The organism is Tepidiphilus margaritifer DSM 15129, assembly GCF_000425565.1.
Lineage (GTDB): Bacteria > Pseudomonadota > Gammaproteobacteria > Burkholderiales > Rhodocyclaceae > Tepidiphilus > Tepidiphilus margaritifer.
In genome coordinates, this window is sequence record NZ_KE384397.1 from 93,746 (window position 1) to 468,641 (window position 374,896).

Consider the following 374,896-nt stretch of genomic DNA (forward strand, 5'->3'; position numbering starts at 1 on the left):
GACGAAATTACAATTTCCCTAAACAATACGCGAACTAAAAATATTTATTTAATTTTCATATTGTAAAAGAACGTTTACGGCGACAAAGCCGATTCATCTCTTGCGCGAATCTCGCCGATTTTGCCGGCTGATTCAGGTTCGCGCATCAGATCAGCAACGGGCCATCGAAATTGGTGGCACGGAAGAAACCATACTCCCTCACATGAACATTGGTTGGTTCAATAATTCGATAAAAGCGTAAATTATCCTCGCTCGGGTCGATCTCAGAGATCAGCTGCCGCTCTAGCGCTTCAAACATCACTTCATCGACGCGGCATTCAAAAAGCGATTTTTGCACGCGCTGTCCGACACGCTCACACACTTTGGCGACACGGCGCAAGCGACGACGGCCCGCGGAAGTTTCAGTTGAAACATCATAGGCGACGATAACGAGCATGATGATCCTCAACGGGCCATCCAAGGCAGATAGAATTCGTCTTCACCACGTACCGCCCGGGCAAGCAACCGCGCTTGGACAAGCGGAACGAGTCCGAGCGGCATTTTCTGTTCCAACAAAGGGTGGGTGATTTCTTCCTGTTTGCGCTCCTGCCAAGCCAGCACGACGGTACGCCGAGCCTTGTCCGTAAGGAAGATGGACCCCCCGTCCCGTTCGATGAAATCGCCGCTGCTCAGCTGGCCACGATTGATCAGGGTCAGTGCCAGACGATCGCATAAAGGGGAGCGAAACTCCTCTTGGAGATCAAGTGCGAGTGCTGCACGCCCGGGGCGCAAGGCATGCAGAAAGCCGATTTGTGGATCGAGCCCGACGGTTTCCAGAGCCGAGCGACAGTCGTTCATCGAGAGTACATAGAGAAAAGAAAGCAGTGCATTGAATCGATCCCGCGGCGGACGGCGACTTCGGCCGTCGAGGCGAAACCGTTCTCGCTGGGCCGGCTTGACGGCAAGGTTCAAAGCAGCGAAATAAACGCGTGCAGCCTCTCCTTCGATACCGCGCAGTTCATCTAGATCGTGCGCCACGGCCGCGGCACGAAGCGATGCCGCCAAAGCATCGGCCTGGCGTTGCAATTCCAGCCGTTCTGCCCCGGAATCGCTTTCACGCGCAGCGCGCAGAATCACGGTTCGGCCATTGCGCAGTTTGCCAGCAACACACGAACGGGCGAGTTCGAGGGTCTTCTCTGGCGAAGTGGCGGCCGAAAATTGAGCCAAGCGCAATAGCACGTTGCCCGAAACACCCCCTTCGAGGCGAGCCTTGAACCGGCCGTGTTCGTCGAGTAACACGAGGCTTTTTCCGGCCTCGGCCAAAGCATGCATCAATGCTGGCGATACCATCACGTTGCCGAAGCAGACAATGGCACCGAGATGGTGCAGCGGGACTTGCAGCCGTTTCTCCTGCTCCACCTCCACGCGCACCGTACCGTTGTCGAGGCGCAGATAAGACGGTTGCGTCATGACGTAAAGGGTATTCTGCAGGCGGTACATCGCTCATTCCTCTTCGGGCTGGAACAAAACCGACCGTGTTCTGTGAAGAAGACTCCGATCGGCACCCAGTTCCGGCTGGCAGAGCTCGCGCAAGGAACATTCTTTGCAGCGGGCATCGAACGGCGGCAGAGGCAAAGTGCGGCTGGCAAGCATTTGTCGCACGGCGGCGACGGTTTCCTCGACCCGGCGGCGCAACGTCTCGTCGATCGGCACTTCGCGCCGGCGGTGGCTGCTCACATGATAGATGGCCCCCCTTGGCACGGAAACGTGGAGCATTTCCTCCAGGCACATCGCCTGTGCGGCGAGCTGGACTTCGTCGGCGAGGCGGCCACGTTTCCTGCCGTATTTGAATTCGACGGGGAAAACTCGGCCGTCGGGGTGAAACTCGACGAGGTCGGCCTTGCCGGTGAGCCCCAACTGCTCCGACCATAGCGGCAAGGCCCGTTCGCTGCGCACTCCCTGACGCGACACTCCTCCGGGAAGGTCGACGAGCGCATGCGCTGCCCGTCCGCGGGCAGTATGGATGTTTTCCTCGAAGCGCTGTTCGAGGTGAATCAGGGCGCACTGCCGTGGACAATAGACCCAGTGCTGCAGGGCGGAGAGTGCCAAGGGCTCGTCGTCATCCGACATGATGAGGCGCCGCGCACCTTAGCAAAGGCGCAGAAGACGCACGCCTGGAGGGAGGTCCTCTCCATTTATTTTTATGTCATAATCTTCGAATGCGCGCGGCACTTCCACACCCGGCTTACGCCGGATTTGGATGCGTTCGAAGAGTGCGTACGCTGGCGCGTTGCCGAGTTTGGATTCGTGCTCGAAGACGATGAGGGCGCGCGTGGCCATCTCGCCTCGGGCAGCCGAGCGGTCATGTTCGAAGGACTGGCAAATCGCCTGATACAGCAACTGGAGGTCATCTTCATCGAAACCGGTCTGGTCAGCCAGAAACGCCGAGACGAAACCATGCGCGACGTAGAGTCCATACGGCACGGTATGCTTGCGCCCCATGGTGCGGTTGTCTCCCTGCTGCTTTGCCGCCTCTTCTTCTGTGGCAACCGCCATACGCGTGATGGAATGTTCCTGCGCGACGATAGGCTCGACCGAGCGGGCGAACGTCAACTGCACTGGTCCGCGCACCTGGCCGCAGTTTACGCCGGTGGACATCACTGCCCCGAACGTGCGCACATCGAAGAAATTCTGGCACATCCATCGCCTGGCTCGCTCGACGGCGTCGCCTCCGCCCTTGCGTTTCTTCTTGCCTTTCTTGCCCTCCTCGTTTTCGGCGGCATCCTCTTGGAGCTCTATACCGAGCGCGGCATAGGCACGCTTGTTTTGCAGATTGAGGATGGCTTTCTCACGCACATAGATTTCATAGCGCTTCTCGCCAGGTTGAGGCGCGTTTTCGGTTTGATCGTGGGTCATGGCCACGAAATTGCGAATCTTGCGTTTGAGCGCGACATCGGTAACCAAACCATGACCGGTTTCGGCATCGATGCGAGGCAGGTTGCCGGCATCGGGGTCCCCGTTGGGGTTGCCGTCCTTGACATCGAAAATCCAGACGAAGTCGTAGCGGTGTTGCAGGCTCATGGGCGTTGCTCCTCGGCGAGGGCCGTCGTAGATTCAAAAGACTCTTTGGCGGTCTTGGTAAAGAAAGCTTGACGCTGCTGGTAGTATCCCAATGCAAAGCGGGCTTGGTCGGCAAGCGGAAGAATCCTGGGCGGAAAGCCCGACGGATCGAATCCGTCCATGATCTCCCCAATGACCCGTTCGTACCAACGAGCCTTGCCCTCGGAGAGCTTGGCTAGATGATGAGTGGATAATCGCAGCAAGGTGGAAAATACCGCAGCCGGAGTGCTGCTCGCAGCACCATAGTAGCGCTCGCGGATGGTGGTATTGAGCCCGGGGCTAGCCTCTTCTTGAATTCGTTCGAGCACGGCAAAGAGCCGCCCCAAGCGGTAGCCGACATTGGGATTGTCTGGATCGAGCATCGGTGGAATCTCCTTGACGGGAAAGGTAGACCTGCGGTCGCGCCGGTTGAGGAACGCACGCAGCAGCGCCGCACGGGGATAGTTCACTTCGCGCTCGGCGCGGCAGCGGTTGACGGCGAGCACGAGGAGCCCATAGGGATAGGGCAACCCCTCGAAGATCGCACGGACCAGTTCTCCTCCCAGCCGCGGTGGAATGTTGTCCGCTTTGTGTTGCACGGCCAACGAGGCAAGGAGTCGAAAAAGGGAGAGGTACTCGGGCTCACCTGGCTTGTGGACGATCCCGATGTCCTCGAAATGCTGGCGGACACGCTGTGCGAGCTCCATGGCCGTACCCGATTCGAAAAACCGGATCGCAATGCGAGCTGCATTAGGTGCGAGGCCGAGTACATAGAAGCGCGTATCGTCCTCGCCCACGGCAAAACGCCCCCGCTGGATCGCCTCATAGATGGTACGCACCGCCTCGGTTTGCCGGTCGGGATCATCGCGAACCGGCTCACCGAAGAGATCGGTGAGGCATTCTTCGAGCTCGTGCGGCTCCTCGGCCCAGAAGACGATCGCGGTGTCCCCCACCTGGACACGCTGCCGCGATTCTCCAGCCAGAAGATGGTTCAATGCCGTCGTGTAGGCAAAGGCCGCAGGTTTGCCGACAGGCGCATTGGCCCCTTGGCTCTTGCCCCAGGAATTGAATGCACCCAGATTGAACGAGACGATGTTCGCACCGCTCGTTTGAGCACCCCATACCCCCTTGATGGGGGGATGCAGTCGGGCCAAAGCGGCGGATTCGCCTCGCACCAGACAGATTCCCTCTTTCGTCTCTTCCTCACCGACACCGTCGGCCACGGCAGTGACGGCCGCACGCTGGCATACGAGCTCGACGTCCTCTTGAAGACGGAAGCTAAGATACGGATTGATGCGCTTGATTTCTTCCCAAGCAGGAAACGCGGCGAGGCGTTCCTCGAGCTGATCGGGATCGAGTCGAGCGAGAAAAGCGCGCACCGCGGCAACTCCGGGATCGTTTTTTACTTCCTCGGGCAGCGCCTCGATACGGGCGCGGAACGCCTCGTGCTGTCGCGCGACACGCTCGGGATCGTCACGGGTATCGATGCCGAGTACGTATTCGGCGGTATCCCACAGCAGATTGGCGGCTACGCCGGAAGTCTTCTTCACTGCCTGGGGAACGAGGAAACGGGTGGCCGTCTTCTTTTTGCCGCTACCGCTGCGGGTATCGCTGATCTGCACCAGGGTGCCGTCACGAGCGAGCTCCAGGATGAAGGGGATTTCCTTTTCTTCGAACCCATAAGGCGGCAGTCGTTTGGCCGGATCGGGATCGGCCTGTTTGCGGCGGTAATAGGCGTCGAGCGCTTGGAGAATCATCTTTTCACCTCAGGGGCATCCCATGCAGGCACCTCGACGACACCTCGAACGAGCCGCGCCTTGAAAAACATCGCCTGCGGATCGAATGGATCGCTGTAATCCAGATCGTATAGTATGTAACCGAGTTCGCGCGTCTCGTCGATGGGAGGGCGGCGTGTCCGCTCATCGTCTGGATCCTCTACGAGCCGAAAAGCGGCGGCGAATTCACGCGTCCCAAGATAAGGTTGGTTGACGCACTGCCCCTTTCGGGCGCGGCGTATGAACATTTCGGCATATTTCTGCGGCGTCTCGTCATCCTGCGACGTCAAGGCGATGTCTCGAGCGTCCCCAAGCCGACGATATGCGTGGCGATGCGGTAGGAATTCCATCTCGGCATGAATGCGGTAGGCGACATCGCGCAACAGAAGGGCCGCCCGCTGCTGGCGTTCCTCGTCGACGTACTGGGCGAGCATCCCCATGCCGGAGTTCATCGCCTCTTCGACGGTACCCAATGCAACGACATTTGCAATCTCGTTGCGTCTGATGTTCGTCCAGCGGATCGGTTCGAGTACTTCGATGCGGCGAATGTGCCAGCGGATACGCGGTTTCCACAGGATCGCCTCGAAACAGGCACGCGCGGCCGATGGCGTGATAACCTCGTAGCTCACGCGCTCGACTTTCATCTCGGGTCGCGTGAAACAAGCCAGAGGGCCGGAGAGTTCGACGCAAAATTTTATCGGCATGATGATCCTCGCTGGAATCAAACGATGGTCATGGCGGGGTTGGTATCCATGCCATCCTGAAGATCGAACCCCAATATCGGATGGTAGAGCCAGTCGCTTTCCTGAACGAACACGCCCGGCGCAACCTCACGCAGATCGCCCTTGCCGAGCAGGCGATCGACATCCTTACGATAGAGCATGACCATGTAGGGCTGAAGCTTGCGAAGCAGCCAGCGCTGAGGGCCGTCGAGCTCGAGAAGGGCAAGCAGCTCATCGATGCGACAGTCGGTGCCGTCCTCACCACGGTAGCGCACCACGACGGAGGAAGTCTCCTCGTCGTCGATGAGACGGAAAGCCTCGGCCGCAGAGCGAAACCGTACATCCAGCTCTCTACCGGTGGCCAGCATCCGTCCAATCCCTTTCTCATCGAGATCGCAGTCGGAGTAGAACTGCGTGAAATAGGCGGCAAATAAGGATCGCTCAAGCGGGTTTCGGTTTCCCTCGATGCCGTATAAAACCTTGCGGCAAGCGTCTTCTCCTTTCCTCAAGAGGCCGGGCGGGGCGGATTGGGGCGGGACAAACACGATGACCTCTCCTTTCACGAGTTTCCCCTCGCGGTTGCAGCGTCCGGCGGCTTGGGCGATGGAATCGAGCCCTGCGATCGCCCGATAGACAACGGGGAAATCAAGGTCAACGCCAGCCTCCACCAGCTGGGTACTGACCACGCGGGTGGGGATGCCCTCGCCAAGACGCTTCTTGATCTGTCCAATCACCACGGAGCGATGCGCCGGGCACATGAGCGCCGAGAGGTGCAGCGTTCCTTCGGGCATTGCCTGCCATAAAGCGCGGGCATGCGCACGGGTATTGACGATGGCGAGCACCGAGGAATGGCGCGCGAGTTCCTGCGCAAGTTCGCTCCAATCGCGCCGTGCGTTCCAATCGGCGGGCAGATGCACCTGCACCCGGTCGAGCCGTTCATAGAGCCCGTCGGGGTCGGAGACGATTTCACGCACGCCATCGAGCCCACGCACGTTCTTGCGCGGATCGAACGCTTGGCGGCTGGCGAGCACGGGCTGCGTAGCAGTCGAGAGCACGAAGGTCACGCCATAGTGCTCGACGAGCAGATTCATGACATCAAGGATAGGCTGCAGGAACTGCGGCGACAGCAGATGCGCCTCGTCGAGCACGATGATGCTATCGACGAGATTGTGCAGCTTGCGGCAGCGCGATGGACGGTCGGCGAAGAGCGATTCGAAGAGTTGGACATTGGTGGTAACGATGATGGGCGCGTCCCAGTTCTCGCTGGCAAGCCGCGATGCAGACGTTTCGCGCTCCGGTAAGTCCGCCACGTTGCTGTGATGCTCCACGATCGCGTCTTCGCCAAAGACGTCACGATAGACCCTGGCCGTCTGCTCGATGATGCTCGTGTAGGGGATGGCATAGACGATGCGCCGCTTGCCATGGCGCAGGGCGTGCCCGAGCGCAAACGCCATGCTGGAGAGCGTCTTGCCGCCGCCGGTGGGCACCGTAAGCGAAAAGATGCCCGGAGGCTGCTGCGCGGCATCGCGGCATTGTTGCAGCACTTCGGCGCGTACGGCATTGACCGACGTCGGTGCCACCTCGCGTGACTTGCGCGCCATGAATGCGTCGAACCGCGGTGCCAGTTCAGACAGACTCGGCCAACAGTTGCGCGCCGCGAATGTGTCGGGCGACATATAGCGCTCGGTGTCGAGAAAATCTGCGTCGACCAAAGCAGAGAAGAGCAACCGCACCCACAGCGGAAAACCAGCGATTTTTCCTGGGACTTCTTTCAGGTCGGGTTTGAAGTCTCCCGATTCGGTGATCTCTGGTGGAATCGGTTCGGCGAGCGTTTCCATGAGTTCAGCGCGGCTTGCCGGATCGGCGAGACGCTCGCACAAGCCGCCGTACCAGTCGTCGAGCCCAGCGTGATGTCCGGCGATGAGATAGGCGAGCACCCGACCCGGCAAGCCGAACCGATCACAGGCGAGTAATGCCCCTGCGGTAGAGTGTGGCGCCCGGCCCAGTTCGCCTTTGATACTGGCATCCGGCTCGTAGCCGCTCTTGTGGCGGATGTAGCGCTGGAAGCGGAGACGGTATTTGCCCAGATCGTGCCACTGACCGGCAAGCCTCGCCCATCCGGCGCCATAGCGTTCGGCAAACTGCTCTGCGAGTTTTGCTGTTTCGCGCAGATGCGCTGCGAGATCGTGCGGCTCACGCCATGCTTCTCGTTTCTCATCGCGGGCGACGTGGGCGATGTAGTATGGCATGCTTTCCCTCCCTGGAAGTCATACCGGACGGCCATCCAATGGTAGCTCAATCGGCATGCAAAGGGAAAGCAAAAGCATGCCAACATCGTCATGGAATCAGGCTGACATGTCAAGATCTTGGCGAAAAAATTTGGCAATAAAAAAACCGGCCCCGAAAGGCCGGCTTTTTTATTGAACGACGTGCCCTTTCACTCGGCAGCCGGGGTTTCTCCTGTGCTCGGGGTCGTCGACGTCCCCTTGTGAGCAGCCGGGGCACGTTTGCCGTGCGCGGCCGAGCCTTTCTGGTGCGTCGTGCTCTTGGCGCCCGTCTGGCCGGCCGGCTTGTGCGCCCGCTGATGCTTGGTCGGGGTCGTCGCGGAGGCGGGAGTTTCGGTGGAAGACTCCGTTGCTTGGGCGAACACGAAACCGGGCACCGCCAGCACGGCGGCCAGGGCACCGGTGATCAGAAATTTCTTGCTCATCGCTCTTGCCTCTTCGGGAAACACCACATGGTGTCGGGACGTACGATACCAGTACTGTGCCGAGGAGGAATTTTCAAGACGTTTCCGGAATTCAGTCTTCGTCTACGCCGCCGGCGAGCTGGGCTTCGAGCAAGCCGACGCGGCGTTCGAGCTCGGCGAGCTCTTGGCGCAGCTTGATGACCAGCTCGCGCTGCGCTTCGAATTCGTCGCGCGTGACGAGATCCATGCGATCGAACATGGAAGCGAGCAATGCCTTGGCATTCTTCTCGAAATCCTTGAGCGGACTCGTCTCGGCGAGGTGCTTGAGTTTTTGCGCGAGTTCGTCGAACATCGGGGGAGGATTCATGATGTCATCCTTGGAAGTGGCAGGGAATCGCGCCGCAGTGTATCACGCGGTTCCCCGATCACGCCAACCGCCGCTCTTGCCGGCAAGCAATTTGTGCGCCAAGCGCACCCCTTCGACCACACCCAGACCCCGCCCCCACCATTTGAGTGCGGCCTGGGCCGTGCCACGGCGCCCCAGGCGCCACAAAATCGCGCCGCCGGCGAGCGCAAGCGGTACTTTCCAGCGCACGAGGGTACGCCAGGCGTCGTCGACGGGGCGCACAGACTCGCGCCATTCGGCGGCAGCCTGAGCCGTGCGTTGGCGGTGCGCGGCGATACGCGCCTCCAGCTCGGCCTTGCGGGCGGCGAGTTCCTCGCGGCGCATCAGGCCCCCTCCCTGGGTTCGGCGAGCAGCTGCCGGTCGGTGGCAAGCTGCGAGAGCGTGGCGCGCAGCAAGGTACGCTGCCGCGCCAGGCGGCGCAAACGCCAGGCGGCGAACGCAGCCGCCCCAAGAAAGGCGACGGCCACCCCCGCAATGGCGGTGAGCCGATGGGTCTCCCAGCACGCGACGATGACGAGCACGCCGACGAAGGCCAGCCCCAAGGCACCCAAGGCCAGACTCAAACCGGCGAGCAGGAGCAGATCGAAGAGCCGTGCGCGCTCTTCTTCCAGTTCGAGCACCGCCAGCCGCAGGCGCAGCTCGCCGCCTTCGAGCAGATGTTCGAGCAGCCGCTTGGAGGCGCCGAAGACGCGCTCCATCGGGCCGGCGGGGCGTTCCATCAGCGGCGGCCCATCAGCAAACCGATCAGCATGCCGACGGCGGCTCCCAGGCCGATGCTGGTCCAAGGGTGCTCGCGCACGTAGCCTTCGGTCTGCTGCGCGGTGGTGCGCAGCGTGGTGCTCGCCTGCTGGTAGAGCTCGGTGCCGCGCTCTGCGAGCCGTGCCCGGGTTTCTGCCAACCGGGCGCGGGCACGCTCACGCAACTCACGGATCTCGCTGCTCGTTTCATTGGCCGTGGCAAGCAGCAGCTCATCCAGGGTTTGCGCCAGGTTGCGCAGGTCCTCTTTCAGTTTGTCGGCACTGGCTTGCGGTGTGGGCGTGGCTTGCGAGGGTACGTTTTGCTCGTTCATGGTAAACCTCCGTGAAAAAATCGAACTATGCTCATTCTAGGTGATAGGACCCACGAAGGCAAAAAACGTGCGATTTCAAGGTGCGAGCCGTTCCTGGTGTCGACCCAAGCCGAGATAGGCTTCGATCACGCGCGCGTCGGTGGCGAGCTCGTGGGCGGGTCCCTGCATGGTGACCTCGCCCATCTCGAGCACGTAGCCGTAGTCGGCCACCTGCAGCGCGGCACGGGCGTTCTGCTCCACCAGGAGGATGGAGACGCCGCGCTCGCGCAGGGAGGCGATGATGCGGAAAATCTCGCGCACGATGAGCGGCGCCAGCCCGAGGGAGGGCTCGTCGAGCATGAGCAACCGCGGCTTGCCCATCAGGGCGCGTCCCACGGCGAGCATCTGCCGCTCGCCGCCCGAGAGGGTGCCGGCGGCCTGGGTGCGCCGCTCCTCGAGGCGGGGAAAGAGGGCGTACACTTCCCGCAGCGTGTCGCGATAGTCCCGCTCGCCGCGCCGGTAGCGCTGGAAGGCGCCGAGCACGAGATTGTCCTCGACGCTCATCTCGCCGAAGAGCTCGCGTTTCTCCGGTACCAGCGCCATGCCGCGGGTCACGAGATATTCGACGTCGGGGTGTGGCTGCGGCTCGCCGTCGAAGACGATCTCGCCACGCGAGGGCAGCAGCCCCATGATGGCGGAGAGCAGGGTCGTCTTGCCGGCTCCGTTGGGACCGATGACGGTGACGATCTGCCCTGCTCCCACCCGGATGCCGGCCTGGTGCAGCGCCTCGACCTTGCCGTAGGAAACGCACAGCCCGCACACTTCGAGCAGCGGCTTGGTGTCGGCGCTCATTGCACTCCTCCCAGATAGGCTTCGAGCACGGCCGGATCCTGCTGCACTTCCTCCGGTAGCCCTTCGGCGATCTTCTGGCCGAATTCCATCACGACGACGCGATCGGCCAGCCCCATGACGAAGTCCATGTCATGCTCCACCAGCAAAATGCCCATGCCTTCGGCGCGCAGCCGGTCAAGCAGCTCGGCGAGCGCCTGCTTTTCCTTGTGGCGCAGGCCGGCAGCGGGTTCGTCGAGCAGCAGCAGACAAGGATCGGCGCACAGGGCGCGGGCGATCTCGACGATGCGCTGCTGGCCGAGCGCGAGCGCCCCGGCCTCGGTGAAACGGTGCTCCCACAGCCCCACCCGTTCGATCTGGCGAGCCGCTTCGGCGAGCAGCCGCGCTTCCTCCTTGCGCTCCAGATGCAGCATGGCGGAGAACACGCCGGCACGGCCGCGCAGGTGCGCCCCGAGGGCGACGTTCTCGAGCACGGAGCGGCCAGACAGCAGCCGGACGTGCTGGAAGGTGCGGCTCATGCCCATGCGCGCGATCTCGCGCGACGATTTGCCCGTGACGTCCTCGCCGAGGAAGAAGATCTTGCCCTCGGTGGGCGTATCCACGCCGGAGAGCTGGTTGAACATGGTGCTCTTGCCTGCTCCGTTGGGGCCGATGAGGGCGAGGATTTCCCCGGCCTTGACGGTGAGGCTCATCTTGTCGTTCGCCACCAGGCCGCCGAAGCGTTTGGTGACTTCACGTGCCTCCAGGATCACCGTGCCGCGCTGCGGTTTGGGGCGCTGCGGCAGCGGCTCCAGGGTCGGATCGAGCCGCGGCGGCTCGGCCGCCACCGGTGCCCGGCGCACGAGGATGGGCCACAATCCCTGGCGGGCGCGATGCAGCACCAGCACCATGAGGAGCCCGAAGACGATCGTTTCGAAATTACCGCTCTGCCCGAGCAGTTGCGGCAGCCAGTCCTGCAGCCATTGCTTGGCGAGCGTGATGACGAGCGCCCCGACGATCGCGCCCCAGACGTAGCCCGAACCGCCGATCACCGCCATGAAGAGGTATTCGATGCCGATGTTGATGCCGAAGGGAGAAGGGTTGACGAAACGCTGCAGGTGCGCGTACATCCAGCCGGCCACGCAGGCGAGCACCGCGGCCACGACGAAGATCACCATCTTCTGGCGCGAGGTGTCCACCCCCATCGCCTCGGCCATCACCAGGCCGCCACGCAGGGCGCGGATCGCCCGCCCTTCGCGCGAGTCGAGAAGATTGCTGATCATCCAGATCGCGGCGAGCAGCACGGCCCAAGCGAGGTAATAGAAGTGCGTCGGGTCGATCAACTCGAATCCGAAGATCGCGATCGGCGGCAGGCCGCCCATGCCGGTGTGCCCGCCGAGCCATTCGAGGTTGCCGAAGAGAAAGAAGAGGCTGATGCCCCAAGCGATCGTGCCCAGAGGCAGATAGTGTCCGGACAGGCGCAGGGTGATCGAGCCGATGACGAGTGCCGCCGCCAGGGTGAGCACGAGCCCGACGACGAGGCCGCCCCAGGGGGAACCCTGCGCCCACGCAAGCCAGCCCGGCAACTCGTGAAACGTGGTGACCACGGCGGTGGCGTAGGCGCCCAGGCCGACGAAAGCCGCCTGTCCGAAACTGGTGAGTCCGCCGATGCCGGTGAGCAGCACCAGGCCCAGCGCCACGAGGGCATACAGGGCGATGTAGTCGAGCAGGCTCACCTGGAAGGGGCGCAGCACGAGGGGCGCGAGCACGACCAGGACGATGAAGGCCGCGAGGGCACCGCGGCGGGGAATGCCGCGCCGGCCGGCGGACGATTGGGCGGGGGAAAGCGCTTTCGTCATTCTTCCTCCTCCTCGACGTGGTGGGTGCGCAGCGACCGCCAGAAGAGCACGGGGATGATGAGCGTGAAGACGATCACTTCCTTGTAGGCGCTCGCCCAGAAGGAGCTGAACGATTCGAGCAGCCCGACGAGCAGCGCCCCGGCTGCCGCGGCGGGATAGGCCGCGAGCCCGCCGATGATGGCGGCGACGAACCCCTTGAGCCCGATGAGGAATCCCGTGTCGTAGTAGATGGTGGTGATGGGGCTGACGAGGATGCCGGAGATCGCGCCGATCGCCGCAGCGAGCATGAGCGTGAGCCGGCCGGCGAGGTTGGGCGAGATGCCCATGAGGCGCGCCCCGTTGCGATTGACGGCGGTGGCGCGCAGCGCCTTGCCGTAGATCGTGCGGCTGAAGAACTGCGCCAGCAGCACGATGAGGGCGAGCGATGCCCCCACCACCCAGATCGCCTGCCCCGGAATGCGCAAGGGGCCGACGAGGAAATTCTCGTCCCACAACGGCAGGGTACGATAGCCCTCGGCGCCGAACATCCACAAGCCCAGGCCAACGAGGGCGACGTGCACCGCCACCGCCACGATGAGCAGCACCAGCACCGGCGCGGAGGCGATCGGCTGGAAGAAGACGCGGAACATCATCGGCCCAAGGGGCACCACCAGGGCCAGGGTGAAGGCGATGCGCGCCAGCTGTCCGGCACCGCGCCAGTCGACGAGCGATGCGAGCGCCCACAGGGCGAACGGATAGACGAGATTCCAGCCGAGCACCCGCGCGCGGTAGCGCCAGTCGTGGCGCGCCACGAGCGCGCCCGCCTCCATGGCACACACGGCCAACCCTCCGGCAAGCACCAGCCAGACGGTACCGGGAAAGCGCCCGTTCTCGAGCATGGCCAGCGTGAGCGCCGAAAAGGCGACGAACTCGCCCTGGGGGATGAAGATGATGCGCGTGACGGTGAAGACCAGCACCAGGGCAAGCGCGAGCAGTACATAGACCGCCCCGTTGACGATGCCGTCTTGCGTCAGGATCAACGCGATCGAAGAATCCATGGACACGATCCTCGCTGCCCGCCGCCTCGAGGGCGGCGGGTCGATGGGTTTTCTATCCTCGGGTCGAGCGGCGACTCAGCCTGGCCGCTGCCTCAGGGGATGTACTTCCATTGCCCGCTTTCGATGCGCAGCATCACGCGGGCACGGTGGTCGAGTCCGAGGTGATCGGTCGGGCTCATGGTGTAGACGCCATTGGCGGCCGGAACCTCTTTGAGGTGCTCGATCGCGTCGCGCAGGGCGGCGCGGAATTCGGGCGTACCGGGCTTGGCCTTGGTGAGCGCCTCGGGCAGCGCCGCGGCGAACAGCTTGCCGGCATCCCAGACGTAGGAGCCGAACTGCGTCACCGAACCCTTGCCGTATTTGGACTCGTAGAGCTGGAAGTACTCCACGCCGGCGGCTTTGGCCGGGTGACTGTCGGGCAGCTGTGGGGCCACGACTACGGGGCTGGACGGCAGGAACGTTCCTTCACAGTCGCGCCCGCACACGCGCAGGAAGTCGGGGTTCACCACACCGTGGGTCTGGTAGATCTTGCCGGGATAGCCGCGCTCCTTGAGCGTCTTCTGCGGCAGGGCCGCCGGCGTGCCCGAGCCGGCGATGAGCACTGCGTCCGGTTTGGCGCCGACGATCTTGAGCACCTGGCCCGTCACCGAGGTGTCGGTGCGGTTGTAGCGCTCGTTGACCACCAATTTCAACCCCTTGGCCGCGGCGGCCTCGCTGAAGCTTTGGTACCAGCTCTCGCCGTAGGCGTCGGAGTAGCCGATGAAGCCGACGGTCTTCACGCCGTTGGCCACCATGTGTTCGACGATGGCCTCGGTCATCATGCGATCGCTCTGCGGCGTCTTGAACACCCAATGCCGCTTCTCGTCGACGGGAGAGATCACTTTGTCCCCGGCGGCGAAGGAGATCATCGGTACCTTGGCCTCGGCCACCACGTCGATCATCGCCAGGGCGTTCGGGGTGATCGACGAACCCATCACCAGGTCGACCTTGTCTTCGGTAATGAACTTGCGGGTGTTGTTCACAGCGGTGGTGGTGTCGGAGGCGTCGTCGAGCACGAGGTACTCGATCTTCTGCCCCGCCATTTCTTTCGGCAGCATCTCCACGGTGTTCTTCTCCGGGATGCCGAGCGAGGCGGCCGGCCCCGTGGCCGAGACCGTGACCCCCACTTTCACCTGAGCCTGCGCCGCCATCGTCCAACCCAAGGCCAGTGCCAAACCCAGGATGATGCGTTTTTTCGTCTCCATGTTTCTCCCTCCTCCTTTTCTACGTTGAATCCCTCAAGGGACATATCTCCACGTTCCCTGGTCGATCCGCACGATGACCCGCGCCCGCCGGTCGAGCCCGAGATGATCGGTCGGACTCATGGTGAAGACCCCCATGGCCGCATGGACTTCCTTCAAGTGCTCCAATGCGTCGCGCAGCGCGGCGCGGAATTCGGGCGTGCCGGGCTTGGCCTTGGTGAGCGCCTCGGGTAGTGCCGCGGCGAGCAGCTTGCCGGCGTCCCAGACGTGCGCCCCGAAGGTGGAGACCGAGCCTTTGCCGAACTTGGCCTCGTATGCCTGGACGTATTCGAGCGCCGAGGCTTTGGCCGGATGATCGTCCGGCAGTTGCGCCGCCACCAGTAACACCCAGCGGCGCTTGTCATCGACCGGCGAGACGATCTTTTCGCTGGCGGCAAAGGCGATCATCGGCACCTTGGCCTCGGCCACCACGTCGATCATCGCCAGAGCATTGGGCGAGATGGTGGAACCCATCACCAGATCGACCTGGTTTTCGGTGATGAACTTGCGGGTATTGTTCACCGCACTGGTGGTGTCGGAGGCGTCGTCGAGCACGAGGTACTCGATTTTCTGACCGGCGATCTCGCGCGGCAGGAGGTCCACCGTGTTCTTTTCCGGCATGCCGAGCGAGGCGGCCGGGCCGGTGGCCGACACCGTCACCCCTACTTTCACCTGGGCCTGCGCCAGGGCGCACCCAAGCACCAGGACGAGGCCCATGACGAGGCTTTTCTTCTTCATCTCCGTCTCCTCCTTTTTATGGGTCGTATGCTTCTCCCGCCGCGGCGGGATGAGGCGAAGAAGAAATTATCACAAATCTAATCGATTTGACAATGTATAAATTTTATCGCATTCGTTCGATCACCATGGCGATGCCTTGGCCGACGCCGATGCACATCGTCGCCAGACCATAGCGGCCGTCGCGGCGTTCGAGCTCGCGCGCGAGCGTGAGCACCAGGCGGGCCCCGGAAGCGCCCAGCGGATGGCCCAGGGCGATCGCGCCGCCGTTGGGATTGACGTGTTCGGCATCATCGGGCAGCCCCAACTGGCGCAATACCGCCAGCGCCTGGGCGGCGAAGGCTTCGTTGAGTTCGATCGCGTCGATGCGCGCCAGGCTCAGTCCCGCGCGATCGAGTACCTTGCGCGTGGCCGGCGCCGGACCGATGCCCATGATGCGGGGTTCCACCCCCACGGTGGCCATGGAAAGAATGCGTGCCATCGGCCGCAGCCCGTAGCGCGCCACTGCCTCTTCGCCAGCCACGAGCACGGCGACGGCGCCGTCGTTCACGCCCGAGGCATTGCCGGCGGTGACGGTGCCCTCGGGTTTGACCACGCCCTTGAGCTTGGCAAGCGCCTCCAGCGTGGTCTCGGGCCGGGGATGCTCGTCGCGCACCACCGGCACTTTCTCGCCCTTCCTGCCCGCGGGCACTTCCACCGGCACGATCTCGCCGTCGAAGAAGCCGCGCGCGGCGGCCTCGGCGTAGCGGCGCTGGCTGCGCAGGGCAAAGGCGTCCTGGTCGGCGCGGGCGATGCCGAAGCGTTCGGCCACGTTCTCGGCGGTCTCGGGCATGGAGTCGATGCCATAGCGCGCCTGCATCTTCGGGTTGACGAAGCGCCAACCGATGGTGGTATCTTCGATCTTGGCGCTGCGTGAGAAGGCGCTCTCGGCCTTGCCCAGGACGAAGGGCGCGCGCGTCATGCTCTCGACTCCGCCGGCGATCATCAAATCGGCCTCGCCACAGGCGATCGCCCGGGCGGCGGTGCCGATCGCGTCCATGCCCGAGCCGCACAGCCGGTTGATGGTCGAGCCGGGAATCGTCTGCGGCAGGCCGGCGAGCAACGCTGCCATGCGGGCGACGTTGCGATTGTCCTCTCCGGCCTGGTTGGCGCAGCCGAAGTAGACGTCGTCGACCGCCTCCCAATCGACCTGCGGCTGGCGTGCCATGAGCGTGACGATCACGTGCGCGGCGAGATCGTCCGGGCGGACTTGGGCGAGGGCGCCGCCATAACGGCCGATGGGGGTGCGGATGCCATCACAGAGATAGACCGCGCGATTCTTCATCCTTTTTCTCCTTGTAGGGTCGGCACGACGGCCTCGTCCGGGTCTCGTACTGGTTTCGATTCAATGGCGAAACGCTGCAGCAGGTCTTCGCGTTTGACGAGCGCATGCACGCCGGCCATGAACATCGTCGTCACGATCGGTGCCATGTCGCGGTAACTCAGGGGACCGTCGGGCCTCAGCCAGGTGAAGGTCCAGTTGATCATACCGAAGAGCACCATGGTCACCGGCTTGAGCAGCGCCGTGGCGGCGAGCTCCGGCTCCAGCGCCGCGATCACGCCCGCAAAGGCCCGTACCACCTGGCGCTGCTTCTCCAGCACCGGTTCGCGCAACGGCTCGGGCAGGTGCTTGACGTCCTGCACCAGCACGATGTGCCGGTACTGCGAATGCCGGTATTCTTCGAGGAAGCGGGCGATGAGGCGATCGAGCACCACGCCGGCTCCCGCGGGGCCGAGGGGCGGTTCGCGACCGAGTTCCTCCTCGACGATGGCCACCAGGCGCTCGACGTAGGACAGAGCCACATCGAACAAAATGTGCTCTTTGTCCTGGTAATAATGGTAAAGGAGCGCCTTCGACACGCCGCAAGCTTGGGCGAGCGAGGCCATGGATGCGGCGTGAAAACCCGCTTCGGCAAAAAGCATCGCCGCCTTTTCCAGGATCTCGTTGCGCTGCTGCTCGAAGGATTCACCGCGTCTGCGGGCCATTTCCGCCCCCTTGCATCGTCATGGATCGAGGCCATAGCATAACCGCGGCGGCCCCGATCCGTGCCGCACTCAGTCTTTCGGACGCCGGTCGATCACGCGCCGCGCCTTACCCACCGTCACCCGTTCGATGGTATAGGGCTCGCCGACGATCACGTTGGCCGACACGCCGATGAAGGTCTTGATGAGGTGCGCGAGTTCCTTGGCGAGCGCCTGTTTCTGCTCGGGATGGCGCCCGACGCCTTCCTCGGGGTTGATCTCGACCTTGACGGTGAGCTTGTCGAGATAGCCCTCCTTGTCCACCTCGAGCACGTAGTGCGGCGCGAGCTTGGGGATGCGCAGGATCAATTCTTCGATCTGGGTGGGGAAGACGTTGACCCCGCGGATGATGAGCATGTCGTCGGTACGGCCGGTGATCTTGGCCATACGGCGCATGGCGCGCGCCGTGGGCGGCAGCAGGCGCGTGAGGTCGCGCGTACGATAACGGATGACCGGCAGGCCCTCTTTGGTGAGCGTCGTGAACACGAGCTCGCCCTCGGCGCCGTCGGGCTGCACCTCGCCGGTGACCGGGTCGATGATCTCGGGATAGAAATGGTCTTCCCAGATGGTCGGCCCATCCTTGGTTTCGACGCATTCGCAGGCCACGCCCGGTCCCATCACTTCCGAGAGCCCGTAGATGTCCACGGCGTCGAGCCCGCCGCGTTCCTCCATCGCACGGCGCATCGCATCGGTCCAGGGTTCAGCGCCGAAGATGCCCACTTTCAGCGAGCAGGTGCGCGGGTCGATGCCCAGGCGCTCCATCTCGTCGAATACCGTCATCATGTACGAGGGCGTAACCATGATGATGTCGGGCTTGAGATCCATGATCATCTGGATCTGTTTTTCCGTCTGCCCGCCGGACATGGGAATGACGGTGCAGCCGAGGCGCTCAGCACCGTAATGCGCTCCCAGCCCGCCGGTGAAAAGCCCGTAGCCGTAGGCCACGTGGACGATGTCACCGGGGCGGCCGCCGGCGGCGCGGATCGAGCGGGCCACGACGTCGGCCCAGGTGTCGATGTCCTTCTTGGTGTAGCCCACTACCGTGGGCTTGCCCGTGGTGCCGCTGGAGGCGTGGATGCGCACGATTTTCTCGCGCGGCACGGCAAACATGCCATAAGGATAGTTATCGCGCAGGTCGTATTTCGTGGTGAAGGGGAATTTTGCCAGATCTTCCAGTGACTTCAGATCATCGGGATGCACCCCATGTTCGTCGAAGCGCTTGCGGTAGTGCGGTACGTTCTCGTAGGCGTGGCGTACGCTCCACTTGAGCCGTTCGAGTTGGAGCGCGCGCAGCTCGTCGAGGCTGGCGGTTTCGATCGGCTCCAGATCGCCGGGGGCGGGTTTCTTCACGGGCATGGTCGTCTCCTCCTTTCCCTCTTCCTCTTCGTTCGTTTTGGGGCAGCCGCGTCAGTCGAGTTCGACTACCGCCCGCCCCTTCAAGCGGTAAGACTTGCCGCGCATCACGGCCACCAGTTCGCCGCGCTGGTTGGTGATGCTGACGTCGTAGACGCCGGTGCGTCCGGCCAGCGCCACCTCGCGCCCCTCGGCAGTGAGCACGTCGCCTTCGCGCACCGGGGCGAGAAACTCGGTGGCCAGACCGGAGGCGACCGTCATCTCGTTGTAACTGTTGCAGGAATACGCAAAGGCGGTATCGGCCAGCGTGGTGACGATGCCGCCGTGGCAGATGGCGAAACCGTTCAGCATGTCACGGCGTACGGTCATCTCCATCTTGGCGTAACCCGGCGCGATCTCCAGCAGCCGGATGCCGAGATGCTGCGCACAGTGGTCGTGCTCGTACATGCCGGCGCCGACGGCCTCGGCCACTTGCTGCGGGTCGAGCCCGGCGGTGAGATCCCGATACGAAGCTTCCGTCACTTCCCTTCTCCTTCGTCGCCGCCAACGAGCGGCCGTCCGTTCCAGAGATGTCGCCGCAAGAGCGGCGAGACGCGGTAGCGATCTTCGCCGTAGTGCTCGGCGAGCCGATCGAGCAGACCGACGATGCGCGCCACACCCATCGCCTCCGCCCAGGCGAGCGGCCCGAGCGGATAGTTCGTGCCGTAACGCATGGCGGTGTCGATGTCGTGCGGCGTGCCGATGCCGGCGAGCACGGTGTCGGCCGCCTCGTTGGCGAGCATGGCCACGGTGCGCGCGAGGATGAGCCCGGCGACGTCGTCGAGCGGGGTTACGGCGATTCCCGCCCGCTGCAGCAGCCCGAGCGCGCATGCCCAGGAATCCTGCGCACAACCGTCGGCCCGCGCCAGCGCCGCGCGCGGCGTCTGTGCCCAATCGCGCGCCCAGTCGAGCACGACGACGTCGGCATGGCCGTACTCGTGCGCGAGGCGCGTGGCCGTGCGTCCGTCGGTGGGCACGATCCAGACGTCTGCAGCCTCGATCCGCACGGGTCCGGCATTGGCGGGCCGTCGGTGCACCACCACGCCGGCGGCAGCGAGCCGCTCGAGCAGCGCAGAGAAGGGGCCGAACTCGCCCACGGCGGCGACGGCAGAAGGCGCCCGATCGAGGCATGGCGGGGCTTCGGCCGCGGCGGGACGCTGCGCTCCTGCAGCGTAGTCGTAGAACCCCCGTCCGCTCTTGCGCCCGAGCCGTCCGGCCCAGACCAGCTCCTGCTGGATGAGGCTGGGCTGGAAGCGCTTGTCGTAGAAATAGGCCGACCACACGGATGAGGTGACGGCGAAATTGACATCGTGTCCGATGAGATCCATCAGCTCGAAGGGCCCCATGGGAAAGCCCCCCGCCTCGCGTACGATCGCATCCAGCGTGGCACAGTCGGCCGCTCCCTCGGCGAGCACGCGCAAGGCCTCGGCATAGAAGGGACGGGCCACGCGATTGACGATGAACCCCGGCGTGGAGCGCGCCATCACGGCGATCTTGCCCCAGCGCACGGCGGTGTCCCTAATGGCTTGCGCCACTTCCGGTGCCGTGGCCAGACCGCTCACCACCTCCACCAGCTTCATGCGCGTAGGCGGATTGAAGAAATGCATGCCAACCACCCGCTCGGGGCGCGCGAGCGGAGCGGCGATGGCGGTGATCGACAGCGAAGACGTGTTGGTGGCAAGGATCGCCTGAGGCGGTACCAGGGGTTCGAGCGCGGCGAAGAGCGCCCGCTTCACCTCCAGATCCTCGACGATCGCCTCGATCACCAGATGCACCTGCGAGGCGACGCTCTGCGGTTCGGCCACCGCCCGGATACGATCGCGGATCGCGCTCGCCTCTTCGGCGCTCATCCGCCCCTTGCGCACCCCGCCATCGAGCTCTTCGGCGATCGCCGTGAGCGCGCGCCGGCGGGCCTCCTCGCTCACGTCGGAAAGAAACACCAGATGGTCGGCACTCGCCGCCACCAGGGCGATCCCGCGCCCCATCGCCCCGGCGCCGACCACCAGCACGGCGTGGCCGGGCGCGAGGGCCGCGCCCCCTTCGCGTTCTTGCATCGTCTCCTCCCCCTCAGCGTCCGCGGAAGCGCGGTTGGCGTTTCTCGAGGAACGCCTGCACCCCTTCCCGATAATCCTCGCTGCGCCCACAGGCCGACATCAGGTCGCGCTCGAGATCGAGCTGCGTGGCCAGATCGTTCGTGCCGCTGACGAGCAGGGCTTTCTTCGTCATGGCATAGCCGAACGTGGGGCCTTGTGCGAGGCGCTCGGCCACCTCGCGCACCGTGGGCAACAGCGCCTCGTCCTCGACGCATTTCCAGATGAGCCCCCAGCGCTCGGCCTCTTCGGCGGAGAGTTTCTCGCCGAGCAGCGACAGCCCCATGGCACGCGCCAGCCCCACCAGACGCGGCAGCACCCAGGTGCCGCCGGTATCGGGGATGAGCCCCAGCTTGGCGAAGGATTCGATGAAAGAAGCCGAGCGCGCGGCGAAGACGAGGTCGCAGGCCAGCGCCAGGTTGGCTCCGGCACCAGCGGCCACGCCATTGACCGCGGCGATCACCGGCAGCTCGAGCCGGCGCAGGCGCAGCACGAGCGGCTTGTAGTTCTTTTCGATCGACTCGCCCAGATCCGGCGCCTGCGCGCCCGGGGCCACTGCCCGGTCGGACAGGTCCTGCCCGGCGCAAAATCCCCGTCCGGCACCGGTGATCACCAGCACCCGGATCGTGCCTTCGGCGCGACCCGCCTCGACGCGATCGAGCGCGGCGCGCAGCTCCTCGTGCATGCGCGTGGTAAAGCTGTTGAGGCGCTCGGGCCGGTTGAGCGTGAGCCAGGCTACCGCCTCGCGCACTTCCAGCAGGATCGTCGGCCCTTCGGCCGCCGTGGTCTCCGCCATGTCGTCTCCTCCCCCTCATCAATTTTTTTGACCGACCGTTCGATCAATAATATACTTGATCCAGGTCAAGGGATCAAGACGTTTTTCAAAAATAGCGAATCGTTTTACCTTAACATAACCCGAATCACCGAAGGAGACGCTCCATGACCCATCCGCTCTTCGAAAAACACCAGGCTCTGCTCGAACATGCGCTCGAAGCGATCGCCCGCCGTGGCTACTGGACCCCTTTCCCCGAAATGCCCAGCCCCAAAATTTACGGGGAGACGGCGCTCGAAGAGGGCAAAGCCGCCGTGCTCGGCCTCCACGGCCAGCGGTTTTCCCTTGAAGGTCAGCCGGGCACCGGCGAGTGGATCGCCCCGGAGCGCTCGCCTTATGGAGTGGAGCTGAACGTCTCCTATCCGGTGAGCGAGCCCGAGTCGCTGGTGGCCGCTGCACGCAAGGCGCAGGACGACTGGCAAAAACTTGGCCCCAAAGGACGGGTGGGCTTGCTGCTCGAAGCCCTCGTGCGTTTGAACCGGCGCAGCTTCGAACTGGCGCACGCCGTGATGTACACCACCGGCCAGGGCTGGATGATGGCTTTCCAGGCGGGCGGCCCGCATGCGCAGGATCGCGGGCTGGAAGCAGTGACCTACGCTTGGGACGAAATGCGCCGTATCCCCGAAACCGCCCTGTGGGAAAAGCCCCAAGGCAAGAACCCGCCGATCCGCATGGAAAAACGCTATGAGATCGTCGGACGCGGCCCGGCGGTGGTGATAGGCTGTGGCACTTTCCCCACCTGGAACACCTATCCGGGCCTGTTCGCGGCGCTCGCCACCGGCAACCCCGTCATCGTCAAACCGCACAGCAATGCGATTCTGCCAGCCGCGCTCACCGTACGCGTGCTGCGCGAGCTGCTCACCGAACAGGGACTCGACCCGAACGTGGTGCAGCTGGCCGTCTTCGCCCAGCGGGAGCACACGCAACGGCTCGTCACCCACCCGGAGGTGAAATCCATCGATTTCACCGGCGGCTGCGCCTTCGGCAACTGGCTGCTCGAGCATTGCCGCCAGGCCCAGGTGTATGCGGAACTGGCCGGCGTCAACACGGTGGTGATCGAATCGACCGACGACTACCAAGGCATGCTGCGCAACCTCGCCTTCACCCTGTCGCTCTACTCGGGGCAGATGTGCACCACGACGCAGGCGATCCTGGTGCCGGCAGGCGGCATCGACACCAACGAAGGGCACAAATCCCATGAGGACGTCGGCCGCGATCTCGCCCGGGCAATCGAGGCACTGCTCACCGACGTCAAGGTGGCCACGGCCGTGCTCGGCGCCATCCAGTCCGAAGAGACGCTGCGGCGCATCGAAGAGGCCGCCTCCGGCGCCTTCGGCCGCGTCCTGCTGACCCCGCGGCGCATCGAGCACCCGGAATTCCCGCGGGCGCAGGTGCGCACGCCGGTGCTCGTCGCCTGTGAGGCCAAGGACGAAACCGCCTACATGGAAGAGCGCTTCGGCCCCATCGCCTTCGTGGTAGCGGCACCCGACGCGGCCCAGGCGGCCTCGCTCGCCGAGCGCATCGTGCGCGAGCACGGCGCCCTCACCCTCGGTGTGTATTCGACCAGGCCCGAATACCAGCAGACGATGGTCGAAGTGAGCTGGCGCGCCGGCGTGGCCCTGTCGCTGAATCTCACCGACGGGGTCTACGTCAACCAATCGGCCGCCTTCTCCGACTACCACGGCACCGGCATGAACCCGGCAGCCAATGCGAGCTACGCCGACTCCGCCTTCGTCGCCAACCGCTTCCGCGTGATCCAGCGTCGCTGGCACGTGTCCTGATTTTTTCATGCCGCGGCGCCGGGTCGAAGAATATCCGGCGCTGCACGGAGAAAAGCCATGCCCTGCTATGAAATCGACGGCCTCAAGCCCGTCGTCCATCCCGACGCCTATGTCCACCCCGACGCCGTGCTGATCGGCGACGTGCACATCGGCCCCGGCGTCTATGTGGCGCCGCTCGCGAGCCTGCGCGGCGACTTCGGCCGACTCATCGTGCACGCCGGTGCCAACATCCAGGACTGCTGCGTCATGCACGGTTTTCCCGGCATCGATACGGTGGTCGAGGAAGACGGCCACATCGGCCACGGGGCGATCCTGCACGGCTGCCGCATCCGGCGCAACGCGCTCGTGGGCATGAACGCGGTGATCATGGACGAGGCGGAAGTGGGGGAATCGGCCATCGTCGCCGCGGCCGCCTTCGTCAAGGCCGGCATGACGATCCCGCCGCGCAGCCTGGCGGTGGGCGCTCCGGCCAAAGTCGTGCGCGAACTGAGTGAAGAAGAGCTAAACTGGAAAGTCAGCGGCACGCAGACCTATCAGGAACTCACGCGCCGCAGCCGCGCCACCCTGCGCCCCTGCACGCCGCTGCCCGAGGCCGAGCCCGACCGCAAACGCTTCGAGAAGGAAGGGGTGGTACCCTTGGTGGCACTGCGCAACAAATGAACCCGGGAGCCGCATGACGCAACGCATCGATCCTCACCTCTGGCAACGCCATGCCTGGATGAACCGCCTGCAGACGGCGGTGCTGGTGGTCGTGCTCGCCACGCTGCTCGCCACCGTCGGCTGGCTGCTGTGGGGCAATGACGGCATCCTCTACATGCTCGTCTTCTGCGCCGTGTCGCTCGTGCTGCAGCCGCTCGCCGGCCCCGAGCTGGTGCTGCGCCTCTACCGCGCCCAACCCATCGCCCGCAGCGCAGCGCCCGAGCTCCACGCCCTCGTCGAGCGGCTCGCCGCGCGCGCTGGCCTGCCGCGCGTGCCGCGGCTCTACTTCGTCGACACACCCATCGTCAACGCCTTCAGCGTGGGCAGCCACAATGATGCCGCCATCGCCCTCACCTCGGGACTGCTCGCGCGGCTCGATCTGCGGCAGATCACGGGCGTGCTCGCGCACGAGGTGGCGCACATCGCCCATGGCGACATTCGCGTCATGAGCCTGGCCGATTCCCTCACGCGCATGACGAGTGTGCTCTCGCTCACCGGCCAGCTCCTGCTGCTGGTCAACCTGCCGCTACTGCTCGTCGGCGCGGCGGTGGTCAATTGGCTGGCGGTGGGGTTGCTCATCTTCGCGCCGCACATCGCCATGCTCGTGCAGCTGGGCCTGTCGCGCGTGCGCGAGTTCGATGCCGATCTGGCGGCGGTCGCCCTCACCGACGACCCCGAAGGGCTTGCCTCGGCGCTCATGGCCATCGAGCGCGTGCAGCGCGGCTGGCGCGCCTGGCTCTTCCCCGGCTGGGGCTCGCCCGAACCCTCGTGGCTGCGCACCCATCCGGCCACGGAAGAGCGCGTGCGCCGGCTGCTCGAACTCGCGCGCCGCATACCGCCTCCGGAGCACGACGCCGGCGCCCCTCCGTCCTTTCCTCCTCCCTCTTCATCCGCGCCGCGCTACCGCCCCGGCAGCGGGCTGTGGTATTGAGGACGAGAAACCTTACGATACGAATCGCCCGCCGGGCGAGATACGGTACCGACGATCCCCGGTGATAATGGCGGGATGTCCTCGAGCAGGAGTCCGACGATGCCGTGCACCGCGCTTGCGCCGGCACCTCTTCGCCCGACGAGGCGGCACCCATGATCGCCGCAGGCTGGCGCCGCTTCCTTCTTGCGGCATTGATCCTGCTGCTCGCCGTCGGCGGCTACTTCGCCTGGCGGCATCGCCAAGGCGCAACCGAAGACTACCCCACCGCCAAGGCCGCCCGCGGCAGCATCCGCGAAACGGTCTCGGCCCTGGGCGTGCTCGCCCCCTCCGAATACGTCGACGTCGGAGCCCAGGTCTCGGGGCAGCTCATCGAACTCAAGGTCGGTCTAGGGGACGAAGTCAAGGAAGGCCAGCTCATCGCCCAGATCGACCCGACGCAGTACGCCGCCCAGGTCGCCGTCGACCGGGCCACCATCGCCGATCTCACGGCCCAGCTCGCCAGCTGGGAGGCAAAACTGACGCTGGCCAAGTGGACCTGGCAGCGCAACGTCCAGCTTGCCCCGCAGGGCGGCGCCACCGAGCAGGCGCTCGAGCAGAGCCGCTCCGACCTCAAAGTGGCCGAAGCCACCATCGCCTCCCTGAAGGCGCAGATCGACAAGGCCAAGGCGACGCTCAAGGTCGACGAGGCCAACCTCGACTACACCCGCATCACCGCTCCGATCTCCGGCATCGTCATGACGCCCACCAGCGCCGCCTATGGCAACAACTGGAGCAAACTGGACATCGCCCACGTTGGCCAGGTGCTCAACAACCGGCAGAACGCCCCGGTGCTGCTGCGCATCGGCAAGCTCGAGCGCATGATCGTGCGCGCCCAGGTCTCGGAAGCCGACGTGCCGCGCCTCTCGCTCGGCATGCCGGCCTATTTCACCACCCTGGGGCGCCAGGACCGACGCATCGACGCCACCCTGCAGAGCCTGGAGATGACGCCCGAGCTCATCAACGGCGCCATCTTCTACGACGCCGTGCTCGAAGTTCCCAATCCCGATCGCGCCCTGCTGCCGCAGATGTCGGCCCAGGTCTTCTTCATCGTGGCCCAGGCCGACGACGCGCTCACCGTGCCGCTGGCCGCGCTCTCCTCGGTTCAGCGCAGCAGCGGCATCCGCTTGCCTGGCTGCCCGCCGCGCGCGCCGGCCGGCACCGACTGCGTGTTCGTGATGGCCCAGGGCAAGATGCAGCCGCGCACCGTGAAAATCGGCATCAAGGACGAGGTCAGCGCCCAGATCCTGGACGGCCTGAGCGAGGGCGAAGACGTCGTCATCGGCACGCCCTCGCTCGCCCCTCGTGGAGCCGGCACCCGCAGCGGAGGCGGAAATGCCGGACGTTGAAGCCCGACCCGTCGCCCCCCTCATCGAGCTGCACGACATCGTCAAACGCTTCACTCAGGGCGAGATCACCGTGGAGGTGCTGCACGGCATCTCCCTCTCCATCTGGGCCGGCGAGTTCGTGGCCATCATGGGCGCCTCCGGCTCGGGCAAGACGACGCTCATGAACATCATCGGCTGCATGGACCGTCCCAGCGCCGGGCGCTACCTGCTCTCCGGCCGCGACGTGGCCGAACTCGACGGCGACGCGCTCGCCCAGCTGCGCCGGTCCACCTTCGGCTTCATCTTCCAGCGCTACAATCTGCTCAGCAACGCCACCGCCCTGGAAAACGTCGAAGTCCCGGCGATCTATGCCGGGCTGCCTGCTGCCGCACGCCGGGAGCGTGCCAAGGCGCTGCTCACCCGGCTCGGCCTGGGCGAGCGGCTCGACTACCCCCCTTCCCGCCTCTCGGGCGGACAGCAGCAACGCGTCTCGATTGCGCGGGCGCTCATGAACGGCGGGCGGGTCATCCTCGCCGACGAACCCACCGGGGCGCTCGATACCGCCAGCGGCAAGGAAGTGATGGCGCTCTTGCATGAACTGCACCGTGAGGGGCACACCGTGGTCGTCATCACGCACGACCCCAACGTGGCACGCGAGGCCCAGCGCATCATCCGCATCCAGGATGGGCGCATCGTGGAGGACAGCGGCCCTGCGCCCGAAGCCGTCGAAGGGCGCGTCCCGACGCTTCCGCTCGCGGAGCCGCCGCGAGAGGGCCACGCCGTGCTGATGCTCGACGTGGCCGCTTCGGTGCGCACGGCGCTGCGGGCGCTGCAGGCAAACCCCCTTCGCACCCTGCTCACCTTGCTGGGCGTGATGATCGGCGTAGGTTCGGTCGTGGCGATGCTCGCCTTCGGCAACGGCGCCCGGCAGAAAGTGCTCGACCAGATCCAGGCCATGGGAACGAACCTGCTCGTGGTGCGTCCCGGCGCACCGGGCGTGCGCTACGTCGGCAGCACCATCACCACCCTGGTGGTGGCCGACGCCGAGGCGATCGCCCGACTGCCCAACGTCGAGCACGTCGTGCCCCAATCGACGAGCGCCGTGACGGTGCGTGCCGGCAACATCACCTACACCACCTCCTTGACCGCGACCAGCCCCGAATACACGCTCGCGAACGCCTGGCCGGTCGCCGTAGGGACGTTCTTCACGCAGACGCACGTGCAAGGCTATGCGCCGGTGGCCGTGCTCGGTCAGACCACCGCCCAGGCGCTCTTCGGCACCGCCAACCCCATCGGACGCTACGTGCTCATCAACAACACGCCGCTGCGCATCATCGGCGTGCTCACGCCCAAGGGCGCCGACATGATGGGCAACGACCGCGACGACATGGTTTTCGTGCCGCTCACTACGGGACAGGCGCGCATCACCGGCCAGACCTGGCTGCGCTTCATCACGGTGGAGGTGCGCGACACGGCCCTGATGGCGGCCACGCAGGCAGCGATCGAACAGCTGCTCCTGAAACGCCACCGCACGCTGGACTTCCAGGTGCGCAACATGACGGCCCTGCTCGAGCAGCAGGCCGAGACGCAGCAGACGCTCACCCTCCTGCTGGGGGCGGTGGCGCTCATCTCGCTCGTGGTGGGCGGAATCGGCGTGATGAACATCATGCTGGTGAGCGTCACCGAGCGCACGCGGGAGATCGGCGTGCGCATGGCTGTAGGGGCGAGGGCCTTCCACATCCTGCTGCAATTCGTCACCGAAGCGCTGGTGGTCTGTACGGTGGGCGGGCTCATCGGCGTGGCCGGCGGGCTCATCGTCACCGCCGTGGCCGCCTGGCTCGGTACCGCGGTGCTGATCACCGTGCCGCCCATCCTGCTCGCCTTCACCAGCGCGCTCGCCACCGGTCTCGTCTTCGGCTACCTGCCGGCCAAGCGCGCCGCCTCGCTCGATCCGGTCGTGGCCCTGAGCACGGAGTGAGCCGCATGCGCCCGCGCCCTTTCTTCCTGGCCCTGGCGACCCTACTCAGCGGCTGTGCCGTCGGCCCCACCTACGAACGCCCCCCCGTCGAGACTCCTTCCAGCTGGCAGTCCGGCGCCGCCGAAGACCGCTGGCCCGCGCCGCGATGGTGGCGCGATTTCGGCGACCCGACGCTGGATGCGCTCGAAGAGACGGCGCTTGCCCAGAACCACGATCTGCGCGCTGCCGTCGAGCGCGTGGCCGAGGCGCGCGCCTTGCTGCAAGTGGCCGCCGCCGGGCTCTACCCTTCGCTGGATGCGAGCGCCGCGTCCTCGCGCCAGAAGAGCAGCGGCAGCAACGGCAACTCGTCTTCCATCAGCAACCGCCACCAGGCCCTGCTCAGCGCGAGCTACGAGCTCGACCTCTTCGGCTACAACCGCGCCCAGGCCGAAGCGGCCGCGGCGCGCCTGCAGGGGAGCGAATTCGACCAACGCACCGTCGAGCTGGGTGTGACCGCCCTCACCGCCGGCACCTGGTTCACCCTCTCGGCGCTCGACGCGCGGCTCGCGGCGGCGCGCGAGTCGCTCGACATCGCCCGCGCCATGCTCGGCGTCGTGCAGGCGCAGCGCCAGGCCGGCATGGCCACCGACCTGCAGGTCGCGCAGCAGGAACTGGAAATCGCCACGATCGAAGCGTCCATCCCCCCGCTGCAGACCCAGCGCACCCAAGCAGCGAACGCTCTGGCACTGCTGCTCGGGCGTCCGCCGGAAGACTTCGCCCCGCAGGTTACCCCCATCGCGCAACTGCGCCTGCCCAGCCCGCCCGCCGGCCTGCCGTCGGGCCTGCTCGAGCGCCGACCCGACGTGCGCAGCGCCGAAGCGGCGCTTCAGGCGGCCACCGCCGACGCGCGCGCCGCCACCGCCGCCCTCTACCCCCGGCTCGATCTCACCGCCCAGGGCGGAGGCGCGAGCAGCGCCCTGCACCAGATCCTCGACCCCGGCAGCCGCCTCTTCACGCTCGCCGCCACCCTTTCGGTCACCCTCTTCGACGGCGGACGGCTGCGCGGCGAGCTCGCCTACAGCGAAGCGCGGGTGCGCGAACTCGCCCAGACCTACCAGCAGACGCTGCTCTCCGCCTTCGGCGACGTGGAAAACGCCCTCAGCGCCCAGCGCAACGGCGACGAGGCGCTTGCCGCACAACGGCGCGCCGTGGATCAGGCGCAAAGGGCGCTGCGCATCGCCACCTTGCAATACCAGCAAGGGATGGCGCTCTATCTCGACGTGCTCACCGCCCAGCGCAGTCTGCTCGGCGCGCGCGATGCCGAAGTACAGGCACGCCTCACCCGCCTCAACGCCGCGCTCAGCCTCTACCAAGCGCTGGGCGGTGGCTGGGAAGGAATGCCCTGATGACGAACGGTTCTCTCACCCTCGACCGAAGAACCGCTTCAAGGAACGGGACAGCCACCCGCCTTCTTCTTTCTCTTCGATCAAGCGCACCATCGCCCCCTTGACGGCGCTGACGTAGGAGGCGTCGTCTCGCCGGATATGGTTCAGCAACCACCGGCCGAGCATGGTCTGCAAATCGCCCGCCACGTCTTCTCCGGCAAGGAAACGGTCCCGCAGCTCCCTGGCACGCCGCACGAAGATCTCATGCACCTTCTTGTGCGGCCGAACGAATTGGTACCCCGCATCTTCCATGAGCGCCTCTTCGAAGGCGAAATGCGACACGGTGTATTCGATCAAGCCTTCGATAACCTTGCCGATCGCTGCGCGATCCCCGCCCTGCTGGGCGTCGTCGAGTTGGTTGATGAGTTCCACGAGTTGCCGATGCTGCTGGTCGATTGGCTCGATCCCCGTGTCCAGATCAGGAGTCCAGACGATCTTGGCCATGATTCACTCCGTTCATTTTCAAAGCATAGTCTACCGGTGATCCCGAAAATCCTCATGGACTAACTCAAAGAAAACAATTTATTCAGAAATAAAATATCAACACAAAATGCATTAAAAATCATCCATTCTTCCTAAAAACCAACGGATTGCCTCAGCAAATATTTTTGCATCCTCTCTCGCCCTCTCCTTTTTTCCCCCTATACTCGCGATAACGAATGAAGGAGCCCGGCGATGGCCGATCGCTGGTTTGGAATACGGGCGAAATCCGCCGTGGCGCTGCTGCTGCTGTGCCTGGTCGCCCTCGTTCCTGTCGCAGCCATCGGATTCCAGGTCTTCAAAAACTTGCGGGAACATTTCGGCGAAGCTTGGGCGCGCAATTTCACCGAACTACACGGCGAGCGCATCGCCGGCCCGCTGTCGCGAGAAGTCGCGCTGGCGCGCCATCTCGCCGGTTCGCTCACCATTCGCGATTGGCTGCGCCACGAGGACGATGAGCTCCGGCGACGCCAGGCCAGTATCGAAGCCGAAAGCTATCGGCGCGACTTCATCGGTCATTCCTGGTTCATCGCCAGCCGCAATAGCCGGGCCTACTATTACCGCGACGACGATACCCCCGAGAGCCTGGCGCCTCGCTATTTCCTCGATCCCGGGAAACCCGAGGATGCCTGGTTCTTCGCCACCCTCGAAAACCCCTCGTCCCTCAACATCAATCCCAACCCCGATCGCTGGCTGAAGCAAGTCATGGTCTGGATCAACGTCATCATCCAAGACGACGGAGAACGGCTGGGGGTGGCCGGCACGGGAGTGGACCTCACCACCTTCGTCTCCTCCTTCCTGCACACCGCCGAACCCGGCGTCACTCCGCTCATCATCGACCGCAACGGGGCCATCCAGGCCCACCCCGATCCCCGGCGCATCGCCTGGGCTTCGGGCGCCACGGGCAACGCCCGGCCACAGGAAACGCTCTTCGGCCAGCTCACCGGCCCGGACGACGCGGCGCACCTCGGGGCGAGCATGCGTCTAGCCAGCGCCAGCCCAGGCAAAGTAGAAGTGACGCCCGCCACGCTGGATGGACGGCGGCAATTGCTCGCCCTCACGTGGCTCGAGCCGCTGCAGTGGTACCTGGTCACCGCCGTGGATCTCGATGACGCCCGCCTCTTCGAGGATGCCTGGGCGCGCACCGCCCTCGTCGCCTTCGGTCTGGTGCTGCTCGCCGTACTCGCCCTCTTCGTCCTCTCGGTGGACCGCCTCCTTTTGCGACCACTGCGCGGTTTGCACCGCTCGGCCATGGCGCTGGCGTCCGGCCGTTTCGACGTCGATCTCCCGGCGGCCGGCCAGGATGAACTCGGTGACCTCAACCGCGCCTTCTCCCACATGGCTCGGCAGCTCGCCAACCATACGCGCGAACTCGAAGAACAAGTACGCTGCCGCACCGCCGAGCTGTTCGAAGCCAACACCGCCATGGCCGCCGCCCAGAAGAAACTCGGGGATTCGATCCAGTATGCCAGCCTCATTCAACGGGCATTGCTGCCCGATCGTGAGCTCACCACCCTGCTCGGCGAGCACCACCTCGTGCTATGGCGTCCGCGCGACGTGGTCGGCGGAGACTTCTACCTCTTTCGCGCCGAAGGCGAGCGTTACCTCCTCGGCATCGTCGATTGCGCCGGACACGGCGTCCCCGGTGCCCTCATGACTATGCTCGCCCGAGCCGCCTTCGACGACGCCATGAATCGCCACGGCCTCGATCGTCCGGCAGAGCTCTTGCAACAGGCCGACGCCACGCTGCGCCACATGCTCGACCAGGCCCGCCTGCCACGCGCCATTGCCACCAGCACCGATGCCGCCCTGGTACACATCGACCGAACGGCCCGGAGCCTGCGCTATGCCGGGGCCAAGATCGACCTCTATTGGAGCGACGGCGAAGAAGTGCATCGGCTCCCCGCCCAGCGGCGTTCTCTGTGCGATCGCAAACCGACGCACTACGTCGAACAAGAAATCCCCTTGCGCGCCGGCATCACCTACACGCTCGTCACCGACGGTTATCTCGACCAGGCCGGCGGCGAGCTCGGCTTCGGGTTCGGGGACACGCGCTTTTGCGATCTCCTGCGGCACGTGGCCCGGCTGCCCCTGTCCCGACAAGCCGCAGCCCTCGACGAAGCATTCGAGAGCTGGCGCCGCGGATTACCGCAACGCGACGACATCACCCTGCTGTCTTTCCGTCTCGACTGAACGGAGCCTCTCCCATGCTCGACATCGATTTTCTCGACCTGCGCGAACTGCTGCATAGCCACCGCATCCTGCTGTGCTTCAACGGCCCGATCTCACGCAGCCTGATCGAGGAGATCGGTCTCGCCCTGAAAAACTATCTCGACGCCGAACACGCCCATCCCGGCGCTGCGATGGACGTGTTCGGAGCCTACGTCGAGATGACGCAAAACATCCGGCACTATGCCATTCGCAAAAGATACGGAGAAACCGAGAGCGCCGCCACGATCCTCGTGGCCATCGACGAAGAAGGCGGCTATCTCATCCAGGCGGGCAACGTGATCGAGGCCGAAGACGCCCCGCTGCTGCTCGAACGCATCGCCCGCCTCGCCACCATGGATTCGAGCGAACTCAAGCGCGCCTACAAGGAACAGCTGCGCCGCCCCGTCACGCCCGGAGCCTCGAGCGGCGCCGGCCTCGGGCTCATCGACATCGCCCGCAAAGCCCGCCGTCCCCTGTGCGCCACCCAACGCCCGCTGGGCGGCGGCAAGACTTTCTTCAGTCTGCGCGCCATTCTCTGATCGCTTCGCCCCGGAGCCCTGCCATGACCACCTCCTTCACCCTTGCAGGCACCCAGACCACGCCGGCCATCAGCGCCGACTGGGAACGCGGCCTGTTGCAGTTGTCCGGCGATTCCTACCCCGAGAACTCTTTCGACTTTTTCACCAGCACGCTCGACTGGGTCGAATCCTACCTGAAGCAGGAAGACCGCCCCCTGCGCCTCGAACTGCGCCTCGTGTATATGAACACCAGTTCGGTGAAAGTCATGATGGACATCTTCGACCTGCTCGAGGAAGCCCACGGCAAGGGACGGGACGTCGGCGTCGACTGGTTCTTCGATTCCCGCAACGAACGGGTCGAGCTCCTGGCGGAAGAATTCCGCGAGGACTGCACTTTTCCGTTTCGCATCAGCGCCGAGACCTGAGATGAGCACCCTCCCTCCCGACACGGACGAAGGCGACGAAGCCGGGCTGCTGGCCGAAATCGACCAGCTGCTCGACTCTCCCGTCCATCACGCCAACCCCCTTCGCGCCCCGCTCGCGCGCCTGCTCGCCCTGCACCGGCAGCAGAACGAACGGCTGCTGCGCCTCATCCACCTCTCCGACGGCTATCACGAACTCGGTCGCCTGCACTCGAGCTCGTTGGCCCAGCGCTTCGAACGGCACTTGCGCCGACTGGAGAAACTCGCTCGCATCTCGGATCGCTACCAAGATCAGCTCCGCTCCCTCAATGCGGCCCTCCTCCAGAGCTCGCTCAGAGATCCACTCACCGAGCTCGGCAATCGACGCTACCTGATGGAACGGCTCCACGACGAAGACTCTGCCAGCACCACGGCTCCTGCGGCATACTGCCTGGCGATCCTGGACGTCGATCATTTCAAACGCATCAACGACGGCTGGGGCCATGACATGGGCGACACGACGCTCAAGCACATCGCCGACGCCTTACGCGGGGCCGTTCGCCACAGTGATTTCGTCGGTCGCTGGGGCGGCGAGGAATTCCTTCTCATATTCCCCGCCACCGAGCTCGCCGACGCTTTTCAAGTCACGGAACGCGTACGCCAGGCGATCGGCGCCATCTCCATCGCGCATCGGCTCGGCCCCGTCACCGTCTCCGCCAGCATTGGGCTAACCCGGCAAATCGCCGGCGAACACTTCGCCACCGCCCTCGATCGCGCCGACGCCGCGCTCCTTCGCGCCAAACGCGATGGACGCGATCGTACGGTCATCGGCTGATCGGTCACCGCACGACCGCCGCCACTTCCGCCTCCGGCAACGGCCGGAAGAAATGGTACCCCTGCGCCAGAGGGCAGCCGAGCTCGCGCAGTATTTCGGCCTCTGCCGCCGTCTCGATGCCTTCGGCGACGACGTCGAGCGAGAGCGCCCAGCCAAGCGAAATCACGGAACCGAGGATCGCCCGGCTGCGGGCATCTTGCGTCACCCCCTTGAGCAGACTGCGGTCGATCTTGAGCGTGCTCACCGGTAGCTCCTGGAGTCGGGCCATCGAAGAATAGCCCGTGCCGAAGTCGTCGAGCGCCAAGCTCACGCCCAGCTGCCGCAGCTGCTGCAGCTCCTGCAGCGCCGCTTCGTTCTGCTGCATGAGCGAGGATTCGGTGAGCTCCAGCTCGAGGCAATTCGGCGGCAGGCCGCTGCGCTCGATCGCGTCGCGGATCTGGGCCGACAAGGACAAGCCTTCGCCCTGCAGCAGGTCGATTTGGCGCGGCGAGAGATTAACAGCCACCGGAAGAATTCGCCGCACCTGCTGGTACCAGCGCTGGATGGCGGCGAGCGTCCGTTCCACCGCCCACAGACCGAGCGCCGTGATGAGGCCGCTTTCCTCGGCCAAGGGAATGAAGCGCAACGGTGAGACGATGCCAAGGCGCGGATGGTGCCAGCGCATCAGAGCTTCGGCACCGACGATCTTGCCGCTCAGCAGGCTCACCTTGGGCTGATAGACGAGCTGCAGCTCGCCGCGCAGGGCCGCTTCGCGCAGGTCGGCGAGCAGGGATTCGCGCTCCTGCAGCGAGCGCTCGAAAGCCGGGTCGAAGTGCATGGGCAAGAGCCCCGGCCGGGCCAGGCTCAAGGTGAGCATCGCCCGTCGCAGCAAGGTGTCCGAGTCTTCCCCATCCTCGGGTGCATGAACGAGTGCCGAGCGGGCCGAAAGGGTGACGGCATAGCCGCCTACCTCGAGCGGCATGAGCACCGCCTGCAAGATTTCCCGGGCCATGTCGTACGCTTGCTGGTGCCCGCAGCGGGGCAGAATCACGATGAAGACGCCGCTTCCCCAATAGCCGATCTCGGTCGGTGGCGAGACGGCCTCCCGCAGGCGTGCGCCGATCCGACACAGCACCCGGTCGGCGAATTCGTAGCCCGCGAGGGTTTCCAGACGCCGATGCCCCTCCACTTCCATGAGCAATACGCCAAAGGCGTCAGCGCCCTCTTCGAGCAGACGGTGCACTCGCCGCGTCATGTGCGGCCGGTTCGGCAGCCCCACCACCGGATGGTGCGTGGCGAGGTAGGCGAGATCGCGCTCACGCTGCTGCAGCAGGTCGTCCTTGTGATGGACATCGGCGCTCAAGGTCTGCACTTCCTGGAGGTGACGATTGTGCAGCGCCCGCACTTCCAGGTGATTGCGGATGCGCTGGATCACTTCCCTGGCGTCGAACGGTTTGGTGATGAAGTCGCGCGCCCCGGCCGCGAGCGCGCGCTCGCGCGTGGCTTCGTCGATCTGCGCCGTGAGCACGATCACCGGCAGATAGTCGTCGGCCTCGAGCTCGGCCTCGAGCTGTGCCATCACGGCATACCCGTCCAAATGTGGCATGCGGATGTCGAGCAGCACCAGGTCGTAGCCCCCTTCCCGCCAGGCAGGCAGCACTTGGCGTGAGTCGCTGAGGCAGGTGACGTGCGTAAAGCCAGCCTCCTCGAGGATTGCCTCCAGCAGGGCGAGATTAGCCGGGTTGTCATCGACGACGAGGAGCTTTGCCTCGGTGAGCGGTTGGTCGGGCAGGATCATGGTTCCTCGGCTGAATCAAGGTGGTCGCATGGCGCCGCCGGCAGGGTGAAGGCGAAGGTGCTTCCCTCGCCCAGACGACTCTCCACCCGCATCGACCCGCCCATGCGCTCGACGAGCTCGCGCGCGATGGCGAGCCCGATGCCGGTGCCTTCGATGGAGCCGTTTTCCTGCCCCAGGCGGTTGAACGGTTCGAAGAGGTGGTCGAGATGCGCCGGATCGATGCCGATGCCGGTATCGGTGACGGCGATTTCCCAATACTTCGGGGTATTTGCTTCTTCCACGCTCGAGAAGGCATGCAATCGTACTTGCCCATGGGGTCGGTTGTACTTGATGGCGTTACTGAGGAGGTTGACCAATACCTGCTTGGCGCGGGTGAAATCGGCTTGCACTGGTCCCAGGCGTTGTCCCTGGGTTTCGCCGATTTCAGTGAGCGCGACGAGGTGGCGCAAGGAGCGTTCCTGCGCGGACGAGAGGTGGCGCACCTGGGTGTCCATCACGCACAGCGTCCCGACCGGTTGCCCCTCAACCCGAATCGCCAGACCGAAGTAAAAACGAATTCCTCCCGCAGTCACCAGGGGAAGGGAGGCGAAGCGGGGATCCCGGCGCGCATCCTTGACGAGGAGACTGTCCGAATCCGATTCGATCAGGAAGGCGCAGAACGATTCTTGGCGCGGCAACGCCTCGAGCGCGGAACCAAAGCGCGCTTTGACGCGCAGCGTGTCTTTCCCGATGAACGACAAGAGGGCAATGGGTACCTCCAGCAGGCTCGTGGCGAGCTCCACGACCCGATCGAAGGTGGGCTCAGGAAGGGTGCCGTAGATGTCGAGCCCATCGAGCGCAGTCAGGCGGGCAATTTCGGCAGGGTCGGCAGTCATGGAAGTTCGGGCGATCGGCAGGGCGCATGGCCGTCATTATGTTCGAAATTGCTGCAGCATCGCAGCGATCTCTTGCGCCGTCCGCTCCAGCAATCGCGCCGCCTCCTCACTGTGATGAGCCATTTGTTCGAGCGCTTCAGACATCTGGGCGAGGTGGGTGATTTCGCCAGCCGCTTGCTGCGTCACTTGCGCTTGGGCTTCGACGCTTCGCGGGATTTGCGCGGATTCGGTCCCGATCGCTTCGAGCGCGTGTTCGATACCGGCGATTTCCTCGGCCGAGGCGAGCGCCTTGCGCACCGTCGTCTCGACCGTTTCCCGCCCTGCTTGGGTCTGGGCGACGGCGTGATCCACCTGGCTTTGCACTTTGCCGATCATGGCACCGATCTCGGTCGTGGCCTGCGCCGTGCGCTCGGCAAGTTTGCGCACCTCGTCGGCGACCACGGCGAAGCCCCGACCGGATTCGCCTGCGCGTGCAGCTTCGATGGAAGCGTTGAGCGCAAGGAGATTCGTCTGCGCGGCGATCTCGCCGATCACGTCGATGACGCTGCGCATCGAATCCATCGACCCCTTGAACGCCTCGACTTCATGGGCGAGCGCCGCCAATTCGTCAGACAATTTGCTCGTCTGTTCGGCACTGTCGCGCACCCGCGCCGTCGCCTGGCGATTGGTCGCGATCAGCGCTTCGATCCGCTCTGCCGCTTGTGCCGCCGTCGTGGCGATCTCTTGCATCGCCTGGGCGAGCTGCTCGGTAGATGCGGCGAGCGTGTGCGCCGCGGCCGTCTGTCCCTGGGCGGTCGAGCGCGTCTGCCCGGCACGCTGGAGTTCCTCGCCCACTTCAGTACGCAGCCGCTTTTGCGATTGACGCAGCGTGATCACCGTCTCGTAGAACCGCGCCCGGATCACTTTCAGGACGTCGAGCAGGGCGCGAATCTCGTCGTGGTGATCGTCATCGACGTCAGCACGCAAGTCGAGGGCAGCCACCGCCTGCGCCATGGTCTTGAGTTCGCCGATACCCACATGCAGGCGACGCCGCATCCACACGCCTAACCCCATGAACGAGCACAAGCCGGCGGCGGAGACCCAGGTAAGTTCCATCGTTCGCCCCTGCAGGGCAAACAGCACGGCCACGCCGTAGAAACCGGCACCGACAAAAAGGGTGATCCAATAGCGGCTCTCTAGGCCGAGATGATTGAGGAGACGTTTGACGGGACCAGGGCGGAGCCGGCCGCGCTCGAGCCGCAGAGGCGCACCGGCGCGCATGCGGGCATAGAGCGCCTCGGCGGCGGTTTTTTCTTCCGCCAAAGGTTTGAGCCGGATGCTCATGTAGCCCGAGCCGTCGGGCAAAGGGGCTACCGTGGCCTTGACCCAGTAGTGATCGCCGTTCTTGCGCCGATTCTTGACGATCCCCTGCCAGACGTGCCCCGCCTTGATCGTCGCCCACAGGTCGCGGAAGGCTTCCGGCGGCATGTCGGGATGGCGAATGACATTGTGCGGTTGGCCGAGAAGCTCCTCGCGCGTCATTCCAGCGTATTCGCAGAAATCGTCGTTCGCGTAGGTGATGCGGCCTTTGAGATCGGTATGCGAGACGATCACCACGTCGTCGCGTACAGGGTATTCGTTCTGTGTGACGGGAAGATTGAGCCGCATGATCGTCTCGCTCGGCGAAAGGGTCATCGATCATTGAAGTATGTCGGCAAAAGATTAACAAATCCTTAAACCGATCCAAAGAAAAATCATTCTCAATCCACTTTTTAGCTCCTTTAACCGATCATGTCATCGCGCGTTTTAACTCCCTGTTAAGGACAGTGTGCTCCAATGAACGCGTGTGCATCACGACGAAGAGGTCATCATGAAATCCCCGATCTTCCGCAAGCTGGCTGCCTGGCTCTTTCCCACCTTACTCTCCAGCTTTTCTCTCTGTGCCGTGGCCGAAACGCCGGCGGCGATGGCCGAGCGCTATGCGCAGCGCGCCGCCCAGGAACAGGCGGGCTTCACTCCCGACCCTGCGCGCGGCGAAGCCTTCTATCGCAAGAATCACGGCGTGTCGGCCGACATGCCCGGCTGCTATGCCTGCCATGGCGCCGATCCCAGGCAGAGCGGCAAACACGTGGTCACGGGAAAGACGATCGCGCCCATGGCCGTGAGCGCCAATCCCGAGCGGTTCACCGACGAAACGAAAATCGAAAAATGGTTCCGCCGCAACTGCAAGGAAGTGGTGGGACGGGAATGCACGGCGGCGGAGAAAGCCGATTTTCTCGCCTGGCTCGTGCACCAATGACTGAAGGAGACTCGACATGAATGTGATCGAACGACTTTACCGCCACTACGGCCATCTTTTCACCACCGCCCTGTGCGCCGCCCTCATCGCTGCGCCGATCGTGGTCTCGGCCGAAGAGCGGCACGAACGCGCCGAACAGGAGAAGCACGAGACCCGTTATAAAGACAAGAGCAAAGGGGCGCCGCTCTCACCGCTCTACCGTCAGGAATGCGGCAGCTGCCACGTTCCCTTCCCGCCGTCCTTGCTCTCGGCCGAGGATTGGCGCAAAGTGATGGCCGATCTCGCGCACCATTATGGCGACGATGCCTCGCTCTCGCCGCAGACGGCGCAGGAGCTCACCGACTTTCTCGTGCAGAACGCGGGCGATGGCCGCCGCACGCAAGGAGCCGGGGACCCGCCGCGCATCACGCAGACGGCCTGGTTCAAGCGCAAGCACGACGAAGTTCCCACCGCCGCCTGGCGCGACCCTCGGGTGAAGTCCCCGGCCAACTGCGGCGCTTGCCACAAGCGGGCCGAAGAAGGCTCGTACCGCGAGCGCGAGATCGACATCCCCGGCTATGGCCCCTACAAAGACTAACGGAGCCTCATCATGGAGTCGAACGGAAACAAGGTGCTGGTCTGGGACGCCGTCGTGCGACTCGGGCACTGGCTGATGGCCCTCGGATTCATCGTCGCTTGGCTCACCGGCGAATCCGAGCGCTTGCGCCTGGTGCACGTCGCCGCCGGCGGCACGGTGGCCGCGGTGGCCCTCTTTCGCGTGATCTGGGGTTTCGTCGGCCCGTGGTCGGCGCGATTCTCCTCTTTCGTGCGTCCGTGGCGCGAAGTTTGGGACTATCTCGTCGGGCTGGCACGCTTGCAGCCGCGCCATTACACCGGGCACAATCCGGCCGGCGGGATCGCCATCCTCGCCCTGCTCGCCCTCGGGGTCCTCACACCCCTCCTGGGTTGGTGTACCTACGAGGAGATCGGCGGCAAGTTCGTCGAAAAGGCACACGAGGCGCTGGCGAACCTCATGCTCGCCGTGGTGCTGGTGCACTTGGCCGGGGTGTTCGTCGGCAGTCTCGCCCATCGCGAGAATCTCGTACGCGCGATGGTGCTGGGGGTGAAACGCGGCGCGCCGCAGGAAGCGATCGGGCGGCCCTACACCGCCGCAGCCGTTGTGTTGCTCGTCTGGGTGGCGGTGGCGGTGTACTGGCTGCTGCGCAGCTGAAGGAGGGAAGATGCGGGTCTTGCTCGTCGAGGACGATGCGCTGCTCGGTGCGGGCCTCGAACGGGGGTTGGAAGCCCTGGGCATGAGCGTGGCGTGGGCACGGGATGCCGCTTCCGCCTCGCGCCTGCTGCAATCCGAACCGTTCGACGCCGTGGTGCTCGACCTGGGCTTGCCTCACGAGGACGGCATGCACGCGCTCGGGCGCTGGCGCGCCGAGGGGCTTGCCACGCCGGTGCTGATCCTGACGGCGCGCGACGCGCTCTCCGACCGCATCGCTGGTCTCGACGAAGGAGCGGACGACTACGTGGTGAAACCCGCCCCGCTCGAAGAAATCGCCGCCCGTCTGCGGGCGCTGGTGCGCCGCGGCGAAGGACGGGCGCGTTCGCTCATCGACTTGGGGCGCCTGCGTCTGGACACGGCGGGGCATGCCGTGTGGTTCGACAGTTCGCCGGTCGAGCTCTCGGCGATGGAATACCGTCTACTCGAGCGCCTCGCGCGCAGCCCGGGCCGGGTCTTCACCAAGATCCAGCTCGAACAGGCGCTCTACGAGGCGGACGAAGCGCCCGACAGCAACGTGCTGCAGGTGCTCATCCATCACCTGCGTCGCAAGATCGACCCGGACATCATCGATACGGTGCGCGGGCTGGGCTATCGCCTGGGCCCGGCGGCGCAAGGAGCCGCGCGATGACCCTCTGGCGCCGGCTCGGCCATTCGCTGCGCCTGCGCCTCACGCTCTGGCTGCTCGCCGGGGTGGCGCTCTTCTGGCTCGTCTCGCTCGCCTACGTCGTGAGGGAAAGCGGCAAGGAAGCAAGGGATCTGCTGGATGCGCGGCTCGTGGCGAGCGTCGAGGCGATTGCCGCGGTCCCTCTGGGCCGCGGGGAAGCGGCGTACCCCGAACCGCCGGGCAAACGGGCACGAAAGGCTGGAAAGCACGCCGGCGTGCTGGTGCTCGATCCCGGGGGAGGGGAGATCGTGCGCTTTGGCACGCTGCCGCCGGATGTCGATTTTTCCCGGCTCGAAGATGGCTTTCATCGTCTTCCCGGCAAACCAGGCTGGCGCGTCTATGCCAGCACCCGCCCCGACGGGGCGCGAGTGTTCGCCGCGCATCCGCTGGATCTGCATGGCGAACTCACCGAAGAGCTGGTAGAACACTCGGTGGAGACGCTCAGCATGGGGGCCGGTGCGCTTGCACTTTTTTCCTGGTGGGCGATCGGGCGGGGATTACGCCCGCTCGTGGCGCTGTCGCAAGCCTTACGGCGCCGTCGCCCGGACGCGCTCGAACCGGTGGCCTTGCCCGATGCGCCGCAGGAACTCGAGCCGGTGGTGGGCGCGGTCAATGAGCTGCTCGCCCGCTTGTCCCAAGCCTTCGAGCGCGAGCGGCGCTTCACCGCCGACGTCGCCCACGAACTGCGCACGCCGATTGCCGCGATCGCGGCGCATCTGGATGCCGCGCTCGTCGAAGGCGACGAGGCGCGCCGCCGTGAAGCGCTGCAAGCCGCGCGCGAAGGCACGACCCGCGCCGCCCAGCTCATTGAGCAACTGCTCACGCTCGCGCGCCTGGGACACGACGCGCGCCGGCCACGACGCACCATCGATGCCGCCGAAGTGGTGCGTCAGGAATTGGCTCTCCTCTGGCCGCAGGCCCAGGCGCACGGGCACACGCTGGAGGTGGACTTGCCCGAGACTCTGCCCGCCCTGCTCGCACCGGAGCCGCTCGCCCTCATCGTGCGCAACCTCGTCGGCAATGCACTGCGTCACACGCCGCCGGGCAGTACCGTGCGGGTCTCGCTGCGCCGGGAGGGGAACCTCATGCGACTCGACGTCGAGGACGACGGCCTCGGCATTGCCCCGGAGCGGCGGGAAAAGCTGTTCGCCCCCTTTGCGCGCGACTCCGCCGCCCCGGGCACGGGTCTGGGCCTGACGCTGGTGCGCGAGGCGGCGGAACTCCTCGGCGCCCGCGTCGAGCCCGGTGAGAGCCGCCTGGGCGGGGCACGATTCACCCTCATCCTTGCCGTACCGCCAGAAGGAACCGACCGATGAGCGAATCACCCCCGTCCGACACCGAGGAGACGTCGCGCGGACTCTCGAGCGAAGAGGCCCGGCGGCGCCTGGCCGACGAAGGACCGAATGAATTGCCGCAGGAGCGCCAGCGCACGCCGTGGCGCATCGTGGGCGAAGTATTGCGCGAACCGATGCTCCTCCTGCTGCTTGCCGGCGCGGGGATCTACCTGCTCGTCGGCGACCTGACCGAAGGGCTGGTGCTGCTCGCTTTCGCCGTTTTCTCCGTGCTGATCACGACGATCCAGGAGAGCCGCACCGAACGGGTGCTCGCCGCGCTGCGCGAACTCTCCAGCCCTCGAGCGCTCGTCATCCGCGACGGGCAGCGGCAGCGCATCCCGGGGCGGGAAGTGGTACGCGGCGACCTGATCGTGCTCGCCGAGGGCGACCGCGTCCCGGCCGACGCGGTACTCCTCGAGGCCCAGGATCTGCTGGTCGACGAATCCTTGCTCACCGGCGAATCAGTCCCTGTGCGCAAAACCGCTCCGCACCCTGGAACTTCTTTGCCGCCGCCCTCGCCCGGTGGAGACGATCTGCCCTACGTCTTCTCCGGCACGCTCGTGGTGCGCGGCCGAGGGCTCGCGCGCGTCCTCGCCACGGGTGCGCGCAGCGAATTCGGCAAGATCGGCACGGCGCTGGCGCACATCGACACCGAACCACCGCGCCTGCAGCGCCAGACACGGCAAATCGTGCGGCTCTTCGCCACCCTCGGCACGGCCACGGCGCTCGCCGCGACGCTACTCTACGGCAGTCTGCGCGGCAACTGGACCGAAGCCTTCCTCGCCGGCATCGCGCTGGGCATGTCGATGCTGCCGGAGGAATTTCCCGTCGTACTCGCCGTGTTCATGGCGATGGGCGCCTGGCGCATCTCGCGCGCCCGGGTGCTGACGCGGCGCGCCGCCGCCATCGAGACGCTCGGTTCTGCCACGGTGCTGTGCACCGACAAGACCGGGACCCTGACCGAGAACCGCATGCGCGTGGTCGCCCTGCGCCGACCCGACGGATCGACCTGGACGAGGAAAGACGACGCCTCCCTGCTGCCCGAACCTTTCCGGGCGCTGGCCGAGTGTGCCCGGCTCGCGAGCGCCGACGACCCCTTTGATCCGATGGAACTCGCTTTCCACGAACTGGAACGGCGCTGCCCGCAGCCCGTGACAACCGATCTCGCCCCCGTAAAGGAATACGGCCTGCGGCCCGAGCTGCTCGCGGTGACGCGGGTGTGGCGCTCGGCGCGAGGCGAGATCCTCGTCGCCAGCAAAGGTGCCCCCGAGACGATCGCGACCCTGTGCCGCATGGACGAGGCGGCGCGCGCGGCATTGCTCGCGCAAGTGGAGGCAATGGCCGGTGAAGGCTTACGGGTGCTGGCGCTCGCCCGCGCCCAAGGTGCCGAGGATCCTTTGCCGGAAGATCCTCGCGCCTTCGCCTTTTCCTTCGTCGGCCTGGCCGGACTCGCCGACCCCTTGCGCCCCGGCGTGCCGGAAGCGGTGGCGCAGTGCCATTCGGCGGGCGTGCGCGTGGTGATGATCACCGGCGACTATCCGGCCACCGCCCGGGCGATCGCCCGAGCCGCCGGCATCGCCGCCGACGAGGTGATGACCGGCGACGAGCTCGCGCGGCTCGACGAGACCGAACTGCGCCGACGGGTATCGCAGGTGACGGTCTTCGCCCGCATCGCCCCCACGCAGAAACTGCGCCTCGTCGAAGCCCTGAAAGCGGCCGGAGAGGTCGTCGCCATGACCGGCGACGGCGTGAACGACGCCCCGGCGCTCAAGGCCGCGCACATCGGCATCGCCATGGGCGGGCGCGGCACCGACGTCGCCCGCGAAGCGGCCGCGCTCGTGCTGCTCGACGATGATTTCGGCGCCATCGTGCAGGCGATCCGCCTGGGACGGCGCATCTACGACAACCTCGTCAAGGCGATGCTCTTCATCCTCGCGGTCCATCTGCCGATCGCCGGGTTGGCGCTGTTGCCCCTGCTGCTCGGCCTGCCGCTGGTGCTCGGTCCGATCCACATCGCCTTGCTGGAGATGGTGATCGACCCCGTCTGCTCCCTCGTCTTCGAGGCCGAACCCGAAGAGGACGACGTGATGCGCCGCCCACCGCGGCCACCGCAGGAACCGCTCTTCTCCTGGCCGCTGCTCACCTGGGGTGTGGCCCAAGGGGCGCTCGTCCTGGCGCTCGTGACCGGCGTGCTGCTGGGCGCGGTGGCGCGCGGCCTGTCGGACGAAGAAGTGCGCGCCCTCACCTTTTTCTCCCTGGTGACGAGCCTGCTGGGGCTCGTGCTCATCGACCGCTCGTTCTCGGCCTCGTTACGGGAAGCGTTCCGGCGCCCGAACCCGATGCTGGCGGCGATCGCCGGCCTCGTCGCCGCCTTCTCCGCCGTCGTCCTGCTGTGGCCGCCAGCGCGCGACCTGCTGCATTTCGGCCCTTTGCACCCCGACGACGTGGCGCTCACCCTTGCCGTCGGTGCCGGCGTGCTGGTGCTCCTGGAAGCCGCCAAGAGTTGGCTGCGGCGCCATGTGCGCGCATTTCGCCGAGGAGACGGCATTTAAGCTTTCCTTAAGTTCGCCACCGTATCGTATCTCCCATCGCGACGAAACGAGGAGATCCCGATGGCGACGATCAGCTGTGCCGCCCGGCCGAAAAAGAACGCTTCCGGCAGACTCACGGAAGCAGCCTGGGTGGCCGAAAACGAAGCATCGAGCGAAAACGTCGCCCGATTCGTACAGGCCCTCTACTTGGCCCGGTACGGCGCGCACATCGCCCCGCCTCGCGGCCCATTTCTCGCCCTGCGCGATGCCACGGGCCAGGTGCGGGCGGCGCTCGCGCTGCGCCGAGGCGAGACGCCGTTCTTCCTCGAGCACTATCTCGACGCCCCGGTACAGACCCTCCTTCCCGGAGGGGTGCGCGAGGGCATCGTCGAAGTCGGCAGCCTCGCGGCCGACGTACCGGGCGGCGCCCGGGCGCTGGTAGTGACCCTGACGGCCTTTCTCGCCGCCTGCAGCGTGCAGTGGGTGGTATTCACCGCACGCCGCGAGCTGCGCAATACCTTCGCGCGGCTCGGCATCGTCCTGCACCCGCTCGCGCCGGCGCACCCCGAGCGTCTGCCCGACGGCGGTGCGGGCTGGGGATCGTATTACGAGGGCGACCCGCAAGTGGTCGCCGGTGAGGTGGCCCAAGGTACCGGTGCGGTGCGGGGAATGCTCGCTGGCAGCGGCGACGGTCTGCTCGCCCTCTGGTTGCGCGGGCTCGCCTTGGGCTGTGGCGCGGGGATGCGCTGGAAAGGGGAAAGGGCATGTACCCGACCCTGAGCGAAGCGCTCCGCGGCTGGGCGGCAACGGATCCGCAAGCACCGGCGTGGATCGGCCGCGAACGGACGCTCGACTTCGCCACCGCCGCCGTCGCGGTGGAAGTGCTCGCATCCCTGCTCGAACCCTGGCGCGAACGCGGCGTGGCGCTCGCCCTCGACAACGGCCCCGCCTGGGCGGTGTGCGATCTGGCCGCCTGGATGGCCGAAGTCCCCCTCGTGCCGCTGCCCCCCTTCTTCTCCGCGGCGCAGATCGCGCACGTGCTCGCCGATTCCGGCGTGGGTGCCGTGCTCACCGACCAACCCCAGGCGTTCGCCGACCAGGGCAAGGCCAGAGCGCTGGGCGAAGTCGCCGGCGTGCGGCTATGGCAAGTGATGCTGGCGCCGAGCGCACCGCCCTTGCCACCGGGCATCGCCAAAGTGACTTACACCTCCGGTACCACGGGTGCGCCCAAAGGCGTCCTGCTACGACGCGAGGCGATGGAAGCGGTGGCGCGCTCGCTCGTGTGGGCCGCCGGGGCCGCAGAGGGCGAGCGGCATCTCGCGGTGCTGCCCCTCTCCGTGCTGCTGGAAAACATCGCCGGGCTGTACGCGCCGCTGCTCGCCGGCATGGGCACGGTGCTCTGGCCCATGGCAGAACTCGGATTGCACGGCGCGGCCGGCGTCGATCCTTCCCGCCTGTGGTCGGCGCTGCATCGCGCCGAACCGGACACGGTGGTGCTCACCCCACAGCTCTTACGCGCCCTGGTGACGGAAGTCGAGCGGCACGGGCCGCTCACGGCGCGGTTGCGTTTCCTCGCAGTGGGCGGCGGCAAGGTCCCCTTGCGTCTCCTCGAACGGGCACGCGCCTTGGGACTGCCGGTGTATGAAGGCTATGGTCTGTCCGAATGCGCCTCGGTGGTGGCAGTGAATCGCCCCGGCGCGGAACGCCCCGGCAGCGTCGGCCGGCCGCTGCCACACAACGAGGTTCGCCTCGCGCCCGACGGCGAAGTGCTGGTGCGCGGCGCCGTTTGTGCCGGCTACCTGCGTCAGGAATCGCCCTCAATGGCCGATGGGTTCTGGCCGACGGGCGACATCGGCACCTTCGACGCGGACGGATTCCTCTTCCTCACCGGACGCAAGAAGGACATTTACGTGACCGCCTTCGGGCGCAACGTCTCGCCGGAATGGGTCGAAAGGGAACTGACCCAGGAAGAAGGCATCGTGCAGGCGGCGGTCTTCGGTGAAGGGCGCGCGCACAACCTGGCCGTGCTCCACACGACCCTGCCGGAACCGGCGCTCGCACGGGCGGTCGCGGCAGCCAATGCCCGCCTACCCGATTACGCCCGCATCGCCGCCTGGGTGCGCGCCGATGCGCCCTTCACCCCCGAAAACGGCCTGCTCACGCCCAACGGGCGGTTGCGCCGGGCCCACATCTTCACCACCTACGCGTCGGAGCTGGCGCGCCTGTGGTCACAACTGGAACGCTGACAAGGAGCAACACGATGGGATTCTATGAGACCTTGCTGCAGGAAACGGAAGAAGAGCGCAAGCACTTCCTGGCGATTCCCCTCTTTGCCGCCGCGGTAGAAGGAAACGTGAGCCTGGAGACCTACCGCGCCTTCCTCACCCAAGCCTATCATCACGTCAACCAGACGGTGCCCCTGCTGATGGCGGTGGGCGCACGGCTGCCCGAGCGGCTCGAATGGCTGCGCGGCGCCGTGGCCGAATACATCCGCGAGGAATACGGCCATCACGAATGGGTGCTCGACGACTTGCGCGCCTGCGGCGTCGATGCCGAGGCGGTACGCCGCGGCGAACCGGCCCCCGAGACCGACCGCATGATCGCCTACGCCTGGGACACGGTGCTGCGGCGCAACCCCGTGGGCTTCTTCGGCATGGTGCTGGTGCTCGAAGGCACGAGCGTCAACCTCGCCACGCGTGCGGCCAAGGCGATCCAGACGGCGCTCGGCCTGCCGGAGGCGGCCTTCTCCTATCTCACCAGCCACGGCGACCTCGACCAAAGCCACATCGCCTACTTCGAACGCCTGATGGACCGGATCACGGGTGAAGACGACCAGCGGGCGGTGATCCGCTGCGCCCGGCAAATGTACCACCTCTACGGCGACGTCTTCCGCGCCCTGCCGCAATGAGGAAAATCATGGACATACGAGGAAAACGCGTCCTGCTGACGGGAGCGAGCGGCGGCATCGGCGTGCCGCTCGCCACGAGACTCGCCCACATGGAGGCTCGCGTCGCCCTGGTGGGGCGGCGGCGCGAACCGCTCGAGACCCTGGCGGCCCGACTGCCGCACTCGGTGGTGGTCGAGGCCGATCTCTCCACTGCCCAAGGCTGCCGCGCCGCGGTCATGGGCGCACGCGCAGCCTTGGGCGGCATCGACGTGCTGGTCCATCTGGCCGGGGTAGGAAGTTTTCGCGCCTTCGTCGACGAAGACGACGAAGCCATCGAACGGCTGCTGCGCACGAACTGCGCCTCGGCCATGTGGCTTGCCAAGGCGCTGCTGCCGGAGATGACGGCGCGCGGCAGCGGACGGCTCGTCTTCTGCGGCTCGGTGCTGGGAGCCCTGGCGCTGCCCGGCTACACTGCCTACGCGGCGAGCAAGTTCGCCCTGCGCGGCTTCACCGAAGGGCTGCGGCGCGAACTCGCCGGCAGCGGCGTGGGCGTGACGCTCGTCGCCCCGCGTGCCGTGCGCACCGCCCTCAACCCGCCGGAAGTCTACGACATGGCGCAGGAAACCGGCATGGCCGTCGATCCGCCCGAACTCGTGGCCGACGCCCTGCTCGATGCGATCCTCGACGACGCCCGCGAGGTGGTGCTGGGTGGAATGGAACCCTGGTTCGTCCGCCTCAACGCGCTCTGGCCGGGCCTCTTCGACCGGCTGCTGCGCAAGCAGGCCGAAACCGTGCGCCGCTTCGTGCGACGCAAGGAGATCCAGGCGGCGCTCCAGGAACTCGAACGGAAACAAGCTACTCGATGATCCGATGCGACTCCTTTTGATCGAAGACGAGGAAATGCTGGGTGCGGCCGTGCGCACCGGCTTGGAACAGGAAGGCTATGCCGTCGATTGGGTGCGCGAAGGAAAAGCGGCGCTGACGGCCTTGTGTAGCGAACCGTTCGAGCTCGCCGTGCTAGACCTCGGCCTGCCCGGCCTCTCGGGTCTCGAGGTGCTCAAGCGCGCCCGTGCGGCGGGTGTGAAGACCCCGGTGCTGATCCTCACCGCCTGGGACGCGGTCTCCGACCGGGTCGCCGGGCTCGACGCCGGCGCCGACGACTATCTGGGCAAGCCTTTCGACCTCGAAGAACTCGCCGCCCGCCTGCGGGCGCTGTACCGGCGCGCCCACGGCCGTTCCGACAGCGCCATGCGCCACGGTCCGCTCGTGCTCGATCCGGCGGCGCGCACGGTGACGCTCAACGGCGCACCGGTCGAGCTCTCCGCCAAGGAATTCGCCCTCCTGCACCTTTTGCTGGAGCATGCCGGTAAGGTGCTGTCACGCGAGCGGCTGGAAGAAGGGATTTATGGCTGGGGCAGCGAAGTGGAGAGCAACGCGATCGAGGTCCACATCCATCACCTGCGCCGCAAGCTCGGTCGGGAATGGATCGTGACGGTGCGCGGCGTCGGCTACCTCTTGCCCAAGGAGCGCGGATGATCTCGCTGCGGCGACGCCTGATCGTCCTGATGCTGGGCGTGTTCGCCCTCGCCTGGGGTGTGCTCACCGCCATCGTCTTCTGGGATGCGCGGCGCGAAATCCACGCATTCTACGACGATCGGCTGGAGAAGATCGCCGAAGTGCTGCTCGACCTCTCCTGGCACGAACTCAACGACGAGCACGAGACGACGGAAGAAGTGCTCAACGGCGTCTTCAGCGAACGCCTCATCCGCGCCTACGACGACGAGGCGGCCTTCCAGATCTGGTACCGCGGCCATCTGCTCGTGCGCACGGCAGACGCCCCCGCCGCGGAACGCTTCATTCCCGGCGACGGCTTCGCCGACGTGCTCTATCAAAAACAAATGTGGCGCGTCTTGCACAAGATCCACTCCGACGGCCCCCTCGAAGTCTACGTCGGCGAACCCTTCTCCGGCCGCACCGAACTGGTCTACCACGTCATCGGTCAGCTCGTCGGACCGCTGCTCGTGGCCGTGCCGCTGCTCGTCGTCCTCGTGCTCGTCGGCGTGCGCCGGGGGCTGCAACCGCTCGCGCGCACCGAATGCGAGATCGCCCACCGCTCGCCGACCCAGCTCACGCCGATCGCGCTCGCGGAGGTGCCAGTGGAGATTCGCGGCATCGTCGGCGAGCTCAACCACCTGCTCGAGGCGTTGGCCGAAGCGATGGCGCGCGAACGGCGCTTCACCTCGCACGCGGCGCACGAATTGCGCACCCCGCTTGCCGTCCTCAAGACCCAGGCCCAGCTCGCCCTGCGCGCCCCGGAGGGAGCCCAGCGGGAAGAAGCCCTGCATCATCTGATCGCTGGCGTCGACCGAGCAAGCCGCCTCGTCTCCCAACTGCTCACCCTCACCCGGCTCGAACCCGACGTGACCCGTACCCTGCGCGGCGAACTCGATCTGCGCGAGATCGCCCGCGAAGCGGTGGCCGAACTAGCGCCGCTCGCGCTCGAGCGCGGCGTGGAACTCGGGTTGGATGCACCGGAACCCGCCCGCGTGCACGGCATCGCCCTCGCCCTGGGTATCCTCGTGCGCAACCTGATCGACAACGCCATCCGCCATTCCCCGGCTGGCGGACGCGTCGACGTCCGCCTCACCGTCGACGCCGCGACCGTGACGCTCACCGTAAGCGATCAGGGGCCGGGCATCCCCCCCGAAGAACGGGCCCGCGTGTTCGAGCCCTTCTACCGCGTCCCCGGCAGCCCCAGCGGCGGCGCCGGACTGGGACTCGCCATCGTACAGCGCATCGTAGCCTTCCATGGTGGCCGCGTCGGCGCCGAAGCAGGGCCGGATGGCCGCGGCACGACGATGCGGGTGGTCTTTCCGCGCTCGGAAGATTCCCCCCTCCACCCCCTCCCTGCCATGACCGAAACCTCATGAACGAACTCCACGACTTCGACGAGCTCGACGAAGAGTCCGATTCTCCCGAACGAGAACGCGCGGCCAAACGCACCACCTGGGTGAGCGTCGCCGTCAACCTCGGCCTCACCCTCACCCAGGTGATCGCCGGCCTCTGGTCCGGCTCGCAAGGTCTGGTAGCCGACGGCATCCATTCCCTCTCCGACCTCGTGGCCGACTTCGTCGTCCTGCTCGCCCTGCGCCACAGTCGCAAAGCGCCCGACGCCAACCACCCCTACGGCCACCAACGCTTCGAGAATGCCGCCTCGCTCGTCCTGGGCGCGCTGCTCCTTGCCGTCGGCCTCGGCATGATCAATACCGCCGTGCACAAGCTGGAGAATCCCGCAACCATCCCGACCGTGCACGGGCTTGCGCTGGCGGTGGCGCTCGGCGCGCTCGCCGCCAAGGAACTCCTCTTCCGCTACATGCTCGCCGTCGCCGAGCGCGTGCGCTCCAGCCTGCTGGTGGCCAACGCCTGGCACGCCCGCTCGGACGCCGCCTCCTCGCTCGTCGTTGCCATCGGCATCGGTGGCAACCTTCTGGGCGTGACCCTGCTCGACCCCATCGCCGCCCTGATCGTGGGCCTGATGATCGTCAAAATGGGCTGGGGCTTTACCCGCGACGCCTTCCACGACCTCACCGACCGTGCGGTGAACGAGGAACAGGCCGCAGCAATCGCCGCCGAGATCCTCGCCATCCCCGGCGTGCGCGGCATCCACGACCTGCGCACCCGCAAGACCGGCGACATGATCGTGGCCGACGTCCACCTCGAAATCGACGGGCACCTCACGGTGGCCGAGGGGCACGAAATCGCCAAGCGCGTCGTCGCCACCGTCAAGGCACGCCACCCCGTGCTGCACCTGACCACGCACGTCGATCCGGTGTAGGGCCATCCTGCCTCTCCGCCGCCACCCAAATCCATGCTCTGAACGGACGGATGAAGACGGCCTGCCGGACCCGCAGGACCGACAGGCCATCATCGACTACCTCACGACGCTACGCTGATGCGCTCCTCACTTGAACGGATCGGGGCGCGGCGTGTTCGGACCGGAGGGCGGCAGCAGCGGCAAAGGCATCTGCGGCCGCTCGCCGGTGAGCGTATGCAGGAAGGCGACGACTTTCTTCACTTCGTCGTCGGTGAAGGTGCGGCCAAGCTGCAAGCGTCCCATCAGAGTGACGGCCTCCTCCAGCGTCTTCGCCTGACCGTCGTGGAAGTAGGGGTAGGTAAGTTCCACGTTACGCAGCGTCGGCACCTTGAAGTACCAGCGATCCTCGTCTTTTTTCGTCACCGCCGCTCGACCTTCGGCCGGCGAAGTCGATTTGTACGGTTCGACCACGCCTATCTTCTGGAAGGAATTGCCGCCGAGGTTGGGGCCGTTGTGGCAAGCGATACAGCCGCTGTCGTAGAAAATCCTGAAGCCTTCGCGTTCCTCGGCGGTGATCGCCTTGTCGTCGCCCTTGAGCCACTTGTCGAAACGCGAATTCGGCGTAACCAAGGTTTTCTCGAACTCGGCGATCGCATCGGTGACCTGCTCGATGGCGATCTGGTCCGTACCGTAGATTTTCTTGAACTCGTCGACGTAGCCGGGGATGGACTGCAGCACGGCCACGGCGAGCGTGTGCGGCATCCCCATTTCGATCGGATTCTGGATCGGACCGGCGGCCTGTTCCTGCAAATTGGCGGCACGCCCATCCCAGAACTGGACAAAGTTGAGCGAGGCGTTGAACACGGTCGGCGCATTCACCGGCCCCGGCTGCCATTTGTGCCCGATGGACGTCGGCAAATTGTCAACGCCACCCAATGAAAGGTTATGACAAGTGTTGCAGGAGATGATGCCGGACATCGACAGGCGTGGTTCGAAGAAGAGCTGACGGCCGAGATCGACCTTGGCCGGATGATCGATCTTCGCTGGTTCGATCGGCTGGATGATCACCTTGGCCTTTTCGCGCAGTTCGTCGGGCGCAGCCTGCACGCCGAAACACACCCCCACCCCCAAAGCGGCAAGGGCAGCCGCCAGTGGTTTGATCTTCATGAGACTTCTCCTTGCGGTGCGAGACAAACGGAAATCCCAAGGGGATCACCCCCTTTCCCATTCTACGGTCGGGGTTTCATTGTTTCACGCGATTCTTAAGCCACCATTAACATCAGTCGCCACGCACCGCAAGGTTTTCTTCATCGTCCCGTCACAAACGCATCTTCGGGCTTGGTTGCACCGATGATGACCGAACTCACGGCCGGTTTGCGCAGCATCAAGAAACGAAACGATTCATCCATCAAGAGGGGGGGTTGATATATACTTTTTGGCAATTTGTATATTGACAGAAAACCTAACAAGGCAGCTGGATCCATGAACGAGACGATGCCTTTGGACCCCTTGGTTGCCATCGTCACGGGCGCCGGCCGCGGACTGGGGCGAGCGATGCCGCTGGGTCTCGCCGCTGCAGGGGTACGCGTGCTCGGTACCGCCGCCCGTGAATCGGGTGAGCTGCAGGCGCTGGAAGCGGAGATCCGCGATCGCTTCGGTTCCGACCGTTTTCTTCCCCTCACGGCCGACGCTGCCCATCCCGAAGAGGCCGAACGCACCGTGGCCACGGCGCCCGAACGCCTGGGACGACTCGATGTGCTCATCAACAACGCTGGACGCGGGATGAAGTACGTCAACCCGTGCTTTCTCACCGCCCCCCCTCCTTTCTGGGAAACGCCACCGGAACTGTGGCGCCTCATCATCGACACCCACGTCAATGGCCCCTTTTTCATGGCGCGGGCGGCCGACCAGGTCACCGGCAAGCAGGTGATCGCACGGCAATGGACGCCGTACGCACCCAAGGACGCACTCGCAGACGCAGGATGGGAACTGAGATGAACGGCTTGTCTCAACGGGCACCGGCCCTGCACGGTTTGCTCTTCGTCGCCCTCTTCGCCCTAGCGGCGTTGCAGATGGCACAATTCCCCGCCATATCCCGCCTAGGTCTCAGTCCGCTCATCGTCGGCATCCTCTTGGGCATGGTCTACGCCAACACCCTACGACGCCACTTGCCCGAATCCTGGGTGCCCGGCGTCCTCTTCAGTTCCAAACATCTGCTGCGCGCGGCCATCATCCTCTACGGCTTTCGCGTCACCTTCCAGCAGATTGCCGCCGTGGGCTGGGCCGGCCTGGGCGTGTCGGTGACCATGGTGGTGAGCACCCTCGCTCTCGGCGTATGGATGGGTACCCGCCTCTTCAAGCTCGACCGGGATACCGCCATTCTGACGGCAGCCGGCAGCGCCATCTGCGGCGCGGCGGCGGTCGTGGCCACCGAGTCCGTCTTGGAATCCAATCCTGCCAAGAGCGCCGTGGCGGTGGGAACCGTCGTCCTCTTCGGCACCCTCTCCATGTTTCTTTACCCCGCCGTCTATGCCACGGGACTGCTACATCTCACACCCCAGATCTTCGGCCTCTATAGCGGCGGCACCATCCACGAGGTGGCGCAAGTGGTCGCGGCCACCGGCGGGATCGCCGGGGCAGGAGAAGTCGCCGTGATCGTAAAGATGGTCCGGGTGATGCTGATCGCCCCCGTGCTGCTCGCTCTGGGTTGGCTCACGCTGCGCCACAAAACCAGGACGGAAAACGCCGGCGTTCGGCTCGTCATTCCCTGGTTCGCCGTCTGGTTCGTCGCCGCCAGCGCCATCAATTCGCTCGGTGTGCTACCCAATTGGCTGGTGCAAGATCTGATCGGGGTCGACAATTTCCTCCTCACGATGGCGATGACGGCCATCGGCATGGAAACGAACGTGGTCAAGTTTCGCCAGGTCGGCCCCGGACCGCTCTACCTCGCCGCCGCGCTCTTCCTCTGGCTCGTGTTCGGCGGCTACGGCGTCACCCGTGTTTTTGCGGCAATGCTGGGATAAGCTGTACGGCAACGAAAAACGCTGCGCGAGAACACCCATGCCGAACGATGCCTGTTTTCCCCTGCATCGAACCAAAGAAAAAGGACGCAACCGGGTCGTGGTGGAGGCCAAAGCCTGGCAGAAGTAATCTACCGCTGGCCCCCCTGATCGACCTCAGGTCTCCAGCGGATCCACCTCCAGACGCCAGCGCAACGAACGCGGATGGGGCAAGCCCCGCAGCGCCTCGACCCAGCGCTCGAGGAAAGCGTGCAGCGCAGGACGGCGACCCCCTTCGACGAGCAGCTGGGCCCGTTCGCGGCGCGCGAGGCGCACGAGGCGCATCGGGACCGGATCGAACACCTTCACCGGCCAACCTTCCCGGCCCGCAATCTCACGCCCCGTGGTGCGCGCCGCCTCCAGGAAAGCGAGCGCCGGCTCCAGCGCCTCGTCGTCGGCGCGCAACAACGCCTGAAAAGCGAAAGGCGGCAGCCGCAGCGCCCGACGCTCGGCGAGCGTCCTCGCGGCGAAGGCGGCATAGTCGTGCGCCGCGAGCTCGCGAAAGAGCGGATGCTGGGGAAACTCCGTCTGCACCAGCACCCGACCTGGCGCGCCCGCCCGACCGGCCCTGCCGGCCACCTGTATCAGCTGCTGGAACATCCGCTCCGTGGCGCGCACCTCGGCGGCGTAGAGCCCGGCATCGGCCCCGATCACGCCGACGAGCGTGAGCGACGGAAAATCATGCCCCTTGGCCATCATCTGCGTGCCCACGAGCAGGTCGTAGCGTCCCGCGCGCACCTCCTCGAGCAGCGTTTCCCATTGAGCCAAGGTCCTCACCGCGTCGCGGTCGATGCGCGCGATCCGCGCCTGGGGAAACAGCGCCTGCAACCGCTCCTCCAGCCGCTGCGTGCCCCGGCCGACGGGCTGCAGGTCGAGCGCGCCGCACTCGGGACAGGCCCGCGGCGGGGCCTCCCGATAACCGCAGTGATGGCAGTGCATCCGGCCGTCGTCGCGATGGAAGACGAGATTGACCGAACAGTTCGGGCAGCGGCTCACCCAGCCGCAATGGCCGCAGCGTACCACCGGCGCGTAACCCCGGCGGTTGAGGAAAACGAGCGCCTGCTCGCCGCGCGCGAGCGTGGCTTCGATCGCCTGGGCGAGCGGCGCGCTCACCCCCTCCTCGGCCGGCGTCTGCGCCGTGTCGATGAGCTCTATCGTCGGCAAGGGTTGGCCGCTCGCGCGGGCGGACAAAGCCACGCGGCGATAGCGGCCCGCCTCGCAGGACGCCCAGCTCTCGAGCGAGGGCGTGGCCGAACCGAGCACGATCGGCACGTTCCAACGGCGAGCCCGCCAGACCGCCAGGTCGCGCGCCGAGTAGGGCACCCCTTCGAACTGCTTGTAGGATGGATCGTGCTCCTCGTCCACCACCACCAGCCCCAGCCGCACGAAAGGCGCGAACACCGCGAGCCGCGTGCCGAGCACGATATCGACCTCGCCGCGCAGCGCCGCCACGAAGGCCGCCGAACGCTCGCCGGCAGGCGCATCCGAATGCAGGCAGACGATGCGCGCCGAAGAAAAACGGGCGCGCACCCGCCCGGTGAGCTGCGGCGTGAGACCGATCTCGGGCACCAGGAGCAGCGCCTGCCGCCCTCGGGCGAGACAGTCGGCGATCAGGCGCAGGTAGACTTCCGTTTTGCCGCTGCCGGTGATCCCGTGCAACAGCGTCACCGAGAACCCTTCCCGCGGTACCGCCTCGAGCGCCGCTCTTTGCCCTGGTGTGAGCTCGGGCAGCAGCCCGGCCGTCATCGCGCTCCCACCCGCGTCCGGTTTCGCCGTACGGGGTTCGCGCTTGCGCCGGCGCAATGCAGGAGGCAGCATCGTCGCCACGACCTCGCCGAGCGGTGCCAGGTAGTAGCGGGCGGTGAATTCGAGCAATTCGCGATCGGCCGCGGCAAGCGGCGGCAACCCCTGCCAGACCGACTCCACCGCTTTGATCCGCTCGTCAGGAACGGACGGATCCGCCTCGAGCGACCAGACGATGCCCAGCTTCGCGCCGCGGCCGAAGGGCACGCGCACGATCTGCCCCGGTACCACCTCTTCGGGAACCCGGTAGTCGAACAACCCCTCGCCGGGAAACGGCAACAGCACCTGGACCCGACGCATCCCCTCGCTCATGCCTTCTGGTGATATTTCACGCTCTCGGTCTGGACGGCGTGGACCAGCGCCGCCACGTGCTCCGGCGGCGTGTGCTGCGAGATGCCGTGCCCCAGGTTGAAGACGTGCCCAGAACCGTACCCGAAAGCTTCGAGCACCTGGCAGGCTTCGCGTACCACCACGTCGGGCGGCGCAAAGAGGATCGCTGGATCGAGATTGCCCTGCAGCGCCACTTTGTCCCCGACCAGAGCCCGAGCCCGGCCGATGTCCATCGTCCAGTCCAGACCCACGGCATCGGCGCCGATGCCGGCCAAATCTTCCAGCCACACGCCGCCCCCCTTGGTGAAGACGATGGAGGGAACGATGCGGCCTTCCGCCTCACGGCGCAAACCCGCGACGATGCGCGCCAGATAGGGCAAGGAAAACGTCTTGAAGGCTTCCTCGGCGAGCACCCCGCCCCAGGAATCGAAGAGCATCACCGCCTGCGCTCCCGCTTCGATCTGGGCGTTGAGGTAATCGGTCACCGCCTGAGTCGTCACCTCGAGGATGCGGTGCATCAGATCGGGACGAGTGTAGAGCAGTGTTTTGACCGTACGATAATCCTCGCTCGCTCCTCCTTCGACCATATAGCAGGCAAGCGTCCAAGGGCTGCCGGAGAAACCGATCAGGGGTACCGAGCCGTCGAGGGCATGCCGGATCTGCCGCACCGCCTCGAGCACATAGGCGAGCTCCACCGTAGGATCCGGAGCAGCAAGGTTGCGGATCTCCCATTCACTGCGCAGTGGTCGCTCGAACTTCGGCCCTTCGCCTTCGACGAAATACAGCCCCAGCCCCATCGCATCGGGCACCGTCAGGATGTCGGAAAAAAGGATCGCCGCATCGAGCCCGAAACGCACGATCGGCTGAAGCGTCACTTCGGTGGCGAGCGCCGGATCCTTGCACAAGGCGAGGAAACTGCCAGCCCGCCGTCGCGTCTCGCGGTATTCGGGCAGATAGCGCCCGGCCTGCCGCATCAACCAGATCGGCGTGCGATCCACGGGCTGGCGCAGCAGCGCCCGCAAGAGGCGATCGTTTTGCAAAGGGGGCATGAGAAGGCGACTCCGTGAGGCGACAGGACAGCCGCCATTATACGGAGCTCAGTCGGCATCCTGGGCGCGCTTGATGGACAGGCCGAGTTGCTTGATCTTGCGGTAGAGATGCGTGCGTTCCAGACCGGCGAGCTCCGCCACCCGGCTCATGGGCAGGGCTTCGCGCTCGAGCAGGCGCTCGAAGTACATGCGCTCGAAGGCTTCGCGCGCCTCGCGCAGCGGCAGGGTGAGCAGGCGCTCCAGCGTGGGCTGATCCGGCAGACCAAAAATGTGCTCGATCGCCGCTTGGGGGACGACGCCATCCTCCTGGGCTGCCAGCAAGGCCTCGGCCAGACCAAAGAGATCGAGCTCGGCCGGCAGCATGCCCTTGGGCATGCGCGTCAGACACCCTGGCGGAATCTGGGGAACCGCCGTACAACCATGCCGCTGCGCCACCTCGGCGAGCGCCAGCGGCACGAGGGTGTCGAGCGCACGCAAGGCTTCATCGCGCTTCGGCACCTCGACGCGGCATTGGGCGAAAGCAGCCACGATCGACTCCGGCCACCCGTCTCGAGCCATGGTTTCCGTCGGCACATCTCCGAAGACGATCACACGTGCGGAATATTCTCCCCGGCGCTCGAGAGCGAAGCAGAGATTCTTTTGCTGAAGACGGGTGAGACTGCGCAATTCGCGCACATACCAATGCCCGCCGCGCGCCCGCTGCAGTTTATCGAGTGAGAGCGGCTGCGTTTCGGCACCGAGATCGAGCGTCGGCCCCTCGCCCAGTTTCAGGGCCTGCCCCAGCGCCTGGACGAGGAAGGCGTCGCTGACCTGGAGATAAAGGAGTCCGCAGCGCTGGAGATGGTCCTTGGCCTTGTCCAACACCGGTGCGAGCAGGGGATGCTCCCCCAGACGGCCGATCGCTACCTCGCTGGGTGCTTTCGCCTGTCGGGATCGCGCCACCGCCTCCTTGATCGCCGGCAGCAGCTTCTGCATCGAGATGGGTTTCTCGAGAAAATCGATCGCCCCGATGCGCGTGGCCTCCACCGCCGTGTCGATCGTGGCGTGTCCCGACATCATGATCACCGGCGGTGCCGGCGGCTGACGTCCCATCCACTGCCGCAAGAGGGTGATACCGTCGACGTCGGGCATCCAGATGTCGAGGAGGATCACGTCGGGTCGCTCGGCCTCCAGGCGCTCGTTCGCCTGCAGGCCGTTTTCGGCCGTCTCGACGGCATAACCCTCATCTTCGAGAATTTCGCGCAACAACTCACGAATACCGACTTCATCGTCGACGATGAGCACTTTAGCCATCCCGGCCTCCTTCACGCACCTCGTCGCCGAGCGGGAATTCGATTTCCACCATTGCCCCTCCTTCCGTCCGGTTGACCAGGCGGACCCGCGCACCATGATCGTCGAGGATCTTCTTGATCACCGCCAGACCCAGCCCCGTCCCTTTGGGCTTGGTCGTGAAATAGGGCTCGAACGCGTGGCGCAGCAGCTCCGGGGGAAAACCCGGACCATTGTCGAGCACCCGCAGGGTGAGGGTATCCGCCTTGCGAGCGACCTCAATACGAATCAGGCCGTGCTGACGCCCCTCCAGCGCATCCTGGGCATTCTGGATGAGATTATGCAACACTTGTCGCAATTGGGAAGCGTCGGCCCGCAATGCCGGCAAAGGTTCCTGAGGCAAGTCGAGTTCCAGGCGCGCTGGTGAGGATTCGTACAGGACCAACACGCTGCGCAACAGGGATTCCAGGTCGAGCCAATCCTTTTTCGGCGCCGGCAGGCGGGCATAGTCGCGGAAGGCATTCACTAGATTCTTCATCGCCTCCACTTGATCGATGATCGTCTGCGTGGCACGTTCGAGCATTTGCCGCTCTTCGGGACCCAGACGGTCGGCGAGCTTGTAGCGCAAGCGCTCGGCCGAGAGCTGGATCGGGGTGAGCGGATTCTTGATCTCGTGCGCGAGGCGCCGTGCCACTTCCCCCCAGGCGGCGGTGCGCTGCGCCTGCACGAGGTCGGTGACGTCGTCGAACACGACTAGACGGCCGCTGCCGTGGCGCGTCGGTAGCGCAGCCACGTGCAGCAGCAGGATCTGGGTATGGCCGTCGGCGCAGCGACGGCGCCATTCGGTGGGGCCTGCCGGCTCACGGCCGATGAGCTCGGCGATCAAGGTGGCAAACTCCGGCTCGATCGTCCAGGAGGAAGGAGGATGCCCCGTGCACCCCCGCAGATCGACTTCGAGGATACGGGAAGCGGCGGCATTGGCGATGGTCAATTTCCCCTCTGCATCGAACGCCAGCACACCGGTGCTGAGGTTGGCGAGGATCGTCTCCAGGTAAGCGCGTGCCGCCTCGATCTGGGCATGCGACTCTTCGGCCGCCTGCCTCGCCTGGGCGAGTTGCTGCGTCATCGCATCGAACGAGCGCGTCAGCACCCCCAACTCGTCGCGGGCCGCGATCGGTGCAAGCGGTCGATAATCGCCAGCCGCCACCGCCCGCGTTCCTTCGGCCAGCACCATCAGCGGCGCGATGAACTTGCGCGACAGATACATGGCCAAGGCGAGCGCCGCCAGCAAAGACAGCAAGACGGTGATGGTGAGCGTGAGCGCATAGATACGCTGCAGCCCCTCCTTGCCGACCACGATCTGCTGGTAATCCCGATAGGCCGTCTGTACGGCGTCGATCTGCTCGGCGATGTTCGCCGGTACCCTTTGTACTACTTGAAGATAGGCCGCCTCCGTCGTACTGCCCGGCATCGTGGCGCCGAGCACTGCGATCACCCGGATGACCGGCACTCCTTCAGGAGAGGTATCGACCCGATGGAAAAGCCCCGTGCTGCGGGCTGCCTGCAGCTCGATGGAGGTGGGCAACACCGAACCCAACCAGCGATCATCCGGACTCACCGTCACCAGGGGCGTTCCCTTGGCGTTGAGCACCGTGATGGAGCTGATCCCCAAATTCTCGCGCAAAGGCGTGAGGGTGGCGATGTCCACTGCCCCCGCCTGAGCGAGTTGCCCCCGCAGCGTCTCCGCGTCATGCCGCGCTTTCAGCACCAGGTTGTCGAGCGTGTTGCGCGCCAGCGCCACCCCGCTCTCCAACGCCCGCTCGACCCGGATGTCGAACCAGGTTTCGATCGAACGCACCACGAAGAAAATCGAGACGAGATAGAGAATCACCGCCGGAATCAAGGCCATGGCGGTGAACATGAGCGTGAGCCGAACCCGAAGTCGCGTGCCGAATTTCCGGCGCCGATACTGCCGATAGAGATGCCAAGCCTGACGCCCCAACAAGACGCCGAGCCCGGCCACCACCGCCGCATTCAGCGTCAAGAAATAGGGAAAGGCGGAACCGAAGACGTCGGTATTGCTGCTGGCCGTCGCGAGCAGGAAGATCGAGATCGCCACGACCGCCAGGATCACTACCACCAGGCCGCGGTTCATCGCTTCCTCCAGGGGTACCAGCGATAAGGCCCCACCTCCCAGGCATAGACGTCATTGCCGAGCGCGCTCGCACGCAGGGTCTGCGGCAATTGCGACAGGTCGACGGCCAACCGCAATTCGGCCCGCACGTCCGCCAACGGATTGAACACGTCGCCGGCCACGGGCCAGCCGCGAATCAAGCGCAAGGACTGCAGCAACGTCTCCCGATCGTAGAACACCTGGGTCGTATCGCCCACCGTCAGCAGCCAATCCTGGGTCACCGGCTGATGCCGTATGGTGATACGCCAGAATTTGCCGAAGACCAGCTGATCGCTCCAATACCAGCGCTCCCGATAGAGCATCAGCTCCAAGCGCAGAGGCATGGCGATGCCGCGCTGCAGCAGATCTTCCCATACGGCGGGGAAACGCTCGAACCCCAGATCTGCGTCGAGAAACCAGTTCCCCGTGCCGTCGCGCCACAGTCGCGCCCGCGACGCGGCATCGGCCACCGCCGCCCCGTCATTGACCAACAGACCCACAGTACCCAAGGGAAGCGCACCCAGGGCGAACAGTAACCGCCGACGAAGCGGATCAAGCGGTTTTGCGCAGCAGCGCGTAGAAGAACCCATCGTGTGTCTCGTCAGGCAGCAGGCCGAGCGTCTCACGCCCGTCACCGAGGGGAACGGGTCGGGCATCGCGATGGCGCTTCACGAACGCTCGTACCTGTTCTTCGTTTTCTTCGGCAAAGATCGAGCAGGTGGCATACAAGAGCCGTCCGCCCGGTTTGAGCAAGGGCCACAGACCCTCGAGGATCTCGTGTTGCTGGCGGGCAAACCCGGTGACGTCCTCGGCACGGCGCAGCCATTTGATATCGGGATGACGTCGCGCCACGCCACTGCCCGAGCACGGTACGTCGGCGAGGATCGCATCGAACGGCCTGCCATCCCACCAGCGAGCAGGATGACGCGCATCGCCGCGCAGCACGCTCGCCGATACGTTCAGCCGCGCCAGAGCACGGCGCAGTGGCACGAGGCGCGACTCCTCGACGTCGACGGCGGTGAGTTCGATGTCGGCCAATTCCAGCAGATGCGCGCTCTTGCCACCCGGTGCAGCGCAGGCATCGAGCACGCGCTCGCCGTCGACCGGAGCGAGCAGACGCGCCGCGAACTGGGCCCCTACGTCTTGGGGCGAGACCCAACCCTCAGCGATGCCGGGCACTTTCGCCACCGGCATCGGCCGTTCCAGCAGCAGCGCCATCGGACCGACGTGACGCACGGCGATGCCGGCCTCGGCAAACCGCGCGAGCGCCCCGGCCTCGTCGATGCGGCGGCGGTTGAGCCGTAAACCCATCGGTGGATGGGTGTTGCCGGCATGCAACACTCCTTCCCAGTCGAGCGGATGCTGCGCGCGCACCTTGTCGATCCACCAGCGCGGATGGCGGAAATGCGCCACCGCCACGTCCTGCTCCTCCGGTCCGACGGCAGGCACGGCGGCGCTCGCGCGCGCCGCCTCGGCGAGCGCCTCGGGGTGCAGCGCCTCGCGCTCGCGCAGGAACGTGCGCAACAAGGCATTGGCGAACCCCGCCAGACGTTCTTGCCGCGCGCGCACGCAACTCACGCTCTGATGAGTGAGCGCATGCGCATCGCGCGGACCGTCGCGCAGCGCCGACAGCGCCACCAGCAAAGGGGCGAGCACCGGTTCGGGCACGCCGCGCGGGGCGAGCCGCGCCAACACCCACCGCCCCCAACCGTAGTCACGCAGAGCGCTCCAGGACAGATCACGCACCCGCCCCCAAGCGCCGGGCTCGGTCACGGGATGCGCCGCACGCAGGGCGTGATAATGCTCCAGCGCATTGTGTCCCGCGAGGACCCTGTCGATAACCTGGGCCGCGAGCTCGATCGCACCGCTCAAGGTGCGGGGATCGACCTCAGGCGATGTTCCACGTGAAACATTTCGTCCGGCCGCATCCGGCGAGCGTTCCTTCACGGCTGCATGATCTCGCGCAAATAGCGTGGCATGACCAGTCGCGCCCGATAGGTTGCACCGTCGAGATAACGCAGGTTGCGCAATCCACGCTCGGCGATGCGCGCATCCAGCGTCGCCTCGTCGAGCGATGCCGGATCGAATGCATCAGACGCGCAGGCGAGTGTCCAATTCGATCCATAAAGCGGAATATAGTGCAAATGAGGGCGAACATGGGCGAAGACCGCACGCAGGCGCCGCAGCAGCTCGCGCACTCGTTCAGGCTGATGATCCGGCGTCCCCACGTGCAGCGATAGCGCCCCGCCCTCGGCGAGCAGCGCCTTGCACGCCCGAAAAAACTCCTCCTGGTAAAGCGCCGCCGCCGGCCCCACCGGATCGGTGAGATCCAGCACCACGAGGTCGAATTTCCTTCCCTCGGCCGGAGCCACGCGGCGCACGTATTCCAGGCCGTCCTGCACCCGCAGCTCCAGACGCGGATCGTCGAGCGCGCCGCGATGCACCACGTGAAAATAGGTGCGAGCGAGCTCGATCACTTTCTCGTCGAGCTCCACCAACACCACCTGCTGCATCGTGCGGTACTTGAAGAGTTCCTCGGCCGAACCGCCGTCGCCGCCGCCGATGACGAGCGCCGAACGCGGCCCCGCATGCGCGAGCCCCGGCACATGGACGAGATTCTCGTGATAGATGAATTCATCGGCCTCGCTCGTCATCGCGCAGCCATCAAGGCGGAACATGCGCCCGAATAGGGGCGAATTCCACACCTCGTATTCCTGGTAGCGGCTGCGACCGCGTTCCAGGCACTCGGTCACGTCGAAATAATAGCCGCTCCAGTCGCTCAAGGACTCCCACAGCCGCGTCGTGCGTTCGCTCATCGCCTCACTCCCGCGGCGCGATCTTGCCGCGCACCACCGAATGGCTCACCACCTCCATCGGGTTGAGCGTCTCGATCACACGGCGAAACACCCGACGCGCGAGCTCGGAATTGTCCTTGGAGAAATTGCACACGTAGACGTCCAAGGTGACATTGCCCGTTTCGGGCCAGGTATGGATGGCCAGGTGAGACTCGGCCAGCACCACCGTGCCGGTGACGCCGGCATTCTCGCCGTCGTCGTGTCGGAACTGATAGAAATAAGCACCCAGCGGCGTCAAGCCGGCGTCCCGGCACTCCTGCACGCACAAAGTCTCCAACCGTTCCCGGTCGGTGAGCAGAGCGACATCGCAGCGGCAATCATAGAGATCCGCAATCAGATGAAGACCGTTCATCTCCACTTCTCCCGGCCAGCCATGGAAAACCGAAAATTATACAACGAACTGCCCGAAGGCGTTCGTTCCCCACCGCGGTGTGCCCGCAATCAGAATAAATATGGGGACAATTGTTCCCAACTCAAGCGCACGATCAGCACCGCCACCACGACGAGGAAGAGCTTGCGTACGAAGCCGGAACCATGGCGCAGCGCCAGGCCGCTGCCGACGCGCGAACCCAGGACGTTGCACAGCGCCAACCACCCTCCCAGGGCCCAGGCGATGTGCGCATGGCCCCAGAAATAGGCGATGGCCGCAACGTTCGTCGCCACGTTGCCGACTTTTGCCAGAGCCGACGCATGGAGAAAATCCAATCGCAACAAACGCACGAAAGCAAAGATGAAAAAACTGCCCGTGCCGGGACCGAAGAATCCGTCGTAGAACCCGATCGCCAGCCCGATACCCAGCGCCCGTGCCAGATCGGCCCGTTCCCAAGCCGCCGAGCGAGACTGCAGACCAAAGTCCTTTTTGGCAAAGGTATAGATCGCCACCAGGCTCAGCAGCACCAGCACCAGAGGGCGGGCCCACTCCCGCGGAAAATGCGTCACCGCGCTTGCCCCAAACCAACTCCCCACGCCGGCCGCGACAGCCACCGTCGCCAACAGCGTTCCCGGCAGGGCGATACGACGAAGATATTGCCGCGCCGCCGCCGCCGTGCCCACCACGGAAGCGACCTTGTTCGTGCCGAAGAGATCCGCGAGCGGCGACTGCGGAAAAGCGAGCAACAAAGCGGGAACCTGGATGAGCCCCCCGCCCCCCACCGCCGCATCGATGAGCCCCGCGAGAAAGGCCGCCCCTCCTAGGACGAGCCACATCCAGCTCAAATCTTCGAGCCCCATTTACGCTCCTTTAGGATGTTTCACGTGGAACATGTCTCGATTGACGTAGATTGACGTACCATGATCGCCTGCATAGAATCCTCGCAGCAAGGAAAGGGGCGATGGCGATCACCTTTCGCGATGACTGGCTCGAAGCCTTTTACGTCTCCGACCGACGCCACCGAAAAATTCCCTCGACTTTGGAGGAAACCCTCTTTCGCAAGCTGCAAATCCTCGACGCCGCCGCCGACGAGTCAGACCTCCGCGTTCCCCCGGGCAACCGTTTCGAACATCTCCAAGGGAACCTTCGCGGTTGGTGTTCCATCCGAATCAACAAACAATACCGTCTGGTTTTTCGTTGGGTAGACGGCACTGCCGAAGATACCTACCTCGACGCACATACTTACCAAGGATGAAACCCATGTGGTCGACAAAACGCCGTCCTCTGACCGTCGGACAAATCCTGAAGAGCGAATTTCTCGAACCCATGAATATCGAAGTGGGCGAACTCGCGGATGCGATGGGCGTACATCGAAATACCCTGAGTCGGATCGTACACGACAAGGCAAGCTTGACTCCTCCCATGGCAATGAAATTGGCCAAAGCACTGGGTACCACCGCTGAATTTTGGCTCAACATCCAGCATGCCGTCACCGTGTGGGATCTCCGCCATCAAGCATATGCCCAGGACGCCGAGAACGTGCGACGCATCGCAGCCAATCATGACGAGACGCGATATGCCGCTCAATGACACCATGACTTCGTTCACTTACCGATGCAGAAGCGGCTGAAAATCTCGCCGAGCAGATCCTCCACGTCGTATTCTCCGAGGATGCGACCGAGCGCCCGATGCGCCGCGCGCAGCTCCTCGGCGAGCAGCTCCAACATTTCACCCGTCTCCAGCGCCGCGGCGAGCGAGCCACGCGCCTCGCGCAAGGCCTCCAGATGCCGCTCTCGCGCCAATACGACGTCTTCCCCTTGGGCATGCCAGCCGACCACCTCCAGCAGCGCCGCGCGCAGCAGGTCCAGCCCCTCGCCGGTGCGTGCCGACAGCCACACGCGCTCGCGAATGCGCCCCTCCGCCCCCGTCTCGCGCCGCGGCGCCTCGCCCGTCAAGTCGATCTTGTTCACCACCTCGATCACCGGCACTTCGGGTGGGGCGAGCGCCAGCACTTCCTCGAGCGGGGCCGCCTCGGCCTGATCGAGCGCGCGCAGCGCGAGCACCGCATCGGCCTGGGAAATCGCCTCACGCGTGCGCGCCACGCCGATGCGCTCCACCGGATCGTCGGTGGCTCGCAGCCCCGCCGTGTCGATCACGTAAAGCGGAATGCCTTCGATCTGGATCGCCTCACGCAACACGTCGCGGGTGGTACCGGCGATGTCGGTGACGATCGCCCGCTCTTCCCCCATCAAGGCATTGAGCAGGCTCGACTTGCCGACATTGGGCGCACCGGCGATGACCACGTGCAGACCCCGGCGCAGCAGCGCTCCCTGGCGCGCGTTCTCGAGCAGCCGATCGAGGGCGGCCAGGGTTTCGGCCACTTTCTCGCGGATACGCGCGGCAGCGATGAGCTCCAGATCCTCTTCGGGAAAATCGAGCGAGGCCTCGACCCACATGCGCGCCTCGATCAAGCGCTCCTGCAGGGCGCGCACGGCGCGGGAGAATTCCCCCGTGAGCGAGCGCGCCGCCCCTCGGGCCGCCGCCCGGGTGGACGCGTCGATCAGATCGGCCACGGCTTCCGCCTGCGCCAGATCGATCTTGCCGGCAAGAAAGGCGCGCTCGGTGAATTCTCCGGGACGAGCGAGCCGGGCGCCCAGCTCGAGACAGCGCTCGAGCAACAGTTGCAGCACCACGGGCCCGCCGTGCCCGTGCAACTCCAGCACGTCTTCGCCGGTAAACGAATGCGGCGCCGGGAAGTACAGCGCCAACCCCTCGTCGATCACCGCGCCCCGCGCATCGCGAAAGCGCGCAAACGTCGCCCTGCGCGGCGGCGGCACCCGTCCGAGCAGCGCTTCGACGAATGCTGCGAGCGACGGTCCCGAGACCCTCACCACACCGATGCCGCCGCGCCCCGGTGCGGTGGCGATCGCCGCGATCACCTCGCGCGGCGCCCCTTCCGTCTGCCGCTCTCCGCTCACGTCGCCGCCGACCTCACTTCGCAGCTTTTCCTGGCTCCATCTGCCGCGTGATCCACCACTGCTGGGCAATAGACAGCACGTTGTTCGTGAACCAATAGAGCACCAGACCAGAAGGGAACCACAGGAACATCACCGTGAACACGATGGGCATGGCGAGCATCAGCTTCGCCTGCATCGGATCGACCGGCTGCGGGTTGAGCTTCATCTGCACGAGCATGGACACGCCCATGAGGATGGGCAACACGAAGTAAGGATCACGCATCGACAGATCCTGGATCCACAGGATCCACGGCGCCTGGCGCATCTCGACGCTGTTGAGCAGCACCCAGTAGAGCGCGATGAACACCGGGATCTGCACCAGGATGGGCAGGCAGCCGCCCAGCGGGTTGACCTTCTCCTCCTGGTAGATGCGCATCATCTCCTGCTGCATGCGCGCCTTGTCGTCGCCATAGAGCTCCTTCAGGCGCTGCAGACGCGGAGTGAGCGCGCGCATCTTGGCCATCGAACGGTAACTCGCCGCCGACAAGGGGAAGAAGATCGCTTTCAGGAGCACCGTCACCAGCACGATCGCCCAGCCCCAGTTCCCCGTGAGCCTGTGCAACCAGGACAGCACCCAGAAGAGCGGCGCGGCGATCACCGTGAGCCAACCGTAATCGACCACCAGATCGAACCCCGGCGCAAGCGAACCCAGCACACTCTGCGTCTGCGGCCCGGCATAGAGGCGAACGCTTCCCTCCTTCGCTTCGCCCGGCGCGACCGTCCCCAGCGGCAGGATCACCCCCGTCTGGAACAAGCCCCCCTCCACCGGCCGGACATAGAACTCGCGCTGCACCCCCTCCTGCGGCAACCAGGCCGCGACGAAGTAATGCTGCACCATGGCGATCCAACCATCCTGCGCGAGCCGCGGAAACTCCGCCTTGCCCTTGAGCACGTCCTCGAAGTTGATCTTCTTGTACTTGCTCTCGGCGGTATAGACGGCCGGGCCGGTGAACGTGCGAACCCCGAAGAGCGAGTGCTCTTCGGCCGGCAAACCATCGCGCAGGAATTGATAATAAGTCGACGCTTCGAGCGGCGCCGTGCCCGCGTTGGCAACCTCGTGGCGCACCTCGACCAGATATTCACCGCGCTTGAAGCGCAGCACTTTGGTCACGAGCGCCCCATTGTCCGCCTGGGCCGTGAGCCGAACCTCCAGCACGTCCTGCCCTGGCGCAAGCTGCACGGCCTCGGCCGGCAGCTGCCATTGCGAGCGATGGTTCGGCAGGCCCGCTCCGATCAGCCCCGACTGCACGCGATAGACGTGGCCGGCACGGCCATCGTCGAAGAGCACGAACGGTTTGCTGCGGTCCTCGCGGGCCGCGTAGTCCTTGAACGCGAGGAAGACGATGTCGCCACCGCGCTCCGAGATCTCCGCGGTAAAACGATCGGTCTCGACCACCATATGGTGCGCCTGGGTTTCTTCGATCGCTCCGGAAACCGGTGCCACGGCGGCCCGCTGTGACTGGGGTACCTCACCCAGACCGGCCCCTTGCTGCGTTGCGACGGGACGCTCGGCTTGCGGTTGCGGCGCCGGCTGGTTGTGACGCAACCATGCCTCCCACAGCATCACCAACGAGAACAGGAACACCAACAACGGGATCAGGCGGCGTTGTTCCATGGATCCATCCTGGGAAAACGGGCAAAAGAATCGGCGAATTATGGCACAGGGTCGTGCCCGCCGGGATGAAAGGGATGGCAGCGCGACACCCGCCGCACCCCCAGCCACAGACCTTTCAGCGCCCCATGGCGCTCGATCGCTTCCAAGGTATATTGCGAGCAGCTCGGATAAAACCGGCAGTTGCGCCCCAGCCAAGGGCTGATCGCCACTTGATAACCCCGGATGAGCGCGATCAGGAGGCGGCGCATTTGCCGGCCTCCCGCACAAGCCGTTCGAAGCAGGAAAGGAGATCCTCGCGCAGCATCCGACGCGTGGCCTCGGCGATCGGCGCGCTCAGCCGCACCACCACGTCGCAAGCCGGCAGCCGCGATTTTTCGAGACGGAAAGTCTCGCGGGCGATGCGCTTGACGAGGTTGCGCTGGTGCGCGCGGCGCACGAGCTTCTTTGCCACCACCAGCCCCAGACGCGGGCGACCCAGGTCGTTTGGGCTCCAGTGTACGGCAAAAAACCGCCCGCGGATCACCCGCCGCGCCGTAAAGACGCGCGAGAATTCGGACGGTCGCAGCAGGCGGTCGGCACGGCGAAAACGTGCCTCCGCCTCAGACGGGATCTCGCCGCTCAAACGGCCAGGCGATGACGACCCTTGGCCCGCCGCGCCCGAATCACGGAGCGGCCACCGCGGGTGCGCATGCGCACGAGGAAACCATGGGTACGCTTGCGACGGATCTTGGAGGGTTGATAGGTGCGTTTCATGGGACCACCTCGAACGGGAAAATCTCGTTATTTAACAGACAATCCCTAGCGGTGTCAAGCAATCATTGCGGCGGCTTTTGGTTGGCACGAAGATCTTGTAGCGCCTCGTTCATCTTGAAAAAGACGATCGCCAGTTCACACCAGATACGGCTCGCTACCGCACCACCGAGCATGGTAAGTAGCCCCATCAGGAAATTTCCAAAGGAAAACCCGCCGTAGCCGGAAAACATCACCCCCACACCCGAGAAAAACGCTATGAGCAACAGAATCCAATAAACAAAAGTAATGATTACCGGCGTGAGCATCTTGTCGAAGAAAAAAATATCTTTCATAGCTCCTCCTAGAAGTAAGGCAAATGGGACAAAAATCATGATGACGCCCAAACATCATACACCAACCCCTCCCCTCACCGGCCTCATCCTCGCTGGCGGTCGCGGCACGAGGCTGGGCGGCGTCGACAAAGGCCTGGTCGAACTGCACGAACGGCCGCTCGTCGAGTACGTGCTCGACCGGCTTCGCCCCCAGACCGAGGCGATCCTCATCAATGCCAATCGCCACCACGAACGATACGCCGCCTATGGCGTGCCGGTGATCCCGGATCTCGAAGGCGGATTCGCCGGGCCGCTCGCCGGCATCGCCGCGGGGCTCGCCGCTGCGCGCACCGACTGGGTGGTCGTCGTGCCCTGCGATTGCCCCCTTTTGCCGTCCGACCTCGTCGATCGGCTATGGCAGGCGCGCTGCGCCGCAGGGGCCGACGTGGCCGTCGCCCAAGCCGCAGGGCGGTTACAGCCAGTCTTCGCCCTCGTACCGGTCACCGCGCGCGGTGAGCTCGAACGCCGTTTGCGCGCGGGCGAGCGCAAGGTCGCAGCCTGGCTCACGGCGCAACGCTTGGCGGTGGCCGATTTTTCCGACGAATCCGAAGCCTTCGTCAACGTGAATACGGAGGAAGAACGTCGTGCGCTGGAAGCGCGCCTTGTCCCGTTTCCTCGCCCTTTGCTATAGTGAGCCGACACGACCCCCAGGCCTGTTTTCCATGTTACCGTTTTTCCGTAGGCTCGGTTTTCGCCTCCCGGCCATCTTCATCGCCTTCTCCTTGCTCGTCGCACTGGCCAATGCACTCACTTTGTACGTTTCCTGGCAGCTCCAAGGTAGCGCCGCAGCGATCAACGATCTGGGCAGCGAACGCATGCGTTCGTACCGGATTGCCCTTCTCCTGACCCAGAGCGGGGGCAAAGAATCCACCGATGTAAATCCCGATGATCAGATCAAGAAAGAAATCACCCGATTCGAGGAAGTCCTGAACCGACTCGAAGTCGGCGATCAGGGTCGACCATTGTTTGTGCCGCCACAACCCGCCATTCGACGGCAGCTATCAGACATCCAAATCACCTGGTCGAGGGAAATCCGTCCCTACATCGAATCACTCCTTACCGTCCCTATCGAACGGAGGCTCGACTACCTGCCTCGCTTGCGAAACATGCTAGATGGATTCGTTGGACGCATCGATGCGCTCGTCGCCGACATCGAACAGGCGAGTTCCCACAACACGGCACTGCTCGGTAGCCTACAACTGGGGCTCCTGGGGCTGGCGATCGGCGGGACCGTCGCGCTCGTTTATCTCATCATTCTGCTCGTCGTCCGCCCCGTACTCAGTCTGCAAGAAGGGGTGCAGCGCATGGAGCAGGAAGATTTTTCCGCGCGTGTACCCGTGGAGAGCGAGGACGAATTCGGTGATCTCGCCCGTGGTTTCAACCGCATGGCCGCCCACCTGCAAGACCTCTACGCTACGCTCGAGCAACGCGTCGAGGAAAAGACACGACATCTAGAGGCGCGCAACCGCGAACTGGCGTTACTCTACGGCGTCTCTTCTTCTCTCGAAGAGCCTGGGAACATCGAGACCCTGTGTCGTGGTTTCGTGCAGGCCGTCCTCCCGGCCATAGGGGCCGACGCCGCTTCGATACGAATGATCGATCCTCAAACGCAGCAAATCCACCTGTTCGTACATGAAGGACTGCAACCGGGGTTCATCACCAAGGAACGCTGTCTCGCACAAGGGGAATGCCTGTGCGGCGCGAGCGCCTGGACAGGACAAACGCTCGCCCAGACTTTTCCGGCCAAGGACAAATTTCCCTATGCCTGCGAGGCCGCTGGCTACCGCTCCGTATGGATTCTCCCTATCGCGGTGCAAAAACAGCGGCTGGGGCTCTTCAATCTCTATTTCCGCGAAGCAAGGGAACTCATGCCCCAAGAGCAGCGCTTGCTCGAAACGCTGGTGCAGCATCTTGGAATTGCCATCGAAAACCGCCAGCTCGTCTCGCGAGAACGCGAGCTCGCCGTTTCCGAGGAACGAAATCTTCTTGCCCAAGAACTGCACGATTCGATTGCCCAATCGCTCGCCTTTCTCAACTTGCAGGCCCAGATGCTGCGCCGATCGATCGAGAGCGGGGAACAAGAGCAGGCGCTCGCCGAGCTCGCCCAGATCCGCGAAGGTATCCAAGAGAGCTACGACGACGTGCGCGAGCTCCTCGTCCATTTCCGCCTTCGCCCCGGTGCCAGCGAGTTCGAAGAAACGGTACGCTCGGCCCTCGAAAAATTTGAAGGTCAGACTGGGATTCATACCCATCTGCAGATTTCCGGGGTGGGCATGCCACTCACCACCGAGCAGCAGCTACAAGTTCTGCACATCGTGCAAGAGGCTCTGTCGAACGTACGTAAACATGCCTCTGCCACGAAAGTCACCGTAGAGATTCAGCGCGGCGAAACGTACCGCATCGAGGTTCGCGACGATGGTTGTGGCATCGATCCTCGAAGGTTGGAGGACGGTGGCGGCCACGTTGGGCTGAAGATCATGCGCGAGCGGGCGCACCGTATCGGCGCCACGATGGACATCCTCTCGACGCCGCACAAGGGAACCTCCGTACGGTTGCTGCTGCCACTGCTCCAACGGGAGGCTGCATGACGAAAAAGATCCGCGTCCTGCTCATCGACGACCATGCGCTTTTTCGCAGCGGGGTCAAAGCGCTGCTCTCCCGCCAGCCCGACATCGAGGTCGTCGGCGAAGCGGCCGACGGTCTCGAAGGCATCAAGCGCAGTACCCAACTCCAGCCTGACCTCGTCTTGCTCGACCTGAATCTTCCCGGCCTGAGCGGACGTGACACCCTCGCCTTGCTGCTCGAGGAGCACCCCTCGTTGCCAGTCGTCATGTTGACGGTCTCGGAAGAAGCTTCCGACCTGATGGACTGCCTTCAGAGAGGTGCCAAGGGCTATCTGCTCAAGAACATCGAGATCGATCAGCTCATCGATGGCATCCGACGTGCGGTGCGTAGCGAAGCCGTAATGTCACCGCAAATGACCGGCAAGCTCGTCGAAGGTATCCGGCACTCCACCGCCAGCGCGATCGCACCGCAGGCGGAACATGAAAAGCTCAGTCCGCGTGAACGTGAAATCCTCGCCTTTATCGCCCGAGGAGCGAGCAATAAGGAGATCGCCAGAGCCCTCGATCTCGCCGAAAGCACCGTCAAGATCCACGTGCAGCACATCTTACGCAAACTGAATCTGGCTAGCCGGGTTCAGGCCGCCGTCTACGCCGTCGAGCAGGGTTTAGCAGCCAAAGACTGAGCCTAGTTCTTTCGGCGTATTCCCCATCCTCCTTTTGTCTCGCCATCTTTCGCCTTCCGTGGAATAGGCGCATCGCCCGTTGCGCCCTACACTGCCTTCGTCATCGACAGGATCGCCGTTTTCCTTCCGGAATGTCGATTCCCATCACGGAGGCAGATCATGGCATCGCAAACCTACAAGCAGATCTCGGTCCTGACCGCGAGTACCTTCGCTTTCACGATCTGCTTCGCCGTCTGGGTAATGTTCTCGATCATTGGGATTCCAATCAAAGAGACGCTGGGGCTCAACGAGACCGAGTTCGGGCTGCTCGCCGCCACTCCTGTGCTCACCGGTTCACTGATCCGGTTACCGCTGGGGATGCTCACCGATAAATACGGTGGACGCCCTGTCTTCATGACACTCATGCTCGTCACGGTGGTTCCAATTTATTTGATCAGCCGGGCGACCGAACTGTGGCAGTACCTTGTATTGGGATTATTCATGGGCCTGGCTGGCGGCTCCTTCTCAGTCGGCATCGCCTACGTGGCACGCTGGTTCGACAAGAGCCGACAGGGTCTGGCGATGGGCATTTTCGGAGCGGGGAACTCCGGTGCCGCGCTCACGAAGTTCATCGCACCCTCCTTGGTCGTCGCCTATGGTTGGCAGTCCGTGCCAAAGGTATATGCGGTCGCGATGCTCGTCACCGCCATCCTCTTCTGGTGTTTCACCTACACCGACCCTTCCCACCGAGTGCGATCGACCATCACCTTCCGCGACCAGCTGCGTGCGCTCAAGGATCCGAATGTCTGGAAATTATGCCAGTATTATTCTATCGTCTTCGGGGGTTACGTCGGCCTCAGCCTGTGGCTGACGAAATACTATATCAACGAATACGGCTTCGACATCAAGATCGCCGCCCTGCTCGCCTCTACCTTCGTGTTGCCGGCCGGCGTCATCCGTGCGCTCGGCGGTTGGCTCTCCGACCGCTACGGCGCCCACCCCGTCACGTGGTGGGTGCTGCTGATCTCCTGGGTGTGCCTCTTCTTCATGTCCTACCCACAGACGGATATGACTGTGCAGACAGTGCATGGGTCGCTGACGCTGCATATCGGCCTCAATCCGTGGGTCTTCACGATGCTGCTCATCGTTCTTGGATTGTCCTGGGGCATCGGCAAAGCCTCGGTCTTTAAATACATATCCGACCAATATCCCGAAAACATCGGGGTCATCTCCGGCATCGTCGGCCTCATCGGCGGACTTGGAGGATTTCTGCTGCCTATTATGTTCGGGATGCTGGTCGACCTCACTGGGCTGCGCTCGAGCATCTTCATGCTGCTATGGGGCATCACCTTCGTGTCGCTCGTCTGGATGTATTGGACCGAGATCGTTCCTCGGCGGCGTAGCGACTCTTCCTTCACACCAACCCCTTCCTCCCGCTGAGCCTTTCAGGAGCCCCTCATGACTTCTTCTCGTGTATTGACTACATGGAACCCGGAAGATCCGGTGTTCTGGCAGCAGCAAGGCAGGCGCATTGCGATCCGTAATCTGTGTATCTCCATTCCGGCCCTGTTGCTCGCCTTCGCCATTTGGATGGTATGGAGCGTGGTGATCGTAAATCTGCCACACATCGGTTTCCGCTTCACCACCAACCAACTCTTCTGGCTCGCCTCGGTACCTGGAATTTCCGGTGCGACGTTACGCATCTTTTATTCCTTCATGGTCCCCATTTTCGGCGGGCGTCTATGGACGGCACTATCGACCGCTTCGTTGGCAATTCCGGCCCTTTGGATGGGCATCGCCGTACAGGATCCTTCCACTTCCTACGTAACTTTCCTGGTGATCGCATTGCTGTGTGGTTTCGGCGGGGGCAATTTTGCCTCCAGCATGGCCAACATCAGCTTCTTCTTCCCCAAATCGCTGCAGGGCACAGCGCTCGGACTCAACGCCGGTCTGGGAAACCTCGGCGTATCGGTGGCTCAGTTCGTCGTACCGCTCGTCATCACTACGGCTGTGTTCGGTACGCTCGGCGGCGGGCCGCAAACCTGGGTCAAGGGAGAAGAGACAAAGCTCATCTGGCTGCAAAACGCCGGATTCATTTGGGTACCCTTCATCCTCGCCACGGTGATCGCGGCATGGTTCGGCATGAATGACATTGCCGCGGCCAGGGCTTCTTTCGCCGAGCAAGCCGTTATCTTTCGGCGCAAACATAACTGGCTGATGTGTTGGCTCTATCTGGGCACCTTTGGTTCTTTCATTGGCTATTCGGCCGGATTCCCCATGCTCATCAAGACGCAGTTCTCAGGCGTCGATCCTCTGCAATACGCCTATCTCGGCCCATTGGTGGGGGCGCTGAGCCGTCCCTTGGGCGGTTGGATCGCTGACAAGGTCGGTGGTGCCCGCGTCACCTTCTGGAATTTCATCGTGATGACGATTGCTGGGCTCGGTGTGCTCATCTTCCTGCCCAAGGGCACGGCCAACGCTTTTGCCCTGCCTTGGGGGCCGACCGAAGGCAGTTTCGCTGGATTCTTCGCCATGTTCATGCTGCTCTTCTTCACCTCGGGCATCGGCAACGGTTCTACTTTCCGCATGATCCCGGTGATCTTCCGTACGCTACACGAGCGCTGGAGCGCTAGTCAAGGAGAGCAAGCTAAGGCACAGGCAACCCGAAACGCGAGCAAAGAGGCAGCGGCAGTACTTGGTTTCACCTCGGCGGTGGCTGCTTATGGCGCCTTCTTCATCCCCAAATCCTATGGCACTTCCATTGACCTCACCGGTGGTGCAGAGGCAGCTTTGTGGCTCTTCATCCTCTTCTACCTCACCTGCATCGTCGTTACTTGGTGGTTCTATTCGCGCAAGAACGCCGAAATTCCTTGCTGATTGCTATTTTTGGAGAAACCCATGAGCCATTTTCTTGACCGACTGAAATATTTTACTCAAGAGCGCCCCGCCTTCGCCGACGGTCACGGTCAGGTGCGGGAGGAAGACCGGGCGTGGGAAGACGCCTACCGGATGCGTTGGCAGCACGACAAGATCGTGCGCTCGACGCACGGGGTCAACTGCACCGGTTCGTGTAGCTGGAAGATCTATGTGAAAGGCGGCATCGTTACCTGGGAGACCCAGCAGACTGACTACCCGCGCACACGACCGGATATGCCAAACCACGAGCCGCGTGGCTGTCCCCGTGGGGCGAGCTATTCCTGGTATCTCTATAGCGGCAATCGGCTGAAGTATCCTCTGATCCGCGGTCGGCTAATGAAACTATGGCGCGAAGCGCGCAAGACTCTCTCCCCGGTCGAGGCCTGGCAGAGTCTAATCGAAGACGCCGAAAAAGCGCGCAGTTTCAAGTCTGTACGCGGTCTGGGCGGCTTTGTGCGGGCAAGCTGGGACGAGGTCAATGAGATCATCGCTGCGGCCAACATCTACACGATCAAGAAATATGGCCCAGATCGCGTTGCCGGTTTCTCGCCGATCCCGGCCATGTCCATGGTTTCCTACGCCGCCGGCAGCCGCTACTTGTCGCTCATCGGCGGCGTGTGCCTGAGCTTCTACGACTGGTACTGTGACCTTCCACCCTCCAGCCCCCAGACCTGGGGTGAGCAAACCGACGTACCGGAATCGGCGGATTGGTACAACTCAAGCTACCTCATCGCCTGGGGCTCGAACGTACCGCAGACACGTACTCCCGATGCACACTTCTTCACCGAGGTCCGCTACAAGGGAGCGAAGACCGTAGCCATCACTCCCGATTATTCGGAAGTGGCCAAGCTCTGTGATCTGTGGCTACCGGCCAAACAAGGCACCGATGCTGCCCTGGCGCTGGCCATGGGGCACGTGATCTTGAAGGAATTCCACCAGACGGGACGCAGCGCCTATTTCCTCGACTACGCCCGCCGTTACACCGACATGCCCCACCTCGTGCGGCTCGAGAAACGGGGGAAATATTACGTCCCCAGCCGTTTCCTCCGCGCCAGCGACTTTTCCGACCGGCTCGGTCAGGAGAATAACCCCGAATGGAAGACCGTGGTGTTCGACGAGGCAAGCGGCGAACCCACCGTTCCGCTCGGTAGCATTGGTTTCCGCTGGGGAGAGGAAGGGAAATGGAACCTCGAGCCGAAAGATGCGCGTGGAGCCGAACTGCAGCCTCGGCTCAGCCTCATCGAGGCACACGACGAGGTAGTTTCGGTGGCCTTTCCCTATTTCGCCGGGCAACCGCACGCGCACTTCCCTTCTACCGAGCACGATCAGATCCTGCTGCGTCACCTACCGGTCAAGCGCCTCCGGCTAGCCGACGGCGAGGCGCTCGTGACCACCGTCTACGATCTAACACTTGCCAACTACGGCATCGACCGCGGTCTGGGTGGAGAGAACATTGCTTCCTCCTATGACGACGATGTTCCCTACACACCCGCCTGGCAGGAACGCATCACTGGCGTGCCCCGTGCGCTGGCGATCCGCGTGGCGCGAGAGTTCGCCGACAACGCCGACAAGACACATGGCAAATCGATGGTCATCATCGGCGCCGGCATGAACCATTGGTACAACATGGACATGAACTACCGCGCCGTCATCAACATGCTGGTCTTCTGCGGCTGCATCGGACAATCCGGCGGTGGCTGGGCCCATTACGTCGGGCAGGAGAAGCTGCGGCCCCAGACGGGATGGACGGCGCTTGCCTTCGCCCTGGACTGGCACCGACCTCCACGTCACATGAATGGAACCTCTTTTTTCTACGCCCACACCGACCAGTGGCGTTACGAAAAACTCAAGGTCACCGAAATCCTCTCTCCGCTGGCCGACCCCAATCGTTATCGCGGCAGCCTCATCGACTTCAACGTTCGCGCCGAGCGCATGGGATGGCTGCCCTCAGCACCGCAGCTCGGTGCCAACCCTTTGGAGCTCACCCGCAAAGCAGCCGCTGCCGGACGAGATCCCAAAGACTATGTCGTGCAGGCGCTCAAGAGCGGAAAACTCTCACTCGCCTGTGAAGATCCCGACGATCCGGCCAACTTCCCGCGCAATCTATTCGTATGGCGTTCCAACCTGCTGGGTTCCTCGGGCAAAGGCCACGAGTACTTCCTCAAACATCTGCTCGGCACGCAACACGGCGTGCAAGGCAAAGATCTCGGCGAAGACGGAGGGGAACGACCGCAGGAGGTACGTTGGCATGAGAATGCCCCCGAAGGTAAGCTCGACCTCCTGGTGACGCTCGACTTTCGCATGTCGACCACCTGCCTCTATTCCGACATCGTCTTACCCACTGCCACCTGGTATGAGAAGAATGACCTCAACACTTCCGACATGCATCCTTTCATCCATCCGCTGTCGGCGGCCGTCGATCCTGCCTGGCAGGCACGCAGCGACTGGGAAATCTACAAAGGGATCGCGCGCAAGTTCTCCGAGCTCGCCGTTGGGCACCTCGGTGTGGAACGAGACCTCGTGCTCACGCCGCTACTGCATGACACGCCGACCGAACTTGCTCAACCACTCGAAGTGCATGATTGGAGAAAAGGCGAAACCGAGCTGATTCCGGGCAAGACTGCGCCGCAAATGATAGTGATCGAGCGTGACTATCCTAACACTTACAAGAAATTCACGGCATTGGGCCCTCTGATGCGTCGCCTCGGCAACGGCGGCAAGGGCATTTCCTGGAATACCGAGCACGAAGTAGAAGGGCTCGCCAAGCTCAACGATGTCGTTACCGAAGAGGGTATCAGCCAAGGACTACCCCGCATTGAAAGCGACATCGACGCAGCCGAGGTAATTCTCTATCTCGCTCCTGAGACGAATGGCGAAGTCGCAGTAAAGGCTTGGGAGGCGCTGTCGCGATTCACCGGGCGCGATCACACCCATCTAGCTCGCGGCAGGGAGGAGGACAAGATCCGCTTCCGCGACATCCAAGCCCAGCCACGCAAGATCATCTCCTCGCCCACCTGGTCTGGCCTGGAGAGCGAGCACGTCTCGTACAACGCCGGCTACACCAACGTCCATGAGCTCATTCCCTGGCGCACGCTTACCGGACGTCAGCAGCTCTATCAGGATCATCCCTGGATGCGGGCTTTCGGCGAGGCGCTCGTAGCCTACAAACCACCCATCGATACCAAGACCGTACGCGAGATGCTCGGCAAGAAGAGCAACGGCAACCCCGAGGTGGTGCTCAACTTCATCACACCGCACCAGAAATGGGGTATCCATTCCACTTATACCGACAATCTGCTGATGCTCACCCTATCTCGAGGGGGACCCATCGTGTGGATCTCGGAAGTCGATGCGCGTAAAGCAGGCATCGTCGATAACGACTGGATCGAAGTCTTCAATCTCAACGGCGCCCTCACTGCCCGGGCCGTGGTATCACAGCGCGTCCCACAAGGGATGGTGCTGATGTATCACGCCCAGGAAAAAATAGTCAATACACCAGGATCCGAAGTCACCGGCGTACGCGGTGGCATCCACAACTCCGTCACCCGCGTCTGTCCCAAACCGACGCACATGATCGGTGGCTATGCCCAGCTGAGCTACGGTTTCAACTACTACGGCACCGTCGGCTCGAACCGGGACGAATTCATCATCGTGCGCAAGATGGCCAAGGTGGATTGGCTCGACCGACCCCTTGCCGACGAAACCATCTAAGGAGATATTCATGAAAGTCAGGGCTCAGATCGGGATGGTGCTCAACCTCGACAAATGCATCGGTTGTCACACGTGTTCCGTCACCTGCAAGAACGTCTGGACCTCAAGACCTGGTGTCGAATATGCCTGGTTCAACAACGTCGAGACCAAGCCGGGCGTCGGCTATCCCAAAGAATGGGAAAACCAGGATAAATGGAAAGGCGGCTGGAAACGCGCTGACGACGGCACGCTCACCCCCCGCATCGGCGGGCGCCTACGTGTGCTCTCCTCGCTGTTCGCCAACCCCAACCTGCCGGAGATCGACGACTACTACGAACCTTTCACCTTCGACTATGAACACCTGCAACAAGCACCTTTGTCGCAGAGCGCTCCCGTAGCCAGGCCGCGCTCGTTGCTCACCGGCCAGCGCATGGAAAAAATCGAAGGAGGGCCAAACTGGGAAGAATTGCTCGGTGGCGAATTTAGCATCCGCGCCCGCGACCGGAATTTCGCCGCGGTCCAGAAAGAAATCTACGGGCAGTTCGAAAACACCTTCATGATGTATCTGCCGCGCTTGTGCGAACACTGCCTCAATCCCACCTGCGTCGCCTCCTGCCCTTCCGGTTCCATCTACAAACGGGAGGAAGACGGCATCGTTCTTATCGATCAGAACAAATGCCGCGGCTGGCGCATGTGCATCTCCGGTTGCCCGTACAAGAAGATTTACTTCAACTGGCAGACGAGCAAGGCAGAGAAATGCATTTTTTGCTATCCGCGCATCGAATCGGGCCAACCGACGGTGTGCTCCGAAACTTGCGTTGGCCGCATTCGCTATCTTGGTGTTCTGCTCTATGATGCCGATAGAATAAAAAAAGCCGCCAGTTCCGATGAAAAGGATCTCTATCCTGCGCAACTCAGTGTCTTCCTCGACCCTTTCGATTCCCAAGTGATCGAACAGGCCCGCGCCGATGGAATCCCTGACGATTGGATCCGTGCCGCCCAGGCTTCGCCCGTCTATAAGATGGCCGTGCAATGGAAAGTAGCACTCCCGCTGCACCCCGAATACCGCACGCTACCGATGGTGTGGTACGTGCCACCCCTGTCGCCCATCCAGTCGGCCGCCAACAGCGGCTTGCTGCCGGACGATGGCCTGCTACCAGACGTGTCTCGGTTGCGCATCCCTTTGCGCTATCTCGCCAACTTGCTCACTGCCGGCGACATCGCCCCGGTGCAGCGTGCGCTCGAGCGCCTGCTCGCCATGCGCGCTTACATGAGGGGCAAAACGGTCGAAGGCAAGGCCGATGCCGCACTGCTGGAGCGCGTCGCGCTCACCGAAGCCCAGGTGCGGGAGATGTACCGCATCCTTGCCATCGCGAATTACGAAGACCGTTTCGTGATCCCCACCACGCACCGCGAATATGCTGAGGACGCCTACGATCTACGCGCTTCGTGTGGATTCAGTTTCGGCGATGGCTGTAGCGGCGGAACTGACAAACCGAATCTTTTCGGTGGGAAGAAACGGGTGATCCCTCTCAAGGAGATCAGCAAATGAAAACCTTTCGCGCGCTCGCCGCACTGCTTGATTATCCCAATGAAGCGCTCCTCGAGGCGCTGCCCGAGCTTGCCGAGACGATAGAGAATGAAGCGCTCGTGCCGCCTGCCGAGCGGGCGCGGCTCCTCGCCTTCCTCGGCCAGCTGCAAGGAAGCGATCTGATGGCCTTACAGGAACACTACGTTGATCTCTTCGATCGCAGTCGGGCATTGTCGCTGCACCTTTTCGAGCACATCCACGGTGAATCCCGAGATCGAGGTCAAGCGATGGTCGAACTCAAGAAGCTCTATGCCAGCAAAGGGCTAGAGCTCTCCGCCGGAGAACTGCCAGACTACCTGCCAGTGCTGCTCGAATATCTTTCGCTGTGCGAGCCGCGAGAAGCCACCGAGCTCTTGGAAGAAACGGCCCACGTCCTGATCATGATCCACGCCGGGCTTGCGCGTCGCCAAAGTTACTACGCCACAGTATTCGCTGCACTTTTGGCCACTGCGGGACTCGAAGCGCCACTAGAAGAAGTGGAAGCAGCCACGCTCGACGACACCCCCGAGGCGCTCGATGCAGCTTGGGCCGAGGCACCCGCCTTCGGCCCACGAGCCGGTGCCGCGATCTGCGGTGCCCCTTTCGGCTCGCAAACGCCTTCCCCTCGTTCCTCAGCCGGTTGCTGATCGCTTCCGAAGGAGAAGACCATGAATTCCCTACACCAATTTCTGTTCGGCACTTACCCCTACATCGCCGCCACGATCTTCCTACTAGGTAGTCTCGTGCGCTTCGATTATGCCCAATACACGTGGAAGAGCGATTCCTCACAGCTGCTCAAGCGAGGTCAATTGCGCTGGGGCAGCAATCTTTTCCACATCGGCATCCTCTTTCTTTTTTTAGGACATCTCGTCGGTCTCCTCACTCCGCATTGGATCTATGAGCCCTTCCTGGCCCCTGCGCACAAACAGCTGCTGGCGATGGTCTCTGGCGGAATCGCCGGGACGATGTGTCTCGTCGGTCTGCTGTTGCTGATTCATCGGCGCCTGACGCAGCCGAGAATCCGAGCCAACAGCAAGACGATGGACTTCGTCATCCTCTTTTGGATTTTACTGACGCTCTCGCTGGGGCTCACCAGCATTTATGTATCGGCCGGACATGCCGATGGCAGTGTGATGCTCGCGCTTTCCGACTGGGCGCAACGCATCGTCACCTTCCGTCCCGGTGCTGCCGCCGCGATCGCCGAAGCGCCGCTCGTCTTCAAACTCCACCTTTTCTGCGGCATGACGCTATTCCTGCTCTTTCCTTTCTCTCGACTGGTACACATCTGGAGTGGTTTTGGCTCAGTCGCTTACCTTTCCCGACCGTACCAGATCGTACGCACTCGTCGATTCAACCAAGAGGAATCGCGGTGAATATCCGCTGCGCGGGGCGGTTTCCGCCTCGCTCACCCCTGCCGCTGCCACGTCCCCGAGCGCCCGCCGCTCTTGTGCACCAAGCCGACGTCGGTGATGCGCATTCCCTTGTCGATCGCCTTGCACATGTCGTAGACCGTGAGGAGCGCCACCTGCACCGCCGTGAGCGCTTCCATCTCCACGCCGGTGCGCTCGCGCGTCTCGGCCCGGGCGCGGCAGCGCACCGCCACGCGTTCCGGTACCGGCTCCACCTCCACATCCAGGTGCGTGAGCACCACCGGATGGCACAGCGGCACCAATTCCCAAGTGCGTTTCGCGGCCATGATCCCGGCGATGCGCGCCGCCGCCAGCGCGTCACCTTTCTTCAGGTTGCCCGCTACGAGCGCCGCGAGTGCCGCCGGCGACATTTCGATGTATCCTTCGGCGATCGCGACCCGATGCGTCTTCTCCTTCTCCCCGACGTCCACCATGTGGGCGGTGCCGGTGGCGGTGAGGTGCGGCAAATCGGCCATGACAACTCCAAAACGCGATGTTCGTGACCCCACGATGATACAGGAGCCGCCGCGATGGACACCCGAGCCCCGGCCACCCCGCCCCTGATCGACCGCTTCGGCCGACACGTCACCTACGTGCGCCTGTCGGTGACGGACCGCTGCGACTTGCGCTGCGTCTACTGCATGAACGAGCAGATGACTTTCCTGCCCAAGGCGCGCATCCTGACTCTGGAAGAAATGGCGTTGATCGGCCGCGCCTTCGTCGAGCTGGGCGTGACGAAACTGCGCATCACCGGGGGCGAGCCCCTGGTGCGGCAAAACGTCCTCTCGCTCTTCGCCGAACTGGGCAAACTCCCCGGCCTGAAAGAGCTCACACTGACGACCAACGGCTCCCAGCTCGCTCGCCATGCCGTGGCGCTGCGTGAGGCCGGCGTGCGGCGCATCAACGTGAGCCTCGACAGCCTGCGCCCCGAGCGCTTTCGCGCCATCTCGCGCGTAGGCAGCCTCGACAAGGTGCTCGAGGGGATCGAAGCAGCCCGGCGCGCCGGGTTCGAAGCGATCAAACTCAACGCCGTGCCGATGCGCGGCATCAACGACGACGAGATCCTCGATCTGGTCGAATTCGCCGCCGAACGCGGCTTCACCCTCTGTTTCATCGAAGAGATGCCGCTCGGCGAGCTCGAAGGACACGATCGGTGCGCGAGTTTCGTGCCCAGCGACGAAGTGCGCGCGCGCATCCTCGAGCGCTACACCTTGCTGCCCACCGTCGAACGCACCGGCGGCCCGGCCCGTTACGAGCGCATCGCCGAGACCGGCACCCTCGTCGGATTCATCTCGCCCCATAGCCACAATTTCTGTGACAACTGCAACCGCGTGCGCGTCACCACCGAAGGGCGGCTCTTGCTGTGCCTGGGACAAGAACACTCAGTCGACCTGCGCCGGGTGCTGCGCACCCATCCCGGCGAACTCGAGCCGCTCAAGGAAGCCATCGTCGCCGCGATGGCGATCAAACCCAAAGGGCACGAGTTCGATCTCACCGCCAAACCCGTGCTCTTCCGGCACATGAACGCCACCGGCGGTTGACGAAAGGGGATCTCCAATGAACGAACGCACGAGCGCACTCCTCGAGGCACTGGGCGCCCAAAGCGGCATCCTCGCTGCCGTCGGCGCCGGCGGCAAGAAGACCACGCTCTACCAGATCTTCGCCGCCCACCCCGGACGCGTGGCCCTCACCACCACCACCTTCATCACCGACTTCGCTCCCGAACTCGGCGCCGAGATCCTCGTCGCTCCTGAAGACGAACTCGAAGAAAAGGTACGCGCGAGCCGTGCGCGTAAAGTGGCCTACGCCACGCCCTCGGACAAGCCGGGGCGGGTAGCGGCCGTGTCCGGAGAGCGCATCGCCAGACTGCACCGCGAGGGCGGGTTCGATCTCACGCTGGTGAAGGCCGACGGGGCCCGCTCGCGGCTCCTCAAAGCCCCTGCGCCGCACGAACCGAGCCTGCCCGCGGCGACCGACACGGTGCTCCTCATCCTTTCACTGCAGGCACTGGGACAACCCCTCTCCGAGACGATCGCGCATCGCCCCGAGCGCGTCTCCGCACTCACCGGCCGCGCCCTCGGCGAACCGGTGGCAATCCCCGACTTCGTCGCGCTCTACACGCATGAAAACGGGCTATTGCAAGGAACGTCTGGAAAACGCGTGATCCCCGTACTCAACATGGTCGACGACGATCGCCTCCTACCCGCCGCCCGCGCGATCGCCGAGTCGACGCTCGCCGCCTGCCCGCGCTTCGAGCGCTTCGTGCTCACGAGCCTACGAAAGCCAGGCTATCTCGTGGAGGTCGTGCGGCGCTGACTGCTCCTCACTTCAAATTCCCCGAGAGGAACTGCTGCAACCGCTCGCTGCGCGGACGCGCCAGCACTTCGCGCGGGTTGCCCTCTTCCTCGACCAGCCCCTGGTGCAGGAACATGACGTGCGTGGACACCTCGCGCGCGAAGCCCATTTCATGCGTGACCACGATCATGGTTCGGCCCTCCTGCGCGAGGTCGCGCATCACTTTGAGCACCTCGCCGACGAGCTCCGGGTCGAGCGCCGAGGTCGGTTCGTCGAAGAGCATAACCTCCGGCTCCACCGCCAGCGCCCGGGCGATCGCCACGCGCTGCTGCTCGCCGCCGGACATGTGCGAGGGATAGGCGTTCTTGCGGTGCGCCACGCCGACCTTGGCGAGGTAATGCTCGGCGCGCTCGATCGCCTCCTTTTTGGGCACGCCCAGCACGTGCACCGGCACCTCGATCACGTTCTCCAGCGCCGTCATGTGCGACCACAGGTTGAAGTGCTGGAAGACCATGGCCAGGCGCGAGCGGATGCGCTGCAGCTGTTTGCGGTCGGCCGCGCGCAGGGTACCGTCCTTGGCCGGCACCAGCCGCAGTTCTTCGCCGTCGAGCACGATGCGCCCGGCGTTGGGTTGCTCGAGCAGGTTGATGCAACGCAGCAACGTGCTCTTGCCCGAACCGCTCGAACCGATGACGCTGATGACGTCACCGGCGTCGGCCTTGAGCGAAACCCCTTTGAGGACTTCGTGCGCCCCATAGCGCTTGTGCAAATCGTCGACTTCGAGTTTGACCATGAATGGTTCGCCTTGCGGATCGGGTCTGGCGACAGGGACAGGAAAATGATTCAGCGGCGCTGCGGCCGCAGGTGGGCGAGCCAGCGGCGCTCGGCAGCCTTGAAGAGCTGCAGCAGCAGGAAAGTGAGCACGAGATAGAAGGCACCGGCGGTGAGGTAGGCTTCGAAGGGTAGGAAATACTGCGCGCTGATCGTGCGCGCCACGCCGGTGATGTCGGCGAGCGTCACGAGCGAAGCCATGCTGGTCGCGTGCAGCATCATCACCACTTCGTTGCTGTACTGCGGCAGCGCCCGGCGCAATGCCGAAGGCAGGAGGATGCGCCGGTACATCTGCAGACGCGACATGCCGGCGGCGCGGGCCGCTTCGATCTCGCCCGGCGGCGTGGTCTTGAGGCAACCGGCGATGATCTCGGCGGTATAGCCGGAAGTGTTGATGGCGAACGCCAGGCAGGCGCAGAAAGTGGCGTCCGACAGCCAGGGCCACAGCAGGCTCGCGCGCACGGCCTCGAACTGCGCCACCCCATAATAGAGGAGGAAGAGCTGCACCAGCATGGGCGTGCCGCGGATCACGTAGGTATAGAACCAGGCGGGCAGATTGAGCCAGGGCGAACCCGACACCCGCATCAGCGCGAGCGGCACCGCCCAGACGAACCCCACGGCGAGCGACACGAAGAGCAGCTGCAGCGTGACGCGCACGCCGTGCAGGAACTGGGGAAAGTTTTCCCAAATGACGGAAAAATCGAGGATCACAGCTGCACTTCCCGTACGCCCAGGGAGAAGCGTTTCTCGATCACGCGCAGCGCAAGCAGCGACACGCTGGTGATCGCCAAGTAGAGCACCCCGGCGAGCAGCAGATAGGTGAAGGGCTGGCGCGTGGCGTCCCCCGCCTGTTTGGCGTGGAACATCATGTCCGGCAGGCCCAGCACCGACACGAGCGCGGTGGATTTGATGAGCACCAGCCAGTTGTTGGCGATGCCGGGAATCGACAGGCGTACCGTCTCCGGCCACAGGATGCGGCGAAACACCTGCCAGCGGCTCATGCCGTAGGCGAACCCGGCCTCGGCCTGCCCTTTGGGAATGGAGAGAAAAGCGCCGCGGAAGGTCTCCGACAGGTAGGCGCCGAAGATGAAACCCAAGGTGGCCACGCCGGCGGCGAACGGGTCGATGTCGACGTAGTCTTCATGGCCGACGAGCGCCGCGGCGCGATTGACGAGATCCTGACCGCCGAAATACACCAGCAGGATCATGACCAGATCCGGGATGCCGCGGATCACGGTGGCGTAGGCTTCACCGAGCCAAGCGAGCGGACGCAGCGGCGAGAGCCGCGCCCCCGCCCCCGCGAGCCCCAGCGCCACGGCCAGCGCCATGGAACACAGCGCCAGGCGCAGCGTCAGCCAGCTGCCTTCGACGATGGTGAACCAATAGCCGCCGCTCATCGGCCACCTCCAAGAGGCTCGGTCGCCTCACTCGCCATAGATGTCGAAGTCGAAGTATTTCTTCGCGATTTCCTGGTACTTGCCGTTGGCGCGGATCGCGTCGATGGCGGCGTTGAATTTCTCCACCAGCGCCGTGTCGCCCTTGCGCACCGCCACGCCGATACCGTCGCCGAAATACTTCCGGTCGGTGAAGGCCGGCCCCACCGTGGCGAACCCTTTGCCGGCATCGGTACGGAGAAACCCTTGCTGGATGCTGACCGCGTCGGCGAGCGAAGCGTCGATGCGCCCGGCGGCGAGATCGAGGAAGACTTCTTCCTGCGACGCGTAGCGCACCACCTCGATGCCGGCCGGAGCGAAGACGTCGGTGGCGTAGCGGTCGAAAATGGTGGCGCGCTGCACGCCGACTTTCTTGCCTTTCAGGTCGACAAGGGGATCCTTCACCTCACTGCCCGCCTTCATCACCAGGCGGCCGGGGGTGTAGTAGTACTTCTTGCTGAAATCGACCGATTTCCTGCGCTCGTCAGTGATCGACATCGAAGAGATCACCGCATCGATCTTGCGCACCTTCAGCGCGGGAATCAGCCCGTCGAACTCCTGCTCGATCCACTGGCACTTGACCTTCATCTCCTCGCACAGGGCGTTGCCGATGTCGTAGTCGAAACCGGCGAGCTTGCCATCGGGCGTTTTGTAGGCGAAGGGAGGATAGGCAGCCTCGATGCCGATGCGCAAGGGCTTGTCCTCGGCCATCGCCGCCCCCGAAGCGAGCACCCACAGGATCACGCCGAACAACGAGAAGAGCTTTTTCATGACAGGCTCCTTCACAGGGAGGTGTGGAAAAAACGCATCGATGCATCGATCGATGTCACGCCCGTAAGTTTCCCCCAGTCGGCCGAAGAAGGGCTTCGGGGATAAAGGCCGCTCATTTTACCAATACCTTGGCTTGGGCTGCCCCTCGGGCCGCGATTTCGCCCGTCCTGTGGATAACTCTCCTTTCGGCGTGGACGGGTTAGAATACCCCTTACAACGTCGTCAATCCGTCCAGAGGGCCTTCCCCTTGAGTCACGAAGCGTGGACCGCCTGCTGCGAGCGTCTGCGTGCCTCGCTGCCGGCGCAGCAATACAACACCTGGATCCGTGCCCTGAGTGCCGAACCCGAAGAAGGCGGCGAAGGGGTGCGGCTGCGCGTGCTCGCACCCAACCGCTTCATCCTGCAGTGGGTGCGTGAGCGTTACTGGTCCAAGATCGCCGAACATCTCGCCGAGCTCGGCATCGCCCAGGCCGAACTGCAGCTGGGCGCCGCCGCCAAAGGGGGAACGCCGTCGCGTCCCTCCCGTACCGCATCCGCCGAAGCCCCTTCAGCGACCCCCGCCACCGAGACGTCCGAGGCGGCGGCTCAGGAATCCCCCCCTGCCGCGGCACCGGCAGAGGAAAGCACCGCCGAACCCAAGCCCCGCCCCGCCCGCAGCGCCCCGAAACGCCGTACGCCGCCGCTCGCCGGGGACACCGCCCCGTCCTCGACCCTCGAAGCGCTCTACGAGCGCACGCGGCTCAACCCTGCGGCGACTTTCGACACCCTCGTCACCGGCCGGGCCAACGACCTCGCCCGCGCCGCGGCCATGCAAGTGGCGCACAACCCCGGCGCCTCCTACAATCCGCTGTTCGTCTATGGCGGCGTCGGCCTGGGCAAGACGCACCTCATCCACGCCATCGGCAACGCCATCTTCCGCACCGACCCGCGCATGGTGATCCGCTACGTCCACGCCGAGGACTACTACGCCGACGTCGTCCGAGCCTACCAGCAGAAGAGCTTCGATGCCTTCAAGCGCTACTACCGCTCGCTCGACGTGCTGCTCATCGACGACATCCAGTTCTTCCAGAACAAGGCACGCACGCAGGAAGAGTTCTTCCATGCCTTCAACGCCCTCACCGAGGCGCACAAGCAGATCGTCATCACCTGCGATACCTATCCCAAAGACATTCAAGGGCTGGAAGATCGGCTCATCTCGCGTTTCGACTGGGGCCTGACGGTGCAGATCGAGCCGCCCGAGCTCGAGATGCGGGTGGCCATCGTGCAGAAGAAGGCGCAACTCTTGGGCGTGCAGGTGGGCGACGACATAGCCTTCTTGATCGCCAAGAACCTGCGCTCGAACGTGCGCGAACTCGAAGGCGCGCTCAACAAGGTGGTGGCCTTCGCCAACTTCCACAGCCAGCCGATCACGCTGGAGCTGGCCAAGGAGGCGCTCAAGGACATCCTGCACGCCTACAACCGGCAGCTCACCGTCGAACACATCCAGAAGACGGTGGCCGACTACTACAAGACCAAGGTCGCCGACATGCACTCGAAGAAGCGAACGCGGGCGGTGGCTCGCCCCCGGCAAGTGGCGATGTGGCTCGCCAAGGAGCTCACGCCGCTGTCGCTGCCGGCCATCGGCGAGGCCTTCGGCGGGCGTGACCACACGACGGTGCTGCACGCTTACCGCACGATCAACGAGCTGCGTCTGACCGACCCCCAACTCAACCACGACGTCCACGTGCTGCTGCAGGTCCTGCGCGGCTGAAGACTATCATTTCAGGAGAGGCCCGATGCTCTTTCTCGAATCGACCCGCGACCAGCTGCTGCAACCGCTGCTGGCCGCGAGCGGTGTGGTCGAAAAACGCCAAACGAAACCCATTCTCGCCAACGTGCTGCTCGAGCGCGACGCCGGCCGCCTCGGACTCATCGCCACCGACGGCGAGATGCAGCTCGCCGTCCACGTCGACGCGAGTGCGCTGCCGGGCGAAACGGGGCGGCTCACCGTCAACGCGAAAAAACTGCTCGACATTCTGCGCAGCCTTTCCGAAGGCGCGGTGATACGGCTCGAGCGCGACGGCGAGAGCCGCCTCGTCCTGCGCTGCGGTCGCAGCCGTTTCACCCTGCAGGCGCTGCCGGCCGAGGAATTCCCCCGCCTTGCCCCTCCGGAGGGTGAAGACGTGCCCATGCGGCTTACCCAGCGCGAGCTGCGCCGCCTCATCGCGCTCACCTCCTACGCCATGGCGCAGCAGGACATCCGCTACTATCTCGTGGGCATGCTCTTCGTCGCCGAAGGGGATCGGCTCGACGTGGTCACCACCGACAGCCACCGGCTGGCTCACTGCGCCCAGCCGCTAACCGAACCCTTGGCGAGCGCACGCGAAGCCATCGTGCCGCGCAAGGCGGTAGGCGAACTGCAGCGGCTGCTCACCGATTCCGACGACACGGTGGAAGTGCGCATCGCCGACAAGCAGATCGTGTTCCGTTTCAAAGACACCGAATTCCTCAGCAAGATCATCGACGGGCGCTTTCCCGATTTTCGTCGCGTCATTCCCCAAGGGCACCCCATCCGCGTCTCCTTCGTGCGCACCGAGCTGCAGCAAGCCTTGCAGCGCGTGGCGATCCTTGCCAGCGACAAAATCCGCCCGGTCAAACTCTCTTTTTCCCCGGGGCTGGTGCGCCTGTCGAGCCACAATGCCGAACAGGAAGAAGCGGTCGAGGAGATCGAGATCGCCTACGACGGCGAACCGTTGGAAATCGGTTTCAACGTCGGCTATCTGCTCGACGTACTGGGCGCGCTCACCAACGAGGTCGTACATCTGTCGCTCAAGGACGGCAACGCCGCCGCCCTCATCACCGTCCCCGAGGACGAAGGCTTCGAATACGTCGTGATGCCGATGCGCCTGTAGAACCGCAGCAAGAAAAATCTGTCAGACATTTTATCGATACGAGGAACGAATTTCCGTCATGAGCCGAGACGTGCAGAAAAAAACCCCCAGTGAAACCTACGACGAATCCGCCATCCAGCAGCTCGAAGGGCTGGAGGCCGTACGCAAGCGTCCCGGCATGTACATCGGCGATACTTCCGATGGCACCGGGCTACACCACATGGTGTTCGAGGTGGTCGACAACGCCATCGACGAAGCGCTTGCCGGCTACTGCGACGAGATCGTGGTGACGATCCACGCCGACAACTCCGTGTCGGTGGTCGACAACGGACGCGGCATCCCGGTCGGCATCAAGTGGGACGACAAACACGAGCCCAAGCGCAGCGCCGCCGAAATCGTCATGTGCGTGCTGCACGCCGGGGGCAAGTTCAACCAGAACAGCTACAAAGTCTCCGGCGGGCTGCACGGCGTGGGCGTGTCCTGCGTCAACGCGCTCTCCAAATGGCTGCGGCTCACGGTGCGGCGCGACGGCAAGAAGTATTTCATGGAGTTCCATCGCGGCGTTCCGGCAGTGTTCGACGAGGAAGTGATCGACGGTATCCCCGTGCGCAAGATGCGTGAACTGGGGCCGACCACCAAGCGCGGCACCGAAGTGCATTGGCTCGCCGACGAAGAGATCTTCGGCACCGTCGAATACCATTATGAAATTCTCGCCAAACGCCTGCGCGAGCTCTCATTCCTCAACAACGGCGTGCGCATCAAGCTCATCGACCAGCGAACCGGCAAGGAGGAGGATTTCGCCTTCTCCGGCGGAGTGCGCGGCTACGTCGAATACCTCAACCGCAACAAGCAGCCCATCCATCCCCATGTCTTCCATGCCCAGGGAGTGGTGAAGGTGCCGCAAGACGTGGGGCACGAGGTCGAGATCGCCGTCGAGGTGGCGATGCAGTGGAACGACAGCTACCAGGAACAGGTGCTGTGCTACACCAACAACATCCCGCAGCCCGACGGCGGAACGCACCTCACCGGCTTGCGCGCCGCGCTCACGCGCGTCATCAACCGCTACATCGAAGAGCAGGAGATCGCGAAGAAAGCCAAGGTCGAGATCACGGGCGACGACATGCGCGAGGGCCTCGCCTGCGTGCTCTCGGTGAAGATGCCCGACCCGAAGTTCGCCAGCCAGACGAAGATGAAGCTCGTCTCCTCCGAGGCACGCCCAGCGGTCGAGGAGATCGTCTCGGCCAAACTCGCCGAGTTCCTGCTGGAAAACCCCAACGACGCCAAGATTATCTGCGGCAAGATCGTGGAAGCGGCGCGTGCGCGCGAAGCCGCCCGCAAGGCGCGCGAGATGACGCGGCGCAAGGGGCTGCTCGACGGCGTGGGGCTTCCCGGCAAGCTCGCCGACTGCCAGGAAAAGGATCCGGCACTGTGCGAGCTCTTCCTCGTCGAGGGGGATTCGGCCGGGGGCTCGGCCAAGCAGGGGCGCGACCGCAAATTCCAGGCGATCCTGCCGCTCAAGGGCAAGATCCTCAACGTCGAGAAGGCGCGCTTCGACAAGCTGCTGCAAAGCCAGGAGATCGCCACCCTCATCACGGCGCTGGGCACCGGCATCGGCAAGGATGAATACAAGCCGGAGAAGCTGCGCTACCACCGCATCATCATCATGACGGACGCCGACGTCGACGGCGCCCACATCCGCACCCTGCTGCTCACGTTCTTCTACCGGCAGATGCCCGAGCTCGTCGAGCGCGGCCACATCTACATCGCCCAACCGCCGCTCTACAAGATCAAGCACGGCAAGACCGAGCTCTACCTCAAGGACGACCAGGAGCTGCAGCAGCACCTGCTCAAACTCGCCCTCGACGGGGCGGAACTGCTGCCGCGCGAAGGCGCCGAGCCGCTGCGCGACGAAACGCTCGCCGGTCTGGCGCGCCAGTATTTGCTGGCCGAATCGCTCATCGCACGCCACGCCGCGCGCATCGACGCGCAGGCGCTGCGCACGCTGCTCGCCAACGACGTCGTCCTCGACCTCTCCAGCCAGGAAGCGGCCCTGGCGAGTGCCGAGCGGCTGCGCGCCGTGCTCGACGGCGCCCTGGAGGTCGAAGCCGTATTCGACGAGACGAACGAGGAGTGGGTGCTCGAGCTCACGCGCATGCACCACGGCAACGCCCGGCGCTCGCGCATCGACCCCGACTTTCTCGCCTCACACGACTGGCACCTCATCCGCGAGGCCGCCCGGACGCTGGCCGATCTCGTCGGCCCCGGCGCGCAGGTGCGCCGGGGCGAAAAACGCCAACCGGTAGTCAGCTTCGCCGAAGCCGTGCAGTGGCTCATCGCCGAGGTCGAACGCAACCTCGTCAAACAACGCTACAAAGGTTTGGGCGAAATGAACCCCGAGCAGCTGTGGGAGACGACGATGGATCCGGCAGTGCGGCGCCTGCTGCGCGTGCAGATCGACGACGCCATCACTGCCGACGAGATCTTCACCACCCTGATGGGCGAGCAGGTCGAGCCGCGGCGCGCCTTCATCGAGACGAACGCGCTCTACGCCCGCAACATCGACGTGTGAGCCCGGCGACGGCGCCTCAGTCGAGGCTCGCCGTCGCGAGTTTCATCCCGAAGGCAACGAAGAGCGCTCCGACTGCGCCGGTGCCGCCGATGGCGAGCCGCCGGCGCCGGCGGAAGGCTGCGGCGAGCTTGGCGCCGGCAAGCACCAGCGTGGCGAGGTAGGTCATGCTGCACAGCTGCACCGACACACCCAGCACCAGGAAAGCGAGCAGCGGATGACCCGCCTGCGGGTCGACGAACTGGATGAAGAAGGAAAAGAAGAAGAGGATGGCTTTTGGGTTCATCAGACTGATGAGCAAGGCCGAACGGAAGGGGTGCAAAGCCCCCGTACGCACTTCTTCTTCGGGCGCGGCGATCGCCTCGCCGCGGCGCAGGGCCTGGCTCGCCCGCCAGGCGGCGCGCATCAATTGCATGCCGATCCAGCACAAGTAAACCGCCCCCGCGAGCCGCAGGCCGAGAAAGAGCGCCGGCACGAGTTTCAAGAGCGACGCGGCCCCGAACACCGCCGCGAACATCAGCACCGTATCCCCCGCCACTACCCCGAGCGCCGCCCGTGCGCCGGCACGCCAGCCGTGGCGCGAGGCCGTGGTCATGACGTAGAGCGAGTTGGGCCCCGGCAGAAGCACGATGAAAATGGTGCCGAGCAGGAAGGTGGGATAGTCGACGATACCGAACGACATGGCGCGACCCGAAATGAAAGAAAAGATGGTCTCATCCTAGTCCATAAAGGAACTGTCCGTAATCGGGGATTCCCCGAATCGGCTTTGCCATTAGGACGCTTTTGCGCCCTGCTCTACGCCTTCGCCGAGTTCCCCGCCGAGCGCGTCCGAGAGCGCCGGCAACATGGAACGCAAGGTTTCGGCGAAGAGGTAGAACCGTCCCTCGAAGCGCTCGCGGGCGTCGCGCGCCTCGCCCGTCGTCTCGTTCTCCGCGTCGGTGCGTGTGAGGCGTTTGAGCGCCCCGTCGGCGGTGAGCACGAAACTCAACCGATCGGCGTAGGCGAGCGCGAGCCGCGTCGGGCGCTTGCCGGCCGCGAGGTGGGAGCGGATCTCGGCGGCGACGCTGCCTTCGCCGAGCGGCAGGCGGGCATAGCGCACGAGGGCGCGGCTGTCGTCCTGCGCCTCGAGCTGGACTTCGTCTTCGAGCGAGAAGGGGCCTGGAGCCTCTGCCGCGAGCAGCCAGTCGGCCATCGCCGACGTGGGGGCGAGCCGGGTACGCCAGGGTTTCAAGGGAAAGCGCTCGGCAGTGGCGCGCAGCGTGTCGATCACCCGTTCGGCGAGCGTAAGGCTGCCGGCATCGACGGCGAACCATCCCTCGCGCGGATCGATCCACACCGGCACGCGCCGACGCCGCGTGAAGGCACGCGGTAGCCACTCGGCGCGAATGGCTTCACGCAGCTCGCGCAGCTCTTTGCGCGACAGGGGATAGCCTCGTTCGTCGGCGATCGCCTCGGCGCGCTGTTCGGCCTCGGCTTTGACCACGCTCGCCGGCAGGAGGCGCTCCTCGCGCACCCAATGCGCCAGCCAGTGCCCCCCTACGTCCGCAATCGCTTCGTCATCACCGAAGGGCGGCGCCCAGCCTTCACTCGTTTCGTTCTGCGGCCCGACCGGCAGGAAGGGACGACGGAGGAAGAGCTCGTTCCAGTAAGTTCGCCCTTCCGGACCGTCCCAGCGATAGAGACGTAGGTTCTTGAATTCGATCATGCTTTCCCTCGTTTCTTGCGTGCGATCGCGACGATGCGCGCCATGGTGTCGGCATCAGCGGCGGCGTAGGCCTGGGCAAGCCACTCGGCTACGGGTCGTCCGTCGGGCGCGAGCAAGGTCTCGTCCAGGGTGGTGTCGTAGCGGAAATTCAGCCCCAGGCGTTCGCCTTCGATGACGAGCGAGATCTCCAAGGTTCCGCCGGGCCGGCCGCCCTGGGGTTCGACGACGAAGCGCAGGCGTTTTCCCTCTTCCCACTCGACGCGATCACGGTAGCTGTCGGGGCCGAAGTGCAGGCGGCGCAGCACGTGCGCCGGGCCTCGCTCCAGGATGTCGCAACCGGTCATCCCCAGGACGAATTCCTGCGGATGCTCGATGCGCGTTGCCAATCCTTGCCAGACTGCAGCAACATCGAGTGCTTCTTCCGGAGCGAAGAACAGGCGGTGTTCGAAGTGCACGACGACGTTCCCTTGGAGGTTGCAGGGAAGTCTAGGGGCAAGGGGCGACGAGGGCAAGGGGTAGCGGACAGCTGGACGGGAACGCCGTGATCGGTAGTTGTACACAGATCTTTTATAAAAACCTCTAGTGTTTACTACGCTCGACAGGGTTCTGTGGAAAACTAATGAAAAACTATGATTTTGCTGAATTTTTCTTTATGGTGAACGAGGGGAATGGTGGGCTTGCAAGCGGTGTGATGTAGACGAATGCTTTCCTGGATCCAGAAAAAACGGGGAGTTTTCCCCAAACTTTCCCACGGTTTCCCCTCGCCTTGTCCACTGTGGCGTATCGGTCACAGAAAAACATCAATTTAAAAATGGTTTTTAGCAGGAAGTAAAAAACCTTTCTTTCTTCATGGTTGATTTGGCCAAACGGAATGGGGGTTAACAACCAAATCAAGTAAACAAAAAACCATGTAAACAATGTTTCCTCCAAATCTGTGGATAACTTCTGGCCGTCCAAGACATCCGTACGTTTCCCCGTCAGGAAAACTTTGGGGAAACCTTGGGATGAGTGGTGGATGGTTTGGGGAGGAAATCAACCTCATGAGGAAATTTCCCATTGATCCACAAACGATTACCGGGAAGTCCTTGCATCCATGCACCGTCGGCGGGCTGGCGGAGGACGGCGGACAAACCCGCCTCAGATTCGGGACAGGCTTGTGGATAATTTTGTGAAAATCCCGAAATGAGATAAATCCGCTCAAGGACTTGCCTGGGTTTCTTCATGATCCACAGGAAGGAGGGCTGGAGTCCATGGCGTTGACATCGTGCGCGGCGGCGGTGTATCTTGTTTTTACTTCGGGTGCCCGCTCCGACGTCTTGGGAACGGGTGAAACGGGAAGCCGGTGAAGCGGGCATCGTCCTGCCATTCCGGCGCAGCCCCCGCTGCTGTGAGCCTGACGGGAAGCGCATCGGCCACTGTGCCTTCAACGGCATGGGAAGGCGCGTGAACCGGATGACGGCGAGCCAGAAGACCGGCCCGAAGTGCGTAGTTGGTGCGAGCCCCGGGGTGTGGGTTTGGCTGACGGTTCGGGGCGGTCTTTCTCTCTTCCCCTTTCCTCAGGCCCTTTCTCCTCGTGCGGCTCGTCTTGGCGAAGCCTTCGCAAAGGAGACGGGTCATGCATATCGAACCAGGCGTCGTCACGGGCGCCAAACTCTTGTTGGGTCATGCCACTGCGGCCGCGAGCTTGGGGGCGGCGCTCTTGCTCTCGGCCAAGGCGGTGAAAAAGGACGGGGTGGCGGCGCTCGCGTTGCGCACCGTCGTGGCGTCCTTCCTCGTGTTCTGTTTCTTCGAGGTCTTGCCGCACCAACCGGTGGGCGTGTCCGAGGTCCACCTCATCCTGGGGTCCACCCTGTTGCTGCTCTTCGGCCCTGCGGCGGCGGCTCTGGGGCTCGCCGGCGGGCTCTTCGCCCAAGGGATGTTCTTCGCGCCCGCCGATCTGCCGCAGTTCGGCATGAACGTGACCACCTTGCTCGTACCGCTCTTCGCCACTGCGCTCCTGGCGCGGCGCATCGTGGCGCCGCACACGCCTTACGTCGATCTGCGTTATCGCGACGTGCTGCGCCTGTCGCTCGCCTACCAGGGGGGCGTGGTGTCGTGGGTGGCGTTCTGGGCGCTCTACGGTCAAGGTCTGGGGGCGGATAACCTCGAGCAGGTCGCTTCGTTCGGCGCGGCCTACTTGTCGGTGGTGCTCGTCGAGCCGCTCATCGACCTGGCGGTGCTCGCGGCGGCCAAGGCTTGGCATCGCGGGCGGGAATCCCTGCTGTTGCAGCGGCGACTCTTCATGGGTCGGGTCTGATGCCGGGGACGGTATGGTTCGTCGGGGCTGGCCCCGGCGATCCGGAGCTCCTCACCCTCAAGGGCAAGAAGCTGCTCGAGCGCGCCGGTGCCGTGCTCTTCGCCGGGTCGTTGGTGGATGCGGCGGCGACGCGCTACGCGCCGCCGGGTTGCCTCATCCGCGATTCGAAAGACATGACGCTCGAGGAGATGACCGAGTGGCTCGTGGCCGCGGCGAAGGCGCACGAGACGGTGGTACGCCTGCAGACGGGCGACCCCACCCTCTATGGGGCGCTCATCGAGCTCACCCGGCCGCTCACGGCGGCGGGCATTTCCTGGAAAGTGGTGCCTGGAGTGTCTTCGGCGATGGCGGCGATGGCGGCCGCGGGAGAATCGATGACCTTGCCCGAAGTGACGCAGACGGTGATCCTCACCCGGGTGGCTGGGCGTACGCCCATGCCGCCGGGTGAGGAGCTCGAGTCTCTCGCGGCGCACCGCAGCACGATCTGTCTCTTTCTCTCGATCACGCGGCTCGCCGAGGTCGAGCGGGGTTTGCGCGCGGCCGGTTGGGCGGAAGCGTCGCCGGTGCTGGTGGTGCACAAGGCAAGCTGGGCGGACGAGGAGCGCATCGTGCGCACCACGCTGGGGGAATTGCGCCGGGCGTGTCGAGAGGCGGGAATCGTGAGTCAGGCGATGATCGTGGTCGGCCCCACGCTGGGGGCGGCGTCGTGGCCGGATTTGGCACGCAGCAAGCTCTACGACCCTTCCTTTACGCATCGCTGGCGCAAAGCAAAGACGAAGGAATGCGACACATGAACGAACGCACGGTGCTGGTGGTGGCGCATGGGTCGCGCGAGGCGACGGGAAACGTCGAGACCGCGGAATTCGTGGCGCGCTGGCGGCAGATGCGGCCACAATGGCGCATCGAACTGTGTTTCATCGAGCATGCCGAAATCCTGCTCGACGAAGGGCTCGATCGGGCGGCGGAAGGCGCGCGCGAGGTGGTGGTGGTACCGCTCATCCTCAACGCGGCCGGGCACGTGAAGATGGAACTGCCTGAGGCGATCGAGCGGGCGCGGGCGCGCCACCCGCAGGTGCACTTCGTGGCGCGCAGGCATCTGGGTATGGGAGCGGAGCTTTTCCCGCTCATCCAGCAGCGGCTGCAGGAGGCATTGCGGGAACTGGACGTGCCCGATCCGGCCACCACGGGCGTGATTTTGCTCGGACGCGGTTCGTCGGATCCGGGAGGGAACGCCGAACTCGCGAAAATGGCGCGCTGGGTGTTCGAGGCCAATGACCACGAGCTGGTCGATCTCGCCTTTACCGGCATCACCTGGCCGCGTCTGGAGACGGTGGTGGCGCGGCAGGTGAAACTCGGCATGATGCAGATCGCCATCGTTCCCGTGTATCTCTTCACCGGAGTGCTGATCGAGCGAATCGGGGCGCAGGTGGAGCGCCTGCGGCGACAATATCCTACGGTGGCGTTCGCGCTGGCGCGTCATTTCGGTTTCGACGAGCGCCTCGTGGCGTTGCTGGAATCGCGGGTGACGAACGGGGAGCGAGAGGGGATGCTGGAGTGCGACGGCTGCAAATACCGCGCCGCCGCGGCCCACGAACATGCTCATGCGCATCATCACGGATGAGGGAGGATCATGACGGCGATCACCGAACAGCTCACGGCCTTGGGGCGCGCGATCGAGCACGATTCTTTCGCCATCATCGATGCCGAGGTGGGGGGAGCGCATTGCTATGCCGCATCGCAGTGGCCGGTGGTGCGGCGCATGATCCACGCGAGTGCCGATTTCGAGTTCAACGGGTTGACGTTCTTTCACCCCGAGGCGATCGAGGCGGGGATCGCGGCGATCCGCCGGGGGGGCACGCCCGTGGTGGCGGACGTGGAGATGATCTGCGTGGGGCTGTCGCGCCCGCGCCTGTCGCATTTCGGCATGACGGCGCATCAGTTCATCGCCGATGAAGACGTGATCGCGGCGGCGAAAGCGAACGGCGGCACCCGGGCGGTCGAGGCGATGCGCAAGGCGCACCGCTTGGGCTTGCTCGAAGGCTCGATCGTCGCCGTCGGTAATGCCCCGACCGCGCTGATCGAGGTGGTTCGACTCATCGAGGAAGAGGGCGTGCGGCCGGCACTGGTACTGGGTATGCCGGTGGGTTTCGTCTCGGCCGCCGAATCCAAGGAACGGTTGATGGCGCAGCAGGAAGTGCCGTGGATCGCCATTCGCGGGCGCAAGGGGGGATCCACCCTCGTCGTGGCGGCACTGCATGCCTTGCTCGCGCTCGCGGAGGAAGAAGGGGCCGTGTGAGCGAGGAGAAGATCCGCAAGAGTGTGCCGAAGAAACGCGGCAACCGCACCGGCTTTACCACCGGGGCGTGTTCGGCGGCCGCGGCACGGGCGGCGGCTTGGGCGCTCGTCTCCGGCGAGCGGCCCACCGAGATCGAGTGCCGTCTGCCCAACGGGCAGATCGTGCGCTTTCCCGTGCATGAGACCGTGTTCCTCGACGCCGACGCGTGTCGGGCGGTGGTGGTGAAGGATGCGGGCGACGATCCCGATGCCACCCACGGGGCGCACTTGACGGTCGAGGTGCGGCGCTTGCCCGGGCGCGCCGGCGTGATCGCCCTCGAGGGGGGCGAAGGCGTGGGCGTGGTGACCAAGCCGGGATTGGGCCTGGAGGTGGGGGGGCCGGCGATCAATCCGGTGCCACGGCGCAACATCACCGAGAACGTGCAGGCGGTGGCGGAAGCACTGTTGCGCACCGACGGGTTGGCGGTGAGGATCTCGGTGCCCGGCGGCGAGGAGATGGCGAAGAAAACGCTCAACGCCCGTCTGGGAATCCTGGGGGGCATTTCGATTCTCGGCACCACCGGCATCGTGCGCCCCTATTCGACGGCGGCGTTTCGCGCGAGCGTGGTACAGGCCGTGGACGTGGCGGTGGCGCAGGGTTGCGACACGGTGGTCTTCACCACCGGGGGGCGCACTGAGAAGTTCGCCATGCGCCAGTTGCCGCATCTGCCCGAGGCGGCTTTCGTACAGATGGGCGATTTCGTCAAGGCGGCGTTTCGCGCGGCGATCGCCCGGCGCGTGCGCCATGTCTGCGTGGGAGCGATGATCGGCAAGCTCACCAAGATGTGCCAGGGGCTGGCGGTGACGCATGCGTGGAAGGCCGAGGTCGATCGCGATCTGCTCGCCGAGGCTGCCCGCGAAGTGGGCGCGCCCGAGGCGGTGGTCGAAGAGATCCGCGCTGCCGAGACGGCGCGTTTTGGTGCCGAACGGCTGGCCGAGCTGGGGCTGGCGGTGCCGTTTCACCGGGCCGTGGCCATGCGCGCGATCCGTCGTCTGAAGGCGGATCATCCGGGCGAGTATCACCTCACGGTGCTGGTGTGCGATTTCGAAGGGCAGGCGATCTGTCGGGTAGAAGAAGATGAATGTGCCTGAACGTTGTGCCGTGATCGGCATCCTCGACGACGGTTGGGAAGGTCTGGGAGAGGAGTCCCGCCGCTGCCTGCACGAGGCCGAACTCGTGATCGGCGCGGAGCGCACCCTCGCCCTCGTGCGCCCGCACCTGCCGGAAGGTCGCGAATGGCGCGCGCTCGACGGCGCTTTGGCCGAAGTGCCGCGCTGGGTGGAAGAGGCGCTCGGCAGGGGGCGGAAAGTGGCGGTGCTCGCCACGGGCGATCCGCTGTGCCACGGCCTGGCCCCGTGGTTGATCGCCCGCCTGGGGGAGACGCGGGTGGCGGTGTTGCCGGCCGTCTCGACCCTGCAGCTCGCCTTTGCCCGTTGGAAGCTGCCGTGGCAGGAGGTGCGCATCGCCAGTTGCCATGCGCGCGACGCGGGCGACTGGTCTTTTGCGGCGGGTCCGGGGCATCCGCTGTCGCCGGTACTGCGCGCCGTGGCCCAGGCGAGGCGTGTGGCGGTCTTCACCAGCCCGGAGAACGGTCCGGCACGCATCGCCCGCGCCCTCATCGACTGCGGCTATGGCGAAGAGATACGGATGCGGGTGGCGAGCCGTTTGCTGCTCGCCGACGAGGCGCTCTTCGGGCCGCTCACGCCGCAAGAAGCGGCGCGAAGGGAGTTTCCCGATCCCAACGTGGTGCTCATCGAGCGCCACGGCGGGGAAGCGCCGCTCTTCGGCCTGGAAGACGCGGAATACGCCCAGCGGGCGCCGGAGAAGGGGCTCATCACCAAGCAGGAAGCGCGGGCGTTGTCGCTGGCGAAGCTCCGGTTGCGACCCGATGCCTGCGTCTGGGACATCGGCGCGGGGTCCGGTTCGGTGGGGCTGGAGTGCGCCCGTCTGTGCCCCGAGGGGGAAGTGTGGGCGATCGAGAAGAACGCCGCCGAGGTGGCCAATGCCCGCGAGAACGCCCGCCGCCTGCGCGTGGCCAACTACGTCCTCGTCGAGGGACGGGCGCCGCGGGGTCTGGACGCGTGGCCGGCGCCGGATGCGGTGTTCATCGGCGGATCGGGCGGAGAGCTGCCCGAGCTGATCGCGCTCGCGCTCGCACGGCTCAAGGACGGCGGCCGCCTGGTGATGAACTTCGTGACGCTGGAGAATCTCGCTACCGCGATAGCGGCGGTGCGTTCCTCGGGTTTTCCCTGGGAGGTGGTGCAGCTGCAGGCGAGCCGCAGCAAACCCATCCTCGACATGCACCGGCTCGCCGCGCAGAACCCGGTGTGGATCGTGACCGTGGCCAAGGAGGGAGAATGAAACTCACCGGTGTTTCGCTCGGCCCGGGCGATCCGGGCCTCATCACCCGGCGTGCCTGGGAGGCGCTCACGAGCGACGCTCGCTGGCTCTATCCGGTGAAGCGAAGCGGCGGCGAATCTTACGCCCTCGACATCGTGCGCCGCGCGGGCCTCGCCGTGCCCGAAGACGCCGTGCCCCTCGTCTTCCCCATGACGCGCCAAGCGGAAGTGCTCGAGCGCGCTTGGCAGCGGGCGGCGCAGCAAGTGATCGAGCTGGCGCGGGAGACGTCCGAATTCGTCTTCCTGGTGGAGGGGGACGCCTCTACGTTCGCCACGTTCGGGCATCTGGCCCGTACGCTCAAGGCGCACGCACCGGGCTGCACGATCGAAACCGTCGCCGGCGTCCCTTCTTTCCTCGCCGCGGCCGCCGCGGCCGGCGTGCCGTTCGCCGAGGAGGACGATCGGGTGGCCGTGATTCCGGCCGCCTACGGCATCGGCGTGATCGATCATCTGCTCGACGAGTTCGACACCGTGGTGCTGCTCAAGGTCAAACCCCTGCTCGACGAGATCCTGACGCTCCTTGCCCGCCGTGACTTGCTCGGGCAGACGTTTTTTTGCGAGAAAGTCGGTGCGCCCGAGCAGCGTCTCGTCCGGGACGTGGCCACGCTCACGGGAGAAAAAGTGAATTACCTCTCGCTCTTGATCGTGCGCCAGCAGGGTTTGCCGCGTGGCGAGCTGCGGCGCGGTTGCCGCAAGAAACCGCTGGAGGTGCCGTCATGAGATGCGCGGTGGTGGCGATCACCAAACACGGCCTCGCGCTGGCGGGCAGGGTGGCGGCGGCGCTGCCCGGCGCCCGGGTTTTCGCTCCGGCCAAATTCGCCGAACTGGCGCAGCGGGCGGCTCCAGGCAGGGCGCAGTGCTACGAGGGCAAGACGGGCGAGCAGATCCCGGCGCTCTTTGCCGCCTTCGATGCGATCGTGGCCATCGTCTCGCTGGGGGCGGTGGTGCGGCTCATCGCGCCGCATCTGCGCGACAAGGAGCAGGATCCGGCGGTGGTGGTGCTCGACGAGGCAGGGCGTTTCGTCATTCCCGTGCTCTCGGGGCATCTGGGCGGGGCGAATGCGCTCGCCGGGCATCTGGCGCTCGCGCTGGGGGCTACGGCCGTGCTCACCACGGCATCGGATTCCCGCGAAACCCTGTGCGTCGATCTGCTCGGGCGCGAGCTTGGCTGGCGCTTCGAGGCGAGCCACGACGAGATCGTGCACTGCAGCGCCGCCGTGGTCAACGACGAGCCGGTGGCCTTGGTGCAGGAAGCGGGTAGTACCGACTGGTGGCGCGGCCACGCCAACGGGCGCAGCGGCCCGCTGCCGGAGAACCTCGTCAGGCTCGATCGGCTGGAGGAGGCCGATCCGAACCGATATGCTGCCCTGCTGTGGATCACCCGCGAAGGGCGCGCCGAGGATCACCCTCGGTGGGCCGGGCGGCGTGTGATCTATCGTCCGCCGGAGGAATCATGAAAGTTGCCGTGGGAATCGGCTGCGATCGCGGTACCTCGCTCGCCACGCTGGAGGCGGCGCTTTCGCAGGCGCTTGCAGAAGCTGGCCTTTCGTCCGAGGCGATCGTTCTCCTTGCCAGCATCACCCTCAAGGCCGACGAGCCGGGCCTGCTTGCCCTTGCCGCGCGTCTCTCCCGTCCGCTGCGCTTCTATTCCCCCGAGGAACTGGCGGCAGTGCCGGTGCCGCACCCTTCCGAAGTCGTGCGCCGCCACACCGGCACGCCTTCGGTGGCCGAGGCGGCGGCGCTGCTCGCCGCCGGCGCCGGCATGGAAGCCCTGATCGTGGAAAAACACCGATACCGCGGCCCCGACGGCCGCAACGCCACCGTCTCGATCGCGAGGATGTCATGAACGGAACCGAGGCCGCCGCGCGCGGCAAGATCTTCCTGGTGGGCATCGGCCCCGGCAGCGAGGCGCACATGAGCGCCCGAGCGCGGCAGGCCATCGCCGAGGCCGACACCGTGATCGGCTACGTCACCTACGTCCGCCTGGTGGCGCCGCTCCTCGAAGGCAAGGAGGTGATCCGCAAGTCGATGACCGAGGAGCTCGACCGGGCGGTGGAGGCGCTCGAGCGTGCCCGCCAGGGCAAGACGGTGGCGCTCATCTCGTCGGGCGACGCCGGGGTCTACGGCATGGCCGGGCCGACTTTCGAGGTGCTCTTCGCCGCCGGATGGCAGCCCGAGGGCGACGTGGCGGTGGAGATCGTCCCGGGCGCCTCGGCCATCAACGCCTGCGCCGCCCTGGTGGGCGCGCCGCTCACGCACGATTTCTGCGCCATTTCGCTCTCCGACCTGCTTACCCCCTGGCCGGTGATCGCCCGGCGGCTCGAGGCTGCTGCCGCCGCCGATTTCGTCGTCGCCCTCTATAATCCCAAGAGCGGACGGCGCACGAGGCACATCGTCGAGGCCCAACGGCTGCTATTGCGCCATCGCGCGCCCGATACGCCGGTCGCCATCGTCAAATCCGCCTACCGGCCCAAACAGCGCATCGAACTGACGACGCTCGAGCGCATGGCCGAGGCCGAGATCGGCATGCTCTCGACGGTGCTGGTGGGCAATTCCCGCACCTTCGTGCGCCACGGCCTGATGGTGACGCCGCGCGGCTATGGCGAGAAATACGTCCTGGAAGAGGGCGAACGCCAGGCGCGCGACGGCGAGCAGGCCGGCCGTTCCCTCTCGAGCGGCCTCGAAGGCTGGCTGCGCGAGATCCGCGCAAGCGGCGAGAGCCCGGCGAGCCTCGCACGGCGCTACGCCCTGCCGGAAGACTATCTCGCCGCCCTGCTCGCCGAGGAAGATGCCGATGACTGAAGAAGACACGGCGCGCCATCGCGCCCGCATGCAGCGCAAAAAAGCGGTGATCGAGGAGCGCATCGCCCGGGCCTCGCTCGAGCGCGGAGTCTTTCTGCTCCACACCGGCAACGGCAAGGGAAAATCGAGCGCTGCGTTCGGTATGCTCGCCCGCGCCCTGGGGCACGGGATGAACGCCGTCGTCGTACAGTTCGTCAAGAGTCGCTCCGACACCGGCGAGGAAGCCTTCTTCCGCCGCCATCCGGCGGTGCGCTGGTACGTGATGGGCGAGGGATTCACCTGGGAGACGCAGGACCCGGCGCGCGACGCAGCCGCCGCCTGCGCCGCCTGGGAAACGGCCCGCGCCGCGCTTGCCGATCCCGGCGTGGCGCTCGTGATCCTCGACGAGCTCACCTATGCCTTCAAGTACCGCTGGCTCGACCTGGAAGAGGCGCTGGCGGTGTTTCGCGCGCGCCCGTTTCATCAGCACCTCATCGTCACTGGCCGTGCTGCGCCGGCGGCGTTGGTCGAAGCGGCCGACACCGTCACCGAGATGGGGCTCGTCAAACACGCTTTCCAGGCGGGGGTGAAGGCCATGCCGGGGATCGAATGGTGAACTGTCCCGCCTGGCTCGTCGCCGCGCCGGCTTCCGGCCACGGCAAGACCACCGTGGTAGCGGCGCTCGCGCGCTGGCACACGCGCCAGGGGCGACGGGTGCGCGTGTTCAAATGCGGGCCGGATTTTCTCGATCCGCAGATCCACGAACTCGCCTCGGGTGCGCCTTGCGAGACGATCGACTTTCGCATGGCCGGGGAAGAAGATGCCCGCTGGCGCCTCGCGCGTGCGGCACGGCACGCCGATCTCCTCCTCGTCGAAGGCGTGATGGGGTTGCACGACGGCGAGCCCAGCGCCGCCGAACTCGCGCGTCGCCTGCATCTTCCCATCCTGCTCGTCATCGATGCGAGCGCCATGGCCGGCAGTTTCGGCGCCGTGGCCTGGGGATTGAAGCACTACCGCGAAGGGGCACCGATCACCCACGTGCTCGCCAACCGCATCGGCAGCCCCATGCACGCGCGGCTGTGCCGCGACACGCTGCCCGAGGACATCGCCTGGGCGGGGTATTTGCCGCGCGACGAGGCGATGACTCTTCCCGAGCGCCATTTGGGGCTCCTGCCTGCCGCCGAGATCGTCGACCTGGAAACGCGACTGGATCGCATGGCCGAGGCCATCGGCCAGACCGAGGCCGCAGCGCTGCCGCCGCCGGTCGCCTTTCTGCCGGCAGATGCCCCATCGTCCCTTCCGCCGCTCCTCGCCGGCCAGACGGTGGCGGTGGCGCGCGATGCCGCTTTTTGTTTCCTTTATCCAGCGAACCTTGAGACCCTGCACGCGCTCGGGGCCCACACGGTCTTCTTCTCCCCGCTCGCGGACTCCGCCCTGCCGCCGTGCGATGCCGTCTGGTTGCCCGGTGGTTACCCCGAGCTGCACGCGGCGGCGATCGCCGCCAATCGCCCGATGGCCGCGGCACTCGCCGCCCACGTGCAGGCGGGCAAGGCAGTACTCGCCGAGTGCGGCGGCATGATCGCCTGCGCCGAGACCCTCGTCGATGTCGCGGGCCGGTCCTGGCCGATGTTCGGTCTGATTCCAGGCCAGGCGCGCATGCAATCGAGGCTCGCCGGCCTCGGCGTGCTGGAAGGGGATCTCCCCGAGGGGCGCCTCACCGGCCACACCTTCCACTACTCCACGTTCGAGACGACGCTCGCGCCGCTCACCCTTGCGCGCAAGACCCGCGGCACCGGTGGCGAGGCGATTTACCGTCACGGTCGGCTCACGGCGAGCTACATGCACTTCTATTTTCCGTCGAACCCGGTGGCGACGGCGGCACTTTTTGGATCGATGACCGACTCCACGACGTGGAGAGCGATATGAGCTTTCCTTTTCCGCCTTCCCCTCATCGCTTTCCCGAGGCGGAGCGCGAGGCGGTGTACCGCGCCATTGCCGAGCGTCGCGACATGCGCCATTTTCTACCCGACCCGGTCGATCCCGAAATTCTGCACCGGCTGCTGTGGGTGGCGCATCAGGCGCCCAGCGTGGGTTACATGCAGCCTTGGCGTTTTCTGCGCATCACCGACCGTGCTTTGCGGCAAGCGATCCATCGCCTGGTCGAGGAAGAGCGCCAAGCGACGGCCCGGGCCATGGGCGAGCGGAGTGAGGAATTCCTGCGCCTCAAGGTGGAAGGGATCCTCGAAGCCGCCGAGATCTTCGTCGTTGCCCTTGCTCCGGGGCGGGAGCGGCATGTATTCGGTCGGCGGACCCTGCCGGAGATGGACGTGGCTTCACTATCCTGTGCGATCCAGAACCTATGGCTCGCAGCCCGTGCCGAAGGGTTGGGGATGGGCTGGGTGTCGCTATTCGACCCGCAGCGTTTGGCGAATTTGTTGCGGATGCCGGAAGGGGCCAAACCCATGGCCATACTTTGCCTCGGCCATGTGGCCTCTTTCTATCCGCGGCCGATGCTGGAAGAAGTCCATTGGGCCAGCCGACGCCCACTTGCCGAAGTATTCGCCGAGAATTTCTGGCCAAGCGAGGCTGCCGGCTGGAACGATGATGAGGAGGTCACAACTCCCCGGTGAGAAACTGCGCCCGGCCCCGCCCGAAGGACCAGTCGGCATCGCCGTTTTCCACGATGGAGACGATGAGGTCGTCGGGCGACAGGCCACAGCGTTCTTCGAGGTAGCGGGCGAGGAGGCGGTAGAAAGCGACTTTCTTTTCCTCACTACGGCGGCGTGATACCACGGTGAGCAGGACCACCCGCGATGAACGCGGGTAACCCAGGCCCGTGTCTTCGAGCACCAATTCTCCAGGGCGGTGCTGCGTCACACACTGGTAGCGATCCCGTTCGGGGACGCCGAAGGCTTCGACCATGGCGCGGTGGGCAGCGTCGAGGAGGGTGCGCAGTTCTTCTTCGCTGCGCCCTTCGATGAGATCGAACTTGAGCAAGGGCATGAAAAATTCCTTGAGGAAGTAGGGGATTGGGCCCATAGGGGGCAGGTCGATTCTAGTCGTCGCGGGAAAAAGCGCCAAGCGGTTACAATCTTGGGACTTTTCCGCTCGGCTCGGGAGCCATGAAACCCATCGTTCGCGCCACCCTCATCGGAGCGAGCGCCATCGCCCTGTGGGGGACGCTCGCGCCGCTCACGGCGCTCACCGGCGGGCGCATCCCGCCGTTTCAGCTGCTCGCGACCAGCTTCACCCTGGCGTTCGTCCTCATGCTGCTGCGCTGGCGTCTGCAGGGTCACTGGGGTCTTGCCTTGGCGCGCCAGCCGCTTGCCGCGTGGCTGCTGGGGGTGGGCGGGCTCTTCGGTTACCACGCCTGTTATTTCGCCGCCATGCAGCGGGCGCCCGCGGTGCAAGTGAGCCTCATCGCCTATCTGTGGCCGCTGCTGATCGTGCTCTTTGCCGCCTTGCTGCCGGGCGAGCGCCTGCGGCTGCGTCACCTCGTCGGGGCGGCGCTGGCACTCGGCGGCGTGTGGGTGTTGCTCGGGGGCAACGCCGGTTTCGATTCGACGTACGTGAGGGGCTATCTGCTCGCCGCTGCCTGCGCCCTCATCTGGTCGGCCTATTCCGTGCTCTCGCGTCTGTTGCCGCGCGTGCCGAGCGAGGCGGTGGGGTGGTTCTGCGGGGCGACGGCGCTCCTTGCCTGGATGGCGCACTTCGCTTGGGAGCCGACGGTATGGCCCGACGGGGCGATGGGCTGGTGCGCGCTGCTCGCCCTGGGGCTGGGTCCGGTGGGAGTGGCGTTCTTCACCTGGGATCATGGCGTCAAGCACGGGGACATCGCGCTGCTCGGGGTGCTCTCTTACGCGGCTCCGCTCATCTCCGTGCTCTTGCTGATGATTCTGGGTTTGGCCGAACCCAGCGCGCGACTCGCTGCTGCGGCGCTGGCGATCGTGGGCGGCTCGCTGGTGGCGGGTTGGGAGCGCCGGTCACGCGTCGACGGTCGGGTCGGGGAGGAGGGCGCATGAAACGCATCACTTCCCCCGTGCTTTTTCCTTTGTTCGCGGCGGCGTGCTTCGGTTTTCTGGGGGTGGCCATGGGCGCGTTCGGGGCGCATGTGTTGCGGCCACGTCTTGCCGCCGCGCTCTACGAGAACGTGCAAACGGCGGTGTTTTACCAGTTCGTCCATGCCCTGGCGCTCTTCGCTCTGGGAGTGCTGGGGGCCGCGGGCTGGAGGCACCGGGCCTTGAGCCTCGCGGCGGGGCTGTGGACGGGCGGGGTGATCGCCTTCTGCGGCAGCCTCTACGCTTATGCCTTCACGCAATGGTGGCCGCTGGTGTGGGTGACACCGCTGGGCGGGATACTGCTGCTTGCCGGGTGGGCGAGTTTCGGCCTGGGCGTGATGCGTGCCGACGGCGCATCTGCGGCCGGGACGCGGTAAAATTCACAAAACCGTAACGATCCCCCTATTTTTGCGGCGTTTTTTCCAACCCTGCGCTCCCTTCTTGTCTCGAGGAACCGGTTTCATGGAACTGCGCAAAGGCGTGTGGCTCGCGGTGCTGGCGATGGCTTGCGTGCCGGGCTGCGGCCGCGTCGAGGAGAAGTTCGTCCGCATCGACGGCTCGAGTACCGTCTATCCCATCACCGAGGCCGTCACCGAGGAATACCTCACGCAGACGCGCGGTGCGGTCAAGGTGACCGTGGGCGTGTCCGGTACCGGTGGCGGCTTCAAGAAATTCTGCCGCGGCGAAACGGACATCTCCGATGCATCGCGCCCCATCATGGCCGAGGAAATGAAAGCCTGCCGTGAGGCCGGCATCGAGTACGTCGAGCTGCCGATCGCCTTCGACGCCATCACAGTGGTCGTGCATCCCCAGAATGACTGGGCCGACGAGCTCACCGTGGCCGAGCTCAAGAAAATATGGGAGCCGGCCGCCCAAGGCGTGATCGAAGATTGGCACCAGGTGTCGGAGCGCTTTCCTTCGCGCTCCCTCAAGCTCGCCGGTCCCGGCGCCGATTCCGGGACTTTCGATTATTTCACCGAGGCCGTGGTCGGTCGGCCGAAGTCGAGCCGTGGCGACTATCTCGCTTCGGAAGACGACAACGTGATCGTGCAGTTCGTCAGCCGTGACCGTGGCGCGCTGGGCTACTTCGGACTCGCCTACTACCTGGAAAACGCCGACAAGGTGAAGGCCGTCCGCATCAAGAAAGACGAATCCTCGCCCGCCGTGACGCCCAGCGTCGAGGCGGTAAAATCCGGCATGTACCAGCCCCTGTCGCGGCCCATCTTCCTCTATGTCAATGCCGCTTCGGCACGGGACAAACCCCAGGTGCGCGAATTCGTCGAATTTTATCTCCAGCACGCCGCCGAGCTCGCCCGGGAGGTGGGCTACGTCGATCTGCCGGAAAAGGCCTACGCCCTGGCGCTGGCCAATTTCCGTGCCCTGAAAACGGGTACGGCCTTCGGCGGCGTGCCGGAAGTGGGGGTGCAGGTCGAAGAGCTGCTGCAGCGCGAGACGACCCGGTGAGCACCCCCCGACCCGTTTTCCCTTTCCCGTGCGCTTCCTTCGAGGGATCATGACGTCCGAAACGACCCCGTCCCAGCAGGGCGAGAGTTATCTCGACCGCATTCGCGCGATGCGACGCGTGCGCAACGCGCGCGAGCGCCTCGTCGAGGGCATCCTTTTTCTGGCCGCTTTTTTCGCCGTGGCGGTGACGGTGGCCATCGTGGCCATCCTTCTTTATGAAGGGGCGGTCTTCTTCCGCCACGTGTCGCTGGTGGAATTCCTCACCGGCACCCAGTGGACGCCGCTTTTCGAGAACGCGCACTACGGCATGCTGCCACTGCTCACCGGTACGGTGGTCACCTCCGTGATCGCCTTCGTGGTGGCTGCGCCTCTGGGCTTTCTCATCGCCGTCTTTCTGTCAGAATTCGCGCCGCCGCGTGTGGCGCAGGTGCTCAAGCCTTTCCTCGAGTTGCTGGCAGGGATACCGACCATCGTCTATGGCTACTTCGCCCTGCTCTTCGTCACGCCGCTGCTGCAAAAGATCATTCCCGACCTGGCCGGGTTCAACATGCTGAGCGCGGGGCTGGTGATCGGGCTGATGATCGTGCCCTACGTCGCCTCGGTGTCGGAAGACGCCATGCGTGCCGTGCCCATGGCGCTACGCGAGGGATCCTACGCCATGGGGGCGACGCGCTTCCAGACCGCGCTCCGGGTGGTGCTCCCCGCCTCCTTCTCGGGGGTGATGGCCGCCTTCGTGCTGGGGATCTCGCGCGCCGTGGGCGAGACCATGGTGGTGGCGATCGCCGCCGGACAGCAGCCCAATTTCACTTTCGATCCACGCGAACCGGCCGCCACCATCACCGCCTACATCGTGCAGGTGGCCATGGGCGACCTGCCGCACGGCTCGATCGGCTATCAGAGCATCTTCGCCGTCGGGTTGGTGCTCGTGGTGATCACCCTCTTCTTCAACCTGCTCGGTCAGATGCTGCGCAAGCGTTTCCGCGAGGTGTATTGAGATGGTCAAGACCGATCTCTCCCGTCTGCGGGCGGTCATCGCCAAGAATCGCCGCTGGGATCTCATCTTCGGCGGTATCGGGCTGCTGGCGACGATGCTCGGTGTCGTCGTGCTCACCGTGCTCTTCGTCGACCTGGTGATCGACGGCTGGAGCCGTCTGCGCCCGGATTTCTTCCTCAACTTTCCTTCGCGCCACCCCGAGCGCGCCGGCATCCTCTCGGCCTGGGTGGGCTCGGCACTGGTGATGCTGGTCACCGCCCTCACCGCCGTGCCCCTGGGTGTGGCCGCGGCGGTCTATCTCGAGGAATATGCGCCCAAACACTGGATCACCGAACTCATCGAAGTCAACGTGAGCAATCTCGCGGCAGTGCCTTCCATCATCTATGGCCTGCTCGCCTTGGGGCTTTTCGTCTATCTGCTGGGTTTGGGTCACAGCATCCTCACCGCCGGGCTCACGCTGGCACTGCTCATCCTGCCCATCATCATCGTGGCCACCCGTGAGGCGCTGCGCGCCATCCCCGTGTCCATCCGCGAGGCGGCCTACGCCTTGGGGGCGACGCGCTGGCAGGTGGTGAGCAACCACCTCATCCCCTATGCCTCGGGCGGCATCTACACTGGTGTCATCATCGGTATGGCGCGGGCCGTGGGGGAGACCGCTCCCATCATCACCATCGGCGCGCTCACCTTCATCGCTTTCCTGCCGCCGGCGCCCTTCACCGGCGATCCTCCCGCTGGCCCCTTCGACTGGCTCTTCTCCCCCTTCACGGTGCTGCCCATCCAGATGTTCAACTGGCTGTCGCGCCCGCAAGCCGCCTTCCATGTCAACGCCGCCGCCACCGGCATCGTCATCATCGTGGCGACGTTGGTGATGAACGGCATCGCCATTTGGCTGCGCGCGCGCGTGCGCCGCAATCTGAAGTGGTAATCCTTTTCCCGGGAAAAGCACGCATGACCGATCAGACCCCCCATGCCGTAGTGACCGAGCCGCTCAAGGCCGAGGCGCGCAACTTCAATTTCTACTATGGCAACCACCACGCGCTGAAGAACATCAACCTGCCGGTGGCCGAGCGCCGCGTCACGGCGCTGATCGGCCCTTCGGGCTGTGGCAAGTCGACGCTGCTGCGTAGCTTCAACCGCATGCACGACCTCTATCCCGGCAACCGCTACGGGGGCGAGATTCGGCTCTATCCCGACGATGTCAATCTCGTCTCGGCCGAGGTCGACCCCATCGAGATTCGCATGCGCATCTCCATGGTGTTCCAGAAACCCAACCCCTTTCCCAAGTCGATTTTCGACAACGTCGCCTACGGCCTGATGGTGCGCGGCGAGCGGCGCCGCTCGGTGCTGGAGGAAAAAGTCGAAGAGGCGCTGCGCGGGGCGGCGCTGTGGGACGAGGTCAAGGATCGGCTCGACGATCTGGCCTTCAACCTCTCCGGCGGGCAGCAGCAGCGGCTGTGCATCGCCCGGGCCTTGGCCGCCGATCCGGAGCTCATCCTTTTCGATGAGCCCACCTCCGCCCTCGATCCCATCGCCACGGCGAGCATCGAGGAGCTCGTCACCGAGATCCGGGACAAGGTGACCATCCTCATCGTCACCCACAACATGCAGCAGGCGGCGCGCATCTCGGACTACACCGCTTTCATGTATCTGGGCGAGCTCGTCGAATTCGGCCGTACCGACGAACTCTTCGTGCGCCCGCGCAAGAAACAGACCGAGGACTACATCACCGGGCGCTTCGGCTGATCACCACCACCAGGCCGCGATGCCGAGCAGGACGAAGGCGAGCGCCGCGACCAGGTGGATCGTCTTGGCCGGCAGCCGGCGCGTGATCCGCTCGCCGAACCACACCACCGGGGCGTTGGCGAGCATCATGCCGACGGTGGTTCCGGTCACCACCGCCGCCCAGGGCGAATAGTGCGCGGCGAGCGCCACGGTGGCGAGCTGCGTCTTGTCCCCCATCTCGGCAAGGAAGAACGCGGAAGACACGATCGTGAAGATGCGAGTGAGCGTCGCCGCCGGCCGCGTCTTCGTCTCGTCTTCGTCGATCGTATCCGGTACCAGCATCCACAACCCCAGCGCGACGAAGGAAAGGGTGGTGACCGTGCGCAGCACGTCCGGCCCGAGCCACTGCGTCACCGCCGCGCCCAGCGCCGCGGCACCGGCGTGATTGACGAGTGTGGCAAAGAAAATCGCCGCGCAGATCGTCCACGGCGCACGATAGCGTCCGGCGAGCACGAGCGAGAGGAGCTGGGTCTTGTCGCCGATTTCGGCGAGCGCGACGAGCCCGGTGGCGGTGAGAAAAGCTTCCATTGGCTGGCGGTCAGTGGCGGGGTGAGTCGCATTATAGCGACGCACTTGCTATGATCGTAAAGTTCGCCGGCGGGTTCGCCGGCCGTAACGCACGGGGACCCATGCACGAAGACGAGGAAAGATCGACTGCTTCCTGTATCCGCATCCGCGGCGCGCGCCAGCACAACCTGAAGAACCTCGATGTCGAGCTGCCCACGGGGCGGTTCATCGCCGTGACCGGCGTCTCGGGCGCGGGGAAATCATCGCTCGTGATCGAGACGCTCTATGCCGAGGGGCAGCGCCGCTACGTCGAGACCTTCTCGCCCTATGCGCGTCAGTTCTTCGAGCGCCTGGACGCGCCCGAGGTCGACGAGGTCGAGGGGGTGCTGCCGGCGATTGCCATCGAAGGCGGCACCAGCGTGCGCACTTCGCGCTCGACGGTGGGTACGCTCACCGAGATCGCCGATCATGCCAAATGGCTCTACGCCCGCGCTGCGCGCCTTTTCTGCCCCGGCTGCGGCGAGGAGATCGTACCCCACACGCCGGAGACGGTGGCTGCAGACCTGCGGCGGCGTTTTGCCCCGGCCGCGCGGCTCGCCGTGCTCTTCCCCTTGCCGGTGCCCGAACGCCTGCCCGCCGAGACGGTACGCGCCGGGCTCGCCGCCCAAGGCTACGCGCGCGTCGTCGCCCGTACGCCCGCAGGGGACGGGAATTGGTGGTGGTGGGTGATGCAGGATCGCTTCCGCCTCGAAACGATCGAGGAACGGCGTTTGCTCGAAGCGCTGGAAGCGGCTTTCGCCCAGGGACAGGGACGCCTGGCGGTGGCCGACTGGGACGAACTGCGAAATCGGCTGGGTGAGCCACCGGAGACGGGTGAGCCTCCTTTTTGCGAGCGGATTCCCGCACGGGAATACCGCCGCGAGCGCTATTGCGGGGCTTGCGATCGGACTTTTTCCGATCCTTCGCCGGGTCTCTTCTCCTTCAATTCACCGGTGGGCGCCTGTCCGACCTGCCGTGGTTTTGGGCGGGTGATCGGCATCGATTGGGACAAAGTGATCCCGGACCCGTCGCTTTCCCTGCGCCGAGGGGCGATCCGTCCCTGGCAGGGAGGATTCTCGGCGCAATGCCAGCAGGAACTGGAGATGCTCGCTCCGGCCGCCGGCGTGCGCCTGGACGTGCCCTGGCGCGAATTGAGCGAGACGGAACGACGTTGGGTGCTCGAAGGCGATCCCGACTGGGCCGATTGGGAGACCAGCTGGCCGCAGCATTGGTACGGCGTGCGCCGCTACTTTGAGTGGCTCGAATCCAAGTCCTACAAGATGCACGTGCGGGTGCTGCTGTCGCGCTACCGCAGCTACACCGTCTGCCCCGACTGCCACGGCGCACGCCTCAAGCCGGAGGCGCTCGCCTGGCGGTTGACCGCCGCCGACGAGACGCCGCCACCCGGACGCCTTCCCGGCCACGACCTGCCCGAGCTCTTCGCCCTGCCGGTCGAGGAGGCGGCCGCCTTCGTGCGTCGCTGCGCGGCCGGCATCCAAGGCAAGACCCTGCGGCAGGTGTTCGAGGAAATCGAGACGCGCCTGAGCTATCTGTGCGAGGTGGGCCTGGGGTACCTCACCCTCGATCGCGCCTCGCGTACCCTCTCGGGCGGCGAGTTGCAACGCATCCATTTGACCACGGCGCTCGGCACCTCGCTGGTGGAGACGCTCTTCGTGCTGGAAGAGCCGACCGCCGGTCTGCACGCCCGCGACGTGGCGCGGCTCATCGGCGCGATCCGCCGGCTGGTGGATCTGGGCAACACGGTGGTAGTGATCGAGCACGATCCGCAGGTGATCGCCGCGGCCGATTGGGTGATCGACCTCGGGCCGGGTGCCGGGGCCCAAGGGGGGCGCCTGGTGGCCGAAGGTCCGCCCGCCGCCGTCGCCGCGCATCCGGCCTCTCTCACCGGCGCCTACCTCGGCGGTCGCTTGCGGGTGCAGGCGGAGCGAACCCCGCGCGAGGTGGGCGAAAGTCCTTGGTTGCGACTCTACGGGGCGCGCGAGCATAACCTGAAAAGCATCGACTTGGCACTGCCTCTCTCGGGGCTGACGGTGATCGCCGGGGTGTCGGGCTCGGGCAAGTCCACCCTGGTCGAGAACGTCCTCGTACCGGCGCTCGCCCGGGCGCTCGGGCGCGAGGCCGAGGCCCCGGGACCGTATGATGCGCTCGAAGGAGCGCAGGCGCTCACCGATCTCGTCTGGGTCGACCAGACGCCGCTCGCCAAGAGCGCGCGCTCCATGCCGGTGACGGTGACCGGCGCCTGGGACGAGCTGCGCCGCGCCTTCGCCGCCCAGCCCGAAGCCGCCGCCCACGGCTTCACTGCCGGAAGCTTCAGCTTCAACGCGGGGGAAGGGCGCTGTCCCGCCTGCGGCGGTTCGGGGTTCGAACACGTCGAGATGCAGTTCCTTGCCGACGTCTACCTGCGCTGCCCGGTGTGCGACGGCCAGCGCTTCCGGGACGAGGTCTTGCGCGTGCGGCTCGCCGGCAAGAACGCCGCCGAATGGCTGGAGCTCACGGTGGACGAGGCGCTGGCGCTGCTTTCCCGCCTGCCCGGGGCCAAGGCGGCCATGGCGCGCCTGCAGCCGCTCGTCGCGCTCGGGCTCGGCTATCTTCGGCTGGGGCAACCCACGCCGACGCTCTCCGGTGGCGAAGCCCAGCGCCTCAAGCTCGCCGCGCGGCTCGCCGAACGTCGCCGCGGCGGCAAGACGCTCTACGTGCTCGACGAACCCACCACGGGGCTGCACCAACACGAGGTGGCGCGCCTGCTGCGCGTGCTCGAGGAACTGGTCGAGCAGGGCGAAGCGGTGGTGGTGGTCGAACATCACCTCGACGTGATCGCCGCCGCGGATTGGGTGGTCGAACTGGGCCCCGAAGGAGGGGAAAAAGGCGGTCGCATCGTCTTCGAAGGCCCTCCGCCCCTGCTCGCCACGGCCGAGACCGCCACCGGCCGGGCTTTGCGCGAGCGCACTGGCGCCTTCATCGCCCCGTCCCTGCCCCTTGCCGCCGAGCCGACCCCTTTGTACGGTCCCGCGCCACCGCGCGCGATCGAGATCTTCGATGCGCACGAACACAACCTCAAACACCTCGACGTGACGATCGCGCGGGAGCGGCTCACCGTGGTCACGGGCGTGTCCGGTTCGGGCAAATCCACGCTCGCTTTCGACATCGTCTTCGCCGAAGGGCAGCGGCGCTATCTCACCGCGCTCGATGCCTACGCGCGCCAGTTCGTGCAGCCGCCCCCGCCCCCCGCGGTGGGTCGCATCCAGGGGCTGTCGCCCACCGTCGCCATCGAACAGCGCACCAGCCGCGGCGGCTACAAGAGCACGGTGGGCACGCTCACCGAGATCGCCCCTTTCCTGCGGCTGCTCTATGCCCGCCTCGGTACGCCCCATTGTCCCGAGTGCGGCGTGGCGCTCGAGCCGCTCGCCGCCGGATCCTTGGCGCAGCGCCTGGCGCACCTGCCCCCGCCGCTTTCCCTCTACGCCCCGCTCGTGCGCCGCCGCAAGGGGATCTATAAAGAATTAGCGGCCTGGGCGGCACGACGGGGCGTGACGACGCTGCTCGTCGATGGCGAGGAAGTGCCCACCGACCCCTGGCCCAAGCTCGACCGCTACCGCGAGCACGACATCGACCTGCCGATCGCCCGGCTCGAATCCGCCGATGGGGACGCATTACAGCGGGCCGTGCAGGAAGCGCTGGAAGCGGGTGAAGGCGTGAAGGTGCGCGACGGGCAGGGGCATTGGCACCTCTTCGCCGGTGCCCACGTCTGCCCCTCTTGCGGCAAGGGCGCCCCGCCCCTCGATCCACGTCTCTTCTCGCAGCATTCGCCCCTGGGGTGGTGCCCGGCTTGCCTCGGCACCGGCCGGAAACTGCTGGGCGAAGGCGCGACGCTGCGCGATGGCCGGCCGCTGTCCTTGGATGCGGAGCGCGAGGTCGAAGGGCGCCTCGTCACCGCCCAGACTTGCCCCGAGTGCGGCGGCAGCCGGCTCAATGCCTACGCCCGCGCCGTGCGGCTACAGGGGACGAGCCTGCCGGAGCTGTCGCGCCTGCCGCTCGCGCGCCTGGCGCCGTGGTTCGATACGGCCGTCGCGCAGTGGGACGAACGCAGCCGGCGCATCGCCGCCGAAGTCTTGCCGCAGATCGCGCAGCGCCTCGCTTTTCTGTGCGAAGCGGGGCTGGGTTACCTCACGCTGGAGCGCGCCGCGCCCACGCTCTCGGGGGGAGAAGCCCAGCGTATCCGGCTCGCCGCCCAGCTCGGCTCGACCCTGCGCGGCGTGTGCTACGTGCTCGACGAACCCACCATCGGCCTGCATCCGCGCGACGACGAGCGCCTCATCGCCATGCTGCGGCGGTTGCAGCGCCGCGGCAATACCGTGCTGGTAGTCGAGCACGACGAGGCGATGATCCGCAGCGCCGACGAGGTGATCGACCTCGGCCCCGGTGCGGGCGAACACGGCGGTGAAGTAGTGGCTCGAGGGCCGCTGCCGGTCATCCTCGCCTCGCCGCGTTCGCTCACCGGCAAGATGCTGCGCACCCCCATCGCGCACCGCCTGGCACCGCCGCGACCCGTCGCCGACGACACGCCGAGCCTGTGGGTGCGCGGGGCGCGCCGCCACAACCTGCAGGGCATCGATGTGCGTCTGCCGCTCGCGCGCCTCATCGTGGTCACCGGCGTGTCCGGCTCGGGCAAATCGACCCTGGTACGCGAGGTGCTCGCCGAGAGCCTGCGCCAGGGCCGACCCGTCGGTTGCGAGCGCCTCGAAGGCGGCGAAGCGCTCACGCGGCTGCTCGAAGTCGACCAGACGCCTATCGGCAAGACCCCCCGCTCCTGCCCGGCCACCTACCTCAAGGTGTTCGATCCCATCCGTCGGCTGTTCGCCGAGACGCAGGATGCGCGGACCCGCGGCTGGGCCCCGGCGTGGTTCTCCTTCAATACCGGCGAGGGCCGCTGCCCGGTGTGCGAGGGGCAGGGCATGATCACGGTGGAAATGGCCTTCCTGCCCGACGTGCGCGAACCGTGCGAGGCCTGCGGCGGCAGCCGCTACCGCGCCGAGACCCTGCAGGTGCGCTGGCGCGGGGCGAGCATCGCCGACGTGCTGACGATGACGGTGGCGCAGGCGGCGGAATTCTTCGCCGCCCATCCCGCGATCGCGCGGCCGTTGCGCTGGATGGAAGAAGTCGGCCTGGGCTATTTGCGCCTGGGGCAGCCCAGCCCGACCCTCTCCGGTGGGGAGGCGCAGCGGCTCAAGCTGGTCGCCGAGCTCTCCCGGCCGGCGAACACCCCTACCCTCTATCTGCTCGACGAACCCACCGTAGGGCTGCACCTCGCCGACATCGAGAAACTGCTGCACGTGTTGCACCGCCTGGTGGAGAACGGCCACACGGTGGTGGTCATCGAACACGACCCGGACGTGTGGCTCGAAGCCGATTGGCTCATCGACCTCGGCCCCGGTGGCGGGGACGAAGGCGGTCGACTGGTCCACCAGGGAACCGTGGAATCCCTGCAACGGCGGGCAAGCGGGGCGACGTGCGAGGCGCTCGAGCGGGTGCTTTCCCGCCGCAAAGATGCTTTACTGAAGTGAACGAGCGTATTCCGTGCAAGTGAGGAGAAGACGATGGCACATGAGCATCGCGACATCCCCGTCTGGGATCCGGCGCTGCGGCTCTTTCACTGGTCGCTGGTCGCCTGCGTGGTCGGGGCGGTCATCTCGGTCAAGATCGGCGGCAACGCCATGCGCTGGCACCAGGGTTTCGGGCTGGCGGTCTTGGGGCTCATCGTCTGGCGGCTGCAGTGGGGCTTCGTCGGGCCGCAGACGGCGCGCTTTTGCGCCTTCGTGCGCGGACCCCGCGAGATCCTCACCTACCTGCGCGGGCAATGGCACGGCGTGGGGCACAACCCTCTGGGCGCGCTCTCGGTGCTGGCGCTCCTCGGACTCTTCGGCCTGCAGGCGCTCCTGGGGCTTTTCACCTACGACGAGATCGCCTTTCGCGGACCGCTCGCGCGGCTCGTCGACCCTGACTGGCAGATCCGCCTCACGCACTGGCACCGCGCGCTCGAGCCGCTCTTATGGCTGATCGTGCTGCTGCACGTGGGCGCCATCGTCTTCTATGCCGTGGTGAAAAAGGAAGATCTGGTGCGCCCCATGGTCACCGGCTATCGCCGGCTGCCGCCGGGCGTGCAGGACGTGCCGCGGGTGGAATGGGGGAACAAGACCTACGCGCTGCGCCTCGCGCTCACCGTGGCGGTGGCGCTTGCCGTGGTGTATCTGGCGAGCGGCGTCTGGATCCCGGCGCCCGCGCCGGTAGCGCCGACGCCGGGAATGGACTGGTGAGGATTCAGTCTTCTTTCATGCGGAACTTGTCGTGGCAGGATTTGCAGGCCTTGCCCACTTCGCCGAACTGCTTGGCGATTGCCGCCTTGTCGCCGGCGGCGGCCACTTCGGCCAGTTTGTTCGCCTGTTCGGCGAAGTTGGTCGCTACCTGCCGCACTTCGTCGGGCTGCTCGAAGAATTCCTTCTTCAGCCGGCTCTTGTGGAAACCGACGGCACCCACCGTGTCGGGGCTGTAGAGCGCGCCCATGCCGGAATTGGCTGCGGCGGCGATGGCGTTGGCGGCTGCCGCCACCTGGGCCTGATCGAAGGGGGCGCTGCCGTCGACCACCTGCGCCTTGATCTTCTCCATGTTCCAAGCCATGAACGTGTAGGCGGCCTGACGGTACTTCACTTTCTCTTCCGGTTTGAGCGCCTGGGCGGCTGCGGCGCCGGCAAGCCCCATGGCGGTGGCGAAGAGCAGGATCTTGGGCAGTTTCTTCATGAGTTTTCTCCGTAAACAGGGAATGTCGTTTTAGTATAGACGATGTCCCCGGGAATGGCGAAGGAAAGCCCTTTCATACCGCGCTCGCCCTTCGGCTCGGTGACCCCACGGCGGCCCCGGGAGAGGAGGATCCGCCGTATTTCTGCCGCACCATCTCGCCGATGAGGCGGATGACCTCTTGGCTGGCCGACTCGGCCTGGCGCATGTTCTCGATGATGCCATCCAGAATGGTGGCATCGCGCAGCCAGTTTTGCCGCGCAAGTTCGATGGCGGCGCGCACGCCAGAGTGAACCCGCCGATGGGGCTCTTCGAGGGCCCGATAGGCAGGGGTGCCGGAGAAGTGCGCTTTGCCATATCCGTCGTAATACCATTTGCCCAAGCGGCATCCCATGTGATCGACTTGCACGGTTTTGGCTTCTTCACCTTCGCCGCTGCGCTCGGCGGCGACATAGCCACGCTGCATGTAGATGATGTGATCGAGCTTCACCAGCGAGGCAAAGGTCAAGTCCTTGGCCTGCTCGAGCGCCGAGATCGTCGCCTCGGCCGATTGGGCGACCGCTTCGAAGCGATGCTCGAATCCTTGGACCTGGTCGCTGACGGTCTTCGCTTCTTCGCTCATGGCACGGGTCTGCTGCACCATCGTCGATACGCGGTCGCGCAACTGACCGATGACCCCGCCGATTTCGTCGGTGGCCACCCGCGTGCGTTCGGCAAGCTTGCGCACTTCGTCGGCCACCACGGCGAAGCCTCGTCCCAGCTCTCCGGCCCGGGCGGCTTCGATCGCGGCGTTCAAGGCAAGCAAGTTCGTCTGCTCGGTGATCTCGGAAATGATCTGCACCGTGCGGCCGATCGATTGACTCGCGCCTTCGAGCGAGCCGGCGGTTTCGGCCATCGCCGCCATGTTGTGATCGATCGTGCCCAGGGCCTGAGCGAGCTGACGCGCCGTCGCCAGGCTCTCCGAAGCGCCTCGTTGGTTGTGCAGGGCGAGTTTTTCGACTTCATCCATGCGCCCGCTCACTTCCATGAGGTCGGACTGGTTACCGGCAAGGTTGCGCAACAGATTGTCGACGTTGATCTGATGTAGGGCACTGTTGAGGCGATTCTTGGCGGCGAAATCGGCGGCTTCCTGCATCTTCGCAAGAGCATGGTTGATCGATTCCATCGAGCGCTTCAGTTCGCTGGGCATGCCGTCGGTGAAGGCATGGCGGTGGAAATCTCCTTGGGAAGCCCGCTGGAAACAGGTATTGACGTCCTTGAAATAGGCTTCGATGAAATCCAGGAGATCGTTGAGCTCCCAGGCCACCTTGCCGATTTCTCCCAACCCTTTCGTTCCTGTGATACGCGCGCTGAGCTGTCCCTGTTTGGCCAGTGAAATCACCTCTGACATCCGTGCCAGGGCGAGGAGAGGCTTGGCCGTCCAACGATAGGCAAACCAGGCGAATGCCATCGATAGCAGAGGCACGATCACGTTCGGGGGGGTAAGGCCATGCTGCCAGAGCGAATAGGCGGCAAAGAGCCAAACGGCGACGACGAAGGCAATGGCCGTATAGAGCAGCCGCTGGCGTAGGAAGGGAATCGTGCGGCTGACCTCGCTGGTCGGCGCAAAAAGAGCGTCTGTTTTCGTGCTCATGACCGTGTTCCTTTGCCCGTGCGTCGTCCGAAGAAAAGATCCAGGACGAAATTTTCATAGGTCGTGCCGAGTTCGTCCAAAGTCCGGCTCAGCCAGGCGAGAGAGGCTTCACACGCCTTGGCCGGACCGGCCTCTCGCTCGATGCGCAGCATTTCGGCGTAGATCGGCACGATCGCCTCGATCGCGCTGTGCGGCGCCTGCCGTCGTACGGAGAAATAGCCCAAGGGTTCGCCCTGATAGAGATCCGGCGTCACGTTGGCGAACACCCAGTAGTAATGCCCCTTGGCGGTCATGTTCTTGACGAAGCCGAACCACTCCTCACCTCGCTGGATCGTGTCCCACAGGTGCCTGAAGGCGCCGCGGGGCATGTCGGGGTGGCGCACGATGTTGTGCTGCACGCCCAGCAGGTCGTCTTCGGCATAGTCGGCCACCCGCATGAACACCCGGTTGGCGTAGGTGATGCGACCTTTGAGGTCGGTCTTGCTGACGATGATCTCGTCGGGCGAGAAGTGGACTTCTACGTTGGTCGGGGTGATCTTCGGTTTCATGGGTGCTTCTCCTCCCTCCAGGGGAAAAAGCATTATCGGAAAACCAAGCGGAAAACTAAAGGATTTTCTCTCGCTGTTTCGCCCTTGTAGGGGTGGGAATCTTCGCTATGCTTCATCGTGAGATGTCTCGTCCGTCGGGGTAGATGCGCTGCCGCGGCGATCGAGAGAAGACGAGAGAGGAGCGGCCGATGAAACGACGACATTCGGTGGCACGGCGCTTGATCGCCGCGATCGGGATCGTGCTGGTGGCGGGCCTGGCGGTGATGGTCGCCTGGAGCATGGCCGCCTCGCGCACCATGGCGCGCGACCAGGCCGAGCGCTTCGCCGCTTCGATCAACGAGATGACCATGGCCGGGCTCACGGCGATGATGGTCACCGGCACGGTGGGGCAGCGTGACGTCTTTCTCGACCAGATCCGCAAGCTCACGGCGGTGAGCGGCTTGGAAGTGCTGCGCGGCGAGGCGGTGACGGCACTCTTCGGCAAAGGAGGGCTCGAGAAAGAGCCCGATGCGGTGGAAGCGCAGGTGCTCGCTTCAGGTCAGCCCTACCTGGCGATCGAAGAAAGGGACGGTTCGCGAGCGCTGCGGGCCGTCTATCCGGCCAAGGCGGCCACTGAATATCTCGGCAAGAACTGCATCGCCTGCCATCAGGTGCCGGAGGGGACCGTGCTCGGCGCAGTGAGCATGCGCATCTCGCTCGAGCAGGCCGACTCGGCCACCCGCCATTTCGCCGCCTGGGTGGGGGGGTTTGCCATTCTTCTTGCCGTTGTCGCGGGATCGGTCATCGTCTGGGTGGTGCGCCGTTCGGTGGCGCGTCCGCTCACGCACTTGGTCGCCAGCCTGGAAGAAATCGCCCAGGGAGAAGGCGATCTGACGCGTCGTCTGACGGTGGAGAGCGACGACGAGATCGGTGCGGCTGCGGCTGGTTTCAACCGCATGCTCGAGACGGTGGCCGAGCTCGTGCGTGAAGTGAAACGTACGGCCGCCACGCTCGAAGAGGCGATGGCCGAGATGGTGCATAGCGGCACGGCGGTGCGGGCCGGTGCGAAAACCCAGGGCGAGGTGGTGGCCCGCGTGCGGGACCTGATCGAACGATTGCATGAGGCCGCGTCGAGCGTCGCGCGGGAGATCGCTGCCATCCAAGAAGCCTCCCACGTCAGCCGTGAGCGCACCGAAACGAGCCGCGTCCGACTGGCGGCGCTGGTCGACGCGTTTACTGCGATCGAGCAGGCGCTTACTTCGCTGGTCGACGCCATGGCATCGTTTACCCAATCATCACATGACATTCGCGTCATAACTCAGGAAGTGCGTGAGATTGCCGACCAGACGAACCTCCTTGCTTTGAACGCTGCGATCGAAGCGGCACGCGCAGGTGAGCTGGGGCGCGGTTTTGCAGTGGTGGCCGACGAAGTGCGCAAGCTTGCCGAGAAATCCGGCGTTGCGGCCGGACGCATCGACGAGATCACCGCCGCCGTGGTCGAACGCAGCGACCGTCTCTATGCTGCCTTCGAATCGGGCCAAGAAAAGCTCAAAGAGGTACGCCGCGTTTCGGATGAAGTTACGGCGCGGCTTGCCGAAGCAGGAGAGGCGGTTGCCGACGTTGGGCGACGGCTGGATGCCATCGTCCAGGTCAGCGCCGACGAAGCCCAACTCGCCGATCAAGCCGCGGGTGCCGTCGAGGGGATTGCTCGAGAGAGCCAACGGCTCGACGCCGAAGTCGATGCCATGGCCTCCGCGGTGGCCAAGGTACAGGCTCAGGCGCAGCAGCTCGTCGAGCGGGTGCGTCGATTCCGGGTCGAATGAAGGGGCGGCGTGCCCCTTCTTTTACTCACTGCCGTCGGATGGCGATGAACAAACGCATGCCGTTGCGATCGACCAGGACCGCGAACCGGTTGCCGGCTTTGTTCACCGCCTGACGGAATTCCTCTGGCGTGCGCACCGGCTGCTGGTTCACCGCCAGGATCACGTCACCTGGACGCAAGCCGGCGAGTGCCGCCGCCCCTTCGACACGGGTCACCAGCACGCCGCCTTCTTCCAGACCCCGCTCCTTCGCTTCCTGGGCAGTGATGGCGCGCACGGCGATGCCGGCCGCGATCGGCTCTCCGGCCGATTTCTTGCCGGGGGCTGCTGCGCGTGTGGTTTCTTCGTCCAATTCGGCCAACGTCACGCTCTTCTCCAGGCGCTTCCCTTGGCGCAGGAGCTCGACGCGTACCGCCTCGCCCGGTTTGCGCCGTCCGATGAGGCGCGGCAGGTCGGCGGAATCTTTGACTTTTTGACCATCGACCGCGACGATGACGTCGCCCGCCTGGATGCCGGCCTTGGCTGCCGGCCCGCCTTCCTCGACGTTGGCGACCAGCGCCCCTTCGGGTTTGTCGAGCCCGAAGCTCTTCGCCAGTTCCTCGTCCATGCCCTGGATGACCACGCCGAGTTTGCCGCGCTGTACCCGCCCGTAGGCGATGAGCTGATCCTTCACCTCCTGGGCCACGTCACTGGGGATGGCGAAGGCGATGCCCATGTAGCCGCCGGAGCGCGAATAGATCTGGCTGTTGATGCCGATCACTTCCCCGTCCATGTTGAAGAGCGGTCCGCCCGAATTCCCCGGGTTGATGGCTGCGTCGGTCTGGATGAAGGGAACGTAGGTTTCGTCGGGCAGGCGCCGCGACTTGGCCGAGATGATGCCGGCGGTGACGCTGTGCTCGAAGCCGAAAGGCGAACCCACGGCGATCACCCACTGGCCGACCCGGGCCTTCCCGGGATCACCGAACTTCACCGTGGGCAGACCCTTGGCCTCGATCTTGACCACTGCGATGTCGGTGCGGCGATCGGCGCCGACCACCTTGGCCGGGAATTTGCGACCATCGGTGAGCTGGACCGTGACTTCCGTTCCCTCATCGCCATTGCCCACGACGTGGGCATTGGTGAGGATGTAGCCGTCGGACGAGACGATGAAGCCGGAACCGAGTCCGCGCTGCACCGGCGCTTCGCCCCGTCCGCCCGGCATTTGGGGCAACGGGATGCCGAAGCGGCGGAAGAATTCGAAGAAGGGATCGTTTTCGTCGAAGGGAAAAGGCAGGGCTTCTTCGCTCGAGCGGCTCACCACGGTGATATTGACCACCGTTGGTGTGACCTGCTCGACCAGGTCGGCGAAATCTGGCAAACGCTGCTCGGAGCCGCCGAAGAGCACGGGACGCAAGGCCGGTTCGGCCGCGCCGACTGCGGGCACGACGATGCCCGTTCCCAAGGCAAGGGCGAACGCCAGCGCCGCGCCACGACGGCGCAGGCCGGCAGAGGTAGGATGCCGCGGACTTATTCCCTTCATGGCTACTCCTTCCGTCAAGAAAAAAACCCATTTTACGGGATCGTTCGGGAACAAAAAGCCGGCATCAATGGTAAAAAGATTTGATACACTGGCCGAAGACGGCTGCCGGCAAGAGGAACGCATCATGACGCTCACCGATTTGCGCTATCTCGTCGCGCTCGCGCAGGAGCGGCATTTCGGCCGCGCCGCCGAGCGTTGTCACGTGAGTCAGCCGACGCTCTCCGTGGCGATCAAGAAACTGGAACAGCATCTCGGTGTGTTGCTCTTCGAGCGCAATCCCAACGAAGTCAAACTCACCGAGATCGGGCGTCAGGTGGCCGAGCAGGCCGAACGGGTGCTGCGCGAGGCGCAGCGCGTCGAAGAGATCGCCCAGGCCGGCAAGGATCCCCTCATCGGGCCTTTGCGGCTAGGGGTCATTTTCACCATCGGTCCTTATCTGCTGCCACGGCTCATTCCCCTGGTGCATGAGCTCGCTCCCAAGATGCCGCTCATCATTCACGAGGATTACACCTCGAAGCTCGCCGAGCAGCTCAAGCACGGCGAGATCGACGTCGCCGTCCTCGCCCTGCCCTTCTCCGAGCCGGGGCTCGTCACGCAGCCGGTCTACGATGAGCCTTTTCGCGTCCTCATGCCGTCCGGGCACCCCTGGACGAGCCTGGAGCGTATTCCGGCGGCCAAGCTCGCGGAGGAAAACGTGTTGTTGCTGGGGGCGGGTAATTGCTTCCGTGATCAGGTGCTCCAGGTCTGCCCCGAGTGCCTTCGTCGCTCGCCGCTGCAGGAAGCGCTCGCGGGTAGTTCTCTGGAAACCATCCGTTACATGGTGGCGAGCGGTTTGGGTGTGACCGTGTTGCCCTCGTCGGCCGCCGACGACGCTTCCCGCATGAACCCTCTGCTTGCGGTACGACCTTTCGCCGAGCCTGAACCATACCGCCGGGTGGTATTGGTGTGGCGCGTCACCTATCCGCGCCATGGCGCCATCGACGTGCTGCGCCGCGCCATCTTTGCGGCGCAACTGCCCGGTGTGCGCCCGGTCGGCCCTTCTCCACGGCGCGCCGCGGTCGCCGAGCCGGTCGCCGCCGATTGAAAGCGGCGAAGATGGCGATCGTTACCGTCGATTTGGCAATGCCCCCTTCGTAGGCTATAGTGAGAATCAACAAGGTTTCGTGATCACGCACAGGAGGTAGCAATGAGCACCATCGACATCGGAATCAAAGAAGAAGACCGCAAAAAAATCGCCGACGGGCTCGCCAAGCTCTTGGCCGATTCCTATACACTGTACTTGGCCACGCACAACTTCCATTGGAACGTGACGGGGCCGATGTTCAATACCCTGCACGCGATGTTCGAGCAGCAATACACCGAACTCGCCACGGCGGTCGACGACATCGCCGAACGTATCCGCGCGCTAGGCTATCCTGCACCCGGTACCTACGCCGAATTCGTCAAGCTTACCCGCCTCGAAGAGCCCAAGCCCGGCCTCAAAGCCGAAGACATGATTCGCTATCTCATCAAGGGCCAGGAAGCGGTGGTGCGTACGGCGCGTGAGACGCTGCCCGTGGCGGAAAAGGCCGACGATCAGCCCACGATCGACCTGCTCACCCAGCGCATGCAGATCCACGAAAAGAACGCCTGGATGCTGCGTAGCCTGCTCGAGTGATCCCTCCTTCCGCAGAATGTGCTGCGGTGGCCGGCCGGGAAATCGGTCGGCTTTTTTTGTATGTGTCGTGGATACTGCAGCTGTCCGAAGAAGGGTTCGGCAGAAAAAATGCGCCGGAAGGGAGGATCGAGAAGTGGCGCGCCCGGCAGGAATCGAACCTGCGACCTTTGGCTTCGGAGGCCAACGCTCTATCCCCTGAGCTACGGGCGCGGAAAGACAGGCAGGAATTATCGCACAAAACCTGCCACGTGCGGCTGGTGCGCGCCGCGTCGGTTTGGTCGTGACAGCTTGCCGACAGGTTCGGAGGCGACAATGATTCCTTTGGTGGTTTTGATGGTCTTTGTTCGATGACTCGATGGAGCGTGTCTGTGAAGAAGACGAGTGTTTCCCTCTGGTTGTCGTTGGCCTTGGGATGGTCTGTATTTCTGGCCGTGCCGGCATTGGCGCAGACTCCGGCAGAGCCGAACGGTACGGCCCGTGTCGACGGCGGCGGGACGGTGCACGTCGCCACGGGATTCAATTTCACCGTCTTGCTGAAATCGGACGGTACGCTGTGGGCGGCGGGCGGCAATCACTTCGGTCAGCTCGCCGACGGGTCGACCGAAGATCGGCCGACTTTCGTGCAGATGAAGGATATCGATGGCAATCCCATGACGGGGGTCGTGGCGGTCACGGCCGGCTACAACTTCGCCGTGGCGCTCAAGAACGATGGCACTCTGTGGGCGACGGGGGGCAACCATTATGGTCAGCTCGCCGATGGCACCACCAATGATCGCGCCGGTTTCGTCCGCATGCGTGACGTCGACGGCAAGCCGATGACCGGCGTGGTTGCAGTGAGCTCCGAGCATTCCCTGTCCTACCATACAATCGCTCTGCGCAACGACGGGACCGTATGGGCTGCCGGCTACAATGCCAATGGCCAGCTCGCCGATGGCACCACCACCAATCGTCCGGGTTTCGTGCTGTGCAAGGACGAACGGGGCGCGCCCATGGCCGGGGCGATGGCCCTGGCCGCGGGACACAACTTCACCGTGGTGCTCAAGGAAGACGGAACCCTGTGGGCGAGCGGCGGTAACCGCTACGGTCAGCTCGCCGACGGTTCGAACGAGGATCGGGCCGTGTTCGTGCCCATGAAGGGGGCCGACGGCAAGCCGATGCGGGGCTTGGCGGCGCCATCGCCGGCGAAGGAGCCTTGACGCGTGAAAGGGGAAACGCTCGCCTTGCACCAGCAAGAAGCATCCCCTCGTGGCAAGCAACTGGCGCTCTTGTGCCTGGGCGCGCTGGGGGTGGTCTATGGCGACATCGGCACGAGCCCGCTGTATTCGGTCAAGGAAGTCTTCGCCGGAAACCACCCCGTTCCCGTCGACCGCCTCAATGTGCTCGGCAGCCTGTCGCTCTTCTTTTGGGCGCTGGTGATCGTGGTGGCGGTGAAGTACGTGGTCTTCATCATGCGTGCCGACAACCGTGGCGAGGGTGGCATCATGGCGCTGCTCGCCCTGGCGCTGCGGGGCATGCCGGCCACGGGGCGGGCGCAACCCCTCATCCTGGGACTGGGCATTCTGGGGGCGGCCATGTTCTATGGTGACGGCATGGTGACTCCTGCCATCTCGGTGCTCTCGGCCATCGAAGGTCTGGAGATCGTCGCGCCTTCGCTCGAGCGACTGGTGGTGCCGCTCGCCCTCGTCGTGCTCTTCGCCCTCTTTTATGTCCAGCATCATGGCACGCGCCTCGTCGGGCATGCCTTTGGTCCGGTGATGTTCGTTTGGTTCGTGGTGCTGGCGCTCCTTGGTCTCAATCAGATCCTCGCCGTGCCGGAAGTGCTCGTGGCGATGGATCCCCGCCATGCTTGGCGTTTCCTCGAGCACAATCACGCGTTGGCGCTTGCCGCCGTGGGCAACGTCATGCTCGCGCTCACGGGCGCGGAGGCGCTTTACGCCGACATGGGGCACTTTGGACGCAAGCCCATCCGGCGCAGCTGGTTCCTGTTCGTGCTCCCGGCCCTGGTGCTCAACTATTTCGGTCAGGGTGCGCTGCTGCTGCGCGATGCCCACGCGGCCGAGAACCCCTTCTTTCTCATGGCCCCCGAATGGGCGCTCTACCCCATGCTGGGGCTGGCGACGCTCGCTACCGTCATCGCCTCCCAGTCCGTCATCTCGGGTGCGTACTCCATGACGCGCCAGGCGATCCAGCTGGGTTTCCTGCCGCGCATGGAGGTGCGCCACACTTCGGAACAGGAGGAAGGGCAGATCTATGTGCCGGTACTCAACTGGGCCCTGATGGTCGCAGTGATGCTGCTGGTGCTCGGGTTTCGCTCCTCGAACAACCTCGCGGCGGCCTACGGCCTGGCGGTGATCGGCACTATGCTCATCACGTCGATCCTGGCCATGGTGGTGGCCGCGCGTTTGTGGGGCTGGGGCTGGAAACGGTCGATGGCGCTCTTTTCCTGTTTCCTCTTGGTCGACCTCGTCTTCTTCGTGGCCAACGTGCTGAAAATCCCCGACGGCGGCTGGTTCCCGCTGTGCGTGGGGTTGGTAGTCTTCGTGGTGATGCTCACCTGGAAACAAGGGCGGGAGTTGCTCATCGAGCGCCTCGAGGGCGGACGCATGAGCTTGGCGGGATTCATCGAGTCGCTGAAGGGCGGCATGCCGCTGCGCGTGCCGGGTACGGCGGTCTTCCTCAACGCCCACCCCGACCGGGTGCCACATGCGCTGCTGCACAACCTCATGCACAACAAGATCCTGCACGAGCGCGTGGTGGTGGCAAGCGTCCACTTCGAGGACGTCCCCTACGTGCCGCCCGCCGAGCGGCTCGAAGTAAAAGCCCTGCCGGAAAATTTCTGGCAGGTGATCGTGCGCTACGGATTCATGGACGAACCCGACCTGCCGGCGGCACTCGCCGGCGCCGCCTCCCTGGGACTGGAGTGCGAGCCGCTGGCGACCTCCTGGTTCTTGGGGCGCGAGTCGGTCATTCCCCGCCCCAGCCCCGAGATGCGCCTGTGGCGCAAACGGGTCTTCGTCGCCCTGCACCGCAACGCCGGCAGCGTCACCGCCTTCTTCAAGATTCCGCCCAACCGCGTCGTCGAGCTCGGCACGCAAGTGTTGCTGTAGTCTCGACGCGGCGGGCGGCGGGTGGGCGTCACACCGACGTGCTGACGAGATTGCCGACCGCCGAACTCGCGGTATTGGCGGCGGCGTAACCCAAGCTTTGCTGCAACTTGGTGAGGAATTCCTGCAGCGTGGCTTGCGACGTGCCGGACGCGCTGGATGTGCCCGACGATGTGCCACTGGCTTGTTGCAGGTCGGAGACAACTTTCGAGAACGCCGTCTGCAGGTCGGAAGGAACGTTGCCGCTGCTCACCTGATTGATGAGGGCGGACAGATCCGACGAGAAACGCGCGCCCGGTCCTCCTGCGGCCTGTACCGTGCTGCTGCCGCTCGTCGTCGAGCTCGTGGCCGTGGTATTGCCGGCCGATTTCATCGCCTCGAACAGGGTGTGCATGAGCTGGCGCATATCGTCGCGCAGGCTCGAAGTCTGCGAATCGGTGGTGGCGGTGGCGGCCGATCCACTCCCGGATGTGGTCGTGCTGGTCGTCCCCGTCGCGGGGGTCGTCGTGCTTGATGAGGCGCCGGTCGTTGCCGGAGTTTGCGGTGCAGGAAAATTCAATCCCAGACTCTGGAACGCCTGCATCACGGCCTGGCGCATCATGCCGCCCTCGCCGCGATGGGGCCGCATCGGGGGCAGGGATTCGGCAGCATTGGTCTGCGCCGTCGTCGAAGTGGCGTTCTGCAGCGACGTGAGGGAAGAGAGGTAGGAGGTGGCGGAAACGTTGGCGAGTGTGCTCATGGTCGTGCTCCTGGAATCAGGGGGTGGAACGGGGAGGTTGATATTTGATCTTTCAGCAAATTTCGTACCATCCTTTCGGCACTTCCTGCTTCGGGAGAGTCAGCCGCCCGTTGGGGAGGTTTCGATCATCCTTGCCGTTCCTACGGCAATCTCTGCCGGCAAAAATCAGCGCCAGGGCGGAGGCGGGGGATAGGACGCCGGCGGAGGGGGTGGGGGGTAGGATGCCGGCGGCGTAGCGTAGGTCGCCGGGACGGGCACGGTGACCGTGCGCGCCGGTTCGACACTGAAACCCTGTACCTGGTTGCCTTTGGCGTACATGCACTGTTCGTAGGCGATGTCGTAGCGGCGCTGGGTGATCTCGCTCGTGCGATAGGCCGATTGCGTGCCGGCGGCGCTGCCGGCGAGCACGCCCATGCCGGCCCCCACTGCTGCGCCTTCGCCCCGATTGTGCGGCGGACCGAGCAAGGCCCCCGCGGTGGCGCCCAAAGCGGCCCCGGCCGCGGCACCTGCCACGGCCTGGTCGGTGGTTTGCTGGGGCGAGACGTAGCCGGCGCGTTCGGCGGCGTATTGCCGGCAGACGGCATCGTCTTGGGCGAAGACCTCGAAGGGCTTGCCCGGCGCTGGCATCACGCGGACGTTGGGTCCCGGCGGCGGGGCGGTTACACACCCGGACATCACGCCCATTGTGGCCAGTACGGCGAGCAGACGGCGGTTCATTGCGGGGCTCCAGGGGGCGCGGCCGGCACGGGGCGCCAGCCGCTGGGGCAGCTCGTCACGTAGGGATAATAGGCATGCGCCGAATCACAGTAATACCAGTATTGCTGGGGTTGCGGGGGAGGTGCCGACTGCGGCTGCACGACGATGACTTCTGGCGGAAGGTAGGGGTCGGGGTAAGGATAGATCGGCGCAGGGTAGAAATACCAGATACCGCCGACGACCCACCACCAGCCGAAGCGGCCATCGTGGTGTCCATGCACCCAATGGCCTTGCCGCCAGATGATGATGTCGCGCTCGTGGAAATGATGGATGTCGCCGCGCCACGGGGGATGGGGTGGCGGCCGGTCGGCCCGGGCAGCCGGCAAGGCTGCCGCCAGGCAAGAGGTGAGCAATGCCGCCTTTAATACCTTGTGCCACATGGGAGAACCTCCGTTCCTGGTCACCTGCTTTGCGAGGGACCTTTTGCCGATCATTATGGGGAGGAACGCGAGGGAGTCCACCAACAATTGGTATCGTTACGTTTCCGATTCATTCTGGGCGCAATGTTTCGTTTTATCTGAATGGTCCGCTTGTTTGCTGGCGGCAGGGGAGGCGCTTGCCTTACCCGTGTTTACTCATGCCGCAGCGCCTCGATCGGGTCGAGCCGGGCGGCGCGGCGGGCCGGAAAGAATCCGAAGACGATGCCGATGGCACCGGAAAAGAGTGCAGCGATCAGCACGATGCCGTAATCCGGCGAGAAGGGGAATCCCAGTTTCTGCGCGGCCACGAGCGAGAAGACGAGGGCGAGCGTGATGCCGATGGCCCCGCCCAGCAGCGCGAGTACCACGGCTTCGACCAGGAATTGCAGCATGACGTCGGCGGCGCGTGCGCCGATCGCCAGGCGGATGCCGATCTCGCGCGTACGTTCGGTTACCGACACCAGCATGATGTTCATGATGCCGATGCCGCCTACCAGCAGACTGATGCCGGCCACCGCGCCGAGCAGCACCGTGAGCATGCGCGTGGTGCTGGTGAGCGTGCGCTCGATTTCCTTGGAGTCGATGAGGCGGAAGTTGTCCTCCATGTTGGCCGAGAGGTGCCGGCGTTCGCGCAGCACGAGGCGAATGTCCTCGAGCACGCGCTCGTTGTCCACGCCGTCGGCGAGCGAGAGCTGGATGGAATCCACGTCGGTGGTGCCGGAGATGCGCCGCTGGTAGGTGCGAAGCGGGATGAGCACGATGTCGTCCTGGTCGGTGCCCATGGCGCTCTGTCCCTTGGCATCGAGCAGGCCGATGATCTCGCAGGAGAATTTGTCCACCCGCATGCGCTGGCCGATGGGGTCTTCGTTACCGAAGAGCTCACGCGCCACCGTCTGCCCGACGATGCAGGAGGCCACGCCGGCACGCAGTTCGCTCGGCGTGAACCCGCGCCCCTTGATGATTTCCCAGCGCCGCGCTTCGAGGTATCCCTCGCCCGCCCCGACCACAGTGGTACTCCAGCTCTGGTTGCCGGCCACTACCGTGAGGGTGCGCAGCGACACGGGCGTCGACCAGGCCACGCCGGGCACTTCGCGGGCGATCGCCAGCGCATCCTCTACCTTGAAGGGGACGACGTTTTGCCCCGGGCCGAATCCGCGCGATGGGCGCAGGAAGACGATGTTGCTGCCCAGGGAGGAGATCTGGTCGGAGACCGCCTGGGTGGCGCCGCGCCCGAGCGTGACCATGGCGATCACCGCGCCCACGCCGATGACGATGCCGAGCACGGTGAGGAAGGAGCGCAGGGCGTTCCTGCCCAGCGACCGGATCGCTTCGCGCAGCGCATTGCCCAGCATCAGGCTGCCTCCCCGGTATCCTCGATGCGCTCGATGTGCCCGTCGCGGAAGTGCACCACGCGCTGGGCGTAGGCGGCGATATCCGGTTCGTGCGTCACCATGACGATGGTGAGATGCCGTTCGCGGTTGAAACGGGTGATGAGCGCCATGATCTCGTGGCTGCGGGCGGTGTCCAGATTGCCGGTGGGTTCGTCGGCGAGCAGGACCTTGGGCCGGGCGACGATGGCACGGGCAATCGCCACGCGCTGCTGCTGTCCGCCGGAGAGTTCACTCGGCACGTGATGCTCGCGGCCGGCAAGGCCGACCTGGGCGAGCGCCTCGCGCGCACGCAGGCGCCGTTCGTGGGCCGGTACGCCCTGATAGACGAGGGGCAGTTCGACGTTTTCCTGGGCCGTGACGCGCGGCAGCAGGTGGAATCCCTGGAAGACGAAACCCAGGGTGTGGCGGCGCAGGAGCGCCCGGCCGTCGTTGTCGAGCTCGGTGACTTCGACGTCGCCGAGCCGGTAGCTGCCGCGGGTGGGGGTATCGAGGCATCCGAGGATGTTCATGGTGGTCGATTTGCCCGAGCCGCTGGGTCCCATGAGGGCGACGAATTCGCCCGGCCAGACGTCGAGATCGATGCCGCCCAGCGCGACGACGCGCGCGTCGCCCTGGCCGTAGAGGCGCTCGACGCCGCGCAGCCGGATGAGCGGTAGACCCTGGCGCCGTGGTTCGGTCATGACTTCGAACGCTCCACGGCGGTGATGACCGATGTGCCCGGCTCGAGCTTGCCGGAGCGTACTTCCAGGACTTGGGTGCGCCGTCCGTCCGAAGGGCCCAGCCGGATGCGCACCGGCGCGGGGGTTCCGTCCTCGCCGAGCACCCAGATCGTGGTCTCTTCGCGCGTTTTCTTCTCGGGCGGTGGCGGAGGCGCGGACGGAAAGGGGGGACGGAAGAGGGCGCCCAGCCCGCCACCGCCGCCTGCGGCGACTTTGGGCGGTTCGGGGGGACGATAGCGCAGCGCGGCGTTGGCGATCGTCAGGACGTCTTCGAGGTGCTGGCTGAGGATCTCGGCGGTGGCGGTCATGCCGGGGCGCAGCTTGAGCTCGGGGTTGGCCACCGTGATTTCGGTCTTGTAGGTGACCACGCCATTGACGAGCTCCGAGCCGTAGCGCACGAGTTTCACACGGCCGCTGAAAGGTTGGTCGGGATAGGCGTCTACGGTGAAGCTCACGCTCTGCCCCTCGCGCACCTTGCCCACGTCGGCTTCATCGACGTCGGCGAGCAGTTTCATCTGGGTGAGGTCTTCGGCCAGGGTGAAGAGCACGGGCGTTTGCAGCGAGGCGGCGATCGTCTGCCCGGGGTCGATGCTGCGCTTGAGCACCACCCCGCCGATGGGGCTGCGGATGACGGATTTGTCGAGATCGGTGAGGATGGAGGTGAGCTGCGCCTCGTAGGACTTGATCTCGGCTTGAGCTTGCCGTAGTGCCGCTTCGGCGCGGGTGACGTCGGCTTGGGCCGTGTCGAGATCCTGCGGGGCCACGGCTTGGCCGGCGCTGAGTTTACCGGCGTGCTGCAGCCGCTGCAGCTTGGCCCGGGCTTCCATCAGGGTGGCCTGCAGTTGCGGCAGCTTGGCGCGCGCCAGGGCGAGATTGGCTTCGGCCTGCACGCGCTGCGCCTCGAGCTTGCGCGTGTCGAGCCGGGCAAGCACTTGCCCGACCTTGACCGGATCGTTGAAATCGACGTAGACCTCGCGGATCGTGCCGGAGATCTCGGCGCCGACGTCGACCTGGTTGGTCGGGCTGAGATTGCCGGTGGCGGTGACGGTGATCGACAGGTCCCCGCGCTGGGCGGTGTCGGTGAGGTAGCGTACGCTGGCCGGTTCCCCGCCGCGCTTGCCGACGAACCACAGGCCGGCGGCCAGGAGCAGGACGAGGAGCCCGCTGGTGAGGAGGATCCGGCGTCGACGGCGCAGGCGCGCGAGCTCGGCGCGCAGCTGCGAGGTGTCGAGCACGGCGTCGGAGGAAGTCGGGGTGGTTTCGTTCATCGGGCATTTTCCTGCAGAGGCATTTCACCCGGCCAGCCGCCGCCGAGCGCCTTGTAGAGACGGACGCGGTCGCCGGCATTTTGTCCTTGCTGCGCGACGAACGCGTCGGTGGCCGAGAGCCAGGTGCGCTGCGTGTCGATGAGGACGGTATAGTCGGTCAGGCCGGAGCGGTATTGCGCGAGCGCCAGCTCCACGCTCGCGCGGGCGCTGTCGGCGGCCTGACGCAGGTCGTCCAGCCGCTGGTCGTCTTCTTGGAGCGTGAGGAGGGCGTTCTCCACCTCACCCAAGGCGGTGAGCACGCTCTTGCGGTAGGCGGCGAAACTTTGCATGAGCTGCGCTTCGCTCGCCTCCAGCTGTGCCGACAGTTTGCCGCCATCGAAGAGGGTGGCGAACGGCGCGAACGCGAGGCTCCAGGTACGGGCGCTTGCCTGCCACAGATCGCCGGCGGTGAGCGCGGTGAGGCCAAGGCTGCCGCTCAGGGGAAAGCTCGGGTAGCGGGCAGCGTCGGCCACGTCGCGCTGTGCGGCGGCGGCGGCGAGCTGCGCCTCGCTGCGGCGCACGTCGGGGCGGCGGCGCAGCACGTCGGCGGGAATGCCGGCGGCAGGTAGCGGCGGCAGGTGCGTCACCCAGGGGGCGAGGTAGGCGAGTTCCGGCGGCTCGGCTCCGGTGGCGGCGAGCGGTGGTCCTGGCGGCTGGTCGCGCGTGAGCCGCTCATGCCAGTACCCCGGGGCTTCTCCGGCGAGCAGCGCGAGCGCATTCAGCGCACTTTCCCGGCTCTGGGCGAGCGCTGCCCGTTGCGCCCGAGTCTGCGCGAGCAGCGTCTGCGCTTGGCGTACGTCCAGCTCGCTCACCAGACCCGCAGTGGCCTTGGCTTGGGCGAGTGCCAGGCTGCGCTCGAGCACCACGAGCTGCGCCTCGAGCAAGGTGAGGCGCGCCTGTGCCGTGCGCGCATCGAACCAGGATTGTGCCGCCTCCGCCGTGGCGCTCACCAGCACGTCGGCCAAGTCATAGGCGGCTGCCGTTTGCTGGGATTCGGCCGCACGCAAGGCTGCCTGCCGTCCGCCGAAGACGTCGAGCTCCCATTGCGCGTCGAACCCGACCTGGAACTGGTTTTGCGTGAGACCAAAACCGGTCTCGGCACTGGTGCGATTGCGCGTGGCGCTGGCACTGCCGGTGACGGTGGGGCCGAGATCGGCGGCGGCCGCGCGCCGCTGGGCCCGCGCCTGGGCCAGCCGCGCCAGCGCCGCCTCCAGGTCGAGGTTGTCGCGGCGCACCTTGGCGACGATCTCCCCGAGCACGGGGTCGGCAAAGCCGTCCCACCAGCGCGTCAGGTCGGCCGCCGGCGCCGGCATGCCGTTGCGGAACGCCGGAGGCGCCGGCGGGGCCTGCGGCGGCACGGTGACGCTGGCACAGGCCGCGCACGAGCCCGCGATCAGCAAGGCGGCAAGGGTGCGGAAAGGAGTACGAAACGCCATCGTCGGCCGGGACTCCGGTTTTCTGGACAAGGGAACGGCCCGGAGCGCGATTGTACGCGCTGCGTGGCGCCCCAGGCAGGGCGTGATACGATTCGTTGAGCGCTGCAGCGCGAAGTTCCCTGCAAGGAGGCAGCAATGAAATTCATCCGTTTCGGTGCGCCGGGCAAGGAACGCCCCGGCTTGGTCGACCCCGCGGGCGGTCTGCGCGACCTCTCGGCCCATGTGCGCGACATCGACGGGACGCTCCTTGCCGACGAGGCGGCGCTCGCGGCCTTGCGTGCGCTCGATCCGTTCTCGTTGCCGCCGGTAGCGTCCGACGTTCGTCTCGGGCCGCCGGTAGCCGGTGTTGGCAATTTCTATGCCATCGGGCTCAATTTCCGCGACCACGCGCAGGAGGCGAATCTGCCCATCCCGAGCGAACCGGTCGTCTTCATGAAAGCCACGAGCTGTATCTGCGGTCCGAACGATCCGCTCCTGTGCCCACCCCGGGCGCAGAAACTCGACTGGGAGGCGGAACTGGGGGTGGTCATCGGTCGGCGGGCCAAGCGCGTCTCGCCGGGCGAGGCGCGGGCCTGCATCGCCGGCTATTGCACCGTCCTCGACGGCTCGGAGCGCGATTTTCAGATGAACCGCGGGGGGCTGTGGATCAAGGGTAAGAGCTACGAGTCCTTCGGTCCGCTGGGCCCCTGGCTCGTCACCGCCGACGAAGTGCCCGATCCCCAATCCCTCGCCATCCGCCTCGAGGTGAACGGCGAGCGCATGCAGGACGGCACCACCGCCGAGATGATCTTCGACGTGCTCACCCTCGTGAGCCACCTGTCCGAATTCATGACGCTTTTGCCGGGGGATGTGATCGCCACCGGCACGCCCGCCGGGGTCGGACTGGGTCAGAATCCGCCGCGTTTCCTGCGTCCCGGAGATGAAGTGACGCTGGAAGTCGGTGGCTTGGGGCGGCAGTGCCACCGCGTGGTGGCCGATCGCGCGGAGGGATGAAGACCCTGCGTGGATGGCACCGCCAGCTGTTCGTCATGGTGGCCTTTCTTGCCTGCGTGGCCCAGGCGCAGGAAGGGCCGCGGCGCATCGTCTCGGTGAATCTGTGCGCCGACCAGCTGCTGCTGCGGCTCGCCCCCGAGCGCGTCATCGCCATCACGACGCTGTCGCGCCGCGGCGACCTGGCGCCAGACCCCTCGCTGGGGGCCGACAAACCGGCGATCCGCGGTTCGGCCGAAGAGATCCTCGCACTGCAACCGGATCTGGTCGTCTTCGGACCGTTCTCGGCCGCGGCCACGCGCTCGCTCCTCGAACGGCTGGGCCTTCCCGTCCATACGCTACCTTACGTCGAATCGCTGGATGCGCTGCGGGAGGCGATCCGTACCCTCGGCCAGTTGGTGCACGAGCCGGAACGCGCCGCGGCCCTGGAAACACGGCTCGATGCGCTCGCACACCCCTTTGGCGCGGAGGGCGAGACGCCGGTCATCCTCTATTATCTCCAGGGCGGCTACAGCGCCGGGCGAGGCACCTGGGTGGGTGAGCTCATCGAACGCAGCGGCGGCATCAATGCGGCCGCCCGGGCGGGGCTCACCGGTTATGGCGATCTGCCGCTCGAGCGGGCATTGGCCGCCCGCCCGACGCGCTGGTGGCGTACCGCCTATCAAAACGACACCCCGACCTTGGGCGAGCGCCTGCTGGCGCACCCGGCCCTGCGGCGGCAGGCCGGCGAACCGCGCTGGCTGCCGAGCTGGGCGATCACCTGCGCCGGACCCTGGTCGTTCAAAGCGCTGGAGCGACTGCGATGAGGGAAGTGCTACTCGCACCGACGCTGATCCTGTTGGTGGGCTTGCTCGTGCTCGCTTCGCTCACGCTGGGCTATCTGGAGCTCTCGCCGCTTGCCTGGTGGCGGGGCGTCTGGGCGGGGGATCCTCTCCTGCGCCTGGTCCTGGTGGAGATCAGGCTGCCGCGCACCCTACTCGCGCTCGCCGTCGGGGCGGCGCTGGGGGTAGCCGGAGCGGCCTTGCAGAGCCTGCTGCGCAACCCCCTCGCCGAACCGGCGCTGGTCGGGGCCACCGGCGGGGCCTCGTTGGGCGCGGTGATGGCGCTCTACTGGGGGTGGGCCAGTGCCTGGTCGCTGGCGTTGCCGCTGGCGGGTTTCGCCGGGGCGGCCCTCGTCACGGCGCTGGTCTTGCTGCTCGCCCTGCGCGGCACGTCCACCGTGGGCCTCATCCTCGCCGGCGTGGCTGCCTCCAGCCTGAGTACGGCGCTCGTCTCGCTCATTCTCAACGCGTCGCCCAACCCGCACGCGACGATGGAGATCGTGCACTGGCTGCTGGGGTCGGTCGCCGATCGCAGCCTGCAGGACGTGGCGCTGGTACTGCCGCCGATCGCGCTGGGGCTGGCGTTGCTGCTGCGCCAGGGCACGGCGCTGCGCCGCCTGGTGCTCGACGAAGAGGCCGCCGCGAGCCTGGGCGTATCGCTGCCGCGGCTGCGCCTTGCCGTGCTCGTGGGCGCGGCGCTGGCGGTAGGGGCGGCCACGGCCATTGCCGGCTCCATCGGTTTCGTCGGCCTGGTGGCGCCGCACCTCGTGCGTCCGCTCGTGCGCCACGATCCGGCACGCACGCTGTGGGCGGCGATGGGGGCGGGCGCGGCGTTGCTGCTCGCCGCCGATCTGGCAGTGCGCCTGCTCAATCCCCACGGCGCGGAGCTCAAGCTGGGCGTGCTCACGGCCCTCGTCGGGGCGCCCTTCTTCCTGTGGCGGGTACTCGCGGTGCGCGCGCCATGAGCCTGGCCCTGGAATTCTCCGGCGTCGGCTTGCGACTGGGCGGACGGGCCGTGCTCCGCGGCATCGACTGGCGGGGCGAGGCAGGCCGCCTCGTCGGCCTGGTGGGTCCCAACGGGGCGGGCAAATCGATGTGGCTGCGGGTAGCCGCCGGTGTGCTCTCGCCACAGCAGGGGGAGGTGCGTTGGTGGGACGAGCCGCTCGCGCGCGTTCCGCGCACGCGTTGGCCCTCGCTGATCGCCTATTGCCCGCAGCGCTTTTCCCTCCATCTGCCGCTGCGCGCCCTCGATTGCGTCGCTCTGGGTTTGCCCGCCGGCCGGATTCGTACGCCGCTCGAGCGGGAGCGCTGCCTGGCGGCGCTCGAAAAAGTCGATGCCGCGGATCTGGCCGAGCGCCCCGTCACCGAACTCTCGGGAGGGCAGCAGCAACGCGTGGCGCTCGCCCGGGCATTCGCCCAGGAGGCGACGATGCTGCTCGCCGACGAGCCGCTCGCCGCGCTCGATCCGCGCCACGCGCTGGAGACGCTGGCGTTGCTGCGACGCGAGGCGCACGAGGCCGGACGGCTGGTGGTCGTCGCCCTGCATGAACTCACGCTCGCGGCGCGTTTTTGCGACGAAGTGCTGCTGCTGCACGAGGGGCGCTGCCTCGCGGCGGGCGCCCCTTTGGACGTGCTCGACGAGGCGCGGCTGCGGGAGGTCTATGGCCTGCGGGCACGGCGCCTGGAAGTGGAGGGCGAGACGGTGCTGCTTCCTTGGGCGCCGGCCGATCATCCCTAGCGGCGACGCATCTGCAGAGCCATTTCCCGCAGGCGGGCGATGCGCTCTTCGGTCGGGGGGTGCGTCGAGAAGAGCCCTTGCAGCCAGCCACCCGAGAGTGGGTTCATGATCATCATCTGCGCCGTTTCCGGATGCGCCTCGGCCGTGGGCATGGGAATCTGATGGGCGTACGCTTCGATCTTGGCTAGCGCTGAGGCGAGCGCCTCGGGGTCGCCGCAGATCTCGGCTCCGCCTGCGTCGGCGCCGAATTCGCGCGTGCGCGAGATCGCCAGCTGGATGATCACCGCCGCGATCGGTGCGAGGATCATCACCAGGATGGCGAGCACCGGATTGACCGGCCGCCCCTCTTCGTCGCGACCGCCGAAGAGCATGCCGAAATTGGCGAGCATGGAAATGGCACCGGCCACCGTCGCCGTCATGGTCGAGATGAGGATGTCGCGATGCTTGATGTGGGCGAGCTCGTGGGCGAGCACGCCGCGCAGCTCACGTTCGCTCAGCAGCTCGATGATGCCTGTGGTCGCCGCCACGGCCGCGTGTTCGGGGTTGCGCCCCGTGGCGAAGGCGTTGGGCTGCGCCTCGTGGATGATATAGACTTTGGGCATGGGCAGCCCAGCGCGCTGGGCCAGTTCCCGGACGATGCCGTAGAGGTAGGGCGAGGAGGTCTCGTCGACCTCCTGCGCGTGGTACATCGCCAGCACCATCTTGTCGGAGAACCAATACGCCCAGAAGTTGGTGAGCGCGCCGAATCCCAGCGCCATCATCATGCCATGGCGCCCACCCAGCACCATCCCCACGGCGCCGAAGAGCGCCATGATCGCCGCCATCAAGAGCGTCGTCTTCAGCCAGTTGCCATACATCGTCAATCTCCCCCGGTCAGGAAACGTTCGCCAACAGAGATCGGGAAACCGCGCAAAAATTCCGCCGCGGGCAGGCGCTTGCCGCCGGGGCGCTGCAGTTCGGTGAGCCGCAGACTCCCCTCGCCGGCCTGCACCGTGATTCCTTCAGGGCCGACGGCAGTCACCGTTCCCGGCGGCTCGGCAGTTCCTCCCTCGAGCACTTGGCCGCGCCAGAGTTTGAGCGGCACGCCGCGCAGCAGCGACTGCGCCCCCGGATGGGGATCGAAGGCGCGCAGCCGCCGCTCGATCACGCTGGCCGGCTGCGACCAATCGACCCAGCGCTCCTGCGGCGTGATCTTGGCGGCGTAGGTGGCGCCTTCTGCCGGCTGCGCTCGAGCCTGGGCGAGATATCGCGGCAGCTCGGGCAAGACCCGCAGCAACAATTCGGCACCCAACGCCGCGAGCCGATCGTGCAGCGAACCGGCCGACTCTTTGGCGGCGATGGGGGTTGCCACGCTCGCCACCATGGGGCCGGTATCCAGCCCCTCGTCCATCTGCATGAGCGTGACCCCCGTCTCGGCATCGCCCGCCTCGATCGCCCGGACGATGGGGGCGGCTCCCCGCCAGCGCGGCAGGAGCGAGGCGTGGATGTTGAGGCAGCCCCAGCGCGGCCAATGCAATACTTCGGGCGGCAGGATCAGGCCGTAGGCTGCCACCACCAGCACGTCGGGTGCGGGTAGTGCCAGCAGTTCACGGCGATCCTCTTCGCTCTTGAGCCGCGCCGGCTGCAGCACAGGAATGCCGGCTTCCTGCGCCACCCGTTTCACCGGGCTCGGGCTGAGTTTCATACCGCGCCCGGCCGGCCGGTCGGGCTGAGTGAGCACGAAAGGCACCTCCCAGCCGGCCGCGAGCAGCGCGCGCAGCGCGATCGCCGCGAATTCGGGCGTCCCGGCGAAAGCCACGCGGCGCACTTCCTCTGCGGTCATCAGGCCGTCATCCGTGCGCGCTTGACGAGTTTAGCCTTGATGCGCGATTGTTTGAGCGGCGAGAGATACTCGACGAACACCTTGCCGTCGAGGTGGTCGATCTCGTGCTGGATGCACACGGCGAGCAAGTCTTCGGCCTCGAATTCGAGTTGCTCGCCTTGCAGGTTCAAGGCCCGCACCTTGACGCGCTCGGCCCGCGTGACCTTGTCGTAGATGCCCGGTACCGACAGACAACCCTCTTCGCTCACGCACTGGCCGTCTTTTTCCAGGATCTCGGGGTTGATGAGCACCATCAGCCCGGAACGGTCCTCGCTCACGTCGATGACGATCACGCGTTTGTGCACGTCGACCTGCGTGGCGGCCAAACCGATTCCCGGAGCGGCATACATCGTCTCGGCCATGTCGGCGGCGAGCCGCCGGATCGACTCGTCGACCACCGTGACCGGCTCGGCGCGCTTCTTCAGCCGCGGATCGGGATAATGCAGTATGGGAAGTAACGACATATTTTCCTCGTCTCTCGTTGCCAATCGCCAATGCGTCGCGTAGAATGCCAACATCTTCTGCCCCGGCAGTGAGACAGGATCGCCCACCCCCGGTTCCGACAACCCTGTGAGGTTTCTCGCCATGAAGCGGATGATTCGCATTATAGGCACGATCGCCCTGGTCTGGATCGGTGCGCTCTCGCTCGCACACGCCGGTGTGGAACCCCAGGCCATCGCTGCCGATGCGCCCGACACTTATACCGTGCGCAAAGGTGATACGCTCTGGGGCATCGCCAAGCATTTCTTGCGAGACCCTTGGCGCTGGCCCGATCTGTGGCAGATGAACCGGGCTCAGATCCGCAATCCTCATCTCATCTATCCCGGCCAGATCCTGGTGTTCGATCGTGCTGCCGGGGTACTGCGTACCGCCCGGCCCGTGGGGCCGATCGACGAGAAACTCTCGCCGCAGGTTCGCCACGAACCCATCCAGGAGGCCATCCCTTCCATCCCACTCGCGGCCATCGAACCCTTCCTCGTGCGTCCGCTGGTGATCGATCAGAAAACGCTGGAGAATTCCGGCCGCATCATCGGCCTGGAAGAAGGTCGCTGGATCGCCGGTGCGGGTGATGCGGCCTTTGCCGTCGGCGTGCCCGAGGATGCCCGGCTGGTGCAGCTCTTCCGCCCCACCGAGCCGCTCTATGCCCGCGATGGCAAGACGCTCATCGGCTATGAAGCGCGCGATCTCGGCACCGCGCTCGTCGAGCCCAACGACGACCCCCGTCTCGGCACCGTGCTGCGCCTGAAGCAGACGAACGAAGAAGTCCGCGCCGGCGACGCCCTCATCGCCTCGCAAAAAGAAATGCTGGTCAATTTCGTGCCCCATGCGCCGGACGACGGGGTCGACGCGCGCATCGTTCGCCTCTATCGCAGCTCGCTCGAAGCCGGCCGGCTCGACGTCGTCCTGCTCGACCAGGGCGAACAGCAGGGCTTGGAGCCCGGCCACGTGCTCGCGTTGTGGCGCATTCGGCCTCCGGTGACCGATGAAGAGCGCGACACCAAGGTCTTCCTGCCCGAAGAGCGCTATGGCGTGGCTTTCGTCTTCCGCGTCTTCGAGCGCATGTCCTACGCCCTCGTGATGGAGACCGAGAAACCGGTCCGCGTCGGGGATGCCGCCCGTACGCCCTGACAATCGGGAAGAAGCGAGGAGCTGGCTCGACTTCACGTCGCGCCGGCTCTCGCCGTCCGTCCAGCGCAAACTCCTGGCGCGCTTTGGTTCGCCGGAAGCGGTGCTCGCCCAGCCGCTTTCCACGGTGCGCGCCGAGTTCGGCGCCGAAGTCGCCCAGGCGCTCGCCACCGCGCCGCCCTCCGGGGCGATCGAAACGGCGCTCGCCTGGCTCGATGATCCGCGTCATCACCTCCTCACCCTCGCTGATGCGGTTTATCCCCAAAATCTGCTCGCGCTCGCCGACGCCCCACTCGTGCTCTACGTCGTCGGCGACCCGGAAACGCTCACCTTGCCCGCGGTGGCGATCGTCGGCGCCCGGCACGCCACGCCCGGCGGGCTGGAGAATGCCCGCGCCTTTGCCCGGACGCTCGCTGAACTCGGCCTCGTCGTGGTGAGCGGCCTCGCCTTGGGAGTGGACGCCGCCGCCCACGAAGGCGCGCTCGAGGCCGAGGACGGCAGGACGGTGGCCGTCATCGGTACCGGCGCCGATCGCGTCTATCCGGCCAAGCACCGCGCGCTCGCGCACCGCATCGCCGGGCGTGGCGCGATCGTGAGCGAATTTCCGCTGGGCACCGCCGCCCAGCCCTATCATTTTCCGCGGCGCAACCGCCTCATCGCCGCGCTCGCCCGCGGCACGCTGGTGGTGGAGGCGGCGCCGGACAGCGGCTCGCTCATCACGGCGCGCCTTGCCGCCGAACTCGGGCGCGACGTCTTCGCCATTCCCGGTTCGATCCACAATCCGCTCGCGCGCGGCTGCCACCGCCTCATTCGCGAAGGCGCAAAGCTCGTGGAGCGCGTCGACGACCTCCTCGAAGAATGGCCCGACTTGGTCCCCTCCGGCACCACCACACGGCCATCGCCTACCCCGCTGCCTGCCGCCGCGGACGACCCGCTGCTCGCTGCCCTGGGGCACGATCCGGTCGATTTCGACACCCTGATGCAACGCACGGGCTTGACGAGCGAGGCACTCTCGGCCATGCTGTTGCCGCTGGAACTCGACGGCGCCGTCGTGCGCCTGCCGGGCGGCCGCTATCAACGCACCCGCTGAAGGAATCTCTCAATGTTCGATGTCCTCGTCTATCTCTTTGAAAACTATGCCGGACCCAACGAGGCGCCGAAGGATCCGGACGAGCTGCGCGCGCGGCTCGCCGATGCCGGTTTCGAGGGCGACGAGATCGACGAGGCGCTCTCCTGGCTCGACACACTCAGAAACGCCGAGGCCCTTTCCCCTTCGTGGCGCATCCCCCCCGCCGGCGGCAGCGTGCGCATCTTCACCGAAGAAGAACGGCAAGTCCTGGGAACCGCCGGCCAGAATCTGGTCTACTTCCTCCAACGCCACGGCGCCATCGACGAGGCGCTGCGTGAGGCCCTCATCGACCGCGCCCTGGAATTCGGCGCGACGCCGCTCGATCCGGATGATTTCAAGGTGCTCGCGCTGATGGTGCTGTGGCAGCATGAACGGGAACTCGATCCCCTCGTCGTTGACGAACTGCTGCGCGTCGAAGACGACGAAGACGCCGAACCGCCGCGGCTGCACTGAACCCATGGGCAAGAAACTCATCATCGCCGAAAAACCCTCCGTTGCGCAGGACATCGCCCGTGCGCTCGGCGGATTCCACAAAGAAAAGGATTACTGGGAGTCCGAACAGTACGTCCTTTCCTCGGCCGTCGGTCACCTGCTCGAACTCAAGGCGCCAGAGGAATACGAAGTCAAGCGCGGCAAGTGGAGCTTCGCCAATCTGCCGGTGATTCCGCCGCGCTTCGATCTGCAACCCATCGCCAAGAGCGAGGATCGGCTCAAACTCCTGCTGCGCCTTGCCAAGCGCAAAGACGTCGACGGGCTCATCAACGCCTGCGACGCCGGGCGCGAAGGCGAGCTCATCTTCAACTACATCGTGCAGTACGGCAAGATCGACAAACCCGTGCAGCGCCTGTGGCTGCAATCGATGACGCCGCAGGCGATCCGCGAGGCCTTCGCCCACCTGCGCTCGGCCGAGGAGATGGAAGGGCTGCGCCAGGCCGCCGTGAGCCGCGCCGAGAGCGACTGGCTCATCGGCATCAACGGCACGCGCGCCATGACCGCCTTCAACTCCAAGTCGGGGGGCTTTCACCTCACCACCGTGGGCCGGGTGCAGACGCCCACGCTCGCCATGGTCGTCGAGCGCGAACGCCAGATCCGCGCCTTCCGGCCCCGCCCCTACTGGGAAGTGGAAGCCACCTTCCGCGCCGCGGCCGGCACCTACACCGGCCGCTGGTTCGACGAAAAATTCAAGAAGCCCGAGGGCGACGAACACGCCAGCCCCTACCGTCTGTGGGAGCGGGAGCGCGCCGAAGCCATCCGCGATCGCGTCCTGGGCCAGCCGGGCGCGGTCGAAGAAACCGCCAAGCCCAGCACCCAGATCGCCCCGCCGCTCTTCGACCTCACCAGCCTGCAGCGCGAGGCCAACGCCCGCTTCGGCTTCTCCGCACGAAATACCTTGGCCATCGCCCAGGCGCTCTACGAGCGGCACAAGGCGCTGACTTATCCCCGTACCGATGCCCGCGCGCTACCAGAGGACATGATCGGCACCGTGCGTGAGGTAATGGCGCAGCTGCCGCCGGAATACCAACCCTTCGCCAGCAAGATCCTCACTCAGGGCTGGGTTAAACCCAACAAGCGCATCTTCGACAACGCCAAGGTGTCGGACCACTTCGCCATCGTCCCCACAGGGGTGGTGCCCAAAGGGCTGTCCGAACCCGAGCAGAAGATCTTCGACCTGGTCACGCGACGCTTCCTTGCCGTCTTCTATCCGCCGGCCGAATACCGCGTCACTACCCGCATCACCCGGGTGGGCGAGGACGCCTTCAAGACCGAAGGCAAAGTACTGGTCGCCCCGGGCTGGCTCGAGGTCTACGGCAAACGGGCCGCCGGCGAGGGCGAAGGGGAACTCGTGCCCGTCGCCGCCGGCGAGACGGTGCACACCGAGGCGGTCGAGATCAAAGATCTGCACACCAAGCCGCCAGCGCGCTACACCGAAGCCACGCTCCTCTCGGCCATGGAAGGAGCGGGCAAGCTCGTCGAAGACGAAGAGCTGCGCGCGGCCATGGCCGGGCGCGGGCTGGGGACACCCGCCACGCGGGCCCAGATCATCGAAGGGCTGCTCGAAGAAAAATACCTCGTGCGCGAAGGGCGCGAGCTCGTGCCCACCGCCAAAGCCTTCTCGCTCATCACCTTGCTCAAAGGTTTGGGCATCGACGCCCTCACCTCGCCCGAACTCACCGGCGAGTGGGAGCACAAGCTCGCCCTGATGGAGAAGCGGCGGCTCGCGCGCGAAGAGTTCATGGCCTCGATCGCGCGTATGGCGCAGGACATCGTCGAACGCGCCAAGCGCCACGAATCCGACACCGTGCCCGGAGATTTCGCCACCTTGCAGGCTCCCTGCCCCAAGTGCGGCGGCACCGTGCGCGAGACCTACAAGACCTTTCAATGCGATCAGTGCGGCTGGTCGATGTGGAAAATCATCGCCGGCCGGCAGATCGACGTGCCCGAAGCCGAGACGCTGCTCACCCAAGGCCGGATCGGCCCGCTGGAGGGCTTTCGCAGCCGCCTGGGGCGGCCATTCGCCGCCGAATTGGTGCTCGACGAGGCCAAACAGCCCACGTTCGCCTTCGCCGTCGAACCGCCGGAGGAAGCGCCGGCGGATCTGGGCGAGCGCGAATCGCTCGGGCAGTGCCCCAAGTGCGGCGCGCCGGTGGTCGAGCATGGCACGAGCTACGTGTGCACCAAATCACTCGGTGCCGACAAGACGTGCGATTTCCGTAGCGGCCGCACCATCCTGCAGCAGCCGATCGAGCCGGAGCAGATGAAGAAGCTGCTTTCCACGGGCAAGACCGATCTCCTCACCGGCTTTGTGTCGGCGCGCACACGGCGCAAGTTCTCCGCCTACCTCGTGCGCCAACCCGACGGCAAGATCGGCTTCGAATTCGAACCGCGCGAAGCGTCTGAGAAGAAAGGGCGTCCTGCGACCAGGAAGAAAGCCAAGGCCGCGGAGACGTCGTGAGGGTCTGAAGCCGTCCGCTGGACGGCTTTTTCATTCCGGCCGCAAATCGAGCCGCTCGAGCAGGGCATCGTCGCGTGCGACGTCCGGGTTCCCGGCGGTGAGGAGTTTTTCGCCGTAGAAGAGGGAATTGGCCCCGGCGTAGAAACACAACGCCTGGAGCTCGTCGCTCATTTGGCTGCGACCGGCCGAGAGACGCACGTAGCTGTGCGGCAGGGCGAGCCGGGCGACCGCGATCGTGCGCACGAGCTCGAACGGGTCGATGGGAGGCGCGTCGGCAAGCGGCGTGCCCGGGATGGGAATGAGCTGGTTGATGGGTACCGATTCCGGCTGGGGGTCGAGACCGGCCAGGAGTGCCAACATGGAGATGCGATCCTCCCGCGTCTCGCCCATGCCGAGGATGCCGCCACAGCAAACTTTGATGCCGGCTTCGCGCACTGCCTCGAGCGTGCGCAGGCGGTCACTGAGGGTATGCGTGGTGATCACCTTGCCGTAATGCTCCGGCGAGGTGTCCACGTTGTGGTTGTAATAATCCAAGCCCGCCTCCTTGAGGCGGGCGGCCTGGGGCGCCGAGAGCATGCCGAGCGTGACGCAGGTCTCCAAACCCAGCGACTTGACCGCCGCGACCACCTCCGCCACCCGTTCCAGGTCTTTCTCCTTGGGCGCGCGCCAGGCGGCGCCCATGCAAAAGCGCGTGGCGCCGGCCGCCTTGGCCTGCGCTGCATGACGCACGATGGTCTGCGTATCGAGCAAAGGCTCGCGCGCGTGTGCGTGATGGCGCGCCGACTGGGCGCAGTAGCCGCAATCTTCGGAACATCCCCCCGTCTTGATCGACAGCAGGGCCGAGCGCTGGATGCGCTGGCCGGGAAAATGGCGCCGGTGGGTTTCGTGGGCGCGATGCAGCAGCTCGAAGAAGGGGAGTTCGAACCACTCACGCACTTGGGCTTTGCCGATCGTTCGCATGGGAGCATCTGCAACTTCTGTCATGATTTTCTCCAAATATAGGTAAACGTCTTCGATTTTACGTCAACTTCTGCGATCGTGTACGATTTTTTTCACGGAAATGCCTCATAGCACACGGGGAGGCGCAAAAAGACAGACCCCGGGCTCGCACAGGGCGAGGCCGGGGTCTAAAGAAGCGGGGAGAAACGAATTGGATTACTTGGCGGCGGTGGCGCCCTGGGTCCGCCACGCGAGCAGGCCGTTGCGGAAAGCGTGGCTCGCGTCTTCGTAGTAGGCGATGGCGCGGCGCACCAAGGGATCTTCCGGCATCGCCCGGCGTTCGTGCTCTGCATCTGCCGCGGCATTCTCGCGCAGGCGGATCTTCTTGCGCGGGCTGAGGATCGCCAAATCCTTGCCGTCGAAAAGCCCCAGATGCTGGTAGTTGCCGATGAGGGCGCGCCCTGGGCGGGTCTCGTCGCGCAGCACGTCGCGTCCGTAGAAGGTGGAGACGTAGTCCATGTGCAGCAGCCCGAGCAGGGTGGGCGCGAGGTCGATCTGGCTTGTCAGCGTCGAGACCTCGCGCGGGGTGATGAAACCGGGCGCGTAGATGAAGAGCGGGATGTGGTAGTTCGCCACAGGGAGGTCTTCATGGCCGGCGCTGCCGGCAGTGTGATCGGCGAGGAAGACGAAGATCGTGTCCTTGAACCAGGGTTTGTCGCGCGCCTCGCGCAGGAACTTGCCGATGGCGTAGTCGGTGTATTTCACCGCCCCGTCGCGCCCCTTGCCCGAGGGGATGTCGATGCGTCCGTCGGGATAGGTATAGGGACGGTGGTTCGAGGTGGTCATGAGGTGCAGGAAGAAGGGTTTGCCGGCGGCGTGATCCTGGTCGGCCACTTTCATCGCCTGGGCGTAAAGATCCTCGTCGGCCATGCCCCAGGCGTTCTTGAAGTGGATCTCGGACTCGGGCACGCTGCTCTGGTCGACGATGCGGTAGCCGTTGCCGCTGAAGAAGGCGTTCATGTTGTCGAAATAGCCGCGCCCGCCATAGACGAAGACGGCGTCGTAGCCTTTGGCCACGAGCTGCTGCCCCAGGCTGGCATAGCCGCTCTCGCGCCCGATGCGCTTGACGATGGAACGGCCCGGCGTGGGTGGTACCGACAGAGTGACCGCCTCCAGACCGCGGTCGGTGCGGGTGCCGGTGGCGTAGAAGTTGTTGAAATAGAGGCTTTCGCGGCGCAGGGCGTCGAGGTTGGGAGTGAGTCCGCGCGGATCGCCGTTACTGCCGAGGAACTTGGCGCTGAGGCTCTCCACCGTCACGAGAATGATGTTGCGCCGCAGCTCCGGGCCGCCGTTGACGATGCGCCGGCGTGGGTCGAGGGGATCCTGGCCGAGGAAGGTCGCGTTGGGCTCGGCGAGCTCCTGGCGCAAGACCGGTCCCGTCTCGGATTCGGGCAGAGTGGCGTAGAAACGACGATAGTCGATCTCGTTGTTGCGAAACGCCGCGAAGAATTGATAGGGTCCGTTGCCGGAGAGCTCGCGCAGATAAGTGTTCTGCTCCTGCCCCATGGGGAAATCCTGGTCGACGAAGGCTGCATCGAGCGCGGCGAGCGCGAGTAACCCGGCGAAGGCAGCAAGGCCCGGTTTGAGCGCAAGGGGTGGGGCATCCAGCGCGCGGGCGATCACCCGGCGCAGGGCGAAGGTCAGCGCCACCGCGAGCACGGCAAGCCCTGCGATCAGCGGCCCCACGGGGTAGGATTCGCGGATGTTGTCGATCACCTCCGTGGTGTAGACGAGGTAATCCACGGCGATGAAGTTGAACCGCGCACCGAATTCGTCCCAGAAAAAGTATTCGGCCGTGGCCACGAAGAGCATGGCGAAGAGGCTCGAGGCCGTGAGCGCGTGGAGAAAGGCGCGGTGGGCCCGCGTGGCCCACAGCCGGTTGGGACACAGCACGAAGAGGTAGAAGGCGAGCGGCAGGGCCGCGTAGACGAGGAAAGCGAGGTCGTAAGCCAGGCCGACGCCGTAGAGGCGCAGCACATCGAGCGGCGTGTTCACCGCTTCGGCCGGATGCAGCAGAAGCAGCGCCGTGCGGGTGAGGAAGAAGACGAGCAGCCAGGCGAGAAGGATCAGCGAAAGGAATCGGGCTTGAGCGTGACGAGGCAGCGGCATGATGCGGGAAGCCAAAGGAAATCGGATGCGCAGCGTAGCGGAAGCCTCGTCAAGAAACCGTCAACGCTGGGGCGAGGAAACGAAATGAAACGAAGGAATCAGCCTGGCACGCAGCAGGGTTGCCATCACAGGGTTGTCATCAAATTTTGCAGAAACATCTTTGCGGCACTTGACTATGGTGCCTTGTGCGCCTATCATGCGCCCATGAATCAACTTAGAATACAGAAACAAGATTACAGCGCCATGAATGTTGTGCTGGGCGATATCGCAGAAATCCGCATGGGCTACTCGTTCCGCAGCCGCCTGGAAACGGATGCGGAAGGCGACGTCGCCGTGATTCAGATGAAGGACATCGATGACGCGAACTTGCTCCACCCCGAGGGCTTGGCGCGCATCCAGATGCCCGACCTGAAAGACCGGCACCTGGTTCAGGAGGGGGACCTGCTGTTTCGGTCACGGGGAGTGACCAATTCGGCTGCGCTCGTTGGTAGAGGCATTGGCCGCGCCGTGCTGGCTGCGCCGATGCTTCTGATCCGGCCGAGGACCGAGATCGTCGAGCCCGCCTACCTGCAGTGGTTCATCAACCACCCGGCTACTCAGGCCGCACTTGCCGGGCAGGCGACCGGAACGGCCGTGAAGATGATCGGCAAGGGGGTGCTCGATGGCCTCGAGGTTGCCCTGCCGCCGCTTGAGCGGCAGCGACTCATCGTCGAGATCGCACAGCTCGCGACGCGAGAGGCGGCCTTGCTGGAGGAATTGAGGGGGCGCCGAAAGGCGCTGATCGAAGGAATCCTGCTGCGGCAAGCCACACAAGCATGAACCAAGAGAACCATAGGAACACGCCATGACCGAAAAACTGTCACAACAAGAAGTCAACGCCATCGCCTGGGCCGCGTGCGACACGTTCCGGGGCGTGGTCGATCCCGCGCAGTACAAGGACTACATCCTGGTGATGCTGTTCCTGAAGTACATCAGCGACCTCTGGAACGACCATTACGCCCAATACAAGGCCCAGTACGGCGATGACGACGAACGTATCCGCCGCAAACTCGAGCGCGAGCGCTTCATCCTGCCCTATGTCGAGTTGAAGGAGGACGATCCGCAGACCGGGGAAAGCCGCGTCATCGACCGCTTTCTGGGCGACTTCAACGCCCTGTACGAGCGCCGAAACGAACCCAACATCGGCGAGCTGATCAACATCGTGCTCGACCACATCGAGGACGCGAACAAGACCAAGCTCGAAGGCGTTTTCCGCAACATCGACTTCAACAGCGAGGCCAACCTCGGCAAGGCCAAGGACCGCAACCGCCGCCTGAAGACCTTGCTGGAGGACTTCGCCAAACTCGATCTGCGCCCCTCGCGGGTGACCGAAGATGTCATCGGTAATACCTACATCTACCTCATCGAACGCTTCGGGTCGGATGCCGGCAAGAAGGCGGGCGAGTTCTACACGCCCAAGATGGTCTCGCGTCTCTTGGCCGCCTTGGCCAACCCCAAGCCCGGCGATCGTATCTGTGATCCCTCCTGCGGTTCCGGCAGCTTGTTGATCGAAGCCGCTCAATGGGTCGAGGCCCAAGGCAGCCACGACTACGCCCTCTTCGGCGAAGAGGTCAACGGCGCCACCTGGGCCCTGGCGCGCATGAACATGTTCATCCACAGCAAGGACGCCGCCCGCATCGAGTGGTGCGACACGCTCAACAGCCCGGCGCTGATCGAAGGCGACCGGCTGATGAAGTTCAACGTGGTGGTCGCCAATCCGCCGTTTTCGTTGGACAAGTGGGGGGCGGAGCACGCCGACCACGACCGCTTCAACCGCTTTTGGCGCGGCGTGCCTCCCAAGTCCAAGGGTGACTGGGCCTTCATCACCAACATGATCGAGCGCGCCCTGCCCCAGGAAGGCCGGGTCGCGGTCGTCGTTCCGCATGGGGTGCTCTTTCGCGGCGGCGCCGAAGGACGCATCCGCCGCGCCATGATCGAAGAGAACCTGCTCGATGCCGTCGTCGGCCTGCCGGGCAACCTGTTCCCCACCACCTCGATTCCGGTGGCCATCCTGCTGTTCGACCGTGCCCGCGAAAAAGGTGGCCCGCGCGAACATGTGCGCGACGTGCTCTTCGTCGACGCCAGCCGCGAGTTCATCCCCGGCAAGAACCAGAACCAGCTTTCCGAGGCGCACTTTCAGAAGATCGTCGCGACCGTGGCCGAGCGCCGCAATGTGGACAAATACGCCTACGTCGCGTCGCTGGACGAGATCGCCAACAACGACTTCAATCTCAACATCCCCCGTTACGTCGACACCTTCGAGGAAGAGGAGGAAATCGACGTCGCCGCCGTGCAGCGCGAGATCGAGCAACTGGAACGGGAACTCACCGAGGTGCGCGCCCGTATGCGCGAGCATCTGAAGGCGCTGGGCGTGGAGGGCGTATGACCCACAAGCGCACCGCCCCCCCGCCGCCCGCAAACGGCACGCTACGCATTCGCGCCAGCACCGCCGAGTTTCTCATCTTCACCCAGCAGACCGGTGAGCAAAGCATCGAGGTGCGCTACCAGGACGAGACCATCTGGCTCACCCAAAAGCTGATGGCCGCGCTCTTCGACGTGGACGTGCGCACCATCAGCGAGCACCTGCGCAACATCTTCGCCAGCGGCGAGCTGGACGAATCCGAAGTTGTCCGGAATTTCCGGATAACTGCTACCGACGGAAAGCAGTACCAGACCAAGCACTACCACCTGGACGCCATCATCTCCGTGGGCTACCGTGTCAACTCGGTGCGCGCCACCCAGTTCCGCCGCTGGGCCACCCAGGTCCTGCGTGAGTTCGCCATCCGGGGCTACGTGCTGGACAAAAAGCGGCTGGAAAACGGTACCTTCCTGGGCAAGGACTACTTCCAGCGCCTGTTGGAAGAGATCCGCGAAATTCGCCTCTCGGAGCGGCACTTCTACCAGAAGATCACCGACATTTACGCTACCGCCATCGATTACGATGCCAGCGCCCCCACCACCCGAGCCTTCTTTGCCAAGGTGCAAAACAAGCTGCACTACGCCATCCACGGTCAGACGGCCGCCGAACTGATACGCGCCCGCGCCGACGCCAGCAAGCCCCACATGGGACTGATCACTTGGGACAAAGCGCCCCACGGCCGCATCCTCAAAAGCGATGTCGTGGTGGCCAAGAACTACCTGACCCAGGACGAACTGCAAGCGCTGGGGCGGCTGGTCAACAGCTACCTTGACCTGGCCGAAGACCGCGCCCGCCGCCAAATCCCCATGACGATGGAAGACTGGGCCAGGCAACTCGACCGCTTTCTGGAGCTGACCGAACGCGGCATTCTGCAAGACGCAGGCAGCATCAGCGCCGAAGCCGCCCGCGCGCACGCGGAAAGCGAGTTCGAGAAATATCGTCGTATTCAGGAGGCGGAGTACGTGTCCGACTTCGATCGGACAGTGCGCAAGCGGCTGGTCGCCGACGCCGAAGATGTGTGGGCGTTGGAGCGGATTGAGCGGCAGCTCGAGAACAAGGAGCGGAAAAAGAAATGAAACACAAAACAATGCCGCTCGGCAGCATTGCAATCATCACTTCAGGTGGAACTCCGGATCGCAAGAACTCCGAATACTGGAATGGAGACATCCCTTGGGTCAAGACTGCACAAATCCAGAACAAAGTCATCACGGGTGCAGATATTGATGAATGGATTACCGCAAAGGGTTTGAGTGAGTCATCGGCCAAGATGATTCCTCGGGGGACCATCTTGATGGCTATGTACGGCCAAGGCAAGACTCGTGGCCAGGTTGCGGTCCTTGGCATCGATGCCGCCATTAACCAAGCGTGCGCAGCGATCTTACTCAAAGATGGGGTTGATCGTGACTACGTTTTTCAGCAGCTCCTCTATCGCTATAACGCGATCCGGGCTTTGAGCAATATGGGAAGCCAAGAAAATTTAAATGCAGACTTGATCCGAGAAATTGCATTCCCGATTCCGCTGCTCGATGATCAAAGAAGGATAGCTGGCCTGCTTAAGGATTGGGACACCGCCATCGAAACCACCGAGCGCCTGATCGCGGCGAATGATGCGTATATTGGTGCCGTGAGGGCGCGCCTATATCGCCGAAGACCGGGTTGGATTCGACACAGACTCGGCGACTTCCTTCAGGAAACCAAGGTTCTGCACGGCGATGGCGATTATGTGATTGGTTCGGTCGGCAAGAACGGCATCAAGCCTCGTAACGAGGTGTACTCAAAAGATTTAACAAGAAACTATGAGCGTAATCTCTTGGTTAAGCCCGGCTGGCTGTGCTTCGGTTTGGCGAGTGATTGCATGGCATTCGGTGTCAATTCGACCGATCAAACTTACAGCGTCAGTCCTGCGTATCGCACTTTCCTAATCAAAGGGGCGGATCCATGCTTTTTCGAAGACTATTTGCGCGTATTCAATGCTCGTTTGAGCAAACGGTTCCTGATTACCTCGGCACGCCAAGGAAAATCTATTGATTTTGAAGGTCTCTTCAACACCGATTGCTACTTCCCATCCCTTGAGGAACAACAGCAAATTGCCAGCGCCGTCCTCCTCATGCGCGAGGAGCTCGATCGTTTCCGCCAGTTACTCGACGCTCTCAAGCGCCAAAAACGCGGCCTGATGCAGAAGCTGCTCACGGGCGAGTGGCGCGTGCCTGTTGATGAAGGAGAGAACGTATGAAAAGGCGCAAACCACGGATGGCGATTGCCTACGATTTTGACGGCACGCTGGCTCCAGGCAATATGCAGGAACATCAGTTTCTTCCAGACATTGGTATGAAGCCCCATGAATTCTGGAAGGAGGTGCATGCGATTGCCAAAGAACACCAAGCAGACGAAGTGCTCGTATACATGAACCTCATGCTACGTAAAGCTGCAGCCGCCGATGTGCCTGTGCGCCGTGAAGACTTCAAAGCACGTGGCCGATCTATTCAGTTGTTTGATGGCGTGAAAGAGTGGTTCAAACGGCTTAATGAATACGCGAAAGGTAAAGGCATAGAGCTGAATCACTACCTTGTCTCGTCGGGTAATGAAGAGATTTTTGCAGGGACGCCTATTGCAAAAGAATTTAAAGCCGTATATGCATCCAAATACCTTTTTGATGCCAATGGTGTGGCCCAGTGGCCCGCATTAGCAATCAACTACACTACAAAAACACAGTTTTTATTCCGAATTAATAAGGGCATTGAGGACATTAGCGATAACGCTGGGGTCAATCGCTATGTGCCAAAAGAGAAACGTCCGGTGCCATTTGAGAATATGGTGTTCATTGGCGACGGAGCTACCGATATACCCTGTTTCCGTTTGGTGAAAGACCAGGGCGGGCTTTCGATTGCTGTCTATACGCCTAACAAAAAAGGTGGCAAAGAAAAGGCATCGGGATACCTGAACGACGGTAGAGTTCATGCAGTGTTGCCAGCGGTCTATACCGAAAATTCGGAGCTGGACAAGCTGCTCAAGGCTCAGATCGATCTCGTTGCGAGCCGTCATGCGCTCCGGGGTTTACTGTGAGGAGCAGGCAAATGAGTGGTTTTCAGTTCAACGAAAAATACCTCTCGCAAATCCCCGCCCTGCAATTGCTCATCAATCTGGGCTACACCTACCTCACGCCCGAGCAGGCACTGGCTGCACGCGGTGGCAAGCCGGGGCAGGTGCTGCTGGAGGAAGTCCTGCGCGAGCGGCTGAAGAAGAACAACCGCATCCAGTACAAGGGGCAAAGCTACCTCTTCTCCGAGGAGAACATCCAGACCGCCATCCAGCGCCTGAAGAACGTCAAGTACGACGGCCTGCTGAAGACCAATGAGGCGATCTATGACTTGCTGACCCTGGGCGTGTCGCTGGAGCAGTCCATCGAGGGTGACAGCAAGAGCTTTACCCTCCACTACATCGACTGGAAAAACCCGGCCAACAACGCCTATCACGTGACGGCCGAGTTCCCGGTCGAGCGCACGCGAAGCCAAGAGACCTGCCGCCCGGACATCGTGCTGTTCGTCAATGGCATTCCGTTTGCCGTCATCGAGTGCAAGTCGCCGAGGGTCGAGGTCGGCCAGGCGGTGTCGCAGATGATCCGCAATCAGCGCGAGGAGTACATCCCGAAGCTTTTTACCTACACTCAGTTGCTGCTGGCCACCAACAAGAACGAAGTACGCTATGCCACAACGGGCACGCCTGCGAAGTTTTGGGCCTTTTGGCGCGAAAACATTCCAGTGGAGGAACTGCAGGCCGTGCTCGATAAACCCCTGCCTGCCGAGGCCAAGGCGGGGTTGTTCGACCTGATTTGGGATGGCAAATCCCTGCGCGAGCCGGAAGCGGGCAAAGCATGGGCGATCACCGAGCAAGACCGCATGCTCTATGCCCTGTGTCGTCCGCAACGTCTGCTCGACCTGGCGTTTCGCTTCACCGTGTTCGACGGCGGCGTGCGCAAGGTCGCCCGGTATCAGCAGTTCTTCGCCGTCAAGCGGGTGCTCGAGCGGGTCAAGCATCGGGACGACGTGGGACGACGCTTGGGGGGCATCATCTGGCACACGCAGGGCTCGGGCAAGTCGCTGACGATGGTGATGTTGGCCCGCGCGCTGGCTCTGGACCCGGATATCCGCAACCCGCGCATCGTGCTGGTGACGGACCGGGTAGACCTCGACAAGCAGCTCGGCAATACCTTCGCCGCCTGTGGCCTGACGCCTGACCGGGCGGCCAGCGGACGCCACCTGCTGGAGTTGGTGTCCGAGAACAAGGCGCACATCGTCACCACCCTCATTCACAAATTCGACAAAGCGCTGTCGATCAGGAAGCACGTCGAGGAGTCGGCCGACGTCTTCATCCTGGTCGACGAGAGTCACCGCACCAACTTCGGCGGCTTTGCCGCACGTATGCGCCAGATGTTCCCGATGGCGTGCTACCTGGGCTTTACTGGGACGCCGCTGATGAAGAAGGAGAAGAACAACTTTGCCAAGTTCGGGGGCTTGATCGACGCCTATGCCATCAATCAAGCCGTCAAGGATGGGGCGGTGGTCCCGCTGCTCTACGAGGCGCGGCATGTGGAGATGGAGCAGAACGAAAAGGCCATCGATACCTGGTTCGAGCGCCACACGCAAGGCCTTACGGACGCGCAAAAGGCCGACTTGAAGAAGAAGTACAGCCGTGCGGAGATGCTCAACAAGGCCGAGCAGGTGATCTACATGCGCGCCTTCGATATCAGCGAGCACTTTCGTCAGAACTGGCAGGGCACGGGTTTCAAGGCGCAGCTCGTCGCCCCGAGCAAGGCGGCCGCGCTGACCTACAAGAAGTTTCTCGAGGAGATCGGGCACGTGACCAGCGAAGTCATCATCTCGCCCCCGGATACCCGTGAGGGCTTTGATGCGACAGACGATGAACCGACCGACGAAGTCGTCGCTTTCTGGGAACGGATGATGAAACGGTATGGCTCCGAAGAGGAGTACAACAAACAGATCATCAACCTGTTCAAGCACAGCGACGAACCGGAAATCCTCATCGTCGTCGACAAGCTGCTGACCGGCTTCGACGCGCCCCGCAACACGGTGCTGTACCTGACGCGAAAACTGCGCGAGCACACGCTGCTTCAGGCCATCGCGCGCGTGAACCGGTTGTATGACGACGACGAGGGCACGAAACCCAAGGAGTTCGGCTACGTCATCGACTACGTGGGTATTCTGGGTGAGCTCGATCAGGCACTGACCACTTATAGCGCACTCGACGGATTTGACGAGGACGATCTGGCGGGGGCCTTGGTCAGCATCCATGAAGAAGTGGCCAAACTGCCTCAGCGCCACGCCGATCTTTGGGATCTCTTCAAGGAGGTCAAGAACCAGCACGACGAAGAAGCCTACGAGCAGCTGCTGGCGGACGAAAAACGACGCGAGTCGTTCTATGAGCGACTGGCGGCCTACGGCAAGACATTGTCGATCGCGCTGTCGTCCGAACAGTTCATCGCATCGACGCCCGAGAAGAAGCTCCAGTCCTACAAAAATGACCTCAAGCGGTTCACGAACCTGAAGGCGTCCGTCAAGCTGCGGTATGCCGAATCGGTGGACTACCGGGACTTCGAACCGAAGATCAAGAAGCTGCTGGATACGCACATTTCGGCGAACGAGGTGGTGCGCTTGAACGAACCCGTGAACATCTTCGACGAGAAGGCGTTCAAGCAGGTGATCGAAGAACAAGGGCAGACCAAGACCACGGCCGCCAAGGCGGACATGATCGCGCACGCGACCAAGAAGGCCATCAGCGAGCGCCTGGAGCAGGACCCCGCGTTCTACGAGAAGTTCTCGAAGCTCATCCAGCAGGCCATCGACGATTTCCGGGCCAAACGCATCTCCGATCTGGAGTACCTGAACAAGGTCGGTGAGATCAAGGACGCGGTGGTCAACCGGCGCAGCGACGATGCCCCGGCGCAGTTGGCCGGTCACGACCATGCCCTTGCTTTGTATGGCATTCTCAAGCCCTATGTGTTTGGCCACGTGAAAGAGGAAGAGGCGGCAGCAACGCTGGCTGCCGACGCTGCCATCGACATCTGGTCGATCATTCAACGAAACAAGAAGGTGGGCTTTTGGGACGACCTGGACGCACAACGTCGAACCATGAACGAGATCGACGACTACCTGTACGACGAAGTCAAGGGCAAAAAGGGGGTGCCGCTGAGCATCGGCGAGATGGACGACATCATCGACCGGACGATGCAGTTGGCCAGGCACCGGATGGTGGTATGAGCGACAGAATCGGCTCGGTCTGTTACGGCGATGAGGTCATCCGTTATGAGGTCGTCGAGCGCCCGTCGAGACGGACATTGGGTATCGAGGTTCACCCGGGTGGGCGCGTTCTCGTGCTGGCGCCAAGCGGATGCGATGACGCCACCATTGACGAGAAACTTCGCTTGCGCGCAGGGTGGATTAGCCGTCAACTGGAAACGTTCTCGCGGTATGAAAGACACACCGCGCCCAGGCAGTATCTGAGCGGTGAATCGCACCGCTACCTGGGACGGCAGTACCGGCTGCGCGTCAAGGCCAACGACCCGCACGCCCGTCAGGAACAGGTGAAACTGACCCGGGGGGAGATGTGGGTCATCGGCCCCGGGGACTTGCCCCCATCGAAGGTGAAAGCGCTGCTGCGACGTTGGTATCTTGAGCGAGCCCGTGAAGTGTTCGATACGGTGCTGACGGATGTCTTTGATACGTTCAAACGACTTGGGCACGAGAGGCCGCGCATCGTCGTGCGCGAGATGCGCAGCCGATGGGGAAGCTTGTCTCCTGGTGGGCAGATGACCTTGAACTCACGGCTGGTGCAAGCCCCACGCCCCTGTGTCGAGTATGTGATCGTGCACGAGCTGTGCCACCTGATTCACAAGAATCACAGCTCGGAATTCTTTGCTTTGCTCGGGCTGGTCCTGCCAGACTGGCAGGCACGCAAGCAAAGGCTCGAACAGGCCCTGCTCTGACTGCCTTTCAGGTCCCGGACGATTGCGCGGAATTTTTATGTGTCGGGTCCCGGAGCCTCCCGGGGGATGTGGCATCAGCGCAGTTTGCGATAAAGCGTGCGCTCGCTGATGCCCAGGCGGGCGGCCAGGGCCTTTTTGTCGCCGCCCAGCCGCTCGAGTGCGCGATGCAGATAACGTCGTTCGAGTTCGGACAAGGGAACGATCCCGTCGTCGGCCGCATGGGCCGGTCCGCCGGAGGGGCCGTCGGCGAATCCGGTCAGATGCCATGGTTCGATCAGCTCGCCGTCTGCGAGCAGAAGCGCTCGTTCGAGGAGGTTGCGCAGTTCGCGCACGTTGCCGGGAAAATCGTGCTCCCTCAGGCGGGACATGGCTGCGGCGCTCAGGCGCACGCTGCGTTGGGGTGCGAGGCGCTCGAGGAGGTGGGCAACAAGCAGCGGCAGATCCTCGTGCCGTTCGCGCAACGGTGGCAAGCGCACGGGAAAGGCGCTGATACGGTAATAGAGGTCGCGGCGGAACGTGCCTTCTTCGACCATACGCCGTAGATCGCGGTGGGTGGCGGCCACCAGGCGGAAATCCGAGCGCAGCATCTCGATCCCGCCCACCCGACGGTAAGTGCCCGTTTCCAGCAATCGCAGCAGTTTGACTTGCTGGGTCAGCGGCAAATCGCCGATCTCGTCGAGAAAGAGGGTTCCCCCGTCAGCCACTTCGACCAAGCCGGCTTTGCGCTGCGTGGCGCCGGTAAATGACCCCTTCTCATGCCCGAACAGTTCTGATTCGAAGAGCGCCTCGGGTAGCCCAGAACAATCCACCGGCACGAAAGGCCGGTCACGGCGAGGAGAAAGGTGGTGCAGCGCCCGGGCGGCCAATTCTTTGCCCGTGCCCGATTCCCCCAGTAGCAGCACCGGCGTGTGCGTCGGGCCGGCTCGTTCGAGCAGTTCCAGCATTTGGAGAAAGGCAGGAGCGTTGCCCACCATGCCCAAGGCGGGTGAGGGGATCCCTTTGCTGCCGAGAAAACGCATCGTTTCGACGAAGAGCGTCGTCTGGCCTCTGTCGTCTTTCAGCGGCAGGATTTCGACTTCGACGAACTCCTCTCCGCGCGGCGTGTGATGGCGATGGATCACGCGGCTGCGTTGGCCGTTTTTCCATGCTTGCTGCCGGGGGCAGGATTCGCCGCAGTGATCGCAGGGTCGGTCGAAACGATGCGATACCTCGTAGCAGGTTCGCCCGATCACGCAGGAGGTTTCGCCAAATTCCCGTCGATAGGCCGCATTGGCCGCGAGGATGCGGTAGGTGGTATCGACCACGATGCGCGGTTCGGGCAAGGATTCGAGCAGCTGGAGCAGTTCGGTGGGCAAGGACATGGCTGACATACCTGTCAAATTTTGGAGCTTATTTTGACATTTTTGACAAAACGAGGGTCAAGAAAAAGAAGGTGGTGATGAGGGAGCAGGGGAGACAAGATATTGAATCTTCGCGATCAAATCCCGATTGCACCAAAAATCGCTTACGGTAGCACGAAATTTGCTATCATATCAAGATGACCCGGGTCCCATGTTTATCTTTTTGAATTTTCTCAATTTTTTGACCATGGTCAATTGACGCGCCCGACCATGGCCTACTACCATGGCCGGCGTCGTGTTCGAGGAGGACGTCGATGGAAACGAAAACGCTCGCCCGGCGATTGCGTCGCGAGATCGCCGTGGTGCTGTTGCTCAAGCTCTTCCTGCTCACCGCCTTGTGGTGGGGGTTCATACGAGATGCACGGGTCACGGTGGCGCCGGAGGGAATGCAGACCCACCTTGCCGGAGTTCCCCGGGCCGCTTCTGCTCCTTCCCATCCTTCCCCTGCCCAGGAGTTGCAACCATGAGTGAGACGCTCGTCGATCTCTCGCGCCTGCAGTTCGCCGCCACGGCGATGTACCACTTCCTGTTCGTGCCCCTCACCCTGGGGCTCACCTGGATGCTGGTAATCATGGAATCGCTCTACGTGATGACCGGCAAACAGGTCTACCAGGACATGGTGAAATTCTGGGGCAAGCTCTTCGGCATCAACTTCGCCCTCGGCGTCACCACCGGCATCACGATGGAATTCCAGTTCGGTACCAACTGGGCCTATTACTCGCACTACGTGGGTGACATCTTCGGGGCGCCGCTGGCCATCGAAGGGTTGATGGCCTTCTTCCTCGAGTCGACCTTCATCGGCCTTTTCTTCTTCGGCTGGAACCGCCTGTCCCGCACCCAGCACCTTTTGGTGACGCTGCTCATGGCCGTGGGGACCAACCTCTCGGCGCTGTGGATCCTGGTAGCCAATGGCTGGATGCAAAACCCGGTGGGCTCGGAATTCAGTTTCCAGACCATGCGCATGGAAATGACGAATTTCTGGGACGTGATCTTCAACCCGGTGGCGCAGGCGAAGTTCGTGCATACCGTCTCGGCCGGCTACGTGACCGGTGCGATGTTCGTGCTCTCGATTTCGGCCTATTATCTGCTCAAGAAGCGGGATCTCGAATTCGCCAAGCGCAGCTTCCGCGTGGCGGCCGCCTTCGGCTTCGCTTCGGCCTGTTCGGTGGTGGTGCTCGGGGATGAATCCGGCTACACCATGGCCGAGAAACAGCAAAGCAAGCTCGCGGCGATGGAGGCGATGTGGGAGACCGAGCCGGCGCCGGCCGGCCTCAAGCTCATCGCGGGCATCGACGAAGCCGATCAGCGCAATACCTGGGAGCTCGAGATCCCGTGGGTGCTCGGCATCATCGGCACCCGCTCGCTCGACACCCCCCTTCCCGGAATCAAGGAGATCATCGCGCGTAACCGCGAACGGGTCGAATCCGGGGTGGAGGCGGTCAAGGCTCTGAACGTACTGCGCCGCGACGCGTCCGATTCCCAGGCGCTGGCGCTCTTCGAAACCCACAAGCAGAACCTCGGTTTCGGGCTGCTCACGCGCAAATACGTGGCGGATATCTCGCAGGTCACGCCCGAGATCATGGACAAGGCCGCCGCCTCGACGGTGCCACCGGTGAAGCCTCTTTTCTGGACCTTCCGCATCATGGTGTTGTTGGGCTTTTCCTTCATCGCCCTCTTTGCGGTGGCGCTGTGGTACAGCGTCAAGGATACCTTCACCGAGAAACGCTGGCTGCTGCGCTGGGCGCTGTGGTTCTTGCCCTTGCCCTGGATCGCGTCCGAGATGGGGTGGTTCGTCGCCGAGTATGGCCGCCAGCCCTGGACGATCGCCGAAGTGCTGCCCACCCACCTTTCCGTCTCCACCCTGTCGGTGCAGAGCCTCTACGGGTCGCTCGCCGGTTTCGTAGGTTTCTACACACTGCTCCTGATCGTCGAGCTCTACCTGATGTTCCGCTTCGGACGGCTGGGGCCTTCCTCGCTGGGTACCGGACGCTATCACTGGGAACGCCAAGGCGCGATGCAGTCTGCCTGAAAAATCCTATCTCGGGAGAGGAACATGCTGGATTATGAAACCCTGAAGGTCATCTGGTGGCTGCTCGTCGGTGTGCTGCTCGTCGGCTTCGCCGTGATGGACGGGCACGACATGGGGGTGGGGACGCTGCTACCCTTCGTCGGCAAGGACGACACCGAGCGGCGCGTCATCATCAACACCGTCGGGCCGCATTGGGACGGTAACCAGGTGTGGTTCATCACCGGCGGCGGGGCGATCTTCGCCGCCTGGCCGCTCGTCTATGCCACGGCCTTCTCGGGCTTTTACTGGGCGATGCTCGCGGTGCTGTGGGCGCTCTTTTTCCGTCCGGTGGGGTTCGATTATCGCAGCAAGATCGACAACGCCACTTGGCGCACAACCTGGGACTGGGGGCTTTTCGTGGGCGGGGCGGTGCCGCCGCTCATCTTCGGGGTGGCGTTTGGCAACCTGCTGCAGGGTGTGCCGTTTCACTTTGACGCCAACCTCGTGCCGTACTACGAGGGATCCTTCTGGGGGCTGCTCAATCCCTTCGCACTGCTCGCCGGCGTGGTGAGCTCGGCCATGATCACCTTCCACGGCGCCGTTTATCTGGCGCACCGCACGGAAGGGGACATCCAGCAGCGTGCGATACGTGCCGCGCTCCTCTTTGGCGTGATCGCACTCGTGGCGTTTGCCGCTGCCGGGGTGTGGGTGCAGAGTATTCCCGGCTACGTGATCGCTGCCGGAGCCGATCCGGCCGGATTGCCCAACCCGCTCGCGAAGGAAGTCGTGCGCGAGGCGGGTGCCTGGATGGTGAACTATCGGCATCAGCCGCTGCTGTGGGCCGTGCCGGCGCTCGCCTTCCTGGGCGGTCTGGCGGCGCTGTGGGCGGTACGTGCCGGCCGCACCTTCTTCGCTTTCTGGGCCTCGAGCGTGATGATCGCTGGCGTCATCGGTACAGCGGGCGTGGCGATGTTCCCCTTCATCCTGCCTTCCTCGAGCGATCCCCGCTCCTCGCTCACCGTGTGGGATTCGGTCTCGAGCCATCTCACGCTCACGGTGATGTTCTGGGCCACCGTCATCTTCATGCCGCTCATCATCGCTTACACGTCGTGGGCCTACAAGGTGATGGCCGGCAAGGTGACGAAGGCTTATATCCTGGAAAACGAGAAGCAGGCGTACTGAACGGCTACAACCCGCGGCGAGGCATCCGGCTTCGCCGCACCGGATCGAAGGAGCTTCGTATGTGGTATTTTGCGTGGGCGTTGGGCGTGGGTTTTGCCGTCCTCTTGGCCATCGTGGTCGGCCTGTGGTGGGAAGCGCAGGAAGAGGCAAGGAAAAAACGGTCCCGCTCGCAGGGCGAGACTCATGCCACCTGAGGCAGTGCCTGGCAGGGAGGATGCCCGGTCGGCCTCGATCCAGCCGCTCGCGCTGGGGGTGGGGATCGCCTTGATGCTGGTGGGCAGTTTCCGTCCCGATTGGCTGGCCGAGGCATCCGGCAAGGCCAACCATGGTCTGGCGATGTTGTGGTTCTGGGCCATGGCGGCCGGTTTCGTGCGCGGGGTGGGGTTCATCCCGCGCTTTTGGCTTTGGCGGTGGCTCTTCTCCGGTTGGGCGGCGTTCGCGGCGCTCGCCGGGGCGCTGGCGTGGCGCTTTGCCGGCGCCGCCGTGATATAGTCGAACCGGTTACGGATGCTTTTTCCCGCGGTGCCCGGCAAGCCTCGGCCTGCAGGCCGGGATCGGTGCTCGCGGACGCCGTAGGCGTCCTTTGGGCGGTCAGCGTGGTGTCTGCTGCTGTTCAATGTACTGCCGGATGATCTCGATAGGTGCGCCGTCACCGCCTCCGGCGAAGTACAGCGTGCTTAAATAGGTGGTGAGCGCCGTAGACATCCCCCGAATTTAGGCGGAGGAGGATGTCAACCTGCTCATTGTGCTGCTGCTGGTGCGTATCGCCCTCACCGCGGCACGGCACGAGATCTGCGTGGAGGGGGGCATTGAAGAAAAACGCCCGGCGCCGGGGGCACCGGGCGCGGCAGGCGCTCAGATGACCCCCTGCGCGAGCATGGCGTCGGCCACCTTGGCGAAGCCGGCGATGTTGGCGCCGTCGCTGTAGCTGACGGTGCCGTCCTCGCGCCGGCCGTATTGCAGGCAGGCCTCGTGGATGCCTTGCATGATCTTCTTGAGCCGCGCGTCGACCTCCTCGCGGGTCCAGGAAAGGCGCATGGCGTTTTGGCTCATCTCCAGGCCGGAGGTGGCCACGCCGCCCGCGTTGCTCGCCTTGCCCGGCGCGTAGAGCACGCCGCGGTGCTCGAAGATCTTCACCGCCTCCGGGGTGCAGGGCATGTTCGCACCCTCGGCCACCGCCACCACGCCGTTTTCCACCAACGTCATCGCGTCGTCAGCGTCGAGCTCGTTTTGCGTCGCGCAGGGAAGCGCCACGTCCACCGGCACGTTCCACGGCTTGGCGCCCGGAATGAAGGTGGCGCCGACGAGTTGGGCGTATTCGGAGACGCGCCCGTAGCGGTGGTTCTTCACCTCCATGAGGATGGCGAGCTTTTCCGGCGTGAATCCTTCCTCGTCGATCACCGTGCCGCTCGAATCCGAGCACGTGACAGGCTTGGCCCCCATCTCCATGAGTTTCTCGATGGCGTACTGCGCGACGTTGCCCGAACCCGATACCGCCACGCGCATCCCCTCCAGGCTGCGACGGGCGTGGCGCAGCATCTCGTCGACGAAATACACCGTGCCGTAGCCGGTCGATTCGGGTCGGATCAGCGAGCCGCCGTAGGAGAGCCCCTTGCCGGTGAAGACGCAGGAAGAATCGTTGGTGAGCTTTTTCATCATACCGACCATGAAGCCGACCTCGCGCCCGCCCACGCCGATGTCCCCGGCGGGAACGTCGGTATCCGCGCCGATGTGGCGGTAGAGCTCGGTGATGAAGGCCTGGCAGAAGCGCATCACTTCACCCGGGCTCTTGCCCTTGGGATCGAAGTCGGAGCCGCCCTTGCCGCCGCCCATGGGCAGCGTCGTGAGGGCGTTCTTGAAGGTCTGTTCGAAGGCGAGGAACTTGAGGATGGAGAGGTTCACTGAGGGGTGGAAACGCAGTCCGCCCTTGTAGGGGCCGATGGCCGAGCTGTGCTGGATGCGGTAGCCGCGGTTGACCTGCACTTCACCGTGGTCGTCGACCCAGGAGACGCGGAACATGATGACGCGCTCGGGTTCGACGAGACGCTCGAGCAGCGCGTGCTGCGCGTAGCGCGGATTCTTCGTGATGAACGGCCACAGGCTCTCCATCACTTCGGTCACCGCCTGCAGGAACTCGGGCTGACCGGGGTTGCGTTGCGCAACGTTGTCGAGAAAGCTTTGCAGCGTGGGGTATTTCATGCTTGGCGCCTTTCAGGGTGGGAACAACGGGTCGGTGCGCGGCGCACGCCCTTCGCTTCGCACCAAATCTGGTAATTATCGCACCGTTGTGGTGACGAAATGCACTCTTTGTGTTCAAAAGGTGCAGTTTCAGCCAAGACCCATCCGGCGTGGCAGCCACAGCGCGCTGGCGTGCCGAGGCGCTCTCCCAACCCGTTGGCGAGCGGTCTGGTTGCATTGACCTGAAAACTCGCTAAAATTTGATTCCTTACTTCATTACTTTCGGAGATTGCCATGCTGGCCAAGCGCACGAGCAAGAACCAGGTCACTTTGCCCAAGGCCATCGTCCAGACCGTGGGCGAGGCCGACTACTACGACGTCACGGTTCAGGACGGCAAGATCGTGCTGACGCCGGTTCGCCTGCAGCAGGCCGACGCGGTACGGGCCAAGTTGGAAGAACTGGGCATCACGCAAGATGACGTGGCTGAGGCCATCGCCTGGGCGAGAAAGCGCACATGAGCAGCATCCCGCGCGTTGTCCTCGACACCAACTGCCTGGTTTCGGCCCTGATCTTCTCGCGGGGTAAGTTTGCTTGGCTGCGCGAGGCATGGCAGGCCAAGCACTTCATCGCGTTGGCCAGTCGCGACACGGTCAGCGAACTGCTGCACGTCCTTGCCTACCCCAAGTTCAATCTGAGTCAGGACGAGCAAGAAACGTTACTGGCTGAATTTCTGCCGTTCGTGGAAACCGTCAAGGTCGAGGCAAGGCCCGGGGGGCTGCCGGAGATTCGTGATCCCGATGATGTGATCTTTCTGGCGCTCGCCGCCGTGGCTCAGACTGATGCCTTGGTCAGTGGCGACAGCGACCTTCAGACGGTCAGAGACCAGTTTCACATTCCCATCTTCACGGTGGCCGAGTTTGCCGACTGGCTACCCGCTCACCGCCGTCGATAATCCGGCGCGAGCCGCGGCTGCTGATCCCACAGCGCGTTCCAATAATTGGGTGTCCCTTTGTTCGTCCCTTTGTTCGTTTCATTTCTTCATCATTGGCCCTTTCGCTTGCTGGGCAACGGCGCTTGCCCTACACTGAACGTTATGCCTGTCTTGCATCAATATCGAGACGTCCGGATCTTGATGTATCTGGATGATCATCCTCCGCCCCGTGTTCACGTAAAGCTGCGCGATGGGCGCGGCGAGTGCCTCGTCGAGCTCGATATAGTGGTGAGATCAAGGGGCGGATCGCTGTGCGAGACATCCGCGAGGCGTTGGACTGGATCGAGGCCAACCGTGTGTTCTTGTTCGAGCAGTGGTACAGGAGCAGATCATGAGTGCGTTTTTCGTTCCGCGACTCACGGCCGTCGAAGCCTTGGCCCCATACCGCCTGCGTACCTATTGGAACACGGGCGAAGTGCTCGACGTCGACATCGGTGAGCGTCTTCGCCGGATTGCGGCGCTTGCTCCCGTGCTCGATCCTACCGTTTTTACTCGGGTGCACCTGGCCGAAGGGGGTGGGGCCATCGAGTGGTTCGACACCGCGTTCGGGGCGGACAACGTTTATGCCTAGGCCAAGGAACAGGCCGGCGAGGTAAGCCACGAAATGTTCGCCGACTGGATGCGGCGCAACCGCCTATCGCCGAGCGAAGCGGCCGACGCTTTGGGCATCAGCCTGCGCCGCGTGAGTGACTATCTTCGGACCCGCAAGCCGATTCCGCGGGCGATCTGGCTCGCTTGCTTGGGTTGGGAAGCGACTCGCCCCACCCAAGGAAAGGCGCTGCCGCGGCAAGTCGGAGTCGTGCCGGCTTGATTGCTTATCATCAGCGCCAACGCTTCCTTAACGTCCATGGGCACGATGCCGTCGTCGGTGACCAGCCCTCGCCACTTCATCTCTTCGTACCGGTAGGGATCTCGGCGGTTGGGGATCAGCGCGTACTGCACCTTGAGCAGCTGCGACTGGGCTTCGACGCTGAGGTTGCCGTCAGCCTCGTAGCGGCGTTTGAAAGCGTCACGGTACTTGGGCAGGACGTTGCCGAAGTCGTCCAGGCAGTCGGTGACGCCGGGGATGAAATGCTTGACCAGCCCCCAATGGCCCATTCGGTAGGCGCCGGCCTGGAAGACCACCTCGTCGTGCAGTCGCTTCAGATCGGGCGAGCGCTGCTGGTAGGCGGCAGCAAAGGCTTCCAGTGCGTCGGCCAACTTCGGCGCACCATCGTCAAACGCCAGCAGTGCGCGCCAGTTGGCCGCCAGCGTGAGCAAGCGCTGGCGCTCTTTGTCGGAATACGGCGCGCGCAGAGCACCTTTTCCAGCGTTTTGACTTGGCTGGACAGGCGGCTGAGCTCCCGGTTGACCAGGGTGGCAACCAGGGCGGGATCGAATTTTTTGACGTCACTACCCCACCACCCACAGCACATTCATCCCCGCCATGCTCGCATCCGGCAGCCCGACCACGTCGATCACCCAAAAGAAAGGGGGTGTCCCTTCATCATCATGGCACCAAACAGGCAATGCATGGGCGCGGAAGTCGGTGGCGGGGTGGAACTGTCGCCATTTTGATATACTCATATATCAGTTTGACGAGGAGCCGAAACATGCTTGCCGTGCGACTACCCCCCGAGATCGAAGAACGCCTCGAAAAGCTGGCGAAGACCACCGGGCGCACCAAGACCTACTATGTCCGCCAAGCCATCCTCGAGTACCTGGACGATCTCGAGGACTTGTACCTTGCGGAACAGCGCCTGATCGACCTTCGTGCAGGCAAAACCAAGGCCGTGCCTCTCGAAGAAGTGATGAAGCGCTATGGCATGGAAAAATGAAAGGGATTTACCGCAAATCGGGGATGCGATAGCTTTGTAATGTGAGGCGTTACGTTAACTAAGGTCGCCGTAGAGAATTGGTGATCAAGGGCTGACCCTCTCAAACCAATTCCCCGGCACAGATCCGGACGTGCGCTGCTAACGCATCCGGCTCTTGCGTTGAGTCAGACGCGCAGACGTTCGTTCGGGTGTGGGTGGACGATGCGCATCGAGGGAACCCACTGGCCGATGATGAGCTGCATCTTCTGCCAGTTGAGCCGTACTGCCTTTTGACTGCGTCGGCGCAGGGCTCGAAACCAGGCGCGGCACGCTTGAGTGCGTACCGCGTTCAGTGCCCCGATATTGCCGGGGACACCGAAGTAGTTGGCAAATCCTTGCAATGCCTGCCTGAGATACTGGCCTTGTGCCGCTACGGGGATATGCCGGTTGGCCAACAGCCACTTCTTCAGGTCAGACAGGAATGCACGCAGCCGCTTGCTCTGGGTCGTGCGATGCACGGTGAAGCGGCCATCGCTGCGGCGTTTGCCGCATAGGTGCGTGAAACCAAGGAAAGCAAAAGTTTCGGGTTTTCCCTCTTTGCGCTTGGCCCGGTTTTCTGCGGCATAGCGGCCAAATTCGACCAGCCGGGTTTTCTCCGGGTGCAGTTTCAGTGAGAATTTGGCTAGCCTCTCGGTCAGCGCTCGTCTGAAACGGTTTGCATCGTCGCGGTACTGAAACCCCAATACCGCATCATCGGCATAGCGCACGATATACACGTCCCCACGCGCCTGTCGTTTGCGCCATGCCTCTACCTACAGATCGAGGCTGTAGTGCAGGTAGATGTTGGCCAGCAAGGGCGAGAGCACGCCCCCTTGCGGGGTACCCGATCGGGTCGGGTGCCACTGCCCCTCTTCCGCTACCCCTGCGCTGAGCGTTTGCTCGATCAGTCGGAGCACGCGGCGATCGGCAACCCGGTGTGCCACGAATTTCATCAGCCACCCATGGTCGACACTGTCGAAGAAGGTGCTGATGTCCGTGTCCAGTATCCAGCTGACTTTGCGCTGGGTAAGCGCCACGTGCAGGGCATCGAGCGCATGATGCTGACTGCGCCCGGGCCTGAAGCCATAGCTGAATCCCTTGAAATCGGTCTCGTAGATGGGGTTGAGCAGGAACACCAAGGCTTGCTGGACCAGTTTGTCTTCGACACTGGTGACGCCCAGCGGTCGTTGCCGACCGTCGGCCTTGGGTATCCAGACCCGCCTGACCGGCTGTGGCCGGTAGCGCCCCTCGTGGATGCGGCGATGCAGGTCGTGCAGGCGGGCGTCGAGCTCCTGGCCGTATTCTTCCCAGCTCAGGCCATCGACCCCGCGCGCCGCTTTGCGGTTGAGCGCTTGGTAGGCGCGCCGCAAGAGCTCCACGTCGAGGTGATGCATCAGGTTGTTCAATCGCAGCGTCCGGTCCCGCTTGGCTGCTGCACGTATCCTGTCCAGTCCGCTTTCCGCTTGCCCCGGGCTCTGTGTCCCGGTCACGGGCGTCCGTTCAGGAAATTCTCTCCGCCAAGGCCCTTCGCTCCACAGGCTCCGCCTCTCGGATTCACGGGGTGTTGCTGCGATCCTCTTCAATTTGTTCGCCTGCTTCCTCGCTACTACGGCCTTGTCCGACTCCTCATCACGCTCTGCCTGCCGATCAGTTCTTCACCTTGGGCAGGCAGTGGCATCGCTGCCCCGCGTGTGAGGCCTCCCGGGTTCCGCTCAGAAGACATCAGCACATGCTTCGGGTCTTTACGACTCCGGGGAACCAGGCCACCGCTTGCATGGCGCCGCAGCCTGTGTTGCCTTCCCGATCACCCAACGCGGTCGGCGTTCCCAAGTTTGATTTCGGAGCTCAATACCGAGCCTATGCATTCCCCTGTCAACGCTTAACTTTTGCCCTCGCGAGCATCAGCCCATGACTCGGGGCCCCGGCGGCGCGCTACGCCTTACCGGGTAGAGGAATCGCACCTCCAATCTTCTGCCGGCTTCGTCCCGGCGCACTGGGTGTCCCTCTCCTCTGGCGATGGAGCCGCTTTTGCCAGGCCATGGGTTCGAATCCGGTGAGCTCCTGGAAGTGACGCGCCAACCCGATCGAGTTCATCAGCATTCTCCGTGGTTTCTTGGCACAGTCCTTTGAATTTCCAGGTTTTGTCGATTGCGGTGGGCAAAACGTCAGGGTAACCCATGATCTTGACGCGCCAAGTGTTTTTTCCCGCTTGCAGTATCGCGGTGGCAGGCAACGGCGTCAAGCATGGCTGCATTCAGAATATTCCTTGCCGGAATACGTTCGCTTCCTGCCGATGCGCCGGGGTGAAGATGATGCCTTTCCCATGCGAAAATCCGCTTTTTGCGGTGAAGGACGGTGGATGTGATCGAATTCGACGGCGTTCGCAAAACGTACCGCGTCCGGGGGCAGGAGATCCTTGCGCTGGAAGTCGAGCGGCTGACGATCGAACGGGGGGAAGTGTTCGGCATCGTCGGGCATTCCGGCGCGGGGAAGTCTACGCTGCTGCGTCTCGTCAATCTGCTCGAGCGTCCCAGCCAGGGGCGCGTCGTGGTGGAAGGCGAGGACGTCACCTGTCTGGCGCCGGCGCAGCTGCGTGCCTTTCGTCGGCGCATCGGCATGATCTTCCAGCATTTCAATCTGCTCTCGTCCAAGACGGTGGCGGAGAACGTCGCCTTTCCCCTGAAGATCGCCGGCACGGAATCCAGGGCCGCCATCGCGGCGCGGGTCGAGGAGCTGCTCGCCCTGGTCGGCTTGAGCGAGCACGCGGACAAGTATCCAGCCCAGCTTTCCGGCGGGCAGAAACAGCGCGTGGGTATCGCCCGGGCGCTGGCCTGTCGCCCCTCCATCCTGCTCTCGGACGAGGCCACCAGCGCCCTCGATCCGCAGACCACCCGTTCGGTGCTGCAGCTGCTCTCCGACATCAACCGTCGCCTGGGGCTCACCATCGTGCTCGTCACGCACGAGATGGACGCGGTGCGGCGGGTGTGCGACCGCGTGGCGGTGATGGACGGTGGGCGGGTGGTGGAGACCGGGCCCGTGAGCGAGGTCTTCCTCCATCCCCGCCATCCTACGACTCGTGAGTTTGTGCTCGAGAGCGAGCACGTCGATACGGAGGAATTCCAGGAGAGCTTGCAGCAGGCGGCGGGGCGCGTGGTGCGGCTGACGTTCAAGGGAGCGTCGACCTACCGGCCGTTGTTGGGCGAGGTGGTACGGCGCTGCGGGGTGGATTTCAGCATCCTCGCCGGACGCATCGATCACATCAAGGACGTTCCTTACGGTCAATTGACCCTCTCGTTCGTCGGCGGCGACGTGGAGGCGGCGCTGCGGGCGTTCACTGAAGCAGGGGTGGATGTGGAGGTGCTGCGATGATGGCACAATGGCTGACCAATGTGGATTGGCTGGAGATCGGCCGGGCCTGCGGGGATACGCTGGTCATGGTCGGCGTGTCGCTCTTTTTCGTCGTGTTATTGGGTTTGCCCTTGGGGATCGCGCTCTTTCTCACGGGCAAGCGCCAGCTGCTGGAGCAGCCGCTCGTCTATGCGGTGCTCTCTTTCGTGGTCAATCTGCTGCGCTCCGTGCCGTTCGTGATCCTGCTCATCGTCATGATCCCGGTCACCGTCGTGCTGGTGGGAACCTCGTTGGGGGTGCCGGGGGCGATTCCGCCGCTGGTGGTGGGCGGGGCGCCGCTCTTCGCCCGTCTGGTGGAGGCGGCGCTGCGGGAGGTGGATCGGGGCATCGTGGAGGCGACCCAGGCGATGGGGGCGACGGTGCCGCAGATCGTCTTCGGGGCGCTCTTGCCCGAGGCTTTGCCGGGAATTCTCGCCGGAGTCACCGTCACGTCCATCACCCTGGTGTCGTACGCCGCCATGTCGGGGGTGATCGGCGGGGGCGGCCTGGGAGATCTGGCCATCCGTTTCGGTTACCAGCGTTTCCAGACCGACGTGATGGTCATCACGGTGGCCCTGCTGGTGGTGCTCGTGCAGCTGCTGCAGATGCTGGGCGACCGGCTCGTGCTGCGTTTCAGCCGCCGTTAGCGTGGCAACGGATTTTTTTCTTCAACCAAGGAAGGAGTGCGTGCCATGAAATGGAAAAACGCCTTGCTGATCCTGAGCGCTTCGCTCGGTCTCGTTCCAGCCGCTTGGGCCGAGAAACTTTTGGTGGCGGCCACGCCCGTGCCGCATGCCGAGATCCTGGAGTACGTCAAACCCATGCTCGCCAAGGAAGGGGTGGAGCTGGAGGTGCGGGTGTTCACCGACTACGTCCAGCCCAACATCCAGGTGGCGCAGAAGCGCATGGATGCCAACTTCTTCCAGCACAAACCCTACCTGGACGAGTTCAACAAGGATCGCGGCACCGACCTGGTGGCGGTGGCGGGGGTGCATATCGAGCCGTTCGGTGCCTATTCCCGCCGTATCAAGAAGCTCGACGAGCTCAAGGAGGGCGCCGTCGTGGCCATCCCCAACGATCCGACCAACGGCGGGCGGGCGCTTCTGCTGCTGCAGCGCGCTGGACTCATCAGGCTCAAGGATCCGGGAAAGATCACCGCTACGCCGCGGGACATCGCCGACAATCCCAAGCGGCTGAGCTTCAAGGAGCTGGAGGCGGCCACGCTGCCGCGCATCCTCGACCAGGTCGATCTGGCCCTCATCAACACCAACTATGCGCTCGAGGCCGGACTCAATCCCACGAAAGACGCGCTCGTCATTGAGGGGGCCGATTCGCCCTACGTGAACGTGCTGGTGGCCCGGCCGGACAACAAGGATGGCGAGGCCATGCAGAAGCTCGTGCGCGCCTTGCACTCGGAGGCGGTGAAGCGCTTCATCCTCGAGAAATACCAGGGGGCCGTGGTGCCGGCGTTCTGAATGCCCCGGATCGGTTCGCGGAACGCACCGAAACGGTGCGTTCGCCCGGGGGAGCGCGCCAGGGACGGTCCGATCCTTTCGCGCTCCGTCATCGATCGGCGGCGCGGATTCCTCGGTTCCGTAGCGCCAACGTAAAGGGACGCGGTTCGTTGCCGCGCCCCTTTTGCTTTTCCTGCATGTTGGCACGATCCGTGCTAATCGGAGGGTGGGGGCATTCCCGCTACGGAGAAGGAACATGAAATTCGTCATGGCGATCATCAAGCCGTTCAAGCTCGACGAGGTGCGCGAGGCGCTCTCGGAGAACGGGGTGCAGGGGCTCACGGTGGCCGAGGTCAAGGGGTTCGGGCGGCAGAAGGGGCACACGGAGCTCTACCGCGGGGCGGAGTACGTGGTCGATTTCCTGCCCAAGGTCAAGCTCGAAGTGGCCATCCCGGACGAGCTGCTCGAGCAGGTGCTCGAGGCGATCGAGAAGTCCGCTTTCACCGGCAAGGTGGGTGACGGGAAGATCTTCGTCTTCGATCTCGAAAACGCGATCCGCATCCGCACCGGCGAGGCCGGCGCGGCAGCGCTGTGATGAGTACGACGAGGAGGCGGATCATGAAACACGGAATCGAACGGCTCGGCTCGGCGGCGCTCCTGGCGACGGCCTCCCTCCCTTCATGGGCGCAGGACGCGGCGAGCGCCGCGGCACCGGTGGTGCACCGCGGTGACGTCGCCTGGATGATGACGTCCACGCTGCTGGTGCTGATGATGATCGTGCCAGGCTTGGCGCTCTTCTACGGCGGCATGGTGCGGGCGAAGAACGTGCTCTCCGTGCTGATGCAGGTGTTGATGGTGACTTCGCTGGTGCTCGTGCTGTGGGCCTGCTATGGCTACAGTCTCGCCTTCACCGAAGCGAAACCTTGGCTCGGATCGTTTGCCAAGGTGTTCCTCACTGGCGTCACGCCCGACAGCCTCGCCGATACCTTTACCCCCGAAGTGAAACTGCCGGAGTACGTTTTCATCGCCTTCCAGGGGACGTTCGCCGCCATCACCTGTGCGCTGGTGATCGGGGCTTTTGCCGAGCGGATCAGGTTTGCCGCGGTGATGGTCTTCATGGTGCTGTGGTTCACCTTCTCCTACCTGCCGATCGCGCACATGGTCTGGGGGCCGGGCGGCTGGCTGTTGGGTGCGGGAGCGATCGACTTCGCCGGCGGCACGGTGGTGCACATCAACGCCGGCGTGGCCGGGCTCGTGGGGGCGATGCTCGTGGGCAAGCGCATCGGCTATGGACGCGAGGCGCTCGCGCCGCACTCCCTGCCGCTCACGATGGTCGGGGCCTCGCTTTTGTGGGTGGGCTGGTTCGGCTTCAACGCCGGCTCCAACCTCGAGGCGACTTCGGGTGCGGCGCTCGCCTTTCTCAACACGCTGTTCGCCACGGCGGCGGCGGTACTCTCCTGGAGCGCGGCCGAGGCGCTCGTCAAGGGCAAGCCTTCCATGCTCGGGGCGGCTTCGGGTGCGGTGGCCGGGCTCGTGGTGATCACCCCGGCCTGCGGCACGGTGGGTCCGATCGGCTCGATCGTGATGGGCTTGATCGGCGGGGTGGCCGGCCTGTGGGGCGTGAGCGCCCTCAAGCGCTGGCACGGCATCGACGATTCGCTGGATGCCTTCGGCGTGCATGGGGTGTGCGGTATCGTGGGGGCGCTGCTCACCGCAGTCTTCACTTCGCCGGCCCTGGGCGGCACGGGCAACGGCAAGGCGGATTTCTCCGTGATGCATCAGCTGTGGGTGCAGGCTTGGGGCGTGCTCACCACTGTCGTGGTGAGCGCCGTGGTGGCCTTCCTCGCGTACAAGATCGCCGGCGCGCTCACCGGGGGCTTGCGTGTGAGCGAGGAAGAAGAGCGCGAGGGGCTGGACGTGGCTACCCACGGCGAGACGGCCTATCGCCTATAGTCTCCTCTCCGACGGCGATTCCCGTCGTTGCCCCCGGTGATGAACCGGGGGTTTTTCTTGGTCTGAACCAAGGGGTCGTGCTAGCATGGGGGCATCCATCCGGTTGCACGCTGCCCATGAAAGACACGAGCCGTCTCATCTTGACCTACACGATGGAAGTGTCCCTTCCCGAGCCTTTGCAGAAGATGCCACGTACCGATCTTGCGCGCATCGTCGATGGGTTGTTGGGGGACGTAGTTCATCAGGGCTTGAAGGCAGTGGCGACGAAGCGCCTGCAGGGCAGCGGGATCGTGATCCACAAGATGCTGCACCATGTCGATGTCGAGCGGCCCCGGCGCGAACCGGGCAAGACGATTCCCAAGGAGCTGTTGGTGCGCGCGGCACCGCACCTCACCGACGAGGAGCTCGCCGATCTGGAAGCACGCGTGGGCAACGTCCCTTTCCTCTCCGAGGAAGAACTGGAGAAACGCTTGCGCACCCAAGCGCTGAAGCTGTGCAACGACGTACGGCTCGCACCGGTCGTCGTGCGCGGTGTGCGGCCCAATGATGAGCCGCTCGAAACCGAGGCGCAGCTCAATTTCACCCACGGCTCGGTTTTCTTCGACGAAGCGCAGCGCAACTTGCGGCTGAAGGCGAACGCGCCGGTGGAGGTCCTGCTGCCCGGCGCCGAAACGCCGGTGCTCGGCCGCTACCTTGGAACCACCTTGGGTGGGCCGGTGGTGGAAGTGCCCATCCATTTGCTCGCGCCCTATCGCGACTCCCTCCTCGCTGCCTGGCAGGGCGGGCGCGGCTGATCCTCGTTTCTGCAAGTCGTGCCGATGCGGCGACGTGCTATGCTGCAATGCAACGCTCGCCTTTCCCTTCTTCGTCGTGCCTTCCTTCCCGATGACCCGGAAAATCAAACCCTTTCATGCCCAGACCGTCGACGAGACGGCCGAACAGCTTGCCGCCCGCCTGCGCGGCGGTCTGACCCAGGCCGAAGCCGAACGGCGTTTGTCGGTCCATGGACCCAACCGCTTGCCCGAAGCCAAGCCTGATCCTGCCTGGCGTCGCCTGTTGCGCCAGTTCGACAACGCTCTGATCTACGTCCTGCTCGCGGCGGTCGCCGTCACCGCCTGGCTGGGTGAATGGACCGATGCGGCGGTGATCTTCGCCGTGGTGCTCGTTTCAGCCATCCTGGGCGCGATTCAGGAGGGCAAGGCTCAAAAGGCGCTCGAGGCGGTCAAGGCCATGCTCCCGCGCACGGCGACGGTCATCCGCGACGGGGAGCGTCGCCAGATTGCGGCCGAAGAGGTGGTCCCGGGCGATCTCGTCTTCGTCGAAGGGGGGATGGCGGTACCGGCCGACCTGCGCCTGGTGGCGGTGCGGCGGCTCGCGGCCGATGAGTCGACGCTCACGGGAGAATCGTTGCCGGTAGAGAAGCAGACCGAGCCAGTATCCGAGGAAGCGCCGCTTGCCGAGCGCCGCTCCATGCTCTATGCCGGCACCACGGTGGTGCGCGGTCAGGGCGTGGGGTTGGCGGTTGCCACGGGGGCGGACAGCGAGATCGGCCACATCGGACGGCTCGTCGCCGGCATCGTCCGCCTCGAAACGCCGCTCACCCGTCGGCTCGACCGTTTCGCCCGCGGCGCGGCGGTGGTGATACTTGCCGCTTCGGCATTGCTCTTTGCCTGGGCCTATTGGGGGATGGGGCAACCCTTGGCGGAAGTCTTCCTTGCCGTGGTCGGCATCGCGGTGGCGGCGATCCCCGAGGGGCTGCCGGCGATCGTCACCATCATCCTGGCGATCGGTGGGCAGCGCTTGGCGCAAAACAAGGCGATCGTGCGCCGTCTGCCGGCGGTGGAAACGCTCGGTTCGGTGACGGTGATCTGTACCGACAAGACCGGTACGCTCACGCGCAACGAGCTCACCGTGACCTCGGTGCTGCTGCCGTACGACACCGTGGAGGTAACGGGTGTGGGCTACGAGCCCGTGGGAGAGTTCGTGCGCGGCGGACGGGCGCGTCCGCCGGAGGGCGTACGCGGCTTGGTGCGGCTCGCCCGGGCAGCGCTGTTGTGCAACGATGCGGCGCTTCATGCCGACGAAGAGGGGCATTGGGTTGGCGAGGGCGATCCCTTGGAAGTGGCGCTCCTCGTGCTGGCGCTCAAGGCCGGGCTCGATCCGGCGCACGAACGCACCTGCCGTCCCCGCCTCGATCTTCTGCCTTTCGAGGCGGAACGGCGCTGGATGGCCACGCTGCACCGCGATCATCACGGTAACCGTTTCATCGTGCTCAAAGGAGCACCCGAAGCGGTGTTCGCTCGCTGCGACAGCGACGCCGATGGTCAGCCGCTCGACGTCGAGCTTTGGCATGCCCGTCTGCAGCAAGAGGCGGAAGCGGGTCGCCGCCTCATCGCCTTTGCCTGGAAACGGCTGCAAGAGCCGCTCGATGCGCTGTGCGAGGCGGACGTGGAGGGCGGGTTCGAATGGCTCGGCGTGGCGGGTCTGGTCGACCCGCCGCGGCCGGAAGCGAAGGAGGCGATCCGCGAGTGCCACGAGGCCGGTATCCGGGTGGTGATGATCACGGGGGATCATCCGGTGACGGCACGCGCCATCGGCGGCATGCTGGGGTTACGTGCCGACACGGCCCTGACGGGCGACGAACTCGAGCGGCTCGACGACCAGAGCCTGGCGCAGCGCTTGACCCGGACCGATGTCGTCGCGCGGGCCGCGCCGGAGCACAAGCTGCGCCTCGTGCGGGTGTTGCAGGGGCAGGGACACATCGTGGCCATGACCGGCGACGGGGCCAACGACGCGCCGGCGCTGCAGGCGGCCGACATCGGGGTGGCCATGGGCCGACGCGGCACCGACGCGGCACGGCAGGCGGCGGCGATGGTGCTCGCCGACGACAATTTCGCCACCTTGGCCGAAGCGGTACGCTGGGGACGGGTCGCCTACGACAACATCAAGAAGGCGATGCTCTTCGTGCTGCCGGTGAACGTGGCCCAAGCCCTGGTGGTGGCGATCGCCCTGGCGGTGGGCTGGCCGCTGCCGATCACGGCGGCCCAGATTCTGTGGGTCAATCTCGTCACGGCGGTGACGCTGTCGGTGGCGCTCGCTTTCGAACTGCCCGAGGACGACGTGATGCGCCGTCCTCCCCGGCCTCCGGCCGAACCGTTGATGACGCCGGCCATGATCTGGCGCATCGTCTTCGTCGGGGCGCTCGTGTGCGTGCTCTGCTACGGCGCGGAGATGCTCGCGCTGCTGCGTGACCTGGATCAGACCGTTGCGCGCACCGCGGCGACCACGACGCTGGTGGCCGTGGAGATCGCCTATCTCTTCAACTGCCGCCGCTTCCTTGCCTCGGCCTGGCGCCGGGCGAGCCTGAAGGGGAATGTCGCGCTGTGGCCGACGATCGGGGTGCTTGCCTTGCTGCAAATCGTTTTCGTCTACGCGCCGCCGCTGCAGTTCGTGTTTCGCACGACGGGGCTGGACTTGGTCGCCTGGGGGTACGCCATTCTTGCGGCCTTCTTGGCTTTCCTCGCCGTGGAGGTGGAGAAAGCGATTCTGCGGCGTACAGGGCGGACCCTCTTGTAATTACCGCGCCTCGCGCTCGAGCGCCGCGATCACCTCGTCGGCGATGTTGAAACCGGTCTGGGCCGCGATCTCCACCATGCAGGTGGGGCTGGTGACGTTGATCTCGGTGAGCCGTCCGCCGATGAGATCGAGCCCCACGATCAGGAGGCCGCGTTGCCACAGGATGGGGGCGAGCGCTTCGGCCACTTCCCGCTCGGCTGCGGTGAGGGGCACGGCCACGCCTCGCCCGCCGGCGGCGAGGTTGCCGCGCGTCTCGCCGGGCTTGGGGATGCGCGCGAGCGCGTGGGGCATCACCTTGCCGGCGATCAAGAGCACCCGTTTGTCGCCGTCGCGGATCTGCGGCAGGTATTCCTGGGCCATGATGGTGCGATGCCCGTGGTGCGTCAGCGTCTCGACGATCACGTAGCGGTTGTGGTCCTCGCGATGCACGCGGAAGATCTGGCTGCCGCCCATGCCATCGAGCGGTTTGAGGATCACGTCGCCCAGGGTGTCGATGAAGGCGTGGATGCGTTCCGGGTCACGCGCGACTAGAGTATTCGGCGTGAACTGCGGGAATTCCAGGATGGAGAGTTTTTCCGAGTGGTCGCGGATCGCCCGGGGATGGTTCCAGACGCGGGCGCCTTGGGCTTCGGCGCGCTCCAGCAGCCAGGTGGCGGCGAGATACTCGAAATCGAACGGAGGGTCCTGGCGCATGAGAATGGCGTCGAATTGGTCGGCGCGCACGCGCGCTTCGGAGACGATCTCATACCAGGCGCCGGCTCCGCCGTCGGTGAGGGTGATGAGCTGGGCCGAGAGCCACACGGCGCCTTCTTCCCAGGAAAGTCCCTCGCGCTGGCAGGTCCATATCTCGTGGCCGCGCGCCTGGGCGGCGCGCATCATGGCGATGGAGGAATCTTTCGTTACCTTGAGTTTGGGCAAGGGGTCGACGAGAAACGCGAGTTTCATGCCGCTTCTCCTTCCGCGCCGAAACGCGCGACGAGTTCTTCGATTTCGATGGCGGCGGCGAGCAGGCCCAGGCGCGCCACCACGCCGTAGGCGTAGAAACGGTTGGGTTCGGCGTCGGGGGCGAGGCCCGAGTCGGGCAGCGAGCAGCTCGCGGCGAAGCGCAGCGGTTCGAAGTGCATGCCCGGTGCGTTGAGATTTTCATCGGGGCCGCGTTCGGTGTGCACACGGTAGAAACCGCCCACGACGTAGCGATCGATCATATAGACGACCGGCTCGCACACCGCGTCCCCGAGCCGCTCGAAAGTCGGCACGCCTTCCTGCACGATCACCTGATGCACTTCCAGCCCTTCTTTTACTTTGGCCATCTTGTTGCGCTGCCGCCGCGAGAGCTCGCGCAGTTCGGCCGGATCCTTGACCGTCATCACGCCCATGCCGTAGGTACCGGCGTCGGCCTTGACCACGAGGAAGGGCTGTTGGTCGATACCGCGGGCGGCATAGGCGGCGCGGATCTCGGCGAAGAGCTCGGCGGCGGTGTCGGCGAGCCGGTCTTCACCTTCCTTGCTCTGAAAATCCAGGCCGGACACGACCCGGTGCGCCGGGACGAGGTACCAGGGATCGAGGCCGATCGCTTCGGCGAAGTCGGTGGCGACGCGGGCGTAGATCTCGGCGTGGTGCGATTTGCGCCGGGTGTGCCAGCCGGCCACCAGGGGGGGAATCACGTTTTGTTCGCTGAGGTCGCGCAAAATCGGCGGTACGCCGCCCGAGAGGTCGTTGTTGAGCAGGATGGCGCAGGGGTCGAAGTCGGCGAGCCCCAGTCGGTTGCCACGGCGCACCAGGGGTTCGACGAGCACGTGCTCGCCTTCGGCCGCCTCGAGCTCGGTCGGGGCGGTGATCTCGGGTAGCAGCGAGCCGATGCGTACTTCCAGGCCGGCCAGCCGCAGGATGCGTTGCAGGCGGGCGACGTTGAGCAGGTAGTAACGGTTGCGCGTGTGGTTCTCGGGAATGAGGAGCAGGCGCTTGGCTTCGGGACAGACACGCTCGATCGCCACTTGCGTCGCCTGTACCGCCAGGGGCAGGAAGTCGTCGGAGAGGTTGTTGAAGCCGCCGGGAAAGAGGTTGAGATCGACCGGCGCGAGTTTGAATCCGGCGTTGCGCAGGTCGGTGGAGGCATAGAAAGGAGGCGTATGCTCGCAGAAACCGCCACGGAACCATTGTTCGATCGCCGGCAGCTCTTCGAGGAACTGGCGCTCGATGGCCAGCAGCGGCCCGGTGAGGGCGGTGGTGAGGTGAGGCACCATCATGAGAGGCATCCTTGCGGGTGGTTCGTCCGCGATTGTACCGGTTACGCCGCCTCGTCACACTGCCCGGGCAGGAAGCGGGCGAAAGAAGCGGGCAGCGGCGCGCGCTCCAGGCTGCGCTGGGAGAAGAGAAAGCGCCCGTCGCACACGAAGCCGAGTTCGGCCCAGGGGACTTCGTCGTTGAGCGCCGCGGCGAGTGCATCGACGTCGAGCCGCGGATCGTGGGGAAAGATCGCCAGCACGCTGCCGTCCCAATCCCGGCAGGGGTGGACGAAGAATGGGCGCGGAGCGCGGGTGCGGCCGTTCACGTACACCCGGGGCGCGTCGCTTTCCCTATGATAGCGACCCCATTCCCACCAGTTGTTTTCGTCGAACGTGCGTACGCGCCGCGCGAGCAGCCGTTCGCGAAAGGGAATCAGCTCCGGAGGCAGGGGCTCGCCGGGACGCACGAAGCGCATGGATCGCGTGCGGCCATCGCGCACGGTGGAGGAACAGACGAATTCGCGGTTCGCCCAGCGGGGGTCGGCGTAGATCTCGTCCGCCCCGGAGACGGCACCGACGCACACTCGTGCGACCTGGGACAGACGCAGGGGATACGTGTCGCGCACGAAAGCGAGGTGCCCGTCGTGTTCGAGCACGGTGCGCGCTTCCCACGGCGGCGGGATCTCGTCGTCAGGAGCAGGCAGAACGGAGGTGAGCACCGCGAGCCGTTCCTGCCAGCCGGCTTCCCGCCCCAGCTCGGCGTAGCGTAGCGTGCGTGCGCGCCGGCCGCGCTCGAAGCGCCAGATGAGGCAGTTGGGCACGGCGCCGGCAAAGAGGCGCGCATCGCCCGTGTCGATCACTTCGGTGAAACTTCCTTCCGCGAGCAGCCAGCGGTTGAGCCAGCGGGCGGCGGTCGCCTTGAGAAAGTCGCGTGGGGTGATGAAGATGAGCTCGCTCCCGGGTTCAAGGTGGCGCACGGCCTTCTCGATGAAATGCAGGTAGAGATTGGCGTGGCCGTCGAGCAGGCGGCTTTCGAGCCGCGCGGCGGTCTCGGGCAACACGTCGCGACGGCGCACGTAGGGCGGATTGCCGATGATCGTGGCGAACTTTTCGTGCTCGGGCAGGGCGAAGAAGTCGAGGCAGCGCGCCCGCGGCGGACAGACGCGGGGGTCGAGCTCGCAGGCGAGGGCATCGGCTTCGAGGTGGCGCAGGAAGGCCCCGTCACCACAGGCGGGCTCGAGGATGCGGCCGTAGCGGCGGCGCAGGCGCAGCATGGCGCGCACCACGGGCTCGGGCGTGAACACCTGCCCCAGCGCGTCCGGTGGGATTTCTTCTATCATGGAGCGGGATGATAGCCGATTCCACCGCCCTGCGTGGGAGGACGAAATGCGCGAGACCGCCTGGATGATGTCGAATTTTACCGGCCGTGAGCCAATGACGCGGCGCGAGGTGCTCAAGCTGCTGGGCGCGAGCCTGGCCGCACCACTCTTTTCCGGATGCGCCACTTCGCCTGTCACGGGTGAGACCATCTTCGTCGGCATGAGCGAGGCGCAGGAGATCGCCCTCGATCGCCAGCTCGCCCCGCAGCAGTTCTCGCTCGACCTGGGACCGATCCAGCAGACTTCGGTCAATGCCTACGTGAGCGAGGTGGGGGCGCGGGTGCACGCGGTGAGCCACCGGCCGAACATGCCCTATTCCTACCGCGTGTTGAACGCCAATTACCTCAATGCTTATTCCTTTCCCGGCGGCTCGATCGGGACGATGCGCGCGCTCGTGGTCCGGCTCGACGACGAGGCGCAGCTCGCCGCCTTGCTCGGCCACGAGATCGGCCACGTCAATGCGCGTCATTCGGCGCAGCAGCAGGCCAAGTCCCTGGTGGCGCAGGTGGCGCTCACCGCGCTCGATGCGGCCACGAGCAAGAATGACTGGGGACAATTCCTAGTGCAGGGCGGCTCGATCGGTGCGAGTGCACTTCTGGCCTCTTATTCGCGCGAACAGGAACGCGAGGCGGATTACCTCGGTCAGCGCTACATGGTGCTCGCCGGTTACCCCGCCAGTGGCATGGCGCGGCTGCACCAAGTCTTGCTCGAAGAAGAAAAATCTCAACCGGGCTTGCTCGAGACGATGTTCGCTTCGCACCCCATGGCGCAGGAACGCTACCAACGGGCGCAATGGTTGGCCGAGACCGAGTTTGCCGACAGCGAGCGTTTTCCCGTGCAGCGCGAGCGCTTCATGGACCGGACGGCGCCGCTGCGTGCCTTGCGTCCGACCATCGAGCGTTGCGGTCGCGGCGAAGAGGCGATGGGCGCGAAAAAACTGGCCGAGGCCGAGCAGCATTTTCGTGAGGCGGTCAAGCTCACGCCGGACGATTACGCCGCCAACGTGCGCTTGGCGCAGACCCTGCTCGCGCGTGGGCGGCTCGACGAGGCGCGCGCCTATGCCGAGCACGCCCGCGCCGTCTATCCCCAGGAGGCCCAGGCGCACAAGGTGTTGGCCGCGACGGCTTTGCAGCAGCGCCGCTTCGACGAGGCGCTGATCGCGCTGGAAACCTACGACCGACTGCTGCCCGGCGATACCGGCATCACCTTCCTGCGCGGCGTCTCGCTCGAGGGGCTGGGGCGGCGGCAGGAGGCGGCGCGCCTCTACGCCGACGTGCTGCAGCGCACCGGCGGGCGCGGCCAGGCGGCGGCTTATGCCCGGCAGCGTTTGGTGCAATGGGGCTATTTGAGGTGAACGATTGTTTGAAACTTGTTTCGAACGAATGTTAGAATCGAGCGACCCGCCTCATCCCTCAGGAGAAGACCATGCCCGTTCCCGCCGCCTTCACAGGGCGCTTCCGTGTGCCGGTGATCGCCGCGCCCATGTTCCTCGTCTCCGGCCCCGAGCTGGTGATCGCCTGCTGCCAGGCCGGCGTGGCCGGTACTTTTCCTTCGCTCAACGCCCGACCGGCGAGCGAGCTCGAAGTCTGGCTTTCGCGCGTCGAGGAGGCGCTGGCGGCCTTTCGGCGCGAGCATCCCGAGCGGCCCTGTGCGCCCTATGGCGTCAATCTCATTGTGCACCACACCAATTCCCGTCTGCAGGAGGATCTGGCCTGTATCGTGGCCCATCGCGTGCCCTTCGTCATCACCAGCCTGGGCAATCCGCAGGCCATCGTAGAGGCGGTGCACGGTTACGGCGGGCTCGTCTTCCACGACGTGATCCGGGCGCGGCACGCGCGCAAGGCGATCGAGGCAGGGGTCGATGGCATCATCGCCGTGTGCGCCGGCGCAGGCGGGCATGCCGGCACACAGAGCCCTTTCAGCCTGGTGCGCGAGATTCGGGAGTTCTGGGAAGGGACCTTGATCCTGGCCGGGGCGATTTCCGACGGCTACGGTGTGCGCGCGGCCGAGGTGCTCGGGGCCGATTTCGCCTATCTCGGCACGCGTTTCATCGCCACCGAGGAGTCAATGGCGCCACCGCGCTACAAGGAGATGCTGCTGCAGGCGCGTGCCGACGACGTGGTCTATACCGACGCGATTTCGGGGGTCAATGCCAACTTCCTTTGGCCCAGCCTGGAAGCGGCCGGGCTCACGCCCGAGAAGCTGCAGCAACTATCGGGTAAGGGCAAACTGCACGATATCGGTTCGGAGGTGCGCGCCTGGCGCGACGTGTGGAGCGCGGGGCACGGCGTGTCGCTCATCCATGAGGTGGTGCCGACGGCGGCGCTCGTCGAACGGCTCGCGCGCGAATACGAAGCGGCCTGCGCCTTGCCGCGCAGCGCGGCACTCGCGCGCTGACTCAGCGAGGGTGGTCGGAGGCTTTTCCGGCCTCCAGCCCTGTCTTCGTTTCTTCCCCTTCTTCCTGCGTGAGTGCCGCTTCGAGCGGCGGATGCAGCTTCACCGGCTTTTGCGACATCTTTTGCCGCATGCGGATATTGAGCATCTCGACGCCGACTGAGAACGCCATGGCGAAATAAACGTAGCCCTTGGGCACGTGCAGGCCGAAGCTCTCGGCGATCAGGAGCACGCCGATCACCACGAGAAAACTCAGTGCGAGCATTTTGATGGTGGGGTGGCGCTCGATGAAGGCGCTGATCGAGCCGGCAGTGAACATCATCACGCCCACGGCGGTGATGATCGCGGCGATCATCACCGGGATCTGATTGACGAGCCCCACCGCGGTGATGACGGAGTCGAGCGAGAAGACGATGTCGATGAGCGCGATCTGGGTGACGATCGTGAAGAAGTTGCCATAGGCACGCACGGTTCCCGCTTCGTCCGCCCCTTCGAGGGCGGCGTGGATCTCCATCGTGCTCTTCCACAGCAGAAAGAGGCCGCCGCCGAGCAGGATCAGGTCGCGTCCGGAGAAGTCGTTCCCTAGCACGGTGAAGAGCGGATCGGTGAGCCGCATCATCCAGGAGAGCGTGAGCAGCAGCGCGATGCGGGTGAGCATCGCCAGCGCGAGCCCGACCAAACGGGCCATGGGTTGCCGCTCCGGCGTCAGGCGACCGACGAGAATGGCGATCATGATGATGTTGTCGACGCCGAGCACGATCTCGAGCGCGGTGAGGGTGATGAAGGCGATCCATAGGGAAGGATCGAGCAGGGCTGCCATGGGCGGAGGGGTTTCTACTGAGGAAACGCACATTATAAATGCGCTCGCCTCGCAGGAACGGTTTTCGCTAGAATGGGAAGACCGCGGCCCGAGGTGCCGCACGCGATGGAGTCGATCATGCTGTGGGGTCTCACGGCCTTGCTGGCGCTGCAGCTCGCCGGTGAAGTGGTGGTGCGGTTCTTTCATTGGCCGGTACCCGGACCCGTGATGGGGCTGGTGTTCGCGCTCGCGCTCCTCTTGCCGCTGGGGCGGGTACCCAAACCGCTGGAGGAAGCAGGCGGGACGCTGCTGCGCCACCTCTCGCTGCTCTTCGTGCCGGCAGGGGTGGGGGTGGTCGCGCATTGGGAGCGCTTGCAGCAGTCCTGGCTGGTGCTGGGCGTGGTGCTGTTGGTGAGCACACTCCTGGGGCTGGCGGTCTCGGCCTGGGTGTTCGAACGGCTGGCAGGAGGGGAAGATGCCCTTTGAAGCAATCGCGCCCTGGCGCGAGCTCTGGGTGTATCTGTCGGCCACCCCGCTTTTCAGCCTGACGGTCACGCTGGCGGTGTATCTCGCTTGGGAATGGGTACATCGGCGAAGCGGCCTGCATCCGCTGCTCAATCCCGTCGCCTGGAGCATCGCCACCCTCGGGGTGTTGCTCGTGGGCTCCGGCCTGCCTTATCCGGCCTATTTCGCCGGGGCGCAGTTCATTCATTTCCTCCTGGGCCCGGCCACCGTGGCCCTGGCGATCCCGCTCTTTCACCAGCGCCGCCGCGTGGCGGCCCACGCCAAGGCAGTGGCCGCGGCGCTCGTGGCCGGCTCAGTGACGGCCGCCGGCAGCGCCGTGGCCCTCGGGGCCGCACTGGGGTTGGACGCGACCATGCTGCGCACGCTCGCACCCAAGTCGGTGACAAGCCCGATCGCCATGGCGGTGAGCGAGCAGATGGGCGGCATCCCGGCGCTTGCGGCGGTGTTCGTCATCCTCACCGGCATCCTCGGAGCGCTCTTCGGGCCGCTGCTCTTTGCGCTGATGCGGGTGCGCTCCTCCGCGGCCAAGGGTCTGGCGCTGGGCGTGGTCACCCACGGCATCGGCACGGCCCGCGCCATGCAGATCGATCCCGTGGCCGGCGCCTTCGCCGCCCTGGGTATGGGACTCAATGGGGTGGTGACGGCGGTGGTCTTGCCGTGGCTGGGGTGAATCGATGAAGGAACGGAAAGCGGCCGGCGGCGCCGGCGAGCGGGTGCGCCTGGACAAATGGCTGTGGGCGGCGCGCTTCTTCAAGACGCGCACGCTGGCGCAGGAGGCGATCGAAGGCGGTCATGTCAAGGTACAGGGGGCTCGGGCCAAACCCTCGCACGAGGTGAAGCCGGGCGAGCGACTCACGATCACCATCGGCGAGTACGTCTGGGAGATCACGGTGCTGGCGATCTCGGCCCGGCGAGGCCCGGCGAGCGAGGCCAGACTTCTCTACGAGGAGGATCCGGCAAGTCTTGCGCGACGGCAGGAGGCGGTGGCGCGCAAGCGGGAACGGCGTGAGCCGCGCGTGCGCGGGGACGCGGTGGATCGGGCGAAGCTGCGCGCCCTCAAACGCGGCGGGTGATCAGGGGGCCGAGGCCGGCGCCCCCGCGCTCGCCGGAGCGGCTGGTTCCGGCGTCGGGGCGTTCGGAGCCGTCTCTGCAGCAGGAGGTGATCCTGCTTGTTTTTCTGCCCGTTCGCGTTCGCGCGCTTCCTTGGCTTCTTTCTTGCGCTCGATCTCGAGCTGGCGGGCCTGGATTTCGAGCTGGCGGGCCTTTTGCAGCATCTCGAGGCGCTTCTCGTGGGCTTCGTCGATGCAGGCGTTGACGAGGAAGCGCTTCTGGCACTCGATGCGGGCGCGGTTGACGACCTCGTCGGCTTCCCGACGCAGCTGCCGCGCCTCTTCGCGCATGCGCTTGACTTCATCGTCGGTGGTGGCGACGGTGGCGGCGACGGCGGACAGTCCGAGGATGAACAGGCCGATGAACGCGAGAGAGCGGCTCATGGGAGGGGCTGGAAACGGAAGAATACGGTATTTTACTCCTTCGGAGGCAAAGGGGAATGGTATGCAAGCGCCTTGGCGACGAGGTCTGAAAGACGGGATTCCCATCGCCCTGGGTTATCTGCCGGTGGGCGTGACCTTCGGCGTGGTGGCGACGCAGCAGGGCATGAGTGCGGCAGAGGCTGCGCTCACTTCGCTCATCGTCTATTCGGGAGCAGCGCAGTTCATGCTGGTGGGGTTGCTCGCAGCAGGCACGCCGACGGTGTTGACCGTCGGTCTCTGCCTGCTGCTCAATGCACGCCATGCACTCTACGGTCCGGCGATCGCCGCCTATCTGCCGGCGACTCCGTCGCGTCTGGCCGGTCTGGCTTTTGGTCTCACCGACGAGGTATTCGCCGTGGCCCTGGGACGATTGCCGCAACAGCCGGCCGCCCAGCGTCCCCTCTGGCTCGCCGGGGTGGAGGTCATGGCCTATGGGTCGTGGGTGGGCGCGAGCGCGGCCGGCGCGCTCGCGGGCGACTGGATCCGCGGTCATTTGCCCCTGCTCGCCGAATCTTTGCCGATCGCCTTGTCGGCGCTCTTTCTCGTTCTGCTGCTACCTCATGTCCAGGCGCCGCGGCGCGGGGCGATCCTGGTGACGGTGACTTTGGCCGCTGCCTTCGCCTGGGCGCAGCACGCGGCGCTGGGGCTGCTGCTCGCGGCGGTGCTCGGGGCCCTCCTGGCAGGAATCGGGGAGGTGCGATGCGCACGGAAATCCTCCTGATGCTCCTGGCGATCGGCTTGGGGACCTATGCCCTGCGCGCCTTGCCGCTCATCGGGGCGCGCCGGCTCGACCCGGCGGGCAAGGTGTTTCGCGCCTTGCAACTTCTCGGGCCGATGTTGATCGCCGCCCTGCTGGGGGTGTCGCTGATCGGCGACGTGCGCGGTTACGGAGCGGGTGGCTGGCTGCCGGAATTGCTCGGTTTGGGCGCGACGCTGGTGGTGCAGCGCCGCTTCGGCGGCTTCGTCGCGCCCATCCTTGCCGGTGTGGCGGCCTGCGCCCTCGGTTTGACCCTGCTTCGCTCGTGGGGAGGGTGAATCGGGTAGAATGCCCCGCTGTCTCGTACGTTTTTGGTATCCGGGAGTCGTCACATGGAGCTCGTCTGCCTCGATGTCGAAGGGGTGCTGATCCCCGAAATCTGGATCGCGTTTGCCGAGCGCACGGGGATCGCCGAATTCCGGCGCACCACGCGCGACGAGCCCGATTACGACAAACTCATGCGCTATCGGCTGGCGCTCCTGGAGCGTCACGGCCTGCGGCTGCCGGACATCGAGGCGGTGATCGCTTCGATGACGCCCCTGCCCGGCGCCAAAGCCTTCTTGGATGCGCTGCGCGAGCGCTATCAGGTGATCCTGCTCTCCGATACCTTCCAGGAGTTCGCCCGCCCCTTGATGCGCCAGCTCGGCTGGCCCACCTTGTTCTGCCATTCGCTGGAAGTGGACGAAGCCGGCCGCGTGGTGAATTACCGCCTGCGCCTGCCCAATCAAAAACAGGAGGCGGTGCGTCATCTCAAGGCGCTCAATTTCCGCGTCGTGGCCGCCGGGGATTCCTACAACGACACGACCATGCTCGGCGAAGCGCACGCCGGCATCCTCTTTCGCGCCCCGGAAAACGTCGTGCGCGAATTTCCCCAATTTCCCCACGTCACCGACTATGCCGCGCTGCGCACCCTGATCGACGAATCCTTCGCCCGCCTGCGGGAGCCGGCGCGATGAGCAAGGAGCGGCACTATACGCTCACCGCCTCCTGCCCCGACAGGGTCGGACTGGTGGCCAAGGTGGCCGGTTTCATCGCCGAACATGGCGGTTGGATTCTCGAGACCAACCTGCATGCCGAGCCGCCGGGGCCAAGCGCACCGAGCGGCCGTTTCTTCATGCGCTTCGAAATCCGCGCCGACAGCATTTCGCTCTTGTTGACCGAATTGCGCGAACGCTTCGCCCCTCTGGCCGAATCGCTGGAGATGGACTGGCGTATCAGTGACTCGGCGGTGAAGAAACGTGTCGTCATTCTCGTCTCACGTCAGGAGCATTGCCTCTACGACCTGCTGTCGCGCTGGCACAGCCGCGAGCTCGACGTGGAGATTCCCTGCGTGATTTCGAATCACGAAGACTTGCGCGGTTTCGTCGAGTGGCACGGTATTCCCTTCCTGCACGTGCCGGTGACGCCGGACAACAAGCCGGCGGCTTTCGCCGAGGTTCGGCGCATTTTCGAGGAAGTGGGCGGCGACGTGATGGTGCTCGCGCGTTACATGCAGATCCTGCCACCGGAACTGTGCCGTGCCTACCCGGCACGCATCATCAACATCCACCACAGTTTCCTGCCCAGCTTCGTCGGCGCGCGGCCCTACCACCAGGCCTGGGCGCGGGGGGTGAAACTCATCGGCGCCACTTGTCATTACGTCACCGAGGAGCTCGACCAGGGGCCGATCATCGAGCAGGACGTCATTCGCGTCGATCATTCGGACACGGTGGACGACATGGTGCGCTACGGCAAGGACATCGAGAAGACGGTGCTCTCGCGCGGGTTGCGTTACCACATCGAGGACCGGGTGTTGGTCCATGGCAACAAAACCATCGTGTTTCGTTGAGGGTGGCAATCGGCCCGGATTTTGTGGCGGACTGCTTGACGCAAGGAGGCCGTTTTACGGCAGAATAGCGCGTACGTACGGAGGGTGGCCCGACGCTGGCATGATTCGCCGCGCCGCGGTGCGTTCGATTTTCCATCAACGATAGTGAGGTTTGAGATGAACAAAGGCGAATTCGTCGAAGCATTGGCCGACACGCTGGGCTCCAGCCGGGCAGAGGCCGAGCGGGCGCTCAACGCGGTATTGGAGCTGATCGCCGAGCGTCTGGAAAAAGGCGAGAAAGTGGTGTTCACCGGTTTTGGCTCCTTCGAAGTGACCGAGCGCGGGGCGCGTACGGGTCGCAACCCGCAAACGGGTGCCACCATCCAGATCCCGGCCACCAAGGCGCCGAAATTCTCGCCCGGTGCGGCACTGAAGAAACGCATCGCCGGCAAGTGATGTCCGCTGCGCGGCCAGGTCCGCGCGCGAGGGCCTGCGGTGATGATCGCCGCGGGCCATGAGACGGCCCGTCGCGGGTCGTTCTTTTTTCGGGGGCTGCCTTGACGACCACGCTCGATCCGCGCACTGCCCGCATCATTCCCTGGATCGTCGCCTCGGCGTTCTTCATGCAGACGCTCGATGGCACGATCCTCAACACCGCCTTGCCGGCGATGGCCGCATCGCTCGGCGAGAGCCCCCTGCGCATGCAGGCGGCGGTCATCTCCTATTTGCTGACGGTCGCGCTGCTCACCCCCCTCTCCGGCTGGCTCGCCGACCGTTTCGGCCCGCACCGCGTCTTCATCGTCGCCATTTTCCTCTTTTGTCTCGGCTCGCTTGCCTGTGCGCTCGCGCCTTCGCTTTCGTGGCTCGCGGCCGGACGCGTGGTGCAGGGGGGCGGAGGGGCGCTGATGATGCCGGTGGGGCGGCTCATCATTTTGCGCGGCTATCCTCGTCGGGAACTGGTGCGCGTGCTCTCCTTCGTGACGATTCCCGGCCTGGTGGGGCCGCTCATCGGCCCCACGCTCGGGGGCTGGCTCGTCGAATACGCCAGCTGGCACTGGATCTTTCTCATCAACCTACCCGTGGGAGCGGTCGGGGCCTTTGCCGCGTGGCGCCGTCTGCCGCGCTTGCCCGCTTTGACGCAGACCCCTTTCGATACTTGGGGTTTCGTGTTGATGAGCGCGTCCATGGTGACGATTTCCCTCGCGCTGGAAGGGCTGGGGGAATTGGCGTTTGCCCACGCGAAGGTGATGCTCCTCCTGGTGGCAGGGCTCGCCTGCCTTGCAGGGTACTGGCTGCATGCCGCCCGTCATCCGAGTCCACTCTTCAGCCTGCAGCTCTTCCGCACTCCTACTTTCGCCGTCGGTATCCTCGGCAATCTCTTCGCACGCCTGGGCAGCGGCGCCATGCCTTTTCTCGTGCCGCTCTTCCTGCAGGTGGGTTTGGGCTACAGTGCGGCGGTCGCCGGCATGACCATGATCCCGATGGCGGCGGCGGCGATCGCGGCCAAGGCCGTCGGCACTTCCCTGATCGCCCGTTTCGGCTATCGCCGCGTCCTCCTCGTCAATACCGCCTTGCTGGGGCTGTCGATGATGGCATTCGCGACGATCGATCCTGCCCGGCCCGTGATGCTCCTCTATGCCCTGCTCGTCGCCTTTGGCGCCATCAATTCCTTGCAATTCACGGCGATGAACACGCTCACCCTCATCGACCTGGCGCCGGAGCAGGCGGGCAGCGGCAATGGCCTGCTCTCCGTGGTGCAGCAGCTGGCGATGAGCCTGGGGGTGGCGGTGGCCGCGGCCTTGTTGGGCGGCTTCACCGGTCAGCACGTTGGCATGCCGGAAGCGGGCACGACGCTCTTGGCCTTCCGGGCGACCTTCCTGTGCGTGGGCACGCTCACCTTGCTCTCGGGGCTCATTTTCCTGCAACTCGGTCCCGATGAGGGGCGGCCGGGAGAGCCTCCCCGATCGGACGAGTCGATCAGCGAGGGATGAGATTTTTCTTGCATCATGGGGCAAGGTACGCTATGATTGCAAAAGTTGTGCCACACAGTCGATGGAATCTCTCCGGATCCGTGTGATCCGCTTCTCCTGGGGACTGTCGCCACAGCCCCGTCGCGCTTGCGTGAATCTTCGTCGCGCTGCTCCTGACGCCGTCATTAACGGTGTCCCTCGGTCTTTCGTTTCCGGGTTTCGGGCGAGCGCCCGCGCATTCGACGGTAACTCGCCGTACCGCTGCCTTCCGGCGGCGGAGGCGGCTTTTCCGACTCCGAAACAGGACTCATGATGACCGAAAATACCGCAACGACTCCTTCCCTTTCCTTCGCCGACCTGGGCCTGCCGGAGGCGCTCGTCGCCGCCGTGGCACAAAGCGGCTACACGACGCCGACCGAGGTGCAGGCACGCGCCATCCCGGCCGTGCTCGCCGGGGCCGACCTGCTCGCCTCCTCGCATACCGGCAGCGGCAAGACCGCGGCTTTCGCGCTGCCCCTTCTGGCGCGCCTCGCCCTGCCGCGGCGCCACGCCGGGCGCTCGGCCCGCGTCTTGGTACTCACTCCCACGCGCGAGCTCGCGCAGCAGGTGGAAAAATCCTTCCGCACCTATGGCCGCGGCCTGCGTCGCCTCAAGACCGTGGTGCTGGTGGGGGGCATGCCTTTCGGTCCGCAGCGCCGCGACCTCTCCGGTCCGGTGGACGTGATCGTGGCCACACCCGGCCGCCTGATGGACCACATGCAGCAGAGAACCGTATCGCTCGACGGGATCGAAGCCTTGGTGCTCGACGAGGCCGATCGCATGCTCGACATGGGGTTCATCGACGACATCCGCGCCATTGCCGAATCCTTGCCCACTCCGCGCCAGACGCTGCTCTTTTCCGCCACGCTCGACGGCGTGGTGGGGCGCCTGGCGCTGTCGCTCACGCATGAGCCGCAGCGCATCGAGATCACGAGCTCTCCGGTGCAGGAGGCCAAGATCGAAGAGCGGCTCATGCTCATCGACGGCTTCGAGCACAAGCATCGCCTGCTGGAAAAGCTGATCTCCGATGAGGGGGTGCAGCAGGCGGTGGTCTTCACGGCGACGAAGCGCAGCGCCGAGGAGCTCACCGAACGCATGGTTGGCTGGGGGGTGCGCGCCGCGGCCTTGCACGGCGACATGACCCAGCGCGCACGCACGCGCACGCTCGACCGGCTGCGCCGCGGCGAGGTGCAAGTGCTGGTGGCGACCGACGTGGCTGCGCGCGGCATCGACGTGGCCGGTATCTCGCACGTGATCAACTTCGATCCACCCCGTCAGGCCGAAGATTACGTGCACCGCATCGGCCGTACCGGCCGTGCCGGGCGCAGCGGCGTGGCGATTACGCTCACGCACCCCAACGAGATGCGCACCATCGGGGCGATCGAGCGCTTCACCGGTCGGCGTCTGGCCGAGCACGTGATCGAGGGGTTGGAGCCGCGTGCACCGCGCCGTCCTGCCGGCAGTGGCCGCGGCGGCTTTGAGGGGTCGCGCGGCGGCAAACCCTCTGGTCCGCGCACCCCGGCGCCGCGTCGCGGCGAGGATTCGCCCCGCCGTTGGGGGGACGCGCCCCGCGGTCACGAATCCCGGCAAGAGCGTCCCGCCGCGCCACGTGCGTACGGTGAGTCGGCGCCGCGCTCGGAGTTCGAGCGCCGGGTACGGGGTGACGAAAGCGAACGCCGTACGCTGGGCGTATCCGGCGAGCGCAAGCCGCGCAGCGGCTGGGGAAACAAGGATCACCATTCCCAGCGTGATGGCGAAGGCTGGGGGCGTCGCCGCCGCGATCGCTGAATGCGCGCTCCACTCTTGCGGCGAAGGCGAGGGGCGTTAGAATAAGGCCCTTCTCCCTCGGGAAGGGGAAGTCCCATGTCTTCGCTGCGCCAACGATTCTTCGTCAATTTCTGGCCGCCGATCCCCACGCTCGTCGCGTTGGGGGTCGCTTCGGCCTATTATTTTGCCATCACCGGCACCTTCTGGGCCGTCACCGGCGAGTTCACCCGCTGGGGTGGGCACGTGCTCTCTTGGTTCGGCCTGAAACCGCAGGAATGGAGCTACTTCAAAATCTTGGGGCTGCAGGGTACGCCGCTCGATCGCGTCGACGGCGTGATGGTGCTCGGCATGTTCCTCGGGGCGCTGTGCTGCGCCCTATGGGCGGGGAACGTCGGCCTACGTCGGCCGGCGAGCCTGCGCCGGCTCGTCCAGGGGCTCGTCGGTGGCATCATCGCCGGCTTCGGGGCGCGTCTGGCAATGGGCTGCAACCTCGCAGCTTTCTTCACTGGTATCCCCATGTTCTCGGTCCACGCCTGGGCTTTCATGTTCTCGACCGTGCTGGGTGCTTGGATCGGAGTGAAGATCACTCTTCTGCCATTTCTGCGCCACTCCCTGCGCGTCCAGGCCGGAGGTTCGGCCATGCCCGATCCAAAAGCGCTCGCGCGGCGAACCGAGCGACAATGGCGCCTCGGCTGGGCCTTGCTCTTGCTCGCATTCGCCGTGGCGGCTTGGCGTTTCGAAGCCTCGCTCGCGCTGGGGATGGCATTCCTCTTTGGCCTGGCCTTCGGCGGTTTGATCGAGCGCGGGCAGATCTGCTTCACCAGTGCCGCGCGCGACCTTTGGACCACCGGTCGCACCAAGGTCGCTTATGGCATCTTGCTGGGAATGGCCGCCGCCTGCATCGGCACGTTCGCGGCCATCAGGCTCGGCGTCGCACCGAAGATTTTCTGGATGGGGCCGAACGCCGTGCTCGGCGGTGTGCTCTTCGGGCTGGGTATCGTGCTCGCCGGCGGCTGCGAGACGGGTTGGATGTACCGGGCGATGGAAGGGCAGATGCATTTCTGGGTGGTGGGCGTGGGCAACGTGATCGGGGGAACGCTCGTGGCCGCTTTCTGGGACGAACTGGGCGGCGCGCTCGCCCTGCCCTATCCCAAACTGAATCTGCTCGAGCTCTTCGGCCCCGTAGGTGGGCTACTCCTCACCTATCTCGGTCTGGCGCTCTCGCTCGCCCTCGTCGCCGCGAATGCCCGCCGTTTCTCTCACGCAAGGAAAACCCGATGAATACCGAACGCAAACCGGATCTATCACTCGACCTACGCGGAGAGCATTGCCCCTACAATGCCATCGCCACCCTCGAGACCCTGCGCACCATGCAGCCGGGGCAACTCCTGGAGGTGGTGACCGATTGTTCCCAGTCCTTTCACGGTATCCCCGAAGATGCCACGCGCCATGGCTACCATTGCCTGGCGGTGGAACAACACGGGCCGTTGTTCCGTTTCCTGATCGAAGTACCGTCGCCTACTGGCGAATAAAACCGACCTTGGCCGGGGTGATGCTTTTGCCCGGTCAGCGGCCGGGGCGCGCAGCGCGCACTTCGTCGGGGCGCAGCGCCGCAGCGTACTTGTCGAGCACGCCGTTGATGAACTTGTGCCCGTCGGTGCCGCCGTAGCGCTTGGTAAGTTCGATCGCCTCGTTGAGGATCACCTTGTAGGCGGTCTCGGGGTGGGCGTGCAGCTCCACGGCGGCGATGAGCAGCACCGCATGTTCCACCGGCGAGAGCTCTTCGACGCGCCGGCGCAGGAAAGGGGTGAGTTCGGCGCGCCAGAGGTCGGCGCGGGAGACGGCGCCGCGCAGCAGCTCCAGCATCAGTTCATGGTCTGCCCCTGGAAAGTCTTCGTCTTGGGCGAGCTGCGCCTCGATCTGCGCGAGCGGGTTGTCAGACAATAGCCACTGGAAGGTCCCTTTGAGGGCGAGTTCGCGGGCGAGCCGCCGGCGCTGGCGGCGCGGGGCACGGTCTTCTTCGGCGGAGGTGAGCAGTTCTTCGTTCATCGGATCGCTTTGCACAGGTTGGCCATTTCCACGGCGGCGCGGGCGCAATCGCGCCCTTTCTCGCTCATGCGGGCGAGCGCCTGTTCGTCGGTGTCGGTGGTGAGCACGCCATTGGCGATCGGCAACCCCAGATCGAGCGCCACGCGGGTGATGCCGGCGCCCATCTCGTTGGAGACGAGCTCGAAGTGGTAGGTTTCGCCGCGGATGACGGCGCCGAGCGCGATGAGCGCATCGAACCGCCCCGTGCGACCGAAGGTCTGCAGGGCGAGCGGCAGTTCGAGCGCACCGGGGACGGTGGCCAGGCGGATGTCGGCCGGATCCACGCCCAGGCGGCGCAGCTCGGCGACGCAGGCCGACAGCAGCCCCTCGCCGATATCCTGGTTGAAGCGGCTCATCACCACCGCGATGCGCAGGCCCCGGCCGTCGAGGTTCTCGTCGTATTCGAAGATGTCGTCGTAACGGGCCATGGCTCATCCTTTCGCGGCAGGGGGATCTTCGAATCCGGTGATCTCCAACCCGAAGCCGGAGAGGTTGGGAAAGCTCATGGGGTGCGACAGCAGGCGCATCTTGCCCACGCCCAGCGCACGCAGGATCTGCGCGCCCACGCCGAGCAGTCGCGGGTCCCAGGCGCGTCGGCGGGCCGGCGTTTGCATGAGCACGTCGAGCAGTTCCTGGCCGCTTTGCGGGCGGTGCAGCATGACCATGACTCCGGCCGGGCTCGATGCGATGCGGCGCAGTGCCTCGGGCACCGGTACCGAGTGTCCGGGAGCCTCGGGAGCGAGGAAGTCGAGCACCGAGATGGGCTCGTGCACCCGCACCAGGGTTTCGCGGCTCGCCTCGATCGTGCCGTGGGTGGCGGCGAAATGCACTTCGCCCGTGGTCTCGTCCTGGAAGGCGTAGAGGGTGAAGTCGCCATAGGGCGTGGACACGGCCCGTTCGGCCGCTTTGCGCACCAAGGTCTCGGTACGCAAGCGGTATTCGATGAGGTCGCGGATGGCGCCGATCTTCAGGCCGTGTTTCTTGGCGAATTCGATGAGATCGGGCAAGCGCGCCATCGAGCCGTCTTCGTTGAGGATCTCGCAGATGACGGCGGCGGGCTCGAAGCCGGCCAGTTGCGCCAGATCGCAGCCGGCCTCGGTGTGTCCGGCGCGGATGAGCACGCCACCCTTGCGCGCCATGAGGGGAAAGATGTGCCCCGGCTGGACGATATCCTCGGGCTTGGCGTGGCGGGCCACCGCCGCGCGCACGGTCTGCGCCCGGTCGTGTGCCGAGATGCCGGTGGTGACGCCCCGTGCCGCCTCGATCGAGGTGGTGAAGGCGGTCTCATAGGGGGAGCGATTGTCCTGCACCATGAGCTTGAGCCCGAGCTGCTTGCAGCGCTCTTCGGTGAGCGTCAGGCAAATGAGGCCGCGGCCGTATTTGGCCATGAAGTTGATCGCCTCGGGGGTGACGCACTCGGCCGCGAGCACGAGGTCGCCTTCGTTTTCCCTGGCTTCGTCATCGACGAGGATCACCATGTGGCCTTGGCGGATCTCGTCGATGATGGTCTCGATGGGGCTGATTCCTCCGCGCGTGGCAGGCAGAGGGGTCGTCGTGGAGAGGTCGTTCATGGGGTGGGGTTCCTCGCGGCGTATTCGAGCACGCGCGCGCAGTAGCGCGCGAGTGGATCGACTTCGAGATTGACGCGCGCGCCGGGTGCGAGATGCTGCAGCGTGGTTTGCGCCAGCGTGTGCGGGATGAGGTTGATGGAAAAAATGCAGGAGCCGTCGGGCGCGTCGCGCACGGCGTTGACGGTGAGGCTCACGCCATCGACGGCTACCGACCCTTTGCGGGCAAGGAAGGGGGCAAGCGCCGCCGGGGCGCGGATCTCGAGCAGGGTGCTGCTGCCCACGGGGGCAAAGCGCTCGACGAGGCCGATGCCATCGACGTGGCCGGTGACGAGATGTCCGCCGAGCGCGTCGCCCAGGCGTAGGGCTTTTTCGAGATTGAGCTCGCGCCCGGGTTCGTTCAAGCCCACCGAGCAGGCGAGCGTCTCGCCCGAGACGTCGTATTCGAGCACCGTCCCCTGCCGCGCCACCACGGTCAAGCATACGCCGCTGTGGGCGATGCTGTCGCCCAGGCGGACGTCTTCGAGCTCGAGCGCACGCGAATCGACGGCGATGTGCACGCCATCGGCGAGCGGCGTGACGGCGACCAGGCGTCCGATGCCCATCACGATACCGGTAAACATGGCATCCTCGCAGATCGGGCAAAAATGGGATTTTACGGGAAAGCCGTGGATTGCGGGGTAAAATCGGCCAAACCCTGTAGGAGTAGAACCATGGCTCGCAATCAAGTTCCGCCGATGGATCCGGCCTCTCTATACCGTGAGGAGCTCTATCTCGACCGCCGTGTCGGCTCGATCCGCCGGCTGATTCCCGTCACCGTCGAGGGGGCGCCCGATCCCGCCCGGACGGAAGTCTTCAGCGGTTCGATCACCGTGATGACCCCCATGGGGGCTTTGCCCATCAGCTTCGAGATTCCGGCGAAGACGCTCGCCGAAGCGGTGGCCGGTTTTGCCGCGGCCGCCGAGAAAAAAATCGAGGAGACGATGGACGAGCTGCGCCGCCTGGAGTTGGAGCAGTCTTCGCTGCTCGCGCAGAGCGCGCTGGCCGGCACCGACCTGCGCGGCGGCGGCCCCGGCGGCGGGGCGGGGGGGTTGGGCGGTCTGGGCGGCGGAGGGCTCATTCTGCCCTAAGGAAACGCTGAAGAAATGAGCGAGCGGGATGAAGCGCAAGGCGCACGGAGCGCAGCGACCGAGACATATCGAGTGGATAGGCGAGGGAGCGAGCACCGCGCAACGCAGCGATTCGCCCGCGCAGCCAATTATTCAGCGTTTCCCTGATGCGCGTCGCGCTTCACCCCCATCCCGAGTCCGCGGCGCTGGGCGAGTTCGCCCTGGAAGTGCAGCTCGAGCGCCAAGATGGGGCGTTCGTGCTTGGCTACACCCTGCGAGGCGAAGTGGAGCGGTTGCGCATCCCCGACGCCAGCGCGGTCCTGCCGCCGCAGCGGTTGTGGGCGCACACCTGCTTCGAGCTCTTTCTCGCCCGTGAAGGCAGCGGCGGTTACCGCGAATTCAACTTCTCGCCCAGCGGCCAATGGGCGTTTTATGCCTTTTCCGCCTACCGCGAAGCCACGCCGGCGCCTCGGCCCCCGGCCCCTCGCCTGCGCTGGCAGCGTGCGCCCGACTGTCTGAGCCTTCAAGTTCGGCTATCCCCCGAATCGCTGCCTCCCGGACAGAGTGCGCTGCGCCTGGGTCTTGCCGCCGTGCTCGAAGGGCATGGGAGAAAATTTTCCTGGTGGGCGCTGGCGCATCCGCCGGGCCGGCCGGATTTTCATGCGTCTGAGGGATTCGCGCTGCGCTGGGAAGGGTGATTCCGCACCTCACGTTTCCGCAAAAAGATAAGGTCGCCATTGCTTGACAAACGAGCAGCGACCGATGGCGATGAGTGGCCGGAAGAGCGGGGCGATCTGCTCGTCGCGGTAGCCGGCGATGCCGCAGCCCACGCGGGTGACGAAGAAGCGCAACTGCGGATGCTCGGCGACGAAGCGGATGAAGCGCTCGACGTTGCGCGCGATCTCTTCGAGCGGCAGGACCTCGAAGTTCTCGTCCAGGGTGGGGATGGCGAAGGAGTGTCGCGGCGGGGCGCCCATGTAGCCCCAGCCCACGCCCATCTGCGCGCCGAAGCGGCGCACCGCCTCGGCGGCGGCGCCGCCTCCGTGCATGCCGGCGAGGTTGGATCCGAAGACGAAGACCTCGCCGTGCTGCGGCACGCTGCCGTCGGGGTGAAAGGTGATGCCGTCGTCTTGGCTCATGGCGTTTTCTCCGCGGATCTCCGGTTCAGTGCATGCCCGGCCGCGTCATGGCGAGCGGATCGACCCAGCGGTCGAACTCTTCGGCCGTGAGGTATCCCAGCTCGACTGCCGCCTGCTTGAGCGTCTTGCGCTCGGCCGCGGCTTTCTTGGCGATGGCGGCAGCCTTGTCGTAGCCGATGTGCGGGTTGAGCGCCGTGACCAGCATGAGGTTGCGTTCGAGGTGCTCGCGGATGCGCTCGCGGTTGGGCTGCATGTCGCGGGCGCAGTAGCGATCGAAGGCGAGGATGGACTGCGATAGCAGTTCGATGCTCTCGAGCACCGCGTGCGCCATGAGGGGTTTATAGACGTTGAGCTGGAAGTTACCCTGGTTGCCGGCAAAGGCGATGGCCGTGTCGTTGGCGAAGACGCGCACGCATACCATGGTGAGCGCCTCGCACTGGGTGGGATTGACCTTGCCCGGCATGATGGAGCTGCCCGGTTCGTTGGCCGGCAGGATCAGCTCGCCGATGCCCGCATCCGGCCCCGAGGCGAGCCAGCGTACGTCGTTGGCCATCTTGAAGAGCGCGTTGGCGAGCGTACGCAGGGCCGCCGAGACGTTGACCAGCGCGTCGTGCGCGGCGAGGGCGGCGAAGCGGTTGCGGGCACTGCGAAAGGGGATGCCCGTCTCACGGGCGATGTATTCGGCGCACACTTCCCCGAAGCGGGGATGGGCGTTGAGCCCGGTGCCCACGGCCGTGCCGCCGATGGCCAGTTCGTGCAACCCTTCTTCGGCCAGGCGCAGGAAGGCGAGGGCGTCTTCGATCTGCGCCACCCAGGAGCCGATCTCTTGCCCCAGGGTGATGGGAGCGGCGTCCATGAGGTGTGTGCGGCCGGTCTTGACGAGTTCGGCATATTCTTCGGCCTTGCGCGCCAGCGTGTCGCGCAGCGTCTGCACCGCGGGATAGAGGTGCCGGCGCAGTTCCAGCACCGTGGCCACGTACATCGCCGTGGGGAAGGTGTCGTTCGAGGACTGGCCGCGGTTGACGTGGTCGTTGGGATGCACGGGGGACTTGCTGCCCAAGGGCTGGCCGGCGAGCTCGTTGGCGCGGTTGGCGATGACCTCGTTGGCGTTCATGTTGCTGTGCGTGCCGCTGCCGGTCTGAAAGACGACCAGGGGGAAGTGATCGTCGAGTTTGCCCTCGATCACCTCCTGGGCGGCGCGCACGATGAGTTCGGCCAATTCCCGCGGCAATTCGCCCAGTTCGGCATTGGCTTGTGCCGCCGCTTTCTTGAGAATGCCGAGTGCCCGGATGATGGGCAACGGCATGCGGTGGTTCTTCACCCCAATGGGGAAATGCTCCAGCGAGCGCTGGGTTTGCGCGCCCCAGTAGCGGTCGGCCGGGACCCAGACTTCCCCCAGTGTGTCGGTTTCGCGGCGTTTGTCCATATGTCCGACTCCTCTTTCGGCGGTAACGGTCGTTTTCATTGTAGGATAGCCCTTGCCGCGCCTCACAGGGATTGCGCCGCCAGAGGAGGAAAGAAGATGGCTGAAAACAGCGACCCATCGATGACCGAGAATGCGGTGCGTTTGGCGCTGCGTCGCGTGGCCATCGACACCTATCGCGAGAACGTCGCCTACCTGCACCGGGAATGCTCGGTGGTGCGCGCCGAGGGGTTCCAGGCGCTGGCCAAGATCGAAGTAGGGCAGAATGGCGAGCGGCACATCCTCGCCACGCTCAACGTGGTCGATGATGCGAACCTCGTCGGCGTGGGAGAAATCGGGCTGTCGATGGAGGCTTTCGCCCAGCTGGGGCTACCCGAAGGGACGATGGTGACGGTGGCACAGGCCGAGCCGCCGGAATCCATGGGGGCGTTGCGGCGCAAGCTCGCCGGTGAGCGTCTGCGTCCGCAGGAGTTTTTGGGCATCGTTCGAGACATCGCCGAGCGGCATTATTCCAAGATCGAGCTCACCGCCTTCGTAGTCGCCACGCACCACAACGAGCTCGACCGGGAGGAGGTATATTTTCTCACCGATGCCATGGCCAAGGTCGGGCGACGGCTCGACTGGCACGAACGCCCCGTGGTCGACAAGCACTGCATCGGCGGTATCCCCGGCAACCGTACCTCCATGTTGGTGGTGCCCATCGTCGCCGCGCATGGAATGCTCTGTCCCAAGACTTCCTCGCGGGCGATCACCTCGCCGGCCGGTACCGCCGACACCATGGAAGTGCTCGCCGAGGTCGAGCTTTCCTTCGAGAAGATGGAGCAGATCGTACGCCAGCTGCGGGGCTGCCTCGCCTGGGGTGGGACAGCGGATCTGTCGCCGGCCGACGATGTGCTCATCTCGGTGGAGCGACCCTTGGCGATCGACGCGCCGGGGCAGATGGTGGCCTCCATCCTCTCAAAAAAAGTGGCAGCGGGCTCGACCCATCTCGTGCTCGACATTCCCTTGGGACCGACGGCGAAGGTACGCACGATGCGCGAGGCGCTGCAATTGCGCAAGCTGTTCGAATACGTGGCGCACCGGCTGGGCTTGGTGATCGACGTGGTCATCACCGACGGGCGCCAGCCGGTGGGATTCGGCATCGGCCCGGTATTGGAAGCGCGCGACGTGATGCGCGTGCTGGAAAACGACCCTCGCGCACCCATCGATCTGCGCCAAAAAGCGCTGCGGCTCGCCGGCCGGGTGATCGAGTTCGACCCGGACGTGCGCGGCGGCGAGGGGTTCTCCATCGCCCGCGACATCCTCGATTCCGGCCGCGCCTTGGCCAAGATGCGCGCCATCGTCAAGGCGCAGGGGGAGAAACCCTTCGATCACAACGCGCCGCCGCTCGCGGCGCACTGGTTCGAGGTCACGGCGCCCGTGGCCGGAGTCGTCACCGAAATCGACAACTTGCACCTGGCCCAGATCGCCCGGCAGGCAGGGGCGCCCAAGGTCAAGGGCGCCGGCGTCGATCTGTTCAAGAAACTGGGCGACCCGGTTGCCCAAGGCGAGCCACTTTACCGCGTCTATGCCCAATATCCCGCGGATTTACTGTTCGCGCGGCGCAGTTGTGAGCGGGCCACCGGCTATCGCATCGGGACGGCCGCCGAGATCGTCGAAGTCTATACGGAGTTCTGATGCTGCTCTTTTTTCCCGAAGAAGAGAGGTTTGCCCGGCGGCTGGCCTCGGCGATCGGCTGCGAACCGGCACCAATCGAGCGTCACCGTTTTCCCGACGGCGAAATCAAGCTGCGACTGCCCGAGCGGCTGCCCGAAAAGGTGGTGCTGCTGCGTGGCCTCGATCATCCCAATGAAAAACTCGTCGAACTGTTGCTCGCCGGATCGGGGCTGCACGAGGCGGGTGTGCGGCGGGTGGTGCTGGCGGCGCCGTATTTTCCTTACTTGCGTCAGGACAAGGCGTTTGCTCCCGGAGAAGTGGTGAGCGCCTTCGCGGTGGGGCGATTCGTCGCATCCTGCGTCGAGGCGCTCGTCACCGTCGATCCGCACCTGCACCGCATCGCCCGCCTCGACGAGGCTATACCGGTCTCTCCTGCGCTCGCCTTGTGCGCGGCGCCGCTTTTGGGGGAACTCGCGGCGCGCGAGCGCGGACGACCGCTCCTCGTCGGCCCCGACGAAGAGTCGCGCGCCTGGGTCGAGGCAGCCGCGCGGGCCGTTGGCTTGGACTACGCCGTGGGGCGGAAGGTGCGGCGCGGCGACCGAAACGTCGAGGTGACCCTGCCCCAAGAGCTCAACGTCCGCGGTCGGGCGGTGGTGGTGCTCGATGACGTGGCGAGTACCGGGCGCACGCTCGCCCAGGCCGTTCGGGCTCTGCACGCGGCCGGGGCAGCGTCGGTGGACGTGGCCGTGACGCACGCACTCTTCGTCGAGGATGCGCTCGAGACCGTGCGTGCCGCCGGTGCCGGAGCGATCTGGAGCACCGACACCATCGCGCATCCCACGAACGCGGTGAGCGTGGCGCCGCTGATGGCGCAGGCGCTCCTCGCCGTTCTTTAGGCGTTCGCTTCCTGCCGCGGCATGGCGACCAGCAAGCTGCACGGCAGCGTATCGAGCAGCGAGTGCCCCACCGAACCATGCCACCAGCGATCGAGCGGCCCCCGCCGACGGTGACCGACGACGACCAGATCCGCCTCGACCTCTGAAGCATATTCTCCGATCACCGGTGCCGCTTCACCCACACGGATGACCCCGTCGACCTCCAGCCCGGCGTCCTTGAAGCGCTGGATGCCTTCCTGGAGAATGCGGCGGATGCGCGCGCAATCCTCGTCGATGCAGTCTTCGGGTACCACGACTTGAGCATATTTGGCTTCCCGTGGCACTGCCATTACGGCGAGCAGATGGCAGCGTGCGTCGACGAGTTGTGCGAGATCGATGCCTTCGGCGAGCGCCGCTTGCCCTTCAGTACTTCCGTCATAGGCGAATACGATGGTGCGATACGCCATTGCCCTCTCCAAGAATGCCTTGGCTCATTGTAGGTATACCTCCAGGCTGAGACCACCTCAACGCCGTCCTTTCATCAGGTAGCCGGGCAGCAAAGAAAGGAGGAAGACCACACCGACCAAGGCAAAGCCATCGCTGTACGCCATGCTCTGGGACTTGGCCGTCAAGACCTTGTCGAGAAAGTTGAACACGCCGCCATAGGAATAGCTGAAGGCATCGGGCACGCCGGCAACCTTGTCGAGCTGCTGCAGTGCCTGGATGGTGTACATCGTGGCGTTGTTCGCTTCCGTCTGCGTCGGCGTCAGGGCGGCGGCGTGAAAGGCAAAGCGAATCTCCACGGCGGCCGACAGCAGGCTCACCCCGAAGGCGCCGCCGAGCTGGCGCATGAAGTTGATCGTTCCCGTTCCTTGTGCGAGCAATTCGGGAGGGAGCGCCATCAACGCCCCTGCGTTCAAGGCCGGCATCATCACGCCGAGCCCGATGCGCCCCAGTAGCACCATCAGCGCCATGTCCCAAAAGGAGATGTCGACGTCGATCGTGTAGAGCAGTAGGTTGGAGATACCGAAGAGGAGCAGACCCGTACACACCAATAGATAAGCGGGCAATCGATCGGTGAGCCGACCGGCGATGGGGAAGACGATGCCGAGGATGAGCCCCGCCGGCATCATCAGCAGTCCCGAGCGGGTAGGGGTGTAGCCTTGCACGGTCTGCAGGAAGAGCGGGATGAGATAGGTCGAACCGTAGAGCCCCGCCCCATAGAGAAAAGCGACGAGCGAGGCGGCACTGTAGCGACCAAACGCAAAGACGCGCAGGCTCACCAAGGGCTCGGCACGATGCGCGAGCCAGGCGATGAAGGCGAGGAAGAGCACGCAACTCACCGCGCCCGTGCCGACGATGATGTCCGAATTCCAGCCCTCGCGCTGCCCGTTGGCGAGCGCATAGAGGGAAGTGACGAGGAAGGCGGCGAGCAGTACGAACCCGAAGGCATCGAAACTGCGGCGCTTGCCGCCGCTCAGGCGGGTGGGCAGAAAGATGGTGCCGAGAAGCATGCCCAGGAACGAGGTGGGCAGGCCCATGTAGAAGACATAACGCCAGTCGTAGTTGTCGATGAGCCAGCCGCCCAGCACGGGGCCGATCGCCGGTGCGAGCACCACACCGATGCCGTAGATGCCCATGGCGGTACCGCGTTCTTCCGGCGGAAAGACGCGGAAGATCATGATCATCGCCAGCGGCTGGATGATCCCGGCAGCGATGCCCTGGGCGACGCGGGCGAAAGTGAGTACGTTCTCGTTGGGGGCGAGCCCGCCGAGCACCGAGGCGGCGGCGAAGAGCGCCATCGAGCCGACGAAGGTGGCGCGGATGCCAATCGCGTCGTTGAGCCAGGCGTTGATGAGCATGGAGGCGGTCATCGCCGCCAGGAACCCCGTCGACATCCATTGCGCCTGGTCTTGGCCGATGCCGAATGCGCCCATGATGTCGGGTAGCGCCACGTTGACGATGGTCGAGGAGAGCACGACCGTGATCGTACCCATGAGCGTGGTCGTGATGACCAGCCAGCGATAGGCCGACCCAAACCGCTCGAAGAAACCGGAGAGTTCGTCAGTGTCGGACATCGATCGAGATCACGGCCATCATGCCGGGTTTGAGGAGCCCGTCTTCCTGTTTCACGCGGATACGCACGGGAATGCGCTGGGTGATCTTGGTGAAGTTGCCGGAAGGATTGGGATTGGGTAGCAGCTGGAAGGTGCTGGTGGCGGCATGGCCGATGAACCAGACTTCACCGTGGAAAACCCGACCGGGCAGCGCGTCGATCGTCACCTCCACCGGTTGGCCGGGGTGGACGTCGGCGATCTTGGTCTCCTTGATGTTGGCCTCGACCCAGATATCCTCGGGATCATGGATGAGCATTACCCGCTGGCTCGCCGCGACATAGTCGCCCACGTTGGCGAAGGTGCGGTCGACCACACCGTCGATGGGGGAGGTGAGGGTGAGGTCTTTGAGGTCGAGCTGGGCGAGGTCGCGCTCGGCAAGTACCTGGTCGCGATGCACGCGCGCTTCTTCGAGCTGGCGCTCGAGCGAACCGAGCTGGGCATCGGCGCGCGCCTTGGCCAGCCGCGCCTTGGCCGCTTCCAAGTTGGCCTGGGCGCTGGCTTCACTTTGCTTGGCGACTTTGTAGGCGTTCTCGGTATGCTCGGCGTCTTGCTCGGGTACGGCGTGCAGCTTCACCAGGGCAGCGTTGCGCCGGTAGTCGCTCTCGGCATTGGCGCGCTGGATTTGCGCGGCCTTGAGCGCTTCTTCGGCCGTCTTCACGCCGCTCTCGGCTTCCATCACGGCGGCCTGGGTGGAGGCGCGCTGTTCGGCGAGGAGGTGTTCCAGCCGCTCGATCTCTTTCTCGGCCGCGCCGAGCGCTGCCTCCTGCGACTGCGCCTGCAGGCGGGAGGGGTCGCGATAGAGCACGGCCAGGGTCTGCCCTTTTTTGATGTGGTCGCCCTCCATCACCGGGCGTTCGGCGAGCCAGCTCGACAGGCGCGGGGCGATGGTGATCATGTCGGATGCCACCCGCGCGTCGATCTCCTCGACGTGGGTCAAACGATAGTGGATGATGCTGCCGACCCAGACGAGCAAGGCGAGCGAGGCGAGGAGGATCAGGCCGCGACGGATCTTGGGGTGTCCGGCAAGGGCGGATTTGATGTTCTGAACTCGGTCAATCATGGAGGTTCTCGAGTTTCTGGCGCAGCTGCGATAGGACCTCGGCGGCAATGGCCACGTGCTGGGGATCGATACCGGCGAGCAGCTGCTCACGCAGCGCCTGAGCGATCACGGCGACTTCGTGCTGCAGCGTCTTGGCCTTGGCCGTCGGGACGACGCGTTTGGCCCGTCGATCGCCGGGCATGTCACGCCGTTCGATCCAGCCGTTGGCTTGCAGACGGTCGAGCAGGCGCACGAGCGTCGAACCCTCGATGCCGACCTTGCGCGCGAGCGCCGTTTGCATCATTCCCTCGTCGGGCAATTTGATCAATACCAGCCATTGCGACTGTGACAGACCCAGATGGCGCAAACGTCGGTCGAGCTCGGCCCGCCAGTAGCGGGCGACTTCGTGCAGCAATACACCGAAATTATCAGTAGTGTTCATCTTAATTATTGGCTAGCTAATCAAGTAAATGATAGCGATCGTGATGCTGATCTGTCAATCCCTTCTATGGTAGGGTTTTTCGCTCGCCTTGACATCGCTAAGGGGGCGCGCTATGGTTCGATCCATATGGCGCCGATTTGAGCCTCAGCTTGCGGGCGCCTTACAAATGCAGCTAAAGCGGGATCGCCCGGCGCCCGCATGTCGCTGGGCTTTTTCGTTTTTGGGAGCCGCCGCATGAAGCATCCTCGGTCCGTGGGTTTCGTCGAAGCGCAAAAGGCGCATTTCGACGAACCGTTGCCGCTCAAGGCCGGAAGGGTTTTGCCGCAGTACGATCTGGTCTACGAGACCTACGGGACGCTGAACGCCGCACGCAGCAACGCCGTGCTCGTGTGCCATGCGCTGTCGGGTTCGCACCACGTCGCCGGGGTCTATCGTGACGACCCGCACAACGTCGGCTGGTGGGACAACCTCGTCGGGCCGGGCAAGCCGCTCGACACCGAGAAATTCTTCGTCATCGGGGTGAACAACCTCGGCGGCTGCTTCGGTTCGACCGGGCCGGTGTCGATCAATCCGGTCACCGGCAAACCCTGGGGTGCGGACTTCCCCTTCGTGACGGTGGAGGACTGGGTCAATGCCCAGGCGCGGCTCGCCGATCGGCTCGGCATCGAGCGCTTCGCCGCGGTGATCGGGGGCTCGCTCGGCGGAATGCAGGCGCTCTCCTGGTCACTGCAGTATCCCGAGCGTGTGCGCCACGTGCTGGCGATCGCCACTGCGCCCAAGCTCTCGGCGCAGAACATCGCCTTCAACGAGGTGGCGCGCCAGGCCATCCTCTCGGACCCCGATTTCCACGGCGGCAACTACTACGAGCACGGCGTGGTGCCCAAGCAGGGATTGAGGCTGGCGCGCATGATCGGGCACATCACCTATCTGTCCGACGACGCCATGGCCGAGAAATTCGGCCGGGCTCTGCGCCACGGAATCATGCGCTATTCGTACGACATCGAATTCGAGATCGAATCCTACCTGCGCTACCAGGGGGACAAGTTCGCCCGTTTCTTCGATGCGAATACCTATCTCCTCACCACGCGGGCGTTGGACTACTACGATCCGGCGGCCGACTACGGCGGCGATCTGGCGGCGGCCTTTGCGCGTGCCGAGGCAGCCTTTCTCGTGGTGGCGTTTACCACCGACTGGCGCTTCTCGCCGGCGCGCAGCCGCGAGATCGTCTCGGCCCTGGTGCACTCGGGAAAAGACGTGTGCTACGCCGAGATCGACAGCAAGGCAGGGCACGATTCCTTCCTGCTGGAGCACCCGCGCTACCATGCGGTGCTGCGCGCTTATTTCAACCGGATCGAGGTGTGATCATGGCGACTTCCGATCGCGAAACCGGGCACCGTGCGCCGACCCTGCGCCCCGACCTTCTGGCGCTCACCGAATGGATCGCGCCGAGCGAGCGCGTGCTCGACCTGGGCTGCGGCGACGGGGTACTACTGCGCCATCTCATCGACACCAAGGGTGTGGTCGGTTACGGCATCGAGAACGATCCTGCCCGCATCGTCGCGTGCATCGAACGCGGCATCAACGTCATCCAGAGCGACCTCGACGAGGGGCTCGCCGACCTGCAGGACGGGCATTTCGACCACGTCATCATGAGCCAGGCGCTGCAGGCGATGCGCAATACTCAAGGTATCTTGCGGGAGATGCTGCGCGTGGGGCACGAGGCGATCGTGAGTTTTCCCAACTTCGCCTTCTGGAAGCACCGCAAGAGCATCCTCGAGGGACACATGCCCGTTTCGGAAAGCCTACCGCACCAGTGGTTCAACACGCCCAACGTGCGCTTCTTCACGGTGGCCGATTTCACCACCTTGTGCGGATTGCTCGACATCGAGGTGCGCGAATGGCGCGGCTTCGACGATCAGGGGCGGCCGGTGCAGGAGGATTTGAATTTTCTCGCGGCGCTGGCGATCGCCCGCATCGGCCGCGCCGCGTCCTGAGGCGGATCAGCCGACGGCGAAATTTTCGACGTCGACGCGCACGACCGGTCGGTCGAGCAGTCGCGCCACGACCTGAGAAAAGGTCTGCGCCCATTCTCCGCCTTCGGCAAAGCGCGCCTCGCCCGCGCATTTGGCGAGGTTGAGGATCAGGTCGACCACGAGCACCTTGCCCATGGGGTTGGGTGGGTCGCACTCGAGCGCTTCCATTTCCCGTACCAGCCAATCACGCGCGACGTTACGATCGAGCGATTCGACCGCCTCGGCATTGGTATAGAACTCGTATTCGCGCTCCGGCCCGAAGACCACCTTGACGACGTAGGACATGGGAACTCCTCCTATTGCGATGGTGAAAAATGTTTGAAGATATCTTCGCTTGTCTGCGCATTGTAGACGATAGCTGCTGCGGGGTGCAGAAGAAGGACGGCGTAATGATTCGGCAAGGCGGAGTGGGCGGATGGTAAATGATGACGAACGCGATGCGGTAGAAGGGGGCCGAATCCACAAGGCAGTGTTTCGCGTGCACGGCGCTCGGCTCGAGCATTTCCCCGAGCAAGACGTGCTCGCCGAGGAAACGCCGGTGGCGCTTGAATACAACGGGATCGCCTATGCGACGATGCTCGCCACGCCTGCCGATCTGGAGGACTTCGCCTTGGGGTTTTCGCTCACCGAGGGGATCGTCGAAGATTTGGCCGAGATCTACGAGCTCGAACTCGAATCGAATCAGGCGGGCGTGATCGTACGGCTGGAAATCGCCAGCGAGCGCTTCGCACGCCTCAAAGCGCGGCGGCGCGCCTTGAGTGGGCGCACTGGTTGCGGCTTGTGCGGCATCGAGTCGCTCACCGAGGCGGTGCGGCCGGTGCCGCGCGTGCCGCAGGGCGGGAGGGTGCCGCTTGCGGCCGTGCTCTCGGCCATGCACGCCCTGCGGGCACGGCAGCCCTTGCATGGAGCCACCGGTGCGACCCACGCGGCGGCTCTTGCCGCGGCCGATGGCGCCCTCTTGGTGGTGCGCGAGGACGTGGGCCGGCACAACGCGCTCGACAAGGCGATCGGGGCGGCGGCGCGCGGCGGGCTGCTGCGCACGGGGGACGCGGCGATCGCGCTGATGTCGAGCCGGGCGAGTTTCGAGCTGGTGCAGAAGACGGCGGTGGCCGGCATCGGGGTGCTCGCAGCGGTGTCCGCGCCCACGGCCTTGGCGGTGCGCTTGGCCGAGGAGGCGGGCATCACGCTGCTGGGCTTCGTGCGCGGCCAAGAGGCGACGGTCTATAGCCGGGTGGATCGTCTGGTTACGGAATGAGCACCGCTGCGCCATTCACGCGACCCGCGCGCAAATCAGCGATGGCCTCGTTGGCCGCCGTCAGAGGGTAACAGGTGACGGCCGGATGCAGTGGCACTTCGGCGGCGAGCTTCATGAACGCCTCTCCGTCGGCGCGCGTGAGGTTGGCCACCGAGGTAATCGTGCGCTCCTCCCACAGCCAGCGGTAGGGAAAGGAGGGGATGTCGCTCATGTGGATGCCGCCGCACACCACCGTGCCGCCTTTGTCGGTAGCGCGCAGCGCCTGCGGCACGAGTTCGCCCACGGGGGCGAAGATGAGCGCGGCATCGAGCGGCTCGGGCGGCGGTTCGTCCGAACCTCCGGCCCAGCACGCGCCCAGGCGCCGGGCGAATTCCTGGGCGGCGACGTCCCCTGGGCGGGTGAAGGCGTAGATGCGCTTGCCTTGGTGGATGGCCACCTGGGCGATGAGGTGCGCCGCCGCGCCGAAACCGTAGATACCGACGCGTTCGAGGTTCGCACCCGCCTTGGCGTAGGTACGCCAGCCGATGAGCCCGGCGCACAGCAGAGGCGTGGCCTCGGCGTCGCCGTAGCGCTCGGGGATGGGAAAGCAGAAGCGGGCGTCGGCCACCGTCTCCTCGGCAAAGCCGCCGTCGCGCGTGTAGCCGGTGAAGACGGCCGATTCACACAGGTTCTCCTGCCCGCGGCGGCAGTAGCGGCAATGCCCGCAGGCGCCGCCGAGCCAAGGCACCCCCACGCGATCGCCCACGCGAAAGCGCGTCATGCCCTCGCCCACTTCGAGCACGCGCCCGACGATCTCGTGGCCGAGCACGAGCGGCAACTTGGGGTGGGGCAGCTCGCCGTCGATCACGTGCAGGTCGGTGCGGCACACGGCACAGGCAAGCACTTTCAGCCGGATCTCACCCGGGCCGGGCCGAGGGGAAGGGCGCTCGACGCATTCGAGCGCCGCGCCGGGACGGGTGAGGAGCATCGCTTTCATCGGTGTTCTCCCAAGGCGACGAGACACTCAGTATAGGCCCGGGTCTCAGGGTTTTCCTTACTTGGCGCGGGGTTGACAGGCTCCGAGCGATGTCCTACAAAGCAAAAATCGCGGCAGTGTCGATCGCGACTCGACCTTGGCGGATTTCCCTGGCGGGGCCGTTCGGGCGAGGACAAGGGGGCGGAGCGGGTTTCGCGCCGCCGCACAGGAAAAACAACCCCAGGGGAGACCCATGAACGGGATGAACCGAAGGCAGTTCTTCAAGGTCAGCGCTGCCATGCTATCGGGATCGAGCATGGCGGCGCTGGGCTTGGCGCCACAGACGGCTCTGGCCGAAGTGCGCCAATACAAGCTCGCGCGCATGACCGAGACGCGCAACACCTGTCCCTACTGCTCGGTGGGATGCGGAATCCTGATGTACGGCTTGGGCGATGGCGCGAAGAACGCCAAGGCCACCATCGTGCACATCGAGGGGGATGCCGACCATCCGGTCAATCGGGGCACGCTGTGCCCGAAAGGCGCCTCGCTCATCGATTTCATCCACAGTCCGAACCGTCTCAAGCAGCCGCAGTACCGTGCGCCGGGTTCGGACAAATGGCAGACGATCTCCTGGGACGAGGCCCTCGATCGCATCGCTGCGTTGATGAAAGCCGACCGCGACGCCAATTTCGTCGAAAAGACCGCCGAGGGTAAGACCGTCAATCGCTGGCTCACCACCGGCATGCTCGCAGCTTCGGCCTCCAGCAACGAAACCGCCTATCTGACGCACAAGATCGTGCGCAGTCTGGGGATGCTCGCGTTCGACAACCAGGCGCGTGTCTGACACGGCCCGACGGTGGCAGGTCTTGCCCCGACGTTTGGCCGTGGAGCGATGACGAACCATTGGGTCGACATCAAGAACGCCGACATCATCCTCATCATGGGCGGTAACGCCGCCGAGGCGCACCCCTGTGGGTTCAAATGGGTGACCGAAGCCAAGGCGCACCGTGGTGCCAAGCTCATCGTCGTCGATCCGCGCTTCACGCGCTCGGCCTCGGTGGCCGACGTTTATGCGCCGATCCGCACCGGCACCGACATCGTCTTCCTCGGTGGAGTGATCCGCCATCTGCTGGAAAAAGACCAGATCCAGCATGAATACGTGCGCAATTACACCGATCTGTCGTTCATCGTGCGGGAAGACTTCTCGTTCGAGGATGGCCTTTTCTCCGGCTACAACCCCGAGAAGCGCCGCTACGACAAATCGAGCTGGGACTATGAGCGCGGCGAGGACGGTTACGTCAAGACCGATCCCACCTTGCAGCATCCGCGCTGCGTCTATCAGCTCATGAAGCAGCACTATGCGCGCTACACGCCGGAAATGGTCGAGCGCGTCTGCGGTACGCCGCAGGCGAAATTCCTGCAGATCTGCGAGATGCTCGCCTCCACCGCGCCGGCCAACCGCGTTGCCACCATTCTCTACGCGCTCGGTTGGGCGCAGCACTCGATCGGGGCGCAGATCATCCGCACCGCGGCCATGATGCAGCTGCTCCTGGGCAACATCGGCATGCCCGGCGGCGGCATCAACGCCCTGCGCGGACACTCCAACATCCAGGGGCTCACCGACCTGGGGTTGATGTCCAACCTCCTGCCGGGCTATCTCACGCTGCCCAACGAAGCCGAGCAGGATCTGCCCCAGTATCTGGCCGCGCGCACGCTCAAGCCGCTGCGCCCCAACCAGATGAGCTACTGGCAGAACTATCCCAAGTTCTTCGTGAGCCTCATGAAGGCCTGGTGGGGCAAGGCCGCCACGGCCGAGAACAACTGGGCCTACGACTATCTGCCCAAGCTCGACAAGCTCTACGACCTGCTGCAGGTCGTCGAGCTCATGGCGCAGGGCAAGATGAACGGCTATATCTGCCAGGGGTTCAACGTGCTGGCGGCAGCGCCGAACAAGGCCAAGGTGCTGGAGGGGCTCGCCAAGCTCAAGTATCTGGTGGTGATGGATCCGCTCGCCACCGAGACCTCGGAGTTCTGGCGCAACGCCGGTGAATCGAACCCCGTCGATCCGTCGAAGATCCAGACCGAGGTCTTCCGGCTGCCCACGACCTGTTTTGCCGAGGAAGACGGCTCGCTCGTCAATTCCGGGCGCTGGCTGCAATGGCACTGGAAGGGGGCCGAACCGCCGGGCGAGGCGCGCAGCGACATCGAGATCATGGCCGAGCTCTTCCTGCGCATCCGCGAGCGTTACCGCCGCGAGGGCGGCACTTTCCCGGCGCCCATCCTCGACCTGTGGTGGCCCTACGCCAACGAGGCGAACCCCACGCCCGAAGAGCTCGCCAAGGAGTACTCCGGCAAGGCGCTGGTCGACCTGCCCGATCCCAAGGATCCGGCGAGAATCGTGCGCCGCGCCGGCGAGCAGCTCGCCGGCTTCGCGGAGCTGCGCGATGACGGCAGCACCGCCTGCGGCTGCTGGATCTTCTCGGGCAGCTGGGGGCCGACGGGCAACCTGATGGCGCGACGCGACAACAGCGACCCCACCGGCATCGGCCAGACGCTCGGCTGGTCCTGGGCCTGGCCGGCGAACCGGCGCATCCTCTACAACCGGGCGAGCGCCGACCTGCAGGGCCGACCGTTCGATCCGCAGCGCAAGCTCATCTACTGGAACGGCAAGGCGTGGGCCGGGGCGGACGTGCCGGACTACAAGGCCGACGAGCCGCCCGACACCGGCATGGGCCCCTTCATCATGAATCCCGAAGGGGTGGCGCGATTCTTCGCCCGCGCCGGCATGGCCGAGGGCCCGTTCCCCGAGCACTACGAGCCGTTCGAGACGCCGCTCGGCTACAACCCGCTGCATCCGAAAACGCCGGCGGCCACCAGCAACCCGGCGGCGCGGGTGTTCGCGCGTGATCTGGCCGACATGGGCAAGGTGGAGGAATTCCCTCACGTGGCGACCACCTACCGGCTCACCGAGCACTTCCACTACTGGACGAAGAACGTGCGTCTGAACGCCATCGTCCAGCCGGAGCAATTCGTCGAGATCGGCGAGGCGCTCGCCAAGGAGCTGGGCATCGCCAACGGCGAGCGCGTCAAGGTCTCGTCCAAGCGCGGCTACATCAAGGCGGTCGCCCTGGTGACCAAGCGCATCCGGCCGCTGACGATCGAGGGCAAGACGGTGCACCACGTGGGCATTCCCATCCACTGGGGGTTCGTGGGCATCGCCAAGCCGGGGTTCCTGGCGAACGCGCTCACGCCGTCGGTGGGCGATGGCAACATCCAGACGCCGGAATTCAAGTCCTTCCTGGTAAAAGTGGAAAAGGCATAGGAGCGCGGCCATGGCATTGCAATCTCTCGACATCAAGCGGCGCTCCGCCACCACTTCGCCCACCCCTTCGGTGCGCGAGCCGAGCGTGGGCGCGGTGGCCAAGCTCATCGACGTCTCCAAGTGCATCGGCTGCAAGGCGTGCCAGACGGCGTGCATGGAGTGGAACGACCTGCGCGACGAGATCGGCACCAACGTCGGCGTCTACGACAACCCGGCCGATCTCACCGAGCATTCGTGGACGGTGATGCGCTTTGCCGAATACGAGAACCCTCAAGGAGATCTCGAGTGGCTCATCCGTAAGGATGGCTGCATGCACTGCGAAGATCCGGGTTGCCTCAAGGCCTGCCCCTCGCCGGGGGCGATCGTGCAGTACGCCAACGGGATCGTGGATTTTCACGAGGAGCACTGCATCGGCTGCGGCTACTGCGTCACGGGCTGCCCGTTCAACGTGCCGCGCCTCTCGAAGAAGGACCACAAGGCGTACAAGTGCACCCTGTGTTCCGACCGTGTCGCCGTGGGGCAGGAGCCGGCCTGCGTCAAGACCTGTCCCACGGGGGCGATCGAGTTCGGCACCAAGGAAGAGATGAAGGAGCACGCCCAGGCGCGCATCGCCGATCTCAAATCCCGCGGCTACGCCAACGCCGGGCTCTACGATCCGGCCGGCGTGGGCGGCACGCATGTGATGTACGTGCTGCACCATGCCGATCAGCCCACCCTCTACAGTGGGTTGCCGAAAGACCCGCAGATCAGCCCCACGGTGTCGCTGTGGAAAGGGGTGGCCAAGCCCTTGAGCATGGCGGCGATGGCGCTCGCCGCGCTGGTGGGCTTTTTCCATTACATGCGCGTCGGTCCGGCCGAGACGAGCGAGGAGGACGAGCGCAACGCCGAGAAGGAGGTGTCCCATGAGTGAGACCACACGACCGCGGACTCTGCCGCGCTACAGCGCCAGCGAGCGCAGCAACCACTGGGTGGTGGCGATCACCTTCATCCTGCTCGCGCTCTCGGGGCTGGCGTTCTATCATCCGGCGTTCTTCTTCCTCTCGGACCTGCTCGGCGGCGGCTACTGGGCGCGGGTGCTGCATCCGTACATCGGGGTGGTGTTCTTCGTCTGCTTCGCCGTGCTCGCGCTGCGTCTGGCGCGGCACAACGCCTGGGAGGCGAAGGATGCGCAGTGGCTGAAGCACTTCCCCGACGTGCTCGCCAACCGCGAGGAGCATCTGCCCGAGGTGGGGCGCTACAACGCCTTGCAGAAGGCGCTCTTCTACGTGCTGGTGTTGAGCGCCGTCGGTCTGCTGCTCTCCGGTCTCGGGCTGTGGCGCGCCTGGTTTACCTTCCCCGTCGGTGTCGTGCGGTTGGCGGCCGTGGTGCATGCGCTGTGCGCTTTCGTGGCCATCACGTCCATCATCGTGCACATCTATGCCGCCATCTGGGTGAAGGGTTCGGTGCGCGCGATGATGCGCGGCGACGTGACCTGGGGCTGGGCCTGGCGGCACCATCGCGCCTGGTTCCGGCAGATGGTCAAGGGTGCCAACGAGTAAGGGAAACGCTGAAGAAATGAGCGAGCGGGATGAAGCGCAAGGCGCACGGAGCGCAGCGACCGAGACATATCAGTAGATAGGCGAGGGAGCGAGCACCGCGCAACGCAGCGATTCGCCCGCGCAGCCAATTATTCAGCGTTTCCTAAGGGGAGAACGGCTTGCAACGTATTCTGTCACGCGGTGAGATCGAGGGGCTGGAGCGCAACGCCTTGCCGCGGCTGCGTCTGCCCTCGCGTCAGGTATTCGCCGAGCGTGCGGCGCGCCTGCGTCATCTGGCCGAGGGGAATTCCCTGGGGGAATATCTCGCCTTGATGGCGAAACTCGCCCAGGCCCAGCACGAGGCGCTCGGCGCTTTCACCGCGCCCTTGCCCGACGAGAATCGACTCTCGCTCGCGCGCACGCACGGCATGCCGCCGCTTCCATGCGAGGCGCCGATCGAGGGCCTATGGCGCGAGGCGCTGCGGGCGGTGCTCACGGCTTTGTCGACCGAGGAGCTCGGGGAATCGCCGCGAGCCACGGTGGCGCGACTCGAGCAAGCGCTCACGGCCGAGCAGCAGCGGCTCGATGCGCTCGTCCAGGCGCTCCTTGCCGGGGAGGAACCGGGGGACGTGGGCGCAGCGCCTTTTCTCATGGCGGCGCTGCAGGTGTATTGGACCGAGCGGGCGAGCCGCCTGCCGCAGGAGGCGGTGCCGGCCGCGGTGCCCTCGCGTGTCTGTCCCGTGTGCGGTAGCCTGCCGGTGGCGAGCGTCGTGCGCGTGGGCGCGGCGAGCGACGGTCTGCGCTATCTGCATTGCGGCCTGTGCGCGAGCGAGTGGCACATGGTGCGCGTCAAGTGCAGCCACTGCGAGGACACCCGTTCGGTGGCCTATCACCACCTCGAAGGGGGCTCCGAGGCGATCAAGGCCGAATCTTGCGATGCTTGCCACAGCTATCGTAAGATTTTCTACCAGGAGAAAGATCTGGAGGTGGATGCGGTGGCCGACGATCTCGCCAGTCTCGCGCTCGACGTGTTGATGGGAGAGGCTGGGTACGTGCGCGCGAGCGCCAATCCCTTGTTGTGGTTCGCGTGACGAAGGTTCGTACTGAATCTGCCGCGGCGAGCGACATCCCTTCGCTCGAGCGGCTGCTGGCTTCGCCTGCCTTCGCCGCATTGCTCGCAGCCCACGGCCGAACGCGGGTGCTGGCCGTTTCCCGCGCGCATCTGGCAACGCTGCGGGCGCGGGCGCAGGAGGGGGTACTTGCCCTCGATACGCTGCGACCCGAGGCGATCGCCGCCTGTGTGCAGGAAACTCTGCAGGCGCAGGATAGACCGCGTCTGCGTACCGTCTTCAACCTCACCGGGACGGTACTGCACACCAATCTCGGGCGGGCGATTCTCGCCGACGAGGCGGTGCGCGCCGTGGTACAGGCGATGACGGCCCCGGCGGCGCTGGAATTCGACCTCGAGGGGGGCGGTCGGGGCGACCGCGATACGCTGGTGGAAGAACTCGTGCGCGAGCTCACCGGCGCCGAGGCGGCCACTGTGGTCAACAACAATGCCGCGGCGGTGCTGCTCGCCCTCGATGCGCTCGCCAAGCGGCGCGAAGTGGTAGTTTCGCGTGGAGAACTGGTGGAGATCGGCGGGGCTTTCCGCATTCCCGACATCATGAAACGCGCCGGCGCCCGCCTCGTCGAGGTGGGCACCACCAACCGTACCCATCCCCACGACTATGCCGAAGCGATCGGACCGCGCACGGCGATGCTGCTGAAAGTGCATTGCAGCAACTATGCCATTACGGGCTTCACCAAGAGCGTCCCGGTGGCCGAGGCGGCGGAGATCGCGCACGCCCACGGCCTGCCGTTGGGGGTCGACCTGGGCAGCGGTACCCTCGTCGATCTGGCCGCCTGGGGGCTGCCGGCCGAGCCGACGGTGCGCGAAACCGTCGCCGCTGGCGCCGATCTGGTCACGTTCAGCGGCGACAAGCTGCTGGGCGGCCCTCAGGCCGGTTTCCTCGTCGGACGCGCGGATCTGATCCGCCGCATCAAGAAGGATCCGCTCAAACGGGCGCTGCGCGTGGGCAAGCTCACCCTGGCGGCGTTGGAGGCGACGTTGCGGCTCTACCGTGAGCCGGAATTTCTCGCCGAGCGTCTGCCCACGCTGCGGCTCCTCACGCGTCCCGCTTCGGCCATGGCCGCTCAGGCAGCGCGCTTGCGTGAACCGGTCCAACGGGCCCTGGGCGAGGGATTCGTCGTCAGCGAGGCTGCCATGGCGAGCCAGATCGGCAGCGGGGCATTGCCGGTGGAGCGCCTGCCCAGCCACGGCCTGGTGCTTCGCCCGGTGGGCAAGCGTGCGGGGCGTTCCTTGTCGCGGCTCGAGGCGGCGCTGCGCGCGCTGCCACGCCCGGTGCTGGGGCGCGTGGCCGACGAGGCGCTGTGGTGGGACCTGCGCTGTCTGGGCGAGGCCGACGAGGCCGCCTTCCTTGCCCAGTTGGCGGAATTGCGGCCATGATCGTCGGCACGGCGGGGCACATCGACCATGGCAAGACGACGCTGGTCAAGGCGCTCACCGGCGTCGACACCGACCGGCTCGCCGAGGAGAAGGCACGCGGCATCACCATCGAGTTGGGGTATGCCTATCTGCCGCTCGCCGATGGGGAAGTACTCGGTTTCATCGACGTGCCCGGTCACGAGCGCCTGGTGCATACCATGGCCGCGGGGGCGAGCGGTATCGACTTCGCGCTCTTGGTGGTGGCCGCCGACGACGGGGTGATGCCGCAGACGCGTGAGCACCTCGCCATCCTCGGCTGGCTCGGCGTGACGCGCGGGGCGGTCGCGCTCACCAAGGCCGATCGCGTCGATGCCTCGCGCCTGACGCAGGTTCGGGACGAAATCGCTGCGCTCACCGCCGGCACCTTTCTCGAGCAGGCGCCGGTCTTCGCCGTGCGGGCGCAGGAGCCGGGAGACGAGGGCACGGCGGCGCTGCGCGCCCATCTGGAACATGAGGCGAGGAGCATCGCCGCGCGCCGCCGCGAGGGATTCTTTCGTCTGGCGGTCGACCGCGCGTTTACGCTCGCCGGCGTGGGCACAGTGGTGACCGGTACGGTGCATGGGGGATGCTACGCCTTGGGCGGGCCGGAGGAACTGCGGCTCATGCCGGCAAATCTGCCGGTGCGCGTGCGCAGCATCCATGCCCAGAACCGACCGAGCGAGCGCGCCGCGGCCGGCGAGCGCTGTGCCCTGAACCTGCCGGGGGTGGCGAAGGAGGCCATTTCGCGCGGCGACTGGATCGCGGATGCACGCTGTTTCTTGCCCACGCGCCATATCGACGTGGAACTCGCGCTCGCCGCAGACGCGCCGGCGCTCGGCGTGCGCGCGCCGGTGCATGTCCACCTTGGTGCGGCGCACCGGCTCGCGTACGTCGTGCCGCTCGAAGGCGATCTCCTGCCATCCGGTGGCCGGGGGTTGGTGCAGCTGGTCTTCGAGGCGCCGTTGTGCGCTGCCCCGGGCGATCGCTTCATCGTCCGCAACGCCCAGGCGAACCGCACCCTGGGCGGCGGCCGCGTGCTCGACCCTTATGCGCCCGAGCGCAAGCGGCGCTCGCCGCGGCGCCGAGCCTGGCTCGAGGCGATCACGCGCCTGCTCGAAGGCGAGGGGCTCGGACCGCTGCTGGCTCAGGCGCCCTATGGCGTGGACGAGGCGTTGCTGGAGCGGCTACTCGCGGCGCCGATCTCGGCGGCGGTGCTGTCGCCCGAGGCGCTGCGGGTGCAGGGCGCTCGAGGCGCGGCCTGGATTCTGCCCGAGCACTGGGAGGCGCTCGCCGAACGAGTGCTCGCCGTGCTCGCGCGCCAGCACGAACGCGTGCCCGACGACCCCGGCGTGGACACGCAGCGCCTGCGCCGCATGGTCGACGCGCTCATTCCCGAGCCGCTGTGGCAGGGGGTGCTCGACGCGCTGACGAGCCAGGGCAAGGTGGCGCGCAGCGGCCCCTGGTGGCATCTGCCGGGGCATGCCGCCAGGCTCTCACCCGAAGAGGAGGCGCTCGCGGCGCGATTGCTCGCCCGGCTCGAAGCAGGCGGCTTCGATCCGCCTTGGGTGCGAGATCTGGCGCGCGCGGAAGGGGTGTCGGAAGAGACGGTGCGCACCCTGCTGCGCAAGCTCGCACGCCGCGGCGAGGCGGCGCAGGTGGTCAAGGATCTCTTCTATGCCCCACGGCGAGTGCGGGAGCTCGCGGCGATTGCCGCCGAGCTCGCCGCGGCCGCGGGGGGCGTGCAGGCGGCGCGTTTTCGCGATGCCACGGGCTTGGGGCGTAAACGGGCGGTACAGATCCTGGAATTCTTCGATCGAATCGGTTACACCCGCCGGGTGCAGCGCCGCGGCCAGGATGCGCACCTGTTGCGCGGCGAGTCGCCTGTTACTTTCAGCTGAGGGTGGTCGATTCGATGCGGTAAGAGAAATGCTCCGGATCGAGGCTGTCGAGGACTTTGCCGCCCACCCGTGCCTGCGGGTACATGAAAAAGCCCGACATCATGCTCGGCCCGAAACGCAGGTCGTTCTCGTCGTTGAACGCCACCCAATTCATTTCCCAACTACCGAAGAGCCGTTCGCGCAGTTCGGCGATCTTCGGATCGTCGAGCGGCAATTTTTCTTCCAGCACAGCCTTGCGCACGTCGGCCGGATCGACCGGGACCCAGCCGAACTCGGCCACGTAGAACTCGGCACGGCAGTGTTGGGCTCCCGTTACGTCGCCGCTGCGGCCCAAGGATTTGAACAAGCGCGACTCAGCCACGCGAATGCCATAGATCTCGCGCGCGGGGATGCCGACGGCCCGGCACAGACCGACGTAGAGGGTGTTGATGTCCACGCATTTCCCGCCGAGATTGCCGCTCTCGAGCATGCTCTTGACGTCACCCAGTCCGCAGCCGCGCACCTTGGGATCGCGGAAGGAGTGTTCCACCACCCAGTCGTAGATCGCACGGGCTTTCTGTAGCGGCGTTTCCGCTCCGGCGCTCGCCGCGAGTGCCGTGTCGCGCACGATGCCATCGAGCGGCACTCGCTCGGTGGGCTGGAGATAACGTTCGAGCACCGTATCCTGCTCGGGGGCGGGTCGAGTCGGGTGGTGCCAGTCGATCTGTCGATCGCGGGTGGCGACTTCGATGCGTACGCTGGCGCGGCGCTCGGCGGCCCCGCGCCAACGGGCGAAGAACGCTTCGGCGCGCCCCAGGCGCCACACTTCGGCCGTGTCGGCATTGCTTTCCCACTGCGGCGTCTCGGCGCGTTGATAGTCGCCGAAGTTTTGCGGCAACGGCAACCACAGCTCGGCCTCGAGTCCGGGTTCGGTCAGTTCGACGTGGTAAGTGAGCGCGAAACGACGCCAAGGGCGCGTATCGGCCGAGTCGGCAGGCGAGGCTTGAAGGGTCGGCAGGCGGGTGAGCAGCAAGGTGCCGCCTGCCAGGCCGAGAAACGTGCGTCGATCCATGGGCGTGTCCTCCGTGGGGGCGATGTTTTTTCTGGAGTGGGTTGTGCGGTATATTGTATCTTTGCCCGCTGCCGAACCAATATCCTGGTTCTTCGCGGAAGGCATCCGTGTCCGGTGGCACGGCCGGGCTTCAAACCCGGTTGGGGGCGTCCGACGCTCCCAGGTAGGTTCGACTCCTGCTGCCTTCCGCCATCTCGCGTATCATAGCCCCATGGACGAGATCACCGATTCTGCCGGTGCACGCCTGCGCTGGACGAAGGAGCCGCCAAGCCTCCTCCTCGAAGGACCATGGACGGCGGCCGGAGTGAAGGCCGACGCGCTCATCGAGGCCGCGACCCGGGCGCTGGAGGTGCTGCCCGCAGGGCCGGTTCGTCTCGAAGCGGCACCAGGGGCCGAGCTCGACACCGTAGGGGCCCTCGTGCTGGAGCACCTCGCCCATGCCGCTGAGGATCACGGTCGCGCGCTGGATTTTTCTGCCCTGCCGCCGGCTTGGCGGGCGACACTTTCCCTCATCGACCGGGTCGCACAGCGCACGCCGCCGCCCGAGCCCGAGCCTTTTTCCGGTTTCGCCTACATCGGCAAGGTTGCCATCGGCCTGGTGCATCACTACCTCGATCTCGTCGCCTTCATCGGCGAGGTCACGGCGCATCTCTTGCCTGTGCTCGTGCGCCCCTGGCGCATCCGCTGGCGCGAGGTGATCGTGGAGCTGGAGGCGGCCGGCGTGCGGGCGGTGCCCATCGTGGCGCTGCTCTCCTTTCTCATCGGCGTGGTGCTCGCCTACCAGGCGGGCGTGACGCTCGATCGCTTCGGCGCCAACGTCTTCATCGCCGACATGATCGGCATCGTCGTGTTGCGCGAAATGGGGCCGATGATCACGGCCATCGTCGTGGCCGGGCGCACCGGATCGAGCTACGCCGCCCAGCTCGGCTCGATGCGCGTCACCCAGGAGATCGACGCGCTGCGCTCGCTCGCCCTGCCTCCGGTGGAGATGCTGGTGATTCCGCGCTTCGTGGCGCTGGCGATCGCTTTACCGCTGCTCACGACGCTGGCCAACGCCGCTGGCCTCTTCGGCGGAATGGTGGTGGCTACGGGGGGGTTCGGGCTGGATTGGACCGTCGGGCTGCAGCGCCTGGGGCGGCTCGGTCACGCCCACTATTGGGTGGGGCTGGTGAAGACGCCGGTCTTTGCCACGGCGATCGCCCTCATCGGTTGCCAGGCGGGTATGAGCGTGCGCGGCTCGGCGCTCGAAGTGGGGCGGGCGACCACCTCCAGCGTGGTGCAATCCATCTTCTGGGTAATCGTGCTCGACGCGATCTTCTCCATCGTCTTTCGCCGGCTGGGGCTATGAGCGAGGCAAGCGAAGAGACACCCGCGATCGAGGTGCACGGCCTATGCAACCGGTTCGGCGATCATGTGGTCCACGAGGGGCTCGACCTGGTCGTGCCTCGCGGCAAGGTGGTCTCGCTCGTCGGCGGCAGCGGCAGCGGCAAGACGGTACTTCTCAACAACCTCATCATGCTCACGCGCCCGGCGGCGGGGTCCATCCGTCTCCTGGGGCGGGATGTGGCCTCTCTCGGGCGCGAGGAGCGTATCCGGCTGCAGCTGCGTCTGGGAGTGATGTTCCAGCAGGGGGCGCTTTTCACCTCGCTCACGGTGCTGGAGAACGTGATGCTGCCGCTCACCGAGCACACTCGCTTGCCCCGGCAGTTGCGCGAGGAAGTGGCCATGCTCAAGATCCAGTTGGCGGGGCTGGACGCGGACGCGGTGCATCGCCATCCGCGCGAACTCTCCGGCGGCATGACCAAGCGCGCGGCGCTCGCCCGGGCGCTCGCGCTCGACCCCGAAATCCTCTTTCTCGACGAGCCGACCTCGGGGCTCGATCCGGTGAGCGCCCGGGCATTCGATCGACTCGTGCTCGCGCTGCGCGATGCCCTGGGCGTGACCATTTTCCAGATCACGCACGATCTCGACTCGATCTTCGGCGCGAGCGACCTCGTCGTCTTCCTCGCCCGCAAGAAGGTGCTGGCCGCGGGCACGGCCGAGGAACTGGCGCAGCGACCGGAGCCGGAGCTGCGGGCGTATTTCTCGGCGCGGGCGGGGAGGTGAGAGAATCCCGCCTCAGGCGGCGTTCGGGGTTCGACGGGTACGCCGTAGCTCACGCGGAGGACAGCCGTACTGCTGCTTGAAGAGCCGACAGAAGTGGGATTGGTCGGCGAATCCCCAGGCGTAGGCGATCTGGGCGATGCTCATCTCCGGGCGCGTGAGCAGCATGCGATAAGCTCCTTCGAGCCGCTTGGTGCGCAACCATTGGGCAAACGTGTGTTCCGTGTCGCCGAAGAGGTCATGCAGGTAGCGTGGTGAGATCCGGCAAGCTTGGGCGACGCGTACCGCATCGAGCTGGGGGTCGGTGAGATGTTCCAACGCATAGCGTTCGATGCGCTGCAGGTGGGCGGCACGTACCGCCGAGATGCGCGAATCCAAAGTCTGGGCCTCATTCTCCACGGCTGCGCCGAGTAGTTCGAGCAATTGCTGTTCCACGAGTGGCGGCAGGGCGTCGCTGCTTTGCCCGAGCAGCGTGCCCAGATTTTGCAGATAGCCGGCGAAGAGACCGCCCAAACCATCGCGCGCCTGTAGCGCCAGGGCACAGTAGCGTTCCGGCTGGCGGATTTGACGACGCAGGAGATCGCCGGGTATCTTGAGCACGAGTAATTCATTGTCGTGTTCGTGGCTGAAATCATAGGGCGCTTCGCTGCGCTCGAGTACGAATTGGCCGGGCAAGCACAGGGCCTCGCGCCCTACCTGAGAGAAACGCACGGGTTGTCGTAGGGGCAGCGAGACGAGGAATTGCTCGTGCTCCTCCGCCGAGCGTTCGGGGCAGCGACGGCGATAATTGACGGCGCTCGAGACGAGGCGGGACAGGCGAAGCCGTCCGATGTCCCATTGACTCAGGCTGCCGCGCACGGTTTCATCCTTCGGTTGCAGGTCGAGGTCGAAATAGGCGCGGCTGATGACACTCGTCCAATGTTGCCGCCGTTGCAGCGGTGTCACTTCGGCCGTGCTGAAATGTTCCTGCATCGCCGTCTCCTCCCCTCTTAGATTTTATTCTACCCACCGCGTCAGCTTATAGGTTCCCGAGGCGTCGAGCTCCGCCTGCCATCCCGGGCGCAGGATGATGGTCGTAGTCGGCTCTTCGATGGCCGCAGGCCCAATGATACGGTTACCGGCCCGCAGCCGCTCGCCGAGGTAGACGGGGGTCTCCACGCGCTTGCCGCTGTCGTCGAAAATCATGCCTCGGAATCCATCGTGTGCCTGTTTCACGCCCTCCTCGCCGCTCTCGAGCCGTGGCAGAGGCGGTTTCTGGATCCTCGCGCCCACGGTGCATTCGAGGTTGATGAGCTCGACGGGGTTCTGTGGCTCGCTGTAGGTATAGAGTGCCTCGTGGCGGGCGTGGAACGCTTCGATCATCAGCCGAAGCGTATCGGTGCTGATTGGACCATCCGGGATAGGAACCGTGCACTCATGAATCTGGCCTACATAGCGCATTTCGACACTGCGTTCGACAAAGAGCGTTTCTTCCGGGAAACCGCTACCACGGAGCAGGTCTTTGCCCTTTTCCTCCATTTCGGCGAAGAGATTCTGCAGAGGGGAAATATCCTCCTCTTCATCGAGACGCATGGGAAGGCTGGCCAGATAGTTGTACTTGACATCGGAGATGACTTGCCCCAAGGCGCACAGACACGAAGCGGCTTTGGGCACGAGCACCGTTTCGATACCCAGTTCTTCGGCCAAACCCGTGATGTGCATGCCCGTGGCACCACCGGCACATACGAGGGCGAAATCCCGCGGATCGTAACCCTGTTCGATGGAAATGCGGCGGATGCCGTTGGACATGTTCATGTTCACGAGGGTATGGACGCCGAAGGCGGCACGTTCGAGCCCAATACCCAAGGGCGAGGCAAGGTGGGTGTCGAGTGCCTCACGGGCTTTGTCGGCGTCGATTTGGATGGCACCTCCCAGCACGGCTTCAGGGCGCAGATAGCCGAGAACGAGATTGGCATCGGTGACGGTGGGTTGCGTGCCGCCGCGGCCATAACAGGCCGGGCCAGGGGAGGCGCCGGCGCTATGGGGGCCGACGCGTATCATGCCGAATTCATCGAGCCGGGCGATGGAGCCTCCACCCGCTCCCAGGGTTTCGACATGGATCATCGGTACGCCCAAGCGCTGACGCAGGAAATCGTAATTGCGATTGAGTTTGGTCTGCCCATCCTTGGCCAGGGTAATGTCGAAGGATGTGCCGCCCATGTCGACGGTGATGACATTGGTGATGGAAAATGGCTCGGCCACGTAGAGTGCTGCTTGGGGCGCCGAAGCCGGGCCGGAATTGATGGCATTTACGGCGCGCTCGCGCATGATGCTACCCAGAGCGAGTCCCCCATTCGATTGGTAATAACGAACGGGGTTGCGCGCACCCAGGTCGGCGAAGAAGCGGTCGATACGCTGAACGTAGCGCCCCATGACCGGGCTGAGATAGGCATTGACCACAGTAGTGGAGGTGCGCGTGTATTCGCGTACTTGAGGATAGACTTCGCTGCCACAGCACACGAATACGCCGGGCAGGTGGCGCTCGACGAGCTCGCGGGCCCGACGTTCATGCGCCGGATTGGTCACCGACCAGAGGAAGGAAATGGCGACGCTTTCCACGGCCTCGCGACGAAAGATCTCGATCGCCTCGAGTATGTCCTCCTCGTTCAGTGGCTCGTATTCACTGCCATCGGCGAGGATGCGTCCGCGTACGGGGCGACGCAAGTGGCGCGGTACCAGTTGAGGAGCCGGTGGATATTCGGGGTCGTAACGGTGACCTTCTTCCTTGTGTCCCAGTCGCAGTTCCAGGCTATCCTCGTGTCCGGCCGTGCATAGCAGCCCGACTTTGGCACCTTTGAGTTCGATGAGCGCATTGAGCGCCACCGTGGTGCCATTGATGCACAGGTCGCATTGGGACACGATTTCTTCCGGCGTCATGCCCAATGCCGTCGAAATCTGTGCCAGGCCGTCGGCGATGGCGCGTGTGCCATCTTCTGGCGTCGAAGGGCTCTTGAAGAGCCGCATGGGGCCGTCGCGCTCGGCGAGCACGAAGTCGGTGAAGGTGCCTCCGGCGTCTACGCCCAGACGAAATCGTTGTTTCATGCTGCCACCTCCTTGCGTTGCAGACGGTTGCGGAGGGCCGCGGTGGCCGTTAGATCGACATGCAGCGTTGTTTCGTCGAGCACGACACCGTATTCGAGTGCTGCTGCTTCGGCCGAGACGATGCCATCTTTGACATCGCGCACTACTTCTTCCACGGGACGTTCCCAGGGCGGACCGTAACCGCCGCCTCCGGGGTTGAGGTTACGCGCCCGTTCGCCAGGGCGGATGGTGGTAATGACGTTGCGATGATAAGCCGTGACGCCTTGGGAACCGATGATCTCGAGGCGCCCGAGTTTGCGCTCTGGCAAGGCATCGACCGCCCCTGCCGCACCCATGGTGCCGATGTGTCGCGCCTCGCCGAAGGAGACGACGGTCATTTCATGGCCGATCGGCTCCACTTCCCAGACGGTACCACAGCCACCTCGTCGGCGCCCGGCACCTCCGCTGTCGGTTCGCAATCCATAGCGATGAATGATGATGGGGTAGGCGTACTCGAGCAGCTCGATGTCGCCGGAGCTGAGTGCGCCGAAGCAACACAAAGGACCGCAACCGTGCCAGCCGTCTTGAGCACCCGTGGCTCCGGCCCCGGAGATGATGGAGGCAAGCACCATGGTCATGTAGTCTTCGCCAGTTTGAGGATGGCGGCCGGCGATGTTGATGCCGCTGGTGTGCCCCCACGAGGCGGAGACACGCTCGGGCGCCGCGGCCTCGAAGGCGGTGCGGACCGCATCGGTGAGCGTCTCCATGGGGGTGGTGGTGCAATTGACGTGCGGCGCGGGTTCCGCAGCATTGCACAGCGTCCCCTTCGGGCCGAGATCGACGCTGACACAACGATAGAGCCCTTCATTGTATGGGGGAGGGACTTGGGCGAACATCATCAGTCCCAGCAACACGCCGGACATCGAGTTGCCAGCATAGGAGTTGATGAAGTAAGGGACCTGAGGAGGGCTCTGGATGCGAATGTGCACCGCGTCCCCGCGTACTTCCACCTCGGCACGGATGGTGAGGGTACCCAGCCCGTGGCCGGAATCTTCGAGTTGAGCCTCGCCGTGATAGGTGCCGTCGGGGATGGTTCGAATCAAGGAGCGCATGTGTCGGTCTGCCATGTCCTTGAGTTCGGCGATCGCTGCGCGAACCGTCTCCAGGCCGTATTTCTCGAGCAGGGCAAGCAGGTTGCGCTCGCCGACCCGGCAGGCACCGAGCTGGGCGTTGAGGTCCCCCTCCTGGTTGCGTCGTGCCCGCATGTTCGACAGCAGAAGATTGTATACGTCATTGCGCCTGCGCCCTTTCTCCCATAGTTTCACGGGTGGAATGCGCAGTCCTTCGGCATAGATTTCTTTGGCGTCTGGGTTGTAACCCGCCGGGACCGGACCACCAATGTCGGTCAAGTGTCCTTTGCACACGGCCCAAAAAACGAGTTCGCCGCGATAGAAGACGGGTTTGTACATACAGCAGTCGAGGATGTGGCTACCCTGGAAGACGGGATCGTTGTGATAGATGACGTCGCCTTCGTGGATGTCCTCGCCGAAGAATTCGGCCACGCCCTTCATTGCGGGCATCAGCGAGCCGAGATGGATGGGAATGTCCTGCCCTTGCAGGATCATCTCCGGCAAGTGATCGAAGAGGGCATTACTGTAGTCGTGTGCGAGGTTGAAGACGCTGGAACGGCCAGTCTTCTCGAGCGTGAGAGTCATTTCGCGCTGCGTCGTCTCGAGTGCGCCCTGGATGACGGCCAGTGTGATCGGGTCGCAGCGACCCGGGGAAGGTGAGGCGTGCATCGGTTGTCTCCTATGGCGAGCGGTCTTCGGACCGTCTGGTGTCCACCGGGACGGCGGACACCGTTAAATTAAATTTTGCTTGCCATAGAGACTTGCACAGGAGCGCAGAAACTCTGGTCCGACCGTGCACTCCTGTGCCAGGATCAAATCCCGATGCACATATACTTGATCTCCAGGTAGTCCTCGATGCCGTATTTGGAGCCCTCGCGCCCCATGCCGGAGAACTTCATGCCGCCGAAAGGAGCGACCTCGGTGGAGATGATGCCCGTATTGATGCCGACGATGCCGTATTCGAGCGCCCCGCCCACGCGCCAGACGCGGCTCGAGGATTCGGTGTAGAAATAGGCGGCCAGGCCGAATTCGGTATCGTTGGCCATGCGAATGGCTTCTTCCTCGGTGTGGAAACGGAAGAGTGGCGCTACCGGACCGAAGGTCTCCTCGCGCGCGACTTTCATCTCGGGCGTGACGTCGGCAAGGATGGTGGGCTCGAAAAAGGTCCCGCCTAGGGGATGGCGCTTGCCGCCAAGCACGATGCGTGCCCCTTTGCTCACGGCGTCGGCGATGTGCTCCTCGACCTTGCGCACAGCGTTCTCGTCGATCAGGGGGCCCTGGTTGGTGCCTTCGGCGAGCCCCGGGCCGACCTTGAGCCGGGAGACGGCCTCGGCGAGCTTGGTGGCGAAACGCTCATAGACGCCGTCTTGCACGAGCAGACGGTTCGCGCACACGCAGGTCTGACCCGTGTTGCGGTATTTCGAGGCGAGGGCCCCCTGCACGGCGGCGTCGAGGTCGGCATCGTCGAAGACGATGAAGGGGGCATTACCACCGAGTTCGAGCGAAAGTTTTTTCAGGGTGGGGGCGCACTGCGCCATGAGCTTGATGCCGATCTCGGTGGAGCCGGTAAACGAGAGCTTGCGCACGGTGGGATTGGCGGTGAGCTCTCCGCCGATGGCCGTGGCCGAACCGGTGACGACGTTGAACACGCCCGCCGGTACGCCGGCCCGTTCGGCGAGCACCGCCAGCGCCAGGGCCGAGTACGGGGTTTGGCTCGCGGGCTTGAGCACCATGGGGCAGCCGGCGGCGAGCGCCGGCCCGGCCTTGCGGGTGATCATGGCAGAGGGGAAATTCCAGGGGGTGATCGCGCCGCATACACCAATCGGCTCCTTGGTGACGACGATGCGCTTGTCGGCCTGATGCGGCGGAATGACGTCACCGTAGATGCGCTTGCCCTCTTCGGCGAACCACTCGATGAAGGAGGCGGCATAGAGCACTTCGCCGCGCGCTTCGGCCAGCGGCTTACCCTGTTCGGAGGTCATGAGGACGGCCAGGTCTTCCTGATTTTCGACGATGAGGTCGAACCAGCGGCGCAGGATGCGGGCGCGCGCCCCGGCGGTGAGGGCGCGCCAAGCCGGCCAGGCGGCGTTGGCCGCCTCGATCGCGCGGCGCGTTTCGGTAGCGCCCATCTTGGGCACGGTACCGAGCACGCTGCCATCGGCGGGGTTGCGTACGGTGAGCACGGCACCGTCGTCGGCATCGACCCAGCGCCCGTCGATGTAGGCTTGGGTACGGAAGAGGGAAGGGTCTTTGAGTGCAAGGGTCATGGTGCATGGTCCTGTGGGGTGAAAAATTCAGATCAACGCGGTACGTAGCCGCTCGTTGCGGCGGCGCAGCCACTCCAGGGTGAGGAGCATGAGCGTGGAGACGATCACGAGGATGGTGGCGGCGGCGGCGATGGTCGGGCTGATGTTCTCGCGGATGCCGGCGAACATCTGCCGTGGCAAGGTACTTTGTTCCGGCGCGGCGAGGAAGAGGGTGACGACGACCTCGTCGAAGGACGTGGCGAAGGCGAAAATGCCGCCGGAGAGGATGCCGGGGGCGACCAGCGGGAGGGTGACCCGGAAGAAGGTCGTGATCGGCCCCGCGCCGAGGCTGGAGGCGGCCCGCACGAGGTTGAAATCGAATCCGACGAGAGTGGCCGTCACGGTGGTGATGACGAAGGGAACGCCGAGGATGGCATGCGCCAGGATGAGACCAGTATAGCTGCCGGTGAGACCGATGGGTGCGAAGAAAAGGTACATGGCCACGCCGATGATCACGACCGGCACGATCATGGGCGAGATCAGCACGGCAGTGAGCGCGGTCTTTCCGGGAAACTCGGCACGCACCAATCCCACCGAGGCGAGCGTGCCCAGCGCCATCGCCAGCAGGGTCGCCGCCGGCGACACGATGAGGCTGTTCATCACCGATCGTCCCCATACCGGGGAGGTGAAGAATTCCTCGTACCAGCGCAGCGAAAAACCCGACATGGGATACATGAGGAAATTGTCGGCGTTGAACGACAGGGGAATGATGACGAGAATGGGCAGGATCAGGAAGGCCAGGATGAGGAAGACGAGGGCACGGTGCATCCAGTACCAGGTGCGTTCGAGGGGGGAGGCGTAGGGTGGCAGCACGGGGATCCCTCCTTCAGCGGGCTTTCATGAACTTGACGCGGGTGGGGCCGAAACGCAGGGCATAGACCGCGTAGAGCAACAGCGTGGCAGTGAGCAGGATCGCCGACAGGGCCGCTGCCATGTTCCAGTTGATCGTCTGGTTGGTATAGAAGGCGATGAAATAGCTCAACATCTGCTCCTTGGGTCCGCCGAGTAGCGCCGGCGTGATGTAGTACCCCATGCACATGATGAAGACGAGGAGTACGCCGGCGCCCACGCCGGGGATCGTCTGGGGAAAGTAGATCGTCCAGAAACTGCGCCAGGGCGGGCAGCCGAGCGAGAGTGCGGCCCGCACATAGACCGGTGAGATGCCTTTCATGACCGAATAGAGCGGTAGCACCATGAACGGCAGCAGGATATGGATCATGCCGATATAGACGCTGAACCGGTTGAACAGCATGGGCAGGGGGGATTGGATGAGCCCCAGCGAGAGCAGGAGCCGGTTGACGAGCCCTTCGTTTTGCAACAATACGATCCAGGCGGCGATGCGCACGAGGACCGAGGTCCAGAAAGGCAGCAGCACGAAGAGCATGAGGAGGTTGCTGCGATTCACCGGGAGGATGGCCATCAGATAGGCGACGGGAAAACCGAGCAGGAGGCACAGCAGAGTGACGTTGAAACTCATCCAGAAAGTACGGCCGAGCACGTCGAGATAGACACGCTCCTGCGGCGGGGCCAGGGCGACGTGGCCATGGGCATCGACGGTCAGGTCGAGGGCGGCGAGCAGGTAGAAGGCCGTGAAGGGATGACCGGCGCGCTTCAGGGTTTTCCAGATCGGGGGCTCGCCCCAGGCCGGATCGATGGCGATCAGGGCTTCCTTGGCGGAGACGTCCGCGGGCAAAGGAAGGTGGCGAGCCGTCTTCATCACGAGCGAGCGCAGGCCAGCCTCTTCGCGGTTGAGGCGCGTGGCGATGGCGGCAAGTTTTGGCGTTCCCTTGGCTTGGGCGAGCTCGTCGGCGAGGAGACGGTAGACGCGCTCGTCGGGAAGTTCCGGCCCATCCCATGCGCGCAGGGCGGCGACGGTCTGCGGCAGATTGTCGTGGATGCCCTCGTTTTCCACGGCCCGCACGAGCAGTGAGGCAATGGGCCAGACGAAGGCGACCAACACCAGCAATGCCAAGGGCAAGATCAGGGCGAAATAGGCGAGGTTGCGCCGTCGTTCGGCACGGCGCATGCGCCGCTTGAGATCGGGATCCGCCCCGTCGATGGCGGAGGCGGACGCAGCGAAGTCGGACATGGATGCACTCTCCCGCATGGGGGGCGGCACGAGGCCGCCCGAAACCAGCCAGTTACCTCAAAAGCTCATTTCGCCGCCCAGGAGTTGAAACGCTGTTCGAGCTCCTCGCCGTGTTCGACCCAGAATTCGGTGTTCATCGGCAAGGCCACGGCGAGGTTTTGCGGGGCACTGGGAAGTTCGCCGAGCACTTTGGGATCGAGGCCGTCGAGCGCCTTGAGGTTGGTGGGACCGTACGAGATTTCCCGGGAGAAAGCCTTTTGCCGCTCGGGCTGGCTGGCGAAACGGATGAATTCGAGCGCCTGTGCCTTGTTGGGGTCTCCCTTGGGGATCGCCCAGGAGTCGATGTCATAGATGCTCTGGTTCCACACGACCTTGAGATGTTTTCCTTCCTGCTGGGCGGCGTGGATGCGGCCGTTGTAGGCGGCACTCATCACGAGATCCCCCGAGGCGAGCAGCTGGGGGGGTTGGGCGCCCGCTTCCCACCATTGGATGTGGGGTTTGAGCTGGTCGAGCTTGGCGAAGGCGCGATCGACGCCTTCCTTGGTGGCGAGAACCTTATAGACGTCCTGCGGCGGAACGCCGTCGGCGAGCAGGGCGAATTCGAGGGTGTATTTGGCGCCCTTGCGCAGACCCCGTTTGCCCGGGAATTTCTTTACGTCCCAGAAATCGGCCCAGGAAGTGGGGGCTTGCGGCAGTTTGTCGGCATCGTAGGCGAGCGCCACCGACCAGACGAAGATGCCGACGCCGCATTCATTGACCGCCTGGGGAAGGAAATCGGCCTTGTTGCCGATCTTGGTGAAGTCGATCTTCTCGTAGAGCCCCTCCTCGCAGCCGCGCACGAGTTCGGGAGACTCGACCTCGACGAGGTCCCAGGTGACGTTGCCGGCCATGACCATCGCCTTGATCTTGGCTTGTTCACCGTTGTATTCGCCGGGGTGGATCTTGATACCCGTGGCTTGGGTGAAGGGTTGGTAGAACGCTTTTTCTTGGGCTTGTTGGGCGGCCCCACCGAAGGAGATGATGGTGAGGTCGGCCATCGCCGGGGCGGCGGCCCCGAGGGCAAGGCCGAGGACGGCGGCGTGCAGGGTACGCATTTTCATGGTGAGTCTCCTCCTGGGTGAATGGTGCGATGGGGAATTCAGCCGGCGGGGGCGTCGAGGGCGTGCAGGTGGTTCGGGTCGAGGCCGACGTGCAGGGTGGTACCAACCGACCAGCCCGGATCGAACCGGGAGATGGGCACCTTGATGACGAACTCCTGCTGCTCGCCGATCGCGAGGCAGATGCGCACCTGGTCGCCGAGGTAGATGGTCTCGCGGACGGTGGCCCCGAGCCGGTTGGGATGTCCTTCCGGCGGGTCGAGCACGACGCGCTCCGGCCGGATACACACGAGGGTGCGATCGCCCATGCCGACGGGGCCCGGGTGGGCGAGGACACGCGGACCGCAGTCGAGCTCGACCTCGCAGGTTCCGCCTTCCATGCGCCGCACGATGCCGGGCAGGACGTTGTTTTCGCCGATGAAGTTGGCGACGAAGGAATTGACCGGATGCTCGTAGATGCGCTCGGGCGTGTCGATCTGCTGGATGGCGCCTTGATGGAACACGGCGATGCGGTCGGACATGGTGAGCGCCTCACCCTGGTCGTGGGTGACGAAGACCACGGTGACGCCGAGCGTACGCTGCAGATGTTTGATCTCCAGCTGCATCTGCTCGCGCAGGTTCTTGTCGAGCGCCCCCAGCGGCTCGTCCATCAGGACGAGCTGCGGGTCGAAGACGAGCGCCCGGGCGAGCGCCACGCGCTGCTGCTGCCCGCCGGAGAGCTGCTGGGGGTAGCGTTTGGCGTACTCCTCGAGGCGGATCATGGCCAACGCCCGCCGTACCCGCGCCTCGATCTCGTCGGCCGAAAGCTTGCGTACCCGCAGGGGAAAGCGCAGGTTGTCGGCCACGGTCATGTGGGGAAAGAGCGCGTAGTTCTGAAAGACCATGCCGATGTTGCGTCTGTGGGGCGGGACACGGTTGATGACCTGCCCGCCCAGCAGGATCTCGCCGCTCGTCGGCGTTTCGAAACCGGCGAGCATCATCAGCGTGGTGGTCTTGCCCGAACCGGAGGGGCCCAGCAGGGTCAGGAATTCGCCGCGCCGGATGTCGAGGTTGAGATCGCGCACGATGAGCGAGGCGCCATCGTAGGTTTTTTGCACGCCGATGAAACGGACGTGCGGTGCATCGGTGCTTGCGTTCGTTTCTCCTGCCATGCGGGCCCCTCCCCGGGTCTGTCTCTTTTGGTTCAAGGATAAATGCCGCGCAGCTGCCGTGCCTCGAGCACGCGCCGGCAGGCGAGGATATAGGCGGCGGTGCGCAGGGTCACGCGGTGTTCTTGCGCGGCTTTCCATACGGCCTCGAAGGCTTCGCTGAGGATGCGCTCGAGCCGTTCGTTGATCTCCTGCTCGGTCCAGAAGAAACTGGAGAAATCCTGCACCCACTCGAAGTAGCTCACCGTGACCCCGCCGGCATTGGTGAGCACGTCGGGCACGATGGTCACCCCGCGGGAGGTGAGGAGATCATCGGCTTCGGGCGTGGTGGGGCCGTTGGCGCCTTCGAGGATGAGCCGCGCCTTGATGTCCATGGCGTTGTGCCGGTCGATCTGGCCTTCGAGGGCAGCCGGTACGAGAATGTCCGTTTCGACCGACCAGAAATCCTCGTTCGCGATCGCCGAGGCCCCGGGGAATCGCCCCAGGGTACCCCCGCCGTCGAGCCAGCGCTGCAGGGCATCGAGGTCGATGCCGTCACCGTTGTGGATCGTGCCGGTAACGTCTTGCAGGGCGACGATTTTGGCGCCGGCCGAGGCGAAACAGCGGGCGGCGGTGGAGCCGACGTTGCCGTAGCCCTGGATGGTGACACGGGCACCAGACAGATCCAGGCCAAGCTTGCGCGCCGCGCCGCGCCCGACGATGAAGACGCCCCGGCCGGTGGCTTCGCGCCGGCCCAGGCTGCCGCCCAAGGCCACCGGTTTGCCGGTGACCACGCCGGTGACGGTGCGCCCCTGGTTGATGGAATAAGTGTCCATCATCCAGGCCATGATCTGCTCGTTGGTATTGACGTCCGGCGCGGGGATGTCCTTGTCCGGACCGATGAGCACGCCGATCTCGCTGGTGTAGCGGCGGGTGAGGCGCTCCAGTTCACCCCGGGTCAGGGTGCGGGGATCGACCCGTACCCCTCCCTTGGCTCCCCCGAACGGAAGACCGATCACGGCGTTCTTGATCGTCATCCAGCCGGCGAGTGCCATCACCTCGGAGAGCGTGACGTCTTGGTGATAGCGCACACCGCCCTTGCCGGGCCCGCGCGAGGTGTTGTGGTGGACGCGGTAGCCTTCGAAGTGCCGGATCGAACCGTCGTCCATCCTCACCGGGATGTCGACGATGAGGATGCGCTTGGGACGCTTGAGCGTCTCGACGAGATGGCCCAGATCGGCCAGATGGGGCGTGACGCGATTGACCTGCTCGAGGAAGACTTCCCAGGGGCCGAGGTGAGCACGGTCGAGGTAGGAAGGGATGCTGTCCATCGTGGGGTTTCTCCTTGTGGGAGTGTAAAAAATCCTTGTGGGATCGGGTCGGTTGCGGAAATCAGTTCTTCCGTTCGGCGATGGCCTGAAGGGAGGCTTCGATGATGTCGAGCCCCTCGTCGAGCACCGCTTCGGGGATGGTCAGGGGAATCATGACGCGCAAGACGTTGGCGTAACTGCCGCAGGTGAGCAGGAGCAGCCCGCGGCGCGCCGCCTCTTCCTTGAGGGCGTTGGCGATCTCGGGAGCCGGGCGTCCCGGGTCGCCTTCATGGCAGAATTCGACGGCTGTCATGGCGCCCAGGCCGCGCACTTCGGCGATGAAGGGAAAACGGTTGCGCATCGTCTCGAACCGTGCCCGCATGCGTACCCCCAGGGTTTCTGCCCGGGTGCAGAGATCCTCTTCGGCAATGACGTCGAGCACGGCGTGTGCGGCGGCCACGGCCAGCGGATTGCCGGCGTAGGTGGAGCCGAGGCCGCCCGGAGGGGGGGCGTCCATGAGCTCGGCCTTGCCGACCACGGCCGAGAGCGTCGTGCCGCCGCCCAGTCCCTTGGCCAGCGTGACGAGATCCGGCTCGATGCCGTAACGCTCGGTGGCAAAGAGCGCACCGCAGCGGGCGATGCCGGTCTGCACTTCGTCGACGATGAGCACGATGCCGTGCTGGTCGCACAGGGCGCGCAGGCGCGGCAGCAGGTCGGCGGGGGCGGGAATGTAGCCGCCTTCGCCCTGCACCGGCTCGACGATGATGGCGGCGATGCGGTGGGCGGGAATGGTGGTCTTGAACAGCGTCTCAATCGCGTGCAGGGAATCTTCGGTACGCACGCCGCGCAGGGCATGAGGATAGGGAACGTGGAAGATTTCGCCGGGCATGGCCCCGAACGCGCCCTTGTAGGGTTCGACCTTGCCGGTGAGGGCCATCGTCAGGAGGGTACGGCCATGGAAGGCGCCCCCGAAGGCGATGACGCCGGAGCGGTTGGTGGCCGCCCGGGCGATCTTGACGGCGTTTTCGACGGCCTCGGCGCCGGTGGTGAAGAGACAGGCCTTTTTCGGCGATTTGCCGGGGGCGAGCGCGATGAGGCGCTCGCACAGCGCGACGTAGGATTCGTAGGCGACGACCTGGAAACAGGTATGGGTGAAGTGCTCGAGTTGTTCGCGGACGGCGGCGACGACGCGGGAATGGCGGTGCCCCGTGTTGAGTACGGCGATGCCGGCGCAGAAGTCGATCCAGCGGCGACCTTCGACGTCGACGATCTCGGCATTGTCGGCGCGGCTGGCGAAAACGGGGTGCGCCTGACCGTACCCCCGTGGCAGGGCCGCGCTGCGGCGGCGCAGGAGTTCGGCGTTGGAGGGCGGTTTGGGTGCATTGGCGTTCATGAGTATTCCTCGACGGGGACGGGTTGCGGTGAACCACTATAAGTAAATATTCGTCCCATCGTGGGGCCAGTTTATGGTAATTTTTTGGGGCCACTTGGAGGAGTGTAGTCGATGCCGCGTGAGATTTCCGTCGAACCGATCGTCGCCGCATTTGCGGGTGCCCCGGTGCGCAATGGCTTGCGCAATCGTCTCTATCTCGCGGTGCGCCAGGCCATCTTGTCCGGCCGCCTGCCGGCGGGGGCGGAATTGCCCTCGAGCCGCAGTCTGGCCAGGGAGCTGGGCGTGGCCCGCAACACGGTGCTGCGGGCCTATGAATTGTTGCTGGCCGAGGGCTATCTGGAAGGGCGGGGCGGATCGGGGACGTTCGTCTCCGAGCGCATCCGTGCGCCCCAGGGGACGATGACCGAGGGGGCCGGCGGGAATGGCCAGGTGGCGGTGAGCGCACGGGGCAAGACGTTGCTGGCGCACGCGGCGAGCAGCCGTTTGCAAGGGGGGGCGTTCATGCCGGGAATCCCCGACGTGAGCCATTTTCCGTTCGCGGTATGGCGACGGATTCTGGGTCGTTACCTCCGGCCGGAGCAACGCCATCTGGCGCAATACGGCTATGGCGGCTATGGACCGCTCAAGACGGTGCTGGCGCAGTATCTGGGCATGACGCGCATGATGTCGTGCACGCCGCAGCAGGTGGTGATCGTCAATGGCACCCATCAGGCGGTCGATCTGATCGCCCGGGTGCTCGCCGACGTCGGCGACCGGGCATGGATGGAGGATCCCGGCTACTGGGGAGCTCGCAACGTGTTGCAGGCGGCGGGGCTGGAGGTGGTGGCGCAGCCGGTCGATGGCGAGGGGCTGGCGATCCGGCCCGAGGAGCGGGAGCGGCCGCCGCGGCTCATCTTCGTGTCGCCCTCGTGCCAGTATCCGACGGGGGCGGTGATGTCACTCGGGCGGCGTCTGGATCTGCTGGAATATGCCGAACGTCACGGCTCGTGGGTGATCGAGGACGACTACGACAACGAGATGCGTTTTCACAGCCAGCCGATCGCTTCGCTCTTTGGCCTGTCCCGGTCGCAACGGGTGATCTACGTCGGCACCTTCAGCAAGGTGCTCTTTCCCGGCCTGCGGCTGGCGTATCTGGTGGTGCCGCCGTCCTTGGCCGAGGCGTTTACCGTGGCGAACGCGGAACTGTACCGGGAGGGCCGCCTCCCCGAGCAAGCAGCGCTGGCCGAGTTCATCGACGACGGGCACTTCAGCGCCCACATCCGCCGCATGCGGCCGCTCTACCGCGAACGTCTGGAAACCTTGCGGGAGCTGTTGTCCGGGGAGTTGGGGACGGCAGTGTCTTTTTTGGGCGGGCATGCGGGGCTGCACCTGACGGTGCAGTTCGCCGAGCCGCTCGACGATGTGGCGATCGCTGCGAGTGCCCTGAACGAAGGGGTGATCTGCCGTCCCTTGTCGCGCTACTCGCTCGAGGCGTCGACGCGGCGCTCCGGCATGGTGTTGGGATTTGCCCCGGTGCCGGTCGAGCGCATGAGGCGGCCCGTGGAGATCCTGTTGCGCGCGATCGGGGCGCACCGCCGGCCCTCCGGGCAGGGAGCCGGCGGATGAAGGGGCATCAGACGATGCCTTTCGCCCGTAGCGACGAAACTTCGGTTTCGTCCATCCCGAGCACCTCGCGCAGCACTTCGGCGGTGTGCTCACCCAGGAGCGGTGGAGCACCCCGATAGGCCGGAGGGGTGGCCGACAGGCGCATGGGGTTGGCGACCTGCGGCACCTCGCCCAGCCGCTCGTGGGGCAGGCGCAGCGCCATGCCGCGGGCGCGTACCTGGGGATCGGCGAAAACCCGGGAGAGGGGATTGATGGGGCCGCAGGGGACTCCGGCCCGCTCCAAGGCGGCGATCCAGGCATCGGTGCTGCGCGTGCGGGTGAGCTCCTGCAGGCGCGGGATGAGCTCGGCGCGGTGGGCGACGCGCGCCGGGTTGGTGGCATAGCGCGGGTCGGCGGCGAGCTCCGGCACCCCTGCTTCGGCACAGAAACGGGCGAATTGACCATCGTTGCCGATCGCCAGGATCATCCAGCCATCGGCGGTGGGGAAATCCTGGTAGGGGACGATGTTGGGGTGGGCGTTGCCCAGCCGGGGAGGATCCTGACCGGTGGTGAGGTAGTTGAGCGCCTGGTTGGCGAGGCAGGCGACCTGCACGTCGAGGAGCGCCATGTCGATGTACTGGCCTCGGCCGCTGCGTTCGCGCCAGGCAAGCGCGGCGAGGATGGCATTGGCGGCGTAGAGGCCGGTGAGGATGTCGGTGAGCGCCACGCCCACCTTCATCGGCCCGCCGCCGGGTTCGTGGTCGGGCCGGCCCGTGATGCTCATGAGGCCGCCCATGCCCTGGATGAGGAAATCGTATCCCGCCCGGGGCGCGTAGGGGCCGGTCTGGCCGAAGCCGGTGATGGAGCAATACACGAGCCGGGGGTTGCGCGCCGAGAGGCTGGCGTAATCCAGGCCGTAGCGGGCGAGCGCTCCCACCTTGAAATTCTCGATGACGACGTCGGCCTCTTCGGCCAGGCGCCGTATGATCTCCTGGCCTTCGGGGCGGGTGAGGTCGACGGTGAGCGAGCGTTTGTTGCGGTTCGCGCACAGGAAGTAGGCGGCTACGCTTTCCCCGTCTTCACCGTTTCCCTTCCACCACGGCGGCCCCCAGGTGCGGGTGTCGTCGCCGCTGCCGGGTTTTTCGATCTTGATGACGTCGGCACCCAGATCGGCGAGCAGCTGGCTCGCCCAGGGGCCGGCCAGCACGCGCGAGAGATCGAGCACGCGCAGGTGGGAGAGGGCCTGGTCCATCGTCGCGATTCCCCGGCTCAGTTGGCAAAGGCGGCGATGCCGGTGATGGCACGGCCGAGGATGAGGGCGTGGATGTCGTGCGTGCCCTCGTAGGTATTGACCACTTCGAGGTTGACGAGGTGGCGCGCCACGCAGTATTCGTCGCTGATGCCGTTGCCGCCGAGCATGTCGCGGGCGGTGCGGGCGATGTCGAGCGCCTTGCCGCAGGAATTGCGCTTGACGATGGAGGTGAGTTCGACGGCCGCGATGCCTTCGTCCTTCATCCGTCCGATGCGCAGCACCGTCTGCAGCCCGAGGGTGATCTCGGTGCACATGTCGGCGAGCTTTTTCTGGATGAGCTGGTTGGCGGCGAGCGGCCGGCCGAACTGCTTGCGCTCGAGCACGTAGTTGCGGGCGGTTTCGTAGCAGGCCTGGGCCGCGCCCAGCGCACCCCAGGCGATGCCGAAACGGGCGGAATTCAGGCAGGTGAAGGGGCCCTTGAGGCCGCGGACTTCGGGGAAGACGTTTTCCTCGGGCACGAAGACCTCGTCCATGACGATTTCGCCGGTGATCGAGGCGCGAAGCCCCACCTTGCCGTGGATGACCGGTGCCGAGAGCCCTTTCCACCCTTTTTCCAGGATGAACCCGCGGATCTGTCCCTCGTCGTCTTTGGCCCAGACGACGAAGACGTCGGCGATGGGGCTGTTGGTGATCCACATCTTGTTGCCCGAGAGCAGATAACCGCCGTCGACGCGGCGCGCGCGGCTCTCCATGCTGCCGGGGTCGGAGCCGTGGTTGGGCTCGGTGAGCCCGAAGCAGCCGATCCATTCGCCGCGGGCGAGTTTGGGCAGGTACTTGCGCTTTTGCGCTTCGGTGCCGAATTCGTGGATGGGGACCATCACGAGCGAACTCTGCACGCTCATCATCGAACGGAAGCCCGAGTCGACGTATTCGATCTCGCGGGCGATGAGCCCGTAGGCGACGTAGTTGAGTCCCGCGCCACCGTATTCTTCGGGGATGGTGGGGCCGAGCAGGCCGAGTTCGCCCATCTCGCGGAAGATCGCCGGGTCGGTGTGTTCGTGGCGGAAGGCGTGCTGGGCACGGGGCTGGAGTTTTTCCTGGGCGTAGGCGCGGGCGGTGTCGCGCACGAGGCGTTCCGTTTCAGTGAGCTGGGTGTCGAGCAGCAGCGGGTCTTGCCAGTCGAATGCGGCACGGTGGGCGGACATGGCGATCTCCTTCGGCGGGTCGGGTGTGATGTTTCGGTATGGTATAAAGGGAATCTTCTGCCGGCAAGCGCTTTTTATGCATCGACCGGTGCGTTTCACTCACTTCGTGGTGCTGAAGCATGCGCAAGAAGATCCCTTCGACGATGGCGCTGACGGCGTTCGAGGCGGCGGCGCGCCATGAGAGTTTCACCCGTGCGGCCGAGGAATTGGCCTTGACGCAGAGCGCCGTCTGTCGCCAGATCGGGGCGCTGGAAGACTTTCTGGGGGTGGCGCTGTTTCGCCGGACGCGGCGCGGGGTGCAACTCACGGAAGCCGGCCGGGCCTACAGCCGACAGGTGGCGCTGCGGCTCGAGGCGCTGGAGCGCGACACGCTGGCGGTGATGTCCGGCCAAGGGGCGGGAACGTTGGAGCTCGCCGTGGTGCCCACCTTCGCCACCCGCTGGTTGCTGCCTCGCCTGGGCGCGTTTCGCGCGCTCCATCCCGAGGTGGTGATCCACATGGAGACGCGCACCCGCCCTTTTCTCTTCGACGATACGCCGTTCGATGCGGCGATCTATTTCGGCGAGGCCGGATGGCCGGGAACGGAGGCGCACTTCCTGATGCCGGAATTCCCCGTGCCGGTGTGCAGCCCGGCACTACCGGGGGCAAGGCCGGGTCTTTCCCCGCAGGAGGTGGCACGCCTGCCGTTGCTGCAGCAAAGTACCCGTCCCTATGCGTGGCGACAGTGGTTCGAGGCCGCGGGCATGCGGGTGGCGCACGACATGGCGGGGATGCGGCTCGAATTGTTCTCGATGTTGGCCCAGGCGGCGATCGAACGCATGGGCGTGGCGCTCATCCCGCCCTTTCTCATCGAACGGGAGCTCGCCGCGGGAGAGCTGATGATTCCCTGCAACCGCAGTTTCGTGAGCCGCCGCGCTTATTACCTGATCGTGCCCGAGCGCAAGGCCGAACGCCAGGCACTGGCAGCATTTCGTCAATGGTTGGTGGCCGAGGCAGGGCGCAGCCACGAATCGGTCCGGGAATCGGCGGTGGTCAGCGGGGAAGGGGGGTGCTAACATATGCCGAGGGCCATCCGGCCCACGAACATTTCCTGCCACGAGGAGGAACGAGATGACGATACGCACGCGTTTGGTGGAATACACGCACGAGGGCACGACGCTCGAAGGTTTCCTGGCATGGGATGATGCCATCGTCGGCAAGCGGCCGGCCGTGGCCGTGGCGCACGCCTGGGCCGGACGTACCGCCTTCGAATGCGAGAAGGCACGCCAGCTGGCGATGCTCGGCTACGTCGGCTTTGCCGTCGATATGTACGGCAAAGGGGTGCTCGGCAAGAGCAAGGAAGAGAACGCGAAGCTGATGACCCCATTCGTCGAAAATCGGGCGAGGCTGCAGGGGCGCATCGCCAAGGCGATCGAGGCCCTGCGCGCCCAGCCCGAAGTCGATGCCGACCGGATCGCGGCGATCGGTTTCTGCTTTGGCGGGCTCACGGTGCTCGATCTGGCGCGCACCGGGGCCGATGTGCGCGGGGTGGCGAGTTTCCACGGTCTCTTCACGCCGCCGGGCAACACCGCCGGCAAGAAGATCAAGGCCAAGGTGCTGGCGCTGCACGGCTGGGACGATCCCATGGTGCCGCCGAACATGGTGGTGGACTTCGCCAAGGAAATGACGGAAGCCGGCGCCGACTGGCAGCTGCATGCCTTCGGCAACACCATGCACGCCTTTACTCTGCCGGAAGCGAACGATCCTTCCTTCGGTACCGTCTACAGCCCGTCGGCCGACGCGCGCTCCTGGGCGATCCTGCGTGAGTTCCTGCACGAGGTTTTTGCATGAGGCGTGCGTCGCGGCGCTGATCAGACGTGGAATCGCGCGTTCCTTATGTGATCGTCGGCGTGTTCGTCGTCGTGGCGCTCACGGCCCTCGTCGGCTTGGGCCTGTGGCTGGGGGCCGACGTCGATACACGCCACTACCTGCCGTACCGGGTGCTGACGACCGAATCGGTGACCGGCATCAATCGCGGCAGTTTCGTGCGCTATCGGGGCGTCGTCGTCGGGCGGGTAAAGGGGGTCACGCTCGTCGACTCCGAGCGCGTGGCGATCGACCTCGACATCGTCGAGGGGACACCGATCAAGACCGACACCAGGGCGACGATCTCCAGCCAGGGGCTGACGGGCTTGTCCTACATCGAATTGTCGGGCGGTTCGGTCGATGCGCCCCCCCTCTTGCCGGGGCCGGACGGCACGCCGGCGGTGATTACCGCGGCGCCTTCGCTGATGCGCCGGCTCGACGTGGCCCTGTCGCAGAATCTGGAGCAGGTGGCCGGCGTGATGCAGCAGTTGCAAAAACTGCTCTCCGACGACAATCTCGCCAACCTCACGGCGACGATGGCCGACGCGCGCCGTTTCATGGCCGCGCTCGCCGCCCAGGAAAAACGCATCGATGCGCTGGCCGCTTCCCTCGAGCAGGCGGCGGCGCAGGCTCCGGCACTTGCCACCGACGGGCGGCGGACCTTGAATGAGGCGCAGGCGCTGTTGGGAGAATTGCAGCGCACGGCCGCGGCCCTGCGTGAGGCGACGGTGACGGCGCAAGAGGAATTGCGGGCGGCGCGACGCGGCGTGCAGCCCGAGGCCGAGGCGGCGCTGCAGCGGCTGGAATCCTCGATGAGCCGTCTGGAGCGCTTGACCGCTTCGCTCGAGGAGCGGCCGCAGCGCCTACTGTGGGGCGATCCGCCGGAACGGCCGGGGCCGGGGGAATGAAATCATGAGCATCAAAGCGGTTGCGACGATACTGATGGTGAGCTTGGTGCTGGGTGCCTGCACCATGGGTCAGCAAGGGTCGTCGCAGGCGCCGGCGCGGTTGTCGCTGGAGGCGGCAGCACGCACGGCAGGGCAAGGAGGAGAAGCCCCCGCCTCGCCGCAGGCATCTTCGTCACTGACGGTGCAGGTGAGCGCGCCGTGGGTGGCGCCGGCCTTTGCCGGAGAGCGTATCGCCTACCGTCGCGAGCCACTGCGCCTGGAGTATTACACGCTCAGCCGCTGGGCGGAGCCGCCGCAGGAGGCCGTGGCGGCGGTGCTCACGCGCCATCTCGAAACAAGCGGCGCGTTTCGTGTGGTATTGCCGCCGCAGGCGCGCTTGCCGGCCGATCGGCGGCTCGCCGTCGACGTGGACCTCATGGAAGAGCGGGTGCCGCCGGTCGGACCTGCCCCTTACGGTGAGGCGGAAGTGGCGCTGCGGGCGCGCTGGGTACAGACGAGCGACGGTCGGGTACTGGCGAGCAAGCGCTTCGCCGCCACGGCGCCCGTGACCCAGCCGAACGCCGAAGGGGCGGTGGCAGCGCTCGGGGAGGCGCTCGCGCGCGTGAGCGAAGAGGTCGCGCGCTGGACGTTGGCCGTGGAGGCGCAAGGGCGATGAGCGCCGGGGCACTGGTGGCAGCGGCGCGCCGCTTGCACGAGCGCACGGCGGCGCTCGAGTTCGGCCCGCCGGTGACGCACGTCTATGCCCCGCTCGACTACGCCTGGGCGGTGCACGAGCAATACCTGAGCCGCTATGGTGAAGGGCCCAAGCGCGTGCTTTTCCTCGGCATGAATCCCGGGCCGTTCGGCATGGTACAGACGGGGGTGCCGTTTGGCGAGATCGCGGCGGTGCGCGACTGGCTGGGACTGGATGCGCCGATCGTGCGCCCGGTGCGCGAACACCCGCAGCGCCCCATCGAAGGCTGGGCCTGCCGGCGATCCGAAGTCTCGGGGGCGAGGCTGTGGGGGCTTTTCCGCGAGCGCTTCGGCACTGCGGCAGCCTTTTTCACCGAACATTTCGTGGCGAATTACTGCCCGCTTGCCTTCTTTGCCGGCACGCGCAACTTCACGCCGGACAAACTGCCCGCCGCGGCGCGCACGGCGCTGCTCGCAGCCTGCGACGCGCACTTGCGTGAGGTGGTCGAAGCCTCGAGGCCGCAATGGGTGGTCGGGGTGGGCGCCTGGGCGGAACAGCGGGCGCGGGAAGCGCTCGAGGATCTGCCGGTTCGCATCGCCCGCATCCTGCACCCGAGCCCGGCGAGCCCCGCCGCCAATCGCGGCTGGGCCGAGCAGGCGCGGGCGATGCTGACCGAACTGGGCGTGTGGTGCCAGGAGCGATCCGCCTCCTTGGCTACCTTTTGCGATACGGCACTCAGCGACCGGCCTGAGCGACTCGGGTAGGGGCTTTGGCCTTGGCTTTGTCGTTGTCTTTGGCTTTGGTCTGAACGCCGTGCGGCGCCGAGGCGGGCTTCTCGTTCTTCGCCTGAACCACGGGTTTGGCGGGCGGCTTGCCACCGGCCTTCGCGGTCTGTACGGTGTTCTTCCCTGCCGGGGAGCGTGACGCGGGCGTTCGGCTCGCCGTCTGCGTGTGAGCCGTGGCGTGCCCTTGCGCCGTGGGTGACGCGGTTTTGCGGGTTTTGTCGTTGCGCGCGACGATGCGGTTGGACGAAGGGGCGGCTTTGGCGGGCTTGGCCTTGCTGTTGCCCGCCTTGTGGGGCGCGACGCCGGCCGCGAGCAGCGGAGCGGCCGCGGCGGCCGCTGTTTCGAGGGAATCTTTGTCGTGGGAAGGAGGGGTTTCCTGGCTTTCTTCCTTGGCGGCGAGTTCGAGCGGCGCGTGGCTCATGCCGCCGACGCGACCTCCGGCGATGAAGCGCTCGCGCCAGTAGTCCTGCTCGAGGGTGTCGATGGAGACGGTCCGTCCGGCGCGCGGGGCGTGGATGAAACGGCCGTTGCCGAGGTAGATGGCGACGTGATTGATCGAGCGGCTGCGGCGCCCGGTCTTGAAGAAGAGGAGATCGCCCGGTTTGAGATCGTTGCGCGAGACGTGGGCAGTGGCGTTGTACATGTCGCTGGAAGAGCGCGGAAGGTCGATGCCGACGCTGGAGAAGGAATACTTGACGAAACCACTGCAGTCCATGCCTTCGTCTGGTGCGCTGCCTCCGGCGCGATAGGGCGTGCCTTGCAGCGACAGCGCAGTCTCCAGGGCCCGGGTCATACGACCGGGTTTGACGTCGGCGCTCAGGGTATAGTCGGGACTGCGGTAGATGGGCGCCGAGAGGAAGACGTCGAGCGGATCCTCGTCGGCCTCTTCCTCGTCGGCGGCCTGGGCGGGCTCGCCGCTCGCCAGGGTATATTGCGAATCGTCTGGGCGCTGGGCTTGGGAAGTGAGGGTGCAGGCGCTCAGCAGACCGAACGCCATCGCCAGAAGGCTCAGCCGCCACAAGGGCTGGGTCACTGGTGTCGGCATGGCAGACACTCCGACCGGAAAAGGATAATTGCCAATTATGCAACGAAACGTACGAGATGCAAACCTCGCCCGCGCCCCGTCGCGGCTGGTGGTGGCGGTGACCGGCGCATCGGGCAGCATCCTCGCGCTCGAGCTGCTGCGCTGGCTACGCGAGGCGACCGACTGGGAACTGCACGTGGTGGTGTCGGCGGCGGCGCTGCGCACGGCCCGGCTGGAACTCGGCGCCGGCCGCGAGGCGTTCGCGGCACTTGCCGATGCGCTACACGCGAACAAGGATATCGGCGCGCCGATCGCCTCGGGATCGTTCGTCACGCTCGGCATGGTAGTGATCCCCTGTTCGATGAACACCTTGGCGGCGATCGCGCACGGTCTGGGAGATACCCTGATCGCACGGGCGGCGGACGTGACGCTCAAGGAGCGCCGGCGTTTGGTTCTGGTGCCGCGCGAGACTCCCTTGAACCTCATTCACCTGCGCAACATGACGGCGGTGACCGAGGCGGGCGCGGTGGTGGCCCCGCCCGTGCCGGCGTTCTATCTGGGGGATCTCACGCCGCAGCGGCTGGTGCAGCAGATCGCGATGCGGGTGGCTTCGCTCTTCGGCGTGCCTCCGGCGCCGTGGGCAGAATGGACGGGCGAGGCGTAGAGAATCAGGCGACGGACGGGGCCGTGTTGAGCTTTTCGAACGCTTCGCGCAGCCGGGCCGGCTCATCGAGCTTGAGCAGGCGCTGTACCTTGGGGGCGAGTTCGGTGAGGTCCGCGCGCAGCAGTCGCTGTTTCACGCTGAGCACCCGCTCGGGGTGCATGGAAAATTGCCGCAATCCCATACCGAGGAAGAGCCAGGTGTATTCGGCGTGGCCGGCGAGCTCCCCGCACAAGGATACGGGCAATCCGTTCTTGATGCCGAATTGGAGGGTGCCGGCGATGAGACGCAGCACGGCGGGGTGCAGTGGATCGTAGAGATCGGCCACGGCGTCATCCTGCCGGTCGATGGCCAAGGTGTACTGGATGAGGTCGTTGGTGCCGATCGAAAGGAATTGCACGCGCTTGAGGAAGATGCCGGGCGCGAGCGCCGCGGCCGGGATTTCGACCATGGCGCCGAGTTCGACGTCTTCGGCGAATTTCTTCCCCTCGCGCTGCAGCTGTTCCTTGGCGCGGGCAAGCAGCTGCAGCGTCTGGTCGATCTCGTGGGCGTGCGCCACCATGGGCAGCATGATCTTGAGTTTGCCGTGCACCGAAGCGCGCAGCAACGCCCGCAGCTGGGTGAGGAAAAACGTGGGATCGGCGAGGCAATAGCGGATGGCCCGCAGCCCCAGGGCGGGATTGGGTTGCACGCGCGGGGCGTTTGGCTCGAAATCCTTGTCGCCACCCAGATCGAAAGTGCGGATGGTGACCGGCTTGCCTTTCATGCTCTTGAGTACGTCGCGATAGGCCTCGTACTGCTCATCTTCGCTCGGCCGATCGAGCCGATCGAGGAAGAGAAATTCGGTGCGGTACAGCCCGATGCCGTCGGCGTTGACGCGCTGCACGAGGTCGAGGTCGCGCGGCGTCTCGATGTTGCACAAGAGCTCGATCGGCGTGCCGTCGAGCGTGACGGTGGGGGCATCCTTGAGGCGGGCTAGCCGCGTGCGCGAGATCTCCAGCTCGGCCTTGCGCAGGCGGTATTCCTCGACGATGCTGGGGTGGGGATTGACGATGGCTACGCCCCGCGCGCCGTCGATGATGACGAGGTCGTCTTCCTGCAGGAGCTGGCGCGCGAGCCGCACGCCCACTACCGCGGGCAGTTGCAGGCTGCGCGCGACGATGGCGGTGTGCGAGGTGGGACCGCCGACGTCGGTGAGAAAGCCCGCGATGTGCTGGCCGCGAAAGCCGATGGTGTCGGCCGGTGAGAGGTCGTGCGCCACGACGACGGTAGGCAGATCGTCGCGCCGCGGTTTCGGCGGGCGCGCAAGCCCCAGCAGTTCCTTGAGGAGCCGCTCGACGAGCTGAATGACGTCGGCCCGACGTTCGCGCAGGTAAGGATCTTCGATGGCGTCGAATTGCTCGAGCAGCGTGTCGAGTTGCTGGGTGAGAGCCCATTCGGCGTTGATGTGCTGCTGGCGGATGCGCTCGCAGGCGGCTTCGATGAGCAGCGGATCTTCGAGCATCATCGCCTGCAGGTCGAGAAAGGCGTTCAGTTCGGCCGAAGCTTGGCTGGCGGCGGTGGTGGCCTTGAGCGCAGCGAGCTCGGCCTTGATCGCGGCGGCGGCGGTGCGCAGCCGGCTGCATTCGTCCTCGACGCGGTTCTCGGGGATCTCGTAATGGCTGACTTCGAGCAGGGCGTGCGAGACGAGGTGCGCCCGGCCGATGGCGATGCCGCTCGAGACGGCGAGCCCGTGCAGCGCGAACGAGATGCCGCCCAAGGGCTCACTCCTCCTCGCCGAAGCGGTTGCGGATGAGCTCGACGACGGCCTGCAAGGCTTCGTCGGCGCGTTCGCCTTCGGTCTCGATCTCGACCTTGCTGCCCTTGGCGGCGGCGAGCATCATCACGCCCATGATGCTCTTGGCGTTGACCCTCCGCCCGTTGCGGCTGATCCAGATCTGGCAGGGAAACTGGCTGGCGAGCTCGGTGAGCTTGGCCGAGGCCCGTGCGTGCAGTCCGAGCTTGTTGATGATTTCGACTTCGGCCTTGGGCATGGTGGTGGCGCCGGGAAAGGAATTTGCATTTTAGCGAATCTGCGGGGGAATGGGTTTCTTTTCGTGGAAAGCAGGGTAATGCTAGACTGCGCGAAACGGATGGAAGGAAAGGAGACCATGGCATTCGTCGAGATCGACGCAATCGCATTGGAATACGAATGGTGGCAGCCGCAAGAGATCGACGTGGGGTCCTCGCCCGTCGTGTTGCTCCACGAAGGTCTGGGATCGGTGTCGATCTGGCGGGATTTTCCGCAACGCCTCGCGGACGCCTTGCGTCGTCCCGTGATGGCCTATTCGCGTCAAGGGCACGGGCGCAGTGAATGGGATGGGCGAGCCCGCGGGGTGGATTATCTCCATCGCGAGGCTTTGCATTGGTTGCCGCGAGTATTGGAGGCGCTGGAGATCGAGCATCCGGTGCTCGTGGGGCACAGCGATGGGGCTTCGATCGTCCTCATTTATGCCGCTTCCGGTTTGGTGCCGCGGCCAGAGGCGGCAGTGCTGATCGCACCGCACGTCGAGGTGGAACCGGAGGCGATCGCCGGAATCGAGGCGGCCGACCGGCTGTGGCGCACGACCGACTGGCCGCAGCGCCTGGCGCGACATCAATCCGATCCGCAGCGTGTTTTCGCCGCGTGGCGTGATATTTGGCTCTCGCCCGAGTTCCGCGCGTGGAACATCGAGGCGGAGATCCCGAAGATCGTCTGTCCGGTGCTGGCGGTGCAGGGTGACCGGGACGAATACGCGACTTTGGCACAGATCGAGAAGATCGCACGGGGCGCGCCGAGAGGGAAAATGGCGGTATTGCCGCAGTGCGGCCACAGTCCGCATCGGGAACGGCCAGAGGAATTGATCGCGGTGATTGCCCGGTTCCTCGACGAGCTCGACGAGGAGCGTGCATGAACGGCTGGCCTGCCTGGGTGTGGCTGGTGTTGGGGGTGCTCCTGATGCTCGCCGAGTTGGTGGTGCCTTCCTTTTTCATCTTCTGGTTCGGTTTGGCTGCCTGCGGTGTCGCCGCCGTGGTGGCGATCCTGCCGCACGGTTCTTTGCCGCTCGAACTCGGTTTGTGGCTGGTCGCGTCTCTCCTGCTCGTGGTGGCATGGTTTCGCTGGCTGGAGCCGCGCTGGCGGCGTTCGCGCATCGGGGCTTCCGACGCCGCGGTGGGGGAGACCGGCTGGGTGAGCGAGGCGATCGACCCGCAGCGGCGGGGAAAAGTGCGTTTCCAGCGGCCGGTTCTCGGGGCGGAAGAATGGCCGGCCTTTGCCGATGAACCGATCGGTGCGGGTGAGCGGGTGCGCGTGGTGGCGGTCGAAGGGCAGGTGGTGAAAGTGGCGCGGTTGCGTCAGGGGCGATCCTGAGAAGAGAATTTTCCCGGAGAAAAAAATGAATGCGAGTCTGGTCGTCGTTGCCGTCTTGTTGCTCTTCGTGGTCGTCACCATCGCCAAAGGGGTGCGCATCGTGCCGCAGGGAGAGGAATGGATCGTCGAGCGTCTGGGAAAATACCGGACTACCCTGCGGCCCGGGCTCAACATCGTCATCCCTTACTTCGATCGCATTGCCTACAAGCTGGTGACGAAGGATCTCATCCTCGACATCAAGGAGCAGGAGGTGATCACGCGCGACAACGCGGTGATCGTCACCAATGCGGTGGCCTTCGTCAAGGTCACCGATCCGGTGAAAGCGGCCTATGGCGTGACGAACTTCGCCGTGGCGATCGAAAATCTCATCATGACCACCCTGCGCTCGATCATCGGCGAGATGGAGCTCGATGAGGCCCTTTCTTCCCGCGAGAAAATCAAGGTGCGGCTGCGCGAGTCCATCGTCGACGAGGCGATCGATTGGGGGCTGACGGTGAAATCGGTGGAGATCCAGGACATCCGGCCTTCCCCTTCCATGCAGCAGGCGATGGAACAGCAGGCCGCCGCCGAGCGCGAGCGCAAGGCCATGGTCACGCGCGCCGAGGGCGAGAAACAGGCGGCCATCCTGGAGGCCGAAGCCCGGTTGGAGGCGGCCAAACGCGATGCCAACGCCCGGGTGATGCTGGCGCAGGCTTCCGCCGAGGCGCTGCGCCGGGTGGGCGAGGCAGTGGGGCCGGATTCCTCCGCTCTGTGGTATCTGTTGGGGGAAAAATACGTTACCTCGCTCGAGCGCCTCGCCGCCGGAGAGAACGCCAAGTTCGTCGTTCTGCCGGCCGACTTGCCCCAGGCGGTGGCGGGGCTCTTCGCCCGCGGTGGACACTGAACCCTTTGCTGTTCTTCGACGTCGAAAACGCCTACAATCAAAAGTTTTCCTCGACCATCGTACGCTCATGATCTTTCCCGAACGCTTCGACGTCATCGTCGTCGGCGGCGGCCACGCCGGGACCGAAGCGGCCTTGGCCGCGGCGCGGGCCGGCGCGCGCACGCTGCTGCTCACCCACAATCTCGACACGCTGGGGCAGATGAGCTGCAACCCGTCCATCGGCGGCATCGGAAAGGGGCACCTCGTCAAGGAGGTCGACGCGCTCGGCGGGGCGATGGCGCTCGCCACGGACGAGGCCGGCATCCAGTTCCGAACGCTCAATGCGAGCAAGGGGCCGGCGGTGCGCGCCACCCGCGCCCAGGCCGATCGCGTGCTCTATCGCAAGGCGATCCGCAAGCGCCTGGAGAACCAGCCCAATCTGTGGCTCTTCCAGCAGGCCGTCGACGACCTGCTGGTGCAGGGCGATCGCGTGCAGGGCGTGGTCACTCAGCTGGGCATCCGTTTCGAGGCGCCGGCCGTGGTGCTCACCACGGGCACGTTCTTGAACGGTCTCGTGCACGTGGGGTTGTCGCGCTACGCGGCCGGACGCGCGGGCGATCCGGCCTCCTTGTCGCTCGCGCAGCGGCTCGCCGAACTGGGGCTGCCCAAGGGGCGTTTGAAGACCGGCACGCCGCCGCGGCTCGATGCGCGCACGATCGACTTTTCCCGCTGCACCGTGCAGCCGGGCGACGATCCCGAGCCGGTGTTCAGCTTCCTCGGCTCGCGCGCCATGCATCCGCCGCAGCGCCCTTGTTGGATCACGCGCACCAACGCGCGCACGCACGAGATCATCCGCCGCAACCTCGACCGCTCGCCCATGTACTCCGGCGTGATCGAGGGGGTGGGGCCGCGCTATTGCCCCTCGATCGAGGACAAGATCCACCGTTTCGCCGACAAGGACGGGCACAACGTCTTCCTCGAACCCGAAGGGCTGGAGACGAACGAGATTTATCCCAACGGCGTATCCACGTCGCTGCCTTTCGACGTGCAGATCGAGATGCTGCGCACCATCCCGGGGCTGGAGCGGGTGCATGTGCTGCGTCCCGGCTACGCCATCGAATACGACTACTACGATCCGCGCCACCTCAAGCACAGCCTCGAGACCAAGCACTTCCACGGGCTTTTCTTTGCCGGCCAGATCAACGGCACCACCGGCTACGAAGAGGCCGCGGCACAGGGGCTCCTCGCCGGGGTCAATGCCGCCCGGTTCGCACTGGGGCACGAGCCGTGGTGGCCGCGACGCGACGAGGCTTATCTCGGCGTGCTCGTCGATGATCTCGTCACCAAGGGCGTGAGCGAACCCTACCGCATGTTCACCTCGCGCGCCGAGTTCCGCTTGCAGTTGCGCGAGGACAACGCCGACCTGCGGCTCACCGAGATCGGGCGTCGCCTGGGGCTGGTCGATGATCTGCGCTGGACGGCGTTTTGCCGCAAACGCGAGGCGATCGAACGCGAGACGGCGCGTCTGCAGGCACAGCGGGTCGTTCCGGCCCGACTCTCGGCCGAAGAGGCGCAGGCGTTCGCCCAAGTGCTGGGCGCGCCACTCGAGCGCGAGGCGAGCTTCTTCGATCTGCTGCGCCGTCCCGGCGTGCGCTACGAGGAACTCATGACTCTGCCGGGGGCGCCGGAGCTGCCCGAGAACGACCCGGCGGTGATCGAGCAGCTCGAGATCGCTGCCAAGTATCACGGTTACCTCGCGCGCCAGCACACCGAGGTCGAGCGGCTCAAGGCCGCCGAGGCGGTCCGCATTCCGCCGGGGATCGATTATTCCCGCATCCCGGGGCTGTCGCGCGAGATCCAGCAGAAACTCGCCCAGCACGCGCCGGAAACCCTGGGGCAGGCGAGCCGCATCCAGGGCGTGACCCCGGCGGCGATCGCCATTTTGCTCGTGTGGCTGCGCCGCGGCGAATCCGCACCCCAGGCCGAAGTGGCGCCGGAGGGCGCCGAGTGAGCCCTCGCGCTCCTGCGCCGCTGGACGAGACCGCGGCGCGCGCCCTGCTCGAAGAGGGCGTCGCCGCGCTCGGGCTTTCCTTGCCTGCGACGACGCTGGAGGCGCTGTGGCGCTACGCCGGGTTGCTCGTGAAGTGGAACCGCGTCTACAACCTCACGGCGATCGCGCGGCTCGACGAAGTCGTCACCCACCACTTGCTCGACGCGCTCGCCGTCTGGCCCTGGGTGCGGCAGGAACGGGTGCTCGTCGACGTCGGCTCCGGCGCAGGGTTGCCGGGGCTCGTGCTTGCCCTCGTGGCGCAGGCCGAGGAAAGTCCGCTCGTCGTGCACTCGCTCGACGCGGTGGCGAAAAAAATCGCCTTCCAGCGCCAGGCGGCGATCGAATTGGGGCTGAAAGGCTTCCATCCCTGGCACGAACGGGTCGAGCGTTGGCGGCCGCCGGCGCCGATCTCGGGTATCATCTCGCGGGCATTCGCGCGCTTCGATGAGTTCGTCGCGCTCACCCGCCACCTCCTGTCGCCGGGTGGGCACTGGTATGCCATGAAAGGGCCGCGCCACCGCGACGAACTCGCCAGCCTGCCGGCGGACGTGGTGACACGAGTCGTTCCGCTGGAGGTACCGGGGCTTGCCGAGGCGCGCCATCTCGTGATCGGGGAATTCCGCTGATGGGCCACGTGTTTTGCATCGCCAACCAAAAGGGCGGGGTCGGTAAGACCACGACCAGCGTCAACCTTGCCGCGGCGCTCGCCCGGCGGGGGCACCGCGTGCTGCTCGTCGACCTCGACCCGCAGGGCAACGCCACCATGGGCAGCGGCATCGACAAGCGCACGCTCGAGCGCTCCGTCTATCAGGTGCTGGTGGGGCTGTCGGGCCTGGAAGAGGCAACGTTGCGCTCCGAATCCGGCGGCTACGACGTGCTGCCCGCCAATCGGGAGCTCGCCGGGGCCGAAGTGGAGCTCGTCGACTTGCCGCGACGCGAATTCCGTCTGCGTGACGCGCTCGCCGCCGCCCCTGCCGCCTACGATTTCGTGCTCATCGACTGTCCGCCGTCGCTGTCGCTGCTCACGCTCAACGCACTCACCTGCGCCCACGGCGTGATCATTCCAATGCAATGCGAATACTATGCGCTCGAAGGCTTGTCGGATCTGGCCAACACCATCAAGCGGGTGCATGCGAACCTCAACCGGGACTTGCGCATCGTCGGGCTGCTGCGGGTGATGTTCGATCCGCGCGTGACGCTACAGCAGCAGGTTTCGGAGGAAGTGCAGCGCCATTTCGGCGAGAAAGTCTTCACGACGGTGATTCCGCGCAACGTGCGCCTGGCGGAGGCGCCGAGCCACGGCATGCCCGGAGTCGTGTTCGATCCCCGCGCGCGAGGCGCGCTCGCCTACCTCGAATTCGCCGCCGAGCTGGAACGGCGCCTGGGCATGGTGGCCCCGCTTGCGGAGGCGCACTGATGGCGGCGGGCAAGCGCAAGGGTCTGGGTCGCGGGCTGGATGCGCTGCTGGGCGCACCGGTTTCGACGGCACAGGAGACGTTGTGCCATGTCGATATCGATCGCATCGATCCCGGCCGCTACCAGCCGCGCACGCGCATGGACCCGCAGGCGCTGGAAGAGCTCGCCGCCTCGATCCGCGCCCAGGGCGTGATGCAGCCGCTGCTGGTGCGTCCGGTGGGCGAGCGCTACGAGCTCATCGCCGGGGAGCGGCGCTGGCGTGCCGCCCGCATGGCCGGGCTGCTGGAAGTGCCCTGCCTCGTGCGCGAGATTCCGGACGAGGCGGCGTTGGCGATGTCGCTCATCGAGAACCTCCAGCGCGAGGATCTCAACCCGATCGAAGAGGCCCTGGGGTTGCAGCGGCTCATCGACGAATTCGGCATGACGCACCAGCAGGCGGCCGAGGCTGTCGGGCGTAGCCGTTCGGCGGTCACCAACCTGCTGCGCCTGTTGCAATTGGCCGAACCGGTGCGCGAGCTGCTGATGGAAGGCGCCCTGGAGATGGGGCACGCACGAGCGCTGCTCGCGCTCGCCGTGCCGCAGCAGGTGGAGCTCGCGCGGCGCGCCGCGGCGCAGGGCTGGTCGGTGCGCCAGACCGAGCGCGCCGTGCAGACGCTACTCGCTCCGCCCGCGCCCAAGCCGGAGGACGTGAAAGACCCCGACTGGCGGCGGCTGGAAGAAACGCTTTCAGAGCACTTCGGCGCGCCGGTCGTGATCAAGCGCCGCCGCGGCGGGCGTGGTACGCTCGAGATCGCCTTCAGTGACGACGACACGCTCGAAGGGCTTCTCGAACGTCTGGGCGTGCGGGCCTGGGGAAACGCTGAATAATTGGCTGCGCGGGCGAATCGCTGCGTTGCGCGGTGCTCGCTCCCTCGCCTATCCACTCGATATGTCTCGGTCGCTGCGCTCCGTGCGCCTTGCGCTTCATCCCGCTCGCTCATTTCTTCAGCGTCTCCCTAGCGATCGGCGCGCCGTCCGTCCATCTCGCGCAATTTGCGATAGAGCGTGGCGCGGCTGATGCCCAAGCGCTTGGCTGCCGCCGTGCGGTTGCCCCGGCTCGCGGCGAGCGCCCGCTCGATCGCAGCGCGTGACAGGGTTGCCAGTTCGAAGATCTCTTCCCGCCCTTGCGGCAGGGAGGGGGACATGCCGGCCCGTGACCGCAACGCCATCGCCAGCCCCTCTGGCAGCGCCTCCCAGCCGATCACCGTCTCGTCCTCATCGACCAGGGCTGCGGCCACGCGCAGGGCCTGTGCGAGTTCGCGCACGTTGCCGGGCCAGGCATAGGACGCAAAGGCTGCGACCACCTCGGGTGCGAGCCGCAAGTCTCGATCCGGCGCGCAAGCGCGCAAGATGCGTTCCACCAGGGTGGGCAGGTCGCTGCGCTCGCGCAGCGGCGGCAGGGTGAGCGTCAGACCCGCCAGCCGGTAATAGAGATCGGCGCGGAATCGCCCCGCCTCGACCTCGGCCGGCAGGTCGCGGTGCGTGGCCGCGATCAGGGAGAACTCGACGCGCACCGGCTTGCCGCCCAGCGGCACCACTTCCTTCGTTTCCAGCACCCGCAGCAATCTTCCCTGCAGCGCGAGCGGCATGTCGCCGATCTCGTCGAGAAAGAGCGTGCCGCCGTGCGCCTCGCGGATGCGCCCGAGGCTGCCTTCGCGGCGCGCACCGGTATAGGCGCCCGGTGCATAGCCGAAGAGCTCGGCCTCGATGAGCGCTTCGGGCAGTGCAGCGCAATTGACCGCCACGAACGGCTCGTTGCGCCGCGGTGAGCTGCGATGAATGGCTTGGGCGAAGAGCTCCTTGCCCACGCCGCTCTCGCCGCGCAACAGGATGGGGATGTCGCGCCCGGCCAGACGTCTTGCACGCTCGACGGTTTCATGCAGCCGCGCATCGCCCGTATCCAGTTGCGCGAGCGCATCGTTTTTGTCTTTTGGGGTGGGGGATCGCATCATTACCCGTGCTTGCCGTCCTTCGAACCGGGCATAGAGAGGCCGTCCCCTTGTATCGTGGAGGCACACCGGACCATCACCGCGCACGCCCCGGGCTGCAGGTCGCAATAACTCTTCCAGAGTGCGCGTTCCCAGGTCTTGTGTCTGCAAGCAAAGGAGGCGTCGTGCTGCCGTATTCGCGGCCATGATGCGCCCATCTTCGGCGACGCAGAGAATGGCATCGTCTACGAATCCACCCAGCGCCCATGGGTCACGATGCAAATGCACCCGAAGACCCCGGTGTCGTGAAACGATCGCATGATTCTCGATGAGCCGCGCAGCCGTCGCCACCAGCGCTTTGGTATGTGGATGATGGTCGTGCCAATCGCAGGAGACGTCCAGCACCAAGGCGAGTCGCCCGGTACCGTCGAAGACGGGAGCGGCCGTGCAGGCGAGGAACTCGTTGCAGCTCAGATAGTGCTCCGGACCCAATACCTCGATCGGCGCTTTTTCGGCGATCGCAGTGCCTACGGCATTCGTGCCGCGTATCCGCTCGTGCCACAGCGCTCCACGGGTCAAATGGACCCGCTGGGCACGGTCGAGGAAAGAAGAGTCCCCCAGTGCTTCCACGATCAAACCCTGGGTATCGGCGATGATGAGTACGCTGCGACTCTCGTCGAATCCCCCAAACACACTCTCCAGCACGGGGCGGGACAGCTGCATCCATTCCTCGACTGACTCACGTGCCTGCTCGAGTATGGGCGTTTCTACTATCCCCTCGTCGGGGGGCAGGAGACGCTCGGCCGGAACGCGCTGCTCACGACAGCGTTGCCATGAATGCAGAATGGGCTCGGCCAAGGGAAGGGCAGGGAACTCCCCCTGCTCGAGAAAAATCCGCCTGGCCCGACGGACGGATTCGGGAAACAGCTCGATCTCCATCTCCTCCTCCTTGCATGCGCGACGGTGTTGCACATTGAGACTCTTGTCTCGGTCCGTCGTCGCAACTTGCGACATTTTTTCCGGTTTTCTGGTCCTGATGCCTTTTCGTGAGAACGCAATCGTGGGGAAACGGCTGTTGGCATGAACCTTGCTATATCAATTTTGCCGATGCTGTGATTGATCGGCATGATTCAGGAAATTTTATCTCTACTACTACTTTTGGAGGAGAATGCCATGAGTTTGCTGAATTATCTCCAACTGGCCGATCGCACCGATGGTTTTTTCATTCCTTCGGTAACCCTCGTCGGCCCTGGATGTGTCAAAGAAGTCGGGCCAAGGGCCAAGATGCTGGGCGCGAAACGGGCGCTGATCGTCACCGACGCTGGGCTGCACAAGATGGGGTTGTCGCAGGAAATTGCCGACCTGCTGCGCAGCGAGGGGATCGACAGCGTGATTTTCGCTGGTGCCGAACCCAATCCAACTGACATCAATGTCCATGATGGTGTAAAAGTCTATCAGAAAGAGAAGTGCGATTTCATCGTGTCCCTGGGTGACGGATCCTCGCACGACTGTGCCAAGGGCATCGGGCTGGTCACCGCGGGAGGGGGGCATATCCGTGACTATGAAGGGGTCGACAAATCCAAAGTGCCGATGACCCCTCTGATCGCCATCAACACCACCGCCGGTACCGCCTCGGAGATGACCCGCTTCTGCATCATCACCAACACCGATACCCATGTGAAGATGGCCATCGTCGACTGGCGCTGTACCCCGCTGGTGGCGATCGACGATCCTCGTCTGACGGTAAAGATGCCCCCCGCGCTTACCGCTGCCACGGGCATGGACGCCTTGACGCACGCGGTCGAGGCTTACGTGTCCACTGCGGCCACGCCCATCACCGATGCCTGTGCCGAAAAAGCCATCGCCCTCATTGGACAGTGGTTGCCCAAGGCCGTAGCCAATGGAGACTGGATGGAGGCTCGCGCCGCCATGTGTTATGCCCAGTATCTTGCGGGCATGGCGTTCAACAATGCCTCGCTCGGTTACGTCCACGCCATGGCGCACCAGCTCGGCGGTTTCTACAATCTGCCGCATGGTGTGTGCAACGCCATCCTGCTGCCGCACGTCTGCCAGTTCAACCTCATCGCAGCCACTGAACGCTACGCCCGCATCGCTGCCTTGCTGGGTGTCGAAACGTTGGGCATGGAGATGCGTGAGGCTGCCTTGGCGGCAATCGATGCCATCAAAACGCTGTCTTCGTCCATCGGTATTCCCCGAGGCTTGAGCGAGCTGGGAGTAAAAGCGGCCGATCACAAAGTCATGGCCGAGAATGCGCAAAAGGACGCCTGTATGCTCACCAATCCACGCAAGGCCACGCTCGAGCAGGTAATCGGTATCTTCGAGGCGGCCATGTGAACCGTTCGTACGGTATCCTGACAAAGAATTGCATTTATCTATGTATATACTAATTTGATGTATACGCCACTCGAGAGGTGGCGACCAATTCATCCACCCAAGAGGAGACCCGAAGATGCTCTACCCCTTCCCTGGCGCCGCGGGCGCCCCGGTCCAATTCAAGGCAAAATACGACAACTTCATCGGCGGCAAATGGGTGCCGCCGGTCAAGGGGCAGTATTTCGACAATATCACCCCCATCACCGGCAAGGTATTCTGTCAGGCGGCACGTTCCACGGCCGAAGACATCGAGCTCGCGCTCGATGCTGCGCACGCGGCCAAGGACAAATGGGGCAAGACCCCGCCGGCCAAACGCGCCCAGGTATTGCTTGCGATCGCCGATCGCCTCGAGCAGAACCTGGAAAAACTCGCCTATGCCGAGACGGTGGACAACGGCAAGCCGATCCGCGAGACGCTCAACGCCGACATTCCCCTCACGATCGACCACTTCCGCTATTTTGCCGGTTGTATCCGTGCCCAGGAAGGCACGATCTCCGAGATCGACGAGAACACCGTCGCCTACCATTTCCACGAGCCGCTGGGCGTGGTCGGTCAGATCATTCCCTGGAACTTCCCCATCCTGATGGCGGCTTGGAAACTCGCCCCGGCGCTCGCGGCCGGCAACTGCGTCGTGCTCAAGCCGGCCGAGCAGACGCCCACCAGCATCATGGTACTCATGGAGCTCATCGCCGACCTCATTCCGCCGGGTGTGGTCAACGTCGTCAACGGCTTCGGTCTCGAGGCGGGCAAACCGCTAGCCACCAGCCCGCGCATCGCCAAGATCGCCTTCACCGGCGAGACCACCACCGGGCGGCTCATCATGCAGTACGCCAGCCAAAACCTCATCCCGGTCACGCTCGAGCTCGGCGGCAAATCGCCCAACATCTTCTTCGAGGACGTCGCCGCGGCCGACGATGACTTCTTCGACAAGGCGATCGAAGGCATGGTGCTCTTTGCCTTCAACCAGGGCGAAGTGTGCACTTGCCCCTCGCGCGCGCTCATCCAGGAATCGATCTACGACAAATTCATGTCCCGTGCGCTCGAGCGCGTCAAGGCGATCAAGCAGGGCAACCCCCTCGACACCGAGACGATGATCGGGGCGCAGGCTTCCTCCGAACAATTGGAGAAGATCCTTTCCTACCTCGACATCGGCAAGCAAGAGGGGGCGCAGTGCCTCATCGGCGGCGAACAGGCGAAACTGCCCGGTGAGCTCGCCGGTGGCTATTACGTCAAGCCCACAATCTTCAAAGGGCACAACAAGATGCGCATCTTCCAGGAGGAGATTTTCGGTCCCGTGCTGGCGGTCACCACCTTCAAGGACGAAGCCGAGGCGCTCGCGATCGCCAACGATACCCTCTACGGCCTGGGCGCGGGCGTGTGGACGCGCGACGGCAGCCGTGCGTATCGCATGGGCCGCGGCATCCAGGCCGGACGGGTGTGGACCAACTGCTACCACCTCTATCCGGCGCATGCGGCGTTTGGCGGGTACAAGCAGTCCGGTATCGGGCGTGAAAACCACAAGATGATGCTCGATCACTATCAGCAGACGAAGAACCTGCTGGTGAGCTACTCGCCGAAGAAACTCGGTTTCTTCTGACAAGGATGGGAAGGGAGGAGATCTCCTCCCTTCCCGTTCGATCGATACTCGAGGAGCGAATCATGAAAGCCGCCGTTTTGGTCAAGCACCGCGATCCCCTCAAAATCGATGAGCTACCCACCCCCAAACCCGGGCCCGATGATGCCATCCTCAAGGTCGAGGCTTGCGGCATTTGCCGCTCCGACTGGCACGCCTGGCAGGGTGACTGGTCGTGGATCGGCATTTCTCCCGATCTACCCATCGTGCCTGGGCACGAGATCGGTGGCGTGGTGGAAGAGGTCGGCAGCAACGTCAAGCGCTACCGCAAGGGGGACGCCGTTACCGTCCCGTTCCATTCCGCCTGCGGCCATTGCGAGTACTGTCTCAAAGGGCAACCGAACATCTGTGAGAACGTAGTCATTTTCGGGCTGAGCACCGGCTACAACGGCGGCTATGCGCAATACGTGCTCGTGCGCAACGCCGACTTCAACCTCATCCGCCTGCCTGAGAATATCGACGGCAAGACGGCCGCCGCCATCGGTTGCCGTTACATGACCGCCTACCATGGCGTGGTACGTGCTGGCGGCAAACCAGGTGACTGGGTGGCGGTGCATGGAGCGGGAGGCGTGGGATTATCCGCAGTACAGATCGCTGCGGCTTTGGGCAAGAACGTGATCGCCGTCGACATCGACGATGCCAAGCTCGAAAAGGCCAAACAGGAAGGGGCAGTCGCCGTGGTCAATGCTAAGCGCGAAAAAGTGCCCGAGGCGATCAAGGAGATCACCAAGGGCGGAGCGCATGCCAGTATCGAGGCGTTGGGCGTACGCGAGACGACGACCAATTCCGTGCTTTCACTGCGCCGTGGTGGCCGGCACGTGCAGATCGGGCTCACCACCAAGGAAGAGGGTGGGATGGTGCCTCTACCGGTGGATCTCTTCACGGCGATGGAGCTCGAGTTCGTGGGCAGCTTCGGCAATCCGCATCCCGACTACGCCGGACTGCTCGCGCTCATCGCACAAGGCAAACTCAACCCGAAGTCACTCATCAGCCGCGAGGTGGCACTCGAGGAAGTCAACGATGTTTTTCGGGCGATGAGTGAATTCAAGACGATGGGTTTCCACGTCATCACGCGTTTCTGAAAAACTTTTGGAGAATGTGCCATGCCGAAATTCCTCATCGAACGAGACATCCCTGGAGCTGGTTCGCTCACGCCTCAAGAGTTGTGCGCGATTTCACAGAAATCCTGCGGGGTCCTACGCGACATGGGGCCCCAGATCCAATGGGTCCATAGCTATGTCACAGAAAACAAGATCTATTGCGTCTACATCGCTCCCGACGAGGCATCCGTACGAGAACATGCTGCAGCCGGAGGGTTTCCCGCCAATGTCGTCAGTCGAATCTCGAGCATGATCGATCCGACCACGGCCGGCATCTAAATCAAAGTATTTGGAATGGGCCCATTCGGGCCCACAGGAGAGGGGACATGGCAGAGACGAGCTCGAAGGTGCCCCACGATCCGCCGCCCCAGGTGATCGCCACGCCGGCGGCACTGGAACTCATCGAAAAACTCCGCAAGAAGTACGGACCCGTGATGTTTCATCAATCCGGCGGCTGTTGCGACGGATCTTCCCCCATGTGTTATCCGCAAGGGGAGTTCATCGTGGGTGACAACGATGTCCTGCTCGGCGAGATCGGCGGGGCGCCGTTCTACATCAGCAAGCCGCAGTTCGACTATTGGAAACATACCCAGCTCATCATCGATGTCGTACCCGGCCGCGGTGGCATGTTCTCCCTGGAAAACGGCGAAGGAGTGCGTTTCCTCGTACGCTCGCGGCTGTTTAGCGATGAGGAATACGCCGCCCTGCAAGCAGCCGGCAAAGTGTGAGTATCGTTGCCCTGCAACAAATCCCATTTCGTTTGCCCCTCTTGACCACGTATCGGAGTTCCTCTAGTATCTTCCCCATACGATAACAAACGTTCATCGCACCATCATTCGATATTGCGATGCAACAAAAGGAGGGAGGAGTGGCGACGACGGCCGAAGCCGCGCGCAGGGTTGCGCTGCGCTGTGAAAACGTCAATCGCTGGTTCGGCGGCCTGCATGCGCTCAAGGGCCCCGATCTGGCGATCTTCCAGGGCGAAATCTTCGGGTTGGTGGGGCCGAACGGCTCCGGCAAGACCACCCTCGTCAATACCGTCACCGGGTTTTACCCGCCGCAGAAAGGGCGGGTGTTCCTGTTCGACGAACAGATCAACGGGCTTCCCCCCTATCGCATCGCGCAAAAGGGCGTGGCGCGCACCTTCCAGAACGTCGCGCTCTTTCGTGGCCTCACCGTGCTCGACAACATCCTCGTGGGGCGTCACATCCACATGCGCCCGAGCGCGCTCGCCACGCTCGGCTACTGGTGGTGGGCGAAGAAAGAGGAGGTGGCGCACCGCGCCAAGGTCGAGGACGTGATCGACCTCCTGCAGCTCGAGGACGTGCGCGACGAGCCCGTCGACGTCATCCCCCTGGGGCTGCAAAAGCGCGTCGAGCTCGCCCGGGCGCTGGCCGCCGAGCCGCGGCTGCTGGTGCTCGACGAGCCCATGGCCGGTATGAACCAGGAAGAGAAAGAGTACATGGTGCGTTTCATTTTGGATGCGCACGAGGATCTCGGCCTCACCATCCTCATGATCGAGCACCACATGGACGTGGTCACCTCGATCTGCCACCGCGTGGCGGTGTTCAACGACGGCGTGAAGATCGCCGAAGGGCCCCCGCGTGAGACCATCAACGACCCGGCCGTCGTGGCCGCCTACATCGGAGCGAGCGATGCGGCCTGACGATCTGCCTCTAGCCTTGCCCTGGCGTCCCCACGATTGGCGCAAAGGGGACCACCTGCTCGCGCTGCTCGCCGCCAACGCCTCGAGCCATCCGGCCGAGATCGCCATGCGCGAACGCGACCGCGGCATCTGGCGCGAATACACGTGGCAGGATTATCACGACACGGTGCTCGCCTTCGCCGCCGGTCTCGAATCGCTTGGCGTGCGCCCCTTCGAGGTGGTGCAGATCGTCGGCGACAACCGGCCGGCGCTGTATTTCGCCATGGTCGCGTTGGGGGCCTTGCGCGCCATCGCCTCGCCAGCCTATCCCGACGCCACGCCCGACGAGATCGCACTGCTCGCCGAGCGCGAAGACGTGCGCTGTGCCGTCGTCGAAGACCAGGAGCAGGTCGACAAGCTGCTGCAGCTGGAAAAGGAGCACGGCGAACGCTACCGGCTCATCGTCTACGACGACCCGCGCGGTCTGGCGGGCAAGATGCCCGAGCGTTTCGTCGCCTTCGCCGAGGTCGTCGCACGCGGGCGTGAGCGGCTCGCCGCCGATCCCTTGCTGCGCCAAGCGCTGCTCGAACGTCCCTCGGCACACGACGTGGCCGTTTTGCTGCACTCCTCCGGCACCACCGGCACGCCCAAGGGGGTGCCGCTCAAGCACGGCCATGTGCTCTCGGCGGTACGCAACGCCGCACAGGCGGGTTATTTCCAGAATGGCGACGTGCACGTCGCCTACCTGCCCATGGCGTGGGTGGGCGACTACATCTTCTCCATCGGGGCGGCCTTCGCCCTGCGTTTCGCGGTGAACATTCCCGAGCGGCAGGAAACGGTGATCCGCGACCTGCGCGAGATCGCCCCCACCGTCTTCTTTTCTTCGCCGCGTGCCTGGGCCGGCATGATCACCCGCATCCAGGTGGGCATGGACGAATCCACCCCGCTCAAGCGCCGACTCTACGAGCATTTCATGGCCTTCGCCATCGAGCTCGAACGGCGACGCCTGGCCGGCGATCCGCCTTCGTTCGGTGCGCGGCTGTGGCGGGCGTTGGGCGAGTGGATGATCTATGGCCCGATCAAGGACCAGCTGGGGCTTGCCCGCGTGCGGCGAGCCTACACCGCCGGCGAGGCGATCGGTGAAGACGACTTCCTCTTCCTGCGCGCGCTCGGCGTGCCGTTGCGCCAGTTCTATGGCCAGACCGAGAACTGCGCCCTGTGCGCCGCCCAGTCGGCCGACGACGTCAAGCTGCACACCGTCGGGCGGCCCTTCCCCGGCGTGGAGGTGAAAATCGCCGACAGCGGCGAGATCCTCGTGCGCGGCGACAACGTCTTCGACGGTTACTACGACAATCCCAAGGCGAGCGAAGAGGCCCTGGAAGACGGGTGGTTGCACACGGGCGATGCCGGCTACTTCGAAGAGGATGGTTCGCTCGTCGTGCTCGGGCGCCTGTCGGAAGTGGCCTACACCGCCTCCGGCGAGCGCTACGTCGCCACCTACATCGAAAACCGCATCAAGTTCAGCCAGTACGTCAAGGACGTCTGCGTCATCGGCGAGAACCGTCCCTTCCTTTCCGCCATCGTCTGTATCGACCTCGAGGCGGTGGGGCACTGGGCGGAGGAGCACGGCGTGCCTTACACCTCCTATGCCGACCTGTCGCAGAAGCCCGAAGTCTACGATCTGGTCGCCGGGGTCATCGCGCACGTCAACCAGGTGCTGCCGTCGGGACTTCGCATCCGCCGTTTCGTCAACCTGCACAAGCCCTTCGACCCGGACGACGGCGAAGTCACCCGCACGCGCAAGCTGCGCCGCAAGGTGATCTACGAGCGCTACGCACCCATCCTCGAGGCGCTCTACGATCCGGCGCGTCACGAGATCGACTTCCAGGCGACGATCACCTACGAGACCGGCGAGACCGGCGTCATCGCCCGCCGTCTGCGGCTCCACGACGTCGCCCCGGCGCAGGGAGAGTGAGATGGATTTCTTGTTTCTGGCCGAACTCTTCGTCAATGGCCTGAGCACCGGGCTCATGTACAGCCTCGTGGCGCTGGGCATCACCCTGATCTACAAGGCGAGCGGCGTGCCCAATCTGGCGCAGGGGGCAATGGTGATGCTCTCGGGCTATCTCGTCTGGGCCGTGGTGAGTCTTCTTTCCTGGCCGCTGTGGCTGGCGATCGCGCTCGCGGTGGTGGGCATGTTCCTCTTCGGTCTGGCCACCGAGCGCTGGCTGCTGCGCCGCATGGTGGGCCAGCCGGTCATCATGATCGTCATGCTCACGCTCGGTCTGGACATCTTCCTGCGGGGTTTCGTGCCCGGACTGCTGGGTGCGGCGCCCAAACGGCTCGACCTGGGCATCGGTCTTGCGCCCATCATCGTGGCCGACGTCTTCGTCAACCGCGCCTACCTCGTCGGGGCGATCGGCGCCATGGTACTCATCGCCGCGGCCATGCTCTTTTTCCGTACCCGGCTCGGCACCAAGCTGCGCGCGGTCTCGGACGATCACGTCGCCAGCTGGGCCGTGGGTATCTCGGTGGAGCGCGCGATCGGCATCTCCTGGGGCATCGCCGGCGTGGCCGCCGTGGGGGCCGGTACCGTCTGGGGTTCGGTGCAAGGAGTGGACTGGACCCTGTCTGCGTTGCTCTTTCCCGCCATCGCCGTGGTGATCCTGGGCGGCATCGACAGCCTGCTCGGCGTCTTCGTCGGCGGGCTGGTGGTCGGGGTGCTCGGCTCGGTGATTCCCGGCTATCTCGATCCCATCGTCGGCGGCGGCACGCGCGACGTCGTCACTTCCGTGCTGATCGTGCTCACCATCCTCTTCCGGCCCTACGGCATGTTCGGTCGCGAAGACATCGAGAGGGTCTGACCCATGTTCTACCGTCTCTCCGGCGTCCACCATACCCGCTACGAAGACACGCGTCGGCTGTGGCCCATTCCTGCCGACCGGCGGCTGGTGGCGGTGCTCTTCCTGCTCGCGCTCAGCGCCCCGCTGTGGCTCTCCGAGCTCTACCTGCAAAACTACCTCCTGCCCTGGCTCATCTGGAGTGCGGCCACCCTGTCGCTGACGCTGCTCATGGGGGTGGCGGGGCAGCTGCACTTCGGCTACGCCGCGGTGATGGCCATCGGGGCCTATTCGGCGATCCACCTCGTGCGCTTGGGGGTGCCCTTCGAGCTCGCCTTCATCGGGGCAGGGCTCGTCGCGGCGGTGATCGGTTGCCTTTTTGGGGCGGCGGCCCTGCGCGTCAAGGGGCTCTACCTCGTGATGGCCACGCTCGCCATGCAGTATCTCGTCGACTGGGTGATCGTCAATGTTCCAGCGATCTCGGGCGGAGCGCACGCCACGCTGCAGGCGCCCGAAGCCCGCGTGCTCTTCTTCTCCTTCGCCGATGGGCTCACGCGCTACTACTTCGCCTTTTTCTGGGCGGTGTTCATGACGCTTTTCCTGCTCAACACCAAGCGCACCAGTTTCGGGCGGGCCCTGGTGGCCATCCGCGACAAGGATTACGCCGCCTCGGTGATCGGGGTGAGCCCCTTCAGGTACAAGCTGCTCGCCTTTTTCTCCAGCTCGTTTTTCGGCGGCATGAGCGGCGCGGTGCTGGCGTTCTGCTTCTACCGGGCCGTGACGCCGGAGCAGTTCGGGTTCAACGTCTCGACCCAGCTCGTGGCCATGGTGCTCGTCGGCGGCCTGGGCAGCGTGATCGGCGCCTATCTCGGCGCGGCCTTCGTGCTGCTCACGCCGATGATCCTCTCCAACGGCATCGCGGCGCTTTCTGATGCCGGCTGGCTGTCGGTGTCGGCAAACCTGCTCGCACACCTGCCGCTCATGATCTACGGCGCGCTCATCATCGGTTTTCTGCTCGCGGAGCCGCTGGGGCTGGCGAAGATCTACGACAACATGCGCAATTATTTCCTCGTGTGGCCGTTCAAGCACTCGCGGCGCTGACGGAAATTTCAGGTGGTTCATTACGACGACAAGGAGGAGACACGATGAAGAAGACGTTCAAGAAAGGCATGATCGGGGCGCTGTTCGCCACGGCCGCCTTGGCCGCCGCGCCGGCGCTGCAAGCGCAGGAGACGGTGAAATTCGGCCTGTTCCACGATTTCACCAAGGTCTACACGTTCGTGGCCGACGAATTCAGCCAGGGGCAGCGCGACTACCTCACCCTCATCAACGAGGAGGGCGGCATCAAGGGGCAGAAGTTCGAGGCCATCGTGCGCGACCATGGCAACGAACCGCAGCGCGGCCTGGAGCTCTACAACCGCGCGCGCGAGGAAGGGGCGATCTACTTCATGTTCCTGAGCACGCCGGTGGCCAACGCCGTCGTACCGCGGGCGCTGCAGGACAAGGTGGTGCTGGGCACACCGCTGCACGGGCGCGGTGACGCCATGGTGGGCGAGACCTTCCCTTACGTCTTCCCCATGATGGCCAGTTACTGGTCGCAGGCGGCGCGTCTGCTCAAGTACGTCGAGGACACTCAAGGCGGGCTCAAGGGCAAGAAAATCGCCCACGTGCACATCGACACTCCCTTCGGGCGTGAGCCGCTCCCCATCCTGGAGAAACTCGCCCAGCAGAAATCCTTCGAGCTGCGCGCCTTTGCCTATCCCAGCCCCGGCAATGAACAATCGGCCGTGTGGTCCGACGTGCGCCGCTACCGTCCCGACTACGTGCTGATCTGGGGCGCGGGCAACTCGCAGATGGTGTCGGTGCGCGAGGCGGTGCGCAACGGCATCGATCCGTCCAAGATCCTGTCGGTCGTCTGGCTCACCGAGACCGACATGAAGAACATTGGCGAGAGCACGGCCATCGGCGTCAAGCGCGTCGAAGTGGTGCAGCCCGGCCGCGATCATCCCATCATCCAGCGCATCCTCGACAAGGTCTACAAGGCCGGCAAGGGCGCCGGACCGGAAGCGCGGGTAGGCAACACCTACTACAACTATGGCGTGGCCGACATGGTGATCGCCACCGAGGGCGCGAAACTGGCGCTGGAAAAATTCGGCCCGCCGCTCACCGGCGAGAAACTCAAGGCTGGCATGGAGATGATCCGCGATCTCGACACCAAGGGCTTCATGCCGCCGGTAACGATCACGCCGCAGGATCACCAGGGTGGCGGCCAAGCGCGCGTGTCGCAGTGGGATGGCAAAGCCTGGGTTCCGGTGAGCGACTGGGCCGCGGCCTACCAGGACGTGGTGTGGGAGGAAGCCCGCGCGAGCGCGGCGAAGTTCAGCCAAGCGAAATGAGGATGGCCGGCGCCGGGGCCTTCCCGGCGCCGTACAGGGAGCGAGCATGAGCCAAACGGGCGATACGCGCGGCACGGCCCCCGTGCTGCTGCGGCTATCCAACGTCGAAGTGGTCTACGACAAGGTGTTCCTGGCGATCAAGGGCGTCTCGCTCGAGATCCGCGAAGGCGACATGGTAGCGCTGCTCGGCGCCAACGGCGCCGGAAAGAGCACCACGCTGAAATCGGTGAGCGGTCTGCTCGCGCCCGAGCGCGGCGAGGTGACCCGCGGGCACATTGAGTTCGCCGGGCGCGATCTGGGCACGATGCCGGCACCGCAACGGGTGCATCTGGGCATCGCCCACGTACTCGAGGGGCGGCGCGTCTTCGGGCATCTCACGCCGGAGGAGAACCTCGTCGCTGCCTACCGCGGGCGCGACCAGCGCCGCTACCTGCAGCTGCGCGACATGGTCTATGGGTACTTCCCGCGCTTGGTCGAGCGCGCGAGGTCGAAGGCGGGCTATCTCTCGGGCGGCGAGCAACAGATGCTCGCCATCGGCCGGGCGCTCATGACCGAGCCGAAACTCCTGATGCTCGACGAGCCGAGCCTGGGGCTCTCGCCGCTCTTCGTCAAGGAGATCTTCGGCATCATCCGCACCATCAACGAGAAAGAGCGCATGAGCGTGCTCCTCGTGGAGCAGAACGCCGTGGCGGCCCTGAACGTGGTGCAGCACGCCTACGTCGTCGACCAGGGGCGCATCGTGATGGAGGGCAGCGCCGCGCTGCTGCGCCAGAATCCCGACATCCAGGAGTTCTACCTCGGCGGCAGTCATGCCGTCGATTATCACAACGTCAAGCACTATCGCCGGCGCAAGCGTTGGCTCGCCTGAGGAAAGGCGCGGCTCTTGCCGCGCCTCCTCCTTACTCCCGGTCGGGCAAGCCGATCATGGTGGCCGTCATCAGCGCCACCTGCTCGCGGCCATCCTCGCGCTCCATCCAGCCTTCGCCCAGACATACCGTGAGGGTACGCCCGGCGCGCACCACGCGCCCCACCGCCACCAGGCGATCCCCCCTGGCGGGTGCGAGCAGGTTGGTCTTGATCTCCACCGAGAGCACGGCATGGCCGGGCGGCATCAGCGAATAGGCGGCATAGCCCAGCGCGCTATCGAGGATGGTAATGACGACCCCGGCGTGCAGGAAACCGTGCTGCTGCGTCAAGTCGGCGCGAAAGGGGAGCACGATCTCCACTTCGCCCGGTTCGACGCGGGTGAGCTCGGCACCGAAGGTCTGCATGACGCGTTGGCGGGCGAAATTGTCGCGCACGCGGCGCACGAAGTCGGGATCGACAGGGGTGAATGGCATGGAATCCTCCTTGGTCGTGAATCGGACTATTCTGATCGTGGGGTATGGAATAGTGTAACGGAGTTTGACAGCATCGGCCGACGTGCTTTAGAATCCGCGGGATTTTCTGCAGGGGGTGGTCGCCGTGGGCTCCGGCCTGATGCGTCTGGCGGCGTGGCAACTCGTTGCCGGGGTTCTCGCCGCGCTCGCGGCTTGGGGCTTGGCCGGCGAAGCAGCAGGGCGATCGGCGGCGATCGGCGCGTTCTCGGTCTGGTTGCCCAATGCCGCGTTCGCCGTCTATCTGACGATGCGCGCGCGGCTCGGCACTCCCTCGGCAGTCGGTTTCCTGGTCGGCGAGCTGTTCAAGATCGCCGCCGTGGTGATGTTGCTGTTCGCGTTCGTGCGCCATGTCGGTGTACAGAGTTGGCCGGCGTTGATCGTCGGCCTGGTCGTGACGCTGCAGGCAAACATCGCCGTTGCTGGATTTTTACGCAAAATCTGAGGGAAAGGCATGACTGCTAGCGCACACGGACCGACGGCGTCCGAATACGTCGTTCATCACCTGACGCACCTCAATACCCTGGGTGGACCGCAGAAGCACATCGTCGACTTCTCGGTCTTGAACCTCGACACGCTGTTCTATTCCATCGTTCTCGGCGTGCTCACCGTCTACCTGCTCTACCGTGCGGCGAAGAAAGCCACCTCCGGCGTGCCGACGCGCTTTCAGGCCGCCGTGGAGATCCTGGTCGAGATGGTCGCCGACCAGGCCAAAGGCGTGATCCACAGCGCCGAGTCGCGCAAGTTCGTGGCCCCGCTCGGGCTCACCGTCTTTCTGTGGATTCTCTTCATGAATACCATGGACCTGTTGCCGGTCGACCTGCTGCCCCGCATCTGGGAAGGGGTCTATGCCGCGATGGGCGGGGATCCGCACCACGCCTACATGCGGGTGGTGCCTACGGCCGACGTCAATGCCACCCTGGGCATGTCCATCGGCGTGCTCCTCATCTGCCTCTATTACAACGTCAAGATCAAGGGATTCGGCGGCTGGTTGCACGAACTCTTCACCGCGCCCTTCGGCAGCCATCCGGTGCTCTATCCGATCAACTTCCTCATGCAGATCATCGAGTTCCTCGCCAAGACCCTGTCGCACGGGCTGCGGCTCTTCGGCAACATGTACGCGGGCGAGCTCATCTTCATCCTGATCGCGCTGCTGGGCGGCACCGCCACCGTGCTCGGCTTCGTCGGTCACGTGCTCGCCGGCACGGCATGGGCCATCTTCCACATCCTGATCATCGTCCTGCAGGCGTTCATCTTCATGATGCTGACGCTGGTGTATGTGGGGCAGGCCCACGAAGGGCACTGACCGGATGCGGCGGCGGGGGAGATTCTTCCGCCGCCGTTGGTCATGGGCAAACGGTGTAGAATCGCGCTTTTCTTTTTTTGTCATCAACCACTAGGAGTCGTCATGGAAAACGTTCTGGGTCTCGTCGCGCTCGCCGCTGGTCTCATCATCGGTCTCGGTGCCATCGGCGCCTGTATCGGTATCGGCATCATGGGATCGAAATACCTCGAAGCGTCCGCCCGTCAGCCCGAGCTGATGAACGCGCTGCAAACCAAGATGTTCCTGCTCGCCGGTCTGATCGACGCGGCGTTCCTGATCGGCGTCGGTATCGCGATGATGTTCGCGTTCGCCAACCCGTTCCAGCTCTGATCCTCGGAGTCGTGAACGCCCATCCGTTTTTTCATAGGGGGCAGACGTCGTGAATTTGAACGCAACCCTCATCGCCCAGCTGGTGGTGTTCTTCATCCTCGGCTGGTTCACGATGAAATACGTGTGGCCGCCGATCGTCAAGGCGCTCGACGAGCGTTCGGCCAAAATTGCGGAGGGGCTGGCGGCGGCCGACAAGGCCAAAGCGGATCTGGCGCTCGCCGAGAAGAAGGCCGTCGAAGAGCTGCGCAAGGCGCGCGAGGAGGCAGCCCAGCTGCGTGCCGCCGCCGACAAGCAGATCGCCAAGCTGATGGAAGAGGCCCGCGCAGAAGCGGCGCGTCTCATCGCCCAGGCGCGCGAAGCGGCCGAGCAGGAGGCGCGTGCCGCCGTCGAGCGGATCAAGGATGATCTGCGCGAGGAAGTCGCCCGGCTCGCCGTTGCCGGCGCCGAACGCATCCTGCGCCGCGAGATCGACGCCAAGGCTCACGCCGAGCTCTTGGCCAACCTCAAACAGGAACTCGTCTAAGCCATGGCCGAAAAAGTCACCATCGCTCGCCCCTATGCGGAGGCCGCGTTCTCGCTGGCGCTGGGGGCCGGGGCGCTGGAGGCCTGGTCGCAAGCGCTGGAGCGGCTCGCCGCCCTCGTCACCCTCGACGAGGTGCGTAGTGTCCTGCTCGATCCCAAGGTCGACGACGACAGCAAGGCACGCCTGCTCCTCGATCTCGCAGGGGCCGACCAGCCCTTGCCCGAGGCGGTGCAGAACTTCGTGCGGTTGCTCGTGCAGAACGACCGCGTGCTGCTCCTGCCCGAGATCCATGCGCTGTTCGTCGCCCGGAAGAACGATCACGAAGGCGTCGCCATTGCCAAGGTCACGAGTGCATTTCCGCTCGACGATGCGGCACGGGAACGCCTCAAACAAGACCTGGAAGCCCATTTCAAGAAAAAGCTGCAACTCGAAGTCACCGTCGATCCGGAGCTGATCGGAGGGGTGCGGGTGCAGGTGGGCGACGAAGTGATCGATGCTTCCGTACGTGGCAAGCTCGCGAACCTGGCCGCTGCGCTCAAAATCTAGGAGTCATTCGATGCAACTCAATCCCTCTGAAATCAGCGACCTGATCAAGAGCCGGATCCAGAACCTGCAGCTGTCCGCCCAGGCCCGCAACGAGGGCACCGTGGTGTCGATCGCCGACGGCATTTGCCGTATCCACGGCCTGGCCGACGCGATGCAGGGTGAAATGCTGGAGTTTCCCGGCAATACCTATGGGCTCGCGCTCAACCTCGAACGCGATTCGGTCGGCGCCGTGGTGCTCGGTGACTTCGAGCACATCTCCGAAGGCGACACGGTCAAGGCCACCGGCCGCATCCTCGAAGTGCCGGTCGGTCCCGAACTGCTCGGACGCGTGGTCAATGCGCTGGGTCAGCCGATCGACGGCAAGGGTCCGATCGAGGCCAAACTCACCGACAAGATCGAAAAAGTGGCCCCGGGCGTCATCTGGCGTAAGTCGGTGTCGCAGCCGGTGCAGACGGGCCTCAAGGCCGTCGATACGATGATCCCGATCGGCCGCGGACAGCGCGAGCTGATCATCGGCGACCGCCAAACCGGCAAGACCGCGGTGGCCGTCGACACGATCATCAACCAAAAAGGCCAGAACATGTACTGCATCTACGTGGCGATCGGGCAGAAAGCCTCGACCATCGCCAACGTGGTGCGCAAGCTCGAAGAGCACGGCGCGATGGAGTACACCACCGTCGTGGCCGCCTCGGCCTCCGAATCTGCGGCCATGCAGTATCTGGCCGCCTATGCCGGTTGCACCATGGGCGAATACTTCCGCGACCGCGGCATGGACGCCCTCATCATCTACGATGACCTGACGAAACAGGCTTGGGCCTATCGCCAGATTTCGCTCCTGCTGCGTCGTCCGCCGGGGCGCGAGGCTTATCCGGGTGACGTGTTCTACCTGCACTCGCGGCTGCTCGAGCGTGCCGCGCGCGTCAACGAGAAATACGTGGAGAACTTCACCCAGGGCGAGGTCAAGGGCAAGACCGGTTCGCTCACGGCGCTGCCGATCATCGAAACGCAGGCCGGTGACGTCTCCGCCTTCGTGCCGACCAACGTGATTTCGATCACCGACGGTCAGATCTTCCTCGAAACCGACCTCTTCAACGCCGGTATCCGTCCGGCGGTCAACCCCGGCATCTCGGTGTCGCGGGTGGGGGGCGCGGCCCAGACCAAGGTCATCAAAAAGCTCTCGGGCGGTATCCGGACCGACCTCGCCCAGTATCGGGAACTGGCGGCGTTCGCCCAGTTCGCTTCCGACCTCGACGAGGCCACCCGCAAGCAGCTCGAGCGCGGTCGCCGCGTCACCGAACTGCTGAAGCAGCCGCAATACTCGCCGATGAACATCGCGCAGATGGCGGTGTCGCTGATGGCGGTCAACAACGGCTTCTTCGACGACGTTCCCGTGGAAAAAGTGCTGGCGTGCGAGCATGACATGCACCAGTACGTGGCGCAGCAGCTGCCCGAGGTCATGGAGCGCATCCTGAAGACGGGTGAGCTCTCCGCGGAAGACGAACAGCGTCTCAAGGATGCGATCGCCGCGTTCAAGAAATCCTGGGTCTGAGCGTACGGGCGACGATCACTAGGAGAAACGGGATATGGCCGGTAGCAAAGAGATACGGGGCAAGATCAAGAGCGTGCAGAACACGCGCAAGATCACCAAAGCCATGGAAATGGTGGCGGCCTCCAAGATGCGCAAAGCCCAGGAGCGGATGCGGACGGCCCGTCCCTACGCCGAGAAGATCCGTCGGCTTGCCGCAAACCTGTCGCACGCCAACGTCACCGAGTTCCGTCACCCCTTCCTCATCCAAAAGGAGCCGGTGAAGCGGGTCGGGCTCATCCTCGTGACGACCGACAAAGGGCTGTGTGGTGGCCTCAACACCAACATCCTGCGTCATACCGTCAACACCATGAAGTCCTGGGAAGACGGCGGGGTCGAGGACATCCGCGTGGTGGCGATCGGCAACAAGGGCTTGGGATTCATGCAGCGCATCAAGGCCAACGTCGTGGCCCAGCGCACGCAGCTTGGCGATGTGCCGCACCTCGACCAGCTCATCGGCCCGGTGCGCGTGCTGCTCGACGCCTATAACGCCGGTGAGATCGATGCGGTGCATCTCGCCTACACCCGTTTCATCAATACGATGAAACAGGAACCGGTGGTCGAGCAGCTGCTGCCGCTCACCGGTGAGCGGCTGGGGGCGCCGGAGCACGCGTGGGATTACCTCTACGAGCCCGATCCCCAGACGGTCATCGAAGAGCTGCTGGTGCGCTACATCGAAGCGATCGTCTACCAGGCGGTGGCCGAGAACATGGCCTCCGAACAGAGCGCCCGAATGGTGGCGATGAAGGCGGCCTCCGACAACGCGGGCAACGTGATCAAGGAACTGCAGCTCGTCTACAACAAATCGCGGCAGGCGGCGATCACGAAAGAGCTCGCCGAGATCGTCAGCGGCGCGGCGGCGGTGTGACGAACAATGCACAATCGAGGAAACACACGATGACAACGGGTACGATCGTTCAATGTATCGGCGCGGTGGTGGACATCCAGTTCCCCCGCGACGCAATGCCGAAAATCTACGAAGCCTTGAAGCTCGAGGATACGAGCGAATTCGCCGAGACGGGGCTCACCTTCGAGGTACAGCAGCAGCTGGGTGACGGCGTGGTGCGTACCATCGCGCTGGGTTCGAGCGACGGGCTGCGCCGCGGGATGCGGGTGCGCGCCACGGGTGCGCCCATCTCCGTGCCGGTTGGTACGGGGACCTTGGGGCGCATCATGGACGTGCTCGGCCGTCCCATCGATGAGGCCGGTCCGATCCAGGCCGACGAATATCGCTCGATCCACCAGAAGGCGCCGAAGTTCGACGAGCTCTCCCCCTCGGTGGAGCTTCTCGAGACGGGCATCAAGGTGATCGACCTCATCTGCCCCTTCGCCAAGGGGGGTAAGGTGGGTCTGTTCGGCGGTGCCGGCGTGGGCAAGACCGTCAACATGATGGAGCTCATCAACAACATCGCCAAGCAGCACTCGGGTCTGTCGGTGTTCGCCGGCGTGGGCGAGCGCACTCGTGAGGGCAACGACTTCTACCATGAGATGCAGGAGTCGAACGTTCTCGACAAGGTGGCGATGGTCTTCGGCCAGATGAACGAGCCCCCGGGCAACCGTTTGCGCGTGGCGCTCACGGGTCTCACCATGGCGGAGAAGTTCCGCGACGAAGGGCGTGACATCCTCTTCTTCGTCGACAACATCTACCGCTACACGCTGGCCGGTACCGAAGTGTCGGCCCTGCTCGGGCGGATGCCCTCGGCGGTGGGTTATCAGCCGACGCTTGCCGAGGAGATGGGTAAACTGCAGGAGCGGATTACCTCGACCAAAGTGGGTTCGATCACCTCGATCCAGGCGGTGTACGTGCCGGCGGACGACCTGACCGACCCTTCGCCCGCCACCACCTTCCTCCACCTCGACTCGACCGTGGTGCTGTCGCGCGACATCGCTGCGCTAGGGATCTATCCGGCGGTCGATCCGCTGGATTCCACCTCCCGTCAGCTCGATCCGCTCATCGTGGGCGAGGAGCACTATTCGGTGGCCCGCGCCGTGCAGGCAACGCTGCAGCGCTACAAGGAATTGCGCGACATCATCGCCATTCTCGGCATGGACGAACTCTCGCCGGAAGACAAACTGGTGGTGGCCCGTGCGCGCAAGATCCAGCGTTTCCTGTCGCAGCCGTTCCACGTGGCCGAGGTGTTCACCGGCAGCCCCGGCAAGTTCGTGCCGCTGAAAGAAACGATCCGCGGCTTCAAGATGATCGTCGAGGGGCAATGCGACGACATCCCCGAGCAGGCGTTCTACATGGTCGGCACCATCGACGAGGCGATGGAGAAGGCCAAGAAACTGCAATGACGGTTCCGGCTGCCGTCACCCGACGGCGGCCGTGATCGCGCGCCGCGGTCTCTTTGCCGCAGCGCGTTCGACGAGGGGATGCATACATGGCGATGACCGTACATGTCGACATCGTGAGTGCCGAGGAGCAGGTGTTCTCGGGGCTTGCGGAGCTGGTCGTACTGCCTGGAGAATCGGGCGAATTGGGGGTGCTGCCGGGGCATGCGCCGCTGCTCACCCGTATCCGTCCCGGGGCGGTGCGCATCAAGGTGCCGGACCATGACGAACCGGAGATCATTTTCGTCGCCGGGGGATTGCTCGAAGTGCAGCCGGGCCTGGTGACGGTGCTTGCCGACACGGCGATCCGTGGCCGGGATCTGGACGAGGCGCGGGCGATGGAGGCCAAACGCCGGGCCGAAGAGGCGCTCGCGAGCCAGAAAGCGCAGATCGACTATGCCCGGGCGCAGGCCGAGCTCATCGAGGCTGTGGCGCAGTTGCAAACGATCGAGCAGATCAAGCGCATGAAGAATCGCGTGGGCGGACCTTGATCCGTCCGACGATCCACGTGAAAAAGGCCGCTGCGTGCGGCCTTTTTCACGTCTGGCGTCCTTGCCTTTCCAGCCGCCCGATTCGTTGACGCAGGACGTCGAGCTCGCGGAGGAGCTCTGCCGTTTCCGCTCGCAGTCGTTCGCTCTCGGCGCGGGTGGCGAGCAAGCCCTCTTCTTCTTTCAGCGCTTCGATCAGATTGCCGCCGATCGCCTCGCCGGCGTTGCGCAGGGCGGCGAATGCGGCGCGCAGCAGGGCGAAGAAGCGCAGACCGAGGATGGGGCCGAAACGCTCGGCGAACCAGTGCTCCAGGGTGGGGGCGGGTTCGGAGAACGCCTTGGCGAGCAATTCGGCGATTGTCGCTTCGCCTTCGACGTGGGTGCGTATCGACGATTCGCGATCGAGCAGCCGGCGGCGGAGGAGCTCGTCGAGCCGTAGCCGAATGGTCACGGCCGGCGGGGCGATGGCATCATCGGGCAGCAGCCGGCCGTCTGTGGCGATCTTCAGCCCCAGCGGGGGTAGGGGCTCGACCTCGAGGCGCACTGCGGCGCCCGCGTGGGCGGCGAGCCGCTCGCGCCACCAGGGGACTTCGTCGAGGTGGCGGTCGAGCGCCGCCGTGAGCACCCCTTGCCACATGGTTCAGGCCACCGGTTGGATGCCGGCAAGGCGCCAGCCGCCGCCCTCGCGCGGTTTGACGAGGTGCCAGTACTCGGTGAAAGGCTGCGGCGGGGCATCGCGCGACTCGCGCAGGCTGCCGGAGAATTCGACCGTGGCGACGTAGTGATCTCCCTCGAGGGTGAGATCGACGAGGCGCGCTTCCAGCATCACGACGTCGGTTTTCTCGCCGGGAGTCTGTCCGCCCTGGCGACGCAAGTCGGCGAGCAGCTCGGGCGTGACGAGGGAGGCAATGGCTTCCCAGTCGCCCCGATCGTGCGCTGCTTGCAGCTCGACGAAGCGTCGTTTGGCTTCGGTGAGGAAGGCGGCTTCGTCGATTTGGCTGCGCAGATCGTCTGCGTTGGCAGCGGCGGCGGCAGTGGGCATGGCGGGAGTGCTCGCCGTGGGTTCACTCATCGTGCGCTCGGTCGGGCCGGCGTACGCCGGCTCGGGCGCGCGCCGTGCGCCGGCGAAGCGACGAAAGAGGGTGACGATCACGACGGCCAACAGCACGAGGAGCAGCAGCGAGCCGAATTCTTCGCCCATGCCGAAGTGGTGGAAGAGCGCCGCCAGTCCCAGACCGGCGGCAAGCCCGGCAAGGGGGCCCAACCAGGAACGTTTGGGCGCGGGCTGCGGGGCGGGTGCGGGCTGCGGGGCCGGCGCCTGGCGTTGCGCGGGAGCGGGCGCTGGTGCCGGAGTGGCAGGGGCGGTCGGCGTGGCGGGTGCCGGGCGGGGGGCGACGGGAGACGACGGGGTGATGTTGCGCTGCATGCCACCCCCCATGCCGCCGCCGAGGCGTTTGGCTTCGGCCTCGCCCGGGAAATTGGCACAAGCGAACAAGGCGAGCAGGAGCACGAGGAAGGATCGCTTCATGGGACCTCCGTTAGGGGTTGGATCTCACAGTTTGCGACCGACGTGCAGGGCGACCACGCCGGCGGTGAGGTTGTAATAATCGACTCGGTGAAAGCCGACGCGTTCCATCATCGCCTTGAGGGTTTCCTGGTCGGGATGCACACGGATCGATTCGGCGAGGTAGCGGTAACTTTCGGCGTCGTGGGCGATTTTTTCGCCCAACCAGGGAAGCACCTTGAAGGAATAGAGGTCGTAAGCGGGGGAGAGCGGCGCCCAGACGCGGGAGAATTCGAGCACGAGGAGCCGTCCTCCGGGTTTGAGCACGCGGTGCATCTCGGCGAGCGCTGCCTCCTTGTGCGTCATGTTGCGCAGGCCGAAGGCGACGCTCACACAATCGAAACGGTTGGAAGGAAAGGGGAGCGCTTCGGCGTCGCACTGCGCCGTGGGCACCAGCAGCCCCTCGTCGAGGAGCCGGTCGCGGCCGCGTGCGAGCATGGCACCGTTGATGTCGGTGAGCCAGACTTCACCGGCGTGGCCCACGCGCCGGGCGAAGGCCAACGTCAGATCGCCCGTGCCGCCGGCGATGTCGAGCACCTTGTCGCCGCGGCGCACACCGGAGACGGCCACGGTGAATTTCTTCCACAGCCGGTGCAGGCCGAGCGACATGAGGTCGTTCATCAGGTCGTACTTGCCGGCGACCGAGGAGAATACCCGGCCGACGAGGCGTTTCTTTTCGGTCTCGGGCACCTTGCGAAACCCGAAGTCGGTGACCTCGTTCATGGCGTACGCGTGCCTCCGCAGCATCGATGCGAAACGCCCATGATAACGCATCGAGCCGCGGGGCGGAAAAATCAGCCGAACCGGCCCGTGATGTAGTCTTCGGTCTGCTTGTGGCGCGGCTGCACGAAGATCTGGTCGGTTTCGCCGAATTCGACGAGTTCCCCCAGGTACATGAAGGCGGTGTAGTCCGACAGGCGGGCGGCCTGCTGCATGTTGTGCGTGACGATGGCCACCGTGTACTCTTCCTTGAGCTCGGCGACCAGCTCTTCGACCTTGGCCGTGGAGATGGGGTCGAGCGCCGAGGTGGGTTCGTCGAGCAGGATCACTTCGGGTTTGACGGCGATGGCCCGGGCGATGCACAGGCGCTGCTGCTGTCCCCCGGAGAGCCCCAGGCCGCTTTGCTGCAGCTTGTCCTTGACCTCATCCCACAGGGCGGTCTTCCTGAGGGCCCATTCGACGCGAGCCTCCATCTCCGCCTTGTCGAGCTTTTCGTACATGCGCACACCGAAGGCGATGTTCTCGTAGATCGTCATGGGGAAGGGGGTCGGTTTCTGGAACACCATGCCGATGCGGGCACGGATGGCGGCGACGTCGATCTGGGGATCGAGCAGGTTGCGGCCATGGAAGAGGATCTCGCCCGTGGCACGCTGCTCGGGGTAGAGCTCGTAGATGCGGTTGAAGGTGCGCAGCAGCGTCGATTTGCCGCAACCCGAAGGGCCGATGAAGGCCGTGATGCGTCGCTGGGGAATGTCGAGGTGGATGTTCTTGAGCGCCTTGTAGCCGCCATACCAGAAGTCGAGGCCGCGCACGCGCAGCACGGCGGGCGGGGCGGGTTCGGCGGCGGCGGGAGGGTCGGGGCGTTCGGTGGGCAACAGGACGGTATCGGACATCGTTTTTTCCGAATCGAGGACTCAGGTGGAGGAGGTACCACGTGCCTGCAGCCAGCGCGCGAGCAGGCCCAGGGCGAGGATGAAGACCATGGCCACGAAGGCGCCGGCCCAGGCGAGTTTCTGCCAGTCGGGGTAGGGGCTCATGGCGAATTGGAAGATCACCACCGGCAGGCTGGCGATGGGCTTGTCGAGGGCGGTGCTGAAGTAGGGACTGTTGAGCGCGGTGAAAAGCAGCGGTGCGGTCTCGCCGCTGAGGCGCGCGAGCGCGAGCAGGATGCCGGTGAGGATGCCGCGCGAGGCGGCTTTCCAGCTGATGTGGACCACCATGCGCCAGTAGGGGATCCCCAGGGCCACGGCCGCTTCGCGCAGGGCGTCGGGCACGAGGCGCAGCATTTCGTCGGTGGTGCGCACCACGACCGGAATCATGATGAGGGCGAGCGCCACGCCGCCGGCGAGTGCCGAGAAGTGCTTGAGCGGCGCAACGAGCAGGGTGTAGGCAAAGAGGCCGATGACGATGGAGGGGGCGCTGAGCAGGATGTCGTTGAGAAAGCGTACGACGGCCCCGGCCATGGGATGACGGCGCGCGAATTCGCCCAGCCACGTGCCGGCGAGCAACCCCACGGGGGTGCCGATCGCCAGCGCTACGGCGAGCAATTCGAGGCTGCCGACGAAGGCGTTCCTCAGCCCGCCGCCCGCTACGCCCGGCGGCGGCGTGTCTTTGAGAAAGAGATCGGGCGAGAAGGCTTCGAACCCCCGCTCCAGGGTGGTGAGCAGGATCCACACCACCCAGAAGACGCCCAGCACCGTGAGGAGCGTCATCGACGTCATCATCACGCGGTCGAGCCGGCGGCGTCGGCGTGGCAGCGGATTGTCCGGTCCGTCGAGGCCGTTCATGCCGGTTTTCCTTTGGCGAGTCCGTCGAGCCGCAGCAGGAGGAGTTTGGCGAGCGCGAGCACGACGAAGGTGATGAGAAAGAGCACCAGACCGAGCGCCAGGAGCGAGGCGCGGTGCAGTTCCGTGACCGCTTCGGTGAATTCGTTGGCGATGACCGAGGCGATGGAGGCTCCGGGTAACAGCAGGCTCGGCGGGATCTCGTTGGTGTTGCCGATGATGAAGGTCACGGCCATCGTCTCGCCCAGTGCTCGCCCCAGGCCGAGAAAGATGCCGCCGATGACGGCGCTGCGCGTGTAGGGTAGTACCACGCGGCGCACCACTTCCCAGCGCGTCGCGCCCAGGGCGTAGGCCGATTCCTTGAGCGCGGCCGGGGTGAGGAGGAAGACGTCGCGCATGATGGAGGAGATGAAGGGCAGGATCATGACCGCGAGGACGACGCCGGCGGTGAGCAGCCCGATGCCCAGAGGCGGTCCGCGAAAGAGGGTCCCGATTCCCGGGATCTGCCCCAGGGTGGCGGAGAGCACCGGTTCGAAACGGGCGAACCAGGGGGCGAAGACGAGCAGGCCCCACATGCCGTAGACGATGCTGGGGATACCGGCGAGGAGCTCGATGGTGGTGGCGAGCGGCTGGCGCAGCCAGCGCGGCGAGAGCTCCGAAAGGAAGACGGCGATGGCGAAGCTCACCGGCGTGGCGAGAACCAGGGCGATCGCCGAGCTCACCAAGGTGCCGTAGATGAAGGGCAGGGCGCCGAAGCGCCCGGCCACGGCGTCCCAGGAGGAGTCCCACAGGAATCGCGGCCCGAAGGTGCGCCACACCGGCCAGCTCTCGAGGACGAGGGCGACGAGGATGGCAAAGAGGGTGGCGGCCACGATCAGGGCGAATCCGCCGGTGAGGCGGGCGAAGCGCTTGTCGCCCGTGTCCCGGCGCCGGGGGGCCAGGGTGGCTGGCCCCTGCTGCGATGCGTTCATCGTTTGCGTCGTCACGCTCACGGCTCGATGCCCAGCTTGTTTTTCCAGTAGGTTTCGATCGCTTTGACCGTGCTCTCGGGCAGGGGGCCGTAGGAGAGCGATTCGGCGACGTCACGCCCTTTCTCGAATCCCCAGCGGAAGAAGCGCAGCACTTCGCGGTTCTTCTCGGCCGGGGCGTCCTTGCGCAGCAGCTGCCAGGTGGAACCCGCGATCGGCCAGGTTTCGGCGCCGGGCTGGTCGGTGAGAAGCACGTAGAAATCTTTGGCCTTGGTGAAGTCGACGTTGGCCGCGGCTGCCTGGAATGCCTGCAGGCTGGGGCTCACCGTCTTGCCGTCGCGGTTGACCAGGCGCACGTAGTTGAGCTTGTTCTCGAGGATGTAGGCGTATTCGACGTAGCCGATGGAGCCGGGCAGGCGGCCGACGTAGGCGGCGATCCCCTCATTGCCCTTGCCGCCCACGCCGGTGGGCCAGTTGACCGAGGTGCCCACGCCCACTTTTTCTTTCCACTCCGGGTTTACCTTGCTGAGGTAGTCGCAGAAGGTGAAGGTGGTGCCCGAGCCGTCGGAGCGGTGTACGACGGTGATGTCGGTCGCGGGCAGTTTCACGCCGGGGTTGAGGGCGGCGATGGCCGGGTCGTTCCACTTCGTGATCTTGCCCAGGAAGATGTCGCCGACTACCGGGCCGCTGAGCACGAGTTCACCCGGCTTGACGCCCTCGAGGTTGACCACGAGATCGACCCCGCCGATGGCGGTGGGAAACTGGATGAGCCCGGCGCGTTCGAGCTCGTCGGAAGGCAGGGGCATGTCGGTGGCGCCGAAATCGACCGTGCCGGCCTTGATCTGGGCGATGCCTCCGCCGGAGCCGATCGATTGATAGTTGATGCGCACGCCGGTTTCTTTCTCATAGGCGGCGGCCCACTTGGTGAGCAGGGGGTAGATCCAGGAGCTGCCGGCACCCGTGATCGTCACCGGATCGGCGGCGTGCGCCGGGGCGGCGAACGGCAGCGGGATGAGCGCGGCGGCAAACACGGCCGGCAACAGGCGGGTGAGACGGCGGCGAACGGGATTCATGGCGTATCTCCTCGAGCGATGGATGCGAGGCGCCATGGTAGGGAAGTAATGTGACAGGGATGTGACAAATCAGCGCATGAGGGCGGTGCGTGTGTCCCTGTGTCTCATTGGTTCGATGAGGTGGTCGTCGCGGATCGGAACGACGACAAGGGATATGACGAATCGTCGCTGTATTCGGCGGAATGATTGCCATCGCCGTCGTGGCCTATGCTTCGAGCAGGTTGCAGCTGCCGCTCGTTCTGGGTTCGTTCGGCGCAAGTTGTGTGCTACTTTTCGGCTTTCCCGACAGCCCTTTTTCCCAGCCGCGTAACGTGATGGGCGGACATCTGCTCGCTTCGCTCGTGGGACTGGTGTTCTTGCGCCTGCTGGGGAATGCCTGGTGGAACATGGCGCCGGCGGCGGGCTGCGCCATCGCCGGGATGCAGCTCACGCGCACCGTTCATCCGCCCGCCGGTTCGAACCCGCTCATCGTCATGCTCTCGGGGGCGTCGTGGAAGTTTTTGATCACACCGACTCTGTGCGGGGTGCTCGCCCTGGTCGGGGTGGCGTTGATCGTCAATAATCTGCGCACGGGGCGGGCGTATCCCAAATACTGGTGGTGAGCGGGCAAAGGGGCGCTCGATGTGGCGAGGCGCCCCTTTGCTTTTTCTACGTCAGGCCGTGGCGCAGCAGTGACTCTTTTCCTCGGTTTCGACGAGCCGCCGCAGGCCGTCGCGGCCGACCGGCTCTCGGGCTAACCACGGAATCAGCACGCAGCGGCCGCGTGTGTGTTGCTGTACGCGGCGGATGAAGGGCAGTTCGTAGGCGGCGCGTTCGGCAAGGCACGGATGGCGCGTGCTGCTCGCGAGCAGCGACTGGTTGATCACCCAGCCGAAGGGGTGGATGCCGGCGCGCTCGAGGTCGGCTTCGAGCGCCTCGGCTTCGGAAACCGGCGTGGATTCCGGTAGGGTGACGATGCAGACGTGCGTGAAGTCGGGGTCGCGCAGGCGCGGCAGCAGTTCGCGCACCGCTTCGGGCAGGTCGCCCTGGGTGCGCAGGACTTCGCGGTGGTAAGCCTCGGTCGCGTCGAGCAACAGAATGGTGTGGCCGGTAGGTGCCGTGTCAAGCACGACGAAACCGGAGGTACCGCCGGCCACGGTGTGGGCGAAGGCGCGGAAGACGGCGATTTCCTCGGTGCAGGGCGAGTGTAGGTCTTCTTCCAGCATGGCGCGCGCCTCTGGCGTGAGGTCCTTGCCCTTTTGTTCGAGTACTTCGGCGGTGTAACGGGCGAGTTCGGCAGCCGGGTCGATGCGCGTCACCGTGAGGCCGGCGGTTTCGCCCGCGAGCGCGTCGGCAAGGTGCGCCGCCGGGTCGGTGGTCGACAAGGTGACTTTCTTGCCGCGCTCGGCGAGCGCGAGCGCAATCGCCGCAGCCACCGAAGTCTTGCCCACGCCGCCTTTGCCCATAGTGAGGACGACGCCGTGATCCTGGCGGGCGAGTTCGTCGATAAAAGCGGACAAGCCTGGCGGCAGGTCGGTGACTTCCGGCAGTGTGACCGGTCGGCAGGTGTTGGGCGATGTGCCGTCGAGCAATTGCTGCAAACCGGCAAGCCCGGTCGTACCGCGCGGCAGGAAGGGCAAGGTGCTTTGCGGCAGGGCGGCGAGTCCGGGTGGGATGGTGGCAAGCGCCGCGGCGTGGCGCTCGGCCATGGCATGGGCGATGGCATCGTCGCCGGTTTCGTCGGCGAAGAGGCCGTTGATCACCAGACGCAGGTTGCGGATGCCGAGTTCTGTCAGCTCGACGCGGGTGCGCTCGGCCTCGCGCAGCGCAGCGCGTTCGGGGCGGCTGACGAGCACCAGGGTGGTCTCGGCCGGATTGCCCAGCCGGGCGACCGTGGCGGCGTAGCGTTCGCGCTGTTGCTGTAGCCCGGCGAGTGGCCCCAGGCAGGAGGCGCCGCCCGGGGCGGATGCGATGAATTCATCCCAGGCGCTCGGCAGGGTGAGGAGCCGCAGGGTGTGACCGGTAGGGGCGGTGTCGAAGATGATGTGGTCGAAGCCGGCGGTGGCGGCTGAGTCGGCCAGGAGCCGTGCGAATTCGTCGAATGCGGCGATTTCCACGGTGCAGGCCCCGGAAAACTGCTCTTCCATGCTCTGGATGGCCGCCTCGGGCAGGATGCCGCGGTAGGGTGCGACCATACGCTCGCGGTAGGCCGCCGCCGCGGCGCGCGGGTCGAGATCGAGCGCGAACAGGCCCGGCGCCTCCGCGATCGGGGTCGGGGTATGCCCGACCGGTGTGCCGAGCACCTCGCTCAGGTTGGAGGCCGGGTCGGTGCTGACGATGAGCACTTTCTTGCCGCGCTGCGAGAGGGAGAGGCCGGTGGCGCAGGAGAGCGAGGTCTTGCCGACGCCGCCCTTGCCGGTGAAGAAGAGGTAGCGCGTGTCGATGGTGGGCAGGTTCATGGTGGCGGATTCCTTGTTGGCGTTCAGCAGCAGCTTTTGCCCTGGCCGGCGGCGGGTTGAGCGGCGCAGCAGGTGCCGCTTGCCGGGGCGTCGGTGGCGGAAACATCGGTCAGGCCGAGTTTTGCGGCCAACGCGTGGCGATCGGGGTAGGCGCCGCTGGCGAGCAGTTCGCCGTCGAGAAAAACGGCCGGCAGGCGGTCGTTGCCCTGCTGCAAAAGCGCCAGCACGCGCGGATTGGTGGCGAACGCGGCGGGGTTCTGGCCGAGGTTGTAGCGTTCGACCGTCACGCCGTGCGCTTCCAGCCACTTGAGATCGGCGGCGAATTGCGCGAGCGCCGGGTCGACATCGACGCCGCAGACGCCGGTCGAGCAGCACAGGGCGGGGTCGAAGACTTCGAGTTTGGGCATGATGGAACTCCTTGGGTTCGAGGGAGGTTTGCCTGCCGTCGCCGGTGGGCAGGGGTCGTGGCTTACACCGTGCGGTGTTCGTACCAGCCGCGTGAGAGACGCACGAATTTCACGACGAGCAACATGGCCGGCACTTCGATCAACACGCCCACCACCGTGGCGAGCGTCGCACCGGAGGCAAGGCCGAACAGACTGATGGCCGTGGCCACCGCCAGTTCGAAGAAGTTGGAAGCGCCGATCAGGGCCGACGGGCAGGCGACGGCGTGGTCCTCGCCCAGGGCGCGGTTGAGACCGTAGGCGAGTGCGGCGTTGAATGCGACCTGTACCACGATGGGAATGGCTAACAGTGCGATTACCAGAGGCTGCGCGAGGATGGCCTGCCCCTGGAAGGCGAAGATCAGCACCAGGGTGGCAAGGAGCGCCGCGGTCGACCACGGTGCGATGCGGCGCATTGCCGCGGCAAAGGCCGCCTCGCCGCGTTGCATGAGCCTTTTGCGCCAGAGTTGGGCGAGGATGACCGGAATGACGAGGTAGAGGAGCACCGAGACGATGAGCGTCTGCCACGGCACCGTGATCGCCGATAGGCCGAGCAGAAAACCGACGAGCGGCGCGAAGGCAAAGACCATGATGAGATCGTTGACGGCCACCTGGGTGAGGGTGAACAGCGGGTCGCCGTCGGCGAGCCGGCTCCAGACGAAGACCATCGCCGTGCACGGCGCGGCGGCGAGCAGGATGAGCCCGGCGAGATAGGCATCGATTTCGCCGGCCGGCAGCCACGGGGCAAAAAGCTGGCGAATGAAGAACCAACCGAAGAATGCCATCGAAAAGGGTTTGACCAGCCAATTGACGAAGAGCGTCACGCCGATGCCGCGCACGTGGCGGCGCAGGTCGTGCAGGGCGCTGAAATCGACCTTCACCAGCATCGGGACGATCATTACCCAGATGAGGAGGCCCACCGGCAAATTGACTTCGGCCACCGTGCAGCGGGAGAGTGCCGCGAACACCTCGGGCAGCGCCTGCCCCAGCCCGATGCCGGCGCCGATGCACAGGAGCACCCAGAGCGTGAGATAGCGTTCGAAGGATCCCAAAGGCGAGGCGGGAGCGCTCATGGACGGGCTTCTCGTTCAGCATCCAGAGCCTGGCGAACGGCAGGCACCAGCCGGGCACGGATTTCGTCGCGCACTTCGAGGAAACGCGCGAGCGGCTGCCCCATCGGGTCGGGGAAGGCAACGTGCAACCGTGGCACCGGACGCGGGAAGACGGGGCAGGATTCCTTGGCGTCGTCGCAGACAGTGACGACGAGGTCGACCGCTTCGTCGAGCACGGTGTCGAGGGATTTTGGCACGAGCCCATCGGCCGGCAGGCCGGCGAGGCGCAGCGCGGCGAACACTTCGGCCGGCACTTCGTTCGCCGGCTGGGTGCCCGCCGAGATCGCCCGCACCGCGGGAGCGAGGTCGTGCGTGAGAATGACTTCTGCCAGTTGCGAGCGGCAGGCATTGTGCGTGCACAGCACGAGCACGGTCTTCGTCATCGTCATGTTCCTTGGGGCGCAGGGAGGGTCGTCGGAGGGAGTTTTTCGTTTGGTCCGGTTGCCGCCCCAGAGAGGCAGGCGACCCCACCACAGCAGTTCTGCGTGAGGAAAGCGATGAGTTCGTCCATCGTCTCGTAGGCGGCGGTGTAGCGCAGATACCGCCCCTCTTTGTGCCGGCGGATCAAACCGACCCGTTTGAGGTGCGCGAGGTGGAAGGACAAGGTGGCGGGGGGCAGGCCAAGCGCTTCACCGAGCTCGTTCGGATAGCGGCCCTGCGGCCCAGCTTCGACGAGCAGGCGGAAGATGGCAAGGCGCGTTTCGTGCCCCAGCGCGGCGAGGAGTTCGGCAGCAAGTAACGTTTCCATATTTTCATTATTGTTGAAGTATGGAATGATGTCAAGCATGCGATACCCGAAAAACCGTTCACCGGCTATGCTGAGTCGACCAGGCGGTCGATGTGCCCGGCGCAGATGTGGAGGGAGGGGCAATGAACGGGGAACGAAAAAAGGCAGGGGCGTGGGACGTCTTGCTCGTCTTTCTACGGTTGGGACTGACGTCGTTCGGCGGACCGATCGCGCATCTGGGGTTTTTTCGCGAGGAATTCGTCGTGCGTCGATGCTGGCTCGACGAGCGGGCATACGCCGATCTGGTGGCGCTGTGCCAGTTCCTGCCGGGGCCGGCGAGCAGCCAGGTGGGGATGGCGCTGGGCTATCTGCGGGCCGGCTACGGCGGGGCGCTCGCCGCTTGGCTCGGATTCACCCTGCCTTCGGCCGTGGCGATGATCCTGTTTGCGCTGGGGGTGACGCGCCATGCCGAGGCGATTCCAGCGGGGGCGTTGCACGGTCTGAAAGTCGCGGCGGTGGCGGTGGTGGCGCAGGCGGTGTGGGGCATGGCGCGTACGCTGTGCCCCGATGTGCGTCGCGTGACGCTGATGACGGCGGCGACCTGTTGCGTCGCGCTCGCGCCGTTCGCCTGGGTGCAGGTGGCGGTGATCGGGGTGGCGGGCGTGATCGGCCTGGTGCTGCTGCCGGGGCGGGACTTGTCGGTGCCGGCGTCGTTGCCGATCACCATGCGGCGGCGGACCGGTCTGTTGTGGCTCACGCTCTTCGCCGCGCTGCTCGTGGCCTTGCCGCTGCTGGCCCGCTTGGCCGCGGACCCCGCGCTCACGCTCGTCGACGCGTTCTACCGCGCCGGCTCGCTCGTCTTCGGCGGGGGGCACGTGGTGCTGCCGTTGCTGCAGGCGGAGACGGTGCCGCGCGGTTGGGTAGACGCGCAGACTTTCCTTGCCGGCTACGGGGCGGCGCAGGCGGTACCGGGGCCGCTCTTCACGTTCGCGGCTTTTCTCGGCGCCGTGCGTCAGGTGCCGCCGGCGGGCTGGGAGGGTGGTCTGCTCGCGCTCGGGGCGATCTTTCTTCCTTCCTTGTTGCTGATTTTCGGCGCTTTGCCGTTCTGGGCGCGGTGGCGTCATCTCGGATGGGCGCAGGCGGCGCTCGCGGGCATCAATGCCGCCGTGGTCGGCATTTTGCTCGCCGCGCTCCATCAGCCGGTGTGGACGAGCGCGATCCTGCGGCCGCAGGATTTTTGCCTCGCGCTCGTCGCGTTCGTCGCTCTGCTCTTCTGGCGCGTGCCGCCTTGGGCGGTGGTCGGTGGCTGCGCTGTCCTGGGTGGAGTGTTGGGGTGACGGAACGGTTGCGGCGAGGTGCCGTTGACATCACCATGTAACCTGACGTGCTTACCCTGCCGCCGTCGTCCCGTTGGGGACCCGTGCCGCAGGAGCCGTCATGACCCTTGCCGTTGCCGTACAACATCAGCGCGCCGTCTTGCCGGCGCTCGGTCGCTATGAACTGGCGCTCGCCGCGAGCGAGCTCGACGTGTATGAGGCGCAGCGTTTGCGCTACCGCGTCTTTCACGACGAGCTCGGGGCGCGTCTGACGAGCCGCATTCCCGGGCTCGATTGTGATTTCTTCGATCCGTATTGCGAGCACCTCATCGTACGCGACCGGGTGGAGCAGCGCGTGGTCGGCTGCTACCGCGTGCTCACACCGGAAGGGGCCGAACGCGTGGGGGGGTTGTATTCGGAGCAGGAGTACGACTTGGTACGGCTCGACTCCTTGCGCGAGCGCATGGTGGAGGTGGGACGGGCCTGCATCGCGCCGGGGCATCGTCACGGTGGGGTGATCGCGCTGCTCTTCGCGGGGCTGGCGAGTTATCTGGACGTGCGCGGTTACCGTTATCTCTTCGGCCTGGCCTCGGTGCCGCTGCATGGCGGGATCGATGCGGTTCATGCCCTGTTCGCGGCGCAGTGGGCGGCGCACGCCGCGCCGATCGAATACCGCGTCACGCCGCGCCAGCCGCTGCCGGAAGTCGGGGGGGCGGCGCTCGTCGAACCGGCGCCTTGCCCGGCGCTCCTCAAGGCTTATCTCAACGCGGGGGCGTGGTTGTGTGGCGCGCCGGCGCTGGATGCGGATTTCCAGTGCGCGGACGTGCCGGTTCTGCTGTCGGCCGAGCGCATTTCGCGGCGCTATGCGCGGCATTTTCGGACAGAGGTGGAGGGGATCGCTTCCGGGCGATGAGCGGCGTTTTTCGGTGGTCCATCCTTGCGGCAGGCAGGATGGGGCTCATCACGTGAGGGCCTTTCAATGATATTTAGATCGTCTTTGACATGAGTATAAAATACAAATTGGTCGTTGCATTCGTTTCCTTGGCGGTCCTTATTTTCATCTCGATCGTCATCAATGCGTACAACCTGAATTCGCTGAAAGAGACGACGAAAGCGGTAGACCGATGGCACAAAATAATATCGATGCTCATTCAAGCACAAGAATCGTTCGTCAAGATAGACGGGAGCATGAACAGTTATGCTCTGTCGGCGAATCCGAAGTTTGCCGAGATCGTGCACTATGAGGAGAAAAACCTGCTTGAGCGTTTGCGCGGCATAGAATCGATGCTCGAAGAGGAAGAAAAGAAAAAAGAAATCGGGCAAATCCTGTCGATGTTCGAGGAGTGGCGCAGGATTACCTTGCAGCGGTTTTTCGCTTTGCAGCGTGACGTCGAGGAAGAAAAGATTCCGCTCGCGCAGCTGCAGTCATTTGTCAGGAATAACCAGGAAGATGCGGAGAAAAATCAGATCGTCAGTCTCTTCATGGGGTTGATCGAAGATCAGCAGGCTTCGTTGAACAAGAAACTCGAGGAGTTGGATAGAGATACGGCAAGGACGAACGCTTGCCTCTATCTGGACGGGGCGATCGCCCTTGCCGTGGCGATCTGGTTGGCTCTGGCATTGGCACGCCACATCGGCAATCGTCTCGGTATTGCCCTGAGGGCGGTACAGGCGACTGCGACCGGCGATTTGTCCGTACCCATCGAAGTCCGCGGTGTGGATGAAATCGGGAAGATGTTGCAGGCAGTGGCGGCCATGCAGGAATCCCTGCGCGGCATGATCGGCGACATTCAGGGGAATACGGAACGCCTTTCGCAAGCCGCGCGGGTGTTGGCAGAGGTGTCCGGCGAGGTCGATCGGGCCGTCAGTGAGCAGCACGACGCGTCGGCGACGATGGCTGCGGCGGTGCAAACGCTCACCGTCAGCATCGACGAGGTCACGAGGAATGCCGAGGAGGCGAGCACCGTGGCGCGCGCATCGGGGGAGATCGCCCAGGAGGGGAGCGAGGTGGTACGTCGTACCGTCGAGAGCATCCGCACGATCGCCGAGCGGGTGAAGGAGGCTGCCCGGGACATCGCGCACCTGGAGGAGCATGCGGAGGGGATTGCGTCGATCGTGGGCGTGATCGAGGGCATCGCGGAGCAGACGAACCTCCTTGCGCTCAACGCCGCGATCGAGGCCGCGCGTGCCGGGCAATACGGGCGCGGTTTTGCCGTGGTGGCCGACGAGGTACGCAAGCTCGCCGAACGGACGACTTCGTCGACGACGGAGATCATCGCCATGGTGTCCCGGATCCAGGAGGGGACGAAACAGGCCGTCTGCGCCATGGAGACGAGCGTGGCCGAGGTCGAGCAGGGCGTGCGATTCGCCAACGCCGCTGGCGAATCGATCGAGCGCATCGCGACGGGTTCGAGCCAGGTGATCGCCTACGCGGGTCACATTTCAGAAGCGCTCAAAGAGCAATCGCAGGCCAGCAATCAGGTGGCGAACGAGGTCGAGACCATCGTGCAAATGGCCGACAAGAACCAGGAGGCGGTCGAACGCGTGGGAGCCGCCGTCGGCCTCGTCGAGGAATCCCTGCGGGCGCTGAGCTTGGCCGTCGGGCGTTTTCGTTTGGGTTCTTGAGCTGCGCTTTACCTTGCCTTGGAAGTGGCGGTGGGTAGGGCATTGACGTTGTCCTTGCCATGCTTCTCTTTCACGAGCTCGCCGAGCAGGCGAAAGATTTCGGTACTGGCGGTTTCCGCCCGTTGCAGGTGATCGAGAATCCGCTCAAGAATGCTTTCGTCGTTCTTCCAGTCGTCGCGTGAGGCTTCGACCGCGGCGCGGACGGCGGCATGCACTTCGCGGTGCGGGGTTTCGAGTTTGGGCCAGGAGGGCAGTCTGGAGAAGGTCTGTCGTCCCAGCCCCTCGTAATACCATTGGCCGAGCCGACAGTGCTGGTGATCGGTCTGGATGGCGGTGGTGGCTTCCTGGTCTTCTGGGTGCTCGGCGGCGACATACGCCCGCTGCATGTAGATGAGGTGGTCGAGTTTTGCCAGCGAGGTAAAGGCGAGATCTTTCACGTGATCGACCATCAGCATGGTCTCGCCGGCGGAGCGGGCCATGTCGGCGAAATCGTGCCTGAAGGCGTCGACGGAATCCGAGATGGTGCGGGTTTTCGCCCTCAGGCTGGCGCTCTTTTGTACCATCATCAGGATGCGCTGCTGCAGGTCGGCCACGACATTCGAGACTTCCGTGGTGGCGGTACGGGTGTGCTCGGCGAGCTTGCGTACTTCATCGGCCACCACGGCGAAGCCGCGCCCCACTTCGCCGGCGCGTGCGGCCTCGATCGCCGCGTTGAGCGCGAGGAGGTTGGTTTGTTCGGTGATGTCGTCGATGAGATCGACGGTGTGACCGATCGCCATGCCGGCTTTTTCGAGCGACAGGCTCATTTCGCCCAGCGATTCCATCTCGTGGTCGATGGCCGTGAATTCGTCGGCGATTTTCCGGCTGGTGCCGAGATTTTCTTCGGCGTTTTTCCGGTTGTGTTCGGCGAGACGGTACAGCTCGTCCATTTTCCTGCTCACTTCCATCAGATCGTCCTGGTTGCTGGCGAGCTTGGGGATGAGGTTGGCGAGATTGAGGTGATGCAGGGCGCTGCTGAGCCGGCTCTGGGCCGCGAGTTCATTGACCTGCCGCATCGTGTGTTGCGCTGCCTGCAGGGAGTCGAGGGAACGTCCCATCTCGCCGGGCAGGGCGTCGGCGAACACGGGGCGGGCGAAGTCTTTGCGGGCGGCGCGTCCGGCGCTGGCGGTGGTATCGCGGACGTGAATCTCGACCGCGTCGAGGAACTCGTTGAAGCGCCACAGGGTGGCAGCGCAGGGACCGCAGACGTCGGGATCGGTGATGCGGGCACCGAGCGTACCCTTTTTGAGCCGTTCGAGCGTCTCGTCGAGCAGGGCGAGCGCCGTCAGCGCACTTTCCCGACGGCGGGCATAGAAGAAGAGGAACACGGCAGCCAACAGCGGCTGGACCACGGCGATCAGGAGCTGTCCCCGGGGCAGCGAGGAGGCGAGGCTCAGGGGCAGGAGGATGAGCAGGAGCAGTGCCGCGGGTCGCAGGGCTTGGATGGCGAAGCGGGGCGAACCCGCCGTGACGGGGATTTTCCGGAGTCCGGCATCCATCATGCAGCCCTCGCAGTATTGGGTCGCTGGAGATCCAGGAGACGGAAGACCCACCGCTCGTAGCCGCGATGGAGGTCCCCGAGGCGGCGTTCGAGCCAGGCGAGGGAGCTCGCCGCGGCAGCGCCATGTTTCGCCTCATGTTCGATGCGGCGCATCTCGCCGTAGAGGGTCTCGATTTCGGAAAGGGCGAATCGCGGCGACGGGCGGTAGATGGCGTGGTAGCCGTGCAGCTCGTCTCCGTTGCGATCGGGCATGAGCTGGGCAAAACTCCAGAAGAAGTCCCCGCGTGCCGTCAGATTCTTGAGGAAACCGAACCATTCCTGGCCTTGTTCGAGGTGCCGCCACAGGTGGCTGAAAATCCCTTTGGGCATGTCGGGGTGGCGCAGGGCGGAGTGCTTGCGCCCGAGCAGTTCTTTCAGGCGATAGCCGGTGAAGTGCAGGAAAGCGGGATTGCAGTAGGTGATTCGCCCGTTGGGGTCGGTCTTGCAGACGAGCAGGCGGTCGCCGGGAATGAGGATTTCATGGGGTGGAACGGGGGAAGGGTGCTTCATGGTCGTTTCCTCCACGACAAAGACCCGTATGCACGATAGAGGAGATCCGTTTCATCCCTGTGACAAAGGGGGAATTGATTTCACCTGCATCGTCGCGCCGTCATCGTCGCGCAATCTTTCCGCGTCAGACTTGGAACATCTTGGTGGTAGTGGGGGACGAGGATGCGCAAGGAAGAGGCGGTGGCCGCGCTGGGGCAGCGCTCTTTGCTCTTGCCCGGTTGGGTCCGGGCGGCGCTGGAGGCGAACGACCGGCTCAAACTGTATCTGTCGCTGCTGCAGGAGGCGGCAAGGCACGCTGCCGATCCTCAGGTGGCGGTGACGGATTGGTCGGCCGAGTTCGCCCGGGCGGGGGTGAGGGAGACGGGGTGGCTGCAGGAACTGGTGCGCAGCGCCTATTTCGACGATGGGGTGTTGATGCTGCGCCACCTCGATCGTTGGCGTGAGGCGGTGGCGACCGACCTGCAGACGATGGCGCGCCCCGTGTGCGAGGCCGACCACCCGGCGCCGGCCGATCTGGTAGCGCGGCGTGATGCCTGGCTCGAGTTCCTGCGCGGGCTCGATCCGCAGGAGGGGCTGGAGCCCGAGCAGCTCACCGCCTTGACGCACGGCGAGCGTGAGCGCGGCGACAGCCTGCATCTTCTGGTGATGGACTTGCACAAGGCGCTCAATGCGCTGGCGCGAGAGATCGCCACCGAGGAGCTCGACGGGGCCCACGTCTGGGGGCTCGCGCCCGAGGATCGGCCGCTCGTGCGTGCTTTCATGCGCGGGTTGCGTCGCACCGCGCCGCTCAAATTCTCTCACCCGGGGCTGGACACGGCGGCGACCCGCGACGGGACGCGCCTGCTCATCCAGAACGACATCGGCACGAACGACGTGCATGTGCTGGTGGTGACGGTGGAGGAGCGGGAGATTCGCTTGACCTATTCGGATCTGCATCGGGGGCGTTTCCGGTTCTTCCAGCGTTTGCTGGAGGAAATCGGTTTCACTTGGACGGTGCAGACGTCCGCCGCCGGTTCCGGCTTGAACGAAGGGCGGCCTTACGTGGTGGGGGAGGCGGTGTTTCGCGGACAGGATCGCGCCGCGCTCGAGGCGGCGCTGGAAGCGTTGGGCGCGAAGATCGTGTTCGTGATCGACTGGAACCGGGCGCGCAAGCGGCTACAGCAGTTCGTCGGCAAGGAAGCGGCGCGGGCGTTGCTCTACCGCGCGGCCAAGGAGGAGTGCGGGCACATGGGTTGGCTGCTGGCCGGCGGCGAGCGCCTGGTGTTTTCGGCCATGCAGTCGGTCGATGGCGAAGCCTTTCGCATCGGTGAGCGGCTCGACGAGGTGCTGGGGCCGCAGGCGGCGAGCGAGTATCTCTTCGCCCTGCTGCGCGTGTCGACCCGGATGCTGCTCGAACGTCAGCCGCCCGATCTGGTCGCCGACGAGGCGCGCATCCTGCTCGCCCGTCTGCTGCGGCAGCGTACTTTCGAACTGGATCTGCTCGCCGAGCATGCGGCGTACACCCACGCCATTGCCCGCGAGGTCTGCGCCGCCCTGGAGGAGGCCGACCCCGCGGCGCTCGAAGCGCAGGGGCAGCGCGGCAAGCAGTGGGAGCGAGAGGCCGATCACCTCCTGATGCAGGCGCGCGAGCGGGCGGAGCAGCACGCGCGCTGGCAGCCGCTGGTGCGCTTGATGGAGCATGCCGACGACGTGGCCGATGCGCTCGAGGAGGCGCTCTTCCTGCATACCTTGCTCTTCGTGGAGCCCCTGGCCGGACTTTCGCCGGGGGCGAGGGAGCCTTTGATCCGGCTGGCGGACATGACGCTGGCGGCGATCCAGGACTTGGTGCGTGCGGTCGAGATTGCCCGTTCGATGAGCGTGCAGGGCGAGGCCGAGGATGGGGACGCGTTTCTGCAGACGCTGTGGCGCATCCTGCGTGCCGAGCGGCTGTGCGACCAGCTCGCGCGCGAGGCGTATCGCGCCATCGTCGCGACCATGGCCGGGACGCCCACGGGAGCGCAGATCGCCGCGCAGATGGCGGCCGCGGTGGAGAAAGCATCCGACGGACTGCTCGCCGTGGGGTATGCCTTGCGCCAGAGGGTGATGGCGCGCACGGGGGTGACGTCATGAGCGTGCGTCATTGGGCCGAGGCGTGTTACCTCATCGCCGGTCGCGACGAGCTGGAGACGTTGCCGCGCAAGGCGCATCCTCCGCAGAGCGAGGGCGCGTTGCGGCTCGGCAACAAGGCGTGGAACCTGTGGCGGATGGCGCAAGCCGGCTTGCGCGTGCCGCCGGCGTTGGTGCTGGGCACCCTCTACGCGCACCGGCCGGTGTCCGATTGGGACGAGGCGCTCTTCTCCGCGGGGCTGCCGGAGTTGGAGCGGATCACCGGCCGGCGTCTGGGGGATGCGCGTCGTCCCTTGCTCGTGTCGGTGCGCTCGGGAGCGCCGGTGTCGATGCCGGGGATGATGGAGACGGTGCTCGACGTGGGGTTGTGCGACGAGACGGTACCGGGAATGTTGCGCCTGACCGGCAATCCGCGGCTGGTGTGGGATTCGTACCGGCGGTTGGTGGCGGGCTATGGCGAGGTGGTGGCCGGCATCGATCCGGGGGTGTTCGAGGCGGCGCTTGCCGAGCTCGCCCAAGGGCAGGAGGAGCAGACGCTCGCGTTCGATGCTTTGCGCACCCTCACGCGCCGTTATCTGGAATGCTACCGCGAACAGGCGGGCGAACCCTTCCCGCAATCGGTGCGGGTGCAACTGCGCGAGTCGGTGCGGGCGGTGTTTGCTTCGTGGAGCGCGCCCAAGGCCGTGGATTACCGGCGGCATCAGGGGATCGACGATGCGCTGGGCACGGCGGTGACGATCCAGCAGATGGTTTTCGGCAACGCGGATCGGCGCTCGGGGGCCGGGGTGGGATTCACGCGCGACCCCACCGACGGCACGCCACGGCCGTGGGTGGATTTCCTCTTCGAGGCACAGGGCGAGGACGTGGTTTCGGGCAGACGCAGCGCCGTGGGACATGAGCGACTGGCAGCTCGTCTGCCCCAGGTGTGGGCGGAACTGGGCGAGGGCGCAGCGAGGCTGGAGCGGCTGTTCGCCGACATGCAGGATTTCGAATTCACGGTGGAGGAGGGCACGCTCTTCTGGCTGCAGGCGCGCGCGGGCAAGCGCACGCCGCGGGCGGCCGCGCGCATCGCCCTCGACCTGCTCGCGGAAGGAGTGATCGATGCACGCACCGCTTGGGAGCGGACGCGCGACATCGCCTTGGAGGAACTGGCGACGGTGTGCCTGGCTACCGCCGAGGGCGAGGTGCCGCAGCGGCTCGGGAGCGGGATCCCGGCTTCGCCCGGCATCGCCGGTGGCGAGCTTGCGCTCGATGCCGAACGGGTGGCAGCGCGGGTGGCGGAGGGAGCCAAGGTCATCCTGGTGCGCCAGGACGCCGAGACGGCCGACGTCGCGGCGCTGCGTCAGGCCGAGGGGTTGCTCACGCGGCGCGGGGCGCGCACCTCGCACGCTGCGGTGGTCGCACGCCAGATGGGCAAGGTGTGCGTGCTCGGCTGCGAGACCTTGACGATCCTGCCCGAGCAGCGCGCCGTGCGTTTCGGCGAGCGGGTCGTGGCCGAGGGGGAGACGATTACGCTCGATGGCAACGAGGGCGGCGTCTATGCCGGTCTGGTGCGCACGCAGACCGTGCCCGATGCGGCGCTGCAAGCGCAGATCATGGCGCTGCGGGCGCGCTTTGGCGGGGAGGGGCAGGATGCCTGAGCGCCGGTTGCGTCTGGCCGTGGTCACCGAGACCCATCCGCCCGAGATCAACGGGGTGGCACGGACCGTGGGGCGGATGCTGCAGGAGGCGCTTGCCGCCGGGTACGAGCTCGAAGTGGTGCGGCCGCATCAGGGCGAGGAAGCGCATGAAGTGCCGGCGGGCGTGGAGACGGTACGGGTGCGCGCGATCGCCCTGCCGCGCTATCCGGGCTTGCGCATGGGCTGGCCGGCCCATGAGCGGCTCGTGCGCCGCTGGCGGGAACGTCGCCCGGATCTGGTCCATCTGGTCACCGAAGGGCCGCTGGGTCTGGCAGCGCTGCTGGCGGCGCGCCGTCTGGGCATTCCGCTCACTTCGGCCTTGCACACCAATTTCGACGCCTATGGGGCGCATTACGGCCTGGGTTGGCTGCGCGGTGCGATCGCGGCGTATCTGCGCGCCTTCCACAACGCCACGGCGCTCACGTTCGTGCCGACGCGGCGCCAGAGCGAATCCTTGCGGGCCCAAGGCTATCGCCGCGTCGAGGTGCTCGCACGGGGCGTCGATACGGCGCTCTTCACGCCTGCACGGCGCGATCCGTCGCTGCGGGCGCAGTGGGGCGTTGGGGAAGAAGGAGTGGCGGTGCTCTACGTCGGACGTCTCGCGCCGGAGAAGAATCTCGGTCTGCTCGCGCGGGCGTTTCGCGCCCTTGCCGGGCAGCAGCCCCGGGCGAAACTCGTCGTGGTCGGCGACGGGCCGCTCGCTGCGCGCTGGCGCCGCGAACATCCGGAATTCGTCTTCTGCGGCCCGCGCCGGGGCGAGGATCTGGCGGCGCACTACGCTTCGGCCGATCTCTTCCTCTTTCCGAGCCTGACCGAGACGTTCGGCAACGTCGTGCTCGAGGCGATGGCGAGCGGTCTGCCCGTGGTGGGCTACGACGAGGCGGCCGTGGCCGAATGCATTGAAGATGGGGTCAATGGCCTTTCCTGCCCACCGGGCGACGAGGAGGCGTTCATCACGCAGGCGTGCCGGCTGGCGACGGATGCGTCGCTGCGACTGCGCTTGGGTATTGCGGCGCGGGCTTCGGCATCCGAACGTTCCTGGCCGGACATTTTTCGCAGGGCGGAAACCGCGATTCACGACGTTTTGCGCGCGGCGGGGGAGCCGATCCTCTGCCGGGCCCCCTAGGAGGTTGGCGATGCCAGCGGTTCGTTCCGTTTTTCTCTCGGACATCCATCTCGGGACGCGCGCCTGCAAGGCCGAACTCCTGATCGATTTCCTGCGCGAATATCCGGCGCAGTACCTCTATCTCGTCGGCGACATCGTCGATTTCTGGGCGATGCGCCGTGGCATCCACTGGAGCGCGGCGCAGAATACCGTAGTGCAGAAGATTCTGCGGCGGGCGCGGCATGGCGAACGGGTGATTTTCATTCCGGGCAACCACGACGAGGCCCTGCGCGATTACGTGGGCGCTTCCTTCGGCGACATCACGCTGCACGCCGAGTACGTGCACGAGACGGCCGACGGCCGGCGGTTTCTGCTCATCCACGGCGACGAGTTCGACGAGGTAACGCGCCATCACCGCTGGGTGGCCCTGCTCGGGGACGCCGCCTACGGCGCGCTCGTGCGCGCCAACGTCGTCTGGGCCTGGGTTCGCCGCCAGATGGGGCGGCCGGGCTATTGGTCGCTCGCCGGTCACGTCAAGCGCAAGGTGAAGAAAGCCCTGGAGTTCAGGTACGGCTTCGAAGACGCGGTGATGCGCAGCGTGCGCGAGCGGGGTCTGGACGGAGTCATCTGCGGCCACATCCACTGGGCGGCGATCAAGGAGGTGGAAGAGCTGCTCTATGTCAATTGCGGCGACTGGGTGGATTCCTGCACGGCCATCGTCGAGCATGCCGACGGCCGGTTGGAGCTGGTGGATTGGCACCGGGAGATCGCTCCGCCGCAACCGCCCCAGGCGCCGCGCCGATCGCTCGAGCCCCTACCGCCCGAGGTCGAACTCGCCGATGTGCTCCATCGTGCCGACGGCATCCTGTGAGGTCACGCCCCCCGGCGACGTTCGACGAAGAGCGAGCTGCCGGGTGTCTTCTTCGCCATTTTCTTCGCCACCGAGGCGGCCTCGGCCACGGCGTGGTAACTCTCGTAGCGCTGCGGCTCGTCGATGACGGCGGCGCCGACCGACAAGGCGCACAGCGGAAAGAAGACCGTGCGCCCTTGTCGATCTTCGGCCTCGATGCCGCCGCGGGCGCGGTCTTCGGGACGGTAGAACTCGGGGATGCGGGCGTCGAACGCGCGCAGCAGCACCTCGGTGCGATCCTGCCAGTCGGGGCTGCCCCAGAGTACGATGAAGTCGTCCCCGCCGATATGGCCGACGAAATCCCTGGCCGGATCGGTGTGCTCACGCAGCAGCTCGCCTACCAGGCGCAGGATGTCGTCGCCCCGGCGAAAGCCATAGACGTCGTTGTACGGTTTGAAGTGGTCGAGATCGAGGTAGGCAGCCACGAACGGCTCGCCGCGTTTGAGCCGGGTGTCGATCTCCCGCTGGATGGGGACGTTACCGGGCAGGTTGGTGAGCGGATTGGCATGGCGGGCGGACTCGAGCTGCAGGCGGGTGATCTCGCGCAGCAGCGCGTGCCCGTTGCCCAGACCAAGGTAGCGGCCGGCATCGGTGATGATGAACCCCTGAACCAGGTGTTTGGCATCGAGCTGGGTGATGAGATCCGACAGTTGCTGCAGGCTCATGCGCCGGTCGATCACCAGGGCGTTGCGATCGAGGTACATGGTGCAGGGGCGATGTCCGTAGAGCTCGCGCCGGTAGGGGCGGGCATAGGCATCCATGAAGTGGTTGCGCGCGATGAGCCCCAGCGGCACGCCGTCCGCGACCACCGGTTGGGCATAGAGCTCGGGGTCGTGTTCGAAGCGGGCGAAGACTTCCTCGTTCGTCGTCTCCGGTGCCAGCGGGGCAACGTAGTGCACGAGCGAGGCGACGCTCGCCTCCGTGCCTGCCGGCACGCGGAGGTCGGGTTCCTGCCCGGAGCGGAAATGCGCTGGTTCAGGCCGATACCCGGGCCGGGGCTCGGGGCGTCCGAAGAGATAACCCTGGCCGAGGGAAATGCCGCATTCGCGCACCACCGCGAGTTCGGCCGGGGTCTCGATGCCTTCGGCGATCACCCGGGTGCGACTGTTGCGCGCGATGCGTGCGATCGATTCCAGGAATTGCCACTTGATCGGGTCGGCGTGCGCCCCTTGCACGAAGTGCTTGTCGATCTTGACGAAATCCGGTTCGAGCTCCGACCACAGCCGCAGCGAGGAAAATCCTTCGCCCAGGTCGTCGATGGCGATAGCAAAGCCGAGGCTGCGATAGTGCTCGACGGCGCGGCGCAATTGCGCGTAGTCCAGACCCGGCGTCGCCTCCGTGAGTTCGATCACCACCTCGCGCGGCGATAGCCCCGCGCGCTCGATCCAGGAGAGCGTGCGGCTCTGGTCACCGGGCTGGACCACCATCGCGCCGGGGTCGACGTTGAGCAGCAGTTTCCCTTCGCCCTCCTGGGCGGCAAAGGCGGTGATCACCGTCTCGCGGCACAGATATTCGAGCTCACTCAAGCGCCCCAGGCGGCGTGCCGCATCGAAAAGCACCAGGGGAGCGTGCAGGGAACTGTCGCCAGGACCGCGGATGAGCCCTTCGAAACCGAAGAGCGCACCGTCTTCGAGCGCAATCACGGGCTGGAAACGCGCCGTCAGGCGCCGTTCCTGCAACAGGCGTTCCAGCTCTGGGAGAACGTCGGCGGGATAGGGCGGACACATGATTTCGGTTCGGGGATCCATGGAACAATTTCGCCACGACAAGGGGCGCATAGGTTGGCATTGTAGGTGCGTCGTGTGACGGGGTTGTGACGCCCGTTCGACCGGATCCACCGTTCTTGGCACGATCATTGCTTACTCCGTGAATGAGAGTGAATCCGCCGCATTGGGTGGCGGGAATCGGAGGATGTATGAGGTATGAGCACGAGGCACCGGAATGTTCCGAATTGTCGGTGCGCTGGTACCGTCATCCCGAGGATACGACCCTCGGTTACCGCGACTGGCGGCTCATGAGCCATTTCCAGCCGATCTTCAGCATCGCGCACGGGCGCCTCGTCGGGCTGGAGGCTCTGCTGAGGCCCCGGCATGCCGACGAAGACGTGTCTGCGCTGCACTTCTTTTCCCTGACCCTGTCTCCGGAAGAACTCGCCTGGCGTGACCGGCTTGCCCGTCGCTTGCATTACGAGAACTTCCGGCCACTGTCGGGCGACGATCTGTGGCTTTTCGTCAATCGGGTTCCGCTGGCGGATATCGCGGCAGAAGACGAATTGCCGCCCGGGCTCGATCCGCACCAGGTCGTGATCGAGCTCACCGAGGGCGAGAGCACCGATTCCGGGTTGCTGCGTGAGCTCGTGGCCCGCTATCGGGCGCTCGGCCATTTGGTCGCGCTCGACGACTTCGGCGCCCGTCACTCGAACCTCGACCGGCTCTTCACGCTCGCGCCGGACATCGTCAAGCTCGATCGCAAGCTGATCCTGCTCGCCGACGAGGACGTGCGGGTGCGCCGCAGTCTCCATCGGTTGGTGGCGCTCATCCGTGACACGGGTGCCCTGGTGCTCTTCGAGGGAGTGGAAACCGCAGCCCAGGCCTGGCTTGCCGTGGAGGCCGAGGCCGATCTCGTGCAGGGATTTCACTACGCCCGGCCGCAGCCGCGCGCCTTCGCCCTCAAGAGCACTTGGGGTGCGCGGGAGAAACTGCACGGCCCGCTGCGGGCGCATCCCCGGCGCCAACACACCCGCCGACTGCCCGAAGACCTCGACCGAATCTTTCGGCAGACGCTGCGCCGTGTCGCCCTGGGCGAGACTTTCCCTCGAGCGAGCGCCGAGTTGATCGCTCGTCCCGAGGTCTATCGCGCCTATCTGCTCGACGCGCACGGCCGCCAGCTCGGGCACAGCGCCTCGCGCGTGCCGCTGACGCAGCTGCGCTACCTGCCGCTGGCCGACGGCGCCGGCGCCTTATGGAGCGCCCGGCCGTATTTCCGCCGCGCCATCGCCATGCCCGGGCGAATCCACCTGACCGACCCTTACCTCTCGGTACCCGACGGTACCTGGGTACGCACCCTTTCCGCCACGGCCCACGGCGAGGCCGGCAGCTTCGTCGTCTGCGCCGACCTGGCCGCCGACGCCCTTGATCCGGAGAACGCACCATGATTGCCCAAACTTTGAACTCATCGAACCATTTTGGTGCAAACTCCTGGCCGACCCATCCTCGCGGCGAGCTCGCGAGCCGACGCATGGCGCTCACCCCCGCCGAGCGGCGCTGGCTGCCCTGGTTCGGACGCACCGGCAAGCTCGCCATGGGCTGGGCCTGCTGGCTCAACCGCCACCGCTATCCGGCGATCGAACGCACCTTTGAGAGCATCGCCGCCACCCGCGTGCGCCTGCTCGAAGACTGGACGCGGACGCAGTGGGAACACCTCGCCGACCTTGCCCAAATCTACGCCGGCCGGTTCGATGAACCGCTCGATCCCGAACCCTTGCGCCAGAAACGGCTGCTCGCTACTGATTGCTCCGAACTCTTCGTCATCGATCCGGCGGGGCGGGTGCTCGCCTCGACTGCCTCGCAGCACGTCGGCAAGCAGGATCTGTCCGAGAGAGCCGTCGCTGCCGGGCTGCGCGGCCCCTTTCTGCACGGACCCTACGCCGATCCCCTCACCGAGGCGCTGGGACCGACCACTTCCCGTTTTCACGACGAAGTCACGCTAATGTTTTACCACCCTGTCGTGCGCGACGGCGTGACGCTCGGCTGCGTCTGTGCCCGTGTGCCCAACGACGTGATCGGGGATCTCATCCAGCGCGAGGCCGGACACGTCTACCGCGACTCGGGCGACAACTACCTCTTCATGGTCGAATCGCGCTTCGACCCGACGATCGCCCCGGGCACGGCCCTGTCGCGTTCGCGCTTCGAAGATGAAACCTTCACCCTCGGTGACAATCTCAAGCGCGGCGTCGCCACCCCCTACGGCACCGTGCGCGTGCAGCGGCATACCGAGCTCGAGCTGCGCTTCGTCGACCCGGCCACGGGGCAACTGCACCCCGGCGTGCGCGAGACGATTCGCTGCGGCGAAAACCTCTTCGTCACCTATCCCGGTTATCCGGACTATCGTCACATCCCGGTGATCGGCAAGGGAGTCACGTTTCAGCTACCCGGTTCGCCCGATCGCTGGGGGATGATGTGCGAGGCCGATCTCGAAGAGGTCTATCGTCACCGGCCGCTGGGGTTTCAGCTCACGCGCGACTTCCTGCTGCTTGTGGGTTTTTGCGCGCTGTCATCGGGGGCACTCGCTCTCTATGCCGCACCTCCGGCGCCTACGGGGGTGCTGACGATGGCCGCCTTGCTGCTCCTTGGCTATGCACCGCTGCTGCAGCGCCGCGTGCGGGCGTTCACCGCCCGGCTCGACGCGATGGCCGAGACGATGCGCTCGCTCGCCGAAGGCGAGGCGAACCTCACCCAGCGCTTCGATCGCCGCCTGCTCGCCGAAGACGAGAGCGGCGAACTCGGGCGCTGGATCGACAGTTTCATCGATTCGCTCGACGGCACCTTGGGGCAGGTGGTACGCACCACCGACGAGGTACGCCAGACGCACGGCGAAATGATCGAAAAGAACACCGCGGCTGCCGGTACGGCCAATGAGCTGCTCACCGAGGTGCAGCGTCTGCTCGACTCGCTCGGCGCGCAGCTTGCCGAGATCGACACGGCCACCCACACCGCCGAGGAAGTGCGCAGCGCGCTCGGCGCGGTGGTGGAGAACGCCCAAACCCAGTTTCAGACGGTACGCACCCAGACCCAAGCGATCCGCGATTCGATCGATACCGCCAGCCGTACCATCCAGGCGCTCAATCAGCGCACCGAGGAAATCGGCGACATCGTGGCCGTGATCAGCGATATCGCCGCCCAGACGAACTTGCTCGCGCTCAATGCGGCGATCGAAGCGGCACGCGCCGGCGAGCATGGACGCGGTTTCGCCGTGGTGGCCGACGAGGTGCGCAAGCTGGCGCAACGCACGGCCAGCGCCACCGGCGACATCCGCGGCAAGATCGAAGGGATCCAGCACGGCGCACGCGAGGCGGTCGCGATCATGGAATCGGGCGTGGCCGACGTCGAGAACGGTCTGCGGCTTGCCGAAGAAGCCGTCTCCGAGCAGGGCGAGGTGCACGAACTCGCCGAACGACTGCTGGGCGTGATCGAGCGCGTGGCCGATCGCAGCCGCGCGAACGGGGCCGTGATGCAGCGCGTGGCGGCGATCGCCGATGGCGTGCGTGCCTCCTTGGCGGCAGTTGCGGCGAGCGTCGACCGCGTCAAGCACGCCGCCGGCAAACTGGGCGCGTCGATGCGACGTTTCCGCGTGACGGGCGCTCGTTGAGCGCCGGCGAGTTCCCTCAGGAGAATGAACATGACCCAGAACGAATCCACCGCACGACAGGCCCCGCCGCTTGCCGTGGCGCTACGACACGTCGCGTACGAGGATTTGGGCCTGCTTGAGCCTTGGCTCGTGTGGCGCGGCTGGCAGGTGCGCTACGTCGATGCCGGGCTCGATGCGCTCCACGGCTGGGATGCGCTGGCGCCCGAACTGCTCATCGTATTGGGTGGCCCCTTGGGTGCCGAGGACGACGTGGACTTTCCTTTCCTTACCGAAGAAGTGGGGATCCTGCGCGCGCGGATCGCGGCGGGTCGCCCGACGCTGGGCATCTGCCTCGGAGCGCAACTCATGGCCCGCACCCTAGGGGCCCGGGTGCGCCCCATGGGAACGAAAGAGCTGGGCTATTTCCCGCTCGAACTCACCCCGGCGGCGGCCGGAACCCCCATCGCCCGGATCGGCGCACAGCCCGTACTGCACTGGCACGGGGATTTCTTCGACTTGCCCGACGGCGTGCAGAACCTCGCACGAACGCCGTTGTGTCCGCACCAAGCATTCATGGCGGGGGAGCACGCCATGGCCTGGCAATTCCACCTCGAAGTCGATCCTTCTCGGCTCGAGCGCTGGCTCATCGGCAACATCGACGAGATCCGCGCCTGCGGCCTGCGCCCGGACGCGCTGCGCATCCAGGCGCGGGCGAACGAGGCGGGATTGCGGCGGGCGGTCGCAGCGGTGATGGAGGCGTGGTTCACACGACTGAAGCAAGTCCGAATTTTTTAGCTGGTGGACACGTCGAGCCTCAACCGCCACGAGCACCAAAGCGATAGGAACGCCCAGAGGAAGAATTTTCTTCGACGGATCGATTTATATCCGTTTGACGCGAATCCTGGGATGCTTTCGACAACAAAATTGCCCGAAGTTGTATGATGATCGAAATAAGATCCTCGTCTTCCGCCATGTCCTCGATGTCCTTGAGTGCATCGAGTGCGCGCTGTGGGTCACTTTGTAACGGCGTCAGATCGATGTTGCGACCTAGCTGGCGCCGCACCATGAGTTTGAGTCGCGCCATCAAGCGGATGACTTCGGAATTGGTCTCGATCATTTTATTCCCTTCCCGCTCATAACCATTGATCGAATAGGCCGGCAGGAATGTCATTGAAGCCAATCCTGCCGGTCGATCGGGAGTCATCACGATTTAGAATGTATGCGACATGCCTACGAAAAAGAGGTCGGTGTCGCCCACTTTGCTCGCATCGGCGTGGCCATTGAACGAAGAGTCGGTTTGTCCCAAATTCAAAGCCTCTTTCCAAGTCAAATTGTCATAGTCGATTTTGGTGTAACCAAGGTAGAGCGTCGTTCGTTTCGAGAGATCTTGGGTGTAAGCAATGGTGAAGGATTTCGGTTTCGCTTCGTGATCGATGAAATCCTGTGCCCGGTCGATCTTTTCTCCGGCATAGGCGAGACGTATGGTACCCGGACCGATCGGCACGACGACGCCGATTTGCCACAGATTGACGTCCATGCCGTCGATGCCGAGTATGTCCCGTCCCTGCTGATACGAGCCGGCCAGTGTCGCAATTCCAAAATCATAGGATGCACCGAGGAACCACTCTTTCTGCGTCTTGTCGCCGCCAGCGAAGCCATCGCCAACGTTTTGTTTGCTGTATTTAATACCATGGTATATGGCACCGATCTTCAATGGGCCATTGTCATAACGTAGTGCCAAGCCATATTTGTCGTCATCGGTGTAATCTACGCGAGTGCCATTCAGATTGCGGCCCGAATCGCTCTCGCGATTTCCCGCGGAGTAAATGGCGTTAACGGTCAGGGTTTGGAAAGTCCCGTTGTAAGTGATCGAGTTGTTCCAGCGCGCAGGTGAATTTGGGGTGATCGTGAGATTACCGAGCAGCGACAGCCAATCCTGAGGACTGGGGACCATTGCAATGAGAGCATCGTAGGGATCGACGAAATAGCCTGGGGCGTATTGACGACCCAGGGCGACCTGGCCAAAGGATCCCTTGAGGCCGACATAGGCTTGACGGGTGAAGGTTTGGCTGCCTCCATTGTAATAGTCATCGGCATTTGACATGCCAGAAGATTTTCCTGTGTCGATATTCACTCCTTCTTCGAGCACGAATACGGCTTTCAGGCCATTGCCCAAATCTTCTTCACCTTGAAATCCAATGCGACTTCCATTGATCCCGCCATCATCGACGCCAGCCGTGTCGTCCCCCATCCATTTGCCGTACTTTACATAGGCATCTGCTACGCCATAGAGCTGTATGTTCGACTGGGCCCACCCTGGAGCAGCGATCAATCCGGCAAGGGATACGGCTACGGCCTTTTTCTTTGAAATTATCATGTCGTTCACCTTTCGTTTTTTCGGGTAAAAAGGAGGGGTTTCTCGAGCCATTTATGCAATTAAAAATTTTTATCGCATAGCTAAATCTCTCCGGCTGTAAGTCACCATGCCATATCAGCAAGTTTTGTGCCAATCGATGGGCGAGTCGCACGAATCCTTCGTTTGAGAGCATTCGAGACAAAAAGCTACGATTTCCTCTGTGGTGGCGAGATACCAACTCGGTGCATTTTTCCTTCCCGTTGTACTTTGTTGGTGCAAAAAGGGAGGGATACGTGGGGAGATCCAGAGGCGTCGCAGTTGGCACGATCCGTGCTAATCGGAGGGTGGGGGCATACCCGCTACGGAGAAGGAACATGAAATTCGTCATGGCGATCATCAAGCCGTTCAAGCTCGACGAGGTGCGCGAGGCGCTCTCGGAGAACGGGGTGCAGGGGCTCACGGTGAGCGAGGTCAAGGGGTTCGGGCGGCAGAAGGGGCACACGGAGCTCTACCGCGGTGCCGAGTACGTGGTCGATTTCCTGCCCAAGGTGAAGCTCGAAGTGGCCATCCCGGACGAGCTGCTCGAGCAGGTGCTCGAGGCGATCGAGAAGTCCGCTTTCACCGGCAAGGTGGGTGACGGGAAGATCTTCGTCTTCGATCTCGCGGAGGCGGTTCGCATCCGCACCGGCGAGACCGGAACGGCGGCGTTGTGACCCGGACGATGAGGAGAATCATCATGATGAAGAAGAAGGGGTTTGGCGGGATCGGCTCCCTAGCGGCTCTGGCGACGGTCTCCCTGCCTTCGTGGGCGCAGGACGCGGCGAGCGCCGCGGCACCGGTGGTGCATCGCGGCGACGTCGCCTGGATGATGACGGCCACGCTCTTGGTGCTGATGATGATCGTGCCGGGGCTAGCGCTCTTCTACGGCGGCATGGTACGGGCGAAGAACGTGCTCTCCGTGCTGATGCAGGTGTTGATGGTGACTTCGCTGGTGCTCGTGCTGTGGGCCTGCTACGGCTACAGTCTGGCGTTCACCGAAGCTCGGCCCTGGCTCGGATCGTTTGCCAAGGTGTTCCTCAGTGGCGTCACGCCCGACAGCCTCGCCGATACCTTTACCGCGGAGGTGAAACTGCCGGAATACGTCTTCATCGCTTTCCAGGGGACGTTCGCCGCCATCACCTGCGCGCTGGTGATCGGGGCCTTTGCCGAGCGGATCAGGTTTGCCGCGGTGATGGTCTTCATGGTGCTGTGGTTCACCTTCTCCTACCTGCCGATCGCGCACATGGTCTGGGGGCCGGGCGGCTGGCTGTTGGGTGCGGGAGCGATCGACTTCGCCGGCGGCACGGTGGTGCACATCAACGCCGGCGTGGCGGGGCTCGTGGGGGCGCTGCTCGTGGGCAAGCGCATCGGCTATGGCCGTGAGGCGCTCGCGCCGCACTCCCTGCCGCTCACCATGGTGGGTGCCTCGCTCCTGTGGGTGGGCTGGTTCGGTTTCAACGCCGGTTCCAACCTCGAGGCGACCTCGGGGGCGGCGCTCGCCTTCCTCAACACGCTCTTTGCCACGGCGGCGGCGGTACTCTCCTGGAGCGCGGCCGAGGCGCTCGTCAAGGGCAAGCCTTCCCTGCTCGGGGCGGCTTCGGGTGCGGTAGCCGGGCTCGTGGTGATCACCCCGGCCTGCGGCACGGTGGGTCCGATCGGTTCGATCGTGATGGGCTTGATCGGCGGCGTGGCCGGTCTGTGGGGCGTGAGCGCCCTCAAGCGCTGGCACGGCATCGACGATTCGCTGGATGCCTTCGGCGTGCATGGGGTGTGCGGCATCGTGGGGGCGCTGCTCACCGCGGTCTTCACTTCGCCGGCCCTGGGCGGCACGGGCAACGGCAAGGCGGATTTCTCCGTGGCGCATCAGCTGTGGGTGCAGTTCTGGGGCGTGCTCACCACCGTCGTGGTGAGCGCCGTCGTGGCCTTCCTCGCCTACAAGATCGCCGGTGCGCTCACCGGGGGCCTGCGCGTGAGCGAGGAGGAAGAGCGCGAGGGGCTGGACGTGGCCACCCACGGCGAGACGGCCTATCGCCTGTAAAAGTCTCCTCTCCGACGGCGTTTCCCGTCGTTGCCCCCGGTGATGAACCGGGGGTTTTTCTTGGGGGTTAGTCGTAGATTTTCCTGTCCGGATCAGATACGAAACGCGCGAGCGTGTTGAGCAGCAGCGTCACGGTCTCCTCGTTCCGGATCATCGACGTGTCCTCATTTGACGTATTTGCGGAAATCGGGTTTGCGTTTTTCCTGGAACGCGCGCACGCCCTCGGCCGATTCCGGCGTCTCGTAGTAGAGGCGCAATGCTTGCATCGCTAGCGCTCCCATGCCGCGGATCATCTCGGTGTCGACGTTGAACGACTTCTTCGCCAGCGCGATCGCGGTCGGGCTCTTCTCCAGGATCGACCGGCAGGCCAGGTAAGCCGGAAAGTCCTTGTCGGGAATCGATTGTCACGAAAACGTCACCATTCCGCGATATAATGGCAATATGTTGCTCGCGGGCATGGGGAGGAGTGATGACGGTCAACGTGTTGGTGGTCGAGGACGAGCCGGCGATCCTGGAGTTGATTGCGGTGAATCTGGAACAGGCGGGATTGCACGTGCTGCGCGCGGCCGCCACCCAGACCAAGGTGGCAGCCGTCGTTGGTGATGATAGGCAAGTGTATCGAAAGATGATTTGTGGTTCGTGCTCCCTTACTCCCACGCTAGCACACCGCCGGTCTGATATTCGGTGACGCGCGTTTCGAAGAAATTCTTTTCCTTGCGCAGATTCACTTGCTCATCGAGCCAGGGAAGCACGTTGGGCGCTCCGGGCCAGGGCTCTGGAAGCCCCATCTGTCGTGCCCGGCGATTGGCGATGAAGCGAAACTGGCTGATATGTAGTTCCGCCGAATAGCCGAGAATCGGTTCGCGTAAAATATAATTAGCATATGTGGACTCCGCTGCCTCACATTCTTGCCACATCGTAGTAACCGCATCGGGATCGAGCAAGAGTTTTTCCTCGTCAATCAACTGGCGCAGCAATCGCAAGCCAAAGCCGCAGTGAAGCACTTCGTCACGCATGATGTATTGCAGCTGCTCGGCAGTGCCCTTCATCAGGCCGCGTCGCTGCAGGGCGAAGATTGGCGAGAATCCATTGTAAAACCAGCAACCCTCGAACACGGCAGCGAAGAAAAGATAGGACATCGCAAATTCATGTAAATTGGCGCGGTTGGTAAGGTCGAAATCCGAGCGGAGGATGCGTTCCAGTCGGCGGTTGGCAATCACGATTTTGGCGTATATTTCTGGTACGACGCGGTAACGGTTGTAGATTTCCGCTTGGTCGAGATTCAGTGTTTCGATGCAGTGTTGGTAGGTCCAAGTGTGCAGAGCTTCCTCGTATACTTGCCGCGCCTGGTATATCTGAAGTTCCGGCGCAGTCATTTTTTCCATCACGGCGAGGCCGATATTGCGCATTGCCAGGATGTCGGAGGTGGTGAGGTAGGCGAGCACATTTTCGAAGACGTGCCGTTCGGATGGCGTGAGTCTGTGATGGTAGTCATGCACGTCCTGTGCCATGTTGATTTCTAGCGGTGTCCAGTGGTTGCGGTTGGCCTTGAGGAACCATTCCCATGCCCATGGATATTTGAATGGCGCCAGTTGATTGATATCCGTTGCTCCATTGACGATGCGCTTGTCGCTTGCGCGTACAGGTGCCGCAGGCCACATTGCCACTGATGGCGATATGGGGGTAGTTGTGGTGGCGGGGGTGATCTCTTCGTCCCAGATCAGACGCTCATTCATTGGCAAGCCTCACAGTCCGGATCGTCAATATGACATGTTTTTGGCATTGTTTCGCTGCGTTCGGTATCGACTGTCTTCTCGACTTGTGAGGCGCCGAGTGTACGCAGATAGTAGGTGGTCTTGAGACCACGTTGCCAGGCTAACTTATAGGTTTCATCCAATTTGCGCCCAGACGGTTGGGCGAGGTAGATATTCAGGGATTGCGCTTGATCGATCCATTTTTGCCGCCGCGCGGCAGCCTCGACCAGCCATATCGGATCGATTTCGAAAGCCGTAGCGTAAATTCGTTTCAGCGATTCTGGTACGTGTTCAATCTTGGCCAGCGAACCATCGAAGTACTTGAGATCGGCCACCATCACCTCATCCCATAGATTGAGCGCCTTGAGTTCGCGAGCCAGCATCTCGTTGATTACGATGAATTCACCCGAAAGATTCGACTTGACGTAGAGGTTTTGATAAATTGGTTCGATGGAGGCTGAAACGCCAACGATGTTGGAAATGGTCGCCGTTGGCGCAATGGCAATGCAATTGGAATTGCGCATGCCATGCTGCTGAATACGGGCACGCAGTAACTCCCAATCGAGTGTCGTCGACAAATCGAGCCCGGTCGGCATTCCACGTTCCTCGGCCAAACGTGCTACGGTATCGAGCGGAAGAATGCCTCGCGACCAGTCGCTTCCTTGGTAAGAGGGATATCTACCGCGCTCCTCGGCGAGCTCGGAAGAAGCCCAATAAGCGTAATAGCAAACGGCCTCCATCGAGCGATCGGCAAACTCGAGCGCCTCGGCACTTGCATAAGGGATATGCAGTCTGGCTAAGCAATCGGCGAATCCCATGATACCCAGCCCTACTGGCCGATGGCGTAGGTTCGCATTTTTTGCTTTTTGGCTTGCGTAATAATTGATATCGATGACGTTGTCGAGCATGCGCATGGCTATACGTACCGTGCGCTGCAGTTTGCGGTGATCAAGCCGTAGTTCTCCTTCGATGTTCTCGAGATGCGAGACGAGATTAACCGAACCAAGATTGCAGACGGCCGTTTCCGTTTCCGAGGTATTCAATGTGATCTCCGTGCATAGATTCGAGCTATGCACCACTCCGGCGTGACGTTGAGGCGATCGAATGTTGCAGGCATCCTTGAAAGTAAGCCACGGGTGTCCTGTTTCGAACAGCATGGTTAGCATTTTGCGCCATAGCTGTACCGCAGAAACTTTCTTGAAAAGTTTGATTTCGCCACGTGCCGCCTTTGTTTCATACTCAATATAAGCTTGCTCGAAATCACGTCCATAGCGTTCGTGCAGGTCTGGCACATCAGATGGTGAGAACAATGTCCATTCGCCGCCTTCCATGACCCGTTTCATGAACAGATCGGGAATCCAGTGTGCGGTATTCATGTCATGGCAGCGTCGGCGCTCGTCGCCGGTGTTCTTGCGCAGTTCGATGAATTCCTCGATATCGAGGTGCCAGGTTTCGAGATAAACGCAGACGGCGCCTTTACGCTTGCCACCCTGATTGACCGCGACTGCGGTGTCATTGACGACTTTGAGGAAAGGAATCACGCCTTGGCTCTTGCCATTCGTGCCCTTGATGTGGCTTCCTAGCGCGCGCACAGGTGTCCAATCATTTCCCAAGCCCCCTGCATACTTCTGGAGCAAAGCGTTCTCTTTGATTGCCGAGAAGATTCCATCAAGATCATCGCTGACTGTAGTAAGATAACACGACGAGAGTTGAGGATGACGTGTGCCGCTATTGAATAGCGTTGGCGTCGAAGACATGAAGTCGAAACTGGAGAGCAGATCATAGAACTCTATGGCGCGTACATCCCGTTCGACCTCATTGAGTGCAAGCCCCATCGCTACACGCATGAAGAAGACTTGTGGCGTTTCGATGCGCCGCCCGTCGATGTGTAGGAAATAACGATCGTAGAGCGTTTGTAGGCCAAGATAGCCGAATTGCAGATCGCGTTCAGGCTTCAATGCAGCGGCAAGACGGGGAAGGTCGAATTCAGCAAGGCGGACATCGAGCAGCTCGGCCTCGATGCCACGCTTGATGTAATGTGGAAAATAGTCGCTTTGCGAGGAGAATGTGCCGCCGAGTACCTCGTGCTCGAGGAGCCGCAGATGCAGGCGCGCGGCGACATGGCTATAGGAGGGATCTCGCTCGATCAAGATACGTGCGGCGAGGATCAAAGCATGGTCGAGTTCTTCTACCGGCATGCCATCGTAGAGATTGCGCCAGGTTTGATCGACGACCAGTGCTGCTGAAACATCAGTTATTCCCTTGCACGCTGCCTCGACGCGAGTCAGTAACTCGCCACGCTCAAGCGGTCGCCGCGCTCCGCGCTCGAGGATTTCGATGCGAGGCGCGTCGGCTTGTTGCTCTCGAGCTGCGCGCCGCGCCGCTGCACGTTGCTCTCGATAAAGCACGTAGGCTTTGGCAACGTCATGGCAGCCTTCGCGCATTAGCGCAAGTTCGACTTGATCCTGGATGTCCTCGATATGCACCACCCCGCCATCGGGCAGGCGCCGCGTGACTGCGCGCAATACGGTCTGTGTCAGGCGGGCAACGATCTCGCGCACACGGTTTGACGCCCCAGCCTCGCTACCTTCGACAGCGATGAAAGCCTTGGTGATGGCAATAGCGATCTTTTCCGGGTTGAAAGCGACAACTTCGCCGGTGCGTCGAATGACCTGGAATTGAGCCAATCCCAGGTTGGGCGAACGATCCATGGACTATCTCCTCGTTTCGAATATCGAATGAAAAGCAAAGCGGGGAGATGCCGGATCACTGAAGACGATCCACGGGAACGCGCAATGAATGAAGTTGGAGGTCGTCATACATTTGCTCGTGTCAGGTCACCCCGCCTGAATGTCGAAAAGCAATCGTCGCGGCAGGTCTCCTGGCTCTCAGGTCATCGTCCGGCACAGCCTTCCCAGAAAAATCCAGTGGCATGTCGTGCGCCAGACTCGCTGATCACAGTTGCGGGGGCAGCTCCGGAGTTCCGGCATGTTGTTGGCCGGGCACCGGATTCCCTTTTCATCCCCTTTCGGGGAACCGACGACTCACACAGTCTAAAGGAGCAAGTAGGGGACTGTCAACCCAATGGCACTATATGTAGTGTAATAAACCAATAAAAAATAGCATATTTAGTATATTTGACGATTGGCTGTTTAATTCAAGAGGATGTTTTCATGAAATTGTGATTTTGATGATCACGCGTGGATCGACGGTTTGAAACGAATACGGCAGATTTAGTCTGTTTGCGATGCGCAGGGTTGCAGGGTGACCATGAATGCAGGCAAAGTTGGCAATGCCCTGGCTAGTGACATTTCGAGCGGCGCATTCAAACAGTGTCCGGGCAATGCCCTGGTATCGCCAATGGGCAGCAACGCTGAGCGATAGCTCCGCCAGAACACCTTGACTTCGACCAATATGTGCAAGCCCCACCAAATGGCTCGAGTCCTCGATTCCAAGTAGAAGATCACGCTCGAAATCCAGGCGTGCGACCAAGGCACGAATACCTTCATCACGAATCAGCGAGCCAAAGCGCGCATAGCGGTCCTCGGCGTCCAGTGCGAGCAGGTGGTGCAGTATCACGCCACGCGAGGATTCGCCGAGGTGCTTGATTCCTTCAATCATGGCGCTCGATCGCATGTAACGGCATGGGTCGGCCAAGCTCATCTATGGCGACGAAGACTAAGCTGGCCGTCGTGCAGCGACGCCGTTCGCCGGTTTCCGGCATTTCGGCATCCATTTCCGCCGTTACGGTCAATGACGTTTTTCCAATACCGGTGACCCGTGCTACGATTTCGACGATCTCTCCTACGCGTGCCGGTGCAACAAAAGATACCTCTTTGCTAGCAGCCATCACCAAGGACTTGCGTGCATGACGGGTGGCGGCGGCAAATCCGGCCTTGGCGATCCATTCCATCGCCGGGCCGCCATGCAGGATGCCTCGATGGTTAGCATGCCCGGGGAAGACGATTTCAGCGACGCGCACATCTCCGTCATATTCATCATGTACTGGCGCGGTTGGTGAAGGATGGTTGCTTGCCGCCATCACAAATTGGCCGGAAAGGCAAAGGACACGCTGTCCGGTCAGCAAGTTTTCCGTATACAAATGAGCGTCGATCGTTACGGAGCGACGGCCAATGTGGTGGATGTGCCCGACACAGTCGGTCAGCCAGCCGGCCTGTGCAGGCGCATGGAATTGGAGACGATGGACTGCCGCGGTGACGAGGGGGCTGCGCATCGCCTTGCTGCCGAGGATGAAGGCCAGCTTGTCGAGCATGGCGAGCGCCGCTCCGCCGAACAGAGTGCCATGATGATTGCATTGGTCGGGTAGCACCATGTCTACAAGAGACAGGTTGGGCGCGATGGAGGTATGCATGGAAAGGCTCCGAAAGAAAGGAGGGGCGGAGCCTTTGCATCCAGACGGCGTGCGGACATATTCCGAGCGCCTGGGCGACGGAAGAATGTCTTTGCAGCTATGATCGGATGACTATGAGATTGCATTGCTCTCGCCAGGGACACCCCGCCCCGAACATCGTTAGAGAAATCTTCGAGGCAGGTCTCCTGACTCTCGGGTCGTCATCGCCGGCCGGCCTTCCCGGGACAAACCCAGTGGCAGGAGTGGCAGGCGACTCGCCGATTACAGTTGCGGGGGCAGTTCCGGGTTTCCAGTCGATGGCGACCGGGCACCGGATTCCCTTTTCATGTCCGTTACCTTGTGGCAACGGGCAACCTCGAAGCACGATGAATTATACCGAAGATGGGGAGCTCTGCACAAAAATTGCCGTGTCGCTCCGCATCGGAATCGCCTCATCCCACTGGTGGGTCTTTATCGAGTGTCATCGTCGCAGGGATGCCCTGTGCTTCAAGCAGCCTAGTCTCACAATCGGATTTTTGTCACGAAACCGTCACCATTTCGCGATATAACGGCAATATGTCGTTCGCGGGGCTTGGGAGAGGTGATGACGGTCAACGTGTTGGTGGTCGAGGACGAACCGGCGATCCTGGAGTTGATCGCGGTGAATCTGGAACAGGCGGGGTTGCACGTGCTGCGTGCGGCCGATGCGGAGGCGGCCTTGCGGTTCATCGGTGAGGCGCTGCCGGATCTGGTGCTCGTCGATTGGATGCTGCCGGGGCTGTCGGGCATCGAGCTGGTGCGGCGTCTGCGGCGGGAAGAGCGTACGCGGGCGCTGCCGCTCATCCTGCTCACGGCACGCGGCGCCGAGGTGGACAAGGTGCTGGGGCTGGAGGCGGGAGCGGACGATTACGTGACCAAGCCCTTTTCCCCGCGTGAGCTCCTGGCGCGCATCCGGGCGGTGCTGCGGCGGCGCCGGCCGGAGGTGGGCGAGGAGGTGCTCGAGGCGGGTGGATTGAAACTCGATCCGGCGGCGCGGCGGGTGTTGGCGCAGGGAAGGGTCGTCTCCCTTGGGCCGACCGAGTTTCGTCTGCTGCAATTCCTCATGGCCCATCCGGAGCGGGTGCACAGCCGTGGGCAGCTGCTCGACCGGGTGTGGGGGGATCACGTCTTCGTCGAGGAGCGGACGGTGGATGTGCACGTGCGCCGCCTGCGCGCGGCGCTCGAACCGTACGGGTTATCGGGTCTGATCCAGACGGTGCGCGGGGCGGGGTACCGGTTTTCGGTACAGGCGACGCAGGAAGCATGAATACGGCGCAGAGGCTGCGCTTGCAGCGGCGATTTGCCCTGCGGCGGCTGGGCGGCGTGAGCATGGTCGCTGCAGTGACGGCGGCCTTTTCCTGGCCGGCAGGGCTCGCCCTGCTCGCGCTCGGTTTGGGGTGGGCGTGGTGGCGCGCCGAACGGGAGTTCTCCGAGGTAGTGGAGCTGGCGTTTTCCGGTGACCCTCTGGAGGGGTGTTCCGCGCGGGCACGCTTGGTGCTCGAACCGCTGCGGGCGCAGGAAGGGGGGTGGCGGCGCCGGGTGGAGGCGGCGCGGCGAGATCGGGAGCGCCTGATCGCGGCTTGGGATCGTTTGCCGATAGGGGTCGTGTGGTTGCAGTCTGACGGGACGATCCGCCGGCTCAACCGCCGCGCCGAGGAGCTGCTGCAGCTGCGCCGGCGTTTGCATGCGGGCCAGCCGCTCGCGCTCTTCCTGCCCGAGCCGCGCTGGGTCGAGCGTATCCGGACGGCGGGTGAGGAGGGGTTTACCGGCGAGGTGCCGCAGCGCGGTGAGACGCTGTACTGCCGCTTGCAGTGGGTGCCATTGGAAGAGGGGGAGGCGCTGCTGCTCGTCGAGGATCGTACCGAGGCGATGCGGCTCGAGCGGATGCGGCGCGATTTCGTCGCCAACGTGTCACACGAGTTGCGCACGCCGCTCACCATCGTGCGCGGCTATCTCGAGACCGCGCTCGATTCCCCCACGCCGCCCCCTCCTCCCCTGGGGGGGTATCTGGAACAGGTCCATGCGCAGGCCGTGCGCATGCAGCGGCTGGTGGAGGATCTCCTGACGCTGGCGCAACTCGAAGGAACGCAGCCGCCGCCGGCACAGTGGCTGGATGTGGCCGAGTTGCTGGAGACCGCGGCGGATCAGGCCAGAGGCGTGGCGCCGGACGGCATCACGGTGGAGGTGTCTCCGCCGCCGCGGCCTCGAGAAATCCTGGGGGTGCGCACCGAGCTCGAATCGGCTTTGGGCAATCTCGCCCTGAATGCGGTGCGCTACACCCCGGCGCCGGGACGGGTGGTGATCGGGATGCGCGACCTCGAGAACGGCGAATGCGAACTCTTCGTGCGCGACACCGGTATCGGCATCGCGCCGGAGCATGTGCCGCGCCTCACGGAGCGTTTCTACCGCGTCGACCGGGCGCGTTCGCGTGATCGCGGCGGCACGGGGCTGGGGCTGGCGATCGTCAACCACGTGGCGCAACGCCACGAGGCGAGGCTCCTCATCGACAGCGTACCCGGGCAGGGGAGCGAATTTCGGCTGCGCTTTCCCCCGGGGCGCTGGCGCGCGCGCGTCAGATGATGACGGGGTCGATCCAGAAGAAGGTGAGGATGAGGTAATCCTCGCCCTTTTCGATCACTTCCTGTACGCGGGCGCCCCGCGTTTTGTGTTCGACCCATAAATTGAGGAGCTTGGCATCGGTGCCGATCTCGAGCGGAGCGAGCAGGCGGTGCGTGCCTTCGTCACCGCGGCTCGTGTCGGGAAACCAGAAAGCGGGGTACCAGGGAGTTGGCGGCGCTCCTACCACGGGGAAGTGCTGCACCGCCGTCGGGCGGGGGATGCCGGGGATCTGCTCGAGCCCGAGGTGGATCTCGCCGTCGAAGGTGGCTTGGCGCCAGCGCACGCGCGTGAGCATGCCGCCGTAGGCTTTGGGATGTTTGCGCACGAGAAGCAGCCGTCCGGGGGGCCAGCGGGTGAGCTCGCTGCGCGCGCCGCTGCGCCGGATGCGCCACCCGCGGGGACTGCGGTCCATGGCGTCCCACTGCGTGAGGTGGGGGGAATAGAGCAGCTCGTTTTTTTCGCGCTCGCGCTCGGCGAGATCGACGTCGCTGACAGTGCCGCCGAAGAGCTGGATACGCTGCGCTTCTTCGAAAGTGCGGCGTACCGACACCGCCGTGGGCGGCTCGAATGGCTGCCCGGTGAAATAGAAATAGATCGCCGGCCAGTCGGAGACGACTTGCAGTCCTTCGTTGATTGGCTCGCGGGGTTCTTGTCGCTTTGGCGGTTCTCCCGTCCAGCGTTGTGACAGAGTCTCGAGTAGTAGACGCTCGTCGGTGGATAGTCCCGTCTGCGCAAGCCGTGCCTGTAATTTGGGTAGGAGAGCGCCGGCATCGTAGAGGCGCAGCAGCTTGGCATCGGCGAACGCGAGCGCGGGGATGGGCGGAGAGTTTCCGGCCAGATCGATGCCGTAGCGGTCGTCGATGCGATCGAGCCACTCCGGTGGCACGAACTGGGCGTAGGTGGCCGATTCGAGGGCGAGGGAGACCACCCGCGGCAGTACCGACATGGGCAAGGCGTTGGGGTTGGCGAGGTGGATGAGCGCGGCGGCGTGATGGACTTCGCGGCAGCTGAGTCGAGACGGTGAGCCGAAAAGGCCGTCATCGACGCGTCGATTGGCGACGTTGGCCCGTTCGGCCCGCAGCAGCGCCTGGTGCAATCCCCCCCAAAGGGTGTCGGGCACGCGGGTGAGCTCGAACCAGAAGATGAGCATCATGCGCAGCAGACACCAGCTCTGACGCTCGTGGGCGAGGGCGCAGTAAGGGGAGGAAGGTACTGCCGCAGGATGCTGCGTGGCCTTGGTATAGAGCTTGATGAGTTTACCCCATGCCTTCAGGTAGGGGGATTCGCGCGTGGGTGGGGTGCGGCGCGGCCAGCCGACGCGGTGCAGAGAAGCACGCAGCATATCGGCGCGATCGACGAGCTGGGAGAAGGTGTTGAACTCCTGCCCCAAGAGGCTATCGGCCAGGATCTCGAATTCGGCTGCCGGGAGTGCCGATTCCGGGGCAACGGCCAAGAGATGACGCAACCGCTCGTCGATGGATTCGATCGTCTCCTGCATGGCGGGCCCTTTTACCTATGCCGACGGAAATGGCATTGTAGCCGATTTACCCGAACGGTTTTTCCGGTCCGAACGCGATGGGAGAATCTCGTCAGGCGGTGAGTTTGCGCCGTAGCAGTTCGGTCACGCGTTGCGGGTTGGCCGCGCCGCGCGAGGCTTTCATCACTTGGCCGACGAGAGCATTCAAGGCCTTCTCCTTGCCGGCGCGGAATTCCTCCACCGATTTCGGATTGCCGGCGATCGCTGCGTCTACCAAGGCTTCCAGGGCGCTCTCATCGCTCACTTGCTTGAGTCCCTGCGCCTCGATGATCGCGTCGACGTCCGTGCCTTCACCGGTCCATAGCGCCTCGAACACTTTTTTTGCTCCGGCGTGCGAGATCGTGCCGTCGTGCACGCGCTGCACCAGGGCGGCGATGTGTTCCGGACGCACGGGGCTCTCGCCGATGTCGAGCTCGGCGCGGTTGAGTTTGGCGGCGAGCTCACCGAGAATCCAGTTGGCACAGGGTTTGGCGATCGCCTGACCGGCCGCGGCGACGGCGGCCAGATAGTAGTCGGCCAGCTCCTTGCTTGCCGTGAGGAGGTTGGCATCGTAGCGGGTGAGGCCGTGTTCGTCCACCAACCGGCGGCGCAGCGCCTGCGGCAGCTCGGGCAGATTCGCCCGGATCTCTTCGATCCAGGCACGGTCGATGACGAGCGGCAGGAGATCGGGATCGGGAAAGTAGCGGTAGTCGTGCGCGTCTTCCTTGGTGCGCATCACGCGGGTCTCGCCGCGCTCGGGGTCGAAGAGCACGGTGGCCTGCTGGACGGTGCCGCCTTCCTCGAGCGTTTCGATCTGCCAGCGGACTTCGTAGTCGATCGCCTGCTGCAGGAAGCGGAAGGAGTTGAGGTTCTTGATCTCGCGCCGCGTGCCCAGGCGCGTCTCGCCCTTGGGACGCACCGAGACGTTGGCGTCGATGCGAAACGAGCCTTCCTGCATGTTGCCGTCGCATACCCCGATCCAGCGCACCAGGGTATGCAGCGCCCGGGCGTAGGCCACCGCCTCTTCGGCCGAACGCATGTCGGGCTCGGAGACGATCTCGAGCAGCGGCGTGCCGGCGCGGTTGAGGTCGATTCCGGTCATGCCGTGGAAGTCTTCGTGCAGGCTCTTGCCGGCGTCCTCTTCGAGGTGCGCCCGCGTGATGCGCACGGTTTTCTCGTAGGCGGATTCTCCCTCGCCCACCTGGATGGTGAGCGTGCCATTTTTCACCACCGGCAGCTCGTACTGGCTGATCTGGTAGCCCTTGGGCAGGTCGGGGTAGAAGTAGTTTTTGCGCGCGAACACGCTGCGCTCGGCGATCTCGGCTTCGATCGCCAGCCCGAGGCGGATGGCGCGCTCGACGGCCCCGCGGTTGAGCACGGGCAGCGTGCCGGGCAGGGCCACGTCGATGGCGCAGGCCTGGCGGTTGGGTTCGGCGCCGAAGGCGGTGGAAGCCCCGGAGAAGATCTTGCTGCGCGTGGTGAGCTGCGCGTGGATCTCGAGGCCGATGACGGTTTCCCAGTCGGTGCGGTTCATGGCGGTTCCGTGGTTCAGAGCGGCGGCAGCTGCCGATGCCAATCGGTTTTTTCCTGGAAGGCGTGGGCGGCGAGCAGCAGCCGCGTTTCGGCGAGATAGGGGCCGATGAGCTGGCAGCCGATGGGCAGCCCCGCCGCATCGAACCCGCAGGGGTGCGAGAGCGCCGGCAGCCCGGCGAGGTTGGCCCCGATGGTATAGATGTCCTGCAGGTATTCCTGCACCGGATCCTGGTCTTTCTCGCCCAGGCGCCAGGCGGTGGTGGGCGCGGTGGGGGCGAGGATGAGGTCGCAGGAGTCGAAGGCTTGGCGGTAGTCTTCGGCGATCAGGCGGCGCAGTTTTTGCGCCTGCAGGTAGTAGGCGTCGTAGTAGCCGTGCGAGAGCACATAGGTGCCGACGAGGATGCGGCGCTTGACTTCGTCGCCGAATCCTTGGGCGCGCGTCTTGCGGTACATGTCGTCGAGGTCGGCATAGTCGGGAGCGCGGTAGCCGTAGCGCACGCCGTCGTAGCGCGCGAGGTTGCTCGAGGCTTCCGCCGGGGCGATGACGTAGTAGGCGGGAATGGCGAGTTCGGCGCGCGGCAGGGACACGTCGACAAGGCGCGCGCCCAGGGATTCATAGGTGCGGGCGGCCGCTTCGACGGCGCGGCGCACGTCGGCGTCGAGCCCCTCGACGGCGAAGAATTCGCGCGGCAGCCCCAGGCGCAGCCCGTCGAGTCGCCCGTCGGTGGCGGCGAGCGCCGCGGCATGGTCTTCGGCCGGCCGATCGAGCGAGGTGGAGTCGCGTGGATCGAAGCCTTCGATGGCCGTGAGGGCGAGCGCGCAGTCTTCGGCGCTGCGCGCGATCACGCCGGCCTGATCGAGCGAGGAGGCGTAGGCGATGATGCCGTAGCGGCTCACCCGCCCGTAGCTCGGCTTGATGCCGGTGACGCCGCACATGGCCGCCGGCTGGCGCACGCTGCCGCCGGTGTCGGTGCCGGTGGCCACGGGCACGATGCCGGCTGCCACGGCCGCGGCCGAGCCGCCCGAGGAGCCGCCGGCGATGCGGCTCGTATCCCAGGGATTGCGGCAGGGGCCGAAGTGGGAGTGTTCGTTCGCCGAGCCCATGGCGAATTCGTCGAGGTTGGTCTTGCCGATGGACACCGCGCCGGCCTGGGCGAGGCGCTCGACGACGAAGGCGTCGTAGGGCGGAACGAACTCGGCGAGCATGCGCGAGGCGGCGGTGGTGCGCACGCCCCGGGTGCAGAAGAGGTCTTTGTGGGCGAGCGGGATGCCAGAAAGTAACGAGACGTTTCCGCCGCGGCGGCGTTCGTCGGCGGCGCGGGCGGCTGCACGAGCGGCTTCGGAGGTGAGGGTGATGAAGGCGTTGAGCCGTTCCTGCAGGCTTTGCGCGCGCTCGAGCGCGGCATCGGCCAGCGCTTCGGCGCGGGTACGCCCCTCGGAGAGGGCGGCAGCGAGCTCACGCAATGAGGAGGTGAGGAGCCGTTCTGCGCTCATTCGATCACCTTGGGTACGAGATAAAGGCCGTTTTCGGCCGCGGGCGCGAGGGCGAGCAGGGCGTCGCGTTGATCCGGTTCGGTGACGGCGTCCTCGCGCAGGCGCTGCGGCAGATCGAGCGGATGGCTCATGGGGGCAACCCCGGTGGTGTCGACGGCCTGCAGCCGATCTACCAGGGCGAGGACCCGTTCGAGGTCGGCGCGGAACGCCGCGGCGCTGTCGGGGGTCAATTCGATACGGGCGAGCTCGGCGATACGGTCGAGGTCGATGGCGGGCATACGGCAGACCCTGTCGCGTCCAAAGCTTTGTAGAGTATCATATTCGCGACTCTTTTGCCGAGACTTCCCAAGGGCGGTGCCTTTGTGCCGCTGCTGCGCCGCGACCCTTTCGATCCATACGTATCCCTGCGTTTTCAAGGACCCAACATGTTCGGTTTTTTGCGCTCTTTGTTCTCCAACGATCTGGCGATCGACCTTGGCACGGCCAATACCCTCATCTACATGCGCGGTCGCGGCATCGTGCTCAACGAGCCATCGGTCGTGGCGATCCGCATCGATCCTTCCACGGGCAAGAAAGTGATTCAGGCCGTCGGGCAGACGGCCAAGCAGATGCTGGGCAAGACCCCGGGCAATCTGCAGGCGATCCGGCCGATGAAAGACGGCGTGATCGCGGATTTCGTAGTCACCGAGCAGATGATCAAGCAGTTCATCAAGAAGGTGCATTCTTCCAGCCTGCTCTCGCCCAGCCCTCGTATCATCATCTGCGTACCCTGCGGCTCGACCCAGGTCGAACGCCGCGCCATTCGCGATGCAGCGCTCGCTGCCGGTGCGAGCAAGGTCTTCCTCATCGAGGAGCCGATGGCCGCGGCGATCGGCGCCGGTTTGCCGGTGGCCGAAGCCACGGGTTCGATGGTGGTCGACATCGGCGGGGGCACCACGGAAGTGGGCGTGATCGCGCTGGGCGGAATGGTCTATTCCGGCTCGATCCGTGTCGGCGGCGACAAGCTCGACGATGCCATCGTCAATTACATTCGGCGCAACTACGGCATGCTGATCGGTGAGGCGACCGCCGAGCTCATCAAGAAACAGGTGGGGATCGCATTCCCGAGCTCGGAAGTGCTGGAGATCGAAGTCAAGGGGAGAAACCTCGCCGAAGGGATTCCGCGCAGCTTCACCGTGTCGTCGAACGAGATCCGTGAGGCGATCGCCGATCCGCTCAACCAGATCGTCTCGGCGATCAAGATTGCGCTGGAGCAGACGCCGCCGGAGCTGGGCGCCGACATCGCCGAGCGCGGCATCGTGCTCACGGGCGGCGGCGCCTTGTTGCGTGATCTCGATCGCTTGATCCAGGAAGAGACGGGGTTGCCGGTGATCGTGGCCGAAGATCCGCTCACCTGTGTGGCCCGCGGCTGCGGTATGGCGCTCGAGAAGGTCGATATGCTCGACACCCTCTTCACCACTGAATGATTCACGGTTTCGGGGAGTCGCGATGAATTCCCCGCTCGGTGCCTCACCCAACGTTCCGCGCTTTCATCGGACGATGTCGCCAGGGCAGCGTCTGGGGCTGGCGACGCTCGCCGCGGTGCTGCTCTTGGTACTCGATCTGCGCTTCGGGGCGCTGGGAGCCGTGCGCGATGCGATTTCGGTGGTACTTCGCCCAGTCCAAGAGGCGGCGCACTGGCCGGTGAAACTCGCCACCGACGGGTCGATCTATTTCGCCACGCTCGCCGAGGTGCAGGCCGAGAATGCGCGTCTGCGGCGCATCGAGATGGAGGACCGGCTGCGCGCGGCCACCTTGGCGGCGCTGGAGGCGGAAAACGCCGAATTCCGGCGCCTGCTGGGCATGAGCAAGCGTGCCGAGCTGCGTACCATCGGCGTCGAAGTGCTCTACGATGCGCCCGATCCCTTCAGCCGGCGCATCGTCGTCGATCGCGGAGCGAACGCGGGCGTGCGTCTGGGGCTGGCGGTGCTCGATGCCGAGGGGCTGGTGGGGCAAGTGACGCGCATCCAGCCGCTGGTGTCGGAGGTGACCCTGATCACGCAGAAGGACCATGCGGTGCCGGTGATGGTGCAGCGAAACGGCGTGCGCGGCGTGGTCTATGGTCTGGGCGACGGCTACCTCGAATTGCGTCATCTCCTGGCCGATGCGGACGTGCGCGCCGACGACCTGCTCGTTACCTCCGGTCTCGATGGTGTGTTCCCGCCGGGGATTCTGGTGGCGAGGGTGGTGTCGGTCGACACGGGGACGGGGTTTTCCCACATCGTGTGCGAGCCCGTGGCCTTTGGCGAGCGCCGGCGTTATCTCATGGTGGTCGAACGCGTGCCGGCGAAGGAATCGCCCGCAGGAGGAACGTGATGCAGACCGTTTCCCGCCCGGCGCGGGTATTGCAGCCGCCGCGGCCGCGCTTCATCCTGCTCACCCTGGCGCTGGCCTTCTTTTGGGATCTGATTCCCAAGGGCGAGTGGGGATTCTGGCCTGAATTGACGCTGGCGGTGCTCACCTTCTGGGCGATGCGCGATCCCGAGCGGGTGGGGGTGTGGACGGCATTCGTCTTGGGGGTGATGCTCGACGTGGGGCGTGGGGTGGCCTTGGGGCAAGAGGCGCTCGCCCTCGTATGGGTGGTCTATCTGGCCCAGCGCCGTGCGGCGCGCATCCTGTGGTTCGGCGGCTGGGGGCAGGCGCTCTTGCTTTTGCCCTTGTGGCTGCTCGCGCTCGCCTTGCAGGCGGCGGTCCGTCTGGCTGCGGGGGGCGATTGGCCGGGATGGGATTACTTTGGCACGGCCTTTGCTGATGCTGCCTTGTGGCCGATCCTGAGCTATGCCCTGTTGTGGCCGCAATGGCGGGCGGTGCGCTCGGACGCGCCGGCGTCCTTGTCCTGAGCCGGGCATGACGGACAGGGGATTGGACAGCGAAGCCGTGGTGAGCCGGACGCGTCGGCGTCTGGCGGTACTGGTCGTGTTGATCCTTGCCGGTTTTTCGGGCCTGCTCGGCCGTTTGCACCAGTTGCAGGTACGTGAGCACGCGCGCTTTCAGACGCTGGCCGAGGACAACCGCCAGGCTTTCGTGCCCATCGTGCCGCATCGCGGCCAGATTCTCGACGTGCATGGCGAGGCGCTTGCGCGTAACGTGCGGGCCTACACTTTGGAGATCGATCCGGCGCAGGTGCGCAATCTCGACGACACGATCGAGCGTCTCTCCAGGATCGTGACGATCGAGGAGAGCGATCGCAAGCGGTTCCTGCGCCAGATGCGCGATCAGCGGGGTCTGGGCAGCGTCGCCATCCGTCAGCACCTCACGGACGAGGAGGTGGCGCGCTTCGTGGCGTGGAAGTTTGCCTTCCCCGGCGTCGAGGTGCAGGCGCGGCTCTTTCGCGAGTATCCACAGGGCGAGGCGACGGCGCACGTGGTCGGCTATCTCGGGCGCATCAACGAGCAGGATCAGGAGCGGCTCGAAGCCGAAGGGCTCACGGGTGCCTATCGTGGTACCGACTATATCGGCAAGGAAGGCATCGAGTTGCAGTATGAAACCCTGCTGCACGGTACCACCGGGTGGGAGCGGCTGGAGGTGAATGCGGCGGGGCGGGCGGTGCGCCGGCTCGACCGGCGGGAGGCGGTGAGCGGCAAGGATCTGGTCTTGACGATCGATGCCCGGCTGCAGCGCTTCGTGCTCGACGCCTTTGCCGGGCGCAGGGGGGCCTTCGTCGCGCTCGACCCGCGCGACGGATCGGTGATCGCCATGGTTTCCTCCCCTTCCTTCGATCCGAAACTCTTTCTCGACGGCTTGTCCCAGGCCGACTGGGAGCGGCTTGCCTTGAGTGAGGATCGCCCCCTCTTCAACCGCGCCTTGCGGGGTACCTATCCGCCCGGCTCGACCTTCAAACCCTTCATGGCCACGCTCGGACTCACTTCGGGCAAGCGCCAGCCGGGGCAGCGGTTCGACCGGCAAGGGATGTTCGAGTATTCCGGCGTCAAGCTGTACGACAAGAAGTCCAGCTGCCAGAGTGGGGTCGATCTGCACCGGGCCTTGACCTTCTCCTGCAACGTCTATTTTTATACGCTGGGCAACGAGCTCGGAATCGATGCCATCAGTTCCTTCATGAGCAAACTGGGGTTCGGGCAGCGCACTGGCATCGACCTTCCCAACGAGGCGCCCGGCGTGCTGCCCTCGCGCGAATGGAAACGGCAGCGGTTCAAGAAGGCGAGCCAGCAGCAGTGGTTCGGCGGCGAGACGCTGTCGACCTCCATCGGTCAGGGCTACAATGCGTATACCCCTTTGAAGATGGCTCATGCCTTGAGTATCCTCGTCAATGGCGGCGTGATCCGCAAGCCGCACGTGTTGGCGGCCACGATCGATCCGGTCACGGGCGAGCGCACTCCCGTCTCCGGCGAGGTGACCGGATTCGTCAAGCTCGATCCGGCGCACGTCGATGCCGTGCTGCGGGCGATGGTCGACGGGGCGCGCATCGGGACTTCGGCCCGCGCTTTTGCCGGTGCGGCCTATTCGGTGGGCGGCAAGACCGGCACGGCGCAAGTTTTCTCCTTGCAGGGGCGAAAATACGATCCCAGTGCCACGGACGAAGACCTGCGCGATCACTCGTGGTACATCGCCTTCGCTCCGGCCGACGAGCCCCGCATCGTCGCGGCGATCATCGTGGAGAACGGTGGGCCTGGAGGTCGGACGGCGGCGCCCCTGATGCGTCAGATCTTCGATTATTATTTTTCTTCCCATGAGGGAAGCGGAGAAGGGGACGGGCGATGAACCTCATGCCGTGGCTCGCCGTCCTGCGCCAGATGGCGCGGCGTTGGGACCTCCCGCTCCTTGGATGTGTGTCGTTGCTCTTTGCCGGCGGGCAGGTGGTCTTGATGAGCGCCTCACCCGATCGGGTCGATTCCCTGTGGGTGCACCAGTGCCTGGCGCTCGCGGCGCTGTTGGTGGCCGCCCAGGTGCCTTTTCGCTGGTGGCTGCGCCTGGCCCTGCCGCTCTATCTGGTGGGGGTGTTGCTCCTGGTGGCGGTGCTGCTCTTCGGCGAGACGGCCAAAGGGGCGACCCGGTGGCTCAATCTCGGCGTGGCGCGGGTGCAGCCTTCCGAGTTGATGAAACTCGCAGTGCCACTCATGCTGGTATGGTATTTCTCCCTGCGGCGCCAGTCGCTCGCCTGGTGGGATCATGCGGTGGCCCTCGTGCTGCTGGCGATTCCGGCAGCCCTCATTCTGAAACAGCCCGATCTGGGGACGACCATCCTGGTCGTGGCCGCGGGTGGCTTCGTCCTCTTCTTTGCCGGACTCTCCTGGCGGCTCATCGTGCCGCTCGTACTGGCGTTGGCGATCGGCGTGGGGGCACTGCTCGTGCAGGGCGATCGCTGGTGCGAGCCGGACGTGGCCTGGCCCATGCTGCACGATTACCAGAAACAGCGCGTGTGCACGCTGCTCGATCCGGAGCGCGATCCCTTGGGCAAGGGATTCCATACCATCCAGGCGGCGATCGCCATCGGGTCTGGCGGTGTGTGGGGTAAGGGATGGCGCGAAGGGACGCAATCGCAGCTCTCCTTCATCCCGGAGCGCCATACCGATTTCATTTTCGCGGTGCTCGCCGAGGAGTTCGGCTTCTTCGGTGCGGCGGTATTGCTGGCGGCTTACGCGCTGCTCCTGCTGCGTGGCGCCTGGCTCTCGGCCCGCAGCCCGACCTGGGCCGGGATGCTGATGGGAGGAGCGGTGGTCGGCACTACCTTCATCTACGCTTTCGTCAACGTGGCGATGGTGAGCGGCATGTTGCCGGTGGTGGGTGTGCCTTTGCCGTTCATCAGTTACGGCGGAACGGCGCTGGTGACTCTGGCCACGGGCTTGGGGCTGCTGTCGAGCGCGGCGGCCGAACATGCCCCCGAGAGAGGTTTTTCCGGCTGGCGGAGGGTGACATGAGGCGCGTGCGGGGATGGTCTACGGCCAGCGTGTTGGTCCTCGTCGGTCTGAGCGTGGCGGCCTGCGGTTCGCCGCAGACGAAGCGCACGGCGTCCGAGGCGGGGGTGCGCAGCGGCACGGTGTCCGGCGAGGAACCGATTCCGCGCGTCGAGCCTTTGCGTCCGGCGAATGCCCGCCCTTATACCGTGTTGGGGCGCACCTACTTTCCCATGACCGAATTCTCTCCCTACCGTGAGGTGGGGGTGGCGTCTTGGTACGGACGCCCTTTCCATGGTCAGCCAACGGCCACGGGCGAGACCTACGACATGTATTCCTTCACCGCCGCGCACAAGACATTGCCCATTCCCAGCTATGCGCGCGTGACGAACCTCGCCAACGGTCGGCAGGTGATCGTGCGGGTAAACGATCGCGGTCCTTTCGTCTCCGAACGACTCATCGACCTGTCGTTCGCGGCGGCCGACCGCCTGGGGTTTGCCAACCAGGGGACGACGCAGGTAGAGGTAGAGCTGATCCTGCCCGAGGAAATCCGCCTGGCCGAAGCGCGCGGCGAGCCGATTCGCGCCCGTGGCAGTGAAAACCGGCCGACGACGCTCGCTGCCCGTTCTGCGGCTACCCCCACACCGGCGGCAGGGCGCACGCCGCCCGCGACGGAAACCGCCTCGCCCGCCGTGCCCATGATCAGTGCGCCGGTGAACGAGGCAGTGGCCGTACAGACGGCGGCCGTTCCGACGGAAGAGGCGATCGCGGCGGTCCCGCTCGCCCCCGCTGCGGTCGAGCGCACGGTTCCGGCGCCCGGCTATTACCTGCAGCTGGGCGCATTCGCCCAAGCGGACAACGCCGATTCCTTCCGGCGGCACGCGGCAACGATGTTGCCGGAGATCGACTTGCACGTGGTCGCCGCAACGGACAAGGTCCGCGTCTGGGCTGGACCATTCGTCGACGAGTCGGCGGCGCGTGCCGCGGCGCGCATCGTCACGGCACGCCTGGGGGGCGGTGCGTTCGTGGTCACCGCCCCCTGAACCGTCGCGGCGTATAATGGGGTGCTTCGCAATGTATCGTAGGAGTCGGAGCGTGAGGTTTCCTCGGACGATTCAGGCTTTGTTTGCGTTCTTTCTGGTATTTTGGGTGACAGCGGCGCAGGCGGTGGTGCCGCCCATCACCCTCAATGCCCGGCAGTGGGTTCTGATCGACGCGCGCACCGGCGAAGTGCTCGCCGGCAAGGATGCCGACCAACCGGCCGAACCGGCCTCTATCACCAAGCTCATGACCGCTTACGTCGTCTTCGGCGCACTGCGCGATGGGCGTCTGCGGCTCGACCAAAGCATTCCCGTCTCGTCCACGGCGTGGAAGATGGGCGGTTCGCGCATGTTCATCGATCCCAAGATGACGCCCACGGTGGAGCAATTGCTGCGTGGCATGATCATCCAATCGGGTAACGATGCTTCCGTAGCCCTGGCCGAAGCGGTCGCCGGCAGCGAGGAGGCCTTCACCGCCCTCATGAACGAGGCGGCGAAGAAACTCGGCATGAAGAATTCCCACTTCACGAACGCGACCGGCATGCCCGATCCGCAGCACTACATGAGTGCGCACGACATCGCGCTGCTCGCACGCGCCATCATCGACGAGTTTCCCCAGTTCTACAAGATCTATTCGGAAAAGGAATACGTCTTCAACGGCATCCGTCAGCCCAACCGTAACCGGCTGCTGTGGCTCGACCCCAGCGTCGATGGCATCAAAACCGGACACACCGCCAGCGCCGGCTACTGCCTGGCTTCTTCGGCCCAGCGCGAGGGGCGGCGGCTCATCGCCGTGGTGCTGGGGGCATCCTCCGATGAGGTTCGGGTTCAGGAATCGCTGAAGCTGCTCAATTACGGTTTCCAGTTCTTCGACGCCGTCAAACTCTACGACGCCAACCAGACGGTGGCCACGCTGCGCGTGTGGAAAGGGACCAAACGCGAGGTTCCCGTGGGATTCACTTCTGACGTGGTGCTGACCCTGCCGCGCGAAGACGCCAAGCACGCCGAGGCGCGCTTCGTCGGCGAAGAGCCGCTGCTCGCGCCGGTGAGCAAGGGGCAGCCGGTGGGCCGGGTGGAAGTCACCGTCGAGGGCAAGCCGCTCACCACGCTCACCGCGGTGGCGCTCGACGACGTGCCGCAGGCGGGCTGGTTCGGCCGCGCCTGGGACGCACTGGTGCTGTGGCTCAAGCGTTGGTGAATCCTACGTCGGTTCACTGGCTCGGTCGGCAGCCCTACGAGCCGGTGTGGCGCGCCATGCAGCGCGCCACCGCCGAGCGCGGGCGCGATGCCCCCGACCGGTTGTGGTGCCTCGAACACGAGCCCGTCTATACCTTGGGGCTCGCCGGTCGTCCCGAGCACCTGCTGCCCCAGGGGCGTGCGTCGGGGATTCCCGTGGTGCACATCGACCGCGGCGGGCAGATCACCTACCACGGTCCGGGTCAGCTCGTCGTCTATTTTCTTCTCGATCTGCGCCGCCGTGACTTGGGTGTGCGCGCCCTGGTGCACCACATCGAGCAGAGCGTGATCGATCTGCTCGCCGCCTGCGGCTTGCACGGCGTGCGGCGTGAGGGCGCCCCCGGCGTTTATCTCGCCGGCGCCAAAATCGCCGCTCTGGGGTTGCGGGTGAAGAATGGCTGTACTTACCACGGACTCTCACTCAACGTGGACCTCGACCTCTCGCCCTTTGCCGGCATCAATCCCTGCGGCTATTCGGGGCTTGCCACCACCCGCCTGCGCGATCACGGCATCGATTGGAGCGTGCGCGAGACCGCCGAGCGCTTGCTCGAACCGCTGCAGACCTGGCTCGGGCCGCTTGCCTGGAGCGAAACTCCCGACCCCTGGGCCCCGCCCTCTCCCTGAAAGGAGCCGATCATGGACCGACCCGTCGATGCCCCCGAGAAAGCCCGCGGCGCCCGGAAAACCGCTCGTATTCCGATCAAGATCGTCCCCAAGGCGCCGCTGCCCAAACCCGAGTGGATCCGCGTGCGCCTGGCCGGGGGTGAAGAGGCCGAGCGCTTCCAGCAAATCAAGGCCACTTTGCGCGCCCATCAGCTGCACACCGTGTGTGAGGAAGCCTCCTGCCCCAACATCCACGAGTGTTTCGGCAAGGGGACGGCCACCTTCATGATCCTGGGCGACGTCTGTACGCGCCGCTGCCCCTTCTGCGACGTGGCCCACGGCAAGCCGCTGCCGCCGGATCCGGCCGAACCCGAGCATCTCGCGCACACGGTAGCGGCCATGCGCCTGCGCTACGTGGTCATCACCAGCGTCGACCGCGACGACCTGCGCGACGGCGGCGCGGCGCACTTCGCCGCCTGCATCCGTGCCGTGCGTGCACACTCCCCCTCCACCCGCATCGAAGTGCTGGTGCCGGACTTCCGTGGCCGGCTGGAGGCGGCGCTGGAAGCCTTCGCCCAGGATCTGCCCGACGTGATGAACCACAATCTGGAAACCGTGCCCCGGCTCTACCGCCAGGCACGCCCCGGGGCCGACTATGCCCATTCCTTGCGGCTGTTGGCGGAATTCAAGGCGCGCCATCCCGAGGTGGCGACCAAGTCTGGCCTGATGGTCGGGTTGGGCGAAACCGACGAGGAGATCGTGCAGGTGATGCGCGACCTGCGGGCGCACGGCTGCGACATGCTCACCATCGGCCAGTACCTGCAGCCTTCGTCCGGACACCTGCCGGTGGAGCGTTACGTTCCACCCGAGACCTTCGCCGCCTTCGAGCGCGAGGCGCTCGCCCTGGGATTCCGTCATGCCGCCTGCGGGCCGCTCGTGCGCTCCTCCTACTGGGCCGACCGCCAGGCGCAGGAAGCGGGCGTGGCCTGACCCGGCGCGTATGGAGCTCAATGCGGCGCAGCGCGCGGCGATCACCCACCTCGACGGCCCCTGCCTGGTGCTTGCCGGGGCCGGCAGCGGCAAGACGCGCGTCATCACCCACAAGATCGCCCACCTCATCCAAAAGGTGGGGCTCGCCCCCCGGCACATCGCCGCCATTACCTTCACCAACAAGGCCGCCCGCGAGATGCAGGAACGGGTGGCGGTGCTCCTGGGCGGGCGGCTCCCCGGCGGGCTCACCGTGAGCACCTTCCATGCGCTCGGCGTGCGCCTGCTGCGCGAGGAGGCGCCGCACCTCGGGCTCAAGCCGCGCTTCTCCATCCTCGATCCGGCCGACGCGCAGAACGTACTTGCCGAGCTCCTGCCCGCGGCCGAGCGCGGCATCGTGCGCCAGCTGCACTGGCGCATCTCGCAATGGAAGAACGCAGCGATCGAACCGGAGGAGGCCGAGCAGCTCGCCAGCGATGAACTCGCTGCCGCCGCAGCCGCCGCCTACCGCGACTACGAACGCACGCTGCGCGCCTACCACGCGGTCGACTTCGACGACCTGATCCTGCTGCCCCTGCGCCTGCTACGGCGCGATGCCGAGGTGCGCGAGCGCTGGCAGAACCGGCTGCGTTACCTCCTCGTCGACGAATACCAGGACACCAACCGCACCCAATACGAACTCCTGAAGCTGCTCGCCGGGCCGCGCGAAGCCTTCACCGCCGTGGGGGACGACGATCAGGCGATCTACGGCTGGCGCGGCGCCGACGTCGAGAACCTGCGGCTGCTCGCCCAGGATTATCCCCGGCTGCGGGTCATCAAGCTGGAGCAGAACTACCGCTCCAGCCGGCGCATCCTTGCCGCCGCCAACACCCTGATCGCGCACAACGACAAGCTGTTCGACAAGCGCCTGTGGTCCGAGCACGGCGAGGGCGAACCGGTCACCGTGTTCGCTTGCCGTGATCCCGAGCACGAGGCCGAATGGGTGGCGGCGCGGCTCGATGCCCACCGCTTCCAGCACCGCGGCCGCTGGCGCGACTATGCCATCCTCTACCGCAGCAATCACCAGGGTCGGCTCTTCGAGCAGGCCCTGCGCCAGCACAAGATCCCCTACACCCTCACCGGCGGGCAATCCTACTTCGATCGCGTCGAGATCCGCGACGTCATGGCCTACCTGCGGCTGCTGCTCAACGAGGACGACGACCCGGCCTTCGTGCGCGCCATCACCACGCCACGGCGCGGCATCGGCCCGGCGAGCATCGAGGCCCTGTCGCGCTACGCTGGCCTGCGCCACCTGAGCCTGTCGGCGGCGCTGCGCGAAGAGGGCGCGGCGGCGCACGTGCCGGCCGCGGCGCTGCAGACCCTTCGTACCTTCGCCGAATTCCTCGATCGGCTGCGCTGGCGGGCCGAACGCGAGCCAGCCGCCCGGCTCCTCGAAGAGCTGCTCGCGGCGATCGACCTCGAAGGCTGGTATCTCGCGCACGGCGAGGCACGTGAGGCCGAGACCCGGGCGCGCTCGCTGCGCGACTTCGCCGCCTGGGTTGGGCGCAAGGGCGAGGAGGAAGGAAAAACGCTATTGGAGCTTGCGCAGACGCTCAACCTCGTCGCCCGGCTCGACGACGGCGAGGACGATGCCGACGCGGTGCAACTCGCCACCCTGCACGCGGCCAAGGGGTTGGAGTTCAAGCACGTCTTCCTCGTCGGCGTGGAGGAGGGCATCCTGCCGCATCAGACGAGTCTCGAGGAAGAACGGGTCGAGGAAGAGCGCCGGCTCATGTACGTGGGCATCACGCGCGCGCAGCGCAGCCTGACGATCACCTGGTGCGAGCGCCGGCGTGAGGGCAAGGAGTGGCGCAGCGTGGAGCCATCGCGTTTCATCGCCGAGATGGGCGAGGGGGTGCAGATGCGGCGGCGCGATGAGCCCGTGGCCAAGGAAGACGCCAAAGCGCGGCTTGCGCGCTTGCGCGCGATGCTCGAAGGCGGCTAGCGCCCCAGCCAGCGCTCGAGCCGCGGCAGCAGTTCGTCGGGTCCGAGGTAGCCGGCCACGCGCAGCTCGCCATGCTCTTTGCCGCCGGGCGCGAAGAAGAGCAGGGCCGGCGGCCCGAAGAGCTCGAAGTGGCGCAGCAGCGCACGGGCGGATTCGTCGGCGGCGGTGACGTCCACGCCGAGGCGGGTCACGTCGGCGAGGCGCTCGCGCACGCGAGGATCGTCCAAGGTCACGTGTTCCAATTCCAGGCAGGAGACGCACCAGTCGGCGCGCACGTCGACCAGCACGGGGCGATCGCTTGCGCGCACCGCCGATTCCAGTTCGGCGAGCGAGCGCACGGTGGGGACTTGCTGCACCGGCGCCGGGGCGGAAGAGGCTGCCGACAGACGCAGGGCGAGCGGCTGCAGCGGGTCGCGTGCTCCGCCCAACAGCCCCACCAGGGCGACGATGCCGTAGGTGGCAAGGGCGAGTCCCAGGGCCTTGCCCAAGCGCCGTATGGCCGACGCTTGCGGAGGCAGGGGGTCGATCGCATGCAGGAAGACGCCGGAGCCCAGCGCGAGCAGCGCCCAGCCGAGCAGCCACAGCCAATCCGGTGCCACCGGCCGCACGATCCACCAGGCGAGCGCCAGCATCAGCACGCCGAAGATGCGCTTTACGCCTTTGAGCCAGGGTCCGGAGCGCGGCAGCAGCTCACGGGCTCCCAGGCCCACTGCCAGCAAGGGTGCCCCCATCCCCAGACCCAAGGCGAAGAGCGCCCAGCCGCCGAGCCAGGCGTCCCCCGTGCGGGCGATGTAGAGCATCGCCCCGGCGAGCGGCGCGGCCACGCAGGGGCCGACCACCAGCGCCGAGATCGCCCCCATGAGCGCGACGCCGAGATAGCGCCCTCCCGGCAGGCGTCCGGCCGTGGCATCGAGCCGGGTCTGCCAGGAGGCAGGCAACTGCAGCTCGTAGAGGCCGAACATCGACAAGGCGAGCAGTACGAACACCAGCGCAAAGCCTCCCAGCACCCAGGGGGTTTGCAGAGCGGCCGAGAGGAGCGTTCCCGAGAGTCCGGCGAGCGCTCCGGCGATCGCGTAGGTGGCGGCCATGGCCATGACGTAGGCGAGCGATAACCCGAAAGCCCGTCCGCGTGAGACGTGTTCCTTGCTTCCAACGATGATGCCGGAGACGATGGGAATCATGGGAAAGGTGCAGGGGGTGAAGGCAAGCAACAGCCCCAGGCCGAAAAAGGTGGCGAGCATGGGGGCCCAGTGACGCCCGGCGAGCGCTTGTGCCAGCCGTCCGCTCTCGTCGCCCGGCAGCGTGCTCGCGGGCGGCGCGGCTTCGGAGGTCGCAACCGGGGACCTCTCTACGGCACCGCGCAGCCGCTGGAGCAAACTGGTGGCAGGCGGGGCGGCGGCTACCTCGAGGTCGGTGACCACCGGCGGAAAGCAGATGCCCCCGTCCCAGCAGCCTTGGTAGGTGAGGCGCAGACGTTGCGGCATTACTCCCTCGAAGGCCAGCGGGATGGCGACCCGGTCGCGATAGACGGTGACGTTGCCGAGGAATTCGTCCTGCTTGGCTTCGCCCGGAGGCAGGCGAGGGGCTTGCAGCTGCGCACCGGCAGGAGCCGTGGCGGTGAATTTCAGCTTGTCCCGATAGAGGTAGTACCCCTCGCGGATGGCGAAGTCGACCACGATCGAGTGCTCCTCCCCGCGCCAGGCATGCGGGACGAAGGCTTCTTCCGGCGGCACCGGATCGGCCGCACGGGCGAGGAGCGGCGCGAAGAGGATGAGCAAGGACAGCAGGACGTATGACAGGCGTAACCGGGAGCGAAGGCGACTCATGCAGGATCCTCGGGAACGGGCAATGTCTGCGCGGCGACCCACTCCAGGTAGGTGGGCAGCCCCGCCGACACTGAGACCGCGACGATTTCCGGGAGTTCATAGGGATGCAGCGCACGCAGGCGCTCCTGCAGCGCCGGGTAGCGCGCGGCGGTCGTCTTCATGAGCAAGAGGGTTTCCGCGTCTTCGTGCACCCTGCCCTGCCAGCGGTAGAGCGAGCGCAGGCCGGGAAGGACGTTGACGCAGGCGGCGAGTCGCTCCTCGACGAGGGTGCGGGCAAGCTCACGGGCCGTGTCGGGATCGGGGGCCGTGCAATATACGAGCAGGATCGTGTCCATCACCATCGTTCCTCATGACCGTGCTTCATTATATCGCCCGGTGCCTTGGGGCTTCCTCGCTATAATGAATACGTTACGAGAGAAAAAAATTCATCATGACCATCGTCTTCGTCTTGCTGTTGCTCGTGCTAGCGGGTGCGTTCTTCTCGCTGGCGGAGATCTCGCTTGCCGCCTCGCGCAGCGTGCGCCTCGAAATGTTGGCCAAGGAGGGCAACCTCGCGGCGAAACGGGTCTTGCACCTGCAGGATCAGCCGGGGCACTACTTTACGGTGGTGCAGATCGGCCTGAACGGCGTCGCCATCCTCGCCGGGGCGGTGGGCGAATCCTCGATCACGCCCTCGCTCGAACCGCTCATCGTCCTCGTTTTACCTCCAGAATACGCCGGTTCGGTCGCCTCCTCCATCGCCTTTCTCGCCGTGACGCTGCTCTTCGTCGTGCTCGCCGACCTGGTCCCCAAGCGCCTCGCGCTGCTCTCCCCCGAGCGCATCGCCCTGGTGGTGGCTCCGCCGATGACGCTGCTCATGCGCCTGCTGCACCCTTTGGTGTGGGCGATCGACGCGCTCGCTTCCGCCGTGCTGCGCGTGGCCGGTGCGCCGGAGCGGCGTCGTGAGGAGGTCACCGTCGATGAAATCGTGGCGCTCGCCGATGCCGCTACCCGGGCCGGGACGCTGCTCGCCGAAGAGCAGAAACTGGTGACGCGTGTCTTCGAGCTCGACGAGCGCACGGTGCGCACCGCCATGGTACCGCGTGACGAAATCGTGTATCTGCTGGTGGGGGAGGCCGAGGAGAGCATCCGCAAGAAACTGCGCAATCATCCGCACGGGAAATTTCCCGTCTGCGACGGCTCGCTCGATCGACCCGTGGGTTACGTCGATACGCGCGATCTCTTCCTGGCGATCATCGATGGGGAAAAGGTCTCGCTCACCGCCGAGATGGTGGTGCGGGATTTGTTGGTCTTCCCCGATACGCTCACGCTGCTCGAGGCGCTGCAGCGCTTTCGCAGCGCGGGGCAGGATTTCGCTCTCATCGTCAATGAATACGCCATCGTCGTTGGTCTTCTCACCCTGCGTGACGTGATGGACACCGTGGTCGCGGTCGATCCAGTGGTGGGGCGCGAAGAAATGATCGTGCAGCGCGATGCCGATTCCTGGCTGCTCGACGGGCTCACCCCCATCGCCGAGGTGGCCGAGGTGCTCGGCATCGATGAATTCGAGGGCTCGGAGCACTTCGAGACCATCGCCGGCTTCATGATGTACCACTTGCGCAAGGTGCCCAAGCGCACTGATGCGCTCGAATACAAGGGCTATCGCTTCGAGGTGGTCGATATCGACAACTATCGTATCGACCAGCTGCTGGTGACGCGCCTGGCGCCGCCATCGGAGGCGACGCCAGCGGCGGAAAGGGAAGAATCGTCCCCTTCTTGAATCACTTGCCGATCTGATCGCCGATGAGCCCACCGATGGCGGCCCCGCCGACGGTGCCGAGCAGATGTCCTTCGGAGACTGCCGCCCCGACCACGCCGCCCACGGCGGCACCGCCCACGGCGGCTTTCTCGCGGGGCGACATATGATCCCACGTGGCACACCCGCCCAACAGACTCAAGACGGAAGTGGCAAACGTGACAAGGAAGATTCGTTTCATAGCCGCTCCTCTTGGTGATTTACACGTTTTATTTATACCGGGAGCGGCGCATGGAAGATGTTTCGGGATGTCAATCGGTCAGGGCTGTTTGATCCGCGTGATCTTCGTGCCCTCGATGTTGATGCCACCCATGAGCCCCTGTTGGTCGAAAATGAAGGCGTAGGCGTCGTCACGCAAGGTGGTGGTCGAGAGGTTCTTCGCCAGCCCCTCGTCGACCACGGTGAGGGTCGGGCCCGTACCCAGTTCCCAGCCGTGACTTTCTTCGAGGTACTTGAGGGCGCTATCCGTCATGAGGAAGAGGGCATAGCCATAGCTCTGCGCCCCGAGCTGCAAACCCCACGAGGCGGAGACGGAATTGTAGAACCCTCGTACCTTACCATTGACGAAGAGTACGCCTTCGCCATAGCTTCCGCCAAAGACGAGACCGGCCTTGATGATGTTGGGAAAGACCAGTACTCCCTTGGCCGACTTGGCGATGGCGTCGGCAGCCGGGTTGATCTTGCGCAGGGTTTCGAGTGCCTCGCGCGCGTCGCGCACGAGCTCTTCCTGAGTGGTGGCAGCCCATACGCTGGAGGTGAAACCGAGCGCGAGGGCCAACGACAGGGCTTGGAACCAGGGCAGGAAACGGCGGATGGGGAGCGGCATGGCAAGTCTCCTCGAGGTGGTCGGACGATAAGATGATCCTATTTCAGGATAGTCGGGTCGAGGCGGAATGCAAGGGATTCTGTGCAGATGGGGTGGCGTGTTCGTGCCCTTCGGCGTTACACTCGCGGAAATTTTCTGCCAACCGGACAGCTCATGCATCTTGCCGACGTCACGTTGTTCTACTCGGAAGCGAGCGGGGGCGTGCGGACGTATCTGGAGTCGAAGCGGCGCTTTCTCTCTTCGGTCGAGGGGGTGCGGCATACCTTGGTGGTTCCGGGCGCTGAAGATCGGTCCGCGCTCGGCTGCGAGGCGATCTCGGCCTGGCCCATTCCTTTCTCCACCGGTTATCGATTCCCTTTGCGCCCTGGTCCGTGGGAAGATCGCCTCGTTGCCTTGGCCCCCGACGTGATCGAGGCGGAAGATCCTTACGTTCCCGCTTGGGCGGCCCTGGCTGCCGGGGAGCGGTTGGGCGTGCCGGTGATCGGCTTCTACCATTCGGATCTTCCCCGCCTCGTCGAGCGACGCTTCGGCCGCGCCTGGGGGCGTGCGGCGGCCGCCTATGTGCGTCATCTCTACCGGCGATTCGACCGGGTGCTCACGCCCAGCCGTACCATGGTGGAGCATCTGGCGGCGATCGGCGTGGAGGGTGCGATCGCCCAACCCTTGGGCGTCGATACGGCCGCGTTCTCGCCGGCGCGGCGCGACCACGCTCTGCGCGCCGAGCTGGGTATCCCTCAATCGCGCTGCCTCATGGTCTTCGCCGGCCGCGGTGCCCGCGAGAAGAACCTCGACGTGCTGCTCGCGGCGGCGCGGCTCTTGGGTGAAGATTTCCATCTGCTGCTCGTCGGGAGCGCCATGCCGCGGCGGGTGCCGGAAAACGTGACCGTGGTCGACCGCTTCGTTGGCCGTGAAGACGTCGCCCGTATTCTTGCCAGTGCCGATCTGCTCGTCCATGCCGGCAATCAGGAGACCTTCGGCCTGGTGGTGCTCGAGGCGATGGCGAGCGGCATTCCCGTAGTCGGCGTGGCCGGCGGGGCCGTGTCCGAACTGGTGCCGCCCGAGGCCGGCCGGATCGCTCCGCGTCTGGATGCGGCGGTGTTTGCGCAGACGGTGCGTGAGTTCGTCCGTGAGGTCGATCTCGAAGAGGCCGGGCGGCAGGCGCGCGCCTGGGTGGAGCGCCGTTACGCTTGGCCGGCGGTGCTTCCCGGACTGCTGGAGCACTACCGTGCCCTGTGCGGCGTACCCTCGCTGCTGCCGGTGCCGGTGGCTGCGGAAGTGGTCGATGCCTGGCAGGGGGGGCGATGAAGGCGTGCTTCTCGGTGGTCCTGCACGACGTGGCACCGGCCACGTGGCCGCTGTATGCGGACTTCGCGGCCAAAGCGGCATCCTGGGGCGTGCCGCTCACGCTCCTTCTCGTGCCCGACTACCACGGACAAGGGACGTTCGACCGGGAGCCGCGCTTTTGTGCCGCGATCGAGCGGGAGCTGGCCCGCGGCGGCGAGGCAGTGCTGCACGGGTATTTTCATGCCGACGGGCTGCCCTGTCATGGACCGATCGACTTCGTGCGCCGGCGCATCTTCACCCATGAGGGGGAATTCGCGGCGATCCCCGAGGATGAGGCCCAAGCACGGCTCGAACGGGGCCTCGCGCTCTTCGCGCGCCTGGGTTGGCCGGTGGAGGGTTTCGTCGCGCCGGGTTGGCTTCTGGGAGAAGGCGCCTGGCGCGCGCTCGCGCGTACGCCCTTGCGCTATACCAGTTCGCCGCGGCGGGTATATGCACGCACGGACAGGCAGTGGCGCCCGATCGAGGCGCCCAGCCTCGTGTGGAGCGCCCGCAGCGGCTGGCGGCGGCTCGTCTCGCAGCTGGTCAATGAGCGCTGGTTGAGACGCGGCGCGGACCGTCCCTGGCTGCGACTGGGATTGCATCCGGTGGATATGCGCCACGAGCGCTCGCGCCGTTTCTGGGAGCGGGCGATGCTCGCGCTGCTGGCCGAACGAACGCCGTGCACCAAGGGCGAAGCGCTTCGCAGTCTGGCGTCGTTACAGCAGGGCGGCGACGGCGGCGTACTCGTCGCGCAGCAAGCGCAGGCAGCGGGCGACGCCGTGCGCGCCCTCTAGGGCAAGCGCTGCCACGTAGGGGCGGCCGACGAGCACGGCCGACGCGCCCAGTGCCAAGGCTTTGGCGACGTCGCTGCCGCGGCGCACACCCCCGTCGAAGAGGATTGTCATCCGTTTGCCCGTGGCTCGTGCGAGCGGGGAAAGCCGTGCAAGGCTCGCGGGGGCGGCGTCGAAGGTGCGTCCGCCGTGGTTGGAGACGACGAGGCCGTCGTAACCCAGCCGCGCCAATGCGTCGGCGTCTTCTTCGTGCAGCACGCCTTTGGCAAGAAGGGGCTGCCGCACATGATCGCGCAGCCAGGCGAGATCATCGCGTGTCGGCGCGAGGGCAAGGAGGGCCGCCAGGTCGTGCGTGCGCTGTGTCGGCGCCTGGGGGTCGAGGTTTGCCGGCGCTGCCTGCGGCGGCAGGCGGAAACCGCTGCGCCACAACCGCCAGCGCAAGCCTCCGATGGGCGCATCCAGGGTGATCATCCAGGCTTCTGGACGCAGCGCCGCGGCGCGCTCGATGAGCCGAGCGGTGGCGGCGCGATCGCCCTGCCAGTAGATCTGGAACCACAGCGGTTCTTCTTCGGCGAGCTGGCGCAGTTGCGGCCAGGGGGTGCTCGCCAGGCTGGAGACGATGGGCGTGACACCCTGCGCCAGCGCTGCGAGGACGCTCGCCGCCTCGCCGTCGGGATGGAAGAGCCGCTGGTGTGCGATCGGCGCGAGCAGCAGCGGCAAGGCGTGGCGCCGGCCGAACAGGGTTGGCCCATTAGGCGGGGCGGGAGGCGTTTCGCGCACGAAACGGGGGATGAGGGTGGCAGCGTCCAGCGCCTCGCGGTTGCGCCGCGCCGCCAGTTCGGCTTCGGCCCCACCGAAGAGGTACGCGGCGACGTCCGGCGGCAGCTGCCGTTGCGCGAGCTCGAGGTAGTCTTCGGCGCACACGGGCGCAGGAGTGCCAGACACGGCTAGACGCTCCAGCGCCGCAGCAGGTTGTGATAGAGGGTGGAGAATCGGGCGGCGAGTTCCCCTTCGCCGTGTTCGCTGCGCAGTGTCAGGGTGGCCATGTCGAGCTCGAAGAGCAACCGTCGTTCGACCGGATCGGGCACCAGGCTCTGGAACCACATGAATGAGGCGAGCCGCTCGCCCCGGGTGACCGGCGTGACTTCGTGCAGCGAACTGGCGGGGTAGATGACGATGGAGCCGGCCTTGCCCTTGACGCGCTGCGTGCCGAAGAGGTCGTGGATGACGAGCTCACCCCCGTCGTATTCCTCCGGTGCGCTGAAAAAGAGAGTGGCCGAGACGTCGGTGCGCAGTTTTCGTTCGCCGACGAGGCGGATGGCGGCATCGACGTGGGGCCCGTAGCGTTCGCCTTCGCCGACGGCGCGATAGCGGTTGAACTGCGGCGGGAAGATGTCGCGCGGCAGGACGGCCGAAAAAACGAGCGGCTCGCGCTCGAGCGCCTGCAGTACCAGCTGGCGCAGGGGGGCGAGGGTGGGGCAGTCTTCGGCGATCTGCTGGTTGTTCTTGACTTCGCGGGCGAGCGGCCCGGCGGTGCTGCGGCCATCGATCCAGCGCGCCTGCGCGAGCAGTGCCCGGGCATGGTCGACTTCCGCGGCGGAGAGGACTTCGTCGATCGTCAGGAGCATGGCATTTTCCGTGAGAGGCGGGGCTTCGCGCCCCGCCGAAAGCTCAGAACTTGAACTCGGCCGAGAGGATCACCGTTCGATCCGGCCCGGGCACGACGAATCCGCCGTTGTCGTAGATGGCATCATAATAGACCTTGTCGAAGAGGTTACGCACGTTCAGGCGCACCGTGTAGGAAGGTTGCTCGTAGGCGAGCATGGCGTCCCAGCGGGTGTAGGAGGGAGCGACATTGGGCGAGAACTTGCCGTTCACGAAGGGTCCTTTCGCCGCCGATGGACTGTAGCCATAGCGTTCCCCTTTGGTCTCGGCGCCCAGACCGGCTTTCCAGTGAGGCATGAAGCGGTAAGTGGTCCACAGGTTGAAGGTGTAGTCGGGCGTGTTGCGTGGCCGTTCCCCCTTGAAACGCGGATCGGCGCCGGGGGCTACTTTGAGGATCTCGGCGTCCATCAGGGACAGGCCGGCGAAAACTTCCCAGCGCTCGGTGATGCGGCCGGCGGCTTCGAGTTCCAGCCCATCGGTACGGCGCTTGCGCGAGAGGACGGCCCCGGTCGATTCCAAGTCCTGGTTGCGCTCCCACTCCTTGGTGGCGCGGTAGAGGGCGGCGCGCAGCGAGAGGTTGCCTTCGAAGAGCATCCACTTGGCACCGAGCTCGACCACGTCGCTGCGCTCGGGCGGATACTCGCCGCCGGAGAGCTGGTAGAGGTCGGCGGTGGGGCTGAAGCTGTCGGACCACGAAAGATAGTAATGCTGATTCTCGCTGGGCAGCCACGACAGGCCGGCGCGGTAGCTGTTCTCGCCGAAGTCGAGGTGCGGTGAGTTTGCGTGGCTGTAATCGGCATCGAGTTCGTCGCGGCGCACCCCCAGGGTGAGTTTCCACTGGGGCAGGAATTCGATCGTGTCTTGGGCGAGCAGCGCGTAGCTGTTGCCGGTGAAGTCGGTGGCGATCGCCTTGGGATCTTCGATGCCAGGGCGATAGTAGGGCGCACAGGAGGGTGAGGCTTTGCCGGTACAGCCGAGATTACGCAGTGCTTTCCAATGGCCGTCTTCTTTGAGGTACTCGAAACCGGCGAGCAGTTCGTGTCGCATGCCGGCGATCGTCAAACTGTGGGTGAGGTCGGATTGCAGCGCCACGGTCTGATAGTCGTAGTTGCGCGTCTTGGAGCCGCCGCTCCAACCCGTGGCGGCCGGTGGATTGGCGGCCGACGGAGCGAGTGCCCAATAAGTGCGGTCGTAGTCGGCGAAGCGAACGCTCGTACGCCACTCGGTACCGGGTTGGAAACGGTGGGTGTAGGTGGCGGTGGAAATGTTGGTGTCGGAGTCGTCGAACGTGTCGTCGGTGCCCCAGAAAGCCGAAGATCCGTAGCGTTTGAGGGGGCGCTTGGTGGTCGAGTCGAAAGGGACGCCGTAGTCGGGAGTGTCGCGCGTCTTCAGATAATAATGCGACAAGAGCAGCTCGTCGCGCGTGCCCATGCCGTGGACGTAGCTCACGGCCGCGCCTTGTCGATCGATTCCCGGTTCGTCACCGTTGGCGGGGTTCTCGCGCCAGCTGCCTTCGACGCGTTTCATGAGATTGACGCGCAGCGCCGAGTTCTCACCCAGGGTCTTGTTGAGATCGGCCGTGCCCTCGCGATAGTCCTCGGTACCGACCGAGCCGGTGAGCTTGTACTTGTCGACGGGCAACGGCGTCTTGCTCACCTGGTTGATGACGCCACCCGCCTGGCCGCGGCCGTAGAGCATGGCGGCGGCGCCGCGCAGCACTTCCACGCTCTCGAGGTTGAAAGTCTCGCGGTTGTATTGCGCCGTGTCGCGCATGCCGTCGAGGTACATGTCGCCGAAGGTGTAGAAACCGCGCAGCATCATGTTGTCGCCGGAGCGGCCGCCTTCCGCGGCGTTGAAGGTGAGCCCCGAGACGTTGCGCAGCGCCTCGCGCAAGGAACCCACTTGCTGATCTTCGAGCAGGTCCTGCGTGAGGATGGTGATCGCCTGCGGGATCTCGTGGGGGTCCTGCAGTGTCTTGCCCACGCGGGTGGTGCGCTTGAGGTAGCCCTCCGTTTCGGCAGGGGCTTCGTCGGTGACGGTGACGGTGGGCAGGACCTGGGCGTCGGCAGCGCCTGATTCCGCGCTTTGCGCGAGCGCGGGCTGTGCCGCGCCCAGGCCGATGAGCATCGCCGCGCCCAGCGGCAGCACCTTGGGGCGCAGAAGCGCGGCGTTTTCCGCTTGCGGCTGGGGCTCGTGCGGAGGAATGGTCGACATCGAAAACACTCCTTGGGGTTGGGGAAAATCGTCGTTTTTCAGGGAGCGGGTTCGCCGGGAAGCGTCACGAAGGCGATCTTCGCCAGGCCGTGGCGCGAGGCGGCGGCCATCAGGCGGGCGATGGCCTCGTAGGGGGTGGCGCGGTCGGCCTGCAGTTCCAGCGTGGTTTGGGGCGTGAGTTCGGCGAGTCGCGGCTCCAGCGCCGCCCAGTCGATCGCCTCGTCGTTCCAGTGCAGGGTCTGCCCGTCGGCGTCGAGCCGCAGGCGCAGGCGATCCTCGTCGCGTTGGGTGTCGGGGGCGCTGCTCGCTTGCGGCAGGTCGACTTTCACCGCGTGGGTCATCAAGGGGGCAGTGACGATGAAGATGATGAGCAGCACCAACATCACGTCGATGAAGGGCACCATGTTGATTTCGCTGATCGGTTCAGTGTCGCCGGTGCTGTCGAGTCGGGCGAAGGCCATGGGGGAATCTCCGTCAGGAAGCGGTCTTGCGGGCGGGGCGGGACATATCGGAATCGAGCGCGACGACGGCGGGCTCGGGCCGGGTCGCCGGGCGCTTGATGCCGGTGACGAGGAAGGTGTAAACGTCATAGGCGAAGGCTTCCAGCTCCTGCGTGCGGCGGCGCTGGGCGCGGCTGAAGGCGTTGTAGGCGATCGCGGCCGGGATCGCCGTGGCGAGGCCGAAACCGGTCATCACCAGCGCTTCGCCGATGGGGCCTGCCACCTTGTCGAGCGAGGCGCTGCCGCTGGCGGCGATCGCCTGCAGGGCGTGGTAGATGCCCCAGACGGTGCCGAAGAGCCCGATGAAGGGGGCGCTGGAAGCGGTGGTGCCGAGCAGCGTCATGCCGGCTTCGTCGCGGGCGCGGGCCTCGTCGATGGCGCGGCGCAAGGCCCGGGTGAGGAGTTCCTGCGGTTCGCCGCGATCCCCGAGGGGGCCGGTGCGCGCCGTGGTGGCGTTTTCATCGGCCCGCTCGAGGCGTTCGAGCACCTCGAGGCCGTGATGCACGAGGTGCGAGGCGGGGTCGAGCGCGCCGTGCTCTCGGAGCTCGCGCGCAATCTCGGCCAGATCGTCCGCGTTCCAGAAACGGCGCAGGAAGCGGGCGGCGCGCCGCGATAGACGCAGATGCAGCGCCGTCTTGGCGAGGATCACGGCCCAGCTCGATACGGAGAGCAGCGCGAGTAGCAAGAAGATGAAGCGGCTCACGCCGTCGCCTTGGGCGAAGAAATGCAGCATGGATTCGTTCATGGGTGAGGCTCCGCAAGGGTCAGGAAGAAGAAAGGGAAAAGGCGATGGGCACGAGCACCGTGGCTTCGACCGGTGTGTCGCCGCGGCGCGCTGGGACGAATTTCCAGCGCTCGATGGCTTCGCTCGCGGCCCGATCGAGCCGGGGGTAGCCGGAGGAGCGCTCCAGCTCGACGCGGCGCGGCAGCCCGTCGGCACCCACCAGCACGCGCAGGATCACTTTTCCTTGTTCGCCGAGCCGGCGCGATACCGGCGGATAGGAGGGGCGCGGATTGGCGAGATAGGCGGCGTCGAAGCGCGGTTCCGTGAAAGGAGTGGCTTCCGTGCTTCCGGTATTGCCGCGCGCGGGGGCGGCTGGCGCCGTGTCCGCAGCGGGAGCAGGATCGCCCGCGGCCTCGTTTGCCGCGACGGACGAGGTTGCGGCCGCACTCTCCGCGTGTGTCGGCGGCGGGCTGGATCTGGCAGGAGCACGGGGCTTTGCCGGCGTGCGGCTGGGGGCTTTCGCCTTGGGCGGGGCTGGCGTGGGCTCGACGGCCGGCGCAGGTTCGACGGCGGAGGCCGGCGTCGCCGCAGGGGCAGGATCCGGCGCTGGAACAACCCAGGCGATCGTCATGGTTGGGGCGACGGGGAGCGTCTGCGCTTCGGGCAGGGCGCGTGCCCCGGCATAGAGGACCGCGCCGTGCAGCGATAGGGCGGCGAGGATCGCCCAAGGTGGAAGGACGCGGTGAGGTTCTTGGGTCATGGCTCGGTTCGCGAAACGTTTATTTGCAAATGATATAGTAAACGATAATCAGTATCAAGTGCAAAAAGCTATTTCGCGTGCACGGGGATCTGCGGGCGCTCACCGTTACATTCGCGTTACGTTTGTGACAAACCCTTGCAAAACTTCGTCGGCACAATGCAGCCGTCGAGTGGAGGGAGACGGCCCCGCCGAAAAAAGAGAACGACGGCGGGGCACACACTCATCGGATTGGAGGAGGGTTGGCATGGCCGAGGGCGCGAAACCGCATGCCCCTGCGATCATTCCGGGTCTGGAGACGTTTCCGCGCTTGCTGCGGCATCACGCCCGCGTGCGTGCCGACCGGCCGGCGATCCGCGAGAAGGAATACGGCATCTGGCAGACCTATACGTGGGGTGAGTGCTACGCCCAGGTGCGCGCGCTCGCCTGCGGGTTGGCCGAGGCGGGGTTCCGGCGCGGCGACCGTCTGGCCATCGTCGGCGACAACCGGCCCCGCCTCTACCTGGCGGTGGCCGCGGCGCAATGCTTGGGCGGCATCCCGGTGCTGCTCTACCAGGATGCGATCGCCGAGGAGATGGCCTACGTGCTGCAGGATGCCGAGGTCAAGATGGCGGTGGTGGAGGATCAGGAGCAGGTCGACAAGCTCCTCGAGATCCTCGATCGCCTGCCTTCGCTCGAGCGCATTTTCTACGACGATCCGCGCGGCATGCGCCATTACACCTTGCCGGTGCTGCAGGGGCTGGACGAGCTCCTGGAGGCGGGGCGCATCCATGATCGCAACCAGCCGCATTTCGTCGACGAGGAAATCGAGAAGGGGGCGAGCGACGACGTTTCGGTGATGCTCTACACGTCGGGCACCACCGGCAAGCCCAAGGGGGTGTGTCAGACGCATCGGGCTTTTCTCTTCGCCGGCATGGGCGGAGTGCAGTTCGACCGCCTCACCGACGACGAGGAAGTGCTCTCCTATCTGCCGATGGCCTGGGTGGGGGATCACCTCTTTTCCTATGCCCAAGCCTATGCGGCCGGATTCACCATCAACTGCCCCGAGTCGAGCGAGACGGTGATGACCGACCTGCGCGAGATCGGTCCCACGTACTACTTCGCGCCGCCGCGCGTGTTCGAGAACCTGCGCACCCAGGTGTGGATCCGGATGGAGGATGCCGGGCGCTTGAAGCAGGCGATGTTCCGCCATTTCATGAAGGTGGCCGAGCGCTGCGGCGTGCAGATTCTCGAAGGGCGCCCTGTGCCGCTGCTGCAGCGTCTGCACTACGCCCTGGGCGAGATTTTGGTCTATGGGCCGCTGCGCAACGTGCTGGGCCTGTCGCGCCTGCGCGTGGCCTATACGGCCGGGGCGGCGATCGGGCCGGATCTCTTCCGTTTCTACCGCTCCATCGGCATCAACCTCAAGCAGCTCTACGGCCAGACGGAGACCTGCGCCTACGTCTGCCTGCAGCCCGACGGCGAGGTCAAGCTCGACTCGGTGGGCAAACCCGCGCCGGGGGTGGAGGTGAAGATCGCCGACAACGGCGAGATCCGCGTGCGCGGCCCGATGCTGCTCAAGGCCTATTACAAGCGGCCGCAGGACACCGCCGAGGCCTTCGACGAGGAAGGCTATTTCATGACGGGGGATGCGGGTTTCTTCGACGAGGATGGGCACCTCAAGATCATCGACCGGGCCAAGGACGTGGGGCGGCTGCAGGACGGCTCGATGTTCGCGCCCAATTACATCGAGAACAAGCTCAAGTTCTTTCCGCTCATCAAGGAGGCGGTGGCCTTCGGGCACGATCGCCCCTATGTCACCGCCTTCATCAACATCGACCTGGAGGCGGTGGGCAACTGGGCCGAGCGCAGGGGGCTCGCCTATTCGGGCTACACCGATCTGGCGCAGCAGCCGGCCGTCTACGATCTCATCCAGCAGTGCGTGGAGCAGATCAATGAAGACCTGAGCCACGATCCGCAGATGAGCGGCTCGCAGATCCGGCGTTTCCTCATCCTGCACAAGGAGCTCGACGCCGACGACGAGGAGCTCACCCGCACGCGCAAAGTGCGCCGGCGCTTCATTTCCGAGAAGTACGCCGTGCTGGTCGAGGCGCTCTACGCCGGCAAGGACAGCCAATACATCGAGACGGCGGTCAAGTACGAAGACGGGCGTACCGGCAAGATCGCCGCCGAGGTGCGCATCCGCGACGCGAAGGTCTTCCCGCCCTCGCCGCGCTCGCACGCTTGAAGGAGGAGGAAATGGCGCGAGTCATTGGCGACGTGATCCTCGATCTGCAGAACATCTCGCTGTCGTTCGGCGGGGTCAAGGCGCTCACCAACATCAGTTTCGACGTGCGCGAGGGCGAGATCCGCGCCATCATCGGTCCCAACGGGGCGGGCAAGAGCTCCATGCTCAACGTCATCAATGGCGTCTATCACCCGCAGCAGGGGCGTATCGTCTTCCGTGGCCAGGAGCGGCGGCGGATGAACCCGCACGAGGCGGCGGCGCAGGGCATCGCCCGCACGTTCCAGAACATCGCACTCTTCAAGGGCATGACGGTGCTCGACAACATCATGACCGGGCGCAACCTCATGATGCGGCGCAATTTCCTGTGGAACGCCCTTTATTGGGGGCCGACCCGGCGCGAGGAGATCGCGCACCGGCGCCGTGTCGAGGAGATCATCGATTTCCTCGAGATCCAGAACATCCGCAAGACGCCGGTGGGGCGCCTGCCCTATGGCCTGCAAAAGCGGGTGGAGCTCGCCCGGGCGCTGGCGGCGGAGCCTTCGCTTCTCTTGCTCGACGAGCCCATGGCCGGCATGAACGTGGAGGAGAAGCAGGACATGTGCCGCTTCATCCTCGACGTGAACGAACAGCTGGGGACCACCATCGTGCTCATCGAGCACGACATGGGCGTGGTGATGGATATCTCCGACCGGGTGGTGGTTCTCGACTACGGACGCAAGATCGGCGATGGGCCACCCGATGAGGTGCGCAACGACCCGGTCGTGATCGAGGCCTATCTCGGCGGCGCGGCCCACTGAGGGAGAAGGGACGATGCAATTCTTTCTGGAAGTGTTCATCGGCGGGCTGCTCGCGGGGATGCTCTACGCCCTGGTGGCATTGGGTTTCGTGCTCATCTTCAAGGCGTCCGGCGTGCTCAACTTCGCCCAAGGGGCGATGGTCTTCTTCGCCGCACTCACTTTCGTCGGGTTCTCCGATCGCCTGGCGCGCTGGTTCGGCGCCTCTCCCGACGCTTCCCCCGTCTTCTGGGCGGCATTGGCGCTCACGGCAGCGGCCATGGTGCTGCTTGCCTGGGTGGTGGAGCGCTTCATGTTGCGCAAATTGGTCAATCAGCCTGCGATCACGCTCTTCATGGCCACCATCGGGCTGAGCTATCTGATCGAGGGCGTGGCGCAGGGGACGTGGGGGGCGGCGGTGCATGGGCTCGATCTGGGCATTGCCGACGAGCCGGTGATGTGGCTGCTCGAACGCTACAACCTCATGATCTCCAAGTTCGATCTCAGCGCGGCAGTGGTGGCGGGCGTGCTGGTGGCGGTGCTCGCGCTCTTCTTCCAATACACCAAGGTGGGGCGGGCGCTGCGGGCGGTGGCCGACGACCACCAGGCGGCGCTGTCGGTGGGCATTCCGCTGCAGCGCATCTGGGTGATCGTGTGGGCGGTGGCGGGGTTCGTCGCCATCGTGGCCGGGCTGGTATGGGGGGCGCGCAACGGCGTGCAGTTCGCCCTCACCTATACGGCGCTCAAGGCGCTGCCGGTGCTGATCCTTGGCGGGCTTACTTCGGTGCCCGGTGCCATCGTCGGCGGGCTCATCATCGGGGCGAGCGAGAAACTGGCCGAGGTGTATCTCGGACCTTACGTGGGCGGCGGGATCGATTCGTGGTTCCCCTACGTGCTGGCGCTCGTCTTCCTGCTGATCCGGCCCGAGGGGCTTTTCGGTGAAAAACACATCGACCGCGTCTGACGGTATGGGGAGGGATGGGGGATGATCTATCGCGAGGCGGGGCAGTTCAAAGCGAGTTACGAGGAAGATCAGCAGATTTTCCCGATCAAGCAGGACCGGATCGTGATGGCGGCGCTCGTCGTGGCCGCTTTCTTCGTCGCGCCCTTCGTGGCCAGCGAATATTGGCTGCAGGCGGTGCTCACGCCGGTACTGGTCTTCGCCCTCGCCGCACTGGGGCTCAACATCCTCACCGGTTACGCGGGGCAGTTGTCGCTGGGTACCGGCGCGTTCATGGCCGTGGGGGCGTATGCCACGTACAATTTCCTTCTGCGCCTCGACGGGCTGCCTTTCCTGGCGGGACTCGTTCTCGGCGGCCTGAGCGCGGCGGCCGTGGGGGTCGTCTTCGGGCTGCCTTCGCTGCGCATCAAGGGCTTCTACCTCGCCATGGCCACGCTCGCGGCGCAGTTCTTCATCGTCTGGGCGCTCACCAAGTTTCCCTGGTTCTCCAACTATTCTTCCTCCGGCATCATCTCGGCGCAGCGCATCGAGATCCTGGGGTTTGCCTTCGACACGCCGGCGCGCAAGTATCTGCTCACGCTCGCCATCGTCTCGCTGCTCGCCCTGGCGGCGAAGAACCTCGCGCGCACCAACACGGGCCGCTCATGGATGGCGGTGCGCGACATGGACGTGGCGGCCGAGGTGATCGGCATCCCGCTCATGAAGACCAAGCTGCTCGCCTTCGCCGTTTCTTCTTTCTACTGCGGCATCGCCGGCGGGCTGTACGCCTACACCTATCTCGGCACGGTGGAGCCCGATGGCTTCGGGCTGGATCTTTCCTTCAAGATCCTCTTTATGATCATCATCGGCGGCATGGGTTCGGTGCTGGGGGCCTTTCTCGGCGCCGCTTTCATCCTCTTGCTGCCCGTCGGGCTCAACGTGCTGATGCACACTTCGGTCGGGGTGCTCGTCCCGGCCACGCTCGCCTCGAACCTGGAGTTGATCGTGTTCGGCGTGCTGATCGTTTTCTTCCTGATCGTCGAACCGCACGGCCTCACCCGCCTGTGGCAGATCGGCAAGGAGAAACTGCGCCTGTGGCCTTTCCCTCATTGAGGGAGGCGGCGCGCGGCGCGGGGGTTTTACCACACCAAAAGGAGGCATGGCGATGAAATTGAAGAAAGCATGGCTGACGGCGATGGCGGTGGCCACCGTCTGGGGGGCGGCGGGAAGCGCGGCGCAGGCGGCGGAACAATACATTGGCCTGCCGAGCTACCGGGTCGGATCGTACGCGGCCGGCGGTACGGGGGTCTTCGGCGGCTGGATCGACTACATGAAGCTCATCAATGAGCGCGACGGAGGCGTGAACGGCGTCAAGCTCGTGTGGCAGGAGTGCGAGACGGAATACAACAACGCGCGCGGCGTGGAGTGCTACGAGCGGTTGAAGCAACACGGCGAGCAGCAGAACGTGCTCTTCGCTCCCGTCTCCACCGGCATCACTTTCGCCGTCTTCGAACGCGTGGCCCAGGACAAAATCCCCTTGCTCTCGATCGGCATCGGTCGTTCGGATACCGCCGACGGGCGCGTCTTCCCCTGGGTTTTTCCCATGATCGCCACCTATTGGTCGCAGGCATCCGCCATCGTCGGCTATCTCGGCCAGCGTGAGGGCGGGATGGACAAGCTCAAGGGAAAGAAGATCGCCGTGCTCTACCTCGACTTCGCCCCGGGCAAGGAGCCGTTCCCCGTGCTCGACCGCTTGGCGCAGAAGTGGGGATTTACCACCGAGAAGATCGCCGTGGCCATGCCCGGCAACGAGCAGCAGGCGCAGTGGCTGCAGATCCGGCAGATGCGGCCGGATTACGTGATTCTCCTCACTTACGGCGTATCCAACCCGACGGCCCTGAAGACCGCGGCACGTACGGGATTCCCCGCCGACCGGATCGTGGGATGGTGGTGGGCCGGCGCCGAGGAGGACGTCGTGCCGGCGGGTGAGGCGGCCAAAGGGTTCGTGGCCGGGGCTTTCGATCCGGCGGGCACCGACTTCCCCGTGATCCAGGACATCCAGAAGTACGTCTATGCCAAAGGGCAGGGCGACATGCAGGATCCGAAGCGCGTCGGCAGCGTGTATTACAACCGTGGCGTGGGGCACGGCATCATCTACGTGGAAGCGCTTCGGCTCGCGCAGGAGAAGTTCGGCAAGGGCAAGCCGGTGACCGGCGAGCAGATGCGTTGGGCGCTGGAGAACCTCAAGCTCGACGAGAAACGCCTGGAGGCGATCGGCGCGAAGGGCCTGATGCCGACGCTGGCACTGTCGTGCGCCGACCACGAGGGCTCTGGTCGGGTGCGCTTCCAGCAGTGGGACGGCGAGAAATGGGTGCCCGTTTCCGACTGGATCGAACCGGACCGCGAACTGGTGCGCTCGCTGGTGGAAGAGTCGGCGGCGGCGTATGCCAAGGAAAAAGGCATCACGCCGCGTGATTGCAGCAAGGAGCAGTGAGCGTCGACGGCGGCCCCGCGCGGGCCGCCGTCCGCCCTGCACGGCCAGTCCCAGACCGGAGTCAATGTGCGATGAACGCTGAAGCGGGCCGCGCCGCCGTCGGCGAACCCTATCTCGTCGTCAACAACGTCGAGGTGATCTACGATCACGTGATCCTGGTGCTCAAGGGCGTCTCGCTCGAAGTGCCGCGTGGCGGCGTCGTCGCGCTGCTCGGGGCCAACGGCGCGGGCAAATCGACCACGCTCAAGGCCATCTCCAACCTGCTGCGCGCCGAGCGCGGCGAGGTGACCAAGGGTTCGATCCATTTCAAAGGGGAGCGCGTCGATGCGCTCTCGCCCAACGAGCTGGTGCGCCGCGGCGTCATCCAGGTGATGGAGGGTCGCCACTGTTTCGAGCACCTCACCATCGAGGAGAACCTGCTCACCGGGGCCTATACGCGCAGGCTCTCACGCGCGCAGCTCGCCCAGGCGCTCGAGCGCGTCTATCACTACTTCCCGCGGCTCAAGGAGCGGCGCAAGTCGCAGGCGGGTTACACCTCGGGCGGCGAGCAGCAGATGTGCGCCATCGGCCGGGCCCTGATGGCCGCCCCCGAGATGATCCTGCTCGACGAACCCTCCATGGGGTTGGCGCCTCAGGTGGTCGAGGAGATCTTCGAGATCGTGCACGAGCTCAACGCCAAGGAGCGCGTGAGCTTTCTGCTCGCCGAACAGAACACCATGGTGGCGCTGCGCTACGCCAATTTCGGCTACATCCTGGAAAACGGCCGGGTGGTGATGGAAGGTGCGGCCCAGGAGCTGCGCGAGAACGAGGACGTGAAGGAGTTCTACCTCGGCCTCTCGTCGCAGGGGCGCAAGAGTTTCCGCGAGGTGAAACATTACCGCCGGCGCAAACGCTGGCTGTCCTGACGGAGAGAACACATGACAGAGGGGACGACCCGGGCGGCGCGGCGCCGCCACTACGACGAGCGAGAGACCTGGCCGCCGCAGCGACGCGAGCTGGAGCTTTTCGCGCGACTGCCGGCGCAGATTGCCCACGCCAAGGCGCACGCGCCGGCCTACGCCAGATTGCTCGCCGGGATCGATCCGCGGGAGATCACCTCCCGCGCGGCGCTTTCCCGCTTGCCGGTGGTGCGCAAGTCCGAATTGCTGGAACTGCAAAAGGGAGATCGCCCATTCGGCGGTTTTGCCGCCGCCGGCTGGGGACGGGAAGTGCTGCGCGTGTTCGCCTCGCCCGGCCCGATCTACGAGCCCGAGGGCAACCGGCCGGATCATTACCGCATGGCGCGTGCCCTCTTTGCCGCCGGATTCGCCGAAGGGGATCTGGTACAGAACACTTTTTCCTACCACATGACGCCGGCGGGCAGCATGATGGAAACCGGCGCCCATGCACTCGGCTGCACCGTCTTCCCGGCCGGGGTCGGGCAGACCGAACTGCAGGTACAGGCGATCGCCGACCTGAAACCGAATGCCTACACCGGAACCCCTTCCTTCCTGCGCATCCTGATCCACAAGTGCCGCGAGGCGGGGGTACCGTTGTCCTTGCGCAAGGCCTTCGTCTCCGGCGAGGCGTTCCCCCCGGCACTGCAGCGCGAGGTGGCCGAAGCCGGTATCAACGCCTATCAGGGCTACGCCACCGCCGACCTGGGGCTCGTCGCCTACGAGACCGAGGCGCGCGAAGGGTTGGTGCTCGACGAGGACGTGATCGTCGAGATCGTGCGCCCGGGCGGAACGGAGCCGGTACCCGAGGGCGAGGTGGGGGAAGTGGTGGTCACCACCTTCAATCCGGTCTATCCGCTGATCCGCTTTGGCACGGGGGATCTCTCAGCCGTCTTGCCGGGAATTTCGCCTTGCGGGCGTACCAACACGCGCATTCGCGGCTGGCTCGGGCGAGCCGATCAGACGACCAAGGTCAAAGGGATGTTCGTGCATCCCTCGCAGGTACTGGCGGTGGCATCGCGTCACCCCGAAGTGCGGCGCGCCCGGCTGGTGGTCGAGAACCCTAATCTCTCCGACGTCATGATCCTCGAGTGTGAAGTGGCGCAGGGGGACGAGGGGTTGAGCCAGGCGATCGAGACGACGCTGCGCGAGATCACCAAGCTGCGCGGCGAGGTGCGCTTCGTTCCGCCGGGCAGCCTGCCGAACGACGGCAAGGTGATCGACGACCGGAGGAAATATGACTGAGCCGTTGCCCCTGCTCGCGGGCGTGACCGTGCTCGATCTGTCGCTGTTGCTGCCGGGGCCGATGGCCGGCTGGCATTTGGCCGAACTCGGTGCGCGCGTGATCAAGGTCGAGCCGCCCCAAGGCGACGACGCCGCGCGTTTGGGCGTGCGCCTGCCCGGGGAGGACGAATCCTTCATTTACCGTCGTCTCAATGCACGCAAGGAAATCCACCGCATCGACCTCAAGAGCGAAGAAGGTCGGGCGTGGTTCGAGGCGCGCCTGCGCGAAGCCGACGCCGTGCTCGAAGGCTTTCGCCCCGGCGTGCTCGAGCGGCTCGGCCTGGGGTTCGAGGCCATGCGCGCGATCAATCCGCACATCGTGCTGGTTTCCATCTCCGGCTACGGTCAGGATGGCCCGATGGCGCAGGTGGCGGGGCACGACATCAACTATCTGGCGCTCGCCGGGGTGCTGCACCAGACCGGCACGGCCGGTGGACCGCCCGCGCAGTGCAATCTGCAGATCGCCGACCTGCTGGGCGGGGCGCTGCATGCGGCGCTCGCCACGGTCGCTGCGGTCCATGCAGCGCGGCGCGACGGAGTCGGCGCCCATATCGACCTCTCCATGACCGAGGCCAGCTGGGCGCATCTGGTCTTCCCCCTGGCGCAAGCCCTGGTCGAGGGGCTCAGCGAACCGCGGGGTGAGGGTTTGCTCACCGGGGGAGTGCCGTGCTATGGGGTGTATGAAACCGCCGACGGACGGCATCTGGCCGTCGGGGCGCTGGAAGAGAAATTTTGGGTACGGCTGTGCGAGGCGATCGGACGGCCCGATCTCATTCCCTTTCACCGCGCCGGGGGTGATGAAGGGGCCAAAGCCAAGGCGGAACTGGCGGCGGTACTGCGTACGCGCACGCGCGACGAGTGGGCGGCGTTCTTCACTCCGCACGATTGCTGCGTTACGCCGGTGCTTGCGCCCGAGGAAACGCTGGAGCATCCGCTCTTCCGGGGGCGCAATGCCCTGAAGACGGAGGAGGAAGGGGGCCCTTGGCCCCGTTCGCCGTTGCGGGTACGCCGGGGTTAGGCATCTTTCCCGCTCTCTCCTTCCGGGGAGGGAGTGGTTTTTTGACGCCGGCGCGTGGGCTTGGCTTGGGCCGCGGGCGATTCAGGAGCAGGAGAGACACTCGGCCCCGTTTCCGGGGCAGGCTGGGTGGCCGTTGACTCGGCTGGTGGTGAGGGGGGGTGAGAAAATGCCTGGTGTGCCGCTTGGGTGGCGGTGGCGGTGGCCTCGACCGTCTGCTGGGCGGCCTGCTGCATCGTCTGCCACAGCTGTGCCATGGCCTCGAAGGGGTTGCCCGCCGGCGTGGTGGCCGCTTCCGCCGCCGCGGCCTGGCTCGCCGTGCCCATCTGCGTGAGCGAGAGGATGGCGACGCGCTGCATCTCCAGCGATTGACGCGTCATCTGCAGGGTGCTCAGGTTCATCTGCAGCCATTGCTCCACCGCCTTGAATTCGGCGATGCGCCGCTCGACGTCGGCGAGATCCATGGTCGGAAACACCATTCCCGGTACCGGTACACCGATGTTGGCACACATCTGCCGCAGGAAGGCGAAGGGATCGTTACCTTCGAAGAAATTCTGTGTCATGGTCTTCCTCCCGTTGGTGCGGCACTTCCCGCCGCTGTTTCCCTCTGGCATTGTAGCGCGAGGCGCTCCTCAGCGCTTGAGGCGCAACGGCATTTCTTCTTCGGGAATCCCTTCGTAGACTTCTTCGCCTTCCTCTTCCTCGAAGGAGGGGGGGAGCTCGCGACCGAGATCGAGCACTTCCAGCAGCTGGCGCGCGAAGCGCCGGGCCGTGTTGTTGAGCGGGGTGGGAAGTTGCGCCGGCAGGTGTTTTTGCAATAGCAGCTTGGTTGCCGAGACGGCCGGTACGGGGCGCAGGATGCGGCCGAGGTAAGGCGCCATCAGCCGGGCCACGGCGCGATCGGCGGCCTCGCGCTGCCAGGCATTGACTGGCCACTGGCTGGGCACGGCATAGGCGCGGGGAAACTGCTCGAGATCGGTGATGACCGTGCGGATGTCCTCGTGTGACTCGCGAAACGGCAGCAACACGAGGTCGGAGAGAGCATAGAGGCGCCGGTCGACGTCGGGGCGGTTGCCGCCGCCGTCGATCACGCCGATCCAGTCATCCAGCGGGCGCAGTTTGTCGATGATGCGCTTGAGCGTGTCGAGCGCGCGCGCGTCGGCGATGACGTAGCGCCGCCCGCGCGGGTCGAGCGGCTGGCGGGTGGTATCGGTGAGCACGCAGGCCGAGCGCCGGCCCAGCAGTCCCAGCCCGTGGCAGAGCAGGTGCGAGAGCGTGGTCTTGCCGGTGCCGCCTTTGTTGCCAATGATCGCAATCAGGATCGCCATGGCGAAGAACCTCGTGGTGAAGGGCAGCCTTGGCAGGATTATCGGCAGGTACGCGCCAAATCTTGAGGAAAATAGCGCCCCCCTCACCCTTCAATTCCCGCGCTGCCCCACCCGGTAGAGCCAGAGAGGACGACGGGTTCCTTGCGGCACGATGCGGGCTTCGGGCACGATTCCGGGGATGGGGAACTCATTGCTGCAGACCAACGCCCCCGGCGGGAGTTCCGCTCGAGCCTTGCGCCACAAGTCGGGCATGGGCACGGGCGAGAGGAAGGCATAGAGTACGTCATAGCCCATCCAGGTGTGCGCGAAGGCATCGCCGCGACGCAGATGCAGGTTTGGCAGGCCGCGTCCGCGCCAGCGTGCGATCAGGTGCGGCAGGACCGCCTGCTCGATACCGGTGAATTCGCCTCGAGGAAAAGCGCGGGCGAGCGCGACGACGACGCGGCCCGTGCCGCTGCCGACGTCGAGGAAGAGGAAAGGACGATCAGCGGGCAGCAGTGCCGCCAGCGCATCCACCGTGGCGCGGTGCGACAGGAAAAGGGGCACCCGCGTGCGGGTCGGATTGCCGAAGACGAGGGCGAGCAGAACGAAGGCCGCGAGGTACCACCCCGGCGCGAGCCCCAGGCCATGCAGGAGCACGAGGGCAGGGGAGAAAATGAGCTGGAGGAGGATCCACCACCAGGGGCTGCGCAAGGACGCGGCGATCCCTGCCGCCGCGAGCGCCTGCAAGGCGAGGAGCGGCCACAGCCCGGCCACGAGGCCGAGACGCGCGGCGGCGAAGGCAAGCAGCCAGCCCAGCAGCTGGGCCAGCGCCGCGGCAAGGAGCGGCGAGCGCGAGAGGCGGAAGATCATGTTTTCATGATACTACCTCGTGCGCTTCGGTGCTCAAGCCGGCACGGGGCGCCCCGCCGTAGAAGACTCCGTCGCCTCGGCTTTGCCCGTTTCCTGCCACCGCCGCCACAACACGGCGCGGCGGTGTTCCGCTTCTTCGCCCTGGGCCCGCTTGACGTGCCCGAACCCACGGATGCGCTGCGGCAGGGCGAGCAGTTCGGTGGCGAGCGCCAGCCGCTCGGCGGTGAGCTCGCGCAGCACGCGGTCGACGTCGCCTTCGAATTCGGTGATGAGGGCGCGCTCCCAGCGCCGTTCCTCGGTGCGTGCGAAAGGGTCGAGCGCCGTGCCGCGCACGTGCTTCATCTTCGCGAGCAGCGCGAAGGCGTGGCGCATGGCCGGACCGTATTCGCGCTTGGCAATGAGGCCGGTGACGGGGTCGGGGCGGGCGAGGAGCGGCGGGGCGAGGTGGAAGCGCACCTCGAAGGAGCCTTCGAACGTCTCCTCCAGCTTTTGCCAGAATTTCGGGTCGCAGTAGAGCCGCGCCACTTCGTATTCGTCCTTGATCGCCAGCAGCTTGAAGTAGGAGCGGGCCACGGCGTCGGTGAGCGGCATCGTGCCGGGGGTTTCTTCGGCAGGGGTGCCGCGCAGGGCGCGCTCGGCGGCGCGCACGCGTTCCACCAGCCGGCGATAGCGCTCGGCGTAGGCGGCGTCTTGGTAGTCGGTGAGATAGGCCGTGCGCCGCTCGATCACCTCGTCGAGCGTGCGGGCAAAGCGCGCCTCGTGCTCCTGCTGAGGGCGGGCGAAGTCGAGCACCGCCTGCGGGTCGTGGGCCATGCGCCGCCCCCAGAGAAAGGCGGCGCGGTTCATCTCCACTGCCACGCCGTTCAATTCGATCGCCCGCATGAGCGATTCGTGGCTCACCGGCACCCAGCCTTTCTGCCAGGCGTAGCCCAGCAGGAAGAGGTTGGTGGCGATGGCGTCGCCCATGAGGCGCGTGGCGAGGGTGGTGGCGTCGAGGAAATCGGCGGCGACTTCACCCACGGCTTCGCGCAGGCGGGCGCGCATCTCCTGCTCGGGGAAAGTCCAATCAGGATTGCGCAGAAAGTCGATGGTGGGAATCTCGGCAACGTTGGTGACCACGCGCGTACGGCCCGGAGCCATCTTGGTGAGCGCCTCGGCGCTCGCCGTCACGATGAGGTCGCCGCCGATGACCACATCGGCCGCCCCGGCGGCGATGCGCACCGCGTGCAGCGCTTGCGGGGTGGCGGCGATGCGGATGTGGCTGAAGACCGAGCCGTTCTTCTGCGCGAGCCCCGTCATGTCGAGCACGGTGACGCCCTTGCCGTCGAGGTGCGCCGCCATGCCGATGAGCGCCCCGATGGTGATGACCCCCGTGCCGCCCACACCGGTTACGAGAATGTTCCAGGGCGATGCGAGCCCGGGCAGGGTCGGCTCGGGCGGCAGGGCAAAGCGACCCGGGTCGTCGGCGAGCGCCTTGCCCTTGCGCGGCCGCCCGCCTTCGATCGTCACGAAACTGGGGCAAAATCCTTTGAGGCAGCTGTAGTCCTTGTTGCAGTTGGATTGGTCGATGCGCCGCTTGCGCCCGAATTCGGTCTCCACGGGAACGACGGCCACGCAGTTCGATTGCACCGTGCAGTCGCCGCACCCTTCGCACACCGCCTCGTGGATGAAGACGCGCCGCGGAGGATCGGGGTAGAGGCCACGTTTGCGCCGACGCCGCTTCTCGGCGGCACAGGTCTGGTCATAGACGAGAGCGGAGACACCCGGAAGTTGACGCAATTCGCGCTGGATGGCTTCGAGCTCGTCGCGGTGCCGAATCGGGACGTGGCGCAGATCCGCCGGCCCGTAAGGGCGCGGCGTGCCGTCGGTGACCACCACGATGTTGGCCACCCCCTCGGCCTGAAGTTGCTTGACGAGCATCGGCACGGTGAGCGGGCCATCGACCGGCTGCCCGCCGGTCATGGCCACGGCGTCGTTGAAGAGAATCTTGTAGGTGATATTGACCCCGGCGGCCACCGCCTGGCGGATGGCGAGGATGCCCGAGTGGAAATAGGTGCCATCGCCCATGTTGGCGAAGAGGTGGCGCTCTTCGGTGAAAGGGGCCTGCCCGACCCAGGGGACACCCTCTCCGCCCATGTGGGTGAAGGTGGCGCTACGCCGATCGGGCATCCAGGTGACCATGTAATGGCAGCCGATGCCGGCCACGGCGCGGCTTCCTTCCGGCACACGGGTGGAGGTGTTGTGCGGGCATCCCGGGCAGAAGGTGGGGATGCGTTCGGCAGCCGGTGGGCGCACGGTGATCGCGCGTTCGCTCGCCTCGAGGAAAGCCAAGCGTTCGCGGATGCGCTCGGAGGTGTAGAAACGCGCGATGCGCTGGGCGATGACGCGGGCGATCTGCGCCGGGGTGAGCTCGCCGGCGGCAGGCAGCAGCCATTGGCCGTGGTCTACCGTGCCGTCTGGGCGCAGGAGGTGCGCCCATTCGCCCTTTTCGTCGAACTTGCCGATCACGCGCGGACGCACGTCCTCTCGCCAATTGTAGAGCTCTTCCTTGAGCTGGTATTCGATGAGCTGGCGCTTCTCTTCGACGACGAGGATTTCCTCGAGCCCTTCGGCGAAGCGGCGTACGCCTTCGGCTTCGAGCGGCCAGACCATGCCGACCTTGTAGACCCGCAGGCCGATCTGCGCGGCGAGCGTTTCGTCGATCCCCAGATCGTCGAGCGCCTGGCGCACGTCCAGATAGGCTTTGCCGGAGGTGATGATGCCCAGGCGCGGCTGCGGCGAGTCGATGACCACGTGATTGAGCCCGTTGGCGCGGCAATAGGCGAGCGCAGCGTAGAGTTTCTGGTGCAGCAGCCGTTTCTCCTGCACCAGCGGCGGATCGGGCCAGCGGATGTTGAGCCCGTCGGGCGGCAGCGGGAAGTCCTCGGGGATGCGCGTGTCGATGCGGAAGGGATCGACGTCGATCGAGGCCGAGGTCTCCACGGTGTCGGCGAGGGCCTTGAAGGCCACCCAGCAGCCGCAGTAGCGCGACAGGGCGTAACCGTGGATTCCCAGATCAAGGTATTCCTGCACGCCGGCCGGGGCGAGCACCGGCATCATCAGCGCCTTGAAGACGTGGTCGGTCTGATGCGGCAGCGTGGAGGACTTGGCGGCATGGTCGTCGCCGGCCACGGCCAGCACGCCGCCGAAGCGCGCGGTGCCGGCGGCATTGGCATGGCGGAAGACGTCGCCGCAGCGATCGACCCCCGGCCCCTTGCCGTACCACATGGCGAAGACCCCGTCGTATTTGGCTCCGGGGAAGAGCCCTACCTGTTGCGTGCCCCAGACGGCGGTGGCAGCGAGATCTTCATTGACGCCGGGCTGGAAGACGATGTGGTGCGAGCGCAGAGGCTCCTTGGCGCGCCACAGGGTTTGGTCGAGCCCGCCCAAGGGCGAGCCCCGGTAGCCGGAGACGAACCCGGCCGTGTTGAGGCCGGCGGCTTCGTCGCGCTCGCGCTGGATGAGCAGCAGGCGCACGAGCGCCTGATAACCGGTGAGATAGACGCGCCCGGTGACGCGATAACGGTCGTCGAGCGACGCAAGGGGGGCGGCCACGGCGGGCGTGGCGGTAGAAGTGCTGGCCATCGGTGTCTCCTCCTTTCATCCGCGCGGCTCGCTCGTGGCGAGTCGGCGGGGGTCCATGCGGGCGGGCGCGCGGGTAGGCGCCTCTTCTCCGCTTCAGCTTAGTCGAGGAGTAAGCCTAGTGCCAAACGGTCGATGAGGGCAGTCGGGTAAACCCTGAAGGTTCACTCGCGGTGATAGGGATGCCCTGCCGTCAGACTCCAGGCGCGATAGAGCGCCTCGATCAGGACGACGCGGGCGAGCGCGTGCGGCAGCGTCAGGCTGGAGAGACGCACCGTTTCGTCGGCGGTCTGCAAAAGAGCGGGATCGAGCCCGTCGGGGCCGCCGATGAGGAGCGCCACGTCACGCCCGTCGTGGCGCCAAGACTGGAGCCGGGTCGCGAGTTGCTTCGTGTCGAGGTCGGTGCCATGCTCGTCGAGCGCGACGAGGCGTGCCCCGGTAGGGATCTGCGCACGCAGCCGTTCGGCTTCGCGGCGCTTGAGTTCGGTCACCGATTTGCCGCCGGCGCGTGGCTCTGCCTTGACTTCGACGATCGTCAGTGGCAGATCGGGCGGAAAGCGCCGCACGTATTCAGCGCAGGCGGACTCGGCCCAAGCGGGCAGGCGCGTGCCCACCGCGAGCAGGGTGAGCTTCATCGTGTGTCGTTCATCCGCCGTGGCGGGCAGTGGCGCCGTGCTGCCACAGGTCTTCGAGGCGATAGTAGGCGCGCACGGCCGGCTGCATGACGTGCACGACGACCGATCCGAGATCGACGAGCACCCATTCGCCCAGAGCCTCGCCCTCGACGCCGACGATGGGCACGCCGGCCTCCTTGGCGCGCTGGATCACGCGTTGGGCGAGCGCCTTCGTTTGGCGTGTGGACTGGGCGCTGGCGACGATGACGCGATCGAAGAGCGGCGAGAGTTCGTGCGTGTCGAACACGCGGATGTCCTCGCCCTTGACGTCCTCGAGGGCGTCGACAGAGAGGGCGGCGATGGTTGCGGCATCGAGCAGGGTATCGGTGGCAGTCATGGGATCAGAGAGTCTCCTTGGTACAGCGAATGGGTGGCGATGTAGCGCAGCACTGCTTCGGGCAAGAGATAGCGGGCACTGCGCCCCTCGTGCAGCAGCCGGCGGATCGTGGTGGCCGAGATGGCGAGCGGCGTGTTGCGGAAGAATCCGACGAGGCCGGCCGGCGTTTCGGCGAGCCGCGCGAGCTTCGGCGCACGCCGCACGGCGAGTACCTCCTGCAGCGCCGGCGGCAAGCCAGCCCCGGGCTCGGGCGGATCGTCTTCGGGCGGTTCGCTGCCCCAGGGCGGCGGAAAATCCGGCCGCATGGCGACGAGCACGTGAGCCAGGTCGAAGAGCCGCTGCCACTGGTGCCACGAGGGCAGGCCGAAGAAAGCATCGGCGCCGAGAATCAGCACGAGCGGCCGATGTGGACCGTAGCGGCGGCGCAAGGTTTCCAGGGTGATGACGGTATAGCTCTTGCCGCCGCGGCGCAACTCCAGGTCGTCGGCGCGAAAGGCGGCATGGCCGCGGAGGGCGCAGCGGACCATGCCGAGTCGATGGGCGGCCGGGGTGCCCGGCGCGGGGCGATGCGGCGGGTCGCCCGCCGGGATGAAGAGCACGCGCTCGAGCGCGAGCGCCTCGCGGGCCTCTTCGGCGAGCCGCAGGTGGCCGTAGTGGATCGGGTCGAAGGTGCCGCCGAGGAGGCCGATCGGCCGCAGTGCAGTGTTAGCGGGGACCGAAGACATCGCGTACTTGCAGGTAGAGCCCGGCGAAGAGTGTCGGCACGAGTACCAGCGGCAGCAGGAACATGGCGATGCCGAGCACGTAGGGATGGATGAGCGCGGCGAGCAGCGAGATCGCGAACGCCAGCGCGAAGGCGAGCGCCGCGAGCCCCAGCGCATAGACGAGGAAAGGGCGCCAGTTGCGCAGCATGGCATAGAAGCTGAAAAAGAGCGCCTTGATCCAGGGCTGCCGGTACCAGGCGACCAGCGGCGGGGCGAACCAGTAGGCCATGGTCACCGGCAATGCCACCGTGAGCCACACCAGCAGGGGCCACAGGAGCTGGGGTTCGCTCTCGAGCGAGGCGGGATCGATCGTGCCGCGGTACAAACCGAGCAGCAGACCCCCGTCGACAAGCACCGTGGCCAGTACGGCGAGCAGGTTTCCTATCAACTGGAAGATGCCCAGCGCGGCGAGCGAGCGCCACGGTCCGCGAAAACCGGCGAAGAGCACTTCTGGTCCCGGGCGGCGTCCGCTCTCGGCAGCGGCCATGCCCTCGAGCACCCCGATCGAGAGAATGGGCATGAGGAGCGGCGCGAGGAACTGGCCGAGGTAGGGGAGGCTCGAGGCGAGCAACAGCAGCAGGACGTAGGCAAAGCTCACGTAACTCGTGAGCGCGGGGGCGCGGCGCCACAGCGCGAACCCGTCTGCGATCCAGCGCCAGCCGTGCGAATACCCTAGGATGTGGGCGTGCATGCGGAGCCGGCGCTCACCAGGACTTGAGGATCCACATCGGCACGGAGAGCTCCGGCGTGCCGTCGAAGCGCTCCATCACGCCGTTGCCGGTGCGATCGATCAGATAGTACGGTGTACCCCCATGGGCCGGTACGACCTTGATCATGTAGACGCGCCCGCCGATGCGATATTCGGTGACTTCGTCTTCTCCCTCCTTGCGGATCGTCACCTGAGGTTCGGCCAGATCCTCCTCGGTGATCGGCCCGGGCAAGGGCGGCGGCTCCGGGATCGGTTCGAGGGGCGGGCGCGAGGATTGCTGCGCCCAGGCCGTACCGGCCATGAGCAAGGAGGCGAACAGGAAGAGGCGAAGGCGGGGTTTCATGGATGCGATTCCGACGGGGAGGCTTCTTGCCGGCATTCTACAATAGGGAGGGGCGGACTCGCCCTTTTCTTCGTCCTGAATCCGCGTCCGTGAAATTTCAACCCCCTCCCTGAACCACACAGGCTGATTTTTCAATCGGCTGTTTCGATGGTTCGGTCAGCGATGGTGCTGCGAGGCTGATTTGCATGCGATGCCCCGCCGAAGGTCGGCGCCGACGGGCTTGGGTTACGTTACCGCGGCTCAACGGCATGCAGGGAAAGATCATGCGATCCTGGCGGCACGACATCAGACCTGTCTTCAAGCCCGGGCACATCACCCGGTGCGCTGGTCCGGACCGACAAGGGACTGGACACTGATCGGCGCTGTCACGCTCAACCCGGAACGGGACAGGTCGTTCGGGACTCGACCCAAGCTGAAATAGAGGGGCAAGTGATGCCATGAATCAGGCGACAACTATCTTGACTTGTTCCGAAATGCTGCGGGCCAAAGGCTATCGGCCGCAGATCCGGCGCAAAGCCAAGCCCCATCGGCTGCTCTCCAAGCGGCAGAGCGCGCGCAACACCGAGTGTCATGAAGAACCGGCTTCACCGCGAGTTTCCCGGAAAACGGGGGTTGATCGAGGCTCCCCGTTGTCGGCAACGCTGTCCCTGACAGGCAGGAACAGCACCAGCAAAGCCATAATTGTCACTCATGCTTTTCATCCCTAAAAAAGAATTTTCTGAAAATGTAAATATGAACCAACACAGATCCCGGCAAGGAAATCAACAAAGACGCGAATGCAGCTGTGGCCATAATCAATCCTGCGCCTAAATCATCCTCTCCAGTCGCAGGATCGGTTATTCCATAAACATGACCAAATATTGACACAACAATTACACCGACAATGCCAATTAACAGAAAGCTGATCAATAGCGCTCCTGCTTCAAGAGCAAGCAACCGCACCAACCTGATATGAAGCAACGAGCGGATTGAACGGTTGAGTGAGAGACCAAATTTCTCGCTCATGCCGCCAACCTCCAGTCTCCATTCGCTGTTTCCCCGTCCCGATAGCGCAGATTTTTCGAAAGCACGATGTCGGCATTTTCGGTGAGATAGGCGTAGTCGTCACCTCCGGTGAGCGTGTGCACCTTGAATTCGTCGAGCAGGTCGGCGAGGTAGTTCTCCGGATCGGCGGCTTTCTTGGCCGCGAGGGTTTGGTTGAGCCGGGTGGCGTCGAGCCTGAGCCCCTGCTCGTCGATGACGAGTTCGATTGCATCGAGGTAGGGCTTTAGGCGCGTCTGCAGCACCAAGTTGGCGTAGACGCGCTCCTTCAGGCTGTCGTAGGCTTGCTGCAGGAGGTCGAGTTGCGGCTGTGAGTAGTTCACGAGCAGTGTGGGCAGCGCTGCGAGGGCCATCGCGGCGTCGCCGCTGCCGCCCCCCGGGCCGGCCGAGATACTCAGCCCGCAGTTCGCCCCGTCGGTCTGGCTCTTCAATGTGCCGGGAACGTCGATGGCTTCGGCAAACCGGGTGTCGAAGGTGTCGGTGGCGAGCTTGAATTCGCCCATGGCCGAGGTGCTACCGTCGGCGCGGGTGAAGCGGCCTTCGCGCGAGAGGGTGTTGCCGTTGGAAAGACGCTGGTTCTTGAGGGTGTGGGCGAGGTCGAGGATGACGATGCCGGCATCAAGCAGGGAAATCAGTTCGCCGCTGCCGGTGACGCCGTCTTGGTCGGTATCGCGCCAGAGTTTGAGTTCGGCGAAGGCCGGGTCGCTGGCATCGAGGATGCCGTCGCCGTTTGCGTCCAAGGCGGCCAGCGCCGCAAAGCCGTTCGGGGCGAGCGTGCCGTTGGGCAGCACCGTGAAGTCGCCGAAGAGTTCGGCGCCGCTGTCGATGCGGCCATTCCCGTTTTTGTCCCAGACCAAGAGGGCATCGTCTTTGCCCGCCCAGCCGGTTTTGGTGAGCACGCCGTCGGCATCAAAGTCGAAGTAGATGTTAGCGGTGAGGCCGATGGTTTCCAGGCCGTCGCCGTCCAAGTCGAGAATGATGGGGTCGCGGGGCCAGACCCAGGTTTTGGCGCGGTCGTAAAAATCTGAAATTTTGTCCCAATTGTTGGAAATGAACAGTCCGCCGCTAACGATGGTAAATGCGCCGCGTACCCACGGATTGACCTGTGCAATCGTCAACCCAAGACCGAGTAATAGATCCCCAGTCTTTTGAATCACTTTGGCATAGTCACCGCCGGTTGCGGTGCCATTAGCCATTTTTTCGCCAATGACACCGACGGAAGCAGCCCATGCAGCTTGACCGACAACCAATTTGGCATACCCCATACCGAAAGTGCCAGCAATGCTGTTTCCAATCTGACTGGCAACAAAACTGGCGGCGGCAGTCCCTGCTACCGCACTCTGAATCGCACTCATGATTTTCCTCCTGTCATTACACCCGTAACCACGAAGATAAGCCCGAGAAACAACGTCGGCACCCACAGCCTATTTGCTAATGAAACCCACGCTTTAGCGCGCGGGTACCGCATATAGAAGTCGGCTAGTTCACCCTTTGGATCCCGCCACACTTCAAGCCATGAATATCCCCAAATAGCGCAAAAAATCAGCATCGCCGCGCCGACAGCGGTAAAAATCTGGCTCACGTGCTTTCCTTCTTCACCAAACTTACGTGCATAGCATTTCACTCCATATTCACCACCTCATCCACCTGCAAGCCTTTGGGTACCTGATGGGTGATGAAGACCATCGTCACCTTGCCCTTGAACCAGTTGATGGTCTGGGCGAAGTGCATGGTTTGCATGGTATTGCTAAAGGACATAGCAAATTCCTCCTATAATCAGAAAAGCCTTACATCGACCAGTCTTCGATAGCTGTTAGTACCCAGCATTCGTTCTTGACAAAGAAATAAGTTACCTGGTACCCCGTGTCTTGCTTGAATAGAGTTGCTTCCGCTTTGTTTTCTGACCACTTGTCAATACGTAGGGACAATGATTTTTCCTCTCTCTCGGCGCGCAACGGGAGCAATGGGAATCTGATTTGTGCGTATTTAAGTTTCTTCACAACTGGCTTTGGCTCTGGCTCTACATCCAAATCAAGCCATTGCACCTTAAGTGGTATTCGTAAAAAAGTCCGCTGGATAGTCTCGCTATTTGCATATACGAAAAAAAATTCTGGGAAATTTTGTGACGGGCATGTAGGTTTAACTAAATTGACGTCTTGATTATCTGAAGCAAAAGCGGCTCGGGTTAGAGCAAACGCTGCGGCAACAAACAAAAAGAAAGCAATCAGCCAATTTATTCCAAATGTATTTTTGCAAAAAATCCGTCCAATTTTTACCATATGTAATACAACATCACAGTAAAGAAAATGATTAATTTTCATATATGTCAGGTCCCGGACGATTGCATTGATCCGCGACGTCGTGCATTATTCATAGGTCGCGAGACGATGCGTGAGCTGATCGAGGAGCTACGGAGGCAAAAGTCATGATGGTTCGACTGCACAAGAACGCCACCACGACCCCTGCGATCCGGCACTATATCCAGAACTCGAACCTGCCGGTGCGCCGCCTTGCCCGGGAACTGAGTCCTCCTTGATACGCACCGTATGCGTCGCCCGCAGCCGCAGCGATTTCTCCTGTCGTAACAACTACACTCATGTCAGCTCCCTATGTTGATAAAGTATGCAAGCACGCCAAACGGCAGAAACAGCCAAAGTGTCGTGCCTAAAAGACCAAACGTAATATCAGTCCAGTAAGCGAATTCTTCTTTTTTCGTTCTTGGAAAAAGCTCCAGATTCACGATATTTTTGTATGTCACAAAAGCATCTCCACCTGGAAGAATTTTGATGAGCCAGCTCCTGATAAGGAATATCGCCATCAAAACATAGAGGATTAACTATTGCCAACCCGCTGAATGTCGAATAGGCATGAAATACGTACGCAAGAATTGGCACGCTTTCAACAATATTACGCCATGTTTTTGATAAAACAGGTAACAAAATCATGAAGAAACCAATTGACGCGAAGAATGCCTGAAGCGGCACAAGCCATTTCGCCAGCCATAGTGCAACTGCCTCGTGATATTTTCTTCTTGCAAGAACCGCCTCGTCGGCTGGGACTGTTGATTCTGCAACGCCGTAAATTTTTCGTAGTCGATCTTTGGGTAAAGTCATCACATCTCCTTCTTCACCAAACTAATGTCACATACTGCCCCGTATTCACCACCCATCCACTTGCAAGCCCTTGGGCACCTGATGGGTAATAAAGATCATCGTCACCTTGTCTTTGAGCCGGTTGATGGTCTGGGCGAAGTGTTCGGCGCTCATGCGGCGGCGAACCGGGTGTCGAAGGTGTCGATGGCGAGCTTGAATTCGCCCATGGCACTCGTTGTGCCGTCGGTGCGGGTGAAGTGACCTTTGCACGAGAGGGTGTTGCCGTTGGCAAGAGGCTGGTTCTTGAGGGTGTGGGCGAGGTCGAGGCTGACGATGCCGGCGTCCGCGAGTGAAATCAGTTCGCCGCTGCCAGTCTGACCGTCTTGCGAGGTATCGCGCCAGAGTTTGAGTTCGGCAAAGGCGAGGTCGGAGGCATTGAGGATGCCGTCGCCGTTTGCGTCCAATGCCATTGGTGTTGCGACCCTACACCAGGAGAGCGTTGTTCTTGCCGGCCAGCCGGTTTTGGTGAGGACGCCGTCGGCATCAAAGTCGAAATGGATGTTGCTGGCCAAGCCGACCGTCTCCAAACCATCGCCGTCCAGATCGAAGAGGATCTGGTTGTGGGGCCAGACCCAGATTTTAGCGCGGTCGTATAAATCACGATAAAACCAAGCGACTGGTTGCCATAACGGATTCCAAATCAACGTCTGTAAAGGCCCCCAACCCGCATCCGGACCAAGCGCACGCGGAAGTATTGACTGGGATCCCGATACCGGCATTCTGTGATCGGGATGGGGTCGCTGGTCGCTGTGGGAGTTGCCCCAAGAGTTTCTGGTTTAACGTCACAGCCGCCCATAGATGATGTTCACAAGATTGATCTGTGTGGGGTAAAAATCATACGCTTCCGATGTGCCATCCGGCTTGTCGATGCCCCTTTTTAATTTACAATTCGATTGAGTTTCATTTCAAAAAATGGCTCAGGTTTAAAAACTTGCGGTTTTTTGTACTTGGCGCTTGTCATGTATAGATGCAATGCAAAACCGCCATGTCGTTCCTCATGCAAGTTCATCAAATAATCAATTAGCTGTGTGCGTCCGGACAGGGGGATTTTGTGGGCCTCATAAAAATCGAGCACAATTATTCGTTTTCTTTCAATCCATTCATTTTCCACGTGTCCAAAGAATGCATATTTCTCGGGAGGACCAGATATAGGGACATCTGTATGGCCGTTGACCACTCTGTAATCAGGCATTTCGTATCCGTTTCTGCGCATTAATTTTACCGTGGCTAATTGTCAGGTCCCGGACGATTGCATTGACCCGCGACGTCGTGCATTATTCATAGGTCGTGAGACGATGCGCGAATTGATCGAGGAACTACGGAGGCAACAGTCATGATGGTCCGACTGCACAAGAACGCCACCACGACCCCTGCGACCCGGCGCTACATCCAAAGCTCGAACCTGCCGGTACGCCGCCTTGCCCGGGAACTGGGAGTGTCGGAAGACACCATTCGGCGTTGGAAGAAACGCACCGACGTCGAAGATCGTCCGCACACGGCGCATCGCCTGCAGACGAACCTGACCCCGTTTCAGGAGGCGGTCGTGGTGGAGCTGCGCAAGACCTTGATGCTGCCT

At 64.9% G+C, this 374,896-nt stretch carries 360 protein-coding genes, 2 tRNA genes, 6 pseudogenes and 3 riboswitches; of the genes and pseudogenes, 203 read left to right on the forward strand and 165 right to left on the reverse strand.

Annotation, left to right across the window (positions count from 1 at the left end; all coding sequences use genetic code 11):
• Window positions 1–145: 145 nt before the first annotated feature.
• The 23 genes from cas2 to paaG form a co-directional block, all read right to left on the reverse strand.
• Entirely contained in the window at window positions 146–436 is a 291-nt protein-coding gene (cas2, locus tag H607_RS0109125) for a CRISPR-associated endonuclease Cas2 (protein WP_028875181.1), read from the reverse strand.
• Between the two features lie 8 nt (window positions 437–444).
• On the reverse strand, window positions 445–1,479 hold the full coding sequence (gene cas1c / locus H607_RS0109130) for a type I-C CRISPR-associated endonuclease Cas1c (protein WP_028875182.1): 1,035 nt from the start codon (window positions 1,477–1,479) through the stop codon (window positions 445–447).
• A 3-nt stretch (window positions 1,480–1,482) separates the two neighbouring features.
• Window positions 1,483–2,109: a CRISPR-associated protein Cas4 gene (gene cas4, locus H607_RS0109135; RefSeq protein ID WP_028875183.1), complete on the reverse strand. Its 627-nt coding sequence runs from the start codon at window positions 2,107–2,109 to the stop codon at window positions 1,483–1,485.
• An 18-nt stretch (window positions 2,110–2,127) separates the two neighbouring features.
• Window positions 2,128–3,060, reverse strand: coding sequence for a type I-C CRISPR-associated protein Cas7/Csd2 (gene cas7c, locus H607_RS0109140; RefSeq protein WP_028875184.1), 933 nt, complete (start codon window positions 3,058–3,060; stop codon window positions 2,128–2,130).
• Entirely contained in the window at window positions 3,057–4,835 is a 1,779-nt protein-coding gene (cas8c, locus tag H607_RS0109145) for a type I-C CRISPR-associated protein Cas8c/Csd1 (RefSeq protein ID WP_028875185.1), read from the reverse strand. The genes cas7c and cas8c overlap by 4 nt, the downstream gene beginning before the upstream one ends.
• Window positions 4,832–5,557 carry a type I-C CRISPR-associated protein Cas5c gene (gene cas5c, locus H607_RS0109150; RefSeq protein WP_211218532.1) on the reverse strand — a complete coding sequence of 242 codons (726 nt, stop codon included), beginning with the start codon at window positions 5,555–5,557 and terminating at the stop codon, window positions 4,832–4,834. Before cas5c ends, cas8c begins: the two co-directional genes overlap by 4 nt.
• 17 nt (window positions 5,558–5,574) lie before the next feature.
• The gene (locus H607_RS0109155; RefSeq protein WP_028875187.1) at window positions 5,575–7,824 is read right to left on the reverse strand and encodes a CRISPR-associated endonuclease Cas3''; all 2,250 of its coding nucleotides are present in this window, start codon (window positions 7,822–7,824) and stop codon (window positions 5,575–5,577) included.
• A gap of 188 nt (window positions 7,825–8,012) precedes the next feature.
• Window positions 8,013–8,285: a hypothetical protein gene (locus H607_RS0109160; RefSeq protein WP_028875188.1), complete on the reverse strand. Its 273-nt coding sequence runs from the start codon at window positions 8,283–8,285 to the stop codon at window positions 8,013–8,015.
• A 91-nt stretch (window positions 8,286–8,376) separates the two neighbouring features.
• Window positions 8,377–8,631, reverse strand: coding sequence for an accessory factor UbiK family protein (locus tag H607_RS0109165; RefSeq protein WP_028875189.1), 255 nt, complete (start codon window positions 8,629–8,631; stop codon window positions 8,377–8,379).
• A 42-nt stretch (window positions 8,632–8,673) separates the two neighbouring features.
• The gene (locus H607_RS0109170; RefSeq protein ID WP_028875190.1) at window positions 8,674–8,994 is read right to left on the reverse strand and encodes a hypothetical protein; all 321 of its coding nucleotides are present in this window, start codon (window positions 8,992–8,994) and stop codon (window positions 8,674–8,676) included.
• Window positions 8,994–9,389 carry a phage holin family protein gene (locus H607_RS0109175; RefSeq protein ID WP_028875191.1) on the reverse strand — a complete coding sequence of 132 codons (396 nt, stop codon included), beginning with the start codon at window positions 9,387–9,389 and terminating at the stop codon, window positions 8,994–8,996. Before H607_RS0109175 ends, H607_RS0109170 begins: the two co-directional genes overlap by 1 nt.
• Complete coding sequence (locus H607_RS0109180) at window positions 9,389–9,739, reverse strand: ElaB/YgaM/YqjD family protein (RefSeq protein ID WP_028875192.1); 351 nt, start codon at window positions 9,737–9,739, stop codon at window positions 9,389–9,391. The genes H607_RS0109175 and H607_RS0109180 overlap by 1 nt, the downstream gene beginning before the upstream one ends.
• Before the next feature lie 75 nt (window positions 9,740–9,814).
• On the reverse strand, window positions 9,815–10,570 hold the full coding sequence (locus H607_RS0109185) for an ABC transporter ATP-binding protein (protein ID WP_028875193.1): 756 nt from the start codon (window positions 10,568–10,570) through the stop codon (window positions 9,815–9,817).
• Complete coding sequence (locus H607_RS12440; protein WP_051240798.1) at window positions 10,567–12,405, reverse strand: branched-chain amino acid ABC transporter ATP-binding protein/permease; 1,839 nt, start codon at window positions 12,403–12,405, stop codon at window positions 10,567–10,569. The genes H607_RS0109185 and H607_RS12440 overlap by 4 nt, the downstream gene beginning before the upstream one ends.
• Window positions 12,402–13,442 (reverse strand): branched-chain amino acid ABC transporter permease, encoded by a 1,041-nt coding sequence (locus H607_RS0109195; RefSeq protein WP_028875194.1) that lies wholly within the window; start codon window positions 13,440–13,442, stop codon window positions 12,402–12,404. The genes H607_RS12440 and H607_RS0109195 overlap by 4 nt, the downstream gene beginning before the upstream one ends.
• Before the next feature lie 92 nt (window positions 13,443–13,534).
• A complete protein-coding gene (locus H607_RS0109200) occupies window positions 13,535–14,686 on the reverse strand; it encodes an ABC transporter substrate-binding protein (protein ID WP_028875195.1) in 1,152 nt (383 codons plus the stop codon).
• A 33-nt stretch (window positions 14,687–14,719) separates the two neighbouring features.
• A complete protein-coding gene (locus H607_RS0109205) occupies window positions 14,720–15,460 on the reverse strand; it encodes an ABC transporter substrate-binding protein (RefSeq protein WP_051240799.1) in 741 nt (246 codons plus the stop codon).
• Between the two features lie 103 nt (window positions 15,461–15,563).
• Window positions 15,564–16,781: a 3-oxoadipyl-CoA thiolase gene (gene pcaF / locus H607_RS0109210; RefSeq protein ID WP_028875197.1), complete on the reverse strand. Its 1,218-nt coding sequence runs from the start codon at window positions 16,779–16,781 to the stop codon at window positions 15,564–15,566.
• Window positions 16,778–17,482, reverse strand: a complete 705-nt coding sequence (locus H607_RS12445) for a TetR/AcrR family transcriptional regulator (RefSeq protein ID WP_083962008.1) — start codon at window positions 17,480–17,482, stop codon at window positions 16,778–16,780. Before H607_RS12445 ends, pcaF begins: the two co-directional genes overlap by 4 nt.
• Window positions 17,483–17,551: 69 nt before the next feature.
• Entirely contained in the window at window positions 17,552–18,874 is a 1,323-nt protein-coding gene (gene paaK, locus H607_RS0109220; protein ID WP_028875198.1) for a phenylacetate--CoA ligase PaaK, read from the reverse strand.
• 51 nt (window positions 18,875–18,925) lie between these two features.
• A complete protein-coding gene (gene paaI, locus H607_RS0109225; RefSeq protein ID WP_028875199.1) occupies window positions 18,926–19,393 on the reverse strand; it encodes a hydroxyphenylacetyl-CoA thioesterase PaaI in 468 nt (155 codons plus the stop codon).
• Window positions 19,390–20,964, reverse strand: coding sequence for a 3-hydroxyacyl-CoA dehydrogenase (locus H607_RS0109230; protein WP_037990227.1), 1,575 nt, complete (start codon window positions 20,962–20,964; stop codon window positions 19,390–19,392). The genes paaI and H607_RS0109230 overlap by 4 nt, the downstream gene beginning before the upstream one ends.
• A gap of 13 nt (window positions 20,965–20,977) precedes the next feature.
• Window positions 20,978–21,796: a 2-(1,2-epoxy-1,2-dihydrophenyl)acetyl-CoA isomerase PaaG gene (paaG, locus tag H607_RS0109235; RefSeq protein ID WP_028875201.1), complete on the reverse strand. Its 819-nt coding sequence runs from the start codon at window positions 21,794–21,796 to the stop codon at window positions 20,978–20,980.
• 143 nt (window positions 21,797–21,939) lie between these two features.
• Here paaG and paaN point away from each other — a divergent pair, with 143 nt between their 5' ends.
• The 6 genes from paaN (at window position 21,940) to H607_RS0109265 (ending at window position 29,970) form a co-directional block, all read left to right on the forward strand.
• Window positions 21,940–23,613, forward strand: a complete 1,674-nt coding sequence (gene paaN / locus H607_RS0109240) for a phenylacetic acid degradation protein PaaN (RefSeq protein WP_028875202.1) — start codon at window positions 21,940–21,942, stop codon at window positions 23,611–23,613.
• Between the two features lie 57 nt (window positions 23,614–23,670).
• Entirely contained in the window at window positions 23,671–24,273 is a 603-nt protein-coding gene (paaY, locus tag H607_RS0109245; protein WP_028875203.1) for a phenylacetic acid degradation protein PaaY, read from the forward strand.
• Window positions 24,274–24,286: 13 nt separating this feature from the next.
• A complete protein-coding gene (locus H607_RS0109250; RefSeq protein ID WP_028875204.1) occupies window positions 24,287–25,243 on the forward strand; it encodes a zinc metalloprotease HtpX in 957 nt (318 codons plus the stop codon).
• Between the two features lie 104 nt (window positions 25,244–25,347).
• The gene (locus H607_RS12450; protein WP_157381294.1) at window positions 25,348–26,628 is read left to right on the forward strand and encodes an efflux RND transporter periplasmic adaptor subunit; all 1,281 of its coding nucleotides are present in this window, start codon (window positions 25,348–25,350) and stop codon (window positions 26,626–26,628) included.
• Window positions 26,615–28,585, forward strand: coding sequence for a MacB family efflux pump subunit (locus tag H607_RS0109260; RefSeq protein WP_028875205.1), 1,971 nt, complete (start codon window positions 26,615–26,617; stop codon window positions 28,583–28,585). The genes H607_RS12450 and H607_RS0109260 overlap by 14 nt, the downstream gene beginning before the upstream one ends.
• Window positions 28,586–28,590: 5 nt before the next feature.
• Window positions 28,591–29,970 carry an efflux transporter outer membrane subunit gene (locus H607_RS0109265; protein ID WP_037990236.1) on the forward strand — a complete coding sequence of 460 codons (1,380 nt, stop codon included), beginning with the start codon at window positions 28,591–28,593 and terminating at the stop codon, window positions 29,968–29,970.
• Between the two features lie 15 nt (window positions 29,971–29,985).
• Here H607_RS0109265 and H607_RS0109270 read toward each other — a convergent pair whose 3' ends face one another.
• Window positions 29,986–30,453 (reverse strand): bacteriohemerythrin, encoded by a 468-nt coding sequence (locus H607_RS0109270; RefSeq protein ID WP_028875207.1) that lies wholly within the window; start codon window positions 30,451–30,453, stop codon window positions 29,986–29,988.
• Window positions 30,454–30,684: 231 nt separating this feature from the next.
• Between H607_RS0109270 and siaA the strand changes: the two genes are divergently transcribed.
• Genes siaA through siaD form a run of 4 tightly spaced genes read left to right on the forward strand, consistent with a single transcriptional unit; the run spans window position 30,685 to window position 34,454 of the window.
• Window positions 30,685–32,682 carry a biofilm regulation protein phosphatase SiaA gene (gene siaA, locus H607_RS0109275; protein WP_028875208.1) on the forward strand — a complete coding sequence of 666 codons (1,998 nt, stop codon included), beginning with the start codon at window positions 30,685–30,687 and terminating at the stop codon, window positions 32,680–32,682.
• A 14-nt stretch (window positions 32,683–32,696) separates the two neighbouring features.
• Window positions 32,697–33,239 (forward strand): biofilm regulation protein kinase SiaB, encoded by a 543-nt coding sequence (siaB, locus tag H607_RS0109280; protein WP_028875209.1) that lies wholly within the window; start codon window positions 32,697–32,699, stop codon window positions 33,237–33,239.
• Between the two features lie 23 nt (window positions 33,240–33,262).
• The gene (gene siaC, locus H607_RS0109285; protein WP_028875210.1) at window positions 33,263–33,643 is read left to right on the forward strand and encodes a biofilm regulation phosphoprotein SiaC; all 381 of its coding nucleotides are present in this window, start codon (window positions 33,263–33,265) and stop codon (window positions 33,641–33,643) included.
• Window position 33,644: 1 nt separating this feature from the next.
• Window positions 33,645–34,454 carry a biofilm regulation diguanylate cyclase SiaD gene (siaD, locus tag H607_RS0109290; RefSeq protein WP_028875211.1) on the forward strand — a complete coding sequence of 270 codons (810 nt, stop codon included), beginning with the start codon at window positions 33,645–33,647 and terminating at the stop codon, window positions 34,452–34,454.
• A 4-nt stretch (window positions 34,455–34,458) separates the two neighbouring features.
• Here siaD and H607_RS0109295 read toward each other — a convergent pair whose 3' ends face one another.
• Genes H607_RS0109295 through H607_RS12965 form a run of 3 tightly spaced genes read right to left on the reverse strand, consistent with a single transcriptional unit; the run spans window position 34,459 to window position 38,753 of the window.
• Window positions 34,459–36,231, reverse strand: coding sequence for a putative bifunctional diguanylate cyclase/phosphodiesterase (locus tag H607_RS0109295; protein WP_028875212.1), 1,773 nt, complete (start codon window positions 36,229–36,231; stop codon window positions 34,459–34,461).
• A complete protein-coding gene (locus H607_RS0109300) occupies window positions 36,228–37,106 on the reverse strand; it encodes a GAF domain-containing sensor histidine kinase (protein ID WP_028875213.1) in 879 nt (292 codons plus the stop codon). The genes H607_RS0109295 and H607_RS0109300 overlap by 4 nt, the downstream gene beginning before the upstream one ends.
• A gap of 36 nt (window positions 37,107–37,142) precedes the next feature.
• Window positions 37,143–38,753 (reverse strand): methyl-accepting chemotaxis protein, encoded by a 1,611-nt coding sequence (locus H607_RS12965; protein ID WP_169393601.1) that lies wholly within the window; start codon window positions 38,751–38,753, stop codon window positions 37,143–37,145.
• 202 nt (window positions 38,754–38,955) lie between these two features.
• On the opposite strand from H607_RS12965, the gene H607_RS0109310 reads away from it, so the two are divergent.
• The 13 genes from H607_RS0109310 to H607_RS12480 are packed head-to-tail and all read left to right on the forward strand — an operon-like array spanning window position 38,956 to window position 51,905.
• Window positions 38,956–39,384 carry a DUF1924 domain-containing protein gene (locus tag H607_RS0109310; RefSeq protein WP_051240852.1) on the forward strand — a complete coding sequence of 143 codons (429 nt, stop codon included), beginning with the start codon at window positions 38,956–38,958 and terminating at the stop codon, window positions 39,382–39,384.
• Window positions 39,385–39,400: 16 nt separating this feature from the next.
• A complete protein-coding gene (locus H607_RS0109315; RefSeq protein ID WP_051240800.1) occupies window positions 39,401–39,961 on the forward strand; it encodes a diheme cytochrome c in 561 nt (186 codons plus the stop codon).
• 12 nt (window positions 39,962–39,973) lie between these two features.
• The gene (locus H607_RS12460) at window positions 39,974–40,594 is read left to right on the forward strand and encodes a cytochrome b/b6 domain-containing protein (protein ID WP_037990237.1); all 621 of its coding nucleotides are present in this window, start codon (window positions 39,974–39,976) and stop codon (window positions 40,592–40,594) included.
• A 10-nt stretch (window positions 40,595–40,604) separates the two neighbouring features.
• Window positions 40,605–41,282: a response regulator gene (locus H607_RS0109325; protein WP_028875217.1), complete on the forward strand. Its 678-nt coding sequence runs from the start codon at window positions 40,605–40,607 to the stop codon at window positions 41,280–41,282.
• Window positions 41,279–42,634, forward strand: a complete 1,356-nt coding sequence (locus H607_RS0109330; RefSeq protein WP_028875218.1) for a sensor histidine kinase — start codon at window positions 41,279–41,281, stop codon at window positions 42,632–42,634. Before H607_RS0109325 ends, H607_RS0109330 begins: the two co-directional genes overlap by 4 nt.
• On the forward strand, window positions 42,631–45,204 hold the full coding sequence (locus H607_RS0109335) for a cation-translocating P-type ATPase (protein WP_028875219.1): 2,574 nt from the start codon (window positions 42,631–42,633) through the stop codon (window positions 45,202–45,204). The genes H607_RS0109330 and H607_RS0109335 overlap by 4 nt, the downstream gene beginning before the upstream one ends.
• A gap of 60 nt (window positions 45,205–45,264) precedes the next feature.
• Window positions 45,265–45,963, forward strand: a complete 699-nt coding sequence (locus H607_RS12465; protein WP_051240801.1) for a thermostable hemolysin — start codon at window positions 45,265–45,267, stop codon at window positions 45,961–45,963.
• Window positions 45,948–47,429: an AMP-binding protein gene (locus H607_RS0109345; protein ID WP_037990238.1), complete on the forward strand. Its 1,482-nt coding sequence runs from the start codon at window positions 45,948–45,950 to the stop codon at window positions 47,427–47,429. The genes H607_RS12465 and H607_RS0109345 overlap by 16 nt, the downstream gene beginning before the upstream one ends.
• A gap of 14 nt (window positions 47,430–47,443) precedes the next feature.
• A complete protein-coding gene (locus tag H607_RS0109350) occupies window positions 47,444–48,091 on the forward strand; it encodes an iron-containing redox enzyme family protein (RefSeq protein WP_028875221.1) in 648 nt (215 codons plus the stop codon).
• An 8-nt stretch (window positions 48,092–48,099) separates the two neighbouring features.
• Window positions 48,100–48,936, forward strand: coding sequence for an SDR family oxidoreductase (locus H607_RS12470; protein WP_051240802.1), 837 nt, complete (start codon window positions 48,100–48,102; stop codon window positions 48,934–48,936).
• A 4-nt stretch (window positions 48,937–48,940) separates the two neighbouring features.
• Window positions 48,941–49,606, forward strand: coding sequence for a response regulator (locus H607_RS0109360; RefSeq protein ID WP_028875222.1), 666 nt, complete (start codon window positions 48,941–48,943; stop codon window positions 49,604–49,606).
• The gene (locus tag H607_RS12475) at window positions 49,603–51,000 is read left to right on the forward strand and encodes an ATP-binding protein (RefSeq protein ID WP_051240803.1); all 1,398 of its coding nucleotides are present in this window, start codon (window positions 49,603–49,605) and stop codon (window positions 50,998–51,000) included. Before H607_RS0109360 ends, H607_RS12475 begins: the two co-directional genes overlap by 4 nt.
• Window positions 50,997–51,905 carry a cation diffusion facilitator family transporter gene (locus H607_RS12480; RefSeq protein ID WP_051240804.1) on the forward strand — a complete coding sequence of 303 codons (909 nt, stop codon included), beginning with the start codon at window positions 50,997–50,999 and terminating at the stop codon, window positions 51,903–51,905. Before H607_RS12475 ends, H607_RS12480 begins: the two co-directional genes overlap by 4 nt.
• A 126-nt stretch (window positions 51,906–52,031) precedes the next feature.
• Here the strand turns inward: H607_RS12480 and H607_RS0109375 are convergent, their stop codons facing one another.
• Window positions 52,032–53,051, reverse strand: coding sequence for a cytochrome-c peroxidase (locus H607_RS0109375; protein WP_028875223.1), 1,020 nt, complete (start codon window positions 53,049–53,051; stop codon window positions 52,032–52,034).
• A 315-nt stretch (window positions 53,052–53,366) separates the two neighbouring features.
• On the opposite strand from H607_RS0109375, the gene H607_RS12485 reads away from it, so the two are divergent.
• A complete protein-coding gene (locus H607_RS12485) occupies window positions 53,367–53,882 on the forward strand; it encodes an SDR family NAD(P)-dependent oxidoreductase (protein ID WP_051240805.1) in 516 nt (171 codons plus the stop codon).
• On the forward strand, window positions 53,879–54,907 hold the full coding sequence (locus H607_RS0109390) for a YeiH family protein (RefSeq protein WP_028875224.1): 1,029 nt from the start codon (window positions 53,879–53,881) through the stop codon (window positions 54,905–54,907). The genes H607_RS12485 and H607_RS0109390 overlap by 4 nt, the downstream gene beginning before the upstream one ends.
• Window positions 54,908–55,060: 153 nt before the next feature.
• Here H607_RS0109390 and H607_RS0109400 read toward each other — a convergent pair whose 3' ends face one another.
• The 9 genes from H607_RS0109400 to H607_RS0109440 form a co-directional block, all read right to left on the reverse strand.
• Window positions 55,061–57,058: a primosomal protein N' gene (locus H607_RS0109400; RefSeq protein WP_211218533.1), complete on the reverse strand. Its 1,998-nt coding sequence runs from the start codon at window positions 57,056–57,058 to the stop codon at window positions 55,061–55,063.
• Window positions 57,055–58,125, reverse strand: coding sequence for a uroporphyrinogen decarboxylase (gene hemE / locus H607_RS0109405; RefSeq protein WP_028875226.1), 1,071 nt, complete (start codon window positions 58,123–58,125; stop codon window positions 57,055–57,057). Before hemE ends, H607_RS0109400 begins: the two co-directional genes overlap by 4 nt.
• Before the next feature lie 48 nt (window positions 58,126–58,173).
• On the reverse strand, window positions 58,174–59,418 hold the full coding sequence (locus H607_RS13710; protein WP_028875227.1) for a sigma-54-dependent Fis family transcriptional regulator: 1,245 nt from the start codon (window positions 59,416–59,418) through the stop codon (window positions 58,174–58,176).
• Window positions 59,411–61,549 carry a sensor histidine kinase gene (locus H607_RS12490; protein WP_051240806.1) on the reverse strand — a complete coding sequence of 713 codons (2,139 nt, stop codon included), beginning with the start codon at window positions 61,547–61,549 and terminating at the stop codon, window positions 59,411–59,413. Before H607_RS12490 ends, H607_RS13710 begins: the two co-directional genes overlap by 8 nt.
• Complete coding sequence (locus H607_RS0109420) at window positions 61,546–62,157, reverse strand: DUF4390 domain-containing protein (RefSeq protein ID WP_157381295.1); 612 nt, start codon at window positions 62,155–62,157, stop codon at window positions 61,546–61,548. The genes H607_RS12490 and H607_RS0109420 overlap by 4 nt, the downstream gene beginning before the upstream one ends.
• Window positions 62,120–63,439, reverse strand: coding sequence for a 16S rRNA (cytosine(967)-C(5))-methyltransferase RsmB (gene rsmB / locus H607_RS0109425; RefSeq protein WP_028875229.1), 1,320 nt, complete (start codon window positions 63,437–63,439; stop codon window positions 62,120–62,122). Before rsmB ends, H607_RS0109420 begins: the two co-directional genes overlap by 38 nt.
• A 71-nt stretch (window positions 63,440–63,510) precedes the next feature.
• Entirely contained in the window at window positions 63,511–64,383 is an 873-nt protein-coding gene (speE, locus tag H607_RS0109430) for a polyamine aminopropyltransferase (RefSeq protein WP_028875230.1), read from the reverse strand.
• 4 nt (window positions 64,384–64,387) lie between these two features.
• Window positions 64,388–64,774 (reverse strand): adenosylmethionine decarboxylase, encoded by a 387-nt coding sequence (speD, locus tag H607_RS0109435; protein WP_028875231.1) that lies wholly within the window; start codon window positions 64,772–64,774, stop codon window positions 64,388–64,390.
• Between the two features lie 89 nt (window positions 64,775–64,863).
• Window positions 64,864–65,652 carry a sulfite exporter TauE/SafE family protein gene (locus H607_RS0109440; protein ID WP_037990242.1) on the reverse strand — a complete coding sequence of 263 codons (789 nt, stop codon included), beginning with the start codon at window positions 65,650–65,652 and terminating at the stop codon, window positions 64,864–64,866.
• A 101-nt stretch (window positions 65,653–65,753) separates the two neighbouring features.
• On the opposite strand from H607_RS0109440, the gene H607_RS0109445 reads away from it, so the two are divergent.
• Window positions 65,754–66,047 carry a type II toxin-antitoxin system RelE/ParE family toxin gene (locus tag H607_RS0109445; protein WP_028875233.1) on the forward strand — a complete coding sequence of 98 codons (294 nt, stop codon included), beginning with the start codon at window positions 65,754–65,756 and terminating at the stop codon, window positions 66,045–66,047.
• A 5-nt stretch (window positions 66,048–66,052) separates the two neighbouring features.
• Window positions 66,053–66,382, forward strand: coding sequence for a HigA family addiction module antitoxin (locus H607_RS0109450; RefSeq protein ID WP_028875234.1), 330 nt, complete (start codon window positions 66,053–66,055; stop codon window positions 66,380–66,382).
• Between the two features lie 14 nt (window positions 66,383–66,396).
• Here H607_RS0109450 and mnmE read toward each other — a convergent pair whose 3' ends face one another.
• The 6 genes from mnmE to H607_RS0109480 form a co-directional block, all read right to left on the reverse strand.
• Complete coding sequence (gene mnmE / locus H607_RS0109455; RefSeq protein ID WP_037990245.1) at window positions 66,397–67,770, reverse strand: tRNA uridine-5-carboxymethylaminomethyl(34) synthesis GTPase MnmE; 1,374 nt, start codon at window positions 67,768–67,770, stop codon at window positions 66,397–66,399.
• Between the two features lie 13 nt (window positions 67,771–67,783).
• Window positions 67,784–69,424, reverse strand: a complete 1,641-nt coding sequence (gene yidC, locus H607_RS0109460) for a membrane protein insertase YidC (RefSeq protein WP_028875236.1) — start codon at window positions 69,422–69,424, stop codon at window positions 67,784–67,786.
• 38 nt (window positions 69,425–69,462) lie between these two features.
• On the reverse strand, window positions 69,463–69,672 hold the full coding sequence (gene yidD, locus H607_RS0109465; RefSeq protein ID WP_028875237.1) for a membrane protein insertion efficiency factor YidD: 210 nt from the start codon (window positions 69,670–69,672) through the stop codon (window positions 69,463–69,465).
• Window positions 69,657–70,046 (reverse strand): ribonuclease P protein component, encoded by a 390-nt coding sequence (gene rnpA / locus H607_RS12495; RefSeq protein WP_211218534.1) that lies wholly within the window; start codon window positions 70,044–70,046, stop codon window positions 69,657–69,659. The genes yidD and rnpA overlap by 16 nt, the downstream gene beginning before the upstream one ends.
• On the reverse strand, window positions 70,043–70,177 hold the full coding sequence (rpmH, locus tag H607_RS0109475; RefSeq protein WP_028875239.1) for a 50S ribosomal protein L34: 135 nt from the start codon (window positions 70,175–70,177) through the stop codon (window positions 70,043–70,045). Before rpmH ends, rnpA begins: the two co-directional genes overlap by 4 nt.
• Before the next feature lie 62 nt (window positions 70,178–70,239).
• The gene (locus H607_RS0109480; protein ID WP_028875240.1) at window positions 70,240–70,509 is read right to left on the reverse strand and encodes a DUF4282 domain-containing protein; all 270 of its coding nucleotides are present in this window, start codon (window positions 70,507–70,509) and stop codon (window positions 70,240–70,242) included.
• A 37-nt stretch (window positions 70,510–70,546) separates the two neighbouring features.
• Between H607_RS0109480 and mobA the strand changes: the two genes are divergently transcribed.
• The 10 genes and pseudogenes from mobA (at window position 70,547) to narI (ending at window position 83,323) form a co-directional block, all read left to right on the forward strand.
• Window positions 70,547–71,179: a molybdenum cofactor guanylyltransferase MobA gene (mobA, locus tag H607_RS12500; protein WP_051240807.1), complete on the forward strand. Its 633-nt coding sequence runs from the start codon at window positions 70,547–70,549 to the stop codon at window positions 71,177–71,179.
• 184 nt (window positions 71,180–71,363) lie between these two features.
• Window positions 71,364–71,531 (forward strand): annotated as a pseudogene (locus H607_RS13810) (hypothetical protein); the annotation flags it as partial.
• 123 nt (window positions 71,532–71,654) lie between these two features.
• Window positions 71,655–73,136 carry an ATP-binding protein gene (locus H607_RS0109490; protein WP_245563181.1) on the forward strand — a complete coding sequence of 494 codons (1,482 nt, stop codon included), beginning with the start codon at window positions 71,655–71,657 and terminating at the stop codon, window positions 73,134–73,136.
• Window positions 73,133–73,795, forward strand: a complete 663-nt coding sequence (locus tag H607_RS0109495; protein WP_028875242.1) for a response regulator — start codon at window positions 73,133–73,135, stop codon at window positions 73,793–73,795. The genes H607_RS0109490 and H607_RS0109495 overlap by 4 nt, the downstream gene beginning before the upstream one ends.
• A gap of 159 nt (window positions 73,796–73,954) precedes the next feature.
• Window positions 73,955–75,214, forward strand: a complete 1,260-nt coding sequence (locus tag H607_RS12505) for an MFS transporter (RefSeq protein WP_037990251.1) — start codon at window positions 73,955–73,957, stop codon at window positions 75,212–75,214.
• An 18-nt stretch (window positions 75,215–75,232) separates the two neighbouring features.
• A complete protein-coding gene (locus H607_RS0109505; protein WP_028875243.1) occupies window positions 75,233–76,651 on the forward strand; it encodes a NarK family nitrate/nitrite MFS transporter in 1,419 nt (472 codons plus the stop codon).
• A gap of 21 nt (window positions 76,652–76,672) precedes the next feature.
• Entirely contained in the window at window positions 76,673–80,401 is a 3,729-nt protein-coding gene (locus H607_RS0109510; RefSeq protein WP_028875244.1) for a nitrate reductase subunit alpha, read from the forward strand.
• Window positions 80,402–80,411: 10 nt separating this feature from the next.
• Complete coding sequence (gene narH / locus H607_RS0109515; protein WP_028875245.1) at window positions 80,412–81,932, forward strand: nitrate reductase subunit beta; 1,521 nt, start codon at window positions 80,412–80,414, stop codon at window positions 81,930–81,932.
• Window positions 81,929–82,597 carry a nitrate reductase molybdenum cofactor assembly chaperone gene (gene narJ / locus H607_RS12510; protein WP_083962013.1) on the forward strand — a complete coding sequence of 223 codons (669 nt, stop codon included), beginning with the start codon at window positions 81,929–81,931 and terminating at the stop codon, window positions 82,595–82,597. The genes narH and narJ overlap by 4 nt, the downstream gene beginning before the upstream one ends.
• 21 nt (window positions 82,598–82,618) lie before the next feature.
• Entirely contained in the window at window positions 82,619–83,323 is a 705-nt protein-coding gene (gene narI, locus H607_RS0109525; RefSeq protein ID WP_028875246.1) for a respiratory nitrate reductase subunit gamma, read from the forward strand.
• A 32-nt stretch (window positions 83,324–83,355) separates the two neighbouring features.
• Here narI and moaC read toward each other — a convergent pair whose 3' ends face one another.
• Complete coding sequence (gene moaC, locus H607_RS0109530; protein ID WP_028875247.1) at window positions 83,356–83,835, reverse strand: cyclic pyranopterin monophosphate synthase MoaC; 480 nt, start codon at window positions 83,833–83,835, stop codon at window positions 83,356–83,358.
• A gap of 54 nt (window positions 83,836–83,889) precedes the next feature.
• On the opposite strand from moaC, the gene moaA reads away from it, so the two are divergent.
• Window positions 83,890–84,900 (forward strand): GTP 3',8-cyclase MoaA, encoded by a 1,011-nt coding sequence (moaA, locus tag H607_RS0109535; protein WP_028875248.1) that lies wholly within the window; start codon window positions 83,890–83,892, stop codon window positions 84,898–84,900.
• Window positions 84,901–84,916: 16 nt separating this feature from the next.
• Entirely contained in the window at window positions 84,917–85,675 is a 759-nt protein-coding gene (gene yqeC / locus H607_RS0109540; protein WP_028875249.1) for a selenium cofactor biosynthesis protein YqeC, read from the forward strand.
• 7 nt (window positions 85,676–85,682) lie between these two features.
• Here the strand turns inward: yqeC and H607_RS0109545 are convergent, their stop codons facing one another.
• From H607_RS0109545 to H607_RS0109560, 4 genes are read right to left on the reverse strand one after another with little or no spacing between them, the layout of a single operon-like run.
• The gene (locus tag H607_RS0109545; protein ID WP_028875250.1) at window positions 85,683–86,447 is read right to left on the reverse strand and encodes an ABC transporter ATP-binding protein; all 765 of its coding nucleotides are present in this window, start codon (window positions 86,445–86,447) and stop codon (window positions 85,683–85,685) included.
• A gap of 50 nt (window positions 86,448–86,497) precedes the next feature.
• The gene (locus tag H607_RS0109550) at window positions 86,498–87,196 is read right to left on the reverse strand and encodes an ABC transporter permease (protein WP_028875251.1); all 699 of its coding nucleotides are present in this window, start codon (window positions 87,194–87,196) and stop codon (window positions 86,498–86,500) included.
• Window positions 87,193–87,882, reverse strand: coding sequence for an ABC transporter permease (locus H607_RS0109555; protein WP_028875252.1), 690 nt, complete (start codon window positions 87,880–87,882; stop codon window positions 87,193–87,195). Before H607_RS0109555 ends, H607_RS0109550 begins: the two co-directional genes overlap by 4 nt.
• A 27-nt stretch (window positions 87,883–87,909) precedes the next feature.
• Window positions 87,910–88,689, reverse strand: a complete 780-nt coding sequence (locus tag H607_RS0109560) for an ABC transporter substrate-binding protein (RefSeq protein ID WP_028875253.1) — start codon at window positions 88,687–88,689, stop codon at window positions 87,910–87,912.
• 247 nt (window positions 88,690–88,936) lie between these two features.
• Between H607_RS0109560 and dnaA the strand changes: the two genes are divergently transcribed.
• The 3 genes from dnaA to gyrB are packed head-to-tail and all read left to right on the forward strand — an operon-like array spanning window position 88,937 to window position 94,128.
• Window positions 88,937–90,439, forward strand: a complete 1,503-nt coding sequence (dnaA, locus tag H607_RS0109565; protein ID WP_028875254.1) for a chromosomal replication initiator protein DnaA — start codon at window positions 88,937–88,939, stop codon at window positions 90,437–90,439.
• A gap of 25 nt (window positions 90,440–90,464) precedes the next feature.
• Complete coding sequence (gene dnaN / locus H607_RS0109570) at window positions 90,465–91,580, forward strand: DNA polymerase III subunit beta (RefSeq protein WP_028875255.1); 1,116 nt, start codon at window positions 90,465–90,467, stop codon at window positions 91,578–91,580.
• Between the two features lie 58 nt (window positions 91,581–91,638).
• On the forward strand, window positions 91,639–94,128 hold the full coding sequence (gyrB, locus tag H607_RS0109575) for a DNA topoisomerase (ATP-hydrolyzing) subunit B (protein WP_028875256.1): 2,490 nt from the start codon (window positions 91,639–91,641) through the stop codon (window positions 94,126–94,128).
• Between the two features lie 16 nt (window positions 94,129–94,144).
• On the opposite strand, the gene leuE is transcribed toward gyrB, so the two are convergent.
• The 4 genes from leuE to H607_RS13495 form a co-directional block, all read right to left on the reverse strand.
• Window positions 94,145–94,807 (reverse strand): leucine efflux protein LeuE, encoded by a 663-nt coding sequence (gene leuE / locus H607_RS0109580; RefSeq protein ID WP_028875257.1) that lies wholly within the window; start codon window positions 94,805–94,807, stop codon window positions 94,145–94,147.
• Window positions 94,808–94,897: 90 nt separating this feature from the next.
• Window positions 94,898–95,830 (reverse strand): recombination-associated protein RdgC, encoded by a 933-nt coding sequence (locus tag H607_RS12515; protein ID WP_051240808.1) that lies wholly within the window; start codon window positions 95,828–95,830, stop codon window positions 94,898–94,900.
• On the reverse strand, window positions 95,827–96,285 hold the full coding sequence (locus H607_RS0109590; protein WP_028875258.1) for an AtaL-like protein: 459 nt from the start codon (window positions 96,283–96,285) through the stop codon (window positions 95,827–95,829). The genes H607_RS12515 and H607_RS0109590 overlap by 4 nt, the downstream gene beginning before the upstream one ends.
• Window positions 96,286–96,807: 522 nt before the next feature.
• Window positions 96,808–97,053 (reverse strand): hypothetical protein, encoded by a 246-nt coding sequence (locus H607_RS13495; RefSeq protein ID WP_169393602.1) that lies wholly within the window; start codon window positions 97,051–97,053, stop codon window positions 96,808–96,810.
• 57 nt (window positions 97,054–97,110) lie between these two features.
• Window positions 97,111–97,324, forward strand: a riboswitch (cobalamin riboswitch).
• Between the two features lie 121 nt (window positions 97,325–97,445).
• Here H607_RS13495 and H607_RS0109595 point away from each other — a divergent pair.
• Genes H607_RS0109595 through bluB form a run of 13 tightly spaced genes read left to right on the forward strand, consistent with a single transcriptional unit; the run spans window position 97,446 to window position 108,271 of the window.
• Window positions 97,446–98,126 carry an energy-coupling factor ABC transporter permease gene (locus H607_RS0109595; RefSeq protein ID WP_028875259.1) on the forward strand — a complete coding sequence of 227 codons (681 nt, stop codon included), beginning with the start codon at window positions 97,446–97,448 and terminating at the stop codon, window positions 98,124–98,126.
• Complete coding sequence (gene cobM / locus H607_RS0109600) at window positions 98,126–98,920, forward strand: precorrin-4 C(11)-methyltransferase (protein ID WP_028875260.1); 795 nt, start codon at window positions 98,126–98,128, stop codon at window positions 98,918–98,920. Before H607_RS0109595 ends, cobM begins: the two co-directional genes overlap by 1 nt.
• Window positions 98,917–99,747, forward strand: a complete 831-nt coding sequence (locus tag H607_RS12520; RefSeq protein WP_051240809.1) for a sirohydrochlorin chelatase — start codon at window positions 98,917–98,919, stop codon at window positions 99,745–99,747. The genes cobM and H607_RS12520 overlap by 4 nt, the downstream gene beginning before the upstream one ends.
• A 9-nt stretch (window positions 99,748–99,756) precedes the next feature.
• Window positions 99,757–100,422, forward strand: coding sequence for a precorrin-8X methylmutase (locus H607_RS0109610; RefSeq protein ID WP_037990253.1), 666 nt, complete (start codon window positions 99,757–99,759; stop codon window positions 100,420–100,422).
• Window positions 100,419–101,552, forward strand: coding sequence for a cobalt-precorrin-5B (C(1))-methyltransferase (locus H607_RS0109615; protein WP_028875262.1), 1,134 nt, complete (start codon window positions 100,419–100,421; stop codon window positions 101,550–101,552). Before H607_RS0109610 ends, H607_RS0109615 begins: the two co-directional genes overlap by 4 nt.
• Window positions 101,539–102,822 carry a bifunctional cobalt-precorrin-7 (C(5))-methyltransferase/cobalt-precorrin-6B (C(15))-methyltransferase gene (locus tag H607_RS0109620; protein WP_028875263.1) on the forward strand — a complete coding sequence of 428 codons (1,284 nt, stop codon included), beginning with the start codon at window positions 101,539–101,541 and terminating at the stop codon, window positions 102,820–102,822. The genes H607_RS0109615 and H607_RS0109620 overlap by 14 nt, the downstream gene beginning before the upstream one ends.
• The gene (cobI, locus tag H607_RS0109625) at window positions 102,819–103,580 is read left to right on the forward strand and encodes a precorrin-2 C(20)-methyltransferase (protein ID WP_037990260.1); all 762 of its coding nucleotides are present in this window, start codon (window positions 102,819–102,821) and stop codon (window positions 103,578–103,580) included. The genes H607_RS0109620 and cobI overlap by 4 nt, the downstream gene beginning before the upstream one ends.
• Window positions 103,577–104,317 carry a cobalamin biosynthesis central domain-containing protein gene (locus H607_RS0109630; protein ID WP_028875265.1) on the forward strand — a complete coding sequence of 247 codons (741 nt, stop codon included), beginning with the start codon at window positions 103,577–103,579 and terminating at the stop codon, window positions 104,315–104,317. Before cobI ends, H607_RS0109630 begins: the two co-directional genes overlap by 4 nt.
• A complete protein-coding gene (locus H607_RS0109635; protein WP_028875266.1) occupies window positions 104,314–104,706 on the forward strand; it encodes a cobalamin biosynthesis protein in 393 nt (130 codons plus the stop codon). Before H607_RS0109630 ends, H607_RS0109635 begins: the two co-directional genes overlap by 4 nt.
• Window positions 104,703–105,662, forward strand: coding sequence for a precorrin-3B C(17)-methyltransferase (gene cobJ, locus H607_RS12525; RefSeq protein WP_083962015.1), 960 nt, complete (start codon window positions 104,703–104,705; stop codon window positions 105,660–105,662). Before H607_RS0109635 ends, cobJ begins: the two co-directional genes overlap by 4 nt.
• The gene (gene cobO, locus H607_RS0109645; protein WP_028875267.1) at window positions 105,655–106,257 is read left to right on the forward strand and encodes a cob(I)yrinic acid a,c-diamide adenosyltransferase; all 603 of its coding nucleotides are present in this window, start codon (window positions 105,655–105,657) and stop codon (window positions 106,255–106,257) included. Before cobJ ends, cobO begins: the two co-directional genes overlap by 8 nt.
• Entirely contained in the window at window positions 106,251–107,567 is a 1,317-nt protein-coding gene (locus H607_RS12530; RefSeq protein ID WP_037990275.1) for a cobyrinic acid a,c-diamide synthase CobB, read from the forward strand. Before cobO ends, H607_RS12530 begins: the two co-directional genes overlap by 7 nt.
• Complete coding sequence (bluB, locus tag H607_RS12535; RefSeq protein WP_051240810.1) at window positions 107,564–108,271, forward strand: 5,6-dimethylbenzimidazole synthase; 708 nt, start codon at window positions 107,564–107,566, stop codon at window positions 108,269–108,271. Before H607_RS12530 ends, bluB begins: the two co-directional genes overlap by 4 nt.
• Here the strand turns inward: bluB and H607_RS0109660 are convergent.
• Window positions 108,255–108,644 carry a tautomerase family protein gene (locus tag H607_RS0109660; protein WP_028875268.1) on the reverse strand — a complete coding sequence of 130 codons (390 nt, stop codon included), beginning with the start codon at window positions 108,642–108,644 and terminating at the stop codon, window positions 108,255–108,257. The genes bluB and H607_RS0109660 overlap by 17 nt on opposite strands.
• A gap of 119 nt (window positions 108,645–108,763) precedes the next feature.
• Between H607_RS0109660 and yddG the strand changes: the two genes are divergently transcribed.
• The 6 genes from yddG (at window position 108,764) to pstB (H607_RS0109690) (ending at window position 113,900) form a co-directional block, all read left to right on the forward strand.
• Window positions 108,764–109,663: an aromatic amino acid exporter YddG gene (gene yddG / locus H607_RS12540; RefSeq protein ID WP_037990277.1), complete on the forward strand. Its 900-nt coding sequence runs from the start codon at window positions 108,764–108,766 to the stop codon at window positions 109,661–109,663.
• Window positions 109,660–110,076: a DUF423 domain-containing protein gene (locus tag H607_RS12545; RefSeq protein WP_051240811.1), complete on the forward strand. Its 417-nt coding sequence runs from the start codon at window positions 109,660–109,662 to the stop codon at window positions 110,074–110,076. The genes yddG and H607_RS12545 overlap by 4 nt, the downstream gene beginning before the upstream one ends.
• Before the next feature lie 124 nt (window positions 110,077–110,200).
• Window positions 110,201–111,163 carry a PstS family phosphate ABC transporter substrate-binding protein gene (locus H607_RS0109675; protein ID WP_342666657.1) on the forward strand — a complete coding sequence of 321 codons (963 nt, stop codon included), beginning with the start codon at window positions 110,201–110,203 and terminating at the stop codon, window positions 111,161–111,163.
• A gap of 109 nt (window positions 111,164–111,272) precedes the next feature.
• Window positions 111,273–112,157, forward strand: a complete 885-nt coding sequence (pstC, locus tag H607_RS12550; RefSeq protein ID WP_051240854.1) for a phosphate ABC transporter permease subunit PstC — start codon at window positions 111,273–111,275, stop codon at window positions 112,155–112,157.
• 1 nt (window position 112,158) lies between these two features.
• A complete protein-coding gene (gene pstA, locus H607_RS0109685) occupies window positions 112,159–113,082 on the forward strand; it encodes a phosphate ABC transporter permease PstA (protein ID WP_028875270.1) in 924 nt (307 codons plus the stop codon).
• Window positions 113,083–113,105: 23 nt separating this feature from the next.
• Complete coding sequence (pstB, locus tag H607_RS0109690) at window positions 113,106–113,900, forward strand: phosphate ABC transporter ATP-binding protein PstB (RefSeq protein WP_037990278.1); 795 nt, start codon at window positions 113,106–113,108, stop codon at window positions 113,898–113,900.
• Here the strand turns inward: pstB (H607_RS0109690) and H607_RS0109695 are convergent, their stop codons facing one another.
• Window positions 113,901–114,467, reverse strand: coding sequence for a TMEM165/GDT1 family protein (locus H607_RS0109695; RefSeq protein ID WP_028875272.1), 567 nt, complete (start codon window positions 114,465–114,467; stop codon window positions 113,901–113,903).
• Window positions 114,468–114,568: 101 nt separating this feature from the next.
• Between H607_RS0109695 and uvrA the strand changes: the two genes are divergently transcribed.
• Both uvrA and H607_RS12560 read left to right on the forward strand, forming a co-directional pair.
• Window positions 114,569–120,067, forward strand: a complete 5,499-nt coding sequence (gene uvrA / locus H607_RS12555) for an excinuclease ABC subunit UvrA (RefSeq protein ID WP_051240855.1) — start codon at window positions 114,569–114,571, stop codon at window positions 120,065–120,067.
• 33 nt (window positions 120,068–120,100) lie between these two features.
• Window positions 120,101–120,817, forward strand: a complete 717-nt coding sequence (locus H607_RS12560) for a cytochrome b/b6 domain-containing protein (protein WP_037990280.1) — start codon at window positions 120,101–120,103, stop codon at window positions 120,815–120,817.
• Between the two features lie 4 nt (window positions 120,818–120,821).
• Here H607_RS12560 and H607_RS0109710 read toward each other — a convergent pair whose 3' ends face one another.
• The 3 genes from H607_RS0109710 to H607_RS0109720 form a co-directional block, all read right to left on the reverse strand.
• Window positions 120,822–121,298, reverse strand: a complete 477-nt coding sequence (locus H607_RS0109710; protein ID WP_051240812.1) for a c-type cytochrome — start codon at window positions 121,296–121,298, stop codon at window positions 120,822–120,824.
• 73 nt (window positions 121,299–121,371) lie between these two features.
• Complete coding sequence (locus H607_RS13715) at window positions 121,372–122,928, reverse strand: methyl-accepting chemotaxis protein (RefSeq protein WP_051240813.1); 1,557 nt, start codon at window positions 122,926–122,928, stop codon at window positions 121,372–121,374.
• On the reverse strand, window positions 122,925–123,476 hold the full coding sequence (locus H607_RS0109720) for a PAS domain-containing protein (protein WP_028875274.1): 552 nt from the start codon (window positions 123,474–123,476) through the stop codon (window positions 122,925–122,927). The genes H607_RS13715 and H607_RS0109720 overlap by 4 nt, the downstream gene beginning before the upstream one ends.
• A 188-nt stretch (window positions 123,477–123,664) precedes the next feature.
• Here H607_RS0109720 and H607_RS0109725 point away from each other — a divergent pair, with 188 nt between their 5' ends.
• Window positions 123,665–125,278 carry a methyl-accepting chemotaxis protein gene (locus H607_RS0109725; RefSeq protein ID WP_028875275.1) on the forward strand — a complete coding sequence of 538 codons (1,614 nt, stop codon included), beginning with the start codon at window positions 123,665–123,667 and terminating at the stop codon, window positions 125,276–125,278.
• Window positions 125,279–125,303: 25 nt separating this feature from the next.
• On the opposite strand, the gene H607_RS0109730 is transcribed toward H607_RS0109725, so the two are convergent.
• Window positions 125,304–126,794 carry a DegQ family serine endoprotease gene (locus H607_RS0109730; protein ID WP_211218536.1) on the reverse strand — a complete coding sequence of 497 codons (1,491 nt, stop codon included), beginning with the start codon at window positions 126,792–126,794 and terminating at the stop codon, window positions 125,304–125,306.
• 124 nt (window positions 126,795–126,918) lie between these two features.
• Here H607_RS0109730 and H607_RS0109735 point away from each other — a divergent pair, with 124 nt between their 5' ends.
• Entirely contained in the window at window positions 126,919–127,878 is a 960-nt protein-coding gene (locus H607_RS0109735) for a hydrogen peroxide-inducible genes activator (RefSeq protein ID WP_028875277.1), read from the forward strand.
• A 102-nt stretch (window positions 127,879–127,980) separates the two neighbouring features.
• Window positions 127,981–128,451: a Dps family protein gene (locus H607_RS0109740; RefSeq protein WP_028875278.1), complete on the forward strand. Its 471-nt coding sequence runs from the start codon at window positions 127,981–127,983 to the stop codon at window positions 128,449–128,451.
• 134 nt (window positions 128,452–128,585) lie between these two features.
• Here the strand turns inward: H607_RS0109740 and H607_RS0109745 are convergent.
• Window positions 128,586–128,661, reverse strand: a tRNA-Arg gene (locus tag H607_RS0109745).
• Window positions 128,662–128,819: 158 nt separating this feature from the next.
• On the opposite strand from H607_RS0109745, the gene H607_RS12570 reads away from it, so the two are divergent.
• Both H607_RS12570 and H607_RS0109755 read left to right on the forward strand, forming a co-directional pair.
• Window positions 128,820–129,647 (forward strand): RCC1 domain-containing protein, encoded by an 828-nt coding sequence (locus H607_RS12570; protein ID WP_028875279.1) that lies wholly within the window; start codon window positions 128,820–128,822, stop codon window positions 129,645–129,647.
• Window positions 129,648–129,650: 3 nt separating this feature from the next.
• Entirely contained in the window at window positions 129,651–131,558 is a 1,908-nt protein-coding gene (locus H607_RS0109755; protein ID WP_211218537.1) for a potassium transporter Kup, read from the forward strand.
• 28 nt (window positions 131,559–131,586) lie between these two features.
• Here the strand turns inward: H607_RS0109755 and H607_RS0109760 are convergent, their stop codons facing one another.
• From H607_RS0109760 to H607_RS13395, 7 genes are all read right to left on the reverse strand, one after another.
• Window positions 131,587–132,294, reverse strand: a complete 708-nt coding sequence (locus H607_RS0109760; protein WP_028875281.1) for a hypothetical protein — start codon at window positions 132,292–132,294, stop codon at window positions 131,587–131,589.
• Window positions 132,295–132,459: 165 nt separating this feature from the next.
• Window positions 132,460–133,011 (reverse strand): YMGG-like glycine zipper-containing protein, encoded by a 552-nt coding sequence (locus tag H607_RS0109765; RefSeq protein WP_028875282.1) that lies wholly within the window; start codon window positions 133,009–133,011, stop codon window positions 132,460–132,462.
• Entirely contained in the window at window positions 133,008–133,430 is a 423-nt protein-coding gene (locus H607_RS0109770; RefSeq protein ID WP_051240814.1) for a hypothetical protein, read from the reverse strand. The genes H607_RS0109765 and H607_RS0109770 overlap by 4 nt, the downstream gene beginning before the upstream one ends.
• Window positions 133,431–133,621: 191 nt before the next feature.
• Window positions 133,622–134,821 (reverse strand): ABC transporter permease, encoded by a 1,200-nt coding sequence (locus tag H607_RS0109775; RefSeq protein ID WP_028875284.1) that lies wholly within the window; start codon window positions 134,819–134,821, stop codon window positions 133,622–133,624.
• Window positions 134,821–135,540, reverse strand: a complete 720-nt coding sequence (locus tag H607_RS0109780; protein ID WP_028875285.1) for an ABC transporter ATP-binding protein — start codon at window positions 135,538–135,540, stop codon at window positions 134,821–134,823. The genes H607_RS0109775 and H607_RS0109780 overlap by 1 nt, the downstream gene beginning before the upstream one ends.
• Entirely contained in the window at window positions 135,537–136,847 is a 1,311-nt protein-coding gene (locus H607_RS0109785; RefSeq protein WP_028875286.1) for an efflux RND transporter periplasmic adaptor subunit, read from the reverse strand. The genes H607_RS0109780 and H607_RS0109785 overlap by 4 nt, the downstream gene beginning before the upstream one ends.
• Window positions 136,844–138,322 (reverse strand): efflux transporter outer membrane subunit, encoded by a 1,479-nt coding sequence (locus tag H607_RS13395; protein WP_051240815.1) that lies wholly within the window; start codon window positions 138,320–138,322, stop codon window positions 136,844–136,846. Before H607_RS13395 ends, H607_RS0109785 begins: the two co-directional genes overlap by 4 nt.
• 135 nt (window positions 138,323–138,457) lie before the next feature.
• Here H607_RS13395 and H607_RS13400 point away from each other — a divergent pair, with 135 nt between their 5' ends.
• Genes H607_RS13400 through H607_RS0109810 form a run of 4 tightly spaced genes read left to right on the forward strand, consistent with a single transcriptional unit; the run spans window position 138,458 to window position 141,871 of the window.
• Window positions 138,458–139,315, forward strand: a complete 858-nt coding sequence (locus H607_RS13400; RefSeq protein ID WP_028875287.1) for a fumarylacetoacetate hydrolase family protein — start codon at window positions 138,458–138,460, stop codon at window positions 139,313–139,315.
• Window positions 139,312–140,118: an ABC transporter substrate-binding protein gene (locus tag H607_RS12970; RefSeq protein WP_051240816.1), complete on the forward strand. Its 807-nt coding sequence runs from the start codon at window positions 139,312–139,314 to the stop codon at window positions 140,116–140,118. Before H607_RS13400 ends, H607_RS12970 begins: the two co-directional genes overlap by 4 nt.
• A complete protein-coding gene (locus tag H607_RS0109805) occupies window positions 140,115–141,098 on the forward strand; it encodes a FecCD family ABC transporter permease (RefSeq protein WP_028875288.1) in 984 nt (327 codons plus the stop codon). Before H607_RS12970 ends, H607_RS0109805 begins: the two co-directional genes overlap by 4 nt.
• Entirely contained in the window at window positions 141,095–141,871 is a 777-nt protein-coding gene (locus H607_RS0109810) for an ABC transporter ATP-binding protein (RefSeq protein ID WP_028875289.1), read from the forward strand. The genes H607_RS0109805 and H607_RS0109810 overlap by 4 nt, the downstream gene beginning before the upstream one ends.
• On the opposite strand, the gene htpX is transcribed toward H607_RS0109810, so the two are convergent.
• The 3 genes from htpX to def are packed head-to-tail and all read right to left on the reverse strand — an operon-like array spanning window position 141,868 to window position 144,196.
• A complete protein-coding gene (htpX, locus tag H607_RS0109815) occupies window positions 141,868–142,728 on the reverse strand; it encodes a zinc metalloprotease HtpX (RefSeq protein WP_028875290.1) in 861 nt (286 codons plus the stop codon). The genes H607_RS0109810 and htpX overlap by 4 nt on opposite strands.
• A gap of 2 nt (window positions 142,729–142,730) precedes the next feature.
• Window positions 142,731–143,693 carry a methionyl-tRNA formyltransferase gene (fmt, locus tag H607_RS0109820; protein ID WP_028875291.1) on the reverse strand — a complete coding sequence of 321 codons (963 nt, stop codon included), beginning with the start codon at window positions 143,691–143,693 and terminating at the stop codon, window positions 142,731–142,733.
• Complete coding sequence (gene def, locus H607_RS0109825) at window positions 143,693–144,196, reverse strand: peptide deformylase (RefSeq protein WP_028875292.1); 504 nt, start codon at window positions 144,194–144,196, stop codon at window positions 143,693–143,695. The genes fmt and def overlap by 1 nt, the downstream gene beginning before the upstream one ends.
• Before the next feature lie 130 nt (window positions 144,197–144,326).
• On the opposite strand from def, the gene H607_RS0109830 reads away from it, so the two are divergent.
• The 4 genes from H607_RS0109830 to H607_RS12585 are packed head-to-tail and all read left to right on the forward strand — an operon-like array spanning window position 144,327 to window position 149,440.
• A complete protein-coding gene (locus H607_RS0109830) occupies window positions 144,327–145,361 on the forward strand; it encodes a LysM peptidoglycan-binding domain-containing protein (RefSeq protein ID WP_028875293.1) in 1,035 nt (344 codons plus the stop codon).
• Window positions 145,342–146,448 (forward strand): DNA-processing protein DprA, encoded by a 1,107-nt coding sequence (dprA, locus tag H607_RS0109835; protein WP_028875294.1) that lies wholly within the window; start codon window positions 145,342–145,344, stop codon window positions 146,446–146,448. The genes H607_RS0109830 and dprA overlap by 20 nt, the downstream gene beginning before the upstream one ends.
• A 12-nt stretch (window positions 146,449–146,460) precedes the next feature.
• Window positions 146,461–146,940, forward strand: a complete 480-nt coding sequence (locus H607_RS0109840; protein ID WP_028875295.1) for a Smg family protein — start codon at window positions 146,461–146,463, stop codon at window positions 146,938–146,940.
• Window positions 146,941–146,944: 4 nt separating this feature from the next.
• On the forward strand, window positions 146,945–149,440 hold the full coding sequence (locus tag H607_RS12585; protein WP_037990282.1) for a DNA topoisomerase III: 2,496 nt from the start codon (window positions 146,945–146,947) through the stop codon (window positions 149,438–149,440).
• Window positions 149,441–149,470: 30 nt separating this feature from the next.
• Here the strand turns inward: H607_RS12585 and bioB are convergent, their stop codons facing one another.
• Together bioB and H607_RS0109855 are read right to left on the reverse strand one after the other, a co-directional pair.
• Complete coding sequence (bioB, locus tag H607_RS0109850; protein ID WP_037990284.1) at window positions 149,471–150,424, reverse strand: biotin synthase BioB; 954 nt, start codon at window positions 150,422–150,424, stop codon at window positions 149,471–149,473.
• 171 nt (window positions 150,425–150,595) lie between these two features.
• The gene (locus tag H607_RS0109855; protein ID WP_028875297.1) at window positions 150,596–152,548 is read right to left on the reverse strand and encodes an LTA synthase family protein; all 1,953 of its coding nucleotides are present in this window, start codon (window positions 152,546–152,548) and stop codon (window positions 150,596–150,598) included.
• An 84-nt stretch (window positions 152,549–152,632) separates the two neighbouring features.
• On the opposite strand from H607_RS0109855, the gene H607_RS0109860 reads away from it, so the two are divergent.
• From H607_RS0109860 to H607_RS0109890, 7 genes are read left to right on the forward strand one after another with little or no spacing between them, the layout of a single operon-like run.
• A complete protein-coding gene (locus tag H607_RS0109860; protein WP_211218538.1) occupies window positions 152,633–153,367 on the forward strand; it encodes a restriction endonuclease subunit S in 735 nt (244 codons plus the stop codon).
• A gap of 25 nt (window positions 153,368–153,392) precedes the next feature.
• Window positions 153,393–154,973 (forward strand): type I restriction-modification system subunit M, encoded by a 1,581-nt coding sequence (locus H607_RS0109865; protein WP_028875299.1) that lies wholly within the window; start codon window positions 153,393–153,395, stop codon window positions 154,971–154,973.
• Window positions 154,970–156,082 (forward strand): virulence RhuM family protein, encoded by a 1,113-nt coding sequence (locus tag H607_RS12590; protein WP_051240817.1) that lies wholly within the window; start codon window positions 154,970–154,972, stop codon window positions 156,080–156,082. The genes H607_RS0109865 and H607_RS12590 overlap by 4 nt, the downstream gene beginning before the upstream one ends.
• Window positions 156,079–157,239: a restriction endonuclease subunit S gene (locus tag H607_RS12975; RefSeq protein ID WP_051240818.1), complete on the forward strand. Its 1,161-nt coding sequence runs from the start codon at window positions 156,079–156,081 to the stop codon at window positions 157,237–157,239. Before H607_RS12590 ends, H607_RS12975 begins: the two co-directional genes overlap by 4 nt.
• Window positions 157,236–158,069, forward strand: coding sequence for a haloacid dehalogenase-like hydrolase (locus H607_RS0109880; protein ID WP_028875300.1), 834 nt, complete (start codon window positions 157,236–157,238; stop codon window positions 158,067–158,069). Before H607_RS12975 ends, H607_RS0109880 begins: the two co-directional genes overlap by 4 nt.
• 11 nt (window positions 158,070–158,080) lie before the next feature.
• Window positions 158,081–161,281, forward strand: a complete 3,201-nt coding sequence (locus H607_RS0109885) for a type I restriction endonuclease subunit R (protein WP_037990286.1) — start codon at window positions 158,081–158,083, stop codon at window positions 161,279–161,281.
• On the forward strand, window positions 161,278–162,006 hold the full coding sequence (locus H607_RS0109890) for a M48 family metallopeptidase (protein ID WP_028875302.1): 729 nt from the start codon (window positions 161,278–161,280) through the stop codon (window positions 162,004–162,006). Before H607_RS0109885 ends, H607_RS0109890 begins: the two co-directional genes overlap by 4 nt.
• Window positions 162,007–162,080: 74 nt before the next feature.
• Here the strand turns inward: H607_RS0109890 and H607_RS0109895 are convergent, their stop codons facing one another.
• Window positions 162,081–163,367, reverse strand: a complete 1,287-nt coding sequence (locus H607_RS0109895; RefSeq protein ID WP_088178707.1) for a sigma-54 interaction domain-containing protein — start codon at window positions 163,365–163,367, stop codon at window positions 162,081–162,083.
• 293 nt (window positions 163,368–163,660) lie between these two features.
• Here H607_RS0109895 and cydP point away from each other — a divergent pair, with 293 nt between their 5' ends.
• Genes cydP through H607_RS0109920 form a run of 5 tightly spaced genes read left to right on the forward strand, consistent with a single transcriptional unit; the run spans window position 163,661 to window position 167,088 of the window.
• Window positions 163,661–163,873: a cytochrome oxidase putative small subunit CydP gene (gene cydP / locus H607_RS12600; RefSeq protein WP_037990288.1), complete on the forward strand. Its 213-nt coding sequence runs from the start codon at window positions 163,661–163,663 to the stop codon at window positions 163,871–163,873.
• Complete coding sequence (locus H607_RS0109905; protein WP_028875304.1) at window positions 163,870–165,435, forward strand: cytochrome ubiquinol oxidase subunit I; 1,566 nt, start codon at window positions 163,870–163,872, stop codon at window positions 165,433–165,435. Before cydP ends, H607_RS0109905 begins: the two co-directional genes overlap by 4 nt.
• A 24-nt stretch (window positions 165,436–165,459) precedes the next feature.
• Window positions 165,460–166,596 carry a cytochrome d ubiquinol oxidase subunit II gene (cydB, locus tag H607_RS0109910; protein ID WP_028875305.1) on the forward strand — a complete coding sequence of 379 codons (1,137 nt, stop codon included), beginning with the start codon at window positions 165,460–165,462 and terminating at the stop codon, window positions 166,594–166,596.
• Between the two features lie 59 nt (window positions 166,597–166,655).
• Window positions 166,656–166,790: a cytochrome bd-I oxidase subunit CydX gene (gene cydX / locus H607_RS13205; protein ID WP_083962020.1), complete on the forward strand. Its 135-nt coding sequence runs from the start codon at window positions 166,656–166,658 to the stop codon at window positions 166,788–166,790.
• Window positions 166,780–167,088 carry a cyd operon YbgE family protein gene (locus H607_RS0109920; protein ID WP_028875306.1) on the forward strand — a complete coding sequence of 103 codons (309 nt, stop codon included), beginning with the start codon at window positions 166,780–166,782 and terminating at the stop codon, window positions 167,086–167,088. The genes cydX and H607_RS0109920 overlap by 11 nt, the downstream gene beginning before the upstream one ends.
• Window positions 167,089–167,187: 99 nt before the next feature.
• On the opposite strand, the pseudogene H607_RS13815 reads toward H607_RS0109920, so the two are convergent.
• Window positions 167,188–167,274, reverse strand: a pseudogene (locus H607_RS13815) (IS200/IS605 family transposase); the annotation flags it as partial.
• A 177-nt stretch (window positions 167,275–167,451) separates the two neighbouring features.
• On the reverse strand, window positions 167,452–168,795 hold the full coding sequence (gene gdhA, locus H607_RS0109930) for an NADP-specific glutamate dehydrogenase (RefSeq protein WP_028875307.1): 1,344 nt from the start codon (window positions 168,793–168,795) through the stop codon (window positions 167,452–167,454).
• A gap of 273 nt (window positions 168,796–169,068) precedes the next feature.
• Between gdhA and H607_RS0109935 the strand changes: the two genes are divergently transcribed.
• From H607_RS0109935 to H607_RS13545, 3 genes are all read left to right on the forward strand, one after another.
• Window positions 169,069–169,293 (forward strand): AbrB/MazE/SpoVT family DNA-binding domain-containing protein, encoded by a 225-nt coding sequence (locus H607_RS0109935; protein ID WP_028875308.1) that lies wholly within the window; start codon window positions 169,069–169,071, stop codon window positions 169,291–169,293.
• Complete coding sequence (locus tag H607_RS0109940) at window positions 169,290–169,727, forward strand: putative toxin-antitoxin system toxin component, PIN family (protein ID WP_245563182.1); 438 nt, start codon at window positions 169,290–169,292, stop codon at window positions 169,725–169,727. The genes H607_RS0109935 and H607_RS0109940 overlap by 4 nt, the downstream gene beginning before the upstream one ends.
• Window positions 169,728–170,097: 370 nt before the next feature.
• Window positions 170,098–170,337 (forward strand): DUF2442 domain-containing protein, encoded by a 240-nt coding sequence (locus tag H607_RS13545; protein ID WP_211218539.1) that lies wholly within the window; start codon window positions 170,098–170,100, stop codon window positions 170,335–170,337.
• A 119-nt stretch (window positions 170,338–170,456) separates the two neighbouring features.
• On the opposite strand, the gene H607_RS13550 is transcribed toward H607_RS13545, so the two are convergent.
• The gene (locus H607_RS13550; RefSeq protein ID WP_211218540.1) at window positions 170,457–171,026 is read right to left on the reverse strand and encodes a hypothetical protein; all 570 of its coding nucleotides are present in this window, start codon (window positions 171,024–171,026) and stop codon (window positions 170,457–170,459) included.
• 132 nt (window positions 171,027–171,158) lie between these two features.
• Window positions 171,159–171,332, reverse strand: a complete 174-nt coding sequence (locus tag H607_RS13410) for a hypothetical protein (protein WP_157381296.1) — start codon at window positions 171,330–171,332, stop codon at window positions 171,159–171,161.
• A 26-nt stretch (window positions 171,333–171,358) separates the two neighbouring features.
• Between H607_RS13410 and relB the strand changes: the two genes are divergently transcribed.
• Window positions 171,359–171,583: a type II toxin-antitoxin system RelB family antitoxin gene (gene relB / locus H607_RS0109955; protein WP_028875311.1), complete on the forward strand. Its 225-nt coding sequence runs from the start codon at window positions 171,359–171,361 to the stop codon at window positions 171,581–171,583.
• A gap of 100 nt (window positions 171,584–171,683) precedes the next feature.
• Here the strand turns inward: relB and ltrA are convergent.
• A pseudogene (gene ltrA, locus H607_RS12610) lies at window positions 171,684–173,184 on the reverse strand (group II intron reverse transcriptase/maturase).
• 778 nt (window positions 173,185–173,962) lie between these two features.
• Between ltrA and H607_RS0109965 the strand changes: the two are divergent.
• From H607_RS0109965 to H607_RS0109995, 7 genes are all read left to right on the forward strand, one after another.
• A complete protein-coding gene (locus tag H607_RS0109965; protein ID WP_028875312.1) occupies window positions 173,963–174,970 on the forward strand; it encodes a methionine ABC transporter ATP-binding protein in 1,008 nt (335 codons plus the stop codon).
• Window positions 174,970–175,635, forward strand: a complete 666-nt coding sequence (locus H607_RS0109970; RefSeq protein WP_028875313.1) for an ABC transporter permease subunit — start codon at window positions 174,970–174,972, stop codon at window positions 175,633–175,635. The genes H607_RS0109965 and H607_RS0109970 overlap by 1 nt, the downstream gene beginning before the upstream one ends.
• A 45-nt stretch (window positions 175,636–175,680) precedes the next feature.
• Window positions 175,681–176,463: a MetQ/NlpA family ABC transporter substrate-binding protein gene (locus H607_RS0109975; RefSeq protein ID WP_028875314.1), complete on the forward strand. Its 783-nt coding sequence runs from the start codon at window positions 175,681–175,683 to the stop codon at window positions 176,461–176,463.
• A 235-nt stretch (window positions 176,464–176,698) separates the two neighbouring features.
• The gene (gene glnK / locus H607_RS0109980) at window positions 176,699–177,037 is read left to right on the forward strand and encodes a P-II family nitrogen regulator (RefSeq protein ID WP_028875315.1); all 339 of its coding nucleotides are present in this window, start codon (window positions 176,699–176,701) and stop codon (window positions 177,035–177,037) included.
• Between the two features lie 23 nt (window positions 177,038–177,060).
• The gene (locus tag H607_RS0109985) at window positions 177,061–178,395 is read left to right on the forward strand and encodes an ammonium transporter (RefSeq protein ID WP_211218541.1); all 1,335 of its coding nucleotides are present in this window, start codon (window positions 177,061–177,063) and stop codon (window positions 178,393–178,395) included.
• A 116-nt stretch (window positions 178,396–178,511) separates the two neighbouring features.
• Window positions 178,512–179,189, forward strand: a complete 678-nt coding sequence (locus H607_RS0109990; RefSeq protein WP_028875317.1) for a hypothetical protein — start codon at window positions 178,512–178,514, stop codon at window positions 179,187–179,189.
• Window positions 179,190–179,280: 91 nt separating this feature from the next.
• Window positions 179,281–181,971 carry a cation-translocating P-type ATPase gene (locus tag H607_RS0109995; RefSeq protein ID WP_028875318.1) on the forward strand — a complete coding sequence of 897 codons (2,691 nt, stop codon included), beginning with the start codon at window positions 179,281–179,283 and terminating at the stop codon, window positions 181,969–181,971.
• Here H607_RS0109995 and gshB read toward each other — a convergent pair whose 3' ends face one another.
• The 3 genes from gshB to H607_RS0110010 are packed head-to-tail and all read right to left on the reverse strand — an operon-like array spanning window position 181,972 to window position 185,536.
• The gene (gene gshB, locus H607_RS0110000; protein WP_028875319.1) at window positions 181,972–182,916 is read right to left on the reverse strand and encodes a glutathione synthase; all 945 of its coding nucleotides are present in this window, start codon (window positions 182,914–182,916) and stop codon (window positions 181,972–181,974) included. It abuts the gene before it with no gap.
• Window positions 182,913–184,214 carry a glutamate--cysteine ligase gene (gene gshA / locus H607_RS0110005; RefSeq protein WP_028875320.1) on the reverse strand — a complete coding sequence of 434 codons (1,302 nt, stop codon included), beginning with the start codon at window positions 184,212–184,214 and terminating at the stop codon, window positions 182,913–182,915. The genes gshB and gshA overlap by 4 nt, the downstream gene beginning before the upstream one ends.
• Window positions 184,215–184,258: 44 nt before the next feature.
• A complete protein-coding gene (locus H607_RS0110010) occupies window positions 184,259–185,536 on the reverse strand; it encodes an Eco57I restriction-modification methylase domain-containing protein (RefSeq protein WP_028875321.1) in 1,278 nt (425 codons plus the stop codon).
• A gap of 46 nt (window positions 185,537–185,582) precedes the next feature.
• Between H607_RS0110010 and H607_RS0110015 the strand changes: the two genes are divergently transcribed.
• Together H607_RS0110015 and H607_RS0110020 are read left to right on the forward strand one after the other, a co-directional pair.
• Window positions 185,583–186,929 (forward strand): M48 family metalloprotease, encoded by a 1,347-nt coding sequence (locus H607_RS0110015; RefSeq protein WP_211218543.1) that lies wholly within the window; start codon window positions 185,583–185,585, stop codon window positions 186,927–186,929.
• Between the two features lie 71 nt (window positions 186,930–187,000).
• Window positions 187,001–187,972, forward strand: a complete 972-nt coding sequence (locus H607_RS0110020) for an NAD(P)H-dependent flavin oxidoreductase (protein WP_028875323.1) — start codon at window positions 187,001–187,003, stop codon at window positions 187,970–187,972.
• A gap of 1 nt (window position 187,973) precedes the next feature.
• Here H607_RS0110020 and H607_RS12615 read toward each other — a convergent pair whose 3' ends face one another.
• Complete coding sequence (locus H607_RS12615; protein WP_083962021.1) at window positions 187,974–188,789, reverse strand: TerC family protein; 816 nt, start codon at window positions 188,787–188,789, stop codon at window positions 187,974–187,976.
• A 117-nt stretch (window positions 188,790–188,906) separates the two neighbouring features.
• Between H607_RS12615 and H607_RS0110030 the strand changes: the two genes are divergently transcribed.
• The 3 genes from H607_RS0110030 to H607_RS12620 are packed head-to-tail and all read left to right on the forward strand — an operon-like array spanning window position 188,907 to window position 190,366.
• Window positions 188,907–189,254 carry a CidA/LrgA family protein gene (locus H607_RS0110030; protein WP_028875324.1) on the forward strand — a complete coding sequence of 116 codons (348 nt, stop codon included), beginning with the start codon at window positions 188,907–188,909 and terminating at the stop codon, window positions 189,252–189,254.
• Window positions 189,244–189,963, forward strand: a complete 720-nt coding sequence (locus H607_RS0110035) for an LrgB family protein (RefSeq protein WP_211218544.1) — start codon at window positions 189,244–189,246, stop codon at window positions 189,961–189,963. Before H607_RS0110030 ends, H607_RS0110035 begins: the two co-directional genes overlap by 11 nt.
• A 4-nt stretch (window positions 189,964–189,967) precedes the next feature.
• Entirely contained in the window at window positions 189,968–190,366 is a 399-nt protein-coding gene (locus tag H607_RS12620; RefSeq protein WP_037990290.1) for an RNA-binding S4 domain-containing protein, read from the forward strand.
• Here H607_RS12620 and H607_RS13415 read toward each other — a convergent pair whose 3' ends face one another.
• On the reverse strand, window positions 190,367–190,786 hold the full coding sequence (locus tag H607_RS13415; protein ID WP_037990291.1) for a hypothetical protein: 420 nt from the start codon (window positions 190,784–190,786) through the stop codon (window positions 190,367–190,369).
• A 61-nt stretch (window positions 190,787–190,847) separates the two neighbouring features.
• On the opposite strand from H607_RS13415, the gene H607_RS12630 reads away from it, so the two are divergent.
• From H607_RS12630 to yedF, 9 genes are all read left to right on the forward strand, one after another.
• On the forward strand, window positions 190,848–191,546 hold the full coding sequence (locus tag H607_RS12630) for an AzlC family ABC transporter permease (RefSeq protein WP_037990293.1): 699 nt from the start codon (window positions 190,848–190,850) through the stop codon (window positions 191,544–191,546).
• Window positions 191,525–191,860 carry an AzlD domain-containing protein gene (locus tag H607_RS0110055; RefSeq protein WP_028875326.1) on the forward strand — a complete coding sequence of 112 codons (336 nt, stop codon included), beginning with the start codon at window positions 191,525–191,527 and terminating at the stop codon, window positions 191,858–191,860. Before H607_RS12630 ends, H607_RS0110055 begins: the two co-directional genes overlap by 22 nt.
• A 54-nt stretch (window positions 191,861–191,914) precedes the next feature.
• Window positions 191,915–192,538 carry a bifunctional phosphoserine phosphatase/homoserine phosphotransferase ThrH gene (gene thrH, locus H607_RS0110060; protein ID WP_028875327.1) on the forward strand — a complete coding sequence of 208 codons (624 nt, stop codon included), beginning with the start codon at window positions 191,915–191,917 and terminating at the stop codon, window positions 192,536–192,538.
• Entirely contained in the window at window positions 192,535–193,410 is an 876-nt protein-coding gene (purU, locus tag H607_RS0110065) for a formyltetrahydrofolate deformylase (RefSeq protein ID WP_028875328.1), read from the forward strand. Before thrH ends, purU begins: the two co-directional genes overlap by 4 nt.
• Before the next feature lie 156 nt (window positions 193,411–193,566).
• Window positions 193,567–193,845 carry an HU family DNA-binding protein gene (locus H607_RS0110070; protein ID WP_028875329.1) on the forward strand — a complete coding sequence of 93 codons (279 nt, stop codon included), beginning with the start codon at window positions 193,567–193,569 and terminating at the stop codon, window positions 193,843–193,845.
• Between the two features lie 101 nt (window positions 193,846–193,946).
• Window positions 193,947–195,380: a multidrug transporter subunit MdtD gene (gene mdtD, locus H607_RS12635; RefSeq protein ID WP_051240819.1), complete on the forward strand. Its 1,434-nt coding sequence runs from the start codon at window positions 193,947–193,949 to the stop codon at window positions 195,378–195,380.
• Window positions 195,381–195,668: 288 nt separating this feature from the next.
• Window positions 195,669–197,186: a DEAD/DEAH box helicase gene (locus H607_RS12640; RefSeq protein WP_211218545.1), complete on the forward strand. Its 1,518-nt coding sequence runs from the start codon at window positions 195,669–195,671 to the stop codon at window positions 197,184–197,186.
• A 75-nt stretch (window positions 197,187–197,261) separates the two neighbouring features.
• The gene (gene yedE / locus H607_RS0110085) at window positions 197,262–198,446 is read left to right on the forward strand and encodes a selenium metabolism membrane protein YedE/FdhT (RefSeq protein ID WP_028875330.1); all 1,185 of its coding nucleotides are present in this window, start codon (window positions 197,262–197,264) and stop codon (window positions 198,444–198,446) included.
• Window positions 198,443–198,697, forward strand: a complete 255-nt coding sequence (yedF, locus tag H607_RS0110090; protein ID WP_028875331.1) for a sulfurtransferase-like selenium metabolism protein YedF — start codon at window positions 198,443–198,445, stop codon at window positions 198,695–198,697. Before yedE ends, yedF begins: the two co-directional genes overlap by 4 nt.
• 34 nt (window positions 198,698–198,731) lie before the next feature.
• Here the strand turns inward: yedF and nusB are convergent, their stop codons facing one another.
• Genes nusB through H607_RS0110110 form a run of 4 tightly spaced genes read right to left on the reverse strand, consistent with a single transcriptional unit; the run spans window position 198,732 to window position 201,444 of the window.
• A complete protein-coding gene (gene nusB, locus H607_RS0110095) occupies window positions 198,732–199,214 on the reverse strand; it encodes a transcription antitermination factor NusB (RefSeq protein ID WP_051240820.1) in 483 nt (160 codons plus the stop codon).
• On the reverse strand, window positions 199,211–199,681 hold the full coding sequence (gene ribH / locus H607_RS0110100) for a 6,7-dimethyl-8-ribityllumazine synthase (RefSeq protein ID WP_028875333.1): 471 nt from the start codon (window positions 199,679–199,681) through the stop codon (window positions 199,211–199,213). Before ribH ends, nusB begins: the two co-directional genes overlap by 4 nt.
• 3 nt (window positions 199,682–199,684) lie before the next feature.
• Window positions 199,685–200,824 (reverse strand): bifunctional 3,4-dihydroxy-2-butanone-4-phosphate synthase/GTP cyclohydrolase II, encoded by a 1,140-nt coding sequence (gene ribBA, locus H607_RS0110105; RefSeq protein WP_051240821.1) that lies wholly within the window; start codon window positions 200,822–200,824, stop codon window positions 199,685–199,687.
• Window positions 200,821–201,444, reverse strand: a complete 624-nt coding sequence (locus tag H607_RS0110110) for a riboflavin synthase (RefSeq protein ID WP_028875335.1) — start codon at window positions 201,442–201,444, stop codon at window positions 200,821–200,823. The genes ribBA and H607_RS0110110 overlap by 4 nt, the downstream gene beginning before the upstream one ends.
• Before the next feature lie 90 nt (window positions 201,445–201,534).
• On the opposite strand from H607_RS0110110, the gene H607_RS12645 reads away from it, so the two are divergent.
• Together H607_RS12645 and H607_RS0110120 are read left to right on the forward strand one after the other, a co-directional pair.
• Window positions 201,535–201,951, forward strand: coding sequence for a hypothetical protein (locus tag H607_RS12645; protein WP_037990295.1), 417 nt, complete (start codon window positions 201,535–201,537; stop codon window positions 201,949–201,951).
• A gap of 146 nt (window positions 201,952–202,097) precedes the next feature.
• Window positions 202,098–202,628 carry a DOMON-like domain-containing protein gene (locus H607_RS0110120; RefSeq protein WP_028875336.1) on the forward strand — a complete coding sequence of 177 codons (531 nt, stop codon included), beginning with the start codon at window positions 202,098–202,100 and terminating at the stop codon, window positions 202,626–202,628.
• A gap of 9 nt (window positions 202,629–202,637) precedes the next feature.
• On the opposite strand, the gene H607_RS0110125 is transcribed toward H607_RS0110120, so the two are convergent.
• Both H607_RS0110125 and fumC read right to left on the reverse strand, forming a co-directional pair.
• Entirely contained in the window at window positions 202,638–203,069 is a 432-nt protein-coding gene (locus H607_RS0110125; protein ID WP_051240823.1) for an A1S_2505 family phage non-structural protein, read from the reverse strand.
• 25 nt (window positions 203,070–203,094) lie between these two features.
• Window positions 203,095–204,495, reverse strand: a complete 1,401-nt coding sequence (gene fumC / locus H607_RS0110130) for a class II fumarate hydratase (RefSeq protein WP_028875338.1) — start codon at window positions 204,493–204,495, stop codon at window positions 203,095–203,097.
• Window positions 204,496–204,591: 96 nt separating this feature from the next.
• Between fumC and H607_RS0110135 the strand changes: the two genes are divergently transcribed.
• Complete coding sequence (locus H607_RS0110135) at window positions 204,592–206,169, forward strand: thymidine phosphorylase family protein (RefSeq protein WP_028875339.1); 1,578 nt, start codon at window positions 204,592–204,594, stop codon at window positions 206,167–206,169.
• The gene (locus tag H607_RS0110140) at window positions 206,169–207,044 is read left to right on the forward strand and encodes a ribose-phosphate diphosphokinase (RefSeq protein WP_037990297.1); all 876 of its coding nucleotides are present in this window, start codon (window positions 206,169–206,171) and stop codon (window positions 207,042–207,044) included. Before H607_RS0110135 ends, H607_RS0110140 begins: the two co-directional genes overlap by 1 nt.
• Here H607_RS0110140 and H607_RS0110145 read toward each other — a convergent pair.
• Genes H607_RS0110145 through H607_RS0110160 form a run of 4 tightly spaced genes read right to left on the reverse strand, consistent with a single transcriptional unit; the run spans window position 207,041 to window position 210,621 of the window.
• Window positions 207,041–207,490 carry a universal stress protein gene (locus H607_RS0110145; protein ID WP_037990298.1) on the reverse strand — a complete coding sequence of 150 codons (450 nt, stop codon included), beginning with the start codon at window positions 207,488–207,490 and terminating at the stop codon, window positions 207,041–207,043. The genes H607_RS0110140 and H607_RS0110145 overlap by 4 nt on opposite strands.
• Window positions 207,491–207,547: 57 nt before the next feature.
• Window positions 207,548–209,101 (reverse strand): DHA2 family efflux MFS transporter permease subunit, encoded by a 1,554-nt coding sequence (locus H607_RS0110150; RefSeq protein WP_028875342.1) that lies wholly within the window; start codon window positions 209,099–209,101, stop codon window positions 207,548–207,550.
• Complete coding sequence (locus tag H607_RS12650; protein ID WP_051240824.1) at window positions 209,088–210,200, reverse strand: HlyD family secretion protein; 1,113 nt, start codon at window positions 210,198–210,200, stop codon at window positions 209,088–209,090. Before H607_RS12650 ends, H607_RS0110150 begins: the two co-directional genes overlap by 14 nt.
• Entirely contained in the window at window positions 210,193–210,621 is a 429-nt protein-coding gene (locus H607_RS0110160; RefSeq protein WP_028875343.1) for a MarR family winged helix-turn-helix transcriptional regulator, read from the reverse strand. Before H607_RS0110160 ends, H607_RS12650 begins: the two co-directional genes overlap by 8 nt.
• A gap of 234 nt (window positions 210,622–210,855) precedes the next feature.
• Here H607_RS0110160 and metX point away from each other — a divergent pair, with 234 nt between their 5' ends.
• Window positions 210,856–211,983 (forward strand): homoserine O-succinyltransferase MetX, encoded by a 1,128-nt coding sequence (gene metX / locus H607_RS0110165; RefSeq protein ID WP_028875344.1) that lies wholly within the window; start codon window positions 210,856–210,858, stop codon window positions 211,981–211,983.
• A 2-nt stretch (window positions 211,984–211,985) separates the two neighbouring features.
• Complete coding sequence (gene metW / locus H607_RS0110170; RefSeq protein WP_083962024.1) at window positions 211,986–212,615, forward strand: methionine biosynthesis protein MetW; 630 nt, start codon at window positions 211,986–211,988, stop codon at window positions 212,613–212,615.
• A 6-nt stretch (window positions 212,616–212,621) separates the two neighbouring features.
• On the opposite strand, the gene H607_RS0110175 is transcribed toward metW, so the two are convergent.
• Complete coding sequence (locus tag H607_RS0110175) at window positions 212,622–212,939, reverse strand: hypothetical protein (RefSeq protein ID WP_028875346.1); 318 nt, start codon at window positions 212,937–212,939, stop codon at window positions 212,622–212,624.
• 130 nt (window positions 212,940–213,069) lie between these two features.
• Between H607_RS0110175 and fdhD the strand changes: the two genes are divergently transcribed.
• Window positions 213,070–213,909 (forward strand): formate dehydrogenase accessory sulfurtransferase FdhD, encoded by an 840-nt coding sequence (gene fdhD, locus H607_RS12655; RefSeq protein ID WP_051240826.1) that lies wholly within the window; start codon window positions 213,070–213,072, stop codon window positions 213,907–213,909.
• Here fdhD and H607_RS0110185 read toward each other — a convergent pair.
• Window positions 213,899–214,885 carry a zinc-dependent alcohol dehydrogenase family protein gene (locus tag H607_RS0110185; protein ID WP_028875347.1) on the reverse strand — a complete coding sequence of 329 codons (987 nt, stop codon included), beginning with the start codon at window positions 214,883–214,885 and terminating at the stop codon, window positions 213,899–213,901. The genes fdhD and H607_RS0110185 overlap by 11 nt on opposite strands.
• A gap of 232 nt (window positions 214,886–215,117) precedes the next feature.
• On the opposite strand from H607_RS0110185, the gene fdnG reads away from it, so the two are divergent.
• The 6 genes from fdnG (at window position 215,118) to selB (ending at window position 224,128) form a co-directional block, all read left to right on the forward strand.
• Complete coding sequence (gene fdnG, locus H607_RS0110195; protein WP_157381297.1) at window positions 215,118–218,186, forward strand: formate dehydrogenase-N subunit alpha; 3,069 nt, start codon at window positions 215,118–215,120, stop codon at window positions 218,184–218,186.
• Between the two features lie 10 nt (window positions 218,187–218,196).
• Complete coding sequence (fdxH, locus tag H607_RS0110200; protein ID WP_028875350.1) at window positions 218,197–219,096, forward strand: formate dehydrogenase subunit beta; 900 nt, start codon at window positions 218,197–218,199, stop codon at window positions 219,094–219,096.
• On the forward strand, window positions 219,089–219,724 hold the full coding sequence (locus H607_RS0110205; RefSeq protein WP_028875351.1) for a formate dehydrogenase subunit gamma: 636 nt from the start codon (window positions 219,089–219,091) through the stop codon (window positions 219,722–219,724). The genes fdxH and H607_RS0110205 overlap by 8 nt, the downstream gene beginning before the upstream one ends.
• Window positions 219,725–219,882: 158 nt before the next feature.
• Entirely contained in the window at window positions 219,883–220,794 is a 912-nt protein-coding gene (fdhE, locus tag H607_RS0110210; RefSeq protein WP_028875352.1) for a formate dehydrogenase accessory protein FdhE, read from the forward strand.
• Entirely contained in the window at window positions 220,791–222,212 is a 1,422-nt protein-coding gene (gene selA, locus H607_RS0110215) for an L-seryl-tRNA(Sec) selenium transferase (RefSeq protein ID WP_028875353.1), read from the forward strand. The genes fdhE and selA overlap by 4 nt, the downstream gene beginning before the upstream one ends.
• A complete protein-coding gene (gene selB / locus H607_RS0110220) occupies window positions 222,209–224,128 on the forward strand; it encodes a selenocysteine-specific translation elongation factor (protein WP_028875354.1) in 1,920 nt (639 codons plus the stop codon). The genes selA and selB overlap by 4 nt, the downstream gene beginning before the upstream one ends.
• Here selB and H607_RS0110225 read toward each other — a convergent pair.
• Window positions 224,121–225,179, reverse strand: coding sequence for a transglutaminase-like domain-containing protein (locus H607_RS0110225; RefSeq protein ID WP_028875355.1), 1,059 nt, complete (start codon window positions 225,177–225,179; stop codon window positions 224,121–224,123). The two genes, selB and H607_RS0110225, sit on opposite strands and share 8 nt — an antisense overlap.
• 96 nt (window positions 225,180–225,275) lie before the next feature.
• On the opposite strand from H607_RS0110225, the gene H607_RS0110230 reads away from it, so the two are divergent.
• The 3 genes from H607_RS0110230 to H607_RS12660 all read left to right on the forward strand — a co-directional run bounded on the left by H607_RS0110230 (window position 225,276) and on the right by H607_RS12660 (window position 227,285).
• Window positions 225,276–225,371 (forward strand) — tRNA-Sec (locus H607_RS0110230).
• A gap of 19 nt (window positions 225,372–225,390) precedes the next feature.
• Window positions 225,391–226,527: an MlaE family ABC transporter permease gene (locus tag H607_RS0110235; protein ID WP_028875356.1), complete on the forward strand. Its 1,137-nt coding sequence runs from the start codon at window positions 225,391–225,393 to the stop codon at window positions 226,525–226,527.
• The gene (locus tag H607_RS12660) at window positions 226,524–227,285 is read left to right on the forward strand and encodes an ABC transporter ATP-binding protein (protein ID WP_037990300.1); all 762 of its coding nucleotides are present in this window, start codon (window positions 226,524–226,526) and stop codon (window positions 227,283–227,285) included. Before H607_RS0110235 ends, H607_RS12660 begins: the two co-directional genes overlap by 4 nt.
• Window positions 227,286–227,297: 12 nt before the next feature.
• Here H607_RS12660 and H607_RS0110245 read toward each other — a convergent pair whose 3' ends face one another.
• The 10 genes from H607_RS0110245 to gabT form a co-directional block, all read right to left on the reverse strand.
• Window positions 227,298–228,254 (reverse strand): AraC-like ligand-binding domain-containing protein, encoded by a 957-nt coding sequence (locus tag H607_RS0110245; RefSeq protein ID WP_028875357.1) that lies wholly within the window; start codon window positions 228,252–228,254, stop codon window positions 227,298–227,300.
• Window positions 228,255–228,278: 24 nt separating this feature from the next.
• Complete coding sequence (gene capA, locus H607_RS0110250) at window positions 228,279–230,363, reverse strand: caprolactamase subunit alpha (protein ID WP_028875358.1); 2,085 nt, start codon at window positions 230,361–230,363, stop codon at window positions 228,279–228,281.
• The gene (gene capB, locus H607_RS0110255) at window positions 230,360–232,141 is read right to left on the reverse strand and encodes a caprolactamase subunit beta (RefSeq protein ID WP_028875359.1); all 1,782 of its coding nucleotides are present in this window, start codon (window positions 232,139–232,141) and stop codon (window positions 230,360–230,362) included. The genes capA and capB overlap by 4 nt, the downstream gene beginning before the upstream one ends.
• Window positions 232,142–232,284: 143 nt before the next feature.
• Complete coding sequence (gene gabD, locus H607_RS0110260) at window positions 232,285–233,739, reverse strand: NADP-dependent succinate-semialdehyde dehydrogenase (protein ID WP_028875360.1); 1,455 nt, start codon at window positions 233,737–233,739, stop codon at window positions 232,285–232,287.
• A gap of 27 nt (window positions 233,740–233,766) precedes the next feature.
• Window positions 233,767–234,591, reverse strand: a complete 825-nt coding sequence (locus H607_RS0110265) for an ABC transporter permease (protein ID WP_028875361.1) — start codon at window positions 234,589–234,591, stop codon at window positions 233,767–233,769.
• 13 nt (window positions 234,592–234,604) lie between these two features.
• Window positions 234,605–235,867, reverse strand: coding sequence for an ABC transporter permease (locus tag H607_RS0110270; protein WP_051240827.1), 1,263 nt, complete (start codon window positions 235,865–235,867; stop codon window positions 234,605–234,607).
• Between the two features lie 65 nt (window positions 235,868–235,932).
• Window positions 235,933–236,967: an ABC transporter substrate-binding protein gene (locus H607_RS0110275; protein WP_028875363.1), complete on the reverse strand. Its 1,035-nt coding sequence runs from the start codon at window positions 236,965–236,967 to the stop codon at window positions 235,933–235,935.
• Between the two features lie 38 nt (window positions 236,968–237,005).
• Window positions 237,006–238,115 carry an ABC transporter ATP-binding protein gene (locus tag H607_RS0110280; RefSeq protein WP_028875364.1) on the reverse strand — a complete coding sequence of 370 codons (1,110 nt, stop codon included), beginning with the start codon at window positions 238,113–238,115 and terminating at the stop codon, window positions 237,006–237,008.
• Between the two features lie 32 nt (window positions 238,116–238,147).
• Window positions 238,148–239,422, reverse strand: a complete 1,275-nt coding sequence (locus tag H607_RS0110285) for a Glu/Leu/Phe/Val family dehydrogenase (RefSeq protein WP_028875365.1) — start codon at window positions 239,420–239,422, stop codon at window positions 238,148–238,150.
• A gap of 61 nt (window positions 239,423–239,483) precedes the next feature.
• Window positions 239,484–240,794 (reverse strand): 4-aminobutyrate--2-oxoglutarate transaminase, encoded by a 1,311-nt coding sequence (gene gabT, locus H607_RS0110290; RefSeq protein WP_028875366.1) that lies wholly within the window; start codon window positions 240,792–240,794, stop codon window positions 239,484–239,486.
• A gap of 111 nt (window positions 240,795–240,905) precedes the next feature.
• Between gabT and pdxR the strand changes: the two genes are divergently transcribed.
• A complete protein-coding gene (gene pdxR / locus H607_RS12665; protein WP_051240828.1) occupies window positions 240,906–242,399 on the forward strand; it encodes a MocR-like pyridoxine biosynthesis transcription factor PdxR in 1,494 nt (497 codons plus the stop codon).
• A 7-nt stretch (window positions 242,400–242,406) separates the two neighbouring features.
• Here the strand turns inward: pdxR and H607_RS0110300 are convergent, their stop codons facing one another.
• Window positions 242,407–243,630 carry a CaiB/BaiF CoA transferase family protein gene (locus H607_RS0110300; RefSeq protein ID WP_028875367.1) on the reverse strand — a complete coding sequence of 408 codons (1,224 nt, stop codon included), beginning with the start codon at window positions 243,628–243,630 and terminating at the stop codon, window positions 242,407–242,409.
• A gap of 17 nt (window positions 243,631–243,647) precedes the next feature.
• Window positions 243,648–244,835: an acyl-CoA dehydrogenase gene (locus H607_RS0110305; RefSeq protein ID WP_028875368.1), complete on the reverse strand. Its 1,188-nt coding sequence runs from the start codon at window positions 244,833–244,835 to the stop codon at window positions 243,648–243,650.
• A 119-nt stretch (window positions 244,836–244,954) separates the two neighbouring features.
• On the opposite strand from H607_RS0110305, the gene H607_RS12670 reads away from it, so the two are divergent.
• From H607_RS12670 to H607_RS12680, 5 genes are read left to right on the forward strand one after another with little or no spacing between them, the layout of a single operon-like run.
• Entirely contained in the window at window positions 244,955–245,890 is a 936-nt protein-coding gene (locus H607_RS12670; RefSeq protein WP_037990304.1) for a LysR family transcriptional regulator, read from the forward strand.
• Between the two features lie 55 nt (window positions 245,891–245,945).
• A complete protein-coding gene (locus H607_RS0110315) occupies window positions 245,946–246,665 on the forward strand; it encodes a dienelactone hydrolase family protein (RefSeq protein WP_028875369.1) in 720 nt (239 codons plus the stop codon).
• A gap of 26 nt (window positions 246,666–246,691) precedes the next feature.
• Window positions 246,692–247,588: an MlaD family protein gene (locus H607_RS12980; protein ID WP_051240829.1), complete on the forward strand. Its 897-nt coding sequence runs from the start codon at window positions 246,692–246,694 to the stop codon at window positions 247,586–247,588.
• Between the two features lie 4 nt (window positions 247,589–247,592).
• The gene (locus H607_RS0110325) at window positions 247,593–248,243 is read left to right on the forward strand and encodes an ABC-type transport auxiliary lipoprotein family protein (RefSeq protein ID WP_028875370.1); all 651 of its coding nucleotides are present in this window, start codon (window positions 247,593–247,595) and stop codon (window positions 248,241–248,243) included.
• A complete protein-coding gene (locus H607_RS12680) occupies window positions 248,240–249,025 on the forward strand; it encodes a uracil-DNA glycosylase family protein (protein ID WP_211218548.1) in 786 nt (261 codons plus the stop codon). The genes H607_RS0110325 and H607_RS12680 overlap by 4 nt, the downstream gene beginning before the upstream one ends.
• On the opposite strand, the gene H607_RS13820 is transcribed toward H607_RS12680, so the two are convergent.
• A complete protein-coding gene (locus H607_RS13820) occupies window positions 248,997–250,091 on the reverse strand; it encodes a C40 family peptidase (RefSeq protein WP_051240830.1) in 1,095 nt (364 codons plus the stop codon). The two genes, H607_RS12680 and H607_RS13820, sit on opposite strands and share 29 nt — an antisense overlap.
• A gap of 37 nt (window positions 250,092–250,128) precedes the next feature.
• Here H607_RS13820 and H607_RS0110340 point away from each other — a divergent pair, with 37 nt between their 5' ends.
• Window positions 250,129–250,734, forward strand: a complete 606-nt coding sequence (locus H607_RS0110340) for a UbiX family flavin prenyltransferase (protein WP_051240831.1) — start codon at window positions 250,129–250,131, stop codon at window positions 250,732–250,734.
• A 4-nt stretch (window positions 250,735–250,738) separates the two neighbouring features.
• Here the strand turns inward: H607_RS0110340 and ptsP are convergent, their stop codons facing one another.
• Window positions 250,739–252,481: a phosphoenolpyruvate--protein phosphotransferase gene (gene ptsP, locus H607_RS0110345; protein WP_028875372.1), complete on the reverse strand. Its 1,743-nt coding sequence runs from the start codon at window positions 252,479–252,481 to the stop codon at window positions 250,739–250,741.
• A 13-nt stretch (window positions 252,482–252,494) separates the two neighbouring features.
• Window positions 252,495–252,764: an HPr family phosphocarrier protein gene (locus H607_RS0110350; RefSeq protein WP_028875373.1), complete on the reverse strand. Its 270-nt coding sequence runs from the start codon at window positions 252,762–252,764 to the stop codon at window positions 252,495–252,497.
• A 117-nt stretch (window positions 252,765–252,881) separates the two neighbouring features.
• Here H607_RS0110350 and H607_RS0110355 point away from each other — a divergent pair, with 117 nt between their 5' ends.
• The 7 genes from H607_RS0110355 (at window position 252,882) to H607_RS0110385 (ending at window position 259,314) form a co-directional block, all read left to right on the forward strand.
• On the forward strand, window positions 252,882–253,664 hold the full coding sequence (locus H607_RS0110355) for an alpha/beta fold hydrolase (protein WP_028875374.1): 783 nt from the start codon (window positions 252,882–252,884) through the stop codon (window positions 253,662–253,664).
• Complete coding sequence (locus tag H607_RS0110360) at window positions 253,661–254,119, forward strand: NfeD family protein (RefSeq protein ID WP_028875375.1); 459 nt, start codon at window positions 253,661–253,663, stop codon at window positions 254,117–254,119. Before H607_RS0110355 ends, H607_RS0110360 begins: the two co-directional genes overlap by 4 nt.
• Before the next feature lie 25 nt (window positions 254,120–254,144).
• Window positions 254,145–255,002, forward strand: coding sequence for an SPFH domain-containing protein (locus tag H607_RS0110365; RefSeq protein ID WP_028875376.1), 858 nt, complete (start codon window positions 254,145–254,147; stop codon window positions 255,000–255,002).
• 67 nt (window positions 255,003–255,069) lie between these two features.
• On the forward strand, window positions 255,070–256,992 hold the full coding sequence (gene mnmG / locus H607_RS0110370) for a tRNA uridine-5-carboxymethylaminomethyl(34) synthesis enzyme MnmG (protein WP_028875377.1): 1,923 nt from the start codon (window positions 255,070–255,072) through the stop codon (window positions 256,990–256,992).
• Window positions 256,989–257,657 (forward strand): 16S rRNA (guanine(527)-N(7))-methyltransferase RsmG, encoded by a 669-nt coding sequence (gene rsmG, locus H607_RS0110375; RefSeq protein ID WP_211218550.1) that lies wholly within the window; start codon window positions 256,989–256,991, stop codon window positions 257,655–257,657. Before mnmG ends, rsmG begins: the two co-directional genes overlap by 4 nt.
• Window positions 257,657–258,448: a ParA family protein gene (locus tag H607_RS0110380; RefSeq protein WP_028875379.1), complete on the forward strand. Its 792-nt coding sequence runs from the start codon at window positions 257,657–257,659 to the stop codon at window positions 258,446–258,448. The genes rsmG and H607_RS0110380 overlap by 1 nt, the downstream gene beginning before the upstream one ends.
• Complete coding sequence (locus H607_RS0110385) at window positions 258,448–259,314, forward strand: ParB/RepB/Spo0J family partition protein (RefSeq protein WP_028875380.1); 867 nt, start codon at window positions 258,448–258,450, stop codon at window positions 259,312–259,314. Before H607_RS0110380 ends, H607_RS0110385 begins: the two co-directional genes overlap by 1 nt.
• 128 nt (window positions 259,315–259,442) lie before the next feature.
• Here the strand turns inward: H607_RS0110385 and H607_RS12690 are convergent, their stop codons facing one another.
• Window positions 259,443–261,353: a sigma-54-dependent Fis family transcriptional regulator gene (locus H607_RS12690; RefSeq protein ID WP_037990306.1), complete on the reverse strand. Its 1,911-nt coding sequence runs from the start codon at window positions 261,351–261,353 to the stop codon at window positions 259,443–259,445.
• A gap of 234 nt (window positions 261,354–261,587) precedes the next feature.
• Here H607_RS12690 and mdh point away from each other — a divergent pair, with 234 nt between their 5' ends.
• The 11 genes from mdh to H607_RS0110445 all read left to right on the forward strand — a co-directional run bounded on the left by mdh (window position 261,588) and on the right by H607_RS0110445 (window position 273,290).
• Window positions 261,588–262,769: an iron-dependent methanol dehydrogenase gene (gene mdh, locus H607_RS0110395; RefSeq protein WP_211218551.1), complete on the forward strand. Its 1,182-nt coding sequence runs from the start codon at window positions 261,588–261,590 to the stop codon at window positions 262,767–262,769.
• Window positions 262,770–262,884: 115 nt separating this feature from the next.
• Window positions 262,885–264,405 (forward strand): aldehyde dehydrogenase, encoded by a 1,521-nt coding sequence (adh, locus tag H607_RS0110400; RefSeq protein WP_028875382.1) that lies wholly within the window; start codon window positions 262,885–262,887, stop codon window positions 264,403–264,405.
• 62 nt (window positions 264,406–264,467) lie between these two features.
• On the forward strand, window positions 264,468–265,523 hold the full coding sequence (locus tag H607_RS0110405) for a zinc-dependent alcohol dehydrogenase family protein (RefSeq protein ID WP_028875383.1): 1,056 nt from the start codon (window positions 264,468–264,470) through the stop codon (window positions 265,521–265,523).
• Window positions 265,524–265,544: 21 nt separating this feature from the next.
• A complete protein-coding gene (locus H607_RS0110410) occupies window positions 265,545–265,820 on the forward strand; it encodes a DUF4242 domain-containing protein (RefSeq protein WP_028875384.1) in 276 nt (91 codons plus the stop codon).
• 47 nt (window positions 265,821–265,867) lie between these two features.
• The gene (locus tag H607_RS0110415; protein WP_028875385.1) at window positions 265,868–266,269 is read left to right on the forward strand and encodes a DUF779 domain-containing protein; all 402 of its coding nucleotides are present in this window, start codon (window positions 265,868–265,870) and stop codon (window positions 266,267–266,269) included.
• Window positions 266,270–266,409: 140 nt separating this feature from the next.
• Window positions 266,410–267,207: an ABC transporter ATP-binding protein gene (locus tag H607_RS0110420; RefSeq protein WP_028875386.1), complete on the forward strand. Its 798-nt coding sequence runs from the start codon at window positions 266,410–266,412 to the stop codon at window positions 267,205–267,207.
• Window positions 267,197–269,161 carry an AMP-dependent synthetase/ligase gene (locus H607_RS0110425; protein WP_028875387.1) on the forward strand — a complete coding sequence of 655 codons (1,965 nt, stop codon included), beginning with the start codon at window positions 267,197–267,199 and terminating at the stop codon, window positions 269,159–269,161. The genes H607_RS0110420 and H607_RS0110425 overlap by 11 nt, the downstream gene beginning before the upstream one ends.
• Before the next feature lies 1 nt (window position 269,162).
• Window positions 269,163–270,050 carry a branched-chain amino acid ABC transporter permease gene (locus tag H607_RS0110430; protein ID WP_028875388.1) on the forward strand — a complete coding sequence of 296 codons (888 nt, stop codon included), beginning with the start codon at window positions 269,163–269,165 and terminating at the stop codon, window positions 270,048–270,050.
• Between the two features lie 3 nt (window positions 270,051–270,053).
• Window positions 270,054–271,127: a branched-chain amino acid ABC transporter permease gene (locus H607_RS0110435; protein ID WP_028875389.1), complete on the forward strand. Its 1,074-nt coding sequence runs from the start codon at window positions 270,054–270,056 to the stop codon at window positions 271,125–271,127.
• Window positions 271,128–271,171: 44 nt separating this feature from the next.
• Complete coding sequence (locus tag H607_RS0110440; protein ID WP_028875390.1) at window positions 271,172–272,422, forward strand: ABC transporter substrate-binding protein; 1,251 nt, start codon at window positions 271,172–271,174, stop codon at window positions 272,420–272,422.
• A 46-nt stretch (window positions 272,423–272,468) separates the two neighbouring features.
• On the forward strand, window positions 272,469–273,290 hold the full coding sequence (locus H607_RS0110445; RefSeq protein ID WP_083962026.1) for an ABC transporter ATP-binding protein: 822 nt from the start codon (window positions 272,469–272,471) through the stop codon (window positions 273,288–273,290).
• A gap of 31 nt (window positions 273,291–273,321) precedes the next feature.
• Here H607_RS0110445 and H607_RS0110450 read toward each other — a convergent pair whose 3' ends face one another.
• Window positions 273,322–273,762 (reverse strand): PaaI family thioesterase, encoded by a 441-nt coding sequence (locus H607_RS0110450; protein ID WP_028875392.1) that lies wholly within the window; start codon window positions 273,760–273,762, stop codon window positions 273,322–273,324.
• 139 nt (window positions 273,763–273,901) lie between these two features.
• On the opposite strand from H607_RS0110450, the gene H607_RS12695 reads away from it, so the two are divergent.
• The 9 genes from H607_RS12695 to H607_RS0110495 all read left to right on the forward strand — a co-directional run bounded on the left by H607_RS12695 (window position 273,902) and on the right by H607_RS0110495 (window position 280,928).
• The gene (locus H607_RS12695) at window positions 273,902–274,243 is read left to right on the forward strand and encodes an ATP synthase subunit I (RefSeq protein ID WP_211218552.1); all 342 of its coding nucleotides are present in this window, start codon (window positions 273,902–273,904) and stop codon (window positions 274,241–274,243) included.
• 9 nt (window positions 274,244–274,252) lie between these two features.
• Window positions 274,253–275,104, forward strand: a complete 852-nt coding sequence (gene atpB / locus H607_RS0110460) for a F0F1 ATP synthase subunit A (RefSeq protein WP_028875393.1) — start codon at window positions 274,253–274,255, stop codon at window positions 275,102–275,104.
• 102 nt (window positions 275,105–275,206) lie between these two features.
• Window positions 275,207–275,452, forward strand: coding sequence for a F0F1 ATP synthase subunit C (atpE, locus tag H607_RS0110465; protein WP_028875394.1), 246 nt, complete (start codon window positions 275,207–275,209; stop codon window positions 275,450–275,452).
• A gap of 49 nt (window positions 275,453–275,501) precedes the next feature.
• Complete coding sequence (locus tag H607_RS0110470; RefSeq protein WP_028875395.1) at window positions 275,502–275,975, forward strand: F0F1 ATP synthase subunit B; 474 nt, start codon at window positions 275,502–275,504, stop codon at window positions 275,973–275,975.
• Window positions 275,976–275,978: 3 nt separating this feature from the next.
• A complete protein-coding gene (locus H607_RS0110475) occupies window positions 275,979–276,521 on the forward strand; it encodes a F0F1 ATP synthase subunit delta (protein ID WP_028875396.1) in 543 nt (180 codons plus the stop codon).
• Window positions 276,522–276,531: 10 nt separating this feature from the next.
• Window positions 276,532–278,070, forward strand: coding sequence for a F0F1 ATP synthase subunit alpha (gene atpA / locus H607_RS0110480; RefSeq protein ID WP_028875397.1), 1,539 nt, complete (start codon window positions 276,532–276,534; stop codon window positions 278,068–278,070).
• 34 nt (window positions 278,071–278,104) lie between these two features.
• Window positions 278,105–278,974 (forward strand): F0F1 ATP synthase subunit gamma, encoded by an 870-nt coding sequence (gene atpG, locus H607_RS0110485; protein ID WP_028875398.1) that lies wholly within the window; start codon window positions 278,105–278,107, stop codon window positions 278,972–278,974.
• A 29-nt stretch (window positions 278,975–279,003) separates the two neighbouring features.
• The gene (atpD, locus tag H607_RS0110490; protein WP_028875399.1) at window positions 279,004–280,401 is read left to right on the forward strand and encodes a F0F1 ATP synthase subunit beta; all 1,398 of its coding nucleotides are present in this window, start codon (window positions 279,004–279,006) and stop codon (window positions 280,399–280,401) included.
• Window positions 280,402–280,487: 86 nt separating this feature from the next.
• Window positions 280,488–280,928: a F0F1 ATP synthase subunit epsilon gene (locus H607_RS0110495; protein WP_028875400.1), complete on the forward strand. Its 441-nt coding sequence runs from the start codon at window positions 280,488–280,490 to the stop codon at window positions 280,926–280,928.
• 46 nt (window positions 280,929–280,974) lie between these two features.
• Here the strand turns inward: H607_RS0110495 and H607_RS0110500 are convergent, their stop codons facing one another.
• From H607_RS0110500 to pstS, 7 genes are all read right to left on the reverse strand, one after another.
• Complete coding sequence (locus H607_RS0110500; RefSeq protein WP_028875401.1) at window positions 280,975–281,562, reverse strand: hypothetical protein; 588 nt, start codon at window positions 281,560–281,562, stop codon at window positions 280,975–280,977.
• A gap of 3 nt (window positions 281,563–281,565) precedes the next feature.
• Window positions 281,566–282,453, reverse strand: coding sequence for a Tim44 domain-containing protein (locus H607_RS0110505; RefSeq protein WP_028875402.1), 888 nt, complete (start codon window positions 282,451–282,453; stop codon window positions 281,566–281,568).
• Between the two features lie 24 nt (window positions 282,454–282,477).
• A complete protein-coding gene (gene ubiE / locus H607_RS0110510) occupies window positions 282,478–283,212 on the reverse strand; it encodes a bifunctional demethylmenaquinone methyltransferase/2-methoxy-6-polyprenyl-1,4-benzoquinol methylase UbiE (protein WP_028875403.1) in 735 nt (244 codons plus the stop codon).
• A gap of 71 nt (window positions 283,213–283,283) precedes the next feature.
• Complete coding sequence (pstB, locus tag H607_RS0110515) at window positions 283,284–284,102, reverse strand: phosphate ABC transporter ATP-binding protein PstB (protein WP_083962027.1); 819 nt, start codon at window positions 284,100–284,102, stop codon at window positions 283,284–283,286.
• A gap of 21 nt (window positions 284,103–284,123) precedes the next feature.
• Window positions 284,124–284,996: a phosphate ABC transporter permease PstA gene (pstA, locus tag H607_RS0110520; protein WP_028875405.1), complete on the reverse strand. Its 873-nt coding sequence runs from the start codon at window positions 284,994–284,996 to the stop codon at window positions 284,124–284,126.
• The gene (gene pstC, locus H607_RS0110525; RefSeq protein ID WP_028875406.1) at window positions 284,993–285,964 is read right to left on the reverse strand and encodes a phosphate ABC transporter permease subunit PstC; all 972 of its coding nucleotides are present in this window, start codon (window positions 285,962–285,964) and stop codon (window positions 284,993–284,995) included. The genes pstA (H607_RS0110520) and pstC (H607_RS0110525) overlap by 4 nt, the downstream gene beginning before the upstream one ends.
• A gap of 17 nt (window positions 285,965–285,981) precedes the next feature.
• Entirely contained in the window at window positions 285,982–287,034 is a 1,053-nt protein-coding gene (gene pstS, locus H607_RS0110530; protein ID WP_083962028.1) for a phosphate ABC transporter substrate-binding protein PstS, read from the reverse strand.
• A 161-nt stretch (window positions 287,035–287,195) separates the two neighbouring features.
• On the opposite strand from pstS, the gene H607_RS12700 reads away from it, so the two are divergent.
• Entirely contained in the window at window positions 287,196–287,636 is a 441-nt protein-coding gene (locus H607_RS12700) for an HPP family protein (protein ID WP_425426912.1), read from the forward strand.
• A gap of 51 nt (window positions 287,637–287,687) precedes the next feature.
• Here H607_RS12700 and arsA read toward each other — a convergent pair whose 3' ends face one another.
• The 5 genes from arsA to H607_RS12705 all read right to left on the reverse strand — a co-directional run bounded on the left by arsA (window position 287,688) and on the right by H607_RS12705 (window position 291,775).
• Window positions 287,688–289,472, reverse strand: a complete 1,785-nt coding sequence (arsA, locus tag H607_RS0110540) for an arsenical pump-driving ATPase (RefSeq protein WP_028875408.1) — start codon at window positions 289,470–289,472, stop codon at window positions 287,688–287,690.
• A 23-nt stretch (window positions 289,473–289,495) separates the two neighbouring features.
• Complete coding sequence (arsD, locus tag H607_RS0110545; protein ID WP_028875409.1) at window positions 289,496–289,879, reverse strand: arsenite efflux transporter metallochaperone ArsD; 384 nt, start codon at window positions 289,877–289,879, stop codon at window positions 289,496–289,498.
• Window positions 289,880–289,941: 62 nt separating this feature from the next.
• The gene (arsB, locus tag H607_RS0110550; protein ID WP_028875410.1) at window positions 289,942–290,988 is read right to left on the reverse strand and encodes an ACR3 family arsenite efflux transporter; all 1,047 of its coding nucleotides are present in this window, start codon (window positions 290,986–290,988) and stop codon (window positions 289,942–289,944) included.
• Entirely contained in the window at window positions 290,985–291,416 is a 432-nt protein-coding gene (locus H607_RS0110555; RefSeq protein ID WP_028875411.1) for an arsenate reductase/protein-tyrosine-phosphatase family protein, read from the reverse strand. Before H607_RS0110555 ends, arsB begins: the two co-directional genes overlap by 4 nt.
• Window positions 291,413–291,775: an ArsR/SmtB family transcription factor gene (locus H607_RS12705; RefSeq protein ID WP_083962030.1), complete on the reverse strand. Its 363-nt coding sequence runs from the start codon at window positions 291,773–291,775 to the stop codon at window positions 291,413–291,415. Before H607_RS12705 ends, H607_RS0110555 begins: the two co-directional genes overlap by 4 nt.
• A 122-nt stretch (window positions 291,776–291,897) precedes the next feature.
• On the opposite strand from H607_RS12705, the gene chrA reads away from it, so the two are divergent.
• The 3 genes from chrA (at window position 291,898) to H607_RS12715 (ending at window position 295,695) form a co-directional block, all read left to right on the forward strand.
• Window positions 291,898–293,091 (forward strand): chromate efflux transporter, encoded by a 1,194-nt coding sequence (gene chrA / locus H607_RS0110565; RefSeq protein ID WP_028875412.1) that lies wholly within the window; start codon window positions 291,898–291,900, stop codon window positions 293,089–293,091.
• Window positions 293,092–293,191: 100 nt separating this feature from the next.
• Window positions 293,192–293,983: a GNAT family N-acetyltransferase gene (locus H607_RS12710; RefSeq protein WP_083962031.1), complete on the forward strand. Its 792-nt coding sequence runs from the start codon at window positions 293,192–293,194 to the stop codon at window positions 293,981–293,983.
• Between the two features lie 275 nt (window positions 293,984–294,258).
• Window positions 294,259–295,695, forward strand: a complete 1,437-nt coding sequence (locus H607_RS12715) for a methyl-accepting chemotaxis protein (RefSeq protein ID WP_051240834.1) — start codon at window positions 294,259–294,261, stop codon at window positions 295,693–295,695.
• An 8-nt stretch (window positions 295,696–295,703) separates the two neighbouring features.
• Here the strand turns inward: H607_RS12715 and H607_RS13720 are convergent, their stop codons facing one another.
• Both H607_RS13720 and H607_RS0110590 read right to left on the reverse strand, forming a co-directional pair.
• Entirely contained in the window at window positions 295,704–297,236 is a 1,533-nt protein-coding gene (locus tag H607_RS13720; protein ID WP_083962033.1) for a methyl-accepting chemotaxis protein, read from the reverse strand.
• A complete protein-coding gene (locus H607_RS0110590; protein ID WP_051240836.1) occupies window positions 297,233–297,784 on the reverse strand; it encodes a PAS domain-containing protein in 552 nt (183 codons plus the stop codon). The genes H607_RS13720 and H607_RS0110590 overlap by 4 nt, the downstream gene beginning before the upstream one ends.
• Window positions 297,785–297,946: 162 nt before the next feature.
• Here H607_RS0110590 and H607_RS0110595 point away from each other — a divergent pair, with 162 nt between their 5' ends.
• Genes H607_RS0110595 through H607_RS12725 form a run of 4 tightly spaced genes read left to right on the forward strand, consistent with a single transcriptional unit; the run spans window position 297,947 to window position 303,545 of the window.
• Window positions 297,947–299,893 carry a hypothetical protein gene (locus H607_RS0110595; RefSeq protein ID WP_028875414.1) on the forward strand — a complete coding sequence of 649 codons (1,947 nt, stop codon included), beginning with the start codon at window positions 297,947–297,949 and terminating at the stop codon, window positions 299,891–299,893.
• Entirely contained in the window at window positions 299,890–301,530 is a 1,641-nt protein-coding gene (locus H607_RS0110600) for a PEP/pyruvate-binding domain-containing protein (protein WP_083962034.1), read from the forward strand. The genes H607_RS0110595 and H607_RS0110600 overlap by 4 nt, the downstream gene beginning before the upstream one ends.
• A complete protein-coding gene (locus H607_RS0110605) occupies window positions 301,523–302,695 on the forward strand; it encodes a glycosyltransferase family 4 protein (RefSeq protein WP_037990308.1) in 1,173 nt (390 codons plus the stop codon). Before H607_RS0110600 ends, H607_RS0110605 begins: the two co-directional genes overlap by 8 nt.
• Before the next feature lie 10 nt (window positions 302,696–302,705).
• A complete protein-coding gene (locus tag H607_RS12725; protein ID WP_051240837.1) occupies window positions 302,706–303,545 on the forward strand; it encodes a UDP-2,3-diacylglucosamine diphosphatase in 840 nt (279 codons plus the stop codon).
• A 2-nt stretch (window positions 303,546–303,547) separates the two neighbouring features.
• Here H607_RS12725 and H607_RS0110615 read toward each other — a convergent pair whose 3' ends face one another.
• Window positions 303,548–305,332 (reverse strand): GGDEF domain-containing protein, encoded by a 1,785-nt coding sequence (locus tag H607_RS0110615; protein WP_211218554.1) that lies wholly within the window; start codon window positions 305,330–305,332, stop codon window positions 303,548–303,550.
• Between the two features lie 167 nt (window positions 305,333–305,499).
• On the opposite strand from H607_RS0110615, the gene H607_RS12730 reads away from it, so the two are divergent.
• The 3 genes from H607_RS12730 (at window position 305,500) to H607_RS0110630 (ending at window position 309,725) form a co-directional block, all read left to right on the forward strand.
• Window positions 305,500–306,738, forward strand: a complete 1,239-nt coding sequence (locus H607_RS12730) for a sensor domain-containing phosphodiesterase (RefSeq protein ID WP_051240838.1) — start codon at window positions 305,500–305,502, stop codon at window positions 306,736–306,738.
• An 83-nt stretch (window positions 306,739–306,821) separates the two neighbouring features.
• Window positions 306,822–308,951 carry a methyl-accepting chemotaxis protein gene (locus H607_RS0110625; RefSeq protein WP_028875418.1) on the forward strand — a complete coding sequence of 710 codons (2,130 nt, stop codon included), beginning with the start codon at window positions 306,822–306,824 and terminating at the stop codon, window positions 308,949–308,951.
• A 30-nt stretch (window positions 308,952–308,981) separates the two neighbouring features.
• Window positions 308,982–309,725: a glutamine amidotransferase gene (locus H607_RS0110630; protein WP_051240839.1), complete on the forward strand. Its 744-nt coding sequence runs from the start codon at window positions 308,982–308,984 to the stop codon at window positions 309,723–309,725.
• 19 nt (window positions 309,726–309,744) lie between these two features.
• Here the strand turns inward: H607_RS0110630 and H607_RS0110635 are convergent, their stop codons facing one another.
• Complete coding sequence (locus H607_RS0110635) at window positions 309,745–310,101, reverse strand: hypothetical protein (RefSeq protein WP_028875420.1); 357 nt, start codon at window positions 310,099–310,101, stop codon at window positions 309,745–309,747.
• A 39-nt stretch (window positions 310,102–310,140) separates the two neighbouring features.
• The gene (locus tag H607_RS0110640; protein WP_037990310.1) at window positions 310,141–311,307 is read right to left on the reverse strand and encodes a porin; all 1,167 of its coding nucleotides are present in this window, start codon (window positions 311,305–311,307) and stop codon (window positions 310,141–310,143) included.
• Window positions 311,308–311,660: 353 nt separating this feature from the next.
• Between H607_RS0110640 and glnK (H607_RS0110645) the strand changes: the two genes are divergently transcribed.
• Together glnK (H607_RS0110645) and H607_RS0110650 are read left to right on the forward strand one after the other, a co-directional pair.
• A complete protein-coding gene (gene glnK / locus H607_RS0110645; RefSeq protein ID WP_028875422.1) occupies window positions 311,661–311,999 on the forward strand; it encodes a P-II family nitrogen regulator in 339 nt (112 codons plus the stop codon).
• A gap of 23 nt (window positions 312,000–312,022) precedes the next feature.
• Window positions 312,023–313,363 (forward strand): ammonium transporter, encoded by a 1,341-nt coding sequence (locus H607_RS0110650; protein ID WP_245563184.1) that lies wholly within the window; start codon window positions 312,023–312,025, stop codon window positions 313,361–313,363.
• A gap of 164 nt (window positions 313,364–313,527) precedes the next feature.
• On the opposite strand, the pseudogene H607_RS13215 reads toward H607_RS0110650, so the two are convergent.
• Window positions 313,528–313,728: pseudogene (locus H607_RS13215) on the reverse strand (1,4-dihydroxy-2-naphthoyl-CoA synthase); the annotation flags it as partial.
• 104 nt (window positions 313,729–313,832) lie between these two features.
• Between H607_RS13215 and H607_RS13825 the strand changes: the two are divergent.
• Entirely contained in the window at window positions 313,833–314,051 is a 219-nt protein-coding gene (locus tag H607_RS13825) for a response regulator (protein ID WP_028875424.1), read from the forward strand.
• Here H607_RS13825 and H607_RS0110675 read toward each other — a convergent pair.
• From H607_RS0110675 to H607_RS13220, 4 genes are all read right to left on the reverse strand, one after another.
• Window positions 314,011–315,099, reverse strand: a complete 1,089-nt coding sequence (locus H607_RS0110675; RefSeq protein ID WP_037990311.1) for a ribonucleotide-diphosphate reductase subunit beta — start codon at window positions 315,097–315,099, stop codon at window positions 314,011–314,013. The genes H607_RS13825 and H607_RS0110675 overlap by 41 nt on opposite strands.
• On the reverse strand, window positions 315,096–317,828 hold the full coding sequence (locus H607_RS12735; RefSeq protein ID WP_037990313.1) for a ribonucleoside-diphosphate reductase subunit alpha: 2,733 nt from the start codon (window positions 317,826–317,828) through the stop codon (window positions 315,096–315,098). The genes H607_RS0110675 and H607_RS12735 overlap by 4 nt, the downstream gene beginning before the upstream one ends.
• Before the next feature lie 143 nt (window positions 317,829–317,971).
• Window positions 317,972–318,174, reverse strand: a riboswitch (cobalamin riboswitch).
• A 114-nt stretch (window positions 318,175–318,288) separates the two neighbouring features.
• Window positions 318,289–318,738 carry a GNAT family N-acetyltransferase gene (locus tag H607_RS13430; protein ID WP_157381299.1) on the reverse strand — a complete coding sequence of 150 codons (450 nt, stop codon included), beginning with the start codon at window positions 318,736–318,738 and terminating at the stop codon, window positions 318,289–318,291.
• Complete coding sequence (locus H607_RS13220; protein ID WP_211218556.1) at window positions 318,731–319,489, reverse strand: acyl-CoA thioesterase; 759 nt, start codon at window positions 319,487–319,489, stop codon at window positions 318,731–318,733. The genes H607_RS13430 and H607_RS13220 overlap by 8 nt, the downstream gene beginning before the upstream one ends.
• Before the next feature lie 158 nt (window positions 319,490–319,647).
• A riboswitch (cobalamin riboswitch) is annotated at window positions 319,648–319,862 on the reverse strand.
• Between the two features lie 210 nt (window positions 319,863–320,072).
• Between H607_RS13220 and phoB the strand changes: the two genes are divergently transcribed.
• Window positions 320,073–320,774, forward strand: coding sequence for a phosphate regulon transcriptional regulator PhoB (gene phoB, locus H607_RS0110695; protein ID WP_028875427.1), 702 nt, complete (start codon window positions 320,073–320,075; stop codon window positions 320,772–320,774).
• On the forward strand, window positions 320,771–322,087 hold the full coding sequence (locus H607_RS12990; RefSeq protein WP_051240841.1) for an ATP-binding protein: 1,317 nt from the start codon (window positions 320,771–320,773) through the stop codon (window positions 322,085–322,087). The genes phoB and H607_RS12990 overlap by 4 nt, the downstream gene beginning before the upstream one ends.
• On the opposite strand, the gene H607_RS0110705 is transcribed toward H607_RS12990, so the two are convergent.
• From H607_RS0110705 to gatC, 4 genes are all read right to left on the reverse strand, one after another.
• A complete protein-coding gene (locus tag H607_RS0110705) occupies window positions 322,080–323,624 on the reverse strand; it encodes a hypothetical protein (protein WP_028875428.1) in 1,545 nt (514 codons plus the stop codon). The two genes, H607_RS12990 and H607_RS0110705, sit on opposite strands and share 8 nt — an antisense overlap.
• 91 nt (window positions 323,625–323,715) lie before the next feature.
• Window positions 323,716–325,176: an Asp-tRNA(Asn)/Glu-tRNA(Gln) amidotransferase subunit GatB gene (gene gatB, locus H607_RS0110710; RefSeq protein WP_028875429.1), complete on the reverse strand. Its 1,461-nt coding sequence runs from the start codon at window positions 325,174–325,176 to the stop codon at window positions 323,716–323,718.
• Between the two features lie 14 nt (window positions 325,177–325,190).
• Entirely contained in the window at window positions 325,191–326,669 is a 1,479-nt protein-coding gene (gene gatA, locus H607_RS0110715; protein WP_028875430.1) for an Asp-tRNA(Asn)/Glu-tRNA(Gln) amidotransferase subunit GatA, read from the reverse strand.
• Window positions 326,666–326,947, reverse strand: a complete 282-nt coding sequence (gene gatC / locus H607_RS0110720) for an Asp-tRNA(Asn)/Glu-tRNA(Gln) amidotransferase subunit GatC (protein WP_028875431.1) — start codon at window positions 326,945–326,947, stop codon at window positions 326,666–326,668. The genes gatA and gatC overlap by 4 nt, the downstream gene beginning before the upstream one ends.
• A gap of 147 nt (window positions 326,948–327,094) precedes the next feature.
• Between gatC and H607_RS0110725 the strand changes: the two genes are divergently transcribed.
• Genes H607_RS0110725 through H607_RS0110770 form a run of 10 tightly spaced genes read left to right on the forward strand, consistent with a single transcriptional unit; the run spans window position 327,095 to window position 338,410 of the window.
• Window positions 327,095–328,135 (forward strand): rod shape-determining protein, encoded by a 1,041-nt coding sequence (locus H607_RS0110725; protein ID WP_028875432.1) that lies wholly within the window; start codon window positions 327,095–327,097, stop codon window positions 328,133–328,135.
• Between the two features lie 22 nt (window positions 328,136–328,157).
• Complete coding sequence (mreC, locus tag H607_RS12745) at window positions 328,158–329,024, forward strand: rod shape-determining protein MreC (RefSeq protein ID WP_083962036.1); 867 nt, start codon at window positions 328,158–328,160, stop codon at window positions 329,022–329,024.
• Complete coding sequence (mreD, locus tag H607_RS0110735) at window positions 329,024–329,548, forward strand: rod shape-determining protein MreD (RefSeq protein WP_028875433.1); 525 nt, start codon at window positions 329,024–329,026, stop codon at window positions 329,546–329,548. Before mreC ends, mreD begins: the two co-directional genes overlap by 1 nt.
• Window positions 329,549–329,555: 7 nt before the next feature.
• Window positions 329,556–331,427: a penicillin-binding protein 2 gene (mrdA, locus tag H607_RS0110740; protein WP_028875434.1), complete on the forward strand. Its 1,872-nt coding sequence runs from the start codon at window positions 329,556–329,558 to the stop codon at window positions 331,425–331,427.
• Window positions 331,424–332,584, forward strand: a complete 1,161-nt coding sequence (gene rodA / locus H607_RS12750; protein ID WP_051240842.1) for a rod shape-determining protein RodA — start codon at window positions 331,424–331,426, stop codon at window positions 332,582–332,584. The genes mrdA and rodA overlap by 4 nt, the downstream gene beginning before the upstream one ends.
• Window positions 332,581–333,603, forward strand: a complete 1,023-nt coding sequence (locus tag H607_RS12755; RefSeq protein ID WP_051240843.1) for a septal ring lytic transglycosylase RlpA family protein — start codon at window positions 332,581–332,583, stop codon at window positions 333,601–333,603. Before rodA ends, H607_RS12755 begins: the two co-directional genes overlap by 4 nt.
• Before the next feature lie 52 nt (window positions 333,604–333,655).
• Window positions 333,656–334,798: a D-alanyl-D-alanine carboxypeptidase family protein gene (locus H607_RS0110755; protein ID WP_211218557.1), complete on the forward strand. Its 1,143-nt coding sequence runs from the start codon at window positions 333,656–333,658 to the stop codon at window positions 334,796–334,798.
• Window positions 334,795–335,460 (forward strand): lipoyl(octanoyl) transferase LipB, encoded by a 666-nt coding sequence (gene lipB / locus H607_RS12760; RefSeq protein WP_083962037.1) that lies wholly within the window; start codon window positions 334,795–334,797, stop codon window positions 335,458–335,460. Before H607_RS0110755 ends, lipB begins: the two co-directional genes overlap by 4 nt.
• Window positions 335,461–335,472: 12 nt before the next feature.
• Window positions 335,473–336,429 (forward strand): lipoyl synthase, encoded by a 957-nt coding sequence (gene lipA / locus H607_RS0110765; protein WP_028875436.1) that lies wholly within the window; start codon window positions 335,473–335,475, stop codon window positions 336,427–336,429.
• Window positions 336,430–336,439: 10 nt separating this feature from the next.
• Window positions 336,440–338,410 (forward strand): UvrD-helicase domain-containing protein, encoded by a 1,971-nt coding sequence (locus H607_RS0110770; protein WP_028875437.1) that lies wholly within the window; start codon window positions 336,440–336,442, stop codon window positions 338,408–338,410.
• Here H607_RS0110770 and dsbD read toward each other — a convergent pair.
• Both dsbD and cutA read right to left on the reverse strand, forming a co-directional pair.
• Window positions 338,407–340,236: a protein-disulfide reductase DsbD gene (dsbD, locus tag H607_RS0110775; protein ID WP_037990316.1), complete on the reverse strand. Its 1,830-nt coding sequence runs from the start codon at window positions 340,234–340,236 to the stop codon at window positions 338,407–338,409. The two genes, H607_RS0110770 and dsbD, sit on opposite strands and share 4 nt — an antisense overlap.
• A complete protein-coding gene (gene cutA, locus H607_RS0110780; protein ID WP_028875439.1) occupies window positions 340,233–340,571 on the reverse strand; it encodes a divalent-cation tolerance protein CutA in 339 nt (112 codons plus the stop codon). Before cutA ends, dsbD begins: the two co-directional genes overlap by 4 nt.
• Window positions 340,572–340,666: 95 nt before the next feature.
• Between cutA and paeA the strand changes: the two genes are divergently transcribed.
• The gene (gene paeA, locus H607_RS0110785; protein ID WP_037990318.1) at window positions 340,667–341,995 is read left to right on the forward strand and encodes a polyamine export protein PaeA; all 1,329 of its coding nucleotides are present in this window, start codon (window positions 340,667–340,669) and stop codon (window positions 341,993–341,995) included.
• A 1-nt stretch (window position 341,996) separates the two neighbouring features.
• On the opposite strand, the gene H607_RS0110790 is transcribed toward paeA, so the two are convergent.
• Window positions 341,997–342,212, reverse strand: coding sequence for a glycine zipper 2TM domain-containing protein (locus tag H607_RS0110790; protein WP_028875441.1), 216 nt, complete (start codon window positions 342,210–342,212; stop codon window positions 341,997–341,999).
• Between the two features lie 78 nt (window positions 342,213–342,290).
• Window positions 342,291–342,857: a lipid-binding SYLF domain-containing protein gene (locus tag H607_RS0110795; RefSeq protein WP_028875442.1), complete on the reverse strand. Its 567-nt coding sequence runs from the start codon at window positions 342,855–342,857 to the stop codon at window positions 342,291–342,293.
• Between the two features lie 153 nt (window positions 342,858–343,010).
• Here H607_RS0110795 and gpgS point away from each other — a divergent pair, with 153 nt between their 5' ends.
• The gene (gene gpgS / locus H607_RS12765) at window positions 343,011–344,162 is read left to right on the forward strand and encodes an N-acetylglucosaminyl phosphatidylglycerol synthase (protein WP_037990323.1); all 1,152 of its coding nucleotides are present in this window, start codon (window positions 343,011–343,013) and stop codon (window positions 344,160–344,162) included.
• The gene (gene gpgD, locus H607_RS12770) at window positions 344,159–344,974 is read left to right on the forward strand and encodes an N-acetylglucosaminyl phosphatidylglycerol deacetylase (RefSeq protein WP_083962039.1); all 816 of its coding nucleotides are present in this window, start codon (window positions 344,159–344,161) and stop codon (window positions 344,972–344,974) included. The genes gpgS and gpgD overlap by 4 nt, the downstream gene beginning before the upstream one ends.
• On the opposite strand, the gene H607_RS12775 is transcribed toward gpgD, so the two are convergent.
• From H607_RS12775 to H607_RS13725, 6 genes are read right to left on the reverse strand one after another with little or no spacing between them, the layout of a single operon-like run.
• On the reverse strand, window positions 344,897–345,916 hold the full coding sequence (locus H607_RS12775; protein WP_157381300.1) for an alpha-hydroxy acid oxidase: 1,020 nt from the start codon (window positions 345,914–345,916) through the stop codon (window positions 344,897–344,899). The two genes, gpgD and H607_RS12775, sit on opposite strands and share 78 nt — an antisense overlap.
• Before the next feature lie 2 nt (window positions 345,917–345,918).
• The gene (locus H607_RS0110815; RefSeq protein WP_028875443.1) at window positions 345,919–346,599 is read right to left on the reverse strand and encodes a Fe2+-dependent dioxygenase; all 681 of its coding nucleotides are present in this window, start codon (window positions 346,597–346,599) and stop codon (window positions 345,919–345,921) included.
• A gap of 43 nt (window positions 346,600–346,642) precedes the next feature.
• Window positions 346,643–348,850 (reverse strand): TonB-dependent receptor, encoded by a 2,208-nt coding sequence (locus H607_RS0110820; RefSeq protein WP_051240845.1) that lies wholly within the window; start codon window positions 348,848–348,850, stop codon window positions 346,643–346,645.
• 38 nt (window positions 348,851–348,888) lie between these two features.
• Window positions 348,889–349,311 carry an ExbD/TolR family protein gene (locus H607_RS0110825; RefSeq protein ID WP_028875445.1) on the reverse strand — a complete coding sequence of 141 codons (423 nt, stop codon included), beginning with the start codon at window positions 349,309–349,311 and terminating at the stop codon, window positions 348,889–348,891.
• A gap of 13 nt (window positions 349,312–349,324) precedes the next feature.
• Window positions 349,325–350,095, reverse strand: coding sequence for a MotA/TolQ/ExbB proton channel family protein (locus H607_RS0110830; RefSeq protein WP_028875446.1), 771 nt, complete (start codon window positions 350,093–350,095; stop codon window positions 349,325–349,327).
• Between the two features lie 19 nt (window positions 350,096–350,114).
• Window positions 350,115–350,834, reverse strand: coding sequence for an energy transducer TonB (locus H607_RS13725; protein ID WP_051240846.1), 720 nt, complete (start codon window positions 350,832–350,834; stop codon window positions 350,115–350,117).
• Between the two features lie 244 nt (window positions 350,835–351,078).
• Here H607_RS13725 and H607_RS0110840 point away from each other — a divergent pair, with 244 nt between their 5' ends.
• From H607_RS0110840 to H607_RS12785, 8 genes are all read left to right on the forward strand, one after another.
• The gene (locus tag H607_RS0110840) at window positions 351,079–353,058 is read left to right on the forward strand and encodes an AMP-dependent synthetase/ligase (RefSeq protein WP_028875447.1); all 1,980 of its coding nucleotides are present in this window, start codon (window positions 351,079–351,081) and stop codon (window positions 353,056–353,058) included.
• Between the two features lie 11 nt (window positions 353,059–353,069).
• Complete coding sequence (locus tag H607_RS0110845; protein ID WP_051240847.1) at window positions 353,070–353,855, forward strand: ABC transporter ATP-binding protein; 786 nt, start codon at window positions 353,070–353,072, stop codon at window positions 353,853–353,855.
• 13 nt (window positions 353,856–353,868) lie between these two features.
• Window positions 353,869–354,795, forward strand: a complete 927-nt coding sequence (locus tag H607_RS0110850) for a branched-chain amino acid ABC transporter permease (protein ID WP_028875449.1) — start codon at window positions 353,869–353,871, stop codon at window positions 354,793–354,795.
• 21 nt (window positions 354,796–354,816) lie between these two features.
• On the forward strand, window positions 354,817–355,884 hold the full coding sequence (locus H607_RS0110855) for a branched-chain amino acid ABC transporter permease (RefSeq protein ID WP_028875450.1): 1,068 nt from the start codon (window positions 354,817–354,819) through the stop codon (window positions 355,882–355,884).
• Window positions 355,885–355,936: 52 nt separating this feature from the next.
• Complete coding sequence (locus H607_RS0110860) at window positions 355,937–357,265, forward strand: ABC transporter substrate-binding protein (protein WP_028875451.1); 1,329 nt, start codon at window positions 355,937–355,939, stop codon at window positions 357,263–357,265.
• A 71-nt stretch (window positions 357,266–357,336) separates the two neighbouring features.
• Window positions 357,337–358,170 carry an ABC transporter ATP-binding protein gene (locus H607_RS0110865; protein WP_028875452.1) on the forward strand — a complete coding sequence of 278 codons (834 nt, stop codon included), beginning with the start codon at window positions 357,337–357,339 and terminating at the stop codon, window positions 358,168–358,170.
• Window positions 358,171–358,182: 12 nt separating this feature from the next.
• Complete coding sequence (locus H607_RS0110870) at window positions 358,183–359,445, forward strand: phenylacetate--CoA ligase family protein (RefSeq protein WP_028875453.1); 1,263 nt, start codon at window positions 358,183–358,185, stop codon at window positions 359,443–359,445.
• Entirely contained in the window at window positions 359,438–360,502 is a 1,065-nt protein-coding gene (locus tag H607_RS12785) for a CaiB/BaiF CoA transferase family protein (protein WP_051240848.1), read from the forward strand. Before H607_RS0110870 ends, H607_RS12785 begins: the two co-directional genes overlap by 8 nt.
• On the opposite strand, the gene H607_RS12995 is transcribed toward H607_RS12785, so the two are convergent.
• The 9 genes from H607_RS12995 to H607_RS0110920 form a co-directional block, all read right to left on the reverse strand.
• Window positions 360,499–361,062 (reverse strand): PhaM family polyhydroxyalkanoate granule multifunctional regulatory protein, encoded by a 564-nt coding sequence (locus H607_RS12995; RefSeq protein ID WP_051240849.1) that lies wholly within the window; start codon window positions 361,060–361,062, stop codon window positions 360,499–360,501. The genes H607_RS12785 and H607_RS12995 overlap by 4 nt on opposite strands.
• A 69-nt stretch (window positions 361,063–361,131) precedes the next feature.
• The gene (locus H607_RS0110885; protein ID WP_028875454.1) at window positions 361,132–361,827 is read right to left on the reverse strand and encodes a hypothetical protein; all 696 of its coding nucleotides are present in this window, start codon (window positions 361,825–361,827) and stop codon (window positions 361,132–361,134) included.
• A gap of 90 nt (window positions 361,828–361,917) precedes the next feature.
• Entirely contained in the window at window positions 361,918–362,679 is a 762-nt protein-coding gene (locus tag H607_RS0110890; RefSeq protein WP_037990326.1) for a class I SAM-dependent methyltransferase, read from the reverse strand.
• 33 nt (window positions 362,680–362,712) lie between these two features.
• Window positions 362,713–366,303, reverse strand: coding sequence for an indolepyruvate ferredoxin oxidoreductase family protein (locus H607_RS12795; RefSeq protein ID WP_051240850.1), 3,591 nt, complete (start codon window positions 366,301–366,303; stop codon window positions 362,713–362,715).
• Between the two features lie 161 nt (window positions 366,304–366,464).
• Window positions 366,465–366,935, reverse strand: coding sequence for a 23S rRNA (pseudouridine(1915)-N(3))-methyltransferase RlmH (gene rlmH / locus H607_RS0110900; protein ID WP_028875456.1), 471 nt, complete (start codon window positions 366,933–366,935; stop codon window positions 366,465–366,467).
• Between the two features lie 10 nt (window positions 366,936–366,945).
• Window positions 366,946–367,311: a ribosome silencing factor gene (gene rsfS, locus H607_RS0110905; protein WP_037990327.1), complete on the reverse strand. Its 366-nt coding sequence runs from the start codon at window positions 367,309–367,311 to the stop codon at window positions 366,946–366,948.
• The gene (gene nadD, locus H607_RS0110910; protein WP_028875458.1) at window positions 367,308–368,036 is read right to left on the reverse strand and encodes a nicotinate-nucleotide adenylyltransferase; all 729 of its coding nucleotides are present in this window, start codon (window positions 368,034–368,036) and stop codon (window positions 367,308–367,310) included. The genes rsfS and nadD overlap by 4 nt, the downstream gene beginning before the upstream one ends.
• Entirely contained in the window at window positions 368,017–368,766 is a 750-nt protein-coding gene (locus H607_RS0110915) for a BPSS1780 family membrane protein (RefSeq protein WP_028875459.1), read from the reverse strand. Before H607_RS0110915 ends, nadD begins: the two co-directional genes overlap by 20 nt.
• Before the next feature lie 13 nt (window positions 368,767–368,779).
• Window positions 368,780–369,127, reverse strand: coding sequence for a DUF2782 domain-containing protein (locus H607_RS0110920; protein WP_028875460.1), 348 nt, complete (start codon window positions 369,125–369,127; stop codon window positions 368,780–368,782).
• A 226-nt stretch (window positions 369,128–369,353) separates the two neighbouring features.
• Between H607_RS0110920 and H607_RS13650 the strand changes: the two are divergent.
• Window positions 369,354–369,568 (forward strand): annotated as a pseudogene (locus tag H607_RS13650) (IS3-like element ISAzo10 family transposase); the annotation flags it as partial.
• A 243-nt stretch (window positions 369,569–369,811) separates the two neighbouring features.
• On the opposite strand, the gene H607_RS13435 reads toward H607_RS13650, so the two are convergent.
• From H607_RS13435 to H607_RS13450, 5 genes are read right to left on the reverse strand one after another with little or no spacing between them, the layout of a single operon-like run.
• Window positions 369,812–370,132: a hypothetical protein gene (locus H607_RS13435; protein WP_157381301.1), complete on the reverse strand. Its 321-nt coding sequence runs from the start codon at window positions 370,130–370,132 to the stop codon at window positions 369,812–369,814.
• A complete protein-coding gene (locus H607_RS13000) occupies window positions 370,129–371,523 on the reverse strand; it encodes a hypothetical protein (RefSeq protein WP_157381302.1) in 1,395 nt (464 codons plus the stop codon). Before H607_RS13000 ends, H607_RS13435 begins: the two co-directional genes overlap by 4 nt.
• Entirely contained in the window at window positions 371,520–371,750 is a 231-nt protein-coding gene (locus H607_RS13440; protein ID WP_157381303.1) for a hypothetical protein, read from the reverse strand. The genes H607_RS13000 and H607_RS13440 overlap by 4 nt, the downstream gene beginning before the upstream one ends.
• 38 nt (window positions 371,751–371,788) lie before the next feature.
• Window positions 371,789–371,926, reverse strand: a complete 138-nt coding sequence (locus H607_RS13445; RefSeq protein WP_157381304.1) for a hypothetical protein — start codon at window positions 371,924–371,926, stop codon at window positions 371,789–371,791.
• Between the two features lie 29 nt (window positions 371,927–371,955).
• Window positions 371,956–372,489, reverse strand: a complete 534-nt coding sequence (locus H607_RS13450; RefSeq protein ID WP_157381305.1) for a hypothetical protein — start codon at window positions 372,487–372,489, stop codon at window positions 371,956–371,958.
• Window positions 372,490–372,593: 104 nt separating this feature from the next.
• Here H607_RS13450 and H607_RS13830 point away from each other — a divergent pair.
• Window positions 372,594–372,686: pseudogene (locus H607_RS13830) on the forward strand (XRE family transcriptional regulator); the annotation flags it as partial.
• Between the two features lie 166 nt (window positions 372,687–372,852).
• Here H607_RS13830 and H607_RS13455 read toward each other — a convergent pair.
• The 3 genes from H607_RS13455 to H607_RS13465 form a co-directional block, all read right to left on the reverse strand.
• Complete coding sequence (locus tag H607_RS13455; RefSeq protein ID WP_157381306.1) at window positions 372,853–373,281, reverse strand: hypothetical protein; 429 nt, start codon at window positions 373,279–373,281, stop codon at window positions 372,853–372,855.
• Window positions 373,282–373,430: 149 nt separating this feature from the next.
• The gene (locus H607_RS13460) at window positions 373,431–374,039 is read right to left on the reverse strand and encodes a hypothetical protein (protein ID WP_169393603.1); all 609 of its coding nucleotides are present in this window, start codon (window positions 374,037–374,039) and stop codon (window positions 373,431–373,433) included.
• A gap of 158 nt (window positions 374,040–374,197) precedes the next feature.
• Window positions 374,198–374,512: a hypothetical protein gene (locus H607_RS13465; protein WP_157381308.1), complete on the reverse strand. Its 315-nt coding sequence runs from the start codon at window positions 374,510–374,512 to the stop codon at window positions 374,198–374,200.
• Between the two features lie 141 nt (window positions 374,513–374,653).
• Between H607_RS13465 and H607_RS0110950 the strand changes: the two genes are divergently transcribed.
• Window positions 374,654–374,896: helix-turn-helix domain-containing protein (locus H607_RS0110950; protein WP_028875462.1), on the forward strand; the 243-nt coding region annotated here is incomplete at its 3' end.

Excerpts from the sequence above, each read along its gene's own strand:
- cas2 (WP_028875181.1), bottom strand. The coding sequence starts at position 436 with ATGCTCGTTATCGTCGCCTATGATGTTTCAACTGAAACTTCCGCGGGC.
- cas1c (WP_028875182.1), bottom strand. The coding sequence starts at position 1,479 with ATGTACCGCCTGCAGAATACCCTTTACGTCATGACGCAACCGTCTTAT.
- cas4 (WP_028875183.1), bottom strand. The coding sequence starts at position 2,109 with ATGTCGGATGACGACGAGCCCTTGGCACTCTCCGCCCTGCAGCACTGG.
- cas7c (WP_028875184.1), bottom strand. The coding sequence starts at position 3,060 with ATGAGCCTGCAACACCGCTACGACTTCGTCTGGATTTTCGATGTCAAG.
- cas8c (WP_028875185.1), bottom strand. The coding sequence starts at position 4,835 with ATGATTCTCCAAGCGCTCGACGCCTATTACCGCCGCAAACAGGCCGAT.
- cas5c (WP_211218532.1), bottom strand. The coding sequence starts at position 5,557 with ATGCCGATAAAATTTTGCGTCGAACTCTCCGGCCCTCTGGCTTGTTTC.
- H607_RS0109155 (WP_028875187.1), bottom strand. The coding sequence starts at position 7,824 with ATGCCATACTACATCGCCCACGTCGCCCGCGATGAGAAACGAGAAGCA.
- H607_RS0109160 (WP_028875188.1), bottom strand. The coding sequence starts at position 8,285 with ATGAGCAAGAAATTTCTGATCACCGGTGCCCTGGCCGCCGTGCTGGCG.
- H607_RS0109165 (WP_028875189.1), bottom strand. The coding sequence starts at position 8,631 with ATGAATCCTCCCCCGATGTTCGACGAACTCGCGCAAAAACTCAAGCAC.
- H607_RS0109170 (WP_028875190.1), bottom strand. The coding sequence starts at position 8,994 with ATGCGCCGCGAGGAACTCGCCGCCCGCAAGGCCGAGCTGGAGGCGCGT.
- H607_RS0109175 (WP_028875191.1), bottom strand. The coding sequence starts at position 9,389 with ATGGAACGCCCCGCCGGCCCGATGGAGCGCGTCTTCGGCGCCTCCAAG.
- H607_RS0109180 (WP_028875192.1), bottom strand. The coding sequence starts at position 9,739 with ATGAACGAGCAAAACGTACCCTCGCAAGCCACGCCCACACCGCAAGCC.
- H607_RS0109185 (WP_028875193.1), bottom strand. The coding sequence starts at position 10,570 with ATGAGCGCCGACACCAAGCCGCTGCTCGAAGTGTGCGGGCTGTGCGTT.
- H607_RS12440 (WP_051240798.1), bottom strand. The coding sequence starts at position 12,405 with ATGACGAAAGCGCTTTCCCCCGCCCAATCGTCCGCCGGCCGGCGCGGC.
- H607_RS0109195 (WP_028875194.1), bottom strand. The coding sequence starts at position 13,442 with ATGGATTCTTCGATCGCGTTGATCCTGACGCAAGACGGCATCGTCAAC.
- H607_RS0109200 (WP_028875195.1), bottom strand. The coding sequence starts at position 14,686 with ATGGAGACGAAAAAACGCATCATCCTGGGTTTGGCACTGGCCTTGGGT.
- H607_RS0109205 (WP_051240799.1), bottom strand. The coding sequence starts at position 15,460 with ATGAAGAAGAAAAGCCTCGTCATGGGCCTCGTCCTGGTGCTTGGGTGC.
- pcaF (WP_028875197.1), bottom strand. The coding sequence starts at position 16,781 with ATGAAGAATCGCGCGGTCTATCTCTGTGATGGCATCCGCACCCCCATC.
- H607_RS12445 (WP_083962008.1), bottom strand. The coding sequence starts at position 17,482 with ATGGCCCGCAGACGCGGTGAATCCTTCGAGCAGCAGCGCAACGAGATC.
- paaK (WP_028875198.1), bottom strand. The coding sequence starts at position 18,874 with ATGCCCGTGAAGAAACCCGCCCCCGGCGATCTGGAGCCGATCGAAACC.
- H607_RS0109230 (WP_037990227.1), bottom strand. The coding sequence starts at position 20,964 with ATGCAAGAACGCGAAGGGGGCGCGGCCCTCGCGCCCGGCCACGCCGTG.
- paaG (WP_028875201.1), bottom strand. The coding sequence starts at position 21,796 with ATGGCGGAGACCACGGCGGCCGAAGGGCCGACGATCCTGCTGGAAGTG.
- paaN (WP_028875202.1), top strand. The coding sequence starts at position 21,940 with ATGACCCATCCGCTCTTCGAAAAACACCAGGCTCTGCTCGAACATGCG.
- paaY (WP_028875203.1), top strand. The coding sequence starts at position 23,671 with ATGCCCTGCTATGAAATCGACGGCCTCAAGCCCGTCGTCCATCCCGAC.
- H607_RS0109250 (WP_028875204.1), top strand. The coding sequence starts at position 24,287 with ATGACGCAACGCATCGATCCTCACCTCTGGCAACGCCATGCCTGGATG.
- H607_RS0109260 (WP_028875205.1), top strand. The coding sequence starts at position 26,615 with ATGCCGGACGTTGAAGCCCGACCCGTCGCCCCCCTCATCGAGCTGCAC.
- H607_RS0109265 (WP_037990236.1), top strand. The coding sequence starts at position 28,591 with ATGCGCCCGCGCCCTTTCTTCCTGGCCCTGGCGACCCTACTCAGCGGC.
- H607_RS0109270 (WP_028875207.1), bottom strand. The coding sequence starts at position 30,453 with ATGGCCAAGATCGTCTGGACTCCTGATCTGGACACGGGGATCGAGCCA.
- siaA (WP_028875208.1), top strand. The coding sequence starts at position 30,685 with ATGGCCGATCGCTGGTTTGGAATACGGGCGAAATCCGCCGTGGCGCTG.
- siaB (WP_028875209.1), top strand. The coding sequence starts at position 32,697 with ATGCTCGACATCGATTTTCTCGACCTGCGCGAACTGCTGCATAGCCAC.
- siaC (WP_028875210.1), top strand. The coding sequence starts at position 33,263 with ATGACCACCTCCTTCACCCTTGCAGGCACCCAGACCACGCCGGCCATC.
- siaD (WP_028875211.1), top strand. The coding sequence starts at position 33,645 with ATGAGCACCCTCCCTCCCGACACGGACGAAGGCGACGAAGCCGGGCTG.
- H607_RS0109295 (WP_028875212.1), bottom strand. The coding sequence starts at position 36,231 with ATGATCCTGCCCGACCAACCGCTCACCGAGGCAAAGCTCCTCGTCGTC.
- H607_RS0109300 (WP_028875213.1), bottom strand. The coding sequence starts at position 37,106 with ATGACTGCCGACCCTGCCGAAATTGCCCGCCTGACTGCGCTCGATGGG.
- H607_RS12965 (WP_169393601.1), bottom strand. The coding sequence starts at position 38,753 with ATGCGGCTCAATCTTCCCGTCACACAGAACGAATACCCTGTACGCGAC.
- H607_RS0109310 (WP_051240852.1), top strand. The coding sequence starts at position 38,956 with ATGAAATCCCCGATCTTCCGCAAGCTGGCTGCCTGGCTCTTTCCCACC.
- H607_RS0109315 (WP_051240800.1), top strand. The coding sequence starts at position 39,401 with ATGAATGTGATCGAACGACTTTACCGCCACTACGGCCATCTTTTCACC.
- H607_RS12460 (WP_037990237.1), top strand. The coding sequence starts at position 39,974 with ATGGAGTCGAACGGAAACAAGGTGCTGGTCTGGGACGCCGTCGTGCGA.
- H607_RS0109325 (WP_028875217.1), top strand. The coding sequence starts at position 40,605 with ATGCGGGTCTTGCTCGTCGAGGACGATGCGCTGCTCGGTGCGGGCCTC.
- H607_RS0109330 (WP_028875218.1), top strand. The coding sequence starts at position 41,279 with ATGACCCTCTGGCGCCGGCTCGGCCATTCGCTGCGCCTGCGCCTCACG.
- H607_RS0109335 (WP_028875219.1), top strand. The coding sequence starts at position 42,631 with ATGAGCGAATCACCCCCGTCCGACACCGAGGAGACGTCGCGCGGACTC.
- H607_RS12465 (WP_051240801.1), top strand. The coding sequence starts at position 45,265 with ATGGCGACGATCAGCTGTGCCGCCCGGCCGAAAAAGAACGCTTCCGGC.
- H607_RS0109345 (WP_037990238.1), top strand. The coding sequence starts at position 45,948 with ATGTACCCGACCCTGAGCGAAGCGCTCCGCGGCTGGGCGGCAACGGAT.
- H607_RS0109350 (WP_028875221.1), top strand. The coding sequence starts at position 47,444 with ATGGGATTCTATGAGACCTTGCTGCAGGAAACGGAAGAAGAGCGCAAG.
- H607_RS12470 (WP_051240802.1), top strand. The coding sequence starts at position 48,100 with ATGGACATACGAGGAAAACGCGTCCTGCTGACGGGAGCGAGCGGCGGC.
- H607_RS0109360 (WP_028875222.1), top strand. The coding sequence starts at position 48,941 with ATGCGACTCCTTTTGATCGAAGACGAGGAAATGCTGGGTGCGGCCGTG.
- H607_RS12475 (WP_051240803.1), top strand. The coding sequence starts at position 49,603 with ATGATCTCGCTGCGGCGACGCCTGATCGTCCTGATGCTGGGCGTGTTC.
- H607_RS12480 (WP_051240804.1), top strand. The coding sequence starts at position 50,997 with ATGAACGAACTCCACGACTTCGACGAGCTCGACGAAGAGTCCGATTCT.
- H607_RS0109375 (WP_028875223.1), bottom strand. The coding sequence starts at position 53,051 with ATGAAGATCAAACCACTGGCGGCTGCCCTTGCCGCTTTGGGGGTGGGG.
- H607_RS12485 (WP_051240805.1), top strand. The coding sequence starts at position 53,367 with ATGAACGAGACGATGCCTTTGGACCCCTTGGTTGCCATCGTCACGGGC.
- H607_RS0109390 (WP_028875224.1), top strand. The coding sequence starts at position 53,879 with ATGAACGGCTTGTCTCAACGGGCACCGGCCCTGCACGGTTTGCTCTTC.
- H607_RS0109400 (WP_211218533.1), bottom strand. The coding sequence starts at position 57,058 with ATGAGCGAGGGGATGCGTCGGGTCCAGGTGCTGTTGCCGTTTCCCGGC.
- hemE (WP_028875226.1), bottom strand. The coding sequence starts at position 58,125 with ATGCCCCCTTTGCAAAACGATCGCCTCTTGCGGGCGCTGCTGCGCCAG.
- H607_RS13710 (WP_028875227.1), bottom strand. The coding sequence starts at position 59,418 with ATGGCTAAAGTGCTCATCGTCGACGATGAAGTCGGTATTCGTGAGTTG.
- H607_RS12490 (WP_051240806.1), bottom strand. The coding sequence starts at position 61,549 with ATGAACCGCGGCCTGGTGGTAGTGATCCTGGCGGTCGTGGCGATCTCG.
- H607_RS0109420 (WP_157381295.1), bottom strand. The coding sequence starts at position 62,157 with ATGGGTTCTTCTACGCGCTGCTGCGCAAAACCGCTTGATCCGCTTCGT.
- speE (WP_028875230.1), bottom strand. The coding sequence starts at position 64,383 with ATGAGCGAACGCACGACGCGGCTGTGGGAGTCCTTGAGCGACTGGAGC.
- speD (WP_028875231.1), bottom strand. The coding sequence starts at position 64,774 with ATGAACGGTCTTCATCTGATTGCGGATCTCTATGATTGCCGCTGCGAT.
- H607_RS0109440 (WP_037990242.1), bottom strand. The coding sequence starts at position 65,652 with ATGGGGCTCGAAGATTTGAGCTGGATGTGGCTCGTCCTAGGAGGGGCG.
- H607_RS0109445 (WP_028875233.1), top strand. The coding sequence starts at position 65,754 with ATGGCGATCACCTTTCGCGATGACTGGCTCGAAGCCTTTTACGTCTCC.
- H607_RS0109450 (WP_028875234.1), top strand. The coding sequence starts at position 66,053 with ATGTGGTCGACAAAACGCCGTCCTCTGACCGTCGGACAAATCCTGAAG.
- yidC (WP_028875236.1), bottom strand. The coding sequence starts at position 69,424 with ATGGAACAACGCCGCCTGATCCCGTTGTTGGTGTTCCTGTTCTCGTTG.
- yidD (WP_028875237.1), bottom strand. The coding sequence starts at position 69,672 with ATGCGCCGCCTCCTGATCGCGCTCATCCGGGGTTATCAAGTGGCGATC.
- rpmH (WP_028875239.1), bottom strand. The coding sequence starts at position 70,177 with ATGAAACGCACCTATCAACCCTCCAAGATCCGTCGCAAGCGTACCCAT.
- H607_RS0109480 (WP_028875240.1), bottom strand. The coding sequence starts at position 70,509 with ATGAAAGATATTTTTTTCTTCGACAAGATGCTCACGCCGGTAATCATT.
- mobA (WP_051240807.1), top strand. The coding sequence starts at position 70,547 with ATGATGACGCCCAAACATCATACACCAACCCCTCCCCTCACCGGCCTC.
- H607_RS0109490 (WP_245563181.1), top strand. The coding sequence starts at position 71,655 with ATGCTAGATGGATTCGTTGGACGCATCGATGCGCTCGTCGCCGACATC.
- H607_RS0109495 (WP_028875242.1), top strand. The coding sequence starts at position 73,133 with ATGACGAAAAAGATCCGCGTCCTGCTCATCGACGACCATGCGCTTTTT.
- H607_RS12505 (WP_037990251.1), top strand. The coding sequence starts at position 73,955 with ATGGCATCGCAAACCTACAAGCAGATCTCGGTCCTGACCGCGAGTACC.
- H607_RS0109505 (WP_028875243.1), top strand. The coding sequence starts at position 75,233 with ATGACTTCTTCTCGTGTATTGACTACATGGAACCCGGAAGATCCGGTG.
- H607_RS0109510 (WP_028875244.1), top strand. The coding sequence starts at position 76,673 with ATGAGCCATTTTCTTGACCGACTGAAATATTTTACTCAAGAGCGCCCC.
- narH (WP_028875245.1), top strand. The coding sequence starts at position 80,412 with ATGAAAGTCAGGGCTCAGATCGGGATGGTGCTCAACCTCGACAAATGC.
- narJ (WP_083962013.1), top strand. The coding sequence starts at position 81,929 with ATGAAAACCTTTCGCGCGCTCGCCGCACTGCTTGATTATCCCAATGAA.
- narI (WP_028875246.1), top strand. The coding sequence starts at position 82,619 with ATGAATTCCCTACACCAATTTCTGTTCGGCACTTACCCCTACATCGCC.
- moaC (WP_028875247.1), bottom strand. The coding sequence starts at position 83,835 with ATGGCCGATTTGCCGCACCTCACCGCCACCGGCACCGCCCACATGGTG.
- moaA (WP_028875248.1), top strand. The coding sequence starts at position 83,890 with ATGGACACCCGAGCCCCGGCCACCCCGCCCCTGATCGACCGCTTCGGC.
- yqeC (WP_028875249.1), top strand. The coding sequence starts at position 84,917 with ATGAACGAACGCACGAGCGCACTCCTCGAGGCACTGGGCGCCCAAAGC.
- H607_RS0109545 (WP_028875250.1), bottom strand. The coding sequence starts at position 86,447 with ATGGTCAAACTCGAAGTCGACGATTTGCACAAGCGCTATGGGGCGCAC.
- H607_RS0109555 (WP_028875252.1), bottom strand. The coding sequence starts at position 87,882 with ATGAGCGGCGGCTATTGGTTCACCATCGTCGAAGGCAGCTGGCTGACG.
- H607_RS0109560 (WP_028875253.1), bottom strand. The coding sequence starts at position 88,689 with ATGAAAAAGCTCTTCTCGTTGTTCGGCGTGATCCTGTGGGTGCTCGCT.
- dnaN (WP_028875255.1), top strand. The coding sequence starts at position 90,465 with ATGCTCTTTCTCGAATCGACCCGCGACCAGCTGCTGCAACCGCTGCTG.
- gyrB (WP_028875256.1), top strand. The coding sequence starts at position 91,639 with ATGAGCCGAGACGTGCAGAAAAAAACCCCCAGTGAAACCTACGACGAA.
- leuE (WP_028875257.1), bottom strand. The coding sequence starts at position 94,807 with ATGTCGTTCGGTATCGTCGACTATCCCACCTTCCTGCTCGGCACCATT.
- H607_RS12515 (WP_051240808.1), bottom strand. The coding sequence starts at position 95,830 with ATGATCGAATTCAAGAACCTACGTCTCTATCGCTGGGACGGTCCGGAA.
- H607_RS13495 (WP_169393602.1), bottom strand. The coding sequence starts at position 97,053 with ATGAAGAAACCCAGGCAAGTCCTTGAGCGGATTTATCTCATTTCGGGA.
- H607_RS0109595 (WP_028875259.1), top strand. The coding sequence starts at position 97,446 with ATGCATATCGAACCAGGCGTCGTCACGGGCGCCAAACTCTTGTTGGGT.
- cobM (WP_028875260.1), top strand. The coding sequence starts at position 98,126 with ATGCCGGGGACGGTATGGTTCGTCGGGGCTGGCCCCGGCGATCCGGAG.
- H607_RS12520 (WP_051240809.1), top strand. The coding sequence starts at position 98,917 with ATGAACGAACGCACGGTGCTGGTGGTGGCGCATGGGTCGCGCGAGGCG.
- H607_RS0109610 (WP_037990253.1), top strand. The coding sequence starts at position 99,757 with ATGACGGCGATCACCGAACAGCTCACGGCCTTGGGGCGCGCGATCGAG.
- H607_RS0109620 (WP_028875263.1), top strand. The coding sequence starts at position 101,539 with ATGAATGTGCCTGAACGTTGTGCCGTGATCGGCATCCTCGACGACGGT.
- cobI (WP_037990260.1), top strand. The coding sequence starts at position 102,819 with ATGAAACTCACCGGTGTTTCGCTCGGCCCGGGCGATCCGGGCCTCATC.
- H607_RS0109630 (WP_028875265.1), top strand. The coding sequence starts at position 103,577 with ATGAGATGCGCGGTGGTGGCGATCACCAAACACGGCCTCGCGCTGGCG.
- H607_RS0109635 (WP_028875266.1), top strand. The coding sequence starts at position 104,314 with ATGAAAGTTGCCGTGGGAATCGGCTGCGATCGCGGTACCTCGCTCGCC.
- cobJ (WP_083962015.1), top strand. The coding sequence starts at position 104,703 with ATGAACGGAACCGAGGCCGCCGCGCGCGGCAAGATCTTCCTGGTGGGC.
- cobO (WP_028875267.1), top strand. The coding sequence starts at position 105,655 with ATGACTGAAGAAGACACGGCGCGCCATCGCGCCCGCATGCAGCGCAAA.
- H607_RS12530 (WP_037990275.1), top strand. The coding sequence starts at position 106,251 with ATGGTGAACTGTCCCGCCTGGCTCGTCGCCGCGCCGGCTTCCGGCCAC.
- bluB (WP_051240810.1), top strand. The coding sequence starts at position 107,564 with ATGAGCTTTCCTTTTCCGCCTTCCCCTCATCGCTTTCCCGAGGCGGAG.
- H607_RS0109660 (WP_028875268.1), bottom strand. The coding sequence starts at position 108,644 with ATGCCCTTGCTCAAGTTCGATCTCATCGAAGGGCGCAGCGAAGAAGAA.
- yddG (WP_037990277.1), top strand. The coding sequence starts at position 108,764 with ATGAAACCCATCGTTCGCGCCACCCTCATCGGAGCGAGCGCCATCGCC.
- H607_RS12545 (WP_051240811.1), top strand. The coding sequence starts at position 109,660 with ATGAAACGCATCACTTCCCCCGTGCTTTTTCCTTTGTTCGCGGCGGCG.
- H607_RS0109675 (WP_342666657.1), top strand. The coding sequence starts at position 110,201 with ATGGCTTGCGTGCCGGGCTGCGGCCGCGTCGAGGAGAAGTTCGTCCGC.
- pstC (WP_051240854.1), top strand. The coding sequence starts at position 111,273 with ATGCGACGCGTGCGCAACGCGCGCGAGCGCCTCGTCGAGGGCATCCTT.
- pstA (WP_028875270.1), top strand. The coding sequence starts at position 112,159 with ATGGTCAAGACCGATCTCTCCCGTCTGCGGGCGGTCATCGCCAAGAAT.
- pstB (WP_037990278.1), top strand. The coding sequence starts at position 113,106 with ATGACCGATCAGACCCCCCATGCCGTAGTGACCGAGCCGCTCAAGGCC.
- H607_RS0109695 (WP_028875272.1), bottom strand. The coding sequence starts at position 114,467 with ATGGAAGCTTTTCTCACCGCCACCGGGCTCGTCGCGCTCGCCGAAATC.
- uvrA (WP_051240855.1), top strand. The coding sequence starts at position 114,569 with ATGCACGAAGACGAGGAAAGATCGACTGCTTCCTGTATCCGCATCCGC.
- H607_RS12560 (WP_037990280.1), top strand. The coding sequence starts at position 120,101 with ATGGCACATGAGCATCGCGACATCCCCGTCTGGGATCCGGCGCTGCGG.
- H607_RS0109710 (WP_051240812.1), bottom strand. The coding sequence starts at position 121,298 with ATGAAGAAACTGCCCAAGATCCTGCTCTTCGCCACCGCCATGGGGCTT.
- H607_RS13715 (WP_051240813.1), bottom strand. The coding sequence starts at position 122,928 with ATGAGCACGAAAACAGACGCTCTTTTTGCGCCGACCAGCGAGGTCAGC.
- H607_RS0109720 (WP_028875274.1), bottom strand. The coding sequence starts at position 123,476 with ATGAAACCGAAGATCACCCCGACCAACGTAGAAGTCCACTTCTCGCCC.
- H607_RS0109725 (WP_028875275.1), top strand. The coding sequence starts at position 123,665 with ATGAAACGACGACATTCGGTGGCACGGCGCTTGATCGCCGCGATCGGG.
- H607_RS0109730 (WP_211218536.1), bottom strand. The coding sequence starts at position 126,794 with ATGAAGGGAATAAGTCCGCGGCATCCTACCTCTGCCGGCCTGCGCCGT.
- H607_RS0109735 (WP_028875277.1), top strand. The coding sequence starts at position 126,919 with ATGACGCTCACCGATTTGCGCTATCTCGTCGCGCTCGCGCAGGAGCGG.
- H607_RS0109740 (WP_028875278.1), top strand. The coding sequence starts at position 127,981 with ATGAGCACCATCGACATCGGAATCAAAGAAGAAGACCGCAAAAAAATC.
- H607_RS0109760 (WP_028875281.1), bottom strand. The coding sequence starts at position 132,294 with ATGAGCACACTCGCCAACGTTTCCGCCACCTCCTACCTCTCTTCCCTC.
- H607_RS0109765 (WP_028875282.1), bottom strand. The coding sequence starts at position 133,011 with ATGAACCGCCGTCTGCTCGCCGTACTGGCCACAATGGGCGTGATGTCC.
- H607_RS0109770 (WP_051240814.1), bottom strand. The coding sequence starts at position 133,430 with ATGTGGCACAAGGTATTAAAGGCGGCATTGCTCACCTCTTGCCTGGCG.
- H607_RS0109775 (WP_028875284.1), bottom strand. The coding sequence starts at position 134,821 with ATGCTGGGCAATGCGCTGCGCGAAGCGATCCGGTCGCTGGGCAGGAAC.
- H607_RS0109780 (WP_028875285.1), bottom strand. The coding sequence starts at position 135,540 with ATGACCGAACCACGGCGCCAGGGTCTACCGCTCATCCGGCTGCGCGGC.
- H607_RS0109785 (WP_028875286.1), bottom strand. The coding sequence starts at position 136,847 with ATGAACGAAACCACCCCGACTTCCTCCGACGCCGTGCTCGACACCTCG.
- H607_RS13395 (WP_051240815.1), bottom strand. The coding sequence starts at position 138,322 with ATGGCGTTTCGTACTCCTTTCCGCACCCTTGCCGCCTTGCTGATCGCG.
- H607_RS13400 (WP_028875287.1), top strand. The coding sequence starts at position 138,458 with ATGAAATTCATCCGTTTCGGTGCGCCGGGCAAGGAACGCCCCGGCTTG.
- H607_RS12970 (WP_051240816.1), top strand. The coding sequence starts at position 139,312 with ATGAAGACCCTGCGTGGATGGCACCGCCAGCTGTTCGTCATGGTGGCC.
- H607_RS0109805 (WP_028875288.1), top strand. The coding sequence starts at position 140,115 with ATGAGGGAAGTGCTACTCGCACCGACGCTGATCCTGTTGGTGGGCTTG.
- H607_RS0109810 (WP_028875289.1), top strand. The coding sequence starts at position 141,095 with ATGAGCCTGGCCCTGGAATTCTCCGGCGTCGGCTTGCGACTGGGCGGA.
- htpX (WP_028875290.1), bottom strand. The coding sequence starts at position 142,728 with ATGTATGGCAACTGGCTGAAGACGACGCTCTTGATGGCGGCGATCATG.
- fmt (WP_028875291.1), bottom strand. The coding sequence starts at position 143,693 with ATGACCGCAGAGGAAGTGCGCCGCGTGGCTTTCGCCGGGACGCCCGAA.
- def (WP_028875292.1), bottom strand. The coding sequence starts at position 144,196 with ATGTCGTTACTTCCCATACTGCATTATCCCGATCCGCGGCTGAAGAAG.
- H607_RS0109830 (WP_028875293.1), top strand. The coding sequence starts at position 144,327 with ATGATTCGCATTATAGGCACGATCGCCCTGGTCTGGATCGGTGCGCTC.
- dprA (WP_028875294.1), top strand. The coding sequence starts at position 145,342 with ATGCCGCCCGTACGCCCTGACAATCGGGAAGAAGCGAGGAGCTGGCTC.
- H607_RS0109840 (WP_028875295.1), top strand. The coding sequence starts at position 146,461 with ATGTTCGATGTCCTCGTCTATCTCTTTGAAAACTATGCCGGACCCAAC.
- H607_RS12585 (WP_037990282.1), top strand. The coding sequence starts at position 146,945 with ATGGGCAAGAAACTCATCATCGCCGAAAAACCCTCCGTTGCGCAGGAC.
- bioB (WP_037990284.1), bottom strand. The coding sequence starts at position 150,424 with ATGACAGAAGTTGCAGATGCTCCCATGCGAACGATCGGCAAAGCCCAA.
- H607_RS0109855 (WP_028875297.1), bottom strand. The coding sequence starts at position 152,548 with ATGCCGCTGCCTCGTCACGCTCAAGCCCGATTCCTTTCGCTGATCCTT.
- H607_RS0109860 (WP_211218538.1), top strand. The coding sequence starts at position 152,633 with ATGAAACGAAGGAATCAGCCTGGCACGCAGCAGGGTTGCCATCACAGG.
- H607_RS0109865 (WP_028875299.1), top strand. The coding sequence starts at position 153,393 with ATGACCGAAAAACTGTCACAACAAGAAGTCAACGCCATCGCCTGGGCC.
- H607_RS12590 (WP_051240817.1), top strand. The coding sequence starts at position 154,970 with ATGACCCACAAGCGCACCGCCCCCCCGCCGCCCGCAAACGGCACGCTA.
- H607_RS12975 (WP_051240818.1), top strand. The coding sequence starts at position 156,079 with ATGAAACACAAAACAATGCCGCTCGGCAGCATTGCAATCATCACTTCA.
- H607_RS0109880 (WP_028875300.1), top strand. The coding sequence starts at position 157,236 with ATGAAAAGGCGCAAACCACGGATGGCGATTGCCTACGATTTTGACGGC.
- H607_RS0109885 (WP_037990286.1), top strand. The coding sequence starts at position 158,081 with ATGAGTGGTTTTCAGTTCAACGAAAAATACCTCTCGCAAATCCCCGCC.
- H607_RS0109890 (WP_028875302.1), top strand. The coding sequence starts at position 161,278 with ATGAGCGACAGAATCGGCTCGGTCTGTTACGGCGATGAGGTCATCCGT.
- H607_RS0109895 (WP_088178707.1), bottom strand. The coding sequence starts at position 163,367 with ATGTCCTTGCCCACCGAACTGCTCCAGCTGCTCGAATCCTTGCCCGAA.
- cydP (WP_037990288.1), top strand. The coding sequence starts at position 163,661 with ATGGAAACGAAAACGCTCGCCCGGCGATTGCGTCGCGAGATCGCCGTG.
- H607_RS0109905 (WP_028875304.1), top strand. The coding sequence starts at position 163,870 with ATGAGTGAGACGCTCGTCGATCTCTCGCGCCTGCAGTTCGCCGCCACG.
- cydB (WP_028875305.1), top strand. The coding sequence starts at position 165,460 with ATGCTGGATTATGAAACCCTGAAGGTCATCTGGTGGCTGCTCGTCGGT.
- cydX (WP_083962020.1), top strand. The coding sequence starts at position 166,656 with ATGTGGTATTTTGCGTGGGCGTTGGGCGTGGGTTTTGCCGTCCTCTTG.
- H607_RS0109920 (WP_028875306.1), top strand. The coding sequence starts at position 166,780 with ATGCCACCTGAGGCAGTGCCTGGCAGGGAGGATGCCCGGTCGGCCTCG.
- gdhA (WP_028875307.1), bottom strand. The coding sequence starts at position 168,795 with ATGAAATACCCCACGCTGCAAAGCTTTCTCGACAACGTTGCGCAACGC.
- H607_RS0109935 (WP_028875308.1), top strand. The coding sequence starts at position 169,069 with ATGCTGGCCAAGCGCACGAGCAAGAACCAGGTCACTTTGCCCAAGGCC.
- H607_RS0109940 (WP_245563182.1), top strand. The coding sequence starts at position 169,290 with ATGAGCAGCATCCCGCGCGTTGTCCTCGACACCAACTGCCTGGTTTCG.
- H607_RS13545 (WP_211218539.1), top strand. The coding sequence starts at position 170,098 with ATGAGTGCGTTTTTCGTTCCGCGACTCACGGCCGTCGAAGCCTTGGCC.
- H607_RS13410 (WP_157381296.1), bottom strand. The coding sequence starts at position 171,332 with ATGAGTATATCAAAATGGCGACAGTTCCACCCCGCCACCGACTTCCGC.
- relB (WP_028875311.1), top strand. The coding sequence starts at position 171,359 with ATGCTTGCCGTGCGACTACCCCCCGAGATCGAAGAACGCCTCGAAAAG.
- H607_RS0109970 (WP_028875313.1), top strand. The coding sequence starts at position 174,970 with ATGGCACAATGGCTGACCAATGTGGATTGGCTGGAGATCGGCCGGGCC.
- H607_RS0109975 (WP_028875314.1), top strand. The coding sequence starts at position 175,681 with ATGAAATGGAAAAACGCCTTGCTGATCCTGAGCGCTTCGCTCGGTCTC.
- glnK (WP_028875315.1), top strand. The coding sequence starts at position 176,699 with ATGAAATTCGTCATGGCGATCATCAAGCCGTTCAAGCTCGACGAGGTG.
- H607_RS0109985 (WP_211218541.1), top strand. The coding sequence starts at position 177,061 with ATGAAACACGGAATCGAACGGCTCGGCTCGGCGGCGCTCCTGGCGACG.
- H607_RS0109990 (WP_028875317.1), top strand. The coding sequence starts at position 178,512 with ATGAAAGACACGAGCCGTCTCATCTTGACCTACACGATGGAAGTGTCC.
- H607_RS0109995 (WP_028875318.1), top strand. The coding sequence starts at position 179,281 with ATGACCCGGAAAATCAAACCCTTTCATGCCCAGACCGTCGACGAGACG.
- gshB (WP_028875319.1), bottom strand. The coding sequence starts at position 182,916 with ATGAAACTCGCGTTTCTCGTCGACCCCTTGCCCAAACTCAAGGTAACG.
- gshA (WP_028875320.1), bottom strand. The coding sequence starts at position 184,214 with ATGGTGCCTCACCTCACCACCGCCCTCACCGGGCCGCTGCTGGCCATC.
- H607_RS0110010 (WP_028875321.1), bottom strand. The coding sequence starts at position 185,536 with ATGATAGAAGAAATCCCACCGGACGCGCTGGGGCAGGTGTTCACGCCC.
- H607_RS0110015 (WP_211218543.1), top strand. The coding sequence starts at position 185,583 with ATGCGCGAGACCGCCTGGATGATGTCGAATTTTACCGGCCGTGAGCCA.
- H607_RS0110020 (WP_028875323.1), top strand. The coding sequence starts at position 187,001 with ATGCCCGTTCCCGCCGCCTTCACAGGGCGCTTCCGTGTGCCGGTGATC.
- H607_RS12615 (WP_083962021.1), bottom strand. The coding sequence starts at position 188,789 with ATGGCAGCCCTGCTCGATCCTTCCCTATGGATCGCCTTCATCACCCTC.
- H607_RS0110030 (WP_028875324.1), top strand. The coding sequence starts at position 188,907 with ATGCTGTGGGGTCTCACGGCCTTGCTGGCGCTGCAGCTCGCCGGTGAA.
- H607_RS0110035 (WP_211218544.1), top strand. The coding sequence starts at position 189,244 with ATGCCCTTTGAAGCAATCGCGCCCTGGCGCGAGCTCTGGGTGTATCTG.
- H607_RS12620 (WP_037990290.1), top strand. The coding sequence starts at position 189,968 with ATGAAGGAACGGAAAGCGGCCGGCGGCGCCGGCGAGCGGGTGCGCCTG.
- H607_RS13415 (WP_037990291.1), bottom strand. The coding sequence starts at position 190,786 with ATGAGCCGCTCTCTCGCGTTCATCGGCCTGTTCATCCTCGGACTGTCC.
- H607_RS12630 (WP_037990293.1), top strand. The coding sequence starts at position 190,848 with ATGCAAGCGCCTTGGCGACGAGGTCTGAAAGACGGGATTCCCATCGCC.
- H607_RS0110055 (WP_028875326.1), top strand. The coding sequence starts at position 191,525 with ATGCGCACGGAAATCCTCCTGATGCTCCTGGCGATCGGCTTGGGGACC.
- thrH (WP_028875327.1), top strand. The coding sequence starts at position 191,915 with ATGGAGCTCGTCTGCCTCGATGTCGAAGGGGTGCTGATCCCCGAAATC.
- purU (WP_028875328.1), top strand. The coding sequence starts at position 192,535 with ATGAGCAAGGAGCGGCACTATACGCTCACCGCCTCCTGCCCCGACAGG.
- H607_RS0110070 (WP_028875329.1), top strand. The coding sequence starts at position 193,567 with ATGAACAAAGGCGAATTCGTCGAAGCATTGGCCGACACGCTGGGCTCC.
- H607_RS12640 (WP_211218545.1), top strand. The coding sequence starts at position 195,669 with ATGATGACCGAAAATACCGCAACGACTCCTTCCCTTTCCTTCGCCGAC.
- yedE (WP_028875330.1), top strand. The coding sequence starts at position 197,262 with ATGTCTTCGCTGCGCCAACGATTCTTCGTCAATTTCTGGCCGCCGATC.
- yedF (WP_028875331.1), top strand. The coding sequence starts at position 198,443 with ATGAATACCGAACGCAAACCGGATCTATCACTCGACCTACGCGGAGAG.
- nusB (WP_051240820.1), bottom strand. The coding sequence starts at position 199,214 with ATGAACGAAGAACTGCTCACCTCCGCCGAAGAAGACCGTGCCCCGCGC.
- ribH (WP_028875333.1), bottom strand. The coding sequence starts at position 199,681 with ATGGCCCGTTACGACGACATCTTCGAATACGACGAGAACCTCGACGGC.
- ribBA (WP_051240821.1), bottom strand. The coding sequence starts at position 200,824 with ATGAACGACCTCTCCACGACGACCCCTCTGCCTGCCACGCGCGGAGGA.
- H607_RS0110110 (WP_028875335.1), bottom strand. The coding sequence starts at position 201,444 with ATGTTTACCGGTATCGTGATGGGCATCGGACGCCTGGTCGCCGTCACG.
- H607_RS12645 (WP_037990295.1), top strand. The coding sequence starts at position 201,535 with ATGGCTCGCAATCAAGTTCCGCCGATGGATCCGGCCTCTCTATACCGT.
- H607_RS0110120 (WP_028875336.1), top strand. The coding sequence starts at position 202,098 with ATGCGCGTCGCGCTTCACCCCCATCCCGAGTCCGCGGCGCTGGGCGAG.
- H607_RS0110125 (WP_051240823.1), bottom strand. The coding sequence starts at position 203,069 with ATGAGCCAAGACGACGGCATCACCTTTCACCCCGACGGCAGCGTGCCG.
- fumC (WP_028875338.1), bottom strand. The coding sequence starts at position 204,495 with ATGGACAAACGCCGCGAAACCGACACACTGGGGGAAGTCTGGGTCCCG.
- H607_RS0110135 (WP_028875339.1), top strand. The coding sequence starts at position 204,592 with ATGGCTGAAAACAGCGACCCATCGATGACCGAGAATGCGGTGCGTTTG.
- H607_RS0110140 (WP_037990297.1), top strand. The coding sequence starts at position 206,169 with ATGCTGCTCTTTTTTCCCGAAGAAGAGAGGTTTGCCCGGCGGCTGGCC.
- H607_RS0110145 (WP_037990298.1), bottom strand. The coding sequence starts at position 207,490 with ATGGCGTATCGCACCATCGTATTCGCCTATGACGGAAGTACTGAAGGG.
- H607_RS0110150 (WP_028875342.1), bottom strand. The coding sequence starts at position 209,101 with ATGTCCGACACTGACGAACTCTCCGGTTTCTTCGAGCGGTTTGGGTCG.
- H607_RS12650 (WP_051240824.1), bottom strand. The coding sequence starts at position 210,200 with ATGATTGACCGAGTTCAGAACATCAAATCCGCCCTTGCCGGACACCCC.
- H607_RS0110160 (WP_028875343.1), bottom strand. The coding sequence starts at position 210,621 with ATGAACACTACTGATAATTTCGGTGTATTGCTGCACGAAGTCGCCCGC.
- metX (WP_028875344.1), top strand. The coding sequence starts at position 210,856 with ATGAAGCATCCTCGGTCCGTGGGTTTCGTCGAAGCGCAAAAGGCGCAT.
- metW (WP_083962024.1), top strand. The coding sequence starts at position 211,986 with ATGGCGACTTCCGATCGCGAAACCGGGCACCGTGCGCCGACCCTGCGC.
- H607_RS0110175 (WP_028875346.1), bottom strand. The coding sequence starts at position 212,939 with ATGTCCTACGTCGTCAAGGTGGTCTTCGGGCCGGAGCGCGAATACGAG.
- fdhD (WP_051240826.1), top strand. The coding sequence starts at position 213,070 with ATGGTAAATGATGACGAACGCGATGCGGTAGAAGGGGGCCGAATCCAC.
- H607_RS0110185 (WP_028875347.1), bottom strand. The coding sequence starts at position 214,885 with ATGAAAGCGATGCTCCTCACCCGTCCCGGCGCGGCGCTCGAATGCGTC.
- fdxH (WP_028875350.1), top strand. The coding sequence starts at position 218,197 with ATGGCATTGCAATCTCTCGACATCAAGCGGCGCTCCGCCACCACTTCG.
- H607_RS0110205 (WP_028875351.1), top strand. The coding sequence starts at position 219,089 with ATGAGTGAGACCACACGACCGCGGACTCTGCCGCGCTACAGCGCCAGC.
- selB (WP_028875354.1), top strand. The coding sequence starts at position 222,209 with ATGATCGTCGGCACGGCGGGGCACATCGACCATGGCAAGACGACGCTG.
- H607_RS0110225 (WP_028875355.1), bottom strand. The coding sequence starts at position 225,179 with ATGGATCGACGCACGTTTCTCGGCCTGGCAGGCGGCACCTTGCTGCTC.
- H607_RS0110235 (WP_028875356.1), top strand. The coding sequence starts at position 225,391 with ATGGACGAGATCACCGATTCTGCCGGTGCACGCCTGCGCTGGACGAAG.
- H607_RS12660 (WP_037990300.1), top strand. The coding sequence starts at position 226,524 with ATGAGCGAGGCAAGCGAAGAGACACCCGCGATCGAGGTGCACGGCCTA.
- H607_RS0110245 (WP_028875357.1), bottom strand. The coding sequence starts at position 228,254 with ATGCAGGAACATTTCAGCACGGCCGAAGTGACACCGCTGCAACGGCGG.
- capA (WP_028875358.1), bottom strand. The coding sequence starts at position 230,363 with ATGAAACAACGATTTCGTCTGGGCGTAGACGCCGGAGGCACCTTCACC.
- capB (WP_028875359.1), bottom strand. The coding sequence starts at position 232,141 with ATGCACGCCTCACCTTCCCCGGGTCGCTGCGACCCGATCACACTGGCC.
- gabD (WP_028875360.1), bottom strand. The coding sequence starts at position 233,739 with ATGACCCTTGCACTCAAAGACCCTTCCCTCTTCCGTACCCAAGCCTAC.
- H607_RS0110270 (WP_051240827.1), bottom strand. The coding sequence starts at position 235,867 with ATGTCCGACTTCGCTGCGTCCGCCTCCGCCATCGACGGGGCGGATCCC.
- H607_RS0110275 (WP_028875363.1), bottom strand. The coding sequence starts at position 236,967 with ATGAAAATGCGTACCCTGCACGCCGCCGTCCTCGGCCTTGCCCTCGGG.
- H607_RS0110280 (WP_028875364.1), bottom strand. The coding sequence starts at position 238,115 with ATGGCAGGAGAAACGAACGCAAGCACCGATGCACCGCACGTCCGTTTC.
- H607_RS0110285 (WP_028875365.1), bottom strand. The coding sequence starts at position 239,422 with ATGGACAGCATCCCTTCCTACCTCGACCGTGCTCACCTCGGCCCCTGG.
- gabT (WP_028875366.1), bottom strand. The coding sequence starts at position 240,794 with ATGAACGCCAATGCACCCAAACCGCCCTCCAACGCCGAACTCCTGCGC.
- pdxR (WP_051240828.1), top strand. The coding sequence starts at position 240,906 with ATGCCGCGTGAGATTTCCGTCGAACCGATCGTCGCCGCATTTGCGGGT.
- H607_RS0110300 (WP_028875367.1), bottom strand. The coding sequence starts at position 243,630 with ATGGACCAGGCCCTCTCCCACCTGCGCGTGCTCGATCTCTCGCGCGTG.
- H607_RS0110305 (WP_028875368.1), bottom strand. The coding sequence starts at position 244,835 with ATGTCCGCCCACCGTGCCGCATTCGACTGGCAAGACCCGCTGCTGCTC.
- H607_RS12670 (WP_037990304.1), top strand. The coding sequence starts at position 244,955 with ATGCGCAAGAAGATCCCTTCGACGATGGCGCTGACGGCGTTCGAGGCG.
- H607_RS0110315 (WP_028875369.1), top strand. The coding sequence starts at position 245,946 with ATGACGATACGCACGCGTTTGGTGGAATACACGCACGAGGGCACGACG.
- H607_RS0110325 (WP_028875370.1), top strand. The coding sequence starts at position 247,593 with ATGAGCATCAAAGCGGTTGCGACGATACTGATGGTGAGCTTGGTGCTG.
- H607_RS12680 (WP_211218548.1), top strand. The coding sequence starts at position 248,240 with ATGAGCGCCGGGGCACTGGTGGCAGCGGCGCGCCGCTTGCACGAGCGC.
- H607_RS13820 (WP_051240830.1), bottom strand. The coding sequence starts at position 250,091 with ATGCCGACACCAGTGACCCAGCCCTTGTGGCGGCTGAGCCTTCTGGCG.
- H607_RS0110340 (WP_051240831.1), top strand. The coding sequence starts at position 250,129 with ATGCAACGAAACGTACGAGATGCAAACCTCGCCCGCGCCCCGTCGCGG.
- H607_RS0110350 (WP_028875373.1), bottom strand. The coding sequence starts at position 252,764 with ATGCCCAAGGCCGAAGTCGAAATCATCAACAAGCTCGGACTGCACGCA.
- H607_RS0110355 (WP_028875374.1), top strand. The coding sequence starts at position 252,882 with ATGGCATTCGTCGAGATCGACGCAATCGCATTGGAATACGAATGGTGG.
- H607_RS0110360 (WP_028875375.1), top strand. The coding sequence starts at position 253,661 with ATGAACGGCTGGCCTGCCTGGGTGTGGCTGGTGTTGGGGGTGCTCCTG.
- H607_RS0110365 (WP_028875376.1), top strand. The coding sequence starts at position 254,145 with ATGAATGCGAGTCTGGTCGTCGTTGCCGTCTTGTTGCTCTTCGTGGTC.
- mnmG (WP_028875377.1), top strand. The coding sequence starts at position 255,070 with ATGATCTTTCCCGAACGCTTCGACGTCATCGTCGTCGGCGGCGGCCAC.
- H607_RS0110380 (WP_028875379.1), top strand. The coding sequence starts at position 257,657 with ATGGGCCACGTGTTTTGCATCGCCAACCAAAAGGGCGGGGTCGGTAAG.
- H607_RS0110385 (WP_028875380.1), top strand. The coding sequence starts at position 258,448 with ATGGCGGCGGGCAAGCGCAAGGGTCTGGGTCGCGGGCTGGATGCGCTG.
- H607_RS12690 (WP_037990306.1), bottom strand. The coding sequence starts at position 261,353 with ATGGAGATCGAGCTGTTTCCCGAATCCGTCCGTCGGGCCAGGCGGATT.
- mdh (WP_211218551.1), top strand. The coding sequence starts at position 261,588 with ATGAGTTTGCTGAATTATCTCCAACTGGCCGATCGCACCGATGGTTTT.
- adh (WP_028875382.1), top strand. The coding sequence starts at position 262,885 with ATGCTCTACCCCTTCCCTGGCGCCGCGGGCGCCCCGGTCCAATTCAAG.
- H607_RS0110405 (WP_028875383.1), top strand. The coding sequence starts at position 264,468 with ATGAAAGCCGCCGTTTTGGTCAAGCACCGCGATCCCCTCAAAATCGAT.
- H607_RS0110410 (WP_028875384.1), top strand. The coding sequence starts at position 265,545 with ATGCCGAAATTCCTCATCGAACGAGACATCCCTGGAGCTGGTTCGCTC.
- H607_RS0110415 (WP_028875385.1), top strand. The coding sequence starts at position 265,868 with ATGGCAGAGACGAGCTCGAAGGTGCCCCACGATCCGCCGCCCCAGGTG.
- H607_RS0110425 (WP_028875387.1), top strand. The coding sequence starts at position 267,197 with ATGCGGCCTGACGATCTGCCTCTAGCCTTGCCCTGGCGTCCCCACGAT.
- H607_RS0110430 (WP_028875388.1), top strand. The coding sequence starts at position 269,163 with ATGGATTTCTTGTTTCTGGCCGAACTCTTCGTCAATGGCCTGAGCACC.
- H607_RS0110435 (WP_028875389.1), top strand. The coding sequence starts at position 270,054 with ATGTTCTACCGTCTCTCCGGCGTCCACCATACCCGCTACGAAGACACG.
- H607_RS0110440 (WP_028875390.1), top strand. The coding sequence starts at position 271,172 with ATGAAGAAGACGTTCAAGAAAGGCATGATCGGGGCGCTGTTCGCCACG.
- H607_RS0110445 (WP_083962026.1), top strand. The coding sequence starts at position 272,469 with ATGAGCCAAACGGGCGATACGCGCGGCACGGCCCCCGTGCTGCTGCGG.
- H607_RS0110450 (WP_028875392.1), bottom strand. The coding sequence starts at position 273,762 with ATGCCATTCACCCCTGTCGATCCCGACTTCGTGCGCCGCGTGCGCGAC.
- H607_RS12695 (WP_211218552.1), top strand. The coding sequence starts at position 273,902 with ATGCGTCTGGCGGCGTGGCAACTCGTTGCCGGGGTTCTCGCCGCGCTC.
- atpB (WP_028875393.1), top strand. The coding sequence starts at position 274,253 with ATGACTGCTAGCGCACACGGACCGACGGCGTCCGAATACGTCGTTCAT.
- atpE (WP_028875394.1), top strand. The coding sequence starts at position 275,207 with ATGGAAAACGTTCTGGGTCTCGTCGCGCTCGCCGCTGGTCTCATCATC.
- H607_RS0110475 (WP_028875396.1), top strand. The coding sequence starts at position 275,979 with ATGGCCGAAAAAGTCACCATCGCTCGCCCCTATGCGGAGGCCGCGTTC.
- atpA (WP_028875397.1), top strand. The coding sequence starts at position 276,532 with ATGCAACTCAATCCCTCTGAAATCAGCGACCTGATCAAGAGCCGGATC.
- atpG (WP_028875398.1), top strand. The coding sequence starts at position 278,105 with ATGGCCGGTAGCAAAGAGATACGGGGCAAGATCAAGAGCGTGCAGAAC.
- atpD (WP_028875399.1), top strand. The coding sequence starts at position 279,004 with ATGACAACGGGTACGATCGTTCAATGTATCGGCGCGGTGGTGGACATC.
- H607_RS0110495 (WP_028875400.1), top strand. The coding sequence starts at position 280,488 with ATGGCGATGACCGTACATGTCGACATCGTGAGTGCCGAGGAGCAGGTG.
- H607_RS0110500 (WP_028875401.1), bottom strand. The coding sequence starts at position 281,562 with ATGTGGCAAGGGGTGCTCACGGCGGCGCTCGACCGCCACCTCGACGAA.
- H607_RS0110505 (WP_028875402.1), bottom strand. The coding sequence starts at position 282,453 with ATGAAGCGATCCTTCCTCGTGCTCCTGCTCGCCTTGTTCGCTTGTGCC.
- ubiE (WP_028875403.1), bottom strand. The coding sequence starts at position 283,212 with ATGAACGAGGTCACCGACTTCGGGTTTCGCAAGGTGCCCGAGACCGAA.
- pstB (WP_083962027.1), bottom strand. The coding sequence starts at position 284,102 with ATGTCCGATACCGTCCTGTTGCCCACCGAACGCCCCGACCCTCCCGCC.
- pstA (WP_028875405.1), bottom strand. The coding sequence starts at position 284,996 with ATGAACGGCCTCGACGGACCGGACAATCCGCTGCCACGCCGACGCCGC.
- pstC (WP_028875406.1), bottom strand. The coding sequence starts at position 285,964 with ATGAACGCATCGCAGCAGGGGCCAGCCACCCTGGCCCCCCGGCGCCGG.
- pstS (WP_083962028.1), bottom strand. The coding sequence starts at position 287,034 with ATGAATCCCGTTCGCCGCCGTCTCACCCGCCTGTTGCCGGCCGTGTTT.
- arsA (WP_028875408.1), bottom strand. The coding sequence starts at position 289,472 with ATGAACCTGCCCACCATCGACACGCGCTACCTCTTCTTCACCGGCAAG.
- arsD (WP_028875409.1), bottom strand. The coding sequence starts at position 289,879 with ATGCCCAAACTCGAAGTCTTCGACCCCGCCCTGTGCTGCTCGACCGGC.
- arsB (WP_028875410.1), bottom strand. The coding sequence starts at position 290,988 with ATGAGCGCTCCCGCCTCGCCTTTGGGATCCTTCGAACGCTATCTCACG.
- H607_RS0110555 (WP_028875411.1), bottom strand. The coding sequence starts at position 291,416 with ATGACGATGACGAAGACCGTGCTCGTGCTGTGCACGCACAATGCCTGC.
- H607_RS12705 (WP_083962030.1), bottom strand. The coding sequence starts at position 291,775 with ATGGAAACGTTACTTGCTGCCGAACTCCTCGCCGCGCTGGGGCACGAA.
- chrA (WP_028875412.1), top strand. The coding sequence starts at position 291,898 with ATGAACGGGGAACGAAAAAAGGCAGGGGCGTGGGACGTCTTGCTCGTC.
- H607_RS12710 (WP_083962031.1), top strand. The coding sequence starts at position 293,192 with ATGACCCTTGCCGTTGCCGTACAACATCAGCGCGCCGTCTTGCCGGCG.
- H607_RS12715 (WP_051240834.1), top strand. The coding sequence starts at position 294,259 with ATGAACAGTTATGCTCTGTCGGCGAATCCGAAGTTTGCCGAGATCGTG.
- H607_RS13720 (WP_083962033.1), bottom strand. The coding sequence starts at position 297,236 with ATGATGGATGCCGGACTCCGGAAAATCCCCGTCACGGCGGGTTCGCCC.
- H607_RS0110590 (WP_051240836.1), bottom strand. The coding sequence starts at position 297,784 with ATGAAGCACCCTTCCCCCGTTCCACCCCATGAAATCCTCATTCCCGGC.
- H607_RS0110595 (WP_028875414.1), top strand. The coding sequence starts at position 297,947 with ATGCGCAAGGAAGAGGCGGTGGCCGCGCTGGGGCAGCGCTCTTTGCTC.
- H607_RS0110600 (WP_083962034.1), top strand. The coding sequence starts at position 299,890 with ATGAGCGTGCGTCATTGGGCCGAGGCGTGTTACCTCATCGCCGGTCGC.
- H607_RS0110605 (WP_037990308.1), top strand. The coding sequence starts at position 301,523 with ATGCCTGAGCGCCGGTTGCGTCTGGCCGTGGTCACCGAGACCCATCCG.
- H607_RS12725 (WP_051240837.1), top strand. The coding sequence starts at position 302,706 with ATGCCAGCGGTTCGTTCCGTTTTTCTCTCGGACATCCATCTCGGGACG.
- H607_RS0110615 (WP_211218554.1), bottom strand. The coding sequence starts at position 305,332 with ATGGATCCCCGAACCGAAATCATGTGTCCGCCCTATCCCGCCGACGTT.
- H607_RS12730 (WP_051240838.1), top strand. The coding sequence starts at position 305,500 with ATGAGGTATGAGCACGAGGCACCGGAATGTTCCGAATTGTCGGTGCGC.
- H607_RS0110625 (WP_028875418.1), top strand. The coding sequence starts at position 306,822 with ATGGCGCTCACCCCCGCCGAGCGGCGCTGGCTGCCCTGGTTCGGACGC.
- H607_RS0110630 (WP_051240839.1), top strand. The coding sequence starts at position 308,982 with ATGACCCAGAACGAATCCACCGCACGACAGGCCCCGCCGCTTGCCGTG.
- H607_RS0110635 (WP_028875420.1), bottom strand. The coding sequence starts at position 310,101 with ATGACATTCCTGCCGGCCTATTCGATCAATGGTTATGAGCGGGAAGGG.
- H607_RS0110640 (WP_037990310.1), bottom strand. The coding sequence starts at position 311,307 with ATGATAATTTCAAAGAAAAAGGCCGTAGCCGTATCCCTTGCCGGATTG.
- glnK (WP_028875422.1), top strand. The coding sequence starts at position 311,661 with ATGAAATTCGTCATGGCGATCATCAAGCCGTTCAAGCTCGACGAGGTG.
- H607_RS0110650 (WP_245563184.1), top strand. The coding sequence starts at position 312,023 with ATGATGAAGAAGAAGGGGTTTGGCGGGATCGGCTCCCTAGCGGCTCTG.
- H607_RS13825 (WP_028875424.1), top strand. The coding sequence starts at position 313,833 with ATGACGGTCAACGTGTTGGTGGTCGAGGACGAGCCGGCGATCCTGGAG.
- H607_RS0110675 (WP_037990311.1), bottom strand. The coding sequence starts at position 315,099 with ATGAATGAGCGTCTGATCTGGGACGAAGAGATCACCCCCGCCACCACA.
- H607_RS12735 (WP_037990313.1), bottom strand. The coding sequence starts at position 317,828 with ATGGATCGTTCGCCCAACCTGGGATTGGCTCAATTCCAGGTCATTCGA.
- H607_RS13430 (WP_157381299.1), bottom strand. The coding sequence starts at position 318,738 with ATGATTGAAGGAATCAAGCACCTCGGCGAATCCTCGCGTGGCGTGATA.
- H607_RS13220 (WP_211218556.1), bottom strand. The coding sequence starts at position 319,489 with ATGCATACCTCCATCGCGCCCAACCTGTCTCTTGTAGACATGGTGCTA.
- phoB (WP_028875427.1), top strand. The coding sequence starts at position 320,073 with ATGACGGTCAACGTGTTGGTGGTCGAGGACGAACCGGCGATCCTGGAG.
- H607_RS12990 (WP_051240841.1), top strand. The coding sequence starts at position 320,771 with ATGAATACGGCGCAGAGGCTGCGCTTGCAGCGGCGATTTGCCCTGCGG.
- H607_RS0110705 (WP_028875428.1), bottom strand. The coding sequence starts at position 323,624 with ATGCAGGAGACGATCGAATCCATCGACGAGCGGTTGCGTCATCTCTTG.
- gatB (WP_028875429.1), bottom strand. The coding sequence starts at position 325,176 with ATGAACCGCACCGACTGGGAAACCGTCATCGGCCTCGAGATCCACGCG.
- gatA (WP_028875430.1), bottom strand. The coding sequence starts at position 326,669 with ATGAGCGCAGAACGGCTCCTCACCTCCTCATTGCGTGAGCTCGCTGCC.
- gatC (WP_028875431.1), bottom strand. The coding sequence starts at position 326,947 with ATGCCCGCCATCGACCTCGACCGTATCGCCGAGCTCGCCCGTATCGAA.
- H607_RS0110725 (WP_028875432.1), top strand. The coding sequence starts at position 327,095 with ATGTTCGGTTTTTTGCGCTCTTTGTTCTCCAACGATCTGGCGATCGAC.
- mreC (WP_083962036.1), top strand. The coding sequence starts at position 328,158 with ATGAATTCCCCGCTCGGTGCCTCACCCAACGTTCCGCGCTTTCATCGG.
- mreD (WP_028875433.1), top strand. The coding sequence starts at position 329,024 with ATGCAGACCGTTTCCCGCCCGGCGCGGGTATTGCAGCCGCCGCGGCCG.
- mrdA (WP_028875434.1), top strand. The coding sequence starts at position 329,556 with ATGACGGACAGGGGATTGGACAGCGAAGCCGTGGTGAGCCGGACGCGT.
- rodA (WP_051240842.1), top strand. The coding sequence starts at position 331,424 with ATGAACCTCATGCCGTGGCTCGCCGTCCTGCGCCAGATGGCGCGGCGT.
- H607_RS12755 (WP_051240843.1), top strand. The coding sequence starts at position 332,581 with ATGAGGCGCGTGCGGGGATGGTCTACGGCCAGCGTGTTGGTCCTCGTC.
- lipA (WP_028875436.1), top strand. The coding sequence starts at position 335,473 with ATGGACCGACCCGTCGATGCCCCCGAGAAAGCCCGCGGCGCCCGGAAA.
- H607_RS0110770 (WP_028875437.1), top strand. The coding sequence starts at position 336,440 with ATGGAGCTCAATGCGGCGCAGCGCGCGGCGATCACCCACCTCGACGGC.
- dsbD (WP_037990316.1), bottom strand. The coding sequence starts at position 340,236 with ATGAGTCGCCTTCGCTCCCGGTTACGCCTGTCATACGTCCTGCTGTCC.
- cutA (WP_028875439.1), bottom strand. The coding sequence starts at position 340,571 with ATGGACACGATCCTGCTCGTATATTGCACGGCCCCCGATCCCGACACG.
- paeA (WP_037990318.1), top strand. The coding sequence starts at position 340,667 with ATGACCATCGTCTTCGTCTTGCTGTTGCTCGTGCTAGCGGGTGCGTTC.
- H607_RS0110790 (WP_028875441.1), bottom strand. The coding sequence starts at position 342,212 with ATGAAACGAATCTTCCTTGTCACGTTTGCCACTTCCGTCTTGAGTCTG.
- H607_RS0110795 (WP_028875442.1), bottom strand. The coding sequence starts at position 342,857 with ATGCCGCTCCCCATCCGCCGTTTCCTGCCCTGGTTCCAAGCCCTGTCG.
- gpgS (WP_037990323.1), top strand. The coding sequence starts at position 343,011 with ATGCATCTTGCCGACGTCACGTTGTTCTACTCGGAAGCGAGCGGGGGC.
- gpgD (WP_083962039.1), top strand. The coding sequence starts at position 344,159 with ATGAAGGCGTGCTTCTCGGTGGTCCTGCACGACGTGGCACCGGCCACG.
- H607_RS0110815 (WP_028875443.1), bottom strand. The coding sequence starts at position 346,599 with ATGCTCCTGACGATCGACGAAGTCCTCTCCGCCGCGGAAGTCGACCAT.
- H607_RS0110820 (WP_051240845.1), bottom strand. The coding sequence starts at position 348,850 with ATGTCGACCATTCCTCCGCACGAGCCCCAGCCGCAAGCGGAAAACGCC.
- H607_RS0110825 (WP_028875445.1), bottom strand. The coding sequence starts at position 349,311 with ATGGCCTTCGCCCGACTCGACAGCACCGGCGACACTGAACCGATCAGC.
- H607_RS0110830 (WP_028875446.1), bottom strand. The coding sequence starts at position 350,095 with ATGAACGAATCCATGCTGCATTTCTTCGCCCAAGGCGACGGCGTGAGC.
- H607_RS13725 (WP_051240846.1), bottom strand. The coding sequence starts at position 350,834 with ATGACCCAAGAACCTCACCGCGTCCTTCCACCTTGGGCGATCCTCGCC.
- H607_RS0110840 (WP_028875447.1), top strand. The coding sequence starts at position 351,079 with ATGGCCGAGGGCGCGAAACCGCATGCCCCTGCGATCATTCCGGGTCTG.
- H607_RS0110845 (WP_051240847.1), top strand. The coding sequence starts at position 353,070 with ATGGCGCGAGTCATTGGCGACGTGATCCTCGATCTGCAGAACATCTCG.
- H607_RS0110850 (WP_028875449.1), top strand. The coding sequence starts at position 353,869 with ATGCAATTCTTTCTGGAAGTGTTCATCGGCGGGCTGCTCGCGGGGATG.
- H607_RS0110855 (WP_028875450.1), top strand. The coding sequence starts at position 354,817 with ATGATCTATCGCGAGGCGGGGCAGTTCAAAGCGAGTTACGAGGAAGAT.
- H607_RS0110860 (WP_028875451.1), top strand. The coding sequence starts at position 355,937 with ATGAAATTGAAGAAAGCATGGCTGACGGCGATGGCGGTGGCCACCGTC.
- H607_RS0110865 (WP_028875452.1), top strand. The coding sequence starts at position 357,337 with ATGAACGCTGAAGCGGGCCGCGCCGCCGTCGGCGAACCCTATCTCGTC.
- H607_RS0110870 (WP_028875453.1), top strand. The coding sequence starts at position 358,183 with ATGACAGAGGGGACGACCCGGGCGGCGCGGCGCCGCCACTACGACGAG.
- H607_RS12785 (WP_051240848.1), top strand. The coding sequence starts at position 359,438 with ATGACTGAGCCGTTGCCCCTGCTCGCGGGCGTGACCGTGCTCGATCTG.
- H607_RS12995 (WP_051240849.1), bottom strand. The coding sequence starts at position 361,062 with ATGACACAGAATTTCTTCGAAGGTAACGATCCCTTCGCCTTCCTGCGG.
- H607_RS0110885 (WP_028875454.1), bottom strand. The coding sequence starts at position 361,827 with ATGGCGATCCTGATTGCGATCATTGGCAACAAAGGCGGCACCGGCAAG.
- H607_RS0110890 (WP_037990326.1), bottom strand. The coding sequence starts at position 362,679 with ATGATCTTCCGCCTCTCGCGCTCGCCGCTCCTTGCCGCGGCGCTGGCC.
- H607_RS12795 (WP_051240850.1), bottom strand. The coding sequence starts at position 366,303 with ATGGCCAGCACTTCTACCGCCACGCCCGCCGTGGCCGCCCCCCTTGCG.
- rlmH (WP_028875456.1), bottom strand. The coding sequence starts at position 366,935 with ATGAAGCTCACCCTGCTCGCGGTGGGCACGCGCCTGCCCGCTTGGGCC.
- rsfS (WP_037990327.1), bottom strand. The coding sequence starts at position 367,311 with ATGACTGCCACCGATACCCTGCTCGATGCCGCAACCATCGCCGCCCTC.
- nadD (WP_028875458.1), bottom strand. The coding sequence starts at position 368,036 with ATGTCTTCGGTCCCCGCTAACACTGCACTGCGGCCGATCGGCCTCCTC.
- H607_RS0110915 (WP_028875459.1), bottom strand. The coding sequence starts at position 368,766 with ATGCACGCCCACATCCTAGGGTATTCGCACGGCTGGCGCTGGATCGCA.
- H607_RS0110920 (WP_028875460.1), bottom strand. The coding sequence starts at position 369,127 with ATGAAACCCCGCCTTCGCCTCTTCCTGTTCGCCTCCTTGCTCATGGCC.
- H607_RS13435 (WP_157381301.1), bottom strand. The coding sequence starts at position 370,132 with ATGAGCGAGAAATTTGGTCTCTCACTCAACCGTTCAATCCGCTCGTTG.
- H607_RS13000 (WP_157381302.1), bottom strand. The coding sequence starts at position 371,523 with ATGAGTGCGATTCAGAGTGCGGTAGCAGGGACTGCCGCCGCCAGTTTT.
- H607_RS13445 (WP_157381304.1), bottom strand. The coding sequence starts at position 371,926 with ATGTCCTTTAGCAATACCATGCAAACCATGCACTTCGCCCAGACCATC.
- H607_RS13450 (WP_157381305.1), bottom strand. The coding sequence starts at position 372,489 with ATGAAAATTAATCATTTTCTTTACTGTGATGTTGTATTACATATGGTA.
- H607_RS13455 (WP_157381306.1), bottom strand. The coding sequence starts at position 373,281 with ATGACTTTACCCAAAGATCGACTACGAAAAATTTACGGCGTTGCAGAA.
- H607_RS13460 (WP_169393603.1), bottom strand. The coding sequence starts at position 374,039 with ATGCCGGTATCGGGATCCCAGTCAATACTTCCGCGTGCGCTTGGTCCG.
- H607_RS13465 (WP_157381308.1), bottom strand. The coding sequence starts at position 374,512 with ATGCCTGATTACAGAGTGGTCAACGGCCATACAGATGTCCCTATATCT.